Origin of the sequence: Frateuria edaphi (genome assembly GCF_021117405.1) — a bacterium.
Classification (GTDB): domain Bacteria; phylum Pseudomonadota; class Gammaproteobacteria; order Xanthomonadales; family Rhodanobacteraceae; genus Frateuria_A; species Frateuria_A edaphi.
On the sequence record NZ_CP088251.1, the window covers coordinates 1016982 to 1465469 of the forward strand.

Genomic DNA, 448488 nt, shown 5'->3' on the forward strand with positions numbered 1-448488 from the left:
GATGGGCCTGTAGTTCTGCTGGATTTGCTTCTCGCGGAGCGCTTGCGTTGAAGCAAAAGTCGCGTCAAACGCAGTTTCTAACCGGTTGCGTTTCAAGTCAGTCCTGGCGGCAGGCGATGGTGTGTGGTGCTCCCGCTCTTGGAGGAGCAGCGGTGCGGCCCCCTCGATTCCGGAGCGTCGCTGGTCCCTCCTCTCCTCGACAGTTAAGGAAGAGGCCGCACGGAACCATGCGCAGTACCGAAAAGTATACCTGTTGAGACCCCCTGCTCTGCGTATCAGAAGTCGTCTCAATATAGTATTCTCATAATTTCTTGGAGATTTGGAGACGCTCATGAGCGAGATTGTCGGCTACTGCAGGGTCAGCTCGACCTCTCAGTCCCTTGCAGTCCAGCTCGGTGAGCTCGAGTTGGCTGGTTGCACCAAAGTCTTTGCTGAGAAGAGGTCTGCGCGCTATAGCGACAACCGCCCGGAACTGAAGGCATGCCTGGAGTACGTCCGCGAGGGCGATACGTTGGTGATATCTCGCCTTGACCGTATGGCGAGAAGCGTCTTGGACCTAGCCTCAATCGCCGACCGGCTCCACAGGAAGGGCGTCAACCTGAAGGTCATCAACCAAGGAATCGACACCTCCACGTCCGAGGGCAAACTGCTGTTCGGCATTCTGAGCACATTCGCAGCCTTCGAGCTGGACATTAGGTCCGAACGCCAGAAGGCAGGCATCGAAGCCGCTATGTCGGCTGGAGTGAAGTTCGGTCGCAAGAAGAGCCTGACGGACGAGCAGAAGCTCACCATACGGCGCTTGCGGGAGCAGGAGGGGTTCTCCATAGCTCAGCTGCAGACGCGGTTTCACGTAAGTCGTGCGACTGTCTACAGAGCACTAACCGACTAGCACCTGGCGTCCTGGAACGGCTTTTAATTGGGACGTTGAGGCTGCGCCATGACGCCAGCCATCGTGGTACCGAGAAATGTTGCACGCCCCCTACCAGAGGGCGTGGCCTCGGCGAATGCAACACGTCTGGTGGCCCGGAACCGAGGCTGGACGTAATTCTCTAATGTCGATAGCTTGAAAGGGGTCCTCCTGACTCCGCACGTTCGAGAACTCGACTTGTGTTGGGTTCCGATAGCTGGGGTGATGCATGCGTCACCCCAGCTTAGGCATCCGCACGGGTGCAGACGTGCGGATGCCTACGTTTATTCCAAAGCTTGTGAGCTGGCGGGTCCCGCCAGCTCACGGTGGCGGCCAACTCTCGCTTCGCTGTGAGCTTGGCCACCACTCGGGCTTCTCCAGGGAACCACGCATAGCCGCATCACTTAACCTAGGCCTCCCTTATAAGGGAGTGGTCTTTTTTTGTTCAAAAACAGCAACTTGAAAGAAATTTTACCCAGCTAGAACCGACCTCCAGAGCCACCGATGCCCGAGAACAACCTTTCCAGCCGAATTGCAGCATCGGCAGTAGCTACCGCGATTGCTTCGAAGCCAGAGGTCCCGGTCGTGGTCCACTGGCAACTACCAGACTTCCCTGTCCATGTTGCCCAAGCTCTGCTGAAGCAAGGCCACTCGCTCGTGTGGGTCGTTGCTTCACCCGAGCGCGGCGACAGTGCGGAGGTCGAGCTGGTGCGGGCCGGGATAAAGGTTCGCAGGATTCTTGGTGAGAACGAAGCAGCAGCCAAAGTAACTGGAGTTGAAACCAAGTACGAGGTCGGCAATTTGCAGCCCTTTGAGGCGCCCAAGGTAGACAAGGCTGCTGACCGCCAAAGGCGCGAAAAGCTTACCCCGCTAGGACGAGCTCGCCTCCAAGCCAAGGTGAGGCTCGCCGAACGTGCGCTTTGCGCACCGGACGCGGGGGCGGTCACCATCATAGCCATCGGTCGGTTAGGCCATGCCAAGCCGGTGGAAGAGATAGCGTCCTGGGCTTCAGCTCTCGTGGTTTTTGACCATCTGAGCACGGTCAACGTCGGGTGGAAGGACCTAGCCGAGACCGGCGCCTCGTTTGAGGAGCGCCTTGTCTCTCGTCCTCACGATAGGCACGCAATTCAGCTGTTCGCTGATAGGTCAGTCCCGCAAGTGTTCTTGACGCGGGATGAGTGCGCCATAGCACTGTTAGATGCTTACTTTCACAAGCGGCAGTGTGCTTTGAAGTTGCTTGCAACTAAGCCATACGCCCCATCGTCTTTGCGGGTTTCTGTAGTAGCAACCGACCTCGTCAAATCCAAGCACGCCGCCGCCACGTTCCTTGGGATTCGGGCCTGCTCCGAAGTCCAGGTGGTGGGAGAGGCTATTTTTGGAAGCTTCACGCCTGCTTACCTGTCGATGAGCACCTGCCGTCCCCTTAGTCGGTCAGTGCTGAAGGTTTCGCATATGGCTCCAGACATCCTTCGCCTTATGACTTTGCAGACTGGACTTAGCCTGAGGGACTATTCGAAACGGCGCCTGAGGGACCACATTCGAACGACGGTGATGAGCTTCAGCGCGAGCGTCCGCAAGCCCGAGCTCGTCATCTTGTGTCCATGGGACCTAGCCGGAGAGGTGCAACAGCTCACGGGCTGCGAGCCTGCGAAGCTAAGTGCCTGGCCCTTTGCAGCCTCCCTCATGCCAACAAAGGTTGTTCCGTCTGGAACAAAGTTCGTACACCAAATCCTTGGAATTCTCATCGGCCTTCCGGGCATGCTCACCGATGGCCGAAGGCAGGAACGCATCCGCCAGCTCATGGACGTTGAACTTGAGGCCAACGAAGCGACAGTCCCAGGGTTACTGGCTAGGCTTGCCCACGCCCTACACACGCAGACGCAGCTAGGCGACCGTTTGGATTTGGCAGACAGACCTGAGCGATACATGGGCCTGTCTGATAGGGGAGACAAGGCACTGGCGCTTTTCAGTCTGCTTCTAGAGCACTGCTTGCCATGGTCGCCACGCTCCTCCGGTTCTGAAGCACAGAAGGTCCTCGCCGGACGGCGTAGGGTATTCGAGAAGTATCGTTTCTATCGCTCCCAGGCAAATTAGGTGCACACAAACGGTCAGCGCGGCAGAGCCCGCTGCCCACAGGGAGGGGGGCGGGTTTCAGGAGATATTAGGTAACCGTTGTACCCAACGCGCTAGCCATGTGTGCGACACCTTCCCCACGCGAGCCCCACCTATGCAAACGTATGTAGTAACCATGGCATGCGCGGTCGGTGGCGCCGGCACGTTCGACGCAATCGTCTACGCCCTATCGCCAGCGATGGCCCGCATCACGGCCGAAACCCACCATCCCGGCTTCTCAGCGCGCGCGGTAAGGAACGTACCAACCTAGCGAACCCAGGTTCGAGCTCGAAGCTAGCCGCTCTCAAAGAAGCTTTCACACCGGCGGCACCGGTCTTGGTCAGCTGCCCCTACACCGCCCCCACCGATGCCGTGCCCTCACCAAAAGAAAAAGGCCTTGCATCGCTGCAAGGCCTTCAAATTTGGCGCCCGAAGTTGGACTCGAACCAACGACCCCCTGATTAACAGTCAAGTGCTCTAACCAGCTGAGCTATTCGGGCGGGGTGAGCTGCGTAGTTTGAATAGCGTCAGGTGGGCTGTCAAGCGGGCGGAGCACCTTTCCCGCCCCTTGCCGCTCAGCTGCCCTCTGCGTCGCGCGCCGAGGACGCCTGCCGAGCCAACATGACAAACAGCCGGTCCGAGGGTGCACCCACGGCCACCATCAGATCACCATCCGGGCTGCGCACCACGCACGCCGAAACACCTGCACTCTCCAGATGACGCTGCGCGGCGGCGAGCAATGGAGTGGCGTCCGGCGGCGGCTGCGGCGGTGACGGTCGGCGGTTCGACGGATCTCCGTAAGCCATGGCGCACCTCGGGATGGAAGTACGCAGCGGTTGTGGCACCCGACCCGTGAACAGCCGGTGTAACCGTAGATGGGCTCAATCCCGCCGGCTTTGATATGTCATTGCGGCGGGCTGAGGCCCCTGCGCGAACTACGAACAGCTCTCGGCCCGCTTGCCCCGCGGCCGGCTCCCGCGCACCCGTCCCGAATTCGACACCACCACGCCAAGCGGCTCTCCGCCCCCACCCGGATTGCAGAAGAGCAGGGTCAGATTGCTGCCAGGGGCGCTGCCATCGGACAGGAACGTCACATGCCGCCGCGACTCGCTGCCCTGGATCACCAGGCGCGTATGACTGTCGCCCACCCGCAACGGTGCGGCATCCGGTTGGTTGTCGCGATTGCGGTCGACGCCGACCAGCCAGCCACCGTCCCAACGGCTTTCCTCGCTGCAATGCACGCGATCGCGGGTCGGGCAGAACAGTACCCGCGCACGCCGCAGCACCGCCTCGCCTCGCGCGTAGCCGAGCGCCTCGATAAAATCCATTTGCGCCGATTGCGCCCGCCCGCGACGCACTAGTCCCGCCAGCGACGGACTGGCGATGCCGGCCAGGATCGCCAGGATCGCCACCACCATCACCTGCTCGACCAGCGTGACGCCGCGCATACGGCGGCGTCCGCTTTCCTGCATCCCTGCCATGCCGTCGCTCCCTGCGAGGAACGCGCATCATCCGGGGCAGCACCGGGACGCCGGAAGCAGCCTGAACGCCGCCATTTCGTGGGTTCGTGCTGACAGAGCCTGTCAGCAGGGCGCCTTTAAGATCGACCCATCCGCCCGCATATCCGTCAGCCATGACCGACCGTTTCCAGCTCGTCTCCCCTTACCAGCCCTCCGGCGACCAGCCGCAAGCCATCGCCAAACTCAGCGAAGGCTTCGAGGCCGGCCTCGCCGCGCAGACGCTGCTCGGCGTCACCGGCTCGGGCAAGACCTACACCATCGCCAACGTGATCCAGCAGGTGCAGCGCCCGACCGTGGTGCTGGCGCCGAACAAGACGCTGGCCGCGCAGCTCTATGGCGAGTTCAAGGAGTTCTTCCCGCACAACGCGGTCGAGTACTTCGTCAGCTACTACGACTACTACCAGCCCGAAGCCTACGTCGTCGCCTCGGACACCTTCATCGAGAAGGACGCCTCGATCAACGACCACATCGAGCAGATGCGCCTGGCCGCGACCAAGGCGCTGCTCTCGCGCAAGGACTCGATCATCGTCGCCACCGTTTCGGCCATCTACGGCCTGGGCGATCCGGAGGATTACCTCTCGCTGCGCCTGATCCTCTCGGTCGGCGAGCACATGGACCAGCGCAAGCTGATCCACCAGCTCACCGAGCTGCAGTACACCCGCAACGAGATGGAACTGCGCCGCGGCACCTACCGCGTGCGGGGCGAGAACATCGACGTGTTCCCCGCCGAATCGGAAACCGAAGCGCTGCGCATCGAGCTGTTCGACGGCGACGTCGAAAGCCTCTCGCTGTTCGATCCGCTCACCGGCGAAACCATCCGCAAGATTCCGCGCTACACCGTCTACCCGCGCACCCATTACGCCAGCACCCGCGAGAGCGTGCTCAACGCCATCGAGACGATCAAGGTCGAGCTCAAGGAGCGGCTGGACTACCTGTACAAGGAGAACAAGCTGGTCGAGGCGCAGCGGTTGGACCAGCGCACCCGCTTCGACATCGAGATGATGGCCGAGGTCGGCTTCTGCCAGGGCATCGAGAACTACTCGCGCCACCTCACGCGCCGCGGCCCCGGCGAGCCGCCGCCGACCCTGTTCGACTACCTGCCGCCCGACGCGCTGCTGGTGGTCGACGAATCGCACGTCACCGTCCCGCAGCTCGGCGCCATGTACAAGGGCGACCGCTCGCGCAAGGAAACGCTGGTCGAGTTCGGCTTCCGCCTGCCCTCGGCGATGGACAACCGCCCGCTGCGCTTCGAGGAATGGGAAGGCCGCGCGCCCCGCACTATTTACGTCTCGGCCACCCCGCGCAACTACGAGCTGGAAAAATCCGGCGACGCCGTCACCGAACTGGTGGTGCGCCCCACCGGCCTGGTCGACCCGGAAGTGGAAGTGCGCCCGGTGCGCACCCAGGTCGACGACCTGCTCGGCCAGGCCAAGAAGCGCATCGCCATGGGCGACCGCGTGCTGGTCACCACACTGACCAAGCGCATGGCGGAGAACCTCACCGAATACCTCTCCGAGCACGACGTGAAGGTGCGCTACCTGCACTCGGACATCGAGACGGTCGAGCGCACCGAGATCATCCGCGACCTGCGCCTGGGTGAGTTCGACGTGCTGGTCGGCATCAACCTGCTGCGCGAGGGCCTGGACATGCCCGAGGTCTCGCTGGTGGCTATCCTCGATGCCGACAAGGAAGGCTTCCTGCGCTCCACGGGCTCGCTGATCCAGACCATCGGCCGCGCCGCCCGCAACGTGCGTGGCAAGGCCATCCTCTACGCCGACCAGGTCACGCGATCCATGCAGGCGGCGATGGACGAAACCAGCCGCCGCCGCGAGAAGCAGATCGCCTACAACGAAGCCAACGGCATCACCCCGCAGACCGTCGTGCGCCGCATCGCCGACATCATGGAAGGCGCCCGCGCCGAGCCTTCTGCCCGCGGCCGTGGCAAGGCGGCCAAGGGCGCGCGGGGCAGGGCGGTCGCCGAGAGCGCCGGCGAGTACGCGGGCCTGACGCCCGCCCAGGCCGCCGCCACGATGAAGAAGCTCGAGGCGCAGATGTACAAGCACGCGCAGAACCTGGAGTTCGAGGAAGCCGCGAAGTTGCGCGACCAGATCCACAAGCTGCGCGAGCAGGCGCTGCAGAGCTGACACGCTCGGCTCCCTCTCCCCTCCGGGGAGCTGGGGTGAGGGGCCGCCCCAGCCTCGAACCCGCCTACCCGAAAGGCTTGGCATCCCCACCCACCCTTGCTAAACTTCGCGGCTCTTGGGCGGTTAGCTCAGCGGTAGAGCACTACCTTGACATGGTAGGGGTCACAAGTTCGATCCTTGTACCGCCCACCAAGAGTTGAAACGAAAAGGCCGGCGCATTGCGCCGGCCTTTTTTATGCCCCGAGAAGCCTGCCCCCAAGCAGGGGAAAGTGCACTCTGGTTCGAGACTGCTGCCGTCGCGGTCGGTGAGACATGCCATTCCGATCCTATCCGCACACTAACGCCTTCGCCAGCTTTGCGAAGAGCCTGCTACTCTCAAGTGCGGAGTGTTGTTGGCAAGGGGGATGGGCATGGAAGTAGTAAAGGCCGCTGTTCACTACGTTTCCAAAATCGCACATAGCGATGAGGTTGCTGTCACTCCGGCGGAGGGGCTGCTTGAGGTTTCGCCGCAGCTTAATCGCCTAGTTGACGAGATCCTCGAAAGCTACAACGCAAGGTGTGCCCAGCAGTCGGGAATCTTCCAGCCGGATGAGGTGAACTATCCCCTGTCCGCGCTGTTCCGGGCGTATCACGAGGGAGGCACTGACTTCCTTGCTGCGTCAACTACGGCGACTAACCGCCTCGCGTTTCTGATGCGCCAGCAACTACTGTCCACGGGTGGGCACGCTCTTTATGTGCATTACATGCGTGGCGACGAGCATTACCTGCTCATCGTGAAGCTAAACAGCGCAAAGGGAAGCATGTTTGAAGGACTCGCGCGTGTGCGTGATGCGGACCATCTCAACGTGCATACACTACAAGTCGCGGCCCGGATTAACCTTTCCGCCTGGATCGCCGGCGACGACAATCGCTATCTGACTTTTGTGTGTAAACGCGAGTTGGGGCATCCATCGAACTACTTCAGGGAGTTCATCGGCTGCGACATGATGGCGGACTCCAAGGTCGAGTCGGGCAAGCTCGCAGCTGTTGTGGACGAATACTGTAAGCGCCAGATGGACGCTGGCCTGCTTTCGGAGGATGACACGGTGGCCGTGATGCGTCGCGTATTTGACTACGCGGTCGAACGAACAAAAGCACGTGAGCCCATAAACCTTCTCGCTGTTGCGGCAGTTGTTTCGCCGGATAACGCTGAGCAATTCACTTCATTTTTGAATAACCATCCAAACCGCCCAACGGATGAATTCATTGCGGACCGTAGCTCACTTCGTAAGCTGGCTGACTATGTCTTCAGTAGCAAAGAGTTCAAGCTAACGATGTCACATCAATTCAAAACCGATCATCGCGTTCGTGTGGAAAATGACCAGCTCATCATTGAGAATCCGCCCGTCCAACTGGTAGACGATCTAGCCAACTAGTTATGAGTGCAGATTTTGATGCAATTGTCAGAATGTGCCGCCTTGCCGCGCATTGCGAGCTGCAAGGTGCATCTCTTCGCATCGAAATAGAAACCGACCAGGAGGTTGACCGGTTGGCGGTAGCGGCGTCCGCATATCGACATCCCGACATTTACGTTGGAGGGAGGCAGCAGCACCGGGCTCTTTCAACCATAGCCCCTGGCACGGTCGTGGAATTGCGGTTCGATGGGTTAACCTCGAACCAGAAGGTAATTGCTCAAAGCCTTGAACAACTCCTTAGCTACCAGCAAGGTCTGTTTCTCTACAAAGCGCCGCCGGAATACTTTCTGCTCCATGAGGGGTATGCCACTGGTGATGACCATGTGCCAGATTTGGTACGGGCATACCAGAGAGTGCCAAGGCTATTCGAGCTGATCCGCACGGTTTCCGATGTAGTCCTTGGGGATGGGACGGCCGCCCCTACATTTGTAGTGCTAGGCGGCAAGAGATTGGACTTTGCAGCAAAGTACGACATCGAAACCCTGAAGATCCTTCCGCCGGTCGATAGCGTGGACGCGCTTTCTATCGAGCTGCAGAGCCCACCGTTCGTCGAGGCAAAGAAGAGCCTCTTTAAGAAGGCTCTCGTTCGCTTGCTTGAGGCAACCCCGCAAGAACAACGGTTTGCGGAATTAGTGAAGAGATTCGAGGCTGCACGCCAAATTTTTGCGGCCGACTTTGACCTCTACAGTACAGAATTCAATTTCGAGAAGGTCCGCGAGAGCTTTGAGCAGAAGCGATTGGCGTTCGTTCTGCAGTTAAACGCGACCACTTCCGACTTGCTTGGAAAGATGCTGGCCATCCCAGTCGGCCAGGGGATCATAGTAAGTCAGCTTAAGAATGATCCTGAGGCCGCCGTGGGTAACATTGCATTGCTGTTCGGTTCTTGGGTTTTTGCGGCCTTCGCCGCACTGTTGCTATTCAATCAGTGCCACTCGCTCAAGCAAATAAAGCAAGAGATCAAAATTGAGAATGATTCTCTCGAGACTCGCTTCCCACAGCTTCATCGGAGAATCTCAGAGATGTTTGCGCTGTTACAGCGGAGAGCAGCCCTGCACACTTGGGCGTTTCCTGCTGTTGTTGCAGCCTTGTTAATTGCAACAACGGCCTATAGCACATACGCCTTCACTAAGGTACCGCCCTACAGGAGCACCGCCGCGCCGACCACCAACGGAACCGGGGGAGCCGCTAGGCCGGCAAAGCTGAATCCAAAGAGCGGCGAAGCTATTCATGTGCAGAGTAGAGCAACGACAGCCCAGGCACCGTCGCCCGTCAAAACGCTAGCAAAACCCGGGTCCATAAAAACCAGATCGGGCGTGCAGTGAGCTGGCGGGAAAACAGCCAAACTTCTTCGATTCGCACGGAGCTAAGCCTTGCCAAGCAGCTCCACCAACCGCGACTCGCACGGCGAGAGATCGTGGCCCCTGCGCTGTGAGATCACGAACGTGAGCGAACGGATGTGCCAGGCGCGGCGCTCGAGTTCGACGAGCTCGCCGCCGGCCAGATCCTCGGCGACGAGGTGGCGTGGCAGGTGTCCCCAGCCGAGACCGGCCTTGAGCAGGTCGCGTTTGGCGCCGAGGTCGTTGACCAGCCACTGGCGCTTGCCGGCAACGCCCTGTTGGGTCTTTTCGGCGTCGGGCTGGTTGTCTGTGACGATGATCTGGATGTGCCGGCCGAACTCGTCCACGGGGATGGGGCCGGGTGTCGAGGCGAGCGGATAGGAGGGCGCGCATACCGTCACCATCTCCGCTTCGCGCAGCCAGTGGCGTTCGATGGCTTGCGGGTTCACCTCCGGCACGTTCTCGATGGTGACGGCCAGGGCGCACACTTTTTCGAGCACCAGGTTCTCGCCGCCCTGCATGGTCGTGATGCGCAGATTGATGGCGGCGGTCGGGAATTCTTCCTGCAGCGTGCGTAGGCAATCGATCAGGTGGGTGCGCGGAAAGTAGGCATCGACTGCCACCGACACCTGCGGCACGCCGGCCTTGGCGATTGCGCCGGCGCGGTTCTTCATTTCTTCCGTGCGCGAGATCACCGCCCGTGCGTCCGGCAGAAGGCTGCGCCCTGCCGCGGTGAGCTGCGCCTTGCGCGTGTTGCGCTCGAACAGCTCGACATCGAATGCACTTTCCAGCGCCTTGATCGCGTGGCTGACGGCCGACTGCGCCCGAGCCAGCTTGCGCGCCGCGCCCGAGAAGCTGCCCTGATCGCACACCGCAACGAACGCACGCAACTGGTTGATGGTGACGTTGTCGAGCATGAACTATCCAGAAAATAGATCGTATTGAGCGATGTTTCGTCAATTGTGTTGATGCGTCAAGCGACCCAGATTGGTTGGGCAACCGGTCCGCAGGGGCCGGATCTCTCAACCGAAAAGGACCATCTCCATGAGCTACGCCATCATCGGTTTCGGCGCGATAGGCCAGGCCCTCGCCCGCGCTTTCGCCCGCAACAACATCGAGGTCACGGTCGCCAGTCGGCGGCCGCCCGAAGCACTGCTGCCGCAGGCGCAGGCGATCGGGCCCACGGTCATCCCCAGGACACTGCAGGACGCCGTCAAGGCGGACGTGATCTTCCTGGCGGTGCTGTTCGAGGGGCATCGCGAGGTCGCCAAGGCTTTTCCGGATTGGCGGGGCAAAACGATCATCGACGCGATGAATACGAATGACCCCGTCGAGACCCTCGACGGTCTCCCGTCCTCCGCCTTCGCCGCCAAGGCGTTCCCCGGCGCCCGGTTCGTCAAGGGCTTCAATCACCTGTTGGCGCGCACGCTGGCCACCGATCCCAACGTCCAGGGCGGCCACCGGGTGGTGTTCCTGTCGAGCGACGATGAGGCGGCCACCGCGGATGTGGCGGACCTTGCCAAGCAACTGGGGTTCGCCCCCGTCAACCTCGGCAAATTCGACGAAGGTGGCACGTTGGTGCAGGCGCGCGGCCGCGTCTGGGGCCCGCTGATTTTCCAGGATCTGTTCAAGCAGGAGCCGTGAGCACCTACGGCCCTCAGGACAAGACCGCGATCGGCCCCCCCCATCACTGCTCCGGCAGTAGCAACGCCCCCAACCAGGATTCATGACATGAGCAAGTTGAATGGAAAGACCGCCGTGATCACCGGCGGCGCCACCGGCATCGGCCGAGCGGCGGCAAAGCGCTTCATCGAGGAAGGCGCCTTCGTCTTCATCTACGGCCGTCGGCAGGAAGCGCTCGACGCCGCCGTGGCCGAGCTCGGTCCCAACGCGCGCGCGGTGCAGGGCTCGGTCTCCGACCTGGCCGATCTCGATCGGCTTTACGCGGCGGTAAAGGCGGAGCGCGGCACCCTCGACATCGTGTTCGCCAACGCCGGGACGGGCAGCCTGCTTCCGCTGGGCGAGATCACCGGCGAGCACATCGACGAAACCTTCGACACCAATGTGAAGGGCACGATCTTCACGGTCCAGAAGGCGCTGCCGCTGATGGGGCCGGGCGGTTCGATCATCCTCACCGGATCGAGCGCAGGCACCACCGGCGCCCCGGCCTTCGGCGTCTACAGCGCGAGCAAGGCCGCTGTGCGCAACCTCGCGCGGACCTGGGCCGAGGATCTGAAAGGCACCGGCATCCGGGTCAACGTGTTGTCGCCCGGACCGACCGCGACCGAACTGGCGAAGGCCGCGATAGGCGAGGAAGGCATGAAGGTGTTCGCCTCGATGAATCCCCTGCAACGCATGGCCGAACCGGCGGAGATCGGCGCGGCGGCGGCCTTTCTCGCGTCGCAGGACAGCAGTTTCATGACCGCCAGCGAGCTCGCCGTCGACGGGGGCCTTGCGCAAATCTGACGCCCACGCCTGGCCGGCTGCGCCATTCATTCGCGGCACCGTAGTGCGGCAGGCAAATCCGGCCACAAGGGGGAAGGCGGGAATCAAGTCACGGTGCGCGGAGCGCGGCCTTAACGGCGGCACGGCTTGCCAGGCGGTCAATCCTTCGCCACGCCGCAATCAGTCGGCACCCGGCCGTGATGTGGTCTGCGTCACAGACGCAAGCGTGCGGGCGGGCGTATACCAGCGTGGCCCGATGTTTCTCACCTCACTCCCGCATCGGGCCCCTGGGCGCCCGGCGCCACACCGGGCGCCCATCCTTGTGGGCCGTGGCCATCCGTTGGCCTTCGCTGAAAGCGCAGCCATGGTCTTTCTGGCCAACGGGCAGAAAGCGTGGGGCGATCAGGTACCCGTTGCTCCGTCGTGCGGCCTGGGTCGCGCCGCAGCATTTTTATTTTCCGGCGGGCTTGGAATCAGGGCATCCGCGATTTGCGCAGGCGGCATCGCGGGCGCGTAGAACCATCCCTGTGCAAGGTCGCAGCCGATCTCTCCAAGCAGGGCGGCCTGGCGTTCGGTTTCCACGCCTTCGGCCACGACGGTCAGGTTCAACGCGTGGGCCATGGCGACGATGGCGCCGATGACTTCGGCGGCGGCCGGGTCTTCGGGCGCGCCTTCCAGGAAGCTCTTGTCGATCTTGACCACCGTGACGGGCAGGCGGCGCAGGTAGGCGAGCGAGGAATAGCCGGTGCCGAAGTCGTCGATGGCGATGTGCACGCCGAGGGCCCGGATGGCCTCGAGCGTCGTGACGACCTCGGCTTCGGTGCCCACCAGGGCGCTCTCGGTGATTTCCAGTTCGAGCAGGTCGCCGGGCAACTGCGCGCGTGCGAGTGCGGATTGCACCGCCGCGACGAGTCCCGGGCTGGCCAGTTGCCGGGCGGAAAGGTTGACGGCCATGCGCAGCGTCGATGCGCCCGCGGCGCGCCAGAGGGCCAGTTGCTGGCACGCGGTCCCCAACACCCACTCGCCCAGTGCTTCGATGAGGCCGAGTTCTTCCGCGCACGGGATGAACTCGCACGGCGATACCAGCTCGCCGCCGCGACGCCATCGCAGCAAGGCTTCGACTCCCATGATCCTGCCGGAGCGCAGGCAGTGCTGCGGCTGGTAATGCAGTTCGAACTCGCCGCGCTGCAAGGCGTGGCGGATGGCGGTGCCCATCGTGACGAAGTGGCTTGCCTGCGCACTCTGGCTGGCGCGGTAGAAGCTGATGGCGTTGCGCCCGTTCTGCTTGGCGCGCGACATCGCCGTGTCCGCGTTCTTCAGCAGGGCCACGCCGGTTTCCCCGTCACCCGGGTACAGGCTCACACCCACGCTTGCGCTGAGGAACACCTCCTCGCCACCGATGACCAGGCCGCGGGCAACCGCCTGTCGCGCCAGCTCGGCCAGGGCGGTGACCTGGACGACGTCGACCGAGCGCAAGGTCAATACGAAGTCGTCGCCGCCGAGCCGGGCCACGGTATCCCCGGGATCGGCAAGCGCCCTGAGCCGGTCGGCCACCTGCTTCAGCAGTTCGTCCGCGACCGGGTGGCCGAAGCGGTCGTTGATCCGCTTGAAGTTGTCCAGATCGATGAGGAGCACGGACAGCGCGATGCCCGGTTGGCCCAGGGCGTGGTTGATCCGGTCCAGCAGCAGGTGCCGGTTCGGAAGGCTGGTGAGAGGGTCGTACTGGGTGAGGAACCGGAGATCGCGCGTGCGTTTCCCGACCGCCCGCCGCAACGAGTACACCCACGCCAGCAGCAGGACACCGACCAGCGCCAGCGCCGATGCCGCAGCCTTGAAACGTTGCGCGTAACCGGTGAGGTCGACGCCTTGCCCCATCCATTTGTCGTGCAGCCGTTCGCGCTCCTGCGGGGTGATCCGCGCCATGCCCTGATCGACCAGTGCGAGGGTGGCGGCATCGCCCTTGCGCACGCCCCGGCGGAAGCGGTCGCTGTAGAAGTCGAACGCCTTCACGAAATCCTCCTGCGCGTGCAGCCGGTAGAGGTAGTACTCGGCCGGCGAGCGGTCCATGCAGAAGATGCGGATGTCGCCGCGGCGCGCGGCGTCAATGATGGCGCTGTAGCCGATGTACTCCCGCAGGCTCGACACGCCCGCGCGGTGCAGCCGTTCGACGCACGCATCGCCGCGCTGGACGCCGACCACGAAGCCCCTCAGGCCGGAGGCGTCGGCGATGCCGGTCAGGTTGCGATCGGCATAGATGCCGGTCGTCACCGTGGCGAAGGGACGAGTGAAGTCCAGCGTCGCGGCGCGCTCGGGAGTGCGGAAGATCATGTCGATGACGTCGGCCTGGCCGGACCGCAGGCGCTGCTGGGCGTCGGCCCAGTTGGTCGCCGTCAGCTCGACCTTGATGCCGGTCTTGCTCTCCCAGAGCTTCCACTCGTCGACGGCGTAGCCCTGCGGCTTGCCATCGGGACCAATGAACAGATAGGGCGGGTAGTTGTTGTCGCCGACGACCCGTAGCGTCCTGGTGGCGGCAGCGGCGGCGAGCGGCAGGCAGAGCGCCAGCAGGCAGGCTGCAAACGTGGACAGTTTCGTCACGCTATCCCCTCGTCCTTGATCCCGGGAACAGTTAACCCACGAATGGCCGCGGGTCAACAAGACGCTTTCAGGGTGGCGTGGTCAGGGATCGAAACGCGGGCAATGAAGGGATGACGGAATCAACCCTGGGCGCGCACGCGTGGATCAAGGTGCAAGGCCGAACAAGGCCTTTCCGCTCGCCATATCGATCGGCACCGAAACATGCTCGTGCGTCACCTGCCACCGACCGTCGATTTCGCGGAAGCAGGCGGTCCAGCGAAGCCAGCGCTCGGTGGTGCGGCCGTCCGCCAGCGTCCCACGCATCCAGTTGAGGCTGTGGCTGGAGGCCAGCCCATCGCTTACCTCGATGGCGAGCTCATGGATCTCATAGGCGACCGGTCCGTGCAAGGAGGCGAACGTCGCGTCCCAGTGCCTCCTGAGCGCGCCGGCTCCCACGCATCGCAACGGTGGTGCGAGGTCGAACGATATGACCGTCGGCGCGAACAGCGACATGACGCCGTCGATATCTTTCGCGCGGAACGCCGCGGCGAAGTCATGGATCAGTTCGCGGATGCGAGCTTCGGCGATGGTCCGGTCCTCGTCGGGCATGGCGTGTGCGCCCTTGTCGTGTGACTGGCGAGTTTTCCTGGCGGCGCGTGTATCGGGGGTCTAAGGAAGGAGCGGCGCAAGACCGATCGTTCTTGGCAGTTCGCCTGAAAGAAGCAGGCGAACGCGGCTTTGCGGTTCCACCTCGCTCGCTGCGACTGACGGGTATGGATAACCGGGCCCCGCACTTCGCGGCGCGTCGCTCCTTCTACGGATGTGTGCCGCCTGCGCTGCCTTGTTCGATCTGCGCCGCGCCATAGTCGCCCTGCAGCCGTCCGGTGCGGGCGAAATCCGCGAGCATGCGGAAGTAGCCGTTGGGGAAGCGGGTGGAGACGCGTTCGCCGTTCTTGCCGGTCTCGAAGAGTGTCATCCCGTGTTCGGCATCCGGATAGAGCGCCAGGGTGACCGGATGGCCGCGGGCGATGAGGCCGCGCAGCCGCCGTGAGGTTTCCGCGCTGGGGGCTTCGAGATCCTTGCCGCCGAGCACCCATAGCTGGGGCACGGTCACGGCGGCCAGGGTCGGCATGGGGTCGTAGTGGAAGGGCGTGCCGAAGCGCAGCGCGGCACCTTTGGTGGCCACGTCCTGGCGGTCCATCGACAGGATCATCCAGGTGTAGTTGCCATGCACGTCCTTGTACCAGGGCTCGTGGCGGTACCTGGCGCGGATCGCGTCGAGCGCGTCGAAGCCTTCGCTGAAGCCGCTCGCGATCACCCGCTCCGCCGCCGCGCCGATGGCCTGGGCTTTGGCGATGATGTCGGGACCGTAGCCTTTGAGTTGCATCTCCAGGGCGATTTCCTGCTGGTCCTCGTCGATGACGGACACCGCCAGGCCGAAGCTGACGATGGCGAAATCGACATGCTCGCGCCGCGCCGCGATCGGTACGACCCAGCCGCCCTGGCTGCCCCCCTGGTAGCCGATGCGGCCCAGGCGGGGGCCGGCGAGACGGCGCGCCTCGTGCATCGCGGCGACGGCGTCGTCGGCAAGCAGGCCGAAGTCCTGCGTATAGGCGCCGCCCGAGTCGCCGGTTCCGCGCTTGTCGTAGACGAACGCGCCCACGCCTTGTGCCGGCAGCAGGCGTTGCAGTGCGTAGATGCGGCGCGCCGAGGCACGCTCGGCGCCATGCACCAGCACGACCACGGGCACACGTGCGCGGCCGGGCGGCAGCAGCAGCCGGCCAACCAGCCGGGTGCCGTGCGAGACGAAGCGGGTGTCGGTGACGCGCAGCGGGATGCGGTGTCCCGTCTGGTCCGCAAAGCGCAGGCCCTGGGAAGGGCAGGCGTCGAACTCCACGGTGATGCCGTCGGCGCGGCCCGTCCAGCCGTAGCTGCTCTGCCAGCGTCCGGGGGCGACCTGCCTGAGCTCGCCGGTGCTGCCGTCCAGCTTGCGCCAACGAAGCGTGTCGCCATCAGATGGCGCGACGTCCACCACCTGGCCGTTGGCGAGGCGGTACACGCCCACGTCGCAGCGCTCGCCGGCGCGGGCGGCCAGCGGCGAGGCGACGATGACGAGGAACAGGGCGAGGACGATCAGGGGCCGCGGGAAGCCGCGTCGCGTCGGGTCGAGGATCATGGCGTGGGGGTTCGGCGGTCGTGTGGGTCTCATCAGGGAGACCGCCTGGCGCTTCATGGTTGCGCGTGATCGGGGAGCACCAGGAAACCGAGACAGCCAGAGTCCACGTCCTGCCCGGAACCATGGCCAGCGCGCTCCCGGAGTTCGCGCCGCCGCGCGTTATCGAGGACGTGGGACGACGCCTACAGGACGTTCAAACGCCTCGTGGTGACAACGGGGCGGGTAGCTACGCGGCGCAATCCACGGTTTAGACTCGCCGAACGATCATCGTCCAAGGAGGAACTGCCATGCGTCCCAACCGTTACTGCCCGATCGTTGTCCTGGCGTTCGCGCTGGCTGCCTGCGGCCATGGCAATGCGCCAGCCGGCGATGCCGCGAGCCCGCAAGCGGAAGCGCAAGCCGGATCGGCTCCGGCTCCGGCGAAGGCTGCCGCGACCGACCCGTCATCGGTAGCCCAGGCCCGTATGACGCGCCCGCTGCAGGTGAGTGATCTGGACGCCTATGCCAAGGGCATGCAAAAGGAAATCGAATTGCGCCAGGCGTCGAGTGACAAGGCAGCCAAGGCCAAGGCCGACCATGACCAGGAAGCCGAGGTGGCCGCGCTGGCTGACCTTACCAGCGCCGAAGTCGACAACGCCGGCGCCCGGGCGGCGGGCCTGGACGCGGCTCGCTACGACTTCATCAAGCACGCCATCGACAAGGTGCTCAGCGCGGTCTCGATGAGCAGCGCCATGGCCAAGATGGAGGGCGGGGCGCAGATGCAGCAGAAACTCGGCGATCCCTATGCCGGTTTGAATGCGGATGTCGCTGCGGCGCTGAAGTCGCGTGAAGCCGAACTCGGCAAACTGCGCGAGGACAACATGGCCATTCTGGTGAATGCCCAGAATCTTTGATGGCGGCCTGCGGGACGTGGGCGGAACGTCCTGGCCATGGAGACACCGGCACAAGGGCGCCTGGGGCCCGGCGTCACACCGGGCGCCCAGCCTTGCGACACGGGTCCGAAAGCCAGGGTGCACTTTCGCCGCCATGCAACCTTTGATGGGAACGTCCTCGCATGATGCGGGTCGAGAGGCTTCGGAGACGGCAATGAAGCGAACCTGGACGATCATCGGCGTGGCCGAAGTGGCGCGGAGTTTCCGTTGGTATCGCGCGCTGCTGGGGCAGCCTCCGGGTGACCCGGCGCATGACTACTTCGGGCAGATATGCGACGAAGACGGCACCGTCCTCCTGTGCCTGCACAAGTGGGGATCCCACGACCATCCGACGCTGCGCAGCGCGGAACTGGCCGAACCCGGGAATGGACTCCTGCTGTTCTTGCGCGTGGACGATTTCGACCGAGTGCTCTCCAACGCCAGGACGCTTGTCGATCAGCTCGCTGGGGAGCCACAACTCAACCCCGCCACCGGAACCATGGAATTTGCGCTGCGCGATCTGGATGGCTACTACGTGATGGTCAGCGCGCTGACCTGAGGGGTACCGGGGCAAGCTGCTCGTGCGCGGCGTGTGTACTTCGAAGCGCGGCAGGTCCTGTCAGGCGGCAGGTTTTACGCGGGATGCGATGCGTAATCTGCCCCGTATCCCGGCCGCCCAGCGTCAAACGAGCGGCCGTTTCCGTCCGGCGTGGTTCCTGGCCCGCTGCGGTCGGGTTTCCGGCATGGTCAGCAGCACGGGCAGTACGGCCAGCGCGACGGCGGCGATCATCGCGCCGGGCGCGGCGTGCCAGCCGGTCCTGCGGACCAGCAGCTCAGCCAGGAAGGGCGTGAGGCCGCCGAACAGCGCGGTCGCCACGGTGACGCCGAGCGCCAGGCCGCTCAGGCGCCCTTCGCCGGGGAACTGCTCGGCGGTGGCAGGGGCGCCCACGGCGCTCACGCCGCCGGCCAGGCAGGCCAGGGTGATGGCGCCACCGGCAATGGCAAGTTCGCCGCCGCCGTGCATGAGCCCGAACAGGACCAGCGGAAGCAGCATGCTCGCCACGGCGAACCCTGTCAGCACGGGCTTGCGCCCGATGCGGTCGGAAAGCGCGCCGGCGAACGGGGTGACCACGATGACCGCGACGGCGGCGAGGGTCGACATCCACAGCGAGCGGCTCTCGGCCAGGATGCCCGACGAAATCAGGAACGTCGGTACATAGGTGATGCCCACGTAATAGGTGATCGAGCCCAGCGCCGAGATGGCGAACGTCCGCAACAGGGCGGGTCGATGATGGGCGAGCGTGTGGCGCAGCGGCGCGTCGGGCAAGCTTTGCTGACGCACCTGACGGAGGAAGTCGGGCGACTCCTCCATCGTGGAGCGGGCGAACCACACGCAACCGGCCAGCGCCGCACCCACGAAGAAGGGAATGCGCCAGCCCCAGGTGTCCAGTTGCGCGGGACTCAGCAGGCCGACCGTCGCCGCGGAGACGGCCACCGCCAGCAGCGCACCGATCTCGCTGGCGGCGGACGCCAGCGAGGTGATCAAACCTCGACGGTCCGTCCGCGCGCCCTCCAGCAGGTAGGCGACCACGCCGGTGTACTCGCCGCCGACCGAGAACGCCATGAAACAGCGCAACAGCATCAGCACTGCGCCCGCAGCCGGGCCGATCGCCGTGTAGCCGGGCAACAGTGCCGTGGCGAGCATCGCCAGCGTCATCAGCATCATCGACAGCAGAAGCGTGCGTTGCCGGCCGAGCCGGTCGCCGACGTGCCCGAACACCATCGCGCCCAGGGGCCGCATCGCGTAGGCCACCGCGAAGCCACCGAGTGTCGCGAGCAGCGAGGATTCGCCACCACCGAAGAACACCCGCGACAGCACGGTGGCGAAGTACAGGTAGAGCGTGAAGTCGTACCACTCCACGACCGTCGACAGCGCTGCGATCACCATGGAGGCGCGCGAGACTGCGTGGGCGCCGGGCGTGTGGTTCGAGGTCATGCGGGCGGGGGCCGGAAGCTTGCGGTGGTCCGATGGTAACTGCGCGCCGCCGCGTATCCGGAAATCGCATCGCGCCCGGATCGGGACGGGCGGAGATCGCTTCGCCTCGCCCCGCCGGGCGTGACCCGAGCTGGCCAGGATGGCGCGAGCCGGATCAGCTCCCTGCGACACGCTCCGCAAAGTGCGGGTGGCATTCGGTGTAGCCCTTGAATCCCAGTTCCTGTGGCGTGTGGGGCAGGCGGATGATGAGGTCGGCCTCGTGGCGGGCATCGTCCGCGGCATGCTTGTCGAGCGGCCGCAAGGTCACCTGGAGTCCGCTCTCGGCAAACGCGCCGCCTCCCGAGCGGGGCAGGGTGATCAGGGCTTCATTGAGCTTGAGCGTGCCGGTCGACGGTGCGCCGCCATAGACGAAGCTCGGCCAGCCGACGGCGGTGAAGCGGAACACGCAGCGGTCGCTGACGTCGCCAAGGCTGTCCAGGTCGGCCCTGCTCATGGTTTCCGGCTGCACGTCCTCCATCGCGACGCCGGCGAGAGCTTCGGCGGCGGTACGGTGCGGGGCGGCCGGCCTGGCCGGGTCGAGCGCCGGCTCGGTGTCGTTGCCGGTGGAGGGGTTGTCGAGGTGGCAGCCGGCAAGCGCGAAGCAGGCGGCGAGGCAGGCGGACAGGTGAAGTCGCGTCATGGCGTGGCCTCCTGGCGCGACGGCGTCCGGACGCCGTGCTGCCCGATGTCGTCGATCAGGTATTTCATCTGCGCGATCTCGCGCCGCTGCGCTTCGATGATGCCCTTGGCGAGCTTGCGCGTGCGCGGGTCGCGGATGCGCGCGCGTTCGCTGGTCATGATCGCGATGCTGTGGTGCGGGATCATCGCCCGCATGTAGCTGACGTCGTCCACCGTCGCCTGGCTGCGCACCAGCCACAGGGCCGCTGCGAAGACCAGCACCGACGCGCCGAGGATGATCACGTTTAGGCGCACGTTGCGGTACATCGACCACATGAAGCCAAGCATGACCAGCGCCATGACCGCGCCCATCACGAACGCCATCCAGAAGCGCGTCTGGCTGAAGAACACGTGGTCGATCGAGTAGGTGTTGAGGTACATCAGCACGAACATCAGTGCGGTGGACGTGCCCACCATGGCGAGGAAACGGCCGTAGCCCATGCCTTTCATGGGATGGCCCTGGTGCTGGTGATCCCGCCCCTCGGAAGGGGGCGCCGGGTGGCGCGCGGACCGTTGGGTTCCTGTTTGCATGAGGTCTCCTTTTTTCCACGATTGCCGATGACGGCTCACGCCCAAGGCAGGAATGCCTGGCGCCGGGAAGGGATACCGGTTGGTGGGATCGGCGATCCGGGCAGGCCCATCCCCTCGCGACTTTCTAAGCCTGGCCGGGTACGGCGAGCGTGAACTGCCTGTTGCGGGCATGCGTTAAGGCAGCGGGCAGGCTGACCCCTCACCCGCTGGACGGATGGGCATCGGACCTCAATCGCCGCATGATGAACAACAGCCCCTACGCCGAGTAGTTCGAGCGCTGCAACGGATCCGGGAACGATCGGAACGCGGCGGATTGATCCATGCCGCCGAGGCGGCGAGCGAAGTTCATCGCTTGCCGGCGCCCGGCGGCATCGTCCCGAGTTGCTCGGCAATCGAGCGGGTCTTGCCGGTCACCACGTCGCCGGTGTGGCGGGTGGATTTGCGCTCGATCAGCAGGACCAGGCATTCCTCGTCGGCGACCGGATTGTGTCGCACGCCCTTGGGTACCACCCACATCTGGCCGGCCTGGAGCTCTACCACGTCGTCCTCCAATTCGATGCGCAGGGCGCCACGGAGCACGTAGAACAGCTCGTCTTCGGCCTCATGGCTATGCCAGGCGAGCACGCCCTTGATGCGGGCGACCTTGACGTAGGCGTCGTCCACTTCACCGATGACGCGCGGCGACCAGAGGTCCGGCAAGGCGGCCGCGATGGCTTCGGGCGAGACAGGCGCTGGCATCGGGGAACATCCGCGTGGGGAGAACCCATCGTGGAACGTCGCCCGGGGCTGAACAAGTGCACCATCCACGGAACCCCGCATGGCCCGGATCATCGCGTTCGGGTCAGTACGCCCCCAGCGCAAATCGGCCTGGAGCGTGACCCCGCGGTAAGAGGCTTCCTGCAGGAGCAGCTTGCGGAGGCAACGCATACTACGGGCAACCAGGCAACGGCGACGGCCAGTGAAACCCTTCCCCAAGTACGCCCTGTTGGAGCATGAACGCCGATGGCGCGTGGACCTGCGAGCGGTGGGTTCGGTGGCGTCGCTGCCCGTTCGCGAGATCGACGATGTGTACCTGCGCGACACCCGGCTGCGCCTGCGCAAAATGCGTTCGGAAGAAGGCGTCGTGTTCAAGCTCGGCAAGAAGTACGGCAAGGAGCCGGTCGGATCCGAACCGGTGACCAGCATCTACCTGGCCGAGGCGGAGTACCTCGCCCTTTCGCGATTGCCCGGATACATGGTTCGCAAGCGGCGCTATTCGGTCGGCGAAGGTGCGCTGGATGTCTACGAAGCGCCGCTATCGCTGGCGATCTTCGAGCAGGAATTCGCCTCGGCCGCCGATGCGGCCGCCTTTGTGCCACCGCCGTTCGCCCTCGAAGAGGTCACCGGCCGGCCGGAGTATTCGGGTTTTGCGCTGGCAAGGGCAGCGGCGATGCAGGGACGCTGAAGAATCCACCTGCCCCAAGACCAGAAGCGCATGAAGGTCCGAGGGCCGGAAACGACCGTGCGCTGTCCGGTGACTGCTCTGGCGGGCGCATGACCTGCCAGGTCATTGCCGGCCACCTCCGCCATGGGCACCGTATGGGCTCGGACTTTGCCAAGGAATCGTGCGCCGTGCGTTCTTCCCTCCCGGGTGCCCTCCTGTTCGTGCTGCTGGCCATGGGCCGCCCCGCCCCGGCAGCGCCGCTGCCATCGTCGCCCGTTGAAATGGATAGGCTGGATCACGTGCTGCTCTGGGGGCGCAGCATCGAGGAGGTCACCTCCGTCATGACCGCCAGGCTTGGGTTCCAGGTGGTGCCGGGAAGGAATCCGGACGGCGTGGCCAATCGCTATGTTCGCCTGGCGGACGGCAGCTACATCGAGTTGCTTGGCATCACGCGACCGGGCGCTGCGATGGACCCGGGCATGCTCGCCGACCAGGCGTCGCTGCGGGGCGGGGCGGGGTCCAGGACGTTCGGGCTGCGAACGCCCACGCTCGACGCGCGCCGCAGACAACTGCTTGCCGCGGGCTTCGCGCCGACGGACGTATTCAGCGCCTCGGCGAAGGATCCGGACGGGGACGGTCCTGCCTACCCGCCGCGCTGGCGACTGTTCGCCTTCCAGCGCGATCCCCTCTCGAGCCACCTGTTCTTCATCGACTATGCGGCGCTTCGGGCAACGCCGGCCCGCGAGGCGGACCTGCGTGCGGCTCGCCTCCATCCCAACGGCGCGCAGGCGGTGACCGCGTTCTGGCTGCTGTCCGCCGATGCCGAGGCCAACCGGAAGCGTCTGGAGCGCATGGGCTTCGGTGGGGCCACGCCGGTTCGCTTCCCGCAGGTGGCCGCCCGCGGTTATTGCATCCCGGTCGATGGCAAGCGTCTGCTGGCGTTGCAGCCCGATGGCGCGGGCATCGCCGCGGACGCGCTGCGCAACGGTGGCCCGCAGGTGCTGGGGATCGACGTGGCCGTGGCGGATCTCGAACTGGCCCGCCGGCGGGTGGCACGCGGTTATGAAGCCGACGTGGCGGCCAACGATGGACTTTTCGGGCCCGCCTTTCTGGCGCCATCCCGCGAGGATCTCGGAATGCTGGTCGAATTCCACGCTTCGCAGGCGACCGGTCAGGCGACGGCATGTCCGGCTACCGGCCACTGACCTGCTTCGAACAACGAGGCAAAGGGGAACGTGCGGCGACGAGGTCATCGCGGCGTGTTGTCAGGCCTCCGGTTCTCCACTAGCGTTCGCCGCTCGTCCGGGTGCGGAATAGAGCGCTTGAAGGTTTCGATCGGCATACGCTTGTTCCTGGCCATGTCGCTGTCGATGCTGGCCGTGGCCGCCGTTGGCGTCGGACTCGTCCGCTGGAAGTTCTCCGGGGACGCGCCCGGGCCGGTGACGCAGGCCGAGCAGGACCAGTTGTACCGGTTGCGCCAGCGTCTGGCCGCCGCCTACCAGGTGCACCACGGCTGGTCGTTCGTTCCGGCCGGGACCGACATCCGTGCGAGCTGGCTGCGGCAGCAGTTGGCGTTGGCAGGCGGGCGACCTGCCGACGCGACGGACGTCGCGCGCTCGACACTGGGCTACCGGCTTGGCCTGCTCGACGCGCAGGACCGCTACCTCGCCGGCGCGCTGGCCCATCCGCTGCTGGTCGCGGCGGCATCGATCGACCGGACGCGGTTTGGCATCGTGGTCGACGGGAGGGCGGTCGGCAATCTGGTGCTGGCCAAGCCGGGCAAGCCGGATGACGGCCTGGCGGTAGCGTTCCTGATGCAGCAACAGGCCAACCTTGCCTTGCTTGCGCTGATCGGCGCGGCCTTGAGCGCGCTTGCGGCGGGGTTGCTCGCGGCAGGCTTCCGTCGGCCGATCGCCGCGCTGGTCGAGGGCTCGCGCCGCTTGGGCAAGGCCCGGTTCGACACCCGGGTTGCGGTGACGCGCGGCGACGAGCTGGGCGAGCTGGCCAACGCGTTCAACCAGCTCGCGGCCCGCCTGGACGATGGCGAGCGCTCGCGCAGGCAGTGGGTGGCGGACACCTCGCATGAATTGCGCACCCCCCTGTCCGTGCTGCGAGCGCAGTTGGAAGCGTTGCAGGACGGCGTCCGTGCCCCCACGCCGGAGAATCTCGCGCTGCTGCTGCGCCAGGTGCAGTCGCTGGGCCAGCTGGTCGAGGATCTGTATGCGTTGGCGTGCGCGGATGCGGTGCCATTGCCCTACGCCATGGGCACCTTCGACGCGTGGCGCGTGGTCGAGGATGCGTGGCGGGACTTCGCAGGCAAGTTCCAGGTGCACGGCTTGCACGCGTCGTTGACGGCGCCGGACGTGCGGGCTTTCGTGCGCGGCGACGCCGACCGCCTGCGCCAGGTGCTCTGCAATCTGTTCGAAAACGCGCTCCGTTACACCCGCGCGGGCGGCCGCGTCGATCTGCTTGGCGAGGTGGGCGGCAGCATGCTGCGCATCCTCCTGGACGACAGTGCGCCGGGTGTGCCCCATGAACTGCTGGAGCGCCTCGGTGAACGCTTTTTCCGGGTGGAGCCTTCGCGCAGCCGGCAGTTCGGCGGTGCCGGACTGGGACTGGCGCTGAGCCGGCAGATCGTCGAGGCGCATGGTGGACAACTGGACTTCTCGCTGTCGCCGCTGGGTGGCTTGCGCGTGACGCTGACACTGCCGCTGGAGCATTGAATGCCCGCGACGATCCTTATCGTGGAAGACCAGAGCGACCTTTCCGCCATCGTGGCCGACTACGTGGCGGCCGCCGGCTACGAGGCGCAGGTGATGGCGAACGGCCGCGAGGCGCTGGCCCGTATCCGGCATGCGCCGCCGGACCTCATCGTGCTGGACCTGATGCTGCCGGAGCTGGACGGCTTGACGCTGTGCAAGGCGGTGCGCGGCTTCTCCGACGTGCCGATCATCATGACCACCGCCCGGGTGCAGGAGATCGACCGCCTGCTCGGCCTGGAAACCGGTGCGGACGATTACATGTGCAAGCCGTTCAGCCCGCGCGAACTGGTGGCGCGGATCGGGGCTGTGCTGCGTCGTTGCGGGTCACCGCGTGACGGGAAGCGGCCGGTGGCGATAGACGAGGCGACGCGTACGGTACGCGTCCACGCCCAGCCGCTGGAGCTGACCGCGACGGAGTACGACCTGTTCGTCGCGATGGCCCGTCGCCCGGGCGTGATCTTTTCGCGGGCGCAGCTGCTCGACGTGGTCGCGCGCGACACGCTGGATGTATCGGACCGATCGATCGACAGCCATGTGAAGAATCTTCGCCGCAAGCTGGCTGCGCGACTGGAGGGGGAGGACATCATCCAGTCCGTTTACGGTGTCGGCTATCGAGTGGAGTTCTGAGCGCTCCACAGTGTCTCCATAATCGTGTCCCACGCTCCCGTTCGTCGACTACCGACGACCACTGGAGTGACACGATGAAAAAGCATTTCGGGCGCGGCGGCGCCCTTGCGGGAGCGGGCCTGCTTTGCGGCCTCGGAGCGCTTGCGTTCGGCGTGGTTCTGCGTGCGCAACCGGGCCCGCCCCCGCAGAAGGACATGACGGTCGACGCGCCCATGCGCAAGGAAGTCATCGCCGCGGTGATCGCCAACCTCGACCGCAGCTACGTGTTCCCGGACAAGGCAGCGGCGATGGATGCGCGGCTGCGCGCGGGGCTGCAACGCGGCGAATTCGACGATGCGGACAGCGCCGAACGATTCGCCGAGCGCCTTACCAGCACCTTGCGCGAGGAGAGCCACGACGCACATCTGGAAGTGCGCTACTTCGAGCATGCGGTGCCGCCGCAGGCGCCGGGAGGGGAACCGTCGGCGCGCGAAAAGGCCGAGGAGACGGCGCAGCAGCAGCGCTTCAACTTCGGCGTGGAGAGCGTGGGCCGGCTGCACGGCAACCTGGGCTACATCGACGTGCACCAGTTCGGGCGGCTGCCGGGCGCGGCGGAGCGTTACGCCGCGGCAATGAACCTGCTGGCCGACACCAGCGCGCTCATCGTCGACCTGCGCCGCTGCGGTGGCGGCGACCCGGATGCGGTGATGGCGTTCGCCAGCTACCTGTTCGACCAGCCGACGCATCTGAACGACGTCTACTGGCGCGAGGAGAACCGTACCGAGCAGCGCTGGACGCAGGCCAAGGTGGCCGGTCGACGGTACGGCCAGGCGCGCAAGGTGTACCTGCTCACCAGCAGCGACACCTTCTCCGGTTGCGAAGACCTTGCCTATGCGTTGAAGAACAATCGCCGCGCGACGCTCGTCGGCGAGACGACCGGCGGCGGCGCCCACGCCGGCGATCCGCATCGGCTGTCGGCGCACTTCATGATGTTCGTGCCCTCGGGGCGACCGATCAATCCGGTTACTCACACGGACTGGGAAGGCGTGGGCGTGGCTCCGGACGTGCCGGCCTCGGCGGACGATGCTCTCGATATCGCGCAGGTGGCTGCGTTGAAGGCGGTCCTGGCGACCGAGGCCGATGCGGAATGGAAGGCCAAACTGCAGCAGCGGCTGGACGAGCTGAAATGATGTAGCGGGCGCTCGGAAGCCTGGGTCCGCCTCGTTGTCGACGTCCCCCCGTCGCACGGCCGTGGGGGACGTCTTGCGCTATGAACGGGCCGAGGCCCATCGCCACCCGAAGTCGTCAGATCCGTTTGACGGCGTCCGCGTGGCGCGCGACGAAGTCGCCGGCAGGCTCGGGGCGGCCCAGGTGGTAGCCCTGCGCGTAGTCACAGCCCATCGCGGTCAGTAGATCCTGCGTGGCCTGGTCTTCCACGCCTTCGGCGACCGTGGCCATGTCCATGTGGTGTGCCATCTGGATGATCGATTGCACGAGCTTGGCGGTGCGCGGATCGCAGGTGAGGTCGCACACCAGCGAGCGGTCGATTTTCAGCTCGGAGGCCGGGAAGCGACGCAGGTACGCGATGGATGCGTAGCCGGTGCCGAAGTCGTCGATGGCGATGCGCGCGCCGCGATCGCGCATGCGCCGCATCGCGTGCGCGATCGCGTCCAGGTCGTTCACCAGCGCAGTCTCGGTGATCTCCGCCACGACCACGCTGGGCGGCAGGCCCCAGATTTCCAGCAGGTCCATCAACTGTTCCACCAGGCCGGGCCTGGCGAACACCCGCGGCGAGAAATTGATGGCGAAGGTGAGCCCTGGCGCATCCCGCAGCATGGCGGCGTGGCGCAGCGTGGTGCCGATGCTCCAGCGGGTCAGCGCCTGGATCAGGTCGCTCCTCTCGGCGAATCCGACGAAGCTGGCCGGCGAAACCAGGCCTTGCCGCGGGCTGGTCCAGCGCGCCAGCGATTCCACGCCGGCGATGGTGTTCCGCTGCAGGTTCCACACCGGTTGGAAATAGGCGCTCAGCCGATTGGCTTCGATCGCCTCGCGCAACTCCTCGTAGACGATTTCGTCGTGCGTTTCGCAGGGTTCGTGCAGCAGGCACGACTCGCCGCGGGCATGCGCAGCGGCCAACGCCATGTCCGCGCGGCGGCACAACAGGTCCGGCGTGTCGGCGTGGTCGGGATGGAGCGCCACGCCCATTTCGGGACGGCCCTGCAACGGGCAGGGCAGGTCGTGCAGCGGCCGCTCGAAGGCCTGCAGCAATCGCATGGCGGCCAGCAACACGTGGTTGTGGCTGTGCAGCCCGGGGAGCACGACGGCGAAGCGGTCGTCACCGGCGGAGAACACGCGGTCGATCGGGCGCAGAGCGGCGCAGATCCGTTCCCGCGCCCGCAGGTGCGCTTGCTCGCCGATCGCGTAGCCGAAACGCAGGCTTGCCTCGCGCAGGCCTTCCACGCGCAGCATCATGACCGCCAGGTGGCCTGCGCTGGCGGCCGACCGCGTCAACTGTCCTTCGATGGCGTCGAAGATGTCAGCGCGGTTGAGCATCGCGCACCGGACTCATGCGGCCAGGAACAGGTCGGAGGTGTCGATCGGACAATCGCCTGGCGCCAGGCTGCGCACGATGCTGATCGCGCCGGAAGCCTCGTGGTTCATCAGGTCGATCACCTGGAAATCGTTGACGCGCTGCTTGAGGGGCGTGCTCAGCAGCACCACGCGCGGACGAAGCCGGCGTGCCTGGTTCTGCGCCATGACGACGGCAATCTCGCCGGTGCTCAGTTCCACCAGCGACCCGGTGGGATAGACGCCCATGCAGACCTGGAACTGCTCGACCAATTCGTCCTGGAACAGCTGGTCGCGCTCGGCATAGATGCGGCGCAGCGCAGCGTGGCGCGAGACGGCGGCGCGGAAGGGGCGCGGGCTGACCATCGCGTCATAAGTATCCACGATGCCCAGCATGCGGCCGGGCAGCGGGATCTGCGAACCCATCAGGCGTTCCGGGTAGCCGCTGCCGTCGTAGCGTTCGTGGTGGTGGCGCACGATGTCGAGCACGTCCGGGTCGACGATGCGAGAGTTGGCCAGGATGGCCGTGCCTTCGTGCACGTGCGAGCGCACCGTGTCCATCTCGCCCGGCGACAGCGGCCCGGGATGTTCCAGCAGCTCGCGCGGCAGGCGGGTCTTGCCTACGTCCATCAACAGGCCGCCGGCGGCCATGCTGATGATGGTCTCTTCGGCGAAGCCCATGTGTCTGCCGAACGCGGCAGCCAGTGCGCTGCAGCTGATGGCGTGGCGGTAGCTGTAGCTGTCGTGGCCGCGGAGGCCTTCGACCCAGAAGAATGCATCGACGTTGCGCAGCACGCTGGCGACGAGCGGCCGCACGGCCTTTTCCACATGCTCGGCGGACAGCTCGCGGCCGGACGTCACGTCCTCGAAAATCCGGTCGAGCATCGCCGTGGCGTTGTCCCATGCCTCGTGCGCGTGCGGCAGCTCGGTGTCCATCGGCACGGCACTGGCATAACGGGTCGACGCGTCGAAGCGCTGGGTCGATACCTGCGCGCGGGTGATCACCGACGCTTGCGGTGGCGGATCGGCCACCAGTCGCCGGGCGTCGATGTAGACGTGCTCGCAGTACGCGCTCAACGCCTGGATGCTCTCCGTGCTGGTCAGGGCGAGCCCTTGCAGCGGAAACGGGGTTTCCTCCCATGGCCGGTCGAGACGGCACACGTACATGCCGACCTGCAGGTCGGCCACGTCCATGCAGCGTTCCTCCAGCTCATAGGTCATGGGGCGCACCGTGCGTGGCTGGCGTTGGGCATGGTTCGAAAGTTGCGGCGGACATCGGGATCGACCGGATCAAGGGCCGGGTCGTAATTTCTGGATCGGCGCTGTCACCCGTTTCTTTAGGGTCGGGCCGGAGCGGAAGTGCTTGATCTCATAGGGGATGCGACGAGACGGCGGGAAGCATCGAGCTGATCGCCACTCACCCGCCTCACAAAAGATGCCGAGACGGCCCCGGTCGCCGGGTAGAGTTCCTTTCCCACCTCCGAACCCGGATTCCCATGCAGCTGTCGCGCCGGGAGAAGCTATGGATCGCAGTGGCTGGCCTGACGGCATGCCTCGTGGGCGCGGTAGCGGCCTGTCTCGCGTTGCAGCCTGAACTGGAAGCCCAGTTTCACGGCGGCGTGCTGGACGAGGATCGGGTCTGGGTGTTCTGGCACAACGTCCGGGTGGCCGCGACGGGTTTTGTCATCGCTGGGCCGGCGGTGTTTGCCGCGCTCGGCCTGTTGCCCATCCTTTTGCGCCGCCTCCTGTACCGCGCGCGCTGATCGCCGGAATCCGGGCTGCACTTTTCGCTCGGCAAAGCGCCTGCGGGCGGCTTATCGCGCAAGCACCACGTGGGTGGCCAGTTCGGTGGCGACGTGCTCGGTCACCTTGAAGCCGAGGGCAGGCAGATCGAGACCGGCGAAGATGGCCTCGCCTTGTCCGAGCACGACCGGCGCGATCGCGAAATGCATCTGGTCGATGAGACCGGCCTCGAGGTACTGGCGGACGGTGCTCACGCCTCCGCCGATCTTTATGTCCTTGTCGCCCGCGGCCGCTTTCGCCTGGTCGAGCGCGTCCCGGATGCCGCCGGTGACGAAGTGGAAGGTGGTGCCGCCTTCCATGGTGATCGGGTCGCGTGGATGGTGGGTGAGCACGAAGGTGGGAGCGTGGTAGGGCGGGTTGTCGCCCCACCAGCCCTCCCACGCCTCGTCGGGCCACGGGCCGCGAATGGGGCCGAACATGTTGCGGCCGAGGATGAAGGCGCCGAAGCCCGCCATCGACCGCCCGGCGTAAGCTTCGTCCGTGCCCTCCGATCCGCCGGATGCGCCTTGCATGGCCCGGAAGGTGCGGGTGCCGAAAAACCACTGGAACATGTCCGGGCCACGTTTGCCCAATGGGTTCTGCAGGCTCTGCTCGATGCCTGCACCGAAGCCGTCGATCGAAATGGAAAAGCCCGCGACGCGCACCTTGCCCATGGCATGCCTCCGTGATGAAGCCCCAGCTTACCCCGGCGAACGCCGCGACAGCCGGGGTCTGTCGACGTATCGGCGAAGCGGCGCTCCATTCGACCTGCGACGGCGGATACCGCCCATCGCGCGGGTTGTGGCCCGGTAACATGGCGAGCCTCGCACCCTCCGGTCTTTCCCATGCGCCTGATTCCCGCCGCCCGCCTGTTCGCTGCAACCGTGCTTTGCCTTGCCGTCGCGTTGCCTTCGACGGCGCGCGAACACGCCGGCCAAACCATCGGGCAGCAGCGCGAGGGGGTGCTGTTCTGGAGCCAGGCGCAGCGCGAGGCGCGTTTCCCGCGGATGTACGAGATGTTTCCGAGCGACCGCGCCGCGCACGGCTCACACGTCCACGCCTTGCCGCAAGGGCGGCCGCTGTCCGTGGCCGGGAAGAAGACGGCCGCGTGGCTTGCCGATTACATGGAGCGCTACCACATCGCTGGCGTGATGGTGCTGCAGGACGGGCAGGTGCGCCTGCAACGGTATGCGAAAGGCTTCGGGCCGCAGCAACGCTGGACCTCGTTCTCGGTGGCGAAGTCGGTCACCTCGACCCTGCTCGGCATCGCCCTGCAGCAAGGTGACATCCACAGCATGGACGACACGCTGGGCACCTACATCCCGGAGCTGCGCCGCACCGCCTATGCCGACGTGACGGTGGAGCAGCTGCTGACCATGACCTCCGGCGTGCGCTGGAACGAGGATTACGCCGACGCCGGGTCGGACGTGGCGCAGATGTACCTCGGCGCCTGCGTCGACGGACAGGCGCACGTGCTCTCGTACCTGGCGAAGCTGCCGCGGCAATGGCCGGCCGGCACGCACTGGAACTACAACACCGCCGAAACCGACCTGCTCGGCATCCTGGTACAGCGGGCCACGCACCGGTCGCTGGCCGCCTATCTCGCGCAGACGATCTGGCAGCCCTACGGCATGGCCGACGATGCGTACTGGATCAAGGACGAGTGCGATGGCAGCGATACCGGCGGCAGCGGCCTGTCGGCCACGCTGGCCGATTACGCGCGGCTGGGACAGTTCATGCTCGGCGGCGGCCGCATCGAGGGCAAGCCGGTGATCGCCAGCGCGTGGCTGGAGGGCGCCGTGCGCCAGCAGGCCGGCGTCGACGAACCGGATCGCGGTTACGGCTATCTCTGGTGGACGGACGCCGACGGCAGCTATGCGGCGATCGGCATCTTCGGCCAGATGGTCTACGTCGACCCCGCGCGCAAGCTGGTGATCGCCCAGGTCGGCGCGTGGCCGCAAGCCACCAGCAAGGCCCTGGTGGCTGCGCGTCGCGCGTTTGTCGCCGCGATCAAGCACGCCGTGGATGGCGAGCAGGCGCGCGCCGTACCGTGAATCCCGCAGTCCACATCGGCGCCCTGGTGCCGCTGAGCCGACCCGGCTGGATCGAGGCGGGGCGCCATGTGCTGGCCGGGCTCGAATTGGCCGTCCATGAGGTCAATGCCGCTGGCGGGATCGGCGGCCGGCCGCTCGAACTGCTCGTGCGGGATACGGCTGCCGATCCACAGCGCGCCGCCGCGGCCGTGGATGAACTGGCCGGCTTGGGCGTGGATGCGCTGGCAGGGGAATACCACAGCGTCGCCGCGCGGGCCGCCGCTGCCCGGGCCGATGCCCTCGGCTTGCCGTTCGTCTGCTCGTCGGCGGTGCTCGATGCGCTCACCGACCAGGCCACCGAATGGGTCGCACGCCTCGCTCCGCCGCAGTCGCGCGGCTGGCAGGTCTACGCCGATTTCCTGCTGGCGGCCGGACATCGCCGCATCGCGGTGGCTGCCGAGCCGAGTGTCTACTGGGCCGCGGGCACCTGCATCCTGCGTGACCATCTTGCGCCGCATGGCGCGACGGTGATCGATCTGGATGCGCGCACGCTCGCGCCAGCTGCCGTCGCCGATGCCGTGGTGGAACAGCGTGCGACAGCCGTGCTGCTCTTGACCGGCATTCCCGAGCCGGCCGTGTCGATCGTCAGGGCCGTTCGCGGCGATCCGCGCCTCGCCGGCGTCATGCTGGGCGCGCCGGCCGGGCAACCGGAATTCTCCCGATGGGCGCAGTGGCTGGGGGATGAGGGCAGCGCGATCCCGTTCCTGCGCTATCTGCCCGAGCGGCTCGGCCCGCTGGGTGCGCGCGTCGGGCGTCTTCTTCGCGAGCGGTTGGGCGAAACGCCTTCGTTCGTTGCGTTCGAGGGCTATGACACCATCGTCGTCCTGGCCGCCGTGCTGGATGTTCGCGGCGCCGGCAAACGCCGGATCGTCGAGTCCTGGCCACGCGTCGTCGTCGAAGGTACCCGCGGCCAGATCCGGTTTTCGCGCACGCCGGGCATCAGCATCTGGCAATGGGTGGAGGCGCCCATCCAGGTGGTCGAGCGGGATCCGTCCGCGCCGGATCGCTTGCGGGTCCTCCATGCCGGCATGTCGGGCCCTTGACGCAGGCACACGCGTTCGTTGGTACCGATGTCAACAGTTCTTCCACCGGGATCTTCCACCGGAAACCGGCGCGGCCGACCGGGTTGCACAAGTCAGGCCGGGTCGGCGCGCTCCTTGAGCATCCGGCTGGCGAATGTGGCGATGCGCCGGGCTTCGATCCCGATCTCGCGCAACTGGCCGGTGGGGGAGGGGATCTGCCCGCAGTAGAAAAGTCCGGGAACGCCGGTCGGCATGCCGGTGATGCGCGGGCTGCCCTGGTTGTCGAGCGTGTCCGTCGCCTGCGGCAGAAGGCGACTCAGGTCGGCGCGGAAGCCCGTCGCGAGGATCACGGCCTCGAACGGCACGGTGCGACCCTCGCCGTGCGGGTCCACGAAGGCCACGCCTTCGCGGGTGAAATGCCCGATGCCGCCGCGCACATGGATGGCGCCCTGGCGGATCCTGTCGAGCGTGCCGACATCCAGCAACGGTACGCGATGGTCTTCGGCGATCATCCGGCGTGGCCCCTTGCGCGCGATGGTCAGGCCCAGGCCGCGTGTCGGGCCGATGGCCAGGCGGATCGCCGGCGCGTTGATCGCGTCGGCCAGTCGCGGCGGCAGCCATGCCTGGCCGATCGCCCAGGTGAGGATCGGCAGGCCGAGCAGGTCGCGCGGCAGGATGCGCACGGGACCGCGCACCGCGAGCGTGACGTCGATGCCGGCATCGGCGAGGTCCAGTGCGATCTCGCCGCCGGAATTGCCGAAGCCGACCACCAGCACGCGCTGGCCGCGATACGGTTCCGGGCGGCGGTACTCGCTGCTGTGGATCACGCTGCCGCGGTAGTCGTCCTGGCCAGGCCAGGTCGGCCGATGCGGAGCGTCGGCCCAGCCGGTGGCGACGACCACCTGGGGCGCGGCGCAACGGCCGCGCGTGGTATCGGCATGCCACAGCCCGGCCTCGCGACGAAGCATCCGCACTTCGCAACCGAACGTGGGCGCCAGCCGGAAGTGCGCCGCGTAGTTTTCCAGGTAGGCGATCACCTGGTCCCGCGACGGGTAGCGGGGATACCCGCGCGGCATTGGCAAACCGGGCAAGGACGAGTGCCCGCGATCGGTGTGCAGGTGCAGGCGGTCGTAGTGCCGCCGCCAGACCGGTCCCACCGTGTCCGACTTCTCCAGCACCGAGGCGCGCAAGCCTCGCTCGCCCAGTTGCGCGGCACAGGCGAGCCCGGCCGGGCCGGCGCCGATGACGATGACGTCCGCGTCGCTCATCGAACTCTCCAGCGATGACGCGCTGAAGCGTACGCCCGAACGTTACCGGGACGAACGCCGTGGCAGGCCGGAGAAACGCGAGGCGCCATTTCCGGGCGCCTCGCAAACGATCAGTGCGTCCAGCCCAGACTGTCGGGCGAGCCGTCGGGATGGGCTCGCCAGCGTACGTGGTTCTGCCCGTTGGGGCAGCCGACGCCCCTGTCTTCGGTCGCCACCGCCCCGTCGAGCGTGGTCAGGGTCGACTGATAGCAACTACCCGGGCTGTCGTTGAAGAGGTACTGCGCCTGGCTCTGCCAGTTGCTGTCCTGCTGCGTCTGAAGGTCGCGGGTGCGGCTGGAGATGAAGCTTTCACGCACACGGCTGGTGTAGGGAGCGAAACCGTTGCGGAGGTGGGTCGTGTCGAGGTTCCAGTGCTGCTCGACGCTGGCGCTTTCGTTCGTCGGTATGGTTTCGGGCGCGTCGTTATCCACGACGTGGCCGTCGGCGTTCCACAGCACCTCGAGCGGGTAGGACGCGGTCAGCGTGTTGTCGTCCAGCACCGTTCCGGCGCGCGTGCGGGTGCTGTGCTGCTGCGTCTGGCTCTCCAGCCACAGGTGCTGCCGGTAATGACGGTAGTCCGGATACTGCAGCCCGTCGAAGTAGAACGCCTGCCGGTTGAGGAAATGGCTGGTCTGGTGGACGCTCAGGTCGACCCGGCCGCGCGAGGTGTTCATGTAGCCCTCGATCGTGTAGTCGCGGTCCAGGCTCGTCGAGACGGTGGCCGTTCCGGTGTCGTCGGCCGTGCTGATCGTGTCGTCGATCAGCGGGTGCTGCTGGGTATCGAGGGTGTTGCGCGTCACGAAGCCGCTGACCAGCGTGGTGCCCTTGTCGAGGTAGACGAACAGGGTGGCGTCGGCCGTTCGGCTCAGTTCGATGCGGTGCGTGCCTGCCTCGTCGAGCCGCGGCGAGAACGGGGTCAGGTCCAGGCGATAGGGGATGTGGTCGAGCATCTGCGGCGGCTGCGCCGGTGCGTTGACGGTATGCGGGAAGTAGATGCTGAATGCTCCGGTCAGCATGGGAAACACCGGGACGACTCCGGCGGGCGTGCCATCCAGCCGGACCAGCATTTCCGCGAAACTGCCGCCGCCACAACCATTGTGTGCCGGCGAGGCAATGCCGTACTTCAGCTCGGCGCCCATCGCCAGCGCGGAGATGAACGGGAGGCCCGAGTTCTGCACCTCCTGGTCGGTGGCGCAGGTGAACCACCACGGCTGCTGGTTGTAGACGTCCAGATAGGCGCGGTCGATGTTGCGCGGAAGCGGGGGAAGCGCGGCCGGCGGCGGCAGGATGCGATACAGCGCATCGGGCGTCTTCGGCGCGGGATGCGAGGAGGAGGCTCGATAGAAGAGCAGTTGCGCGCCCAGGCTGACCTCGTCCGGGATATACGCCTCGCTGGACCAGATGTCCTGGTCCGGCGCGACGATCATCTGGCCGTTGTGCGCCTCCTCCAGCAGCGCGGTGAAGTCCGTCAAGTCACGCTCGACTTCCCAGGTGGAGGTCGCGGCCGACTTGGGCAGCGTTGCTTCGTAGATCGTGAAACCGCCGAGGCGCAGGTCCGTCTTGGTCGAACCCCAGGCGCCTTTTTCCGTGACGTTCACTTTCAGCACCACCTTCGCCCACGGCCCGCTGCAGCCCGGGGGTGGCATGTAGGTGTAGTGGGAAGAGGTGGTCTCGTCCTGGATCAGGTTCACGACACACGGTTGGCCCGCCGGAACGGGCACGCGAGGGGCGACGGTGACCGGACCTGTCGAACCGACCTGCTGGGGGGTGAGGGTCGAGCTTGCCTGGGAGGCGAGCGCGGCGGTCAAGGGAACCAGCAGCGAGGCGGCGACCAGGCCACGAGAGACGGGCAGGAATTTCATGATGAATGCTCCCTGACCCCCTGAGGCGCGGGATGTTATGCGGGCGTTTGTCACGGGTGCGCATAACAGCGCCCCGCTCGCTTTGCGAAAGTTCCTGCGGGCCTTGGCATGGCGACTTCTGCACGATCACCGCGTTCGCGACGGCGATTCGCGGTGGCGTGCAAGGCCCGGCACTGCATCCGGGCGGTCGCCGCACCGTGTCGTGCGTGTCGCAATTTCTTGAGGTCCGGTGTTCACCGTTTCTGGTCCGTGCGCTTTGCTCGATCGCAGATGTCAGCGCAAAGGCGGGGGCCGATCGCATTTGCTCTGGAGAACGCTCATGAAACGTCGAATCGACCCGATCCTGATCGGCCTCATCGGCACGGCACTGCTGGCCACGACGCCGGCGGCCGCGGCGGCCGCGGAGACCGTCACGCAGGCGGAACAGGACGCAGCCTGGAATTTCATGCACCACCGCGCAGGTCCACTGGTGCAGGCGGTCCGTGACGCCACGGCGAGATACCGGGACGTATCCCAGGCCGAAGCGGACGGCTACATGCCGGTGCTGGGCTGCGTCAGCGGCCCGGACATGGGCGCGATGGGCAGGCATTACCTGAAGGCCAGCCTGCTCGGCGACGGCATGGTGGACGTGGCCCATCCGGAACTGCTGGTTTACGAGCCGACACACGGCGGTGGCGCACGGTTGGTGGCGGTCGAATACTTGGCGCTCGCCGATGTGTGGGACGGCGCGCATGCGGATGGGTCACCGCCGTTGCTGATGGGCCAGTTGTTCGACCACACCGACGCGCCGAACCGCTTCCGCCTGCCGGCGCATTACAGCCTCCACGTGTGGGCATGGAAGTACAACCCGCTGGGGGTCTTCTCGATGTGGAACCCGCGCGTCTCGTGCACGGCATTCACGGGCGTCTGAGAGGCCCGGCCGCGGTCGATGGTCATGCCATGGAGGCGCCCTTGCGGGCGCCTCCGGACATGTCGCGCTACGAATCGCTCGCCTCGCGGCTCACCAGATGAGGTCGTCAGGCACCGGGAACTGCTGGTAGTAGGCGTCGTCCTCGCCCGCGGGAGCCGCGGGTTCCGCGCGACCGTGGTCGAGCGCGATCAGCTGCGGGTCACGGTCGCGGATCCGGTCGGCTGCAGCGCGCGGGACCAGCTCGTAGCCTTCGCCGTAGCGCACGATCACGAGCGCGCCGCTGGCCAGCTGCGCGCGCAGCCGCTGGTCGACCAGCACGCTGGCGATGTGGTTGCCGTCGGTGAAGCGATAGGTGATGTCGCCGCCGCGTTCGACCTTGTGCGTGTCGATCATCTGGCGCGCCTGGGCCTTCTGCTCGGCGGCACGCGACTGGGCATTCCGCTCGGCCGCCAGAGCACGGTCGCGCTCGGCACGCTCGGCCTGCAGCCGTTGCGCCTCGACCTGCTCGGCGGTGGGGGCCGCCGGTGCCTTGCCTTGCCGCTGTTTCGACTGTTCGCGCGCTACCTGGTTGACCTTGGCCTTGTTGACCAGGCCGGCCTTCAGCAGTTGTTCTTGCAGGGGATTGCGCATGGGAGGCGGTGCGGCGTTCGGAGTGGCCGATTGTAGCCCGCGTGGCATCGGCTCGGAGGCGCCGAGTCCGGTGGCAGTGAACGGTCCGCATGGCGCGACCTTGCGCTTGCGCGAGCTGTGCTAGCTAACTGCCCATGACCTATTCGCTGACCCCCGATGGTCGTTACCTGGTGGTTCGTGGCCGGCTGTGGCGTGCGGCCAATCCAGGATTGGCGCCCGAGGTGCGGGAGGCGTGGGTTCGTCGCCTCATGGCGGCGCGCCGCGCGGTCGGGCAAGCGCGCCGGTCGGGGAACCACGAAGCGCTTGCGCGGGCCGGGAAGGCGGTCGACGAAGCCAAGGTGGCCCTCGGCGAGCGGGGCCCCGTTTGGTGGGACGACGGTGCGCCCGACCTCAATCGCCATCTGGTGAAGAACAGTCCCTACGCCGCCTGGTTCGAGCGCGGCGATGGGGAGTCCGGCGGATGAACTGACGGGTGCGGAGGCCATGCGTCGTGACGCCGTCATCTTCTCGGCGTTGCGCGCAACGCGTCGTTGAGCCGGTGTCAGGAGTGGCTCCGGCCATTTGCCTGCATGATGCAGCTCCGACTCCGTCCAGGAACGCCGCATGCCCGCCAACCGCACGGTCGCGCATCCCCCGCTTGGCGTGCTGCTGCGCGAGTGGCGCGCGGCGCGCAGGCTCAGCCAGCTCGATCTGGCGCTGGCGGCGGAGGTGTCGACGCGGCACCTGAGCTGCATCGAGACCGGCAAGGCACGGGCCGGTCGGGAGGCGCTGGCGCGCATGGCGGCCGTGCTGGACATGCCGCTGCGCGAGCGCAACGCGCTGTGGCTCGCGGCCGGCTATGCGCCCGAGTGTCCCGAGCACGCGTTGGCGACGCCCGCGCTGGAGCGCATGCGCCAGGCGGTGGAGCTGATCCTGGCGCAGCAGGAACCGTACCCGGCTTTCGTGCTGGACCGGGAGTGGAACGTGTTGATGGCGAATGGCGCCGCGATGCGGGTCAACCGATGGCTCATGGACGGGCGGGAAAGCCGCCACGCCAACCTGTTGCATCAAGTGTTCGACCCGGAGGATTTCCGCGGCGTGATCGTCAACTGGTCGGAAGTGGCGGAGAAGTTCCTGCACCATCTGCATGCGCAGATCGCCGCGGCCCCCACCGATCCGCTGCCGCGCCGGATGCTCGACAGCGTGTCGGCTTATCCGGACGTGCCCACGCTCGGCCGGGTGCATGCGGGCAGGCCGCTCGATCCGGTACTCACGCTCGTCTTTCGCCATCGCGAAGGCGAGCTGCGCTTCTTCGAAACGATCACCACGTTTTCGATGCCGCGCGACGTGACGCTGGAGGAACTGCGGGTCGAGTGCGCGTTCCCCGCCGACGAGTTCACTTCCCGGGTATGCCGTCAGCTGGCGGCGGACGAGGCGCCTCGACCGGCTTCATGACCTCGCAGGTCATTGCCGCGCCGGAAGTGGCATCGCACGCTGATGCCACTCCCACTCTGGAACGGCATCATGCGCGAGCGCTCCCGGTTTCCGCTTTCCATTACTCCCGCCGTCGCGGCCGCAATCCTGCTGGCCTGCGGTCCCGCCCATGGACAGGCTTCGCCCGACGCATCGACGCGTGCGCGCGAACCGTCGCCGGCCGTCGCATCGACCGCGCGGGCAGACTCCGGTCCCGAACTGCAGAGGCTGAACGCGCTGGCGGGGCATTGGACGGTCAGGCAATCGATGTGGACCGACCCGGCCAAGCCGCCGGCGATCGACGTGGGCGAGGCCACGCTCACGCCGGTGCTGGGCGGACGGCACCTGCGCCAGGACTTGCGCATCGACTCGCCGGCCGGTGCTTTCCGGGGCCTGGGCTACCTGGGCTACGACCTCGCCACGCGCCGTTACGACAGCCTCTGGATGGACGTAAATTTCACCGGAATGATCCTGGCGCATGGGTCCTACGATCCGTCGCGGCGCACCTACGAGTTGACCGGCGCCATGCCCGATCCGCACCACGCCGGCGCGACCCTCCCGCTGCGCGAAGTCATGCGCGTGCCGGACGCCGACCACTTCACCTACGAGTACTACGAGCACCACGACGGACGGGAAATGCTGGCCGTGCGGCTGGAGTACACGCGAAGGTGAGGAGGCCCCGCGCGTAACGTTCTTCGTTCGAGGGATGGTCAATCCGCGAGGCGCGCAATCACGATGTCGAGCAGCGCCCGCAACCGGGCCAGCCGGCGCATGTCACGGTGGTAGCCGATCCAGGTGTCGCGGGCGGGCGGCTCCTCGCCGAGATCGATGCGCCGCAAGCCGTCGAGCGCATCGCCGAGCGGGCAGGGCAGCACCGCGAGGCCAGCGCCGCGCAGGCACATGCGCGCCTGCACGGCGCGCGCATTGCTGCGGAAGAGAACGCTCGCGTTGGGGAGCATCCGCTGCAGCCAGGCGACGTCCGGCATGTCGCTGAAGGCGGTATCCATCGTGATCAGGCCCACGCCTGCGCCGTCGCCGGCATGAGCCACCGGATGGCCCGCGGCCGCGTAGACGCCGTAGGGCATGCGCAGCAATTTGCGCGAGACGATGTCCGGTTCGTCGAAGGGCTGGATGCGAAAAGCCAGGTCGGCCTCGCGGCGCGAGAGGCTGAAGAAGCGCGAGTCGGTGAGCAACTCGATCACCACGCGCGGGTGGCGCTGGGAAAATTCGGCGAGGACGGGTGCCAGCAGGTACTCGGCGAACCAGTCCGAAGCGGTGATCCGCAGCATGCCGTCCAGCTGCTTTTCCTGCCCGGTGAGTTGTCGCTGCAGGGCGAGCGCCTCCTCCTCCATGCGCTCGGCATGAGGAAGAACGGCGGCGCCTTCGTCGGTCAGCACGAAGCCGCTCCTGGTCCGCTGGAACAAGCGGTGCCCGACCGCGTGCTCCAGGGCCGTCAGCCGACGGCCCATGGTCGGCTGGGTTTGTCCCAGCTTGCGCGCGGCAGCACCGAGCGTGCCTTCGCGCGCGATGGCCAGGAAAACGCGCAGGTCGCTCCATTCCATCGCGGTTCTCTCCGGTCGCAGGCAGGACCGGTTGCCATGCAATTATGCATGACGCGTATGCGCTTATCTGGATTTCCAAACGGATTTGTCGGGCGTAGCTTGGCGCCACCTCATCGAACGCCGAGCCTCCCATGACCACGTCTCCCACCATGCAAGCCGCCGTGCTGGAAAGCCATGGCGCTCCATTCCGGTTGGCCTCCATCGCCCGTCCCGTGCCGCAGGCGGGACAGGTGCTGGTGCGAATCATGGCCAGCGGCATCAATCCGCTGGATTTGAAGATCCGCGCCGGAGCCGCCGAGCATGCACGTCACCCGCTGCCTGCGATCCTGGGTATCGATCTGGCGGGCATCGTGGCCGCCACCGGGCCGGGCGTCACCGGCTTCCGCGTCGGCGACGAGGTGTACGGCATGACCGGCGGCGTGGGTGGCGTGCAGGGTTCGCTGGCCGAATATGCCGCGGTGGACGCGGACCTGCTCGCGTTGAAGCCGGCGCATTTCAGCATGCGCGAGGCGGCGTCGCTGCCGCTGGTGTTCATCACCGCCTGGGAAGGGCTGGTCGATCGCGCCCGCGTCAGGGCAGGCCAGACCGTACTGGTACAGGGCGGGGCTGGCGGCGTGGGAAGCATGGCCGTCCAGATCGCGCGTGCCTTCGACGCGCAGGTCTTCGCCATCGAGGGGCCCGCGCATGCCGACATCGTTCGCCAGCTTGGCGCCACGCCGATCGACTACACGCAAATGCAGGTCGAGGACTATGTGGCCGTCCATACCGCGGGGCGCGGTTTCGACGTGGTGTTCGATACCGCCGGCGGCGCGAGCCTGGACGCCTCCTTCAAGGCGGTCGCACGGTTCGGCCACGTGGTCAGTTCCCTCGGATGGGGCACCCACGCGCTGGCGCCGCTCTCGTTCCGGGCGGCGACCTATTCGGGCGTGTTCACCCTGTTGCCGCTGCTGACAGGCGAAGGCAGGGCGCACCACGGCGACATCCTGCGCGAAGCGACCTGCCTAGCCGAGGCCGGGCGGGTCAGGCCGCGGCTGGACGCCCGGACGTTCGACCTGGCGACATTGGACGATGCCTATGCGCTGATCGAGCAACGGCAGGCGCTGGGCAAGGTCGTGGTAGACATCGACGGGTGAGGCGCGGTCGCGAGGCTTTTGGTACCGCTTGGCGACGCTTCCCCTCCCGCACGCGGGTCAGAAGACGGGATGCGGTCGCCGTGGCGACGCGTTGCGACGGCTGCATCACGGTACATACCGGCGAAGCCTTGAAGCGCGGCGGCTCGCGCGGGGAGATGCCGAAGCGCTCGGCGTCGCCGTCGCGCTCAACACCGGTCCAGCGTTGGTGTACTCCGCGCGTCATGGATGCGGTGAGCGAGCACAGCGCGGGTTAGCCCGACCTGTACCATCGCGTCGCCCGGGCGGCTACCCGGCGTGTACGTTGGGAGACAGGACGGGCGGCTGCGCGGTGCTCCCGCAGATACACATTCCAAGGACATGGCCATGAACGAACCCTCCCCTATCCGCAACGTTTCCGACACGGCACTCTGGGTCACGATCTACCGCGCGATGGAGAGCGAGCGGCCGGACCGGATCTTCAACGACCCCTATGCACGCAAACTCGGCGGCGAGCGCGGCGAGGCGATCGTGCGTGCGATGCCCAGGGGCGCGGCGACCGCATGGCCAATGATCGTGCGCACCGCGGTGATGGACGAGATCGTGCTGCGTTGCGTGGCCGACGGTGCAACGACCGTGCTCAACCTTGCCGCCGGGCTGGATGCACGGCCCTGGCGCCTCGACCTGCCGGCGTCGCTGCGCTGGCTGCACGTGGACATGCCCGACATGGTCCGCTACTTCCGCGAGCAGATGACGAGCGCGGTACCGCGTTGCAAGGTCGAGTTCGTGGCTACCGATCTGCGCGAGGCCGAGGCCCGCCGCGCATTGTTCGAGGGCGCCGCCGCGCACGGCCCCGTGTTGGTGATCAGCGAAGGTTTGCTGGTGTATCTCACGCACGCCGAGGTCGGCGCGCTGGCGCGCGATCTGCACGAAGTGGCGCGTGCGCGGTGGTGGCTGATGGACATTGGATCTCCGCGCCTGCGCAAGTTCATCGAGCGCAGTCGCTGGACCAGCCGGCTGCAGCATGCGCCGATGCACTTCTTTCCCGAGGAGGGCACGACGTTCTTCGCGTCCTACGGCTGGCGCGAGATCGGGTTCCGATCGACCTGGGACGAGTCGTTCCGGCTAAAGCGCACCATGCGCGGAGCATGGTTTTTCAAGCTGCTGTCCAGGCTGCAACCGGCCGCGCAGGTGGAGGCGGGCCGGCGCATGTCCGGGATCGCATTGCTGGAGTCCCGCTGACGCGCAGCGGCAGGGGCGCGCGTCGCCCGGGGAGGAGGCGACTAGCGCTTCATTCAATGCTTCAAGGCCCGCTCGACGTCGTCGGCCATGACGCCCACACGAGCCACCGCTGCGCGCAGCTCATCTTCGCTGACGCCCCACTTGTCGGCCCAGTAGCGGGCTTCGTAGTCCTCGTTCACGTTGACCCGGGTGCGGTCGGCGGGCCCGCGGTTGTTCAGGTTGTCGCTCATGGCTTGCTCCCGATGGGCTGTCCTGCGCGGGTTGTGGCACCCGCGCGGTGAAAGGGCGGTGGAACCGGAGTGGTCGCCTGTTCCTCGCGTTCATGCGGACGCAGCGATAGCGTCCGGGATGGCGGGCTCGCGGCTTCACCCGTTGCTGAACACGCAGGACTAAGCTGCCGGAACCGCGGCGTACACCGCTTACCGGAGGCGTGTCATGGCAAAGCAATCCATTCGTTGGGCAACGGCGTTCGTGTTTGCGCTCGCCTTGCCACTGGCGGCTCATTCGCACCCGGGCATGGCCGCTACGAAAGAGGTCAAGACGGCCGCCGCACACGCGGGCATGGCGATGGGCGCGGCAGACCTGAAGATGGCCAAGGCCCATCTGCAGCACGTCGTCAATTGCCTGGTCGGGCCATCCGGCGACGGCTACGACGCGCAGGCCGAAAACCCTTGCAAGGGAATGGGGCAGGGCGCCATCGTCGATGCCAAGGACGATGCCGCACGGGTGTCGCGATTGCAGGCGGCGGCGATGCAGGCGAAGGAAGGAACGAATGCAAGCTCGGTGGACGAAGCCCACGCGAGCGCGCAAAAGGTCATGTCCAGCCTTCAGGCGGACCAGGGGCCCGCGAGCTGACGCTCAGGCAACGGGCGCGAGGCGGCCGTGATTCGGGCGCGCCGGCGTTGTCCTCTCACGTATCGCGTCCCACGCAGCCACTGCAAAACGCAGTGGCTGCGTTTTTGGTAGGGAAGGAACGGCGCCGGCGTCCATCAGGCTCCCGACGGACGTCTTTACGGCTGGAACCACGCACCAGCTTTCGCGGCGCCCATCGGTCATGGGCCTGGCGTTTGTTTGTCGGGGAGGCCCGACGATCTGCGCGACCGGTCGTTGGCGCTCCTGCGTGACTATTGGCCCGCTTGCGCGGCCGGGTCCGCGCCTAGAATCGGGCGCCAGCCCTTACCGGAATGCTGCCATGCCACGCTTTCTCCGCCGTGCCCTGCTGGTGCTCGCCGGGCTGGTCCTCGCCACTGCCGGGTTCGACGCGGCCACCTACGACGCGCGCGCCTGGCAGGCCGATTACGCTCGCCTCAAGCAGGATATGGCACAGGGCTACGCGAACCTGGACTGGATCGCTGCACACCGCCGCCTGGACCTGGCCGCGCTCGACCGGCAGACCACGGCTGCGCTCGATGGCGCGCATTCGCACGTGCGCGCGTTCCTGGCGCTGCGCCGGTTCACCCGGGCCTTCAACGATCCGCATCTGCGACTCGTGCCGGGGGAGCGACCCGTCATGCCCGCAGCGGCGGTGGCCGATGCCGCTCCTGCCCCCGCCGCTGTGGCGGTCGAGGCCGATCCGCCAGCGGGCAAGGACTGCGCCGCCGCCGGATACGAGGAGGGCGACCATGCATTCCACTTTCCCTTCGCCGGTCTGGCGGGCTGGACTCCCATGCGCACGGGCGATTTCCCGACCGGACTGCTGGGCGATCTCGGCGTGTTGCGCATCGCGCAGTTCGGCGAGGACGCCTACGCCACGGCCTGCCGGCAGGTATTTCGTCCGGGCATTGGCGGGCGGGAACTGCAGCTGGCGGTACGCGAGCTGGAGGAGCGCCGACTGGTGGAGGCCATCGGCGAACTGCGGGCGCGCGGTGCACGCCGACTTCTGGTGGACGTCTCGGGCAATGGGGGCGGCAGCGAGTGGGTGACCGAGGTGGTCGCGCTGTTGACCGACCGGTCGTTGTCGCGCGCGCAGCCGCGGCGTGTCGCGCCTGCGTGCGACCGCTCGATCGTGTGGCGAGGCGCCGCCGCGCCGTGCCCGGTCCTGGAGCCCGAGGGCGAGCGCCTCACCCTGCAGGGCAGGGGTGTATGGACCGGGCCGGTGTGGATCCTCGCCGATCACCATACCGCCTCGGCATCGGAGGACTTCGTCGCCTGGCTGCAGCAGAACAAGGTCGCACGCGTGCTTGGCCAGACCACCGCCGGCGCGGGTTGCGGCTACGTCAACGGCGGTGGCCGCACGCGGCTGCGAGCCAGTCCTTTCGACGTGCGCATGCCGAACTGCGCGCGCTTCCTGGACAACGGCACGAACGAGATCGAGGGCATTGCGCCGGATGTAGTGCTGCCGATGGACGGGGACGCCACCGACCAGGCGCGCGCGCTGGTTGCTGCGATATCACGATGAGGCGGAGACGCCGGAGTACGACGAGGTGGCCGTGAGCGGCCGGACTCAGCGCTTGCCCTTGGCCTCGAGCATCGCCTTGAGGTCGGCGAACGGGTTGCCGGTGGCGGGGGCCTGCTCGACAGGTTCGTAGCCGGCACCGCGTACGTGATCGATGTAGCGGGAGTGCTCGTTGTCGTGGCAGTACACGCACAGGAGTTCCCAGTTGCTGCCATCGGGCGGATTGAAATCGTGGTCGTGGTTGCGGTGGTGCACCGTCAGCTCGCGCAGATTGGTGCGGGTGAACTCGCGCCCGCAGCGGCCACACACCCACGGATACATCTTCAGCGCACGCTCGCGGTAGCCGAGTTCGCGCTGTTCGGCGGCGCGCCGGGCCTCGGCCACGATGCGGTCGAGTTTGGCGGAGTCAGGCGTGCGTTGGCTCATGGCGGGATCCGTGGCAGTTCGGCCGGCATTATCGCGTGTGCGGGTGCTGGCTGCCGCGTCATCGTCGACCGGTTCGGGGACTGCGTCAGCGTGAGCCCGCGGCCCGGGCGACAACCGGAGAGGTCGCGTCCGGGTGCTTGCTGGAGGGGCGCCTGCCGGCTGAGCCACAATGGCGCGTTCCGTCACAAGGACCACAGCATGACTTACCTCTGGATCAAGTCCTTCCACCTGCTCTTCGTCATCGCCTGGATGGCGACGGTTTTCTACCTGCCGCGCATTCTCGTCAACCTCGCCGAGGCCGGCGACGATGCGGCCGTGCGGGAGCGGCTGCTGCTGATGGGGCGGCGGTTGTACAAGTTCGGCCACAACATGTTCGGCGCCGCGTTCCTGTTCGGCCTGGTGCTGTGGCAGGGCTGGCGGCTGTTTCCCGCGACCTTGCCTAACGTGGCGTCGGGCATGCACTGGATCGATGCCAAGCTTGGACTGGTGGCCTTGTTGCTGGCCTATTTCGTGGTCGTGGGGCGGATGTTGAAGCACTGCGGGAAAGGCGGCGCGCTGCCTTCGCCGTTGGCCTTGCGCTGGCTCAACGAACTGCCGGTGCTGCTGTTGCTGGGGGTGATTTTCCTGGTGCTGGCCAAGCCTTTCTGATTCGACCGATAACCCATTGCAACGCATTCGCTGCCCCGTGCGGTGATCACGCGCGTCCATGACTTTTCTCGACCGCCGGTTTACGTTCGCGGGTGTCTAATCGTCAACCGGTGCATTGGTGTCCGGATGCACTTCGGTCCGCTAGACCGACGTAGGTCCTGATATACCAGCGAGCGCTGGCGCGTTGTGGCAGCACGAGCGTTTCAGGTATTGCAGATTTTTCCAAGCTTGCTCGGCGGTTCCATTCCGCGTTCATCGCGGAGCGCGTTCCTTTGTCGCAAAAAAAACTGGAGACGCGGCCACGGCGCCTCCCGGCGGCTTTGCCGTTGGTGTCGCGGCCGTACCATCGGGCGGCCGGGCCTTGGTGTCGAAGAATGCCAGGGCATGACTGGGGCGGCGGTGGGGCCTAATCCGCGGCGCTAACGCCGCATGCTGGCCTTGCCGTTGCGGCAGCCGGTTCTCCCCGGATCGACCCCCATGAACATCTACCAGCCTGCCACGTTCGAAGATTTGGACCAGGCCCGCCGCGTGCGTGCGCGCCATGCATTGCTCGCTGCCGCGGCACCCGCCGCGTTGGCGATCCTGGAAGTCTTCCATCCGCATCCAGGCCACCACCTGCTTGCGATGGACGTCCGAACATGGCTGATCGTGCACTACATCCAGTTGCCGCTATTCGCTCTGGCCGCGTTTTCGGTGGCAACGCTGGTGAACGCACAGGCCGGTGTTGCGGCGAAGCTCTGCCGGGCGGCGCTGTTTGTGTTCGCCCTGTGCTTCGTGGTTTTCGATACTGCCGCCGGACTGGTGGTGGGCAGTTTGGTGGAGGCGGCACACGCCTCCGGGAAGCCGGGTGCGTGGCAGGCGCCGATCGATGTCGTCTGGATGCATCCGGTATTCGGTGGAACCAACCATCCACTGTTGGCGCTGATCGGACGGCTTTCATTGTCCGTTGGCGCCGCGTCGGCCGCGCTGTCGCTGTACCGGGCCGGCCGCGCCTGGCAGCCGGCACTTCTGCTGGCGCTGTCCGGTTGCGTGATGTACGTGTTTCCCGGTCACTCCTGGCCGGGCGGGCCGCTGACCTTCGGCGGCATGGCGGTGGCCATCGCCTGGCTGCACTGGGCGCGGCCCCACATGACGCTGGAGCAGTGGGGGCTTCCGGGCATGGGCAGGAACGGGCCCCGTTAGCCAGGTTGCGTTCGCGACGTAGCGGGTCAGCGCCCGTGGTACTCGCGATACCACTTCACGAAGCGTGCGACGCCATCCTCGATCGAAGTGCCCGGCGCATAACCGACGTCGCGGCGCAGGGCGGAGACATCGGCCCAGGTGTCGGGGACGTCGCCTGGCTGCATGGGCAGCAGGTTCTTCCCGACGGTGGCGCCGAGGTTCTGTTCCAGCAGCTCGATGAAACGCAGCAGCTGCACGGGCTGGTCGTTGCCGATGTTGTACACGCGGTAGGGCGCGCTGGACGTGCCGGGATTGGGTTGTTCCGGATCGTAGGACGGGTCGGGCTGCGCCGGGTGATCGAGCGTGCGGATGACGCCCTCGACGATGTCGTCGATGTAGGTGAAGTCGCGGCTGTGGTTGCCGAAGTTGAAGACGTCGATCGGCTCGCCGCGGCTGATGCGGTCGGCAAACAGCATCGGTGACATATCGGGCCGGCCCCAGGGTCCGTACACGGTGAAGAAGCGCAACCCGGTGGTGGGCAGGCCGTAGAGATGGCTGTAACTGTGCGCCATCAATTCGTTGGCCTTCTTGCTGGCCGCGTACAGGCTGACGGGATGGTCGACGGCATCTTCCACCGCGAAAGGCATCTTGCGATTGGCACCGTAGACGGAGCTGGAGGAGGCGTAGACCAGGTGCTCGACCTTGCCGTGGCGGCAGCCCTCCAGGATGTTGAGGAAACCATCCAGGTTGCTGCGTACGTAGGCGCGCGGATTTTTCAGGGAGTAACGCACGCCGGCTTGTGCGGCCAGGTTCACCACGCGCTGCGGCTGGAACGTCGCGAAGGCGCGGTCGACCGCTTCGGCATCGGCCAGGTCCGCGCGCAGGTGCGTGTACGCACGGTGGTCGGCGAACTGCGCCAGGCGCGCTTCCTTCAACGACGGGTCGTAGTAGTCGTTGTGGTTGTCGATGCCGAAGACTTCGTCGCCGCGCGCGAGCAGGCGCTGGGCGAGTGCGGCGCCGATGAAGCCGGCGGTGCCGGTGACGAGGATACGCATCCGTTACGGTTCCTGTTTAGGACGGGGCATTCTAGCGGGCTGGGGCGTGAGGGGCGGGCGCAGGTGCATGAGCTCCTACCATTTTGTAAGAGCGGCCCCGGGCGGGACCGTCGTTCGGCAAGTCGCCGACTGGCGCGGACATGGCGATCGCGCCCAAGGGCGCTCCTGCGGGGGATTCTCGGCTAGACTAAGGGCCTGATTGGTTCGAGGTGGCCCGCGCGTAAGCGCCGGTCGAGCGTGCGACATGGCAACTACCGCTTTCCATCGCTGACCTCCCGACGCCTTTGTTCCGTTGCACAAAAGGGCGTTTCGCCCTTTTTTGATTTTCCGGGGTTCCATCCATGATCGAAGTGACTCTCCCGGACGGCAGCAAGAAGCCGTTCGACCATTCCGTGACCGTCCAGGACGTGGCCGCCTCCATCGGCGCCGGCCTGGCCAAGGCGACGCTCGCCGGCAAGGTGGACGGCAAGCTGGTGGACGCCAGCTTCCCGATCGACCATGACGCCCGCGTGGAGATCGTCACCGAGAAGAGTCCCGAGGCGCTGGAGATCCTGCGCCATTCCACCGCGCACCTGCTGGCGCAGGCGGTGCAGCGCCTTTACCCCGGCGCGCAGGTCACCATCGGGCCGGTGATCGAGAACGGCTTCTACTACGACTTCGCCTACGAGCGCCCCTTCACGCCCGACGATCTGGCGAAGATCGAGGCGGAGATGGAGAAGATCGTCAAGGAGGCACTGCCGGTTTCGCGCTCGGTGAAGTCGCGCGACGAGGCGGTGACGTTCTTCCGTGATCTGGGCGAGGTCTACAAGGCCGAGATCATCGAGTCGATCCCGGCCAACGAAGAGCTCTCGCTCTATACCCAGGGCGACTTCACCGACCTGTGCCGCGGCCCGCACGTGCCCAATACGGCCAAGCTTCGGTCCTTCAAACTGATGAAGGTCGCCGGCGCCTATTGGCGCGGCGACAGCAACAATGCGATGCTGACCCGCGTCTACGGCACCGCTTGGCTCAACGACAAGGACCTCAAGGCCTACCTGCACCAGCTGGAGGAGGCCGAGAAGCGCGACCACCGCAAGATCGGCAAAGCCCTGGACCTGTTCCACCAGCAGGAAGAAAGCCCCGGCATGGTGTTCTGGCACCCCAACGGGTGGGCGATCTGGCAGCAGGTCGAGCAGTACATGCGCCGCGTATACCGCAAGAGCGGCTACCAGGAAGTGCGCTGCCCGCAGGTGCTGGACGTGTCGCTGTGGAAGAAGTCCGGCCACTGGGACAACTACGCGGAGAACATGTTCTTCACCGAGTCGGAGAAGCACACCTACGCGCTCAAGCCGATGAACTGCCCCGGCCACGTGCAGATCTTCAACACCGGCCTGCACAGCTACCGCGAGCTGCCGATCCGCTACGGCGAGTTCGGTGGCTGCCACCGCAACGAGCCCTCGGGCGCGCTGCACGGGATCATGCGCGTGCGCGCCTTCACCCAGGACGACGGCCATATCTTCTGCACGCCTGAGCAGATCGAGCCTGAGGTCACCGCCTTCCACCAGCAGGCCATGCAGGTGTATGGCGACTTCGGTTTCCAGGACATCGCACTGAAGATCGCGCTGCGCCCGGACAAGCGCATCGGTTCGGACGAAGTGTGGGATCGCGCCGAGGACGCGCTGCGCAAGGCGCTTTCGGCCGCCGGCGTGCAGTGGGAGGAGCTGCCCGGCGAGGGCGCTTTCTACGGCCCCAAGATCGAGTACCACATGAAGGATTCGATCGGCCGCGCCTGGCAGGTCGGCACCATGCAGGTCGACTTCATGATGCCCGAGCGCCTGGGCGCCGAGTACGTGGACGAGGCCTCGCAGAAGCGCCACCCGGTCATGCTGCATCGCGCCATCGTGGGTTCGATGGAGCGTTTCATCGGCATCCTGATCGAGCACCACGCCGGCAACCTGCCGGCCTGGCTGGCGCCGGTGCAGGCGGCGGTGTTTTCCATCACCGACGCCCAGGCCGGTTATGTCCGCGAGGTGACGCAAGCCCTTGTCGGCAAAGGCTTCCGCGTCCAGGCCGATTTGCGCAATGAAAAGGTCGGCTATAAAATCCGCGAGCATACGTTGCAGAAGGTCCCTTATCTCCTCGTGGTCGGTGACCGCGAGAAGGAAGCGGGGGCCGTTTCCGTGCGTACCCGTTCGGGCGAGGATCTGGGCAGCATGCCGCTGGCCGACTTCGTCGAACGACTTCAGGCCGAAACGCGGCGTTGATGTTCGCCGTGGCCTAATTCAATAACTCTTCTGGAGGATAGTGGTATCGCTACCACCGACAACAAGGGCAACCGCCGTAACCTCGAAATCCGCGTGCCGCGCGTGCGCGTGATCGGCGCCGACTCGGAACAGCTGGGCATCCTGACCCGCGACGAGGCGCTGGCCATGGCGCAGGAAGCGGGCATGGATCTGGTCGAGATCCAGCCCAACGGCGACCCCCCGGTCTGCCGCATCATGGATTACGGCAAGTTCAAGTTCGAAGCCCAGAAGAAGGCCCAGGCCGCCAAGAAGAAGCAGAAGCAGGTCGAGATCAAGGAAGTGAAGTTCCGCCCGGTGACGGACGTGGGCGACTACCAGATCAAGCTGCGCAACATGCTTCGCTTCCTGGAAGAGGGCGACAAGGTCAAGGTCACGATCCGCTTCCGCGGCCGCGAGATGTCCCACCAGGACCTCGGCCAGAACCTGGCCCGGAAGATCCAGGAGGACGTCGGCGACAACGGTCAGGTGGAATCCTTCCCCAGGCTGGAAGGACGCCAGATGGTCATGATGATCGGACCGAAGAAAAAGCAGTAACGAAAAAGGCGGCCTCGATGGCCGCCTTTTCTTTGCCTCCCTTTTGAACCCTCTCCAGGGTGGGGAGAGGGAGCAGACCGCGCGCGCCTCAGCAGTCGAAGCGCACAAGCACCGCGTCCGCTTCGACGAACTCGCCCTGCGTCGCACTGACGCTCTCGATGGTGCCGGCGCGCGGCGCCTTGAGCGCCAGCTCCATCTTCATCGCTTCCATCACCAGCAGCTCCTGGCCCTCCTCGACGCTGTCGCCGGGCTTGGCCTTGACCAGCACGATGCGGCCGGGCATCGGGGCGACGATCTGGTTGCCGCCGGCGCTTTCGGTCGACGCCCAGGCGAAGGCGGGGGCGCGCACGAAGCGGTAGCGGCGGCCGGCGGCGTCGTGCAGCAGGACGCGGCTGTCGTCGACCAGCGCACCCAGGCGCTGGGCCTCGCCGTCGAAACGGGCGCTCAGTGCATCCGCTTCCAGGCGTGCGCCGTGGACGTCGCAGGCGGCCTCGCCGTGTTCCAGCCGGTAGTCGCCACCATGACCGTGGGCCGCGATTTCGTAACGCTGCTCATGGAGCGACAGCGCTACCACGCGCTTGCCGGCGTGGCCGATGCGCCAAGCATCGGCGCTGGCCCAGGGGGAATGAGGGTCGGCTGCGTTGGACGATACGCTGCGTTCTTCCTGCAGCAGCGCCGCGGTCGCGGCGGCGAACAGCACTCGGTCGGCCGGCGGCGCTTCGCCCTGGAGGAACTCGTCCAGATGGCGGTCGAGGTAGCCGGTGTCGATGCGTCCCTCGACCACCGACGGGTGTCGCGCCAGCCGCTCGAGGAAGGCAATATTGGATTTCGGACCCACGATCTCGCATTGGGCCAGCGCCTGGCGCAGGCGCTCCAGCGCCTGCGGACGGTCGGCGTCCCAGACGATCAGCTTGGCGATCATGGGGTCGTAGAAGATGGTGACGGTGTCGCCCTCGACCACGCCGCCATCGATGCGCACGTGCTTCGACGGCGAAGGCAGGCGTAGCCGCAGCAGCTTGCCGGAACCTGGCAGGAAGTTCTGCTCCGGATCCTCGGCGTAAAGGCGCACCTCGATCGCGTGGCCGTGCGCCTTGACCTGCTCCTGCCTCAGCGGCAGCGGCTGGCCGGCGGCGACCCGCAGCTGCCACTCGACCAGGTCCAGGCCCAGCGTCTCCTCGGTGACCGGATGCTCGACTTGCAGGCGCGTGTTCATCTCCATGAAAAAGAACTCGCCATCCGCGCCGACGATGAACTCCACCGTGCCGGCGCCGACGTAATCGACCGCCTTTGCGGAGGCCACCGCGGCCTCGCCCATGGCGCGACGGCGCTCCGGGGTGAGGAAAGGCGAGGGCGTTTCTTCCAGTACCTTCTGGTAGCGGCGCTGGGAGGAACACTCGCGCTCGTTCAGATGGATCACGTTGCCGTGTGTGTCGCCGAATACCTGGAACTCGATGTGCCGCGGGTGCTCGACGTAGCGTTCCAGGATCACCCGCGTGTCGCCGAAGGCATTGGCCGCCTCGCGCTGGGCCGAGGCCAGCGCGTCGGCGAACTCGTCCTCGCCGCGCACGATGCGCATGCCCTTGCCGCCGCCGCCGGCCGCGGCCTTGATCATCAGCGGGAAGCCGGTCTTGCGCGCCTGCTCGGCGAGGTGCGGGGGTTCCTGGTTCTCGCCGTGGTAGCCCGGGACCAGCGGCACGGCGTGCTTTTCCATCAGCGCCTTGGCCGCCGCCTTGGAACCCATCGCGTCGATGCTTTCGGGCTTGGGGCCGATGAACACGATGCCCGCCTCGACACAGGCGCGCGCGAAACCGGTGTTCTCCGACAGGAAGCCGTAGCCAGGATGGATCGCCTGCGCGCCGGTGCTCTTCGCTACTTCCAGAATGGCATCGCCGCGCAGGTAGGAGTCAGCCGGGCGCGGGCCGCCGATCGGCCAGGCCTCGTCGGCCAGCCGCACGTGCTGGGCGTCCTTGTCGGCCTCCGAATACACCGCGATGGTGTGGATGCCAAGGCGCCGGCAGGTGCGGATCACGCGGCAGGCGATCTCGCCGCGGTTGGCAATCAGTACGCGCTCGAACATGCAGGGTCGGTCCCGAGTCGATGCAAAGCCCGCGAAATTAACAGATAAGACGTGTGTAGCCGATGCGCAGCGCAGCACGAGGCTGGCCGGGGAGGGCTATCATTGTCGGTCGCCGCCAGGCTTTCCCTGCAGGAGCGCCCTTGGGCGCGACCGGGGGCTCGGCGGTCGCGCCCGAGGGCGCTCCTGCAAAAGGCCCTGCGAGACACGCTTTGAAGAAGTCCGATTTCGATTTCGACCTGCCGCCCGAACTGATCGCCCAGGCACCGCTGCCGGAGCGATCGGCCAGTCGGCTTCTGTGGATGGACCCGGCCGCCGGCACGCTGGAAGACAGACGGTTCCGCGAACTGCCGTCCTTCCTGCGCCCCGGTGATTTGCTGGTGTTCAACGACACCCGCGTGCTGCCGGCGCGGCTTTACGGGCGCAAGGAATCCGGTGGCGCGGTGGAGATCCTGATCGAACGCGTCACCGGCGCGCACGAGGCCACCGTGCAGCTCGGCGTGAGCAAGAAACCGAAGGAAGGCGGCCGGATCGAGCTTGGCGACGGTAGCCATGCCACGGTGCTGGGTCGCGACGGTGCGTTCTTCAAGCTGCGCTTCGAATCGTCCGAGCCGCTGGAAAAGCTGCTCTCGAAATTGGGCGAGATGCCGCTGCCGCCCTACATCCAGCGCCATGCCGATGCCGCCGACATGGAGCGCTACCAGACCGTCTATGCCCGCGAGCCGGGCGCCGTGGCCGCGCCCACCGCCGGCCTGCACTTCGACGAACCGCTGCTCGAGCACCTGCGCGAGCTGGGCGTGGACACCGGCTACGTCACGTTGCACGTGGGCGCCGGTACCTTCCAGCCCGTGCGCGTGGAGGACATCCACCAGCACACGATGCACCGCGAATGGCTCAACGTGGGCGCCGCGCTGGTGGAGAAGATGCGTCGAACGCGCGCGGCCGGCGGGCGGGTGATCGCGGTGGGCACCACCGTGGTGCGGGCCCTGGAAAGCGCCACGATCGACGGGCAGGTGCATCCGTTCGCCGGCGAAACCCAGATCTTCATCTTCCCGGGCTACCGCATCACCAGCATCGACGGCCTGATCACCAATTTCCACCTGCCGCAGTCGACGCTGCTGATGCTGGTGTCGGCGCTGGCCGGACGGGAGTTCGTGCTGGAGGCGTACCGGCATGCGGTGCGGGAGCGGTACCGGTTCTTCTCCTATGGCGATGCGATGCTGATCCTGCCGCGCGCCTAGGCCCTCTCCCCGAGGGAAGAGGGAGCAGGGGCGTGGCAATGCGATAATGCCGCGATGACTTCCATGACTTTCGAACTGCTGGCCCGCGACGGCGCGGCCCGCCGCGGCCGCCTGGCCTTCGGCCGTGGCACCGTCGAGACGCCCGCCTTCATGCCCGTGGGCACCTACGGCTCGGTCAAGGCGATGACCCCGCGCGACCTCACGGAGCTCGGCGCCGAGATCATCCTGGGCAACACCTTTCATCTCTACCTGCGCCCGGGCCTGGAGATCGTGGAGAAGTTCGGCGGCCTGCATCGCTTCATCGGCTGGGACAAGCCGATGCTCACCGACTCGGGCGGCTTCCAGGTCTTCTCCCTGGCGCACAAGCGCAAGCTCGCCGAGGACGGGGTGACTTTCGCCTCGCCGGTGGACGGCTCGAAGGTGTTCCTGTCGCCCGAGGTGTCGATGAAGATCCAGACGGTGCTGGATTCGGACATCGCCATGATCTTCGACGAGTGCACGCCTTATCCGGCCACGGAGAAGCAGGCCGCGGACTCGATGGAGATGTCGCTGCGCTGGGCGGAACGCTCGCGCCGCGCGTTCGACGAGCTGCAACGTGCCCGTTCAAAGCCGCCCAATGCCCTGTTCGGCATCGTGCAGGGCGGCGTGTACGAACCGCTGCGCCGCCGTTCGGCGGAGGGCCTGGTCGGCATCGGCTTCGACGGCTACGCGGTCGGCGGCCTGGCCGTGGGCGAGCCGGAGGCCGAGCGCAATCACACGCTGGACTTCACCGTAGGCCTGTTGCCCCAGGACAAGCCGCGCTACCTCATGGGCGTGGGCCGGCCCGAGGACATCGTCGAGGCGGTACGCCGCGGCATCGACATGTTCGACTGCGTGATGCCCACCCGCAACGCACGAAACGGCTTCCTGTTCGTGCCCGAGGGCACCCTGCGCATCCGCAACGCCAAGTACGCCGACGACACCCGCGTGATCGAGGATGGCTGCGACTGCTATGCCTGTGCCAACGGCTTCAGTCGCGCCTACCTGCGCCATCTCGACCGGTGCAACGAGATACTGGCCAGCCAATTGGCCACGCACCACAACCTGCGCCACTACCATTGGCTGATGGCCGGGCTGCGCGAGGCGATCGCCACCGGGGCACTGGAAAGCTTCGTTGCCGCGTTCTACGCCCGCCGCCAGGGCGCCGCGGCATAGGATCCCTTGCAGGAGCGCCCTTGTGCGCGACCGCCATGTCGGCCGAGCCTCCGACCCTCGGTGGATGGATGTGCGGTCGCGTCCAAGGGCGCTCCTGCAAGGTCGACGCGCGCCGGCCGGGAACTTCCCTTCAGGCCTGCTTACCAAGGCGCGGAGCTTGCAAACGCCGGTCCGCGCCGCCATGCAGGAACGCGTGAAGCCGCCGTGCATGCCCTTGGGGTGCATGGCATAATCCAAGACCTTTTTCTGGCGCGGAGGGGAATTTCCTGTCCACGCCGCTACTTGCAGGATGAAACGATGAGCCTTCCGATGTCCCTGGTGATCGCCCAGGCTGCTCCCGCCGCTGCACCGGGCAACCCGCTTTTCAGCTTCCTGCCGCTGATCGCACTCTTCGTCATCTTCTATTTCCTGATGATCCGGCCGCAGATGAAGCGCCAGAAGGAGCATCGCAACATGGTCACGGCGCTGGCCAAGGGCGACGAAGTCGTCAGCAACGGCGGCATCGCCGGACGCGTGGAAGAGGTGGGCGAAAGCTTCCTGACCGTCGAGATCGCGCCGAACGTCAAGATCAAGCTGCAGAAGGGCGCCATCTCGCAGGTGCTGCCCAAGGGCACGCTGAAGTCGTCCTGACGAGGCCAGCCAGGCCATCCGCCGCGGCCGAGGGGGTCGCGGCCTTCGAAGTAACAAGAAACGGGCTTCCCAGGCATGAGTGACTTTCCACGCTGGAAATACGCGCTGGTCGCGTTGGTATTGCTGTTCGGCATCGTCTACGCGCTACCCAACGCCTTCCCGCCGGTACCCTCGGTGCAGGTGCTCGCCACCCATGGCGCGCCGCTCGATGCCTCGGTCAAGCAGAAGGTCGCCGACGCGCTGACCGCGCAGAAGGTGTCCTACAGCGGGCTGGCGATCGAGGGCGACCACCTGGTGGCCGACTTCCCCAACGCCGACGTACAGGCCAAGGCGGCCGACGTGGTCAAGGGCGCGCTGGGCGACAACTACACCGTGGCGCTCAACCTCGCCTCGACCGTGCCCGGCTGGCTGCGCGCGATCCATGCCAACTCGATGCCGCTGGGCCTGGACCTGCAGGGCGGCGTGCACTTCCTGATGGCGGTGGACCAGAACGCCGTCGTCGACAAGCAGGAAGAGCGCTATGCCGACGACATCCGCAGCCTGCTGCGCGAGAAGAACATCCGCTACGAGTCGGTCGCCCGCAACGCCCAGCGCGGCCAGGGCATCGGCGTGGTGCTGCGCTCCGCTGCCGACCGCAGCGCCGCCACCGATGCGATCACCACCGAGTATCCCGACCTGCTGGTGCAGGATGGCGCCAGCACCGGCGACCGCTTCCTGCTGACCGCCTCGGTCAAGTCCGAGAAGCTGCGCGAGTTGGCGCTGGCCACCATCCGCCAGAACACCGCCACGCTGCGCAACCGCATCAACGCGCTGGGCGTGTCCGAGCCGCTGATCCAGCAGCAGGGCGAGGACCAGATCGTGGTCGAGCTGGCCGGCGTGCAGAATCCGGCCGAGGCAAAGAAGGTGATCGGCGCGATCGCCACACTTGAATACCGTGCCGGCATCGGCTACCCCGGTGACCCGCGTGCCGTCGAGGCCGCGCGCACCGGCAACGTCCCGCCGGATGCCAATCTCTACTACCAGCGTGGCACCAACCAGCCGGTGCTGGTCAGCAAGCGCATCATCGCCACCGGCGACGAACTGGTGGACGCATCCTCCGGTGTCGACCAGCAAAGCGGCACGCCCAAGGTGGACGTGACCCTGAGCGCCTCGGGCGCCAAGAAGATGCTCGACTTCACCAGCTCCAGCGTCGGCAAGCCGATGGCGGTGGTGTACGTGGAGACCGTCTACGACACCAAGATCGTCGACGGCAAGGAAGTGCACATTCCGCACACTACCCAGGAAGTCATCAGCGACGCGACGATCCAGGGCGTGTTCGGCAAGCAGTTCCAGACCACGGGTCTGAACAGTCCGAAGGAAGCCTCCGAGCTGGCGTTGCTGCTCAAGGGCGGCTCGCTGGCCGCGCCGATGAACATCGCCTCGCAGTCGGTGATCGGCCCGAGCATGGGCCAGGACAACATCGAGAAGGGCCTGCGCGCGGTGCTGCTGGGCCTGGGCCTGGTGCTGCTGGCCGCGGCGATCTACTACCACCTGTTCGGCCTGGTCGCCGATATCGCGCTGTTCTTCAACCTGGTGATCCTGGTCGCCGTGATGTCGATGATCGGCGTGACCCTGACCATGCCGGGCATCGCCGGCATCGTGCTGACGCTCGGCATGGCGATCGACGCCAACGTGCTGATCTGCGAACGCGTGCGCGAGGAACTGCGCAATGGCTCCAGCCCGCACGCGGCCATCCGCGCCGGCTACGACAAGGCCTGGTCGACCATCCTGGACGCCAACGTCACCCACCTGATCGCGGCGCTGGCGCTCACCACCATGGGCTCGGGCCCGATCAAGGGCTTCGGCGTGACGCTGCTGATCGGCATCCTGACCTCGATGTTCACCTCGGTCACCGTGACCCACGCGATCACCGCGTTGATCCACGGCAACCGCAAGCTCAAGACGCTGTCGGTGTAGGAACCTCAATGGAAATCTTCAACCACAACAGCAACGTCCCGTTCCTGCACTGGCGCAAGATCAGCATCGTCATCGCGGCGCTGCTGATGATCGCCTCGGTGGGCCTGCTGCTCACCCGCGGCCTCAACTACGGCCTGGATTTCACCGGCGGCATCTCGGTCGAGGTCAAGTACGACCGCACGATCGACATCGGCGATGTGCGCACGGCGCTGGACGAGGCCGGCATCGAAAACCCGGTCGTGCAGAGCCTGGGTGGTTCGCGCCAGGTGCTGATCCGCCTGCAGCCCAAGGCTGACGGCAAGGACGGCGCGGCGGGCCCTGGCGAGAGCGCCTCGGCGCGTGCGGACAAGGTCGCCGCCAGCGTGATGGCCGCGCTCAAGAAGGAGCGCCCCGACGCGGTGGAAAGCAGCCACAGCTTCGTCAGCCCGCAGGTCGGCGACGAGCTCAAGAGCGACGGCTCGATCGCGGCGATCTTCGTGATCATCGGCATCGGCGTGTACCTGTGGATCCGCTTCGAGCGCCGCTTCGCGATCGCCGCGCTACTGACCGAAGTGCACGACACGCTGGTGACCCTAGGGGTGATCTCGCTGGTGCAGCGCGAGTTCGACCTGACGGTGCTGGCCTCGGTGCTGGCGGTGATCGGCTACTCGATCAACGACAAGGTGGTGGTGTTCGACCGCATTCGCGAGCTGTTCCGGCTCTCGCGCAAGGCCGAACCGGAGGAGATCCTCAACCGGTCGATCAACACCACGCTGTCGCGAACCATCATCACCTCGTTGTTCACCGGCATCACGATGGCCGCGCTTTACTTCATCGGCGGTCCCCAGGTGCACGGCTTCGCCATCACCATGCTGATCGGCATCGTGGTCGGTACGCTGTCCTCGATCTTCGTGGCCAGCCCGATCCTGCTGTGGCTGGGCGTGTCCAAGAAGGACCTGATGCCGCAGACCAAGGACAACCCGGAGCTCGCCCGGCGGCCTTGAATTGCCCGTATCCCGCGAATAAAGCCCGGCCATGCGCCGGGCTTTTTTGTTGGTTTGTCGCGAGGTTGGCCTCCAAAACGCCATCCGGGCAACTCCCCTGCCGGCGCGGGGGAAGGCGCCCGAAGGCGGATGGCAGGCTCCTCCTGGGGCACGCGGCAACGGTGATCCCATCCGCACCTTCGCCCGTTCAATTTTTCCCTCGGTCGACCGATAACCCGGAGTGATTGGAAGGCGTCGCGCGCCCGGAGTGGGAAATGCTGGTTCTGGTTGGAACGTTGGTCGTCATCGGCTGCGTGCTCGGCGGCTATGTCATGTCGCATGGACAGCTGCTGGCGCTGTGGCAACCCTACGAGCTGCTGATCATCTTCGGGGGCGCGATCGGCGCTTTCCTGACGGCCAATTCCAGCAAGGTCGTCAAGGCGGCTCTGAGCGAGGCGGCGGCCCTGGTGAAGGGTCCCAACTACAAGAAGCAGGACTACGTCGACCTGCTGGCGTTGCTGTATGACATCTTCGGCGTCATGCGCAAGGAAGGCGTGCTCGGGATGGAGTCGCACATCGAGGACCCGCAGTCGAGCGCGGTGTTCTCGGCCTACCCGCGGCTGCTTCGCGAGCACCACCTGGTCGAGTTCATCACCGACTGCCTGCGCCTGATCGTGGGCGGCAGCATGGAGCCGCACGAGCTGGAAGCCTTGCTGGACGCCGAGGTCGAGAACCACCATCACGAGGCGGAGGCGCCGGCGCAGGCAGTGGCCAAGATGGCGGACGCTTTGCCGGGCTTTGGCATCGTCGCGGCGGTGCTGGGTATCGTCACCACCATGTCCAACCTGGGCGGGGATACCTCGCGTATCGGCGAGCACATTGCCGGCGCGCTGGTCGGTACCTTCCTGGGCATCCTGCTGTGCTACGGCTTCATCGGGCCGGTCGCGGCGGCGATGGAAAGCCGCGTGCGCGAGGACGGCAAGGCTTTCGAGTGCGTCAAGGTGGCGCTGATGGCCAATCTGCGCGGCTACAACCCGAAAGTATCGGTGGAGTTCGCGCGCAAGGCGCTGTCGGCGCACTCGCGCCCCAATTTCCAGGATCTCGAGGACCACCTCAAGGGCGCCCGCGCCGGAGCCGGCGCATGAGCGAAGGAGGCGGCCCGCCCATCATCATCAAACGGGTGAGGAAACAGGCGCACGGCCACCATGGTGGCGCCTGGAAGGTGGCCTACGCCGACTTCGTCACGGCGATGATGGCGTTCTTCCTGGTGATGTGGATCCTGGGCGCCGGCACGCGCGAGCAGAAGGCGGCGATCTCCGAATACTTCCGCAATCCCAGCATGACGCCGGGCAACGCCACCGTTGCGCCGCCAGGGCGCATGGGCCCCGGCGGCGCCAGCGACGCGGCGGTACAACTGGGCGGGGCGATGGATCTCTCGCACGGGCCCGGCAAGGATCGCCACAATGGTCCGTCCGCGCCGGTATCCAAGGAGGCGCTCGAAAAGCGCGCGCGCGAACAGGAAAAAGCGCGGCTGCAGGAGCTGATGCAGCAGTTGCATGCCGCGATCCAGAACAGCCAGGCGCTGGCGCCATTCAAGGACCAGCTGCTGCTGGACATCACCTCCGAAGGGCTGCGCATCCAGATCGTGGACAAGCTCAACCGGCCGATGTTCGACCTGGGCAGCGCGCAGTTGAAGGATTACACCCGCGCCATCCTGGGTGAACTCGGCACCTTCATCAATCGCGTGCCCAACCGCATCAGCATCACCGGACACACCGATGACGCGCCGTACGCCAACGAGCGCGACTACAGCAATTGGGAGCTTTCCACCGACCGCGCCAACGCGGCCAGGCGCGCGTTGCTCGCAGGCGGCATGACCAAGGGCAAGACCGCGCGTGTGGTCGGCCTGGCGGCTTCGGTGCCGCTGGACAAGGCGCACCCGGACAACCCGATCAACCGGCGGATCAGCATCATCGTGATGACCAAGGAAGCCGAAGCGGCGGCCTTGTCGCAGGATGTGGTCGACACCCGCCCCACGCAGGACTCACCAACCGCTTCGGTGCAGGCGCCGCCCGCGCCGGCGACCGATGCGATACGTGTTTCCGCGCATCCCGAGGTCACCATGCCCAGCGGCGCCTCCCTGCCGGCTGCGCCGGTCGCTGCCACGGCGTTGCCGGTGCCGCCCACGCTGCGTCCTGCTGGCCGCTAGGCGTCGCCCTGGCGCCACCTCTTGGGAGCACACTTGTGAGCGACGTTCCGCCAGGACAAAAATCGCGCGGCGATAGCGGGAACGGACCCCATCCCCGGTCAACCCTCTCCTTGACCGAGAGGCTCCAAGACATTCAGGGGTCGCACCGACAAGGCCGCCCGCGTCCGGCGAGTGATGCCTAGGCCCAGGCCCGCCGCGACTCGCGATAGGGCGGGTAATACGCGAACACGTGGTTCGGGCTGCCGTAGAAGTCCATGTCCTCGATGTGCTCGCCGCCCAGCCGCTCGGCCACCCGGTCGGAGGCCTCGTTGCCGATGCGCACCAGGCTGATCACGCGGACCGCGTGCAACTGGTTCCAGGCGAACTCGAGGATGGCCTGGCCGGCCTCGGTGGCATAGCCCCGGTGGCGGAATTCGGGCTTGAGCATCCAGCCCAGTTCCAGGTCGGGCCAGCCTTCCGGATACATCAGGCCAGCACGGCCGATGAACTGCCCCGTGTCCTTGAGCTCCAGCGCCCACATGCCGCAGCCGCGCAATTCCCAGTGTCCCAGCAGCATGGCGAGCGAGCGCCAGGCGCTGGTACGGTCCAGCGGCTGGCCATCGCCGATCCAGCGGGTGCTGTCCGGGTCGGCGAGCATGAGGGCGTAGTCGTCGAAGTGGCGCGCAGCCAGCGCGGTCAGGCGCAGGCGCGGCGTTTCGAGGGTGGGAATATCGGACATCGTCGTTGGAGCAGCGGCCGTTACTTGAGCAATCGGCTCAGCGCACGTGTACTTGAGGCCAGGCTCTCGGCCCAGTCGTACCCGACGATCTTCTCACCGGTGGCCGTGTCGATAAAGTCCTCCGCCTGGCCTGGTGGCAGCAAATGGCGGTAGTCCACGGTGAGCTCGGTGCCGGCGGGCAGGTCGGCCCATGCGAACACGAAGCCCAGGTGCCACAGGCCGGTGGGCTCGAAACTGTGGTTGATGTAGCACTCGTCCGGCCAATCGGGCGACAACGTATAGCGGTCCTCGAACCAGCGCGCGCTGGCGTAGGCCATCTCCGGCCGAGCGGCCAGATCGGCGGCACTCCATGTGCGGTCGATCGCATCCGGTGCGGTGACGATGCGCCCCGCGGCCACGTCCTCTTCAAGGAACAGGCCCTTGCCGGCGCCGCCGATGGTGGAAGCGGCAATGCGATAGCGCGGAAGGATCATAGTGGTCCGGCGGCGTGGAAAGCGCGCGAGTGTAGCGCACAGGCGACGTTGCGCTGCCTGCGAGCCGGCCACCTGGCAGCGGCCACCAGGTGCCCATCCTTGGGCGGTGACCTGCCACTGCCATGGCTGGAGGAGCGCTCCGCGCTCCCGAAAGGGCCGGGGATGGGGCGTCGGCGGGGAGCGTGAGCCCGCTTTGCCCAGCCTTTCCCCGGGACGGTTTCCCGGGGAGTCGGTCGAAGAGCGCGCTGGCAATCAGCCCTTGGCGCCTGCCTTGGCCTTGTGGTGCACGCTCTTCTTCGCCGGGGTCGACTTCGGCGGCGGCAAGTCGCCACTGAAGCGGATGGCGTCGTGGTTGCGCTCGAGTGTGCCCTTGCCGATGCCCTTGACCTGGGCAAGGTCTTCCACGCGCTTGAACGGACCGTGCGCCTGGCGCCAGGCGACGATTGCCTGCGCCTTGGACTGGCCGATGCCATCCAGCGACTTGGCGATGGTTGTGGCATCGGCCTTGTTGACGTTTACCGGCGTGGCGGCGAACGCCGGCAGCGCGAACGAGGCCGCGACGGCGAGTGCGACGAGCAGCTGGCGGAACTTCGACTGCATGGTTTTCCCTCCCTGGGATGCGTTGGACGGCACCGTTGCCGTCCGGCAAGTGTGGCCGCGGGCGGGAGCGGCCACAGTCGGCCGGGGGCCACGCGGCCGGGCAGGCTCGGTCGCCGGCCCCTGTGGGCGGTAGCCGACGCCGTGTGGGCCCTGACGGGCGGTACCGGTGCCGCTGGTACACTAGAGGGCTTCCCGCATGCATTTAAGGAGTCTCGCCCATGGATACCGCACGCCTGTCCGGCTTCATCGGTGGTTTGTGGGACGACGAGATCGTGCCGCAGCTTGTCGAGTACATCCGCATCCCCAACAAGTCGCCGATGTTCGACGCCAAATGGGTCGAGCACGGCTACATGGACCAGGCGGTGGCCCTGCTGGAGCGCTGGGCGCGCGGCAAGCTGGCCTCGCTCAAGGGCGCCACGCTCGAAGTGGTGCGGTTGCCGGGGCGCACGCCGCTGATCTACATCGACGTACCGGCCACGCTGGCCGATTGCCAGGACACCGTGGTGCTCTACGGCCACCTCGACAAGCAACCGGAAATGACCGGGTGGGCCGAGGGCCTGGGCCCGTGGACGCCGGTGATCAAGGGCGACAAGCTCTACGGCCGCGGCGGTGCCGACGACGGCTATGCGATGTTCGGTTCGCTGTCGGCGCTGCTGGCGCTGGCCGAGCAGGGCGTGCCGCACGCGCGCTGCGTGATCATGATCGAGGCGTGCGAGGAATCGGGCAGCTACGACCTGCCCCATTACGTGGACCACCTGTCCGCGCGCATCGGCCATCCTTCGCTGGTGGTCTGCCTGGATTCGGGCTGCGGCAACTACGACCAGCTATGGCTGACCACCTCGCTGCGCGGCATGACCGGCGGCGAGCTGACCGTGCAGGTGCTGGAGGAGGGCGTGCACTCGGGCGACGCTTCGGGCGTGGTGCCCTCGAGCTTCCGCATCCTGCGCGAGATCCTCTCGCGGCTGGAAGATCCGGCCACCGGCAGGATCAAGCCGGAAGAGCTCTACGTGGAGGTCCCGCCGCAGCGCATCGAGCAGGCACGCCGATCCACCGAGGTTCTGGGCGAGGCGGTGTACGACAAGTTCCCGTTCGTCGAGGGCATGCAGCCGGTGACCAAGGATCTGGTCGAGCTGGTGCTCAACCGCACCTGGCGTCCGCAGCTGGCGGTGACCGGCGTGGGCGGCATGCCCGCGCTGGAGAGCGCGGGCAACGTGTTGCGCCCGTTCACCGCGGTCAAGCTCAGCCTGCGCGTGCCGCCGACGCTCAACGGCGCCAAGGCCGGCAAGTTCCTCAAGGAGCTGCTGGAGAAGGATCCGCCCTACGGCGCCAAGGTCACTTTCAAGCTGGAGAAGGACGGCAGCGGCTGGAACGCGCCGCAGCTGTCGGCGTGGCTCGAAAAGGCGGTGGCCGAGGCTTCCGAGCACTATTTCGGCGCCCCCGCCGCATACATGGGCGAGGGCGGCTCCATTCCGTTCATGGGCATGCTGGGCGAGAAGTTCCCGCAGGCGCAGTTCCTGATCACCGGCGTGCTGGGCCCGCATTCCAATGCGCACGGCCCGAACGAGTTCCTGCACATCCCCACCGGCAAGAAGGTGAGCATGGTGGTGGCCGAGGTCGTCGCCCGCCACGGCGAGCAGGCCCGCAAGGGCTGAGCCCATGAGCGGGCCGGCCGACACGCTCGCCGCCCGCTGGGCCGAGGTCCGCGCGCGCGTGGACGCGGCCTGTCGCGCGGCGGGCCGCGATCCGGCGGAGGTCACCGTGCTTCCGGTCAGCAAGACCTTCGGGCCGGAAGTGGTGCGCGAGGGGGCAGCGCTCGGCCTCAATCGCTTTGGCGAGAACAAGGTGCAGGAGCTGCGCGAGAAGAGCGCCGCGCTGGCCGACCTCCCGCTGGAATGGGTGCTGATCGGCCACCTTCAGACCAACAAGGCCAGGGACGTGGCGCGGCTGGCGAGCGAGGTGCAATCGCTGGACCGGCTCGAGCTGGCGGAGGCGTTGCATCGGCGCCTGGAGACCGAAGGTCGCACGCTCGACGTGCTCGTGCAGGTCAAGACCTCGCCGGAGAAAAGCAAGCACGGCCTGCCGCCGGAGGAACTGCCGGCGTTCCTCGATTGCCTGAGCCACTACCCCACGCTGCGCGTGCGCGGGCTGATGACCATGGCCGTGCAATCGGACGATGCCGAGGCGGTGCGTGCCTGTTTCCGACAGTTGCGCGAACTACGCGATGCCGCGGTGGTGCAGGGGCATGCACTGCCGCGCCTGTCCATGGGCATGAGCGGGGACTTCCCGCTGGCGATCGCCGAGGGCGCCACCGAAGTGCGGATCGGTACCGCGATCTTCGGTCGCCGGTGAAACCCGCCAGGGGATCAGGCGCCTGCCTGCCTCCTGTGCTCCCAATCACACCGCTGCGTGAACGTTTCGAAACGCCGGGGTCTACTTAACGTCAATCGAACATCCAGGCCAGGGCCCTTTGCTAACGTCGGATCCCTCGCCATACCGCCGCGGCGGCCATGGCCAAGCCCCGACCTGCAAAGGGATTTTCCCGCATGCCCTTCCAGCGCCTGATCGCAACCGCCGCCTTGTTTGCCGCGTTGCTTGCGATCGCGCCTGCGCATGCCGTCGAACGCACCGTCCCGACGCCCGCTGTCGCGCCGCTGCTGGCTCCGTTGCCGCTTGCCAACCTGGCGCCGGCGCTGGCCAACGCTACGCTGCCAGCCGATCCTTCCGCGCTGGTAGCGGCGTCGACGACGGATGAGGGTCCGGCCGACGAGGCTTCCCGCCTGCGCCAGGCGCTGGTCGCGCTGGCGATGCAGCTTCGCGACATCCGCTACGTCCGTGGCGGTCACTCGCCGAGCACCGGGTTCGATTGCAGCGGCTTCGTCCGCTACGTGTTCGCGCACGCGATCGGCCTGCGCCTGCCGGCCAATTCGGCCCGGCAGTTCCTGGCCGGCGCCAAGGTCAAGCGCGGCGACATGCAGCCCGGCGACCTGGTCTTCTTCCACACCCGCGGCAAGAAGCGCATCTCGCACGTGGGCATCTACCTGGACAACGGACGTTTCATCCACTCGCCCTCGGCGGGCAAGTCGGTGGAGGTTTCCAGCCTTGATGAGGCTTACTGGTCCAAGCGGTTCGCTGGCGCGCGCCGTCCCGAAGGCATCGCGCAGAACGGTTGAAGGGGAAACACCACGGGGGTTTCCGCAGTCGGGCCGCCAACAGGCGGCCTTTTTTCATGGCTAGGCCCAGATCCCGGCGCATCCTTCCATTCCGGCCTGCGGCCTGCAGCGCGAGCGTCCGGGTTTGGTGGCGCACCGATCCTTTCATTCCCGTTCCTGGGTGAGCGCAGGCCGCAGGGCGGCATCGAAGCGCCCCAGGTGCCCGACGGTCTTGCCTTGCGCAATCGTGTTTGCGCTACCCTCGCGAGGTTCTCACCGGATCGACCATGCCTTTCCAACTCCCGCCCGTCACCCGCAATCTGCTCATCGCCAACGTCGCCGTCTACCTGCTGCAAATGCTGCTGGGGGACGTGCTCGTCATGCACTTCGCGCTGTGGCCGTGGGGTCCGGATCATTTCCTGCCGACGCCCGAGGGCATGGTCGCGATCGGTTTCCGGCCGTGGCAGCTGGTGAGCTACGCGTTCATGCACGGTGGCCTGGAGCACATCGCCTTCAACATGCTCGCGCTGTACATGTTCGGCGGGCCCATCGAGCGGTTGTTCGGCGGTCGCGAGTTCCTGCTCTACTACTTCGTGTGCCTGATCGTCGCGGCGCTGGCGCAGCTGATGGTCGTCCAATGGTTCACCCATGGCTTTTATCCGACGCTGGGTGCATCGGGCGCCATCTTCGGCCTGCTGCTGGCGTTCGGCATGATGTATCCGCACGAGAAGATGATGTTGATCTTCCTGCCCGTGCCGATGCCGGCCTGGCTGTTCGTGACCGGCTACGCCGTGATCGAGCTGTTCCTGGGCGTGACCGGCACGCAGGCAGGCGTGGCCCATTTCGCCCATCTCGGTGGCATGCTTGGCGGCTACATACTGATCGAGTACTGGCGCGGGCGGCTGCCGATCAAACCCCGGCGCCGGTTGATGCGTTGACCTTCCTTTTCCTGACGGGCCCCACATGAGCGAACATCTGCAGCGGCAGCTCACGCCGCGCCACATCACCTTCATGGCCCTTGGCATGTGCATCGGCGCGGGCCTGTTCCTGGGCTCGGCCAGCACCATCAAGCTGGCCGGGCCGTCGGTGCTGATCGCCTATCTGTTCGGCGGCGCGATGATCTTCGTGATCATGCGAGCGCTGGGCGAGATGGCCGCGCACGAGCCGATCGCCGGTTCCTTCAGCGCCTACGCGCACAAGTATCTGGGACCTTACGCCGGGTACCTGACCGGCTGGAACTACTGGGTGCTGATGATGGGCGTGGGCATCGCCGAGAGCACGGCGGTGGGCATCTACATGAAGGACTGGTTCCCCGAATTGCCGCAATGGATCTGGGCGTTCGCTTCCGTGGTGATGATCGGCGGCCTGAACCTGATGGCGGTGAAGGTCTATGGCGAGATGGAATTCTGGTTCGCCTTGATCAAGGTACTCACCGTGGTGCTGATGATCCTGGGCGGATTCGGGATCATCTGGCTGGGTTGGGGCAACGGCGGGCAGCCGGTGGGCATTTCCAACCTGTGGACCCACGGCGGCTGGTTCCCCAACGGCTTCACCGGCATGGTGCTGGCGCTGCCGGTACTGGTGTTCTCCTTCGGCGGCATCGAGACGATCGGCATGGCCGCCGCCGAGGCCGCGCATCCGGAGCGCACGATCCCGAAGGCAGTGAACTCCGTGATCTGGCGCATCCTGATCTTCTACATCGGCTCGCTGTTCGTGATCATGGCGATCTACCCGTGGAACGAGCTGGGTACGCAGGGCAGCCCGTTCGTCACCACGTTCGCCAAGCTGGGGATTCCACAGGCGGCGGGGTTGATCAATTTCGTGGTGATCACCGCCGCGCTGTCGAGCTTCAACTCGACCACCTTCAGCGGCAGCCGCATGCTGCACAGCCTGGCGACCAAAGGCCAGGCGCCGGCCGCGATGGGGAACCTGAGCGCGAGCGGCGTGCCGGTTCGCGGGGTGCTGGTGACGATCTTCTTCCTGCTGCTTGGCGTGGTGATGAACTACCTGGTGCCCGAGCGCATCTTCGGCATGATCATGTCGATCCTGGCGTTCAACACCGTATGGACCTGGGGCACGGTGCTGGTGGCGCATTGGCGTTTCCATCGCCGCCAGCCCGAACCGCTGCCGTTCCGGCTTCGCCTGTGGCCGTTCTCCAGCCTGTTGGCGCTGGCCTTCCTGGCGTTCGTGCTGGTGATGCTCGGCTACAGCCCCGATACGCGCGTGGCGCTCTACGTCGGCGCGGGCTGGGTGGCCTTGCTGACCCTGGCGTACTGGGGTTTCGGCATAGGCCGGCGCATGCGCTCGGCGCTCGTGACGGTCTGACACAAACCCGTGATCCAGGGCAGGCTTCAGCCCACCAACAAGCTTGCGAAAATGGAAGGTGGGCTGAGCCCACCTACGGATCAGCCGAGCGCGAACTCCACCGCCGCGGCCGCATGCAGCGCCGCGGTGTCGAACACCGGAACGCCCGCGTCGGCGTTGCCCAGCAGCAGGCCCAGCTCGGTGCAGCCGAGGATCGCGCCCTGCGCGCCGGCGCGGACGCCGTCCGCAACGAGTTGCAGCAGGTATGCCCGTGCCTGCGGGCGGAACTGGCCGGCGCAGAGTTCTTCGTAGATCACCCGGTGTAGCTCGGCCCGTTCCGCGGGTCCGGGCACCAGGCAACGCACGCCGTGGTCGCGCTGCATGCGTTCGCGGAAGAACGGCTGTTCCATGGTGAAGGCGGTGCCGAGCAGCAGCACGGTATCCAGCCCCTGTGCGCGGATCGCGCGGCCGGTGGCGTCCACGATGTGCAGCAGCGGCAGCGGCGTGGCCGCCGCCACCACGTCGGCCACGATATGCATGGTGTTGGCTCCGATCAGGAGGCAATCGGCGCCACCGGCTTGCAGGCGGCGCGCGGACTCGGCCAGCAGCGCGCCGGCGCCGTCCCAGTCGCCGGCGCGCTGGCAGGTGGCGATGACGGAAAAGTCCAGGCTGTCCAGCAGCAGGCGCGCGGAATGAAGCGGACCCAGGCGGTCGCGTACGCCGCGGTTGATCAGGCGGTAGTACTCGACGGTCGATTCCCAGCTCATGCCGCCGATCAGGCCGATGGTGCGCATGCGGTCTTCCTCCGGATGGAGCGGGCAGTGTACGTGCGCGGCGCCCAACGACGCCGCCTACCTGCAGGAGCGCACCGGGATGGATGGCGGTCACGCACGGGTGCGCTCCTACAGGATGTCCCGCCGAACGGATCAGCGCAGGGCGAGGAAGTCCGGGCTGGCGACGAAGCGGACGGCGTCCAGGCGCAGGCGCGATTGTGGCAGCGCGCCGAGCAGGGCCTGGCGTTCGGCGGCAAGGGTGGCGATTTCCGCCGGATTGATCGACGGGTTGACCTCCCGCAGTGCGCGCAGGCGGGCCAGCTCGGCATCCAGTTCGGCGGTTGCCTGGGCGACGGCTTCGGCGATGTGCTCCTGCGCCCGCTGGCCGGCGATGGCCTCGGCTTTCTCGAGCATCGGCGGCACGAGCTTGGCGAGGAACTTGCGGTAGCGCGGCACCTCGATGTTGCGGTCGGCCGCCTTGCGCACGGCCGCTTCGCTGGGTTCGAAACCGGCGCGCTCGGCCAGTCGCGTGTCGATCGTGACCACCAGCGGCAACGCGGGCAGGAAGCGCTCGGCGTCCAGCGCCCGGTCGGCCACGCATTCGAGCAGGAACACGGCCTGGAGCAGCGCGCTGCGCGGTGGCAGCGCGTCGTCGACCATGAACGCGGCGTTGCCCTGTTCGCCCGAAAGCGCGAGGTCCAGCGCGCCCTGCACCAGCGGATGGTCGAAGCGCAGCAGCGGAAGCTCCTCGCGCGCCAGCGCCACGTCGCGGGCGAAGGTCGCCGACACCGGACCTTCGGCAAAGCCGGGCAGCGCGTCAGTGGAAAGGTATTGCGGGTCGAGCAGCAGCACGTTGCCGCCCAATTCCTCGGCGTGGATGCCGAAGGCCTCCAGCAGGCGTTGCACGTAGGCGTCGCGCGAGGGGTCGACATCCTCGCGGCGGAAGGCCTGGCCCAGTTCGTCGGCATGCGGGTCGCGGCTCGCGGCCAGTTCCAGCAGATGGTCGCGGCCGGCGCGGATCAGCGCGGCCAGTTCCTCGTGCGTGGCGCGGGTGTCGGCGATCAGCGCATCCAGTTCCTGGTCGCGGCTGTCGGCGTTGCGCGCATGTTCGGCGGCCAGTTGCACCAGCGGCTCGCCGTAGCGGCGCAGCAGCTCGCGCCCGTCGGCGGGGCTGGAACGGAACGCATCGATGCCCTCGTCGTACCAGCGCGCGAGTACGTGTTGCGCACTGTCCTGGACGGCGAGGATGTGGATGGCGATGTCGTGGACCTGGCCGATGCGGTCCAGGCGGCCGATGCGCTGTTCGAGCAGGTCCGGATCCAGCGGCAGGTCCCACAGGATCAACCGGTGCGCGAACTGGAAGTTGCGTCCTTCCGAACCGATCTCCGAACAGAGCAGCAGGCGCGCGCCATCGGGCTGCGCGAAGTAGGCGGCGTTGCGGTCGCGCTGCACGATGCCCAGGCCTTCATGGAAGCGCGCGATGCCCGCGCCGGTGCGGGTACGCAGCGCTTCCTCCAGCGCCAGGACCTTGGCCTGGCTGCGGCAGATCAGCAGGAACTTGTCCTGCGGGTGTGCGTCGAGGAGGGTTACCAGCGCCTCCAGGCGGGGGTCGTTCGCGTATTCCAGTTCGAGCGCCGGCGCCGGCTGCTGGATGTCGGCGTGGAATTCGGCCAGCAGCACCTGGCGGGCGTTCTCGTCCAGCGCGTCGGCATCGATCAGTTGCCACTCGGGCACGCGGCGCGGGAAGCCGCCGATGCCGGCGCGGCGATTGCGGAACATCGCGCGGCCGGTGCCATGGCGGTCGATCAATGCGTCGAGCAGGTCGCGCGCGGAAGCCGGCGTGCCGGTGCCATCCAGCTGCGCGAGCAGGCCCGCGTCGCCGGCGAAGATCTCGCGCAGTGCGTCGCGCTGGGCGTCGTCGAGCGGCTCGCCGGATTGCAGTCGGTCTGCAATCGGCGAGAGCGCCTGGAAGCGCTCGGCTTCGGCCAGATAGACGTCCAGATCGTGGTAGCGCTGCGGATCGAGCAGACGCAGGCGGGCGAAGTGGCCACTGCGGCCGAGCTGCTCGGGCGTGGCGGTAAGCAGGATCACGCCAGGCGTCTTTGCCGCCAGCTGTTCGACCAGCGTGTAGCGCGGGCTGGCCGCATCGGGCGTCCAGGCCAGGTGGTGCGCTTCGTCGACGATCAGCAGGTCCCACTCCGCTTCCACCAGCTCTCTCGCGCGCTTGGGGTTTTCCTCCAGGAAGCGGAAGTCGGCGATGACCAGTTGCTCGTCCTCGAACGGATTGCGCCCGTCGCCGGACTGCTCCAGCGCCTCGCAGCGTTCCTCGTCATAGATCGCGAAGCTCAGGTTGAAGCGGCGCAACAGCTCGACGAACCACTGGTACACGAGCGTGTCCGGCAGCAACACCAGCACGCGCGAGGCGCGGCCGGTGGCGAGCTGGCGGGCGAGGATCATGCCCGCCTCGATGGTTTTTCCCAGACCCACTTCATCGGCCAGCAGGACGCGAGGCGGGCGGCGCGAAGCGGCGATGCCGGCAACGCGCAGCTGGTGAGGCACCAGGCCGATGCGTGATGCTTCCAGGCCCCAGGTCGGCGAGCGGCGCGCCTGGGCGCGGCGGCGCAGGCCCTCGAGGCGCAGGTCGAATTGCGCCACGGTATCCGTGCGTCCGCCGACCAGGCGATCGTCGGCCTGGCTCACGCTCTGCTCGTCATCGAGCTGGCCTTCGTGCAGCTCGCGGCCCTCGCCGCGGTAGATCAGGAGGTCTTCCTTGATCTCCACCCGCTCGACCAGGAAGGCCAGGCCCTTGCCAGCCACGCGCTGGCCGGGGCGGAATTCGGCGCGTACCAGCGGCGCGGAGTCGGCCGCGTAGGGGCGCAGCACGCCGGCCTTGGCGAAGAGCACCTGCACGCCGCGGCCCTCCACCCGCAGGACGGTGCCCAGGCCCAGTTCGGGTTCGGCGGTGGAGATCCAGCGTTGACCAGGTACGAACATCGTGCTGCCGGGTTGCAGAAGGGGCGCCGATTATCCGCTCCCCGCCGTGTAGAGGGAACCGCCACGCAATTGCTCTTGCAGGAGCGCCCTTCGGCGCGACCACGTTATGGCCAGCAGGGATGCCCGCGGTCGCGCCCAAGGGCGCTCCTGCAAGGGATCATGTCTCAGACCAGCGGCGCAGCAGGTTGTGATAGACGCCAGTGAGCTGCAGCAGCGCATCGGCGTCGGCGCCGCTTTGTGTCAGGCGCTGGATCGAGCTGTCCAGTTCGAGCAGCAACTGGCGCTGGGCATCGTCGCGCACCAGGCTTTGCGCCCACAGGAACGCCGCCACGCGCGCGCCGCGTGTCACCGGCTGCACGCGATGCAGACTGCTGGACGGATAGACGATGGCATCGCCCGCGGGAAGCTTGACCTCGTGCTCGCCGTAGAGGTCGTTGATGACGAGCTCGCCACCGTCGTATTCCCCAGGCTCGCTGAGGAAAAGCGTGCACGAGACGTCCGAACGCAGCTGGCCGCCGTCGGGCAGGGCCATCACCGCACCGTCCACGTGGGAGCCGTAGTGCCCGCCGCCCTCGTAGCGGTTGAAGCGTGGCGGCAGCACGCGTTGCGGCAATACCGCGGCGTGGAAGAGCGGATGGCGCGCCAGCGCGTCCAGTACCTCGCGACCGAGCTCCCGCCGCAGCGGCGAGGTTTCCGGCAGCTGCTGGTTGCGCTTGACCTTCGCGCCCTGCGGCCCGACGGTTTCGCGGCCGTCCGTCCAGGTGGCGCCGTCCAGTGCCGCACGCATGCGCGCGACCTGCCCGCGATCCAGCACGTTGGGAATGTGCAGCAGCATGGCGGTGCCCCTGGTCCTAGAACCGGATGTTCGCGGTCAGCATCGCGGCGCGCGGCGTGCCCGGCGTGTAACGGTAGCCGCTCTTGTTGATGGCCGCGACGTAATGGCGGTCGAACAGGTTGTAGAGGTTCAATTGCAGGTCGACGTGGCGGTTGACCGGCAGGCTCGCCATGGCGTCGAACACCCAATAGGAGCCCGTGGTCTCGGGCGTGCCGATGGCGCCATCGGTGCCGCGCTTCATCGCGCCCGCATAGCGCGCGCCGCCGCCGACGGTGAGGCCGAAGGGCAGGTGACAGGTGGACCACGCGGTGAACGCGCTGCGCGGCGTGTAGGCCAGGTCGCTGGAGCCGTCGTTGCTGACTGCCGCACCGTCGGTAACCTTGGCGTCCATGGTGGTGAAGCCGGCGCTCACGCCCCAGTCGTCGGTGATCCGGCCGACGATGCCCAGTTCGATGCCCTGCACCCGCTTGCGGCCGGTCTGGTAGTACTGCTCGTCGACTGGATCCTGGGTCAGTTCGTTGCGCACCACGGTGCGGTAGATGGCAGCGGTGAGCAGCAGGCGCTGGTCGAGCAGATCCCACTTGGTGCCAAACTCCGTGGTGCTGGCCCGCTGCGGATCGAGCGTCGGGTTGTCGGCGCTGCGCGCCGAACTGCTGAACAAGAGCGTGTTGCCGCCGGGCGGCTCCTGCGAGACGGCGAAGTTGGCGTAGATGCTGCCATTGGGTGCGGGCTTGTACAGCACGCCCAGCTTGCCGTTGGGCAGGGTGTCGACGATGCGCGCGGCGAGGCCCGGGACCGGCGTGCCGGCCGGCAACGTGCCGCATTCGGGGCTGTTGCGCTCACCGCAAAGGGCGACGCTGTCGAAGCGGGTGGTGTAGCGGTCAAGGCGCGCGCCGGCGGTGACCTGCCAGCGCGGGCCGAACTTCAGCGTGTCGAACACGTAGACCGCGGCGGTGTCGGTGGTGCCGGTGTTCCATGCGCCGGTTTCGCCGTAGCGCAAACCGCCCACGTGAGGATCGGGGTGATAGAGGTTCGCGGCCGGCCAGGTGCTTCCGTCCAGCGGCGCGACGTCGATGTCGGAGGCTTTCTCCTCACTGACTTCCAAGCCCGTGCTGAGGTTGTGGATCACTGCGCCCGTGGCGAAGTTCGCGGTGAGGTTGGCCTGATCGGTCAGGATGCGGTTGGTTTGGCGCTTGAAGGTCGGCAGGCTGCGTGCGATGGCCCAGGTCGACGGATCGGCCAGGTCCGGCGTGAGCAGGTTGTCCGCGTCGGCGCGGAAGGACGTCAGCAGGTAGTCCTGGTGCGTGCGGCCCCAGCGCGTGGTGTTGCGCAGGGCGACATCGGGGCTGAACTCATGTTCGACGATCAGCGTCAGCATGTCCGCGGTGACGCGGTCGTGGTCCTGCGCCGTGCCGTAGAAGTTCTCGCTGTCCACGCGCGGTGCCTGGCCGATGTGCGGCCGGGCGGGATCGGGGCTGGTGTAGCCGGGCAGGCCGAGCGTCGGTATGCCGCCGTCGGGCACGTTGTCCTGCTTGATGTGCAACGCATCGAGGAAGACACGCGTGGGCGTGCCCAGGCCGAACGCCAGCGAGGGTGCCAAGCCCCAGCGGCGATTGCGCACGTGGTCGCGGCCGGGCACGCCGCTGTCCTGGCCGACGACGTCCAGACGGAACGCACTGTGGTCGCCGATTTGCCGGTTGAGGTCGACGGTGGCGCGCTGCTGCTGGCTGCTGCCGTAGGCCAGCGAGCCGCTGGCGCGATCGGTGAGGATCGGCTGCCGGGTGACCATGTTGATTGCGCCGGTCGGCGCGGTGCGGCCGTATTCGGTGCCGTCCGGGCCCTTGGTCACTTCGACCTGTTCGATGTTGAACAGGTCGCGCGAGATCGAGCCCAGGTCACGAACGCCGTCGACGAAGATGCTTCCCGAGGTATCGAAGCCGCGCATGTAGATGCCGTCGCCGGTGGTGGTGCTGCCGTTCTCGCCGACGTAAAAGGTGCCCACGCCCGGGCTGTTGCGCAGCGCTTCGGTCAAGGTCGTCGCGCCCTGCTGCTCGAACAGGTCGCGGGTGATGATGCCGATGGTCTGCGGGGTGTCCAGCAGCGGCTGGGTGAACTTGGGCGAGTCCACCATGTCGGCCCGGTAGTCCGCGCCACGCGTCGCGTTGACCTCGATGCCGGGGAGACGCTTGGCGTCGCGCACCTGCGGATCGCTGGTGTCACTACCGCCGGCGTGAGCGGGCGCGGCGAAGGCTAGGCCGGTGAGCAGGCCCGCGGCCATGCCGCGGGTCAGCGCGGAGGGACGGGCGGGATGCTTGCGACTGGTGATGCCTGCCATGGGGGTCCTTGTCTGGCGGATGCGTCAAGTCGCGAAGCTTAATGAGAACGATTTGCAATAACAAGACGAAAACCAGAGGCGGTGATGGGCTTCAGTCCATCCGTGGGTCGCGGTGCGCTGTACCAGGTGGCCTGAGCCCAGCTACGGGGCGTCCGGGAGTGGGGCGGTGCGGCAACAAAAAAAAGGCCCCGCCGGAGCGGGGCCTTTTCATCCTCCCAACGGAGGATGACGCGTTACCAGATCTTCACCTGCTTGTCGCCGGAGCGGACCATCGCGTCGCCCGGCTTGCACTGGAACGCAGTGGCGAACGCGTCCATGTTGGACGGCGCACCGATCGCGCGCAGCGAGGCGGGGGCATGCGGGTCGGTATTGAGGCGCAGCAGCGCTTCCTTCTCGCGGATATTGCCGCGCCACACGCGGGCCCAGTTGAGGAAGAAACGCTGGTCTTGGGTGTAGCCGTCGATCTTCGACCCGGCTTCCTCGGTGTTCTTCTTCAGCGCCATCTGCAGCGCGTCATAGGCCGCGTTCAGGCCGCCCAGATCGCCGATGTTCTCGCCCAGCGTCAGCTGGCCGTTGACGTGTGCGTCCGGCTTGTCCTTGATCGGGGTGTAGGCGTTGAACTGCTGCACCAGCTTGTCCGCGCGCTCATCGAACTTGGCACGGTCGGCCTTGCTCCACCAGTTGACGTTGTTGCCTTCGCCATCGAACTGGCTGCCCTCGTCGTCGAAGCCGTGACTGGCCTCGTGGCCGATCACCGCGCCGATGCCGCCGTAGTTGATCGCGTCGTCGCCGTTGGCATAGAAGAACGGCGGCTGCAGGATCGCGGCCGGGAAGTTGATCGTGTTGTCGGTCGGGTTGTAGTACGCGTTGACCGTCTGCGGGGTCATGCCCCATTCCTTGCGGTCGGTCGGCTTGCCGATCTTGTTGGTGTCGTACTGGTAGTTGAACTTGGCGGCAGCCATCACGTTGCCGTAGTAGTCGCCCTGCTTGATGTCCAGGCCGGACCAGTCACGCCACTTCTCGGGGTAGCCGATCTTCGGCAGGAAGGTGCTCCACTTGGCGATCGCCTTGGCCTTGGTTTCCGGGCTCATCCAGTCGAGGTTCTCGATGCGCGCCTTCAGGGCGTTGCGCACGTTGTCGACCAGCACCTGCGCGCGCTCCTTCGCTTCGGGCTTGAACATCTTGTCGACGTAGAGCTGGCCCAGCGCCATGCCCATCGAGCCGTTGACCGCGCCGAGCACGCGCTTCCAGCGCGCCTTCTGTTCGGGCTGGCCCGACAGGGTCTTGCCGTAGAAGTCGAACTTGTTGTCCTGGAAGGACTTCGACAGCAGCGGCGAAGCGTCGTCGATGACGTGGAAGCGCAGGTAGGACTGCCACTGGTCGATCGGCGCGCTGGCGAGCAGCTTGTCGAACTCGACGAAGAACTTCGGCTGCGACAGCGAGAAGCCCTTGTCCACCTTCACGCCCTGGGCGTCGAAGAATTTCTCCCAGCTGAAGTGCGGGGTGAGCTTGTCCGCTTCCTTGACGCTGACGAAGTGGTACTGGTGCTCGGGCGTGCGCAGTTCGACCGGGGCGAACGAGGCGGCCGCCAGCTTGGTTTCGAATGCCATTACCTGGCCGGCCTGCTTCTTGGCGTCGGCCGAGGGCACGCCGGTCAGTTCGAGCGACTTGGCGATGTAGTCCAGGTACGCGCTGCGCTGCTCGGCGTACTTGGCGTCGGTATAGTAGTCCTTGGTCGGCAGGCCCAGGCCGCTCTGGAAGGTGTAGCCGATCTGCATGGAGGCGTTCTTGAAATCGGCCCCCGAGCCGAACGCGAACACCTGCATGTCGCCGTTGCTGAAGCTCTTGTTGAGGTAGTCGGCCACGTCGTTGCCGTTCTTCAGCGCGGCGATGGCGTCGAGCTTGGGCTTGATCGGATCGAAGCCGGCCTTCTCGATGGACGCTTCGTCCATGCCCGAGGCATACAGGTAGCCGATCTTCTGCTGGATCGAGCCGGCCTGTGCGCTGGCGGCGTTCTTGGCCGCGGCGTCGACGATGTCGTGCTGGGTGTTGAGGCTGTCCTCGGCCAGCTTGTCGAACGCGCCCCAGCGGGTGCGGTCGGACGGGATCGGGTTGGCGGCGACCCACTTGGCGTTGACGAACTGGTCGAAGTCCGTGCAGGCCTCGTTCATCGCGCCCAGCTCGCTGACGTCGAACACGCTCTTCGGCGCGCCGGCCATCGCGGTGGTGCCGGCGGCGGCGGGTGCGCTGCTGCTGGCGGCAGGGTTCTGGCCGGCCTCGTGCTTGCCGCACGCGGTCAGCGACAGCGCCAGGCTCACCGCGAGCGCCAGCGGCTTCAGATACTGCTTGGACATGGATTTCCCTCTGTGTGTTTGCGCCGTTCGGCGGTTGCGTTGTTGCCGGCCGCGTCCCCCACGACGCGGCCATGACCGGCCACGCTAGGCCATTGGTCATGGGCCAGACAGTGTCAAAGGTCAGGGGTCGGGAAAGGGAAGGTGAGAAGGAAAATCCCGGAACCGCTCCTCCGCGACGGCGCCCTCGCGCTGCTACTTCCCCAGCGCCTTCCACTGTGACCGGTTCAGCCGCAGCACCGGATAGACGCCCACGTTCTGCGCGGCATACCAGGGAGAGCGTTCGAAGAAGAACATCAGCCGCGCGCGCGGATCGGCGGCGAAGGCGGGATCGTCGTGGAGCTTGCGCCCGAAGGTGGCCCGGAGCGCAGGATCGGCGGCAATCATGTCGCGTGCGAGCTTCTCCAGCACGCGCGCCTCGCCGTACTCCTTGGGTTCGAAGATGGCGTCCAGGTAGCCCCAGCGCAGCATCGAGTCGGGTGCCTGGGGCTCGAGCAGTTCGATCGCCACGTTGGCGCCACGCTGGTCCAGCGGGACGATCACCGACCCGGCGGGCAGGGTGAGCTCGCGCGGCTCCGCATGGAGCTGGAAGTCGCGCAGCATCAGGTGGCCCTCGAAAGGTTTTTCCGCCCATCGCGGCTGGTCGAGCCGGTAGCCCTGGGCGGTGACTTTCATCGGGCGTGCCAGCCGGCGGTAGGCGATGCCGTGCGCGTCGAGGCGGTCGATCAGCACGGTCCACTGGGCCGGGATCGCATAGGCGGCCGGCGGGTCGACCGATACGTCCGGCAGCAAGCCGTTCCAGTTGGGGATGGTGTAGTTGCGCGGGTGCGACGGGTCGTAGCGGATCCAGTCGCTGCCGGAGATGTCGCTGTGGGTGACCGTGTAGGCGTAGCCCCTGAGGTCATACGGGGTGGAGGCCGGGTCCGGCTTGAAGGTAAGCGCCACCCTTGCCGAGGGATCGCCGGCGCGCGCAATGGTTCGGGCGTCCGCCGCGGCCGTGGTCTTCAACAGGGCGTCTGGATGGTCGCCGATCCGCTCGAGCAGCACGTCGACCAGGTCATATACCGCATGCACGCGCACCGCGTAGGGCTTGAGCATGTGCGTTTCGATCAGCAGTGCGGGGCGGTCTTGCAACGCGGCGTAGCCGGTGGAGAAGCGCGGGCCGGAGCCGAAGTTGGTGATGCCCTTGCGCGGATCGGCGCCGTCCTTGAACTCCAGGTAGATCGAGGCGAGGTGACCGCGGGCCTCGTAGGCGGGAATTGCCGCGTCCGTCAGCGCCTTTTGCCAGGCGGCGACGCCCGGGTCGAGCTTGTGCGGGTCCTCGGTGTACCAGGTCAGGTCGTACTGGTAGTCGGCGCCGTCGGTGGTGTGAACGTCGATCAGGAAATCCGGCAACCAGCGCTGCCAGAGTTGCAGCCAGGCGCGCATTTCCGGCGCATCCGCCTTGACGTAGTCGCGGTTGAGGTTGAGGTACTGCGACTGGCCACGGAAGCCCTGCGCCTCGGGGCCGTTCTGGTTGATGCGGTGGTAAGGGCTCGAATTCTCGTGGCCATCCACGCTGAACACCGGGATGTAGACCAGCACCGCGTGGTCCAGCAGATGCGGCAGCTTGCCCGTGACGGCGAAATCGCGCAGCAGCATCAGGCCGGCGTCCTTGCCCTCGATCTCGCCAGGGTGGATGCCGGCTTGCAGCAGCACCACCGGCTTGTGCGCTGCACGCGCCGCCTGCGGCGAAAAGCTGCCGTCATTGCTGGCGATCACCACCGTCATCGGCCTGCCTTCGGGCGTGGTGCCGAAGGTTTCCAGCCTGATCTTGCCGGGCGCGGCCTGATGCAGGCGCTCAAGGTAGGCGAGCGTGTCGGCGTAGCCCGGCGTGGTGCGGAACTGCGCGGCCTCCGCCGGCGTGGTCCAGTCGGTGGCGTGGGTTGCGCCTGCGATGAGCAGCGAAAGAACGAAGATCCAGCGATACATGAAAACCCCTGTGGGAGCGCACGTGTGCGCGACAAGCCAACGAACGGTAACGCCGCGGTCTGCCAGCGGGACTACAGCGGCTTCCGCGTCGCGGCAGGCAACGTGTCGGGCGCCACCGCGCCGCCGGAAATGATGAAAGCCATGCCCTGATCCATCGTCCACTCGGTCGGCGTCAGCGCTTCCACCGGCAGGGTCAGCAGAAAGCCGCCGGTGGGGTTGGGCGTGGTCGGCACGAACACCGCGGCCATCTCGCGACCGCTGCCTTCCTCGATCATGATCCGCGTGACGAAGCCGATCGCCTTGGTGCCGGCATGCGGGAAGTCGACCAGCACTACCCGTTGCACGCCGGACGGCTTCTGCTGCAGCACCGCCATCAGCTTCTTGGTGCCGCCGTAGATGGTCTGCACCAGCGGGATGCGCTGCAGCAGCGCATCGAACGTATCGAGCAGCCGCTGCCCGATCACGCGGCTGGCCAGGAAGCCCAGCAGGTACAGGGCCAGCAGGGTGATCAGCAACGCCACGATCGAGATGAACCACGCGCTGCCCAGCGCCCTGGCGGTTTCCGGCGCCACCAGCGCCAGCGCGCCGAGCGCCGCGGCCACCATCGGCGCACCGATGCCGGCCAGGAAACCCAGCACGACCTTGAACACCGTCCAGGTCACCCACAGCGGGATGAAGGTAAGCAGGCCGGTGAGCAGGTAGCGTTTGAAGCGCAGTCGCGGCATGGCGGTTCGCGGGCGAGGGGAGTCCGCATTGTAGGCCGCGACGCGGTGTGATTTTTTCGCGGGCTGGGCGAATCATGCAGGGGACAGGGAGCCCAAGCGTGCCATGACCGACCACCAACGCCAGTTCGAAGCGCTGTTGCAGGAGCACCGCGGCATCGTGTTCAAGGTGGCCAGCGTCTACGCGCACGGCCGCGAGGACCGCAACGACCTGGCGCAGGAGATCGCCGTACAGCTGTGGCGTTCCTTCGCCGGCTTCGATGCGGCACGCGCGAAGTTCTCCACCTGGATGTATCGCGTGGCGCTCAACGTCGCGATCTCCCATGCCCGGCAGGTTGCGCGCGACGGGTACCTGGAGCCGCTCGATGCGGGGCACCTGGAGTTGCCCGGCGACGCGGACGTGGCGCAACCGGACGAACGGCTGTCGGCGCTCTACGCCTTCATCGGCCAGCTCGATCCACTCAACCGCGCGCTGATCCTGCTTTACCTGGAAGACAGAAGCCACGCCGAGATCGCCCAGGTGCTGGGCATCAGCGAAACCAACGTGGCCACCAAGATCGGCCGCATCAAGCAACGGCTGCGCGGCCAGATGGCGCCCGCCGCCACCACCGGAGCATGAACATGGAACTGGACGAGATGAAGCTGGCGTGGCAGCAGCTCAACCGGCGCATGGACCAGCAACAGGCGCTCAATGTGCAGCTGTACCGGGAAGGACGGCTGGACAAGTTGCGTCATGGCTTGCGGCCGCTGGTCTGGGGGCAGTCGATCCAGCTGGTCTTCGGCGTGTTCTTCATGCTGCTCGGCACGGCCTATTGGACCAGCCATCTGGACGTCCTCCATCAGATCGCTCTCGGCGTGATGGTGCAGGTGTTCGGCATCGCCATGGTGGCTTTCGCCGCGCGCATCCTCCACCTGGTGCTGGAGATCGACTACACCGCGCCGGTGCTGGACATCCAGCGTCGCCTGGCGCAGCTGCGCGCATGGCGCGTGCGCGTCGAGGCGCCGGTGTTCGCGGTGGTCGGCAGCTTCGTGTGGATTCCCCTGTTCCTGATGGAGATCCACTGGCAGATCGGCGTGGACGTATGGGGTCGCTGGCCCGGCTTCGTGGGCTGGCTGGTGATCTGCGGCGGGGTTTCGCTGGCGCTGGTGCTACTGGTTGTGCTGCTTGCGCACGGGACCGGACGCATGCACTGGATCACCGACAATGCCGCCGGCAAGGCGGTGCGCAGGGCCGAAGCAGCGCTGGAGGAGATCGCCCGCTTCGAACAAGCGACGTAGGAGGGCGCAAGGTGGGGCCAGCCCACCAGCCTTTCCGGCAGGCGGCCTGGTGGGCCCAAGCCCTACGCGGCGCGCGCCTTGGGCTTGAGTCTCACGTAAAGCTGCTTGCGCACGCGCGCGACGACCTCGCCGGAGGCGGTTGCCACTTCGGTCTCGAACCAGCGCAGGACCTTGTCGCCAGTGGCGGCGGCCGTGCGCAGTTCATCGACCATGGCGTCGGAGAGGTAAAAGGTGGCGTACACGTCCTCGCGGCCGGGCGTCACGAAGTCGATCGCGCCCGCCTTGTCCCATACGTAGTAGTCGCTGCCCAGGCGATGCATCGCCAGCAGCATCCAGAACGGGTCGGTCATGGCGAATAGGTTGCCGCCGAACTGGCTGCGCACGTAGTTGCGGTTCCAGGGGCGAAGGCGCAGCACGACGCGCGCATGGGTCCAGTCCCTGCCCAGTTCCAGCACGCGGATGCTGTTGAACAGGAAGGGTGGCCAGAGATTGAGCAGGCGGCGGAAGGTGGAAGCGCGCATCGGGGAGCCGGCAAAAAGGCGAGTCTAACGTACGCTTGCGTATGGGTTTCGCCTTGAAGGAGCGCGCGCTCTAGTGCAGGGCCGCTCAGGCGCTCGTTGCAAGAGCGCACCTGTGCAAGACCGCGGGCTTCCCGGTCGCGCACAGGTGTGCTCCTACAGGGTTCCTGCCGCGGGGATCAGAACAGCAGCGAGGCCATGCGCCGGCGATAGCGGCCCACCAGCTCCGCATCGTCCAGCGTGGCGAAGGCGGCCAGCAGGCGCTTCTTCGCGCCGCCTTCGTTCCAGTCGCGCGCCTTTTCGAGGATCGCCAGGAACTGGTCCAGGCCGGCGGCCGGATCGTCTTCGAGCAGCAGCCGCACGCCAAGCAGGTCGCGTGCGGTCCAGTCGGCCGGATCGGCCTGCACACGCTGGCGCAATTCGGTCAGCGAGGGTGCGCCCTGCAGTGCGCGGGCCAGATCCAGTTGGCTGCGCAGGCGCACGGCGCGCACATCGGTGGCGAGGTTCGCCGGCAGCGCGTTGAGTTCGGCTTCGGCGGCGTCGGCCTGGCCGTTGCGCATCAGTGCGAGTGCCAGGTCAAGCTTGAGTTCGGCGCGATCGGGCGCGGCGGCGATCTCCTGCTGCAGGCGGTTGATCGCCTGCGCGGGGTCCTCTTCCTCCGCAGCTTCGGGCTCGGCCGGGACGTCGCCCTCCAGCGGCTGCACGTGGCGCGAGAGGAACTCGCGCAGCTCACCCTCGGGCAATGCGCCGGCGAAGCCGTCGAGCAATTGCCCGTCCTTGACCAGCATGACGGTGGGGATGGAGCGGATGCCGAACATCCCGGCCAGCTCCTGGTTCTTGTCCACGTCGACCTTGCCCAGGCGGAAGGCGCCGTTGTACTCGGCGGCGAGCTTCTCGAGCATCGGGCCCAGTGTCTTGCACGGGCCGCACCAGGTCGCCCAGAAATCCACCAGTACCGGCGTGGTCATCGAAGCGCGCAGCACCTCGGTCTCGAAGTTGGCCGTATCGATGTCGAAGACGTGGGCTTGGGCAGCGGCGGTCACTTGAGATCTCCAGGGAAGGAAGGTCCCACATCGGGGCGCCGGCCAGCATATCAAGAGGAGTCCACGCTTCAGATACGCCGCGCGCGAAGCGCACACGTTCGCTTCCTCTCTCCTGCGGGAAAAAGATTGAGGTGACGGGGCGCTTTTTTGCGAGGAACGGGCGCCTCCTTTCTCCGCCCGGGAGAGCATCGAGGCAAGCAGTCGCCCTTGCGAAGCGCCGCTGCCTTTCGCCCCCGCCTGGGGCCCGATTTGCGAGAATGGGCCAATGAGCACGCCCGAGCACGGCCTGGCCCGCACCGACGCGACGGACGCCGCGGCGGCACGACCGCACGCGTCGTCCGGCCCGCTGCTGATCTGCGAGCATTGCGACACGGTGCACCGCAGTCACGCGCTGGCGCGGGGCGAGACCATGCGCTGCGTGCGTTGCGGCGCGTTGCTCGCCCGTTACCACGTGCTCAACGCCGGCGGCATGCTCGCGCTGGTGCTCACGGCGCTGATCGTGTTCCTGATCGCCAACGTGTGGCCGGTGGTCACCCTGGGCCTGGGTTCGCAGCAGAGCAGCGCCACGCTGTGGGGCATTATCCTGAAGATGTGGGGGCAGGGCGCGCCGATCGTGGCGGTGATCGCCGCGGCTACGCTGTTCTTCTTCCCGCTGAACAAGATGCTGATGCTGGGCTGGGTGCTCTTCTTCGCCCGCGAAGGCCGGCGGGCGCCCGGCTTCGCGTCCATCATGAAGACCCTTTACTACCTGCAGCCGTGGACGATGAGCGAGGTCTTCGTGTTGGGCGCGATCGTGTCCATCGTCAAGGCGCACGCGTATTTCGACGTACAGCCGGATCCCGGCATCTGGGCTTACGGCGTCCTCATGTTGTTGATCACGGTGTTCTCGGGGATCGACCTGCGCTCGCTCTGGGGCATCACGGAGCCGGACGAATGAGCCGCGCGCCGCGCGCCGCGCAACTGGGCATCATCGGCTGCCACGTGTGCGGCCTGGTCTGCCGCGCGCCCACAGGGGACGACGCGGCCTGCCCGCGCTGCGGCGCGGCGCTGCACCGGCGCAAGCGCGACAGTATCGGCCGCACGTGGGCGTTGCTGGCGGCCGCGTTCATCCTGTACATCCCGGCCAACGTGCTGCCGATCATGCGCACGGTGAGCCTGGGCGACATCGACGACAACACCATCATCAGCGGCGTGGTGGAACTGTGGGTCAAGGGTTCGCCGAGCCTCGCGGTGATCGTGTTCACCGCCTCGATCGTCGTGCCGATGACCAAGTTCCTGGTGCTGGGCACGCTGCTGGCGAGCACGCAGCGCCGCAGCCGATGGGCGCTGCGCCAGCGTGCCAAGCTCTACCGCGCGGTCGAGTTCATCGGCTACTGGTCGATGCTGGACGTGTTCGTCGTCGCGCTGCTTACCGCGCTGGTGCGTTTCGGCTTCTTCAGCGAGGTCGAGCCGCTGCCGGGCGTGGTGTTCTTCGGCCTGACCGTGATACTTACGATGTTTTCCTCGATGAGCTTCGACCCCCGATTGATGTGGGATGGACCCGACGATGACTGAGCAGAACCCGCGCGAGGACTTGCCCGAGCCGGTGGTGCGCAAGCACCGCTTCAGCCTTTCGCTGATTTGGCTGGTGCCGGCACTGGCCGCGCTGGTCGGCCTGTCGCTGGTGGTGCACGCCTGGCTGCAGGCGGGGCCGGAGATCAACATCACTTTCCAGACCGCCGAGGGCCTGGAGTCCGGCAAGACGCCGGTCAAGTACAAGAACGTGGTGATCGGCAAGGTCACCGGCCTGGACCTGACCGAGGACCGCGAGCGGGTGCGCGTCACGGTCGCACTGAACAAGAGCGCCGAGAGCTTCGCCACCAAGGGCACGCGTTACTGGGTGGTGCGTCCGCGCATCGGCCTGGGCGGTGTGTCGGGCGTGGATACGCTGCTCTCGGGCGCCTTCATCGGCACCGACGTGGGCGATTCGAAGGAAGAGCAGTACGAGTTCGCCGGCCTGGAAACACCGCCGGCGGTGCTGCATGGCGCGCCCGGCAAGAGCTTCGTGCTCCACACCGACGACCTGGGGTCGCTCGACACCGGCTCCCCGGTGTACTACCGGCGCATCCAGGTCGGCCGCGTGTCGTCCTATACGCTGGACAAGGACGGCAAGGGCGTATCGCTGCGCATCTTCATCGACGGGCCGAACGACCGCTTCGTCACGCGTGGGACGCGCTTCTGGAATGCCAGCGGCGTCGACGTGTCGCTCGGCGCCAACGGGCTGAAGCTCAACACGCAGTCGCTGGCGACGGTCATCGCCGGCGGCGTGGCGTTCGAGGAGCCACGCGGCCCGCACGACGCGACCCCGGCGCCCGAGGACGCCGACTTCGCACTGTTCAACGACGAGGCCACCGCCATGGCGCCGCCGGACGGCCCGCCGCGCTACATCCGGATGCGGTTCAACCAGTCGCTGCGCGGGCTGGCGGTCGACGCGCCGGTGGAGTTCCTGGGTGTGAACATCGGCAAGGTCGTGTCCCTCACCATGGACTACGACGCGAAACACACGCGCTTCCCGCTCACCGTGGGCGCGGTGGTCTACCCGCAGCGACTCGGCAATGCCTACGACAAGCTCGCTGCGCAGGCGGGGATGAAGGACGGACGCGTCGACCTGGCGCGCATGTTCGGCCCGCTGGTCGCGCACGGCCTGCGTGCGCAGGCGCGCACCGGCAACCTGCTGACCGGACAGCTGTACATCGCGCTGGACTTCGTGCCCAAGGCGCCCAAGGCGAGCTTCGACCTGGCCGCGACGCCGATCGAACTGCCCACCGCGCCCGGCAGCTTCGACAAGCTGCAGGAGCAGCTGGCAGACATCGTCACCAAGGTGCAGAAGATTCCATTCGACAGCATCGGGCACAACCTGAACCAGACGCTGGCGGATCTGGACCGCACGCTCAAGCAGGTCAACGGCGACGTGTTGCCCGAGCTCAAGGGCACGCTCAAGGGAGCGCAGCGGACGTTGGGCAGCGCCGACAATGCGCTGTCGGCCGATTCGCCGTTGCAGCAGAACCTGGGTGGCACGCTGGAGGAGTTGCGCCGCATGGCCCGTTCGCTGCGCGCGCTGACCGATTACCTGGGCGTGCATCCGGAGGCATTGATCCGCGGCCGGCCGGACGATCCGCCCCCGGCGCAACCCGAACGCATCCAGCCGCCCGCCCGGCAAGGGAGCAAGCCATGATCCGCATGCGAAACCTGGTTGCCGCCGCGCTGGCGCTGGGGCTGGCCGGCTGCGCCTCCGAGCCGGCGCACTACTACACGTTGCTGGCGCCGGCGCCGGCGGATGCCGGCACGGCGAGCCGTGCGCCCTTCGACTTCGAATTGATGCCGGTCGGCATTCCCGCCCAGGTCGACCAGCCCCAGCTGGTGATCCGCCAGGGCGGGCAGGGCGTGGCTCCGCTGTCGGGCGAACGCTGGATCGCACCGCTGGCCGACGAGGTGCGGGCCGCGTTGTCGGCCGACCTGTCCCAGTCGCTGCACGCCCGGGACGCCACCGGCATGCCCTCCGGCGGCAAGCCGCGGCTGCGCATCAAGGTCGATCTGCGGCGGTTCGATTCGGCACCCGGCGACTACGCGCTGGTGGATGCCGCCTGGACCGTGCGCCAGTTGCAGGGCGACGCCACGCTCGCCTGCACCAGCCAGATCCGCGAGCCTGTCGGGGCCGGTTACGGCGCGCTGGTCGAAGGCCACCAGCAGGCACTGGCCAGGCTCGCCGGAGAGATCGCCCGGGTCGCCGGACCGGTCGCGGCGGGCAAGCCGACTGCCTGCCCCAACCCGTAGGATCGGCTTCAGCCCACCGCCGTAAGCGCGGGAAGGAGCGGTGGGCTGAAGCGCACCCTACGCCAGGCTGTCAAACCACGGCTTCCTTCTTGGCTCCAAGCGGGCGCTGGGCTAGGCTGACGGGTTCCCGCCGCGGCCTTCCGAACGGTCGCGCGAGCCCCACAGCAACGGCACCGGACACATGCAGGACTCCCACGAACAGGCTTCGAACGAACAGGGCTACCAGCCGCAGGCGGTGGAGACCGCCGCGCAGCAGTACTGGAGCGCAAACCACGCCTACGAGGTCGTCGAAGACGCCTCCCGGCCGAAGTTCTATTGTCTTTCGATGCTGCCGTATCCGTCCGGCGCGCTGCACATGGGCCATGTGCGCAACTACACCATCGGCGACGTGATCAGCCGCTACCAGCGCATGAACGGCAAGAACGTTCTGCAGCCGATGGGCTGGGATGCGTTCGGCCTGCCCGCCGAGAACGCCGCGATCAAGAACCGGACCGCGCCGGCCAAGTGGACCTACAAGAACATCGAGCACATGCGCGAGCAGCTGAAGCGCATGGGCTTCGCCTACGACTGGACGCGCGAGTTCGCCACCTGCCGCCCCGAGTACTACCGCTGGGAACAGCTGATGTTCACGCGGTTGATGAAGAAGGGCATGGCCTACCGCAAGAACGCCGTGGTGAACTGGGACCCGGTCGACCAGACCGTGCTGGCCAACGAGCAGGTGATCGACGGCCGCGGCTGGCGTTCGGGCGCGCTGGTGGAAAAGCGCGAGATCCCGCAGTGGTTCCTGAAGATCACCGACTACGCGCAGGAACTGCTCGCCGGGCTGGACACGCTGCCGGGCTGGCCCGACGCGGTCAAGACCATGCAGCGTAACTGGATCGGTCGTTCCGAAGGCCTGGAAATCCACTTTGCCGTGGAGGGCGAGAGCGAACCGCTGACCGTGTTCACGACGCGCCCCGACACCTTGATGGGCGTCTCCTTCGTCTCGATCGCCGGCGAGCATCCGCTTGCGCTCAAGGCGGCGCAGGGCAATGAGCGGCTGTCCGCGTTCCTGGAGGAGCTCAAGCATGGCGGCGTCTCCGAAGCCGAACTGGAAACCCAGGACAAGCGCGGCATGGATACGGGCCTGCGCGCGATCCACCCGATCACCGGCGAGCCGATTCCCGTGTGGGTGGCCAACTTCGTGCTGATGGGCTACGGCACCGGCGCCGTGATGGCGGTGCCCGGGCACGACCAGCGCGACTGGGAGTTCGCGCAGAAGTATTCGCTGCCGATCAGGATGGTGATCGTCGACCGGGGCGTCGTCGACGCGCTGGCCGAGATCGGCCACGACCTGCGCCAGGGCGTGGGCGCCAATCCCATGCGTGCGGCGTTGCACGGAGGCGACACCGACGCCTACGAAACCTCGGCCGCGCTGCGCACGGTGCAGGAATTCGAGCGCCGCATCCACGAGGACGCCGCCTGGACCGACCGCGGCATCCTGGTGAACTCCGGTGACTACGACGGACTCGACTTCGCCCAGGCCTTCGAAGGCATCGCCGATCAGCTGGAGCGCGAAGGCAAGGGGCAGCGCCGCGTGAACTGGCGCCTGCGCGACTGGGGCGTCAGCCGCCAGCGCTACTGGGGCTGCCCGATCCCGGTGATCTACTGCGGCAAATGCGGAGCGGTGCCGGTGCCGGAAGACCAGTTGCCGGTGGTGCTGCCCGAGGACGTGGAGAACGCGTTTGCCACGAGCGGCGTCGTGCAGTCGCCGATCAAGGCCGATCCCGAGTGGCGCAAGTGCGCCTGCCCGCAGTGCGGCGGCCCGGCCGAGCGCGAGACGGACACTTTCGACACCTTCATGGAGTCGAGCTGGTACTACGCCCGCTACACCAGCCCGGGCGCCGAAGGCCAGGTCGACGCGCGCGCCAACTACTGGCTGCCGGTGGACCAGTACATCGGCGGTATCGAGCACGCGATCCTGCACCTTTTGTATTTCCGCTTCTATCACAAGCTGTTGCGCGATGCGGGCCTCGTGCACTCCGACGAGCCGGCCACGAATCTGCTGTGCCAGGGCATGGTGATCGCCGAAACCTTCTACCGCGAGAACGGGGACGGTTCGAAGGACTGGATCAATCCCGCCGACGTCGAGATCGAGCGCGACGAGCGTGCACGCGTCGTGGGTGCGCGCCTCAAGTCGGACGGCCGTCCGGTGCAGATTGGCGGCATCGAGAAGATGTCCAAGTCCAAGAACAACGGCGTCGACCCGCAGGCGATGGTGGAGAAGTTCGGCGCCGACACGGTGCGCCTGTTCTCGATGTTCGCCGCACCGCCCGAGCAGTCGCTGGAATGGAGCGAGGCGGGCGTGGAAGGCATGGCCCGTTTCCTGCGCCGCTTCTGGCGCGAGGTGACCACGCACGCGTCGCAGCCGGATCATCCGGTCGTCGACCCGGCCGCGCTCGACGCCGGCCAGAAGGCGATGCGCCGGCAGCTGCACGAGGCCATCCAGAAGGTGGGCGACGATTTGGGTCGCCGGCACTCCTTCAACACCGCCATCGCGGCGCTGATGGAGCTGCTCAACGCGCTGGGCAAGTTCTCCGACATGAGCGGCCAGGGCCGCGCCGTGCGCCACGAGGCGCTGGAGGCGATGGTGCTGCTGCTCAACCCGGTGGTGCCGCATATCAGCCACGCGCTGTGGCAGGTGTTGGGCCACCCCGAAACGGTGCTTGAAAACGTGCCCTGGCCGCAGCCGGATCCGGCCGCGCTGGTGCGCGACACGGTCACCCTCGCCGTGCAGGTCAACGGCAAGCTGCGCGCTACCATCGAGGTGCCGGCCAACGTGTCGAAGGAAGAGGCCGAAGCCATGGCGCGCTCGCAGCCGCAGGTGCAGGCGCATCTGGAAGGGCTGGCCGTGCGCAAGGTGATCGTCGTGCCAGGCAAGATCGTCAACATCGTCGCGGGATGAGCCCATGAACCATCTGTTCCGAGCCTCGCTGCTGGTCTGCACCCTCGCGCTGTCGGCGTGCGGCTTCCACCTGCGCCAGAGCGCCGCGCTGCCGACCTCGATGCAGCGCATGCATCTGACCGTCAACGGCGGCGGCAGCCTGCAGCGCGACCTGGCCCGCGCACTGGAGGATTCCGGCGTTACCCTCGAGGACGAGGGCGGTCCGGGCATCGCCGAGCTGAAGATTCCCGTCGCCGCGTTCGACACCGATACGCTGAGCGTCAGCGGTGGCGCCCGCGTCACCGAATACACGGTCCGCTATCAGGTGCGCTTCGAGGTCGACGACAGCAACGGGCAGGCGCTGGTGCCGCAGCAGCGCGTCGACATGTCGCGCGACTTCAGCTACGACGCGCTCAACACCGTCGGCACCGATGCCCAGGTGGAGGAAATCCGCCGCAGTCTCAACGACGACATGGTGCAGGCGATCCTGTTCCGCCTGCAGGCGGCCGGTCGCCACCAGCTGGCCGAACCGGCCGCGGCGTCCAGCGCAGGCTGACATGCCGCTCTCGCCCGCCCAGTGGAACAAGGTGTTGGCGTCCGATCGCCTGGCGCCGGTCTATCTGCTGGCGGGCGAGGAACTGCTGGTACTGGAAGCTGCCGACGCGCTGCGCGCGCGTGCCCGCGAGCTGGGCTACGCCGAACGCGAGGTGCTCGAGGCCGGCCAGCATTTCGACTGGGACGATCTTGCCCGCTCCGCCGCGGGCATGTCGCTGTTCGCCAGCCGCCGCCTGCTCGACCTGCGCCTGCCGACCGGACGGCCGGGCGTGGAGGGTGCGAAGGCCATCACCGCGTTCTGCGCCGATCCGCCGCCGGACGTGACCCTGCTGATAAGCGCGGTGGAGTGGAGCAACAAGCACGAGGGCGTCTGGACCAAACAGGTCGATGCCGCCGGCGTGCTGGCGGTGTTCAATGCCCCCAAGCCGCAGGAATGGTCGTCGTGGATCGGCGCGCGACTCGCCTCGCGCGGGCTTGCCGCGACGCCCGACGCCGCCGCGCTGCTGGCCGAACGGGTCGAGGGCAACCTGCTCGCCGCGGCGCAGGAGATCGACAAGCTGGTCGTGCTGCACGGCAGCGGTCGCATCGATGCGGCCGAGATGGAAAACCTGGTCGCCGACAGCGCCCGCTACGACGCGTTCAAGCTCACCGATGCCGCCTTCGCCGGCGACGGCGGCCGCGCGCTGCGCATCCTGGCCGGCCTGCGCGGCGAGGGCGAGGACCTGATCCCGCTGATGGGCTGGCTGGTCAACCAGTTGCAGCTCGCATTGCGCCTGGCCAACGCGCGCGATTTTGCCGCGCAGGCGCGCGCCGAGCGGCTGTGGCCAGCGCGCGAGCAACTCTTCCGCAAGGCCCTGCGACGCGCCCCGCGCGAGCACTGGCTGGCCTGCCTGGCCAGGGCTTCCCGTATCGACCGGATGGCGAAGGGCCGCGAGTGGGGTGAACCGTGGCTGGAGGCGGAGCGCCTGATCGCCGCCATCGCCGAGCCGCGCGCGGCCGCGGCACTGGCATGAGCGCGCGTTCTGCGCCCTCTCCGGTTAGCGCAGAGGAAGCCAGGGCATCATGCGCCCCCTAGCCATCCTCGGCGGCACGTTCGACCCAATCCACATCGCCCACCTGGCGGTGGCGTGGGAGGCGGCCGAATTGCTGGACGCAGACGTGCACCTCATGCCGGCCGCCGTACCGCCGCACCGGCCGCCACCGATCGCCGACGCCACCACTCGCGTGGCCATGCTTCGCGCGGCGTTGCGCGGGCAGGACCGGCTTGGCCTGGATACCCGCGAACTGGCCCGCGGTGGCCCGTCGTACACGGTCGACACCCTGGCCGAGTTGCGTGCGGAGGAGGGCGACCGGCCGATCGTGCTGCTGCTGGGCGCCGACGCCTTCGCTGGCCTCCCGGGCTGGCATCGGTGGCACGCGCTCTTCGAGGCCGCGCACATCGGCGTGCTTTCGCGCCCCGGTGTCGCGCGCGACTGGCCGGCGGAGCTGGCCGAACAGATGGTTGCGCGCCAGGTCGCCGATCCGCGCCAGCTGTGCGTACAGCCTGCCGGAAAAATCGTCGAACTGGACGTCACGCCGCTGGACATCTCGGCCACCCGCATCCGCGACCTGCTCGCGGCCGGCCGCGATCCGCGCTACCTGCTGCCCGAGGCCCTGTTCGACGATCCGGCGTTGCTGGCGCCGTACCGCGAACATGATTTCCGGGAGAGGCTGCCGTGACGGTTGCCGTGCGAAACGTGGCGCGTGCCGACCACGACGCGTGGCTTTCCCTGTGGGACGGCTACAACGCCTTCTACGGGCGTGCCGATGCGACCGCGTTGCCGGCCGAGGTCACCGCAATGACCTGGTCGCGCTTCTTCGACGCCTACGAACCCGTGCATGCGCTGGTGGCCGAGGCCGACGGCGAGTTGCTGGGCTTGGCGCACTACCTGCTCCACCGCAGCACCATCCGCATCGAGCCCAGCTGCTACCTGCAGGACCTGTTCACCGTGCCCGCCGCCCGTGGCCGCGGGGTCGGGCGCGCATTGATCGAAGCGGTCTATGACCGTGCGCGAGCGGCCGGTTGCTCGCGGGTGTACTGGCAGACGCACGAGAGCAATGCCACGGCCATGGCCCTGTACGACACGTTGGCCGAGCGCTCGGGCTTCGTCGTCTACCGCCGGGACATGTAGTGCGCGCTCAGCCGACCCGCGGCACAAAGCGCAACGCCACCGAATTCATGCAGTAACGCAGCCCGGTCGGCTCAGGGCCATCGGTGAAAACGTGGCCCAGGTGGCTGTCGCAGCCGGCGCAGCTGATCGCGGTACGGGCCCAGCCGAACATGCGGTCGGTACTCTCGATGACGTTCTGCTTCGCGATCGGCTGCCAGAAGCTTGGCCAGCCGGTGCCCGAATCGAACTCGGTGGCGGCGTCGTAGAGCGCGGTGTCGCAGGCCAGGCAGCGGAACAGGCCCGGCACCGGCGGTCGCTCGTGCGGTCCGCTGAAGGCGCGCTCGGTACCGTTGCGGCGCATGACGACGTAGGACGCCTCGGGCAGGCGCTCTCGCCACTGCGCGTCGGTGAGTACCAGTTTGCGAACGTGGCAGGGGCCCAGGCGATGACCGTCGTCGGCGAAACATTCGAGCAACAAGTCCCGGCCGTTCGCCGCGGCCGGAGCCGCCGGCACGGGACGTGCGGACAGCCGCGGAATCAGCACGCCGCCGCCTACCGCAGCGAGCGCGCCGCCGGCCAGGGCTGCGCCCAGGAAGCGGCGCCGTTCCATGGTGACGATGTCGTTGGTTCGGGACATGGCAACCTCCGAAAAGGATCAGCCGAAGGTGAAGGCGTACGCGCGCACGCCCGGGTCGAGGAAGGTGATTTCGAACAGCCGCTCGCCGTTGCCGTGCTTCTGGCGAACCAGCTGGTACAGGCGCTGCTCGGTAACGGTGCCGTAACCGTCCGCGTCGACGTCCATGCCGTGGTCCTGTCCAGGCGGCTTGCCGTCGAGGGTGATTCGGAAGCGCACTGGTTTGCCGTTGGCGCCGGGGCCCAGGACTAGGTGCAGGTCGCGGCCGCGGAAGCGGTAGACAATGCGGCCGCCCGCTCGTTCGAGACCGGCATTTTCCGCATGCACGGTCCAACGCCCATCCAGCGACCACTGGCCGGACATCAGCGTGGCCGCTGCGTGGTAGGTCCAGGCGTCGTCGTGGGCGACCTGGCCACCGGCGAAGTGTGCGCTGCGGGCATAGCCGACGTAGGTTTCCGGCGAGCGCATCGGGTCACCCGAACCGGCCGCCTGCGCGCCCTGGCTGCCCGGTCGTACGTGGCCGCCGGGCAGGTCGTGGTAGCCGGCTTCGGTGAGCAGCTGGCGGATGGTGTCCTCGCTCTGTGCGTAGTCGCCCTCGCCGAAGTGATGTGCGCGGATGTTGCCCTTCGCATCGATGAAGTAGTGCGCCGGCCAGTACTGGTTGTCGAAGCCCTTCCAGATGGCGTAGTCGTTGTCGAGCGCCACGGGATAATTCACGCCCAGTTCCTTCACCGCGCGCGCCACGTTGGCCGGTTCCTTCTCGAAGGCGAACTCCGGCGCATGCACGCCGATCACCACCAGGCCGTGGTCCTTGTACTTGTCGTACCAACCGCGCACGTAAGGCAGCGAGCGCAGGCAGTTGATGCAGGAATAGGTCCAGAAATCGACCACCACCACCTTGCCGCGCAGCGATTCGCGCGTGAGCGGCGGCGTGTTCAGCCAGCCGGTGGCGCCGGCCAGCGAGGGCATCTGCCCTTCCACCGGTAGCGGCGCGCCGGCCTGGTGCACGGGCTCGGGCGCAGAGGGCGGGCGCGTGGCCTGCAGCAGCTTCTGTTCCAGGCCGCCGGTATTGGCGAGCGCGACGCGGGTGAGCAGGCCGGTATCCAGTCCCAGCGCGATCGCCGCCACGCCGGCCAGCACCAGCACGCCGAGCGCGCGGCGCACCCATTCGCCTGCGCCGAGCGAGCGCTTCATCAGGGCGAACACCTGGCCGCCGATCAGCAGCGCCAGCGCCAGCGAAGTGGCCGCGCCGGCGGCGTAGGTGAGCAGCAGCAGCGTGGTCTGGACGCTGGCGCCGTTCAGCGCCGCGCCGGTCAACAGCAGACCCAGGATCGGACCGGCGCAGGGCGCCCACAACAGGCCAGTGGCAATACCCAGGCCGGCGGCCGACCATGCCGAGCCCTCGCCATCCGAACGCTGCGACAGCCGGTTGCCCAGCGCCACGAACGGCCGCGTCATCCATTCAGCCAGCCGCGTGGAAAGCAGGGTGAGGCCGAGCAAGGCCAGCACCACCAGCGCGACGATGCGGCCGTACTGGTTGGCGCGGATCGCCCAGCTACCGCCCACCGCCGCCAGGGTGGCGACCAGCGCGAAGGTAAGCGCCATGCCGAGCAGCATCGGCAGGCCGTTGCGCGCGAAAGGCCGGTCGGCGCGCGCGAACACGAACGGCAGCACGGGCAGGATGCAGGGGCTCAGGATGGTCAGCACGCCGCCGAGGTAGGCGAGGATCAGCAACAGCATGGGATGAGGTTCCACGGGAGTGTGGCTGGGTATTCGACCGTGAGTCGCTGCCGGTTACGTAGGGTGGGCTTCACCCCGCCAGCCCGACGTCCGTAAGGAGCGGCGGACTGAGCGCCACCTTGCGCCGCCTCGTTTCCTACGGGGTAACCGTGCGGCCGGATGCAGCGAATCCCAGGCATGCCCCACACGTTTGCGCCATGCCGGGCTTGACCGCCACCGGCACCATGGTCCTAGATGATCGCTCCTTTCCCTGGGCGAGCGTCGAACCGGCCGTGCCAGCCGATCCTGCCAGCGACAGTCCCGAACGCCGCCGCGCCGCGTGGATGGCCGCCGCGCAGGCGGGCGACCGGCGTGCCTACGAGCGCGTGCTGGCCGATTCGGTGGCGCTGGTCCGCGCGGTCGCGCGTCGGCAGGGCGTGGCCCACGACCATCTGGACGACGTCGTCCAGGAGACCCTGCTGACCGTCCACCGCGTACGCCATACCTACGATCCTTCCCGCTCCTACGACGCCTGGCTGTCCGCCCTGGCGGCCCGCCGCGCGATCGACGGCCTGCGGCGCAGTGGCCGGCAGGCGCGCCGCGAGATCGGCGACGAGGTGGCCGTTGCCCTGCATCCGGACGAAGGTGATGCAAGCAGCGAGAGCGACCGCGCGCAACAGGCGGACCGCCTGCGCGCGGCCATCGCCGACCTGCCGCCGGGCCAGCGCGAGGCGGTCGAACAGCTGGGCCTGAAGGAGCTTTCGCTGGAGGAAGCCTCCGCGCGCACCGGCCGCAGCACCGGCGCACTCAAGGTCAACCTGCATCGCGCGCTCAAAGCGCTGCGCGGCCGCATCCACGGAGACGATTGAAGCGATGGCCGACCCGCACGCCCACGATCAGCTGATCGCCTCGCTCGGCGCCGAGTTGGCGCCGGTGCGCCGGCTGCGCCCGCCGTGGCTGCGCACGCTGGGTTGGCTGGCGGTGGTCGCGGTCTTCGCGCTCGCGCTGTTCGCCCGCTACGGGGCCACGCCGATGCTGACGCGCTGGGCCGGGGCGCCGGACCTTGGCTGGGCCGGGCTGGGCGCGGTACTCACCGCCATCACCGCCGCCTGGGCCGCCTTCGCGCTGGGCGTGCCGGGTCGCCGGACCGCCTGGGCCTGGCTGCCACTGGCGCCCGCACTGCTGTGGATCGGCGCCAGCGGACTGGGTTGCCTGCGCGGCTGGATCGCGCCGGCCACGCATATCGCCAGCGCACCGGAGGCGGGCGATTGCCTGTTCTTCATCATCGGTTTCTCGGTGCCGCTGTCGGCGTTGCTGGTCGTGCTGCTGCGTCGCGCCTGTCCGCTGCGGCCGGTATTGACCGCGGTGATGGTCGGCCTGGCCAGCGCCGCCGCCTCGGCCAGCCTGCTGGAGATCTGCCATGCATTCGACGCGGCGGCGACCGACCTGGCGATGCACGTGCTGGCGGTGGCCGTGGTGGTCGGGGTGAACGCCGCGCTGGGCGGACGCCTGCTTGCGCCCGAGGTCCGTCGCGCTCCCTGAGACAAGCCCGGTCCAGGCTGTCGTCTTTCAGGGAGGACAGCCATGCTCAGCGAACGCTTCACCGCCGCCGTCGACTACGCGCGCATCGCCCACGCCGGCCAGACCCGCAAGTGCACCCCCATCCCGTACATCCAGCACCTGCTGGCCGTGGCCAGCCTGGTGCTCGAGCACGGCGGCGACGAGGACCAGGCGATCGCCGGCCTGCTGCACGACGTGGTGGAGGATTGCGGCGAGTCGCACGCCGGGGTGGTCGGCGAGCGCTTCGGCGAACGGGTGCTGGCCATCGTGCTCGGCTGCACCGACGGCACCGCCGAAGCGAAGGCCGGCTTCGACGACGACGTCTCCCGCCGCCGCGACTGGCTGCGGCGCAAACAGGCCTACCTCAACCACCTGGCGCACGCCTCGGACGACATGCTGCTGGTGTCCGGCTGCGACAAGCTGCACAACGCCCGCGCGATCGTCGGCGACCTGGAACGGCCGGAGGTCGGCCAGGGCGTGTTCGCCCGCTTTACCGGCGGCCGCGACGGCACGTTGACCTATTACCGCCTGCTTGCCGACCTGTTCACCCAGCGCGGTGCGGCGATGGCGGGCGCGCTGGAGCGGGAAGTCGAGCGCATGTACGCGCTGGCCGGCGAGCAACACCGCGCCGCCTGATCCGGCGCGACAATGGCGCCTTGCCGTCGAGGAGTCCGCCATGTCCGTCTTCCTTCGTTCGCTGGGCGTCGCGCACTCGCTGATCCAGGCGCCGATGTCCGGTTCCAACACGCCGGCTCTGGTGGCCGCGGTCAGCGGTGCCGGTGCCCTGGGTTCGCTGGGCGCGGGTTACCTGGAGCCGCAGGCGTTGCTCGACCAGGCCGTGCAGATCCGCGCCGCCACGGACAGGCCCTTCGCCATCAACCTCTTCGTGCTGCCCGACGACTTCGTCGTGGACGAAGCACAGCTGGCGATGACGCGCCGGCGGCTCGACGCGTTGATGGCCTGCGAGGGGCTGGACGTGCGCACCGAGATTCCCGCCCGATGGGCGCCGCGTTTCTCCGACCAGCTCGCCGCGCTGCGCGAGGCGCGCCCTGCGGTAGCGAGCTTCGCCTTCGACGTGCTCGTCGCGGCGCAGGTGCGGGAACTGCAGGCATCGGGCATCCGCGTGGTCGGTACCGCCACCAGCGTGGCGGAAGCGCGTGCGTGGGCCGACCGTGGTGCCGATGCCGTGTGCGTGCAGGGTGCCGAGGCGGGCGGGCATCGCGGCACGTTCCTGCATGCGGCGGAGGAGGCGATGGTCGGGCTGTTCGCGCTTGTGCCGCTTGCGGCCGCGGCGGTGGACATTCCGGTGATCGCCGCCGGCGGGATCATGGGCGGTCGCGCCATGCGCGCGGCGGAGCTGCTCGGCGCCGACGCAAGCCAGCTCGGCACTGCCTTTCTGGCCTGCCCGGAATCGGCCGCGGCGGAGGCGTGGAAGCGCGACCTGCCGCAGGCGCAGGACCATCGCATCGGCACGATCTACAGCTTCTCCGGCCGCGCCGCGCGGGGCCTCAACAACCGTTTCGTGGAAGCCATGCAGCCGTTTGCCGGCGAGCTGCCACCGTACCCGATCCTCAACGCGCTCACCGCCCCGCTGCGCCGTGCGGCCGCGGCCGCCGGGCGAGGCGATCTGCTGTCCGAATGGTGCGGCCAGGCCGCGGCGCTGGTGCGCCCGATGCCCGCCGCCGCGCTGGTCCGCGTGCTGATGGATGAGTACGCCGCGGCCGGCTGCACGCCCGCTTGACGTGCCATAGAGTTCCCCCGGGTATACTGCCCCGGCGCCATTCCGCGCCCTGAGTACGCCCCGAGGCACCCCCGCTTGAGTACGTCTTCCCGTAGCCAGCCGTCCGTCGCCGCCAAGAAGGCGGTCGATACCACCAACCTGCGCAAGCACGTGATCGACGCGCTGGAAGAACTCAAGGCCAAGGACATCCGCGAAATCGACGTCCGCGGCAAAACCTCCATCGCCGATCTGCTGGTCATTGCCTCGGGCACCTCGGCCCGCCACGTCAAATCCATCGCCGACGAAGTGGTCAAGTTCGCCAAGAAGGCGGGTGTGATGCCGCTGGGCGTCGAGGGCGAGCAGGAAGCGGAGTGGGTGCTGGTCGACCTGGGCGACGTGATCGTCCACGTCATGCTGCCGCGCATTCGCGAGTTCTACGGCCTGGAGCGGTTGTGGACCGTCGGCGACCGCGAGTCGGGGATGGACGCGGCGAACGCGGGCTGACGCTGTTGTTCCCCTCCCTTCATGGAGGGAGCCGGAGTGGGATCGCTCTTGCGATCCACTATCAGCGAAGCGCACGCCTGGCCCCCTCTCCCCGCCGGGGAGAGGACTGGGGTGAAGGGCCGCTCTTGCGACTTACTTGCCGCGTAGCGCGCGCAGCTTTTCAAGACACCCCCCGATGACAATCCCCGCACGCCCCAGCCCGTCACCTCAATCCTCTCCCTGGAGGGGAGAGGAGGCGAACGTGGCGCTGCGCGCGACTTTCGTCGTCTGATCATGCGCGCGCGCATGATCGCCATCGGCGAACGCATGCCCGCCTGGGTGGCCGAAGGGCTCGCCGAGTACCGCAAGCGCCTTTCGCACGACCTGCCGCTGGAACTGGTGGAACTCAAGCCCGGTGCCCGCGGCAAGGGCCGCGACGACGCACGTGCCATGCACGACGAAGGCGTGGCGATCCTTGCCGCGCTCCCGCGCGATACCCATGTGATCGCGCTGGACGGCCGGGGCAAGACCTGGTCGAGCGAGGATCTGGCCGCCCAACTGGCAACCTGGCGCATGGCCGGTCGCGATCTGGCCTTCCTCATCGGCGGACCCGACGGCCACGCGCCCGAAGTGCTGGCGCGCGCCAACCAGGGCTGGTCGCTCGGCCCGCTAACGCTGCCGCACATGCTGGTTCGACTCGTGGTGGCAGAGCAGCTCTATCGCGCCAGCACGCTGCTGGCCGGCCACCCGTACCACCGCGCCTGACGATCGGGTTCAGGCGGCCAGCTGGGGCACCTCCGGGTGCGCGTGCAGAGGCAGGTGCTTCGCTCCCGTGGCAAGCACGCCCGGGCAGGCGGCGGTGAGGTTGTCGCGGGTGGCATCGATGATCACCAGGATGCGCCCGGCGTCGATCTCGTCCTTGAACTTGCGGTGCACCGCATCGGGTACGTCGGTGCCGACCAGTGCGCCGGTCCAGCAACCGACTGCCGCGCCCGCCAGTGCGATGGCGGCACCGCCGGCCAACGTGACACCCAGTGGGGGTACCGCGACGGCGATCAACCCAAGCAGGACGCCCGCGCCACCACCGCAGGCCGCGCCACGCGCGGCGGCGGGATAGAAGTCGGTGCGCCCAACCATCAGGTGGTCGGGAATCTGTTGAAGCTCGATGTCCTCGCGTGCGATCAGCGAGAGGTCGTTGTCTGGAATGCCGGCTTGGCGGGCCGCGGCCATCACGGCACGCGCGGTCGAGATGTCGGGGGTGCTGAATACGCAGCGGGTTTTCATGGGCGCCTCCCGGTAAGGCCCCGACCGGCATGGCCGGTGGCCATGCCGGTATGTTTCGCGGGCGCGGGTGATGGTTGCGTGTCAGTCGTTATGGCCGACCACCTGCGACCCGCGACCGGGCGCTACCTCAGTCGTCCGTATCCTCGATTTCGTCCTGCGCCTGGCCAATGTTCTTCTGCACCTTGCCGGCGTTCTTTTCGAGATTGCCGGCCACCTCCTTCGAAGTATTGCCGGTCAGCTTGCCGACGCCTTCCTTCACGGCGCCCTTGACTTGGTGCTCGGTGCCTTCGATGCGGTTGTCGTTCATGCGTGTCTCCTCCGGGCCTGCAGGGTGCAGGCTCAGCTTGTTTATAGGGCGGCGCGTGTTCAGCGCTGGTGACAGTGACGCAAGCATTTCGCAGCCGTTGTGTGCCTGTCAGGCAGACAGGCAAGCGCTTGATCCGGACGAGAAATCCATGCGGGCTCTTCCCGCCCCGATGACATGCGGGCCGTTAGCTTGCCGCGCATCCAGAGCACTCGCCCCGCGGAGGAATCTCATGCTCGCCACCACCTATCGCCGGCCCTACCGGGTGCGGGCCGCCCACGTACCCGAGCCGACGATCGAGCATCCGGACGACGCCATCGTGCGGGTGACGCGCGCCTGCATATGCGGGTCGGACCTGCACCTCTACCACGGCCTGGTGCCGGACACGCGCGTGGGTTCGATCTTCGGGCACGAGTTCACCGGCATCGTCGAGGACGTCGGCCCGAACGTACGCAACCTGAAGGTGGGCGACCACGTGCTGGTGCCGTTCAATGTGTTCTGCGGCACCTGCGCTTCGTGCTCGCGCGAGCTCTACGGCAACTGCGAAAACGTCAATCCGGAGGCGACCGCGATCGGCGGCGCCTACGGTTACTCGCACAGCGCCGGCGGCTACAACGGCGGGCAGGCCGAGTACGTGCGCGTGCCCTTCGCCGACGTCGGCCCGACCGTGATTCCTCCGGACATCCATATCGAGGACGCGGTACTACTCACTGATGTGGTGCCCACCGGCTACCAGGCCGCCGAGATGGGCGACATCCACGAGAACGACACCGTAGTGGTGTTCGGCGCCGGCCCCATCGGCCTGATGGCCGCGCGCTGCGCCTGGTTGATGGGGGCGGGCAGGGTGATCGTGGTCGACCAGTATGACTACCGCCTGGACTTCGCCCGCCGCTTTGCCCAGGCCGAGACGGTCAACTTCCTCGAAGTGGAGGACATGGCCGTGCACATCAAGAAGATGACCGACTGGCAGGGCGCCGACGTCTGCATCGATGCGGTCGGCTGCGAGGCCGACGGCAGCATCATGCAGACCCTGACCGGCGTGAAGATGAAGCTGCAGGCCGGCGCCGCCACGGCGCTGCACTGGGCGATCAATTCGGCGCGGCGCGGCGGCAACATTTCGATCGTGGGCGTATACGGGCCGACCTTCAACCTCGTGCCGATCGGCAGCGCCATGAACAAGGGCCTGACCTTGCGCATGAACCAGGCCAGCGTGAAACGCCACCTGCCGCACCTGATCGAGCACATCCGCGCCGGTCGGCTCAAGCCGCGCGAGCTGATCACCCACCGCGTACCTCTGGAAGAAGTCGACGAGGCCTACCACCGCTTCTCGGCCAAGGAAGATGGCTGCATCAAGACCGTGCTGGTGCCGCCGCGCGCCGGCCACATCGACACGCCCACGCCGGTTGCCGGCACGGCATCCGCACATCTGCACTGAGGGTCAAGACATGCACCAGGCGACCGACCACTCGCACGTCCCCGACTGGGGCGTGGACCTCGATCCGGCCAGGCGGCCGGCGGTACCGATGGAGCACACGCCGCCGCGGCTGGAAGGCGTGTCCCGCGACCACCCGGCGCAGCAGCGGCGCACGGTGGAGGTGTTCCATTCGATCGAACGGCCGGGCATCACGCCGGTGTTCGGTACCAGCGTGCCGCCCAGCGGCGTGAGCGGCTGGATCCGCCGCCGCGCGTTCGGCCGCAGCGAGAGCGACCTGCGCCACTGGATGCTCCTGCTGCTGGCCGACCGCGTGAACGTGGCCGAAGGCCTGCTGGATGATGTGCGCCGATCGCCGCGCGCTCGCGCCGCCGCCTTCGGGATGGTTGGCGCGGCCCTCGCGTTATGGGTTCTGCGACGCAGTCGGCGGGCCTGATCCTCGCTTCCTTCAGGGCCCGGTGGCGATGTTCTTCGGCCGGTGGGTCTGGGCGCCGCGTCGCAATCGCGCGCTCAGCCGGCCTCTTCCACCGCGTCGTCGTTCTTCAGCACGCCACGCAGGTTGAACAGGAACAGGCCGACCTGCAGCCCTATCAGCGCCCAGGCGTGGTCATGCCAGCCCCAGGCCACCCACAGTGCGTTGCTGAGCACGAAGCACCAGAAACCCCAGGTGCGCTTGCGCCGCGACAGCGAACCGACCAGCCACGCGGCCACCAGGGTGACCGCCATGGCGGGCCATTGCAGGGCATCGATCAGGTCGCTCATGAGCGCCGGCGCGTTCCGTACCGCGGCGCGGCGCTCGACAGGTACACCATCGCGGGTTGCGCGGCGTGCATGGAGCTTGCTTCGGAGTTGACGCCGGTGGAGGGCACGGCGTCCGCGCGCCTCCTTCCGCCGATCGCGGTCCGGGCTCGGAAGGCGCTCAGGCCGGCGAATCCGGGTTGCGCATGAAAGCCATCGCGGCGGTCTTCACCTTGGCGTAGCTGGTGATGGCGTCGGCCCCCGAGGATTTCTTCCAGCTGGCGTACTTGCGATCGAACTCGGCCAGCTCGTCGGCGCTGAAAAGCTGGCGCACCGCGTCGAACATCTTGGTTTCTTCCTCGTGCGCATGGTGCTTGATGAGCTCGCCGCATACCTGCACGGAACCGGCGAACTGGCGCGAATCCACGTCGGCGGCGTGGATGTCCGGCAACACGGCAAGCTCCACCGCGCGGTGTTCCTGGATCGCCTCGGCGTAGATCAGCTTCTGTTCGTGGTCGGCGCGATCCTCGAAAGCCGGGTAGAACACGGTTTCCTCCCATTTGGCGTGGGGGATCAGCAGGGTCTCGATCTGTTTGAGCAGGTCGTGGCGCGCGTCCGCTTCCGAGTCGGCGGTTTTGGTGATCTTGGCGAAGAGTTCGCGCAGCTGTTCGTGTTCGCTCTTGAGGGTGTCGAGGATGCTGGACATTAGGGTGCTCCGTTGGCTTCCGCCCATTGCAGTACGAAGGGCGTCGGGTGGCGGTGAAGCGCATGTAAGAACGCGGTCCGTCCCGCCGATGGCTATGCGCACGCCTGCGCAACCGCCCACGCGGTGGGCTCGCCGGACCCGTGCAACCCGGCCGGAGACGCGCAGGGGATGCCGCGGGGTGCCCGGTAACGGAATACGGTGGCTTTCGGTCCCGGCATTGGTCATTATTGGAGAAGCTTCGCGGGGGCACGGGGGACGGCCACCGGAGCAGCGCTATCACATCTACGGGGCCGAGCGGTCGGTTCCTTGGGGGAAGTCATGGATGCGATCGATATTCTGGAGCGGGCAGGATCGGACGCCAGCGTTTTCCGGGGAGGCAAGGAGGCCCTGCAGGCCATCATCGGCACGGAGCTGGACACCGATCTGGCGGCAGCCCTGCTTGCAAGCGATGCCGAGGCGCTTTATCGCTTGCTGGGGCAGAGCATCCTGATCGGGTTGCAGATTCCGGCCGAGGAAGAAGAGGCGCCCGATGAGGACGAGGACGACGCTGAAGAGCGTCTGCCCGAATCCTGACCGCCTGCCTGCTTCCGGCCACGGCCGATGGCCTCTGCATCCATGCATGCGCGGACTTGCCTCCTTGCCATGGTTGGCGTGCTGCTGCTCGCCGGCCACGCGGACTTCGCACGCGCCCGGCCCGGGGCCGGGGCGGTGGATCGAGCCGCCTCGCTGAAGCTGGCCGACAGCATCAAGACCACCGACAACGCCCGCTTCGCGCGGCTGCTCGACGAGCTGGACCGCGAAGCGTCCCAGCTGCCTGACGAACAGCGCTGGTACCTGCGCTACCTGCAGGCATGGGAAGCGGCATGGGTGGGTGACTATCCCAGGGCGACGGAACTTGCGATCGCGGTTGCCGACGGCGCCGGCGACATCACGCTGCGCGCCAGGGCGGGCGCCACCTCGGTCAACATGCTGGGGCTGGGGCACCGCTACGCGGAAGCGTTCACGCGGCTGGACCGGATGCTCGAGCTGCTGCCGCGGGTGACCGATCCGCTGGCGCGGTTCCAGGTCGAGGGCGAGGCGCAGCAGCTCTACACCGGCGTGGAGCAGTACGATCTCGCCATCGCCTTCGCCAACCGCATGAAGCGCGAACTGGCCACCCCGGACGCGCAGTGCAAGGCGACCGTTTACGCGCTCAACGCGGAATACCACATGGGCGCGCTCGCATCGCCTGAACGCGATCTGCTGGCCGGCATCAAGCTTTGCACCGACGCGGGGGAAACGCTGTTCGCCGACGGCGCGCGTGGCTTTCTGGCCGACTACTACATGGACCGGGGCCGTATCGCGGACGCGATCGATCTGCTGGAAGCCAACTATGCGGACCTGCGACGCACCGGCTATCGCAACCTGATTTCCCAGTTCGACGCCCAACTGGCGCGGGCCTATGACCTGCGTGGGGACTCGGCCAGCGCCAGGCAACACGCTCTTGCGGCGATCCGCTCGAGCATCAGCGGCGAGTACACCAAGCCGCTGATCGATGCTTACCGGCTGTTGTACCGAATCGACCGCGAAGCCGGGCGCTACCGCGACGCCCTGTCGTTCCACGAGAAGTACATGGCCGCCGACAAGGCCTATCTGGACGACGTCAGCGCCAGGGCGCTTGCCTACCAGATGGTCAGGCAGAAGGTGCAGGCCAAGAAGACCGAGGTCGACGCCCTGGCGCGCAAGAACCAGATCCTCGAACTGCAGCAGGCGCTGGATCGCAAGGCGGTGGAGGCCAGCCGGCTGTACATCGCGGTGCTGGCGCTGGGGCTGCTGGCGATCGGCCTGTGGCTGCTGCGCCTGAAGCGCTCGCAGCTGCAGTTCATGCGCATGGCGCAGTGCGACAGCCTCACCGGCATCTACAACCGCAAGCACTTCATGAGCGAGGCCGAGTACTCGCTGCGCTATGCCCAGCGTTCCGCCCGGGGCGCCTGCCTGGTGCTGATCGACCTGGACCACTTCAAGCTGATCAACGACACCTATGGCCATGCCACCGGCGACCAGGTGCTGCGGCGCGCGGTGGCCGCTTGCCAGGAACACATGCGTTCGACCGACGTGTTCGGCCGCCTCGGCGGCGAAGAGTTTGGCGTGCTGCTGCCGGAGTGTTCGATGGACAGCGGCATCGAGCGCGCGGAAGCGATCCGCCGCAGTGTCGCCATGCTGAGCGACCAGCCGGATCCTGGCATCCCGGTATCGGCCAGCTTCGGCGTGGCGTTCACGGGCGAGTCCGGCTACGACCTGCGCCAGTTGCTCGTGGATGCCGACCAGGCGCTCTATCGCGCCAAGCGGGCCGGGCGCAATTGCGTGGTGGCGGGCAAGCAGGGCGAGGGGGTCGTGGTCGCCTGAGTGCGGCCACCCCGTCATTCCGCCCAGGATCCGGCGCGCCACCGCTCCAGCCGCGCCCGCATGCGCCGCATGTGGCTGCCTGGCCAGTACACCCGGCCGCATGCAGGACAGGCCTGGAACGGACCGGAAAGGCTGCGCGCCAGCGGCGGTATCTGTGCGCGTTCGTCCGGCGTGGCCTCGTGCAGTGGCATGTTGTCGAGCAGGCAGCGGGTGAACGGCGCGCGGCCCCAGTCGATGCCGAGCGCCATGGTCAGTTCCCTCGCCTGGGCATCCAGTCCGTCGACCGTGAGCAGCGCCACCCGGATGCCTCTGCCGGCATGCGCGGCCAGGTGCCGGTCGCGAGTGACGAGGAGGCGTGATTGCGCGTGGCACGTATCCAGGACCGCGCGGTCCATGGCACTGACCGACGCCAGTCCCGTGTCGTAGCCGGCCGCCCGCAACCAGTGGGCCAGGTTGGCCAGCATGGCGTCGCAGAACAGCGCGGGGATGTCACCGGGGGCGGCCATCGGTGTATTCAACCGATGCGCCGGATCAAGCGGCGTGAGCGTCGCCGGTCTGCTTCGACGGCGTCTAGCCGCCGTTCGCCAGATACGCCTCCAGGCGATCGAGCAACGTTTCCTGGCTGGGCAGGATCCTGGCGCGCGCCTGGGCCAGCGTGAACCAGGCGACCCGGTCGATTTCGGGAAAACTGGCAAGCTGGCCGCTGCGCGGCGGCCATTCCAGCTCGAACACGTTGCTGCGCAGCGTGACCGGGTCGAACTCACCCTCGAGCGCGAAGGCCTCGACCCATTTGCCGCCGCGCTGGCGCAGGCGTCCCAGCGGATGCAAGGGGCCCACCGCGGATACGCCGAGCTCTTCCTCGAACTCGCGGCGAGCGGCCGCCTCGGCTTCCTCGCCAGGCTGCAGCTCGCCCTTGGGCAGCATCCAGGCACCCTCGTCGCGCCGGCGCCAGAACGGACCGCCGGGGTGCGCAAGCAATACCTGCGGGCCGTCCTCGTGCAGGCGGTACATCAGGATGCCGGCGCTGGTGATGGGCATGCGTCCTCCTGTAGCGGTGGTGCAACGGCCGCGTTCACGCCGGTCACGGTAACATCCGGATTCCCCGACGATTCCCGGAGACCGCCATGGCGATCGGTTGGGCCGGCGACGGCGCCGTGCAGGATCAGATCGACGCGACCGTGAAGGACGCGATCAAACGAGCGCGCAGCAAGCTGCCGCAGGGCCCGAGCCTGGACCACTGCGAGGAGTGCGATGCGCCGATTCCCGAGGCGCGGCGCAAGGCCGTCCCCGGGGTGCGGTTGTGCGTGGCCTGCCAGGAGGCGCAGGACAAGGCGCAGCGCACGACCAGCGGCTACAACCGCCGCGGCAGCAAGGACAGCCAGCTGCGCTAGACCGTCCGGCCGTCCTTAACGGCCGGTATGAGCTCGCGTCGAGCATGCCGGGGCAGGGTGCTTGCCTCGTCCTCGCATGACCCCATGAAGGGTGTCCACGTCCGAAGGAGCCCCTTATGCACCATCCCGACGCAGCGGCCGCCGGCCAGTTCCGGATCGGCGGCGACATTCCGGTCAACCGCCTGGGCTTCGGCGCCATGCGCGTCACCGGCAAGGGCATCTGGGGCGAGCCCGCGGATCCCGAGGGCGCTCGCGCCACCCTGCGGGCCTTGCCGGAGCTGGGCGTCAACCTCATCGATACCGCGGACAGCTATGGACCCGAGGTCAGCGAGGATCTGATCCGCGAGGTGCTGCATCCATACCGGGGCATGCTGATCGCCACCAAGGGCGGCCTGACCCGTCACGGGCCGGATATCTGGGCGCCGCTGGGGCGGCCGGAGTACCTGCGCCAATGCGTGCTGATGAGCCTGCGACGGTTGGGCGTCGAGCGCCTCGACCTGTGGCAACTGCATCGCATCGACGCCAAGGTGCCGCGCGAGGAACAGTTCGAGGTGATCGCCCAGATGCGCAAGGAGGGGCTGATCAGGCACGTGGGCCTGAGCGAGGTCGGCGTGGAGGAGATCGAGGCGGCCCGCCGCCATTTCCCCGTCGCCACCGTGCAGAACCTCTACAACCTGGCCAACCGCAAGAGCGAGGCGGTGCTGGAGCATTGCCAGGCGCAGGGCATTGGCTTCATCCCCTGGTACCCGCTGGCCGCCGGCGACCTTGCCGCGCACGACTCGGTGCTGAGCCGCATCGCGCAGCGCCTGGGCGCCAGCAACGGCCAGGTCGCGCTGGCCTGGCTGCTCAAGCGCTCGCCGGTGATGCTGCCGATCCCCGGCACCTCGAAGGTGGAGCACCTGAGGGAGAACGTGGGAGCCGCGCAGTTGGAGCTGTCGGATGAGGATTACCGGGCGCTGGAAGCCGCCGCGCGTTGACGCTCCTTTTGAGCGAAGCCCATTTCCACCCATACCCTCCCTGAAGGGAGGAGCGGGCGGGATGGGGGTGTTCCCCGCACCCTGCCGCCCTCGTTATCCACCGCCTCCCACAGCTTATCCACAGACTTATTGTCTCGTCGGCTGAGAGCCTGCCGCGTATCCTCTCCCCCCGTGTCCGTCGCCACCGCCGGCGGTGCGGCAGCCTGCGAGGAACCCGAGCCCATGTCCTTTGTCCCCGAGCGCAAGAGCGGCCATTCCGCCGTCGAGGCGCTGCGCGTGCCACCGCACTCCATCGACGCCGAGCAGGCGGTGCTGGGCGGCCTGATGCTCGCGCCAGACGCGCTGGACAAGGTCGCCGACCGGCTGGGCGAGGGTGATTTCTACCGCAAGGACCACCGCCTGATCTGGCGCGCGATCAACGAACTGGCCAACAAGGGCATGCCCTGCGATGCGGTGACGCTGGGCGACTGGTTCGAGGCCAACGAACTGGCCGAGATGGTCGGCGGCGCGAGCTACCTGATCGAGCTGGCCAACGCCACGCCCAGCGCGGCCAATATCGGCGCCTACGCGGACATCGTGCGCGAGAAGTCGGTGCTGCGGCAGCTGATCGACGCCGGCACGGGTATCACCGAGGACGGCTACCGGCCCGAAGGCAAGAGCGTGCAGGAGGTGCTGGAGAGCGCCGAGCAGGCGGTTTTCAAGATCGCCGAGTCGGGCGCGCGCGGCAAGAAGGATTCGGTGTCGATGCGCGACGCGGTCAAGGACGCCTTCCGCCTGCTCACCGAGCGCTACGAGAACCGTGGCCAGCTGACCGGCATCTCCACCGGCTTCAATGACCTGGACGAGCTCACCTCCGGCCTGCAGCCGTCGGACCTGATCATCGTCGCGGCCCGTCCCTCGATGGGCAAGACCGCGTTCTCGGTGAACATCGCCGAGGCCGCCGCGCTGCGCGGCAAGAAGGCGGTAGTGATCTTCTCGATGGAAATGTCCGCTTCGCAGCTGGCGTTGCGACTGATCTCCTCCATCGGCCGCATCCACGCCCAGCATCTGCGCAACGGCGACCTGTCCGAGGAAGACTGGCCGCGCGTGACCAACGCCATCGCGATCCTGTCCGAGGCGAAGATCTTCATTGACGATACGCCCGGCCTCTCGCCGGTGGAGCTGCGCTCGCGCGCCCGCCGCCTGCACCGCGAGCACGGCGGCCTGGGCCTGATCGTGATCGATTACCTGCAGCTGATGCAGGTGCCCGGGAACAAGGAGAACCGCGCCACGGAGATTTCAGAAATCTCCCGTTCACTCAAGGGCCTCGCCAAGGAGTTGAACGTGCCGGTGATCGCCCTGTCGCAGTTGAATCGTTCGCTGGAACAGCGCGCCGACAAGCGCCCGATGATGTCCGACCTGCGCGAGTCGGGCGCCATCGAGCAGGACGCGGACGTGATCATGTTCATCTACCGCGACGAGTACTACAACAAGGAATCGGCGGACAAAGGCCTGGCCGAGATCATCATTGGCAAACAGCGAAACGGCCCGACCGACACGGTGAAGCTGACCTTCCTGGGCCACTACACCAAGTTCGAGAACTACGCGGCCGATTCGTTCGTTGGCTCATTCGATTGATGCGTAGCGGCGCCAAGCCCCTCTTCCCCGAGGTCGGTCTGGCGGAAACGGCCGGCGAAACGCGGAGGACTCCGCTTTTGGTCGGCTTCTACCCACCACGCCACGCCCGGCACGACCCATGAGCCGCACGACCACCGCAACGATCCACTTGGGCGCCCTGCGCCACAACCTCGCCCGCATCAAGGCGATGGCCAGCCCTGCGCGTGTCATGGCGGTAGTCAAGGCGGATGCCTACGGCCACGGCCTGGAGCGTGTCGCCCGCGCGCTGGATGCCCAGGCCGAATGCTTCGCCGTAGCCGCACTGGGCGATGGTCTGCGCCTGCGCGCGGCGGGCCATCGCCAGCGCATCGTGGTGCTGTCCGGCCCCGACCAGGGCGGCGACATCGCCGAGATGCAGCGCCTGCAACTGGATGCGGCCATCCACCATGAAAGCCAGCTGCACTGGCTGGCCGAGGCCCGCCCTGGCCGCGGCCGCCTGCGCGTGTGGCTGAAGGTCGACAGCGGCATGCACCGCCTGGGCTTCGCCCCGGAGCAAGTCGCCGGCGTGCACGCGCGCCTGGCCGCGATGCCCGGACTGGATCCGGAGATCGGCCTGCTCAGCCATTTCTCCGATTCGGAAGTCTTCGAGGGCGAGCAGACCCGCACGCAGATCACGCGCTTCGCCGGGGCGACCCGCGGCCTGGACGGGCCCCGTTCGCTGTCCAACTCCGCCGCCGTGCTCGGCTGGCCCGAGGCGCGTGTCGATTGGGTGCGCACTGGCGGCCTGCTGTACGGCCTGTCGGTGGTCGAGGGCAGGAGCGGCGCGGACTTCGGCTTCCGCCCGGCGATGACGCTGGCCACTCGCCTGATCGCCATCAACCGCATCGGCAAGGGCGAATCGATCGGCTACAACGGCACCTGGACCTGCCCCGAAGACATGCCGGTCGGCGTCGCCGCGGTCGGTTATGGCGACGGTTATCCGCGCAGCGCCGGCAGTGGCACGCCGGTGCGGGTTGGCGACACCCGCGTGCCATTGATCGGTCGCGTCTCGATGGACCTCATCACGCTCGACCTGCGTGACGCGCCGCAGGCGAAGGTCGGCGATCGCGTCACCCTGTGGGGCGACGACCTGCCCGTGGAAACCGTCGCCCGCCACGCCGGCACGATCAGCTACGACCTCACCTGCGGCATGACCCGCCGCGTGCTGTTCGTCGAGGACGAGAACTGATCCGCGCGTGGCATCCCATGTAGAGCGCACCCGTGCGAGACCGCCATGTAGGGTTCATCCCGCGCGGTCGCGCCCAGGTGCGCTCCTACAGGCGGATCCGGCGCCCCCTGTCTCGCTCCGTGCGAGGGCAGCGGGCTAAGCTCCCGTCTTCGACTACCGGAACTCCCCATGGCCAAAGCCAAGACCGCCTACGTCTGCACCGATTGCGGCGCCGAGCACTCCAAGTGGCAGGGCCAGTGCATCGAGTGCGGCGTGTGGAACACGCTGAGCGAAGTCGTGCTGGCGCCCGCGTCCACGGCGAAGGCCTCGGTAGGCGCGCAACGCTCCAGCTACGCCGGCAATGCGGCCGGGGCGGCCAGGGTCACCCCGCTCACGGCGGTGGCGCTGACCACCGAGGCGCGCACCCACACGGGCATCGGTGAGCTCGACCGCGTGTTGGGCGGGGGTCTGGTGCAGGGGTCGGTGGTGTTGATCGGCGGCGATCCTGGCATCGGCAAGTCCACGCTGCTGCTGCAGATGCTCGGCACGCTGGGCGCGCACCTGGCCAGCGTGTACGTCACCGGCGAGGAGTCGCTCTCGCAGGTGGCCGCGCGCGCGCAACGCCTGGGGCTGCCGCTGGAGCCGCTGCAGGCATTGGCCGAGACGTGCATCGAGCGCATTCTCGAACAGGCGATCGCCACGCGCCCGCACGTGCTGGTGATCGACTCTATCCAGACGATCTGGACCGAACTGCTCACCGCCGCGCCGGGCTCGGTCAGCCAGGTGCGCGAATCGGCCGCGAAGCTGACGCGCTTCGCCAAGGAAACCGGCACGTCCGTGTTCCTCGTCGGCCATGTCACCAAGGAAGGCGGCATTGCCGGTCCGCGAGTGCTGGAACACATGGTCGACGCGGTGCTGTATTTCGAAGGCGAGTCGGGCAGCCGCTTCCGCGTGCTGCGCGCGTTCAAGAACCGCTTCGGCGCGGTCAACGAGCTGGGCGTGTTCGCGATGTCCGACAAGGGCCTGCGCGAGGTGCCCAACCCCTCGGCGATCTTCCTTTCCGCGCATTCGGGACCGACCTCCGGCAGCGCCGTGATGGTCACTCGCGAGGGCACCCGCCCGTTGCTGGTCGAGGTACAGGCGCTGGTCGACCAATCCTCGCTGGGCAACCCGCGCCGCGTGGCGCTGGGCCTGGAGCAGAACCGCCTGGCCATGCTGCTGGCGGTGCTGCATCGCCACGGCGGCGTGGCGGCGTATGACCAGGACGTGTTCGTCAACGTGGTCGGCGGCATCCGCGTGCAGGAAACCGCAGCGGACCTGCCGGTCCTGCTGGCGGTGCTTTCCTCGCTGCGCGACCGCCCATTGCCGGACAAGACCATCGCATTTGGCGAAGTGGGTCTCTCCGGCGAGATCCGCCCGGTCCCCAATGGCGAGGAACGCCTGAAGGAAGCGGCTACCCATGGGTTCCGCCACGCCATCGTGCCCAAGGCCAACGCGCCCAAGAAGGGCAAGGTCGGCGAGATGGAGGTCATTGGCGTGGAGCGCCTGTCCCAGGCGATCGACGCCTGCCGTGACGCGTAGGGGCGCAAGGGCCAGCCCATCGACGCCGGTGCAGATAGCACGAACGGGTCGAGACTTGCCTGGCTACAGGCTCGGCATCGGACGGTGCAGGATCAGCTCCAGCACGAACTTCGAGCCGAAGAACGCCAGCACCAGCACCGCCATGCCGATCAGCGTGAGGTTGACGGCGCGGCGCCCGCGCCAGCCGGAGCGCCAGCGGCCGTAGAGCAGCACGCCGAAAACCAGCCAGGCGACAATCGACAATACGGTCTTGTGCACAAGGTGCTGGCCGAACAGGTTGCCCACGAACAGCGCGCCAGTGACCAGCGTGAGGGTCAGCAGCGCGAAACCGGCGGCGATTACACGGAACAGCAGCGTTTCGGTCAACGTCAGCGGCGGCAGCGCGCGCAGCCACGGACCGAACTGCCGATGGCGCAGGCCGCGTTCCTGCACAGCCAGGCCCAACGCCAGCACCGCTGCAATGGACAGCAGGCTGAAGGCCACCAGCGCGACGGTCACATGCAGCTTGATCTGCCAGTCCATCGCCACCGGCATGGTCGGCGGCGCCAGGAAGCTGTCGACCGCCAGCAGCACCGCGGCCAGCGGAAAGACCACCACGCCCAGCGCGGCGACCGGCCTGCTCAGGTTGACGAACAGGGTGAGCGCGGAGACGACGCAGGCGACGAGCGACAACGCCGCGAAGAAATGCAGATCCAGTGCTCCGCGATGCATGCCCAGCAGCACGCCGGCATGTGCCAGCACCGCGAGCATCGCCACCGCCAGGGCAGGGCGCTGCCAGGCCGACGACGGCTTGGTCGCTCCGTGCCCGAACAGTGGCCAGGCGAGCAGGCCGGACGCAAGCAGGTAGAAGGCGACGGCGGTGAGCGAAAGGGCGGGCAGCATGGGCGGCAAGTGTCGCATAGGGCTTTGGTGCGGTGAACGCCCGCCTGGCATTGCCGATTTCAGCGTCCGGGCCACCCCGATGCCACGGTGCCCGGGACATCGCCCCCTGGATGGAGACGTGTTAAGGGCCGCCGACGGAGCCCTCTGATATATTGGCCCGCTTGTTCCTGCCGATGCCGTAGCCCGCCATGTTCGAGTCGCTGAGCCAACGCCTCTCCACGACCGTCAACCGCCTGCGCGGTCGCGGTCGGCTGACCGAGGAAAACATCCGCGAGTCCCTGCGCGAGGTGCGCATCGCGCTGCTGGAGGCGGACGTCGCGCTGCCGGTGGTGCAGGCGCTGATCGAGCGGGTGAAGGTGCGCGCGGTCGGCCAGGAAGTGCTCAAGAGCCTGTCGCCGGGCCAGGCGCTGGTAAAGGTGGTCAGCGACGAGCTGACCAAGCTGATGGGCACGGCCAACGCCGAACTCAGCCTTGCACAGCAGCCGCCCGCGGTAGTGCTGATGGCCGGCCTGCAGGGCGCGGGCAAGACCACCACGGTGGCCAAGCTCGCCCGCTTCCTCACCGAACGCAAGAAAAAGAAGGTGATGGTGGTCAGCTGCGACGTCTATCGTCCGGCCGCCATCGAGCAGCTGCGCACGCTGGCCGAGCAGGTCGGCGTGAAGTTCTTCCCGTCCGAGGCGGGACAGAACCCGGTCGACATCGCCAAGGCCGCGATCGCCGCGGCCCGCCGCGAGGTAGTCGACGTGCTGCTGGTCGACACTGCCGGCCGCCTGCACATCGACGAAGCGATGATGGGCGAGATCAAGGCGCTGCATGCTGCGATCACGCCGGTCGAAACGCTGTTCGTGGTCGATTCGATGACCGGCCAGGACGCGGCCACCACTGCGAAAGCGTTCAGCGAGGCGCTGCCGCTGACCGGCGTGGTGCTGACCAAGACCGACGGCGACGCCCGTGGCGGCGCCGCGCTGTCGGTGCGCTACATCACCGGACGTCCGATCAAGTTCCTGGGCGCTGGCGAGAAGACCGATGCGCTGGAGCCCTTCCACCCCGATCGCGTGGCGCAGCGCATCCTCGGCATGGGCGACGTGCTTTCGCTGGTCGAGGAAGTCGAGCGCAAGGTCGACCAGGAGAAGGCGCAGCAGCTCGCCCAGAAGGTGATGAAGGGCAAGCGCTTCGACCTCAACGACATGCGCGACCAGCTCGAGCAGATGAACAACATGGGCGGCTTGGCCGGCCTGATGGACAAGCTACCGGGCGTGGCCAACCTGCCGGACAACGTGAAGTCGAAGGTCAACGACAACGAGATCAAGCGCATGGTCGCGATCATCGGTTCGATGACCAAGAAGGAACGTCGCCACCCCGACCTGCTCAACGGTTCGCGCCGTGCCCGCGTGGCGCGCGGTTCGGGCACCCAGCCGGCCGACGTCAACCGCCTGCTCAAGCAGTACATGCAGATGGAAAAGATGATGTCCAAGCTCTCCAAGGGCGGCACCAAGGGCCTGCTGCGGCAGATGCGCGGGGCCATGAAGGGCATGGGCGGGATGGGCGGCGGCTTTCCGCCGATGCGCTGAGCCTTGTCCTAACCTGGGCGAAGGGCGCAGCGCCCGACGTTGCGGCATCGCCAAGGTCTTCCCTTTTACCGAAAATCCACTAAAATGCCGCGTTTACCGCGCGCGGATCCCGTGCGTGCTGCCGGCACAGCCGGCACCTCTGGAGCTTTTACTTATGGTCAAGATTCGTCTTTCGCGCGGCGGCGCCAAGGGCCGTCCCTTCTACCACGTCGTTGTCACCGACCAGCGCAACAAGCGTGACGGTCGCAGCATCGAGAACGTGGGCTTCTACAACCCGGTCGCGTCCGGCAAGGACAAGCGCCTGGAGCTCAACGTCGAGCGCGTCAACGAGTGGATGGGCAAGGGTGCCCAGCTGACCGACAAGGTCGCCGCTCTGCTCAAGGAAGCCGGCAAGCAGCAGGCTGCTGCCTAAGCATGGCCGCAGCCGGTCGGCGCGTCCTGGTCGGACGCATCGTCGGGCTGCACGGCGTGCAGGGTGGGCTCAAGATCGAATCCTGGACCGAACCGCGCACGCAGATCTTCAAGTACCAGCCCTGGCTGCTCGAAAAGGCGCCGGGCGAGGTCAGGGAAGTCGCCGGGATCAAGGGACATCCGCAGGGCAAGGGGCTGGTTTGCCAGTTGCCGGGAGTGGATGACCGCGATGCGGCGGCCGCGCTGGTCGGGCAGGACATCTACGTCGCCCGAGAGCTGCTGCCACCGCCCGGCAAGGACGAGTATTACTGGGTCGACCTCGAGGGTCTGGAGGTCGTCACCACCGAGGGCGTCGTGCTCGGACGGGTCAGCCACCTGTTCGCCACTGGCGCCAACGACGTGGTGGTGGTGAGGGACGGCACGCGCGAGCGGCTGGTGCCTTTCATCCAGGGGACTTACGTGCGTTCGGTGGACTTGTCCGGCGGGCGCATGGTGGTGGACTGGGATCCGGAGTTCTAGCAGGCGAGGGATCCGATGCGCATCGATGTCGTCACGTTGTTTCCCGACTTCATGCGCCAGTGCGCCGCCGTCGGTGTCGTGGGACGCGCGCAGCAGCGCCAGTTGCTGCAGGTGGAAACCTGGAACCCGCGCGACTACGCCACGGACAATTACCGAACCGTGGACGGCCGCACCTGCGGCGGCGGACCCGGGATGGTGATGTTGATCGAGCCCTTGCGGGCGGCCATGAAGGCCATGCGCGAGGCGGTGCCGGAGCCGGCGCACGTGATTTACCTCAGTCCGCAGGGAGCGCGGCTGACGCAGGGCAGGGTGGAAGCGCTGGCGAAATTGCCGCGCATCGCCTTGCTCTGCGGGCGTTACGAGGGTGTGGACGAACGCCTGCTGGCGCGCGAGGTCGACGAGGAGCTTTCCATCGGCGATTATGTGCTGTCCGGGGGCGAGCTGGGCGCCGCGGTGATCATCGACGCGGTAGGCCGGTTGCAGGAGGGTGCGTTGAATGACGCGCAGTCCGCCGAGCAGGATTCGTTCTCGAACGGGTTGCTCGACTGTCCCCACTACGCGAAGCCGGTGCATGACGCACTCGGTGACGTCCCGGAGGTATTGCTCTCCGGCGACCACGCGGCGATCCGCCGTTGGCGCCTGAAGCAGTCGCTGGGACGGACCTGGCTGCGAAGGCCCGACCTTTTGGCGCAATGCGCGCTGGACAAGACGTCCCGCGCATTGCTCGAAGAATTCCGCCGTGAGCATGCTCGACAGGAGCAGCAGCGGCACGACGAAGCGGCCGTCAAGCCGCAGTAATTGCAAATTTCAATCAGGTGTTGCCATGAACAAGATCATCGAACAGTTCGAAGCCGAGCAGATCACCCGCCAGCTGCCGGAATTCGGCCCCGGCGACACCGTGGTGGTCAACGTCAAGGTGAAGGAAGGCAACCGCGAACGCGTGCAGGCCTTCGAGGGTATCGTCATCGCCAAGCGCAGCCGCGGCCTGCATTCGGCCTTCACCGTGCGCAAGATCTCGCACGGCACCGGTGTGGAGCGCGTGTTCCAGGCGCACAGCCCGGCGATCGATTCGGTGCAGGTCAAGCGCAAGGGCAAGGTGCGTGGCGCCAAGCTGTACTTCCTGCGTGGCCTGGAAGGCAAGGCTGCCCGCATCAAGGAAGACATCGCCGCCGTGTCGGCCGCCAAGGCTGCCGCCAAGGCCGCTGCTGCCGCCGAGTAAGCGCAGCCGGATTTGTCTGGCGACGAAAGCCCCGCGGAGCGATCCGCGGGGCTTTTTGCGTTCAACGCCATCGATTGCCATGCGTGCGGGCCCGCAATGCGCCGCTGTAGGAGCGCCCTGGGCGCGGCATGACGGGAGTGTTTCTCCCGCCTGCATCGCGGTCGCGCCGAGGGCGCTCTACCGTGGCCGGATCTGTGGCCGGCTACATCAGCCGCTGCGGCTCCTGCAGGAAATTGCCCTGCACGAAATCCACGCCGCAGGCGAACAGCAGCGAGGTGCTGGTTGCGTCCTCGACCCACTCGGCCACGGTCAGGCGCTTCGCTTCGTGGGCCTGCACGCAGATCTCCCCGATCTTCTTCTGGTTCTCGGGATGCTGCGGCAACTGGTTCATGTAGGTGCGGTCGATCTTCAGGTAGTCCGCATCGATGTGGGTCAGCAGCTGGAACGAGTTCAGGCCCGAGCCGAACTGTTCCAGCGCGAACCGCCCGCCCATCTTCTTCCAGCGGGTGATGAACTCCTGCGCGGGACGCAGCAGGGTCACCACCTTGCTCTCGGTCATCTCCAGCACGATCTGGCCCTGGCGCAGCGCGGCCCGCTTGAGCCGGTCTTCCAGCCAGGGCAGGAACGTGGGGTCTTGCATCGATTGCGCCGTGAGCTTGACGAAGAAGGTCGTCTGTACACCCTGGCCGTCGCGAGACTTGAGCATCTCGATGGCGCGGTTGAGCACCCAGCGATCGATCGCCGGCGTCAGGGCGTGCTTTTCGGCGATCGGCATGAAGAAGCCGGGCAGGACCTCGCCCTGCGGCCCGTTCATGCGTAGCAGCACCTCGGAGTACTCGCCCTCGGCGTCCTGCAAGCTGATCGTGTGCTGGTGGTAGAGCACGAAGTTGTCCTGCTCCAGCGCCTGCTTGAGCAGCTGCAGCCAGTAGCGCTCGCGCTCCTCCTCGGCCTTCTCGCGGGCGGCCGGGTCGTGCAGTTCGCTGCGGCCGCCGCCCTGGCTGTGCGCGTTGCGCAGCGCCTGGCTGGCCTGGTTGAGCAGCAGCTCGGCATTGGCGTTCTTCTCGCCCAGCAGGCTGCCGCCGATGCTCGCGGTAACCGTGATCGAACGGGTGCCCGCGTCGAAGATGTCGCTGGCAACGGCCTGCAGCACGCCGTCGATCCATTGCTTGATCGCCTCGTCGCTGCGCGAGTCCAGCATCACGCCGATGGTGTGCTCGGCCAGCAGGCCGGCCATGTCGGTCTCGCCCAGCAATGCGCTGATACGGCCCGCGAACGCGGCGAGCAGCTCATCGGCCTGGCCCAGGCCGATGCCGGCCACGATGGTCTGCCAGTTGTCCGGTTCGATCAGGAGCAGCGTCTGGCCCTTCTTGCCCTTGGCCGCGGCGGCAACCGACTCGTCGATGTACTCGAGCGTGCGGGCGCGATTGAACAGGCCGGTCACCGCATCGCGCTGCAATTGCTCGATCAGCGCAGGGTCGACCTGCTGGCGGCGGAACACGATCTGCAGGCAGGGTTCGCCCTCGAACGTGGCGCCGGCGAATTCGACCGTGGCCTTGAAGGTGCTGGCGTCGGCGCGACGGGCCTGCAGCTCGACCTGGTTGGATGCCTTCTCCTTGCGCGAGTGGGCGCGCAGGAGGTTCTTGAAGGCCTCGGCGTCGGCGGTGCCGATCATGTCCAGCACGGGCAGGCCGAGCAGGTCGTCGAAGTCCTCGTAGCCGAAGGTTTCCAGATAGGCACGGTTGGCGCGCACGTGCATGCCTTCGTGCACATAGGCGATGGGGTCGGTGGAAGAGTCGAGCAGGGCGTCGCAGCGCCGCTCGGATTCGCGCAGCGCGGCCTCCAGCAGGCGCACCTGGCGGCGCGTGTGCAACGCCTCGAACTCGCGCTGCAATACCGCGATCAGCTGCTTGGGCTGGGTGCGCAGCGCGGTTCCGCGCACGCCGCCGGCGAACATCTCGGCCACGCTCTGGGTGTCGAGCTGGTTGACCAGGGCCAGCAGCGCGACGTCGCGGCCGTGCACGTCGAGCAGATGGGCCACCTCGCGCAGCTCCATGCCCGCGGCCGGGTCGAACAGCACGATATCGGGCTCCAGCTCGTCCAGCGCCGCCTGTACCTGGTCGGTCTGGGTTGCCCGTGCCGGACGCACCGCGATGCCGGCGTTGCGCAACAGGCTGATGATCTGTTCGGCGTCCTCGACCGATTTCTCGACGAAGAGGATCTTGATGACGGAGTCTTTTTTCATTGAGCCCTGGCGGCTGCCCCTGGATCGGCTGGGTCGCAGGCGCCCCTCGCCGCGACCGGAAGGGCGAGCGGTTCCAGCCGCTCACCTTCATCCCGGGTTTGTAACGGATTCGCTCACATAGCGCCAGCGGCAAGTCGCCCAAAGGCAACGCCCGCCTCACCTGATGGCGTATCCGGTTACAGCGGGCGTTTGGACGCGTCCCCGGCGACTTCGCGCACCAGCCGCGGCACGAGATAGCCGGGCAGGCGCTGGCGCAGCGTCTCGACCAGGCCCAAGGCCCGCGCGTCATCCACCTCGAAGTGGGCGGCGCCCTGCACGCGATCGAGCTGGTGCAGGTAATAGGGAAGCACACCCGCGGCGAACAGGCGCTCCGACAGCAGCGCCAGGGTGTCCGCGTCGTCGTTGATCCCGCGCAGCAGTACCGACTGGTTGAGCAGGGTGGCGCCGGCCTGGCGCAGGGCGGCGCAGGCGGCATCCACGGTCGGGTCGAATTCGTTGGCGTGGTTGGCGTGCAGCACGATGACCTTCTGCAACGGCAGGGCGTCCAGCCATGCCAGGAAGGAGGCGTCGATGCGCTCGGGCAGTACCACCGGCAGGCGCGTATGGATGCGCAGGCGGGTGACCTGGGGCAGGTCGGCCAGGCCGCGCCCGAGTTCCTCCAGCTTGGAGGTAGACAAGGCGAGCGGGTCGCCGCCGGACAGGATCAGTTCGCTGATCGACGGATCGGCCTGGAGGTGCGCCAGCGCCTGCCGCCACTGCCCGGCAGCGGCGATTTCCTCGCCATAGGGAAAATGCCGGCGGAAGCAGTAGCGGCAGTTCACCGCGCAGCTGCCGCTGGCGATCAGCAACGCGCGGCCGTGGTACTTGTGCAGCACGCCCTGCGCTTCCCGGGCGGCCAGATCCCCCACCGCGTCGATCACGAAACCCGGCACCTGCTCGAGTTCGGCCAGCTGCGGCATTACCTGCAGCAGCAGGGGGTCGCCGGGATCGCCCCGGCGCATGCGCGCCACGAAGCCGCGCGGCACCCGCAATGCGAAGCCGGCATCGGCCGGAGGCAGCCGATCGGCCAGGTGCGCGAGCCCCACGGCGGCAAGCAATTCGCCTGCGTCGGTAATGGCATCCCGCCACAGCTCGCGCCAGTCGGGCGCGGTCGGCGATAGGCGGGGAGCGGGGCTTGCGGTTATCATGGCGGGCCTTGAAGCGGGCCTGCGGCCCGTGCAAATACCTATTTTAGCCGCCGGAACGGCGGTGTTTACCTCTGGAGCAGAAAGCGCATGGCGACCGCCGGTCTCAACGACGTCAAGAAGGGTATGAAGATCCTTCACAACAATGATCCGTGGGTCATCACCGACGCCGACTTCATCAAGCCCGGCAAGGGCCAGGCGTTCACCCGCATCTTCATCCGCAATCTGAAGACCGGCCGCACCACCGAGCAGACGATGAAGTCGTCCGATTCGTTCGAAGTCGCCGACGTCAACGATACCGACATGCAGTACCTGTACTCCGACGGCGAGTTCTGGCACTTCATGCAGCAGGAAACCTTCGAGCAGCACCAGGCCACCAAGGCGGGCGTGGGCGATGCGGCGAAGTGGCTCAAGGGCGAGGAAGAGTGCGTGGTCACGCTGTTCAACGGCGAGATCATCACCGTGCAGCCGCCGAATTTCGTCGAGCTGAAGATCACCGAGACCGATCCGGGCGTCCGTGGCGACACCTCCGGCGGCGGCGGCAAGCCGGCCACGCTCGAGACCGGCGCCGTGGTGCGCGTGCCGCTGTTCGTGGGCACCGACGAGGTGATCAAGGTCGACACCCGCACCGGCGAATACGTCAGCCGCGTCGGCAAGTAAGCGCCGGCAGCAGCAAACCGACGGCACGGCAGCGCAGGCGCCGTGCCGTTTTCGTTCCACCGTTACACGAGACCGCGATGACCGAAGCCACCACCGAGATCGACCTCCTCATCGAAGCGCGCTGGGTGGTTCCCGTGGAGCCGCACGCCGTGGTGCTGGACAACCATGCGGTGGCAATTGACGGTGGGCAGATCAAGGCGATTCTGCCGATCGCCCAGGCGCGCGGGCTCTACGCGCCGCGCGAGTGGGTGGAGCTGTCCGAGCACGCGCTGATCCCCGGCCTGGTCAACACCCACACGCACAATCCGATGACGCTGCTGCGCGGCCTGGCCGACGACCTGCCGCTGATGACCTGGCTGCAGCAGCACATCTGGCCGGCAGAAGCGAAGGTGATCGGGCCGGAGTTCGTGCGCGACGGCGTGGAACTGGCGGTGGCCGAGATGCTGCGCGGCGGCACCACCTGCGCCAACGAGAACTACTTCTTCCCCGACGTGATCGGCGCGACCTACCGGCGGCTCGGCTTCCGCGCCGTGGTTGGCCTGCCGGTGATCGAGTTCCCGACCGCCTGGGCCAAGAGCCAGGACGAATACTTCGAGCGCGCGGGTGAAGTGCACGACAGCTTCCGCGGCGACGGCCTGGTCGGCACGGCGTTCGCGCCGCATGCGCCCTACACCGTGTCCGACGAGAGCTTCGCGCGCATCCGCGTGCTTGCCGACCAGCTCGACATCCCGGTCCACCTGCACCTGCACGAGACGGCCCACGAGGTCGAGGAAGAGAAGAAGAAGTCCGGCCTGCGCCCGTTCCAGCGCCTGCAGAAGCTCGGCCTGGTCAACGACCGCCTGATCGCGGTGCACATGACCCAGCTGACGGACGGCGAAATCACCGCCTGCGCCGAGGCCGGCGTATCGGTGGTGCATTGCCCCGAGTCCAACCTCAAGCTTGCCTCCGGCTTCTGTCCCGCGGAAAAGCTGCGCCGGGCCGGCGTCAACGTGGCGATCGGCACCGACGGTTGCGCCTCGAACAACGACCTGGACATGATCGGCGAACTGCGCACCGCGGCGATCCTGGCCAAGGCGGTCGCTTCGGATGCCGCTGCGTTCGACGCCGCCTTCGCGCTGCGCGCGGCCACGCTCAATGGCGCCAGGGCGATGGGCCTGGACAGCCGCATCGGCTCGATCGAGCCGGGCAAGCAGGCCGACCTTGCGGCGGTGCGGCTGAGCGACATCGAAACACAGCCGCTGTTCCACGTCGCCTCGCAACTGGCCTACGCGGCCAGCCGGCACCAGGTGACCGACGTGTGGATCGCCGGTCGCCGCAAGCTGGCCGCGCGTGAACTGGTCGACCTCGATCCGGCGGCGATCCTGGCCAAGGCGCACGCCTGGCGCGAGCGCATCGCCGCGTTCTCGTAAGGACGTCCATGAATCTTTATCTCGTCATGGTCATGCGCCGTTCGCAGTTCGACCCCGCGGTAGTGCCCGCGCACCAGCGTTTCCTCGACGAACTGCGCGCGGAGGGACGCGTGGAACGCTCGGGCCCGTTCGGCGACAAGTCCGGCGGCGCTTACCTGCTGCGCGCGGCAGGCCAGGAGGAGGCACGTGCGATCGCCCATCGGGACCCGACCCACGTCAGCGGCGGTTGGGACGTCACGGTGTACGAATGGCAGGCCCGCTAGCCATCCGCTCCTTCAAGAAGCCTGCGTTTTGAAAGGACTGCTTCCATGACCGAAACCACCGCCAACGTCAGCCCCGACGAAATCGCCCGCTTCGACAAGCTGGCCGCCCGCTGGTGGGACCCCGACGGCGAATCGCGCCCGCTGCATGACCTCAACCCCGTGCGTGCCGCCTACGTTGCCGCCCGCGCGGACCTGCGCAGCGCGAAGGTGGCCGACGTCGGCTGCGGCGGTGGCCTGCTCAGCGAGGCGCTGGCGCGCGAGGGCGCGAAGGTGACCGGCATCGACCTCGGCGAGAAGGTGATCGAGGTGGCGAAGCTGCACTTGTTCGAGTCGGATCTGCAAGTCGACTATCGGGTTCAGTCTTCCGCGGCCCTGGCCGCCAGCGAACCGTCCAGTTTCGATGCGGTCTGCTGCATGGAGCTGATCGAGCACGTGCCCGATCCCGAAGCGCTGGTGAACGATCTGGCCGCGCTGCTGAAGCCGGGCGCACGCCTGTTCATGTCCACGCTCAATCGCACGCCGGCCGCCTTCGGCGCGGCGATCCTCGGGGCCGAGTACGTGATGCGCCTGCTGCCTCGCGGCACCCATCACTATGCGCAGTTCCTCAAACCCTCCGAGCTCGGCCGCCTGATCCGTCATGCCGGGCTTGAGCTGGAAGACGTTTCCGGCCTGGCCTACAACCCGATCACGCGCAAGGCTTCGTTGAGCCGCATTACCGCGGTCAACTACCTGCTGTGCGCGCGCAAGCCGGCATGAAGTCGTTTCCGCCAACGCTCGAAGGCGTGCTGTTCGATCTCGACGGCACGCTGCTGGACAGCGCACCGGACCTGTACGCCGCGCTGGAGCGACAGTGCAAGGAAGAAGGCGTTCCTGTGCCGCCCTACGCGCCGGTGCGCGAGGTGGTTTCGCGGGGCGCGAAGGCGGTGTTGCGTTGCGCCTTCGGCCATCTGGGCGAGCCCGCGGTGGAGGCGCGCGTGGAGCGCTACCTGGCGCTGTACGAACAAGTCATGGGCACGGCGACGCACCCGTTCGAGGGCATCGAACCGATGCTCGCCCAACTGGAGGCGGCCGGCGTGCGTTGGGGCATCGTCACCAACAAGGCCGGCTTCCTCACCGAAGAGTTGCTCAAGCGGATCGGCTGGGACGGCCGCGCCGCGGCGGTGGTCAGCGGTGACACCTTGCCGGTAAAAAAGCCCGACCCGGCGCCCGTGCGCCTGGCCTGCGAGCGCGCCGGCATCGATCCGGCCCGCAGCCTGTTCGTGGGCGACGACCGCCGCGACGTCATGGCCGGCGCCGCCGCCGGCCTGTACACCGTGGCCGTGGCCTGGGGCTACCTCGACGGTGGCGATCCGCGCGAATGGCATGCCGACGCCGTGCTCGACACGCCCGCCCAGTTCGCCCTCTGGTTGCGCCGCGGGCAGGCGGTGGCGTGATGGAGGTCGGCCACGATGCCCTGCAAAGCTACGTCAACAAATGGCTCGCGGCCCAGCCGGCCCAGCGTGTGGCGCTCGCGTTCGTCGATCCCGCGCGCCACGCCGGCCACATCGCGCTTGCCGCGCTGGAGCAGGAACTGCTTACCGCCGCCTACGGCATCCGCGAGCCGCACGTGGCCGCCACCAAACTGAACTGGTGGGCGGAGGAGCTGGCTGGCGCCGCGCAAAGCGGCGGCCGTCATCCGCTGACCCAGGTGCTGTTCGACGATGAACGCACCGACCGCATCGACAGCGAGCGCTGGCTGGCGCCGGTGGTCGCGGCCATGGCCCAGTTGGAAGAGGGCACCGCGGCCGACTTCGGCGCCCAACTGGCGGCCGCTTCGCAGCTGCACGGTGCGTTGGCCGCGCTCGAGACCGCCTGGTGGTTCGGCGAATCGGCCTCGCCCGAGCGCGCCGCGCGGGTGGCCGCGATCGCTCACCTGCTGCACGCGCTGCGCCGGCTGGATGACGATGCCGAACGCGACCGCCTGCCGCTGCCGATGACGTCGCTGGCCCGCCATGGCCTGCGACGCGACGAGCTGCGACGTGCCGGCGCCGCGCGCAACACGGCCGTGCGCGGCCAGCTGGAGGAGCTCACGGCCGCCTGGCGCGAGGCGTCGCGGTTGGCGGGGCCGCTCAGCGTATTCCGCGCCGTCGAATCGCATGCGGGCGAGCGCCTGGCGCGGCGCGCGGCCGGCGCCGCCGAGCCGCTGCAGGTCCTGCAGCACGCGCGTCCGTCCGGTGGCCTGGCGACGACCTTGGCGGCCTGGCAGGCCGCGCGGCGCTGGCGTCGCGGGAATGCCGCCTGACCAAACCGCGGGCAAGTGGCCAGGCACTCAACACAGTGTTTCCGCAGCATGCCTGTTGCCCCCGCGCGCGCTGCCCCAAAATAGAAAGCCCGCACGGCCCCCGCCTGCCGCAAGGACATCCCATGCACAGCCACGAAAACACCGCCCGCCTGTTGCCCGACGTCGCTGGCCAGGCGCAGCCGCACCTGGCCGGGGCGCTGGACTGGGTGGGCATGGACGGCATCGAGGTACCGGTGCGCTTCGATGCCGGCGACGGCAATGTGGAGCGGGCCAGTGCGCAGGTGGGCGCGTTCGTCAACCTGACCCGGCCGGACAAGCGTGGCATCCACATGTCGCGGCTCTATCTGCTGGTCGACAGGCACCTCAGCGCCAAGCCCCTGGATGCGGCGATGATCGAGGCGCTGCTGCAGGCGTTCCTCGAATCCCACAGGGATCTTTCCGACCGCGCCCGCATCAGTATCCGCTTCGACCATCTGGTGCGTCGGGAGGCCTTGCGCAGCGGCAACAGCGGCTGGCGTGCCTACCCGGTGTCGATCGAGGCGAGTCTGGGCGCCGACGGTTTCCAGCTCGAACTCGGCACCGAGGTGGTCTATTCCTCCACCTGTCCGGCATCGGCTGCGCTGTCGCGGCAGCTCATCCAGGAACAGTTCTCGCGGGATTTCGATGCCTCCAGGCCGGTCGACCATGCGGCCGTCATGGCCTGGCTGGGCAGCGAGCAGGGCATCGTCGCCACGCCGCATGCGCAACGCAGCGTCGCGCGGTTGCTGGTGCGCCTGGCCGACGGCGTCGGCTTCGACCTGATCTCCACACTCGATCGCGTCGAACGGGCGCTGGGCACGCCGGTGCAGACGGCAGTCAAGCGCGAGGATGAACAGGCCTTCGCGCTGGCCAACGGCGGCAACCTGATGTTCTGCGAGGACGCCGCGCGGCGGATCCAGAAAGCGCTGGACGCCGACCCGCGCATCGCCGATTTCCACGTGCGGCTGGAACACCAGGAAAGCCTGCACCCGCACGACGCGGTGGCCTACGCCAGCAAGGGCGTGCCGGGCGGCTACGGCTCCGCCGCGTAATCGGATCCTTTTCCCGCATTCGGGGAAATTGACAGCGGCCCCTTTTGCGGTCCGGATGCCCGAATGGCAATCCGCCACATCCGGACGACGCTGCCCTGCCGCCCTGGCCATCCGTTACATCAGCGCTCCCCGTGGGAACGGCAGCGCGTCAAATGGAAATGCGCGGGAACCGGGTCTTCGCCACCGTCGCACAGCGGCTGGCAGCGAAGGATGCGCCACAGCGCCAGCACGCTGCCGCGCAGAGGACCGAAGCGCACGATGGCAATCCGTGCATAATCGGAACAACTGGGATGGAAGCGGCAACGCTGACCCAGCAGGGGGCTCAACAAGCGTTTGTAAGCGCCAAGCAGGAGGAGCAGGAATCGGGTCACTTCGTTCACGCAGCCAGAACGGCTCGCGGCATGTAGTGCCTTGAAGTATTCCAGATGCCTGTTGATGGTGTAAGACGCATGGGCTATAACACCCGGCCGCCACGGCCAAAACGGTGAAGGGAAATGGCGAAAACGACGCGTAGTTCGACCGCCGCCAAGGCGCAGAAAGGGAAGACTGCGGGAAAGGCGAAAGAAGCCAGGACGACCAAGCCCAAGGTCGCCGCAGCCCGGGCCGGCAAGAGCGCTGCCACCGCCAAGAAGGCCGCGCCCGCCCGCAAGCCGGCCGCCAAACCGGCGTCGGCGAAGAAGCCCGTTGCGCGCAAGCCGGTCGCCGGCAAGGCCGCCGCGAAGCCGTCGACCAAGCCGGCCAGCAAGGCCGTGGCAAAGAAGGCTCCGGCCAAAAAGGCGCCTGCCGCCAAGACACCTGCCAAGAGCGCCGCGCGCAAGCCGGCTCCGGCGGTGAAGAAGGCCACGCCTGCCGCCAAGGCCAAGCCGGCACCGAAGGTCGCGGCCAGGAAGCCGGTCAAGCCCCAGCCGAAGGCCGCGCCGAAGAAGATGGCGAAGCCGGCAGCCAAGGTGGCCCCGAAGAAAGCGGCACCTGCCAAGCCGGTGGCAACGCCTGCGAAGAAGGCAGTCGCGAAACCGGCTGCGCCGCAGCCGTACAAGATCGTGAGCAAGCCCGCCGCAAAACCGGGCAAGCCATCATCGGCGCGACCGGCGACACCGGCGGTCGCGACCAGGCAAACATCTCCATCACCCGCCGTTGCGCCCATGAAGGGCAAAGTGGCGAGTGCCGTCGCCATGGTGACCCCACGCGTGGCCACGGCCACCGCCCGCCATACCCCACCCAAGAAACAGAAGACCCCGCAGTCCTCAATGAATAATTCCGCTACAACTCTCGACAATGGCGTGACCCGCGAGGATGGCCGTTACGCCCTGCCTTCCACCATCAACATCGACCTGCCCAAGGGTTACCGTCCCTCGAACGACGAGGAGTACATGAGCCCCAAGCACCTCGCCTACTTCCGCAACAAGTTGCGGGACTGGCGCGACCAGCTGGTCGAGGAATCGCGCCAGACGATGGAAAACCTGCGCGACGAAGTGCGCGACGTCGGTGACGAGGCCGAGCGTGCCACCCGCGAAACGGAAAACTCGCTCGAGCTGCGCACCCGCGACCGCTATCGCAAGCTGATCTCCAAGATCGACAAGGCCCTGCGCCGGATCGAGGAAGGTCGTTACGGCTATTGCGAGGAGACCGACGAGGAAATCGGCCTGGAGCGCCTGGACGCCCGCCCGATCGCCACGCTGTCGCTCGACGCGCAGGAGCGTCGCGAGCATCTGCAGAAGCAGATGGGCGACTGACGTCATCGATCCGATCGAGACGAAGCCCCGCGCAATGCGGGGCTTCGAGTTTCAGACAGGTAGCATTCCCTTGTAGGAGCGCATCTGCGCGACAGCCACGGATCCTGTCGCGCAGGTGCGCCTTCCAGGAAGTTCAGGCCTGCGCTTGCGCCGCGTAACCCTTGAGCTTGGCCAGCATCGCCGTCAGGCCATTGGAACGCGTCGGAGAGAGATGCTTGGCCAGGCCGATCGACTGAACGAACTCGGGCTCGGTCGCGAGGATCTCGGCGGCCGGCCGATCCGAGTACACGCGCAGCACCAGTGCGATCAGACCGGACACGATGGCCGAATCGCTGGTTGCGGTGAAATGCATTTTCTCCGAGTCGCCATCGGGGACCAGCCACACCATCGACTGGCAGCCGTGCACCCGGTGCTCCTCGGTCTTGCGCTCCTCCGGGAAGGGCGGCAGCTGTTTGCCCAGGTCGATCAGATACTGGTAGCGCTCGGACCAGTCGCTGAAGAAGGCGAATTCCTCGGCAATGTCGAGCTGCGCCTGCGCGGCGCTGGGGGTAGTGGTGTTCATGCGGACATTATCGCGCAGCGCGACGCGACGGGCAGGGTCGCCTGCAGGAGTCCGCTTGAGCGCGATGCCTTGTTCCGGATGGACGCAAAAATGCATCGCCGCGCAAGCGGACTCGTGAGGAGAGCCGCTAGCTTTTTGAAATGCTCCAGCGCGTGCCCTGCGCGCCGTCCTCGATCACCACGCCCATGGCGGTCAGTTCGTCGCGGATGGCGTCGGCTCGGGCAAAGTCGCGCGCCGCGCGGGCAGTGCGGCGATCTTCGAGCAGGGCTTCGATACGGGACGCATCGACCGCCTCGTCCCCGCGCCTGAACCAGGCCTCCGGGTCCTCCTGCAGCAGGCCGAGCAGGGCGCCGCCACCCAGCAGCGCGGCCTTGGCCGCGGCACTCGCGGACTGGCGTGCGGCATCGGCAAGCAACGCCAACTCGGCGAGTGCCTGCGGGGTGTTGAGGTCGTCGCAAAGGGCTGCCTCCACCCGCGCGGGGACGGGCAACTCGCCCTCCACCGGCACGTGCGCCAGGTCGCGCAGCACGCGGTACCAGCCATCCAGCGTGCTTACCGCCTGCGCCAGCGCGGCATCGGACCAGTCCAGCGGCTGCCGGTAGTGACCGCGCAGCAGCAGCAGGCGCAATGCCTCTGGCGGATGACGCTTGAGCAGCTCGTGCACCAGCAGCACGTTGCCCAACGACTTGGACATCTTGCGCCCGTCGAAAGTAAGCATGCCGTTGTGCAGCCACCAGCGCGAGAACACTTCGCCACCGTGCGCGCAGGTGGACTGGGCGATCTCGTTCTCGTGGTGCGGGAACGTGAGATCCACGCCGCCGGCATGGATGTCGATCGTCGTGCCCAGGTGCGCCGCGCTCATGGCCGAGCACTCGATGTGCCAGCCCGGGCGGCCGCGGCCCCAGGGGCTGTCCCAGCCGGGAAGCTCGGGAGTGGAGGGCTTCCACAGCACGAAATCCGCGGGATTCTTCTTGTATGGCGCCACTTCCACGCGTGCGCCGGCAATCAACTCGTCGGTGTCGCGGCCGGAGAGCTGCCCGTAGGCCGCATAGGTGCCGACGTCGAACAGCACGTGGCCGTCGGCTGCGTAGGCATGGCCGCCGGCGATCAAGGCTTCGATCATCGCGATGATCTCGCCGATGTGCGCTGTCGCATGGGGTTCGAGGTCCGGCGGAGCGATGCCCAGCGCCGCCATGTCCTCGCGGTAGGCGGCCGTGAAGCGGTCGGTGATCGTGCCGATGGGCGTGCCCTGGGCCAGCGCCGCGGCGTTGATCTTGTCGTCCACGTCGGTGATGTTGCGGGCGTAGACCACGCGCGGGTAGTGCCGCCGCAGCAGCCGCACCAGCACGTCGAACACCACCGGCCCGCGCGCGTTGCCGATGTGCACGTAGTTGTAAACCGTCGGCCCGCACAGATACATCGTCACGCGCTGCGGATCGAGCGGCACGAAGGGATCGGTGCGGCGGGTGAGGCTGTTGTAGAGCGTGATCGGCATCGGAGGTGTCGGGGGCGCGGCCAAGCCGCGCATCTTAGCAGGCAGCTTTCAGCTTCCTCGCGCTCCGGGGGCCGAGGGGCGAAGGGCGGGCTCGCCGGGAACCCGGGGGCTCAGGAAACCGACAGATCCTGAACGGACCCGGTGCGGCCGGTCATCCGCCGAGTGCTCTAAGCGTTGATTCAGCGTGAATTTGTTGCAATGACAATCGCGCAGAAGCGCATTACGGACCATGCTGGAGGTCCCATGACCAAGATGTTTCTCCCCGTTCTCGCGCTCGTTCTCGCCACTGGCGCCGTTCAAGCGCAGGACGGGCGGTATGCCGAAGGCGACGACGCGAACACCCACTACGGCTGGGCCGACGTATTGCGCGTCGATCCGGTGTACGGCGTCGCCCGTAGCGAAGTGCCGCGGCAGGAGTGCTATGACGAGCCCGTGGTGCGTCGCGAAGGCGGCGGCAACACCACCGCGGGCACCGTGCTTGGCGCGGTGATCGGCGGCGTGCTCGGCAACACCGTCGGCAAGGGCGACGGCCGCAAGGCGGCCACGGTCGCCGGCGCGGTGGCCGGTGGCGCCGTTGGCCACGGCGTGGCCGGCCGCGGCGAGCGCGAGTACGACGACACGGTGACCCGCTGTCGCCAGGTCAGCTCGGTCAGCGAGCAGCGCCGCCTGATGGGTTACGACGTCGAATACCGCTACCACGGCGACGTCTACGTCTCGCGACTGAACTACGATCCGGGCGAGCGGCTGCGGGTGCGCGTGAGCGTCGCCCCGGCCGAATAACAGGCCCTGCGCCACGAAGCCGCCGCCTCCGGGCGGCGGTTTTCGTTTTGGCCGTCCGTTTGTATGGACGTCCAAAAAAAGTTGTTGCGCCGCCACACGAATGCCGGCATGATGCCGGCTCCCCTGTCCGGAACCGCCATGTCCGCAGCCGTCTACACCGCTACCGTGCTTACCAGCGCCCGTATGGCCGCTGGCATGACCTCGCGTGCGCGCCGACCGCTGGTCCGACATCCGGCCGGGTAGGCTGTCGCTGCACGCGCAACTGGCGCAACGACGAACAAACCCGGCCACCGCGCCGGGTTTTTTGTTTTCAAGAAGCCCGCCGCGGTCGCCCCCGACCCGAGTTGCTTGTGCGCAGGTCGATCTGCGCAGAAGCAAACAGCGGCCATCCATGGCCGCTCTCTTCACAAGAGGCACCCGCCGATGGCCCTTCGACATTTCCTCACGACCCAGGACTACAGCCGCGCCGAGATCGACGCCCTGCTGGAGCAGGCTGCCGCTTTCAAGCGATCGCCGCGTGGCCAGCAGCTGGCCGGCAAGTCCATCGCGCTCCTGTTCTTCAATCCCTCGATGCGCACGCGCACCAGCTTCGAGCTGGGCGCGTTCCATCTCGGCGGCCACGCGATCGTGCTTGCGCCGGGCAAGGACGCCTGGCCGATCGAGTTCGAGGTGGGCACCGTGATGGACGGCGAGGCGGAGGAACACATCGCCGAAGTCGCGCGCGTGCTCAGCCGTTACGTCGACCTGATCGCCGTGCGCGCCTTCCCGAAGTTCCAGGACTGGTCGGTGGACCGCGAGGACCGCGTCATCAAGGCGTTCGCCCGCTACGCCACCGTGCCGGTGATCAACATGGAAACGATCACCCATCCCTGCCAGGAACTGGCGCATGCGCTGGCGCTGAAAGAACACCTGGGTGACCTGCAGAACAGGAAGTACGTGCTGACCTGGACCTATCACCCCAAGCCGCTCAACACCGCCGTGGCGAACTCGGCGCTGCTGATCGCGACCAAGCTCGGCATGGACGTGACCCTGCTGTGCCCCACGCCCGAGTACGTGCTCGACGAGCGCTACATGGAGGCCGGTCGCCAGAACGCCGCGCAGAACGGTGGCTCGCTGAAGGTCAGCCACGACATCGAAGAAGCCTATCGCGGCGCCCACGTCGTCTACGCCAAGAGCTGGGGCGCGCTGCCGTACTTCGGCCGCTGGGAGCAGGAAAAGCCGATCCGCGAGGCACACCGCCACTTCATGGTGGACGAGGCCAAGATGGCATTGACCGACAACGGCCTGTTCAGCCATTGCCTGCCGCTTCGCCGCAACGTCAAGGCGACCGACGGGGTGATGGATGCGCCCTACTGCATCGCCATCGACGAAGCCGAAAACCGCCTGCACGTGCAGAAGGCCGTAATGGCCTCGCTGCTTGCTTCTTGACCGCCCGATCCGAACGAGACAACCCATGAGCCAGCAAGACATCGTCCTCGCCTTTTCCGGCGGCCTCGACACCAGCTTCTGCGTGCCCTACCTCAAGGAACAGGGCTTCAACGTGCATACCGTGTTCGCCGACACCGGCGGCGTGGATGACGAGGAGCGCGCCTTCATCGAACACCGCGCCGCGGAACTCGGCGTGGCCAGCCATCTCACCGTCGACGGCGGCCCCGCGATCTGGAACGGCTTCGTCAAACCGTTCGTGTGGGCAGGCGAGGGCTACCAGGGCCAGTACCCTCTGCTGGTCTCCGACCGCTACCTGATCGTGGAAGCTGCCCTCGCGCGGTGCGCCGAGCTGGGCACCAACGCGATCGCGCACGGCTGCACCGGCATGGGCAACGACCAGGTGCGCTTCGACCTTGCGGTGAAGGCGCTGGGCGACTACCGCATCGTGGCGCCGATCCGCGAGATCCAGAAGCAGCACACCCAGACCCGCGCCTATGAACAGAAGTACCTGGAAGAGCGCGGCTTCGGCGTGCGCGCCAAGCAGCAGGCCTACACCATCAACGAGAACCTGCTGGGCGTGACCATGTCAGGCGGCGAGATCGACAAGTGGCAGACGCCGGGCGAGGGCGCGCGTGGGTGGTGCAAGCCGCGCGCCGAATGGCCGTCCGGACCGCTTGCAGTAAAGGTGGGTTTCGAGCGCGGCGAAGCAGTGAGCCTGGACGGCGAACGCCTGCCGGGGCACCGGCTTCTGGCAAAGCTCAACGCGTTGTTCGCGCGTTACGGCGTCGGCCGTGGCATGTATACCGGCGACACGACCATCGGCCTAAAGGGCCGCATCGTGTTCGAGGCGCCCGGCCTGTTCGCGCTGCTGGCAGCCCATCGCGCGCTGGAGGAGGCCGTGCTCTCCAAACAGCAGAACCGGTTCAAGCCCGAAGTGGCGCGCAAGTGGGTGGAAGTCGTGTACGAGGGCTTTTTCCACGATCCGTTGAAGACCGACCTGGAAGCCTTCCTGGCTTCCAGCCAGGCCACCGTCAATGGCGTCGTGACGCTGCAGACCCATGGCGGCACGGTCGAGGCGGTAGCGGTGGAATCGCCGCACATCCTCAACGCCAAGGGCGCCACCTACGCGCAGTCGGCCGACTGGGGCGTGGAGGAGGCGGAAGGCTTCATCAAGCTGTTCGGCATGAGTTCGACGCTGTGGGCGGAAGTGAACCGGAGCGCCAAGGTATGAGCACCACGCTCATTTCTATCCGCCCTCCCGCAGGGATAGGAACTTTGCCTCCGTGGGGCGTGTGATGGGCACCTTGCTGGATGCCACGCTGGAGCACCTGCGCGCGCTGGTCGCCTTCGACACGCGCAATCCGCCGCGGGCCATCGGCACGGGCGGGATGTTCGATTACCTGCGCGCACAGCTGCCCGGTTTCGACGTGACGGTGACCGATCATGGTGCCGGCGCCGTGACCTTGCATGCCGTGCGCGGCCAGCCGCGGCTCTTGTTCAACGTGCATCTGGACACGGTGCCCGACTCGCCCGCTTGGAGCGCCGACCCGCACGTGCTGCGTGTCGAGGACGACCGTGCCATCGGCCTGGGCGCCTGCGACATCAAGGGCGCCGCGGCCGCGCTGCTGGCGGTGGCGCAGGCCACGGACGGCCCGCTGGCGTTGCTGTTCTCCACCGACGAGGAAGCCAATGACGCGCGCTGCATCGCCGGCTTCCTGCACGCCTTTGCCCCGGTCGCGGAGGGAACTCCCTACGAAGCCGTGATCGTGGCCGAGCCCACCCAGGGCGAGGCGGTGCTGGCACACCGGGGTATCCAGTCCGTGCTGATGCGCTTCGCCGGCCACGCGGGGCACGCCTCGGGCGAGCAGAAACCTGCCGACAGCGCCTTGCACCAGGCCATGCGCTGGGGCGCGGCGGCGCTGGACTTCGTGGCCGCGCAATCGCATGAGCGCTTCGGCGGCCTGACCGGCCTGCGCTTCAACATCGGTCGCGTGGAAGGCGGCATCAAGGCGAACGTGATCGCCCCGGCCGCCGAGGTGCGTTTCGGCTTCCGGTCGTTGCCGACCATGGATCCGGACGCGCTGCTCGATCGTTTCCGCCACCTCGGGCAAGTGCCGCCGGTGCACTTCGAGGAAACCTTCCGCGGCAGCTCGCTGCCGGCCGGCGATACCGCCAGCGCCGAGGCAAGGCGACTGGTGGCGCGCGACCTGGCGGACGAGCTGGAGATCCCGGTCGGCAACGCGGTGGATTTCTGGACCGAAGCGGCGCTGTTCTCCGCAGCCGGCTATACCGCCTTCGTCTACGGCCCGGGCGACATCGCCCAGGCGCACAGCGCGGACGAATGGGTCGCGCTCGACCAACTGCGGCAATACGCAGACAACCTCTACCGGATCGTGAGCCGTGGAAACGCATAAGCACACGCGCAAGACCATCGTACGCCTGCTCGAGAGCATGGGCAGCGCGAAGGAAATCCAGCAGTACCTGAAGCGCTTCTCGCAGATGGATGCCAAGCGTTTCGCCGTGGTCAAGGTCGGCGGCGCCGTGTTGCGCGACGACCTGCCGGCGCTGGCCTCGTCGCTGACCTTCCTGCAGCAGGTGGGCCTCACGCCTATCGTGCTGCACGGCGCCGGCCCGCAGCTGGACCAGGAACTGGCCGCCGCCGGCATCACCAAGCAGACCGTGGGCGGCCTGCGCGTGACCACGCCGCAGGCGATGGGCGTGGTGCGACGCGTGTTCCAGCAGCAGAACCTGCGGCTGGTCGACGCGCTGCATGCGATGGACACGCGCGCCGTGTCGGTGGCCTCGGGTGTCTTCATGTCCGACTACCTGGACCGCGAGGCGCTGGGCATGGTCGGCAGGACCACCGGCGTCGAACTCGCGCCGATCGAGGGGGCGTTGCGCGCCAACGCGATCCCGGTGATCGCCAGCCTGGGCGAGACGGCCGAGGGCCAGCTTCTCAACATCAATGCGGACATCGCCGCCAACGAGCTGGTGCGCGTGCTGCAGCCCTACAAGATCGTGTTCCTCACCGGCACCGGCGGGCTGCTCGACGCGCAGGGGCAGGTGATCGACTCGATCAACCTCTCCACCGAGTACGACCACCTGATGGCACAGCCGTGGATCGACGGCGGCATGCGGCTCAAGCTCGAACAGATCGCCGACCTGCTGGCCGACCTGCCGCTCACCTCGTCGGTGTCGATCACGCGGCCGGCGGAGCTGGCCAAGGAGCTGTTCACCCACAAGGGCTCGGGCACGCTGGTGCGCCGCGGCGAGAAGGTGCTGACCTTCGATTCGTGGGAGGGTGTGGACCAGGCACGCCTGCGTAAGTTGATCGAATCGAGCTTCGGTCGCGCGCTGGTGCCCGACTACTTCGAGCGCACCCGGCCCTGGCGCGTCTACGTCAGCGAGAACTACCGCGCGGCGATGATCCTGACCCGGGAAGAGGGCATGGCCTACCTCGACAAGTTCGCGGTGCTGGACGAGGCGCAGGGCGAGGGCCTGGGGCGCGCCGTCTGGCTCGTCATGCGCGAGGCCAACCCGCGTCTGTTCTGGCGCTCCCGCCATGGCAACAACGTCAATCCGTTCTACGACGCCGAATGCGACGGCTCGCTCAAGCAGCCGCGCTGGAAGGTGTACTGGTACGGCATCGACGATTTCCGCCTGATCGAGCGCTGCGTGGCGCATTGCGCGCAGCGGCAGCCGACGCTGGTCGATCCGGCCCCCTTGAAGGACAACGCAGCATGAGGCCGGCCGGGATGGAACGGAAAACCGTAGGTATCGTCGGTGCGCGCGGCCACACCGGCGCGGAGCTGATCCGCCTGATCGCCCGCCACCCAGCGCTGGAGCTGGCCTATGTCTCCTCGCGCGAGCTGGACGGCCAGCGCGTGGACGCCCACGTGCCCGAGTACGCCGGCGAGCTGCGCTACAGCGCCCCCGCGCACGAGGACCTGCCCGCGCTGGGCGCCGACGTGGTGACCCTGGCCCTGCCCAACGGCAAGGCGGCTGCCTGCGTGGAAGCCTTCGACAAGGCGGGCGCGGATCCGCTGATCGTGGACCTGTCGGCCGACTTCCGCTTCGACGAACGCTGGTACTACGGCCTGCCGGAACTGACGCGCGACCGCTGGCGCGGCCAGCGACGCATCAGCAACCCCGGCTGCTACGCCACCGCGATCCAGCTGGCGGTCGCCCCGCTGAAGGACTTGCTGGCCGCGCCGCCGGTGTGCTTCGGCGTGTCGGGCTACTCGGGCGCGGGCACCACGCCCTCGGACAAGAATGACCCCGAGAAGCTGCGCGACAACCTGATGCCGTACTCGCTCACCGGCCACATGCACGAGCGCGAGACCTCGGCGCACCTTGGCGTGCCGGTGGAGTTCATGCCGCACGTCGCGCCGCACTTCCGCGGCCTGACCGTCACCTGCAATCTCTACCTCGCCCGCGCGATGAAGCGCGAGGACGTGATGGCGCGTTTCCGCCACGCCTACGGGGACGAGCCGCTGGTGCGCGTGCTGGATGAGGCGCCGTGGGTCAGCCGCATCGCCGGCAGGCACCACGCGGAGATCGGTGGCTTTGCGATGGGCCCCGATGGACGCCGCGTGGTCGTCGTCGCCACGCTCGACAACCTGCTCAAGGGCGCCGCCACCCAGGCCATGCAGAACATCAACCGCGCGCTGGGGCAGGGCGAACTGACGGGCATCCCGGTGGCGCAGGCGAAACGACCGTAAGGCGAACCCGCGTCGCCTTCGTCCTTTTGCCCGCTGCCGAGAAACCACCATGCGCCTGACCCGCTACCTGCTACCCACCCTCAAGGAAAATCCCGCCGAGGCGCAGATCGCCTCGCACCGGCTGATGCTTCGCGCCGGCCTGATCCGGCAGGAGGCAGCCGGCATCTACGCCTGGCTGCCGCTGGGCCTGCGCGTGCTGAAAAACATCGAGCGCATCGTGCGCGAGGAAATGGACCGCGCCGGCGCGGTCGAACTGCTGATGCCCACGCTGCAACTGGCCGACCTGTGGCGCGAGAGTGGCCGCTACGACGCGTACGGCCCGGAGATGCTGCGCATCCGCGATCGCCACGAACGCGAGCTGCTTTACGGGCCGACCAACGAGGAAATGATCACGGAGATCTTCCGCAGCTACGTCAGCTCCTGGCGCAGCCTGCCGCTCAACCTCTACCAGTTCCAGTGGAAGTTCCGCGACGAGCAGCGGCCGCGCTTCGGCGTGATGCGTGGTCGCGAGTTCCTCATGAAGGACGCCTATTCGTTCGACCTGGACGAAGCCGCCGCACGCCGTTCCTACCAGCGCATGTTCGTGGCCTATCTGCGCATGTTCGACCGGATGGGCGTCAAGGCGATACCCATGCGTGCGGAAACCGGCCCGATCGGCGGCGACCTCTCGCACGAGTTCCTGGTGCTGGCGCAGACCGGCGAATCGGCCGTGTTCTGCGATCGCGCCGTGCTGGATCTGCCCGTGCCTGGCGCGGACGTGGACTACGACGGCGACCTGACACCGCTGGTCGACGCATGGACGGCGCCGTACGCCGCCACCGAGGACGTGCACGACGCCGGCCGTTTCGAGCGCGAGGTGCCGGCGGAACGGCAGGTGCTAGCACGCGGCATCGAGGTCGGCCAGATCTTCTACTTCGGCACCAAATACTCGGTGCCGATGAAGGCCATGGTGCGCGGAACCGACGGCATCGAACGGCCGATCCACGGCGGCTGCTACGGCGTGGGCGTGTCACGGCTGCTGGGGGCGATCATCGAGGCCAGCCATGACGACCAGGGCATCGTCTGGCCGGACGGTGTCGCGCCGTTCCAGGTGGGACTGTTGCATCTGAAGCACGGCGACGCCCGCGTCGACGCAGCATGCGCATCGCTCTACGCCGGCCTGCAGTCCGCCGGACTGAGCGTGTTGCTCGACGACACCGACGAACGGCCCGGCGCGAAGTTCGCCCGCATGGACCTGATCGGCTTGCCCTGGCAAGTGCTCGTCGGACCGCGCGGACTGGACAGCGGCACAGTGGAACTCAAGCACCGGGGGAGCGGCGAGCGGCGCGAACTGGCGCCCGACTCCGCGATCGCCTTCCTTCGCCAATCCCTTTCACCCTTGCATCCGGACGACCAGTCATGAGCGATCTCCTGTGGCAGAAAGCCGGCGTCGAGACCGACGCCAGGATCATGCGGTTCCTCGCCGGCAACGACGTGCTGCTGGACCGGGAGTTCTTCCTGCACGACGTCACCGCCAGCAAGGCGCATGTCGAAGGCCTCGCCCGCATCGGCGTGGTCAGTGCGCAGGAGGCTACGGCGCTCGCGCACGAGCTCGACGCGCTGGCCGGGGATTTCCGCTCGGGCGCCTTCGTCCTGGACGAGCGTTACGAGGACGGCCATTCGGCGATCGAGGCGCGGCTTACCGAGCGGCTGGGCGATGCCGGCCGGCGCGTGCACACTGGACGCAGTCGCAACGACCAGATCCTGGTCGCCACGCGATTGTGGTTGAAGGAAAAGCTCGATGCGCTTGCCAGGCACTGCCGCGCGATCGCGCGCGTGTGCCTGGAGCGCGCCGCGCAACCGGCGCTGCCGCTGCCGGGCTACACGCACCTTCAGCGCGCCGTGGTGTCTTCCACCGCCATGTGGTTCGCCGGCTTCGCCGAAGCCTTCATCGACAACACGCATCGCGCCCGCCAGACACTCGCCTGGATCGACGCCAACCCGCTGGGTACGGCCGCCGGCTACGGCGTGAACCTGCCGCTCGATCGCGAACACACCACCGCGGCGCTGGGCTTCTCGCGCATGCAGGTATCGCCGATCTACGCGCAGCTTTCGCGCGGCAAATTCGAGCTGGCCGCGCTCGAAGCGATGGCCAGCGCGCTGCTGGACTTGCGCCGCCTGGCCTGGGACCTGTCGCTGTTCACGACCGCCGAATTCGGCTTCGTCAGCCTGCCGCCGGAGTACACCACCGGCAGCTCGATCATGCCCAACAAGCGCAACCCGGACGTCGTCGAACTGCTGCGTGCCAGCTACGCCACCGTGGCAGCGGCGCGTTGCGAGATCGAGCAGCTGCTGTCGCTGCCGACCGGGTACCAGCGCGACCTGCAGTTTTCCAAGGGCTCGATCTTCCACGGCATGACCCACGGGCTGGCCGCGCTGGAACTGGTGCCCGACCTGATCGAGCGTATGCGCTGGAACGAGCCGGCCATGCGCGCGGCGATCGAACCGGCGATGTATGCCACCGATGTGGCCATCGAGCAGGCAGCGGCCGGCGTACCGTTCCGTGAGGCCTATCGTGCCGCGGCCGCCGCCGCCGCGGCCGCGGGCGAGGGGCGCACGCCGGAGCGCAGCCTTGCCGAACGGGTGTCGCCCGGTGGCGGTGGGGACGTGGGGCTGGAAATACTGGCCGCACGCCTGGCGGCACTGCCGGGCTGAACAACCGTTCAGTCCGTTTGAGGGGCGGTTCACGGCGTCCGGCCGATACTTCGCGCCATGCCTCCGATCCTGCCAGCGACATCTCGCAAGGCCCGGCGTGCGGCCCGTCGGCGCAGGGGCTATTGCCATGAGCGGGGGTGAAAGTCGGCGGGGCATGCCACGCGAGCTGCTCGCGGCAGAGCAGGCGGCGGTCCTGGGACAGCTGGCCGAAGGCGTGATCCTGGTCGACACCACGGGCCAGATCACCTATGTCAACGAAGCCGCGGCACGGTTGCATGGAGTTGCCCGGCTCGACGTAGGCCCGGACGACTACGCCGGCGCCTACCGGTTGCTGACCGAGGATGGACGGCCCTATCCGTCGCGTGAGCTGCCGCTGTCGCGGGCGGTGCTCGATGGCGAAATCGTCACCGGCGCCTGCTGGCGCATCCGGCGTCCGGACGGTTCCGAGATCATCGCGCAGGGCTCCGCGCGCCCGATCCACGATGTCGATGGCAGGCCGCTCGGCGCGGTCCTCACCATGCACGACGACACGGTGCGCGTGCAGACCGAGCGGGCATTGCGTGACGAAAGCCAGGCGCTGGAGACACTCAATCGCGTGGGTGCGACGGTGGCCAGCGAACTGGAACTGGAACGCATCGTGCAGACGGTCACCGATGCCGGCGTCGCGCTGATCGGCGCCAGCATGGGCGCGTTCTTCTACAACACCACCAACGAGGCGGGCGAGAGCATGATGCTCTACACCCTCTCCGGCGTGGACCGGCACGTGTTCGATCGGTACCCGATGCCGCGGGCCAGCTTCCTGTTCCGGCCCACGCTGTCGGGCGAGAGCGTCGTCCGCTGCGACGATGTCCTGCTCGATCCGCGTTACGGCAAGGGTCCGCCCTACCATGGCCTGCCACCCGGGCATCCGCCGGTGCGCAGCTATCTGGCCGTGCCGGTGGTCTCCCGCTCGGGCCGCGTGTCGGGCGGGTTGTTTTTCGGCCATCCCGAGCCGGGGCGTTTTTCCGCGCGGCACGAACGTCTGATGGCCGGCATCGCCGCGCACGCGGCGATCGCGATCGACAATGCGAACCTGTACGCCGTGGCGCAAGGCGAGATCGACGAGCGCCGTGCCGCCGAGGAACGGCTGCGCGAGATCAACGAAACGCTCGAGCAACGGGTCGAGGCCCGCACCCGCGAACGCGACCGCGCATGGAAGCATTCGCGCGACCTGCAGGCGGTGGTCGACGAGCGCGGCTACTTCCTGCAGGTCAGCGACGCCTGGCACACGATGCTCGGCTGGCGGGCGACAGAGGTGGTCGGGCATCGCGCCTACGAGTTCATCCACCCCGACGATCGCGAGGTCGGCGAGCGTCCCTTCTTTTCGAGCTTGATCAAGGGGCCGGCGTTCGAGAACCGCATGCGGCACAAGGATGGCAGTTACCGCTGCATTTCCTGGCTCGCCAGCCAGGACGAAGGCACGATCTACGCCAGCGGACGCGACGTCACCGAACAGAAGGAACAGGCGAGCGCACTGGCACAGGCCGAGGCGACGTTGCGGCAAAGCCAGAAGATGGAGGCGGTCGGCCACCTTACCGGCGGCATCGCGCACGACTTCAACAACATGCTTGCTGTAGTGATCGGCTCCCTCGACCTGCTGCAACACCGGTTGGCCGACGACGCCCCCGAGCAACGGTACGCCGGGAACGCCATGGAGGCGGCCAGCCGCGCCGCCACGCTGACCCAGCGCCTGCTCGCGTTCGCCCGCCAGCAACCGCTCGAGCCACGGCCGGTGGACGCCAATGTGCTGGTGGAGGGCATGTCCGAGCTGCTGCGCCACGCGATCGGGCCGGACATCCGCCTGGAAGTGCTGACGGGCGCCGGTTTGTGGCCGACGCTGGTCGATGCGAACCAGCTTGAGAACGTCATCCTCAATCTCGCCGTGAATGCCCGTGACGCCATGCCCGGCGGCGGCCGCCTGACCATCGAAACAGCCAACGCCAGCCTCGATCGGCGCTACGTTGCCGGACATCCGGACATGGAAGCAGGTGACTATGTGTCGATCACGGTCAGCGACAGTGGCACCGGCATGCCGCCGGAGGTGGCCGCGCGCGCCTTCGATCCGTTCTTCACCACCAAGCAGGCGGGGCAGGGCACAGGCCTGGGCCTCAGCCAGGTCTATGGATTCGTCAAGCAATCGGGTGGACACGTCGCGATCTATTCGGAGCCGGGTCGCGGCACCGGCGTCAAGGTCTATCTGCCGCGGCTGATCGGCGAGGCGGACGGACAGAAGGCATCCACCGCTGCGGCCGCGTTGCCGACCGGACAACAAGAATTGATCCTGCTTGTGGACGATGAGCCGGCGGTGCGCAAGGTCACTGCCGAGGCCCTGCGGGAGCTGGGCTACCGTGTGCTGGAGGCGGACGGCGCGCAGGCTGCGCTCGACGAACTCGCCACGCACGCGGACGTTGCGCTGCTGCTGACCGACGTGGTCATGCCAGAGATCGACGGACGCCGGCTGGCGGAGGAAGCCCGCCTTCGCCGGCCGGGCCTGAAAGTGCTGTTCACCACCGGCTACTCGGCCGCGGCGGCGCAACGCAACGGCGCGACGGATCCGCAGTCTCCGCTGCTCGGCAAGCCCTATACGCTCGCCGAACTGGGACGCAAATTGCGGCAGCTGCTGCGGGACGGCTGACGTAAAGCCGCGTCAACCGTGGAGGTGGCCCTGGTGGCCGAGGTCGCGCGGCTGCTCGCTCCACATCCCGCGGGCGAAATCCAGCGCACGCTCCACGAAGTTGCCCGACGACTCCCAGTACATCGCATCGCGCACGCGCACGCGAAGGACCGCGAGGTTGGGATCGTCCTTGCCGGAGAAAAACACCTTCTGCGCCGGCGACCACAGCTCCTCGATCAAGGCCTGGTCGCGGTCGATGCGCGCCCGGCCGCGCACGGAGACATAGCATTTGTCGTCCTGGTTGGCGTAGGCGAGATTGACGTCCAGGTCGTCGGTGAGCTGGTCGACCTTGGCACTGTCGGCCGCGGTGAAGAACACCAGTTCGCCGTCGGCGGTGAGCTTGAGCGTCTGCAGCGGGCGGCTGACCAGGGAGCCGTCCGCGGCCAGCGTGGTGAGCATCGCCACCTCGATGTCGTCGATCAGTTCACCGAGCTTGTTGAGGTCGGTATCGTCGTGCGGTGCGTCGTTTTTCATGGCGGTCTCCGGGCGGCGGAAGGTCCCACCCTCGCCGATCCGCGATCAAGCCACGATGAAACGCGTCAGCGCCGTTCGAGCAACGCGTAGGCGAACGCCTGGCACGTGCCGGCGGGCGTGGTGTGCTGCTCGGACCGTTGGTCGAGCAGGCGGAACGCCGGGCCGAGCAGGGCGGCAATGTCGCCGGCGGAGCGCCGCGCGACCTTCAGCCCGCTGCAGCGCTCCGGACCGTCCGGGGCGAAACCCCCGATCACGGCATGGCCGCCCGGCCGCACGGCGCGCGCCGCCTGTGCGGCATAGCGTGCGGTTTGCGTCGGCGAGGTGAGGAAATGCAGCACGGCGCGGTCGTGCCAGAGATCGAACGCGGCAGGCGCGAGGTCGGCTTCAAGAAGATCGGTGGCGAGCCAGCGCACCACCTCGCCGCGCGGACCCAGGCGTTCGCGCGCGACATCGAGGGCCGCTTGCGAAAGATCCAGCACGGTGATGTCGCCTAGCCCCTGCGCGAGCAGGTCATCGACCAGCGTGGAGGCGCCGCCGCCCACGTCGACCACCCGCGTGGAAGCACCCAGGCCGACCTGGCGCAGCAAGGCCAGCGACACGTCCAGGTGTGGGCGATACCAGCTCACCGCCTGGGCGGAGCGGTTGCGGTAGACCCCTTCCCAGTGCGCCTGCTCGCCGGACATGTCAGCCGGCAGCCCAGCGCCGCACCGCCTCCGCAAAGGCCAGGCAATCGGCGTGGCGGTTGTAGAGCGGGGCGGGGGAAATGCGGATGACGTCCGGCTCGCGCCAGTCGCCAATAACGCCATTGGCCATCAGGTACTCGAAGAGCGCGCGCCCACGGGCGCGGCCGCCGAGCACGCGGATCGACAATTGGGCGCCACGGCGCGCCGGGTCGGCGGGCGTGACAATGTCCAGCACGTCGGGCAACTGCGTACGCACCAGCCATTCGAGATAGCCGGTCAGCTCGAGCGACTTTTCGCGCAGTCGTGCCATGCCGGCGCGGCGGAAGAGCTCCAGCGACACACGCAGCGGCGCCAGCGCCAGGATCGGCGGGTTGGACAGCTGCCACCCGTCCGCGCCGGGCGTGGGCTCGAACTGCGGACCCATCTGGAAGCGCGTGGTCTTGTCATGCCCCCACCAGCCGGCGAAGCGCGGCAACGCTGCGCGCGCATGGCGCTCGTGCACGAACGCGCCACCAACGGCGCCGGGGCCGGAATTCAAATACTTGTAGCTGCACCAGATCGCGAAATCCGCGTCGCTGTCGTGCAGCTGCAGCGGCAGGTTGCCGACGGCATGGGCGAGGTCGAACCCGACCTGGCAACCCTGTGCGTGGGCCAGGCGGGCGATCGCCTTCAGGTCGAACGCCTGGCCGGTGCGGTACTGCACGCCCGGGAGCATCACCAGCGCGGTACGCGCGCCGTGTTCGGCCAGGGCGCGCTTGAAGGCCGCATCCGAGATCGTGCCGTTGGGCTCGTCCGGCTCCAGCTCGATCAGCGAGGTGGCCGGGTCGTAGCCGTGGAAGCGGATCTGCGATTCGACCGCATAGCGATCGGTGGGGAAGGCGCCGGCTTCGATCAGGATCGCGTGGCGTTCGGGCGAGGGACGGTAGAAGCTCACCATCATCAGGTGCAGGTTCACGCCCAGCGTGTTCATCGCAACGACTTCGGACGGTAGCGCGCCGACCACCTGCGCCAGGTCGTCGCGCACGAACTCGTGGTAGTCCATCCAGGGCAAGCGGCCCTTGAAATGGCCTTCCACGCCCAACTCGCCCCAGTAGTCCAGCTCCGCTGCAACCGAGTCGCGCACCGCGCGCGGCTGCAGACCCAGCGAGTTGCCGCAGAAGTAGTTCGAATCGCGGCCTTCGTGCGGAGGAATCAGGAACTCGTCGCGGAACGCGCGCAGCGGGTCGGCTTCATCGGCGGCGGCCGCCCACGTGGCGGAAGCCTGGTAGTGCGTCATCCTTGGAACCTCATCGGGCCAGGTCGGCGGCGACCGCGTCGCAGCCCTTGTCGAATGCGGTCGCCCAGGCGGCGCCGGCCTCGCTGCGGGCCGGTCGGGCGCAACGCAGGCGGACCGCGTGGTTGTTCTTGAACCAGAACCGCTCGTCGTAGCGGTAGGCCGTACCGTGTTCCTGCGCGGTATAGGCCTGGCTGTTGGGGCCCTCTGGGTTGCCGATAGCCTTGTAACCGTCCAGCCCCTTTGCCTTGCGGGTGGCGTTGCCCACGTACCGGTTGAAAGCGGCCAGGTCGCCGACCGGCTCCACTTCCACCGTGACCGAGGCGAGGTTGTCGCGGGCGGTGGGCGAGGGGTCTGGCACCTGGAACACGCGCATTTCGGGCACGCCCTGGGTTTCCATGATCGTGACCCAGTTGTCCGGCGTGCTGAAGGCGACATCGCCACCGGCCATGCTCACATCGGTGGCGCAGGCGGGACCGGCCAGCAGCAGGGCGCCGGCCAGGAAGAAGCTGCGGTAGAGGTTCATGAACGCTCCGGGATAGATGCCTGGGGGACAAATCGCTGCAAGGGCAGGCCCAGCCATTCCAGTGCGGTGCCGTGGAACAACCGAGCACGGTCCGCTTCATCCAGCCTCAAGGCCTCGATGCCGCTGCCGGGCTCCTGTTCGCCCAGCGGGAAAGGATAGTCGGTGCCCAGCATCACGCGATCGACGCCGGTCACATCCAGGAGATACCGCAGCGCCCGCTCGTCGTGCACGCAGGAGTCGAAGTACAGACGTTTCAAGTATTCGCGCGGGTTGCGCGGGTTGTCGGTAGCGACCAGGTCCGGGCGCATGCGGAAGCCATGCTCGATGCGGCCGATCGACCAGGGAAAGCTGCCGCCGCCGTGGGCCAGCATGATGCGCAGCTTCGGCAACCGCTCCAGCACGCCGCCGAAGGCCAGGCAGCAGCCGGCGCGCGACTGCTCGGCGGGCATGCCGACCAGCCAGGGCATCCAGTACTTGGGCATCGTGTCGGTGCCCATCATGTCCCATGGATGGACCAGGATCGCCGCGCCCAGGTCCGCGGCCGCCTCGAAGAACGGGAACAGCTCCGGCGCGTCCAGGTTCCAGTCGTTGCAATGCGACCCGATCTGCACGCCCTGCAGGCCCAGTTCGTCGATGCAGCGTTCCAGCTCGCGGATGGCCAGCTCCGGCGCCTGCAGCGGCACGGTGCCGATCCCCGCGTAGTGGCGCGGGTAGTCCTGGCACATCTGCGCCATGTGGTCGTTCAGGTGCCGATGCAGCTCCAGCGCCTGGTAGCCGGGCGCCCAGTAGGAAAACAGCACCGGCACGGTGGAAATGACCTGCACGTCCACGCCGAAGCGGGCGTAGTCGTCGATGCGGGTCTGCGGATCGAACGCCGAATCCCACACTTCGCGGAAAAACTTGCCGTCCTTGTAGATGCGGTGGCGACCGTCGGTGTGGGTCATGACCGGGAAGCGGTCATTGCCGTATTTGGCGGCCAGGTTGGGCCAGTCGCGTGGCAGGATGTGCGCGTGGGTGTCGATCTTGAGCATCGGGCGAGTCTAGCAGGGCGGTCGCGGCGATCCCGTAGTGCGAAAACCCGGCCCACTTCCCGTCGTTGCCGGGCCTTTGGCCTATACTTTTCCCAGCGGCCGAGTCTGGCCGCGTCCGGGATCGGCGCCAGCCGGTCCGCGGCCATCGGGGCGGGAAGGGACCACCACAGCCGTGAACACCAGTGTCGATGTGACGCGACTGCTGCATTCGGCGCAGGCGGGCGATACCGCCGCGCTGGAGGAAGCGCTGCGCCAGATGTATGCGGCGCTGCACCGGCTGGCCGGCGCGCAGCTGCGCCGCAACACCAGCGAAAGCACCCTTAGCGCCACCGCCCTGGTCAACGAGGCCTACCTGAAGGTGTTCGGCGGCAACAGCCCGCCGCAATGGGAAAGCCGCGGCCACCTGCTCGGCGTGGCCGCAAGGGCGATGCGCGAGGTGCTGGTCGATTCGGCCCGACGCCGCCAGGCGGCCAAGCGCCCGCAGGACTGCGACCGCATCGAGCTGTCCGAAATCTCCGGTTCGCTGATGCCCGACGTCGACTACGTGGGCCTGCTCGACGCGCTGGACACGCTGGAGCAGATCGACCCGCGCCAGGCCAGCATCGTCTCCATGCGGTTCTTCGTCGGCCTGAGCGCCGAGCAGATCGCCGCCGCCTTGGGTATCTCCGCCACTACCGTGCAACGCGAGTGGCGCCTGGCGCGTGCCTGGCTTCAGCGCGAACTGCAGGCCTGAGGCCGACGCGCAGGCCTATCGGCCTTCTTTGCAGGAACCCTCTCGTAGACGATGCCCTCCCGAGTGGCAGGGGAGAGCTTGCCCACTATCGGGTTCTTGCGGGCGTCGTCCCGACCGTGTTTTCTTTGTGAACGCTAACTGAACGGCTCGTTCATTTCCGTGGCCGATCCGTGAAGGGCCCCACGCACTAGAACAGTGGGAAGGCGTTAGCCCGCCCTTTGCCACGCCAGTCGGAAAGAGCCGCAAGCGGAACGGTCCCGTTCCGCGACGCCCGTGCCGTCGACGCGCTGCAGGGACGTGCGCGCGCTGCGCCGCGTGTCCGCGGGCGTGCCCTCAGGCGTCGCGTTCCAACCGGAAGACCTCAAGTCCCAGGAGACAGCCGCAATGGCCAAGCAAAGCAGTCAGAAGTTCATCGCGCGCAACCGCGCGCCGCGGGTGCAGATCGAGTACGACGTCGAGGTCTACGGCGCACAGAAGAAGGTGCAGGTGCCGTTCGTGATGGGCGTCATGTCCGACCTGTCCGGCGCCAACAACGCCGAACTGCCGCCGATCGAGGACCGCAAGGCGCTGGAGATCGACGTCGACAACTTCGACAGCCGCCTGCAGTCGATGAAGCCGCGCGTGTCCTTCGCGGTGCCCAACACGCTGACGGGCGAGGGCAACCTCAGCGTCGACATCACCTTCGAGAGCATGGACGACTTCTCGCCCGCCGCCGTGGCGCGCCGGGTCGCCCCGGTCGCCAAGCTGCTCGAGGCCCGCACGCAACTGGCCAACCTCAATACCTACATGGACGGCAAGGCCGGCGCGGAGAAGCTGATCGCCCAGGCGATCAACGATCCGGCCCTGCTGCAGTCGCTGGTCTCGGCCGCCAAGCCGAGCGACGGGGAGTAAGCACATGTCCACCGAGACCCTGGCCGAACGCGGCCAAGCCACCGAAACCCTCGAAGCCGGCGACTTCGCCGCGCTGCTGAGCAAGGAATTCAAGCCCAAGAGCGAGCGCGCGAAGGAAGAGGTCGAGTCGGCCGTGCGCACGCTCGCCGAGCAGGTGCTGAGCAAGTCCGATGTGGTGTCCGACGACGTCGCCCAGACGATCAACGCCTACATCGCCGAGATCGACCGCAAGCTCAGCGAGCAGATCAACCAGATCATGCACCACGCCGATTTCCAGAAGCTGGAAAGCGCCTGGCGCGGCCTGCACTACCTGGTCAACAACACCGAGACCGACCAGCTCCTGAAGATCCGCGTCATGAACATCTCCAAGAAGGAGCTGGGCAAGACGCTCAAGCGCTACAAGGGCACCGCCTGGGACCAGAGCCCGATCTTCAAGAAGATGTACGAAGAGGAATATGGCCAGCTGGGCGGCGAGCCGTACGGCTGCCTTGTCGGCGACTACTACTTCGACCACAGCCCGCAGGACGTCGAGCTGCTGGGCGGCATCGCCCAGGTGGCGGCCGCAGCGCACGCGCCGTTCCTGGCCGCGGCCAACTCCAGCCTGATGGGCATGGAGAGCTGGAACGAGCTGTCCAACCCGCGCGACCTGGCCAAGATCTTCTCCACGCCCGACTACGCCTCCTGGCGTTCGCTGCGTGAGTCGGACGACGCCAAGTACCTGGGCCTGGCGATGCCGCGCACGCTCTCGCGCCTGCCCTACGGCGCCGCCACCAACCCGGTGGAGGAGTTCGACTTCGAGGAAGACACCGCCGGTGCCGATTCCTCCAAGTACACGTGGCAGAACGCCGCCTACGCGATGGCGGTGAACATCAACCGCTCGTTCAAGGCCTACGGCTGGTGCTCGCGCATCCGCGGCATCGAGTCCGGCGGCGCGGTCGAAGGCCTGCCGGTGCACGCCTTCCCGACCGACGACGGCGGCGTGGACATGAAGTGCCCGACCGAGATCGCCATCACCGACCGCCGTTCGGCGGAGCTGGACAAGATGGGCCTGATGCCGCTGGTGCATCGCAAGAACTCGGACATGGCCGCCTTCATCAGCGCCCAGTCGCTGGCCAAGCCGGAGGAGTACGACGATCCGGACGCCACCGCCAACGCCGCGCTGAGCTGCCGCCTGCCGTACATGTTCGCCTGCTGCCGCTTCGCGCATTACCTGAAGTGCATCGTGCGCGACAAGATCGGCTCCTTCAGCGACCGCGAGCAGATGCAGAACTGGCTGACCAACTGGGTCATGCAGTACGTCGACGGCGACCCGGCCAACTCTAGCGAGGAGACCAAGGCGCGCAAGCCGCTGTCGGCCGCCGAAGTGGTGGTGGAAGAAGTCGAGGGCGCACCGGGCTACTACACCTCCAAGTTCTTCCTCAAGCCGCATTACCAGCTCGAGGGTCTCACCGTGTCGCTGCGGCTGGTCTCGCGCCTGCCGTCGGCTGCCAAGGCCTGACGCTCAACGACCGGTGATGGCGGCGCATGCCGCCATCGCCGTGTCGCATGCGCCAACCGGCGAAGTTCCACCCGCACCGCAGCAAGACGATCCGAAGGGCAGGGACGCGTCCCGCCGGCGGTATCGAACATCCATCACGAAACGTAGGGAGAAGGTTTCATGGCATTCGACATGCACATCAAGTTCGGCGCCGGCAAGGTCAAGATCGAAGGCGCGTCCAACCACAAGAAGCACAAGGGCGAGGTGCCGATCCTTGCCTGGTCGTGGGGCGTGAGCAACACCGGCGACCTGCATACCGGCGGTGGCTCGGCCAGCGGCGGCAAGGCCCACGTGCAGGACATCTCGATCACCAAGTACGTCGACGGCTGCTCCAACGCGCTGCTGGACGCGGTCTGCACGGGCGGTCGCATGGACCAGGCCTGGCTGTACGTCACCAACGCCACCGGTGAGCAGACCGACTTCCTCACCATCGAGCTCTCCGAGGGCGTGCTGGTGACCTCCGTGTCGACCGGCGGCAGCGGCGGCGAAGATCGCCTGACCGAGAACATCACCCTGCACTTCGGCAAGTTCAAGTATTCGTTCCAGCCGCAGGACGACAAGGGTGCCAAGCAGGGCGGCGCCAAGGAATTCACCTACGACATCCAGGGCGTGGCCAAGGCCTGATCCTGACCTGCAACGCCTTCCCGGGCGTACCCGAAACCTCCAGGGGCGTGACCATGACACCCGAGAACATGCTGAAGGAAGGTCGCCTGGACGAGGCGTTGCAGGGCCTCACCTCGCAGGTGCGGAACAACCCGGCGGACGCGCGCTGCCGGGTGTTCCTGTTCCAGCTGCTGGCCCTGCTCGGCCAGTGGGACCGCGCACAGGCGCAGCTGAAGGTCAGCGGCGAACTGGACGTGAACAACACCCTGATGGCCGGCGCCTATGCGCAGGCCCTGCGGGGCGAAATGATGCGCGTCGGCGTGCTCGCCGGCGAGCGCATGCCTTCGGTGGTGGGCGAGCCGTCCCAGTGGATGGCGCTGCTGCTGCAGGCGCTCAGGCTCGATGCACAGGGGCAGCACACGCAAGCGGCGCCGCTGCGTGAACAGGCCTTCGAACTGGCGCCGACCGTGTCGGGCGAGATCGACGGCGAGGCATTCGAATGGATCGCCGACGCGGACCCGCGTTTCGGTCCATGCCTGGAAATGGTGGTCAACGGCGGTTATGCCTGGGTGCCGTTCGACCGCTTGAAGCAACTGGTTTTCGAAGCGCCCACCGACCTGCGCGACAAGATCTGGGCGCCGGTACAGGTGACCTGGAGCAACGGCGGCCAGGCGGTCGGCTTCGTGCCGTGCCGCTACCCGGCCTCGGAGCGTTCGGCCGATGCCGAACTGGTGCTCGCGCGTCGTACCGATTGGGAGGAACGCGATTCCGGCCTGGTCGTCGGGCTGGGCCAGCGCATGCTCGCGACCGACGCGGGCGAATACTCGCTGCTGGACGTGCGCTCCATCGTTTTCAACACCGATCCAGCCGCCTGATGGCCGAGCTGACCACCCAGGAGCGCTTGCAGCCCTCGTTGCTCGACCGGCTGACCGACGAGGAGCCGGGCAAGGCCGACGAGAGCCGCGAGAAGCGGGTGATCTCCGCCACGCGCCTGCGCGATTGCGTGGCGCGAGACATTTCCTGGCTGCTCAACTGCGTGAACCTCGGCAGCGGCGTGGAGCTGGACGATTATCCGGAGGTGGCCCGCTCGGTACTCAATTTCGGCATCCCGGACCTGACCGGCATGGCGCTCTCGGGCGTCGATGCGAGCGTCCTGCAGCGCCAGCTGCGCGAGGCGCTGATCGCGTTCGAACCACGCCTGACCGGGAGCACGCTGCGCGTGGCCGTCAACACGGACGGCAAGCGCATGGACCAGCAGTCGCTGGTCTTCAACATCGAATCGGAAATGTGGGCCCAGCCGATTCCGCTGAACCTCTATCTCAAGACCGAGATCGACCTGGAAACCGGCCGCTTCAGCGTTTCCGAGAGCCTGGGCTGAAGCCATGGATCCGCGCCTGCTCCGCTACTACAACCGCGAACTGCAGCACGTGCGCGAGATGGGCGGGGAGTTCGCGCGCGAGTACCCGAAGATCGCCGGCCGCCTGGGCCTGGAAGGCTTCGAATGCGCCGACCCCTACGTCGAGCGCCTGCTTGAGGGCTTTGCCTTCCTCGCCGCACGCGTGCAGCTGAAGCTCGATGCGCAGCAGCCGGTGTTCACCCAGCACCTGATGGAGATGGTGTACCCGCATTATCTCGCCCCCGTGCCGTCGATGGCGGTGGTGGAGATGGCGGCGGACCTGAAGGAAAGCGCGCTGGTCGGCGGCCACGTGGTGCCGCGCCACACCGCCCTGCGCAGCCTGACTGGCCGTGATGACCGCACTGCCTGCGAATACCGCACGGCGCACGATGTCACGCTCTGGCCGCTCAAGCTCACCGAGGCAAAGTATTTCGATACGCCAGCGGCCATCGCCGCTGCGGGCGTGTCCATTCCTGCGGACCGCACCGTACGGGCCGGCCTGCGCCTTAAGTTCGCGGTCACCGCCGGCGCGCAGGCCAACCTGCTGGCGATGGACGAACTGCCGATCTTCCTGGCCGGTGCCGACGAGTTGCCCAAGCGTCTGTACGAACAGTTGCTCGGCAATGTCGCGGGCGTGGCGGTGCGCGCCAAGGGCGAGGGTGGCATCTCCAGCACCTGGCTCGAACCGGGCAGCATCAAGCCCAAGGGCTTCGACGACGCCGAGGCGATGATTCCCTACAGCGGCCGCTCCTTCAGCGGCTACCGGCTGCTGCAGGAATACTTCGCCTGTCCCGAGCGTTTCCTGTTCGCCGTGTTCACCGGCCTGCGCCAGGCGCTGGCCCGGGCGCAGGGCAACGAGTTCGAGATCGTGGTGCTGTTCGACCGCAGCGTCAGCCGCCTGCACAACGCGGTGGACGCAGGCAACTTCCGGCTGTTCTGCACGCCGGCGGTAAACCTGTTCCCGCGCCGCGCCGATCGCATCCACCTGCAACAGGGTCGCACCGAATACCACGTGCTGGCCGACCGCACGCGACCGATGGATTTCGAGATCCATTCGATCGGCAACGTCGAAGGCTTCGGCGATAGCCAGGAACCCGAGCAGCGCTTCCAGCCCTTCTATGGCTGCGATGAGCGTACCTGGCAGGGCGGGCACGGCGCGTTCTACACGGTGCGGCGCGAGCCTCGCCAACTGTCGTCGCGGCAGAAGCTGCAGGGCGCGCGCTCCAGCTACGTCGGCAGCGAACTGTTCATCGCGCTGGTCGATGGCAGCGAGGCGCCGTATTCCAGTCGCCTGCGCCAGGTCGGCATGCAGTTGATGTGCACCAACCGCGACCTGCCGTTGCAGATGCCGGTAGGCAAATCGCATACCGACTTCACGCTGGACATCGGCGCGCCGGTCGAATCGGTGCGTTGTGTCGCCGGACCGACCAAGCCGCGAGCCGCGGTCGCTGGCGGCGAGACCGCCTGGCGGCTGCTCAGCCACCTGCAGCTGAATTACGTCTCGCTGCTGGGCGAAGGCAACGCCGATGGCGCCGCTGCGCTGCGCGAGATGCTCACGCTCTACTGCGACGAGTTCGACTCGGCCGCACGCCGGCAGATCGACGGCATCAAGGCGGTGGGCTCGCAATCGATCGTGCGGCGCATTCCTGTGCCGGGCCCCATCAGCTTCGGCCGCGGCCTGGAAATCACACTGACCTGCGACGAGGGCGCCTTCGAAGGTACGGGCGCCTTCCTGCTCGGTTCGGTCATGCAACATTTCTTCGCACGCTACGTCTCGATCAACTCCTTCACCGAGACGGTGCTGCGCACCCTGGAACGCAACGAGGTCGCCCGATGGCCGGCACGGCTGGGCTCGCGCCAGACGCTGTAGCGCTCGAGCGCGCGCTCGAGGAGCGGCCGGGGGACTTCGATTTCTTCGAAGCGATCCGGCAACTCGAGTGTGCGCATCCGACGCGGCCGCGGCTGGGCGAATCGACCAAGCCGTCGGAAGATTTCGTGCGGCTTTGCCAAACGCCGTCACTGGCTTTCGCGCCGAACACCATCGGCGATTACCGGCCGGCCGCGGAAGGCCGGCCGGCCCGTATGCGTGCGTTGTTTTTCGGCCTGTTCGGACCCAATGCGCCGCTGCCGCTGCACCTGACCGAATATGCGATCGACCGCGAGCGGAACGCGCGCGACACCACGCTGATCGCCTTCGCAGACGTCTTCCACCACCGCATGGCGAGCCTGTTCTACCGCGCCTGGGCCAACGCCCAGCCGACGGTGCAGGCCGACCGACCCTCGCAGGACCGCTTCCGTCTCTACACCGGCGCGCTGGTGGGGCTGGCGACGCCGGGTCTGGACGGCCGCGACGCCCTGCCGGATGACTTCAAGCGCTTCTTCGCCGGCCACATGCTGGCGCACACGCGCAACGCCGAAGGCCTGCGCAGCCTGCTGCAGCACTTCTTCGCCATTCCAGTGCGCGTGGTCGAGTTCGTCGCCGAATGGATGCGCCTGCCGCGCGAGGCGTACCTGCGTCTGGGCCGCTCGACCGAAGTGGCTTGCCTGGGCCGCACGGCGGTCATTGGCGGGAACGTCTGGGGCGCGCAGCAGCGCTTCCGCCTGCGCCTGGGACCGCTCAAGCGCAACCAGTTCGAGCATTTCCTCCCCGGTGGCGCTGCGCTGGCGCAATTGGTGGCGGCCGTACGCGGCTACATCGGCGACGAGAAGGCCTGGGACGTGCAGCTGGTGCTCGCGCACGACCAGGTGCCGGCGATGCGGCTGGGGCAGGGTGGTCGGTTGGGGCTCACCTCCTGGCTGGGCCAGCGCGCCGCGCGCACGGACGCAGACGACGTCGTACTGAAACCGGTGGGCTGACGCCCGCCATAGCGAACATCAGACCGGGCCGCCATGCGGGCCGCAGCAAACGCGAAGGGAAGAAACATCATGGCCGAGATCAGTCGCAGCGCCCTGTTCGGGAAACTCAACAAGCTCGCGTACCGGGGCATCGAAAGCGCCACCGTTTTCTGCAAGCTGCGCGGCAATCCCTATGTGGAGCTGGTGCACTGGATCCATCAGATCCTGCAGCTGCAGGACTCGGACCTGCACCGCATCGTCAAGCAGTTCAACATCAACCCGTCGAACCTCGCGCGCGACGTCACCGACGCGCTGGACAAGCTGCCGCGCGGCTCGACTACGATTACCGACCTGTCCTCCAATGTCGAGGAAGCGGTCGAGCGCGGCTGGGTGTTCGCCACGCTCATGTTCGGCGAGGCGCAGGTGCGCACCGGTTACCTGTTGGTCGGCGTGGTCCGCACGCGCCATCTGCGCAACGCGCTGATCGCCATCTCGCCCGAATTCGACAAGATCAAGCCCGAGACGCTGGTGGAGAAGTTCGCCGAAGTCGTTGCCGGCTCGCCCGAGGACGGCCAGAGCGCGAGCGACGGCTTCCAGATGGGCGGTGCGGTGCCTGGCGAGGCCAGCGGCGCGATGGGCCCGGCGCAGATGGGCAAGCAGGAGGCGCTCAAGCAGTTCACCGTCGACCTCACCGAGCAGGCCCGCAACGGCAAGATCGACCCGATCGTCGGGCGCGACGAGGAAATCCGCCAGGTCGTCGACATCCTGATGCGCCGCCGCCAGAACAACCCGATGCTGGTCGGCGAGGCGGGCGTGGGCAAGACCGCGGTGGTCGAAGGTTTCGCCCTGCGCATCGCCCAGGGCGACGTGCCGCCGCAGCTCAAGGACGTCGAGCTGCGCACGCTGGACGTGGGCCTGCTGCAGGCGGGCGCCAGCATGAAGGGCGAGTTCGAGAACCGCCTGCGCCAGGTCATCGAGGAAGTGCAGTCGAGCCCGAAGCCGATCATCCTGTTCATCGACGAAGCCCACACGCTGGTCGGCGCCGGCGGCGCGGCCGGCACCGGTGACGCGGCCAACCTGCTCAAGCCCGCGCTCGCGCGCGGCAACCTGCGCACGGTCGGCGCCACCACCTGGGCCGAGTACAAGAAGCACATCGAAAAGGACCCCGCGCTGACGCGCCGCTTCCAGACCGTGCAGGTCGACGAGCCGAGCGAGGAGAAGGGCATCCTGATGATGCGTGGCGTCGCCAGCGTGATGGAAAAGCACCACCGCGTGCAGATCCTGGACGAGGCATTGGAAGCGGCGGTCAAGCTCTCGCACCGCTACATCCCGGCGCGCCAGCTGCCGGACAAGGCGGTGAGCCTGCTCGACACCGCGTGCGCGCGCGTGGCGATCAGCCAGCACGCCGTGCCGCCGGAAGTGGACGACACCCGCAAGCGCATCCAGGCGCTGGAAACCGAGCTGGCCATCATCGCCCGCGAGAAGACCGTCGGCGTGGACGTGGCCGAACGCGAAGCGTCGGCCGGCGAGAAGCTCGCCATCGCCAAGGCGCGGCTCGAAACACTGGAGATCAACTGGCAGGTCGAGAAGGGCCTGGTCGAGAAAATCCTGGCCATCCGCGCCCGCCTGCGCGGCGACGCGGCGCCGGTCGAGGGCACCGGCAGCGCGCTGGAGCAGGCGGCCAACGCGGAGGCTGGCGAGGTTGCCGTGGCAAGCGCCGCGCTGACCGACGCCGAACGCGCGACCGCACTGGAGGAATTGAAGGGCCTGCAGGCGCAACTGGCCGAATTGCAGGGCGAGAGCCCGCTGATCCTGCCCACCGTCGACTACGTGGCGGTCGGTTCGGTGGTGTCGGACTGGACCGGCATCCCGGTCGGCCGCATGGTCAAGAGCGAGCTCGAGACCGTCATGAACCTGCCCAGCCTGATGGGCAAGCGCGTGATCGGCCAGGACCACGCGATGGAGATGATCGCCAAGCGCATCCAGACCTCGCGCGCGGGCCTGGACAACCCCAACAAGCCGATCGGCGTGTTCATGCTGGCCGGCACCTCGGGCGTGGGCAAGACCGAAACCGCGCTGGCGCTGGCCGAAGCGCTCTACGGCGGCGAGCAGAACATCATCACCATCAACATGAGCGAGTTCCAGGAGGCGCACACGGTCTCCACGCTCAAGGGCGCACCCCCGGGCTACGTAGGTTACGGCGAGGGCGGCGTGCTGACCGAGGCGGTGCGCCGCAAGCCGTACTCCGTGGTGTTGCTGGACGAGGTCGAGAAGGCCCATCCGGACGTGCACGAGATCTTCTTCCAGGTGTTCGACAAGGGTGTCATGGAGGACGGCGAAGGCCGCCAGATCGATTTCAAGAACACGCTGATCCTGCTCACCACCAATGCCGGCACCGACCTGATCGCCGGCCTGTGCCAGGACCCGGACCTGATGCCCGAGCCCGAGGGCATCGCCAAGGCGTTGCGCGAGCCGCTGCTGAAGGTGTTCCCGCCGGCGCTGCTGGGCCGTCTGGTGACGATTCCGTACTACCCGTTGAGCCCGGAGATGCTGGGCAAGATCGTCGAGCTGCAATTGGGTCGTATCAAGAAGCGCATCGAGGCGCGCTACAAGATTCCGTTCGAGTACGACCAAGCCGTGGTCAAGCTGGTGGTCAGCCGCTGCACCGAGAGCGAATCGGGCGGCCGCATGATCGACGCGATCCTGACCAATACGATGCTTCCGGATATCAGTCGCGAATTCCTCACCCGGATGATCGAAGGACGGCCGGTAGCCGGCGTCCAGGTGAGTGTGAAGGAAGGGGACTTCGACTACGCCTTTGCCTGAGTTCGGCGCGGGCTACCTGCAGGACGCCATCGAGGACATATGAGCCACAACTTTTCCGAAGAATACAAACGCGCCCGACAGTCGGTGCTGGGCGGCAAGTTCAGCAGTGACGCCGATGCCATGCTGAAGAAGCTCAAATCGCTCATGGGCGAGGATGGCTTCGACGACACCCAGAGCGCCGCGCTTTCCAGTTTCCACAAGGCCATCAACCTAGGGGATTGGAGCCTCAAGAGCCTGTTCGGTGGCGGGGAGAACATGGAGCCGGCACAACGGGTCCTGGCCATGGCCAACGCCTACGCGACCAAGGGCAAGACGCGCAGCTACACCGGAGGCGCGGATGTAGCCGCCGCTTCGGCCGCGCTGAAGTTGCTGCTGCACACCGATTTCCTGGCCAAGAAGGGGGCGAGCGGCTTTTGGGTCGTCAACACGCCCGCGAAGTACAAGAACTGGCCGAGCGTGGAACTGGCGACCCTTGGGAGCGACGAACGCGCCTTGCTGTCCCGAGTGGCGGACAAGCGCGAGTATTTCTCCTCCTCGCAGAAAAAATACATGGCCGACGGCGCCCAGCTCGCACGCGCGCAGGTGCAGAAGGCGTTGATGGCACTGTCCGGCAAGGGCAAAGGCGAGGAACTGGTCAAACGCTGGTTCGAAACGGAGGATACCTCCGCCACCGACCTGGCCAAGATCACCTCGGATCTTGCCGCGGGGCTGAAGAAGGTCCAGAACACGCTGCTCTCCAACCGCCTCATCTTTACCGATTGCCCGTTCTTCCGTGGCGACGACATGGAGCAATCCGAGGCGTTCGTGTTCTCGGGCGGCTGGAAGGACAAGCAAAAGGTGGTCTACATAGAGAAGGGCTTCTTCGCCAAAGGCGGCAACGTGCTTTCCGGCCGCGCCAACTGGGCTCGGGTCATCATCCACGAGCTGACCCATTCGGAGCTCGACACGGAAGACTACCCGCAGAACAATTCCTACGGGTGGCAGGGTATCAACCCCAAGGACAGCAAGTTCAAGGGCAACAAGGCCGTGCTCAATGCGGAAAATTGGGCCTATTTCGTGGTGGACGCCGCCGGCGGCCTTACCCCGTCCGAGCGCGCCGAAGCACTGAGGCTGCCGTGACCGGCCAGCGGTCGCGAGGACGCCTGCGTCTCGTTGCGCTGGTACTGGCCGGTGCGCTGCCGATCGCGTCGTGTGCGGGCGGCCTTTCCGGCGCCCAGGAATCCAATACCAAGGAGATCCCCATGAGTTCCCCCTTCGATCAACCCCCGATGGTTTCGGGCAGCCGCGGCCGTCCACCGGCGGTGGCGCCCGTCGTCCACGACGGCGTGCGCTATGAGCAGGTGAAGAATTTGACCGCCGAAGGGCTGGCCCCGGGCGGCTATGTGGTGGCCACGGAGGTGGACTCCGGCAAGCGGTTGTGGATCAGCCGGCTGTATGAATCGAAAGTCGATCCGAACATCGAGGCTGACGTGCAGTGGTCGTTTTTCAAGAGCATGCGTCTGGACGCCAGTCGGGGTGCGCTGATCGTCGAGGATGAGAAAGGGCGCAGCTACCAGGTCGACCTCGCCGACGGCCGCGTGCACTGATGGCGTAACAAGTCGCCGCCATGTGCGTGGGGCGGAACGTCGTATGAGTGCACGCGTGCCCGGTACGTGGCCAGCCCGCGCGGTCGCCATGCTGGTTTGCATGTGGGGACTTCTGCTGGCCCTCCGGGCGCGTGCATCGACCAAACACCCATGCCGCCCGACTCACTGTCCACCGACGAGGCGCACACCGTGAACGATCACATGCCTGTTTCCAGCCGCCCGTCTCCTGGCGCCGTTGCGTCCATCGTCCGGGACGGCGTGCGCTACGGACAGGACATGCAGAGTTACCGCCACGGTGGCGTCCAGTCGGGCGGTTACCTGGTCGCCATCGACCAGGCGACGGGGGAGCGCCGATCGATGATCGAGGTGGACGGGGTGCCAGGCCAGGAGGCCGTCGGCGTGAGCACGCCCGGACGCTGCTTCAAGAGCATGCAACTGCTGCCGGACGGTCAGCAGATCGAGATCCAGGGCGAAGCCGGCGGTAAATACGGGGTGGATCTGCGCGAGCGCACCTCTACGTGGAAAAGCGGCCCCGATTCCGTCCACAAGTCGCGCGAAGGCCAATGAATTTTCCACCGGACCCAACACCGGTCGCGGCGCGCGGTCGTAGCCGTCCGCCGGAGCTGCCGCCGGTCGTCCACGATGGCGTCCGCTACGAACAGTTGAAGAATCTGGCGGCTGAAGGCCTTCTGCCAGGGGGCTACGTGGTGGCGACCGACCTCGGGTCCGGGAAGCGGCTGTGGGTCAAGCGCCTGTATGCGTCGCCCGTCGGCCCGGGCATCGAAACGGGCGTGGAATGGACGTTTTTCAGGAACATGAGCATCGATGCCATGCGCGGCCTGCTCGTGGTGGAGGACGAGAGGGGGCGCATCCATCGTGTCGGCCTTGCCGACGCCCGGGTGTGCTGATGTTGGGGAACCAGTGCCGGCGCGACACGTGCCGCCGGTGTCCGATCAAGGGAGCGTGGCATGCCAAAAGAAGGCGAGATCGTAAGCGCGGTAAGCATTCCGCGCGAGGGTGGTGGCGGATGGACCGAAAAGGGGTCGGCAAGCTGCTTCAAGCTCATCTCCGGCAGTGCGAAGACGGCGATCAGCGCCGCAGCCAAGCACGGTTGCACGGACCATGCGGAGATGAGGGCGTTGTCCTGTGTCACCGCCACCCAACTGGGGAACGTGAGACTGGATCAGAACGCCTTTCCCTGTGAGAAATGCCACGCGGCTCTGCTGGAGCTGTCCGCAAGCTGCACGATAAGCATCGAGGTGACGGCCAACAAGGGGGAATACAACCGCTGCCACAGGATAAGTGGCCTGACCGTCGAAGAGGTGCCCGTGACCATCCTGTATCAGGCCGGCCACGCTTCCTACAACGGTACGCGCGACGACCACAGGATTCATGCGTAGACCGCATGCAGCCTGAGCCTTTCGCGCTGGGAAGCTGCGCGCGCATCGTTCGCCAGAGCCGGGAGACGACATGAGCGTTCCATCCGAAGTATTCGAAGACCTCTACGACGACAACCAGAAGACGTCTGCCTACGGATGGTCCCCGCGCGTGGCGGCGACGCAGAACGGCAATTGGGACCCCGTGCTGAATGCCGTGGTGCAGCTGAGCACCCAGTTCGGGAGCAATGGCACCGTCGACGATGCGCGCGACTGGGCCTTCCGCGACATCACCGGGTTGTCCAAATGGAAGAAGAGTGAGGCAAGTGGCGTCCATGCCGAGGTGCTGATTATCCGTGCGTGGATTGCCATGGGGGTGATCAACCAGGGGTTGTCCATCCCGCAGGCGACAGCTGCATTGCAGGGAAGGGCCATTTACGCGTCACAGCCGGCCTGCTGGTGCTGTCACGCACTGATGGGCCAGTTGGGCATCGTCCGTGGCAATGATGCGCTGGGCAAGAAGCCGCTGAGCGGATGGCGTCATCCACTGGGCGGACGCACCGTCCCCAATAGCGCGTTGCCCACGCAATCCTCGTCCATCAATGCGACATGGCTCAATGGCTCGATCAACTACTGAGAGCGGAAACGCGATTGCTGCTCGAGGCGGCCGACCACCTGGCGGCTTGCCTGGCGGTGACGCACGTGAGGGTTGAGGCCGGGAAAACGGGCTGCAGCGAAGGATTGGCGACTTCTATGCGGCTCGGCGGCGGACGCGGTAATCAGGATCGAAAACGAGGGTGCGACACCGGGACAGCCAGGCGCGGCTATGGATGCGTTCCTCGGCCACTGGAAACGGACCCAATACTGGCGTACCGGGAACGATTGAACGGAAGCTTCATCGCGCCAGGCCCGGCGGCCTCGGGGATCGCGGCGCCGCGCAGGATGGGACAGACAAACATCAATTCGGGGGAAACGGTATGCCGACTGCCAAACTGAGTCGCGAAGAATTCCTGGCGCTGGGCGAGCTCGCCAAGGCACGCCGGCAACTGCTGGTCAACATGTTCGCCGGGACCCAGCTGAAATTCGGCCTGACGAGCCGGCTGTCCACCGCCAAGGAACTTCTCTCCAGCGGCAAGAAGGTCGTGTCCTCGACCCAGAAGCTGGCCAAGGGCGGCAAGACGGTCGGCAAACTGGCCAGCCTGCCGGGCATGAGGGAAGCGGTCAGCGACTTCATCGTCGAGTGCGCCGACGTCGCCGGCATCGAAGACGTCATCGAGGCGGTGTCCGGCGAGGTCCTGTCAGAGCTGGTGGCCGAGATCACCCCGTACATGGGTGTCGTTACCAGTGGCGTGAAGCTCGTCAAGGCCGGCAAGGCCGTAGCCCAGGACGGCTACAACCTCTACAAGAGTTCGGACTACAAGCAGGGCTTCCGGCCGGGCGACCCCCTGGCCGCGGCGGAGGCGATCCAGGCGATCATCAAGCGCGACCTGGCGCGACACTCGGTGAAGCTGGGGCAGCAGAGCGTGGCCACGGGTGCCAAGATCGCCGGCCTGTTCGCCGACTTCGGCACCGCCACCACCGCCGGCATCGGCGCGGCCAATGCGCTGGCCAGCCTGGGACTGCAGCTGTTCTCGCTGGGCCTGGACATCAAGGACATGCGTGCGGGCAACAAGCGCCTGGCCACGCCGAACACGCTGGACCTGACCGTTTTCAACGAGTGCCCCGTGCTGGGTTGTTACCTGCTGACCTGCGCCGACACCTCGTCGGTGGCGAACATGTTCGTCGCGGACATCGGCCTGCCGGGCTGGATGGATCGCGTGGAGCAGATGAAGAAAAAACAGATGGACCCGATGCTCAAAATCGCCAGCAAGGACATCCAGGGATCGCGCCTACAGCTGGAGGGGCTTGCCAGCAACAAGGGCACGCATACCAAGAAGGGCTTCTTCGCCGGGGTCAAGAGCAAGGCGCTCAAACAAGTCGGGCTGGCCTGACTCGCGGTGCCTGCCGACACCCCTGGCGCGTTCAGGCGTTTGGCCCACTTGGCTCCGCAGGCCAGCCCAAGGAGGCGTGACCGGATTTGCTCGCGTTTTACGAATTCACGTAATAGGCGCCGTTGGCCAGCCCGGCCGGTGGGCCACCGCCAGGGGAGCTACCGGTCGATCGGTAGCTGAAATCTAGGATGGCTGCCTTTCGCGGTAGAACCGGTGCTGCCGATGGTTGCCATTGGCGGGCCGGATACGGCGATTTCCGCTCGCCTTGCCGGGGCGGGCAACTTTCCAGTCGAGGAACCGCATGCAACCTGCCGCCCGCCTCACCGACATGCACGTCTGCCCGATGATCACCGGCGTAGTGCCCCACGTGGGCGGCCCAATCACGGCGCCGGGCGCCCCGAAGGTGCTGATCGGCGGCCTGCCGGCCGCCCGCCTGGGCGACATGGCGACCTGCGTGGGCCCGCCCGACAGCATCATCCTGGGATCGCCGAAGGTCCTGATCGGTGGCCAGCCCGCTGCACGCATGGGCGACAGCTGCGCCCATGGCGGCACCATCGTGCTGGGCTGCTTCACGGTGTTGATCGCTTGATGCGCGGCGTCGCCAGGCGCGGGCGTCGGAGCTCACTGCGCAGGCTGGCGGCGGTCCTGGTCGCGCTGGCCGTATTTTGATCGTTTGGGTTGCCTGGGGTGCGCGCCATGGGGTCGTTCGATCGACTGGTCCTGTTTTCCGAAGTGCATGGGACGGTGTTGCGGGACGGCCAACCCGTCGCCGGCGCGGAGCTCGTCCAGAAGGTGATCTGGTCGGACGACCCGGACGAGATTCCGCCGCAGCGCGCGACCCCCGACGCGACCGGCGCTTTTCGCTTCCCGGCCATCGAACGCGGCGCCGGCCTGCGCCGGATGATCCCCGCCCAGCCGATGATGCTGCAGACCATCACCATCCATGTCGAAGGCCAGCATTACCTCGCCTGGCGCTACGGAAAGGATTCCTACGACAACCGGTCGGAACTTGGCGGGCGGCCGTTGAACCTGGTGTGCGAATTGACGCGCGCGCCCGAACACGAGGGCAAGCACTACGGAATCTGCAAGGCCGTGTGACACCCACGCGGCCTGGGCGACATCTTCAAAGGATGACGAGCGGATGGCGACGGAACTCTCACCAGCGCAGGCGGCCGAAATCGCCGGCAGCACGTACCTGACGAGCCTGTTAGACGGAGGACGCACCGTGAAACGCGAACCTGCACATGCCTACCTTCGCCGGCCCGATCCCGCCGCGGCGGTGCGCGACCATCGCGGTGTCCTGCGCCAGGCCATGAACGCCCACCAGGCGGACGATCTGGACACGGCCGAGCGGCTCTACCACGAGGTGCTGGAGCTGCACGCCGCCCAGCCCGACGCGCTGCATTACCTGGGCGTGCTGTGCCACCAGCAGGGGCGCAGCGACGAGGGCGTGGAGCTCATCCGCACTGCGTTGAAGATCACCCCGCGCCACCCGGACGCGCACAACAACCTGGGCAACATCCACAAGGAGTGCGGTCGGCCCGCCGAGGCGGAAGCCTGCTACCGGCGCGCGCTCGAATGCGCTTCGGAGCATCACAACGCGCAGGGCAACCTGGCGGTGGTGCTGGAGGTGCAGGATCGCCTGGACGAGGCTTTCGAGGCATACGGCACGCTGCTTCAGCAGGCGCCGGACGACGCGCGCGGCCACTACCTGCTGGGCCTGTTCCTGCGCAACCACGCGCAGAGCATGGAGCACCTGGAACAGTCGGCCGAGTGCTTCCGCCGCGCGTTCGAGATCGATCCACGCAGCCTGCGCGCGCTGGAGGCGCTGGGCGTCACGCTGTACGCGCTCAAGCGCCACGACGAAGCCCGCCAGGTCTATCGCGACTGGCTCGCGCGCGAGCCGGACAATCCGGTGCCGCGCCACATGCTGGCCGCTTGCGGTGGCGCCGACGCGCCGCCGCGCGCCGACGATGATTACGTGCGCGAGCTGTTCGACGGCTTCGCCGACAGTTTCGACGAGCAACTGCTGAAAAACCTGGATTACCGCGCGCCGCAGGTACTGGCCGCCGCGCTGGACGGCGTATTGCCTGCTGCGCACGGAAGCCTGGACGTGCTCGATGCCGGTTGCGGCACGGGACTATGCGCGCCGCTGGTGCGTCCTCACGCGCGGCACCTGGTCGGCGTGGACCTGTCCGGCGGCATGGTCGAGAAGGCGCGCCTGCGCGGCGGTTACGACGCGCTGGAGGTGGCCGAACTGACCAGCTACCTGCAGGCGCATCCGGACGCCTATGACCTCGTGCTGTCGGCCGACACGCTGGTGTACTTCGGCCGGCTGGAAGAAGTGCTGGTCGCCGCGTACGCGGCCCTCCGGCCCGATGGCTGGCTCGGATTCACCCTCGAGGCCAAGGCCGACGAGTCCGGAGAGCTGGAAATCACGCCGAGCGGGCGTTATCGCCACGGCCGCGGCTACGTCGAGCGCGTGCTGGCTTCCAGTGGCTTCGGGAACGTGCGCATCCAGGCCGACACGCTGCGCCGCGAAGCCGGCCAGGCGGTCGCCGGCTGGGTCGTGCTGGCACAACGCCAGCCCTGAGGATTGGCATCATGACGGGCCGGTACTCCGTCGTGCACCAAGCGCCGAGACTCAGCGGCAGGCGCCGCCGTTGAGCGCATTGTCAGGATCGCAGCGAAGGCTCGTGCCGAGCGTATCCAGCCGTCCGCGGATGGCACCGGCGCACGCGACTTCGTGCCCGTTGCCGTCGGCGGTGGTCACGCGCACGCCGGCCGTGCGCTGACCGTCTTCGGTGTAGTCGAACACCGCGTAGTCGACGTCCGCGTGGCTGAAGCCAACCTCGGTGCGTTCGGCCTGGTAGCGGGTGTAGTGCGCGTAACCCAGCTGGCGCAGGCCGTCGTTGGCGTCCGGCGGAAACGCCAGTTCCACCTTGGGGGCCCTGCCGTAGCGGTACTGCAAGGCGGATGGCACGCTGCCGCACAGGCTGAGGGTCTTGCCCGGTGCAGTCCGGCAGCTGAAGTAGGTGGTTTCGCCTGCATGACAAAGATCCTCGGCGAGCGACGTGGCCGGACTCGTGCAAGAACCGGCCAACAGGCAAGCCAGTACCGTTTCAAGTCGGCGTCTCATGGCGAAGGCCTCCCGGCCGGATGATGCGGTCTACGGTGGTAGACCTGCGCGTGATAGCTCCGGCCGGCTTGATGTCGCCATCGATCTGGCGGTGGCCGTTACAGGCGGAGGTGGTCCACGGCGATCCTCATTGCTGCATCAACTCGTCGATGCGGTCGCGCATGCTTTCGCCGAGGCAGTGGACATCCGTGCCACAGGCGTCACGCGAGCCGATCCACTGCCGTTGGGATTGGCGCAAGGTCGTGGCATCGTCGCTCGCCCGCGGCAAGGCGAATCGATAGGCTGCGGCCACGCTGCGGTCGTAGCCGGCGAGCGTCGCCGATGCACAGATGGTTCGTTCGGCGGCACTGTGCGCCTTCGCGCAGGGGAACGACGCGCGTATCGGTTCCTGGCTCTCCACTTTGCGCAACACCAGCACATAACCGCTGCCGTCGTAGTTCGTCAGCAGGCGGTCGGCGGAAGGCGTCACCATCCATGCATTGTTCCAGGGCGATCCGTCGGGCGTGCAGCGGACTTCCACAGGCGACACCGCCGCGTCGGCAAGCTGGATGCCGAAATCCGCAAGGGTCGGTTGCGCGGGCGTGTCGAAGGATTCGGGACGCGCAAAGCGATCGCCGATGAAGTGCTGCAGTTTGTCGACCGGCAAAGCGGTGAAGGCAGGGGCGTCGCAGGTGCGCGAACCGTCGTCGAGCCGGATCCCCACATCATCGACGACGAGCTGGCGGCCGAGCAGCCGGGGGTCGTCAGGAAAGTACTGCCAGTGGGCCTGGTCCCGATGATCGACGGCCACCTGGACGACCTCCCAGCGCCCCTGCACCGTGGTCGGCGCCGTAGCGGCGACGGCCTGCATGAGGGCAAAGCAGCCGATGCTCGATGCGAGCAGGCGCAGCGATGGGCGACGACGGTATGGGTGGCGCATGGATGGGACTCGCCTCAGGACTTTGCAGCTATCAGGATGGATTCGAACTGCTGCGCGATGCCGGCGATGTCCGCCGCATGGTCGCTGCCGTTGACCATGTGGCGTGCACCGACGTAATCGGTCTTGGCGCCGTGGAAGTAGGTCGCGAACTTCCTGCCGTTGGCAAAACCCTTGCCCGTCAGCATGCCGTGCGCCATGACCTTGTACGCGATCTGCGGCTGCAGCACGTCGTCGGGGTTCAGCAGGAGCTGGAGGCCGAGGTTCAACTCGGTGCTGGCCTTGGCGTAGTTCGACCACCAGGTCAGTTGCACGTAGCCGCGGCCGTAGTAGGCGTACTCGTCACCATCATCGTCTTTGTAAGCCGTAACGGCCTTCTGGGTTGGGGCCGCGCCCTGCTTCGCGCCGTGGGTGATCGCCTTGTACGTGCCCTCGGCCGTTACCGTGAACTGGTCGCCGTCCTGCTCGGTGACGCGCGCGCCTCCTTTGGGAAGGGATTTCACCTTTACCGGAAGGAAGTAATTGCGATGTGCGCCATGGCCGACCTCCTCGACCGGTGACAGCGTGATCGCCCAGCGCTTCCGCGACCGCACCAGCGGCTTGCCGTTTTTGCCGACCACCGGTTTGTGATGCTTGTCCAGGACCGGCACGGATTCTTTCTTGAGCGACGTGGTTTCCCAGTACGCGGTGGCGAGCATGTAAGCGGTCCAGCGTACGTCGGTGATGCGCGTGTCGGCTTCGATGAAGCCGACCAGGAGCTCCATCTGCGGAATCGCGGCTGCATCGTAGTGCGCGGATTTGCCGAACTCGCGAATGAAGCCCTCACGCAGCTTGATGCGGTCGAATGTCCCCTGCCACGCATAGATCGCGTTGGCGGCGTTGTCGGCCGCCGCTTGCGCTGCCGCCGATTTGCCCGGCGGGCGCAATCGTGGCTTGGCGCCCATGGCATGCGGAAGATGCGCGACGCTCCCTGCGGGATGGTGGCCCGGCAAGGCCTGCTGCGAGAGGGTGCCGGGGGCCGTTGGGTGAGCGTTGCGGTGGTGGCGCATGGGAGGTTCCATCCGGTGGCGGTTCGCACCGATCCGGACCCGGTGGCGCGCGAACCGATTCTAGACGCGTTGCACCCCCGCGCGCGTGCCTGCGATCGGCTTGGGGGAGCCAGCGGTCTTTGTCCTGCGGCTTGGCGTGGGAAAAGCCGGTTCATGCCGAACAATGGCTTTTCGATCAACCATTTGTCGCTAGCGCTGCCGGCGCTGAATGTGGGTGACCTGAAATGCCCCCGATTTACGCACTAAGAACCATGGGGACTGCCTGCAGGTGCCGCAGGGCCTCGTAATGTTGTGGGCGCAAACCGCTGGCAACGGGGTTTGCGTGCATCGGTTGGCTTAAGGGGGCTTGGGATGCGTATCGACGGTGCTTGCGGCGGCGGACACGTCTGCCCGTGGCAGTGGCGCGGTGCTCGGGCACCCGCTTGTGTCCGGCCTGCGCGTCGCGCACGGCTCCATTTGCTCGCGATCGCAGGTTTTTGAGGGACTGGACATGACCTACCGTATGACGATGACGTCGTCTCTCGGCGACAAGCTCACGGCGGCAAGCCTTACGGGCAGCGAACAGTTGGGGCGGCTCTATTCCTACCATCTGAAGATGTGGAGCGAGGACAACGGCATCGACCTGCTCGCGCTGCTCGGCAGCGCCATCACGGTGACGTACGAGGAAGGGACCTACACGCGCCATGTCAACGGCATCGTCGCCGAGGCATCCCAAAGCGGTTTCGAGAGCTTCCAGGGCAAGGAATACGCCGCCTATTCGGTGACGCTCGTTCCCAAGGCCTGGCTGTTGCTGAACAAGGTGGACTGCCGGATTTACCTGAACCAGTCCGTGCCCGACATCGTCAAGGCGGTACTGGCGGAAATCGGCTACAGCGACATCAAGCTCGAGCTCACCGCGAGCTACCCGGCGCGCGAATACTGCGTGCAGTACCGCGAGGATTATTTCAACTTCATCAGCCGGTTGATGGAGCAGGAAGGCATCTACTACTTCTTCCGGCACGCCGACGGCGTGCACACCATGGTGCTGGCCGACTCGCTGGGAGCGCACTCCGCATCCGACGGATTCGCCACGCTGCCGTATCTGCCGCAGGCCGGAGACAGCGGCGCGTCGCACGAGATCGCGGTCACCGAATTCTCGCCGGCGCGCTCGGTGCAGACGATCAAGTATTCGCTGACCGACTACGATCCGCTGAAACCGAAGGCATCGTTGCTGGGCGTCAATTCGGCCAGCAATGCCGACGGCAACCATGCGATGTCCGACCTGGAGTCGTTCGACTATCCCGGCGAGCACGACTCTGCCGACGTGGGCAAGCACTACGCGCAGGTTCGCGTCGAAGCGATCAATGCCATGCAGTCGCAGTTCTCCGGTGCGACCAATGCCGGCGGCCTGCTTACCGGCGCGCTCTTCAAGCTGGAAGGGTTTCCGCAGGCCAAGCTGAACCAGGAATACCTGGTGGCCGGCTCGACCCTGCACATCGCCAATCCGATGCAGGGTGGGGAGGGCGAGCAGGTCCATTGCAGTTTCACCGCCATCCAGAGCAAGCAGCCGTTCCGCGCCATGCCGATGGCGGTCAAGCCGATGGTCGTCGGGCTGCAGACGGCGGTCGTCACGGGAAGCGACACGGCCGAAGACATCGCCGTGGACAAGTACGGCCGCATCCAGGTCACGTTCCACTGGAACAAGCCCGACAAGAAGAACGCACAAAGTTCGTGCCCCGTGCGGGTGGCGTCGGCCTGGGCCGGCAAGAACTGGGGCGCGGTGAGCATTCCGCGCATCGGCCAGGAAGTGGTGGTCAGCTTCCTGGAAGGGGATCCTGACCGCCCGTTGGTGATCGGCAGCGTCTACAACGCCGACAACATGCCGCCCTACACGCTGCCCGACAACAAGACCCAGAGCGGCATCAAGAGCCGCAGCCTGCTTGGCGGCACCGCCGACTTCAACGAGTTGCGCTTCGAGGACAAGAAGGGCGAAGAGGACTTCTTCATCCACGCCCAGAAGGACATGCACGAGGAAGTCGAGAACGACCACGTCGTGACCATCGACCACGACGAAACGGTGACGGTCAAGCACGACCAGACGCTTACCGTCGAGAACGACCAGACGGAGACGATCAAGCACGACCGCAAGGTCACCGTGCAGAACGACGACAAGCTCGACGTCACCAACAACGGCACCACCGGCATCGGCCAGAAGTTCAAGCTGACGGCCGGCACCGAGATCGAGCTGGTGACCGGCGCGTCCAGCATCGTGATGAAGAGCTCGGGCGACATCGAGATCAAGGGCGTCAACATCAAGATCACCGGCAGCGTGGGGGTGAAGGTCGAGGGCCAGGTCGAAGTTGGCGTCAAGGCCGGCGCCACGATGGACCTGGGCGCCGGGGCCACGCTCAAGATGCATTCGGACGCCATGCTCGAAGTGGCTGGCGGCGCGATGGCCACCGTCAAGGCACCCATGCTCACGCTCAAGGGCGATGGCATGAACCAGGTGTCCGGCGGCGTGGTGATGATCGGGTAAGGGGGAGAGCGTCATGTCGATCGTCATGCAAGCTGCCGAGCAAATGGAGCTGGGGGACCCCGCGCGCGCCCGGCTGGAGCCCGGCATGGGGCCGCGCGAGGCCGTGCAGGCGTTGCTCGAAGGCGGCGAAACGCAGGACGCGCTGAAGTTGCTCGCACGCCTCCTGCCCAAGCGCTACGCCGTAGCCTGGGCCTGCCAGTGCGCGCGAGACGTGGCGCTGCCGCTGGAGGACAGGGCCGGCTCCGCGCTCGCCGAGCAATGGGTACGCGAGCCGGAGGAACCCAATCGGCGCGCTGCGTTCGAGTTCGCCAACGCTGGCGGTTATCGAAGCATCGGCGCCTGGCTGGCGGCCTGTGCGGGCTGGTCCGGCGGCAGCCTGGCGCCGGCGACCCAGCAAACTCCGGTGCCGCCGGCCGAACACCTGACCGCCTGCGCCGTGGTTGCGGCCATCAACCTCATGGCCGGCCTCGATCCGGAACGCTTCGAGCAGCGCCGCGCCGGCTTCATGGCGCGCGCCATGAGCCTGCTCGGCGCCGGCGAAACCCAGACCTGCTGAAGGAGCGACGCGTGCCTATCCCACAGACACTCGTGCTCGCCGTGCTCGGCCCGCACGCCGCGCAGTTCGGCGCACGCAGCCAGAAGGCCTTCGAGGGCCGCGACGGCAGCATCGGCCGCGCGGAGGACTGCGACTGGGTGCTGGCCGCGGCCGGCGTGTCGCGCGTGCACGCCATGGTGCGCTGCCTCAACGGCATGTACTTCATCGAGGACCGCAGCACCAACGGAATGCTGCTCAACGGCCGTCCGTTGGTAAAGGGCGACCCGGCCTCGCTGAAGGAGGGCGACCGCCTGCAGATCGACACCTTCGAGGTGTCCGTGCGGATGCAGGCCGACAGTGCCACTCTGGTGCAGCCTGGCCCGGCACCCGTCCCGGCACCCGCGATGGCGGCTGCGGCGCCGCTGCCGGGAGGCGACTTCCTCGACGAGATGCTGGGCGGCCCGTTCGGCGCGCCGCCAGCCCCGGCGCGCGGTATCCCTGACGAGCCGCTGATTCCGGCGCCCGGCGGTCCGGCCGCCACGCTCGATCCGCTGGCGTTCCTGGACGAGCCCTTCGGTGCGCCGCCGGCGCCCGCGCCTGCACCGGCCGCAAGCTGGAACCATTCCAGCGGCATGGCCGATCATTTCCATCCCCCGGGCGTTGCCGGCCAGCGCCCGGCGCTGCCGGAGAACTGGGACCTGACCATGGGCGACTTCGCGCCCAAGTCGGCACCGGTGGCCACGCCGGCACCCCCGCCAGCCCCGGCACCGGCGGCGCCGATCGCGCCGGTGGCGCCGCAGCCGGTCGTGTCGCTGGCGCCCGTCGCCGGCCCGCACGGCGCTCCGGCCGGTGTCCCGCCCGAGCTGGACACGATCTTCCGCATCGTCGTCGATGGCGTGATGGACGTGCTGCGCGCCCGCGCGGAGATCAAGAACACCTTCCGCCTGCCGGTCACGCTGATCCAGCGCTCGGAAAACAATCCGCTGAAGTTCGCGCCGACCGCCGACGAAGCGCTGCAGAAGCTGCTCGCCCCGGCCACCGGTGCCTTCCTCTCCGGCACCGATGCCTTCCAGGACGCCTTCGACGACATCCGTTGCCACCAGATGGCGATGCTGGCGGGCGTGCGCGCGGGTTTCGAGGCCGTGCTGGCGCACTTCAACCCGGACCGGCTGGAGCAGGAAGTGGACGGCAGCAAGCGCTCGACCTTCGGCGGCAAGGGCCGCTACTGGGAGCGCTATCGCGAGAACTTCGAGGGGCTGGCCAAGGACCCGGACGAATGCTTCCGCCGCTTGTTCGGGGACGAGTTCGCACGCGCCTACGAAGAGCAGCTGGCGCGCCTGAAGTCGGCACGGGTGCGGCAGCGGTAAGAGCGCATGGCGCTTTTCACCTGAAAAACACGCACTAGAAGAAGGGCCTCCCACGCCAGGGCATCCCCTGTAGGAGCGCCTTGGGCGCGACCGCGGAACCTGGGGTCGCGTCCAAGGGCACTCCTACAGGCAGCTCGCGGGCCGTGGGGCGCGTCCAGGGATGCAGGGCGCCCAGGAAGCAACCACCAGCAGACAGGTCGGTCATGACGCAAAACAACAAAGTGGTATGGAGCGAGGGCCTGTTCCTGCGCCCGCAGCACCTGCAGCAGCAGGAGCGCTACTTCGAGCGCTTCGTCGAGCTGCGCGCCGGCGCACTGCGGCCCTACGCCTGGGGCTTCCAGGAGCTGGAGCTGGAACCTGACCTGCTGGCGATCGGCAAGCTCGGTATCCGCCGCGCGAGCGGCATTTTTCCCGATGGCACGCCGTTCTCCATGCCCGGCGACGACCCGCTGCCACCGGCGCTGGAGGTCGATGCCAACTGGCGCGACCAGACCGTCTACCTGACCCTGCCGTTGCGCACGCCCACGCAGCCCGAAAGCGGGCGCCCGGAAGCCCCGGCCGAGCGGCTGTTCCGCTACCGCGTGCGCGAGACCGAGGTGCGCGACAGCTCCGGCAGCGTCGAGGGGCTCACGCCGCTGGAAGTCGGCGGTATGAGCACGCGCCTGCTGCCGCAGTCGCAACCGATGGAAGGGCTGGCGCAAATCCCGGTCGCGCGCATCGTCGAGTGCCGCGCCGACCGTCGCGTGATGCTGGACGACGCCTTCATGCCCACCGGGTTGAGCTGCCAGGCGGTGCCGCGGCTGGTGACCTTCCTCACCGAGCTGCTCGGCCTGCTGCACCAGCGTGGCGAGGCGCTGGCCAGCCGCGTGGCGTTGACCGATCGTGGCGGCGCGGCGGAGATCGCCGACTTCCTGATGCTGCAGGTGGTCAACCGCTACCAGCCGCTCATCGCGCACCTGGCAGAGGCGCCGCTGGAACACCCGGAAGCCTTCTACCGCACGCTGGTCGCGATGGCTGGCGAGCTCAACACCTTCACCGCGCCGGGCAAGCGTCCGCCGATGTTCCCGCCGTACCGCCACGAGCTGCTGCGCGAAAGCTTCGAACCGGTGATCGTCTCGCTGCGCAACGCACTCAGCGCGGTGATGGAGCAGACCGCCATGCCGATCCCGCTGCAGCAGCGCAAGTACGGCGTGTGGGTGGCGGTGGTGCCCGACCTGACCCTGATCGACACCGCGGCCTTCGTGCTTTCGGCCAAGGCCGACATGAAGTCCGAGGACCTGCGCCGGCAACTGCCCGCGCACGCCAAGATCGGCCCGACCGAGAAGATCCGCGACCTGGTCAACCTGCAGTTGCCCGGCATCGCCGTGCAGCCGATGCCGGTGGCGCCGCGGCAGATTCCCTACAACGCGGGCTACCTCTACTTCGAATTCGACAAGCACTCGCCGATGTGGCGCGAGCTGAAGACCTCCGGCGGCATCGCGTTCCATTTCGGCAGCGAGTTCGCCGGGCTCGACCTGCAACTTTGGGCCATCCGGAGCTGATGCCATGAGCGGTCCCTTCGACGAGGACATGCGCGACGCCACCGTGGTGCGCCCGCGCGGCGCACCGGCCCCGGCCGCGGCCGTTGCCCCCCCGCCGGCCGCCCATGTGCCACCGCCGGCCGCCTACGCTGCCGCGGCCCAGCCGGCGCGCGAGGAGGACATCAGCGGTTTCCTCGGCGGCGGCATGAACCCGCTGGTGCAGGCGGCCAGCCCGCTGCTGCTGCTGGCGGTGCAGTTGCGCCACAGCGCCACCGCGCCGGACGCCGCGCGCCTGCGCGAGCAGGCCACCACGCAGGTACGCCGTTTCGAAAGTCGCGCGCAGGCGTCCAACCTGCCGCAGCAGACCGTACTGGCGGCGCGTTACGTGCTGTGCACCATGCTCGACGAGTCGGTGCTCAACGCGCCCTGGGGCGAGCACAGCGGCTGGGCGCAGCAGACCCTGCTGGTGGCGTTCCACAGCGAGTCCTACGGCGGCGCCAAGTTCTTCCAGATCCTCGAGCGGCTGTGCGCGGATTTCTCCAAGCACATCGACCTGATCGAGCTGATGTACATCTGCCTGGCGCTGGGCTTCGGCGGGCGCTACCAGATCGAGGCGGGCGGGCGCGCCAAGCTGGCGGACATCCAGGAAGACCTGTACCGGCGCCTCAAGGAACAGCGGGCGCCGGCCGCGCAGGAGCTGGCGCCGCACTGGCGCGGCGTGGAAGACCGGCGCAACCCGCTGGTGCGCTACGTGCCGCTGTGGGTGATCGCCACCGCTGCCGCCTGTGTGCTGCTGGCGGCCTTCCTGTTCTTCTACACCCGGCTCAACGATGCCGCGTCACCGGTCAACGCGCAGCTCGCGCGGATCGGGTTGGAAGGCGCGACGCCGCCGGACACCGCGCACCGTCCCGCGCCCGAGCGCAAGCGCCTGAAACAGCTCCTCGCACCGGAAGAACAGGCCGGGCTGCTGAGCATCGACGAACAGCCGGACGGGCAGGCGATGCTGCGTCTCTCCGGCAATGCGATGTTCGCCTCCGGCGGCGTCGACGTGAACGATCGCCAGTTGCCGCTGCTGCACAAGATCACCGCCGCGCTCAACCAGGTGTCCGGCCGGGTGATCGTCATCGGCCACACGGACGACCAGCCGATCCACTCGCTGAAGTTCAAGGACAACTTCGCGTTGTCGGCGGCTCGCGCGCAGTCGGTCAGGCAGATCCTGACGCAGGGGCTGGACAACCCGGGCCGCATCGAATCGACCGGCGCCGGCGCCTCGCAGCCGATCGCGCTGCCGCCGGACCTGCCGGACAACCGCACGCGCAACCGCCGCGTCGAAATCAAGTTCATCCCGGAGGCCTGACGCCGTGGCGAAGTTGCTGAGCCTTTTGAAGTCCGCCTGGTTCGTCACGCTGATCGGCGTGCTGCTGCTCTCGGTGCTGGTGTGGCTGGGCGGTCCGTACCTCGGAATCGGCGATTCGCAGCCGCTGGCCAGCCCGGTCGCGCGGCTGCTGCTGATCATGGTGATCGTGCTTGCCTGGGGTGCCTGGCTGCAGGTGCAGGCGCTGCGCGCGCGCGGCAAGGCCAACAAGATGTCCGGCGAGCTGGCCGGGCAGGGCGGCCCGACGCCTGCTGGTGGCGGCGACAACCGCGGCGCGGGTGAAGGCGCGCAGCTGCAGGGCCGTTTCCAGGAAGCGGTGGAAATGCTGCGCAAGCGCCGTCGCGGCAACCTGTATGCGCTGCCCTGGTATGTGGTGATCGGCCCGCCGGGCTCGGGCAAGAGCACGTTGCTGCAGAACTCCGGGCTCAATTTCCCGCTGTCCGAACGCTTCGGCAAGGAAGCGCTGCGTGGCGTCGGCGGCACCCGCAACTGCGACTGGTGGTTCACCGACGAGGCGGTCTTCCTGGACACCGCCGGCCGCTACACCACGCAGGATTCGGACCGCTCGGCCGACGCCAGCGCCTGGGGCGAATTCCTCAAGCTGCTGCGTCGCTACCGCAAGCGCCGACCGATCAACGGCGTGATCGTGGCGATGAGCCTGTCCGACCTGATGGTGCTGGATGACGCCGGACGACAGGAACACGCGGGCGCGATCCGCCGCCGCCTGGATGAACTCTCCGAGCACCTGAGGATCGGCGTGCCGGTCTACCTGGTGCTGACCAAGTGCGACCTGGTGGCCGGCTTCGGTGAATTCTTCGACGACATGAACCCGGAGCTGCGCAGCCAGGTCTGGGGGGTGTCCTTCCCCTTGGGCAAGACCATGGAGGGAAGTGCCGCCAAGGCCTTCGCCGACGAATACCGGCTGCTGCTGGACCGGCTCAACACGCGCACGCTGGATCGCCTGCACGCCGAGCGCGACCGCGGTCGGCGTGCAGCGGTGCTGTCGTTCCCGCAGCAGCTGGCAGCGCTGGGCGAGACCGCGCGGCAGTTCGTCGAGGGTGTGTTCGCCGGCCATGCCTATGGCACGCCGCCGCTGCTGCGTGGCGTCTACCTCACCTCCGGTACGCAGGAAGGCACGCCGATCGACCGCATGATGGGCGCGGTCGCGCGCACTTTCGGGCTGGACGCCGCACGGGTGAACCCGCAGGGCGCGCAGCGGCGTACGTTCTTCGTCGAGCGGCTGCTCAAGGAAGTGCTGTTCCGCGAATCCGGTCTGGCCGGCACCAACCCCGCCATCGAGCGGCGCAAGGTCGCCGTGCAACTGGCGTCCTACGCCGGCATGGCGCTGCTGACGGTGCTGTTGTGCTTCGGCTTCGCCACCAGCTATGCGCGCAACCGCGCCTATCTGGGGCAGGTGCAGGATGTGTTGAAGGATTACCCCGCTGGCGTGGACCTGCCGGCCAGCGCCACGCCGAAGGAATACTTCGCCAAGGTGCTCGACCGGCTGGAGGCGTTGTCGGCCGTGCAGCAGACGGCTACCCCGGAAGGCGGCGTGCCGATGTCGATGCGGCTGGGCCTGTACCAGGGCAAGGCGGTCGGCGAGGACCTGCACGCGGCCTACCTGCGCGAGCTCAATGCACTGTTGCTCCCCGGCGTGGGCGCGCAGTTCCGCGGCGGCCTGGCCGCCAGCGCGTCCGATCCCCAGGCGCTGTACTACTACCTCAAGGGCTACCTGATGCTGGGCGAGCCCAAGCATCTGGATGCCGACGAACTGGTAGCCCTGGCCAACCTGGAATGGCGCAAGGTGTTCCCCGACGAACCCGTGCTGCAGCAAGCGCTGGCCAAGCACTTCCAGGCGCTGGTCGAGGAACCCGGCCAGTTGCGCGCCCTGCCGCTGGACGCGGCGCTGGTGGAGCAGGCGCGCACGACGCTGCGCACGGCGGACCTGTCGACGCTGGTCTACGGCAGCATGAAGCTGTCGGCCGAAAGCGCCGGCAAGCCGCTGCAACTGGACAAGGAACTGGGCCTGCTGGGCAACGTGTTCCGCCGCCAGAGCGGCAAGCCGCTGTCCGATCCGCTACCCGCGCTCTACACGCAACCGGTGTTCGCCATCGAGGCAGACAAGGGCGTGGAGGAGGCGGTCAAGCAGTTCGCCTCGGATGACTGGGTGTTCGGCGCCGAACCGATCGATGCGCTGGCGCAGGCACGCCTTTCGCGCCAGGTGCTGGCGCTCTACGAGGCCGACTACATCAAGGCCTGGGATGCCCTGCTGGCCGACCTGCAGCTGCAACCGGCGGCCAGCATCCAGGATGCCAGCACCATCGCCGCCAAGCTGTCGGGCCCGAGCTCGCCGCTCAAGTCGCTGCTCAAGCTGGTGCGCGACAACACCAGCGACATGCTGCGCGCGCCGGCGCCCGACGCCGGCGACAAGGCGCTGGATGCAGCCAAGGATGCGGCCGCCAAGAAGGCCACGCAGAACGCGCTCGGCCGGGCGTTGGCGAAGGTCGGCGGTGGTGCCGGGAGCGCGGAGGACGCGCCGCCCGGCAGCGCCATCAGCGCGCACTTCGACACGCTCAACAAGCTGAGCGAGGGCGCGCCCGGCGCCGCGCCGATCGACCAGACGCTGGCCGCGCTCGACCAGCTGAGCAAGACGCTGCTCACCATGACCGACTTCAGCGACGCGGCCGGTCAACCCAACCCGCAGCTGCTGATGGCGCAGCAGGCGGCCGCGCAGCTGCCGCCGCCGGTATCGGGCTGGGTCGCCTCGCTCACCGGCAAGAGCCAGGCGCTGGTCGCCAGCGGTACCAAGGGCGCGCTCGACGAGCAGTTCCAGCAGGCCGCGGCACAGGATTGCGCGGCCTTCACCCAGGGCCGCTACCCGTTCTCCCCGAGCAGCCGCAACGACATCCCGGTGCAGAACTTCGGCGAGATGTTTGGCTACGGCGGGCGCTACGACGGCTTCTTCAAGCAGACCCTGGCCAAGCTGGTCGACACCAGTGGCCGCAACTGGCAGTGGAAGAGCGGGCCGGGCGCGGTCAGCGGCTCGGCATCGATGCTGGCGCAGATGCAACTGGCCGACAGCATCAAGCAGATGTACTTCCGCAACGGCAGCCCCACGCCCGAAGTCGGTTTCACCCTGCTCGCGCCCGTGCTGGCGCCGGGCATCGGCCACTTCGCCATCGCCATCGACGGGCAGACCTTCGACTACAAGCCCGGCGGCACCACCAGCATGGCGATGAAGTGGCCCGGACCGACCCCGGGGCAGGTCAAGGTCTCCGCGTGGGACACCGCCGGCAACCTGCTCAGCAGCTACGACTACCAGGGCGACTGGGCGTTCTTCCATGCGTTGCAGGCGGCGCAGCTCTCGCGCCAGTCGGATTTGCGCTACCAGGCGCACTTCGACTTCGGCGGCCAGGCCGTGCAGCTGGTGGTGCAGGCCAGCAACCTGAAGAACCCGTTCCTCAACACGCAGGTGCAACGCTTCCGGTGCGGGGGCTAGCCATGTCCGGGCCGACAGGGGGCGGGACGGCAAGCGTGGGTTTCTTCGGCAAGTTGCCGGGGGCGGGGGACTTCGTGCAGCGGCGGCTGCCGTTGGCATTCGTCGAACGCTGGGATCACCACTTCGAACAGGCCGTCTTCGCCAGCCGCGAAGCACTCGGCCAGGATTGGACGGCGGCCTATCGCGCCAGTCCGACCTGGCGATTCGTGCTGTCGCCGCAGGCATGCGGCGAAGGTGCGTGGGCCGGCGTGTTCGGCCCCGCCGACGACCGCGTCGGCCGCAGCTTTCCGATGGTGCTGGCCGCGCCGGTCGCGCCCGCGCAGATCGAGCCGCTGCTGCGCGACGGTACCGGCTGGTTCGATGCGCTGGCGCGCGTCCATGCGCAGGGCCAGCGCGGCGCGCCGGTGGATGCCGAAGGCTTCGACGCCCTGGTGGCGGCGCTGCCCGGCCCCTCGGCCGACGCGCCCGTGCCGGCCGACCCGTCCGAAGGGGTCGACTTCAGCCGCGCGACGCACTGGCGCCTGCCGTTGCCGGAACGTGCCGTCGATACCGATGCGTTGGTCGCGCTGTGGCGACGACTGGTGGGCCACGGTGGTCCCTGGTGCCTGTGGTGGACCGAGGGCGCAGGCCGCGTCCCGGCCGGAGTCCTGGCCACCCGGGGCCTGCCGGCGGCCGACGCCTATGCAGGCTTCCTCGATGCGGCCCGCGCCGGTGTGTGGCAGGCCCCCATGGGCGGCCCCGCGCCGCATGCCGTGCCGGTGGCCTCCGCTATCGCCGAGCCGCCGCCTGCTCCGGCTCCGGTGGTGCGCGATGCCGATGACGACGTGACCGTGCCCGGTTTCGTGCGCCAGGCAGGCGCAACGGCGACGCCGGTGGCAGCACCGGCATTCAACACCGAACTCTCGGTGCAGACCGCGCCCGGCGCGGCCGTCGTGCGCCATCCGGCCTGCGCGCTCACCCTGGTGGCGGCCGATGTGGGCCAGGCCGATCCGCGCCGTCGCGCCGCATCCGCGGTCGCCAGCGTCGGCGCCGAAATGAGTGCCTCGGACGAGGCCGCGCCGGGCACGCATGCGTTGCGTGCCCGCCTGATGGCGCTGCATCCGCTGCTGCGCCATGGCCGCGTCAGCGAAGACGGCGCGGTGGTGGCCGCGCGTGTCGCCGGGCCGCAGGCCGGGCTGCTGCGGGTGGGCGCCGCGGGAGCGTGGCACTGGCGTGGAGGCCGCGTGCGTCCGCTGTTCGCCACCACGCTGGCGCAGCCATCGCTGCCCGGTGGCGGCGAGCTGGACGACCTTCTGTTCGGAGGCAATGACGCGCCGACCGTGCCCGGCCTGGGTGCCGAAGGCATGCCTGGCTGCGAGCAGATCGCCTGCGAACTGATGCCCGGCGACCGCCTGGTGCTGCTGGCCGGCGTGGCGCATACGCAGCTCTCGCAGGCCACGCTGGCGCAGGCGCTTGCCGCCGCCACGCCGCAGGACGCGCAAACGCGCCTGGCCCAGGCGTTGGGCCCGACTCATTCGCGGCCCTGGCCGCTGGCCGTGATCGAGGTGCAGCCATGACCGTGCGTTACCTGTCCGCGGGGCATACCGACACCGGCAAGGTCCGCAAACACAACGAAGACGCGATCCTGGTGCGCGAGGACGTCGGCCTGTGGGTGGTCGCCGACGGCCTGGGCGGCCATTCGGCCGGCGACTACGCCAGCGGGTTGATCGTCGAGCGACTCGGTGCGCTCCCGCGCAACGGCGACGTGTTCGACTTCGTCGAGTCGATCGAAGACACGCTGGCGCAGGTCAACAGCGAACTGCGCCAGGTCGCCGCGACGCGTGGCGTCGACCTGATTGGCTCGACTGTGGTGGTGCTGGTCTACGATCCCGACTTCATGCTGTGCGGCTGGGTCGGCGACAGCCGCGCCTATTGTTTCGAGGATGGGCGTCTGCGGCAGATTACCCGCGACCACGTGCACGGGCTCAAGGAGGAAGTGACCCAGTTCGCCGGTGGGCCCGTGCCCGCGAGGCCGCAACCGGGCGCCGGCGTGCTGACCCGTGCGATCGGCGCCGAGGACCGGCTGTTCGTCGACTGGGTGGTGGCCGGCAACCGCTCGGGCATGCAGTTCGTGCTGTGTTCCGATGGCATCAACAAGGAAATGTCCGACGAGGAGATCGACGCGCAGTGCGCGCGCCCGCAGCCTCCCGGCGATTTGCTGCAGGGGTTGTTCGCCCTGGCCATGGGCCGTGCCGCGCGCGACAACGTATCGGCCGTGGTCGTGCGGTTGCAGGGCTGACGCGACGATCATGGCCACGCCCTCGCTAAGCACGCTCATCGATGCCTACCAGTCGGGTGAGCTGTCGTTGCCGGCGTTGCTGGTCGACGCATTGGCCGAGCGCGGCGCGGTCCCCGCGGACCAGCACGCGGACGAGCTGCGCTGGCTCGCTCGCATGCGCGAGGAGGGCAGCCTCGGTGCGGGCGTGGTGCAACGGGTGAGCGAGCGCCTGGAGGCGTTGCAGCGTGCCGGCGACGAAGTCGCGTCGGTCCTGGCCATGGCCGATGCCGACGAGCCGACCTGCGTCATGCCGTCGACCCGTCCGACATCGACCGGCGCGGCTGCCGACCAGGCGACCGTGGTCAAGCCGGCTACCCGGCCAGAATCCACCCGCACCGGTGCTACCGGCTCGCGCACTGCCGGCGGTACCGGCAGCGTCGACGCTGCCGGCTGGCAGCAGCTGGCCGGTGTGGCCGATGGCGAGCAGGCGACGATCGGCATGTTGCTCAAGGGCCGATTCCTGATCGAGCGGGAGATCGGCCGCGGCGGCATGGGCGTGGTGTTCCTGGCGCGCGACGAGCGCAAGGTGGAGGCCCGCGACCGCGATCCCTACGTCGCGGTGAAAGTGCTGAACGACGAGTTCCGCCGTCATCCCGATTCGCTGATCGCGCTTCAGCGCGAATCGCGCCGCTCGCAGCAACTGGCGCACGACAACATCGTGCGCGTCTACGACTTCGACAAGGACGGCACCATCGTCTTCATGACGATGGAGTACGTCGATGGCTCGGACCTCAAGACGCTGATCCGCGAGAGCGCTTTCCGCGGCTTGCCGCTGGCCAGGGCAAGACCGTTCATCGAGGGCATGGCGCGGGCGCTCAAGCGCGCGCACGACGCCGGCGTGGTGCACTCGGACTTCAAGCCGGGCAACGTGATGGTCACGCGCGAGGGCATGCCGAAGGTGTTCGACTTCGGCATCGCGCGCGCCGGCAAGCAGCCGGGCGAGGTCGCCGAGGACCAGACGGTGTTCGACGCCGGCCGGCTCGGCGCGCTCACGCCGGCCTATGCCAGCCTGGAAATGATCCAGGGCCGGCCGCCGCAGCCCACCGACGACATCTACGCGCTGGGTTGCGTCGCCTTCGAACTGCTCACCGGCAAGCATCCGTTCGACAAGATGAGCGCCGAGGTGGCGATGCGCGAAGGGCGCAAACCGCCGGTGGTGCCCGGGCTGACCCGTCGCCAGTACAAGGCGTTGTGCGACGCCGTGGCCTTCACTGCCGACAAGCGCCTCAAAAGCGCCGATCTGCTCGTCGAGGGCTTGCGCGACATCGGCCTGGGCGAGCGTCTGGGACGGCCGCTGGCGTGGACGGCGGTCGGTGTCCTGCTGCTGGCGGTCGGTGGCTGGGTCGCGATCGGCCAGTGGCGCGCGCGCCAGGTCGCCGAGATTGCGGCGCGATTCCAGCCGGCCGACCCGCAACACTTCAGCGACGAAGCCGAGGCCGCCGCCGCCCTCGATCAATTGGGCGAGGACGGACGCAAACGACTGATGCTCGACCAGGGCGACCAGGTCCAGCAATTCCTGCTCGGACGCGTCGATGCCTACTGGAACCCCGCGCAGGGGCGACGCGATTACGCGGCGGCCGAGCGGGTTTTCGCAGTGCCCGCGCGGCTGCACCTGTTCCTGCCGCGGCTGGATCTCAGGCGCGCCGCCGTGGAGAAAGAGAAGCAGGAGCTGGACCGGCCTGCCGCGGTGAAGGCCGCGCCAGCGCCGCCGCCGCAGGAGCGCACGCCGCCGTCGCCGGTCCCGCAGCCGGAAGCCAGGCCGCCGGTGACCGCGCAGGCCTCGATCCCAGCGAAGACGACGCCCACCGAAAAGCCGCCGGTCTCTGCGCAGCCTCCCGTCGCTTCCACGCGCATGCAGGAAGTCGCCGCGGGCCTGCTGCGCGAGGGCGAGCGCAACTTCTCGCAGCAGAACTACTCCGCCGCCATCGCCAACGCCAAGGCCGCGCTGCAGGTGAATCCAGGCGATGCGGACGCCAGACGCCTGTTGCGCCGCGCCCAGCAGGCGCAGCAGAAGGCCATGAACAGCATCTCGATCAACTGAGGAGGGACTCGCCATGCATGACGGAATCCGCGGTATCAGCCTTCTGGGTGCAGCTTGCGTGCTCGCCCTGGTGAGCGGTTGCGCGCAGATGGGTGGGTTGGGGATGCCCGCCGCCGACACCGCCCGCACGAACGCCAGCGAACCGGTGTCGCCCGAATGCAACCCGGCGGTGGGCGGTGCCATCGGCGCGCTGGCCGGCTCGATGTTCGGCAAGGGCAAGGGCCACCTGGCCGGCGCCGCGATCGGCGCCGGCATTGGCGCGTTCGCCTGCGTCGCCTACAACTACCACGCACGCAAGGTCAGGGACGCGAGTTCGGTCGAAGACCAGTACCGCCACGACCGCGGCGCCCTGCCGGCCAGCAATACCATCAGCGCCTACCAGACCGCGCTGCTGCCTGGCGAGACGGTCCGCTCCGGCAGCAAGGCGGCGATGCAGTCGCGCGTCACGCTGGTGCGCGGCACGCATGACGTGGCGCCGCAACTGAAGGAACAGTTGACCCTGTTCGCGCCCGACGGCCGCCAGCTGACCACCGTGACCAAGGACGCTACCGCCATCGACGGCACCGGCGAGTACGAGACCAATTTCGATTTCAACCTGCCCAAGGGCATCCAGGACGGTCGCTACACGATGCGTTCGGCGCTCTACATGGATGGCCAGCAGGTGCGCACCAACGAAGTCCCCATGCTGGTGGTCAGCTGACCGGATCACCCGCGCACGCCGCCGTAACCGCGCGCCTGTCGCACCGACGAAGAGCTTTGCATGAACACGCTTGCCGAACTGATCGCCGCCTTCCGCAACGGCCACCTGCCGCTCCCCGTGCTGCTCGATGCACTGGGCCGCCGCGGCTCGGTGCCGGAGGATCGCCACCACGACGAACTCGCGCTGGTGCGCCGCCTGCACGACGAGGGCGAACTGGATGCGGAGATCGGCCGCGTGTTGCTGGACCGGCTGATGGCGGCGCAGGTCGTGGCCGAGGACATCCCGGTGACCGACGATGCCACGGTGGTGGCACCGGCCGGGGCGGTCATGGAGGGCGATGCCACGATGGTGGTCCCGGCCCCCGTCGCCCGCGTTGCGTCCGAAGCGATCGGCGACGCGACTGTGGTGATGCCAGCCTCGCGTCCCCCCGCGCCGCCGCCGTCAGTCGACGAAGCGACCGTGGTGATGCCCGCCTCGCGCGGCCAGGCGATCGAGGACGCGCAGTCCACAGGCACCCAGTCCACAGGCACCCATTCCGGCACGCACTCGGGCAACAGCGCCAGCTGGGAGCGCCTGGCCGGTGCCGAGGGCGGCGACCACGCGCACGTCGGCATGCTGCTCAAGGGCCGCTTCCTGCTCGAGCGCGAGATTGGCCGCGGTGGCATGGGCGTGGTGTTCCTCGCCCGCGACGAGCGCAAGGTCGAGGCGCGCGACCGCGATCCCTACGTCGCGGTGAAAGTGCTGAACGACGAATTCCGCCGCCATCCCGATTCGCTGATCGCGCTGCAGCGCGAATCCCGACGCTCGCAGTCGCTGGCGCACGACAACATCGTGCGCGTCTACGACTTCGACAAGGACGGAACCATCGTCTTCATGACGATGGAATACGTCGACGGTTCGGACATGAAGGCGCTGATCCGCGAGCGTGCCTACAACGGCATGCCGCTGGCCAAGGCCCGTCCGCTGATCGAGGGCATGGCCTGGGCGCTCAAGCGGGCGCACGCCGCCGGCGTGGTGCACTCGGACTTCAAGCCCGGCAACGTGATGGTCACGCGCGACGGCGTGCCGAAGGTCTTCGACTTCGGCATCGCGCGCGCCGGCAAGCATATGGGCGAGGCGGTCGGCGAACAGACCGTGTTCGACGCCGGCACGCTGGGCGCGCTCACGCCCGCCTATGCCAGCCTTGAGATGATCCAGGGCGACGAGCCGACGCCGAGCGACGACCTGTACGCGCTGGGTTGCGTGGCGTTCGAGCTGCTCACCGGCAAGCACCCGTTCGACAAGGTGAGTGCCGAGGTGGCGATGCGCGAAGGACGCAAGCCGCCGCTCGTACCGGGGCTCACCCGTCGCCAGTACAAGGCGCTGTGCGATGCGGTGGCGTTCCGCGGGCAGGATCGGCTGCGCACGGCGCAGGACTTCGTCGAAGGCCTGCGCGAGGTCGGCCTGCGCGAGCGCATCGGCCCGTACCTGGCCTGGGGCGCCGGCGCGCTGGTGGTGCTGGTCGCCGGCGGCTGGGGCGGAACGCAGTACCTGCACCAGCGCAAGGTGGCGCAGGTGATCGCCCGTTTCGCACCGGGCGACGCACACCGCTACGCCGACGAAGCCCAGGCCGTGGCCGCGCTGGACACCCTCGGCGAGGAGGAGCGCAAGCGCCTCGTGCTCGACCAGAGCGATCTCATCCAGCGCTTCCTGCTGACCCGCCTGGATGCCTACTGGAATCCCGCGCAGGGCCGTTACGACTACACCCACGCGCAGCAGCTGTTCGCACTGCGCGACCAGCTCAAGCTGTACTCGCCCGAGCTGGACATCCGCCGCAGCGCGATGGACCAGCAGAAGAACGAGCTGCTCAACAGCCTCGACACCCAGCTCGCCCAGCGCATCGAGGCAGGCGCGATCTTCGCCGACCAGCCGGACAACGCCATCGAGACGCTGGAAAAGATCCGCGCCATCGACCCGACCAGCAGCCTGCTCAAGAACGCCGAGCTGGAACTCAAGTACGACATCGCCATCGGCGATGCGATGGCGCAGCACCACGGCGATCGAGCCGCCGCGCACCTGAAGCAGGCGCTGGCGCTGTTCCCCGACTCCGCCCGCCTGCAGCGCCGGAAGGCCCAGCTCGATGCGATGGGCACGGGCGCTGCCGTGGCGACCACTCCGACGGCCGCCGCGGCGACCAGCCTGCCCGAGGCGCGCACCGCCCTGGCCGCGCTGATCGCCCACCCGGAAGCGAGCGCCGACTGGCAGCGCCAGGTCGCCACCGCGGTTGCGCCGCTCAAGGGCGATGCTTCGCCGCAGACCCGTGCGCTGGTCGACCAGCTGGCCACCGCCATCGCCCAGGTTGCCGACCAGCAGACCGATGCACTGCACCTGCCGCAGGACCAGGCGCTGGTCGATTTCGGCCTCACCGTGGCGCCGCAGTCGACCGCGCTCAAGAGCGAGCACGATCGCCTGGCCGCGCTGGACAAGCAACAGCAGGACCGCCTGGCGCAGGAAAGCGCGGCAGCCGAGGTCACCGCACGCATCGAGTCGGTCAAGCGGGCCGCCGCGGCGGGCGATACCGGCAAGGCGCAGGAATCGCTGGCGCGCATCCGCACGCTGGCGCCACAGCATCCGTTCCTCGCCAGCGAAGGCCCGCAGCTGCTGGCCGACGCCTACCTCGGCCAGGCCCGCGAGGCCTTCCGCAAGGGTCGCTACCAGTCCGCCGCCGATGTGCTTACGCGCGCCACCGGCCTGCTCGGCCAGCGCGCCGATCTCGCCAAGGCCAGCGCCCGCTATGGTCTGGCGGCCGATCTGGTGAAGGCGCGTGGCCAGGCCGTTGCCTCGACCGATCTCGATCGCATGCGCAGGCAGTTGGCGCAGGTGAAGCATGCCGATGCCGACGCGCTTGCCGCGCTCGAGGCGGACATGAAGCTGCGCGGCCAGTTGGGTGAAGGTTCGCTGGCGGCCCTGCTGGATTCGCTCAAGCCCGCCACGGGTCCGTCCGCCACCCCGGTCCTGCCGACCGCCGCACCGACGCCGGCCAGCGGCAACACCGCGACACCGGCCACGGACCACGCGCCGGCGGCTGGCCAGCCTATGGCCGCGGCGGGGAAGGGCAGTCCCGCGGTCATCCGTCCGGCCCCGGCGACCGCCACCGCCGGACCCTCATCCGATCCGTGCGCCGCTCCCGACCTGGTCGGCGCGGGCCGCGCCTGTTTCGACACCATCGACGGCAAGCGTGGCCCCGCGCTGGTGGTGGTGCGCGCCGGCGGCAGGACGCTGGCCATGACCCGTTCGGAAATCACCATCAACGAGTACAACCGCTATTGCGCGGCCACCGGCAAGTGCAGCGCCATCACGCTGGAAGACCGCTCCGCGGGCAGCCTGCCGGTCAGCAACATCAGCGTGGCCCAGGCGCGCGCCTACGCGGCGTGGCTGGGGAGCGCCAGCGGCCACGTCTACCGGCTGCCGACCGATGCCGAATGGCTGGCCGCTGCGCGCGCCGGCGGCGGCTGGAAGCAGGCCACGGACAGCAACTGCATCCCGCCTACCGCTGGCGCCGACGACGGTAGCGGGGCACCGATCGCCGCGCGCGGCCGCAGTCCCAACCCGTGGGGCCTGATCAACCTGACCGGCAACGTCTGGGAATGGGTGGATGGGGGCGCTGCGGTGCGTGGCGGTAGTTACACAAGCTACTGGTCCGACTGCACCGTCGACAGCCGTCGCGCCGACGGCGGCGGCGCGCAGAAGGACGTGGGCCTGCGCCTGGTAAGGGAGGTGCCATGAACGAGCGCGAGCAGATCGTCAATCGGGACCTGAGCCTGCTCGACGAGGCCCACTACGGCGGCCGCATCGCGCGCGCCGAGTACCGGGCGCGCCGGCGCAATGTGCTGGCCGCCCTGCGCGACAGCCACGGCATCACTGCCCGGAAAGCCTTGGTGCAGCCGCCGCGCCCCGCGGACGCTCGACTCGAGGAGGACATGTTGCCGGTGCTGCTGGGCGGCGGAGCACGCTCGAGCCGGATGCTGCTGGCCGTGTTTGCCGCCGGTGCTCTGGTGTGCGCCCTGCTGCTCGGCCTGCTCTTTTTTGCTGCCTGAAATGTGAATGCCTGATGAGCAAATCGTGAACGAAATCGGCCTCTGATGGGCGGTTTTGTTGACGCAGTTCGCACTACTGGGTGAGGGCTCGTGTTTGCACGCGGCCCGCCAACGGCCGGGCCTGAAACCCGGCCGTTGGCGCTGATGCGGTCCGCCGGCAACCGGCACCGCGCCAAGGAACCGGTCATCAAGAGGGGAATGTCGTGCGGATTGCTTGCCTCGCAGCAGCGGTGGCCCTTGCCTTGGCGGGCGGGGATGCCTGGGCCCAGGCCTCGCCACCCCCGGCACCGGTCCCCGCGCCGGCGCAGGACATCCTCGTCAGCGGCGTGCCGACCGAGGGGCCGCAGGCGACCCAGGTACAGGCGCTGATCCAGTCCGAATACCAGCAGGCGTTGGCGACCGCAGGTGCTTCCTCGCTCGACGCGGGCCAGCTGCAGGCGGCCGCCGTGCTGATCACCACCCGGCTGCACGCAGCCGGCTATCCCGAGGCCCACGCCTACCTGCCGGGACAGGTCCTCGCGGTGCACCTGGGTGCCGGTGCGACGCCCGCCGCGACCGTGGCGCAAGCCCTGGCAACGCCCACGGCGCCTGCGCCCGAGGCCGCCGCCCCTGCCGCGGCGGTACCGCCGTTGCGCGAGCGCGAAGCGGCCGGGGCACAGGAGCAGACCCTCATCGTGCACGGCTTCCGCGTGCAGGGCGTGGGTGACCATCCGGAGGACGGCATCACCCCGACGACCGTGCAGGCGATGGCCGATGAACAATTCGCCACGCTCACCGGAGGTTCCGGCAAGCCGGTCCAGGCCAACTTCAGCCAGTTGCAGCAGGTGGCCGACCGCATCACCGATCGCTATCGCAAGGCGGGCTACATCGTGGCCACCGCGTTCGTGCCCGCGCAGGACGTAGGCAACGACGGCATCGTGAAGTTGGGCGTACTGGAAGGCACGATCGGCAAGGTCGTGGTCAAGGGCACCTCGCGCTACCGGCCGGGCGTGATCGCCGCGCCGGCCGAGAAGCTCAAGGGCCAGCCGCTGCGCAAGCAGGACATCGACTCGGCGCTTCTCTACGCGCGCGACCTGCCCGGCGTGACGGTGTCCTCCACCTTCCAGCCAGGCGCGAAGACCGGCCAGACCGACCTGGTGATGGTCGCGCACGAGGCCAAGCGCCCGTTCACCTTCACGCTCGGCGGCAACAACTACGGCACGGAACTCACCGGCCGCTATCGCGCGCAGGCTGGCGCGGCGTGGAACAGCCCGCTGGGCATCGGCGACCAGCTCACCGCCAACGTCGACTACGCACTGGACCCGCACAGCAACGTCTACTACGCGCTGGGCTACCGCGCGCCCACCGTGGTGGTGCCCGGCCTGAGCGGCGTGATCGGCGCGACCCGCAGCGAACTGCAGATCAACAGCGGCGCCTTCGCCGACCTCAAGGTCCGCGGACCGACGTCCTCGACGTACGCCGGCGCGGACTGGAAATTCGTCAACACGGACGACGTCGCGGTGCAGACCTCGTTGCGCTACATCCGCGAGAAGTCGCAGCTCGGCGCGCTCGGCGTGAAGCTCTCGGACGAGCGCTTCGACGTGGCCGAACTGGGCTTCGGCCTGCAGCGTACCGACCAGCGCCTGCGTGGCCTGGACGTGGTGCAGGGCAGCCTGCGCAAGTCGGTGCGCGACGATTCGGTCGCGCCGGACCTGGTCAGCCCCGACCACGACAGCAACTTCCTGCTGGCGCGGCTCTCATACACCCGCCTGCAGTTCCTGACCCGCTCGCAGCGGCTCTACTTCAAGCTGGGCGGCCAGTACACGCGCGACGCATTGCCGCCGCTGGAGCAGTTCGTGATCGGCGGCCCGGACAGCGTGCGCGCCTATCCGATCGCCGACGCGCTCACCGACCGCGGCTGGTACGGCTCGCTGGAATACCACATCGACGCGCCCGGCCTGGGCGATCGCGTCTCGCCGTTCTACGACCGGCCCTGGCGCGAGTTGCTGGAAGTGGAAGTGTTCTATGACTTCGGCCGCGGCTACGCCTCGAACCACCGCGACGGCAACAACCCGGTCGAACGGCTCGAGGGCATCGGCGCAGGGCTGATCTTCCGCATCCCGCGCTTCCACCATTTCGAGTTCCGCCTGGACGCCTCGGTACCCACCGGCAGCCGCGACGCCTCGGACAAGAGCGGCTACCACGTGTATTCGCGCTTCGGCTTCACCTTCTGACGGGCCATACCCATGCACACCACCCGCGCGACTTCCCGCAAGGACTCCCTCGCCAGCCTGCGCCGCAAGGCATTGCCGCTGAGCCTGTCGCTGCTGTTGTGCGGCGCGCTCGCCAGCACACCGGCCCAGGCCGGCGGCGGTGTGGGCCGGACCACGACGCCCACCGGGGGCGTCGTCATCGGCGGCAGCGGCAGCATCCTGCAGGATGGCGCCAACGTGGTGATCAACCAGGCCAGCGACAAGCTGGTGCTGAATTGGCAGAGCTTCAACCTGGGCCAGGACGCGCTGGTGCGCTTCAACCAGCCGGGCACGTCGGCGGTCGCGCTCAACCGCATCCTGGACCAGAACGCGAGCCAGATCTTCGGCCAGATCAGCTCCAACGGCCAGGTGTTCCTCATCAACACCCACGGCATCATCTTCGGCTCGACCGCGCAGGTGAACGTGGGCGGGCTGGTGGCCAGCACGCTTGACCTGACGCCCACCGATTTCCTGTCCAACCACTTCAACCTCAACGCCGTCGGCGGCGGCGCGGGCATCGTCAACCATGGCACGCTCGCCGCGGCGAGTGGCGGCTCGATCAGCCTCATCGGCGGCAGCGTCGCGAACGAGGGCGTGATCCTGGCCAACTATGGCCGGATCAACCTCGACGGTGCCGAGCATGCGGTGCTGGATTTCGACGGCAACGGCTTGATCAACGTCCAGATCACCGGCGAGCTCAAGCAGCGCCTCGATGCCAAGGCCGCGGTAAGCAACGCTGGCACGCTGCAGGCCGACGGCGGCACCGTGGTGCTCGAGGCGGCCGCGGCGCGCGACCTGTTCACCAACCTGGTCAACAACTCCGGCGTGATCGATGCCGGCGCGATCAGCCATGACGGCGGCGTGGTGCGCCTGGTCGCCCGCGGCGGCGACACCGTCAACAGCGGCCGCATCGACGCGACCGGAGCGCAGGGCGGCAGCATCCAGTTGCTGTCGGATCGCAACGTGGGCGTGACCGGCGGCAGCATCGATGCGTCCGGCACCTACGGCGGTGGCGACATCCGCGTGGGCGGCGGTTGGCAGGGCGGCGAAGGGCTGCAGACGGCCGATGCCGTCTACGTGGCCGACGACACCACGCTCAAGGCCGACGCCACGCGCACCGGCGACGGCGGCTCGGTGGTGGTGTGGGGCAACCACGTCAACAACTTCTACGGCAGCATCAGCGCGCGCGGCGGCGCCAACGGCAGCGACGGCGGCCGGGTGGAAACCTCCTCCCACGACGGACTGAACGCGCAGGGCCACGTCGACGCCTCGGCGGCGCACGGCAAGATGGGCAGCTGGCTGCTCGATCCCTACAGCGTCACCATCAGCAGCGCCGCGGACAGCAAGACGTCGTCCGGGCCGATCTACACCCCGAACGGCAACAACTCGGTGGTCAACGCCGGTGGGATCGGCACCGCGCTGACCGGCGGCACCAGCGTCTATGTCTTCACCAACACCGCGGGCGGATCGCAGAACGGCGACATCACCGTCGACGCGCCGATCACCGCGAGCGGGGCGGGCCAGCTCTACCTGCAGGCCTACGGCAGCATCTACGTCAACGACAACATCACCGCCGCGGCCGGCCAGTCGCTGGATGTCCACCTGTGGGCGAACTACGCAGGAACGGGGGGTGCCAATACCTACACCAAGGGTTCGTGCACCACCGCCTGCGTGGTGACCATCGGCGACACCGCCGCCGCCACGATCGACACGCATGGCGGGCTTGTCGACATCCTGACCTCCGGCGCGGTGAGGATCGGCAACAGCACCAACACCGCGACCATCAAGGCCACGACGCTCACCATCGGCAGCGCCACGAACAAGGTCGGTTCGATCAGGGAAGGCACCAACGGCAGCATCGCCGCCACCACGGTCAACGCGCGTTCCAACAGCAGTATCACGCTGGCCAACGGCGGCAACGCGATCGGTACGGCCAACCTCTACGGCGGCACCACGCAGATCACCGACTCCACCGACCTGGTACTGGGCACGGTGGCGACCGGCAATCTCACCGCCACCACCACGGGCACGCTGGCCTTCGGTGGCGGCACCATCAACGGCAACCTCACGGCGACCAGCAGTGGCGACATCAGCCAGAGCGGCGCGCTCACGGTCACCGGCACGTCGAACTTCAGCGCCGGCACGGGCCTGATCACGCTCACCCAGGCCAACAACGATTTCCAGGACGCGGTGAGCCTCAGCGGCGGCGCCGCCCAGATCACCGACAAGAACGCCCTGGTGCTGGATGCGGTGAGCACCGATGGCCTTGCCGCCACCAGCACCGGCGCGCTGACCCTGGGCACCGGCACGGTTTCCGGCAACCTGGCCGCCACGAGCAACGACGGTGCAATCACCCAGGCCAGCGGCGGCCTGGCCGTCACGGGTACCAGCACGATCGATGCCGGCACCGGCGACGTCACGCTCACCGATGCGGGCAACGACTTCAGTGGCATCGTCACGCTCACCGGTGGCACCACGCAGATCGCCAGCAACGGGGCGCTGTCCCTCGGCGCGCTCGACACCGGCGACCTCACGGTCGACAGCGGCGACGTGCTGGTCTTCGCCGGCGGCAACGTCGATGGCAACCTCGACGCCGCCGCCGCGGGCAACATCAGCCAGAGCGGTGCGCTCGGCGTCACCGGCACCTCCCGGTTCGCTTCCGGCAGCGGCACCATCACGCTGACCCAGTCCGCCAACGCGTTCGGCGGTGCGGTGAGCCTGACCGGTGGCGCGGCACAGATCACCAGCGGCGGCGCGCTGACGCTCGGTACGCTCGCGACCACTGACCTCACCGCCACCAGCACCGGGGCGCTCGACCTGGGCCAGGGCACGGTGGATGGTGCGCTTGCGGCCACCAGCAACGGTGGTGCGATCACCCAGGACGGTGCGCTCGCCGTCACCGGCACCAGCACGCTGGATGCCGGCACCGGCGCGATCGCGCTGGCCGAGGGCGGCAACATCTTCACCGGCGCGGTGAGCGCCACCGGCAGCGACGTATCGCTGCAGTCGTCCGGCGACCTCACCGTGGCCGCGTTGACCAGCGGCACGGACGGATCGGTGAGCCTGGTCGCGGGTGGCTCGCTGTTCCTGCCGACGATGGCCATCGATACCGGGCTCGGCGATCTCACGCTCGCCGCCAACGGTGGCAGTCTGGGCATCAACGGCAACCTGAGCGGCGCCAACGTGTCGCTGGCCAGCAGCTCCGGTCTGACACTCGCCTACGACGTCACCGCCACTGGCGCACTCAGCCTGGCCAGTAGTGCCGGGGCGATCTCCCAGACCGCCGGCACGCTTGACGTCGGCGGCACCAGTGCGATCGACGCGGCCGGCGACATCACGCTGACCGGCAGTGCCAATGACTTCCAGGATGCGGTGAGCCTCAGCGGCGGCAGCGTACAGATCAACGACGCCGGGGCGCTGGCGCTTGGGACGCTTGCCACCGGCGACCTGACGGTCACCAGCACGGGCGCCCTGACCCTGGGCACCGGCACGGTCGGCGGCAACCTCGTCGCCACCAGCGGCGGTGCCATCGACCAGGCCAGCGGCGGCCTCGCCGTCAGTGGAACCAGCAGCATCGATGCCGGTACCCACGCCATCACGCTCACCGACACCGGCAACGATTTCGGTGGCGCCGTGAGCCTCACCGGCGCCGCCGTCGCCATCACCGACAGCAACGCGCTGGCGCTGGGCACGCTCGCCACCGGCGCGTTGACCGTGACCAGCACCGGCGCGCTCGACCTCGGCCAGGGCTCGATCGGCGGCGGTCTCTCGGCCACCAGCAACGATGGCGCGATCAGCCAGAGCGGTGGCCTCACCGTCAGCGGTTCGAGCGACATCGACGCGGGCGCGGGCGCCATCACGCTCGACAACGCCAGCAACAGCTTCGCCGGAACGGTCAGCCTGACCGGTGGCGCCACCCGCCTCACCAGCAGCGGCAATCTCGCCCTCGGCACGCTCGCCACCGGCGACCTCACGGTGGTCAGCGCGGGCACGCTGGGTTTTGCCGGCGGCAGCGTCGGCGGCAACCTCGACGCGACCAGCACGGGCGCCATCAGCCAGACCGGTGCGCTGGATGTGTCCGGCACTTCGAGCTTCGACGCAGGCACGGGCGCCATCACGCTCACCCAGGCCAACAACGATTTCGGCGGCGCAGTCAGCCTGACCGGCGGGACCACCCAGATCGTGGACCGCAATGCGCTGGTGCTGGGCACGCTGGCCACCGGCGACCTGACCGCGACCAGTCACGGCACCCTCAATCTCGGCAAGGGCAGCATCGGCGGCAACCTCGTCGCCGCCAGCAACGGGGGCGCGATCACCCAGGCCACTGGCGGTCTCGCCGTCGGCGGCAGCACGGCAATCAACGCCGGCAGCGGCGCGATCACATTGGACGACGCGGCCAACGACTTCGTCGGCAGCGTGAACCTGACAGGCGGCGCCACGCGGATCACCGACGCGAATGCCCTGAGCCTGGGCACGCTGTCGACCGCGAACCTGACCGCCATCAGCCATGGCGCGCTGAACCTGGGTAGCGGCACCGTCGGCGGCAACCTGACCGCTACCAGCAATGATGGCGCGATCAGCCAGGCGGGCGGCTTGACCGTCAACGGCACAAGCGCGATCAGCGCGGGCAACGCCGCGATCGCGCTCACCGCTCCGGGCAACGACTTCATCGGGGCGGTAAGCCTGTCCAACAGCGGCGCCAACAACGTCGCGCTGGACAACGGTACGAACGCGCTGGTGCTGGGCACCTCGAACGTCGGCAGCGGCACGCTGTCGCTGGCGGGCGGTGGCATCAGCCAGGTCGGAGGCATCAGCCAGGCCGTGGGCGCTGGCGCGGTGACCCTTACGGCCGGCGGCGGAGCGCTGGTTCTGGGCGACGCCGGCAACGACTTCACCGGGACGGTCGATGCACAGGGCACGTCCGTCTCGCTGCGCACCCTCGGCGACCTGCACATCGTCGGCATGGATGTCGCTACCAACGGTTCGCTGAGCCTGGTCGCTGGCGGCGCGCTGGACCTGGCCTCGTTCGGCGCCATCAATACCGGCACCGGCGACCTTACGCTGAGTGCGGGCGCCGGCCTGGCCACGAGCGCCGATCTGAGCGGCCACAACGTGTCGCTGACCGGCGGCACGGGCCTGACTCTCAGCGGCAACGTCAACGCCAGCGGCACTCTCTACCTGGGCAGCACCAACGCGGCGATCAGCCAGACCGCCGGCGTGCTCTTCGTCGCAGGCGCGACCACCGTCGATGCGGGCAGCGGTACCGTCACGCTGGCCAGCGTTGGCAACGATTTCCAGGGTGCGGTCAGCCTGACCGGCGGTGCCACGCAGATCGTCGATGCCAACGCGCTGACGCTGGGCACCTTGGCCACCGGCAACCTCACCGCCACCAGCACCGGCAACCTCAGCCTGGGCAAAGGTACGGTGGCCGGCACGCTGCAGGCGACCAGCAACGGTGGCGCGATCAGCCAGGCCAGCGGCGGCCTGACCGTCACCGGCGCCAGCACGCTCGATGCCGGCAGCGGCGCGATCAGCCTGGCCGACGGCAACAACAATTTCGTTGGCACGGTGAGCCTCACCGGGGGCACTGCCCAGATCACCGACAGGAACGCGCTGTCCCTGGGTACGCTCGCCACTGCCGGGTTGACCGCCACCAGTACCGGCGCACTGGATCTCGGTGCCGGCACCATCAACGGCAACCTGGTCGCGTCGAGCAATGGCGGTGCGGTGACGCAGACCGGGGCGCTCACGATCGGCGGCACCAGCGACATCGATGCCGGCAACGGCGCGATCACGCTCGCCAACGTGGCCAACGATTTCGGCGGCGCGGTCAGCCTGGCTGGTGGTGTCACCCAGCTCGTCGATGCCAATGCGCTGACCTTGGGTACGCTGGACACCGCAGCCCTGACCGTCGCCAGCACCGGTGCGCTGAACCTGGGCAACGGCACCGTCGCCGGCAACCTCTCCGCCACCAGCAACGGCGGCGCGATCAGCCAGTCCGGCGCGCTGACCGTCACCGGCGCCAGCACGCTCGATGCCGGTGCCGGCGCCATCACCCTGACCAAGGTTTCCAACAACTTCGTGGGTGCGGTGACCCTGATTGGCGGCACCACGCAGATCGTGGATGAGAACGCGTTGACACTGGCCGCATTCGCTACCGGCAACCTGTCTGCCAGTAGCACCGGTACTCTGAATCTCGGCAGCAGTTCTATTGGCGGCAATTTGTCGGCCAGCAGCAACGGTGGCGCGATCATCCAGAGTGGCGCGTTAAGCGTGGCCGGCACGAGTGCAATCGATGCCGGCAGCGGCTCGATCACGCTGACCAACGCCACGAACGATTTCGCCGGCGCCGTAAGCCTTGCAGGCGGCGCGACGCAAATCGTGGATGCCAACGCGCTGACGCTGGGCGCACTCGCGACCGGCACCCTCGCCGTCAGCAACACCGGCGCCCTCAATCTGGGCAGCGGGTTCGTTGGCGCCAATCTATCGGCCAATAGCCATGGAGGTGCGATCAGCCAGGGCGGCGCGTTGGCCGTGACCGGCACCAGTACGATCGATGCCGGCAGCGGCACCATCATCCTGACAAACGCGTCGAACGATTTCACTGGCGCCGTCAGCCTCATAGGCGGCACCAGCGGGATTTACGACCGCAACGCACTGACCTTGGGGACGCTCTCGACCGGTGCACTCAGCGCCACCAGCACCGGCGCGCTCAACCTCGGCGGTGGATCTGTCGGCGGCAGTCTGGTGGCAAGCAGCAATGGTGGTGCGATCAGCCAGAGCGGCGCGTTGGCCGTGACTGGTGTCAGTGCGATCAATGCCGGCAGCGGCGCGATCACGTTGACCAACGCGACGAACGATTTCACCGCTGCCCTCAGCCTTACGGGCGGCACGACGCGTGTCACCGACGCCAATGCGCTGACGCTGGGCACGCTCGCGACCGGCACGCTCACCGCGAGCAACACCGGCGCCCTCAACCTGGGCAGCGGATCCATCGGCGGCAACCTGTCTGCTACCAGCAACGGTGGCGCGATCAGCCAGACGGGTGCACTGGCCGTGACGGGCACCAGCGCGATCGATGCCGGCAGCAGCGCCGTCACCTTGACCAATGCCTCCAACAACTTCGTGGGTGCGGTGAGTCTGGTTGGCGGTGCCGCGCAGATTGTGGATCTCAACGCCCTGACGCTGGGCACCTTGGCTACCGGCAACCTCGACGTCACCAGCACCGGCAACCTTGGCCTCGGCAAGGGAACGGTAGCTGGCACGCTGCGGGCGACCAGCAACGGTGGTGCGATCAGCCAGGCCAGCGGCGGCCTGACCGTTACCGGCGCCAGCACGCTCGATGCCGGCAGCGGTGCGATCACCCTGGCCGACAGCAACAACGAGTTCGGCGCGGTGGTGAACCTGGGCGGCAACAACGTCCAGATCACCGACAGAAACGACCTGTCCCTGGGCACGCTCGCTACCCGTTCGTTGACTGCCACCAGCACCGGCGCACTGAATCTCGGCGCCGGCAGCATCGGGGGCAACCTCGTTGCGGTGAGCAACGGCGGTGCGATCACGCAAAGTGGGGCACTTACCGTCAGCGGCACGAGCAACATCGATGCCGGCAACGGCGCGATCACGCTCACCAAGGCGGCCAATGACTTCAGCGATGCGGTCAGCCTGGCCGGCGGAATCACCCAGCTCGTCGACGCCAACGCGCTGATTTTGGGCACGTTGAACACCGGCACTCTGACCATCGCCAGCACCGGTGCGCTGAATCTGGGCAACGGCACGGTTGGCGGCAACCTGTCGGCGACCAGCAACGGTGGTGCGATCGGTCAGTCCGGCGCGCTGATCGTCACCGGAGGCAGCACGCTCGATGCCGGTACTGGTTCGATCACGCTGGCGAACGCGGGCAACGATTTCCAGGGCACCGTGGGTCTCACCGGTGCCGGTTTGTCCGTGCGCGACGCCAACGATCTGACCATCGGACCGCTGGCCGCCGCCGCCAACGACGACATCCGCCTCGTCGCGGGTGGCTCGCTGGTCCTGCCAGTATCGGCGATCGACACTGGTACCGGGGACCTGGTGCTCGCCGCCAACGGCGGCACGCTGGGCACGAAGGGCACGTTGAGTGGTGCCAACGTCTCGCTCAGCGGGCGTGACGGTTTGACTCTCGCGCACGACGTTACCGCCACCGTCAGGCTGACGCTCAACAGCGCAGCCGGCGCCGTCACGCAGACCGCCGGGGTGGTCACCGCCGCCACGCTCACCGGTAGCGCGTTCGGCAACGCAACGCTCGGTCGGGCCAACGCAATCTCCGCGCTGAGTAGCTTCAGCGCCAACGGCTTACTGCTGCGCACCAAGGGCGGCCTGACGATCAACGGCGCGGTGGTCGGCGGTGGCGGTGGCTTGGATATCGGCAGCGGCGGCCTGTTGAAGGTCGCGGCCGGCATCAGCGGCGACGACATCACCCTGCAGGGCGCAGGCATCAGCCAGAGCGCTGGCAGCATCGACGCCGGCACCGGCCAGCTCGAACTTACCTCCAGCGCGGGTATCGCCCAGACCGGAGGTTCGATCACGGCCGGCACGCTGATCGGCGACGCTACCGGCGGTGTCAGCCTTGCAGGCGCCAACCGCCTCGACCACCTGGGCAGTTTCGACGCGGCGAACCTGTCGCTCACCAATGCGGAAGATCTGGTGCTGGTGGGACCCGTCACGACCAGCGGCGCCGCGTCGCTGACGATCGGCGGCGACCTGGCCATCAACGGCACGCTCGCCGCCGCCAGCACCTCGCTGGACGTGGACGGTGCGATCAGCGAAGGGACCAGTGGCAATATCGTCACAGGCACCTTGAGCGGCCAGGCAGGTGGCAATGTCAGCCTGGTCCGCAATAACCACGTCGGCGCCCTGGGCAACTTCGCGGCCGCCAATTTCGCGCTGACCAACGCCCAGGCGCTTGCGGTGAACGGCAGCCTGGACGTGGGAGCGGGCAGCATCACGCTGACCACCATCACCAGTGCCCTCAGCGTGAACTCCGCCCTCAACGGCGGCAGCATTGCGCTCGATTCTGCGGGCAACCTCGTGTTGGGCAAGGCCATCAAGGCAAACACGTTGAGCCTGAAGTCCGCTGGCTCGATCAGCCAAACCGCCAGCGGCTTGATCACCGCGGGCACGCTCAGCGGCCAGTCCGCTGGCGCCACCACGCTGAACCAGGCCAACGCGATCTCGACGCTGGGCAACTTCAGCGCCAATGTCTTCAGCCTCACCAGCACCAAGGCGCTGACGGTTGCCGGCAACGTCGACGGTGGCGCCAGCACTGCGCTCGCCTCGGGTGGCAACCTGCGCATCAACGGCATCGTGAAGGGAGGCGCCACGGACATCTCCGGCACCGGCACGATCAGCGAAGGCACGAGCGGCAACATCGTGGCCAATACGCTGACCGGAAAGGCTACGGGTGCTGTCACACTGAATGGCCTCAACCACATCGGCACGCTGGGCAACTTCCAGGCCGCCGGTTTCAGCCTGTACGACGCGCAGAACCTACGCGTGTCGGGGACCGTCGACGGCGGCGCCAGCACCATGCTGGATATTGCCGGCAATCTGGTGATCGGCGGTGCCATCGAGGGCACCAGCACCCGGCTTAACGTGGCCGGAGCGCTCAGCGAAAACGGCGGTGGCCGCATCGTCGCCGACGCTCTGGTCGGGCACATTACCGGCAGCGCCAGCCTTACGGGCAACAACGCGGTAGGCAGCCTGGGCAACCTCGTTGCGGCTGGACTCAGTTTCACCAACACCAAGGCGCTCACCATCGCCGGCACCGTCGATGGCGGCGCGAGCACGACGCTGACCACCAAGGCCGGCGGCCTCACCATCGATGGCGCTCTTGCCGGAAGTGCGACTACGCTCCACATCGCCGGGTCGATAGATCAATCAGGCCAGAGCCGCATCACGGCGGGTACACTGACTGGCGAGGCCGGCAGCGACGTGGCGCTGGACGGCGATAACCGCGTCGACAAGCTGGGCGGTTTCAGCGCCAACGAATTCCGGTTCTCCAATGGCAAGGCTCTTGAGGTGGCCGGAGCGCTGACCGCCAACGGCGGGGCGATCGAGCTTTCCACTGGTGCTGGCGAGCTGACCGTGAACGCTTCAGTGACCGGCGATACCATCGCGCTCGGTTCGGCCGGCGACCTGGCATTGGCCCAGGGCATTCACGGCGACCGGGTGACCCTCGCATCCGGCGGCACGATCAGCCAGAGCGCCGGCGGCATCATCACCGCCGACAGCCTGAGCGGCCATTCGGCAGGCAGCACCACGCTGGACCAGACCAACGCGATCGGAGCGCTCGACGGCTTCAGCGCGAGCGGCCTGACGATCACCACCAAGCGCGCGCTGACAGTGACCGGCACGGTCGATGGCGGTGGCAGCACCACGCTGACCACCGGTGGCAACCTGGCCATCAACGGTTCGCTGACCGGCGACACCACCACGCTGGCGGTCACCGGCAACATCAGCGAAGGCAGTTCGGGCAGCATCACCGCGCACACGCTGACCGGCCAGGCCAGCGGCGCCGTCGCGCTCACCGGCGCCAATCGCCTCGACACGCTGGGCGAGTTCAGCGCCGACGGCTTCACGCTGAGCAATGGTCCGTCGCTCACCGTGACCGGGCCGGTCGACGGCGGCGCAAGCGTGAACCTGACCACCACCCGCGGCGACCTGCTGATCAACGGCAAGGTCAGCGGCAGGGCGACCCGGTTGGTATCCGCGGGCGCGATCACCGAGGGGCAGGGCGGCAGCATCGTGGCCGACACGCTCTCCGGGCAGGCGGGCGGCTACACCCAGCTCGGCACGGCGAGCAGCCCGCTCGCCAACTACATCGGCACCCTGGGCGGCTTCTCCTCGACGGCGGGCTTCAGCCTCACCAACGCACAGACATTGACCCTGGCGTCGGTCGGCGGCAGCACCTACACCGTCGATGCGGGCACCTCCTCGCTGTACCTGGGCGTGACCGGCGGCGACCTGCTGCAGATCGGTACCACGTGGCTGTACGACGGCGAGGGCACGTTCGCCTCGACCGGCCGCATCGGTACCTCTGACGCGCCCATCTACGTCACCGGCACCGGCCCGCAGGCGGTTGCGTTCGTCGGCCTGCCGCCGGCGTACTTCTACGCGGTCAACTCTGCCGGCAACCTGCTGCCGCTGACTGGCGGCGACAGCGTCAACGTGCCGACCTCGCTGTTCACCAGCCGCGCGCAGAATGCAAACAACCACACGGACGTCTATATCGATCCGAGCGTGATCTCGGCCAACTACCGTTCGTTCGGCATCGTGCCCTCCGGCATCCTGCTGCCTGCCGACCAGCAGGCCTGCGACCCGGAAATGGAGGAATGCGATGAATGAGGCGAGGCATCGCCTTCGCCAGCTGGCCGGATTCGCCCTGCTGCTGGCACTGGCAGCACCGGCGTCGGCGCAGTTGCCGCCGCGGCTGACGGCAGGCAGTGTCGCCGACCAGCTCGATGCCGCGCGGCAGCGGCTGGCCGGCCAGCCCGCGGCGGCGGCGACCGCGCAACAGTTGCAGGCGCTCGCGCAAAACCTGCGGGGCGCGCTGGCCAACCAGCTCGCGCAGCCGCTCACCGCGCTGGACGATCGCACTCGTGGACTGGTCCTACGCGCACACGCGGCCGCGCAGCTGGCCGCCGACTTCGCCGACAGCACGGGAGGTTGTCGCGAGGGCGAGGCCGCATCCATGGCGAAGGCACTCGCGCTGTCGGTCCGCCAGCTGGCGCAGGCGCCCGCCGAAGGCAAGCCGATGCAGGCCACCATCGATCGGGTCGAAACCGCGGACCACGCGGCGCTGTTCGCCCTGCGTACGAAGGACAAACCCGTCGCGCTGGCGCTGGTCGGCAGCGAACTCCACGATCCGCAATGTCCCGATCCGCAGCTGACTGCCACCGACGCCAACGGCACGCCGCTGTCCGTGCAGCCGCACATCACCAACGTGCTACCCACGCGGATCGAGTTCGAGTGGCCCGGAACCGCCGCGCTGGCAGCCGGGAGCTACTTGCTGCACGCGCGGCCGCAGCACAAGGCGTTCCTGGTCGGGTGCAGCGCTCAGCCGGAGGCCACCGTCGCGGTGCAGGTCGTGCCCGCGCCGAAGTTCACCGTCGGCTATGCGCTGGATGCGGTGTGTGGTCGCGCCGCGCCGCGCACGGTGCCGCTGGGCAAGGGCACCTTGCCGCCACTGGACGGCTACGGCGCCACCGTGACCCAGGCCATCGACACATCGGGCTGCGCCGATCCGGTCGCCTACCGTATCTCCGCGACGATCACCTATGCCGACGGCGCCAGCGCCAAGGCGGGGCCGTTCGAGCAGAGCGCGGACGCCAATGCGACCGTCGGTCTTCCCGGCGGGCTTTCGTTGAGCTGGGATCCTGCGGTACGCCAGCTGTTCGTGCGCTCAGGCGCGCCGATGTGCAAGGGCGTGCGCTGAGCCTTTGGCTTTCACTCCCCCACGCGGTGAGCGGGGGACGGTGTTGCAAGATGGCGACATTGTCTGTCGTTCCTGCGCGCCTTCCGCGAGCTGGGCCGGCCCAAAAAAAAGGCCAGAGAAGCGGCCTGCGAAGCTCGATGACGGGTACGAGCCAGGTGCCAACTCACGTTGCCTGGTCGGCCTCGCGCTCTTAAAGGTGCTGTCGCCGCTTTAGCGCGGACGCTCGGGAGCTGAGCTGGGGAAAGCGGCACTCGCCCTGCGTGACGCTTGCTCCCCCTCCCCGCAGGGAGAAGGAGCAGCGAGGCATCCTGACGGGATTATTCCTCGTTCGGACCGGAGATCACTTCCATTTCGCTCACGCCGCCGGGTGCCAGGTCCTTGAGCAGGTCGAGGAAGTTCTTGCCGACCAGGCGTTGGGCGCGGCGCAGCAGCAGCGGGACCGGGCTGGAGGGTTCGCAGCGGGCGTAGTAGTCGCAGATCTCGTCGATCCGGCGCTGCACGTCCTGCGGCGTCTCGATGCGGCCCGGAACGCTGCTGCGGGTGCCGGTGGGGGAGGGCTCGCCGCCCTCCGCCTCGCCTTCGCCGTCACCGGCCATGGCGGGGTTGCGACGGGCTGCCTGCGATTCGACGAATTTCTTCAGTTCATAGCTGTCGGTCAGCAGCGGCTTGAGGTCCGGGCCGGCCGTGCCGATGCGCTCGTTGAAGATGCGGTCGATCGCTTTGGCTTCATCGAGGATGCGCGTCAACGCGTCCAACGTTCCGGCCAGGTCCTCTTCCGGACAATCCAGGCAACAGGCTTCGATTTCCGCCATGCTCGGCAGAGCTTCGCCGCCGGCGTCGATTTTCATCGAGCCATTGGCAATGCGCAGGTCGCGCAACGAAAAACGACCGAGCCGTGCCGACTGGACGAATGGCGTATTGCGGAAATAGGTGAGTAATCCCAGCGGATTGGCGATGGCCGATACCGCGTTGACGCGCGCGGTCGGATCGTCGTCGTCCTCGGCGTCCAGTTGCGGATGCACGCCATCCCAATGGTCTTCGAGCAGGCCGCGGATCAATGCCAAGCCGGCGGCCCAACCGGTCATGCCGCCAGTGCGCATCCAGGCAGTCGCCAAATGCGTGGCCACGCGCAGGTCGCGCGAGCGCTGGAGCAGGCCGGTGGCCAGTGAATCGACCTCGTCCCAGTCCGGTTCCTCGGCCGCCTTGACGCTATCGCCCATGGCGCGTTCCGCGCGCGGCGCGGCAGCGCGTTCGAGTGCCATGAAATCGGGATCGTATTCGAGGTCGCTGCCGGTGGGAGAGTCGCCATCCAGCGGTTCGAGAAAAGCTGCCGGGTCGTAACGCGTCATCGGTCGTAAATCCCCTGTGATACAACGGGATAATTACAACACGGCCGATGCCCGATAGCGACGGGGAGTCGCCAAAAAAAGGGTGGGTAAATCAGGCGCGGATTTACGCAATACGCCCGCTCGTAAATCGCGATTTACAGATGGCCTCAAGGATGCACGTGGCGCCCCGCCGACTGCGCGGCCGGTTCCTGCGGACAGCGGCCGACCACGTGGGCCAGCGTGTTGACGTTGTCGACGAGACGATCGGTGAGGCGGGCGACCTGCTCGGCGCTGGCCTGGTCCTCGGACATGGCCAGCAGCGTCGCCAGGCTGCGCTGGAGCAGCCGTAGGTCGGGCAATTCCAATACGGCGCGTTGTTCGCGCAAGGCCCCGGCGATGACGTGGAGCGCGGTGGCGGCGTGGTCGACGAAGGCGCTCACCTCGGCCTGCTCCGGCAGGCTCGTGCGGTGTTGCAGGAGCGCTTCCAGCGTCATCGCCGTACGCGCCAGGCGGTTGCCGTTGGCGAAGAGCGCTTGCGCCAGATCGACCAGCGCGGCGGGCGTGGCCGGCTCGGCACGCATGCGTTCGAGCGAGGCCAGCGCGTTGGTGCGCGCGGTGCGGGCGGCGGTGCGCGTTTCGCGATGCGTGCCCCGCCGTTGCGGACGGCCCAGGGCGCGCAGGTAGTCGGCATAGGCGTCGAGCATGTCGGCCAGTGCGGCGCGGGCGCGTCCGTGTTCCCAGGTCGGCCACAGCACGTAGGCCAGCAACGCCATGCCGCTTGCCAGCGCGGTGTTGATCACGCGATCGGTCACCGCGACGCCGGGGTCGACGCCCTCGAAGGAGAGCAGGACCACCACGGTGCCGGTCAGCGCGGCCACTGCGATGCCGTAGTGCGCGGTGGCCAGGTAGCGGAAGGCCATGCACAGCGCTCCCATCAGTGCCAGGTGCGCCCAGGGCTCGTCGGGGATGACGTGCAGCAGAGCGGTGGTCAGCAGCAGGCCGAGCACGGTGCCGACAACACGCAGCAGGCCGAAGTTGAAGGTGGCGGCGAAATCCGGGCGCAGCACGATGGCCACGGTCATCGGCAGCCAATAACCGTGCGGAAGTTCCAGCCCGCGCGATAGCGCCAACGCCAGGCTCAACGCCACCGCCGAGCGCACCGCGTGGCGGAACGCCACCGAATGCGGCGTGAGGTTGGCCAGAAGCATGGCGCGGGCCGAGCTCTGCCGCAGCGAGGCGGGCAGGCGCAGGTCCGCGGCTTCGGCGCGTTGTTCGCCGCGGCTGCCGGCCCAATTCGCGTTGCGCACGGCAGCGGCGAGCTGGCCGGCCAGCGCGTGGACGTGCAGCGCCCGTTGCGGATTGGTCTCGGCGGCATGGCGCTCGATCGTGCGCAGCGCCCGCAAGGCGCGCTCGGCCGCGACCGGCGAGACGCCTTCCTCCAGCGCCTCGGCGATGTGGTCGAGAACCCGGGCGACGCGGGCGCGGAAGCGCAGCGGTACGGCGTTGGCTGGTGAACCGTCGGACAACGCGGTGAGTTCGAGGCGGATCCGCTCGGCCAGCTCCAGCATCACGCCGAAGGCCTCCATCGCACGGCCGCGGGCGTGGTAACGGCCCAGCAGGGTCTGCTGCAGGGTTGTCATCGCGCCACTGAGTGCCGGCTCGTCCTCATCGTCCTGCGCGCGCTGGCGTGCGACGGCGGCCAGTCCGCGATAGACCACGGCCAGCGCCTGCCGCTCGGGCCGGTAGCGTTGCAGCGGCCAGGCGGCGATGGAGAACAGCATCATCAGCAGTCCGCCGGCGAAAATCAGCGCGGCGCCCGCGGCCGCGTGCCCGGGCGAGGTGGGATAGGCGGCGGTGACCACCAGCAGGATCATGCTGGTCATGCCCACGCGCGCCAGGTCGGTGCCGAACACCACCAGCATGCCGCCGCCGAAGCCAACCAGTGCGGTGGCCAGCAGCATCGAGGGCAGGTGCCCGCCGATCAGGAAGCCGGCGAACGCGGCCAGGCCGGCGGCAAGCGAGGCCAGCAGGAGCTGGCGCACGCGCTGCCGATACGGTCCGGGCTGGTCGGAAAACATCGTGTCCAGCGCGCCGGCGGCGATGCCCAGGCCCACCGCGGTGTAGCCGGTCGCCATGCCGATCGCCAGCGGGAGCACCACGGCAAGCGTGTTGCGCACGACCACCCACAGCGGGACGTCCGGGCGCTTGGTCCGCGTCAGGCTTTCCAGCACGTTGGCGCGGAGCGAGTAGACGCTGGCGGTCATGGCCGAATCGCTGGGTGGGAACGGCGATTCTGCACGAGACGAGTTGAACGGAGCGCGACAGACGAGTTGTGCGATGGCTTCCGGTGCCGGAAATCCACGTCGCGTTGACCGCGCGTCCGTGCGCTACGACCGGCCCCCCGTGGAGGCCGGTCGCCAGGGTTCAAGCGCGGCCGGCGAACTCGCCCGTCAGCGTATTGACCCACACCTTCTCGTCGTTGGTGATGTACTCGGGGACCTGGATTTCGACGCCGGTGTTGAGCTTGGCCGGCTTGGTGCGCTTGGTCGCGCTGGCACCCTTGAGTTCCGGCGCCGTGTCGACCACGGTCAGCACCACGCTGGTGGGCACCTGCAGGCCGACGGGTGCGTCGTCGATCAACTGCACGTAGTAGCCCTCGGTGTCCTCGACGATGTAGCCGGCGTTGTCGCCGACCAGCTCCGGGCCGAGCAGGTACTGGGTGTAGTCCTCGGCGTCCATGAACACGAAAACCTCCCCGTCCATGTAGGAGAAGTTGGCCGCGCGGCGCACCAGGTCCATTTCCTTCAGGTCGTCGTCGGCGCGCAGGCTCAGGTCGAACTTGCGGCCGCCCGGGATCGAATACATGGTGAAGCGGAAGGTGACGTTGCCGCCGCGCGCGGTGGGCGAGCTGCGCTCGATGTCGCGCACCTGGTAGACGGTGCCGTCGTGTTCGACCACGTTGCCTTTCTTGACGTCGGAAGCTTTCATGGGGTGCCGGTCAGGTGGGTAATCGGAAATGACGAGGGTGCCGCGATGACACGTCGTGCCTGGACGTCATTCCCGCTTTGGCGGGAATGACGTCCGGAAACGTTTACGTTTACTTGGGCTGCAGCCGCACCGCGCCGTCCAGGCGGATCGTCTCGCCGTTGATGTAGCGGTTGCCGAGGATGAACGCGACCGTCTGCGCGAACTCCTCCGGCTTCCCCAGGCGCGAGGGGAACGGGATCGAGGCGGAGAGCGACTGCTGCACGGCTTCGGGCATGCCATCGACCATCGGGGTCCAGAAGATGCCCGGGGCAATGGTCGCCACGCGGATCCCGAAGCGCGCCAGCTCGCGCGCCATCGGCAGCGTCATGCCGACGACGCCACCCTTGGAGGCGGAGTAGGCGGCCTGGCCGATCTGGCCTTCGTAGGCGGCGACCGAGGCGGTGTTGATGATGACGCCACGCTCGCCGTCTTCGCCTGCTTCGTTGGACTGCATCAGCGCCGCGCCGGCCTTGGCCACGTTGAAGCTGCCGACCAGGTTGACCATCACGGTGGCCTGGAACTGCGACAGCGCCATCGGGCCTTCCTTGCCCAGCACGCGGCCTGCGCCCAGGATGCCCGCGCAGTTCATCACCACGTTGAGCCCGCCCATCGCCTCGCGAGCGGCAGCCACATTGGCGGTCACGCCGTCTTCGGAGGTGACGTCGGTGCGGTAGAAGCGGGCCGCTTCGCCGAGCGCCCGCGCGGCCTCCTGGCCTTTCTCCTCGTTGACGTCGAACAGCGCCACTTTGGCGCCGTGCGCGGCGAGATGCTGTGCCACGGCATGGCCGAGTCCGGAGGCGCCGCCTGTGATGACGGCCTTGACCTGATCGAGCTGCATATTCGTCCCTCGAGTGCGAAGCGAAACGGCAATGGTAGCCGAGGCGCGGGCGTCAGGGCGCGGGTGCCGGACAGGCGACGGGCCCGCCGGGCGAGGGCCGCGGCGGCTCCAGGTTGCGGTGCAGCGACTGTGCCGGCGTCATCCAGAGTCGCTCCTGCGCGGCGCAGGCGGCGGCGTAGTCGAACAGCGCGCGCAGGTGCCGCGGACGAAAATCGATGAAGCTGCCGAAGGGGTAGTCGCCGGGAATTTCGCTTATCCGCAGCTGCATGCCGTAGCGGTCGGCGAAGCCCAGCGTGAGCACCAGCGTTTCCCGCGTCTTGTAGGTGGTTTGCGCGGAGAAGCTGCGTTCGAGGATCGCCGGCGTACTCAGGCGCGTGGAGGCGGGCGCCGCGACCAACTGGCCGTTGACGATGACGTACAGGTGCGCGCCGTTGAGCAGGCCCAGGTCGGCAGGCAGGATCTGTGCGATCAACGGCGCGGCGAACAGCGACGTGGTGACGCCGCCGTCCACGTGCATTTCCTCGTACTGGCGCCCGCCTTCGTGTACCCGGATCAGGACCGGCGGGAATACGCCCGGCACGCTGGCCGAGGCAACCAGCACGTCACGGAACAGCTCGCGTGCCGCTTTGCCGCCTTGTGTGGCGATCGCGCCCATGTCCCACAGCACGGTCTCCTGCTTGTCCAGGTCGGTCGTGGCCACGATCAACCGCCGGCCCTTCGCATGCTCGCGCGCCACGGCGGCGATCATCGTGTCGGTCACGTATTGGTCGACCAGGGCGGTCAACGGATCGTGCCGCCCGAAACCCTGCGGGAACAGCAGGCGGCTGGCCACGCTCATCAGGGGGGAGCGTTGCAGGCTGGCGCTGGCCTGACCGGTGAAAGCAGAGGTCAGTTGCGGATCCCAGTCGGAACCGAGGAACGCGAATGGCGCGATCAGAGCGCCCGCGCTGACGCCAGTGACGAGCTCGAAGGTGGGGCGTGCGTGGGCGCGGCTCAGGCCTACCAGTGCGCCGGCGCCGAAGGCGCCTCCCGATCCGCCGCCCGACAGCGCCAGGATGTCCAGGCTGCCATCCGCGGCGCGCCGAATGTTCCTGAGCAGGAGGGGCGATTGCTGCAGGAAATGTCGGCGGTCGATGCTGAGCAGGCGCACGTTGGTGGACAGGCCGTCCGGCACCGCCGCATCGATCAGCGTGGGCGGCGCCGGCCGGCGCGGCGTGGTGACGCAACCGGCGAGGAGGGCGAATGCGAGCCCGAGCGGGAGCGATCGGCGAATGCGCATGGAGGATTCCTCCTGGCGACAGCAGTCCGGCCAGACAGCGTTGCACGGTCGACGCGTGGCCGGCGCGTCCTGTCACCGCGTCGCACGCGGCGCGTCGTCTAGAGCGAAAGGCCCTGCAGTTCGCTCCCGTCGCGCGCCACGCGCAGCACCGAACCCTGTTCGTACCAGTCGCCCAGCACGATGCGCTGCGCGTTCTGGCCATCAAGGGAAAACTCGTGGATCGCCGGCCGGTGGGTGTGACCGTGGATCAGGTGGGTGACGCCGGCGCCCCGCATGGCCTGGGCGACCGCGTCGGCATTGACGTCCATGATCGATTCCATCGTGGCGCCGGTATGCGCGCGGCTGTCGGCGCGCGCCTTGGCGGCGAAGGCGCGGCGGGCCTCCAGCGGCATGGCCAGGATGTTGGCTTTCCACTCGGGCGTGCGCACCTGGCGGCGCACCGCCTGGTAGGCGACGTCGTCGGTGCACAGCGTGTCGCCGTGCATCAGCAGGGTGGGGCGACCGTAGAGGTCGTGTACCACGCCGTCCTCCAGCAGGGTCAGCCCGGCGCGGTCGGCGTAATCCTGGCCGAGCAGGAAGTCGCGGTTGCCGGGCATGAAGTACACCGGCTTCCCCGAATCGCGCACGGCACACGTGGCGCGGGCAATGCGGGCAGGCAGCTCGGCATCGTCGTCGTCGCCGATCCAGGCCTCGACCAGGTCGCCGAGGATGTACAAGGCGTCGGCCTGGCGGAGCTCGTCCCCGGCGAGGTAGCGCTCGAACAGGTCGGTGATGTGTGGGCGGCTGTCGTCCAGGTGCAGGTCGGCGATGAACAGACTGGACATCAGCCCGCTTTCCTGGCGGCCGGCTTGGCGGCACTCGTGGCCTTGGCCGGCGCCTTGGCGCTGGCGGCGGAAGCCGGCGCTTCCTCGCCGACCACGCGCACGCTCTGGATGACGGGCAGCGGGTACGGTACGTCGGCCGCGAATGCGCCCTGGCCGCGCGTGGGCAGGCCGGCGATCTTGTCGACCACGTTCATGCCCTCGACCACCCGGCCGAACACGGCGTAACCCCAGGTCAGCCCGCTCTGGTTGCCGGCAAAGTCCAGGCGGCGGTTGTCGACCAGGTTGATGAAGAATTGCGCGGTGCCCGAATTCGGATCCGCGCCGCGCGCCACCGCGACGGTGCCGCGCAGGTTGGACAAGCCGTTGTCCGCCTCGCTGGCGATCGCCGGATGGGTGCGCTTCGGTTGCAGGTCGCGCGTGTACAGCCCCCCCTGCACCAGGTAGCCGTTGATCGCGCGGTGGAACACGGTGCCGTCGTAGAAACCCTCGCGCACGTATTGCAGGAAATTGGCCACGCTCTTGGGTGCCTTGTCCGGGAACAGCTCCAGCGTGATGTCGCCGACGCTGGTGTGCAGCAGCACCTTCGGCCCCGGCGCGGGCGGCGTGGGGCTGGTGCTTGCCGACGGCGGCGCGGTCTGGGCGAGCACGCCCAGGGGCAGGAACATCAGGAGGGCCAGCAGGAGTCGGGGCATGGGCGGAACCTGTGTGGATTGCCTCCGCATGATACGCGTAGGCATCGCGTGGGCTGAAGCGCGCTCGTCCCCGAAGCTGCGAGCGCGATCCTTCCCCTGCAGCGAGGGTGAGGGATGGGCCCGTGGGAGATAGCTCAGGTCCGCTGGATTTCGAGCGTCAACCCCAACTCCGCCATCGGCCCCTGCTCCTGCTCCAGGTCCGCCTCGGTCAACGGATGCTGGTCCAGCCAGCTGGCAGGAACGGCCAGGCGCAGCCGGTGGCTCGTGGCGCTGAGTTTCAGGGGCGGCAGCGATTCGGGCCGGCGTCCGCGACGGAACAGCACGGCCAGCCGCAGCAGCGCGGTGATGTGCCGGGCCAGCGCGCGATAACGCTGCGGCAGCACCGAGATCAGCGCCTTGGCCGGCTTGCGCCGGTGCGCCTCGATGACTGCCGCGAGCATTTGCTGCTCCTGCCGCGAGAAGCCCGCCAGGTCAGCGTGGCGGAGGATGTAGGCGCCGTGGTGGTGATGCTGGCTATGCGCGATGGCCAGGCCGATTTCGTGCACGCGGCCGGCCCAGGAGAGCCACTCGCGCGCCTCGGCGTCCAGCTTCCAGGGACGCGCGACCTGGTCGAACAGTCCCAGCGCCGTCTGCTCGACGCGCCGCGCCTGCGCGCGGTCGACGCCGTAGCGGGTGGCCAGCGCATCGATGCTGTCGGTGCGCGGATCGCGGCCGCCGGCGCGGCCGAGCAGGTCCCACAGCAGGCCTTCGCGCATGGAGCTTTCGCACACGCGCATGTGCTCGATGCCCAGCGCCTCGAACGCGGCCTCCAGGATCACCACCGCGCCGGCGAACACCGGCGCGCGTTCCTCGGTGAGGCCGGGGAGGCGCAACAGATCCATCTGGCCCTGCTCGAGGATCGCCTCGCGCAGCTCGGCGAGGGCGTCCAGGGTGACGCCGTCGTCCGTCAGGCCCATGGCCTGGACCACCGCGTCTACCGCTTTGGCGCTGCCGGAGGACCCATAGGCCTCCTGCCAGCCGGCTTCGCGGAAATCCTCCGCGAACTGCTGCAGCAGCACGCCGACTTCGCTGCGCGCGCGCTGCCAGCGCTTGGGCGTCAGCCGTCCGCCGGGGAAGAAGCGAAGGGTGGAGGCGATGCAGCCGGCCTGCACGCTCTCGGTGTGCAACGGGGCAAGCCCGCGACCGATGATGAATTCCGTGCTGCCGCCACCCACGTCGATGACCAGCCGCGGTTCGCGCGAGGCCGGCAGGTCATGCGCTACGCCCAGGAAGATGAGCCGACCTTCCTCGCGGCCGGAGACGATCTCGACGGGGTGGCCCAGCGCGTCCTCGGCCGCGCCCAGGAAGTTGTGCGGCGACGCCAGCCGCCGCACGGTATTGGTGGCCACCGCGCGCACATTGGCCGAGGGCAGGCTTTCGATGCGCTGGCCGAAGCGCGCCAGGCACGCCAGCGCGCGAGCGCGGTGAGCGGCGTCCAGCGTGCCGTCCGAGCGCAGGCCGGCGGCCAGGCGCACGCTGTCGCGCAGCCGGTCGATCACGCGTGGCTCGCCGTGCTCCATGCGCGCCACCACCATGTGGAAGCTGTTCGAACCCAGGTCGACGGCCGCGATCAGCTCGCCATCCTTGATGGGTACGGGCTCGGTGGTCACGCGCGGGTTCCAGGCAGGCGAAACGGGGATTCTGCCACGCCGGACCGGGCGCGCGCGGGCGCGCTTCTGCGGGAGGGCTGCGCTCGCAGGGTCATTTGCAGATCTTGTCCAGCAAGGTCTGCTGCGCGCAATGCGGCGGCTGGTCGCCGGGCGTGGCGCGCGTGTAGCGGCCATCGCCATCCAGTAGCCAGGCCTGGGTGTTGTCCGCCAGGCCGTTGGCCAGCGTCTCGTCGAACACGCGCGCGGCCAGGGCCGGGTCCAGGATAGGGAAGGCCACTTCGATGCGGCGCATCAGGTTGCGCTCCATCCAGTCGGCGCTGGCGCAATAGATCTCCGGCTGGCCGTCGTTGGCGAACCAGTACACGCGGCTGTGTTCGAGGAACCTTCCCACGATCGAGCGCACGCGGATGCGCTCGGAGATCCCCGGCAACCCGGGCCGGAGCGTGCAGGCTCCGCGCACGATCAGGTCGATCTCCACGCCCGCCTGCGAGGCGCGGTAGAGCGCCTCGATCACGTGCGATTCGTTCAGCGCGTTGAGCTTGGCCACGATGCGCGATGGCTTGCCCGCCCGCGCGTTGGCGGTTTCGCGCTCGATCTTGGCGACCACGCTCTTGTACAGGGTGAAGGGCGAATGCAGCAGGCGCTTCAGGCTGATCACCGAGCCGAGGCCCGACAGCTGCTGGAATACCTTGTGCAGGTCTTCGCCGATCTCCGGATGGGAGGTCATCAGGCCGATGTCGGTGTACATCCGGCTGTTGGCCTGGTGGTAGTTGCCGGTCGACAGGTGCACGTAGCGGCGGAGCATGTCCGTCTCGCGTCGCACGATCAGCATCATCTTGGCATGGGTCTTGTAGCCCACCACGCCATAGACCACCTGCACGCCGGCTTCCTGCAGGCGCGTGGCCAGCCGGATGTTCGCCTCCTCGTCGAAGCGCGCGCGCAACTCGATCACCACGGTGACGTCCTTGCCGTTGCGCGCCGCTTCCACCAGCAGGTCGACCAGCGGAGTGTCCTCGCCGGCGCGGTAGAGCGTCTGCTTGATCGCCAGCACGGCGGGATCGGCCGCGGCTTGGCGCAGCAGGTCGACCACCGCGGCGAAACTCTCGTACGGATGGTGCAGCAGCACGTCGCGCTGGCCGATCAGCTCGAACAGGTTGGCGCCCGGTTCGATCGCCGCCGGCAGGCAGGGCACGAAGCGCGGGAACTTGAGTTCGGGCCGGTCGACGTGGTCGTAGATGCCGCCGGCGCGGATGATGTTGACCGGGCCGTCGCAGCGATAGACGTCCGATTCCTCCAGCTCGAAGTTGGCCACCAGCATGGCGGTGATCGCCTTCGGGCAGTCGTTGGCGATCTCCAGCCGCACGGGCCGCGCGTAACCGCGGCCCAGCAACTCTTCGCTGAGCGCGCGGGCGAGGTTTTCAACCTCCGCCTCTTCGACGATCAGCTCGCTGTTGCGGGTGACGCGGAACTGGTAGGAGCCGACCACCTTGAAGCCGGCGAACATCAGGTCGACGAAAGCCTGCAGCAGTTCGGCCAGGAACACGAAGTTGTCGCCACCGCCGCCCACTTCGGCCGGCAGCTTGACGATGCGCGGCAGCGAGCGCGGCGCGCGCACCAGGGCCATGTGGCCCTCGTGGCCGAACGCATCGCGGCCCTGCAGCACCACCGCGATATTGAGTGTCTTGTTGAGGATGCGGGGGAACGGGTGCGCCGGGTCCAGCCCCAGCGGCGACAGCACCGGCAGCACCTCGTGCTCGAAATAGCCCTGCAACCAGCGCCGCTGCACGGGGTTCCACTGGTGGCGGGTGAGGAAGCGGATGCCCTCGGCGTCCAGCTGTGGCTTGAGCTGCTCCTGCCACGTGGCGTACTGCTCGGTGACCAGGTCCAGCGCGCGTGCGCGGATGCGCGTCAGCAGCTCGCTGGAGGAAAGGCCGTCCGGTCCGGGCGCGGCCGAGCCGTAAGCGTGGTGGTGCTTGAGCATCGCCACGCGCACCTCGAAGAATTCGTCGAGGTTGTTCGCCACGATGCTCAGGTAGCGCAGCCGTTCCAGCAGCGGCACGCGCGCATCGCGCGCCATGGCCAGTACGCGGAAGTTGAATTCCAGCGCGGCCAGTTCCCGGCTCAGGTACAGCTCCGGCGCGGACAGGTCGGCGATCTCGGTGGCGGTTTGCGGCAGTTTGCGGGCCATGGGAACCCATTCTGGCCGATGCCGGGCGCAAGTACACCCGGTGTCGATCACACGGTAGGGTGGGCTTCAGCCCCCACCCCGTGGCGGCGTGGCGGCTCGAGCCTACGCTACTGAGTTTCGGGCGGGAGCAGACGTTCCGGCCCGAAATGGAAGGCGAAGGTCGAACCCTTGCCGGGCGTGCTTTCCACGGTCAGGCGCGCCTGGTGCAGGTTGAGCACGTGCTTGACGATGGACAACCCCAGTCCGGTGCCGCCGGTTTCGCGCGAGCGACTGGACGACACGCGGTAAAAGCGTTCGGTCAGCCGGGCCAGGTGGCTGGCCGGGATGCCGTAGCCCGTATCGGCCACGGCGTAGGTCGCGCCCGCGGCCGTGCGCTGCCAGCGGATCGTGATGCTGCCGCCGTTGGGGGTGTAGCGCACGGCGTTGCTGACCAGGTTGGACAGCGCGCTGTGCAGGTCCCGGGGCGAGCCGAGCAGGTCGCAGTCGGTTTCCAACTCCAGCGCAATTTGGTGTCGACCCTGGCTCAACGCCTCGGCCTCCTTGCGCAGGGTGGCGAGCAACGCGGCCATCGGCACGCGCTCGTCGATGACATGTTCCTGGGTTTCCAGGCGAGAAAGGGTCAGCAGGTCTTCCACGATCTGGCCCATGCGCTTGGACTGCGCGCGCATCTCGCCAAGGACCGGGGCGAGTGCGGGCACGTCCTCCGGATCGAGCAGCTCCAGGTAGCCGTGGATCACGGTGAGCGGCGTGCGCAACTCGTGCGAGACGTTGGCCACGAAGTCGCGGCGGATCTGTTCGAGCCTCGTCAGCGGACTGATGTCGCGTGCCATCAGCATCCGCTGGCGGCGGCCGAACGGCTGCACCGAGACGTCCAGGTGACCCTCGGCGCGGCCGGGCGCCGGCACGTCGTGCAGCGGCATCCGGGCCCCGGACCGCAGCCAGGCGGCCAGGTCGGTGCCCTGCAGGCGCTCGGACAGCAGCACGCCGCGGTCTCTGCCGCGGCGCAGGCCCAGCAGCGTTTCGGAGGCGCGATTGAACCAGCGCACACGCCAGGCTTCGTCCAGCAGCACGATCGCATCGGGCAGGCTGTCGGCCGCGTCGCGCAGGTCGTGCAGGGTGATGGCGAGGCGGCGGGCGCGGTGTTTCATCGGTGGCATCCCGAAAGGCTTTCCCCGCTTGCCCGGCGGCGCCGCTGGAGAGGGAACAGAAGGCCGCCCATGGGGAAGCGCATGGTCAGACGCTGGCCGAGAAGCGGTAGCCCGCGCCGCGCACGGTCTGCACCATCGCGTCGAGCTGCCAGGGCTCCAGCGTCTTGCGCAGGCGGCGGATGTGCACGTCCACCGTGCGCTCCTCCACGTAGACGCTGCCGCCCCATACGTGGTCGAGCAACTGGGCGCGGGTGTAGACGCGCTCGGGATGGGTCATGAAGAAGTACAGCAGGCGGTACTCGGTGGGGCCGATCGGCACGGGCTCCTCGCCGGCGAAGACGCGGTGCGCCGGCCCATCGATGCGCAGGCCGCCCAGTTCGACCATGCCAGTGCCGTCGTCGCCCTGGCTGCGGCGCAGGACGGCCTTGATGCGGGCGATCAGTTCGCGCGTGGAGAAGGGCTTGACGACGTAATCGTCGACGCCTGCCTCCAGGCCGTTGACCCGGTCCATCTCCTCGCCGCGCGCGGTGAGCATGATGATCGGGATTTCGCGGCTGAGTTCTTCCTTGCGCAGCCGCCGCGCCAGTTCCAGCCCGCTGGTGCCTGGCAGCATCCAGTCCAGCAGGATCAGGTCCGGCACCTGCTCGGCGATGGCGATCTGCGCGGCACGGGCGTCTGCCGCCTGCATGGCCTCCATGCCGGCCTTGTGCAGCGCGAAGGTGACCATGTCGCGGATGGAGGCTTCGTCTTCGACGATGAGGATGCGCTTGTGCACGCGGGTTTCGCCTGGCCTGTGACGAGCGTATTGCAGTGGGGGAATGTTACGTGGGGATGACAGGGGCGGGGAACGAGGAACATCGGCCTTTCGGTTTGCGGCTCGTCGGCCGCACTGGCTTGTATCACCTCGACCAGCGTCATTCCCGCTCTACTGGCTTCGCCCGTCCGGATTGTCCTCGGTCTGCACCTTGCGCTTGCGCAGTTCCAGCACCAGCGGCGTCAGATCGGCGATGCGCGCCTGGATGCGCGCACGGGCGTAGTAGTCCAGGTCGTCGCGCTTGAGCAGGCGCTTCAACTGTTCCATGGCGTCGAACGGGCGACCGGAGAGGTAGCTGGCGTCCGAGTAGGCCTCGCCGGCGCGCACGCTGTCGCCGGCCTTGTCGCTGGCGCGGGCGTAGCTGCGGTAGACGTCCGGTTCGTCGGCGTTGTCCAACAGCGGGCGAAGCAGCGACGCGGCGAGCGTGGCTTCGGCAGTGTCGCCGCCAGCGGTCAGCGCCTTGGCGTAGGCCAGCGCCACCGCACGGTTGCGCGGCGAGCGGGCGTTGAGGCGGGCATAGCGGGCCAGCGCGTCGGCGCGCTGACCGTCCTGCAGCTGTGCGTCAGCCATCGCCAGGTCGAGGATCAGGTTGCCCGGATGCGCCGCCAGCAGCGGCTTGAGCTGCGCGATCGCCTGCGCGCCGGCGCCGCTGCGGGTCAGCGCCAGCGCATAGCCGTAGCGGTTGGCCGGGCTGTCGAAGCCGGCCGTGCCGAAACTCGCATTGTAGTAGTGGACCAGCCTGGAAGCGTCGCCGGCCAGTACGCGCGCGCGTTCGCGCATCAGCGCGTAGGTGTCCAGACCGTCCTTGGGTGCGGTGGCGGCGAGCAGCGCGGTCGGGTCCTTCACGTAGGCGATCGGCGCGGTGGTCTTTTCCCACTCGCTGCGCACCAGCGTAGTGCCGCTCGGGCGCAGCTTCTGCGCGGCCAGCAGCGCGCCCGCGCGCGACTTGGCGTCACTGATGCGCGCGAGCGTGACCGGGTGGGTCTGCAGGAGCGCGGGCACGTCGGTGCCGCCGGAGCCGGCGCGCAGCGTGTCCTGCATGCGCTCGAAGAAGCTGGCCATGCCGCGCGGATCGAAACCGGCGTTGGCGAGTGTCTGGATGCCCACGCGATCGGCCTCGACCTCGTCCTTGCGGGTGAAGTTGATCGAGCGCTGCGCGATCAGGCCTTGTCCGGCGGCCAGCACCGCCATCGGCGAATCGCCACTGTGCGAGCTGGCGCCGGCGGCGACCGCGCCCAGCAGCACCAGCGCCATCAGCGGCGCATCCTTCTTCGAATCCTCGAACGCGCGCTGGAGGTGGTTCTGAGTGATGTGGCCGATCTCGTGGGCGATCACGCCGGCCAGTTCGCTTTCGCTGCGGGTGATGGCGATCAGGCCGGAGTTGACGGCGATGTAGCCGCCGGGAGCGGCGAAGGCGTTGATCTCCTCGTCCTTGACCACGAAAAAGGTGAAATGGTCCTTCGGACGGTCGCTGCCAGCCACCAGACGGTAGCCCAGGTCATTGAGGTAGTCGTCCAGCAGCGGGTCTTCCACCACCATGTCCAGCGAGCGCATCTCGCGCAGCATGGCGGCGCCGTAGTCCTGGGCGTCCTGCGGGGAAATCAGCGCGTCCGCCGAACTGCCCAGGTCCGGCAGGCGGATGTCCTCCTGCGCGCCCGCGCCGAAGGCAAGGCAGGCGGTGAGCAGCGCGGTCAGCAGGCGGGGGGCGGGTCGTGGTGCCATGGCCATAGGTGGGCGACAATACATCAGTACAAGACCGCCGGTCGGGGCGTCGGTTCATCGTTCGTTGCTTGCAAACAGGCGTCGGGCGCCCCATCTGGTGGTCAGCTTTGAAAAGTCGCCCGGAGTGCCAGTCATGCCCAAGATCGAGGTCTATTCCACCGCCGTTTGTCCCTACTGCGTGGCCGCCAAGAACCTGCTCAAGTCCAAGGGGCTGGAGTGGAACGAGGTGCGCGTGGATGCCGACCCGGCCCAGCGCGACCTGATGCTCCAGCGCAGCGGCGGTCGCCGCACGGTGCCGCAGATCTTCATCAACGACCAGCACGTGGGCGGTTACGACGATCTGGTCGCCGCCGACCGCAGCGGCAAGCTCAAGCAACTGCTCGGCGAGGCCGCATGAGCGACGCCGACAAGAGCAAGGACCGCCTGGCGGAATTCACCGCGTTCCGCCAGCGCATGAACGAGCGCATCCTGTCCGAGGACAACCAGGTCGTGCGGCGCTTCTTCGCGCTCGACACGCAGACCTACAAGCCCGGCGCGCTCGACGTGAAGACCAAGGAGCTGCTCGGCCTGGTCGCCTCGATGGTGCTGCGTTGCGACGACTGCATCAGCTACCACGTGGCGCAATGCAAGGAAGCTGGCGTCACCCGCGAGGAGTTCTTCGAGACCTTCAGCGTGGGTCTGGTGGTCGGCGGATCTATCGTCATCCCGCACCTGCGCCGGGCCGTGGATTTTCTCGACCAGCTGGAAGGTGGCCAGACCGAAGGCGCCGCCTGCGCCGACCACGCATGAACCCCTAGGGCGGGCTTCAACCCACCGCCCCGGCAGGTTGCGGTGGCTGAAGCCCGTACTGGCGGCAGCATGCGGTGCGATGAACCGCAACGCTCCATGCGAGGATTTGCAACGCCCTGGCGCACCCCGCCCGCTGCCGGCACGGCGCGCTTGGGCGATAATGGGCCTCTTTGCCGTGCGCATCTCCCGCCGCACGAGCGCGATCAGTCCCCAAGGAGTCTCCCATGAGCAAAACCATCGCCGTGATCCCGGGCGACGGCATCGGTCCGGAAATCATGACCGCCACGCTGCGCGTGCTCGACGCGCTCGATTGCGGCCTGAGCTACGACGTCGTCGACGCCGGCATGGTGGCATTGGAGAAGCACGGAGACCTGCTGCCCAAGCCGACCCTGGACAAGATCGCCGAACACCGCGTCGCGTTGAAGGGCCCGCTCACCACCCCGATCGGCGGTGGCTTCACCTCGATCAACGTGACCTTGCGCCGGCATTTCGACCTCTACGCCAACGTCCGCCCCGCCACGAGCTTCCCGGGCACCCGCGCGCGCTACGAGAACATCGACATCATCACGGTGCGCGAGAACACCGAGGGCGCCTACCTCGCCGAGGGCCAGACGCTCTCCGAGGACGGCGAGGTCGCGACCTCGATGATCCGCGTGACCCGCAAGGGCTGCGCGCGGATCGTGCGCTATGCCTTCGAGATGGCGGTGAAGAAAGGCCGCAAGAAGGTCACCGCGGTGCACAAGGCCAACATCATCAAGACCGCCTCGGGCCTGTTCCTCAACGTGGCGCGCGAGATCGCCAAGGAATACCCGCAGATCGAATTCAACGAGATGATCGTGGACAACACCTGCATGCAGCTGGTGATGCGCCCCGAGCAGTTCGACGTGATCGTGACCACCAACCTGTTCGGCGACATCCTCTCGGACCTGTGCGCCGGCCTGGTCGGCGGCCTGGGCCTGGCGCCGGGCGACAACATCGGCGAGCACGCAGCCATTTTCGAAGCGGTCCATGGTTCCGCCCCGGACATCGCCGGCAAGGGCATCGCCAACCCCTGCGCGCTGCTGCTGGCCGCGGCCGACATGCTCGACCACCTGGGCATGGTCGACAAGGGCACCCGCCTGCGCAACGCCATCCGCGAGACCATGGCCAACGACCATGAGCACGTTACGCCGGACCTTGGCGGCAAGGGCAACACGCAGAGCTTCGGCGAGGCAATCGCCAGGCGCGTGAAGGCCTGAGTTTCAGGCGGGAACGTCATCAAGGCCGCGGCATTCGTCCGCGGCCTTTTTTTTCAGCTTGAGACTCCGGGCGTGCTCAGCCGTGCTGGCCGGGCTTGTAGCTCCCGCCGATCGTACGCGCGGCGATGTTGATGCGGTTCCAGCTGTTGATCGTCACCACGAGCAGCGTGAGGTCGACCAGCGCGTCTTCGTCGAAGAGCTGGCGGGCCTGCTCGTAGAGGGCGTCGGAGACCGCGTCGTGCGAGGCCAGTTCGGTCAGTTCCTCGGCCCAGGCCAGGGCGATGCGCTCGCGTTCGCTGAACAGGGTGGTTTCGCGCCAGGCCGGCAGGACGTACAGGCGTTGCTCGGTTTCGCCGGCCGCCCGGGCGTCCTTGCTGTGCATGTCCAGGCAGTAGGCGCAGCCGTTGATCTGCGACACACGCATGAGCACCAGATCGATCAGGCGCGGCTCCAGGCGGCCGGCGTCATGGATCTGCTTGCCGAGCTGGACCAGCGGCATCATGGATTTGTAGTGACGTTGGATGGCGAAACGGGACATGGTGGGACTCCTTGGCTTGGAAGGCGGCCCGGGATGGGCCGTTCAATGCAAGGACGCCAGAGGCCTGCTTTTCGTGACCGCCGCCAGGCGCGCCAACTTGTCGGGATGACGAAGGGCGAGGGTGGCGGTGATTTGGTCGCCCTCGCATTCGACCCATGTGGCGCTGACCAGCGTGTCCCCGGCCCAGGCCAGCAGCACGGGTTCGCCATTGAGCGTGGTCGTGGTGAAGTGCACGTCCGGACGTGAATAGAAGCGGATGCCGATCTGCATGTAGAGGCGGGCAAGGCGGTCGGCCCCCTGCAGAGGACGCAGGACGGCTCGCACGACGCCGCCGCCATCGGCGATCGCAATGGCGTCTTCCGCGAACAGCGCGCGCAGCGATTCGAGGTCGGGCTGCTTTACCGCCTCGATGAAGCGCTGGAGCATGCGCCGCCGGGTCGGCGTATCCACGCTGAAGCGCGGCCGCCCCTCGCGCAGGCGCGTCTTGGCGCGGTGCACGCGCTGCCGGCAGGCATCCTCGGCGATGCCGAGGATCGCCGCGGCCTCCCCATGGCTGTAATCGAAGACTTCGTGGAGCAGGAACGCGGCCCGCTCTTCCGGACTCAGCCGTTCGAGCAGCAGCAGGAAAGACAGGGTGAGGGTCTCGCCGCGCTCCAGCTCGGCTTCCGGGCGCTCCGCATCCGGCACCAGCGGCTCGGGCAGCCAGGGACCGGTGTAGTGCTCGCGCTCGGTCTTGGCGCGGCGCAGGCGGTCGAGCGCCAGGCGGGTGGTGACCGTGACCAGCCAGGCTTCCGGGTCGTCCAGGGCGCTGGTGTCCTGCGCGTGCCAGCGCAGCCAGGCGTCGTGCAGCACGTCCTCGGCGTCGGTGGGCGTGCCGAGCATGCGGTAGGCCAACCCGAACAGGCGGGGGCGGTGCTGCTGGAACAGGGCGGTCTGGGTATCCATGGAAATCTCCGTTGGGATACGGCCAGGACGCGCGATGCGCGCGGAACGTGACCGGTCTCAGCGCACCAGCGGCCAGGGCGCCAGGAACACCAGCCAGATCAGCAGCACGATGCCGGCGTACTTGAGCCCGCGGAACAGTTTCGGATGCCGGCGCTTGAACGCCTTGCTGCGCTCGCGACTGCGCTGGTTGAGAGCGAACATGCGGTTGACGAAACCCACCTTCTCGTTGCCGTTGTCCGCGTTCGGCGAGGCAGTGATCTTGCCCATGAACGCGCCGACCCGCTGGTTGACCGCGCCCATCCAGCGCGTGCGCAGCGGTCGCTCGACATCGGCGAAAAGGATCACGCGGGTCTGGTCGGTCTTGTTTTCCACCCAGTGCACGTAGGTCTCGTCGAACACCACGTCCTTGCCGTCGCCCCAGGCGTGTTCCTCACCGTCGACGAAGATGCGGCAGTCGCGCGAGTTGGGGGTGATCAGGCCCAGGTGGTAGCGCAGGGAGCCGGCGAACGGATCGCGGTGGGGATTGAGCTTGCTGTGCGGCGCCAGCGTGGCGAACATCGCCGCCTTGATGCTGGGGATGGCGTTGAGCAGCTCGACCGTCTTGGGACACAACGCCTCGGCCGAGGCCAGCGGCTCGCCGTACCACTTGAGGTAGAAGCGCTTCCAGCCCTGCTTGAAGAAGCTGTTGAAGCTGGCGTCGTTGTGCTTTTCGGCGGCGCGGATGTGGCCTTCGTCGAAGAGGCGCAGCGCCTCCTCGCGAATGGTCTGCCAGTTGGCCTGCAACAGGTCCAGCTGCGGGAAGCCGCGGCGGTCGAGGATCGGCCGCGCCGGTACTGCCGAGAAGGCGTACATCAGCAGGTTGTACGGGGCGAAGATGGCCGAATGGTCCACGAGCTGGCGGTCGAAGCGCAGCCGCGCCCGCCCGCGCAGATGCACCAGCAGCACGCAGCCGGCGAACAGCAGGAGCAGCAGCAGGACGATCAGGCGGGGGGTGAAGATCATGGGGCTGGGTCGAGAGTGGGGCGGTTCATTCTACGCTGCCGCGAACAGGTGGGCAGAGCCCACGTCCGCCCCCGCTCCCCGTGGGAAAGGAAGCGAGCGCACGCAGTCCGTCAGTCCGTCACATCCGGCTCGAAGAAGCTCCAGCGGATGTCCGGGAACTGCGCTTTCATATCCCGTTCGACGACGTTGATCGCGTCGATCAGCGCACGATCGCTGGCGCACGGCTGCATCTTCGCCTTGACCGAGACCATCACGTCCGCTCCCATCTGCAGCGTGATCAGGTTCAGCACCTTGGCCACCTCCGGGCGGTTCTCCAGGAAGGCCAACAGTTCGCCGCGACGGCGCGGCTCCACGCCCTGGCCGATCAGCAACGCCTTGACCTCCACCGCCAGCGCCACGGCCACCACCACCAGCAGCACGCCGATCGCGACGGTGCCCATGGCATCGAACAACAGGTTGCCGGTCAGCATGGTGGCGCCCACCGCCAGCGCGGCCAGGCACAGGCCGATCAGCGCGGCCAGGTCCTCGCCGAAGATCACCAGCAGCTCGCTGGAGCGGGTCTCGCGGAACCAGGTCCACAGGTTCTGCTCGCCGCGTGCCTTGTTGACCTCCTGCATGCAGCCGCGCATGGAAATGCCTTCGGCGATCACGCCGAATACCAGCACGCCAAGTGCCAGCCAGGGCCACTTCAGCGGCTCGGGATGGCTGAGCTTGTGCACGCCCTCGTAGACCGAGAACACGCCGCCGACGCTGAACAGCAGGATCGCCACCAGGAACGACCAGAAATACAGCGCGCGCCCCCAACCCAGCGGGTACTCGTCCGACGGCGGCCGCTTGGCCTGGCGCATGCCCAGCAGCAAAAGGCCCTGGTTGCCGCAATCGGCCAGCGAATGCACCGCCTCGGCGAGCATCGCGCCCGAACCGGTCAGGAAGGCGGCGACGAGCTTGGCAATGAAGATGGCGAAGTTGGCGCCGAGCGCGAGGAAGATCGCCTTGAGCGAGTTGGCGTGGCCGGACATGAAACCGTTTCCGTGGCAGATGAGCCGGCTAGTCTAGGGCAGCGCATGAAATTGCGCCGCGCGTTGACTGCTTTTCGCAGGAGCCCACTGTTGGGACGCTGCACTTGGGGCCCGGCGGAAAAAGCATCGCCCACGGGCGGGCTCCTGCAAGACGTGCCCGCATTCAGCGGATGCCGACGCCGACACCCACGCCGAAGTGCACGTTGTTCTTGCCCTTGTTCATCTCGTCCGCGGTCCACACGTGCGACTGGTTCACCTGCACCAGCGGAAACACGTAGTCAGCCTGGCCGACCTTGCCGGCGCGGCTGCCGTTGAGCTGGCCGTTGACCGTGATCAGGCCGCCGGCCGGGTAATCGAGCGATTCCACGTAACCGGGCATCACCGCGATGAACCGGCCGCTGCCGCTGTCGTTGGCCTGCGGCCGCTGCGACTTGTCCAGCGGGTAGGCGAGGACTTCCACCTCGCTGTGATCGGCCAGATTGGTGACGCCGACGATGCGCCCGCCCCAGATCACCTGTTGGCTGGCGAACTGCTCGGGCGATTGGGCGACCTGGAACGGCGCGGCGCTCACCGCGTTTGGCGAGGGTTTGTAGATCGGCGCGGGAGCGCAGGCGGCGAGCACCAGCAGCGTGGCGGGCACGAGCGAGCGGAACATGATCGAAGCGAGGCGGATGCGCATGGCGGGCTCCTGACCTTGACGAGGAAAGGCGCGGCGGGGATGCCGCCGCGATCCGGAGCGAGCTTAGCGGCGACCGTGTGAACGCGGTAGCGGCGACGGTTGCGGCGCGGCGCCTTCTTCGAGCAGCCAGTCCAGGCGCCATTCGGCCGGGCGTTCCTGCGCCAGCAGCCGGGACAGCGCGCGCATCGGCTCGCGCAATGTGTCGTCCAGCTTCCACGGCGCGTTGAGGATCGCCATGCCCGAACCATTCAGCCGCAGCGGCGAGTCGTCCGGATGCACCAGGAGTTCGGCGCGAAGCACGCGGCGGGCGCCGCAATGGCCGAGCCAGCGCAGGAACGGTTGCACCTGGCTGCGCTGCTTGATCGGATACCACACGGCATAGATGCCGGTGGGCCAGCGCACCAGGGCGCCTTTGAGCGCCTGCTCGATCAACCGGTACTCGGCCTCCTGCGCCTCGTAGGGCGGGTCGATCAGCACCAGCCCGCGCTTTTCCTTTGGCGGAAGCAGCGCCTTGAGCGCCTCGTAACCGTCGCGCTGGTGCACGTGCATGCGCTTGTCGTGATGGAACAGCTCGCGCAGGCGCGAGGCTTCCTCCGGCTGCAGCTCGCACAACTGGGCGCTGTCGCTCTCGCGCATGGCCATGGCCGCCTGCAGCGGCGACCCGGGATAAAGCTTCAGGCCGTGCTCGTTGCCGGGCATCGCCAGCAGGCCGTCCAGCCAGTGCCGCAGCAGCGGCGGCAGCGTGCCGCCCGAGCTGGCATGGGGGCCCACGTCGGGAAACAGCAGCCGCCCCACGCCTTCGCGCCACTCGCCGGTCTTCTCCGCCTCCTTGCCCTCGAGCGCGTAGCAGCCGCTGCCCGCGTGCGTGTCGATCACGGCAAATGGCGTGGGCTTGGCTTTGAGCGCATCGATCAGCGCGGACAGCACGACGTGCTTCAAGACATCGGCGAAGTTGCCGGCGTGGTAGGCGTGGCGGTAGTTCATCGGGGAAGTATAGAGGCCGGCGGCCCGGCTACCCGGTGGAAGCACGCACGCCCTAGTCGGTGGTGCTGTGCGACTCGCTCACGCCGAGCAGCTCCGGCTGGGCCGGTTCCTGGCGGCGGCTCAGCCACGGATGCACGAAAACCGCGGCCAGGATCACCGCCACCCCCAGGTAGAACGGCCAGGCCAGCTCGCGCTGCTCGCCCAGCAGCAGCACGGCCAGCACGATGGCGTAGACAGGCTCCAGGTTGGTCACCATCTGCGTGCCGAACGCGCTCAGGTGCCGCAGCGCCACCAATGCCAACGCGAAAGGCAACAGCGTGCAGCCGAAGGACAGCAACACCAGCAGGATGGCGTCATGCAGTCCAGGCAGGACGAAGGCGCTGTGCGGCAGCAGCGGCGCCAGCAGGCCCAGGAACAGCGTGCCCGTGCCCAGTTCCAGCCAGGTCACGGTGAGCGGATCGCCGTGCTCGACCAGCCGCTTGTTGCACGCGCTGAACAGCGCCACCAGCAGCGCCGAGGCGGTGCCGACGACCAGGCCCAACCGCATCGCGGTGGGTACGCCGCCGACCACCATCGCCACACCCGGCACCACCGCCACGCCGAGCAGCAGCTCGCGCGGGTCGAAACGGCGCCGTGCGATCCACGGTTCCACGAAAGCCAGGAACACCGGCCCCAGCGCGATGCAGGTGGCGCCGACCGATGCGTTGGAGAGCTTGATCGCCGCATAGAAAGTGAGCCAGTGCAGCGACACCAGCACCCCGATGCCCGCATAGGCCCAGCGCAGCCGCGCCGGCATCGCCCTGAGCCCGCGCCAGACGCGCGGCGTCATCATCAGCGCCACCGTCACCAGCAACATGCGCCACCAGACCAGCGCCGCTGCCGGCAGCGTGATCAGCTTGCCGAGGATCGCGGTGAAACCCCACAACACCACGCAGAAGTGGATCTGCAGGCGGGCCTTGCTGATGGCTTGCATGGGGAAGTCGCAGTGGGGGAGGCGCGCAATTGTAGGTGGATGGGGCGCGGGGAGGCGGGTTGCGGATATCCCCGAACCCCCGCCGGAGGGAAAGGATGTCGATACCCGGATGAGGATTCGGGCGGAGCGTGGTGCACGCGCGCCCGAGGCTCGCTCACCCGACGCGTACTACTTCGCCTCGCGCGAAGGGATGCCGATGCTGCACAGGTCGATCTTCCCCGCCGGCACCGTGTAGAACGCATCGCGCCGGTTCCGCTTGGCCTCGATCAGTTTCGCGAACGTGGGGCTGTCGGTCCGCAGCACTTCGATCTTCGGTCGCTCGGCCCTGGACATGTCGGCCGCCAAGCGCATGGACTGGATCCTCACGCGCTGCGACGTGTCCGTATAGAACCCCATCGGCGCCGGCCCCCGGGGCATGGCCGAGAGCAGTTCCATGCCTTCGATCACGCGTCCGGCGACCGCGAGATTGCGATCCAGCCCGCGCGGGGCCTGGCCGATGATGGCGTAGAGCGCGCTGCCGTTGCCCGTCTCGGGACCGACGTCGCGGGCGACGCCGACCGTCCCGTAGCAATGCGCGATCCATTCGCGCCCCGCAGCCGGATCGCGCGCCACGGGGAAGCCTTCGGAGAAACCCACCTGCGGCGCGTAGACGTCGCCGTCGGGCAGCGGCGTCCACTCGAGCTTCGCATCCATCGCGCGGGTGAATTCCGGCGGCAGCGTCTTCTTCGCCGTACCCAGCGGTTTGATGTGCGCCTTGTCCTCGTCGTCCGCCGCCGGGTCGTCCCACTGGGTGACGAAGTTGTCCTGCACGCGCACGATCGCCAGCCCGTCGAAGTAGTGCTCGTGCACCATCGTGCGGATGTTGGCCGCGTGCAGCGGGGTGAAGTCCGGCGCCAGCTCGATCAGCACGTGGCCGCCGGGCAGCTCCATGTCGATCAGGTTGGAGGGATCAGGCGTGCGCCACTCCTGCGGCCGGGACTGGGCCAGCAGTTCCTTCGTGGTGGGCGTGGGCTTGGCTTCGTCGGCCAGGGCGGGCAGGGCGAGGAGGCTGGCGAGCGTAAAGGCGAGAAGCGTACGGCGCATGCTTATGGTCCCCTGCAGGCATGGATGAGGTTCGAAGCTTATAGCGTCCGCGCCGGATGTGCGGGACGTCGGGTGTACGCGATCCGGCGGATGCGTGGGACAATGCGCGACTGTTCCGGCGCCTGTTTCGCTTTCGTCAATCGCATGCATTACCGATGGCGAACGCCCAGTGGATTACCGGCTAACCAGCGCCCTGTTATTCCTGCGTCCAGGGCTTTCTTTCGATGGGAGCGATCATGCGTCTACATATCCTGGCGGCGGCCGTCCTGGCCTGCGGACTGGCCCAGCCCGCGCTTGCGGGCGATTCGGACCAGTGGCCCACCAGCGTAGAACTGGGCAACGGCGTCAGCGCCGGCCTCAAGGGTCTCCTGCAGTACGACGTCAACCAGTTCACCGACGACCGCCTGCCCGACGGGACCGATCGGTTCGACGACGCGCACACTTGGCGCCGGCAGGAATTCAATCTCTACATCGAGAAAAAGGGCGTCTTTACGGCCAACGCCGGCTATGACTTCCAGGCCAACAGCTGGGTCGACAATTACATCGGCGTGGAAACGAGTGCCGGTCGCTTCCGCCTCGGCCAGTTCAAGACGCCGGTGGGTTGGGAGGACGGCAACATCGCTACCGGCAACGTGACCTTCATGGAGCGCAGCCTGCCCGAGCAGGCGGTCTACGAGGGACGTCGTGTCGGCCTCGACTGGGTGTATCAGGGCATCCCGCACTGGCTGCTGCAGGCGGGGTTCTTTACCCGCCACGATCTCAACGACGATGCCGCCGGCGAAACCTTCGCCGGACGCGTCGTCTACAACCCGGTGCAGGAACAGGGCGAGGTCGTGCACCTGGGCCTGTCCGCCTCGCGCGAACTGCGCGACGACCGCACCGGCCGCGTCCGCGCGCGCCCCGAGGTGAACCTCACGCCAGTCCGCCTGGTCGATACCGGCACGCTCGAGGGCGTCGACCGGCTCGACCGCCAGGGCCTGGAAGCGGCGTGGATCCACGGTCCGATGCTGCTGCAGGGCGAGTACCTGGCGATGCAGGCGATCCGCCCCGGCCTGCGTGACTTCCAGTCCCGCGGCTACTACGTGTACGGGACCTGGGCGCTGACCGGCGAATCGCGCGGCTACAAGGCGGGCTCGATCGCCGGTCTCACGCCGGCCCATCCCTGGGGCGCGCTGGAACTGGCGCTGCGCTACGCCACGCTGGACCTCGACGACGGCGCGGTGACGGGCGGGCGCGAACACGACTGGACGCTGGGACTGAACTGGTACATCAACACCCACTTCAAGCTGCAGGCCAACGTCATCCGCGCGTTCAGCGACCGCGGCAATCTACCGCTGGACCCCACCATCTACGCGATGCGCGCCCAGCTCAACTTCTGAACGCTTGATCGGCAGGCGAACCGGCGGATTCACGACGCCGGCCCGCCAAAGCCAGCGGTCTTCGGCGACCGGTTTGTCCTCGCGGTCGAGCGGGAAGATCACCGCATGGCTGGGCGAGACGAACAGCTCCGCGCCCGCGTGCAGGCCCATCCGCGCCAGGTCTTCGCTGGCGACGTCGGCTTCCAGCGGCTGGTCCAGCGCGGCCACCTCCAGGTCCAGGTGCGCCACGCTGCCGGCAAGGTAGACGTGGCGCAGGCGCGCGCGCCACGCGCCGGCCATCGGCGTGGTCGACAGGGTCAGGTGTTCCGGTCGCACGTAGGCAATCGCCTGCGCATGCTCGCCGGCCCACGGCTCGTCGGCGAAGATCCAGCCTCCAGCGAGGAAGCGCTCGCCCTCGCGTCGCAAGGTCAACCGGTTGACCTTGCCGATGAACTCGCAGACGAATGGCGTGGCCGGTTGCTGGTAGATCTCCCGGGGCGTGCCGACCTGCTCGATGCGCCCGCGATTCATCACCGCGATGCGATCGGCCAGCTCGAGCGCTTCCTCCTGGTCGTGCGTGACGAACACCGTGGTCAGGCCAAGCTCCTCGTGCAGCCGGCGCAGCCAGCGGCGCAGGGTCACCCGGACCTGGGCATCCAGCGCGCCGAACGGTTCGTCGAGCAGCAGCAGGTCAGGTTCCACGGCCAGTGCGCGGGCGAGTGCCACGCGCTGGCGCTGGCCACCGGACAGTTGCGACGGGAAGCGCTGGCCGAAACCGTCCAGCTGCACGCGCTTGAGCAACTGCTCGACGCGCGCGTCGATCTCGTGGCGCTTCGGGCGCGTGCGCCGCGACCGCACGCGCAGGCCGAAGGCCACGTTCTCGGCCACGGTCAGGTGGCGGAACAACGCGTAGTGCTGGAACACCAGCCCGACGTTGCGGTCGCGTGGCGCGGCGGCCAGATAGTCCTTGCCATTGAAAGTCACCTGTCCGCTTTCCGGATAGTCCAGCCCGGCAAGGATGCGCAGCAGCGTCGTCTTGCCCGATCCCGAAGGACCGAGCAGTGCCAGGAACTCGCCCGGCGCGATGGACAGGCTGACGTCATTGAGCGCCGGGTAATCGGAGAAGCGGCGGTTGAGGCGGGTCAGTTCGAGGGTCATGCGTCGTCTCCGGGAAAGGTCGTATGGCAGGCGTCGCGGGGTTTCCCGCAGGAGCGCCCTCGGGTGTGACCGGCGAGCCTGCGCTCGCGCCCAAGGGCGCTCGCATAACGGCGTGCGTAGGAGCGCACCTGTGTGAGACCGCCATCTGCAATCGTGCGAAGGGTCATGACATCACCGCCCACCGGGCGCATGCGAAGCGATCTCGTCGCCGTAGCGCCACTCCAGCACGGTCTTGATCGCCAGCGTCAGCAACGCCAGCAACGCCAGCAGCGAGGCCACGGCGAAGGCGCCAACGTAGTCGTACTCGTTGTAGCGCATCTCCACTTCGAGCGGGATCGTGGTGGTGAGGCCGCGAATGTGTCCGGACACCACCGACACCGCGCCGAATTCGCCCATCGCGCGTGCATTGCACAGCAGCACGCCATAGAGCAGTGCCCAGCGGATGTTCGGCAGCGTCACGCGGAAGAACATCTGCCAGCCGTTGGCCCCCAGCACCCGGGCAGCTTCCTCCTCCTCGTTGCCCTGCGCCTGCATCAGCGGGATCAGCTCGCGCGCCACGAATGGCAAGGTGATGAACATCGTGGCCAGCACCAGTCCGGGCACGGCGAAGATGATGCTCACGCCATGCGCCTCCAGCCATGGTCCGAACCAGCCCTGCGCACCGAACAACAGCACGTAGACCAGGCCGGAGATCACCGGGGAGACCGAGAAGGGCAGGTCGATGAAAGCGCCGAGCAGCGCCTTGCCGGGAAACTCGAAGCGCGCCATCACCCATGCCGCGGCGATGCCGAACACCAGGTTCACCGGTACCGCGATCGCGGCCACGAGCACGGTCAGCCAGATCGCCGAACGTGCTTCGTCCTGGCGGATGGCACCGAAGTAGGCGCCGGCCCCCTGGCGGAACGCCTCGACAAACACTGCCGTCAGGGGCAGCAGCAGGAACACGATCAGGAACGCCACCGCTGCGAGCGTGAGCAGGGCCCGCCCGAGCAGCCGCGGCCACCCGAAGGAACGCGAATGCCGCCGGCTCATGGCGTGACCTCCGCCCAGCGATGGCTCCAGCGCTGCAGCAGCGTGATCACCAGCAGCAGCACGAAGGAAAATGCCAGCATCGCCACGCCCAGTGCCGCCGCCCCGGCGTAGTCGAACTGTTCGAGACTCTGCACGATCAACAGGGGCGCGATCTCGGACTTCATCGGAATGTTGCCGGCGATGAAGATCACCGAGCCGTACTCGCCCACCGCACGGGCCAGCGCCAGCGCGAAGCCTGTCAGCAACGTGGGCACCAGCATCGGCAGGATCACCTTGACGAAGATCTGCCAGCGCCGCGCGCCCAGCGTCTCGGCCGCCTCCTCGACGTCGTGCTCGAGCGTCTCCAGCACCGGCTGCAGCGTGCGCACCACGAACGGGAACCCGACGAACACCATCGCCACCAGCACGCCCCACGGCGTGTAGGCGACCTTGATGCCGATCGCCGCCAGCCACTGTCCGATCCAGCCGTTGGGCGCGTACAGCGCGGTCAGTGCGATGCCCGCCACCGCCGTGGGCAGGGCGAAGGGCAGGTCGACCACCGCGTCGAAAAGGCGCCGGCCCGGGAAGCGGTAGCGCACCAGCACCCATGCGACCAGCAGGCCGACCACCACGTTGATCGCCGCCGCCAGCGTGGCGCCGCCGAAGCTGAGCTTGAGCGCGGACAGCGTGCGCGGCACCCGCAGCAGCTCGATCAGGCCACCCAGCCCCAGCCCGGAGGCCTTCCAGGCCAGCGCCGCCAGCGGCAGCAGCACGATCAGGCCGAGATAGGTGAGCGAATAGCCAAGGCTCAGGTTGAAGCCGGGAAGGATGCGCCGTTTCATGTCAGCTCCCCGGACCGATCTGGTCGAAGATCGCGCCGTCGGCGAAGAACTTCGCGTGCGCCTGGCGCCAGTCGCCAAACGTGTCCTTCAGCGTGAACAGCTGCACCTTCGGGAACTGCCGCGCGAATTGCGCCATCACCTGCGGCGAGCGCGGGCGGTAATAGTGCTTCGCGGCGATGGCCTGGCCCTGCGGCGAATACAGGAATTTGAGGTAGGCCTCGGCCACCGCGCGCGTGCCGTGCTTGTCCACGTTGCGGTCGACCACGGCTACTGTGGGCTCGGCCAGGATGCTTACGGACGGCACCACGATCTCCACGTCGGCCCCGCCCATCTCCTGCTTGGCCAGCATGGCCTCGTTCTCCCACGCCAGCAGCACGTCGCCGATGCCGCGCTGGACGAAGGTGTTGGTGGCGCCGCGCGCGCCGGTGTCCAGCACCGGCACGTGCTTGAACAACTCGTGCACGAAGGCCTTGGCCTTGGCCTCGTTGCCGCCGGGCTGCTTCAAGGCATAGCCCCAGGCGGCCAGGAAATTCCAGCGCGCGCCCCCGGAGGTCTTGGGATTGGGCGTAATGACCTGCACGCCCGGACGGATGAGGTCGGACCAGTCGCGGATCTTCTTCGGGTTGCCCTTGCGCACCAGGAACACGATGGTCGAGGTGTAGGGCGCGCTGTTGTCCGGCAAGCGCTGCTGCCAGTTCGCGGGAATCAGGCCGCGGTCGGCCAGCACGTCGACGTCGTGGGCCAATGCCAGCGTCACCACGTCCGCCGGCAATCCGTCGACCACGGCCCGCGCCTGCTTGCCCGACCCGCCGTGGGACATGCGGATGGTCACGTTGTCGCCGTGCTGCGCTTTCCACTGCGCAGCAAAGGCGGCGTTGGCATCACGGTAGAGCTCGCGCGTGGGGTCGTAGGATGCGTTGAGCATCGTCACGGTCTTCGCCGCGACGGTGCCCGCGGCCAATGCGCCGAGCACGGCGCAGATCGCAATCAACTTCTTCATGGAGTCTCCCTGGCAAACGACAGCTATGGATGCACGCGGTGTCCTCGCCGCAGGCGCAGACACCCATTCCTGCGGCGGGCCGCAGGCTGGCGTGACGGGTTGTTTTCCCTCGGGAGCGGTTACGCCGGATCAGGCCGGCGCAAAGCCGCGATGGCGGGAGCTGTCCCAGTCATCGAACGCTTCCCGCGGGAAGCGCCGGCGAGCGCCTGGACGACGGGCCCTTGCAGCGGCGGGGGAGTCGGACCGGCGCTGGGGAGCGGTGTGGATGTCGAGTGCGTCGTGCATGGTTTCCACCTCGGGGATCGGCGTACTCGAGGCGAACTGCAACACAGCTCCCGTTAAGCATCCGCTAGGCATTCGTGGCATTCCGCGTAGAAAATTCCGTCCACTTTTCAATAACAAACGCGGGATTTTCCGGCCGAGCGCGAAGGGAAGGGAGGCACGAAAGGAGCCTCCGGAGCTGGGTCTCAATCGCCCCCGCCGCCGTCCAGCCTTGCCACGACAAGCACGGCAGCGAACGCACCGGCCATCTGCGCCAGTACGAACCCGCAGACATCGATGGGGCGGATGCCCGCGAAGGTTCGCGTCAGCGATCGCGCGAGGGTGACGGCCGGGTTCGCGAACGAGGTGCTCGCGGTGAACCAGTACGCGGCGAAGATGTAGCTGGCGACCAGCGCCGGCACGGCGGCAGGCCGATGCCGCAGTCCGAGCAGGATGGCAAGCAGCAGGCCGAACGCCGCCACGCCCTCGCTCAGCCATTGCGCCGCGCCGCTGCGCACGTGCGTGCCCGGCTGCAGCAATGGCAGGTCGAACATGGCGTGCGCCAGCAGCACGCCGGCGATCGCCGCGACCAGTTGCACCAGCACGTAAGCCAGCGCTTCGCGGGTCGGCAATTCGCGGCGCAGCCACATGGCAAGCGTCACCACGGGATTGAAGTGCGCGCCGGAGATCGGCCCGAACAGCACGATCAGCACGTAAAGCGCCGCCGCTGTTGCACCCGCGTTGGCGAGCAACGCCACGCCGGTGTTCCCCGGCGAAAGCATCACGCCCATGATTCCCGAGCCGACCACGGTGGCGAGCAGCAGGGCGGTGCCGATGAACTCGGCCAATAACTTGCGTCCCAGCATGGTCAGAGCGAGGCCAGAAGCGTTTGCACGCGCGAGGAAATCTCCTCGCGCACCGCGCGATAGCCCGCGTCGTCCAGGTCCTTCGGGTCGGGCAGGTTCCAGTCTTCGCGCCGCCGCGCCGGCACCCAGGGGCAGCGGTCGCCGCAGCCCATGGTGACCACCGCATCGAAGCCGCCCTCGATGGCGTCCAGCGACTTGGAAGCGTGGGTGGTGAGGTCGTAGCCCAGTTCCGCCATGAACTGCACCGCACGCGGATTGAGGCGCCCGGAAGGCGCGGACCCGGCGCTGCAGGCCTCCACGGCGTCGCCGCCGTGCAGGCGTGCGAAGGCCTCGGCCATCTGGCTGCGGTTGGCGTTTTCCACGCAGACGAACAGGACGCGCTTTTTCATGGATTTCGCTCAGCAGCAGCCCGAGTCCGGGGCGCAGCAGGATGCGCCCTTGGCAACCTTGGGTTTCATCGCCCGAGGGTCGGGGCTGCAGCTGGCGCCATCGGTCGCGCAGGGCGCCTCGCCGGCGTAGTAGGTGGTCGCCTCGCCCAGCGTGTGGAAGGTTTCCCAGCGCGTGCCTTGCGGGTCTTCGGTCCACAGCTTGTCCGAGCGGGCGTAGCAGCAGACGGTCGCCTCCTCCGGCACGAGCGCGCCGCCGGCCGCGTCCAGCCGCTGGCCGAGCGCCGCCAGTGCCTCGCCGCTGTCGGCCTGGATGCCCAGGTGATCGATGCCCGTTTCGCGGCCGGTGCTGGAGATGGCGAAGTTGACGCGCGGGTCCTCGACCATCCATTTGGCGTAGTCGTCCTTGCGCACCGTCGGCTCGGCGCCGAACAGCGCGGTGTAGAAGCGGATGCTGGTCGCCAGATCGGCGACGTTCAAATGCACGTGGAAGCGGTTCATGGCGTCAGGTTCCCTTGCGGCGTGGCTTGCAGGCTTGCGTCGGACCGCATGCAGCGGATCCGGCGCAGCAGTTTTCGGTGAGATAGGCGAGCAGCGCATCCATCTGCGTGTAGTCGGCGCGCACCCGGATCACCCGGCCCTCGCGCTGGTCGCGCACCAGTCCGGCCGCGCGCAACACGTTGAGGTGCGCGCTGAGCGTCGCCGGTGGCAGTTCCAGGTGCTCGCGCAGTTCGCCCACGGACAGCCCTTCGGGCCCGGCCTGGACGAGCCGGCGAAAGGCGGCCAGTCGCGATTCGTGGCCGAGGGCGCTGAGGGAGGCGAGGGCGGCTCTGATTTCCATAATTCCAAAAATATGGAAATTTGAGCCGGCCGTCAAGCGGCAGGCGATGCCCCCAGTGGGCGCTTCGATAGCGTGGCGGCCTCGACAACCCGGGCGACCGCCGTTTTCCCAGGCGGAACAGGAAGACGCTGCGCGCAGCCTTGCGCGTGACCCGCGCTCACGTGCCGCCGATATCAAGGCGAGTAGATCGTTACGGTTCCGCCAGCCATGCCACGCTCCCCGGAACCGATTCGTGGCCGTGCCTGGCGCCGATCGATGACACGCAGCCGGCAACTCCACTGGAAGGCGGCGCCTCCGGTTGGCAAGCGCTAAGGCGGCTTTGCTACCGTCCCCTGTCTGCCATACATCCACTGCACAGGAACGATCCATGAAGACCAAAGCCTACGGCGCCCATGCCAGCGACAAGCCGCTCGAAGCTATCGACATCGAGCGCCGCCAGCCCGGGCCGCACGACGTGCAGATCGACATCGCCTACTGCGGCGTGTGCCATTCGGACCTGCATACGGTGCGCTCGGAGTGGGCCGGCACCTTGTACCCCTGCGTGCCGGGACACGAGATCGTCGGCCACGTCAGCGCCGTCGGGAGCGAAGTGACCGGCTTCAAGGTCGGCGACACCGTCGGCGTCGGCTGCCTCGTCGACAGCTGCCAGCACTGCGCTTCCTGCGGCGAGGGGCTGGAGCAGTTCTGCGAGAACGGTTTCACCGGCACCTACAACGGCAAGACGCCGGACGCCCCCGGCCATACGTTGGGCGGCTACTCGCAGCGGATCGTGGTCAGTGACCGCTTCGTGCTGAAGATCCACCATCCGGAAGACCAGCTCGCCGCCGTCGCGCCACTGCTGTGCGCGGGCATCACTACCTATTCGCCGCTGCGCCACTGGGGTGCCGGTCCCGGCAAGAAGGTGGGCGTCGTCGGCATCGGTGGGCTGGGCCACATGGGCATCAAGCTGGCCCACGCGATGGGCGCGCACACGGTCGCCTTCACCACGTCCGAATCCAAGCGGCAGGACGCGCTGGACCTGGGCGCCGACGAGGTGGTGATCTCGAAGAATCCGGACGACATGGCCAAGCATGCGGGAAGCTTCGACTTCATCCTCAACACCGTGGCGGCCAGCCACGACCTGGACGCCTACACGCGGCTGCTCAAGCGCGACGGCACGCTGTGCCTGGTCGGCGTGCCCGAGCACGCGCATCCGAGCCCGAGCGTGGGAACGCTTATCTTCGGGCGTCGCTCGATCGCCGGCTCGCTGATCGGCGGCATCGCCGAGACGCAGGAGATGCTCGACTTCTGTGCCGAACACGGCATCGTGGCCGACATCGAGATGATCCCCGCGCGGCAGATCAACGAGGCCTACGACCGCATGCAGCGCAGCGACGTGAAGTACCGCTTCGTGATCGACAACGCTTCGCTGGGCGCGTAGGCGCGGACGCGGCCGTCGCCCGCGTGCGGACGGCCCCGGAGTTCGTCATGCGCTCGTGGACGCGCAGCCGCAGCCCGGCTGCGCGCGTATCGGCGATATCACGGTTGCTTCCACATCGGCGCTCGATACGCCGGTTCGTGCATGCACCTGCCGGTGGCCGCGTGGCGTGATCCGGGAACGGATAGCCGCATCCATGCACGGCGACACGGTGCGCCTTTTCCATTGCCGTTACACTGTCCGGCAGCAAACCGAGCTCGACGCGGGCCGATCCACTCCCGGATGCCGTTCCTGCCGTTGGGCTCATCAAGAACAATGATGCCGTTGCACAACTGTCTTGTAAGGATGTCCCCGATGCGCCGCCCGGAATTCGATCCGCACGGAAGCGCGCGCGAAAGCACGGGAAAGCGTGCGCTCGCGCGTGGCGCCATTGCGATGACCCTGCTGGCCTTGTCGACGCGCGCGGCCTGCGCCGTGGCGCTGCCGACCGACCTGAGCGACCTCACGCTGGAGGATTTGGGCAGGGTGGTTATCTCCTCGGTGGCCAAGGCCCCCGAGCCGCTGGCCAAGGCGCCCGCGGCGGTCTACGTGATCAGCCACGACGACATCATGCGATCGGGCGCCAGGAGCGTGCCCGACATCCTGCGGCTGGCGCCCAACCTGGAAGTGTTCCAGACGAGCCCGAGCAACTACGTCGTCACCGCGCGCGGGTTCAGCGGCAACAACACAGCGCAGAATTTTCCGAACAAGCTGCTGGTGCTGATCGACGGGCGCAGCGTGTACTCGCCGATCTTCTCGGGCATGTACTGGGATGACCAGTTCGTGCTCCCGGAGAACATCGAACGCATCGAAGTCATCAGCGGCCCGGGTGGCGCCTTGTGGGGCGCCAACGCGGTCAACGGTGTGATCAACATCATCACGCGCAATACCAGCGAGGCCGACGGCGGCCTGCTCGCCGTGCGCGTGGGCACCCTGGAGAGCAGCGCGGCCGTCCAGTACGGCGGCGCCCTGGGCAAGGATGCGCACTACCGCGTCTATGCCCGCGACGTGCGCCGCCGCGAACTGGACAACGCCTCGGGCCGGCCGGCACGCAACGGCTGGAACAATCCCCAGGTTGGCTTCCGCGTGGACTGGCAAAGCAGCCCCGACGATGCCTTGATGCTGCAGGGCGACCTGCACGACGGCCGCACCGACCAGCCCGGCGGGTCGGACGCGCGCAGCACCGAGGCCGACGTGCTGGCGCGCTGGCAACACACCATCAGCGGCACCTCGAGCTTCCAGCTGCAGACCTATTACGACCACGTGCATCGCCGCAGCAGCAACGACGGTGGCAGCGGCTTTGCGCTGGATACGCTGGACGTGGAGATCCAGCACGGTCTTGCCGTGGGCAAGCGCCACCAGTTGCTGTGGGGCCTGGGCGACCGGATCTACCGCTACGACATCACGCCGCGCATCGCCGTGGCCAGTTCGCTGCTGTGGGATCCGGCGCGCAACACGCAGAACCTGGCCAACGCTTTCGTTCAGGACCAGGTGACGCTCACTCCCGACACCCAGCTTACGTTGGGCCTCAAGGCCGAGGACGACCCGTATTCGGGCGTGTCGGTGCTGCCCAACCTCAGGCTTTCGTGGACGCCCGGCCAGAACACGCTGCTGTGGGCCGGGGCCTCGCGCGCGGTGCGCACGCCGACGCCGTTCGACGTGGATGTCAGGGAAAAGCTGGGCCCGGTCCTGTTCCTGACCGGCAACCCGGTGTTCAAGCGCGAGAAGCTCACCGCGTATGAAGCGGGCTGGCGAGGACAGGTCGCCACCCGCGCCACCGTGTCGGTTTCGCTGTACTACAACGTCTACGACGACCTCAGGACGATCGAACTCTCGCCCACGGGGCTGCCGCTCATCTGGGGCAACGGCATGAAAGGCCACACCTACGGCGTGGAGGCCTGGGGCAGCTACGCGATCAGCGACTGGTGGCAGCTGGGAGCCGGCTTCGATGCGCAGCGCCAGCATCTGGGCTTCAAGCCGGGCGCCAGCGGCTTGCTTGGCGTGGCGCAGGCGGGCGACGATCCCGAGTACCAGGGTTTCCTCCGCTCCATGATGAACCTCTCCGACAGCTGGACGCTTTACGCCGACCTGCGCGGCGTCGATGCCTTGCCCGATCCGAAGGTGCCCGGTTACATGGAACTGGACCTGCGGATTGGCTGGCTCGTGAACGACAAGCTCGAGCTTTCGCTCTCCGGCTCGAACCTGTTGCATGCGTGGCACCGGGAGTATCCCGCTGGCGACCGCATCGGTCGCGGCGTGTCGCTCGACGCGCGCCTGAACTTCTGACGTTGCCGGGCGCCCAGGAGATGCCGAATCGCACCCGCCATAGCCCGTCCGGTTCCCTGCGCGCCCGCACGGCGGGACTGCTCGCCCGTCTCGGTGGCGTGCGCATGCGCGCGCCGGCCTGCCTGCTTGCGGTCCTGCTGGCGTGCGCGACCTGCGAGGCCTCGCCGCAGCCCGGCGCGGGCGCGCAGCCGGACGTCTCGCTCGAATACGCGGTCAAGGCGACCTATCTCTACAAGCTGGCGCCGTTCGTCAACTGGCCGCCCACCACGTTCGAGGCGGCGGACCAACCCTTCCGCATCTGCGTGGCCGGCGAAGACCCGTTCGACGACTATCTTCAGCACGCCGTCGCCGGGCGCAGCCTGGGTACGCACCCGTTCGAGGTCCGCCGGCTCGAAACGCTCACGTCTGACACGCAATGCCAGATCGTGTTCATCAGCCACCTCTCGACGCAAAGCATCCAGCAGGCGCTCGATGCCGTCAGCGGCAAACCGGTGCTTACCGTGGTCGACTCGACCGAGCCGCACCAGGGCGGCGGCATCGTCCACTTCGTCATCGACCGCGGCCGGGTGCGGTTCGTCATCGACACCGGTGCGGCCGCGCGCAACCACATCACCATCAGCTCCAAGCTGCTCAACCTCGCCCTGGCAGTGAGGGAGGCATCGTGAAAAGGCGGGTCATCGGCCAGCCTTTCGCGTTCAGGCCGGTGATGTCGCTGGTCGCCGCGGGCTTGCTGCTGTTCGCCGGCGCGCTCGCGGCGGGTTACCAGTACCACTCCGCGCACACGGAGCATCGCCGCCAGCTCACCGTACAGGCCAAGATCCTGGCCGCCAGCGTCACCGCGGCGATCGCGTTCAACGATCGCGCCACCGCGCAGGAATACGTCAATGCGCTGATGCTCGATCCACGTCTGGACGCCGCAGCGGTCTACAACGAGGCGCATCGCCAGGTCGCCGGTTTCCAGCGTCCCGGTAGCGAGCCGATTGCGGACAGCCTGGCCAACGGCGGGCGGCTGCCGCACGACCACATGGTGGTGGCCGTGCCCGCGCAGCAGGGCACCACCACCGTGGGCAGCGTGTACCTGCGTGCCGCCGAAACACCGCTGATCATGCAGCTGGCACGCTACAGCGGCGTGGCGCTGCTGACCCTCATGGCCGTGCTGATGCTCTCCGCGCTGGCGGTCGCCCACCGCGTGCTCATGCGCGCCAATGCGGCGCTGCAGCGACGCGCGCGCGAGCTGGCCAAGGCCAACGAACGACTCAGTGCCGAGATGGAACATCGCGCGCGCACCGAGGAAGCGCTGCGGCAGAGCCAGAAAATGGAGGCCATCGGCCAGCTCTCCGGCGGCATCGCGCACGACTTCAACAACCTGCTGATGATCATCCGCGGCAGCCTGGCCCGGCTCAACAAGCATCTGCAGCAGAACGACCCCACAACCGAGCGCGAGCTGCAGCTCGAGCGCGCCGGTGTCGCCGCCGGCGCGGAATCACCGGCCATCCCGGCGCGGGACCTCAAGCTGTTCGAGGAGCGCCAGACGCGCCATCGCCAGATCCAGCGCTATCTCGACATGGCGCAGGACGGTATCGACCGCGCCGCCAGCCTGACCCAGCGTCTGCTTACCTTCGCGCGTCGCCAGCCGCTGTCGCCCAAGTCGCTGCGGCTGGATGCGCTGATCCGCAGCATCCAGCCGTTGCTGGACCATTCGGTCGGCGCCAGCTGGATGATCGATTACCGGCTCGATTCGCAGTGGTCCGTGCTGTGCGATTCCAACCAGATGGAGAACGCCATCCTCAACCTGGTGATCAACGCGCGCGACGCGATGCCCGACGGCGGGCAGATCTCCATCTGCACCGACGACATGCGCGTGGATGCCGAACATCCGATGGCCGGGCTCGATGCAGGTGAATACGTGCACCTGCGTGTGGTCGACAGCGGCGTGGGCATGAGTGAAGACGTGCGCAACAAGGCGTTCGACCCGTTCTTCACCACCAAGCCGGTGGGCAAGGGCACCGGACTTGGCCTGAGCACCATCCTGGGCTACGTCGAGCAATCCGACGGCGTCGCCAGCATCGAGAGCCGCCCCGGTCGCGGCACCACGATCCACATCATCCTTCCCCGCGCGCCCCGCGAAACCCTCCCCGAGGAAGCGTAATGCCTTCTGCCGACACCACTACCCACATCCTGCTGGTCGAAGACGAAGCATTCCTGCGCGAACTGGTCATGGAAGGCCTGCAGGACGCCGGCTTCAATGTGCTCGAGGCCAGCGACGGCACCACCGGTGTGCAGGCCCTGAAGTCGGACCAGCGCATCGACGTGCTGCTGAGCGACATCAAGCTCCCGGACATCGACGGCTACCAGGTCGCCGAAGCGGCGCGCACCCTTCGACCGGGCCTGAAAGTCATCCTGATGACCGGCTACGCCCCTTCGCCGCTGCCGCCCACGCTGCAGTCGGTGGTCTATCGGGTGCTGCAGAAGCCGTTCTCGCTGGAAACCCTGCCGGGGATGGTGAACGCCGCCCTGGAGGCCTGAGCGCGGCGCGGCGGAAGTCCGCGGAGTCAGTCCATCATGGCCCGGGCCGGCGCGTAAAACCGGGCAAGCAGCACGGCCACGCCGCGCAGACCGGCGTGTGGGACCGGCGTGTTCGAAACCTACCGCCACTTCACCGCTGGCCTACATGTCCTTGACTCCCGATCCACCATGTTGGCGGGTGCAAGTCCAGCGACACCTGCCGGCAGGAAGGGCAGGGGAGCTGCGGCGGACCTGGAGGAGGCCGGAACACCATGCGCACCTTCTGGACAACATCAGCCACGCCTGCCGAAGGCGTGATGGTCCGATGATCCAATCGCAGGCTCAGTCGAGCGCAACGAGCCATTCGTCCACTTCCGCCAGCGACGGCCCGGCGGCGGGCGTTCCGGGCCTGGACATCCTCCAGCAGGTCATCGATGCCAGCCCGGCGATGATCCAGGTCGCCGACCGCGATTACCGTTTCCTGGCGATCAACCGGACCAGCGCCGACGAGTTCGAGCGCATTTTCGGGGTGCGGCCCCGGCGTGGCGACTCCATGCTCGACCTGCTTGGTGACAGGCCGCGCGAGCAGGGCGAAGTCAGGGCCGTGTGGAGCCGCGCGCTTGCCGGCGAGTCGTTCCGCCAGACCGGCGAATACGGCGACGCCCGGCGCGGCCGGCGCAGCTACGAGATGAGCTTCTTCCCGCTGCGCGACGCGCGCGGGCAGCAGGTCGGCGCCTTCCAGTTCGTCCACGAGACCACCGGCGCGATGCAGGTACGCGATCCGGTCGACGGGGGCGGACTGCATCGGGCCGGCGGCGCGACCGCGGCGGCGCTGCAGGACCGGCCCTACCGCGACCTGTTCGCGCGCATCCGCGAGGGCTTCTTCATTGCCGAGGTGGTGCGCGACGGGGCGGGCCAGGTCATCGATTTCGTTTTCCTGGAAGTCAACGAGGCGTTCACCGCACAGACCGGCCGTGCGGCACAGGCGGTCGTGGGCCGGCCGGTCAGCGAGGTGGTGCCGGGATTCCCGTTCAGCGTCATCCAGCTCTACGGCAAGGTAGTCGACGAGGGCGTTCCGGCGGCGTTCGAAGTCGAGGTGCCCGCGCTGCAGCTGCGCACGTTCGAGGCCCGTGCCCATCCGCTCGGAGGGCAGTGCTTCGCCGTGCTGTTCCTGGACATCACCGAGCGCAAGCGCATGGAGCAGGCGTTGGAGAACAGCCGCACCTCGCTCGCCACCATCGTCGACTCGGTCGACCAGATCATCTGGACCGCCCGACCCGATGGCTACCACGAGTTCTTCAATCGCCGCTGGTATGAATTCACCGGCGCCACGCCGGGAACCACCGAAGGCGACGGATGGGCCTACCTGTTCCATCCGGACGACCGCGAGCGAACCTTCGAACGCTGGCGGCACAGCCTGGCCACCGGCGAGCCCTACGAGATCGAATACCGCCTGCGCCACCACACGGGGGTCTACCGCTGGGTACTCGGCCGCGCGCATCCGGTACGCAATGACAGCGGGCAGATCCTGCACTGGATGGGCACCTGCACCGACATCCACGAACAGAAGGCTTCCGCCGAGCAGCTGGAGCTGGCCGGCAAGGAGCTGAGCCACCGCATCAAGAACATATTCGCGGTGGTTTCCGGCCTGGTCGCGCTGACGGTCCGGCGGTTCCCCGGAAGCCGCGCCTTCGCCGACGAACTGCTCGCCCGCCTTCTCGCCCTGGACGAGGCCCACGACTATGCCCGCCCGCAGGGAGCCGACGCCGGGCCGGTGGAGAAGGAGGCTACGGTGCTGGGCCTCACCCGGCGCCTGCTCAGGCCCTATGCGCTGGAGGGATACGACCGCATCGAGGTGACTGGGGATGACCTGGCACTCGATCCGCGCGCGCTCACGCCGCTGTCCCTGGCAATCCACGAATTGGCTACCAACGCGGCCAAATACGGGGCGTTTGCCGTGCCTGACGGCAAGGTGCGAATCTGGGGCGAGCGCTCCGTTGACCGCTTCGCGCTGAACTGGCGCGAGCAGGGCGGGCCTCCCGTGCAGGAACCGGAGCGGACCGGCTTCGGCAGCCGGCTAGTTGACCTGACGCTGCGCGAGCAGTTGGCCGGAGAGCTGACCCGCATCTGGCATCCCGAGGGACTCGAGATACGCGTGTCCGTGCCGATCGACCGGCTCGCGGGCGATCAAGCGTAGACCGCACTATCCAGGGCAACAGCATCGAACCAAAAAAGAGGGGGGCGCGAAGCTCGCGGGGCGATGTCCTGCCATGCCGTCTCCGGCCCGATGAGCGCCTGTCCCGCGAACGCGGCATGACTTCAGGCCCATGCACTAGTGTGAACTTCGCACTAACCTTCACAGCAACCCAAGTGGCAGTGCAGGCAAGCGTGTGGACGATCGGGTCGGCCATCTGAAGAAATTCCAGAAGGAGCTCTCCGCCGGCACCGTTTCGCTGGTGTTGCTGGCGGTGCTGGGGCAATCGAGGCAGCCGCTTTACGGCTATCAGATCGCCAAGCGGCTGGAAGAGCTGGGCGAGGGCGTGCTGGCGGGCAAGCAGAGCGCGCTCTACCCGGTGCTGCGCAACCTGGAGGCGGCCGGGTTGCTGGCCAGCGAAGTGGAGCCTTCGGTGAGCGGTCCGCCGCGCCGCTATTACCGCGTTACCAAGCCGGGGCGGGACGTGCTGCGCGAATGGGTCGCGGCCTGGAACGCCACGCGTGATTCCGTCGACAAGGTCCTTCAAGGAGAGGTGTGATGAACGCACCGCGCACGATCAACGAATATCTCGACCAACTGCGCGCCGCGCTGCGCGGCGCCGACCCGGCACTGGTGCAGGATGCGCTCTACGACGCCGAGGAACACCTGCGCGCCGAGCTGGCCGAACAGCCGGGCCGCAGCGAGGCGGACATGCTGGCCCATGTGGTCGGGAGCTACGGCGCACCGGAAGAGGTGGCCGAGCTCTACCGTGACCAGGAAATCAAAATCCAGCGCGCGTTGCGACCGCCGCTGCAGCCCAGGCGCCGCTCGCTGGCGGGGCGCTTCTTCGGCGTGGCGGCCGACCCTCGCACTTATGGCGCGCTGTTCTACATGGTGCTGGCGCTGGCCACGGGCATCTTCTATTTCACCTGGGCGGTCACCGGCGTGTCGCTGTCGGCGGGGCTGTCGGTGCTGATCGTCGGCTTGCCGTTCATCGTGCTGTTCTTCGGCTCGGTGCGGGTGCTCTCGCTGGTGGAGGGCCGGATCGTGGAGGCCATGCTGGGTGCGCGCATGCCACGGCGTCCGCCCTATCCGACGCGCGAGCTGACCCTGATGAAGCGCATCGGCGCCATGTTCACCGACGCGCGCACCTGGACCACATTGCTGTACATGCTGTTGATGCTGCCGCTGGGTATCGTCTACTTCACCATTGCGGTGACGCTGATCTCGGTGGCGGTGGGCTTCATCGGCGCGCCGATCGCCTGGGCGTTCGCGCCGAGCTGGATCTCGGACGTGTACGTCAACGACCAGCCGGTCATCAACTGGGGCTTCGGCCAGCACGTGCCGGGTTGGGGCGACGCGATCGCGCTGTGCGTGCTGGGCGTGCTGCTGTTGTTCGCCACGCTGCACCTGGCGCGTGGCCTGGGCCGAATGCATGGGCAGGTCGCGCGGCACCTGCTGGTGCGCGGCTGAGCGTTGGTAGCAGGGTGGGCTTCGGCCCACCAGCGGGGCTCGCGGCAAGGCGTCTGGCGGGCTGAAGGCGCCCCGCGAGCCTGATGAAGGTCAGAAATCGTCGCCGTCGACGATTTCCAGGCCCGCGTCCAGTCGGCGGGCTTCGGCTTCGGCGACCACCCGCACCGCATCGGCGCGCATGTCGTCCGGTGCGTCGACCTCGACCATGAAGACTTTGCCCTCGCTGTCGTCGACGAGGTTGGCCGAGCTGGAATCGTCGCGCACGCCCAGCATGAAGTCCTCGATCTCCTCGACGTGTTCGATGCCGTCGATGCCGTGCAGCACGGTGATGATCGAATCGGCGGCGTCACGGTTGCCGATGAGGCGCAGGCGGATCATGGACATGACTGGCTCCAGATGGGGCGGTTGCAAAAATGCTGGAGTGCCCCATGTATGCGTCGGGTGATTGCCAGGCCGTACCATGGGCTTTTTTCGCGACCGCCCAGCCCATGCCCAAGACCTACGATCGCGCCTATTTCGACAAGTGGTACCGCGACCCGCGCCACGCCGTCGCCTCGATCGCCGAACTCAGGCGAAAGGTGGCGCTGGCGGTCGCACAGGCGGAGTACTACCTGGGTCGCCCGCTGCGCAACGTGCTCGATGTCGGCTGCGGTGAGGCACCGTGGCGCGCGCCGCTGCGCGCACTGCGGCCGGGCGTGGAATACCGCGGACTGGACGCGAGCGCCTACGTGGTGGCCCGCTACGGGCGCAGCCGCAACGTCGGGCTGGCAAGTTTCGGCCAACTCGAGCACCTGCGCTTCGACAGCCGCTTCGACCTGATCGTGTGCACCGACGTGCTGCATTATCTCAGGCCCGGCGAGATCCGCGCCGGCCTGGCCGGCATCGGCGAGATGCTCGAGGGCGTGGCGTTCCTGGAGGTTTTCACTAGCCGCGACGACGTCGTCGGTGACCGCGAAGGGTTCCTGTCGCGGCCGCCCGCTTGGTACCTTCGCGAGTTCGCGCAGACGGGCCTGATGCCGTGTGGCTCGCATTGCTACCTGGGGCCGCGGCTGGAGCGTCACGTGGCGGCGCTCGAGCGTGCAAGGGTCGCAGGCTAGGCATTCACGGCGCGGATGGAGGCGGGTCGCATAATCCGCCGTCTGCCGCCGCGGGTGCAGGTTGTTTTGGTTCGAGAGGTCAGTCATGTCGACAGGTGAGGAAAACTACAGCCGGATGGTGCAGGCGCTGGACACGCTTGCCATGGTTTTCCTCGATCCGCAGGGTCGGATCGCCAGCTGGAACGCAGGTGCCGAACGCATTTTCGGCTACGCCGTCGCCGACATCGTCGGCCAGCCTTTCGAGTCGCTGCAAACCCCGGAGAGCTGCGCGGCGGGCTTGCCGGAGCAGGCCCTCAAGGCGGCAAGGGATGACGGACGCGACGAGGAAACCGGTTGGCACCAGGGCAAGCACGGCCAGCGGGTGTGGGCGCGAACCATCCTGGAGGCCGTGCGTGACAGGGCGGGCAAGCTGGAGGGCTACGCCTACCTGGTCCGCGACATTCCCTGGCCGCACCAGTCCGACGACATGCTTGGCAGCAACGAGCAGCAGTTCAGCCTGCTCGTGCAGGGCGTGCGCGACTACGCCATCTACCTGCTCGACCCGGACGGCCATGTGGCCAGCTGGAATGCCGGCGCCCAGCGCATCAAGGGTTATCGCGCCGACGAGGTGCTGGGCAAGCACTTCAGCCATTTCTACGCGGACGAGGACGCCAAGGCCGGAAAGCCCGCCCGCAACCTCGCCGTCGCGCGCACGCAGGGCGTGTACGAGGGCGAGGGTTGGCGCCGGCGCAAGGATGGCTCGCTGTTCTTCGCGCATGTGGTGATCGACCGCCTGACCGACGACACGGGCCGGGTCGTGGGCTTTGCCAAGATCACCCGCGACGTGACCGAGAAGAAGCGGGCCGAAGAGGAACTGGCGGTCGCGCGCGAGGCGCTGTTCCAGTCGCAGAAATCCGAATCCATCGGCCAGCTCACCGGTGGCGTGGCGCACGACTTCAACAACCTGTTGATGGCGGTGATGGGCAACCTGGAGTTATTGCGCAAATGGTTGCCGCCGGCCGCGCGCCCGCAGCAGCTGCTGGACAACGCGATGGCCGGCGCGCAGCGTGGCGCGGCATTGACCCAGCGCATGCTCGCCTTCGCGCGGCGCCAGGAACTGCATCCGCGGCCGGTCGACGTGCCGCTGCTGGTGCATGGCATGGCGGACCTGATCCGACGCTCGCTGGGGCCGGAAATCCGCATCGGCACCAGTTTCCCGCTGCAGCTCCCGCGGATATTGATCGACCCCAACCAGCTGGAACTGGCGCTGCTCAACCTGGCCGTCAACGGCCGCGATGCCATGCCGCAAGGCGGCCGGCTGGAGATCGGGGCGCGCAGCGAGTGGGCCGGCGAGGGCCACTCGACCGCGCTGCCTCACGGCGAATACGTCTGCCTGTGGGTGGCCGACGAGGGCCACGGCATGGACCCGGATACCGTCCGGCGCGCCACGGAGCCGTTCTTCACCACCAAGGGCGTGGGCAAGGGCACCGGCCTGGGCTTGTCGATGGCTTATGGCCTGGCCGAGCAATCGGGCGGGCGCCTGCTGCTGCAGAGTCAGCCGGGCAGGGGCACCACAGTGGAAATCTGGTTGCCGGTCGCCGCCGCGACGTCCGACGCGACCGCGGTCGCCGAGGCGAGCGAGGACATCGATGCCCCGATGCATGCGGGCGAGCCGCTGAGCCTGCTGGTCGTGGACGACGACGAGCTCGTGCTGCTGAGCACGATGGCGATGGCCGAGGATCTCGGTCACGCCGTCCATGCCGTGCGTTCGGCCGAGGAGGCACTGGCGTACGTCGATGCCAAGGGCGAGGTCGACGTAGTCATCACGGACCAAGCGATGCCCGGCATCACCGGCATCCGGCTGGCCAAGCTCCTGCGCGATCGCGATCCGGGCCTGCCGATCGTGCTTGCTTCCGGCTATGCCGAGCTTCCCGGGGCGCCCGCCATGGAACTGGTGCGGCTGGGCAAACCCTTCACCAGGCGCGAACTGCATCGGGCCATCGCCGATGCCGCCGGCCAGCTCGGCGTGGCGAGGGCTGGCTGAGCATTTTGCGGGCGTGATCGGCGGGCTTCGCGCCGCATCCTTCCGGGAACCTCACGTCCCCATGTCCCGCCTGCGCTAAAGTGCCCTGGCTGGTCGCAGGAACGAGGTGGTTTGCCATGCAGCACCGCGCGGATCCGTTCTCCACGCAGGCGTGCGCCGGAATGCCGTTTGGCAGCGAGGAGCGCCTGGAGCTGGCGACGCGCGCGGCCAAGCTGGGCATCTGGGACTGGAACCTGCTCGATAACACGTTCGTCTATTCCCCCCGCGCCCGCGAGATCTGCGGCTTGCCGCCGGGCGACGAACCGTTGCGCCTGGAACAGCTGCAGGCACGCACCCATCCGGACGACCTGCCGCGCACGCATGGCATGTTGCTGCGCGCGCTCGATCCACAGATCCGCGAGCGCGTGCCCTTCGAATACCGCGTGGTGCACGATGACGGCGAAGTACGCTGGGTGATCGCGCATGGCCAGGCGTTGTTCGCGCCCGTCGATGGCGAGGTCCGCGCGGTGCGCTACATCGGCACGTTGCAGGACGTCAGCGAGTGGCGCCAGCTGCGTGCGGCGCTGGAAACCAGCCAGGCGCGGCTGCACCTGGCCATCGAAGCCGGGCGCATGGCGGTGTGGGAAGCGGACCTGCGCAACGAGACGCTCGTCGGCTCGCCCGAACTCAACCGCCTGCTCGGCTTTCCCGAGGACGCCACGCCCACGATGGAGCAGATTCGCGCCGGCTACCCCGCTGGCGAACGCGAGCGTCTGCAGGCGTGCATGGTCGATGCGCTGGCCCATGGCGAGCGCTTCATCGAGACAGAGTTTCGCTATGTCTGCCCCGGTGGCGAAGGGCGCGCGCTGCTGCTGCGTGCCGAGATCCACGCGCAGGACGGCCAGCCGGCGAAGGCGATGGGCGTGCTGATGGACGTCACCGACCGCCGCCGCGCCGAGGATGCGCTGCGCGCCAGCGAAGCGCGGCTGAAGCTCGCCCAGCGGGTGGGCAAGATCGGCGTATGGGACTGGGAGCTGCCGTCGGGCGACGCCAGCTGGTCGCGCGAGATGTACGTGCTGTTCGGGCTTGACCCGGACGCGGGGATCACGCCCGAAGAGGCCTGGCTTGCCACCGTGTACGAGGAAGACCGCGTGGCCGTCGACGAGGCGGTCCGCCGCAGCACCGAAAGCGGCCAGCCGCTGGACATCGAATTCCGCATCCGCACCCACGGCGAGACGCGCTGGATCCTCTCCAAGGGCACGCCCGTCATCGGTTCCGATGGCGGGCGCCGGATGATCGGCGTCAACCAGGACGTCACCGGCGCGCACCGCGAGCGGACCGCGCTGGAGGATCGCAACCGTGCGCTGCAGGAGGCGGCGCTGCGGATCGGGCGCGAGCGCGAGCGGGTGTTCGAGCTCAGCCGCGACCTGTTCGCGGTGGCCGGGTTCGACGGCTACTTCAAGGTCATCAATCCCTCCTGGACCCGCATCCTGGGCTACGACAGCGAGACCCTGCTCGCGCGGCCTTTCCTGGATTTCATCCATCCGGAGGACCGGGCCACCGCCGATGCCGTGCTGGCATGCCTGCGCCGCGGGCACGTGGCTCCGCCGTTCGAGAACCGCATGCGGTGCGAGCACGGCGGCTGGCGCTGGATCGCCTGGACTGCAGTGGCCGAGCATGACCGCATCTACGCGGTCGGGCGCGATGTCACCCAGGAGAAGCTCGCCGCGCACGAACTGGAGGCGGCCAACCGCCAGTTGCGCAACCAGATCGAAGGCCGCGAGCGGGTCGAGGCGACGTTGCGCCAGATGCAGCGGCTGGAGGCGGTCGGCCAGCTCACCTCCGGCGTGGCGCACGACTTCAACAACCTGCTCACCATCGTGCTGGGCAACCTCGACCTGATCGAAATGACGGTGGACGACCCCAAGGTGCGCCGGCGGCTGGACCTGATGCGCCAGGCCGCGCTGCGAGGCGCCACGCTGACCTCGCAGCTGCTCGCGTTCTCGCGCCGGCAGCGGCTGGAGCCCAAGGTGGTCGACCTGAACGGCACCGTCCAGGGCATGAGCGAGCTGCTCCGCAGCACCATGGGCGGCAGCGTTGCGGTGGCGGCACACCTGCAACCGGGTTTGTGGAGCGCGTTGGTCGATCCGACCCAGATCGAACTGGTGATCCTCAACCTCGCGATCAACGCACGCGACGCCATGCCGGTGGGCGGCAGCCTTGCCATCGAGACGGCCAATGCCTCGCTCACCGACGAGCCCCGAGTACCCGGCGAGCCGACGCCGGGCGACTACGTGGTCATTTCGGTCACCGATACCGGCACCGGCATGAGCGAGGAAGTGCGCGCGCACGCGTTCGAGCCGTTCTTCACCACCAAGGGCGTGGGCAAGGGGTCCGGGCTGGGCCTGGCACAGGTGCTCGGGTTTGCGCAGCAGTCCGGCGGCGGCGTGCGCATCGAGAGCCGGCCGGACGCCGGAACCACCGTGCGCGTCTACCTGCCGCGCGCGCAGGCAGGCGTGGCCGCGGAGCCGGCGATGGCCGACAACCACACCCACGCCGAGCCGCTGCCACAGCGCCGGTTCGCGCTGCTGGTCGATGACGACAGCGCGGTCCGCGATGTCACCGCCGCGCGGCTGCGCCAGCTCGGCTTCGAGGTGCTGGAGGCCGGGTCTGGCGGCGCGGCGCTGGATCTGCTGGACCGTTCGGCGCAGGTGGACCTGCTGGTGGCGGACTTCGCCATGCCCGGCATGAACGGCGTGGAGGTTGCCCAGCAGGCCCGCGCACGCCGGCCCGAACTGCCCGTGCTGTTCGTTACCGGCTATGCCGACCAGACCGCATTGGCGGGCGTCGGCGAGGAGCGGGTGGTGCAGAAACCGTTCCGCGACGACGAGCTGGAACGCAAGGTGCTGGCGGTAGTGGGCGCCTGACCTGCGCCGTCCCCTTGCCGGGGCTCGAGAGCTTCCGCATGGGCAAGCTTCGGGACGGTAGGAATCCGCAGCTCGCATGCCTACCATGCAAGGGGTGTCCCCTCGCAAAGGTGCTCCTGTGAACCGATCGCTCGCCTACGCCATCGCCGCGGCCTTGCTCGCGCCCGCGCTCGCCAGCCCCGCATGGTCCACCGACCTGCCGACGTTCGACCCGCACCGCCTGTCGCAGGAGGTCAGAACGCTCTCCTCCGACGCCTTCGAAGGGCGCGGCCCGGCCACGGCGGGCGAAACGAAGACGGTCGACTACGTGGTCGCGCGGTTCAAGGACGCCGGTCTTTCGCCGGGCGGCGCCATCGTCGACGGCAAGCGCACCTGGACCCAGCCGGTGCCGCTGGGCCGCTTCGAGATCGTCGGTACGCCCACGTTCTCGCTGAGCGAGGACGGCAAGGCCATGGCCCTGACCCAGGGCGAGCAGATCGCCGTGCGCGCGGCGATGGACGGCAGCCGCAAGGTCGACATCGAGAACGCGCCGCTGGTGTTCGTCGGCTACGGCGTCAAGGCACCCGAGCGCCACTGGGACGACTTCAAGGGCGTGGACCTCAAGGGCAAGATCGGCGTGGTGCTGGTCAACGATCCGGACTTCGAGACCGGCCGCGGCGACTTCGGCGGCAAGGCGATGACCTACTACGGCCGCTGGACCTACAAGTACGAGGAAGCCGCGCGCCAGGGCGCGCTGGGGATGCTGGTGGTGCACGAGACCGCACCGGCCTCCTACGGCTGGGCGACGGTGAAGAATTCCAACACCAACGTGCAGTTCGACATCGTGAGGGACAAGCCGGCCGCCGAGCACCCCACGCTGGAAGGCTGGATCCAGCACGACCTGGCGGTGCAGATGTTCAAGGCCGCGGGGCTGGATTTCGCCGCGCTCAAGAAGCAGGCGCAGAGGCGCGACTTCAAGCCGGTGACGCTCGATGGCGTGACCTTCTCGGCGCACTACGACGTCGACGCCAAGGTGATCACCTCGCAGAACATCGTCGGCCGTGTCGAGGGCGCCAAACGCCCGGACGAGACGGTGATCTACAGTGCGCACTGGGACCACCTGGGCGTGGGCGCGCCGGACGCCAAGGGCGACCGCATCTACAACGGCGCGGTCGACAATGCTACAGGCACCGCAGCGCTGATCGAGCTGGGACGCGCCTTTGCGCGTGCGCCGCGGCCCGAGCGTTCGGTCGTGTTCCTGGCGGTGACCGCCGAGGAAAAGGGCCTGCTGGGTTCGGAGTACTACGCCACGCATCCGCTGTACCCGGTCGGCAAGACCGTGGCCGACATCAACACCGACGCGCTCGACCCGAGCGGCCCCGCGCGCAACTTTTCCATCTCCGGCAACGCGAAGCTCGGGCTGCTCGATCGCCTGATCGCGCTGGCGAAGACCTACGGCATGAGCTACGCGCCCGATCCGCACCCGGAGGCAGGCAGCTTCTTCCGCTCCGATCATTTCTCCTTTGCGAAGCAGGGCATCCCGGCGATCTCGTTCGAATCGGGCAACGACCTGGTCAAGGGCGGCAAGGCGGCGGGCGAGGCCGCGGGCAAGCTCTACAACCGCGAGCACTACCACCAGCCCTCGGACGAATGGCAGGCCAGCTGGACGTTCACCGGCATGGCGCACGACCTGCGGCTGCTTTACCAGCTCGGCTACCAGCTCGCCGACTCGGACGCCTGGCCGGCTTGGTCGAAGGATTCGGAATTCCGCGCGGTGCGCGAGAAGACGGCCGACCAGCGCAAGTGAGGGCCGGGGGGGATCGCGCCCCCGTCCGCCTGTCGGCACCTTCCCCCGTAAACGGGGAAGGCCCGCACTAGGGTGTGGCACCTCGCACACTGATCGACCGACGCCCGAGCATGCGCCCCTGTGCGTCGGTCGCCACCAGCCGATAGTCGCCCGGACGCAGGTAAAGGTCGCTGGCCGACGCGCCAAGGGTGGGACGTAACAGGCGGCCGGTCGGCCCCTGGCGCGGCGGTGGATCGAACACCAGCCGGTCGGCCGGGATCGCCGTATCCGTCTCGTTGGCGTAGCGCGCTTCGACCAGGCAGGGATAGTCGGATCGGCAGATTTCATCGCCATCCACCGGAACCGGCTTGCGCAGGCCGTCCAGCGCGAGCCAGGTGGGGCGGCCACGACGCAGCGTTTCGGGCGGAAACAACACGCTCACGTCGTAGCCGTCGCGCAGCGCCCACGGCTTGCCCTCCATATCGAGGAACACCATCGGCTGCACGGGTTTGAGCCGCGCCACCAACGCCGCGTAGTAGGGATGATCGTGTGTGGCATCCGGATGCGGCACCAGCATGGTCTGCTCGACCGTCAGCGGGTCGATGCCACTCAACGTGCGCAGGTGTTCGGCCATCGACTGGCCGCCGAGGTACTTGCCGCTTTCCTGGATATGCCCGTAGCCGGCGTCGACCACCAGTCGCGCCTTCGGGTTGGCCTTGAACACGCGCTCGTAGAGGTTGCGCGCCTGCGAGCGCTCGCGCGCATCGCCGCTGTCGCCGCCCTCGGCTTCGTAGGCCACCACGCGATAGCCGAGCCTGAGCGCGGTACGCACCATCTCCGCGCAGAGCGGTTCGTTCGTGTAGAAGCCGGTGCCCTCGACCGGCCAGCCGCGCGCCTGCAGCTTGTCGTCGCTGGAATAAAGGGTCTCGGCAGCGAAGGTATCGAATCCTTCCTCACGCAGCCTGGCGAGCAGTTCGATGGTCAGCGTGCGGGTCAGGGGGACGTGGTGGATCTCGTTGAAGAAGACCGCCTGCCGGCCACGTGCGAGCCTGGCGATCGCATCGATCGCCGGTTGCGCCCGCATACCCGGGCCGAGCGGCAGGGCATGGTCGCCGGGCAACTGCGTTTCCTGCACCGAGAAGCTTGCGGCGGCGTTCGGGTAATCGCCGATATAGGTCTGGTACCAGGCCAGGTACTGGCCGAAGATCACCGGAAAGGCCGGGTTGCGGTCGCCCTCGAACATGGCCGAAAGCATGGTCTCGTAGCGCCCCAGCAACGACTTGCGGCGATCGGCCTGGCGCATGATGCGGTCGGCCTTGTCCGCCGCTTCCATCTGCAGCGCGTACCAGCGCTCGGGTGTCATCGCCGGCTTGTCCTGCCTGGGCATGGCGATGGCCATGCCGATCGGGAGCAGCAGACAGGCGACGCAGGTGGCAAGGCGGCAGGAGGACATCGTCGGGGACTCCGTGCGTGTCCCAGAGTCTGTACCAAAAGCCGTCCCCGTGTAGCGTCCTGGACAGGACGTCGTCGGGTCGGCTTCAGCCCATCATCGGCACGCACAGGGTGGAGTGAAGTCCACCCTACGAAGTTGGCCGCACGCGGAACGCCAGACTGATCCGCGGTCCCATGGCCGCGCGCTGCTTGGGAATGCCGTGGTCGTAATGGAACTGGCTGGCGTAGTCCATCAGCAGCAGGCTGCCGGCGGCCAGGTCTAGGTGCAACACGCGCCGTGGCGGGCGCTTGGCGCGGATCACCATCTCGCGCGTGGCGCCCAGCGACAGCAGGGCGATCGGGTAGCCGCGCACCAGATCCTCCAGCTTGTCGTTATGCGGCGCCACGCTGTCGTGCTCGTCGCGGTAGAGGTTCAAGCCCACGCTGGTGAAAGGTGCATCGACTTCCGCGCGGACCGCCGCGAGCACTTCGTGCAGCGGCGCGGGCAGGGCGGGATCGGCCAGGTCGAAGTGCGCGCGCAGGCGCGGCACATCCACCTCGCGCTCGTACATCACGCGGCGACCGCCGCGCCAGGCAATACCCTCGAACAGCTGCGTGAACCACGCTTGCGCCGTTTCGGCCGGCACCACGTCGGGGGTGTAGGCGACGCGACCGCTGGCATCGTCGAAGAGCACCTGAGGGCCGGCGGCGAACAGCGAGAACGAGGCCATGGCGCCCTCACCCTTTCGGCGCGTTTTCCCGCGCGATGGCATGCTGGCGCGCCCGCCAGGTTTCGGTGGTCTGCGGCTTGACGAACAGCGAGGTCACCTCTTCGTGGCAGCTCTTGACCGCGTTCTCGATGCGGTTGATGCATTGCTCGATCTGCGGCGTGGTGAGCCGGTCCTCGAACTCGGCGCTCAAGGCCGCGACCACGGTGTGTGGGCCCATCTGCACGGTCAGCACGCCGTTGACGTGGCCTACGCCCGGATCGTTGGCGGCGATCTCCAGCAGCGATTCCCGTAGCCGCGGATGCGCCGGCTCGCCAAGCAGCAGCCCCTTGCTCTCGCGCGCGAGCAGGCTCGCGGAGATCGCCAGCACGATCGCGATGCCGATCGAGGCTGCGCCGTCGAGCTCCGGCCTGTCGAACACGCGGGCGCACACCACGCCGGCGAGCGCGATCAGCAGGCCCAGAAGAGCGGCCGAATCTTCCAGCAGCACGGTGAAGGTGGTCGGGTCCTTGCTCTTGCGGAAGGCTTCGAAGTAGCCCATCGATCCCTTGGCCGCACGAAACTCCCGCAATGCCAGGTACCACGAACTCCCCTCGAACAGCATCGACACGCCCAGCACGATGTAGTTGATCCGCGGATCGGTCATGGGTTCGGGATGGCGCAGGTGGTTCACGCCTTCGAACAGCGATACGCCCGCGCCCAGCGCGAACACCAGCAACGCGACGATGAAGCTCCAGAAGTAGAGCTCGCGGCCATGGCCGAACGGATGCACGGCGTCCGGCGGCCGGGCCGCCTGGCGCATGCCGTAGAGCAGCAGCAGTTCGTTGGATGTGTCGACCAGCGAGTGCACGCCCTCGCTGAGCATCGCCGAACTGCCGGAAATGCCCGCCGCCACGAATTTGGCGATGGCGATGGCCAGGTTGCCGGCAAGCGCGGCGTACACGACCAGGCGCGAGTTGGACGAGGAGGAGGACATCGTCAGCTCTCCACGTAGCGTCGCTGGCACAGCTCGCAGAAGAAGCTGCGCCGGTTGGTCTTGCCAAGGTACGCGCGATGGAATTTCACGTGGTCGCGCGGGCAGATGCTCTTGTTGTGTGCCAGCCAGTGCTTGCGCAACACGAACGCGCGCTTCCATTCGAGGAACTCGAAGCTGTACTGGCGCGCCTGCTCGACCAGCTCGCGCAGCTTGCGGGGCGGCAGCGCGCCGACGGTCGAGAGCGGGTGCGTGCGGATGCGGAACAGCACCTCGTTCTTGATGATGTTGCCCACGCCGGCGAAGACGTCCTGGTCGAGCAGCGCATCGCAGGCGAGCGTGTCCGGCATGGCGCGCAGGCGCTTGCGCGCGAGCGCCGGCTCCCAGGCATCGGACATCACGTCGGCGCGCCAGTCGTAAAGATCGTCGAGGTCGCCATCCAGCAGGCGAACCGAGCAGCTGTAGAAGTTGAGCTCGCCCTCGTCGAACTGCAGGCTGAGCCTCGGGGCGGCGTCCTTGCGCTCGTTGATGCGGTAGCTGCCGAACATCAGCAGGTGGATGCGGATGGTCACGTCGGGAAGCTCGATGAGCGTCTGCTTGCCGAAGCTGCGGAAGGCCACCACCGGTTCGCCGGCGAGCCGGGTCATGTCGATCTTGGCGTTGCCCTCGGCGCGGCGGATCCTGCACCCGGTGAAGGGTGCCAACTCTCCCCGCAGAATGACGATCGAAGGGCCCTCGGGCACGGATCACCTGTCGTGGCTGCCTTGGCGCATTCTGGGCGGGAAGGGGGCACGTCCAGGTGAATGCGCCGCTTGCGCTCCTATGGGGAGCGGAGCATGCGCTGCAGTTCGATGGCGTTGCCTGTCGCGTGACCCATTGCGGTGTTGTCGAAGATGCACCACGCCTGTGGTGCGCGCCGCAAGCGCCGGGCCACGCGTTCGAGCACCGGTGACGGGTAGGCGTCGTAGTACGTTCGCGGCGATCCATGCAGCCTGAAGTAGATGCGCTGGCGGTCGCCGCCGGGGAGCGCGGCGCGCGGCACGCGTGCCGGATCGGCCGCCACGCGCGAGACCGCCAGTTGACGCAGTGCGTGGTCGACACTTCCGGTGAACCACGAGGCGTGGCGGGGCTCGCACGCCAGCGGACCGTCGTGGTGTTCGCGCAGGTGCTCGAAGAAGGGGAGGGCGACTGCCGGGTCGAACACCAGGCTTGGCGGCAGCTGCAACAACAACCAGCCCAGCTTGTCGCCGAGTTCGGCAACCTGGTCCAGGAACGCGGTTACCAGCCCATCGCAAGCCTGCAGTCGGCACTCGTGACTGATCGCCTTGGGCATCTTGGCGGCGAAGCGGAAGTGCGCTGGCACGCTGTCCGCCCATCGACGCCAGGTCGCCGGGCGGTGCGGGCGGTAGAAGCTGGAGTTGATCTCCGCGCAGTCGAACACCTGCGCGTAGCGCTCCAGCGTGCTGCCTTCGGTCGGAAACGCCGCGGCGTGCGCCTTGGGGATCGACCAGCCGGCGCAGCCGATGCGGATGGCGATCACGCCATCACCCACCGAAACCCGTCGCTTCCCGCGGGAGCCCGCGTGTGGGCCCCTGCGATTGGCGTACCGCCCGTGCAACGCTCAGCCCTTCGGCTTGCGGAACCGGTACATGAACTGGTCGGTGTGCCCGCGGATCGACTTGTCGAACACCTTGATGTCGTGCGGATCGGCCGGGTTGCGCAGCGCGTCGCTCTCACCGTCGAACACGAAGCCCGCCGACTCGGCCTGCTTCCGGACGATGGCCGGGTCAATGCGATGCAGCGTGTCGGTGTCGCGCATGCCCGAGCCGGCCGGCGCGACGTGGTCGATCACGATGAAGACGCCGCCGGGCTTGAGCACCTTGTAGACCTGTTTGTCGAGCACCACCGGATCGACGTTGCCCATGAACTTGTCCGGGTAGTCGTGGTAGTTCTGCGAGGTGAACACCACGTCGACCGATTCGGGCGCATCCAGCTTGGCGGCCGGCTGAGTCAGCACGCTGACGTTCGCGTAGTGCGGCTGTTGGGCGAGCTTGCGCAGGTTGGCCACGTCCGACTGCGACTCGGCGGCGTACTCGTTCGGCCAGAGCGCGTAGACGTGGCCCTTGGGTCCGACCACGCCGCTGAACACGCGGGTGAAATAGCCGCTGCCGGGAATCAGTTCCAGCACCTTGTCGCCCGGTTCGACCTCGGCGAAGGCCATCACCTGCGCGATCTTGCGGCGGGCGTCGTCGGCGCGGTCGGCCTGGCGACCCGGGTCGTTGATCGCCGCGGCGAGGTACGGCGGCTGTGCGTGTTGCGCGGCGGTCTGCGCGGCGGGTGCGGCGTGCACGGCCGGCAGGGCGATGGCGATCACGGCGGCGAGGACGAGCGTGCGCATGTCAGGCTCCTTCGGGGTTGGGTGTGCGATTGTGCGCCTGGCGCGGCGGCAGGATGGCCGTGACTTCTGGGGGAGGGCGCGGCCGTCCCACGCGGCGTTTCCCGATGGGCGGACACGCTGAAAAAGCCCGGCCGGAGCCAGGCTCGCCCGGTTTCGCCGATCCCGCTTCAGGCCATCCCTGGCCCGGCCCGCATCCCTGCCCGTACGTCCGGGTTTGCGCTCAGTCGGCGCCACCCGAGGAGTTCGGCGTGGTCGAGGTCGGCGGCGGCATCGCCGTCGACGAGGCCGGTGGCATGGTGGCCGGGGGCGTCATCGCGGTGGATGCAGGGGGCGGTGTCATCGGCGTGGTCGGCTGGGTGGGCGTCATCGCCGGCGCGGTCGACGGGGCGGCTGCGCCCGGCTCGGCGTTGTCGTTGGTGCCGTGGTTGCAGGCGGCCAGCGCGAACGTGGAAGCCAGCAGCAGGCTCCAGCACAACAGGCGGGTCTTCATGGGCATGCTCCTCCGATAAATTCGGTCAGTGCGGCTGGGATACGGCGCGGGTGACTTCCTGCTGCAGCGAACGGGCGTCGGTGCGCTCCAGGTCCGCCAGCGAGACGATGCCGCAGAGGGCACCCTTGGCGTCGACCACCGGCACCCGCCGGATCTGCTGGCGTTCCATCAGCTTGGCGCAGTCCTGCAGGCTCGCGTCCTCCTTGATCACGATAGGCGGCGCGGTCATGCAATCCTGCACGCGCACGTCCAGCGGATTGCGGCCGGCGGCGAGCGTGCGCACGACGATGTCGCGGTCGGTGATCACCCCGATCGGGTGGCGGTCCAGGTCGACTACCGGGATCTCGCCGACATCCTCGTCGCGCATGGCGCGGGCGACTTCATCCAGCGGCGAGGTGGCCAGGCAGAATTTCGGATTGCGGGTCATCACGCGGTCGAGATCCATGGGTACTCCGGGCGGCGGCGAACGGGGACGGATGGATGTTCCTCGCGCCCGGTTGAATGCGGTGTGCGCGGACCATGAAGGGGGCGTTTAATGGCCGTCTTGCCGTTGCTCCTGTTCCTTTCCCGGAGGGAGCGGATCTGTCCTTCCCGCAGGCAGACGGACTGGGTGCGCGCGCTAGCTCAGCGCCGTCGGCTCATCGAACGGCAGTGGCGTGCCGCCTGCGCGAGCGAGCGCCGGCTCGGCGCGCACCAGCTGTTCCTTGTCGCCGTCCAGCACCACCAGGACGCGGCCGGCCTCGATCTCCTCCTCGAATTTGCGCCGCACCGGGTCCGGCACGGAGGCGCCTACCAGCGCACCGGTCCAGCCACCGGTCAGCGCGCCGGCAACGGTCAGCCCGGCCACGCCCGCCACGGTGATGCCCACGGGCGGGATCGCCACGGCCACCAGCCCGGCCAACAAGCCGACCGCGCCACCGCCGACCACGCCGCGCAGCGCGGCAGGATAGAAATCGCTTCCGGCTTCCTTGTGCTGCTCCGGTGTCGCCTCGAGTTCAATGTCGGAGCGGGCGATCAGCGAGATGTCCTCCTCGGGCACGCCTGCGGCGCGCGCGGCCTGCATGACGGTCCTGGCGGCCTCGACATTGGGTGTGCTGAACACATGGCGGGTTTTCATGGCGCTCCTCGCGAAGGGAATGGCGGGCGCGGGGACGGCCCATCGTCATCCTTGTGGAGCGCGGGTTCGCGGGGCGTCGGCTGCGGGTGTCCATGGCGTGAGCGCGGCCGTACCATCGGGGCCATGGAGCTTCCATTCCCGTCCGACGATCCGCCACCGGTTCGCCCCAGCGAACCCGATCCGGCCGACTGCTGCGGCGAGGGCTGCGTGCATTGCGTGCTCGATCGCTACGACGAGGCGCTGGAGCGCTACCGCGCCGCGCTCGCAGCCTGGCAGTCGCGCCATCCGGAGGTTCCTCGGCCCTGATGCGATGTCGCCCTGATGCCGACGTCGATCCTGTTAGTCTCCGGGCATGCCGTCGAACACCATGCCCGTGATGATCGCCGGCGCCGGTCCGACTGGACTGGCGGCCGCGTTGTTTCTTGCCCGACGCGGCGTTCCCGTGCGCATCGTCGACAAGGCGGCGCCCAGCCTTCATTCCAAGGCATTGGCCGTCAATCCGCGCACGCAGGATCTGCTGGAAGACACCGGCGTGACCGCGCGCATGCTGGCCGAAGGCTGGGCCGTGCAGGGACTGTCGCTGCACCAGAGCGGGCACGAGGACGTAGCCGTGCCGGTCTCGCCCCTGCTCGACACCGAGCGCTCGCTGATCTCGCTGCCCCAGTCGCGCACGGAAGCCCTGCTGGCCGACGCGTTGCGGGCGCAGGGCGTCACCGTCGAGCGCGGGGTGAAACTCGACACGCTGGCGCAAGGCGAGGACGGCGTCACGATCCACCTGGTGCATGCCGACGGCAGCGTCGAACCCACGCAGGCGCCCCTGCTGTACGGCGCCGACGGCGCGCACAGCACGGTGCGCCAGGCACTTGGGCTGGCCTTCCCTGGCGACGAACTGCCCGAGCCCTGGCAACTGTGGGACCTGCACCTGGCGACGCCGCTTGACCCGGATCGGGTACATCTGTTCCTGCTGCCGGACGGCTTCCTGTTCGCGCTGCGCGTGCGCGAGGACATCTGGCGCGTTATCGGCAACAGCCGTGCGCCGTTGGACGCGCTGCCCGCCGGCACGGTGTGCGGTGACGTGCTGTGGCAGTCCCACTTCCACATCGCGCATCGCGTGGCCGAGCGTGCCGGCGTGGGACGCGTGCTGCTGGGTGGCGATGCGGCGCACATCCACTCGCCGCTTGGGGCGCGCGGCATGAATCTGGGGATCGAGGATGCCTACGTGTTCGCCGACTGCGCGGCGGACGCGCTCAATGGCCGCCTCTCGCGCCTGGCGAGCTACGCGCAGTTGCGACATCCGGTGCATCGGCAGGTGGTCCGGCGCGTGGGTGCACTGACCCATCTGATGCAGGGCCGCCCCTCGACCCTGCGCGAACTGCGCGACGTCCTGGTGCCGCGACTGGTGCGTTTCGGACCCGCGCGGCGCCAGTTCCTGCGTGTGGCCGGTGGCCTGGATCACCCCGTCCGCACGCGCGGATAGGGCGGGCAGTGTAGGGTGGACGCCAGCCCACCCGCGTTTCGCACGTGACACCGGTGGGCCGCCTGCGCCGGCGACTGCAGCGATCGGACGTCCGAACGTGCACTGGCTCGCGTTTGCCATGCCGTTGCGTTGATCGCGCATCGGGGCGCCTGTAGATTCGTTCAGGCCATTCGCTCTCGGGGGAGTTCGTATGAAGAAGTTTGCATGGATAGCCGGCGGTGCCTTGCTGCTGGCCGCATGTGGGGGTTCGCAGGACACGCGCGTGCCAGTGGCGCTGGGCAGCCTGGTGACGCCGGCCTCGGCGCCGTGGCTGCAGGTCGAGCAGGATCAACAGGACGTCGAGGTTCGCGGCCTGGAGGATTCGCTTACGCTCAAGCCCACGCCGCCGGTGTCCGAGGTGCTGCAGGCGCGCCTTCGCCATGCGCTGGAGCCGGCCTATTTCACCGATCTGGTGGTGCATTGCGAGCAGGTCTTCGCCGAGATGCGCGTGGACACCGAGGCCACGCCGGCCAACGTCACGCTCGAGCTGGGCACGCACTGCGCCATCAATGCACGCGGCCTGGGTTCGGACAAGACCTATCACGTCTCGCCGTCCATGCCCGCGCCGGCCCGGGGCGATTACGCCAAGGCGCTGGCCGCCCTGCTGGCCACCGGCGCCGACGACATTGCGCGGCAGTTGCGCGCGGACGTGGGATCCACGCCGCACTGATGCCCTTTCAGTCCTGTGTCGGCATGAACTGCCGGCGCAGGTCCAACTGCCCGCGCCGCATGACCGGCGTGGGGAAGCTGTCCGGCCAGGTGGCGCTGTAGTCCAGTTCGGCATCCAGCAGGTCGCGCTCCACCAGCAGCTGCACCATCGCCAGCGGATCGGCGCAGGCCAGCACCTTGCCCAGCGACGAGGCCGGCGCGTGCAGTGCGTTGACGCGTTCGACCAGTGCTTCGATCACGTTGGCCGGCATCTCCCAGTGCCGCACCGCGCGCAGCGACAGCCGCGCGCCGATGCGCATGCAGCCCGCCAGGAACACGGGCGAGAACGGCCCCAGCGACGGCGGCGCCTCCTGGTCCAGCAGGCGCACGATCGCGCCGGTGCCGGTATGACAGACCATTCCGGCCAGGAACGCCTCGAACGGATCGCAGCCCCCATGCCGGCCGAGGAAGGCGGCGGCATGCGCGCAGCGCTCGGCGTGCTCCCACAGCCATGGTCCGGCCATATGCCCGCGCATGCCCGCGCTGGCCTGCAGGATCGGCTTCATTACGTGCAATGTGGCGACCCGGCGCAGGGCATCGCGCCCGAGCAGGACCACGGCGTGCTGCAGACTGTGGATCGGCTGCGCCGAACGGAAGTGCGCGCTGCCGGCCACGCGCATCACTTCGCCCACGAGCACCGGATCGCGGCCGATCAGCGCAGCCAGCTGCGATCCGGCCAGGTTGTCGTTCCTCAATGCGCGCAGCAGCTGTGGCAGCACGCTGGGCAAGCGCGGCAGCCCGCTGACGTCGAAGCGCTCGCCGATCGCCTCCAGCCGCCGCAACGTAGCCTGCTCGGGGCCGCTGGCCGTATCGCTGACGGCCGCCGGAAGGCCCAGCACGAAACGATGAAAACGGTCCTCCACCACCGTCAGCGGTGGCGCCATCTCGCACACGGGCGCGTCGGCCACCACCGTCACGATCGGCGGGGCGGGGGCAGGGCGGCTCGGAACTTTCCTCGCGGCGAAAAGACGCCGCCACATGGCGATCATCCGGATGCAGGTTCCATGGCGTGCTCCGCGCTGTATCGGCAGTCCGGCGGGGAAATGTAGCCGTCCCATAACCCCGTTCGCGCCGAGCGCAGCCGGAGCCGGAGGCCCGCCCCGCGCGGACACTGGCAATGGCCGCCCCGCGGCCCCACATCCAGGGAACTCCGCGCAGGACCTCCCGCATGATCCCCTTCTCGATACTCGACCTGGCCCCCATTACCGAAGGCAGCGACGCAAGCGCCGCCTTCCGCAACACGCTGGACCTTGCCAGATTGGGCGAGCAACTGGGCTACCGGCGTTACTGGCTGGCCGAGCACCACAACATGCCCGGCATCGCCAGCGCCGCCACGGCAGTACTGATCGGCCACGTCGCCGGTGGCACCTCGACCATCCGCGTCGGCGCCGGCGGCGTGATGTTGCCCAACCATGCGCCACTGCAGGTGGCTGAGCAGTTCGGCACGCTGGCCGCGCTGTACCCGGGCCGCATCGACCTGGGACTGGGCCGTGCCCCGGGAACCGACCAGGCGACGATGCGTGCGCTGCGCCGCTACGGCGACGCGGCGGAAACCTTTCCCGACGACGTGCTCGAACTGCTGCACTACTTCGAACCGGCCAGTCCCGGCCAGGCGGTGCGCGCGGTTCCAGGCGCGGGCCTGGACGTGCCGGTCTGGCTGCTGGGCTCCAGCCTGTTCAGTGCGCGCCTGGCCGCGGCGCTGGGGCTGCCCTTCGCCTTCGCCTCGCATTTCGCGCCTGACGCGATGGACACCGCGCTGTCGATCTACCGCCGCGAATTCCGTCCGTCGCCGCGGCTCGCGCAGCCACACGCCATGCTTGGGCTCAACGTCGTCGCGGCGGACACCGATGCCGAGGCACGCCGCCTGTTCACCACGCAACAACAGAGTTTCATCAACCTGCGCCGCGGCCGGCCAGGGCTGGTACCTGCGCCCATCGACGACATCGAGAGCTACTGGACGCCTACCGAAAGGCTCGGCGTGGAACGCGCGCTCGCGTGCGCCGTGGTCGGTGGCCCCGCCGCCGTGCAAAAGGGCCTGGCCGACTTCATCGCCCGCCACCAACCCGACGAGCTGATGCTGACCGCCAACATCTTCGATCACAACCTGCGGCGGCGCTCCTTCGAACTGGCGATGCAGGCCCGCGAGCACCTCGCCACCTGATCGCTCCCCGGAGGAGCGCACCTGCGCGCGACCGCGAGCCACACCACGCGATCGCATTCCACCTTTGCAGGAGCTCACCTGTACGCGACCGCGAGTCCCCGCGATCGCGCCCCGCGCCTCAAACCCTGCCACGCTCCGGCTCGCCCCGTGCCGCCTGCGCGAACATCCACGCCGATCCCCCGAACAACGCCACGAAGAAGCCGTTCAACAGCACGATCTCCGCAGGCTCGCTCCAGGGAAGCCCAAGCCCCTCGACCAGCGCGAACGCACCGATCAGCCCCTGCGCAAACGCCATCGCCGCGAGCGCCCGCGCCATCCCCCTGGGGTGCAGACGCGCGATGGCCGCGCCGATGACGCCGATGGCCACTACTCCGAAATACATCCGGTTGGCAGGATCGCCATCGGCCCCGATGATGCCGACCCCCAGGCTGAGCCATACCAGGAGAATCGTCGCCACCAATGCCACGCAGGCGGCCGAACGGAACGTGCTGAGGTGAACAGGTGCGCGCATGACGTGCCTCCGCTGGGAGCTGTCCGTTTTGCTTCTTCCACGCAAGGTCAGGCGTGCTCGCCCAGCAACCCGCGTGCGATGAACTGGGCGAGGGTCGTAGCGAATGCCAGGCCGATCAGGAAAAGAACCCACCGCATCCGAAGCCACGGTGCGCGCAGCGTGGACCACTGCGCGGTCAGGTCGACCGGATAGGCGGCGCAGTAGGCCACGTTCGCCATGACCGCGAGCAGGAACAGCTGCAGGAACAGGTCGAGCGAAACCACGCGCCCGAAAGCGGCGGCATTCGCGACGAAAATGGTCGCGACGACCACCAGCAATACCAGGTTGTAGACGATCCGGTGGCGCTCCCAGTAACGGATGGCGTCGCCGATGACCTCGTGCATGTCCTGATGCTCCATGGATGCAACCTCGCTTTGGGTTGAACGACAGGGCAGAGTCGCCCGTTGATCGGAGGGCTCATCGGGTGGCTGTCTTGCGTTCCGGCTCCGTCACGCACGCCTGGGGCAGGCTGCCGAACCGGCGATTGCGCCGATGGAACGTCTCGACCGCGTCGGCAAGGTCGCCCCCGGTGAAATCCGGCCACAGCACGCTGGAGAAGAGCAGCTCCGCATAGGCGCACTCCCACAGCAGGAAATCGCTTAGCCGTTGCTCGCGTCCGGTGCGGACCAGCAGATCCACGTCCGGCGTGCACGGGTCGCCGTGCTGCGAACGCGCAAGCAGCTGGCGGAACTGCTCGCGGCTCGGTGCTGCGCCTGCGTGGAGCGCGGCCGCCGTGGTGATGGCGTCGCGCGAGGAATAGTCCACTGCCAGTCGCAGGTCGAGCATCCGGCCGCCTGCGGTCGTTGCTTCAGCCTGCTCAATGGTCCTTACCAGCGCTGGGGAAAGCCGATCACGGCGACCGATCACGCTCAGGCGAACCCCTTCGCGGCGGCAAGCGTCCACCTCCGACGTGAGGAAATTGCGGAACAACGCCATCAGCGTTGCGACTTCCGGTGCCGGACGGCGCCAGTTGTCCGAGGAAAAGGCATACAGCGTCAGCGTGGTGATTCCCAGCCGCGGCGACGCCTCCACCACGCGTCGCACCGCGCCCGCGCCCGCCCGATGGCCACGGGTTCGCGGCCATCCCCGCTCCTCGGCCCAGCGGCCGTTGCCGTCCATGATGATCGCAACGTGCAGGTTGTCCATATCCGTCAAGTACTCTGCAATGTAAAGTTGAGGCGCGCGCCAAACTGCCGCTCCCGTACGGTCAGTCGCCGATGCGGGTTGCGGCGATCAGCGCTTCCATGTGGTTGAGGTAGGACTCCAGGGCTTTGCGGCCCTTCGGGGTGATGCGGAATTCGGTGCGCGGGATGCGCCCCTCGAAGCCCTTGTGGCAGGCGACGTATCCCGCGTCCTCGAGCTTGCGCGCGTGCACGCTGAGGTTGCCGTCCGTCGTATTGAGCAGGCCCTTGAGATCGGTAAAGCCCAGCCGGTCGTTCACGGCCAGGGCGCTGATGATCCCCAGTCGCAGCCGTTCGTGGATCAGCCGGTCAAGATCCACCGTGCGTTCCACCGCACCCTCCACCGGCACCAGGGCCGGGCGGCTGTGCAGGTTCTCTGCCTTGGCGGTCGATCGCTTAGCCACCGTACTTTCTCGCGATGAGCACGCCGAACACGACGTGCAGGCCACCGAAACCCAGACCCAGGCAGACTGCCTGCACCGGCGGCGCCGTGAAGAGCGCGATCGCGCCCAGGAAAAGAAAGAGGATGCCCATCAGCGGCACGATGCGGATCGAGAACGTGCCGCCGGCAATCACGGCCGTGCCGTACAGCAGCAGCCACATCCCGGGAAGCAGCGCATCCAGCCCGGCGCGGAACAGCACGATCGTAAGGAGCGCGGCCACGAAGATCGCCGGCACGAAGCCAAGCGCAAACTGCCGCGCAGGGCGCGACAGCAGAGGGACCCCCTCATTGCGCGCCTTGACCAGCACCCCGAGCAACCCGACGGCCACGGCGATGGCAGCGGTCGCGAGCCAGGTCACCAACCACGCGAACCTGCTGTGCTGCGCCGGCGCGATGATCGCCGCCGCGAATCCGGCCAACCCCATGAAAACGCCACCCCAGCCGGGCACGGCGGTAAAGGAACTGGCGCGCTCCATGGCATCGCGGATGTAGAGAAGATTTTCCGCGGCGTGCTCGTGCAGCGACACCGTGCTTCGCAAGTGGCGGTTGTCCATGCCGGCGAGGCTAGGCTTGGCGCAGCACGGTCGTCAAGTACTTTGTCGTGAAAAGTACGGGTAACCTGCGAAACGAAGCGTGGCCAAGGCACACGTCGCGGGAGGTCAGCCATGCAGGGGCCTAACGCCAGGCGGCGAAGCCGTCCGCCTTGAACGAGCGGTCAGGCCACGCCAGAAGCTACGTCACCCGCTCTTGGATGAATAAACGCGGTAGACCATGTAGAACACCGGCGGAAAGACCAGCGCGATCGCAAAGACACCCAGACCGCTCAGTTGCCCGTGCTCGGAGAAGGCCATGCCCACGATGAAGCTATACAAGCCGATTGCGAGGTAAGCGAGCACAACGAGCCTCGCGACTTGTTTGTCGACTAGAAAGCAACAGATCGCCAGGGAGAGCACGGAGAAAGTTGCCCAAGCGTAATAGGCGGGATTGGACAGGAATGCGGCAACATTCCCGAGGGCGTGCATCGCGAGCAACGAGCTGGCAACAGACTTGTTCAATACCTGCTCTCCACAGCCTGGCGCCTGAGTTCAGCGGGGGCGAAGCCGTCCGCCGTGAACGAATAGTCAGGCCCTGACCGGGAGGAACGACAAGCAGAACCCGGCAGCTCCTGCGACGGCAAGATACGTGAGGCTTTCCGTAGGCGGAAGAACGAGTCCGTGCTTGGCCAGAATCACGAGGTTAAAGGGGATTACCCAGAAGGCAGCCCACACTGCGGCGAACGCGGCTAGCCCCAGCGATGGGAGCGAGAGAATCGGGACGCAATGCTTGCTGCGTGCAGCCGACGCCTGAAGCGGCCCGATAAGCGCCGCCAACACTATGGCCGGCGCTGCGCCGAGAGGTAGTGCCTCCCACAGCGACAACGCCCATGCGCCTGTGCGAATTGCTGCCACGAGCCAAACGACAACGACGAATGCCGCGCCGACCACCGCCGGCTGCCACAGCCCGCGCACAGACCGAGCGAGCAAGCCTCGTGATCTCATTGGCGGTGTAACCGCATAAGGGGCCTAACGCTGGAATTGAGCGGCGGCGTAGCCGTCCGCCTTGAACTAGTTATTAGGCTCACGGAGCCTGTACGCGAATGACGGGCTTACCGCCGCGACAAAACAGCTCGTAGCGTTTCCCGTCCTCGAAGGTTTGTACCACGGTCGGTGGCCCGTCCACATAGATATAGCCAGGACAGTTGTACCCAATCTCGCGCCCGCCCGGAGCGATATAAGCCAGCTTTACCGGCGCAGAGGGGAAATAGTCGTTGCCCACGGAGACTAGGCCTGAGTCCACATCGAGAGGCTTGTCACCTTGGACAAAAAGCAAGGTGGCGGCCAGCTCTTTGGATGCCGGAGTCGTGGGCTTGAACGCAGTGCAGCCTGGAAGAAGCGCCAAGGCCAGGAGAAAAAGTGGGATTCGACTCATAGCCTAACGCTGGAGTTAAGCGGCGCCGCAGCGGTCCGCCTTGAACGAATTGTTAGGCCGTCTCTTGATCGCCACCAAGGTCGTTGGTAACCCGACCCCAGTCGATGTAGCTGACTACCATGGGCCATTGAGAAATACGTGATTTGAGCGCGTTCCGTTCGGCGACCACCCATCCCATCGCGGCTGCAGCTGCTGCAACGGCAAGCGGAGGAAGCTCGTAGTAGAGGCCGAAAGCAACAACCAGGGCCAAAATGAGGCCGGCGAGCCAGAGCCAGCGGGCAACCGACGCCGCGCGCTTCAGTCCGGCTTCGGTGCGCAGTGATTGCCACCGATTGAGCAAATATTTAGTAGCTGGATCCATAAGGCCCCTCTGCCTAACGCTGGAGTTAAGCGGCGGCGAAGCCGTCCGCCTTGAACGAGTTGTTAGGCCTACCGAACTGCATAGGTCGCCAACTCGGGTGTGACGAGCATCCTGTAGGTGCGTGGACGCCACGCTTTGCGGGCCGCCGCACTGATGTTCGCCTCCGGCAGAGCGCTGCGGATGATGAAGGATGCTGCCGGCTGGCCGCCCAAAGAGCTAGGCGCCGACCAGCCGACGAACTGCCACCCCTTTTGAGCGGGAAGCTCGAACAAGGAGGGGCGCTCCCCCAAATCTCCGGATGAGACCGTGATTAGGAGACGGACATCTGGGCAGGAGGCGATCGTGCCATCGCATTCGCTGACAGCGACAGGCGCGGCATACACGCGAACAATGTAGGGCTGCGGCTGCTCTGCAGATGCGGCGGTGCGAGCGAGTTCCTCAGACAAGCCCAAGACGCCAGCCAGCTCTGGCTTCTTCAGTGGCACGAGATCTTCGGCTACGGAGGCCGTTGATAGCAGCACCAGCAAGAGCAATGCGTATTTCATTAGAGGCCTAACACCTGAATTAAGCCCAGCCGCGAAGCGGCTTCGGCTTGAATGAATTGTTAGGCCTCACCAGCGGTTGCCAGTTGTGGGTGCCTTTCGTAAGCGTAAAGGCCGCCAAAAATAATTGGGGCTAGGGCTGCGTAGCAAAGCCATATCCAGGGCGATTGATCCACGAAAAATGTCCAATTTGGCTTGGCGCCGAAGGCGAGTGGAATGACACCAATAAACACTAAACCATCCAGCACGAATGAAAGGATGATCCAGAACAGGATGAGCCTGATGGCCTCACGTCGGGCTTCACCGTGATTCGGCTTCGTGCCGCGAAAGTAGGTGTACGCCAAACCTGCAAAAACCAGCGGCATGAGCGTGAACGTAAGCACCCACATTACCGTTGGTTGAGTAAAGGTTGACCAGCCAACCGCCGTGGCGATCAAGTAACCAACGACGAATGTTGCGATTGCTCGACTCCAACTCTTCATTAACTTTCCTTGTAGGGCCTAACGCTGAAGTTAAGCGGCGGCGAAGCCGTCCGCCTTGAACGAGTTGTTAGGCGCTCACGCACCAACCTAACCCATGCTCATTTGGAAGACGAAAGGCAGAAAGGGGGGGGAACTTTCGTTCTGATGCCGCGATATGTTTTTTTGAAACATTGTGCCTTTGGGCTATCTGTGTCCGTGAGTACATCCTCAACCAACGCATATTTTTCGTCGTCGCGGTGCGTGATGACGAGCATCAGTTGCACTGGGGCGCCGGCAAGTGCATAACATCCGTCTTTTTCGTCGAGATGATTGTGATTGTTGAACTGGATAAACTCATCTGCGTAAGTTTGATAGTCCTTGCTGTCCTTGTGTGCCTCCCAAGATACACGCGCCTCGCTGTAAGTCGGCACGACAGGGCTCGCGACAGCGACAATCGCTAGACACAGAGCCAAGATACTTATCTGGATTCGCATAGGTGCTCCCCTTGGTGCCTAACGCTGGAGTTAAGCGCGGCGAAGGCGTCCGCCTTGAACGAATTGTTAGGTGCCATTCGCCGCCGCGCGCGTCCGTTGGCCGAGGAGGGAGAAAGTAATGTGGCGCCCATCGGGGAGCGTGAGCTCGAACTGATTGTGCTTGTTGAAGCCAACTGATGACACCCATGCAAGATGGGACGCTGTCCGAGGGATGTCCGTAAGCTGCTTGTATAGCTCGCCAAGCGTAACAACCCGAACCAACCCACCCTTTCGGTAGAACCCAAGGACAGGCTGAGAAAGCGGTGCATCTAGTGGTAGCAAGTTTTGGCCGTCGTAGCCAACGACGGCAGAAATGCCGTCGTCCGCGACGAAGAGCCACCGATGCCATCCGGCCAGCGACCACAGCAACCTTTGGGTCGCTTGATTGCGCGCGACGGTGGTGTTCTCTGCTGGGTCAGTGGTTGCGCAAATGCGCTTGGATGGCGAGCAAACGGTTTCTGCGTGCGGTGGTGGCAGCGGGGTGTCGGCGTAGGCAACCGTCGACAACAGCGCCAGCGTCATAAGAGTCAGAGCGATATGTTTCATGGCACCTAACGCTGGAGTTAAGCGGCGGCGTAGCCGTCCGCCTTGAACGAAATGTTAGCCGCGTTGCGCAGATGCACCAACAGCGACAACCAAGGCTGGTGAATTTTCGAACTGACGCAACGTGTCTGATAGATGCATATGATCAAAGCTCTTCCCGAGCTGATCCATGGCCTTCGCGGCATGGAGCAAAAAGCCAGCAATTTCCCTGAGCTCCGCGGAGGTGGCCGACAGGGTCGCCTCGGAAAGCTCCAGCGGAACCTGCCGTTCTGGAGTAGATGAGAGATGGCCAAAGAGCTTCATGCCCAAGAACCTCCGATACGGCTAACGCCTGAGTTAAGCGGCGGCGCAGCCGTCCGCTTGAATGAGTAGTTAGGCCCGAAGACGGGCCACCAACGCAGCGATGAAGGCGAGCTGCACAAGTACCACGCAAGTGTAGAACCGCCAGCCTGGCGGTGTAGGGCTCGTGGCTGCGACCGCACCGTAAGCCTTGGAGTAAAAGAACGAGTAGGGAATGAGCGCTACGAAGATGAAGAGAACAGCCCAGAGAGCACCCAGGGAAGACGAGCAGACGAACGTGAGGACGTACGTAGGGATGCCAAGAAGCTGCATGCGCCGAGTCTCTCGCTTGCTCAGCTCGGTGTAGACAAGCACCTGTGGCTCCTTGTGCCTAACACCAGAATTAAGCCGACCCGCGAAGCGGGTTCGGCTTGAATGATTTGTTAGGCCTCACAGCCGCATGCCCAACCAGATAACCGCTTCAGTTGAGGCGGATACGACGGGCGTGAGCACGCTAGGCCAAAAGGTACCAGTACGGAGGTGGCCTGCAAATTGGTCGTGGTGCTGCCGCTCTTCCGCGACAATGGCGGAAATGGCTGCAACGGCCGCCGGATCATGGCCCCGAAGAATGGAAAGCTGGTGCTCGAGGTGCTTGAGAACAACACGCTCGACCGCGACCGTGGTGGCCGCGATGGCGGTGGACCCAAAGAGGCCAGTGAGGACACCAAGCACAAAGCCACCCAAGCCGCACAACCAATAGCTGCGACACCGTGGACGCCCACGCTGCTGTAACTCAGCGCCAAATATGGCTCGATGCCGTTGCTCATGGGAGCGGAACTCAATGAGCTCGCCGAGCAACGCGCGGGCCGTGAGGCGAGCCATGAAAATCTGGCCGGTATAGATGCTTATAGCGCCGTGCTCGCCAGCATGGTTGACCTTGATGATGCGGTCACCCAAGTCAGCGCTCATCGATTTGGCGAAGACTTCCATGTGAGGCCTAACGCTGGAGTTAAGCGGCGGCGAAGCCGTCCGCCTTGAACGAATTGTTAGGCGCTGACCGCATCTCTACGACACGAAGTCGAAAACTACGCGGCCACCTCCGGATGCAGCGATGGCGCGCAGGTCCGTGGCGGTGACGCCCGCGACGTTGCGTAGAGTCACTAGGCCGCCGCCGGAGTTGGCTGAAGCGGCTATTGCGCGTAGATCCGTTGTTGTGAAGCCGCGGGCGTTCAGAATCATTCCGCCGCCGGCAGCAGCGATTGCCCTTAGGTCTGTAACCGTATGCGACATGGCGTTCTCCTTGCCTAACGCTTAAGCCGAAGCCGCGAAGCCGCTTCGGCTTGAACGAACTTACTAAGCGGCAAACCTACCTGTTGTGCTGAGCGAAGACAATTAATTTCCAGCGGATCGTTCCTTGCGCTGGAGTGTGTTGATGATGGTTTTGCGGAGGGAAAGGGTTGCCCTTGTTCGAAGCGATCTCGTCGCCGCACCCCTCGCAGCGATATACGCCGGAGTTAACGCAGGTGCTGCCAGGCGAATAGAGATTGTCGTACTCCGAGAGGTCGGACTTGTTGAGGTACTTGTCATACTTGTACTGAGCCATGTTCGGTGCCCCGGTAAGCCAGGATTGGCTCATGCACTAGACCATCAGTTCGTCTCACGACCTGCGACTGCCTAACGCCCGAATTAAGCGGCGGCGAAGCCGTCCGCTTGAATGAAGAGTTAGGGGCTTGCACGATGCCACGCCTAAGCAAACAAGCCAGCGTGGATCAAGCCCCACCGCAGGCAACGCTAGCAGCTTTGCTATCCTGGCGCTTGCCGCCAGCAAGGTGGGAGTTGCGCTGCAGATACAGTGGCGCCGACGGCAGGGATTGAACCTGCACCTGCGGAGAAGCCCCGCAGGATCGCTGTAGCGATACGTTTACCGATTCCGTCACGTCGGCAGAGAGGGCTTTTGAGCGCCTAACGCTGGAGTTAAGCGGCGGCGAAGGCGTCCGCCTTGAACGAATTGTTAGGTGCCATTCGCCGCTGCGCGCGTCCGTTGGCCGAGGAGGGAGAAAGTAATGTGGCGCCCATCGGGGAGCGTGAGCTCGAACTGATTGTGCTTGTTGAAGCCAACTGATGACACCCATGCAAGATGGGACGCTGTCCGAGGGATGTCCGTAAGCTGCTTGTATAGCTCGCCAAGCGTAACAACCCGAACCAACCCACCCTTTCGGTAGAACCCAAGGACAGGCTGAGAAAGCGGTGCATCTAGTGGTAGCAAGTTTTGGCCGTCGTAGCCAACGACGGCAGAAATGCCGTCGTCCGCGACGAAGAGCCACCGATGCCATCCGGCCAGCGACCACAGCAACCTTTGGGTCGCTTGATTGCGCGCGACGGTGGTGTTCTCTGCTGGGTCAGTGGTTGCGCAAATGCGCTTGGATGGCGAGCAAACGGTTTCTGCGTGCGGTGGTGGCAGCGGGGTGTCGGCGTAGGCAACCGTCGACAACAGCGCCAGCGTCATAAGAGTCAGAGCGATATGTTTCATGGCACCTAACGCTGGAGTTAAGCGGCGGCGTAGCCGTCCGCCTTGAACGAGTTGTTAGGCGCCGTTTGCGGCCCCGCAGCTCTGCTGCTTATTTGTGACGTACACACCGCGGACTTTTGAAAGCGTCACTACTATCGGAGCGAGGTCACCACCAGGGCTGTACCAGAGCCAAAGTGTGTCAAGGTCCGAGCGAGGATTACCACGGGCTTCGGGAGGACCCATGATGGCTATCACCTCACTTTCAGTGGCGCCAGGTTCAAGCTGTGCGCAGCTCTCCGCGGCGCGGCGGTACGCCACCGTGGAGCAAGAAGACAGGCAGAGCGCCATTACCACGACAAGAAGACGGAGTATGTCCATGCCTAACTAAAAGTAGATTTCAGAATGCAGTGTAGTCACGCAGCCTAACGCTACCTGCCTACATCCAGTTCGGCTTCTGCCTACCTAAATCAATGGCTTGTCCCGCCTTCGGCAGCCTAATCCGTCAGCCTAATCTGGCTACCTTTTGCGGAGCGTCGGATGGCATCCTTTCACGCTGTGGAGGGGCCCGCAAGTTTAGAGGGCGCCCAGCCTCCACGGTTGCTCGATCAGGTGCGGGCGCGCGTCCGGCGGTTGGGGTTGGCCCGCCGCACCGAAGAGGCGTATGTCGGTTGGGTTCGACGCTTCATCCTCGCCAATGACAAGCGGCATCCGGCGGATATGGGGGCGGCCGAGATCGAGAGCTTTCTGACCGGCTTGGCCGTGCACGGAAACGTTTCGGCGTCGACCCAGAACCAGGCGCTGTCGGCGTTGCTCTTCCTCTACAAGCAGGTGCTGGGCGTGGAGTTGCCATGGCTCGACGGCATCTCGCGCGCGAGGAAGCCGCAACGGTTGCCGGTGGTGCTGACGAGGGCGGAGGTCGCCGCATTGCTGGGCGAGCTCGCGGGTACGCCGTGGCTGATGGCCAGCCTTCTGTACGGCTCGGGCCTGCGGTTGATGGAGTGCGTGCGACTGCGGGTCAAGGACGTGGACTTCGGCCAGTCAGAGTTGACGGTGAGGCAGGGTAAAGGCGGCAAGGACCGCCGCACCATGCTCCCCTCCACGCTCATTGCGCCGTTGCAGGCCCAGCTGGACGAAGCCCGTCGGATCCACCAGCGTGACCTGGATGCGGGATTCGGGCGGGTCTGGCTGCCCGATGCGCTGGCGCGCAAGTATCCGCGGGCAGATGCCGAATGGGGTTGGCAGTACGTGTTCCCGGCGTCGGCGCGCAGCCACGATCCTCGCGACGGTCAGGAGCGTCGGCATCACCTGGATGAGTCGCGCCTGCAGCGTGCGGTCAAGCAGGCGCGGTTGCGGGCGGGGTTGGCCAAGCCGGCGACCTGCCACACATTGCGGCATTCGTTCGCCACGCATTTGCTGGAGGATGGCTATGACTTGCGCACGATCCAGGAGTTGCTGGGGCATGCCGACGTGTCCACCACTCAGATCTACACGCATGTTCTCAATCGTGGCGGGCGTGGGGTGGTGAGCCCGTTGGACCGGGGATGAGCGCGAGTTTCCCGCGAACCCCGGCCCTCACCCCGGCCCTCTTCCCGAAGGGAGAGAGAGGATCGAGCCGTTGGACATTCGCTCAGGCGGGGCGTCGGGCACCTAGCTGGACGAGGACCTCCTGCGCAGCGCGGATGCGTTCGGTGGCGCCGGGAAGATCCAGCGTGATCCTGAGCTTGTCCTGGCCGTCGAGTTTGTAGACGCGCGGCTGGCTCTGGATCAGGCGGATGATGGCCATCGGTTCGATGTCGGGTTTGTCGCGGAAGGTGATGCGGCCGCCGTTGGCGCCGAGGTCGAGTTTGCGGATGCCCAGCGGGGTGGCCATCAGCTTCAGGCTGGACAGCGCGAACAGGGTCTTGGTCGGTTCGGGCAGCAGACCGAAGCGGTCGATCATTTCCACCTGCAGGTCGCGCAGGCCGTCCTCGTTCTTCGCGCTGGCGATGCGCTTGTAGAGGGTCAGGCGCGTGTGCACGTCGGGCAGGTAGTCGTCGGGGATCAGCGCGGGCAGGTGCAGTTCGACTTCCGTCTCGTGCTCGGAGGAGAGGTCGAAGTCGGGCACCTTGCCGCTCTTCAGTGCGCGCACGGCGCGATCGAGCAGTTCGGTGTAGAGGCCGAAGCCGATTTCCTGGATCTGGCCGGATTGCTCCTCGCCAAGCAGTTCGCCGGCCCCGCGGATCTCCAGGTCGTGGGTTGCCAGGGTGAAACCTGCGCCAAGCTCTTCCAGTGAGGCGAGCGCTTCCAGGCGCTTTTCGGCGTCGGCGGTGATCGCCTTGCGGTCGGGCACGATGAGGTAGGCGTAGGCGCGGTGGTGCGAGCGGCCGACACGGCCACGCAGCTGGTGCAACTGGGCCAGGCCGAAGCGGTCGGCGCGGTTGATGATGATCGTGTTGGCCGTCGGGATGTCGATGCCGGTCTCAATGATGGTGGTGCACACCAGCACGTTGAAGCGCTGGCGGTGAAAATCGGCCATGACGCGTTCGAGCTCGCGCTCGGGCATCTGGCCATGGGCGATGCCGATACGCGCGTCGGGGATGAGTTCCTGAAGCTCGCGCGCGGTGCGCTCGATCGACTCGACCTCGTTGTGCAGGAAGTACACCTGGCCGCCACGCGAGAGCTCGCGCTGGAACGCTTCGCGGATGGTGGCCGGGTCCCACACGCTGATGAAGGTGCGCACGGCCATGCGGTGCGCGGGCGGGGTGGTGATGAGCGAGAGATCGCGCAGGCCGGCCATCGCCATGTTGAGCGTGCGCGGGATCGGCGTGGCGGTCATGGTGAGCAGGTCGACCTCGGCGCGCAGCTTTTTCAGCTGCTCCTTCTGGCGCACGCCGAAGCGCTGTTCCTCGTCGACGATCACCAGGCCCAGGTTCTTGAACTTGATGTCCGGCTGCAGCAGCTTGTGGGTGCCCACGATCACGTCGATCTGGCCGTCGGCCAGCCGCTTGAGGGCGTCGTTGACTTCCTTGGGCGACTTGAAGCGCGAGAGTACGTCGACCTTCACCGGCCAGTCGGCGAAGCGGTCGGCGAAGTTGCGGTAGTGCTGCTGGGCGAGCAGGGTGGTCGGCACCAGCACGGCCACCTGCTTGCCGGCGGTGGCAGCGGCGAAGGCGGCGCGCAGCGCGACCTCGGTCTTGCCGAAGCCGACGTCGCCGCAGATCACGCGGTCCATCGCGCGCGGTGCGGCGAGATCCACGAGCACGGCATCGATGGCGTGCTCCTGGTCGGGCGTTTCCTCGAACGGGAAGCTCGTGCCGAATTCCTCGACCATGCCGCGGTCGATGTTGATCGACTCGCCGCCACGCGCTTCGCGCTGGGCATAGATGGCCAGAAGCTCCGCGGCGACGTCGCGGACTTTTTCGGCTGCCTTCTTGCGTGCGCGTTCCCACGCGTCCCCGCCGAGCGAGTGCAACGGCGCCAGTTCCGGCGCGGTGCCGGAGTAGCGGCTGACCAGGCCCAACTGCGCGACCGGTACGTAGAGCTTGTCGCCCTTGGCGTACTCGATGACCAGGAACTCGCCTTCCATGCCCCCGAGTTCCATCGACACCAGGCCCTGGTAGCGGCCCACGCCATGGTCGACGTGCACGATCGGCGCGCCGACGGAAAGCTCGGTCAGGTCGCGGATGATCGCGTCCGGATCGCGCGTGGCACCGCGGCGGCGCTTGCGGTCGGAGCGCACGCGCTCGCCGTAGAGTTCGCGCTCGGTGAGCACGGCGATGGCCGGCTGCTTGAGTGCGAAACCCTGTTCGAGCGGCGCGACGCTGATCGCCAGTCGCGTGGCCGTCGTCGCGAGGAAGCCGTTCCAGCCATCCACCGCGTCGGGCCTGAGGCCGGCGGCGGCCAGTGTTTCGGCGAGCGCCTGGCGCCTGCCGGCCGAGTCCGCCGCGATCAGCACGCGGCCGGAGTAGCTTTCGAGGAAGTGGTGCAGCGGGGTGCCCGGCTCCTCGCCCTTGCGGTTGAGTGGCACCTCGGGTGCGGGCAGCGTGCCCGAGTCGACGGCGTGCTCGTGGCCGGAGGGGACTACCTCCACGCGCAGGCGCCGGTTGAGCTGCTCGCGCAGTTGTTCGGGCGAGAGGTAAAGCTCCGGCGGCGGCAGCACCGGGCGCTCGATGTCGTGCGCACGCTGGTCGTACCGCTCGGCGGTGTTGGTCCAGAACTGGTCGGAGGCCTCGGTGGCGCCTTCGCCCAGCACGAAAAGGGCGCCGTCGCCGAGATAGTCGAACAACGTGGCGGTCTGCTTGAAAAAGAGCGGCAGGTAGTACTCGATGCCGCCGGGCGTCACGCCTTCCTTCATGTCCTGGTAGAGCGGGCAGCGGCGGATGTCGATCGGGAAGCGCTCGCGCAGGGCGGCGCGGAAGTCCTTGGCCGCATCCTCGGTGAGCGGGAATTCGCGCGCGGGCAGCAACTCGACCCTGTCGACCGGTTGCTGCGAGCGCTGGGTTTCCGGATCGAAGCTGCGGATCGAGTCGACCTCGTCGTCGAACAGCTCGATGCGGTAGGGCTCGGCGGTGCCCATCGGGAAGATATCGATCAACGCGCCGCGCACGGCGTAATCGCCCGGTTCGGCCACCTGCGGCACGTAGCGGTAGCCTGCGGCTTCCAGGCGTCGCTGTTCGGCCGCCAGGTCGAGCTTCTGGCCCTTGGAGACGACCAGGCCCGCGCCGGTGATGTGCGAGCGCGGTGCGATGCGCTGCATCAGCGTGGCCACTGGCACCACCAATACGCCGCGGGTGACGGCCGGCAGGCGGTAGAGCGTGGCGATGCGCTGGGAGACGATCTCCGGGTGCGGGCTGAAGACGTCATAGGGCAGCGTTTCCCAGTCAGGGAAATGCAGCACGGGCAGGTCGCCGGCGAACAGGCGCAGCTCGTCTTCCAGCGCCGAGGCCCGCTGGGTGTCTCGCGTCACCGCCACCAGCAGGCCGGCGTGGTCGCGCGCCGCTTCGGCGATCAGCAGGGCGCGCGAGGAACCGTGGGGCGGAGTCCAGAAGCGGCGCTGCTTGGGGGTGGTGGGCAGGGGCGGGTGGGGAATCGGGGGCATGGGCATGCTTGTCGCGCCGGGAAATCGCGGCGGAAAGCAGGGGAGTTTAGCGCGACGGTCGTGGCTGCCGTGCAGGCGGCGCGCGGCCGTCGCAGGAGCCCGCCTGTGGACGATGCTCTTTGCGTCGGATGGACTAGGTTCCTGCAGGGCCGTTGAACGACTCGTTGCAGCCGGCGTCGTTCAGAGGCGCAAGGTGATCTGCGCGACGCCGGGCTCGTCCGGCACCATGCGCGAGGTGAAACCCAGTTCGCTGCACAGGCGCAGCATCGGGCGGTTCTCCACCAGGACATAGCCCCAGATTTCGGTCAGTCCGCGCTCGCGGCAGGTGGCGACCAGGCGACGCATCAGCTCGGCGCCCAGGCCCAGGCGCGTCCATTCGCGCTCGACCAGCACGGAGAATTCGGCAGTGTCGGCGGCCACGTCGATGAATACGCGGCCCACGCCACGCAACTCCGCTGGCGACACGCCGTCGTCGACCAGCACGAAAGCCGCTTCGGTTTCCGGATCGATGTGACACAGCCGCTGCGCCATCGGTTCGGGAAGCTCGGTCAAGCTGTGCAGGAAGCGCCGGCGGATGTCCTCGGCTGGCAGACGCGTGAAGCATCGGCGCAGCGCCGCGACGTCGCCCGGTTCGATCGGCCGCACCTGCAACAGACGGCCGTCGCGTGTGGCGACAGGTTCGCCGGTGCTCGGCAGGGCCTCGGAGCGGGCGAAGCGCTGGTTGCTGCGCGGAGGCAGTGGCGTGCTGCGGGTGGGGCTGGAGAAGTCGATGGCGGGCTGGATAGTCATGTCCATACTGTAGCGTATTTTTGCGCTGCAGCATGCGTGCGCAGCGCCAAGTGGGCGCTGTTATCCGCGACCCGATGCGCAGCTGGCGTGAACAGGCAGGCGGGTGCCTGAGCGCGACTTGCGGCGTTGCGGCAGGGAAGGCAGCGGCGATGCGGAGCGCAACCTGTGCGGAACGCGCGCGGTCCGCGATCGCGCACAGGTGCGCTCCTGCAGGTGGAGCGGCGGGCCGGTGAGCCCGCCCTGGATCAAAGCGCTTCGGAGGCGAAGTCGGCCAGCCGCGAGCGCTCGCCACGCCTGAGCGTGATGTGCGCCGAGTGCTCCCAGTTCTTGAAGCGGTCCACCGCGTAGGTCAGGCCCGAGGTGGTCTCGGTGAGGTAGGGCGTGTCGATCTGCTCGACGTTGCCAAGGCAGACGATCTTGGTACCGGGGCCGGCACGGGTGATCAGCGTCTTCATCTGCTTGGGCGTGAGGTTCTGTGCCTCGTCGATGATCAGGTAACGCGACAGGAACGTGCGCCCGCGCATGAAGTTGAGCGAGCGGATCTTGATGCGCGAGGCGAGCAGGTCGTTGGTGGCCTGGCGTCCCCACGAACCGCCTTCCTCGGGATTGGCGAGCACCTCGAGGTTGTCGGTGAGCGCGCCCATCCACGGCGTCATCTTTTCTTCCTCGGTGCCGGGCAGGAAGCCGATGTCCTCGCCGACCGAGACGGTGGCGCGCGTCATGATGATCTCGCGGTAGCGCTGCTGGTCCATGACTTGCGCAAGTCCGGCGGCGAGCGCCAGCAGCGTCTTGCCGGTACCGGCGGTGCCGAGCAGGGTGACGAAGTCGACGTCGGGGTCCATCAGCACATTGAGGGCGAAGTTCTGTTCGCGGTTGCGTGCGGCGATGCCCCACACGCTATGGCTGGGATGGCTGTGGTCGTCCAGCAGCACCAGCGTGGCCTGCTGCTCGTCCACGTGAAGCACGCGCAGCTCGACGCTGTTTTCGCCGGGCAGGAACAGGCACTGGTTGGGATGCCAGTCCTCGTCCTCGCGGCGGTCGACCTTGTAGAACGTCCGGCCGCGCTCGGACCAGGATTGCACCTCCGGATGACGGTCCCAGAAATCCTCCGGGAGTCCGGTCGAACCGGTGTAGAGCAGTGCGAAATCGTCCAGCGCGCGGTCGTTCTCGTAGTCCTCTGCATCGATGCCGTAGATCTTGGCCTTGATGCGCAGGTTGATGTCCTTGGTGACCAGGATCACCTGGCGGTCCGGATGCTGGTCGCGCAGCTCGATCACCGCCGAGAGGATCAGGTTGTCCGCCTTGCCGTGCCCGGCGGTCGCGCGCTGCTGGAAGTACAGCTTGCCTACCGCGCCGCCGCGCTTGAGATTCACGCCTTCGGGATTGGACAGCTCCAGCCCGTTGCTGATGCCGTGCCCGTTGCCGCGCACGATGAGCTCGTTGAGGAAGCGGCTTACCTGACGACCGTTGCGCGAGACTTCCGAGGCACCCTTCTTCTTTTCGTCCAGTTCCTCCAGCACGGTCATGGGAATGAACACGTCGTGTTCCTCGAAGCGGAACAGCGAGGTGGGGTCGTGCAACAGCACATTGGTGTCGAGTGCGTAGATTCGCTTGCTTCCGGTCATGCGGAAGAGGCCTCGCTTCTGGTCGGACCAAAGAAAAGCGGCCTGGACCGAAGGGTCGCAGGCCGCCGGATGGCACGGCTCGCCGCCGTGCAAAGGGAGTGCTGGGAAACGAAGGGATGCTTCACTTGGTTGGGATGGCGTCCAGTACGGCCTGGGCATGGCCCGGGACTTTTACGCCGCGCCACTCCTGCGCGAGATGGCCCTTGGGGTCGATCAGAAACGTGCTGCGCACGATCCCCAGGTGGGTCTTGCCGTAGAGCATCTTCTCGTGGATCACGTCGAAGGCCTTGCACCAGGTTTCGTCGGTGTCGGCGATCAGCGGAAAGGGCAGGGCCTGCTTGTCGGCAAAGTTCGCATGCGAGGTGACCGAGTCACGCGAGACGCCGACGATCTCGGCATTGCGCTTGCGGAAGTCGTCGTAGAGGTCCCGGAAATCCTGCGCCTCGGTGGTGCAGCCGGGGGTGGAGTCCTTGGGATAGAAGTAGATCACCACCCAGCGGCCGTTGAGTTCGGAAAGTTCCAACTCGATGTCGTCGCCAGTGGTGCCGATCAGAGGGGGAATCGGTTTGCCGATTTCGGGCATGGGGTCTCCGCGAGGTCGGTCGAAGTACAGGCGCGCCGTGCGCCTTCGAGCGAAGACTAGCGCGCTCGCGGTGGCATGCAACAGGGTTGCCGGCGGCGCCGACTCGCGCGATGCTTGGGGCTTGCCGCGCCGACAGGGTTGCGCGCGATGGCGAGCCCCTGCGGGCGCCCTTGGCGTAACGGCATAGGATTCGACAGTCGCGTGCACGGCGGTCGCGTCGGCGGGAGTTCCCCGGACCGCCCGCCCGCACTTCGGTGGCGCAGCTAGAACTTGACCGGATCCATGATCGCGTCGAGGTTGAGTCCATCGCACAGTTCCAGGAAATCGTCGCGCAAGGTGGCGAGATGGATCTGCGAGGGAATGCCGATGGTGATCTGCGCCTGGAACATCTGGGCGCCGGTCTGCATCGCCTGGTAGCGCATCGAGCTCAGCTGCTCGACGCGGATGTCGTGGCGACTGAAGAACTCCACCACTTTTACCAGGATGCCGGGGCGGTCGGCGGCCACCACTTCCACCAGGTAAGGCAGCAGCGATGCGTTCTGTTCGCGCGGACTGGTGCGGTAATGCGACAGGCGCAGCTCCTCGTCGCGGCCGAGCTTGGCCAGCGCCGTTTCCAGTTTCGCGATGGCGTCCCACGCACCGGCGGCAAGCATCAGCAGCGAGGTGTCGCTGCCGATGGTCGACACGCGCGCGTCAGCCAGGCTGCAGCCGGCGTCGGCAATGCGCTTGGTCAGCGTAAGCAGGGGCGTGCGCGACGCCGGGGTGAGCGCGTGGATCAGCAGCTGGTTGTCGTTGCCGGCGCGCGCAGAGGGACGGTTCAAGGAAGGCTACCTATGGGATCCCGCAGGGCGGCCTGCGGGCTCCAATGAGCTTACCCGCGATGCTCCGGACAAGTCCACGGAAGCCTGTTCGGTCCGGTGCGGGATGCCCTTCGCGGGTGATGCTTCCATTTCGACGCACCCGGGTGGGGATGGCTCCCGTGCGGCCTTCCACTGGATGCAGGCCGCCAGTAACATCCTCCGCTTGCCTTTCGGCCGGGAACGAGTCTTGGACATTCGTGGAAGCATCTGCGCGCTGGTGACACCGTTTGGCGCCGATGGCTCGCTCGACCTGGCGGCCTTCGGGCGGCTGCTCGACTACCAGCTCGCCGGAGGCACGCAGGCGGTGGTGGTCGCCGGGTCCACCGGCGAAGCGCACATGCTCGAGCATGACGAGTTCGACCGCCTGCTTGCCTTTGCGGTCGAGCGCGTCGCCGGCCGCGTGCCGGTGATTGCCGGCACGGGCGAGGCAGGCACCGCGCGCACCCTGGCGCAGACCCGCCGCGCCGCTTCGCTGGGCGCCGACGCGGCGCTCGTGGTCGCGCCCTACTACGTGCGCCCGACCCAGGAAGGTCTGCGCCGGCACTTCCTGGAGGTTGCGGAGCACGGCGGTCTGCCGGTGCTGCTATACAACGTGCCCACTCGCACCGCCTGCGACCTGTTGCCGGAAACCGTCGCGCGGCTGCGCGACCACCCGGCCATCCTCGGCATCAAGGAGGCGGTCGCCAGCGAGGAACGCATCCACGCGCTTGCGGAACTTGCGCGCGCGGATTTCGTCTACCTGTCCGGCGACGACGGCACGGCGGGCAAGGCCATGCTGGCTGGCGCGGCCGGTACCGTTTCGGTGGCAGTCAACCTGGTGCCGCAGGCGTTCCGCACGTTGTGCGATGCGGCCACGGCGGGCGACCGCGAAGCGGCCGGACGCGCGCACGACCGGCTCGATCCGCTGGTGCAGGCGCTCAACTGCGCGCCCAATCCGATCGCGGTGAAGGCCATGCTGCCTGCGCTGGGGCTCGGTTCGGCCCGGCCCCGGCTGCCGCTGGTGGAACTGGCCGACGGTCCGGACCGCAAGCGCCTGCACGAAGCACTGGCTGCTCTGGCATCCTTGGTGGCCGACGCCTGATCTTCCGGCGGCCGCTCGATTCCTTTTTTTCGGAAAACTCTCCATGAAGAAAACCTCGCTCGTCGTCACCCTGCCGGTCCTGGTCCTGGGCGGCCTGCTGCTTTCCGGTTGCGGCATGCTCCGCTCGCACAAGGCCTGGGAAACCGCGCGCCAGGAGGCCCCGCTGGAAATCCCGCCGGACCTGGACACGCCGCCGGCGAGCGATGCGCTGGTGATCCCGCCGCCGGGTGCGAACAATCCGACCGCCGCGGGCGTCACGGCTGACGTGGGCGGCGTAGGCGGCACGATCGCCGACGGCTTCGTGCTGGCCGACAGCGCGGACAACACCTACCGCCGGGTCGGCGAGGTGCTGGGCGACGTGGGCGAGGTCACCGCGAAGGACGATGCCGCGCACACGTACACCGTCAACGTGACCGCTGCGCCGGCCAAGAAGCGCGGTTTCTTCAGCCGCCTGTTCCATCGCGACGGGAAGGGCGACGCCGCCACCGCCGGCAAGGCCGCCCGCCAGGTGCAGGTGAGCATTACCGCGAGCGGCGATGCCGCCAGCGAAGTGCGTGCCCAGGGCCAGGCCGCTGCGGTGGCCAGGGTGGTCGATACGCTGAAGGCGAAGCTCGGCGGCTGATCGCCAGTTCATCCGTTCCGAGTCGGACGCCGCCTTCGGGCGGCGTTCGCTTTTGGGGCTCCGGCAAGCCCTGCGACTTCGGCACGGCGCGCCTACACGGGCGAACGGGATCGGGGTGGTCGGGGCGGAGTCCGTTCGTGGCGGTCTAGTCCGGCGGGCGAAGTCGAAACGCCCACCACCTCCCGGAAACAAAAACGCCGCCCGAAGGCGGCGTCTGCGTGAACTGGCGTTGGCTCAGCGCTCCAGCAGCTTGAGCTTGTCCGGCTTGCTTTCCCACTCCTTGGCGTCGGCAAGACCATCCTTGCGCTCGGTGATCACCGGCCAGTCCCGCGACAGCTCGGCATTGATCGCCACGAACTGCTCCTGACCGGCGGGCACGTCGTCCTCCGGGTAGATCGCGTTGATCGGACACTCCGGCTCGCACAAGGTGCAGTCGATGCACTCGTCCGGATTGATCACCAGGAAGTTCGGACCTTCATGGAAGGCATCGACCGGGCAGACCTCGACGCAATCGGTGTACTTGCACTTGATGCAGTTGTCGGTGACGACAAAGGTCATGGGCGGCTTCGAGTCGGCTGTAGAGAAGTGTCCGACGGCTCTGCTTTAAGGATGCCAGCCGGAGCGCTGCTCCTTGTGAAAAGTGCGGCCATGGATGGCCGCTTCTAGTCTAGCCGGTGGCCAAGAGCTAAGGGTTTGCCGAAGCCCTTCCAGACAGCGGCAATCATGGACGATTGCAAAAACAGTGGCGCTCCCTACGAGGTTCGAACTCGTGTTCCCGCCTTGAGAGGGCGGTGTCCTAGGCCACTAGACGAAGGGAGCGCAGAGCTGCGAGGCGCGCTAGTATAGCGAAATTGTTTCGCCCGGCAATGCCCTGTGAAGACTTCTTCGCGCTGCCGTCCGGAACAGCCGCCGGCATTTCAAACCGCGCGGACGGACCGCAGCGCGTTGCGCGGCGATTTGTTGCATCGGCGCCGTGCGCCGCCAAGGACCCAGACCGCTTGAACCCAGAAGCAAGGACTTCCGTCACGCCCGTGCCCGCGATCGTTCCCCGCGAGCAGCACGTGATTTCCCGCAAGAACATAAGCAAGGCCGCGTTACGCGTGCTCTACCGCCTCCACGACGCAGGCTACGACGCTTTCCTGGTCGGCGGGGCCGTGCGCGACCTGCTGCTCGGCGGTCACCCGAAGGATTTCGACGTCGCCACCAGCGCCACGCCGGACGAGGTCAAGAAGCTGTTTCGCAACTGCCGCCTGATCGGCCGCCGTTTCCGCCTGGCGCACGTGGTCTTCGGTCCGGAGATCATCGAGGTGGCGACCTTTCGCGGCACCGGCGCGGACGATGCGGCCGAAGGTGATCGTCACATCGTCGACGGCCTGATCGTGCGCGACAACGTGTGGGGGTCGATCGAGGAGGACGCGGTGCGCCGCGACTTCCGCCTCAACGCGCTGTACTACGACATCAGCGATTTCTCGGTGCGCGACTACGTAGGCGGCATGCAGGACCTGCAGAACCGTGTGCTGCACCTGATCGGCGATCCGGCCACCCGCTACCGCGAAGACCCGGTACGCATGCTGCGCGCGGCACGGCTGGCGGCCAAGCTCGACTTCACCATCGACCCGAAGGCATCCGCCCCGTTCGAGGAGCTGGGTCCGCTGTTGTGCGATGCGGCGCCGGCGCGGCTGTTCGACGAGTCGCTCAAGATGTTCCTGGCCGGAAACGGCCTGAAGAGCTTCCGCATGCTCGAGCAGTGCGGGCTGCTGAAGTTCCTGTTCCCGGCCACCGCACGCGCGCTCAAGCGGGGCGACGAGGCGTTGCGCTCGCTGATCGAGCAGGGCCTGGCCAATACCGACCAGCGCATTGCCGAGGGCAAGTCGGTGACGCCCGCGTTCCTGTTCGCCGTGCTGCTGTGGGGCGAGGTGCGCGACCTGGCGCATGCCTGGATCGCCAAGGGCGTGGATGACGGCGAGGCCTGGGCGCGCGCCGCCGCGCACGTGGTGGGCGAGCAGTGCCAGCGCGTGGCGATCCCGCGCCGCTTCACCATCACAATGGAAGAGATCTGGTCGCTGCAGCCGCGCTTCGAACAGATCCAGCGCAAGCGGGTGTTCCGGCTGATGGCGCATCCGCGCTTCCGCGCCGCGTTCGACTTCCTGCTGTTGCGCGCGGCCGAATCGCCGGCACTGCGTGAACTGGGTCAGTGGTGGGCACATGCGCAGCAGTTGCCGCAGGACGTGCTGGCGGCGGCCTTGCCAGCCAGCGCGGGCTCGCCCGCCGTCGGCTCGACCGGCGCTGCGCCGCGAAAGCGCAGGCGTCGCAAGCCGTCTGGCAAGTCCGGCTCGGCCTGATCCAACGCGCATGACTCGGGCTTTCGTCGCGCTCGGTGGCAACCTGGGCGACACGCGCACGATCCTGCAACAGGCGCTCGACGCGCTGGGCATGTTGCCGGGTACGCGGCTGGTGGCGCAGTCGCGCTTCTACCGCACGCCGCCGTGGGGTCTGCACGAGCAGCCGGCGTTTCTCAATGCCGCTGCGGAACTGGATACCGTCCTCGGGCCCCACGAACTGCTCGATGCGCTGTTGCGGATCGAGCGCGACGCGGGTCGCGTGCGCGATGGCGAGCGTTGGGGACCGCGAACGCTGGACCTGGACCTGCTGCATATGGATGGCCTGGCGCTGCACGACGACCGCCTCACCCTTCCGCATCCGCGCATCGCCGAGCGCGCCTTCGTGCTGCTACCCCTGGCCGAGCTTGCGCCGGACCTGGAGTTGTCGGGGCAAGGCACGGTGAGCGACCTGCTCGCCAACGCCGACATCGCCGGCTGCGAACCGTTGCCCCAGTAGGAGCCCACTCGTGGGCGACGCACCGTTTGTGGTGCCGCCCCGGGCGGAAGCAACGCCCACAGGTGGCCTCCCGCAAGGGTTAGCCCTCCACGGCTTGGCCTTTGACGCCTGTGGGCCGGATAATCGCCTGCTCGCCCATCCCCAAGGAACTGCCGTGTACGTGGACAACGCCAGCGTTCCCGCCCGCAAGCCGGTGACCGTGCCGGGCCTGCGCGCGATGAAGGCACAGGGGCGCAAGATCGTCATGCTGACGGCTTACGACGCGAGCTTCGCCTGGCAACTCGAGGCGGCCGGCGTCGATGTGGCGCTGGTCGGCGATTCGCTGGGCATGGTGGTACAGGGCCATCGCAGCACGCTGCCGGTGACGCTCGATGACATGGCCTATCACACGCGCGCGGTCGCGCGCGGATTGACCTCCACGTTGCTGATCGCCGACCTGCCGTTCATGGCCGACCGTGACGTGGCGCATTCGCTGGAAGCGGCCGCGCGGCTGGTCGGCGAGGCGGGCGCGGCGGCGGTGAAGATCGAAGGCGCCGCGCCGCACATCCTCGACGCCATCGCCATGCTCACCGCGCGCGCCGTGCCGGTGTGCGCGCACCTGGGCCTCACCCCGCAATCGGTGCACAAGTTCGGCGGCTTCCGCATCCAGGGGCGCGAGCAGGAAGCTGCCGACCGCGTGCTGTCCGAAGCGTTGGCCGTGCAGTCCGCCGGCGCCGACCTGCTGGTGCTGGAGGGCGTGCCCAGTGCGTTGGGCGATCGGGTCACCCGTGCCGTGCAGATCCCGGTGATCGGCATCGGCGCAGGCCCGCATTGCGACGGCCAGGTACTCGTGATCTACGACATGCTGGGCATCACGCCGGGCAAGCGCCCCAAGTTCAGCAAGGATTTCCTTGCCGGTCGCAATGCTGTGGGCGAGGCCATCACCGCCTTCGCCGAGGATGTGCGCAGCGGCGCTTTCCCGGCTCCCGAACACTGCTTCGACTGATCCTTCCGAGTACCGACGCCATGCAGACAGTGCAAGACGCCGCCGGGTTGCGCGCGGCCATCCGCGGCTGGCGGATCCAGGGCCAGACGGTGGGCTTCGTGCCGACCATGGGCAACCTGCACGAGGGCCACCATTCGCTGATCAAGCTGGCGCGCGCGCGCGCCGATCGCGTCGTGGCGAGCGTATTCGTCAACCCGACCCAGTTCGGGCCGGGCGAGGATTTCGACCGCTACCCTCGCACGCTGGCGCAGGACCAGGCCGGGCTCGCCGAAATGGATTGCGATCTGCTGTTCGCGCCGGATGTCGCCACGATCTATCCGTTCGGTGCGGCCCAGAGCGTGAGCATCCACGTGCCAGGCATCACCGACACGCTGGAAGGCGCGCACCGCCCGGGCCATTTCGATGGTGTGGCCACGGTGGTATGCAAGCTGTTCAATCTGGTGCAACCGGACGTGGCCGTGTTCGGCCAGAAGGATTGCCAGCAACTGAAGGTGATCGAACGCATGGTGCGCGATCTGGCGCTGCCGCTGAAGGTGCTGGCGGCGCCGACCCTGCGCGCGGCCGATGGCCTGGCGCTGAGTTCGCGCAACCAGTACCTGACCGAGGCCGAGCGCGCGCTGGCGCCGCAGATTCACCAGACGCTGCTGAAGATGCGCGAGCTTCTGGAGAAGGGCCATGCCCGGAAGGTGATCGAGCAGGTCGCGGCTTCGACGCTGGAGCGCGCGGGCTTCGAACCGGACTATGCGGTCATCCGCCGCGCCGAAGACCTGGCCGAGCCGGCCGACGACGAACGCCAGGGACTGGTCGCGCTGATCGCCGCGCGCCTGGGCAGCACGCGGCTGATCGACAACCTGCCGTTCGATTGATTCCGCAGGGTGGGGCTTGGGCCCACCTGCGGCCACGGTGGTTTGAAGCCGACCTGCGGGACACGCCGCTTTACGGTTGCCGCTCCCACACCTGGCTGCGGCCCAGCAGAGCGAAGCCGATATAGCCGTGCACGTCGAGCTTCTGCCCGCCTTCGAGCAGGCTCAGCTTGACCTTGTAGGTCTTGCCGTTGTGCGGATCGAGGATCTTGCCGCCGTCCCACTCGTCGCCGTCGCGGCTCACGCCCCACATGATCACCATGCCCTCGACCGGCTGGTCCTTGCGCTCGCCGTCGCACTTGCGGCAGATCGGGTTCGGGCCCTCGTCCGACTGCAGCACCTTGAGCACCTTGCCCTGCAGCTCGCCGTTCTGTTCGGTGATCTCGACGATCGACTTGGGCTTGCCGGTTGCATCGTCGATGGTCTTCCAGGTGCCGACCGGGGTGTCTGTGGCGGCGTAGACGGCGGCGCTGCCGAGCAGCAGGCCCGTGAACAGTGCAAGGCGGAACAATGGCTTCATGGTCGTCCTCCCGTACGAAAGCGTACGGTGAGCAGACTGGCGAGCCGCCGCGAGGCCGTCAAGCTGCATTGCGCAATGTGCGCGACTGACCTGCATCAGGCAGGACAGGGGGCGCGACTGGCATAATTGGCAGCCCACGAACCGAAGCAGTTTCCCCATGAGCGAAGTGAACGAGGCGCGCGTGCGTCAGTTGCTCGGCGGCCTGGCCGACCCGCATACCGGCGCGTCCGTTGCCGACAGCGTGAGGGCGGTGGGCGTCGACGGCGCGCGGGTGTCGGTGGATATCCAACTGGGCTACCCGGCCGGCTCGGTGATCGACGGTCTCGCCGATCGTGTTCGCCAGGCGCTTGAGGCCGACCCCGCGATCGATGCGGCGAGCGTGTCCGTCGCCAGCCGCATCCAGCCGCACAAGGTGCAGGGCGTGCTGGCGCCGCTGCCGAACGTCAAGAACATCATCGTGGTCGCCTCCGGCAAGGGCGGCGTGGGCAAGTCGACCGTGTCGGCCAACCTGGCGCTGGCGCTCCAGGCGGAGGGCGCGCGCGTCGGCGTGCTCGACGCGGACATCTACGGACCCAGCCAGCCGCGCATGCTCGGCATCGAGGGCAAGCCGCAGTCGCCGGATGGCAAGAGCATCATCCCGATGCAGGCGCACGGGCTGCAGGCGATGTCGATCGGTTTCCTGGTCGACCCGGAAACGCCGATGATCTGGCGCGGCCCGATGGTCACCCAGGCGATGATGCAACTGCTCAACGACACCCGTTGGGACATGCTCGACTACCTGGTGATCGACCTGCCGCCCGGCACCGGCGACATCCAGCTCACGCTCTCGCAGAAAGTGCCGGTGGCCGGGGCCGTGATCGTCACCACGCCGCAGGACATCGCGCTGCTTGACGCCATCAAGGCGCTGAAGATGTTCGAGAAGGTCGAAGTGCCGGTGCTGGGGCTGGTCGAGAACATGGCCACCCACGTGTGTTCGAACTGCGGCCACGAGGAGCACGTCTTCGGCAGCGGTGGCGGCATGCGCATGGCCGAGAAGTACGCGGTGCCGTACCTGGGTTCGCTGCCGCTGGACATCCGCATTCGCGAGCAGGCCGACGGTGGCACGCCCACCGTTGCGGCGATGCCGGACTCCGACCTGGCCGCGCGCTACCGCGAGATCGCGCGCAACGCCGCGGGGCGGCTCTCCCGGCAACCGCGCAACAAGTCGCTGGGGCTGGGCAAGATCGTGGTGCAGAACGCGCCCTCGGCATGAGGGCAGGGCGCAAGCGGGTCCTGTGTCTGTCCGGCAGCCTGCGCCGACGCTCGTCCAACACCGCGGCGCTGCAGGCGGCGCAGGCGCTCGCGCCTGATGGCCTTGAGCTGGTGACGTACGACGGCCTGGGCGATTTGCCGCTGTTCAACCCGGACATCGAGACGCTCGCCGTGCCGCCGCAGGCGCTGGCGTTGCGCGAGGCGGTCGGCCGGGCCGACGCGCTGCTGATCGCCTGCCCCGAATACGCCCACGGCGTTCCCGGCGCTTTCAAGAACCTGCTGGACTGGCTGGTCGGAAGCCTGGAGTTCCCCGGCAAGCCGGTGGCACTACTCAATGCTTCCGGGCGCGGTTCGCACCATGCGCAGGAGTCGCTGGAGGAAATCCTGCGCACGATGTCGGCGCGCGTGCTGGGCGGCGCGTGCGCCACTGTGGCGTTGCCCGGTGCCGGTTGCGGTCGCGACGAGGTGCTGGCCAGCCCCGAGCGCTGCGCCGAACTGCGCTCGTTGCTGACCGCGCTCGAGCATGCGCTCGCCGCGAAGACTCCGCGGTAGGAGCGCCCTCGGACGCGGCCGCCATCTCCATAAGGCCGTGATCACGCTCGCCAGGAACGCGCGCCGCCAGAGAGACGGCTGGCGCCTCCACGGCCCGACCATGTATTTTCCCCGTTTTGCGCCCGACGAACGGGCCACCGATGGAGCGCGAGCGTGAGTATCAAGTCCGACAAGTGGATCCGCCGCATGGCCGAGCAGCACGGCATGATCGAGCCGTTCGAGCCAGGCCAGGTGAAGCTGCGCGACGGCAACAGACTGGTGTCCTACGGGACCTCCAGTTACGGCTACGACGTGCGCTGCGCACGCGAGTTCAAGATCTTCACCAACATCAATTCGACCATCGTCGATCCCAAGGCGTTCGACCCGGAAAGCTTCGTCGACGTCCAGGCCGACGTGTGCATCATTCCGCCGAATTCCTTCGCGCTGGCGCGCACGGTCGAGTACTTCCGCATCCCGCGCAACGTGCTCACCATCTGCCTGGGCAAGAGCACCTACGCGCGCTGCGGCATCATCGTCAACGTGACCCCGCTGGAACCGGAGTGGGAGGGCCACGTGACGCTGGAGTTCTCCAACACCACGCCGCTGCCGGCAAAGATCTACGCCAACGAGGGCGTGGCGCAGATGCTCTTCCTCGAGTCCGACGAAGAGTGCGAAACCAGCTACAAGGACCGCGGCGGCAAGTACCAGGGCCAGCAGGGCGTGACCCTGCCGCGTACCTGAGCGGCCGCCTGAATCGCGTCGGCCAGGAGCGGTCGGCGCGGCGTTGCCCGGCGCTACACTGCGCCTGTTCCCAGGTTCGACCCAGGAGATCCCCATGACCCGCTTCACCACGATGTTCCAGCGCGCTGGCGCCGCGCTCCTGTTGGGCAGCCTGCTGGTGCTCGGTGGCTGCCACGGCAACAGCGTCAAGGAAGAGGCCGCCATCGCCAAGGCCCAGACCGAGTTCGACACTACCCTTGAGGCCTACAAGAGCGGCCAGTTCCTGGTCGACGGCGCCGTGCTTTCCGCGCTGGATACCGGCAGCCACTTCGCCTACCTGAAGGATGTCGGCAAGTTGCCCAAGACCGTGCTGCTGGTGCCCAGCGACGATTCGAAGATCCGCAAGGCGCACCTCCAGTTCATGGCGCGCATGGTGATCGACTACGGTTTCGCCGCGTACTACGACGACGACGGCACGCTCAAGAAGATCAACCCGGTCGAGACCAAGGCGCGTGCGCTGGAGGACTACCACGCCCCGGTCAAGATGAACGACGAGCAGCAGGACAAGAGCGCGGCCGGGCGTACCGATCAGTACTGAGCTGCGAATCCCGGCGTGACCGGGCGTTCCTTGCAGGAGCCCACTTGCGAGCTCCTGCAAGCGCGATGGCGGCTAGCGCGACAGGGTTTCGCGCAGGCGGTCGAGCAAGGCTTCCCGCGCGTGCTCGCCGTAGGGCTCCGCCCGGCCGCTGCCCCATACCGGGCCCGGCCACGCCGCATCCCCCTCGCGCCGCGCCACCACGTGCACATGCAACTGGCGCACGATATTGCCCAGTGCGCCGAGGTTGAGCTTGTCGCACGGCACCACCGCACGCAACGCGGCGCCGGCGCGGTCGACTTCGTGCCACAGCAGCGTTCGCTCCGAAGGCGTGAGATCGGCGATCTCCACCAGTCCCGCGCGCTGGGGCACCAGCACGAGCCAGGCGAAGCGCGAGTCGTTCATCAGCAGCACGTCGCACAGGTCCAGCCGGGCCAGTGCAAGGGTGTCGGCTGCCAGGCGCGGATCGAGCTGGAATCCGACGCGGCTCATGCGCTCGCCAAGTGCTTGTCGAAGAAGGCCAGCGTGCGCTGCCAGGCCAGGGTGGCACTGGCTTGGTCGTAGTGCGGGTCGTGGTCGCGATTGAAGGCGTGCCCGGCCGGATAGGTGAAAACGTCCATCTGCGGCAGCCGCTCGCGATGTTTGGCTACCGCTTCGGGCGGAATGCTCCTGTCGCGCTCGCCGAAATGGAACATCACCGGCGCTTTCGGCGTCTCCCCCAGGAAGGGCAGGTTGCGCGCACCGTAATAGCTCACCGACGGCATGCCCAACCGCAGCGCCGACAGCAGCGCGACGGTGCCGCCCCAGCAGTAGCCAACCGTACCGATCCTGCCGGCCGACTTGATCGCCTCGGCTGCGCTGGCGACGTCCTCCACTGCACGCTCGAGCCCCAGTTCGTCGACCAGCGCCTTCCCACGCTGCATGCCGCCCTCGTCGTAGGGAAGCTCCAAGCCACTTTCCAGGTGGTCGAAGAACGCCGGCGCGATCGCCGTATAACCTGCGGCTGCGAAACGATCCGCGACTTCCCGGATATGCGCGGTGACGCCGAAGATCTCCTGGACCACCACCACGCCACCCTTGGGCTTGCCCTGCGCCTTGGCCAGGTAGCCGCCGATGCACTGCGTGCCGCTGGTAGGAATGTTGATCGACTGCCCCATGGACGGCTCCCTGCATGCTGCTGAAGCGCCAAGCATAACGGCCCGGTGGTGAGAGGCCCGCTCACGTATAATGGCCGGTTTTTACGGCACTTCTTTCGGTAGCTCCCATGTCGCAGGCCTCCCCCAAGATCGGTTTCGTCAGCCTCGGCTGCCCCAAGGCGCTGGTCGACTCCGAGCGCATCCTCACCCAGCTCAAGGTGGAGGGCTACCAGATCGTGCCCAGCTACCAGGCGGCCGACGCGGTGGTGGTCAACACCTGCGGCTTCATCGACGCGGCGGTGCAGGAGTCGCTGGACGCCATCGGCGAGGCGCTGCACGAGAACGGCAAGGTGATCGTCACCGGCTGCCTGGGCAAGCGATCTGAACTGATCCGCGAGGCTTATCCGGAAGTGCTCTCGATCAGCGGCCCGCAGGATTACGCCAGCGTGATGAGCGCGGTGCACACGGCGCTGCCGCCGCAGCGCAACCCGCTGCTGGACATCATCCCCGACACCGGGGTCAAGCTGACGCCGAAGCACTACGCGTACCTGAAGATTTCCGAGGGCTGCAATCACCGTTGCAGCTTCTGCATCATCCCCTCGATGCGGGGCGACCTGGTCTCGCGGCCGGTCGACCAGGTGCTGCTCGAAGCCGAGAAACTGGTCAAGGGCGGCGTGAAGGAACTGCTGGTGATCTCGCAGGACACCAGCGCCTACGGCGTGGACCTGAAGTACGCCGAGCGCGAGTGGCGCGGCAAGGCGTATCGCACGCGCATGACCGAGCTGTGCCAGGGCTTGTCCGAGCTCGGCGTGTGGACTCGCCTGCACTACGTCTACCCGTACCCGCACGTGGACGAGGTGATGCCGTTGATGGCCGAAGGAAAAATCCTTCCCTATCTCGATATCCCGTTCCAGCATGCGAGCCCGCGCATCCTCAAGCTGATGAAGCGCCCCGGCAACATCGACAAGACGCTCGAGCGCATCCGCAACTGGCGCGCCGCGGTGCCGGACATCACGCTGCGCAGCACCTTCATCGTCGGTTTCCCCGGTGAGACCGATGCGGAGTTCGAGGAACTGCTCGACTTCCTGCGCGAGGCGGAACTCGACCGCGTCGGCGCGTTTGCCTATTCGCCGGTCGAAGGCGCCCGGGCGAACGATCTGCCGAACCCCGTTTCCGAAGAGTTGAAGGAAGACCGGCTCGAGCGCTTCATGGCGGTCCAGGCGGAGATCTCCGCGGCCAAGCTGCAGCGCAAGCTCGGGCGCACGCTGACCGTGCTCGTCGACGAGGCGGGGTCCGATGGCGCGGTGGCGCGCTCGGCGGCCGATGCGCCGGAGATCGACGGGTTGGTGCACATCGCCGATGGCCAGGGCCTCAAGCCCGGCCAGTTCGTACAGGTGGTGGTCGAAGGCGCCGACGAACACGACCTGCACGCGCGCCTGGCGCAACCGCTGCTCAAGGTGGTCTAGCCGTCCATGCGCTACGTCGCGCCGGCGCGCGATGCGGTGGATCCGGCCGTGTTCGGACGGCCGCCGCTGGCCGGCTGGGACGAGTACGCAGACCTGTTGCGCGGGCCGGATTGGCCCTCGCTCGACGTGCTCAATGCGCACTGGCCCGCCGGCTCGCGTGAGCGCTTCGTCGGGCAGACGCCTGCACTGCTCGCCGACGGCCGCCATTATGAACAACGCATCGCCGAAACCGGCGCCATTGCCACCCGCGAGCGCAACTGGCACGACCTGTTCAACGCACTGGCCTGGCTGCGCCACGCGCCGCTCAAGCGCGCGCTCAATGCCCAACAGGTGGCCGAAATCGCGCGGGCCGGCGCAAAGAGCCGCAGCCGTCCGCAGTGCGCGCTGACGCACTTCGACGAAGGGGGCGTGATCCTTGCGCTGCGCGACCCCACGCTGCTGGCCTTGTGGGACGCACACGACTGGCATGGCCTGTTCTGGCGGCGGCGTGATGCGTGGGTGGACGGTTCGCTGGAATTGATGGTGTTCGGACATGCCCTGCTCGAACACGCGCTGACGCCGGATCGCTTGCTCGTCGGCAAGGCGATCGCGGTGATCGGGCAGGAGGCGGTGCGCGAAACGGTGGTTCAAGCGATTGCGCAAGGACGCCTGTTGCGCGATCCGCAGGAGTTGCGGCCTCTGCCGTTGTCGGGGATTCCGGGATGGTGCGCGGGCAGCGCGAGCGAGGCGTTCCATCGGCAGGCGGCCTGTTACCAGCCGTTGCGCGTGGGAAGGGTGTATCCCGAGCCGCTGCGGGCTTAGGAGCGCGCGGCCCCTCCACCCCACGGCCCGTTGACGCCGCTCCAGGCACAGTGGCCCTCCCGCACGGTGGAGCGCCCGCGTGATCCCACGCTTCAACGACCACGCTGCCAACGAGCGCACCTACCTGGCTTGGGTGCGCACGGCGATCGCGGTGATGGCGTTCGGCTTCCTGGTCGAGCGCTTCGACCTGTTCATCACCTACGCCTCGTCGAACGCCTCGCGCGCGGCGCACAGGCTGCACCTGCACCTGCGTCTGACCGAATGGGTAGGGCTCATGCTCATCGTGTTCGGCGCGCTGATCATCCTGCTCGCCTCGGCACGCTTCCTGCGCAACCGGCGCGACATCGCCCACGAGCGCATGGAGGATTACGCCGGCCCGGTGGGCGAGAAGCTGCTGGCCGCGATCCTGGTGCTGCTGGGCCTGTTCCTGGTCGTCTACGTGGGCCAGGAACTGGCGGCGCTCGGTTCTCAGCCGGACGTGTAATCCACGGCAACGACGGCGAAGCGCGTGCGGCCAGCCGGCAGCTCGGCCTCGAACTCGTCGTCGAGTTTCTTCTTGAGCAGCGCGCGGGCCAGCGGGGAATCGACGCTGATCCAGCCACGCTTCGCGTCGGTCTCGTCGGGGCCGACGATGCGATAGCGCACGGCCTCGCCGCTGTCGACGTTTTCCAATGCCACGCTGGCACCGAAAAACACCGTCTCGCGGTCGCCTGGCGCACCTTCGGCGACCTTGAGCAGGGGGATGCGCTTGCTCAAGTAGCGCACACGCCGGTCAATCTCACCCAGCTGCTTCTTGCGGTAGGTGTACTCGGCGTTCTCCGAGCGGTCGCCCTCGGCCGCAGCCGCGGCCAGTGCCTTGACCACCTCGGGCCGCAGCGTGAGCCACAGATGATCGAGCTCGGCCTTGAGCTTCTCGAAGCCCTCCCGCGTAACGATCGCGGTCGAGGATGGCGCAGGAGGGCGCCAGCGGCTCATCGGCGGCTCCCGCCGAAGATGCCGCCCAGGACGCCGCGAAGGATCTGCCGGCCAAGCTGGCTGCCCATCGTGCGCACGACCTGCTTGCCCATCGTTTCGATCATGCCCTGGCGACGCTTGGTGCCAAGCAGCGCGTCGTGCACCGCGCCGCTCCAGGCGTTGTCCTCCGGCTTCTGCGAGGGGTTGGCGACGGTGGTGGCGTCGGCGGCCCGGGTGTCGGTGCGTCGGGCGAGCATTTCCGCCGCGGAGTCGCGATTGACGGCGGTTTCGTACTTGCCGCCCACCGGCGAGCGCTGGCGCACCGCGGCACGTTCGGCCTCGCTGATCGCGCCGATGCGGCAACGCGGCGTGGTCACCATCACCCGCTCGACCGGGCTGGGCACGCCGCCCTCGCGCAGGGTAGAGGCGAGCGCCTCGCCCACGCCGAGTTGGCCGATCGCCTCGGCCACATCAAGCCCGGGGTTGGGTGCGAAGGTTTCGGCGGCCGCGCGCACGGCCTTCTGGTCGCGAGGAGTGAAGGCGCGCAACGCGTGCTGGATGCGGTTGCCGAGCTGGCCGAGGATTTCGTCCGGCACGTCGTCCGGGTTCTGCGAGCAGAAGTACACGCCCACGCCCTTGGAGCGGATCAGCCGCACGACTTGCTCCACGCGCTGGCGCAGCGCCGGCGGGCAGTCGTCGAACAACAGATGCGCCTCGTCGAAGAAGAACACCAGCCTGGGCTGCTCCAGGTCGCCCACTTCCGGCAACTGCTCGAACAGCTCCGACAGCAGCCACAGCAGGAAGGTGGTATAGAGCCGGGGCTTGAGGATCAGCTGGTCGGCGGCGAGCACATTGATCACACCGTGGCCGCCCATGTCCTGGCGCATCAGGTCGGCCAGTTCCAGCGCGGGCTCGCCGAATAAATTCTCACCTCCGGCCTGCTCCAGCGCCAGCAGCGCGCGCTGGATGGCGGCGATGCTGGTTTTGCCGATCAGTCCGTACTGGGTGGAGATGTCCTTGGCGTTGTCCGCGGCGAAGGTGAGCAGGGCGCGCAAGTCGGCCAGGTCCAGCAGCAGCCAGCCCTGGTCGTCGGCCAGCTTGAACACGATTTCAAGCACACCCTGCTGTGTGTCGTTGAGTTCCAGCACGCGGCCGAGCAGGGTGGGACCCATGTCGCTGGCCGTGGTGCGCAGCGGGTGGCCCTGCTTGCCGTAAAGATCCCAGAAGATCACCGGATTGGCCTGCGGCTGCCAGTCGGCGAGACGGAGTTTGGACAGGCGCGCCTTGATCTTGTCGTTGGGCTCGCTCGCCGCGATCGCCAGGCCGGCCAGGTCGCCCTTGACGTCAGCCAGCACGCAGGGCACGCCCAGCCGCGAGAACCCCTCGGCCAACACCATCAGCGAAACGGATTTGCCGGTGCCGGTGGCGCCGGCGACCATGCCGTGGCGGTTGCCGTAGCGCGATTCGAGCGCGACCTCGGCGGTGTCGTTGCGACCAATCAGGATCTCGGACATGCAGGCGCTCCGTGCGTCGGATGCGCGATTGTAGCCAAGCGGATGCAGGTCGCAGTTCGCGGGTTCTGGCGGGCGCCGCGGTTTTGGCATCAGGTCTGCATGCGCTAAGGTGAATGTATCCCCGCCGTCAAGCTTTCGTCATGCCGCTGTCTATTCTTGCCCATCGTTTCCGCTTGGCGCCGCTGGCTGCCGGGCTCATCCTGCTTACCGCCTGCGCCAGCGGAGGCGGCAGTCGCGCCTCCGGCGGGGTCAACGCGCTGTATACGCAGCTCGATCAGGCCAGCAAGGGCTACGAGACCGCGCTGCAGCAGGCACGCGAGGGCGACGATCAGGCGTCCGAGCAGAGCCTCAGGGACTCGCTGGACAGCCTCAAGCAGGCTGCCGCTCGCTGTGGCGCCACGCCCGGTTGCGACTCGCAGCGGTTCTATTCGGTGTTCGATCGCCTGCTGCGGCTGAAGGACGGCAGCTTCTTCGCCGGTGACGACTTGGAAACCGTCGGCGAGGAAGCGCCCGAGGAAGCCGTGGCCGGCAAGCCCGGCGGCGTCGCCGCGCTGCCGCAGGCCCAGCGCGCGGTGACCCTGTTGCGTGGGCACAAGCTCTCCGAACTGATCGCCATGAACGGCCCGGTCAAGGCCGCGCTGGAGATGTGGCTGACCCAGTGGCGCTCGAACCTGGTCGATACCTGGATCAACTACCAGTACATGCGCTACGAAATGTGGCCGCAGTACGACAAGGCCGACCTGCCCGAGGCGCTGCTGTTCGGCATCATGGCCAAGGAGTCCGGCGGCAAGGTGCACGCCGTCTCACGCTCCGGCGCTGCCGGCCCGCTGCAGTTCATGTATGCCACCGGCCTGCGCTTTGGCCTGAACAACCAGAGCGGCTTCGACACGCGTTTCGATCCGTCCGAGGCAGCGCGCGCGAACGCCGCATACATGGACGAGCAACTGAAGGCGTTCAACGACAACCTCGAGCTTTCGCTGGCCGCCTACAACGGAGGCGAGGGACGCATGCGCCGAATGGTCGGCGACAACACGGCCGCGAGCTTCTACGACCCGACGATCTACAACCAGCTGTCGGAGGAAACCCGCGAGTACGTGCCGGCGGTGCTGGCCGCGGCGTGGTTGTTCCTGCATCCGGACAGCTACAACCTGAACTTCCCGAAGATCGACGGTGCGCCGGGCCGCATCACGCTCAAGCGCCCCGCCTCGCTGTCCGAGCTGACCATCTGCATGGGCTCGGCGCAGGGCATGGACGATGGCTGGTTCCGCACGCTGCGCAACTTGAACCCGCGACTCAATCCGCAGGACGAGCAGCCGGCCGGCAGCCAGCTGCAGGTACCGAAGCAACTGGAGTCGGTCTACGCATCGCGCTGCGTCGATGGGCCGTGGCCGATCCTGGCGGGCGACCTGCATTCGGCGGTGGTGCCGGTGGTGCCGGAGGTGGTCAAGCCGGAACCGAAGCGTACCGTGCATCCGCATTCGCGCTACGTCGTGCGCCGCGGCGACACGCTGCTGGGCATCGTGCACAAGCTGGGATGTTCGGACGTGCGCGAGCTGTCGGACATCAACGACCTCAAGCACCACAGCATCCGCGCGGGGCAGGTGCTGCGATTGCCATCCTGCCGGCGCTGAGGTGTTTGGGGGCGGTGGGCTACGCCCCAAGGAGCATGAGTAGGGCGAGCTTCTAGCCCCCCTATCACCGACTCAGGCCGCGGCGCTGGACTGCATCCAGCTCTCCACCACGTCCTCGCGTTCGCGGGCGCCGCTACCGTGCAGTTCCTTCAGCTCGCGCACCACGCGCAGCAATTGCCGGTGGCGCGAGCGCACGAACGCATGGGGCGAATCCTTGGTCTCGTGATAGGCCACCGCCAGCCACAACGCCATGCCGCGCAGGGCGACTTCCGGGTTGTCCGAGCAGGCGCGGGCGAAGCCGGTGGCGGTGCCGCGTCCCCAGGGCAGATAGCGGTCCTGCGGCGGGGTGCCGTAGAGATGGGGGAACTCGCTGCGCGCGGCCTGGCCGATTTCGCGCAGCGTGAGCAGGCTCAGCCTCGCGCGAGCGGCGGCGGGCAGTGTTTCCAGGCCCTTGCTGATGCGGCGGAACTGACGTTCCAACTGCTGGCCGCGTACGAAGGCGATGAGCGGGACGATCGATCGCATGGGTTCTCCCCCGGAGCCGTTTGACGGCCGGAGCATAGCCAAGCGTTGTGCACGGGTGCGCCTAGAACGTCACAGAATGACGCTTTGCGTCAGTCGTTCGGCAGCGGCCGTCGGCCCAGGTGCTGGCCCAGCTTGACCGTCTGCTGGGATTGGAGCGCGTCCAGTTCGATCATCCCGGGCGGCAACAGCAGGATCACCGTCGAGCCCATGTTGAAGCGTGCCATCTCGGCGAAGCGCGCCAGCGTGATGCCCTGGCCGGCGAATGACTTGCGGCGGATGTCCGAAGCGTACGGCGGGATCACCAGTCCGTCCCACACGGTGGCCACGGAGGACACCAGCACGGCGCCGACCATCACCGCCACGAACGGGCCGTTCGGGCTGTCGAAATGGCATACCAGGCGCTCGTTGCGGGCGAACAGTCGCGGGATTGCCTCCACCGCGAACGGCGCCACGCTGAAGATGCGACCGGGAATGTGCACGGTCTCGCGCAACGTGCCGCCGAGCGGCATGTGCACGCGGTGGTAGTCGCGCGGGGACAGGTAGATGGTGACGAAATCGCCGTCACGGTAGGGCGCTGCCGCTTCCTCGTCGCCGAGCAGCTCGGCGGCGGTGTAGTCCTGCCCCTTGGCCTGGAAGATGCGCCCGTCCACGATGCGCCCGGCCTGGCTGATGCGTCCGTCCGCCGGCGAGATCAGCGCGGTCGGATCGCCGTCCTCGTGCCGCGCGTTGGGCTTCAGCTTGCGGGTGAAGAAGGCATTGAAGTGCTGGTAGGCGAACGGGTCCGGCTGTGCGGCCTCGGCCATGTCCACCTTATAGCGCTCCACGATCTGGCCGATCAGGAAGTTCTTCCATGGCCGCCAGGTCCAGCGCGTGGCCCAGTAGACCACCCGCGACAGCGCGCGGTGTGGAAGGAGGTATTGCACGAGGACGGCGAAAGTCATCCAGCCAGTATAAGGGGCAACGCGTTCGCCCTGAGCGCGGCGGTGAGGGATAATCGCCGATCCTCCATGCCGCGCCCGCCAGGAAAGGCCCGTGACAGCCGAACTTGCCAGCATCATCGACTTCATCCGCTACGGCGCCAGCCGCTTCTCCGCCGCCGGGCTGACCTTCGGTCACAGCCACGACAACCCGATCGACGAGGCGACCCACCTGGTGCTGGCCAGCCTGCACCTGCCGCCGGACATCCCGCCAGCCTACGGCGCGGGCAAGCTCACGGCCGCGGAGCGCCAGCGCGTGCTGGAGTTGATAGAGCGGCGCGTCAACGAGCGGCTGCCGGTGGCCTACCTGGTCGGCGAGACCTGGTTCGCCGGGCTCAAGTTCAAGAGCGACCGCCGCGCGCTGGTGCCGCGCTCGCCCATCGCCGAGCTGATCGAGTCGGGCTTCGCGCCGTGGCTGGACGGCCGCCACGTCGAGCGGGCGCTGGACCTGTGCACGGGGTCGGGCTGCATCGGCATCGCCATGGCCGAGTACAACCCCGAGTGGCAGGTCGACATCGTCGACATCAGCGACGAGGCGCTGTCTCTGGCGCGCGAGAACATCGTCTTCCAGCACGTCGAAGGGCGCGTGGAAGCGATCAAGTCGGACCTGTTCGATGGCGTGAAAGGCCGCCGCTACGAACTGATCGTGTCCAACCCGCCCTACGTGACCGAGGACGAGTACGCGGCGCTGCCCGGCGAATACAGCCATGAACCCAAGCTCGGCTTGACCTCGGGCGAGGATGGCCTGGACATCTGCCTGCGGATGCTCGATCAGGCGGCCGACTACCTGAGCGACGACGGCCTGCTGATCGTGGAGGTGGGCGAGAGCGAGCACGCGCTGGCCGCGCTGTTGCCTGAGGTGCCATTCGTGTGGATCGAGTTCAAGGTCGGGCCGATGGGCGTGTTCGCGCTCGAGCGCCGCGATCTGGTCGAGCACGCCGCCGCGATTCGCGCCGCAGCCGACGCGCGCCGCTGAGCACCGAAGGAAGCGGCCGCATGGAACTGACCACCGACCGCCTGCTGCTCGATCGCCTGCACCCGGGCGATGCCGAAGCCCTTTTCGCCTGCCGGGCCGATCCCGTGGTGGCGCGCTTCCAGGGGTGGCGTCCGGCGAGTGTCGCGGAGGCGTGCGCGTTCATCGACACGCAGGCAGAGCCGGCGCCTGGCCTCTGGTTCCAGCGTGCGATCCGCTTGCGGGAGAGCGGAGCGCTGATCGGCGACCTTGGCGTGTGCCTGCCGGCCACGCCGGGCGATTCGGTGGAGTTCGGCATCAGTCTGGCGCCCGCGCACCAGGGCAGGGGCTACGCGCGCGAGGCGCTGCAAGGTCTGTTCCACCAAGGTTTCGACGTACTCGGTTGGCGCCGCATCCACGCTTCGGTCGATCCGCGCAACACCGCGTGCATGAGCCTGCTGCAGACGCTGGGCATGCGCCAGGAGGCGCATTTCCGCGAGAGCCTGTGGCTGCACGGCGAGTGGGTGGACGACGTCGTGTTCGCCATCCTCTCGCGCGAGTGGCAGGCGGCCTGAGCGTCGTTGCGGGAGCACCTTTGGGCGCGACCGCCGTCCCGATGGTCGCGCGGCAGTGGGGTTCGCGGTCGCGCCCAAGGGCGCTCCTACAGAGCTTGTCGGCGAGCCGTTATGCTTCGGCTTCCTCGTAGCGGGCGCGCGGCATGTCCAGCAATTCCTTTGGCAAGCTCTTCACCGTCACCACCTTCGGCGAAAGCCATGGGCCGGCGATCGGCTGCGTCATCGACGGTTGCCCGCCCGGGTTGGCGATCGCGCCCGAGGAGTTCCGCCACGACCTCGATCGCCGCGCGACCGGCCGCAGCCGGCACACCTCGCAGCGCCACGAGGCGGACGAAGTGGAAATCCTCTCGGGCGTCTACGAGGGGCGCACCACGGGCACGCCGATTGCGTTGCTGATCCGCAACACCGACCCGCGCAGCAAGGATTACGGCGACATCGCGCAGACCTTCCGTCCCGGCCACGCCGACTACACCTACTGGCAGAAATACGGCATCCGCGACCCGCGCGGTGGCGGCCGCGCCTCGGCGCGCGAGACCACCATGCGTGTGGCCGCCGCGGTGGTCGCCAAGAAATGGCTGGTCGAGCGCCACGGCGTGCGGGTGCGCGGCTACCTGGCCCAGTTAGGCGATGTCGTGCCGCGCGGTTTCGACTGGGGTGCAGTGGAAGCCAATGCGTTCTTCTGGCCGGACGCGGGGCAGGTGCCGGAACTGGAAAAGACCATGGACGCGTTGCGCAAGTCCGGCGATTCGGTCGGGGCACGCGTCAGCGCGGTGGCCGAGGGCGTGCCGCCGGGTTGGGGCGAGCCGGTGTACGGCAAGCTCGATGGCGACCTGGCGGCAGCGATGATGTCGATCAATGCGGTCAAGGGCGTGGAGATCGGCGCTGGCTTCGCGGCGGTTGCACAGCGCGGAACGCAACATCGGGATGAAATGCATTTGGACGGCTTTACGTCCAACCATGCCGGTGGCATCCTTGGCGGGATAAGTACCGGCCAGCCGGTGACGGTGTCGGTGGCGTTCAAGCCGACCTCCAGCATCCTGGTGCCGGGGCAAAGCGTGAACCTGGCCGGCGAACCGGTGCAGGTGGTCACCAAAGGGCGGCACGATCCCTGCGTGGGGATCCGCGCCACGCCCATCGTCGAGGCCATGCTGGCGCTGGTGCTGATGGACCACGCGCTGCGGCATCGCGCGCAATGCGGCGACGTGGGGCCGGTCGCCCCGCGGATCGCCTGAGCTTTCACTACGGAATCCCCATGATCGGCAAGCCGCGGGTGTGGATCTCGCGTCCCACCTTTTCCGACATCGTCGCTCGGCTGGAACCGCACTTCGAAGTGGCGGCCGAGGCGGAGGAAACCGTGTTTCCGCCGGCCGTACTGACCGGCAAGCTCGCGTCCTGCGATGCCGCGATCGTGGGACTGAACCAGCGTATCGGTGCCACGGAAGTGGCGAACGCCCCGCGCCTGCGCATCGTCGCCAACCTCGCGGTCGGTTACGACAACCTGGACGTCCCTGCACTGACCGCGGCGGGCATCGCCGCGTCCAATACCCCGGACGTGCTCAGCGAAAGCGTGGCCGACTTCACCTGGGCGCTGCTGCTGGGTTCGGCGCGCCACATCGGCGCGGCCGAGCGCTGGCTGCGGGAGGGGCGCTGGCACGCCAACGGGTTCAAGGATTGGTTGGGGCTCGACACGCGGGGTCGCACGCTGGGCATTCTGGGCATGGGACGCATCGGACAGGCGATCGCGCGCCGCGCCGCAGGTTTCGGCATGCAGGTCGCCTACCACAACCGTTCGCGACTGCCGGCCGATGTAGAGGCCGGATGCGCGGCGCGCTACGTGGACAAATCCACGCTGCTGGCCGAGTCGGACTTCCTGGTGCTGGCAGTGCCCCTGACCGCCGAGAGCCACCACGCCATCGGCGCGGCCGAGCTGGCAGCGATGAAACCCACCGCCGTACTGGTCAACATCGCCCGCGGCGGAGTCGTCGATGATGCGGTGCTGGCCGCCGCCCTGGCCGGGCGGCGCCTGGCCGCCGCCGCGCTGGACGTGTTCGAAGGGGAGCCCGCCGTCCACCCGGCCCTGCTCGCGCTCGACAACGTCATCCTCAGTCCGCACATTGCCAGCGCCACCTGGGACACTCGCCGCGCGATGACCGCGCTGGCGGTGGACAACGTACTGGCGTTGTTCGGCCATGGCCCTGACGCGGGGCATCCGCCCTCCCTCCTCAACCCCGGGGTGCTGGCCGCGCGGCCGGCGCCCTGATCACCTCCTCACACAGGCAGCAAGACATCCCATGAGCAAGAAGAGCAGCTACAAGGTCGCCATGGTCGGCGCCACCGGCGCGGTTGGCGAAACCCTGCTGGGCATCCTGGCCGAGCGCGATTTTCCCGTTGGCGAACTGGTGCCATTGGCCAGCGAGCGCTCGGCCGGGGAGAAAATTTCCTTTGGCGGCAAGCAGGTCACGGTCAGGAACCTGGCCGATTACGACTTCGACGGCGTGGACATTGCCTTCTTTTCCGCCGGCGGCTCGGTCAGTCGCGTGCATGCCCCGCGCGCGGCCGCGGCGGGCGCCGTGGTGATCGACAACACTTCCGAGTTCCGCTACCAGGACGACGTCCCGCTGGTGGTCGCCGAGGTCAACCCGCACGCCATTGCCGACTACACCACCCGCGGCATCATCGCCAATCCCAACTGCTCGACCATGCAGATGCTGGTGGCGCTGGCGCCGATCCACCGCGCCGTGGGCATCGAACGCATCAACGTGGCCACCTACCAGTCCGTTTCGGGCGCCGGCCGCAGCGGCATGGAGGAGCTCGGCCGCCAGACCGCGGCCCTGCTGAACTTCCAGGATGTGGAGCCGGGCAAGAAATTTCCCAAGCAGATCGCTTTCAATGTGATCCCGCACATCGACGAGTTCCAGTCCAACGGCTACACCAAAGAAGAAATGAAGATGGTGTGGGAGACGCGCAAGATCCTGGAGGACGACTCCATCGCGGTGAACCCTACGGCCGTACGGGTGCCGGTGTTCTACGGCCACGCCGAGGCGGTGCACGTGGAAACCCGCGACAAGATCGGCGCCGATGAGGCCCGCGCGCTGCTGGAGCAGGCCGAGGGTGTGGTGGTCATGGACGAGCGCAAGCCGGGCGGTTATCCGACTCCGGTGGGCGATGCCGCCGGCAAGGATCCGGTGTTCGTGGGCCGCATCCGCGAGGACATCTCGCACGAACGCGGCCTGGATATGTGGATCGTGGCGGACAACATCCGCAAGGGCGCCGCGCTCAATGCGGTACAGATCGCCGAGCGGCTGATCGAGGACTATCTCTGATGCGAAAACCCTGGCTCCTGCTGCCGTTGCTGACCCTCGTCACGCTGCCGGCCTTCGCCGACGGCGGTCCGGAACAGGCCGCGGTGGCGGGGCAGGCGGCGCCCGCGCAGGTGCACCTCAAACGGCAGCTGCGCGCCCGGGGGGCGGAGATCGTGCAGCTGCAGCGCCAGCTTACCGAGCAGGAGTCGCATAGCCGCCAGGCCAGCGACCGCCTGGATGAGCAGGACCGGGAAATCGCCCGGCTGCAACGCCAGCTGGAGGCCCTTGCCGGCCAACGGCAGAAGGGCAATACGGGCCGATGACCCGCCGCTGGAGCGAGAACAGACCGCAGCAATATGCGCTAAGCGGTCGCCGCAGCTATTGTTGATTGGCCTACATATAACTAAAGTGACGCGCGATCCGGTATCGCCGCAGCCCGCGGCGATGGCATGAAGCGTCTCGGGCTTTTGGGGGAATCGAAGCGATGAATCGTTCGTTGAAACTGTCGATGCTGCTGGCGTTGGCGCTGGGCAGCAGCCAGGCGGCGGCGCTCGAACTGGGCCAGATCCAGGTCAAGTCCGCCCTCGGCCAGCCGCTGCTCGCGGAGATTCCGCTTACGCCGGACAGCCCCGCCGAGCTGCGCAACCTCACCGCGCGCCTGGCCTCGCCGGAAGACTTCGCCCGCGCCGGCTTGGCCGGTGTCCGGCCCGACCTGCCGCTGCAGTTCAGCATCGTCGACGTGGGCGGACGCAAGGTGATCCGCATCACCAGCGCGGTGGCGGTCAACGATCCCTACCTCGACCTGCTGGTGGAAGTGGACAACGAGTCGGGCCGCAGCCTGCGCGAGTTCCCGGTCCTGCTCGATCCGCCGGGTACCACGCCAACGGCGCCCAGCGTTCGTGCTCCGCGCGGCAACGCGCCCCGCGCCACCGCGCGTCCGGCCACGGCCGGTTCCACCGCCGCCCAGCCGGGCGCCGGTCGCGTCGCCGCGGGCGGCCAATACCAGGTCGAACGTGGCCAGACGCTGTCGGGCATCGCCCGCCAGGTCACCCCTGCCGGCGTGGATGCGAGCCAGATGATTCTGGCTCTCAAGCAGGCCAATCCGGACGCGTTCTACCAGGACAACATCAATGCGCTGAAGAGTGGTGCGGTGCTGCGCGTGCCGACCAGCCAGGAAGCGCAGGCCATGAACGTGGCCGCCGCGATGGCGGAGATCCGCCAGCAGAACGGCGACTGGCGCGCCCAGTCGACCGGCTCGACCACCACCGTGGCCGATGCGGCTGCACGTACGGAAGCCTCCAACACACCGGCCAGCACGTCGGCGGACCGGTTGGCGCTGGTGCCGGCAAAGCAGGGCGGCAAGGGCGCTGGCGCCCAGGGCGGCAAGGGTGATGCGGCCCTGCGCCAGGACCTGATGCGTACCCAGGAAACGCTGACCACCCTGCAGCAGCAGAGTGCGGACCTGAAGTCGCGCCTGAAGGACCTGCAGGACATCAACGACAAGAACACCCGCCTGCTCGCGCTCAAGGACAACGAGATCGCCGAGCTGCAGCACAAGCTCGCCGATGCCCGCAAGAAGGCCGGCCTGCCGGCCGCGGCTTCGACTGCCGTCACGGCTCCGGCCGCGGCGCTCGCCGAAACCTCCACCAAGCCGGCCGCCGCGGGTACGGCTATCGCCACGCCGGCCAAGCCCGGTAGCACCGGTTCCGTCGCCACGACAACCTCCGTGCCGTCCGCGCAAAGCGCGGCGGCGGCTCCGGCCGTCGCCCCGGTCGCCAAGCCGGCCAGCAAGCCGGTCAAGCCGGTGACCCGCAAGCCGGTCACCCCCGCGTCGGCGGAGCAGCCCTGGTTCATGCAGCCGTGGGTGTGGGCTGCTGCCGGTGGCGCCGTCCTGTTGCTGATCCTGCTTGCGCTGCTGGGTCGTCGCCGCAAGCCGGCAGGTCCGCGCGCCGTGTCCACGGCCCCCTCGCTGGCCGATCGCTTCGGCGCGGTGCCGGATACGTCCGCGCCCGTCAGCGCGGATCCGGACCAGGACGAGTTGCTCGACCAGCTGGCAGAACACCCGGACGACATCGGCCTGCACCTGGAACTGGTGAGCCTGTACTACTCCCGCCGGGACGTCGACCATTTCGAAGCCGCGGCCGAGGCGATGCACGCCCATATCGTCGACCCCGAGCAGGACGAGTGGCAGGACGTGGTCGCCATGGGCGAGGATCTGGTGCCGGGTCATCCGCTGTTTGCCGGGCAGGGCGCGCAGGACGCGTTCGATTCGCGCGAGGATGAGCGCCACCAGGTCATCGGTGAGGACATGGAGCCGTTCGACCTGGACAACTACGCCAGCCACGCCGAAGAAACCGCGATCCACGACGAGCCGGCCAGCGACGAGCGGCCCAAGGTCAGCGAGTACCACTTCGATTTCGACCTCACCCCGCCGCGCCCGGCCCCGGCCGAGACTCCCGCGCTGAATGTCGCCGACGAGGACGAGGACCTTACGGTCATGCGTAACGTCGAGCCGGCCCCGGTGGAAGACGCGACGCCCTCGACCTGGAACTTCGAAGAGCCGGTGAACGACACCACCGGCAGCGCGACCGCCGCCGAGCCGCAGGAAATGGGCCAGTTCAGCGACGACCCGATCGACACCAAGCTGGACCTGGCGCGTGCCTATATGGACATGGGCGACGCCGACGGCGCCCGCGCCATGCTCGAGGAAGTGATGAACGAGGGCACCCAGATGCAGAGGGATGCGGCGCAGCGCCTGATCGACTCGCTTTCCTGAAGCCGTCTCCATCGCTCGCAGGAAGGGCCGGCCATGCCGGCCCTTCTTGTATCCGGACTGCGTAAACTGGCTTCCCGTTTTCGTCCTCCGCATCCGGTCAGGTTGCGGTGGGCTGAAGCCCACCCTACGCTTCCAGGCTGTTTCGCAGGAACCACCGCATGCGCATCGCCCTGGGCGTCGAGTACGACGGCACCGATTTCCTCGGCTGGCAGCGCCTGTCCCACGGTTCGACCGTGCAGGGCGCGCTGGAGCAGGCGCTCTCGCGCGTGGCCGCGCAGCCGGTCACGGTGACCTGCGCCGGGCGCACCGACGCCGGCGTGCACGGGCGTTGCCAGGTAGTGCATTTCGATACCGAGGTCGAGCGCGACATGCGCAGCTGGGTGCTGGGTGCATGTTCCAATTTGCCCACCGCTGTAGCGGTGTTGTGGGCGCAGCCGGTACCCGAGGCCTTCCACGCGCGCTTTTCCGCACGCAGCCGGCGCTATCGCTACACCATCCTCAACCGCCCGGTGCGCGCTGCACTGGATGCCCGTTACGTCGCGTGGGAACGAACACCGCTGGATGCATCGGCCATGCATCAGGCCGGACAGGCGTTGCTGGGCGAGCACGATTTTTCGGCTTTCCGCGCGGTGTCCTGCCAGGCCGCGCACGCGCGACGCTGCGTGCTGGGCCTGGAAGTGCGGCGCGAGGGCGAGCAGGTGATCGTGCAGATCGAGGCCAACGCCTTCCTGCATCACATGGTGCGCAACATCGTCGGTTCCCTGCTGCCGGTAGGGCGTGGGCAACAACCGGTTGCATGGCTGGCGGAGCTGCTCGCAGGGCGCGATCGCGAAGTGGCAGGGCCGACCGCGCCATCCTCCGGGCTGACTTTCCTCGGCCCGCGTTACGAAACGCACTGGGGGCTGCCGGCGGAGGTGAGCGCATGATCCGCATCAAGTGCTGCGGCATGACCCGCGTCGAGGATGCCGTGCTGGCCGCCGAACTGGGCGCCGACGCGATCGGGCTGATCTTCACCCAACGCAGCCGCAGGCAGGTGGCTATCGGCCAGGCCCGCGCGATCGCCCGCGCGCTGCCGCCCATGGTCACGACCGTCGCGTTGTTCATGGACGAGGATGCCGTTTTCGTCGACGAGGTGATCGCCGCGGTGCAGCCGGCGCTACTGCAATTCCATGGCGCCGAGCGCGACGACTGGTGCGCGCAGTTCGGACGGCCCTACCTCAAGGCGATCGCGATGGGCGACGGAAGCGATGCGATGCAGCGGCTGCGTGCGTACCCGGGCGCGGCGGGGCTGGTGCTCGACGGGCACGGCCTGGGCGATGCGGGCGGCAGCGGCAAGGCGTTCGACTGGTCGCTGATGCCGCGAGGCCTGGCGCAACCGCTGATCCTCGCTGGCGGATTGCACCCCGGCAACGTGGCCGAAGCCATCCGCATCGCGCGGCCGTGGGGCGTGGACGTATCCAGTGGCATCGAATCGGCGCCGGGCATCAAGGATCCGGCGCGATTGGCGGCCTTCATCGCGGCGGCGCGCGCCGCGGATGCGGCTCGCGCCTGAGCATGGCGCCGACTCAGGCCATCGAGGAAACCGACGCCGGCGCCGTGCCGGACCGGGCGGCCCTGATGGCCCTCGATCGCCCGCTGGTGATACGCGGCCTGGCCCGCGACTGGCCGCTGGTCAGGCTGGCCCAGGGATCGGACACCGCCTTTGCCGAGGGGCTGGCCGCGCTGGACAACGGCGCACCGGTGGACACCTTGCTGATGCCGCCCGAGGCCGAAGGCGTGATCGGCTACAACGCGGCGCTGGATGGCTTCAACTACGAGCATTACCGCATACCGCTGACGCTCGGCTTGCAGCGGCTTGCCAGCTACAGCCGGGTCGATCATCCACCGGGCCTGGCGATCCAGAGCGCATCGATCGCCGCCTGCCTGCCTGGGTTCCTGGAACACCACGCACTGCCGCTGGTCGGCGCAGATGTCGAACCCCGATTGTGGATCGGCAACCGTGTCACCACGCCCACGCATTTCGACTCGCAACACAACATCGCCTGCGTGGCGTGCGGCCGGCGGCGCTTTACGCTGTTTCCGCCCGAGCAGTTGCCCAACCTGTACATCGGCCCGCTCGACTTCGCACCCACCAGCACGATGATCGGGATGGCGCGCCTGGACCGACCGGACGATCCGCGTTTCCCGCGTTTGAAGCTGGCGCTCGCCGCCGCCCAGGTGGCCGAGCTGCACCCCGGCGATGCCATCTACATGCCGCCGCTGTGGTGGCATCACGTCGAGTCGCTGGAGCGGCTCAACGCGCTGGTGAATTACTGGTGGCTTTCCGTGGACGAGGCGGGCTACACCACCGGCCATGCGCTGTCGGCGCTGTACCACGCCATCCTGGCCTTTCGTGCCTTGCCACCCACCGAGAGGGCTGGGTGGAAGAAACTACTGGAGCATTACGCGTTCGACGAGGGCGATCCGCTGGAGCACCTGCCGGGGGAGCGGCGTGGCGTATTGGGCGCGCGCACGCCGAAGGTGCTCGAGCGACTAAGGGAACTGGCAAAGCGGTATCTCTGAAGGCGGAGCGCCTCTGCCCTCCCACCCTGGGAGGGACCGCGCCGCTCGCACACAGCGAAGAGGCCTCAAGCGCGTTCGGTCAGTTCGTCACGTGCCCAGGCGGCCAATGCCTCCAGGCGTGCGTCGCCCGCGCGCGTGGTGGCGAGGATCCAGCGACCGCCGGTTTCGCGAAACCCCCAGGGCGCCAGCAATCGGCCACTGGCCAGGTCGTCGGCGACCAGCGGTTGCGGGGCGATGGCCACGCCCAGCCCAGCGGCGGCGGCCTCCAGCAGGAAATACAGATGCGGCAGGGCCTGCGTCTGCTGCATGGATTCCGGCGCCAGTCCCATCGCTCGCGCCCAGTCCGGCCAGGCCTGCGGGCGCGAGGCGGTGTATAGCAGCGGCTCGTCGCACAGCGCGGCGGGGGGTAGGGCGCGCAGGCGCTCGAGTTCGGGATGGCGGGGACTGAGCACGGGGCCGATGCGTTCGGGTGCCAGGTCGTACACCTGCCACGAGTCCGGCCAGGGTGGCGCTTCCAGCAACAGCGCGACGTCCACGCCAGCCAGGGACGTCGGTTCCTCCTGCGCGGCCAGGTGCAAGGTCAGTGCGGGCAGGTCGTGCCGCAGGCGTTCCAGCCGAGGGATCACCCAGCGCGCCAGCACGCTGCCCGAGCAACCCAGTACCAGGGCCGCGTCCGCTTGCTCACGCCGCAACCGGGCCCAGCTTTCGCGCAACTGGCCGAACGCGGCCTGGCAGCTTTCCTGCAGGCGCCGCCCTGCGGCGGTGGCCTGGATGCCGCGGCCCTGGCGCAGGAACAGGGGCTGGCCCAGCGCCTCTTCCAGCGAACGCACCTGCCGGCTCACGGCACCGTGGGTGACGTGCAGCTCTCGCGCCGCCAGGCTCATGCTGCCCAGGCGGGCGGCGGCCTCGAAGGCGCGCAGGGCATGCAGCGAGGGCAGGTCGCGGTCGGACATGTTGTGAGTCTAGCTCACACTGGGACACGATTTTTTCGCTTTTTCACAAGGCTGGCCGGCACTAAGGTGTGAGGCTTCCTGCGGCGACCCGCCGCTGCCGATGGAGCCGCCCATGCCCGCTACCCAGGATTTCCACCGCTGGCCGGACGAGCACGGCCGCTTTGGCGCCTATGGCGGCAGCTATGTCGCCGAGACGCTGATGGCGCCGCTGGCCGAACTGACCGAGGCCTACCAGCGGTTGCGCCGGGATCCGGATTTCCTGGCCGAGCTGGACCGCGACCTCAAGTATTACGTCGGCCGTCCGAGCCCGATCTACCACGCCGAGCGGCTATCGAAGCATCTCGGGGGCGCGCGGATCCTGCTGAAGCGCGAGGATCTGAACCACACCGGCGCGCACAAGATCAACAACACCATCGGCCAGGCCCTGGTGGCCCGGCGCATGGGCAAGCAGCGCGTGATCGCCGAGACCGGCGCGGGCCAGCACGGCGTCGCCAGTGCCACCGTGGCCGCCCGATTCGGCATGAAGTGCGTGGTCTACATGGGCGCGGTGGACATCGAGCGGCAGAAAATCAACGTCTACCGCATGAAACTGCTGGGCGCCGAAGTGGTGCCCGTGACCTCGGGATCGAAAACGCTCAAGGACGCGCTCAACGAAGCCATGCGCGATTGGGTCACCAACGTGGCCGACACCTTCTACATCATCGGTACCGTGGCCGGACCGCATCCGTATCCGCAGATGGTGCGCGACTTCAACGCCATCGTCGGGCGCGAGGCGCGCGAGCAGATGCTGGAGGGCTACGGCCGTCTGCCCGATGCGATCACGGCCTGCGTGGGCGGCGGTTCGAACGCGATCGGCCTGTTCCACGCCTTCCTCAACGATGCGGACGTGCGCATCGTCGGCGCCGAGGCGGCGGGCGAGGGCATGGACACGGGACATCACGCGGCGTCCCTGGCGGCCGGCCGGCCGGGCGTGCTGCACGGCAACCGCACTTATGTGCTGTGCGACGACAACGGCCAGATCACCGAGACGCACTCGGTCTCCGCCGGTCTGGACTACCCCGGCGTCGGCCCGGAACACGCTTTCCTCAAGGATGCCGGTCGCGCCGACTACGTCGGCGTCACCGACGATGAAGCGCTGGAGGCGTTCCACCTGCTCGCCCGTACCGAAGGCATCCTCGCTGCGCTCGAATCCAGCCACGCCGTGGCGCAGGCGATGAAGCTCGCACGCGAATACCCGAAGGACGCGCTGGTGCTGTGCAACCTCTCCGGCCGTGGCGACAAGGACGTGCATACCATTGCCGCGCGCGAGGGAGTGCAGGTATGAGTCGCATCGACCGTCGCTTCGCCGTGCTTAAAGCTGAAAGCCGCACCGGACTGATTCCCTTCGTTACCGCGGGCGATCCGTCGCCCGAACATGCCGTCGCCCTGATGCACGCGCTGGTTGCGGCGGGCGCGGACCTGATCGAGCTGGGCGTTCCATTTTCCGATCCCATGGCGGATGGTCCGGTCATCCAGCACGCCAGCGAGCGCGCCATCGGCAGCGGCGTCGGGCTGGGCGACGTGTTGCGCTGGGTCGCCGACTTCCGCCAGCGCGACGCGGACACGCCGGTCGTGCTGATGGGCTATCTCAACCCGATCGAAATGCACGGCTACGCGCGCTTTGCGCAGGATGCCGTGCAGGCGGGTGTCGACGGCGTGCTGGTCGTCGATTGCCCGCTGGAGGAGTCGGCCGTGCTGGAGCCGCTGCGCATCGCAGGCCTGCAGCAGATCCTGCTGGCCGCGCCCACTACCGCACCCGCGCGTATGGCGAAGTTGTGCGAGGCGGCCCGGGGCTTCCTGTATTATGTGTCGTTCGCCGGCATCACTGGCGCGGCACGGCTGAGCACGGCGGACATCGCCGCGCGCGTGGCCGAAGTGCGCGCCGGGGCGAAGGCGCCGGTGGCGGTCGGCTTCGGCGTCCGCGATTCGGCGACTGCGAAAGCGATCGCCGGGTTCGCCGACGCCGTGGTCATCGGCAGTGCGCTGGTCGAGCGCCTCGCCGGCGCCACGGAAGCGGATGAAATCGCCACGCGGGCGCGCGAGTTTCTCGCGCCGATCCGCGCAGCACTGGACGCGCCTTGACCCGCGCACGTTCCCTTTCGACGAGGGACGGGTGAGGACCGGGGCTCGCGGTGTGGCACAGCATTGTTGACGAGGTCCCCATGAACTGGCTCCAGAAAATCATGACCCCGCGTGCACGCACGCACAGCACTCCCGCCAACAAGGGCAAAGTGCCCGAGGGCGTGTGGGACAAGTGCGGCGGTTGCGGCACGGTGCTGTACCGGCCAGAGCTGGAGCGCAACCTGATGGTGTGTCCCAAGTGTGGCCACCATCATCCGATCGGCGCGCGCGAGCGCCTGCTCGCCCTGCTCGACGAGGGTTCGACGCAGGAGCTGTGGGCGAACCTGGAACCGACCGATCCGCTGAAATTCCGCGATTCGAAGAAGTACCGCGACCGTATCGTGGCCTCGCAGAAATCCACCGGCGAGAAGGACGCGATGATCACCATGAGCGGCCGCCTGAAGGGCCGCCCGCTGGTCGCCACTGCGTTCGAGTTTTCCTACATGGGCGGTTCGATGGGCTCGGTGGTGGGTGAGAAATTCACTCGCGCGGCCGAGCGCGCACTGGCCGAGAAGAGCGCACTGGTGTGCTTCTCCGCCACCGGCGGCGCGCGCATGCAGGAAGCGTTGTTCTCGCTGATGCAGATGGCCAAGACTTCCGCTGCGCTGGCGCGCATGCGCGACGCCGGCGTGCCCTACATCAGCGTGATGACCAATCCGACCACCGGCGGCGTTTCGGCCAGCCTGGCGATGCTCGGTGACATCAACATCGGCGAGCCGAAGGCACTGATCGGCTTCGCGGGTCCGCGTGTGATCGAGCAGACCGTACGCGAGACGCTGCCTGAAGGCTTCCAGCGTTCGGAGTTCCTGCTCGAACACGGCGCGATCGACCTCATCGTCGACCGGCGCGAGATGCGCGACAAACTGGCCGAGCTTTTCGGCCTGTTGATGAAGGCGCCGCGCGCGGCCTGATCGAACGCTGGGGAACACCGATCGATGCCGCCGAAAGGCGGCATCGTCGTTTGTGCAGGTCATGTTTTCCACAGCCGATGTGGATGCCCTCCGGTAAACCCTGTGGACAAACCGCAGAGGCGGCTTTGCCGTCAGTCACTTGGCACGCGCTGATCAGTTTTTACGCAGCGGCAACGTCGTCTTCGCGGGTTGTCCACAGCGCTTGTGGAGCCAGCTGGGGTAAGCCTGTGGATAGGTGGCCTATCTGCTTGATCGACAAGCGCAGGGCGACACGATGCGCAGGAAGTGACCAGCGCCTCCGCGCGCGCTGCGGGGCAGGCGGCATGACGCGGTCGGATGCTGCCGGCATACTGGCCTGCCACGCCCGAGGAGATCCCACGCATGAAACGGATGATGTTCGCCGCCGCGTTCGCCATCGTTGGCGCCGCTTCCTTCGCGCAGACGCCTGCGCTCCCGGCCACCAAGGCACCGGCCGGCGCCGAGGCCTACATCATCTCGCCCAAGGACGGTGCCACCGTCGGTCGCGAGGTCACGGTGCGCTTCGGCCTGAAGGGCATGGGCGTGGCGCCGGCCGGCGTGGGCAAGGAGCACACGGGGCACCACCACCTGCTGGTCGATGTGACCGACCTGCCGCTCGCGGGCCAGCCGATTCCCAACGACGAACACCACAGGCACTTTGGCGGTGGCCAGACGCAGACCACGCTCAAGCTTTCCCCGGGCACGCACACGCTGCAGCTGGAACTGGGCGACGCGAACCATGTGCCGTTCGCCCCGCCCGTGGTGTCCAAAAGGATTACCATCCACGTGAAGTGAGCGCACCGCCGGAGGTGCCGGATGAAGCCGCTGCCGTTCATGGCCGCCCTGGTTCTGGCCTTGCCGATCTCCGCATGGGCGAGCGTTGCCATGGAAGCGCAGCAGGCCACCGGGTCCGAAAAGGCCATCCAGTCAACGACGGCCGGTGCCAGCGCGCACCGCCCGCTGTTCATCGTTAGATACGTGCTGCTGCCTGCTCCAAAGGAGGCGCCACAGATCGTCATGGACGATCGGGGCGCCCAGCTCGTGCCGCCTGGAAGCAGCTTTCCCGCCGCGCCGCTGGGCCGGGCAGAGCGCGACCCCAACGTGGTGATCTGCTATGGCTGGTCCTGCGAGCGCAAACCCTGATCGTGTTGCCCGTGATTGCCGCGGCCGCGGCGCTGCGATCGGCTAAAATCCCGTGTTTGCCCTTCGCAGCCGCAGAATGCCCATGACCGTCCGCACCCGCTTCGCCCCCAGCCCCACCGGCTTCCTGCACATCGGCGGCGCCCGCACCGCGCTTTATTGCTGGCTCGAGTCGCGTCGTCGCGGCGGCGAGTTCCTGCTGCGCATCGAGGACACTGATCGCGAGCGCTCCACCGATGAAGCCGTGCAGGCGATCCTGGATGCCATGCAGTGGCTCGATCTGTCCGCCGACCAGGCACCGATCTACCAGACCCATCGCCTGGCGCGCTACAAGGAAGTGGCCGACCGCCTGCTCGCCGAAGGCAAGGCGTACTACGCCTACGAGAGCAAGGAAGAGATCGAGGCGATGCGCGAGGCGGCCATGGCCAAGGGCGAGAAGCCTCGCTACAACGGCTACTACCGCGATCGCAACGAGCCGCTGCGCGATGACCCCAACCGCGTCATCCGCTTCCGGAACCCGACCGAGGGTTCGGTCGTGTTCGAGGACAAGGTCAAGGGCCGCGTCGAGTGGGCCAACGCCGAGCTGGACGACCTGGTGATCTTCCGCTCCGACGGCTGGCCGACCTACAACTTCGCGGTGGTGGTCGACGACATCGACATGGGCATCACCGAGGTGATCCGCGGCGACGACCACGTCAACAACACGCCGCGCCAGATCAACATCTACCACGCGCTCGGCGCACCGGTGCCGGAATTCGCGCACCTGCCGATGATCCTGGACAAGGAGGGCAAGAAGCTCTCCAAGCGCACCAATTCGGTCAGCGTGATGGAGTACCGCGACGCGGGTTACCTGCCGCACGCGATCCTCAACTACCTGGTGCGGCTGGGCTGGTCGCACGGCGACCAGGAAATCTTCTCGCGCGAGGAAATGATCCGCCTGTTCGACATCTCCGACGTCAACAAGGCCGCCTCGCGCTTCGATACCGAGAAGCTCGCCTGGCTCAACCAGCACTACCTGAAGTCGGACGATCCCCGGGAGCTGGCGCCCGAGTTCGAGTGGCACCTGGCGCGCGCCGGCGTGGACATCTCCCGCGGCCCCGCGCCCGCCGACGTGGTCGTGGCGCTGCGCGACCGCGTGCACACGCTCAAGGAAATGGCCGAGCGCGCGAAGATCTGGTACGTGCCGATTGCCGAATGGGACGACAAGGCCGTCGCCAAGCACCTGAAGAACGACAGCGCCGTGGCCGTCCTCGAGCAGGCCAGGACGCTGCTCGCCGACATCGAATGGAAACCCGAGCCGATCCACCAGGCCATCGAGCGGATTGCAGCCAGCCTCGAACTGGGCATGGGCAAGATTGCCCAACCGCTGCGCGTGGCCATGACCGGCACCCAGGTCTCGCCTTCGATCGACCACACGATCTACCTGGCCGGCCGCGCCGAAGCGCTCAAGCGCATCGACGACGCGGTCGCCCGCGCGCAGGGCTGAGCCCAGGACCCCGCGGCATGGACGAACTCCTTGCCCGCGCCACGCAGGGTGTCGACCCCGACGCCCCCGATGCGTTCCTGCGCATCTTCCTCAACCTGATGGCGCTGGTCCCTTGGAGCGCGCTGATCTGGTGGAACCTCTTGTTTCTCGCCGTCGGTGCGCTGCTGGGCTGGTGGCGCGGCCGCACCGCCGAGGGTGTCGCCTGGGCGTTCGTGCTGGGCCCGATCGGCTGGCTGGTCGTCCTGCGCCGGCCGCGACGCCAGGTGCCGCCGCCGCTGCCGAAGTGATGATCGCTTTCAGGCGTTCCTGCCGGAAGCGCCGATGGCCGGGTTCCTGATGGGAACCCGCACAGGTAAGCCTGTTGGGTCCACGACCGGCCGGACCGCTGGAGTCTTGGCGTCGCGTACCCGGAACCACCTGCTGCAAAACGTGGCTGTCGGGCACGCGGTATCATCGCGGCATCAACCGGATGGGCCGATCGTGTCAGCCAAGCTCCACTCACACCACGTCGAAGACGCCGAGAGTTTCGTCGCGGCGGTCGAACAGGCCAGCGAGGAGCGCGGATTGCGGCTCACTCCCTTGCGCAGGGAAGTGTTGGCGCTTGTCGCCGCGGCGGGCAAACCGGTCAAGGCCTACGACCTGCTCGATCAGTTGCGCGAACGCCACGGGAACGCCGCGCCACCCACGGTCTATCGCGCGCTCGATTTCCTTCTCGAGCAGGGTTTCATCCACAAGCTCGAGTCGATCAATGCCTACGTCTCCTGCCACCATCCTGCCGAGGCGCATCAGGTGCCGTTCCTGATCTGCGACGGCTGCGCGAGTGCGCAGGAGGTCTGCGATGCTCGGGTGGCCGAGTTGATCGAGGCGCAGGCGCGGGCTTTCGGCTTCCGGCCGCAGGCCCAGACGCTGGAAGTCCACGGCCTCTGCAAGCAGTGCCGCAAGGGCTGACCAGGAAAGGCCCGGACCCGCGATTGCGCAATCGATCGAACCCCGCCATCGCGGGCGGGAGTGCCAAGACCGATTCGGGGACGCAAGCAAAAGTGCGGGGCGCGATACATCCTGTATCGCGCCCCGCTTTTCCCGGTGTTGGCGGGGAGGGAACAATGCCGCACCGGAAAACCGCTAACTCGATTGCAAGCCCGCATACCCGGGCTTCCGACCCCGTATGGCTTGCATTCAGCCATTCTAGAACGCGGCGGCGACAGCTTGGTTGACGATTCGTTACAGCGTCGTGGCGGTGGCTCGCGTTATAAAGTAACATTGTAGCCAGCTCCTACCGAAGCCGACGATGGCCCGACCGCCGACATCACGCGCATGGCAGACCGCCGACCGGTTCGGCGCGGTCGCGTCGTTCCTGTGCGCGATCCATTGCGCAGCCTTGCCGTTCGTGCTCGCGGTGTTGCCGCTGGTCGGGCTCGAGTTCCTGGCCGATCATCGGTTCGAGCGGGCTTTCGTCATGTTCGCCTGCGCGCTGGCGCTGCTGACCCTGGTCAACGGCTACCGCCGGCACCGCCGGCCCGGGTCGCTGATGCTGGCGTTTCCCGGCCTTTCGTTGCTGCTGCTGGGCGTCACCGTGGCCGAGCGGTATCCGGTCGCGCTGCACAGCGTGCTGGTCACCTGCGGCGGCGTGCTGCTCGCGAGCGCGCACTTCGTCAACCTGCGGCTCGATCGCCGGCCACCGCACGTGCACGACGCCGGTTGCGCGCATTGAGCGCCGGTGATTGTGTAACGCGCGGGGGCGTTCCTACGATGCCGCGATGAGCAGATCGCACGAACACGGCCCGCACGACCATTCGCACGAGCATCACGAGCACGACCATTCGAGCGCTCGCGGGCGCAAGCTTCTGGCGGCTTTCCTGCTGACCCTGCTGATGCTCGTGGCCGAGGCCGTTGGCGGTCTGTGGTCGGGTTCGCTCGCGTTGCTCGCCGACGCCGGGCACATGATGGTCGACGCGCTGGCGCTCGCACTGGCATTCATCGGCGCGCGGCTCGCGCTGCGTCCGGCCGATGCGCGCCGCAGCTACGGTTACGGGCGGCTGGAGGTATTGGCCGGTTTCGTCAACGCGTTGACGCAGTTCGTGCTCGTGGGGTTCATCGCCTATGAGGCGGTCACGCGCCTGCTGCATCCCGGAGCGATCCTTTCCGGGGTGATGCTGGTCGTGGCGGTGGTGGGCCTGCTGGTGAACCTGGTGGTGTTGCGCGTACTGCACGGCCACGCCCACGACGACGTCAACATGGCCGGGGCCAGCCTGCACGTGATGGGCGACCTGCTCGGCTCGTTCGGTGCCGTGCTGGCCGCGTTGGCGGTGCGTTTCATGGGCTGGAACTGGGCCGACCCGGTACTCTCGCTGCTGGTCTCCCTGCTGATCCTTGGCGGCGCCTGGCGATTGCTCCGCAAGTCGGCGCACATCCTGCTCGAGGGCGTGCCCGAAGACCTGGACGTGGGCGAGGTCGAGCAGGCCCTGCGCCAGGCCGACGCATCGATCCGCGACATCCACCACCTGCACGTGTGGCAGCTGGCCTCCGGCTCGCGCATGGCCACGCTGCATGCGCAGGTGCAGGACGGCGAAGGGGCCGGGGCGGTGGCGGCAATCCATCGGCTGTTGCGCAAGCAATTCGGGATCCTGCATGTGACGGTCCAGGTGGACGCGGGCCCGTGCACGGACCACGCGCGCGATTGCCTTGGGCACGGGCACCACTGAGCGCAGTCGGCGGGCGGCGAGGCCCTTCGGCGCTCTTGCGCTTTACCTCTTCGCTGCTACGATGGCTGGCCGTTCACGCATTACGAATCAAGGAGTTCCCATGGGTAAGGGCGATCGCAAGACCCGTCGCGGCAAGACCTACCGCGGCAGCTACGGCAACACCCGTGCGCACGATGCGCAGCCGGCCGTGGTTGGCGCCAAGGCCACCGTGACCAAGCCGGCCGCCGCCAAGAAGGCAGCGCCGAAGAAAAAGTCCGCCTGAGCTTTCCGCTCGCGGATCGAAGAGCCCCGCCATGAGCGGGGCTTTTTTTTGTCGTTCCGCGGCGATTAACCAGGGAAGACACGCGCTTCACCGTGCGCATGGAAACGTGCGGCTGGCAGGGGCGGGACCGGAGCAGGCATGAACGCAATCGAGCTTTTGAAGCAGGACCACGAGAACATGAGGGCGCTGCTGGATGAACTGGCCGGCACCACTACGCGCGGCGTGAAGAAGCGCAAGGAACTGGTGCAAAAGATCGAAGCCAACCTGCGTGTGCACAACGCCATCGAAGAGGAAATCTTCTACCCGGCGTTCAAGAAGGCAGGCGACGGCAAGGATGACGCGAAGATGTACTTCGAGGCGCTGGAGGAACATCGCGCCGCCGGCGACCTGGTGTTGCCGGACCTGCTCAAGACCGAGGTCGACAGCGAGAAATTCTCCGGTCGCGCCAAGGTGCTCAAGGAACTGTTCGAGCATCATGCCGACGAGGAAGAAAAGGAGATGTTCAAGCGCGCCAAGGCGCTGCTGGGCAAGAAGGCGCTGGACGAACTGGGCGAACAGATGGCGCAGCGAAAGATGGAATTGAAGAAGCGGCTGGAAGCGGCCTGAGGCGGCGGCCAACATGGCAAACATCGTCCAGCGCGAACACGAGACTGCCTTCGATCCGAGGCACAGCGCCCTGCTCATCATCGACATGCTCAACGACCTCGAATTCGAGGGTGGCGAGGAGCTGCTGGAGCAGGCCATGCCGGTGGCCACGGCGATCGGACACGTGCGCGACTGGTACCGCGCACACGACCTGCCGGTGATCTACGCCAACGACAACTTCGGGCGCTGGCACGCCGATCTGGCCAAGGTCATCGAGCACTGCAGGCGGGTCGGATCCCGTGGCGCCGAGCTCAGCGACGGGCTGTTGCCGGGCGTCGAAGACTATTTCGTTCTCAAGCCGCGGCATTCGGCGTTCTACGAAACGCCGCTGTGCACGCTGCTGGAAAAGCTCGATATCAAGGCGCTCGCCCTGGTCGGCATCGCCGGGGACGACTGCGTGCTGCGCACCGCGTTGGATGCGCAGATGCGCCAGTTCCCGTTGTGGGTGCCGGCAGACGGCATCGCCTCGCAGACCACCCTGCGCAACCAGCGTGCGCTGGCGTGCATGCAGGAGGTGGCCAAGGCCGACATCACCCGCATCGACGCGCGCCTGTCGGAATGGGACAACACTCAGCGGAGCCAGAAGATGAGCAGCCACGACCGCAAAGACGTGCAGCACCCCGATTGCAACAAGCCCCAGCGCCCGGAAACCGAGAACGAGCGCCAGGGCCGGAAGGCGCACGAGAGCGATCTCACCGACGAAGCGGTGGAGGAAACCTTCCCGGCCAGCGATCCGGTATCGCCGTTCATTCCGGCCAAGACGCCGGAGGACTGATCCGGCGACCCGGCCGGATCCTTTCCGCCAGGCGGAAAGGGTAGGCGAGCGCTACAGCCTGACGGGAGCGCCTGCGCTCCAAAGCGACTGCAGCAGATCGCCGCCGATCCAGTAGCACAGCTCCGCGGGCATGCGGGCTTTCCAGACGGCGAGGTCCGCCCGCTGCCCCACCGCCAGCGATCCCCGGTCGGCCAGGCCAAGCGCGCGAGCCGCATTGACCGTGACTCCGCGCAAGGCTTCTTCGGGCGTCATCCGGAACAGCGTGCAGGCCATGTTCGCAGCCAACCGCAACGAGAGCAGCGGTGAGGTGCCCGGGTTGCAGTCGGTGGCGATCGCCATCGGCACGCCGTGCGCACGCAGCAGGTCGATCGGCGGCAGATGCGTTTCGCGCAAGGCATAAAAGGCGCCCGGCAGCAGCACGGCCACGGTGCCAGCGGCGGCCATCGCGCGGACACCCGACTCGCTAAGGTGCTCCAGATGGTCGGCGGACAGGCCACGGTACTCCGCGACCAATGCCGCGCCGTCCTGGTCGGAGAGCTGTTCGGCATGAAGCTTCACCGGCAGGCCGAGCGCCCTGGCGCGCTCGAAGACGCGCTCGGTTTCCACGCGGGTGAAGCCGATGCCCTCGCAGAAGGCGTCGACCGCGTCGACCAGGTCTTCGGCGGCCAGCGCCGGCAACATCATGTCGCACACCAGTGCCATGTAATCCTCGCGCCGCTCGCGGTACTCCGATGGCAGCGCGTGCAGGCCGAGGAAGGTGCTGCGCACGCCGATGCCCAACGTTTCGCCGATGCGCCGCGCCACCCGCAGCATGCGGCGCTCGGTGTCGAGGTCGAGCCCATAACCGGACTTGATCTCCAGCGTGGTCACGCCGTCGCGCAGCAGCGCGCGTGCGCGCGGCAGGCTCTGGCGCAGCAGTTCGTCCTCGTCCGCCGCGCGGGTGGCGCCCACGGTCGAGGCGATGCCGCCGCCGGCGCGGGCGATCTCCTCGTAACTCGCGCCATTCAGGCGCAGATCGAATTCGTGCGCGCGGTCGCCGCCGAACACCAGGTGCGTGTGGCAGTCGATCAGGCCGGGCGTGACCAGCGCGCCGTCCAGCGTTTCGACCGAGGCGGCCAATGCATCCGCGGCACCGGGAAGTTCCGCGGCGGGACCGGACCACGCGATGCGGCCGTCCTTGATTGCCAGCGCGCCGCGTTCGACCAGGCCGAACGCACGTTCGCCCACGAAGGTGGCCAGCGTGGCGTCGATCAGCAGGTGATCCCAGCGCGGCGTGGTCATGGCTTCTCCTGCGGTGCGTCGGCGGGAGCCGCCGGTTCATCGAAGGCGCTGCTGCGCCCGACGTGTTCGACGGGCTCGGGCGGAATGTGACGGGCGGCTTGCTGCCGCTCGAACTCCTGCACCAGGCGCTCGGCGAAATCCTTGTAGACCGGCGTGGGGCTGAGCAGCGACGAAACGGCGCGGGCCAGCAGGCAGGCGGCCATCACCGGAATCACCATCGACTGATTGTCGGTCAGCTCCATTGCGATGACCGCCGAGGTGAGCGGCGCGCCGGTCACGCCTGAGAGGTACGCGCTCATGCCCAGCAATACCACCGCGGCGGCCGGCACCCCTGGCAGGAAGTGGGCGATGTTCTGACCGAGCCCGGCGCCCACCGCCAGCGCAGGCGAGAAGATGCCACCCGGAATCCCTGCCCAGTACGACACCACGTTGGCCCCGAGCTTGGCCAAACCGAAGCTCGCACCCGGCGTTACCGTCGCTTGCTGCACGATCGCGCGCGCCTGGTCGTAGCCGGTGCCGTACACCGAGCCGTGGAACAGCACGCCCAGAATCGCCAGCACGAGTCCGCAGCCGGTGGCGAAGGCGACCGGCCAGCGGGCGCGCAGCGCGCCGACGCGCGCCAGCGGGCCGCGCTTGCTGAGCAGGATCAGCCGCGCGAACAGGCCGCCGAGCAACCCGCAGACGACTCCGCACAACAGCACCGCCAGCCATGCGTGGCCCAGCGGCAGGTTGACCTCGACCTCGCCGAAGTACGCGTAGTTGCCCATGATTCCCAGCGACACCACGCCGCCGACGATTACCGCGGTAAGCAGCAATCCGCTGAAGCGGTGCTCGAAGGTGCCGGCAAGCTCTTCGATCGCGAACACCACGCCTGCGAGCGGTGTATTGAACGCCGCCGCGATGCCTGCGGCGCCGCCGGCAAGGATGAAGCGCGAGGCGGCCTTCGGGTCGCTGAAACCGAAGCGGCGCGCGAACGTGTAGAACAGTCCGGCGCCCACGTGCACGGTCGGCCCCTCGCGTCCGATCGAGGCACCGACGGCCAGCGCGATCAGCGTAAGCAACATCTTGCCTGCCGCGATCGGCAACGAAAGCATGTTCCTGCGGAACGATTCGTCTTCCACGTGAAGCGTTGCGATCGCCTGCGGGATGCCGCTGCCGCGGGTGGCTCGGAACCGTCCCGACGTGACCCACGACAACAGCCCGAAGACTACCGGCGTCAGGATCAGCGGGATCCACACGCCGTGGTCCAGGATGCGCAGGAACAACTGGTAGGCCCACGTGCTGGCCTTGGCGAACAGGATGGCGGCCAGTGCTACCAGCACCGCGCCGCTCCACAGGGCGATGCGCCGCTTCCATTGGTGCGGGGCGAAGAACTCGTGGCCGAGCAGGGCCTGCAGGCGGGGGTTGGAAGGTGGCATCGGGCCATTATCGCAGACTGCGGATGACGGTCCGCCGATCTGCACCCTCGCGGTCGCGCCCAAGGGCGCTCCTACAAGGGATTGGGGCGCCAGCGCATCTCGTACAGGTCGAAACGCCGGTCCTTGAGATTGGTCACTGCACCGGCGTTGCGGGCGCGGGCGAGGCTTTCCAGTCGCAGGTCGGCGAACAGCACCGTTTCGATGTTCGGCGTGGAGTCGGCGGCCACGCCGTCGCGCGCGAACGGGAAGTCGCTGGGCGTGAGGATGCAGCTCTGGCCGTACTGGATGTCGAAGTTGTTGACGCCCGGCAGGTTGCCCACGTTGCCCGAGAGCACGACGTAGCACTGGTTTTCGATCGCACGGGCCTGTGAGCAGTAGCGCACGCGCAGGTAGCCCTCGCGCACGTCGGTGCAGAAGGGCACGAACAGGATCAGCGCGCCCTGGTCGACCAGGTGACGCGCGACCTCGGGGAACTCCGAGTCGTAGCAGATCATCACGCCGATCGGTCCGCAGTCGGTCTGGATGGTCGCCGCGCTCTCGCCGCCGGTGATGTTCCAGACGTTGCGCTCGCTGGGAGTGGGATGGAGCTTCTCGCGCTCGTGCAGCGAGCCGTCGCGCAGGCACACGTAGCAGACGTTGTGGATGTCGCCGTTGGGCTGTTCGGTGGGGTGCGAGCCGGCGATGATGTTGATGTTGTAGCGCACCGCCAGGCGCCCGAAGAGTTCCTTCACCTGCGGCGTGTACTGGCTGAGCTTGCGGATCGTGTCGACCGGCGAGAGCTCCTCGTTCTCGATCGACAGCAACTGCAGCGTGATCAGCTCGGGGAACGTCACGAAATCGGCGTTGTAGTCGGCCGCGATGTCGGTGAAGTACTCCACCTGCGTGGCGAATTCCTCGAACGAGCGGATGCGCCGCTGGGAGTACTGCACCGATGCCACGCGCACCAGGTCGGGCAGGTGTTTGGGCGAGGGGATGGAGGGGATGTCGGGATGATCGAGCAGGCTCGGGTTGCGCCATGCCAGATGCGCCGCCCAGCCCAGTGATTCGTGGTCCGACGGCACGTAGCCGCGCAGCAGTCCAATCACCTCGAAGCCGTTGGCGAGCTGGAAGCTCAGCGTGGCGTCCCGCCGTCCGCCGGAGACCACCGCCTGCACGTAGGCTTCGGCGCTGCCGTAGCGGCCAATGTTCTTGGCCAGCCCGGGTATGCGTCCGCCGAACACGATGCCGCGCAGCTTCAGGTCCGTGCACAGCCGCTTGCGGGCGTGATAGAGCCGCTGGCCGATGCGCATGCCGCGGTAGTCGGGATGCACCACCACTTCCATGCCGTACAGCCAGTCGCCGTCGGCCTTGTGCCGCGAACCCATGCCGCCGCCGGTGATCTGTGCCCACGTGTGCGGCTTGAGCGCGGTGGCTTCGTCGATGCGGAAGGTGGCGCAGTAGCCGACCACTTGGCCGGCGTATTCGACGACGAACTGGCCCTCGGGAAAGTGCGTCTGCTGGGAGCGCAGCATCTCGGCCGAATGGCCCCATTCGGGCGAGTAGACCCGGCCGGTGAGGGCAACCAGCGCCGGCACGTCGTCGGGGCGCGCCTGGCGCAGCAGCAGCTTGGCGGTTTGCTCGGGCGTCTTCTTGGGCATGGCGCCAGTATGCGAAACGGTGTGTCGTGGAACCGTTGCCGGGGCGGCAGGCTCACGGGCGCTACACTTGGACGTCTACCAGGGAGACGTCCATGACCCCATCCAACCGCATCCGCCGTTGCCATGCCGGCTACCTGTGGCAGGGCGATGGCTGGACCCGCGACGGCATCTTCGGCATCGACGCCGATGGCGTGCTGCAGGCGGTGGAGGATGGCCCCGCCGAGACGCTGGGAAGCTGGGTGCTCCCTGGCATGCCCAACCTGCATTCGCACGCGTTCCAGCGCGCCATGGCCGGGCTGGCCGAGCGGCGAGGGAAAGCGGACGACAGCTTCTGGAGCTGGCGCGAGACCATGTACGCGTTCGCCGCCGCCGTCGGCCCGGACGAATTGAAGGCGATCGCCGCGCAGCTCTACGTGGAAATGCTCAAGGCCGGCTATACCCAGGTCTGCGAGTTCCACTACCTGCATCACCGGCCCGATGGCACGTCCTACGCGCCGGCCGAGGCCATGTCGCTGGCGCTCGTCGAGGCGGCGCGCGAGGCCGGCATCGGGCTGACCCTGCTGCCCGTGCTGTACATGCGCGGCGGTTTCGATGGCCGGCCGCTGGGCGCGCGGCAGCGCCGTTTCGGCCATGAGGTCGATGCCTATCTGCGCCTGCTCGAGGCGCTGCGCGCGCAGCAGGCCCCGGACCTTCGGGTGGGGATCGCGTTGCACTCGCTGCGCGCGGTACCGGAAGAGGCGTTGCAGGCCGTGTTCGACAGCGGCCTGGCGCAGGACACACCGATCCACATCCACATCGCCGAGCAGCTCGGCGAAGTGCAGGATTGCCTGTCGATCCGTGGCGCGCGCCCGGTCGAATGGCTGCTCGACCATGCGCAGGTCGACGCGCGCTGGTGCCTGGTGCACGCCACGCACCTGAGCGAAAAGGAAACCGACCGCCTGGCGCGCAGCGGTGCGGTCGCCGGGCTATGCCCGACCACCGAGGCCAACCTGGGCGACGGCCTGTTTCCGCTGGCCGACTACATGGACGCGGGCGGCACGTTGGGCATCGGCTCGGATTCGCACATTTCGGTGTCGCCGGTGGAGGAACTTCGCTGGCTCGAATACGGCCAGCGCCTGGCCACGCGCCACCGCAACATCGCCGCGCGCCGTGAAGGCGCCAGCGTCGGCCAGACCCTGTGGCGTGCGGCGCTGACGGGCGGCGCGCAGGCCTCGGGGCTGCCGGTCGGCGCGTTGTTGCCGGACCATCGCGCCGACCTGCTGGTGCTCGACGACGGCTCGCCGCTGCTCGCCGCGCGCGACGAGCCAGCACTGCTCGACAGCTTCATCTTCGCCGGCAATACGCCGCTGGTCCGCGACGTGATGAGCGGCGGGCGCTGGGTGGTGCGGGACTTCCGTCACTACGACGAGGCGCGCATCGCGCAGCGCTACCGAGACACCGTCCAGCGGCTCAGGCAGCAGCCCCCAGGCTGAACGGACGCCACGGAGTACGCCGGCGGCGTGTCATCGCGGCATCGGGCAGGGCGTTTCGGGAATCACCTTCCTGGCTGGGGAAACGTCCCATGCGCCGTACGTCGATGTTCGCTTTCACCTTGCTTCTGGTGGGCAGCCTGTCCCTGGCAGGCTGCGTAGTCGTGCCGGCCCACCGCGCCGGCGTGTGGGTGCCGGGCCACTGGGCCTCGCACCATGTCTGGGTCGAAGGCCACTGGCGCCATCGCTGATCGCGCGCGGCCGGGTGGACGGCCCGCCTGCCAAGGTGACTCGCGCGGCTCGCGCGGAGGACAATGGCGGCCCCCGCCCGCCCACGGCCCGCCAAAGGCAGCCGATGAATGACTACCCCGTGCCGGCCACCGGCACCCACGACGGATCGCTGATCCGCCATGGCACCCCGCTGTTCCGCCAGGCCAACCTGGCGTTGTTCGCCGCCGGCATCGCCACCTTCGGATTGCTGTACTGCGTCCAGCCGCTGATGCCCGAGTTCAGCAAGGACTACGGTGTGAGCGCGGCCACGAGCGCACTGTCGCTGTCGCTGACCACGGGCGTGCTGGCCTTCGCGATGCTGTTCGCCGGTGCGGTGTCCGATGCCTATGGGCGCAAGTCGGTGATGACCGTGTCGCTGATCGCCTCGGCGCTGCTGGTGCTGCTTAGCGCGATCGTGCCCGGCTGGACCAGCCTGCTGGTCCTGCGCACGCTGCTGGGTATCTCCCTGAGCGGGCTGCCCGCCGTGGCGATGACCTGGCTCAGCGAGGAGATGCATCCCGATTCCATCGGGCTGGGGATGGGCCTCTACATCAGTGGCAACGCGATCGGCGGCATGGGCGGACGGCTGGTCACCGGCGTGCTGGCGGATTTCTTCGACTGGCGCGTGGGCGTGATGGTGGTGGCCGGCATCGGCCTGGCGTCCGGCCTGATGTTCTGGCGGCTGCTGCCACCCTCGCATCATTTCGAGCGCCAGCCGCTGCGCCCGCGCACGTTGCTGGCGCGCTTCGCCGGCGTGTTCCGCGATGCCGGCCTGCCGTGGATGTTCGTCGAGGGCTTCCTGCTGCTGGGTGCCTTCGTCACCGTCTACAACTACATCGGTTACCGGTTGCTCTCGCCGCCGTACAACCTGAGCCAGGCGGTGGTCGGGCTGATCTTCAGCGTGTACCTCATCGGCACGTTCAGCTCGGCCTGGATGGGTCATCTGGCCGGCAGGCTTGGCCGCCGGCGCGTGCTGTGGACGACCTTCGCACTGATGCTGGCGGGTGTCGGGCTGACCACGTTCCGGCCACTCATCCTGGTGATCGCCGGCGTCGTGGCGGTGACCTTCGGCTTCTTCGGCGGGCACTCCATCGTCAGTAGCTGGGTCGGCCGTCGCGCAGGCAACGCCAAGGCGCAGGCCTCCTCGCTGTACCTGTTCGCGTACTACATGGGCTCCAGCCTGGCCGGCGCGGGTGGGGGTCTGTTCTATGCGGCGCGGGGATGGAATGGCGTTGCCGCCTTCATCGGCGCGATGGTGCTCGCCGGGCTGCTGATCGCATGGCGGTTGTACTTCCTGCGGCCGTTGCCGGGGCCGCCGTCGCCCGGGACGGAGCCACCGTTGCCCTGAGCCGGCGATGGTCGTCCAGACGAGCCGGTTCGATCCTTTGCAGGAGCGCCCTGTGCGCGATTGCGGGGCGCTCGCCCCTGACGGTCGCGCATAGGGCGCTGTTACCAAGGACTTCGCGTTCTTGTCAGCGCGCGGCGGGTTCGAGCATGGCGTTGACCGCGCCGTAGTCCCCGTCGCTCGGCTGCGGCGGGAGGCCGAGCAGGTGCACCATCAGCGGATAGACGTCCACGTTGGGAAAGGCTGGAACCGTGGCGCCGTCGCGGAAGGCCGGTCCGTGCGCCACGAACAGCGCCCGCATCTGCGGCGCTGCGTTGTCGTAACCGTGTTCGCCCACGCTGATGTGGCCCTTGTGCGAAGCCAGCCAGTCGGCCGTGGTGATGCGCCAGCCGACATTGGCCAGGCACAGCAACTGCGGCACCCGCGGGTTGTGGCCATAGGCCAGGCGCGCCGGCACGCGCGTCTTGTCCCAGCACTGCATGTGCGGGTGAGGGCGTTCCATGCGTGCTTCGATCGCGGCGAAGTCGTGCCCGGGTTTGGGATTGAAGCCGGCCAGCACGCCCAGGCTCACCACCTGCACGTCATCGAGATCCAGTTCGCGCTCGATCAGCACGCTGTGGTCCAGCGGCACCGACGCCATGCCGTGGTCGGCCAGCACGATCAGGTTGATGCGGTCGAACAGCCCGCGCTGCTTGAGGCCCTGCACCAGTCGCGCCAGCGCCTGATCGGTTTCGCGCAAGGCCTGGTCCACCTGCGGCGAGTCTGGGCCGTGGTAGTGGCCGGCGTGGTCGACGTCATCGAAATAAAGGGTGAGGAAACTCGGCCGCCGGGCGGCTGGAAGATCCAGCCAGGCCAATACCTGGTCGACGCGCTGGTTCGGCGTCACCGAGCCGTCGTAGGGCTTCCAGTGGTCGGGGTGGCGGCCGTGGATGTCCGCTTCCGTTCCCGGCCAGAACATCGTCGCGGTGAGCAGGCCGTGGCGGTCGGCGGTCTCCCAGAGCGGCGTGCCTTCGGCCCACCAGCGTCCATCGCTCACCGCCTTGCGGTTGTGCAGCGAGAACTTGCCCAGCTGTGCGTCGTACATCGTGTTGTTGACGATACCGTGGTGGTCCGGGCGCAGTCCGGTCACGATCGTGTAGTGGTTCGGGAAGGTCAGGGACGGGAAGGACGGCTGCATCGCCGTGTGCACGCCATCGCGCGCGAGCATCGCCACGGTGGGGCTCAGGCCCCGGTCGAGATAGTCGGCGCGATAGCCGTCGATGGAGATCAACAGCAGGGGCGTCGGCTTGGCGGCGCCGGCGGGCGGCGTAGTGGCGCAACCAGCGCTGAACACCAGCACCAGCCAGCACGACAGGCGAAACAGGTTTTTCATAGGTGGGCTCGTACGATGAAACAACTCCCCATCATCGCATCGCCTCCATGTCGCTCAAAACCCGTGCGTTCTTACGCTTGTGGCCAGCCGCCTTCGCATTGGCGGCGCCTGCAGCGGCGTGTGCCTGGCAATCGCAACCGGCGCCGCAGCGCCCGGTGATCGTCGTCGTCCAGTCGCCCGTCAACACGCGCTTCCAGCAAACCGTGCGGGAAAACCAGGTGCGCGACCAGTTGCAGAAGAACCAGGTCGAAGAGCAGCTGCGGCAGAACCGCGTGGATACCCTGCGCCGGCCCCAGGCCGCCAACACACTCCACGCCGCACGCCTTGACCAGGCCGACCAGGGACAGCGAGAACTTTACCGCGCACGCCAGCAGGACCTGCTGGATCGCTACCAGAGTGCGGTCGCGCCGCCGGTGGTGCATTCGGGCAAGGCGCCGGCGTCATCGCGCAGCGGCGACTGACGGTACGTCGCGCCGCTGGTAATCGGTTGGATCTTCGCGGACGCGCGCGTCCTGCAGCGATCAGGTCACCAGCCCGAACAGGTCGCCGCGCGCGACGCCTTCTTCCATCGCCAGCAGGAAACGCTTCGTCGGCAGGCCACCGCCGAAGCCGGTGAGGCTGCCGTTGGCGCCGATGACGCGGTGGCAGGGCAGCACGATCGGCAGGGGATTGCGGCCGTTGGCGGCACCGACCGCGCGCATCGCTTGCGGCTGGCCGATGCGGCGCGCCAGTTCGCCGTAGCTGATGGTCGCGCCGTAGGGGATGCGCGCCAGTTCCTGCCACACCGTCAGCTGGAATGGCGTGCCGAGCGGGTGCAACGGCAACTCGAACACCTGTCGCGCGCCAGCGAAGTACTCCTCCAGCTGCACGCGCGCGAAGGCCAGCGCCGGCGGCGAGTGCGTCCACGAGGGCGCCGGCTCGCGCTGGTGACGGCCGGTTTCGAACCAGACCTCGCGCAGGCCCTGCTCGTCGGCGACCATGCGCAGGCGGCCGATCGGGGTGGAAAGGTTGTCGTACCAGACCGGGCTCATGGATGCTGTTCGTTACGTTGTGGGCCCTTCGACTCCAGCCCCGCGGGCTTGTGCTCAGGGCGAACGGAGGCGGGTGAATCCGTTCTCGGTGCGAGCAGATGTCGTTTGCGCTGAGCGTGGCGAAGTCGAAGGTCGTGACGCGGACTCATGCGCGCCTCCTGGACGGTAGCGCCTGATCCGCCACGCCGCGCCACAGGTGCATCACCGCGTAGGCGCGCCAGGGCCGCCACGCCTCCGCCATGGCCGAGAGCGCGCGTGTGCTCAGTTCGCCGCCATCCCCGGCAGCGGCGCGGCGCAGGATCAGGTCGGCCGCCGGAAAGGCGTCCGGATGGCTCAGCGCGCGCATCGCCATGTAATGCGCCGTCCACTCGCCGATGCCCGGTAGCGCGGTCCAGCGCGCCACGAACTCCTCCAGCGACTGCTCCGCGCGGAAGTCCGCGCGGCCGTCCAGCAGCGCGCGGGCGATGCCTCGGATGGTTTCGGCGCGTGCGTTGATCACGCCCACCTCGCGCAAGTCGGCATCGACCAGCCGTTCCGGCGTGGGAAACAACCGCGCCAGGCCGGGCAGTACGGGCGTCGGCAGCGGATCGCCCCAGCGATCGACGATGCGCGCGGCAAGCGTGCGTGCCGCGGCGACGCTGACCTGCTGGCCGAGCACCGCGCGCACGGCGATCTCGAAACCATCCCACCCGCCGGGCAGGCGCAGTCCCGGGCGCCGGCGCAGCAGCGGCGCGAGCACGCCGCCGGCACCGAGCGTGGCGGCAATCGCGCCGGGCTCCGCATCGAGGTCGAACATGCGTCGCAGCCGTGTCACCAGTCCCAGCATCCGCTCCGGCTGCGGACAGTGCAGTTCCATCTTGAGCGCATGCTCGCCACCCGGCCAGGCCGACAGGCGCAACCAGCCCGGTGCTTCGGCGGGACCGAACACGCGCGCGTAGGCATGCGCATCCACCTGCTCGATCCCGGGCAGGGCGCGTGTACGCAGGAAGTCCAGCACGCCGTCGAAGTCGTATGGAGGCCGGTAGCCCAACCGCAGCACCAGCGCACCACCATTTCCAGGCGCCCGTGGCTGGCGGCGGAGCTCGCGCGGCGCGATGCGGTTGGCCTGGGCAAATGCCGCGTTGAAACGGCGCAGGCTGCCGAATCCCGACGCCAGCGCTACCTCGGTCACCGGCAACGCGGTTTCGGTCAGCAACTGCTTGGCGAACAGCAGCCGGCGCGTGGTGTGCACGTTGAGCGGCGGTGCGCCCAGGTGTTCGACGAACAACCGGCGCAGCTGTCGCCCGCCCACGCCCACGCGCGCCGCCAGGTTCTCCAGCGAGGCTTCGGCCAGCACGCCCGCGTCGATCATCTTCAATGCGCGCGCGACCACGTCCTCGCCGCGATGCCATGCCGGATTGCCAGGGGCAAGTTCCGGCCGGCAGCGCAGGCACGGACGAAAGCCATCGGCCTCGGCCGCGGCGGCATTGGCGTAGTAGCGCACGTTCGATCGTTTGGGCGAGGGGGCCGGGCAGACCGGCCGGCAGTAGATGCGCGTGCTGGTGACGGCGGTGAAGAACAATCCGTCGAAGCGGGCATCGCGGCTCAGGCGCGCCTGCTCGCAGACGTGATCGGGAAGGGCATCTCGTGGCGTGGACATGCAGCGCAGGCTAGCACTGCGACTTGCGCGGAACTCGCCGTTTTCGGACATCGATGTGTCCTGTTGCCTTGCTAGGGATCGCAGCGTTGCAGCCAGAAACTTCCGCCGTTGGGCGGGTTGTCGCCAAGGAAGCGATGCAGCTCGCGCGGGTGGATCTCGCGTGCGATCGCGCAGCCATAGACCACGCGGAAGCAACGGTTGAAATCGAGGAAGGCCTGCAGCAGATATTGCTCGTTCCACGAGAAGCCCATCTCGATCCATTCCTTCGGATAGTCGGCGGGAATGAAGATGTCGTGGAAATGGACGTATACCCCGGGCTTCAGCCTGGGCAGCACCTGCAGGATGATGCGGTTGACGTCGCTGCCGGTCTTGGACACGTGCGAGGAGTCGACGAACAGGATGTCGCCGGCATCGAGCGAGGTGAGCATGGCGATCGGCAGATCCTGGGCGCGCCGATCGAGCAGGGTGATCTCGCCTGCGTAGTGCGCCTGGCGCAGGAACGGCCGCGGGTAGGGTTCCACGCAGGTGATCGCGGCGTTCCCGCCCAGGAAGCGCTTGTTGACGTCCATCATCAGCAGCGTCGAATACCCCGAGCCGATCTCGACGATGCGCTTGGGCCGTACCATCTTGAGCATGCAGAACAGCACGCGGGGATCCTGCCGCTCGAACTGGCCGTTGAAGTCGTAGAAGCGATCGAGCTGATCGTCAGGCGGTCCCTCGTTGGCGTAGTCGTAGCCTTCCATCAACGCGGGAAAAACTTCCGTCAGGAGGCGCCGATGGCCGGCCGGATCGAGGTCCAGTCCCGCCGGTTGCGCCACTTCGCCCCAGAGCCTGTCCTCGTCCGCGAGCGTCTGCCGCACGTCCACGACCGGGGAATAGAAGTGGCCATCCGGAAACGCGGGCCCAGCCATGTGCGCCGACGGGGCGCCACTTCCCGCCGCTGGATTGCCGCCCGTGGCACCGCCGATGCCGGTCATCGGAACGCGCTCCCGGATATGGAAGGGCGCTGGCGTGCCGGGCTTGTGCTGCCTGTCGAGCCGGTCGCACCCGGAACGGCCGCGGGCGCGCGCGAACGGCGCACGCGGTGATCTATCGTGGCAAGCGGCCTGACGAGGATTGCCGTGCGCATGAATTCTCCGCTGACGGGCGAAAGACCATCTGCCCATCGGAAGAACATGCGCCCTCGCGCGTCATCGTCCGATAAACGCGCGGCATGCGATCAAGGCGCCAGGCGTGGCCACCGCCAGGCGTACCCGATCACCGCGAGCTGCATGGCAATCTCCACCAGGCTCATGAATACGTAGAAGGTCCACGCACCCGGCAGCGTCACAACCACGATCGCGGTCAGCGCAACGCCGACAAGCAGGTTGAGCCAGCGCGCCGCCTGCGGCGGCAGTACCAGCGACAGGAAGATCATCACCGCCGGGATGGCCAGGAGGACGGAGACGGCCAGCAACGAACCCTGGCTCGTGGGCCCCAGCGGGCCCATGCCCTCGAGGATGTCCCTGAGGTTGCCCGGGCGATACAGGCCCCAGAAGTCCCCGTAGACATAACAGAACATGATCGCCGTCCACAGCGCGGACAGCTTGAAACGCACGTGGATCTTCAGGTCATGCAGCGGCGTCGTGGCCATCGCTTATCTCCGTATCGGCGACCGGATCGGCTGGCCCGTCCGGGATCATGGTCAGGTTGGCGGGGCGGTCGCCAGCTTCGCGGGAAGGCGTACGCCAACAACCAGCAACCACAGGCAGATGCCGATCTCGCCCAGGGATGCCGGCAGCATGATGTAGTCCGCCACTGCCGAAGCCGGATAGCCAGGCAACAACAGCGTGGCGAGGAAATCGGCGAGGTAGCCCAGGCCGCCCAGCATCAGCAGCACGCCCAGCAGCCGGGGCAGGAAACCGCATTTGCACACCAGGTAACCGAAGGGCAGCAACCACAGGCCCCAGAAGATCTCCAGCACCAGCAGGCCCTGCCGGTATGCGTCGAGCTGGAGCATGACCTGGGCCTGCAGTTGTCCGCTGCCGAGCGACCGCAGGGAAACGGCGGGGTCGAGCAGCGACAGCACCGACAGGTGATGCGACGCGTTGGCAAACGCGATCGGTACGCTGGGGACGGCAAACGCGACCATCAAAACGGCGGCGGTCCTGCCGGTGGCACCGAGCAGCCGGTACAGCGCCAGCGGCAGCATCAGGAAGGCGACGGTGCAGGCCAGCTCGGCCAGGATGCCGAGCCGGAACAGCGTCTCCGATTGAACGAGCCGCGCCACGGTCGCGGTCGCATCGCCGTGTGCTGCAAGCTGCGAAGGCACGTAGCCCAGGTAGAAGATGCCGGTGACTACCGTGACCAGGTAGAGCAGGCCGGCAACCCTCGCGTCCTTTTTCATCCGAACCTCCGTGTTCCCATGCATGGCCCGCGGGCGGGGCAGGTCAGGAGCCCTTCGAGCAGTCGTCGTCGTCGCCGTCGATGATCGTGGCGAACGGCTGGAACGCGGCAAGCGAGCTGGCCAGGCCCTTCTGGGCAACGCGGATCTGCTGGATGTCCATGCAGATCTTCGATGTTTCCTGGTCGATTCGCTGGGTGGCAGCGTCGAGCCTGGCGTCGGCCTGTTCGCTGTCGCCGCCGGTCACGTGCGTCGCGGCATTCTTCAGCGACTGGACCGCGACCGCCGCGCCCGCCTTGCCGGTGGCCACGCCGTGCTCGCGCACGGCGCGGGCGCTCCGGTAGTACTGCTTGAGCAGTTCCTGCTGCTTGGCATCCACCGCCACGTCGTGGCCGTCGATCACCAGCCGGCCGGTGGCGCCGAGGAAGGCCTCGGTGCCACCGGTACCGTGAAGCGCGACATTGTCGCCATTCACCACGATGCCGCCGTTGGCGATCGTGGTCGTGTCGGGTCCGTTGCTGCAGCCGGCCAGCAGGAGGCCGGCCGCGAGGGCGAGAACGAAGCTGGACTTTCTAGAGAACATTCCTTGACCTCCGAAGCACTGGATCATTTTTCGTCGCGACCGCAGTCGTCGACGTCTTTCTGCGTCATGGTCGCGTAGGGGCGGAACTCCGGCATGACGGCGGCCAGCTTCTGTTGCGAGCCGAGCAGTCCCGGCAGTCGCTGGCACAGCTTCATGGCGGCGATCTTGATCTGCTCGGCCCGCGGCTTGATGCCGGCCTCGATCTCCTTGTCGCTCTTTCCGGTGAGCGCGCCCCAGATCGCTTCCTTGGCAGCATGGGTGCCGAGATTGGCTCCTTGTTCGCCGATGTCCATGCCGGCCTCGGCGATCCCGACGACTTGCTGGCGGTAGTCCAGCAGCAGGGTGTGTTGCTCGGGCGTGGCCTTCACCGTCTTGCCGTCGATCAGCAGGTCGCCCTGGGGCGTGATCGCGGCCTTGGGGAGCGAGCCGCTGTCACGATGCTCGCCATGGCCGACATGGATGTGGTCAATGTCGATGTCCTTGGTGGCCAGCTCCCGCTTGGCTTGTTCCATGGCCTTGTGGATTTCCGAGGAGATCATCGCCGGCGAGGTCTGCTTGTCGACTTCCGTGATCGCTTGCTGGGCATCGGACTGTCCGGAATGGTTGCAGCCGGCGATGGGTAGCAATAGGACCAATGCAAGGGTACCGGCGATCGCGTGGGTCTTCATGGGAGTTCTTCCGTTGAGATGGAGCGGCCTGGAATGCCGGGCGATGGAAGCGTTGCGTTTGCGATCAACCTTCGTCGCGCTGGCGGCGGAACCAGATGGCTGCCGCGATGAGCGCAGCACCCGCCGCCACACCGATCCACAGGTTGACCGAGCCAAGCAGCTGGTAGGTGTTGCCGAGGTTCATGAAATCCAGGTTGTTGTTGCCGGTATGGATCACGCCGTCGCTGGCGATCAGGCTGGCACCGGGGAAGGCGCTGAACAGGGCGCGGGCCACGATGTTCTGCCAGAACCAGCCGGCCGACAGATTGAACAGGCCCATGATGCCGAACCAGGTGACCAGCAGGCCGGTGGCGACCGGCAGGGCGATGGCCCACAGGAACGGCTTGGTACGGGCCCAGGCCGAGCACGCCATCAGCCAGCCGACCGAGGGCAGGGCCCACAGCAGGTACAGCGGGATCTGGCCGATCATGTTGAGCGTGACGCGCACCGGATGGGCGAGCATCAGCAGCTGCCACACGTTGATGCCGTGGAAGGACAGCGTCGTTGCCACGATCAACAGCTGCAGAATGCCTGCGGCAATGCCCGCCAGCGTAGCGATCACCGGGGCCACGAGCGTGGCGCTGACGACCTTGGACAACACCGTCTCGGTATCCGATAGCGGCAGCGACTTCCAGAACAGGATGCTGCGATCGCGCCGTTCGTCGTAGATGGCGCCCAGGCAGTAGAAGAACACCACGAAACCCAGCACCACGAGGATGAGCGCCATGGAGGAGTACATGGCCATGTCCAGCGCCATGCCGACCTGGCTCATGTCGCCCGCGTCCATCTGCGAGATGACGCTCTGAAGGTTGCCCCCGGCAAAGTGTTGCCTCGCTGCCCCAAGCTCGCCGATGTGGATGCCGTGGCGGGCGCCGATCACTTCGGCGGTGATGATGCCCATGATGTTGAGCAGCAGGAAGATGCCGCCGGTGACCAGCGGTGCCCAGAAGAAGCCGCCGCGGTGTTCCCAGAACTCGCGCTTGACGAGCCAGTACATGTTGTTGCCGACAAGGGTTTTCATGCGTAGGTCCCTTTCATGGTGGCGACGAAGAGGTCGCTGACGGAAGGCCGGCGGATTTCGCCCAGCCCCTCCAGCGTCGTGCGGTCGGCGCCGTCGAACAGGAAGATGCTCTTGCCGAAGACCTGGCGTTCGTCGATCGGCTGCAGTGCGCGTGCGGCGGCGGCCTGGTCGGCGTTGACCATCACTTCGGCGAAGCGGTCGCTCACGGCCTCCATGTCGGTATCCAGCACGATCTTGCCGTCGCGGATGAACATCAGGTCGGTGAGGATGTGTTCGATCTCCTCCACCTGGTGGGTGGTGACGATGATCGTCTTGTTCTCGTCGAAGTAATCCTCCAGCAGGCTCTGGTAGAACTGCTTGCGGTAGAGGATGTCCAGGCCGAGCGTGGGTTCGTCCAGCACCAGCAGGCGCGCGTCGATGGCCATCACCAGGGCGAGGTGCAGCTGCACGATCATGCCCTTGGACATCTGCCGCACGCGCTGGTCGGGCATGAGCTTGGTGCGCTTCAGGAAGCCCTCGCACTTGGCGCGGTCGAAGCGCGGGTGGACGTGGGCGACGAAGTCGATCGCCTCGCGCACGCGGATCCAGCGCGGCAGCACCGCCACGTCGGCGATGAAGCAGACCTGTTCCATCAGCTTGTCGCGCTGGGTGCGTGGATCGTAGCCCAGCACGTTGAGCTCGCCGTCGAAGGAGGTCAGGCCCAGGATCGCCTTGAGCGCGGTGGTCTTGCCGGCGCCGTTGGGGCCGATCAGCCCGACGATGCGGCCGGACTGGATCTCGAAATTCACGCTGTCCAGCGCGGTCGTGTTCTTGTAGCGCTTGCTCAGGTTTCGCGCGGTGACGATGGCGCTCATGGCTTGAGTTCCGTGGTGGCCGGCGCATCGCGCATCAGCGTTTTGAGATCGAGCCCCAGGCGCTGAAGGCGCGCAAACAGGGTCGGCCATTCCTCGCGCAGAAAGCGCTCGCGCTCGGATTTCAACAAGGCCTCGCGGGCCCCTTCGATGACGAACATGCCCAGCCCTCTCCTTTTTTCGACCAGTTGATCGTCGACCAGCTCCTGGTACGCCTTGGATACGGTCAGCGGATTGATCTGGAAATCCGCCGCCACCTGGCGCACCGACGGCAGCGGATCGCCTTCGTTCAAGGCGCCATCCAGGATCATCGCCACCACGCGTTCGCGGAGCTGGCGGTAGATCGGGACGCTGTCGTTCCAGGTGATGGTCATACGTTATTCCTTGCTGGCACGGGCAAGCTGGGTGCCAAACGAATAGTAGGGCATGGCCAACTGCGCCCCGAGCAGGGTGGCACCCGCTTCGGCGTGCGTGTCCAGGACCGGCGCCAGCGTGGCGCTGGTGATGTCGGAGCCTTCCATCAAGGCGGCCGCACGCAGGTCGCTCGCGCTCGGGCTGACTTCGACCGGGGCGAGATTGACCACGCGGATACCGTTGATTTCGGAAACCGGCGCGGTGCGCACGGGGTTGTTCAAAGTGGCCAGGCTCGTCGCGGTAATCAGCGTGGCGGCGGCCAGGGCGATCAGGTTCTGCGCTTTCATGGCGGGTCTCCTTAGTGACCTCGTGGACCGGTGTTGTAGTGAACTATAACACTATCCTCGAAAGCGTCAACAGGCAATCGGCCATGACTGATGGCCTATGCCTGGAATTCCCTTGTTTTCAGCCTGTTAGGTAGCTCTGGAGCAGCGGCGCGGCCGCGCGTCGCGTTGCTCCATCGCCTCGCAGGGGGGGGGCGAGGGCGGGCTGAAGCCCGCCCTACGGTCACTTCGCGGCCGAATACACCTGTTTGCCGCCAACCCAGGTGCCCAAAACCCGGGTTTTCCAGATGTCCTGCGGGTTGATCGAAAAGACATCCCGATCCACCAGGATGAAGTCCGCATACTTGCCCGGTTCCAGCGAACCCTGGGTCTTCTCCGCATGGCCGGCATAGGCCGCACTGAGGGTGAAGGCGCGCAGCGCTTCGACCAGGCTCAGTTTCTGATCGGGATACCAGCCGCCGGGCGGCTGGTTCTGGTGGTCCTGCCGGGTCACCGCCGCATGCAGGCCGAAGAACGGGTTGGGCGATTCGACCGGGAAGTCGGAGCCGAAGGCGACCACCGTGCCCTGCTTGAGGAAACGCCGCCAGGCGTAGGCGCCCTCGATGCGCTCGTGGCCCACGCGGTCCTCGGCCATGTTCATGTCGGAGGTGGCGTGCGTGGGCTGCATCGAAGCGATGAGTTTCAACGGCACGAAGCGCGGGATGTCCTTGAGCGAGACGATCTGCGCGTGCTCGACGCGGTTGCGGAAGGCCCTGGCATCGGGGTGGACCTTGTAGGCGGTGGCGAAGCTGTCCAGCACTTCGCGGTTGGCTGCATCGCCGATCGCGTGGATGTTGACCTGGTAGCCCTTCGCGAAGGCCTTCTCGATCTTCGACGCCATCGTGCCCGGACTCATGAAGAGCAACCCGTGGTTGTGCGGATCATCGAAGTAGGGCTTGAGCATCGCCGCGCCACGGCTGCCCAATGCACCGTCGGCAAACAGCTTGACCGAATGCACGGTGAGGTAGCCATCGCCGTAGCCGTCCAGCGGAGCGCCTGCGGTGATCGTGTCGAAGGCGTCGCCGGTGTCGCGGATCATCGCGTAGATGCGCGCGGTCAGCTTGTGCTCGTCGGCGTAGCGCTTGTAGAGACGGTAGTTGGGCAGGTCGATGCCGGCGTCGTCCACCCCGGTCAGGCCTACGCGCGCCATCTCCGCCAGCGCGGTGTCCAGTGCGACGGCGCGCTCCCTGTCGGTGGGCTCGGGCACGACCGCACCGACCAGTGCGGTGGCGCCGTCGACGAACACTCCGGTGGGGTTGCCCTGTGCATCGCGTTCGATGCGGCCGCCCGGCGGATCCTTGGTGTCGCGGGTAATGCCGGCCAGCTTCATGGCGGCGGTATTGGCCCAGGCGGCGTGGCCATCCACACGGCTGAGCCATACCGGGCGGTCCGAAACCACCGCGTCCAGTTCCCTGGCAGTGGGGAATCGGCCGAGCTTCCAGATCACCTGGTTCCAGCCGCCGCCGATAATCCAGCGAGCATCCGGATGGGCCTTGGCGTAATCCTTGATGCGCGCGAGTGCCTCGTCGATCGACTGCGTGCCGGTCAGGTCGGCCTGGATGAGCGCATAACCCAGTTCGAGCACGTGTCCGTGCGCATCGATCAGGCCCGGCAGCAGCGTCTTGCCGTGGCCGTCGATCACCGTTGCATCGTCGGCGCGCTTGGCCAGCGCCGCATCGGTGCCGGTGGCCACGACCTTCCCGTCGTCCACCAGCAGCGCGTCGAATCGCTGCAGCTTGCCGTGGCTGTCCAGGGTGTAGCCCTTGACGTTGTGCACGTACAGATCGGCGGCCTGCAGCGCCGGCGCGGTGGCCAGCAAGGCGAGCAGGGAGAGACGCAGAGTGCGGTTCATGCGCGCGGATTCCTGTGCGGGAAAGCCGCAGTGTGTCGGGCCGCGCCCGGTTTTTCCACCACAGGGATGCGCAACGGCAAAAGCAAGCCGTCGCCCAGAGCGCAGGCGCGAAGCGCCGAAGTCGAAGGGCTCATGCGAGCTGCTTCGGCTTCGTCCTGCGACCTACGCCCGGCACGAACGGCTGGTGGCCCCGCGTGAGGTCACGCCGCTTTGGGCAGCAGCGTCCCGATGGCTTCCTTCGCCGCGGCCAGTGCCTGGCTCTTGTGCTCGGCACTGACCGCCACGCCTTCGGCGCGCACGAACTCGACGTCCGTGATGCCCAGGAACCCGAGCACCGCGCGCAGGTACTTCTCCTGGAAGTCCATCGCTGCGGCAACCGTACCTTCGCCGTAGAAACCGCCGCGGCTGGACGCGACGATCACCCGCTTGCCGCCGGCCAGGCCCTCCGGACCGTTGGCGGTGTAGCGGAAGGTCTTGCCGGCTACCGCGATGCGGTCGATCCAGGCCTTCAGTTGGCTGGGAATGCCGAAGTTGTACATCGGGGCGCCGAGCACGATGACATCGGCGGCAAGGAACTCGTCCATCACCTCGTTGCCCAGCAGCGCGCCCGGATCGCTGGCGTCAGCCACCGGCGCCCAGTGCGGCAATGGCTGCGCGGCGAGGTCGCGGTAGCGCACGGAGGCATCCGGACGCGTGCGCTTGACCTCGGCCACGATGTCCGCGGTGAGTTCGCGCGAGACCGAATGCTGGCCCAGGGCGCTCGAATCGATGTGCAGCAATTTCATAACGTGACTCCAGTCGAAGGCCGGCGAGCCGGCGACGGAATACACGATACTTTCGCGACAATAGTCTGATAAGTCGGCTAATATCGAACTTATCGTTTCTATAAGGAAACAGCTGGCATGACCCTCGACGGCACGCTGCAGGACCTCAACGACCTCTATTTCTTCGCCATGGTGGTCGAGCACAACGGCTTCTCGGCGGCGGGCCGTGCGTTGGGCATTCCCAAATCGCGGTTGAGCAAGCGGGTGTCGCAGTTGGAGGAGCGCCTGGGGGTGCGACTTCTGCAGCGGACCACTCGTCGTTTCGTGGTTACCGAGGTAGGCGAGCGCTTCTATGCCCATTGCCGCGCGGTGCTGGAAGAAGCCCGCGCGGCGCAGGAAGCGGTCGACGAATTGCGCGCCGAGCCACGCGGCGTCGTGCGGCTGAGTTGCCCGGTCTCGCTGGCGCAGACGGTGGTGGCGCACGTGCTGCCGGACTTCCTGGCGCAGTACCCCAAGGTGCAGGTGCGCGTGCTTTCCAGCAACCGTCGCGTGGACGTGGTGGGCGAGGGTTACGACATCGCCATCCGCGTGCGCAGCAAGCTTGATGCCGATGCCAACATGGTGATGCGCACCTTCGGCCTGTCCCGCGTGCTGGCAGTGGCCAGCCCGGAGATGCTCGACCGCCTGGGGCGGCCCAGGGCGCCGGCAGAACTGTCCACGTTGCCGGCATTGACCATGCTCGAGCACGAGGGCGCCCAGGTGTGGGAATTGATCGACGCGCAGGGCGAGCGCGTCTCGGTGGAGATGAATGCCCGCCTGGTCACCGGTGAGTTCGCGCTGTTGCTGGAAGCCGCGCGCCGTGGGCTGGGCGTGGCGCTGCTGCCGGAGTTCGTTTGTGCGCCGGCGGTGACCCGCGGCGAGCTCGAAGTGGTGCTGCCTGACTGGAGCGCGCCGGAAGGGACCATGCACTTCGTCTATCCCAGCCGCCGTGGCATGCTGCCCGGCGTGCGTGCGCTGGTGGATTTCCTTGCCGAGCGCCTGCCCGAGGCGACCCGCCTCAAGCACGAGCAATGCCGACAACGCCCGCTCGATCCGCTCGACCGGCCGCGCACATGAGCCGTGCTAGGCTTGCCGTTTGGCCTTCCAGACATCCGCGCGCATGAACATCGACACCAAGCTCCCCAAGGTCGGCACCACCATCTTCAGCGTGATGAGCCAGCTTGCGCTCGATCACCGGGCGGTGAACCTGGGCCAGGGCTTTCCCGATTTCGAGCCGCCGCAGTCGCTGCGTGAAGCTCTCGCCCGTGCGATGGCCGAGGGCAAGAACCAGTACGCCCCCGGGATCGGCACTGCCGCGTTGCGCGAACAGATCGCGATCAAGACGCAGCGGTTGTATGGGCGGCGCGTGGACTCGGCCACCGAGATCACGGTGACGTCCGGCGCAACCGAGGCACTTTTTTGCGCGATCGCAGCGACCGTGCGTTCGGGCGAGGAGGTGATCGTGTTCGATCCAGCCTACGACTCCTACGAGCCGGCGATCGAACTGCAGGGCGCACGCGCGGTGCACATCCCGCTGACCGTGCCGAGCTTCGCGATCGACTGGCAGCGCGTGCGCGATGCGATCACCCCGAAGACACGGATGATCCTGATCAACAGCCCGCACAACCCCTCGGGCGCGGTGCTTTCGGCGGACGACCTGGAGATCCTGGCCGGGCTCACCCGCGACACCGACATCGTCGTGCTGTCCGACGAGGTCTACGAGCACATCGTGTATGACGGCTGTCGGCACGAAAGCGTGTTGCGGCATCCGGAGCTGGCCGAGCGCAGCATCGTGGTGTCCAGCTTCGGCAAGACCTACCACTGCACCGGCTGGAAGGTTGGCTACGCGATCGCACCGGCCGCGCTCTCGGCCGAGTTCCGAAAGGTGCACCAGTACCTGACCTTCTGCACCTTCCACCCGGCGCAGGCGGCCTTTGCCGAAATCATGGCGAATGATCCGGCGCACTATCTCGAACTGCCGGATTTCTACCAGGCCAAGCGTGATCGCTTCCGCGCGCTGCTGGCGCCCTCCCGCCTGAAGCTCCTCGACGTGCCGGGCGGTTATTTCCAGCTGGTCGACTACTCGGCCATCCGCGACGAGGACGACCTCGCATTCGCGCGCTGGCTGGTGGAGCAGGGCGGCGTGGCGGGCATCCCGCTGACGCCGTTCTACGAGAAACCGCCCGGCACGCGACTGCTGCGCCTGTGCTTCGCCAAGAGCGATGCCACCATGACCGCCGCCGCGGAGCGTCTATGTCGCCTGTGAGCATGCAGTCGCTGACGGTCAGCCTGGTCCAGGGCGCCACCCGCTGGCACGACGCGCCGGCCAATCGCGAGTACTACGGCGCGCTGGTGCGCCAGGCCCGGGGCAGCGACCTGGTCGTGTTGCCGGAGACGTTCCTGTCCGGGTTCAGCAACGACACCCGGGTCAGCGCCGGCACCATGGACGGGGAGGGTGTGGCCTGGCTGCGCGATCTGGCGTGCGAGGTGGGCGCAGTGATCTGCGGCAGCCTGGCCATCATCGAGGACGGCACGGTCTACAACCGCCTGTTCTGGATGCGCCCGGACGGCAGCCACGCGCAGTACGACAAGCGCCACCTGTTCCGCATGGCCGGCGAGCACACCCGCTACGGCGGTGGTCGCGAGCGGCTGGTGGTCGAGTTGAACGGTTGGCGCATCCTGCCGCAGGTCTGCTACGACCTGCGCTTCCCCGTGTGGCTGCGCAACCGCCGCCTGGAGAGCGCGGCCGGCGGCATGGACTACGACCTGGCATTGTTCGTCGCCAACTGGCCGGCGCCGCGTCGGCAGCCCTGGCGCACGCTGCTGCGCGCGCGTGCGATCGAAAACCTGGCGTGCGTGGTGGGCGTCAACCGCGTCGGTGTGGACGGCAACGATTTGCCGTACGCCGGGGATAGCGCGGTGATCGACCCGGTCGGGGAGGCGCTGATCGAACTGGGCACGCAGGAGCAGGTCGCCAAGGTGCGCCTGGATCCGGCCCCTTTGCTGGCACATCGCGAACGCTTTCCCGCATGGATGGACGCCGACGAGTTCACGTTGGGGCCGATGTGATCCCATCCCTCGGTGCGCGGGCCGTAGCGTGAGGGCGTGCCCACGCGATGCATGATCGCACGTGCGGCAGGCTCCATCACGACGAAGCCGCCCATGGGGCGGCTTCTGTTGCTGCGGCGATCGGCATCGGCCCGTCGGGTGGGCTGAAGCCCACAAGACGGCCTAAGACAGAATGGCCAGGACCGCCTCCGGCGGGCGGCCGATGGCGGCCTTGCCACCGGCCACGACGATCGGGCGCTCGATGAGTTTCGGGTGCGCGGCCATCGCCTGCAGGAGGGCTTGGTCGCCCGTCGCAGGGTCGTCCAGGCCCAGCTCCCTGTACTCCGCCTCGCCGGTGCGAAGCAGCTGGCGCGGCGTCATCTCCAGCAGGTGCAGCAGTTTCCTGAGCTCATCCACGCTGGGCGGGGTGTCGAGGTAGTTGACCACTTCCGGCTCGATGCCGCGCGCTTGCAGCAACTCGAGCGTTCCGCGCGACTTGGAACAGCGGCTGTTGTGGTAAATGCGCACGGCCATCGCGGCGAGACCTCAGCGGTTTCCGTGGCGGTTGCCGCCGCGGCCGCCCTGGGGCCGCCCACCACCGCCGCCGCCTTGCGGGCGGTTGCCGCGGTTTTGCGGCCTGCCGCCCTGGCCGGGGCTTCCACCCGGGCGGGGACCGCGATTGCCGCCACCGCCACCGCCACCGCCGAAGCCGGAGTAGGGGCCAGCGTTGCGTGCTTCACCACCGCGGCCACCCGCCGGCTTGCCGCTGCGTCGATTGCCGCCTGCCGCATTGCCGCCTGCCGCGTTGCCGGCAGCCCGATGGCCGCTCGGCGCCTGCCCACGGCCGCCGCCTTCGCGGCTTTCGCCCGCGAACCAGGTGCGCACCGACGGTAGTTCCTGGCCGGGTGCGACACCGCGCTTGCTCTTGCGACGGCCAGGGGCCGCCGGGCGCTCCGGCCTGGCGACGTTGCCGTTGACTTCCTTGCCCGGTCGGCGGCGCTGCTGCTTGCCCCGTGCCGGTTCCTCGCGGATGCGGTCGAACGCGCGCAGCTCGCGGGCCTCGTCGTGGTAGGCGCCGCTCCAGCCCGTCGGTGCGCCGCGCTCGGGACGGTATTCAGTGACGCTGCGGCTGGCGCGGCGCTGGTGCAGGACCGGGCTCAGCGTCAGTGCTGGCTGAGCAGGGCCCAGGCCGACGGACTTGCGCAGGTCCTTGATGGCGTCTTCGGAAAGCGATTCGCTTTCGCCGCGCCGCAGCGTGCGAGGCAGCTCCACGGCGCCGTAGCGGATGCGCTTGAGGCGGCTGACAAGGAAGCCCTGTGAATCCCACAGGCGGCGCACCTCGCGGTTGCGGCCTTCGCGGATGACCACGCGGAACCAGCTGTGGCTGCCGCCGCGGCTGATGATGGCGATCTCGTCGAAGCGGGCGGGGCCGTCCTCCAGCTCCACGCCCGACTTGAGCTTCTCGATCACCTCGTCGGGCACCTCGCCGTGCACGCGGCAGAGGTACTCGCGACCAAGTCCGCTCCTGGGATGCATCAGCGCGTTGGCCAGCTCGCCGTCGGTGGTGAGCAGCAGCAGGCCGGTGGTGTTGATGTCCAGGCGGCCCACGGCCACCCAGCGCGCGCCCTTCAGGCGCGGCAGCTTTTCGAACACAGTGGGACGGCCTTCGGGATCCTCGCGGGTGGTCACCACGCCCTCAGGCTTGTGGTAGAGCAGCACCTCGGTCTCGTCGCGGTTGTCGGTGGCGACGACGAACTGCTTGCCGTCGAGCACGACGCGGTCGCCGGCGTGCACGCTGGCGCCGATGCCGGCGGGCGCGCCGTTGAGTTCCACCTCGCCGGCCTGGATGCGCTGTTCCAGCATGCGGCGCGAGCCCAGGCCCGCGTTGGCCAGCACCTTGTGCAGGCGTTCTTCCAGGGCGGGGGTGTCGGCCTCTTCGCGGGGTTCGCGCTTGAGGGTCAAAACGGATTTCTGCGGCGCAGTCATGCGCGGTACTCCTCGGTGTCCTGCTCGGCGGCGTCTTCGTCGACGTCCGCAGGGGCTGCTGCCTCGTCGGCAGTGGCGGATGGGGTGGGCGCCTCGTCATCGGACGCGGCGGCGGTGGTTTCGGTGGCGTCGGCCGGTTCGGTCTCGGCCTCTGCGAGCGCGGGTGTTTCGCCGGCTGGCACTTCGTCCTGGCCGGACCCGGCAGTGGTGTCGTCAATGTCCCCGGGTGCCTCGTCCTGCACGGCCGCGGCATCTTCCTCGTCCGGGTCGATCGGCAGGTCCTTGATCACCCGCGGCGGCAGCGGTTCCTGGTCGAGGCGAAGCTGCGGGTCTTCCATGTCGCGGATTTCGGACAGCGGCGGCAGCTCGTCCAGCGACTTGAGGCTGAAGTAATCCAGGAAGGCGCGGGTGGTGCCGAACAGCGCCGGCTTGCCGGGCACGTCGCGGTGGCCGACCACGCGGATCCACTCGCGCTCTTCCAGCGTCTTGACGATGTTGGAAGAGACCACCACGCCACGGATCTGTTCGATCTCCGGACGGGTGATCGGCTGGCGGTAGGCGATCAGCGCCAGCGTTTCGAGCAGGGCGCGCGAATAGCGGCTGGGTTTCTCGGTCCACATGCGCGACACCCAGGGGTGCACGTCCTGGCGAACCTGGTAGCGGAAGCCGGAGGCGACCTCCCTCAGTTCCACGCCGCGCCCGGCGCAGTCCTCGCCCAGCGACTCCAGCGCCCGCGCGATCGCCTCGCGGTCGACCTGGTCCTCGTCGACGAACAGCTCGCCCAGCTGCGCCACGGTGAGCGGCTGGCTGGCGGCGAGCAGGGCCGCTTCGATAATCGGTTTGAGTTGCTCGATCTGCATGGCCTTCAGGTCAGAGATGCGAAGGGGGCCGCGCCGTCAGTCGGCGGCGGCGGAAACCGGCATGTCGTCCGGCAGTTCGTCGTTTTCTTCGGCCAGCGCGGTCTTTGCCTTGACGTAGATCGGCGCCAGCGGCTCTTCCTGCACGATCTCGACGAGCATTTCCTTGGCCAGTTCAAGCATGGCCAGGAAAGTCACCACTACGCCCAGGCGGCCTTCGTTGATGTCGAACAGGCTTTCGAAGCGGTGGAACGTGCTGTCTTCCAGCCGGCTCAGCAGTTCGCCCATCCGCTGGCGCACGCTCAACGCCTCGCGCTTGATCGCGTGATGGCCGAACAGCTCGGCGCGGTGCATCACGTCCTTGAGCGCCAGCAGCATTTCCTTCAGGTCCAGCGGCGGCGGCAGCTTCACCACGTTGCGCTCGCCCACGTCGGCCTGCACCACTACCGTGTCGCGTTCCAGCCGGGGCAGGGTGTCGATGTCCTCGGCGGCCTTCTTGAAGCGCTCGTATTCCTGCAGGCGGCGCACCAGTTCGGCGCGCGGGTCGTCCTCGATGCCCTCCTCGGCGGGCGGGCGGGGCAGCAGCAGGCGCGACTTGATCTCGCCCAGGATCGCGGCCATCAGCAGGTACTCGGCGGCCAGCTCCAGCCGCATCGAGTCCCGCATCATGTCGATGTATTCCATGTATTGCCGCGTAATTTCGGCAATCGGAATGTCCAGGATGTCCAGGTTCTGCCGGCGGATCAGGTACAGCAGCAGGTCCAGCGGGCCCTCGAACGCTTCGAGAAAAACTTCCAAGGCGTCCGGCGGGATGTACAGGTCCTGCGGCATCTGCAGCATGGGTTCGCCACGCACGACCGCCAGCGGCATTTCCTGCTGCTGGGGGATCGACGCGAAGGCGTCCTGCGACGGTGCGGCCGGCTGCTGCGGTTCTGTGCTCATCAATGCATGTCGTGAGGCCGCTCACGCGGCCGGCAATGCGTTCAAAACCTGTCGTCCTGGCGGGCGGTGCCCTGTGGACGGGTATCCCCTCGTGACCGCGGCTTCGGGCCGGCGATCGGTCAAGCTGGCTCGCCGGTTCCGGCGCAGCCGTCGCCGCGTGTCGCTTGACGAAGCCGCACCACGGCGGTTCGGTCAGGCGGGCTCGGGCGACCACCAAGGCGTCCACGCCGGGCATCGGGCCCTGGAACGAACGCAAGACAGGATGGCGACACGGCGCCACGGACGGTTTCAATCGGTCTGCCGGGACTCGGATGCGTGCCGCGATGGCCGGTATCGACCGGCACGGCGCACGCTGGAACCGGGCATGGGGACAGGTTAGCGGTAGCGTTGCGGCAAGTCCAGTGCGCAAGTGCTCGCGCATGGGGCAGCATGTGACACGGTGCGTCGTGCAGAAGCCGGGCGCGGCAGTTCCAGTGCGGTGTCGGGCGGGCAGGGGATGACGTCGCACCGATCCATCGATGGCATGGCGTTTGCTTTATCGTGCCCATGAGATGCCGTTTTCCCGCTGCGCGAACGGTCCGCTGAACACTGGCGGCTCACAGGCAGCAACCAGGTGTCGATGGGACGCAGGATGCGTCGTAGGATCGCAAGGACGTCACAGAGCGCGGGTGCGTTTTGCTTGGGGAGTTAGATGACGATCGAAGACAACGTGGCGGATGAATCGGGCCCCAAGTTCCTGCGGCCCGCGCGCATGCGCATCGAAACCACCGTGCTCATGAGCCACGGGGTGCAGTCGCATCCGACCGAACTGGTCGACATCTCCGCCACGGGCGCGCTGCTGCGCCGACCGCTGGGCTGGCAGGGCGAGCTGGGGCAGAACTGGGTGCTCGACATGATCTTCGGCCGCGACCTGCACATCCACCTGGAGGCAGTGGTCGCGCGCATCTCCGACCGCCACATCGGCTTTGCCTACTCGCGCATCCCGGAAGACAAGCAGGTGCCGTTGTGGAACCTGCTGGGTGGTTACGCGGACATCCTGGAGCATTGGCGGGGGGAGTGATCCGGCCGCGCGCTTTTCCGTAGGAACCCGCAAGCGGGCTCCCACGAAGACCCGGACGCTCAGGCGGGAGTTTTCTTTGGCTCGTTGCGCAGCTCGCGGCGAAGGATCTTGCCCACGTTCGACTTCGGCAGCGCATCGCGGAATTCGATCTGGCGCGGGCGCTTGTAGCCGGTCAGGTTGTCGTGGCAGAACTGCTTGAGGACTTCGGCCGTCAGCGCAGGGTCCTTGCGCACCACGAAAAGCTTCACCACCTCGCCCGAGTGCTCGTCCGGCACGCCCACGGCGGCTACCTCGGCCACGCCGGGGTGTTGCATCACCACGTCCTCGACCTCGTTCGGATACACGTTGAAGCCGGACACCAGGATCATGTCCTTCTTGCGGTCGACGATGTAGACGTAGCCGTTCTCGTCCATCCGGGCGATGTCGCCGGTGTGCAGCCAGCCATCGGCGCCCAGCACCTTCGCGGTCTCGTCCGGACGCTGCCAATAGCCCTGCATCACCTGCGGGCCACGCACCATGAGCTCGCCCACTTCGCCGATCGACAAAGGCTGGTTTTCCTCCGACCAGATCGCCACGTCGGTGGACGGCACGGGCAGGCCGATCGATCCGTTGTAGTCCCGAAGGTCCAGCGGGTTGATGCACACCGCCGGCGAGGTTTCGGTCAGGCCATAGGCCTCGGCCAGGGTGCAACCGGTGGTTTTCTTCCATCGCTCGGCCACCGCGCGTTGCACGGCCATGCCGCCGCCCAGGGTCAGGTGCAGGCGCGAGAAGTCCAGCTCGGCGAAGCCGGGCGTGTTGAGCAGGCCGTTGAACAGCGTGTTGACGCCGGTCAGCGCGGTGAAGCCGGACTTCTTCAGTTCCTTGACGAAGCCGGGCATGTCGCGCGGGTTGGTGATCAGCCAGTTCAGGCCGCCCAGGCGCATGAAAACCAGGCCGTTCGCCGTCAGCGAGAAGATGTGGTACAGCGGCAGGGCGGTGATGATCACCTCCTCGCCGGGCTTGGCCAGGTCGCCGATCCAGGCGCTGGCCTGCAGCATGTTGGCGACCATGTTGCCGTGGCTGAGCATCGCGCCCTTGGCCACGCCCGTAGTGCCGCCGGTGTACTGCAGGAAAGCGAGGTCGTCGTGGCCCAGCTCGACCTTGGGCATGGGATGCGAGGCGCCCTGCGCCAGTGCGTCGCGGAAGCGCACCGCCTTCGGCAACGAGTAGGCGGGCACCATCTTCTTCACGTGCTTGAGCACGAAGTTGACCAGCGCCCCCTTGGGGAAACCCAGCAGGTCGCCGATGCCGGTGGTGATCACGTGTTCGACGTGGGTTTCGTCGATGACCTCCTGCAACGTGGAGGCGAAGTTGTCCAGCACCAAGATCGCCTTGGCGCCGGAATCTTCCAATTGGTGCCTGAGTTCGCGCGCGGTGTAGAGCGGGTTGGTGTTGACCACCACCAGGCCCGCGCGCAGCGCGCCGAACAGCGCGATCGGGTACTGCAGCACGTTGGGCAGCATGATGGCGAGCCGGTCGCCCTTCTCAAGGCCCAGCACGCCGGTGAGGTAACCGGCGAACTGGCGGCTCAAGCTCTCGATCTCGCCGTAGCTCAGCCGCTTGCCGAAACTGGAGAAGGCCGGCTTGTCGCGGAACTTGCCGAAGGCTTCTTCCACCACCTCCGCCACCGATGCATAGGCGTTGACGTCGATCTCGGCGGGCACGTCATGCGGATAGTGGGCAAGCCACGGACGCTCGTTGCTCATGTACTGTTCCTGTTCCCCGTTCGGCCTTGCGGCCAAGGCATTGGAGCATACGCCCGCGCACGGCGGCAAGCCGCGCCGCGGCGAGGATCGGAGGGTTCATGCGAGTACGAAAAATACTGCCTTCCCTTGGGCTCGCGCTGGTGTTCGTGGCCTTGGCCGGCTGTCGGCATACGCCGGACGAAACGCGCGTGCGCGAGGCCATCGCATCCGTCGAGCAGGCGGCCGAACAGGCCGATGCCGGTGGCGTTGTCGAGCCGCTCAGCGAGGACTTCGACGGTAACGGCGGCCGGCTTGAGCGCAAGGACATCGCGAACCTGGTCCGCCTGGCGCACCTGCGTGGCGAGCGCATCGGGGCGACGCTTGGACCGATCTCGGTGGAGCAGCGCGGCGAGCGGCTGATGGCGGATTTCACTGTCACCCTCACCCAGGGCAGTCGTCTGCTGCCGGACGCGGCCGGGGTGTACCACGTGGAAACGGCGTGGCGCAGGGAAGGTGGCGAGTGGCGCTGCTACAGCGCGACGTGGGAGCGGCAGCTTTAGTGCACTCGCCGGGTGGGTTTCAGCCCACCTTTCCCCCGCGAGGCGGTGGGATGAAGCACGAAAAAAAAGGCCGCCCGGGGGCGGCCTTTTCGCTGCAACTGCGGCGGGGCTCAGGCGGTCTTGCGGCCGGCGAGCTGACGCAGCACGTACTGCAGGATGCCGCCGTGACGGAAGAAGTCGCGCTCCTTCGGCGTGAGCAGCATGACGTGCACGGCGAACTCCTTTTTCGTGCCGTCAGCCGCCGTTGCGATCACCTTCGCCTCCTTCGACTCACCGCCTTCCAGGCCCAGGATTTCGATCGACTCCTTGCCGGTCAGTCCCAGCGACTGCGCGTTCTCGCCGTGCTTGAACTGCAGCGGCAACACGCCCATGCCGACCAGGTTCGAGCGGTGGATACGCTCGAAGCTCTCGGCGATCACCGCCTTGATGCCCAGCAGCAGCGTGCCCTTGGCCGCCCAGTCGCGGGAGGAGCCGGTGCCGTATTCCTTGCCGGCGATGACCACCAGCGGCGTGCCTTCGGCCTTGTACTTCATGGACGCGTCGTAGATGGACATCTCTTCGCCCGAGGGGACGTGCACGGTATAGCCGCCCTCGACGCCGTCCAGCATCAGGTTCTTGATGCGGATGTTGGCGAAGGTGCCGCGCACCATCACGTCGTCGTTGCCGCGGCGCGAACCGTACGAGTTGAAGTCCTTGGGCTCCACGCCCTTGGAGATCAGATAACGGCCAGCCGGGCTGTCCTTCTTGATCGAGCCGGCCGGCGAGATGTGGTCGGTGGTGATCGAGTCGCCGAACAGGCCCAGCACGCGCGCGCCATGCAGGTCGTCGACCTTGGACAGCTCCATCGTCATGCCGTCGAAGTAGGGCGGGTTCTTGATGTAGGTCGAGTCCTCCCAGCCGTACAGCGCGCCCTCGGCCGACGGAATCCGGTTCCAGCGGCTGTCGCCCTTGAACACGTCGGCGTAGTTCTTCTCGAACATCTGCGGGTTGATGGCGCCGGCGATGGCGTCGGAGATTTCCTGGTTGGTCGGCCAGATGTCCTTCAGGTAGACCGGCTGGCCGTCGTCGCCCAGGCCGATGGCGTCCTTGGTCAGGTCGATGTCCAGCGTGCCGGCCAGCGCGTAGGCGACCACCAGCGGCGGCGAGGCCAGATAGTTCATCTTCACTTCGGCGTGGACGCGGCCTTCGAAGTTGCGGTTGCCCGAGAGCACCGAGGCGACGGCCAGGTCACCCGCGCCGATGCCCTGGCTGATTTCGGCCGGAAGCGGGCCCGAGTTGCCGATGCAGGTCGTGCAGCCGTAGCCGACGATGTAGAAGCCAACCTTCTCCAGCTCCTTCAGCAGGCCGGTCTTTTCGAGGTAGTCGCTGACCACCAGCGAACCCGGGCCGATCGAGGTCTTCACCCACGGCTTGGCCTTCAGGCCCTTGGCGGCCGCCTTCTTGGCGACCAGGCCGGCGCCGAGCATCACCGCCGGGTTGGAGGTGTTGGTGCAAGAGGTGATCGCGGCGATCACCACCGAGCCGTCCTTGAGCGTGAAATTCTCGCCGTCCTTGGTCACGCCGACGCTGCCACTACCGGACTTGCGGCTGGCGGTGAGCGGGCCAACCACGTCGTGGAAGCTCTGCTTCACGCCTTCGAGCAGCACGCGATCCTGCGGGCGCTTGGGGCCGGCCATGGACGGGCGCACGTCGGCGAGGTTGAGCTCGAGCGTCGTAGTGAACTCGGGCGTGACGCTGTTCTCGTCGTGCCACATGCCCTGCGCGCGGGCATAGGCCTCGACCAGCTTGATCTGCTCTTCGCTGCGGCCGGAAAGGCGCAGGTAGTTGATCGCTTCCTGGTCGACCGGGAAGATGCCGCAGGTCGCGCCGTATTCCGGGGCCATGTTGCCGATCGTGGCGCGGTCGGCCAGCGGCAGGTGCTTGAGGCCATCGCCGAAGAACTCGACGAACTTGCCCACCACGCCGAGCTTGCGCAGCATCTGGGTGACGGTCAGCACCAGGTCGGTGGCGGTCACGCCTTCGGGCAGCTTGCCGGTCAGCTTGAAGCCGACAACCTGCGGGATCAGCATCGAGGAGGGCTGGCCCAGCATGGCCGCCTCGGCCTCGATGCCACCCACGCCCCAACCCAGCACGCCCACGCCGTTGATCATGGTGGTGTGCGAGTCGGTGCCGAACACGGTGTCCGGATAGGCCCACGGCTGCCCATCCTTCTCGGCGGTGAACACCACGCGGGCCAGGTGCTCCAGGTTGACCTGGTGGACGATGCCGGTGCGCGGCGGCACGACCTTGAAGTTGTTGAATGCCTTCTGGCCCCAGCGCAGGAACGCGTAGCGCTCCTGGTTGCGCTCGAACTCGATCTCTACGTTCTTCTCCAGCGCCGATTCCGAACCGTACACGTCGACCTGCACCGAATGGTCGATGACCAGTTCGGCGGGCGCCAGCGGGTTGATCTGGGTGGCATCGCCGCCGAGCTTGACCACCGCATCGCGCATCGCCGCCAAGTCGACCACGCAGGGCACGCCGGTGAAGTCCTGCAGCACAACGCGCGCGGGCATGAAGGAGATTTCGGTATCGGGCTCGGCCTTGGCCTGCCAGTTGGCGACCGCCTCGATTTCCTTCGTGGTGACGTTGATGCCGTCTTCGTGCCGCAGCAGGTTCTCAAGCAGGATCTTCAGCGAGTACGGCAGCCGCTTGAGGTCGAAGCGCTCGCCGAACTTGGCGAGGTTGGCGTACGCATAGCGCTTGCCGTTGACCTCGAGGGTGTCGCGGATGGAAAACGAGTCTTTCATGACGAAACTCCTGGCTTGAGCTTTGAAGCGGCTGGGGAGAGCTGGCATTGCGGCGGCCAAGCGCGCGCAAAGGCCCGTGATTATCGCAAATACCGCGTCCACGCGTCCTCGCGGCGCCTGGGATCGGGCGGGCTTGGCTGGCAGGCATGCTCGCGGCGCGGGCGAGCGGGGCGGCTAGAATGGCCCGGATACGCCGACCATCCCGCCGTTGGCCGCCAAGCATGCGACGGCCCGCCCCTCCGCACAAACGCTTTTGGTGACATGCAGCATTCGATGATTTCGACGGCGCTCTCGGCGGTATCGCTGCGCGACCTGGCGCTGGTGCAGGCGGTGCATCGCCATGGCAGCTTCAACAGCGCGGCGCGGGCGATGCACATCAGCCCGTCGGGGCTTTCGCACCAGGTGCAGAAGGTCGAGCAGGCGCTGGGTGCGCCGCTGTTCGAGCGCGGCGGCCGGCGCATCGTGCCGACCGCCGGCGGGCAGCGGCTGCTGGAGCGGATCAGCGCGGTGCTGGATGCGGCCGAGCTCCTGCAGCAGGCCGCCCGCGCCGGCACGGTTGCCTTCGGCGGCGAGCTGCGCCTGGGCGTGCCGGCCTCGCTCGGTCCCTATCTGCTGCCGCACCTGGTCGAGCCGTTTCCGTTGCACTTTCCGGCCGCCAGGTTGAGCTTGTCCGAGGGCAAACCGCGTGGCCTGCTGCGGCGCCTGCACGAGGGGGAACTCGATGCGGTGCTGGCACCGCCGGCGACCGCCGCGAGTGGCATCGCCACGCGGCCGTTATTCGCCGAGCCGTGGCAGGTGCTGTTCCGGGCGGACCATCCGCTGGCCGGCCGCGCCAACGTGACGCTGGACGAGCTGGATGAGGCCGAGGCTACGCTGATGGCCGAGAGCCATCCGGACGGCATCGACGGCCAGGGCGGCCATGGCGGTCACGTGCAGGACGTCAGCCTGGAAAGCCTGGCGGCGCTGGTCGGGCTGCGTGGCGGCTACGCGCTCGTGCCGGCGTTGGCGCGCGAGCGGCTGGCCTCGAAGCCCGAGCTGACCGTGGTGCCGTTGGAAGGCGCCGTGCCGGGCCGACAGATCGCGTTGTACTGGCGGGAGGCGTCGCCCTGGCACGCGGACATCCAGGCGTTCGCCGAGTTGCTGCAGGAGGTGGCGAGCAGGCGGCCAGGATTGGTGGTGGGGCCGGTGGGCTGAAGCCCACCGCACCGCGCTCAGCCGTTGTCCAGCGTCACGCCCGTCAGCAACCCGCGCGCCAGCATGCTGCACTGGCGGCGGTTGAGGACGATCTGCCACTGCCGCCCGCCGACCTGGCGCCACAGCACGGCCGAACGCACGGCGGCCAGCAGGTTGGCGCGCACCTTTTCCACGACCGCCGGCTGCTGCAGGAACTGCGGGTTCCCGCTGACCATCACGCGCGGGCTCAGCGTGGACAGGGTCGATGCGTAGAGGTCGGCCAGGCGCCGGACGACCTGCGGGGAGTCCTGGCCGAAATGCGCCACCTGGCGCTGGGCGGCGACCACGCCTTCCTGCAGTTTCGCGGTCAGCTCGGGCCGGCGGGCCAGGCTGCGTTCCAGCCGCATGACGGTCACCGCCATCCGGGTCAGTCCCATGTCGCGGCTGCTGTCGTCGAGCTGGCCGATCAGGTTGCGCAGGCCCAGCCGCACGCCTCCCACGCCACCGTAGACGGCCGCCACCGACGGCGCGTCGATGCGGAACACGCTGGCCACGCTCGACTCCATCGCCCCTTCGTCGCACCGCCCTTGGTTGGCCAGTTGCTGCGCCAGGCCCGCCGCCTGGAACAGGCCGGCCAGCGCGAGCACGCGCGGTTCGTTCATGGCGAGGATATCGAGCACGTCAGGGTCCTGCGGGAGGAAGGGAAAGGCCGCCAAACGGCGCATCGGTGGCCGCGATCACGGCGCCGCCCAGGCAGGCTTCGCCGTCGTAGAACACCACCGACTGGCCCGGGGTGACCGCCCGCTGGGGTTCGTCGAAGCGCACCTCCAGCCCGTCGGGCAACCATTGGACCTCGCATGCCTGGTCCGCTTGCCGGTAACGGGTCTTGGCGGTGCAGCGGAAGGCGGTTGCCGGAGCCGCGCCGGCTACCCAGGTCGGCGCTTCGGCAAGCAGGCGCTTCGACTGCAGCCAGTGGTTTTCGCCGCCCTGCGCCACGTAGAGCATGTTCGCTCCCACGTCCTTGCCGACCACGTACCACGGCTCGCCACCCATGCCCTGGCGCCCGCCGATGCCCAGCCCGTTGCGCTGGCCCAGCGTGTAATACATGGTGCCCTGGTGCTCGCCGACCAAGGTCCCTTCCGGGGTGCGCATTTCGCCGGGCCGCGCCGGGATGTACTGCGCCAGGAAGCTGCGGAAGTCGCGCTCGCCGATGAAGCAGATGCCGGTCGAATCCTTCTTGGCATGCGTCGGCAGGGCGGCGGCTCGGGCCAGTTCGCGCACCAGCGATTTCTCGATCTCGCCGACCGGGAACAGCGTGGCGGACAACTGCCGCTGGCCCAGCGCGTGCAGGAAGTAGGTCTGGTCCTTGCCCGCGTCCACCGCACGCAGCAGGCGGTAGCGTCCGTCGCGCTCGTCGACGCGCGCGTAATGGCCGGTGGCGATCTTTTCAGCGCCCAGCGCCCGCGCCTCGTCCAGGAAGGTCTTGAACTTGATCTCGCGGTTGCACAGCACGTCCGGGTTGGGCGTGCGCCCGGCGCGGTACTCGGTGAGGAAGTGGGCGAAGACGCCGTCCCAGTACTCAGCCGCGAAGTTGCGCGCGTGGAAGGGGATTCCCAGGCGCCCGCATACCGCCAGGGCGTCCTTGCGGTCGGCGTCGGCGGTGCAGGGGCCGTCGCGGTCGTCCTCTTCCCAGTTCTGCATGAACAGGCCTTCGACCTCGTGGCCGGCCTGCTTGAGCAGCAGCGCGGCGACCGACGAGTCGACCCCGCCGGACACGCCCAGCATCACCTTCATGGCAGGGCAGGCTCCGCAAGCAGACTGGACAGTACGTCCAGCGGCAGGCGCCGGCCCGCCAGCCAGGCATCGATGCTGAGCAGCACCATGGGACTGCGCAGGCGCCCGCCCAGCGCGGCGATCTCGGCGCGGGTCAGCCACACTGCGCGGCAGATACCCTCGTCTAGTGCGCGATGCGGGTCGTGCGCCAGCGCGCGCGCCGCGAAGCTGAAGCGGACCACGCCCTCGCCATGCTCGGTACTGCGCCATTGGTGCACGCCCAGGAAATGCTCGACCTCGATCGTCCAGCCGGTTTCCTCCAGCGTTTCGCGCACCGCAGCCTGCAGGAGGCTTTCCCGGTCGTCCAGGTGGCCAGCCGGTTGGTTGTAGACGAGGCGGCCGTCGACCTCCTCCTCGACCATCAGGTAACGCTCGCCACGCGCGACCACGCAGGCGACGGTGACGCGGGGGCGCCAGACGGAAGGATCGGTGGAAGTGACGGACATCGGGGACGGGAGGGGTGGAAATGCGCCATTGTGCCATCACCTAAACGAGGCGCGTCCTGCACGGCGGCGCGACGGGGCTGCATCCGTCGCGGCGTATACTCCGTACCAGCAACAAAGTCCCCACGAGCAATGGCCCACGAACCCGAACACGACCCCGGCAGCGGACACGGCCTGGCCGTCGAGACCAGCCGCCCGGAACTGGCACGGCCGCCACTTTTTCAAGTTGTGCTGCTGAATGACGATTTCACTCCCATGGACTTCGTGGTCGAAGTGCTCCGTGGCTTCTTTGCCATGGACCAGGAACGCGCGGTGCAGGTGATGCTGCACGTGCATACCCGTGGCAAGGGTGTGTGCGGGGTCTTTACCCGCGAGGTGGCGGAGACGAAAGTGACACAAGTGAACGAGTACTCACGGACTCATCAGCATCCCTTGTTGTGCACTATGGAAAAGCTATGAGCAGCCCCATCTTGTAGCCATCGCGGCATAGCCGCCCAAGCCAATCCCAAGCGGAGAAGGTCCGGATGTTCAGCAAGGATCTCGAAGTCACCATCGGCCACTGCTACAAGCAGGCCCGCGAGCAGCGCCACGAGTTCATGACCGTGGAGCACCTGTTGCTCGCCCTCACTGAAAACCAGTCCGCGCTGGGGGCCTTGCGTGCCTGCGGCGTGGACCTGCCGCGGCTGTCGGCCGAACTGGAGCGGATCATCGCCGAGACCGTGCCGGTGCTGCCGCACGGGGACGAGCGCGACACCCAGCCGACGCTCGGCTTCCAGCGCGTACTGCAACGCGCGGTCTACCACGTGCAGTCCTCCGGCCGCAAAGAGGTCACCGGCGCCAACGTGCTGGTGGCGATCTTCGGCGAAAAGGATTCCCACGCCGTCTACTTCCTGCACCAGCAGGAGATCACGCGGCTGGACGTCGTCAACTACATCTCGCACGGCATAGCCAAGATCGGCGACGAGCCGAGCACCGGCATGCCCGGTAGCGAGCGCGAGGGCGAGGAAGGTGCGGACAGCAAGGGCAACCCGCTCAGCGAGTACGCGACCAACCTCAACGACCTGGCGATGGAAGGCAAGATCGACCCGTTGATCGGCCGCCAGGACGAGATCGAGCGCACCATTCAGGTGCTCTGCCGCCGTCGCAAGAACAACCCGCTCTACGTCGGCGAGGCCGGCGTGGGCAAGACCGCGCTGGCCGAGGGCCTGGCCAAGCGCATCGTCGAGGGCGAGGTGCCCGAGGTGCTGGAAAGCGCCGTTATCTGGTCGCTGGACCTCGGTGCGCTGGTCGCCGGCACCAAGTATCGCGGCGACTTCGAGAAGCGCCTGAAAGCGGTGATCGGCCAGCTCAAGAAGCAGCCCGGCGCGATCCTGTTCATCGATGAGATCCACACCATCATCGGGGCCGGCTCGGCGTCGGGCGGCACCATGGATGCGTCCAACCTGATCAAGCCGATGCTGGCTTCGGGCGAGCTGCGCTGCATCGGTTCGACCACTTTCCAGGAATTCCGCGGGATCTTCGAGAAGGACCGCGCTTTGGCCCGTCGCTTCCAGAAGATCGACGTGGTCGAACCCACCGTGGCCGACAGCATCGAGATCCTCAAGGGGCTGAAGAGCCGCTTCGAGGAACATCACAACGTCGCCTATACCAATGAGGCGCTGAAAGCCGCGGTGGATCTGTCGGTCAAGCACATCCCCGACCGGCTGCTGCCGGACAAGGCCATCGACGTCATCGACGAGGCCGGCGCACGCCAGCGCCTGCTGCCCGAGGACCAGCGCACCGGCACCATCGACGTGCCTGAGGTGGAATACATCGTCGCCAAGATGGCGCGCATTCCGGCCAAGCAGGTTTCGGCGTCGGACCGGGACGTGCTCCGGAACCTCGAGCGCAACCTCAAGATGGTGGTGTTCGGGCAGGACCAGGCGATCGAGGCGCTGGCCGCGTCGATCAAGATGGCCCGCTCGGGCCTGGCCGATCCGACCAAGCCGATCGGCAGCTTCCTGCTCGCCGGTCCGACCGGTGTCGGCAAGACCGAGGTGACCAAGCAGCTGGCGCTGCAGCTGGGCATCGAGATGATCCGCTTCGACATGTCCGAGTACATGGAGGCGCATTCGGTCTCGCGCCTGGTCGGCGCGCCTCCGGGCTATGTCGGCTTCGACCAGGGCGGCCTGCTTACCGAGGCGGTGACCAAGCATCCGCACGCCGTGCTGTTGCTCGACGAGATCGAGAAGGCGCACCCGGACGTGTTCAACATCCTGCTGCAGGTGATGGACCGCGGCGTGCTGACCGATACCAACGGGCGCGAGGCGAACTTCAAGAACGTGATCCTCGTGATGACCACGAATGCCGGCGCGCAGCAGGCGTCACGGCGGAGCATCGGCTTCGTCAAGCAGGACCACGCGACCGACTCGCTGGAGACGATCCGCAAGATGTTCACGCCGGAGTTCCGCAATCGCCTGGATGCGGTCATCCAGTTCCATGCACTGGACTTCGAGCACATCCTGCGCGTGGTCGACAAATTCCTGATCGAGCTCGAAGCGCAGCTTGCCGACAAGCACGTCGTCCTGGACGTCGACGCCGATGCACGCCGCTGGCTGGCCGAGCACGGCTTCGACCCGCAGATGGGCGCGCGTCCGATGGCCCGCGTCATCCAGGAGAAGGTCAAGCGGGCGCTGGCGGACGAACTGCTGTTCGGCAAGCTGTCCGATGGCGGCAAGGTCCTGCTGAGCGTGCGCGAGGGCGAGCTGCACGTGGAGACCGAAGCGGCCGAGAAGATGCCGGTGGTGGTGGAGTAGCAGGGCGCCGAATGGCGTTGCAGGAGCGCTCTCGTGCGCGACCGCATGTATATCGCGGTCGCGCACAGATGCACCTCTGAAGGCGGCCTCCTTCGGAATTACGGGCACGAAAAAAGGCCGCGCATTGCGCGGCCTTTTTCGTTTGTCCGTGGAAGCTTACTTCATGCGGTAAGTGATCCGCCCCTTGGTCAGGTCATAGGGAGTCATCTCGACCTTGACCTTGTCGCCCGTGAGGATGCGGATGTAGTGCTTGCGCATGCGGCCGGAAATGTGGGCGGTAATCACGTGCCCGTTCTCCAGCTGCACACGGAACATGGTGTTGGGCAGGGTCTCCTGGACCGTGCCTTCCATTTCGATGACGTCGTCTTTGGCCATGCGTTCCGGTGTATGGGGCCCGGCCGTGGCGGCCGCGTAAGCGGGCAAGTATGCCACCTCCGGGCCGCCCGATCAAAGTTGCAGTCAGGCGGCATCCCCGAAGTACTCGTCCAGCTTGCGCCGGATCTCCTGCTCCACCATGCCCTTGAGTGGCGACAGCATCAGGCCGAGCTCGGCGGTGACGTGGACCGACTGCGGCGCCACCGCGATCGCGCCGCTCACGCCCGAACGGGAAAACCTCAGCGTGTCGCCTTCCCACTGGCTCTGCATGTCGAACTTTTCGCGCATCCGCGTGGCGACCTTTTCGACCACGGCGCGGGCCTGGTCCAGGGGCAGGTTGTGCGGACGGCGGATGTCGATCTTGGGCATGGCTGGGCTCCGTGTTGAAGCGTCCATCTTACGCGGCGAACGCGAAGCACACGCCATGCATCTGCTAGAGTCCCGGGCATCTCCGGATCGGTCTTCAGATGCGCATCGAGTTCCCCAATTCGGCTCGCGAGGAGTTTCGCTGGGCGCAGGTCGCTTTGCGCATCGGCAGCGCGCCGGACAACGACCTGGTGGTCTCCGCGCAGCAAGGCGCGGCGCACCACCTGCGTATCCTGCAGGATCGCCGCGGCTGGGTGCTCGAAGTCCTGTCGGGCGCCGGCCGGGTCTACGTCAACGCGCGCCCCGTGCGCGAACGCGCGCTGTTGCGCGCAGGCGACATCCTGAGCCTGGGCGACTGCCGCATGTTGCTGTGCGCCGACGAGACACCCGCCAGGCGCGCGCCGGTGGCGCTTTCCGAGCAGGGCCGTTGTACCGCGGCGCTGCGTGCGGTGGCCGGGCCGTTGTCCGGGCGCGTGTTCCCGCTGCACGAGCGGCTGGAACTCGGGCCCCAGGGCGACCAGCCGCTGGAGCTGCCGCAGGCGACCACCGCGACGCTCGCGCTGTTCTGGAAAGAGGGCGAACTGCGCGTGGCCGCCAGCGCGACGCCGTCACGCTATCCGCTGCGGCTCAACGGGGCCGCGGTGGAACAGGCCGCGCTGCATCCGGGCGACCAGCTGGGCATCGCCATGCACCGCTTCCTGGTGGACGCGCCCGGCTTGCTGCCCTCGCCGGTGGGGACGCCGCCGGAGCCGCCGGCCGCGCACCTCCCCGAGGACCAGGCCGGGCCGCGGGGCGAGGTGTGGTGGCTGATCGCCACGGCCGCGGTGCTGGCGCTCCTGATCGCGCTGATCCTGCTGGTGCGGTTCTAGCGGCGAAATCTCCTACAGGAAGCCTTGCGCCTGGACTCAGCCTTCGGCCATCCGCTTCAGTTCTTCCAGCCGATCGGCGTCGCGCACCGAAAGGTCCGTCCGCCAGCGCAGGATCCGCGGGAAGCGCACCGCCACGCCTGACTTGTGCCGCGTGGACCGCTGGATCGCCTCGTACGCCAGTTCGAACACATGCTCCGGTTCGACCGAACGCACCGGACCGAAGCGTTCGAGGGTATGCGCCCGGATCCACGCATCCAGTCGTGCGATTTCGGCATCGTCCAGCCCGGAGTAGGCCTTGGCCACCGGCACCAGATGGCCCCGGTCCCACACGCCGAAGGTGTAGTCGGTGAACAGGCCCGCCCGTCGCCCGTGGCCGGATTGGGCGTAGATCAGCACCGCATCCAGCGTGTAGGGATCGACCTTCCACTTCCACCAGTCGCCCCGCTTGCGGCCGACGCGATAGGGCGAGTCCAGGCGTTTGAGCATCAAGCCCTCGGTGCGCCGCTCGCGCGATTGCTCGCGCAGTTGAGCCAAGGTGGCCCAGTCGTCGGTGTGGGCGGCGGGCGAGAGCAGCAGCGTCGGCGGCATGCCATCCAGCAGCGCGGCGAGACGCTCGCGCCGCAGGTGCAGCGGCGTCTCGCGCAGGTCGGCGCCATCCAGTTCCAGCAGGTCGTAGGCCATGAAGCGCACCGGCGTCTCGGCCAGCAGCTTCGCGCCGGGCTTGAGCTTGCCGATGCGCTTCTGCAGAGCGGTGAACGGTCGCGGCGCCGCCGCCTCGCCATCCCAGGCGAGGATCTCCCCGTCGAGCACGCAGCCGGAGGGCAGGGCGCAGGCGGCCTGTTCGATTTCAGGGAAGCGTCCGTCCAGCCGCTCCTCGCCGCGCGACCACAGCCTCGCCTCGTCGGCGCGGCGCATGAGCTGGGCGCGGATGCCGTCCCATTTCCATTCGGCCAGCCAGTCGCCGCGTTCGCCCAAGCTCTCCGCCGGCGATTCCAGGGGCGAGGCGAGGAAGAAGGGATAAGGTCGGTGCTCGCGATGGGCGTCGTCCTCCGCGGGTTGCGCCAGGGCCGCCAGCGAGCTGGTGCTCGGCCTCCAGTCGCCGCTCAGGCGATGGGCGATCAGGTCGGTGGGAAGCTGCGACCACAACGCCAGCGCCTGCACAACCAGGCGCTGCGACACGCCCACCCGCAGCGCGCCGGTGATCAGCTTGTTGAGCAGGAAGACTTCGTCCGGCGGCAGGGTTTTCCACCACGCCTGCAGTTGCGCCACGCGACCGGGCGGATCGAGCCGGCTCAAGGCCGGCAGGCGCTGCTCCATCCACGTGTGCAGCCGGGCATCGTCGGATGGCCGGCCGGACGGCAGCAGCAGGGCGATGGCTTCGGCCAGGTCGCCCACGTGCGCGTAACTCTCGTCGATGAGCCAGTCGGGGTAGCCCGTGGCCTCGCGGGTAGCCAGGCGCAATTCGGTGACGCTGGCCAGCCGGCGCAGCTTGCCGCCGCCGAGCACGTACACCGCCCAAGCCGCGTCGGCGGGGGGCGCGTCGTGCAGGTAGTCAGCGATGGCGTCGCGCTTGGCGGTGGTCGAGCCGGTGCGGTCGAGCGCGGCATAGAGCTGGACGAAGCGGCGCATCGCTCAGGCTCCCAGCGCCGCCAGCGGGAGCGCATCGTGGCCCTGCTCGCGCAGGTAACGCACCAGCGCATCGCCATCGCCATGGGTCACATAGATGCGCGCGGCGCCACTGTCACGCACGCTGCGCACCAGGCCGTTCCAGTCGGCGTGATCGGAGACCACGAAGCCGCGCTCGTAGCCGCGCCGGCGCCGGTTGCCGCGCACCTGCATCCAGCCGGAGGCGAAGGCGGTCGAGGCGTTGGGGAAGCGCCGCATCCACGGCGAACCGGCGGCCGACGGAGGCGCCAGGATCAGCTCCCCCGCCAGCGCCGCGCCACGTGCGTTCTCCTCCAGCGGCTGCGTGGGCGGCATCGCCACGCCCGCCTCGCGATAGAGCTGCGTCAGCCGCAACAGGGCGCCATGAAGGTGGATCACGCGATCGACCCGCGGCGCGAGTTCGGCCAGCAGCCGTTGCGCCTTGCCTAGCGCATAGCAGAACAGCACGGCCGACACCTTGCGGCGGGCACAGTCGTCCCACCACGCGAGCAGTTCGTCGATTACCTGTGCCATCGGCGGCCAACGGTAGACGGGCAGGGCGAAGGTCGATTCGGTGACGAAGGTGTCGCAGGGAACGGGCTCGAACGGTGCACAGGTGGGGTCAGGCTCGCGCTTGTAGTCGCCCGAGACCACCACGACGCGGCCGGCATGCTCCATCCGCACCTGCGCCGCGCCCAGCATGTGGCCAGAGGGATGCAACGACACCTTCACCTCGCCGAGCGTGAACGGCTCGCCGTAATCGTAGGCGTCGATCACAGCCGGCTCGCCCAGCCGCTCGCGCATCAGCCCGAGGCCGGCGCGCGCGACGTGGTAGCGCGCGTTGCCTTGGCGCGCATGGTCGCCATGCGCGTGCGTCACCACGGCCTGCGCGACCGGTTCGGCCGGGTCGATATGGAAGCCGCCGGCGGGGCAGTAGAGGCCTTCGGGACGGGGCTGGAGCAACGGATCGGGCATGAGGCGATGCTCGTGGCCGGGGCGTCAAGTTGGCGGCAACAGCTCGTCGCGCGATGGGACGCCATGACGCATCCCCGGCCCTCAACCCCGCCCTCGACGCGCGAGAGGGAGCGATTCCGCGGATCAGGCGACGAACTGCAGCCTTGCCAGCTCGGCGTAGAGCCCACCTTCGGCCAGCAGGCTTTCGTGCGTGCCCTGGGCGACGATGCGTCCGCCGTCCATCACCACGATGCGGTCGGCGCGCTGCACGGTCGCCAGGCGGTGGGCGATGACCAGCGTGGTGCGGCCTTTTTCCAGGCGTTCGAGGGCCTGCTGGATGGCGGCTTCCGATTGCGCGTCTAGCGCCGAAGTGGCCTCGTCGAGAAGCAGCAGCGGGGCGTCGCGCAGGATGGCGCGGGCGATGGCGATGCGCTGGCGTTGGCCACCGGACAGGCGCACGCCGCGTTCCCCCAGTTCGGCGTCGTAACCCTCGCCGAGTGCGCTGACGAATTCGTGGGCCTCGGCGGCGTGGGCCGCCTCCCGTACCTCATCGTCGCTCGCCGCCTGGCGGCCGAAACGGATGTTGTCGGCGGCGCTGCCGGCGAAGATCACCGTTTCCTGCGGCACCAGCGCGATGGTGCCGCGCAGTTCGGACAGCGCGACCGCGCGCAGGTCCATGCCATCCAGCCGGATCGCGCCGGTCTGCGGGTCGTAGAAGCGCAGCAGCAGGGCGAACACGGTGCTCTTGCCGGCGCCGGAGGGGCCGACCAGTGCCACGGTCTCGCCGGGGCGGATGTCCAGGGTGAAGTCATGCAGCGCCGGCGCATCCGGCCGCGTGGGATAGTGGAATCCGACGTGCTCGAAGCGCAGCGCGCCGCTGACCGGGCGGGGCAGCGCGAGCGGCTGCGGCGGGTCGGCGATGTGCGCCTGTTCGCCGAACAGTTCGCCGATGCGCTCCATCGCGCCGGCGGCACGCAGCACGTCGCCCCATACCTCGGACAGCCCGGCCACCGAGCCGGCGGCGAACACCGCGTACAGCACGAACTGGCCGAGGATGCCGGCATTGAGCCTGCCGCCCAGCACGTCGCGCGCGCCGACCCAGAGCACCAGCGTGATTGCGCCGAAGAACAGCACGATCACCGCCGCGGTGAGCAGCGCGCGCATGCCGATGCGCCGGCGCGCACTTTCCAGAGCGCGGTCGATGGCGTCGCCGTAGCGGCGGCTCTCGATGCCCTCGCGGGCGTAGGCCTTGACCGCCGGTGCGGCGTTGAGTGTTTCGTTGGCGATCGCCGCGGCGTCCGCCAGGCGGTCCTGGCTGGCGCGCGAAAGTTTCTGCACGCGGCGGCCGAAGATCAGGATCGGCAACATCACCGCCGGGATCACCAGCGCGGTGAGGCCGGCCAGTCGCGGACTGGTCCAGACCATCATGGCGCTGGCGCCCAGCAGCATCACCGCGCTGCGAAGCGCCACGGAGATGCCCGAGCCGATCAACGCCTGCACCACCTCGGTGTCGGTACCCAGCCGCGAGATCAGCTCGCCCACGCGCGAGCGCTCGAAGAAGCCGACGTCCAGCCGGATCACATGCGCGTACAGCTTGGCCCGCAGCGCGGCCAGCGAGCGCTCGCCAAGCAGCGTGATGCAGAAATAGCGCGCGGCGGTGGCGAAGGCGAGCACCAGCGCCACGCCGAACAGGCCGAGGAAGGTGCGATTGATCGTGTCGCTGCTGGCATGGCCGAAACCGGCGTCGATCATGTGCCGCACCGCCATCGGCAACACCAGCGTGGAGCCGGAAGACAGCCCCAGGAACACCAGCCAGCCGATCGCCAGCGCCTTGTGCGGCTTGAGGAACGGCCACAGCTGGCGCAGGGCGCCGACGCGGGCGGTGGGCTTGCCGGGGGGCGTGGTGTCGCTCATCGAGGCGCCTGCAGGAGTGGAGCCTGGTGAGGTGGGGGCGGGTGGGACCTACCCCAAGCCTGCCGGCGGATGGACCCTCCCCCGCGTTGCCGGGGAGGGTCAGCGGTCAGGCGGCGTTGCGGCCCATGCGGGCGATCCAGCGGTACAGGACCACGACGCAGGCCACGAACGCAATGCCGCCGATCCAGATCGCCGGAGTCGCGAAGCTGTCGCCGACCAGCGCCAGCGGCGCGTCGTGGTTAGCGAAGCCAAGCTCGTCTGAGAACGCCACGAGCGCGGCCACGATCACACCGAGCAGGCTTTCGCCGACGATCAGCCCTGACGCCAGCAGCACGCCGAGCTGCTTGGTCGCGTCCGCGTTGGGACCCCGGTCCGCGCGCTTGTCGAACCAGGCGCCGACGAGCGAGCCGACCACGACCATCAACGTGGTCGAGGTCGGCAGGTAGATGCCCAGGCCCACGGCCAGGGGCGGCAGGCGCGCGGACTTCGTGGTGCGCACCAGCACCTCGTCGACGACGATGAGCGCGACGCCGATCATCGCGCCGATAATGATCAGGCTCCAGTCGATGTTGCCGGTGATCACGCCCTGGGCGAGCGCCGAAATCAAACCGGCCTGCGGCGCCGGCAGCGCGCGCGCCGGATCGACGCCCGGCGCGCCGAGGAAACCGTACGCCTGGTTGAGCAGGTCCAGCACCGGCGGAATCACCACCGCGCCGGCGATCACGCCGATGACCAGCGCCCACTGCTGCAGCGACGGCGTGGCATCGACCAGCTGGCCGGTCTTCAGGTCCTGCAGGTTGTTGTTGGCGATCGAGGCCACCGCGAACACGATCGCGGTGATGAACAGCGCGAAGGCGACCAGCGCCTTGCCGGCCTCGGCCGGCATCATTGCCTTGACGCCCAGCACCAGCAGCAGCGCGGCGATGATCACCACCAGGATGCCGATGCCCGACAGCGGGCTGTTGGACGAACCGATCAGGCCGGCCATGTAGCCGCATACGGCCGAGACCAGGAAGCTCAGGATCAGCACGAACAGCACGCCGCCGATCACCAGCAATGCCGTGTGCGAGCCCAGGCCGCTGACGTTGGCGAAATGCCCCAGCAGCCAGGCCACCGGCACCATGCAGACCAGCGTGACCAGGCCCACCACGCCGATCGGGATGTCGTGCTCGGTGCGCGGGAGGGTGGCCAGGTTGCCCGCCTTGCGCACGCGCGAGGCGGCCATGGCGCCGGCCAGGCCGCTGATCACCGGCTTGACCAGCTTGGCCAGCGTCCAGATCGCCGCCACGCCGATGGTGCCGGCGCCGACGAAGCGCACGTAGTGGCTCCAGGTCGCCTGCGCGGCATCCGCGACCGAACCGGTTTCCGGATGGATCAACAGGAAGTGCGGTACCGCCCAGCCCCAGCCGATCAGCGCGCCGACCAGCATCGCGAGGCCGACCCAAAGCCCGACCAGGTGGCCGACGGCGAAAAGCGCGAACGACAGGCTGAAGTCGAAACCGGTGGCCGCGCCGCGGTCGCCGACGCGGAAGTAGTCGGAGACGGCGGCGGCGAACACCTTCGTCTGCACGATCACGTAGAACACCGCCGAGACGATGGAACCGACGATCACCGCCTTGAGGCCGGCGCCACCGGATTCGACCGACTCGGCCGCCTCCTGCGAATTGCTCGAGCCGACCTTGAGCACCTCCGCGCAGGCGACGCCCTCGGGGTAGGGCAGGTCCGAATCGGTGACCAGCGCGCGGCGTAGCGGGATCGTGTACATCACGCCCAGGATGCCGCCGGTGGCGCAGATGCCGAAGGACATCCAGAACGGGAAACCATTCCACCAGCCGATGATGATCAGGCCCGGCAGCACGAAGATGATCGAGGAGAGCGTGCCGGCGGCCGAGGCCACCGTCTGAACGATGTTGTTCTCCTGCATCGTGGAGTTCTTCATCGCCCTCAGGATCGCCATCGAGATCACCGCCGCGGGGATCGAGGTGGCGAAGGTGAGGCCGGCCTTCAGGCCGAAGAACACGTTGGCCGCGGTGAACACCACGGTGATCACGATGCCGATGATCAGGCCGCGTAGGGTGAATTCGGTGCGCTTGGCGCCTTGGGCTTGGGCAGTCACGTGGCGGTTCCGTTCTGGTTTGGTTCCCCTGCGCGCCGGCGGCGCGCCCCTCGCGACCGCTCCCCGGCAGTCGCTGCGGGGAGCATAGCGTGGATGGACGCGATCCAGCCCGTTCCGGCCCTTCCGCATGTCTGCCGCAGCGCATCCGGGTGGATGCGCTCCTGCGGGGAGCTGGCATGGGTTGAGTGGGCGCACCGGTCCAAGCCCGGGCTCCTACGACGGCGGCACTGGTCGTACGCGGGCCTGGCCGCGGGTGAGGTCGATGATGCGCGCGCATGCCTCGTCGAGGCAGTCCGCCGGCAACGCCAGTTCCAGCGTGGCGCCTTCGGCGTCGAAGCTCTCGTGTTCGATCCGCGCCTGCCAGCCGGGACAGCGCGCCTTGAGCAGCGCCAGCTCGGCGAACGGACAGTGCACGGTCAACCGCGCCATCGCCACCAGCGGCATGCGTTCGGCCAGACGCAGGCATTCGGCGGCGGTGCCGCCGTACGCACGCACCAGGCCGCCGGCGCCGAGCTTGATGCCGCCGTACCAGCGGGTGACCACCACCATCACGCGATCCACGCCGGCGCCTTCGATCGCCTGCAGCATGGGCCGGCCGGCGGTGCCGCCGGGTTCGCCGTCGTCGTTGAAGCGGTAGTCCTGGCCGATGCGGTAGGCCCAGCAATTGTGCGTGGCGGCAGGGTCGGCGACCTCATGCAGGAACGCCATCGCCTGCTCGACCGACGGCACCGGCGCGGCCTGTGCGAGGAAGCGGCTCTTGCGGATGTCCTGCACATGCCGGCAGGGCGCGACGAGGACGTGCAGGGTCTCGGACATGCGGGGCGGGGGATAACGAAACGCCGGCACGGTAGCACGCGTGTCCGGGCACCCGCTTCAGTCGCCGATCGCAGGGCCCGGATCGGGATGGTGGAAGTCGTGCGGCGACAAATCCCGCGTCAGCCGGAACACGCCTTCGTGGATGCGCCGCGGCAGCACCACGTCCAGCACGGTGCTCTGGTGCGGCCCCAGCATGGCGAACAGATCCTCGCCCGGCGCGCTGGCGGCCAGGGCGTGGTGCACCAGCCCCGCCAGATCCAGGGGCTGGACGCGCGCGCCATACGGACGGTGGCTAGCCACGGCCGGTCGCAGCGTGCGGCGGGGCTGGCGCGGGTCGGGCACGCGCGCGTCGCCGGCGAGCAGCGCGTGGTTGAGGAACAGCGTGACGGTGCACGGATCGGCCGAGTTGGCCTGGCGGTCGCTCAGGAATCCGACTGGCAGCTGGTCCAGACTCGCCTCGGGGCCCGCGGTGAGCAGGAACCCGGCGCCGGTCAGCGGCTCGCCGGTGTCGTCGGCCAGGCGCAGGATCAGCATGCTGCGCGGGTCGTGGATGTGCACGCGCGGCGCGAACGGGCCGGCGGGCTCCAGCTCCACCTTGTTCGCGTCGCGGGCGGCGTTCTCGGCGTCGAAGGCGTCGCACAGGTCGGCGTAGGCCCTCGCGTCGTTGACCGCCAGGCAGCGCACGATGGCCTCGACCGTCGTCGGCGCCCCGGCGGTGAGGATGCCCTGTTCGTCGCCCGAGTGCGCGGCGCCGGCGACCAGCTTGAACGCGCAGCGCGGGCCGCGCAGCAGGCTGAGCGAGAGCGCGTCGGCCGCCGCGCCGCGCCGTCCGTCGGCTACCGCAAGCACCGCGTGGCGGGCATTGAGATTGGCCGAGGCGATGCGTACTACGCCGTCGGACCCGTTCTCGCCGGTGTAGCTGTTCAAGTGGTCGTACAGCGAGCGGTCGGGGCGGTCGCCGGTCAGCACGAACAGGAACTGGCCCTTCGCGGAAGGATCGGCGCCATGGATATGGTCCAGGTTGAGCGCCAGCGAGGCGGCACTGCCCAGCTCCAGCCAATCGAGGATCCGTTGGCCCGGTTCCACGCCATTGAACCAGGCCTTGAGCCGGCCCAGGGTGCTTTTGCCGAGCCTGGCCAGTGCCGAGCCGAAGTTGGCCGGCGCGAGCATCACCAGGTGGCTGAGCCGGATGGTGCTGTAGCTTCCCGGCCTGTCGCGCTGCGCACGCAACCACTCGCGCACCACCGGGCCGCCGGTGGAATGGGTGATGCAGGCAAAGCTTCCGGTCGACAGGTGCAGGTCGCGCAGCGCGTGGTCGAACGCACGGACCAGGTCGCCCATGGTCACCGCGTCGTCGAAGCTCACGTATTCGGACAGCCGGATGTCGTGGATCGTCAGCGCCAGTCCGGCGGCGCGGGCGGCGTCCTGCACGCGCCGGGGCATCGCACCGTAGATGGCGGTGCTGGTCACGCTCCAGCCATGGACGAAGACGAGCGTCGTCATGCGAGGGTCCTTCGTGGGTAGCGGGAGCGTAGCAGGGCGAGGTCGCCGTCCCTCCAGCACGGCATTGTGCGCGACAGCCCGCGAGGTCGCGCACGGGGTGCGCACCTGCACCACCTCCCGCTCATCTTTGCGTCCGCATAATGCCGGACTCGACCGTGGAGAGGCCGCCGATGACCGTGCACCTGCTGATCGCTTTGTTCGCCTTCGCCTGGCTGGCCGGCCGGCGGGGTTGGCGGCGGCTGCGGCTCACCGGCATCGTATTGGCGCTGGCCTTCCTGGTCGCGGCCGGCTGCGGCGCGCTGCCCAAGGTGCTGCTGCGGGTATGGCAATCGCCGTACGCGCAGCGGCCGGCGCTGGACTGGGCGCCATCCAATGCGATCGTGCTGCTCACCGCCGGGGCGACCTACCCGCCGGGCGGCCCGCTGGAGCCGGGGCACACCGCCTACTCGCGCATCGCGGAGGCGGTCGTGCTCTATCGCGATTGCCGCGCGTCCGGCGCGCGCTGCACCCTGCTGGTCAGCGGTGGCGATGCGGAGAACACCGGCGAGCCGCTTGCGCGCACCTACAAGCGCACGCTGATGCAACTGGGCGTGCCGCGCGAGGACATGGTGCTGGAAAAACGCAGCCTCACCACCTGGGGCAACGCGTTGTACGCGCGGGGCATGCTGCGGCAGATCGGCGCCGACCGGGTCTGGTTGGTGACCTCGGCGCATCACCTGCGGCGGGCGGTGTTCGCGTTCGAGCACTTCGGCATCAAGGTGACGCCGGTGCGGGCGGACTACCTGCGCGGGGTGTGGTCGCTGATGCCCAGCGCGTACAACCTTTACGTCACCAACGCGGCCCTGCACGAGTACGTGGGCATGGCGGTCTATCACTGGTACGCGTGGCGCGGGCGGACCGACGTGCCGCCGGAAAACGAGGGGCCGGCGGAGGACTGACCTACGCTGGTCGACGCATCACCAGCAACCGCACTTCGCTCATGTCCTCGATGGCATAGCGCACGCCCTCGCGGCCGAAGCCCGAGAGCTTGATGCCGCCGTAAGGCATGTTGTCCACGCGGAAGCTCGGGATGTCGTTGACGATCACGCCGCCCTGTTCCAGCTCGTCCCACGCCCGCATCGCGTGTTCCAGCCGATCGGTGAAGATGCCCGCCTGCAGGCCGTAGTCCGAGTCGTTGACCAGCCCGATGGCCTCGTCCAGCGTGTCGAACGGGGCGAGCAGGGCGAACGGCCCGAAGGCTTCCTGCCGATTGGCCCTGGCGTCGCGCGGCACGCCTTCCATCAGGGTCGCCTCGAGCATGTTGCCCTGGCGCTTCCCACCGCAGAGCAGCTTCGCGCCGGCGCGGCGGGCCTCCTCGATCCAGTCGTGCAGGCGTTCGGCGGCGGCCTCGTCGATCATCGGACCGATGAAGACGTCCTTCTTCTTCGGATCGCCCGCCTTGAGCTTCTTCGTGGCGGCGACGAGTTTCCTTTTCAGCGCGTCGTAGAGCGAAGCGTGCGCGTAGATCCGCTGCACGCCGATGCAGCTCTGGCCGGACTGGTAGAACGCGCCGAACACCAGCCGCTGCACGATGGCGTCGAGCTTGTCGCCCTGGTCGGCGTCGACGATGCAGGCGGCATTGCCGCCCAGTTCCAGCACCACCTTCTTGCGCCCGGCATGGGCTTTCAAGTCCCAGCCGATCTGCCCGCCGGTGAAGGAAAGCAGCTTGAAGCGCTCGTCCTCGACCAGCGGCGAGGCCTCATGGCCGCCGATGGGCAGGATCGAGAAGGCGCCCTTGGGCAGGTCGGTCTCGGCCAGCACCTGGCCGATGATCAGCGCGCCGATCGGTGTCTTTTCGGACGGCTTCAACACGAACGGGCAGCCGGCGGCGATCGCCGGCGCGACCTTGTGCGCGACCAGGTTGAGCGGAAAGTTGAACGGCGTGATGAAAGACACCGGACCGATCGGGACGCGTTTCGTGTACCCGTGATAGCCGTCCAGCCGCGGCGCGAGTTCCAGGTTGAGCGTCTGTCCGTCGAGGCGTACGGCTTCGGCGGCGGCGATGCGGAAGGTCTCGATCAGACGAGTGACTTCTCCGGCAGCGTCCTTGATCGGCTTGCCCGCCTCCACGCACAGCGCCAGCGCCAGTTCGTCGCGGCGCTGCTCGAAGCGTGCGACGCAATGTTCGAGCACGGCCTGACGCGCCCAGGGCTTGAAAGCGCGCATGGGCGCCGTCGCCTTCGCCGCCGCGGCGATGGCTTTTTCGATCGCACGGGCGTCGGGCACGGCCACGCGCGTGGCGACCTTGCCGCTGTACTTGTCGCGCACCTCGAGGTCGGCGTTGGGGTGTTGCGGGCGGTTCGCGAGGTAGTAGGGGTAGGTCTTCTCGAGCATGGACGTCTCCTGGATGGAGAAGAACAGGTTGCCGCCGCAGGCGTTGCCGATGCGTGAGCCGGCATCGCACCTAGAGTTTGGGCGTATCCGGGGCCAGGACGCGGGCCGTCAGTTCACCCTCGGCGAGCCGCGCACGAACGACCGCACCCGCCGGCGCATCCTTTGCCGCCCGCAACACGTGGCCTTCGGCGTCGAACACGATGGCGTAGCCACGTTCGAGCGTCGCCAGCGGACTGACCGCCTGCAGTGCGCGCGCGGACTGGCGCAGGGTCAGGCGGGCGCGCTCCAGGCGGTGGCCCATGCACTGCTGCAACGAGCGCTCGCGCTCGGCCAGGCGTCGCTGCAGCAACTGCAGCCGCTGGCGCGGATGCTGCGCCAGCAGCCGCGCGTGCAGGCGCTCGAGCCGCATGCCACGGGTGCGAACCTGCTCGCGCAGCGCCGCGTTCAGTCGACGATGCAATTGCACGAGCCGCTCGCGGTCGCGCGCCAATCGCGCCTGCGGACGTTGGGCCTGAAGGCGGGCGTACAGGTGGTCGAGGCGCTGGGTCTGCGCCTGCAGGCGACGGCTCTGCAGCAACCGGAGGCGCTGGCCGAGCTGGCCCAGATGCCGGCGCAGGGCCAGCGCGTCGGGCACCAGCAGTTCGGCGGCCGCCGAGGGCGTGGCCGCGCGAAGGTCCGCGACGAAGTCGGCGATGGAGAAGTCGATCTCGTGTCCGACCGCGCTCACCACCGGGACTGCGCTGGCATGCACGGCGCGGGCGACGGCCTCGTCGCTGAAGGCCATCAGGTCTTCCAGCGAACCGCCGCCGCGGGTCAGCAGCAGCACGTCGTGGCGACCGGAAACCGAGGCCTTGCGCAGCATCGCCACGATCGCCGGTGGCGCTTCGCGGCCCTGCACCGGCACCGGCAACACCTCGACCTCGACCAGCGGCCAGCGCCGGCGCAGCACGCTCAGCACGTCGCGGATCGCCGCACCGGTGGCCGAGGTGATCACGCCGATGCGCCGGGCGAACCGGGGCAGGGGACGCTTGCGGGACGGCTCGAACAGCCCTTCGGCATCGAGACGCGCCTTGAGCAGATCGAACTCGCGCCGGAGCGCGCCTTCGCCGGCCAGCTCCATGTGTTCGGCCACCAGCTGGAACTCGCCGCGCGGTTCGTACAGGCCGACCCGCGCCCGCACCAGCACGTGCATGCCGTCGGCCGGCTTGAAGCGCAGCCAGCTGCTCTTGGGCTTGAACATCGCCGCGCGCACCTGGGCGCCGGCGTCCTTCAGGGTGAAGTACAGGTGCCCCGAGGCCGGACGCGACACGTTGCACAGCTCGCCCTCGATCCACACCAGCGGCAGCGCGTCCTCCAGCAGCCCGCGCACGAGCCGGTTGAGCGTGCTCGGGGTGAGGATGTTGCGTGGCGGAGCCGCGGCGTGGTCGGGAGTGTGCATGGACCGTCGAGCCTAGCACGAAGCGCTTGCCGAACATGCGCTTGGGCGATGGTTTGAAGGCGTTCCATCAGGTTCCTGCGCGGTTCCCAGGCGCGGGAGAAGCGGGGCTACTTGCGGCGGCGCAGCCGCCACAGGCGGATCGCCAGGTTGAACGCGAACCAGACGGAAAAGGTGGCGATCGGCCAGCTCAGCGCCTTGGGCCAGGCGATGGCCACCACCGCAAGCACGGTCAGCACGATGATGCCGACCAGCAGCGGGCCGCGCTCGGTATCGCCGAGCACCCGGCGGTCGGTCAGCACCGCGCCGACGGTATTGGCGATACGCAGCGCGCCGGCCGCGGCGCGGCTGGTGCTGCCGCCCGGACGCTTGGGGCGCGGCGGGCGCTGGGTGGTGCTCTCCACCCTTGCGATGTGCGGACGGCGCCGGCGCGGCGCCAGCACGATTTCGGTGGCGTTGGTCAGGTCCCGCTCGTACTGCTCGGCCAGTTGTCGGGCGAAGCCGGTGTCCTCCACCGCCACATCGATCTCGCGGTTGCCCAGCCAGCTGGCGATGTTGAGGTTGGACGAACCCACGCGCGCCCACTGGTCGTCGGCCACCGCGGTCTTGGCGTGCAGCATCGAGCCGTTCCACTCGAACACGCGGATGCCGGCCTTGAGCAAGGGCCGGTAGCCAGACCGGGACATGCCGGCGACCAGCGGGATGTCGCTGGTGCCCGGCACCAGCAGCCGCACGTCCACGCCATCGCGCGCGGCCGAGGCGAGTGCCTGCACATAAGGCGCCATGCCGACGAAGTAGGCGTCGGTGATCCACAGCGTGCGCCGCGCCATCGCGGCGACCTGCTGGTCGAGCCGGTACATGCCGGCGGTGGATGGCTGCGTGGCGATCACGCGCAGGGCGGTTTCGCCGGCGGCCTTGTCCTCCGGGGGCGGCAGCGTGAGGGGTTTGCCCATGCTCACCCAGCTTTGCGCGAACGCCAGCTCCAACTCGCCCACGGCCGGGCCGCGCAGCACCACGCCGGTGTCCCGCCACGGCGGCACGCCTCGCTTGGCGTTGCCCAGCCAGCGCGCGCTGATGCACACGCCGGAGAGGAAGCCCAGGTGACCGTCGACCACCAGCAGCTTGCGGTGGTCGCGGGTGATCCACCCGAACGGCTTGCCCAGCTGCGGCGGGTTGAAGACGCGTACTTCGCCGCCGGCCCGGCGCAGCGGTTGCCAGAACGCGTATCCGGACTGGCCCAGGCAGCCGAGCCAGTCGCAGACCACCGCGACCATCACGCCGGCCCGCGCGCGCTCGACCAGCGCATCGCGGAAGGCGCGGCCCACCACGTCGTCGCTGATCAGATAGTTTTCCAGCAGGACGCGCTGGCGGGCACCGCGGATCGCGGCCAGCCAGGCGTCGAAATGCGCCTGGGCGTCGATCAGCAGTTCGGCCGCATTGCCGCCGATCAGCGGCGCGCCGGCGGCGCGGCTCAGTGCCTGTTCGGCCAGGAATCGGCTGGGCGCGGAGGGAATCAGCGGGATCGTCGCCATGGCAGTGAGTGTAGGGCAAGGTCCGTCCCCGGGACGTCGCGGGACGGATGCGCGGCTCGCCCGGCATCTGCCATGATCCGCGCATGCCGCCCGCGCCGCGCCTCGACGACACTGCCGCCTGCGCACAGCTCATTGCCGACCGGCTGGGAGCGCATCTTTGCGTCGCCGCGCCGCTGGGGTTGGGCAAGCCCCATGGCCTGCTCAACGCGCTGTACCGGTTGACCGTCGCCGATCCGGCCCGCTCGCTGACGCTCTACACCGCGCTTTCGTTGACCCGGCCGCGGCCGAAACCGGGGCTGGAGCAACGCTTCCTCGCGCCATTCCTCGAGCGCCATTTCGGCGCTGACTACGAGGATCCCGAATACGCCCTCGCCGAGCAGCGCCACGCGCTGCCCACCAACGTGGCCGTGCACGAGTTCTACCTGCAGTCCGGCGCGCTGCTGCACGCGCCGCGGGCGCAGCGCGACTACATCAGCCAGAACTACACCCACGTGGCGCGCGACCTGGCCGCGCAGGACGTCAACCTGCTGGTGCAACTGGTAGCGCGCCGGGAAACGCCGGAGGGCGTGCGCTACAGCCTTTCCTGCAACCCGGACCTGACGCTCGACTTCCTCGCCCAATGCGCGCGCGCCGGCAAGCCGCGGCCGCTGTGCGTGGCGGTGGTGCATCCGGACCTGCCTTACCTCAGCGGGCACGCGGAGGTCGCGGCGGATTTCTTCGACATGGAACTGGCCCCGCCACGGTCGCCGCGGCTGTTCGCCTTGCCGCGCACGCCGGTGGGCGTGGCCGAGTACGCGATCGGCCTCAACGCGAGTGCGCTGGTCACGGACGGCGGCTGCCTGCAGATCGGCATCGGTGCGCTGTCGGACGCACTGGTCCGCAGCCTGCTGCTGCGCCAGCGGGACAACGCCGCCTGGCGCGATGGCCTGCGCGCGCTCGACGGCGAGAGTCCCACCCTGGCGCTGGCCCGGCGCATCGGCGGCCTGGAGCCGTTTGAGGCCGGCGTGTACGGCGCCAGCGAAATGGTGATGGACGGTTTCATGCACCTGGCGCGCGGCGGCATCCTCAAGCGCCGCAGCTGGGACAACCTCGCACTGGAGAAGGCCGCCGCGGCGGGGCGGCTCAATCCGGCTACGCCGGGCGGGCACTACCTGCGCGGCGCGTTCTTCCTCGGCAGCCGCGAGCTGTACGAATGGCTGGATGCCACCGAGGCGGCCGATCCGGACGCGATCGACATGTGTCCGGTCTCCAACGTCAACCAGCTCTATGGCGACCACCAGCCGCTCGCGGCGCTGCAACGCCGCGGCGCGCGCTTCTTCAACACCTGCATGATGGCCACGCTGCTCGGCGCCGCCGTGTCGGACGCGCTGGAGGATGGCCAGGTGGTCAGCGGCGTCGGCGGCCAGTACAACTTCGTGGCCATGGCGCACGAACTGGACGACGGGCGCTCGATCCTGCTGCTGCGCGCGACCCGCCGCGAGGGCGGCGAGGTGCGCACCAACATTCGCTGGGATTACGGCCACACCACCATCCCGCGCCACCTGCGCGACATCGTGGTGACCGAGTACGGCGCCGCCGACCTGCGCGGCAAGAGCGACAGCGAGTGCATCGAGGCGATGCTGTCGATCTGCGACGCGCGCTTCCTCGATGCGCTGGCGGCCGAGGCCAAGGCGAACGGCAAGCTCGCGCCGGGGTTCCGCATTCCCGAGGCGTGGCGCCGGCACCGGCCGGAATGCCTGGAGCAGGCGCTCGCGCCGCTCAGGCGCGCGGCCTTGCTGCCCCTGTTTCCGTTCGGCAGCGACTTCACCGATGTCGAGCAACAGCTGGTGCCGGCGCTGGGCTGGCTGAAGGAGCGCGGCGCGAACTGGCGTGGACGCCTTGCCCTGGCGAAAGCCTTCTTACGTCCGGGCGAACCGGTGGCTGGCGAAGACGCGGCGCTCGAACGAATGCAGCTGGCACAGCCAGAGGGCATGGGCGAGCGCCTGCAGCGACGGCTCGTCCTGGCCGCCCTGCGCCAAACCCGCGTCTCGTAAGAGCACACACGTAGCTTCTACAGAAGGTCGGACGCCTACAGCGGCGGCTTCACCACCATCAGGTAGAACACCGCCACGAACGCGAAGAAGGCCGGGATCCCCAGCGCCACCCAGAGCCGGAAGGCACGCCAGTAGGCCAGCGGTAGCGGCACGTCGCGTGCGGCCGCATCGATCGCCAGGTCGCGCATGCGCACCTGCAACGCCACCACCGGCAGCCAGCACGCCACCGCCAGCGCATACAGCAGCGTCGACCAGCCGACCCAGCCGCTGCGCCAGGGAATCCCTGCCCAGTGCACCATCCAGAATCCGCTCGCGGGCTGGAATACGACCGTGGTCGCGGTGAACAGCCAGTCGGCGATCACCACGTAGCGCGCCACCACCGCCACCACGCGCACGTCGCGATGCAGGCTGGCCACCAGCAGATAGAACGCCGTGCCGATGCCGGTGCCGAACAGCAGCGTGGACGACAGCACGTGCAGCCATTTGACGATCAGGTAGTCCATCAGCGCCGCTCGGCGGCGTACAGCGCGCCGATCAGCGCCAGCATCGGCAGGTTCTTCAGGATCGGTCCGAAGGGATGCAGCCAGAACGCCGGCAGGGCGACGGTGATGATGGCCGTGTAGGAAAGGATGAGCGCGACCTGCGCCAGGTACGCCAGGCGCAGCGGGCGGCCGCGCAGCGCCAGCGTGGCGATGCCAAGCGCAAGGTCGAGCAGCGCGCCGCCATAAAGTGCGGCCGAGGCCATCGGGCCATGCAACCCGACGTGCGCGAGCAGAGCCATGCTGGCCGTTACCGGGTACAAGCCCAGCGAAAGCACGGCTGTCACCAGCCACACCAGCGCGACGGCGACCCGGCCCGCGAGTGACCAGATGCGCCAGGCCAGCAGCACGCGCATGTCCGCCGCCTCGGCACGCGAAAGGAACAGCCGCGGTGGCCGTGGCGGATGGCCCAGCCATTGCGTGGCGGGTGCGGCATCGGCCGTGTTGCCCCGATCGAGCATCGCCAGTGCCTCGCGATCTACCCAATGCCCGCCCAGGCGCCCGAAGCGCGCCAGCCAGGCGGTGGGGATGCCGAGCACGCGCAGCCGTCCGCCACCGAGTGCATGGCGCAGCACCGACAGATAGCGCGCCAGCGAGAGCGGCTGTGGCCCCACCGCGGCCAGGCCGGGCGGGCGGGCGTCAGCCTCCAGCAGGCGCACCACCAGGGCCGCGATGTCATCGACATGGATCGGCTGGATGCGTTGGCGCCCGCTGCCGGGCAACACCGCCAGCGGCAACCAGGAAAGCAGCATCAGCATCCGGCTGCTGGCGCCGGTCGGGCCAAACACGAGCGAAGGCTGCAGCACCGTGCCGGTGGGCACCATCGCGTGAAGCGCGGCGTCGCCGGCGCGCTTGCTGCGATGGAAGCGGCTGGTGGCGTGCTCGTCGGCGCCCAGCGCGGAAATCTGCACGGCGCGCGTAATGCCCATTGCGCGACAGGCGGCAAACAGAGCGCGCGGCGTCTGCGTGTGGATGCGCCGGAACGTCTGCGCGCCATGCTCGGCAAAAATGCCTACGGCGTTGACCACCGCATCGATGTCCCGGAGACGCGGCAGCCAGTCGGTCTGATGGGTGTCGTGCGCGAAGTCCACTTCGACATGGCCTACACCCGCACCACCGCTACCCTGCCTGTGCCGGATGCCGCGCACGGTGCAATGGCCGGCCGCCTGCAGAGCGTCGCACACGGCCCGCCCGATCAATCCATCGGCACCCAGCACCAGCACGCGAAGGCGCGTCCTGTCCCCTCCGGAAGCCCCCATCATGCCCATGCCGCCCGCGCGTCTGAACCCCTCATGGATCGCCCGCACCAACCTCAGCGGCACCGTCGCCGCGGTGCTGTCGAGCGTGGTGGTGGCCGCGTGTAGTGCGTGCGAAGCGCGTGCGCCGCTGGCCGGTGTGAACGCGGCCAGCCAATGGTTCTGGGGGCGGCGGGCGAAGCGGCACGTCGGCCCGAGCTGGCGCTACACGGCGGTGGGCTACGTGGTCCACCATTTCAGCTCGCTGCTCTGGGCCGGCATCTACGAGGCGTGGTGCCTGCGCCGGCCGGCACCGGCTCGCGTATCGGCCGCTCGCGCCGCAACGGTGGCGATGGCCGCCTGTGCGGTCGACTACACGATCACGCCGCCAAGGTTCCGGCCCGGCTTCGAACGGCACATCAGCCGCACGTCGATCGCCGCGGTCTACGTGGCCTTCGGCGTTGGCCTGTTCGCTGGTGCCGCGGCGCGACGGCGACACGTTCGTTGAGGTCGTTTGCCTTGCATGGCGCCCGGCGCCCCGGCTGCGCTCCCTGGAGGGAGAGGAAGCCAACGCCAGTGGTATTCTTGTGCATTGCCGCAGCCAGCGCGGCGCAACACCCATTCGATCTATGAGCGATTCCGTTTCCCAGCAGCCGCGTCCGGCAGGTCCCGCAGTGCGCCGGTCGAGCGTGGGTGTGCGCGTGGGCAAGGTGATGGTCGGTGGCGGCGCGCCGGTCGTGGTGCAGTCGATGACCAATACCGATACCGAGGATCCGGCCAGCACCGCCAGGCAGATTGCCGAACTGGCGCGCGCGGGTTCGGAGGTCGTGCGCATCACGGTGAACACGCCGGCCGCGGCGGCCGCGGTGCCGCGCATCGCCGAACGGTTGGCGATGATGGGCGTGGACGTGCCGATCGTCGGCGACTTCCACTACAACGGCCACCAACTGCTCGAAGCCGAGCCGGCCTGTGCCGAAGTACTGGCGAAGTACCGCATCAATCCCGGCAACGTCGGCTTCGGCAAGAAGAAGGACAGCCAGTTCGCCTCGATCATCGAGAAGGCGATCCAGTACGGCAAGCCGGTGCGCATCGGTGCCAACTGGGGTTCGCTGGACCAGGGCATGGTCGCCACGCTGATGGACGAGAACGCCCAACGTGCGCAGCCGTTGGATGCCGGCGTGGTCGCACGCGAGGCGCTGATCCGCTCGGCGCTCGATTCGGCCGCGCGCGCCGAACAGCTCGGCCTGCCGCGCGAGCGCATCATCCTTTCCTGCAAGGTTTCGGGCGTGCAGGAGCTGATCGCGGTCTACCGCGACCTGGCAGCCCGCTGCGACTACGCGCTGCACCTGGGCCTGACCGAAGCCGGCATGGGTTCCAAGGGCATCACTGCTTCCGCCGCAGCGTTGGCGGTGCTGCTGCAGGAAGGCATTGGCGACACCATCCGCATCTCGCTCACGCCCGAGCCCGGCGGCTCGCGCACGCAGGAAGTGATCGTCGCGCAGGAACTGCTGCAGACCATGGGCCTGCGTGCCTTTACGCCGCTGGTCACCGCCTGCCCGGGCTGCGGCCGAACCACCAGCGAGTTCTTCCAGGAACTGGCCAAGACCGTGCAGACCCACGTGCGCGCCAAGATGCCCGAATGGCGCGTGATGTATGACGGCGTGGAGAACCTCACCCTCGCGGTGATGGGCTGCGTGGTGAATGGGCCGGGCGAGTCCAAGCACGCCAACATCGGCATCTCGCTGCCCGGTAACGGCGAGGCGCCCTCGGCGCCGGTGTTCATCGACGGCGAAAAGGCGATGACCCTGCGCGGCGACCACATCGCCGAGGAATTCGTCGGCATCCTGGACGACTACGTGGCTCGCAAATACACCGTCCGGACCGCCTGACGCGTCCGCGCCCGGCAGCCGCCGGGTTGCCGGGATGTGCGCTGCATCACGCGTTTCATATCCGGCCGTACAGCCGGGGGACAGGCTGTCGACAGTTCTCCTCGTGGCACGGAAGAATGCGCTCGTGCCGTCCTGGTGCCTGGAGTCCGGCGTGTCCATCAGCCCGCAGTTCCGAATCGCGTTCCTGTATGTGGCGCTGGCTTCCCTGTGGATCTGGCTCTCCGACCGTGCGCTCGCGTCGCTGGCCCTGAATCCATCGCAAGTCGTCTGGGCGCAGAGCGTCAAGGGCTGGTTCTTCGTCATGCTGACCGGCGTGATGCTGTACTGGCTGATAGGCCGGGACCTCCGTCGCCTGGCCGCGATCAACCGCCGCCTGGTGCAGGGCCACGAGCAGACCTTGCGCGTGCTCGTGTCGGCGATGGACATCCGCCACAAGGAAACCCGCGACCACTCCGACCGCGTGATGCGCATGGCGATGGGGCTGGCGCGGCTGGCCGGCATGCATGGCGAGGCGTTGCTGGCGGTCAAGTTCGGCGCGCTGTTGCACGACATCGGCAAGCTCGCGATTCCCGACGCCATCCTGATCAAGCCGGGGAAGCTCGACGACGCCGAGATGGCGCACATGCGTCGGCATCCGGAGATCGGCCGCGAGCTGATGGAGCAGGTCGACTTCCTGCGCAGCGCCATCGACATTCCCTATGCGCATCACGAACGCTGGGACGGCGGCGGCTATCCGCGAGGCCTGCGGGGCGAGGAGATACCACTGGCCGCGCGCGTGTTCAGCATCGTGGACGTGTGGGATGCGCTGAGCTTTCCGCGCGTCTACAAGCCGGCGTGGCCGGAGGAGGACGTGCTCGACTATCTGCGCCAGGCCGCCGGCAGCCAGCTCGACCCGCAACTGGTCGAGTTGTTCCTCGCCAACTACCCTGCCATCAAGGCATTGGGCATGGCGGGCCCGCCGCCGGAACTGGCGCAGGCCTAGAGGTAATCGCTCGCGGGCCGCGCGGCGACCTTGCGCCAGCGCGTCGGATCGAACGGCTGCGCGACGAGCGCGCGCACCTGTGCCAGGAACGCTTCGCGCGGCATCTCGCGGGCGCCGAGCCCAAGCAGATGCGGATTGCTGACCTGCGCATCAAGCAACGGAAAGCCCCACTCGCGCAATAACGATGCGAGCGCGACCAGTGCCAGCTTCGACCCGCCGCTCCGTGCGCTGAACATCGACTCGCCGCAGAACAGCCGCCCCACGCTCACGCCGTACACGCCGCCGACCAGCGCATCGCCCTCCCATACTTCGACGCTGTGCGCGTGGCCTTGCGTGTGCAGCGACGCGTAGGCGTCGATGATGGCCTGGCCGATCCAGGTGCCATGCTGGTCCGGCCGCGGCGCAGCGCAGGCGCGCATTACGCGCACGAACGCCTCGTCCACGGTGATCCGCCAGTCCTTCCCGGCAAGTGCACGGCGCAGGCTGCGGTTGGCATGGAACGTCGCGGTATCGAACACGCAGCGCGGGTCGGGGGACCACCACAGGATCGGCTCGCCCGGATTGAACCAGGGAAAGATGCCGCGCTCGTAAGCCGCCAGCAGCCGGCGCGGCGAGAGGTCCCCGCCGAAGGCGAGCAGCCCGTTGGGTTCGGCCAGCGCATGGCGCGGATCGGGGAAGCGCTCGGGCGACGCCGGATCGAGCAGCGGCAGGCGGATCACCGGCACCCTCCGGCGTAGGGCGCGTGCGTGGCCAGCTCGGCGGCGTAGTCGTCCATGGCCTGGGCCTCGTGGATGAGCGCCTCGCGTACCGCACGGCGAAATTGCGGATGGGCCAGATAGTGGCGCGAATGCGTACGTACCGGCACGAAGCCGCGCGCGAGCTTGTGTTCGCCCTGTGCGCCCGGTTCGAAGCATTCGAGGCCGCGGGCGATCGCATGCTCGATGCCGCGGTAGTAGCAAAGCTCGAAATGCAGCCCGGGCACTTCCACGCGGGCGCCCCAGTAACGACCGTAGAGTGCCGTGTCGCTTTGCAGGAACAGTGCCATGGCCTCGATGCGTTCGCCGTCCATCGCGCAGGCAACCTGCACGGCGTCGCCCAGGTCGCCCAGGGCCTCGAAGAACCCGCGCGTCAATGCGGCGTGGTTCCCCTTGGCGTCGAAGGTGCCGGCATACAGCGCATGGATCTGGCGCCAGGCGTCCTTGTCCAGGCTCGCGCCATCGCGCATGCGGATGTCCAGGCTGGAGGCCTGTACCTGGGCACGTTCATGCCGGATGTTCTTGCGTTTCTTGGCCTTGAGCGTCGCGAGAAAGTCGTCGAAGCCGCGGTAGCCGTGGTTGTGCCAGTGGAACTGCACGTCCGAACGCGACAGCCAGTCGCCGCCGAAAGCGTCGAGCTCCGCATCCTCCAGAAAATTGGCGTGCACCGACGAAAGGCCCAGGCGTTCGGTTTCCGCGCGCATCGCTTCTGCCAGCGCCTGGCGAAGGTGCGGAGCGCGCGCATCCCGGCCGGCGAGCAGACGCGGACCCGGTACGGGCGAGTACGGCACGGCGTTGAGCAGCTTCGGGTAGTAATCGCCGCCGGCACGCTCCCACGCGCCGGCCCAGCTCCAGTCGAACACGAACTCGCCGTGCGAATTGCCTTTCAGGTACAGCGGAGCGGCGGCGACCAGGCGGTCGTCCTCGTACAGGCCCAGGTGGTGTGCCTGCCAGCCCCAGTCCGGGCGAATGCATCCGGTGCGTTCGAGCCTGTGCAGGAAGGCGTGCGAGACGAACGGATTGGCGTTCGCCCGTAGCGCATCCCAGGTCGCCGCGGGTAGCTCGGCGATGGCAGGGTGGAAGCGGGCGGTGAGCATCGACTTGGGGGCGGCGAGCTTGGCGAGATGCAAGTGGTAAGACTAGCGAACTTGTCCACCCGACCCAAACGCGAGGCGGCACGGCAGATGATTTGACGACGCCATGTTGCACCGCGCCATAATGCACGCTCACCGGAAGAGGATGCGCGCCGTGGGCAGGGTCTGGAACTTCAGTGCGGGGCCGGCGGCATTGCCGCAGGCGGTGCTCGAGCAGGCGCAGCGCGAACTGCTGGACTGGCAGGGCAGCGGTGCCTCGGTGATGGAACAGTCCCACCGTGGCAAGCGTTTCATCGCCATGGCCGAACAGGCCGAGGCGGACCTGCGCGAATTGCTCGAGGTGCCGGACGACTACGCGGTGCTGTTCCTGCAGGGCGGCGCAACGCAGCACTTCGCGCAGATCCCGATGAACCTGGCCGGCCCAAACGATACGGCCGACTACGTCCTGAGCGGGCACTGGAGCGAGAAGGCCGCCGGCGAGGCTGCGCCTTACCTGCGCGTAAACGTGGCCGCCAGCAGCAAGGTCGATGGCTACCTGCACCTGGCGCCTCGCCGCGAATGGCAACTGGACCCGCAGGCTGCCTATGTGCACTACACGCCCAACGAGACCATCCACGGCGTCGAATTCCACGACGTGCCTGAAGTCGGCGACGTGCCGCTGGTGGCGGACATGTCGTCCAATATCCTGTCGGGGCCGCTGGACGTGCGCCGATTCGGACTGATCTACGCCGGCGCGCAGAAGAACATCGGCCCGTCCGGCCTGGTGCTGATGATCGTCTGCCGCGACCTGCTGGCGCGACCGGGCCGACCGATGGCGCGGATTTTCCGTTACGCCGAGCATGCCGCGGCCGGTTCCATGCTCAACACGCCCAATACCTTTGGCTGGTACCTGGCCGGGCTGACGTTCCAGTGGCTGAAGGGCCAGGGCGGGCTGGCAGTCATGGGCGAGCGCAACCGCGCCAAGGCGGCACTGCTGTACGGGGCGATCGACGGCTCCGATGGTTTCTACCGCAACCCGATCGCGCCGGCCTCGCGCTCGCGCATGAACGTGCCATTCACCCTGCACGACGGCACGCTCGACGCCGCTTTCCTGGCCGAATCGGAGGCCGCCGGCCTGCTTGCGCTGAAGGGCCACAAGGCATTGGGCGGCATGCGTGCTTCGCTTTACAACGCCGTGCCGTTGGAGGCCGTCGAGGCGCTGGTGGCCTTCATGCGCGACTTCGCGCGTCGCCACGGCTAGGCTCACCTGTTAACGTTTGGACTTCTTTACTTCTGGACAGCCAGATGACCGAACCCAAGGAATCGCTGGTCAGGGTGCGCGATCGCATCGACAGCATCGACCGCCAGATCCAGGAGCTGATTTCCGAGCGCGCCAACTGGGCGCGGGAGGTCGCGCGGGTCAAGGGCGAGGGCCTGTCGGCGATCGACTATTACCGGCCCGAGCGCGAAGCGCACGTGCTGCGCATGGTCGTCGACCGCAACAAGGGGCCACTGTCCGACACCGAAATGGTACGGCTATTCCGCGAGATCATGTCCTCCTGCCTGGCGCAGGAGGACCCGCTCAAGGTCGGCTTCCTCGGCCCCGAGGGCACTTTCAGCGAACAGGCGGTGCGCAAGCATTTCGGCCACGCGGCCTATGGCCTTCCGCTGGGAAGCATCGAGGAGGTGTTCCAGGAGGTCGCCGCCGGTCATGCCGATTTCGGCGTGGTGCCGGTGGAAAACTCGGGACAGGGCATGATCCAGGTGACCCTGGACATGTTCCTGACCTCGGAAGCACGCATCTGCGGCGAGATCGAGCTGCGCGTGCACCAGTGCCTGCTGTCGAAGGCCGGTGCGCTGACGGACATCCGGCGCATCTTCGCGCACGCCCAGTCGCTGCAGCAGTGCAAGACCTGGCTGCGGATCAACCTGCCGGAGGTCGAGTGCGTGGCGGTGAGTAGCAACGCCGAAGCGGCGCGCCTGGCCCGGCATGCCGACGACGCGGCAGCCATCGCGGGCAAGACGGCCGGCAAGGTCTACGGCCTGAAGCCGCTCGCCGAGGGCATCGAGGACCGGGCCGACAACACCACCCGATTCCTGGTGATCGGCCGTTCGCTGTTCCCGCCCTCGGGCAACGACCGCACCTCGCTGCTGATTACCGTCAACGACAAGCCCGGTGCGCTTTACGACGTGCTGAACCCGTTCGCCAAGCACGGCGTGAGCATGAACCGCATCGAGTCACGGCCGGCGCACACCGGCAAGTGGCAATACGCGTTCTTCATCGATGTTTCCGGCCACATCGACGACGCGCCGCTGCAGGCAGCGCTTGGGGACATGGGGCCGGTCGCCACGCAGGTGCGCGTGCTCGGTTCCTACCCGGTGGCGTTGCCGTGAGCGGCGCCAGCGACACGAACGGGCGCCTGGACTGGATCAGCCGCCCGTCAGGCCCGCTGCGTGGCACGCTCACGGTGCCGGGCGACAAGTCCGTTTCCCATCGCGCGCTGATGCTCGCTGCGCTGGCGGAGGGCGACTCGCTCATCAGCGGTTTCCTCGAAGGCGAAGACACGCGCGCCACCGCCGCGGTGCTCGCGCAATTGGGTGTGTCGATCGAAACGCCGGCGGCGGGCGAGCGACTGGTGCATGGCGTGGGCCTGCGCGGGCTGCGCGGCGCCGGCCGTCCACTGGACTGCGGCAACGCGGGCACCGGCATGCGCCTGCTTGCCGGCCTGCTGGCAGGGCAGGCGTTCGACGCCACGTTGATCGGCGACGAGTCGCTTTCGCGCCGCCCGATGCGCCGTGTTACCGAACCCCTCGCCTCGATGGGTGCCCGCATCGATTCGCAAGCGGGGCTACCGCCCTTGCATGTGCACGGTGGACAACGGCTGCGCGGCATCCGCTACGAGTTGCCGGTGGCCAGCGCGCAGGTGAAATCGGCGCTGCTTCTGGCTGGCCTGTACGCCGAAGGCGAAACCGAAATCCTCGAGCCGCACCCGACCCGCGACTACACCGAACGCATGCTGGCAGCCTTCGGCTGGCCGATCGAATTCGCGCCGGGGCGTGCCCGCCTCACGGGCGGCCATGCGCTGCGCGCCATCGACGTCCAGGTGCCCGCCGATTTCTCCTCGGCCGCGTTTTTCCTGGTGGCCGCGAGCCTGGTGCCCGGATCCGACCTGACGTTGTGCGCGGTCGGCCTGAATCCTCGCCGCACCGGGTTGTTGCACGCCCTGCGCCTGATGGGGGCGGACATCGAGGTGCTGGACGAGCGCCAAAGTGGCGGCGAGCCGGTCGCCGATCTGCGCGTGCGCCACGCGCCGCTGCGGGGCATCGAGCTGCCTGGCGAACTGGTGCCGGACATGATCGACGAGTTCCCGGCGCTGTTCGTTGCCGCGGCGGCGGCGCAGGGCGCCACCGTAATAAGCGGTGCGGCCGAGCTGCGCGTGAAGGAATCCGACCGGATCGCCAGCATGGCCACGGGCCTGCGCGCGTTGGGCGTACAGCTGCAGGAGACGCCGGATGGGGCGATCATCACCGGCGGCACAATGGGACCGGGTGCGATCGAAAGCCATGGCGACCATCGCGTGGCCATGAGCTTCGCCGTCGCCGGCCTCGTGGCGAAGGGCAATGTGCGCATTGGGGATTGCCGCAATGTCGCGACCTCGTTTCCCGGGTTCGTGGAGCTGGCCAACCGATGCGGGTTCGCACTGGCGGATGCATAGGTGCCCTCTCTAGAGATGGGACAAGCGCGCGCGCCCGCCCACCCGATGCTAGGCTCGCCGCTTTGCCAAGCCTGCCACCCCATGCCCGCCGTCCCGCCGTTCATCGTCGCCATTCCCGCCCGCTACGGCTCCACCCGCTTGCCGGCCAAGCCGCTGCGTGCCATCGGCGGTGTGCCGATGGTCGTGCGCGTGGCGCAGCGGGCGTTGCAGGCCGGCGCCGGCCAGGTCGTGGTGGCGGTGGACGACGCGCGCGTCGCCCAGGCACTGGAGGGGCAGGGGGTCGATGTCTGCATGACCCGCGTCGACCACGCCTCCGGCAGTGACAGGCTGGCCGAAGTGGCCGGGCACTACGGATGGGCGGAGGACGCCATCGTGGTGAACCTGCAGGGCGACGAACCCTTCGCACCGGCCGCGGGCATCCGCGAGGTGGCCCGTGCGCTGGCCGAGGACGATGCGCCAATGGCCACGCTCGCCACGCCCGTCACGGCCGCGCACGAGCTGTTCGATCCGAACGTGGTCAAGCTGGTGCGCAGGGCGGACGGGCGCGCGCTGTATTTCAGCCGGGCGCCAATGCCCTGGGCGCGCGATGCGTTCGCCAGCAATCGCGAAGTACTGCCCGAAGGCCCGCCGTTCCTGCGTCACATCGGCATCTACGCCTACCGTGCCGGCTTCCTGGGCCGCTACGCCGGCCTGCCGCGTACGCCGCTCGAGCAGGCCGAATCGCTGGAACAGTTGCGGGTGCTGGAACACGGCTTTCCGATCGCCGTGCGGCTGACGCCCGAGCCGTTCCCGCCCGGCATCGATACCGAGGCGGACGTCGAACGCGCGGAGCGCTGGCTGGCCAGCCAGCCGTAAGCGCAGGTCCGGCAGCACCTGGCGCGTGACAGGCCGGCGGGCTGAAGCCCGCCACCTCGGCCTTGCGGCCTGTTCGGCATCCGGTCACGGCGGCCGTTGCCGGAACGGCTAGAATCGCCCTCATGCAGTCGCCCCAGACGCCGCCGTTCGACGGCAAGGCCTTCGTCCAGACCCTGACCACCTCGCCCGGCGTCTACCGCTACTTCGACGCCGACGGCGAGCTGTTGTACGTGGGCAAGGCGGGCAGTCTCAAGAAGCGCGTCGGCAGCTATTTCCTGAAGCCGCGCATGGAGCCGCGCATCAACGCTATGGTCTCGCAGATCGCGCGCTGCGAGGTCACTGTCACGCGTACCGAAGGCGAGGCGCTGCTGCTCGAATCGCAGCTGATCAAGTCGCTCAAGCCGCGCTACAACATCCTGCTGCGGGACGACAAAAGCTACCCGTACATCTACCTGTCCGGTGGCGAGGACTATCCGCGCCTGGCGTTCCATCGTGGCGCCAAGAACCTGAAAGGCCGCTTCTTCGGACCGTACCCGAGCGCCTTCGCCGTGCGCGAAAGCCTCAACCTGATGCAGAAGCTGTTCAAGGTCCGCCAGTGCGAGGACAGCTACTTCCGCAACCGCTCGCGTCCGTGCCTGCAACACCAGATCGGCCGCTGCACGGCGCCTTGCGTGGGCCTGGTCTCGGTGGAGGACTACCGCAGCGACGTGCGCCATGCCGAGATGTTCCTGGAAGGGCGCAGCAGCGCGGTGATCGACGAACTGGCCACGTCGATGGAACAGGCAGCCATGGCGCTCAACTTCGAACGCGCCGCGGCGCTGCGCGACCAGGTTGCCGCCTTGCGCAAGCTGCAGGCGCAGCATCACGTGCAGGGCGCCAGCGCCGACATGGACGTGGTCGCCTGCCGCATCGAGGGCGGCATCGCGTGCGTCAGCGTGCTGTTCTTCCGCAACGGCATCAGCCTGGGCACGCGCGACTTCTTCCCCCGCCTGCCGCTGGATGCCGAGCCGGCGGACGTGCTGGCGCAGTTCATCGCGCAGTACTACCTGGAGCGGCCGGTGCCGCGCGAGATCATCCTGTGCGAGACGATTCCCGACCAGGCCTTGCTGGCGCAGGTGCTCTGCGAGCAGGCCGGTCACGCGGTGGAGATCAAGTCCAGCGTACGCGGCGAGCGAGCGCGGTTCCTGCAGATGGCCGAGCGCAACGCGCAGGCCTCGCTGACCTCGCGCCTGGCCAGCCGGCAGACCCTGGGTGCACGCTTTGACGATCTGCAGAAATTGCTGGAGTTGTCCGGGCCGCCGCGACGCATCGAGTGCTTCGACATCAGCCACACCATGGGCGAGGCGACGGTTGCCTCCTGCGTGGTGTTCGGGCCGGAAGGGCCTGAGAAGTCGCACTACCGGCGCTTCAACATCGCCGGCATCACCCCGGGCGACGACTACGCGGCGATGCACCAGGCGCTCACCCGACGCTTCCGCAAGGTGGCGGCGGGCGAGGGCGCCAAGCCCGACGTGCTGTTGATCGACGGTGGCGGCGGGCAGGTTGCGCAGGCGATGGACGTGCTGGCTGAGCTTGGTGTCACCGGCATCGAGGTGGTGGGCGTCGCCAAGGGCCCGGGCCGCCGCGCCGGCGAGGAAACCCTGGTGCTGGCCAATTCCGGCCGCGAGATCCATCCCGGCTCGGCTTCGCCCGCGCTGCACCTGGTCGCCGCCGTGCGCGACGAGGCCCACCGCTTCGCCATCAGCGGGCACCGCAAGCGCCGCGAGAAGGCCCGCGAGCGCAGCATCCTGGAGGACGTGCCGGGCATCGGTGCACGCCGGCGAGCCGCGCTGCTCAAGGCCTTCGGTGGCCTGGCCGGGGTCGAGGCCGCCGGCGTCGAGGAACTGGCTTCGATCAAGGGCATCGATCGCGGCCTGGCCGAGCGCATCTATGCGACCCTGCACGGCTAGCCCGCCATCTCCCGTGCGACACTGACGACGACAACGACGGAAAGGACGATGCGCATCAACCTCCCCACCTGGCTGACCCTGTTCCGCGTGGCGCTGCTGCCGGTGATGGTGGTCGTGTTCTACCTGCCGTTCCGAGGGCACAACATCACTGCCGCCATCGTCTTCGTGCTGGCTGCCTTCACCGATTGGCTCGACGGCTATCTGGCGCGCCGGCTCAACCAGACCTCGGCATTCGGCGCTTTCCTGGATCCGGTGGCCGACAAGCTGATGGTCGCGGTGACGCTGTTCCTGCTGGTCGAATCCCACCGCGGCGGCTGGCCTGGCATCCTGATGGCGGTGACCGCAGCGGTGATCGTGGGCCGCGAGATCAGCATCTCGGCCTTGCGCGAATGGATGGCCGAAATCGGCATGCGCGCCACGGTGAAAGTGGCGTTCGTCGGCAAGCTCAAGACGGTGATGCAGATGATTGCGCTGGTCGTGCTGATCGTGCAGCACGAGAAGGAGGCAGAAGCGCTGCGGCTGTATCACATCGGCGAAGGACTGCTGGTGATCGCCGGCGGACTGACCATCTGGTCGGGCATGCACTACCTGCGCGCCGCCTGGCCGATGCTGCGCGGGGACCCGCCGAAGCAGCCCGGTATCGACAAGGCTTGACGGGCCTGTTTTCGCCGCTAAAATGCGCGGCTCCGATGCGGGAATAGCTCAGTTGGTAGAGCACGACCTTGCCAAGGTCGGGGTCGCGAGTTCGAGTCTCGTTTCCCGCTCCAGTTTCTTTCGAAGCCCCGGCCATGCCGGGGCTTCGTCGTTTCCGGCAGGCGCTACGGAAACATGCAAAAACCGCGGCGAGGCCTTCACATCCGGCCCGGTTCTGCTATCCTTTCCGACTCTGATGCGGGAATAGCTCAGTTGGTAGAGCACGACCTTGCCAAGGTCGGGGTCGCGAGTTCGAGTCTCGTTTCCCGCTCCAGTTTCAAGAAACCTCGGACCGCCGGGGTTTTGTTTTTTAAGCGGACCGCAACCATGCGCTCCGTGCGCGATGGCCAGGTGGCAGAGTGGTCATGCAGCGGCCTGCAAAGCCGTGTACGCCGGTTCGATTCCGACCCTGGCCTCCATTGCGCAATCCTCGAAGGCCCGCCTCGGCGGGCCTTTTTGTCTGGCGCGCCTCGACCCTGCAGGAGCTAGCTTGCGGGCGATGCATTCTCAATTCGCCACCCTCTCGCGAGGTGCGCTCCCGCAAAGGGAGGCGGGTGCTACGATTCCTGCCTTATGCCCGGATGGCGAAACTGGTAGACGCAAGGGACTTAAAATCCCTCACCCTCACGGGTATGCGGGTTCGACCCCCGCTCCGGGCACCAACGGTTTCCAGCGTTTTCAGGCCCTCGGTTTTGGTCCGCAATCCGGACGCTGGTCCGCAAAACGCTACTTCGTCGGGGTGACTTTCGCCCCGCGGCGGTTCCTGACGTAGTGCTCGGTCATCGTCACCGATGCGTGTCCAAGCTGCCGCTGGGCCTGGCGAATATCTTCGACCGCATCGGCCTTGTCGGTGCCAGCCTTCGCGCGCAGATCCCGAAACTGAAACGCCTGCGGATCGATCTCGGCGGCCTCGCGCGCCCGGTAGAACGATCCCTGCAGCATGTTGTAGGTGAGCGGCTGGCCATCCTCGGCCACCACCAGGCGGGTGGCGTGTACCTTGTAGCCGACCTTGCGCTCGGCAATCCGCGCCAGCAGCGCGGCAAGGGCGCCGGTCACCTCGATGCGACGCTTGGCCCCGGTCTTTCCCTGGGCGACGTGCAGAAAGCCGTCCCGGACGTCCCGCTCGTCCATCTTGAGCGTGTCCGCGACGCGCTGGCCGGTGAGGTAGGCCAGGTCCATGGCGTCCCGCAACGGCTGGCCAGCCTCCTGCCAGACGGCCGTGTACATCTCGTCCTCGACGTAGACGTCGCGTCCGGTCTCCCGGAAGCCCTTGATGCCTGCGCAGGGGTTGGGCAGGGTCGTGTAGCCCTCGCCGCGTGCCCAATTCCAGATATGCGAGAGCAACGCCTTCTCGCGGTTCGCGCGCACCTTCGCCTTCTCCCCGCGCCACTTTAGGTACTGCTTGACGTGCTGCGGCTCGATGGCGTCCAGCGGGCAGGGCGGATCGTCGAAGAACGTGATCAGCTGCTTGAGCTCTCGCGCGTTGTCCTTCTGGGTAGCTGCTGCCTTCGTGGGGATGACCTCGCCGCGGTAGCGATCGGCGACGTACCGGAAGGTGACGACGGCGGCAGGCTTCTCCGCGCCGGCGTGCTCGATCTCAGCCCACCGCTTGATGGCCAGGCCGTAGTCGCCGCCCAGCGGTTCCTCCCGGCGCTTGCCATCCACTAAGCCATGGTCGTAGTAGTAGAAGACCTTGCCGGAGGGCTTCTTGCGCACGCGCAGGCGCGGCACGGCCTCCGGCCGCTGAGGGCGACGTCCCATCGTCAGGCGGCCTTGTGTGGCTTCCAGGTGGGCGCAGCTTGCGCCGCTTCCTCCCGGCCTTCAACCGCCGCCCGGGTGACCACCGGCCAGCCGTGGGCGTCCACATAGTGGCGGATGCCGTTCTTGCGCAGGAACGCCACCTGGCCCGCCTTCAGCTTGGAGCGGGTCAGCTCGGCAAGCTCATCGCGGGTTAAACACAGGCTCATGCTTCTTTTGCCTCGCGTGCTTTCTTCACGTCTCGGTCGTCGTCGACGTAGATGTCTTCCCGGCCCTGGGCGATTGATATGCCGCCCTCGTACTGCTGGACAACGATGGAGTGCTCGACGACACCGTGTTCCTCGTTTTCCTGGGCGAGCAAGTACCCGCTACGGATGTGCTGGATGCTCATGCGGCCTTGGCCTCCTGCTCGATGCGCCGGAAATCCACCACCCAGACCCACGGGTTGGCGTCCCAGCTGCCGGCGCCGTTGATCGACTCCCACAGTTTCTTGAAAGCTCCTCGCTGGTTGCTTGGGTGCCAGCTATCGTGAAAGTCGAGATCTATTCCCTCGGCGCATGCGTCATCGCCGCTGATGTCCTGCAGCCGCTCCACGCGCACGCCGGTCACCTCCAGGGTGATGCGGCTGGCCCAACGGGGCATGTGGATAGATGGGCGCCACGATTCCCACCACGCCAGCAGCTCTTCGTCCGTCATGTTCGGACGCTGGCGGGGCAGGCCGGACTCGCCAGCGGGCACAGGTAGCGTCGCCTTGCTGCTGTCGGCGCGATACTCGATCACCGCCTCGGTGGTCGGGTTCACGCCGCAGCCTACGCGGTAGCCCCACGTCTCACGCACCCACAGCCGATCGCCGGGCGCGCCGTAGGGGCACGGCGCCCAGCCCCACGTCTGGCGGGTGCCTCCCGTAGCCTCGGATGGGCCAAGCCCAATCCATCGCCCGGTATCGCCGGCAGCGGCAGACCATTCGGTGGTCTGCAGGTTGGGCTGCGGCTTCACCACCCGCCGCGTCTGCGTCTTGCGGCCGGCGAGGATGACGCGGACCATGGGTGCACTGAAAAGGATGGGGAGCTCAAGCATGGAATGTGGCTCGGTAGACTGGAATGCGGTCGGCGCTATAGCCACGGCGGCGGCGACCTTGGTGGCCCTTGCCTTCGGCTTTCGCGAGATGTATCGCCAGCGGAACGACCAGCTGATGCGCGGCCGCGTGGCGCTCGCCATGCAAGTTCCCGAAATCGCGAGACTCGTGGCCCTTTTCGATGCAGCGGAAGAGCACTACCGGCAGTTGATGCACCAAGACCATCAACGGCGGCACCATGCTCTCAAGCTCAACCAACTCGCTCCGGCCTTCCGAACTTCGCTTGCGCGGCATCCGGTAGGCGATTTCATCGATATGCCGGAAAGGCTTGGCTACAACCTTCCAACTGTCATCCATGCGCTTCCGGCCGTTGCCGCTTATGCAGATCAGATGAAAAATCGGCTGCTCGGGGCAATGCCGCCGGAGCCACCAGATCCAGGCGCTCCTGCTTCCGCTTTCGATGAGTTTGTGGCCGTCAGCGAGCGCAGAGAGTCGGAGTTTCTTAGCCATGTGGCGGAAGCGCTTGACTACACGCATAGCTGCAGCCTGGACTTCCGAGCTGCAATGAAATACGCCGAAGAAAATCTCCTTCCGCTGCAGATGAAAAATATGGCCGGAAGGTTGCCCGAGCGCTTTGAGAGGACTGTAGGCGACGCTTAGAACGATCACGCGGTTACTCCTAAAAGAACGAGGTCGATCTCGTCGACTGTGTTGCGTAGCTGGTGGCGCGCCGCCTTCAACTCGCGAGCAATGTCATGGCGGGCGGCATCGCCGGGGAAGTTGCGCAACACCGCGTGCACGGCGTTGCGCTGATCGCGCCGGTAGAGCCGGTACAGCACGGTGCCGTTGCTCTGCGGGATGCGGGCCCAGCAGAAGCCGTCACGGCGCGCAGGGCTCCGACGGGAAACGCTCACCGCCGTCCACCCCTGTTGGGTAGGGTTGAGACGTTGCCGCTCGGCTCGTCGTGCCGCGGGAGCGCCGGCGGCGTATCGAAGGCGACCGGCATCACGCCGATCTCGTCGGCCAGGCGCCGCGCGTCTATCTCAACCTTCACCGTCTGCACATAGGTGCCGGCGACGGTGCTGATCGTCTTCGCGCGCTCGATCGTCCGCGCCATCTTGTCGGCGTCCGCATTGGGATCGGACAGATCCTCCAGCGCCTGCACGAGGTAGTCGCGCACGTCGGCCATCTTGTTCTTCGTCATTGCTTCTGTTCCCTGGAGAGCTTGTTGATCTTGCGGTTGAGGGCGCCCTTGAGCTGGATCACCTGGACGACCTCGGGCGGGAAATTCGTGTGGTAGCTGTTGCGCCGCATGTTCTCGGCGAGCGTCACCAGCTCGAGGCGGTCGACGGTGATCTCGTCCGCGACGAACGACTTGCGGCCCTTCTTGAAGATGACGATGTGGCCAGCAGGCACGGGGCCGTGCGCCGCTTCCCAGACGATCACGTGCACCGGTCGCCAGCGCTTCACCGGGAAGATCGACGGGTCGTCCGTGACCTTGCGCATCAGCACCTTCCGCTTCGGGTCCACCTTCTCGGTACCGATCGGCACGTAGTTGTGCTGGGCGGCGCCCGACATCTCGCCCTTCTTGAACTGGGTTTGCGCCATGCGGCCTGGCGCGTAACCGGGCCGGCGCAGGCCCTTGTTCGCCGGCACCAGGCCCTTCTTGAACTGGTGCGCGACCATCCGCGGATCCTGTCGGCCGCGCTGGATGCGTCCGGCCTTGTCGCTGGCGTAGAACGTGTCGCTCTTGCTCAGGCCAAGCTTGTTGGCCCGCTGGTGTACCCGGCCGACGTTCAGACCGAGGTCCCGCGCAATGTCCGCGGTTGGCTCGTCCGGATAGCGGGCGCGTAATACAGCATCCTCGGCCGGCGTCCACTGGTGCTTTTCATCGAACGTGAGCCCGAGCCGGCGAGCGCGCCGATGCACCGTGCATTGCGCACAGACCATGAAGGCGGCGATGTAGGCCACGCCGCGGCCGTTGGCGTGCAGCTGGCGCAGCACGTCATCGTCAAAGGCACTCCAGCGGCGGGCCTGACCTTTCACGCCGGATCCGCCTCCGCAGCCGCCCGGCGCTTCTTGCTGGCCTTCTTCGCCACCGGCTTCGGCTTCGCCGGTTCGGGCGCGCGCAGCTGCGACGGGATCCACTGCTTTTCCGCCAGCAGCTCGTGTGCCTTCGCGGCCAGGTCCTTGGCCTTGCCCTTCTCGAGCGCGACTGCAGCGTCCTTGCCGGCGGCTTCGGTCACCGCCTCGAGGATGTACGACTTCGGCTGCTTCGCGAGCCATTCCGGCGTGATGTGCTCGGTACCGGCTCCGAGGTCCGCGCCGACCGCGACGGCGAACGCATGGATGGCAGCCTCGTCCTCGTCCCTCCATGTGTTGGTGTCGATCCCGCCGGCGGCCACGAACGCCATAAGGTCATAGGCCACGTTCTGGTCCTGCTTCATCAGCCAGGCCAGCACAGAGCCGTCCTTCTTGGCGCCGTCGCGTAGCCGCTTCTCCCAGGCAGCGGTCATCCCTTGGCCGTGCGGGTTCGCAGCCTTCTCGCCGGCTTCCTGCGTGTGTCGCGCGTAACCGCCGACTCCGGCATCAAGCACACCGGCGCACGCCTCGTCATCGATGTCGAAGAAGCTGCACCCGAGCGAAGCAGCGAGGACTGTTAGCGCGAGTTCCGGATTGTCTCGCAGGTGTACGCGCAGCAGGCCCGTCCGAACCCCCACCAGGAAGTCTTCGGTCGCGCGCGTGTCGGCCTTCGGCTTCTTCTCGGCCGCGCTGGCCGGTGCGCGCTGGCCAGGCTTGAGCAAGCCAGCGACAACCTCGACCTTGCCGCCGTTGCCGATCGTGACCACCGCACCGAGCTTCTCGCTGGGCGTCTTGCTGCTGGACTGGCGGTACTTCGCCCGCTCCGAGTAGTCGAAGGTCGGCATCGCCTCCACCCAGCCCCAGCCCTTCTTGCGCAGCTTCGCTGCCTCGTCCTCCAACTTCGCCTTGGCCAGCTTCCGCACCAGCTTGGAGTCGGGCAGCGTCACGAAGTCGCTGAACAGGTCCCGGCGCGGCGTGCCGCCGGCGGCCTCGTACGCCTCGACGCCAACGAAGGCGCCGATGGACGAGGTCAGGGAGACGTCGCGCGTCACGAGCAAGCCGCGCAGCTGCTCGGGCTGCCGGTAGTAGCTGATGCGCTCGCCCTGCGACCACGCTTCGCGCTGCGCCTTGTGGTCCTCGACGATGGCGAGCGCCATCATCTGCTCCAAGTTGGCCTTGCCGGCCTTGTATTCCTCGAGCAGCTCGGGCGCGACATTGCCAAGGCGCAGGCGCTGTTCGACGTACTTCTCGGTCTTGCCGAAGCGCGAAGCGATCTCCGGGACGGTCAACTCGTCCACGTTGACTAGGTTCCGGAAGGCCGCGAACTCGTCCGCCGGGTGCATGGCTTCCCGGATGATGTTCTCGGCCAGGCTGGCTTCGTGCGCTTCCTCCACGTCGACCAGGCGGCACGGGATGCCGCTGACCAGCGACGCCGGCAGAGCGCCTTCTGCCTGCAGCTTGGCCAGCGCCTTCAGGCGGCGTTCGCCGGCGATGACCAGGTAGCCGCCATTTACTGAGCCGGGCGCAACCACGAGGTTATGGATCAGGCCATGCGCGGTGATCGAAGCGGCCAGTTCGTCAATCGACGCGCCCCCGATTTTGCGCACGTTGAGGGTTGTCGGGTACAGCTGCGACAGCGGGATGAGGGAGATCGCGCCGGCCTCCATCAGGTCAGCTCCTGCTGCTTCTGCTCTTCGCGCGTCGGCGGGATGAGGCTGAGCTCGACCTCATCCTGGATGAGCTGGCAGAGCTTGCCGGACGTGCGGCCGTCCTGGCGGAAGTTGGCGGTGAAGCGGATCTTGCAGCTGCCGCCGTCGAGCGCCTCGAACACGAAGTCGGAGATCTCCACGTCGGACAGCTTGAGCACTTCGTCCAGCGCCAGGCCTGACTGAATCTCCAGCTTGTAGCCGGGGAAGTCCTCGTCCCACTTCAGGGGCGCCAGGTGCGGCAGCTTGCGCGCGGTCAGGCCGTCGCCGCCCTCGAGCGGAAGCTCGGTCTGCTCACCGGGCGCCGGCTTGCGGTACAGCAGCTTGCGGAACCCTTTGTCGAACAGGTCCAGCACGGTGCTGTGCACGTTGGTTTCGAGCTTGAGGGTGCCGGCGAGTACGTTCTCGTCGCCGTGCTTTTCCATGCGCGGCGTGAAGCTGGTGATCTTGGTGGTCTGCTCGGTGAGCTGGAACATCTGTGGCTCCGGATTGGAAGGGGTGCGGGTTACGGTTCCCGCGCTGGTCGCTGCAGGGGGCGTCCCCACGTGCAGCAAGAGCAGCCGTCCTCGCTGGGGTGTTCAGTTACGCCGCGAGCTCGTCGGCGCGCTTCTGCCAGAGCTCGTTGAGCGCCGGCCGATCTGCCTCTGGCAAGTCGCGGATCAGGTCGCCGGCCTCGGTGAGCTTGTCTTCGGTCTTGGCGGCGATTAGCGCGTCGTGCACGTCCTGCGCGGTGATGCCGTTGCCGCCGGCCTGGCTGTCGTTGCCGCTGTGCTCGATGCGCTCGGGCGGCTGGTCGTCGATCGTCACCGTGTCGCCGTTGATCGTGTAGGTGTGGCCCGTCTCGTAGGCCGCCTCGCCGGTGAGCGCGTTGGTCAGCTCGATCGACTTCGGCATGTACTTGATCACCTGCAGGAGCGGGATCTTCCGTGCGTACATTTCCCAGTTCTGATGGGCGTAGTGCGCGTCGCCGACTTTGTTCTGCTTGTTGAAGTGCCGGCGCACCTTCGCGATCGGCCAGACCTCGATCACCGGCCACTCGCTGCCGTTGACGCGGCCGATCGCGTACACGTAGACGAGCTTCGCCGGGTCGTCCTCACCACCCGGGCGATGGCGGACAAACGGGGAGTCGCCGAGCGCGAAGTCGAAGTCGTCGCCGTCGAACACGGCGCCGGTCCAGACGGTGGCGCGGCCGCTGCGCGAGACCAGGTCGACGTAGCCCTGCCAGCCCGGAATGCACTGGCACTTGCCCTTGTAGGGCACCAGGTACGCCTGTCCGGCGACGCCAATCTCCAGGCCCAGCTGCGAGGCCGTGATGATCGACGCCGCGATGCTGTTCATGTCGCAGTTCTGGATCGCCTTGTTGCTGTTGAAGGCGGTCAGGGCGAGCCGGATCATGCGGTCCGGGTTGAGGTGCTTGGGCAGGGCCGCGGCGAACTGGGCCTTATGCTTTTCGAGGAAGCTCGCCAGCTGCGCGCCGTTGGGCTTGCCCTGGGTCATCTGCCGGTTGTCGTTGCCCTGCATGTGGTTCTGGAGTGCGTTTCGCTGTGCCATGGGTGCTCCTGGGGTTAACGGATGCGGAAGACGCGCACGCCATCGGCGCGCGCCTTCCAGGTGATCGCGGGCTGGCCGTGGACCAGCAGGGTTGTGGCGTCGCGCATGAACGCCTTGATGCGGAACTCGTGCTGTTCCTTGCGCGCGGTGTGCAGGGCGATGACCTGGCGCTCGGTGACCATGTCGGCGACCGCCGCGCGGATCTCCGGATCAGCCTCGACGGCGCGGCCGGTGTCGCGCGCGTAGAGGCGCAGCACATCGTCGACGTTCGTAGGTTGCGGAGGCCGGCGTGGCTCGATGTGGTATTTCCAGAAGCGCAGGGCCTGCCGGCGAATTTCGGTGATCAGGTTGTCGTCGCGCTCGATCCGGTACAGCCGGTAGTCGTCGAAGCCGATCAGGGCCTGGACGTAGACGTGCGCGCGCCCGGTGACCCCCAGCCCCCACATCGCCTGCGCGGTGACGTAGATCGGCGGTTCCTCTTCCTCGTCCGGATCGCCCCAGTCGCGCACGGCGTTCGGGTGGACGGTCTTCGTCTCGCCGTTGCCGCCATCCTCGGGCTCGAAGTCGATCTCGGCCTTCGCCCAGGGGAAGTGCAGATCGTCGTAGCGATGGTTCACGCGCACGACCTTCAGCCCGGTCTTGCGGGTGAACTTCTTCGCCGCCCACGGCTCCAGGTCGCGCCGGTCCTCGAAGAACTCCGCCTGCTGGGGCGAGATCTCCTCGGGCACTTCGCCGGTAATCGTCAGGTACTCGGCGAGCGGGGTCTTGAAAGGCGACACGCCGAGGATGCCGGCGATGTTGCCGCCGCCGATGTAGCCGCGGGTCGGGCTCAAGGGGGCGAGCTGGGCGTTCAACGCGGCACCCTCTCGGCGTAATCCTCGTCCTGGACAACGCCCTCCATCGCAGACACTGGCAGCGCTCTGTCGGTCGCGCACGTCAGGCACACGGTCAGGGTCGATGCCTCGCCGATGGGCGTGGTCATTTCCTCATCAGGGCCCATGACCTGGGCGAGGAAGCCATTTCCGCCGAGCTGCATGGCCAGGCCCTGCTGGCGCATCAGCACGTCGACCTTCAGGCCGTGGCGCTCGATCTTGACGACCCAGAACATCGGCACGCCGGCGCGACCGATCGGCTGCTCGCAGAGCGAGCAAACGGCGTGCTGCCGCAGCTCCTTCTCCCTCATGCGTTGGCCGCCTTCTTGCCGCGCGCCGGCTTGCCGATGCTGGCCGCGGTGTCGTTGGACAGGGCGAACTTCAGGTCGGTGCAGACCTGCTCGTCGTCGCGGCCTTCATCGACGAACCACGCCACCGCAGCCTCAGCCGCCTCGCGCAGGCCAATGTTGGCGAGACGCTCGGCCTCGGCCTTGCGCGCAGCTTCCGCCTTCTCGCGCCGGAGCTTCTCGGCCTGCTCGTCCAGGCGCTTCTGCTCGGCGGCCTGTCGATCGCGCTCGGCCTGCAGGCGGCGCTCTTCTTCGGCACGGCGCTCGTTCTCGATGCGCTCGGCTTCCTGGGCGGCGGCGAGGTAGGTGTCGATGCCGGCTAGCGATGCACGGCTGGCGCGCATCCACTCGTCACCGAACTCCTGAAAATCGAACGTCTGGTTCTCGTGCAGGAAGACGAGATACCGGTCCTTCCGCGAGGCAATGAACTGCGCCGATCGCCCATCGAGATCCTCGGCAGCTTGGGCCGCGGTGTTGATCTTCTGGCGGATAGTCGCGACGCGCTGTTCCTCGGCCTCGCGGGCCTCGCGCTCCTTGCGTTCCTGCTCGGCGCGGGCGGCGCGCTCGCGCTCTTCGTCGGCCCTGCGGCGCTCCTCGGCCTCGCGCTGCAGGCGCTCGTTTTCCTCGCGCATGCGGGTCAGCTCGGCGCGCTCGGCCTCGATGCGCCGCTGTTCGGCCTCGTGGTCGAGCTGGGCCTGCAGCTGCTGCTCGATGCGGGCGATGCAGGCGTCGAGCGCGTCCCGGGCGGTTTGGTAGTGCTCGGCGAACTCGTCTTCGTCCAGCACTTCCTCGCGCAGCCGCGCGAGCTTGCCCTGGATGATCACGGACGGCTTGCCGACCAGCGTCGAGGGCAGGTTGCGGATCTCGGTGATGCGGTTCTGGATGGCCTCGACGCGCTGCCGCTCCTGCTCCAGCTTGCGCAGCTTCTCCTCCTCGATGCGAGCCTCTTCGGCCTTGATCTGGACGTCGATTGGCTCCTCGAGCGCGACGATCTCCGCAGTGATCCGCTTCGCTTCGTCGTCGAGCAGCTTGCCGCGCTCGATGATCGGCGCCTTGAGCTCCTTGCGCCGCTTCTCCAGCGTGGTGCGCAGCGTGCGCAGCTCGAATGTCATCGCCTTGGCTTCCTTGAGGCCCTTGGGCGTGCTGACGTCGACCACGAGCCCCTGGTAGCGCTGGCGCAGATCGGCCAGGGCCGCGGCGGTGTCGGTGTACTCGGCGATCTCGGTGAGGTTGCTGCCGGCGTTCTTTTCGGTGGAAGCGTTCATGGGAATCCTTTGCCGGCTTCCCGCCGGCGCGTTGAAGGTGGTTAGAGCCGGCCGGCCCAGCGCAGGACGTCGAGCGCCTGGTCGAGGGTCAGCGGCGGACACACGCCCAGCTCTGGGCCAGTGAGAAGCGATTGCGCGAGGTAGCGGAGCCTCGTGTCTTCCGGATTGACCGGCGGGGTCAGCGGACCCCAGGGCACGAACGGCTGCTTTTCAGCGAGGACGGCGCTCATCGGGAGGCTCCTTGCGTGGTGACAGAGGAATCGCCCGCCCCGGCTGCCGCAGGGGTTCGACCCGGAGGGAGGTCCGGTGCCGGGGAGGACGAAAACGGGACCATTCGGTTCAGGCGACGCAGCTCCTGGCAGAGCGCCAGGCGCTCTGCTTCGCTGAGGTCCAGATCGACCAGGTCGGAGAGGCCGCTCATGTGCGCGCCTCGTGGCAGTACTGCTCGTCGCGCACCAGCCCGCACTTGCGGCTGACGAAGTCCATCAGGCTCTCGCCCGGCTCGCGCACCATCGCGGCGCGCTCAGCCTTGAGCGCCTCGGCGCGGCGGGCGCGCACGCGGGCCAGCACGTGGCTCCGGCGGATGCGCCAGTTCTCGTGCATGACTGCGAAGCCCAGCGGATCGCGCGGCACCGGCAGCTGCTGGCGTGCTTCCCAGATGGCGCGCGAGCCGCGTGCCGCCGCTTCACCCATAGCCCAGCTCGGGGAGTCCGAATACTCGGCTGCGACGACGTCGGCGGCGCAATTCCAGCGGGCCTGACGGAGGGCATGGGCGAGCGCGCGGTACTGCGCCCGGGAGAGCTGGGTATGCATCACAGCACCCCCACCGCGACCAGGAGGCGCGCCATCGGCTCGCGCAGCAGCCAGCCGAAGGCAAGCATGGCCGCGATCGCCAGCAGGCCCAGCGCGTTGACGCGGACGACCTCGGAGACGGTCAGCGGGCGCTCGGTGGGCTCGGCACAGCAGGTTTCACCGGCGGCCCGAACCCGGACCAGCAGGGCGTCGGCGTGCAGTTGCGCTTCGGCGCGCTCGGCACGCTCAACCTCGTAACGCAAGCGCACCGCCAGGTAGTGAGCGATCGCCGCCTCGATGTCGCTGCGCTGGCGGAGGGTCTGGCCGCTCATGCGGCCACCGGGCGCTGCTGAGCCTGCATGGCACGCCACATCGAATCCGCGGCCGATCGCGCGGTCTCCGCGCTGGCGTAGGTCGTGGTGGTGCGGGCTACGCGCTCCTGCGTCTTGAGGTCGATGACCTCGCCGACCCACTGCGGGCCGCTGCGCGTTGAGGTGAAGGTGACTTCCTGAGGCATCTCGTTCTCCCCGGCCTGTGAAGGCGACGGGAAGCACGATAGCAACGCTTCAATAGCAATGCAATAGCAGTGCTCTAGATTTTTTTTGTTGCCGATGCGCTGCGGCATCTGGGCACAAAAAAGCCCGCCGTAGCGGGCTCAAATTGGAGCGTGTGGGTGGCCTACTTGGGTGGCGTAGCGGATTTCGCTTGCCCTTGCGCTGCCGCTGGTTGCGGGGCCGCCGGTTGCGGGGCCGCCGGCTGCGCGGCAGCCGGAGGCTGGGCGGGTGGCGGAGCCTTATGGAGCGCATTCCAGAACCCCAGGCCAAGACCAGCAACGGTTAGCACTGTGCCGAAAGACCACACGATGACCTTGTAGCCTAGGGCGTAGTACTGATTGCGGTCCTTTTCTTGTGCGACCTGGATTTCGGCAAGCACGCGGCGCGCGTCAGCAAAGAAGGAGGCCGCCTCGGAGCGCATAACCGAACCCTGAGCCTCGATGGTTTTCAGACCCGTTTGAAGGTCGGCCCGAAGCGCGGCGCTGTCTGCCCGCATGGACTCTACGGCGGTAGCCACCCGTGCCTCAGATGCCTCAAGGCGGGCCTTCACCTCTTCGCGGTTCATGTCGCTCATATCGGCAGCATTCCTACGGTCCACAAGGGCGATCGGTGGATCGTTAGTGAACTCGGTCTCTTGTGAGGCGCTCACGCGTTCACCCACGACAGCGTTCACGGTGGCATTTCCGTACATCCCGAACACCGCGCTACTGCGCTCCTCCAGGATATCGAAGCCGCTGTACAGCTTCGCATGGTCACCCAACCCATACATGACGATCGTGCTCGTGTCTGAGGGTTGTCTCGCCGCATGCTTATGGCTACTTGCGGACATACCCTAGCTTCTCAAGGGCGGCGGGTCCGAGGTTTTCGATCAACCCTTCCATCAGTGCGATGGCGCGGTTCTCGTGCATTCTTGTCAGCGAAGTGAGGCGCCGTTCAATTGTTGGTCCCTGCTGGGAAATACTGTAGTGGTCGTAACCGAAGCCAACCAGGATGGATGTCACGCCGTCCGAGCTATCCATCTTCCCGACAATCACGTGATCGGCCAGGTCGTTGGGGACCTCACGGAAAACCCAAGGCATGTCCGGTGTGCCCGTGACCGTCTGCCGAGTTGAGCTGGTTCCAGGTGTTGTTGCTTCGCTCAAAGTCGCTCTCCCTAACCCCGTCTGGTTGCTTGGTCTGTGTCTGCTTTCAATACGGCGCCTACACCGCGCCGTCACGCCAATCTCACGTCTTGCGAGCCCTTCCGGATTCAATGCCTGCCTGGAACCGGAGGGGGACTATGCCTGCTGACCTTGATGACCTGATGGCTGGGCTTTGCGCTGGCATCGCTGCCTTACGTGCGGCGGAGCGCAAGCCCGACCCCTTACCGCTCCCTAACCGCCGCCCTTGTCCAGCGCTTGCAGTAGTTCCTGCACGAAGCCCTGCTGCACGTACCGAGCTGGAACATGCTTGCGAATCGTCTTCGCCACGTCCGAAGCTTCAGCTGGTCGGTGGACGGTCATAACCGACACCAAAGCCGAAAGGGCATAGCGCAGCGAGTCGACGTCGTTCTCCAGCCGCCTGATGACCAGGTCATGCCGCAGAGGCTCGTCGCCCTCGGCTTGGCCAGCCCGCAGGGGAACCACATTCCCCATCGCTTCTGAGCTGGCCATGGCGTTGAACTTCGCGCTGATCGAGCGCGGATCCACGTCCAGATATGCGCCCAACCGGGCAGCCTTCTCGGCCGGCACGGGCCGACGTCCCGTCACCCACTGGGAAACCATCCCGTCCGACACACTCATGTGTCGGGCCACGGAGACGTTGTTCACCTGCGCGCGCGCCATCGCGGCGGCAAGCGCGAGCGCTTCCTTGCTTGGCGTGGAGGTAGGCGTTTTGGCGGCCATTGAAGCAATGCTATTCATGGCTCCACATACCGTCGATGCGCAAAGCTATTGCTTGCGTAGAATAGCGATGCTATCGTCGCGCCATGGACAAGCCCACCGCTATTCAGAAAGCCGTTGAGGCCTGCGACAACGCGCAGGCGGAGCTCGCGCGCCGCATCAATGTCGCGCCCCAATTGGTCTGGCAATGGTGTGATGGGCGACGGCCCGTCCCGGCCCATCGCTGCCTTGCGATCGAGCAGGCCACCAATGGGGTGGTGACTCGGTTCGATCTCCGCCCTGACGTCTTCGGCTCGCTGCAGCCCACATCGGCGGGGCAGGGCGAGGCGCACAGCGATGCGGCCTGAGCTGTTTTTCCACTGATTCGACATCGGCTCGTTCCGTGAAGGGACGGGCCATTTTTCGCTATGGCAAGGGGAATCCTGGGGAACACACCGTCCCCGCGGTTCCCAAGGAATAGGGAACACCCCATGCAGCAGCTCAGCCTGACCTTCGAACCCGGCCTCGCGCAGCGCTCCCGCTCGCTGCGGGACCACATGACCACGCGCGTCTATAACCGGGGTCTGGTCGATGTGGCGGGGCAGATGGATCTGTCGCCGTCGAAGCTCACCGAAAAGCTGGCCGGCGCCGACAGCGGCGGCAAGCCGCGGGGCATGACCATCGACGAGCTCGAGACCTACATCCGCGTGACGGGCGACATCAGCCCCGTGCACTACCTGGTCGACAAGTACCTGCGTGACCCGGCCGTCGCTCAGCAGGAGGCGCTCGCCAAGCTGGCGTCGCTCGCTGAGGTCATCCCTGGCCTGATGGCGGCGGCCGGGCTGCAGGTAGCGTCGACGCGGAGGGCTCGCTGATGGGGCTCCTTTCCTTTTTCGCTCCTGCGAAGCGTGCCACGCAAACAACGCCGCACCCTGATGGTGCGCCGCTGGCTGTGACCTTAAGGCGCATGAACCGTGATCACGACGTCGATGGGTTCGCTGAGCCCGACGCGCGCACGGTCGACCTGATCCGCCAGCACCTACCCAACCGCCCGCGTGAACCGAACGCGCCGCTGCGTGCCGCCCTCGTGGCCCGCGCCTACCGTTGCGCCCTGCGGGCCGGCCGTCGCCTGAGCGACGAGGAAGGCCACACGCTGGCTGAAGCGATCGACGAGCTGAGTGCCTTCGCGCTCAAGCTGGGGAAGGGTGGGGCATGAGGCCACTCGGGCACATCTCCCACGGCACCCGCCGCATCGCCTCGCGCGCATTCAGCACGGTCAAGGATTACGGCCAGGTCGCCGTCTTCCTGGGCTGCGAAACGGGACAGGCGGCCGCAGTTGAGGTCACCGATCCGGACTACAGGAGCGCCCTGCAACGGCACGCCAACCACCTGGTCGGCGTCTACGTGGACGACCTCTCCGATGGCGAGGCTCTGCGCGAACAGATCAGCGGCGACCTCATCACCCACATGCGCGTGGCGCAGATCGACACGCCACAGATGCCCATGCGCGAGCGGTTGCTGAAGGCGCTGGAGCAGGGGCCGCTGGCCACCAACGACATCGCTCAATGCCTGGGCGTGACCGCCTGCTATGTGCGCCGCTTGCTCGCCGAGCTGCGCCGCGAGGGGCATGTTCGACCGACGGGGCACGCGCCAGGGCGCACGGCTCACAGCAACGTCTGGAGCGTGGCCGCATGAAGCGCTCCGACGCCTGGTTCGATCGCCAACTTGCCCACGTCCGCGCGTGCCTCGCCGAGGCTGACCGGCGCCACACCCCCGAGGAGATCGCCGCGCACGAAGCTGCGCTGGCGGTCCTTTCCACCCATCCACAGGCTCCGCTGCCGCTCAAGGCGGGGGAGAAAGCGCATGCGTGACTACGGCAAGGTGAACCCGAAGTTCTGGACGTCGGGCACCGGCAAAGAGATCCGCAAGAGGGGTCCGGAAGCCCTTGTGGTGGCCCTCTACCTGATGACGTCGCCGCACTCGAACATGCTCGGGCTCTACATCCAGCCCGTGATGTACATGGCGTACGAGACGGGACTGGGCTTGGAAGGGGCTTCCAAGGGGCTTAGTGAGTGCATCGATACCGGTTTCTGCCGGTACGACGACGAGACCGAAACGGTCTGGGTTGTCGAGATGGCCAAGTACCAGATCGCCAACGAACTTAAGGCTTCGGACAACCGTTGCGCCGGCATCCAGAAGGAATACGACGCCCTCCACGACAACCCGTTCCTGGTCGACTTCTTCACCCACTACCAGCGGGCTTTCCACCTGTCGAAGCCTCGTTCTGAGGAAGCCCCTTCCGAGCCCCTCCCAAGCCAAGAGCAGGAGCAAGAGCAGGAACAAGAACAGGAGCAGGAGCAGGAGCAGGAGGGTGCAGGGAGGAAAACGACCTCCGATGCCGATGCCGTGCTGGCCGCCTACCACCGGATCCTGCCCAACTGCCAGCGGATCGCCGTGCTCAACGACAAGCGGCGCAAGCGCATCGCCGCCGCCGTGAAGCTCGCCAAGGCCGTCTGCCGCCAGCAGGGCTGGCCCTACGAGCCTGCGCAGTTCTGGGCCGCCTACTTCGGCGAGTGCGCGAAGGACCCGTGGATGCGGGGCGAGCGCACGAACCCCAACAACCCGACCTGGAAGCAGAACCTCGACGTGCTGCTCGCTGAGGACCGTTTCGCGGGCGTCATGGACCGCGCCATCGCCGCCATGCAGCAGGAGGCCGCATGATCGTCCACGCCGAAACCGCCGTCCTCGGCGCATGCATGACCGACCCGAAGTGCTACTGGCGCGTCGCAGACCTGCTGGTGCCCGGTGACTTCGCCGATGGGCGACACGCGAAGCTCTTCGCGCTGATCACCGAGCAGGCCCGCCAGAGCGCGCCGTTCGACGCGATCACGCTCGCCGACCTCCAGCCCGCGCTCGGCTCGCTCGCCCTGGACATCCACAACACCGAGGGCTGGCGCACCGCCAACGTCCGCGCCTACGCCGAGCAGGTGGCGAGCCTTGCCATCACCCGCCGGGTGAAGTCCGCCGGCGCGCAAATCGCTCGCCTCGATGGGCCGGACGTGCTCGGCCAGGCCCAGCAGCTGCTCGGCTCTTGCCTTCCGCGGCACACCGGCGAGGTCAAGCACATCCGCGAGTACCTGCGCGCCTCGGTGGCCGAGCTGCAGCGACGGGTCGATGCCAAGGAATCCATGACCGGCCTGCCCACCGGCCTCCCGACGCTCGACGAGATGCTCTGCGGCTACCAGCCGGGAGACCTGATCGTCATCGCGGCCCGACCCTCCGTGGGTAAGACCGCCTTCACCGTGCAGTCGCTGGTCAATGCCGCCCGCCACGGCAAGCACGTGCTGTTCTTCTCGCTCGAGATGACCGGCGTGAAGATCGCCGACCGCATCCAAGCACACATCGCCCAGGTCAACGCCGCCGGCATGAAGCGCCCGGCCATGTTCGACAACGCCGACTTCGGCGCCCTCTACGCCGCTGGCGCCGAGATTGCCGAGCTGCCGCTGTTCATCGACGAGACGCCCGCGCTCACCGTCGAGGCCCTCTGCGCCCGTGCCCGTCAGCTGCACGCCACGCAAAAGCTCGACCTGATTGCAATCGACTACCTCACGCAGATGACCCCGCCGAGCGGCCCGAAGCTCAGCACCGCCGACGCGCTGCAGATCATCACCCGCGCCCTCAAGCAACTGGCCAAGGAGCTCAACGTCCCAGTGCTGTTGCTCTCCCAGCTCAACCGCGAGGGCGACGGCCACCGCCCGACGTTGCGCGCGCTGCGGGACTCCGGCGCGATCGAGCAGGACGCCGACCTGGTGATCTTCCTGCACCGCCCGAACCCGGCCAAACGCGAGCACGTGATCCTGATCGTCGAGAAGCAGCGCGACGGCGAGACCGGCGACATCCACCTGTTCGCCAACATGCGCCACCAGCGCTTCACCGAGACCGATGAGCCCATCCCGGACGAGGCCTCCACGCCCACGTCCATGAGTGGCTATGCCCAGCGCAGCCGCAACCGTGCTGCACCGCGTCAACCCGCACCCGCCTGGCACGAAAGGAACGACCGATGAGCGCAAATCCCGCCAGCTTCGCGCACGCGCAAGCCGAGGCTCCGCCCATTCGCCTGGTGCTGCCGTACCCGATCAGCGCCAACGCCTACTGGTCCTCGCGTGCCGTCCCGAAGAAGGGCACGAAGAAGTCGATCGTGATCACGTACGTGACCGACGAGGCGCGCGCCTACAAGCAGGACGTCGGCAAGCTGGCGCTGGTTGCTGGCGTTCGCCGACCGATCACCGGCCGCATCTCGCTGACCGTGCGCCTGTACCCGGCACGGCCGCAGGACTGGGCCAAGCGCGCGCGCCAGAACCCGGATGGCTGGGACGACACCGTCCGCTCGATCGACCTGGACAACGCCCTGAAGGTCCTGCTGGACGCGCTGAAGAACATCGCCTTCGACGATGACGCGTGGGTCCGGCGGATCGATGCCGAGCGCATGGAGCCCGACGACCGCGGCGCCCGCGTCGAGGTCCATATCGCGCCGGTCATGCGGCAGGCGATCGCGCCGGGGCTGTTCTGACCACCACCTATCCGCCGGCCGCGCCGGCACACCAGGAGCACGCATGTACCGTCGATCCCTAAGTCTCGCGCTCGGCATGCTGGCCGGCCTCGGCGTCATGGCCCAGCCACCCATGCACGTTGTCGCTGCGCCTTCGCCGCATGGCATCCCGCGCCGAAGCACGAGGCGAGTGGACACCCGCGCTGGGGCATGGCTCCCGGGGCGGAAAGGCGTGCCCCAGAAGCGGGGCGGCAAGGCCTGCCAACACCGCAAGACAGCGCGCAATCGCCGCCGCGCCGCGAGGCTGCACCGCTGATGCAAACCGGCAGCCCCACCCAAGGCCCCATCCCGCCCGTCACGTGCGAGGGCTGCCGCTTCTTCCAGCCCGACAAGCACAACCGCATGGCGGGCATGGGCTTCTGCACGGTGTTCAAAGGGTGGAATTACCCCATGGAGCCGCGCCGGTGCCGGGAGCGCGAGGCGGCATGACCTGCGTGCACTTCCTGGACCTGGCGATCGCCATCCAGAACGAGCGCGACGTGGCAAAGCGCATGCAGCTGCTGCGTGCCCTGGAGGAGCCGGCGCGTAGCCCGGTGCTCGCCTGGCTCTGGGCCGACGCCAAAGGGCGGGATTCCACGCTGGGGGGAGAGGCAGCCTGTCCGCGTCGCCCCTTCGAAAGGAAGTCCGCATGAGCACCAGCACCCTGACCCGGCCCGAGCAGGCCACCGAGCGCGCCCTGGCCATGCGTCAGATGGCCAGGATCCTGCGCGAGGGCTCGATGTGCTCCGTCTGCATCCACCGCCAACAACCCAACCCGCTGAAAGTCGACGTTTGCCAGACCTTCGGCCGCTCCTACCCGCTGTGCGAGAAGTCGCCCGGCAAGAAGTTCGATCCAGATCACGCAGCACTCAAGGGGACCAAATCATGCACACCGGAAAGCTGATGGCGCGTCTCAACGCCAAGAATGTCCGCTTCGATGCCGGCTCCGGTGGAACGCCGGAACTCACACCGGCCGACATCTCTGCGGCGCTGGCCATGGTGCCGCCCGGCCTGGGCCGCGAGCTGCTGTGCCGGGTCTGGTGGCCCGACGGTGCCGCGCTGACCTCCCATGAGCTGCGCATGCTGCTCGACGGCGCGCTGTTCGGCGAGTGGCGCGAGCGGGCCGATGCGATGGTCATTGCGCAGATCCGGGTCGCCACCGCAGGCGAGAGCACGACGCGGCAGCGGATGGCCCGCCACGCGCTGGATGGCGCCAAGGCCCGCATGTGGCCGAGCATCGGCGAGACTTACGCGCGCCTGCGCGACACCGTCGTCGAGGAGTTGTGCGATCCGCGACTGTGCCCCGACTGCAAGGGCCACGGCCACACCACGACCCGCGACATCGAGCGCGCCTGCACGCGTTGCGAGGGCAGCGGCCACGTAGCACGCGGGCCGACCTGGCGCGCCGAGCGGCTGGGCATGAAGCACCCGTCCTACCTCGCGCTGTGGGACGAGCCCTACCGCTGGCTGCTGGCGCGCTGCACCGACGAGCTGCAGGACGCGGACCGCGCGATGGTCAAGGCGCTCGGTCCTGTAGTCGCATGACTACGGTTTGATTCCTACAATGCCTCTGCCGCTACGTGCGGACCGACGAAGCCCACCCCTCCCCGGTGGGCTTTTTTTGTGCCCGGTGGTGGCACACGGCCGGCTGCGCCAACCGTGGTCAAAGCCGGCCACTTCTTCACGACGAGAGACGCCCATGCCTCCCATCCAGACTGGCGCCGGCATCGTCGAGAAAACGATGTCGCACCTGCTGCCCGCGAAGTTCGACGGCATCACCGCGCGCGTGCAGCTGCTCGCGACCGGCCTGCAGGAATCGGACTTCGTCCATCGCTGCCAGATCGGCGGCCCGGCGCGGTCCTACTGGGGCTTCGAGCAGGGCGGCGGCATCGAGGGTGTGCTCAAGCATCCCGCGAGCTCCGCCTACGCGCGCTCCGTCTGCGGACTGCGCGCAGTGGCCCCGGTTGCCAGCGACGTGTATGGCGCGTTCCTCACCGACGACCAGCTGGCGTGCGCTTTCGCCCGTCTGCTGCTGTGGACTGATCAGGCACCGCTGCCGGTGTTGGGCGATCGCGAGGGCGCCTGGCAGTACTACCTGCGCAACTGGCGCCCGGGCCGGCCGCGGCGCGAGCACTGGGACGAGCACTACGTCGACGCGACGAACCAGGTGCTGTCGACGTGCAGCGGGGTGCCGGCGTGACGATTGATCCCACCACCCTGATCGTCATCGGCGCAGGCGCCATCGGCTGGCTGATCGTCTGGCTGCTCAAGCACGGCGCGCGGCTGACCGGTACCGAGGTCCGCATCCAGGCGCTCGCCGATGCCGCGGCTATCGATCGCCAGCGCGCCGATGCGAACTGGTCGGAAGTCCGCGCCTCGCTGACCCGGATCGAAGACAAGCTCGACCGCAAGGCCGACCGCTGAGGAGCATGGCCATGAACAAGGCGATCAAGGCGCGGCTCGCGCGCTTCTGGGCCGCGCTGTGGCCGTGGATCGCGCTGCGCCTGCGCCAGCCGTCGACCTACGCCGGCCTGGTGATGAAGGTCGCCGGCATCCTCGGCTTCGCGATCGAATCCGGCACGCTGGCTCACGTGTGTGACGCCATCGCCGTCGTGGCGGGTGCCTTGCTGATCGCTTGGGACCAGACGGCCAAGCCCGACGACACCGATCAGGCGGGCGCGTGATGCTGGCCGCACTGTGGCTCCGCGCCAAGGGCTGGGCGCTGGGCCTGTCCCTCCTGATTGGTGGCCTCGTGGTCACCTGGGTGATGGGCCGACAGAGGGGCAAGAAGGTCGGCGAGGCCGATGCCCAGAACGCCCGCAACGATGCGGCCAACGCCAACGCGCGCGCCGACCAGCTGGAAGCCCGCCATGACACCGACGCCCACGTCGAGCAGCTTCCCGACGCGCCTCCTCAGCGCGTGGGGGATGCTGACCCTGCTACTGCTGCCGGCCAGCTGCGCGACCACTGGTCGCGTGACTAGGCCCGACTACTGCGCCGGCTGGGAGCCGATCCTGGTCAGCAAGAAGGACGTGCTGACCGATGGCACGTCGAAGCAAATCCTCGCGCACAACAACCACGGCGAAGCCACTGGCTGCTGGGGCAAGAAACCATGAACCCGATTCCCGGCCTGGAACGCGAGCGCGACCAGGCGCGCCGCCTCGTGCGCGGCAAGACCTTCGACCAGGCGCCCGAAGTCTTCAAGGACATCGAGAGCGCCAAGGCACGCATCCGCTACGCCAAGCGCATCTACCGCAAGGAGAAGCAGCATGCCGCCACGCAAGAACGCCACCGCGCCTGATCCGGCGCCGCGCGTCAAGCAACCGGCCCTGATCGTGATCGAGGAGATCGAGGCCAAGCTCAAGCCGCTGGGCGACCTCCACCGACACGACACCGCCTGGGTGAAAGCGAAGCTCGCCGAGGCCAAGGCCAAGCTCTGAGGGCTACGCCCATGACCGCCGAGCACTTCTTCGCAGGGCTGGCCATCGCCAGCTTCAGCACGTTGGCGCTGCTGATCGTCCGTTGGAGCTGGCCACGCAGGCGACCGCCCGTCATCCACCCCACCGTCCCGGCCAGTCGCTGGCCGCCGTACAGCGAACCCTGATCCATGGCCGCCAAGCCGAAGAAACCTGCGAAGCGCAACGGCAAGCCGGCTGGGCTGCGTGGGGCGGACCGCAAGTACAACCGCGCGAAGCTGGTGCCGAAGATCTGCGTGCGGCTGGCCACGGGCAAAGAGCCCATGGCGGTCATCTGCCGGGACCTGAAGGTGCCGGTGCGCACGGTGAACGACTGGCGCAAGGCGGAACCGGAAATTGCCGCGCAGTTCGATGAGGCGCGGGATCTCGGCTACGACGCCATCGCACACGACACGCTGCTGATCGCCGACACGCCACAGATCGGCGTGGTCGAGAAGCTGGAGCTGGTCAAGGCGAAGAACGGACGCTCCAAGCTCGTGGTCACCGAGCGCCGGAACGAGGACATGCTCGGCCACCGGAAGCTGCAGGTGGAGACACGCCTGAAGCTTTTGGCCAAGTGGGATCCGCGACGCTACGGCGAGAAGCAGCAGCTGGAGCACACGGGCCTCAACGGCGGGCCGATCACCAACGTGAACCTCAACACCGCGGACCCCGTGGAAGCGGCGGCGATTTACCAGAAGGTCATGGCCGGAGAGGGCTGATGCCCATCCCGTTTCCCTTCGACTTCAAGCAGCCCGACTACGCGGCGATCTTCCAGTGGCGCCTGGAGCGCCTGCTGCGCATCCGCAAGGACCCCTCGGTCCTGCCGGCGCTGAAGGCGTTCTACCGGGAGCACCCGGCCCAGTTCATTATCGACTGGGGCGTCACCTTCGACCCGCGCAACCCTGAGCGCGGACTGCCTTCCACCATCCCGTTCCTGCTGTTTCCGAAGCAGGAGGCGTGGGTGGAGTGGTTCCTGGAGCGCTGGCGCAACCAGGAAGACGGCATCACCGAGAAGACCCGCGACATGGGCATGTCGTGGCTCACGATGGCGATGGCCTGCACGGTCTGCCTGTTCCGCCCGGAGATATCGGTCGGCTGCGGCTCGCGCAAGGAGGAATACGTCGACGTCATCGGCGACCCGGACTCGCTGTTCGAGAAGGGTCGTCTGTTCCTGCAAGGCCTGCCGCCGGAGTTCCGAGGCGGTTGGGATCGCAAGGCGCACGCGTCCTACATGCGCCTGTCCTTCCCGGAGACCGGCTCGATCATCACCGGAGAGGCGGGTGACGGCATCGGCCGCGGTGGCCGCGCCAGCTTCTACATCGTGGACGAGTCGGCGTTCTTGGCCCGGCCGCAGCTGGTGGATGCATCGCTTTCGGCCACCACCAACTGCCGGCAGGACATCTCGACGCCGAACGGCCGCGCCAACTCGTTCGCGACGCGGCGCTTCAGCGGCAAGGTCAAGGTTTTCACGTTCCACTGGCGCGACGACCCGCGCAAGGACGATGCCTGGTACGAGCTGCAGAAGGCCAAGCGCGACCCCGTCACGCTGGCGCAGGAGGTCGACATCGATTACTCGGCGTCGGTCGAGGGCGTGCTGATCCCCTCCGCCTGGGTGCAGGCGGCGATCGATGCGCACACGAAGCTGGGCATCTCCCCGACCGGGCTCAAGCAGGCCGGCCAAGACGTGGCGGACGAGGGCGTCGACCTCAACGCCTACGCCGGGCGCCACGGGATCCTGCTCAACGTACTGGACCAGTGGTCGGGCAAGGGCTCGGACATCTACGGCACGGTGGTCCGAGCGTTCGGACTGTGCGACGAGCACGGCATCGAGCAGTTCGACTACGACGCCGACGGTCTGGGTGCGGGCGTGCGCGGCGACGCGCGCGTGCTGAACGAGACGCGCCGCAACGAAGGCCGGTCGATGCTGCGCGTGGAGCCCTTCCGCGGCTCCGGCGGCGTGTACGACCCCGAAGGGGAGATGGTCAAGGGACGCAAGAACAAGGACTTCTTCGCCAACGCCAAGGCGCAGGCCTGGTGGGCACTGCGGCTGCGCTTCCAGGCCACCTACCGGGCCGTGGTCGAGGGCATGCCGTTCAACCCGGACGAGCTGATCGCGATCGCCGGCGACATCAAACACCGCGAGGCGCTGGTGGCCGAGCTTTCGCAGCCGACGTACACGATCAACGGGGTGGGCAAGGTCGTCGTGGACAAGACGCCAGAGGGGGCCAAATCGCCCAACCTGGCGGACGCCGTGATGATCGCCTACCAGCCAGCCAACCGCGCACTGTCGACATGGGCCGCACTGGCCGGATGAGGAACGCATGAGCCGCAAGCACCGCAAAGGCCTCGCGCCAGCGATCAAGCAGGCGCCGATGGCACGCGCGTCGGCCCAGGCCAAGCGCTTCACCGCCGACAGCTTCCAGAACGTGCTGGCGCGCGTGGGCATCGGCACCGACAACCAGAGTTCGGGCGGCAGCTACAGCTTCGACTTCATCAGCCGCAACCGCGTGCAGATGGAGGCGATGTACCGCTCCAGCTGGATCGTCGGTGCCGTGGTGGACAGCGTCGCGGAGGACATGACCCGCGCCGGCGTCACCATCAGCTGCGACATGGCGCCGGACGAGTTGCAGGCGCTCGAGCAGGAGATCGAACGGCTGCAGGCCTGGAATGCCCTGTGCGACACGATCAAATGGGGCCGGCTCTACGGCGGCGCGCTGGCGGTCATGCTGGTCGACGGCCAGAAGATGGAAACGCCGCTGAACGTCGATTCCATCGGCGAGGGCCAGTTCAAGGGCCTGCTGGTGCTGGACCGGTGGCTGGTGCAGCCCTCGCTCGACAACCTGGTGGACGAGCTGGGCCCGGACCTGGGCAAGCCGAAGTACTACGACGTCGTCGCGGACTCGATGGCGCTCAAGCGTCAGCGGATTCACTACAGCCGCGTCCTGCGCGTCGACGGTGTCGACCTGCCGTACTGGCAGCGCATCAGCGAGAACCTCTGGGGCCAGTCGGTGATCGAGCGGCTGTTCGATCGCCTGCTGGCGTTCGACAGCACGACCCAGGGCGTGGCGCAGCTGGTCTACAAGGCGCACCTGCGCACGCTCAAGGTCGAGAAACTCCGCGAGATCATCGCGACCGGCGGCCCGATGCTGGAGGGGCTGGTCAAGCAGATCGACTTCATCCGCCGCTTCCAGACCAACGAAGGCCTCACGCTGCTCGATGCCTCGGACGAGTTCCAGGTCGACCAGTACACCTTCGCCGGCCTCGACGACGTGTTGCTGCAGATGGCCCAGCAGCTCTCCGGAGCCTCGGAGATTCCGCTCACCCGCCTGTTCGGCCAGTCCCCCGCGGGGCTGAACGCCACCGGCGACGGCGAGATGAAGCAGTACCACGAGGGCATCAACACCAAGCAGGAGCGCCGGCTGCGCATGCCGCTAACGCGGCTGCTGGACGTCATGGCGCGCTCGGTGTTCGGCAAGCCGCTGCCCAAGGGCTGGAGCTTCACCTTCAACAGCCTGCAGCGGATGTCCGACACGGAGAAGTCGACCGTCGGCACGCAGACCACCACGGCCATCCTGGAGGCGTTCGAATCCAGTGTGATCGACCTGGCCACCTGCCTGAAGGAGCTGAAGCAGGCCAGCGCTGTCACCGGCCTGTTCACCAACATCACCGACGAGATGATCACGGAGGCCGAGAACGCGCCGCCGCCGATCGAGGGCGAAGCGGATGTTCCAGGCAAGGGCCCCAACCCGGGACAAGAAGAAGATCCGGAACCCGGTAAGGGCGCGGCGGGCTGAGACCCAGTTCGCCGCCCAACTGCGCAAGGTCGCGCGGCAGGTCGGAAACCTGATCAACGGCTTCGACGTGATCGCCAACCCCGAGACGGTGCCGACCGTCCGCACCATGCTGGACAAGTACGCCGAGGCGCTGGAACCGTGGGCGCGGGCGACCGTCACCCGCATGCTGGCTGAGGTCAACCAGCGCGACGCGCGCCAGTGGGCCGAGCAGGCCCAGGCGATGGGCCTGGCGTTGCGCAAGGAGCTGCACCAGGCGCCCACCGGCCTGGCCATGCGGCGGCTGATGGAGGAGCAGGTCACCCTGATCACCTCGCTGCCGCGCGAGGCCGGTGAGCGGGTGCACGACCTGGTCATCAAGGGCCTGGAGGACTCGGTCCGCGCCGACGAGATCGCGCGCGAGATCAAGCGCTCCGGCCAGGTGACCGAGAGCCGCGCCAACCTGATCGCCCGCACCGAGGTGGCGCGCTCGGCCTCCACGCTAACCCAGGCGCGGGCAGAGCACATCGGGAGCGAGGGCTACATCTGGCGCACCTCCGGGGACTCGGACGTCCGGCACAGCCACAAGCAGATGGAAGGCAAGTTCGTGCGGTGGGACAGCCCGCCGACGCTGAGCGATGGCACAACCACCCACGCCGGCCAGATCTACAACTGCCGGTGCTACCCGGAGCCGGTCATCCCGGACCTGTGAGGGACGATGAAGACGACTGATTTCGACGCGACCGGCGGTTCGCGCTACTACACCGTGGCCAAGCTCGGGCCCAACCGTTCGCTCACCCCCGAGGGCTACCTGCTGTGCCTGGCGGTGCCGGTGGCGCGCACGGGAGAGATGCTCTACGCCGAGGGCGAGATCCTTGGCGGCGATGGCGAGGCCATCAAGGGCGACAACGACGGCCTGATCCGCGTCTCGCGCGGCCCGGAGGACCTGTTCCGGCCGGAGACCATCGCGAGCTTCGAAGGCAAGCCGGTGACGCTCAGCCACCCGGACGAGTTTGTCGGGCCGAGCAACATCCGCCAGTTTTCGGTGGGCACGATGTTCAACGTCCGCCGCGGCACCGGCATCGAGGACGACCTGATGCTGGCCGACCTGCTGATCACCGATCAGCGGGCGATTACGGCCGTCCAGAAAGACGGCATCGAAGAGGTCAGCAACGGCTACGAGGCCGACTACGACCAGGCAGAACCGGGGCGCGCGGTACAGCGCAACATCATTGGCAACCACGTGGCGCTCGTCGAGCGGGGCCGGTGCGGCCCGCGGTGCGCAATCGGAGACGAAGACATGGCAAACAAGGGCAAGAAGGTGTCGTTCGCGGATCGCATCCGTGCGGCGTTCAAGGCGAAGGACGCCGACGAGGTCGAGAAGCTGGCCAGCGAGGCCGAATCCATGGACGAGGAGTCCGAGGAAGAGAAGGCTGCGCGCGAGGCCGAAGAGAAGGAGAAGGGCACGCAGGACGCGCTGTCCCAGATCCTCAACCGCCTCGGCGCCATGGACGCCGACATCCAGGAGCTGAAGAAGGCCAAAGCCGACGACAGCGACGAGGACGACGAGGGCAAGAAGAAGGAAACCGAGGACGACGGCGACCTGACCGACCCCGAGACCGCGGCCAAGCTCGACGACGCGGGCGTCAAGCTCTACACCGGCGACGCGGCGAAGACGATCCTGCCGCTGGCCGAGATCCTCGCCCCGGGTATCAAGCTGCCGACCATGGACGCCAAGACCACCGACGCCCAGCGCGCGGCGGCCCTGTGCGCGTGCCAGCGCCGCGCACTGGACACCGCCTATAAGACCGACGACGGCAAGGCCGCGATCGACACCTTCCTCGCCGGCCAGACGGCCGACTTCGGGAAGTTGCCGGTGCCGCTGCTGCACGCCGCGTTCATCGGCGCCGCGAATCTGATGAAGGCGCGCAACAACGACCAGCACACCCGCGTCTCGGTGAACGTCACCGACTTCGGCAAGACCACCGACGTGGCCAGCATCAACACCAAGAACCGGGATTTCTGGGCCTCGCGCTCGGGCGCCCGCCACTAAAGGAGAGGACCCATGTCCAACGCAATCCTGTACCGCATGCCGTCCGGTATCCCGGGTGACGTGAGCCGCAAGAGCCAGTCCACCATCACCAGCGAGATCCTCAACGCCTCGCTGCCGTTCGCGAGCTACGGCATCCCCGCCAAGAAGGCCAGCGGCAAGGTCGTGCCCTTCGCCGGTGGCGAGACCGCGGCCGACCTGTACGGCTTCCTGGTCCGCCCGTACCCGACCCAGAGCGCCCAGGAAGGGCTCGGCACCGCGACCCCGCCGACCAGCGGCGTGGGCAACATCCTGCGCCGCGGCTGGATGACCGTGAAGTGCAATGCCGGCACCCCGGCCGATGGCGGAACCGTCTACGTGCGCATCGCCGCGGCCTCGGGCGCGAAGGTGATCGGCGGCATCGAGGCGGCGGCCGACAGCACGAACACGGTGGCCCTCACCGGCGTGAAGTTCACCAACGCCGGCGACGCCAACGGCAACGTCGAGATCGAATACAACATCTGATCCCACCCACAAGCTGCCACGCAGAGAGCCGCCCGCTGAGGCGGCTTTTTTGTGGGCGCGCGATCCGGAGAACCCTAGCAATGAGCAAACTGATCCTCCCGCGCTCCATCCGGGGCGCATTCACCCGCGACAGCGGGATGCTGACGTTCGACCAGGCCACGCGCGACAGCGCCGGCGCCTTCCTCGTCGGCGAGCTGGAGCGCCTGGACCAGCGCCTGCACGAGCCGCTGGCCTCGGTCACCTGGTCGCGCGACATCGACCTGCGCGAGGACGTCTCGATCGCCGACGAAGTGTCGAGCTTCACCAACTCGAGCTTCGCCGCCGCTGGCGGTGCCTCGCCCAACGGCAAGAGCTGGATCGGCAAGGACGCGACCGCCATCCAGGGCATCTCGCTGGACATCGGCAAGACCGCGAACCCGCTGACCCTGTGGGGCATGGAGCTGGGCTGGACCCTGCCGGAGCTCGCCTCGGCGCAGCGCCTGGGCCGCCCGGTCGACCAGCAGAAGTTCGCTGGCCTGCAGCTCAAGTACAACATGGACATCGATGAGCAGGTCTACATCGGTGACGGCGTGCTGGGGCTCTACGGCCTGACCAACTCGCCGCTGGTGACCGCGACCAACGTGGTCAATGGCGCGGGCGGCACGCCGGGCTGGTCGACGAAGACCCCGGACGAGATCCTCGCGGACGTCAACACGCTGCTGTCGAACGTGTGGGCGGCCTCCGCCTACGCGGCGGTGCCGGGCAAGCTGCTGCTGCCCCCGGCGAAGTTCTCCTACATCAACAGCCAGAAGGTGAGCTCGGCTGGCAACATCTCGATCCTTCAGTACCTGAAGGACAACAGCTTGAGCAACGCGGTCAACGGCCGTCCGCTGGATATCCATCCCTGCAAGTGGTGCACCGGCCGCGGCGCGGGCAGCACGGACCGCATGGTGGCCTACTCGCAGGAGCAGGACCGCGTCCGCTTCCCGCTGGTGCCGCTGCAGCGCACCCCGCTGGAGTACCGCGGTATCACCCAGTTGACCTACTACTATGGCCGCCTGGGCGCGGTCGAGTGGGTCTACCCCGAAACCGCCGGCTACGCGGACGGGCTGTGATCATGACGACCACCAAGCTCGTCAACATCACCAAGGCGTTCACCCTCACGCTGCTGCGTGGGGGTGAACAGGTGGCCGTGAAGATCGCGGCCGGGGTGCAGCGCCTGGAGGCCGATTTGGCCGACCACTGGTACACCAAGGCGCATAGCGCCGAGGTGCCCGCGGGGGTCAGCCAGACCGATGCCGATGCGGAGGCCGAGGAAGCCGCCAAGGCGGCGGCCGAAGCCGAGGCTGCCGAGAAGGCCAAGCGCGAGGCCGAGGAAGCCGCCAAGAGCGGCGGCAAGGGCAAGCAGAAGGGCTGACGATGGACGCCGCACAGTTCCGTACCGATTTCCCCGAGTTCACCAGCGAGTCCACGTACCCGAACGCGACCATCGCGCTTTGGCTCAACGTGGCCAGCCTGTCCCTGCCGGCCGACCGGTGGGGCACGTTGCTCGACATCGGCACGGAGCTGTTCGTCGCCCACCACCTGGCCACGGGTGCCCGTGACCAGGCTACGGCGGCCAACGGAGGCGTACCGGGTTCCGTCCAGGGCCCGGTCGCCTCCAAGTCCGTCGACAAGGTCTCGGTGTCCTACGACACCGGGGCCATGGCGATCGAGGGCGGCGACTTCTGGAACGGCTCGCGCTACGGCATCGAGTTCCTGCGCATGGCGCGCATGGCCGGTGCTGGCGGTATCCAGCTGTGAAGGATGGCATCGAGATCACCGCCGACCACCTGCAGGACGTCGTCAAGGCCATCCACCGGCTGACCGGGCAGGAGATCCTCGTCGGAGTACCGCAGGCCAACACGCTGCGGCGAAACGACGACCAGACGTCGATCACCAACGCGGAGATCGGGTACCTGCAGGAGACTGGCTCGCCAGCGATGAACATCCCCGCGCGCCCGTTCCTGGTGCCGGGCGTCGAGGCGGTGCAGAAGCAGGTCACGCAACAGCTGGAAAAGGGCGCCCATGCGGCGCTGGATGGCACGCAGGAGCAGGTCGACAAGGCTTTCCACGCGGCCGGCCTGGTCGCTCAGAACGGCGTGCGCCATCAGATCAACGACGGCGACTTCCAGCCGCTGGCGGAGGCCACCCTGGCCGCGCGCCGACGGCGTGGGCGCACCGGCACCAAGCCGCTGATCGACACCGGCCAGCTGCGCAACAGCATCACCTACGTCATCCGCAACAAGGACTGACCCATGCCCCTGCTCGACGTTTCCGAGGTCCTGCTCGATCCGGACTTCGCGGATTCGCTCGTCTGCACGCGGCAGAGCCAGACAGTCGGGGAGGACGGTCTGGCAACCAACGCCACGGCTGACACGCCCTTTACCGGCGTGGTCACTGCGGCCAGCGGCAACAACCTGGTGCGCACGCCCGAGGGCGCGTACACCACCGGCGACATTTGCATCAGCACGCCGTTCCGACTGCGCACGAGCGCCACCGGGGGCGGCATGGCCGACGTGGTGACCTGGAACGGCACCCGCTACACCGTCACGCAAGTCAACGATTACTCCCGCTACGGCACAGGCTTTGTCTGGGCAGTGGCGGACATCATCCCGCTCGGGGGCTGAGCATGGCAAACACGTCCGCAACCGGCGGCTACCTGTCGCCGGGCGGCGCCGTGCCCGCCGAAGACGCCGCGCTCGACGCGATCCTGCAGCAGGCGATCGCGGGCATCACCGGCCTGCCGGGCGGCATGGTGCGGCCGCGCTGGCAGCCCACAGTGCCAAAACAACCGGAGCCGACCGCGAACTGGTGCGCCTTGGGCGTGCCACGCACCGGACCGGCCGACTTCCCGGCGATCGAGCACGACGGCACCGGCGACGGCCAGAGCACGCTGCACCGACACGAGGAGTTCGACGTGCTGGCCAGTTTCTACGGGCCGGCCGCCAGCGGCTACGCCAAGACCCTGCGCGACGGCCTGTACCTCGCACAGAACCGTGCGGCACTGCAGGCCGCCGGCATCGACCTGATCGGCACCAGCGACCTCACGTCGGCGCCCGACCTGATCAACCAGCAGTGGGTGCGTCGGTACGACGTGACCCTGTCATTCCGGCGCCATGCGGCGCGCACCTTCGCCGTCCTCAACCTGCTGTCTGCCGATGCGGTGCTCGTCACCGACGTGCATCTCAGCGTCAACCCTTGATTGGAGAACCACCCATGTCCCAGGGTCTTTCCGTAAGCGATGTCGTCAACGTCCAGGTGGTGATGTCGCCCCTGGCAGCGGCCGTGCGCAACTTCGGCGCGCTGCTGATCCTCGGCGACGCCAGCGTCATCGATACCGACGAGCGCCTGCGCCAGTACAGCACGCTCGATGCCGTCGCCGCCGACTTCGGCAGCTCGGCGCCGGAGTACAAGGCCGCCGACCTGTTCTTCAGCCAGTCGCCGCAGCCCTCGATCGTCTACGTCGGTAAGTGGGCGCGCGCGGCCACCTCTGGCCGGCTGCTGGGCGGTGCGCTCAGCGCGTCGGAGCAGGCGCTCAGCAACTTCACCGCGATCGCCGATGGCGCGATGGACATCAGCGTCGACGGCACGTCCAACAACCTCACTACGCTTGACTTCAGCGGTGCGACCAACCTCAACGGCGTGGCATCGATCATCACGACCGCGCTTGCCGGCGCGGCTGCCGTGGTCTGGGACAGCGTCTACAGCCGCTTCGTGGTCACCAGCATCACCACGGGTGCGACATCGGCGGTCAGCTTTGCCGACGCCCCGGCGACCGGCACCGACATCTCCGGTCTGCTGGGGCTCACCAGCACGGACGGCGGTCGTCGGGTGACGGGCGTGTCGGCTGAAGCGCTGGTCGACGCCGTGCAGGCGCTCGCCAACAAGTCGAACGACTGGTACGGGCTGTACGTGGCTGCCTCGGCTGTGCCCGAATCCAGCGATGTGCTGGCGGTGGCCGCGTTCGTGGAAGGCGCCAGTCCCTCGCGGATCTTCGGCGTGACCACGCAGGACGCGGCGGCGCTCGATGGCACCCTGGACACCGACATCGCCAGCCAGCTCAAGGCGCTCCTCTACAAGCGCACCTTCGTGCAGTACAGCTCCTCGAGCGCTTACGCGACCGCGTCGCTGTTCGGTCGGGCTTTCACCGTCGACTTCACCGGCAACAACACGGTGATCACGCTGAAGTTCAAGCAGGAGCCGGGAGTGGCTGCCGAGACCCTGTCCGAGAGCCAGGCCGCCGCGCTCGCGGGCAAGAACTGCAACGTCTTCGTGGCCTACAACAACGCCACTGCGATCGTGCAGCAGGGTGTCATGGCCAATGGCTACTTCTTCGACGAAGTGCACGGCACCGACTGGCTGCAGAACAGCATCCAGACGGCGATCTACAACTTGCTCTACACCAGCCCGACGAAGATCCCGCAGACCGATGCGGGCGTGAACCAGGTGGTGGCCACCATCGACCAGCAGCTCGAGCAGGCGGTCGCCAATGGCCTCGTGGCGCCGGGGGTCTGGAATGCCCCGGGCTTCGGCGCGCTGGCGCAGGGGCAGACCCTGGCCAAGGGCTACTACGTCTACGCCCCGCCGGTGGCGGACCAGGCGCAGGCCGACCGCGAGGCCCGCAAGGCACCGACCCTGCAGGTCGCGATCAAGCTGGCCGGTGCGGTGCACTTCGCCAACGTGATCGTCAACGTCAACCGCTGATCCGAGGAATAACCGATGAGCACCGGGAAGACCTATTCGTTCCTCAACATCCAGGCCACGATCGCCGGCCCGGGTGGCAACTTCAACCTCGGCAACGGCGCGGGCGCGGCGGAAGAGGGCATCACCATCGAGCCGGCCGGCGACAAGAGCACCATGACGATCGGCGCCGACGGCGCAGGCATGCACAGCCTGCACGCGGACAAGTCCGGCACGGTCACGGTGCGCCTGCTCAAGACCTCGCCGCAGAACGCCAAGCTGCAGGCGATGTACGACCTGCAGACGGCCGATTCCCGCCTGCACGGCCAGAACGTCATCGCGATCACCAACACCGGCAGCAACGACAACATCGGCTGCCGTGGCGTGGCCTTCAAGAAGGCCCCCACGATCACGTACGCCAAGGACGGCGCGATGATGGAGTGGACGTTCGACGCGATCGCGATCGACCGCCTGCTCGGCACGTACTGAGGCCCGCCCGATGACTGAGTTCGAGATCAACGGGCAGACCTACCAGGCGGCCAAGCTGGACGCCTTCAAGCAGTTCCACATCGCGCGCCGGCTTGCGCCGCTGCATGCCGGGCTGAGCAAGGCCATGGGGGGCGGCACGCTGGGCGAGGATGCCTTCAGCCCGGCCATCGCCGAGGCGGTCGCGGGCATGCCGGACGCCGACTGCGACTACATCCTGCAGTCCTGTCTGGCGGTAGTGAAGCGCCGCCAGGGCGATCGCTGGGTGTCGATCATGGCGGTGGGCGCCAAGGCGCTCACCTTCGATGACATCGACATGGGCGCGATGCTCCAGGTCGCCGGCCAGGTGATCACGGAGAACATCGGCGGTTTTTTCGGCGCGAGTGCCGATCCGTCCGGAGCGGCGATCCCGCCGGCGTGACCTGGGCCAGCCTCCCTGGCGGGGAGGACTGGCTGCTGCGGCCAGTCGTGCGCCGCATGTGCCTCTACGAAAGCCTCAAGGACGGGTCGCTCGACCTGGCCGACATCGCCCTGATGAATGACGCCCTCGACGTGGTCGCCGAGAACGAACGCATCGCCGCAGGATTGAAGCCATGAGCACCAGCACCATCAAGGAATTCCTGGTCCGCCTGGGCTACAAGGTCGACGCCACCGGCGAGCGCAAGTTCGTGGACGGCGTGAACAACGCTACGAAGGTGGTCAACGGCCTTGGCACGGCGCTCAAGGTGCTCGCCGCCGGCGGTGCGGCGGCCGGTGCGATGGCTTGGTTTGGCAAGATGGCCAACTCGCTGGAGGGTCTCTACTACTCCAGCCAGCGTGCCGGCGCGTCGGCGAAGAACCTGCAGGCGTTCGGCTACGCCGCGGCGCAGATGGGGTCCTCCGTCGAGGAGGCGCAGAGCACGGTGCAGGGCTTCCGGCAGTGGATGCTCAACAACCCGGGCAGCGAAATGTGGTTGCGGGGCCTGGGCGTCGGTACCCGCGACGCGCGCGGCAAGCTTCGGGACACCACCGAGCTGCTGCAGGACCTGGGCCAGAAGTTCGCCCAGATGCCGACGTACCGGGCAAACCAATACGCACAGCTCCTCGGCATCCCGCTGAAGCTGCGCCTGGCGCTGCAGGAGGGCATGGGCGGCTACATCGCCGACTACCGCAAGATGCTCGCGGAGGCCGGGCTCGACTCGGACAAGGCGGCGAAGCGATCGCACGAGTTCCTCACGCAGGTGCGCGGGCTGGGCGGTGCCTTCCAGGTGCTCGGCCTGAAGATCGCCTCGGCCCTGATGGGTAGCGGCGGGGGCGGTGGGGCGCTCAACCGCTTCCGGCACCTGCTGCTCACGCACTCCGAACAGATCACGCGCGTGGTCGGCCGGCTTGCAGACTTCCTGCTGACGCTGTTCGAACGCCTGCTCAATTGGCTGGACCGGATCGACTGGGACAAGCTCGATCGGGGGATGGGCAAGTTGTTCGGCCGCGCCGGGCAGATCGCCGGCAGCTTCGACCAGTGGAAGACGGCGGCCCTCGCTCTAGGTGCGGTGCTGGCGGCCAGTGTGCTCGCTCCTGTCCTGTCGATCGTGGCGGGCGTGGGCCGGCTGATCCCGCTGCTAGGCACGGCCGCCGGCGGACTGCAGGCGCTGGGCGTGGCGGGCGCTGCAGTCGGCGGCTGGAAGCTCGGGCAACTGATTGATCAGCACACCGGCTTCAGCCAGAGCGGCGCGGGCCATGCCACCGGGCGCGCGATTGCTTCCGTGCTGGCCATGTTCGGCAACAGTGACGCGCAGGCAGCGATCGATCTGGAGGACTACAACTCGCACGATCCGACATGGCGCAAGAACTGGCTGGCGGCCTACCGCAAGTGGTCCGATGCGGACAAGGCGAACTTCGGGAAGGAACATCCGGAGTTTCTGCGTCTGATGCAGCAAGCCATGCCGCTTGGCGTGCGCAACAACAACCCCGGCAACCTGCGCACGGGGGCGGGCGGTACGTTTGGACGGTACGGCAGCGCGCAGCAGGGCCTCAACGCCCTGGGCCGACAGCTTCGCAGCTACTACAACGGCACGTCGGCGGCCGCGGGGCATAAACGCCTGCGCACCCTGCACGACATCATCAGCACGTACGCGCCCAGCAGCGAGAACAACACCGGCGCGTACATCGGCGCACTGGCCAAGCAGCTCGGTGTCGGCGCTGACACACCGCTCAACCGCAACGACCCGGCGCAGCTGTCGGCCCTCATGCGCGGCATCGTCCAGCACGAGAACGGCGTGAACCCGTACAGCGCCGAGATGTTCCGCGCCGCGGCATCGAGCGTGGGCCAGGCCAGCAAGGGCGCCAGCGTGCACGCCGAGACCAACATCTACGTGCAGGGTGGCAGTAGCCCGGAATCCACTGCGCAGGCTGTAGCCGGCAAGCAGAACAGCGTGAATCAGCGCCTTTATCGTGACTTCGGAGCCGCGGTTTCATGAGCATCCTCTCTGCCCTCGGACTGGCCACCCTCGGCCAGGTGGTCGACGTGTTGCTTCGGCATCGGCGCGCGATCGGCACCATCGTCCCGCAGGTGGTGCTCGAGGAGCAGGCGATCGATGACCTGTTCATTTCCAGCCATCCGGTCGAGCGCGGCGCGAATATCACCGACCACGCGGTCAAGCAGCCCGTCCAGCTGCTGATGCGCTGCGGCTGGAGCTATTCCGGCACGCTGACCAACATCACCGCCTCAGGCCTGGCGCCCGGGCCGCGTGAGGCCTACCAGGCGCTCAGGGATCTGCAGGAGAGCCGGCAGCCGTTCGACGTGGTGACCCCGAAACGGGCCTACAAGAACATGCTGATCAAGCGCCTGACGCAGACCACCGCGGTGGACACGGAGAACGCGCTGATCGTCCAGGTCGAGATGCAGGAGGTGATCCTGGTTGACGCGATCCTCGGCCCGGCCAACGGAAGCATCGGGCAAGCCCAAAGCGTGGGCCCGACCGACAACACCACCGACAACGGGGCCTTTCAGGCGCCAGTGAACCTCGGTGCCAAGCAGCTCACCGATGTCACCGGCAACCTGTCGGCATCGGACAACGCCACACTGGACGGAGTCCTGCCATGACCCGTCAGGTATTCGAGATCCCGCTGTCGGCGCGCAGCCAGCGATGCTCGGTCACGCTGCTCAACGTCAACTACCAGCTGGCGGTGCAGTGGCGCGCGGCGGCTGGCCAGTGGGTGCTGGACCTGCTCGACGCGTCAGGCAACCCGGTTGTGCAGGGACTGCCGCTGGTGACCGGCTCGGATCTGCTCGGCCAATTCGGTCATCTGGGTATCGGCGGCGCGCTGGTGGTGATGCTCGACAGCGGCGCCGGCGATGCCGTGACCTTCGACAACCTTGGAACAAACGCGCACCTGCGCTTCGTGGTGGAGCGATGACGAAGCAATACCTGCGCAAGATCGAGCTGTCGGTCAGCGGCATCGCAGACGCCTATGACCTGTCCGACCTCCACGTCGAGTTCCAGGTCAACAACGCGATCGTCGGTACGCCGAAGTGGGCAACGCTGCGGATCTGGAACCTGGGCCCGGACAAGGCCACCCAGATCATCCGCGAGTTCACCGGCGTGACGTTGGCGGTGGGCTATGCCGACCTGGACGCACAGCGCATCATCGCCGGCGAGATCGCGCAGGTGGCCTACGGGCGGGAGAACGCGGTCGACACCTACCTGGACCTGATGGTGCAGGACGCCGACCGGGCGCTTTTGTGGGGGACCATCTCCAAGTCGCTCGACATTGGTTGGACCGACGACCAGGTCCTCGATGCAGTACTGGCCGAGTGGGGTAAGGGCCCCAGTCCGATCACCCTGGGCCACAAGCCCGCGTTCAAGGGACAACCGGCCGGAGACGCAATTGTTCTGCACGGCGCGCTGTTCGACGTCATGGAAGAGCTGGCGCATAGGCAGGACTGCAACTGGTTCGTGGAGGACCAGCAGCTCTACGTGGTGCCGAAAGCTGAGGTCATGGCAGATGATGGCGCGCCGGTGCTGACGCCGGAAAGCGGACTGCTGGGCACGCCAGTGCTCACCTACCAGGGCATCCAGGGCCGCTGCCTGATGAACCCTGCCATCAAGGTCGGGCGGACCGTACGCTTGCGGAACGCCGACATCACCCAGCTGGCGCTCAAGTCTTCGATTATCGGCATCACCGACCCGGCAAGCATCGTTCCTACCCTCAACAACCCGATCGAGACCTACGGCACCTACAAGGTGCTGGCCGTCACGCACGAAGGGAACTCGCGCGAGAACCAGTGGGAGACGCGGTTCGTCTGCTGCGACGTCGACAACACAGCTTTCACCGGCGGCCCAGGCCTGGTCAGCGTGCCCTCCGGAGGCGCCCTTTGAACAACGAACAGCGGTTCGACGATCCGCAGACGACCATGCGGCGCGCGGTGCGGCGTTTCTTGGCAAACCTGTGGACAGCTATGCCGGGGTACATCGTCGACTTCGACGCGGCGACGTGCACGGCGACCGTACAGCTGGGGGTGCAGGCAGTCGTCAGCCAGCCGGACGGATCGACGAGCAACCAGAACATCACGGTGCTGCCCAGGGTTCCGGTAGTGTTCCCGCGCGGCGGAGGGTGCTCGCTAACCTTCCCGGTCCAGCCGGGCGATGAGTGTCTGGTGGTGTTCGCAGCGCGCTCCTGTGGCGCATGGAAACAATCTGGCGGATCGCAGGTTCAGTCGGCGCCGGGACGCCTGCACAGCTTGAGCGACGGCTTCGCGCTTCTGGGTACCAGCTCCCAGCCCAACGTGATTCAGAACCTAAGCACATCGACCACCCAGCTGCGCAGCGACGATGGCAGCACCTACGTGGAGCTCGACGCCGCCGGCCAAGTGCTCAACTTCGTCGCGCCAGGCGGATGCCACTTCACCACGCCCGAGGCGACCTTCAGCGGCAAGGTGACTGCATCCCAGGACATTGCTAGCACCGGCGGCGATGTGAAGGCCGGCACCGTCAGCCTGAAGAACCACCTGACCACGAACGTCACTGCGGGCAGCGGGCTGAGCGGCAAGCCGCAGCAGTAGTACGATGCCCCCGTTCAACGGACTGGAGGGGGCATGAAATACCTGATCCTGATCGCGACCTTGCTGCCGGCGATGGCATTCGCGCAGCAGTTTCAACCGAACCAGCACTCGACGGTGACCGTTACCGCATCCAACGGCGCGAAGTGCACGATGGAGGTGGCGGGGAGCAGCAAGCCCAGCCCGTCAGCTGTCGCGGCTATCCAGAAGGACTGCGAGCGCCAGCAACGTGGCAAGGCCATTCTGGCGATCACCGGACCCACCGAGGCCGACCTGATGGCCATGTCGCCCACCGATCGCGCGAAGGCGGTCAAGGCGCTGCGCTGCAAGGACGTGCGCGACAAGCTGGACATGCAGCGCGATCTTGAGGCTGCCGGCAGCACCGGCTACTACAACAAGACGACGCTGCTAGAGCTAGAACGCAAGGAGTGCGGATCGAACGCCGCCCACTAAAAGAAGCCCGCCTAACGGCGGGCTTTTTCGTTATAGGGAATCAAGGTTGTGTTTTATTTCCGCCATCGTGCTGTCGATGCTCGACTGCATTAGCCACGCCGACCCGGCGAAGACCACAACGGTAACGATCGCGAGAAAAAGATAGCTGCGCGCGCCGTATTTGCGGCGATGGAATAGATAGGCGGGGTAAGCGACCGCCCAGATAATGATCATGAGCAAGAACCAGCCCACGGGACCGTAGCCGCCCAACTTCGGGTCACGCTCCATCCCGAACTGCGAAGCTTCAGCGGCTCCGAGTATCGCTGTTCCTGCAATGGTCACCACGACTATCAGCTGCAAATGGCTGCCTGGGCCCTGCAGCATGATCATGTTTCCGACCCAGAAGAAAATCAGCAGGACCGAAACCCAAGGCATCGCGAGCATCAGCATCGCGAGCGTTTCGGATCGCTTGACAGGAACAGCCTGCCGACGGGGCGGCGGAGGCGACGGCGGCGGCGCATTGCTGGCGAGTGGCCGTCCGCAGTGGATGCAAGAAGGCGCCGAGTCGCTGACGTTCGCGCCGCAGTCTGGGCATGCAATTAAGCCCATGAGATTCCCCTCCCTGTTGATTTAACAAAATAGTACAGGAACGCCGATGCGCTACCGAAAGCTAACGGCCGACGGGGACTACTCCTTCGGCCACCAGCAGGCCGACGTCTACCGGGATCAGCCCGAAGCGGTCGCGCAGGCGATCCAGACGCGGCTGGGCCTGTATGCCGGCGACTGGTTCCTCGACACCACCGAGGGCACGCCGTGGCGGCAGGACGTACTCGGCAAGGGCACCGGCGGCATCTACGACCTGGTCATCCGCGAGCGGATCCTCGACACCCCGGGTGTCCTCTCGCTGGACGCCTACAGCAGCACCCTCGACCGTGACCGGCGCGCGCTCAGCGTGCAAGCCACCGTCACGACCCTCTACGGCACCACCCAGGTACAGGCGACCCTCTGATGGCGATCTCCACGACCGCACCGACGATCAGCGCGACCGGCATCAGCGCGCCGAGCTATGCCGAGGTGCTGGACTTCCTGCAGACGAAGTTCCGCGGCATCTACGGCGCGGACCTCTACCTGGGCGCCGACAGCCAGGACGGGCAGTGGCTCGCGATCCTGGCCAAGGCCATCGACGACGCCAACGCGGTCGCGATCCAGGTCTACAACAGCTTCTCGCCGGCGACAGCCACCGCCGCGGCGCTGTCGTCGAACGTCAAGATCAACGGCATCGCGCGCGCCTCCGCGAGTTACTCGACCGCCGACCTAGTGCTGGTGGGGCAGGCGGGCACGACGATCACCGACGGCGTGGTCACCGACACCAACAACAACCGCTGGGACCTGCCGGCGTCGGTGGTCATCCCTTCGGTCGGCGAGGTCACGGCAACGGCAACCTGCGAAACCGAGGGCGCGATCGCTGCGCCAGCCGGCACGATCACCCGCATCACCACGCCGGCGCTGGGTTGGCAGAGCGTCAGCAATCCGACCGACGCCACGCCGGGAGCGCCCGTGGAGACCGATGCCGCGCTGCGCAAGCGTCAGGCCACCTCGGTGGCGGTGCCCTCCCTGACGGTGCTGGAAGGCATCATGGGCGCGGTGGCCGCCGTGCCAGCCGTCACCCGCTACCGCGGCTTCGAGAACGACACCAACGCGACCGACGCCAACGGTATCCCGGCGCACACCATCGCGCTGGTCGTAGACGGCGGCGACGCCACCGCGATCGCGCAGGCCATCGCGTCGAAGAAGACGCCCGGTGGCGGCACGGCGGGCACCACCGAGATCGACATCGTCGACGCCTACGGCATCACTCATCCGATCCGTTTCTACCGGCCCACCGATGCGCCCATCACGGTGGCGATCGCGCTGAAGGCGCTGGCCGGTTACAGCTCGGCCGTCGGCGCCCTGGTCCAGCAGGCGGTGGCCGATTACGTCAACGGCGTCGTGATTGGCGGAGGCCCGGCGGCGGGCGTGGAATGGGATGCGGCCATCGCCGCGGCGAAGTCAGTCGGCGGCAGCGGCACCTTCAAGATCACCGCGCTGACCTTGTCCGGGCCAGGCGGCGCGGGCAGTCCTGACGTGCCGCTGGCGTTCAACGAAGCGGCGACCTGCAGCGTCGGCGACGTGACCCTGACGGTGACCTGAGATGGCTTACGTCGCGACCTACACCCGGCTGGTCACGCCGCAGCACGCGGACAAGCCCAAATACATGGCGATGCTCGCGGCCGTGTTCGGCTGCTTCGTCGACCAGCAGAACCTCCTGGCCAGCCTCCCAGCGACGTTCGACGTGGACACCGCGGTTGGTGCCCAGTTGGACGTAGTCGGGCAATGGGTGGGCGTCTCGCGCGAGGTGTCCGTTCCGATCACCGGCGCCTACTTCGCGTGGGATACCGCCGGCCTCGGCTGGGACCAGGGCAACTGGCAGGGGCCCTTCGATCCGACCAGTGGCATCACCGCCCTCGACGATGGCACGTACCGAGTGCTGATCAAGGCGAAGATCGGCGCCAACCACTGGGACGGCACGCTGCCATCGGCCAAGGCCATCCTGGACGGCGTTTTCACTGGCGGATCCAAGACGATCATCCAGGACAACGGCAACATGACCATCACCTTCGGCGTCGCTGGCACCCAACCCTCCGTACTGCTGCGCGCGATCCTGTCCCAAGGGCTGCTTCCCCTGAAGCCGGAGGCGGTCCACGTCGACGGCTATGTGATGACCTCCCAGGACGGCACGCCGCTGTTCGGCCTCGACGTGGAAAACGGCTACATCGCGGGCCTGGACGTGGGCGCGCTGGCAATCGACCTCTAACCCGGAGACTCCATGGCTACCAACGACTTCCTGCCATTCGCGGGAGGCGCGGGCGCTAACGTGCTCACGCAAGCCGATTACGCCGCGCTGGCTGCGCTGGGCCCTGGCTTCGGCTCGGGCATCCTGCTGTCGGACCAGCTCAACAAGGTGCTGCGCCAGGGCACAGTGATGGCCGCCGCGCTGGCGCAGTTCATCGCCGACAACTCCGGCAACAACGTGGTCGATGACGGCACGACCGCCACGATCGAGAGTTCATTGGTTGCCGCCATCGCGGCACTGCGTACGGCGGCGTTCTCCGGATCGAATCAGTCGCTGGGAGCTAATGGCTATCAGAAGTTCCCCGGCGGGCTGATTTTGCAATGGGGCGGTGCAGTGACGGCCGCCGATGGGTCCGCCGTGATCACCTTTCCGATTGCCTTTCCGAATGGACCGCTTGTTTATTTTGGCACCGTCAAGGGCAACACCTCCCTCGCGACAACCTACGTCGATGCCGCTAGCGGGACGAATTGGACCGCTACCGCGGGCAAATTCTGGTGCAACTCCGCGATATCGGGCGTCGGCTTCAACTGGTGGGTAATCGGCAAGTGAGGACAGTCATGGACAGCATCTACTACAGCGCAAGCACCGGCGGCTTCTACGACAGCGCCATCCACGGCGTTGCCATGCCTGCCGACGCGGTCGAGATCACCGCCGCCGAGCGCGACGCGCTTCTCGACGCGCAGGCGCAGGGCAGCACGATCCAGGCCGACACCGATGGCCGGCCGGTCGCCATCGCGCCGCCAGCGCCGACCCTGGCCGACGTGGCCGCGTCGTTGTCGGTCTCCGTACAGACATGGCTGGACGGTGTCGCTAAGGCCAACGGCTACGATTCGCTGGCCTCCTGCATCTCCTACCGGGGAAGTTCAGTCGCCCAGTGGGATGCCGACGCCATCGCCGGCATGGCATGGCGCGACGCCGTCTGGCAGGCCGCCTTCCAGTGGCAACAGGACGCGCAGGCCTCCCCGCCGACGCCGTTGCCCACGGCGGCCGATGTGATCGCGGGCCTGCCGCAGCCGGCAGCGTATGGCTGGACCACACACGCCCCTGGAGCTGAGGCATGAGCACGAACGACTTCAAGGTCTTCGCCGGTGCAACCGGCGCGAACGTGGTGTCCCAAGCCGACTGGCCGACGGACCCCGACATCACCCTCGGCTTCCAGACCGGCACCGCACGTGCCGCCGCGGCCAACAAGGCGATCCGCCAGAGCAGCATCATCGCGTCGATGGTGGCGCAGTTCATCGTCGACAATGCTGCGGTCGACGCACTCGACAATGGCACGATCACTGCCCTCAAGACCGGCTTTGCAACCGCGATCAACGCGTTCATCTCGACCGCCGTGAGCGGACTGGCACCGAAGGCGAGCCCAGCGTTCACGGGCGTTCCGACCGCGGCTACCGCAACCAAGGGGACGAACACCGCACAACTGGCCACCTGCGCCTTCGTGCAATCGGCCGTCGGCGACTATGCGCCCAAGGCGAGCCCCGCGCTTACCGGCACGCCCACGGCGCCGACGGCGACCGCTGGTGACAACACCACGAAGCTCGCCACGACCGCGTTCGTCCAGTCTGCCGTGACGGGTCTCGCCCCGAAGGCAAGCCCGGCTTTGACGGGCATTCCCACGGCGCCTACGGCAGGTGCCTCCACCAACTCCGGCCAGATTGCGACATGTGCTTTCGTGCAAGCAGCTATTGACGCGGCGCTGGTCAGCTACCTGCCGAAGTCCAACCCAACCTTCACCGGCACGATGACTGGCCCTTCGTACGACAAGGAGCCCTAGCCTATGGCCGGATACAAGAAGGCCGGGATGGACCTGGACGCGCTGCTCGAGCCGTGGCAGAGCGGCGACGGCAATGCCGCAGCGACGGGTTACAAGATCAACGGCGCCGACCTCAACACGAAGTACGCGCCGGCCTCCGTGGGCACGGCGTACTTGGGCGGCACCGGATACAAGCAGGGCGGGGCGGACATTGGCCCCCGCTTTGCGGCCAAAGGCAGCCGGTCGACGGTGTTGCCCTTCGACGGCGATACCTTCATCGCTGACAACCCCAGCCGCGGGCCCGCCAGCCTGACCCTCACGTTGAACAGTGACGGCACGTACACGATCGTCCGGATGATCGGTAGCGCGGCGACGACCATCGGCTCCGGCACCTGGCTGCCCTCGGGCGAGGCTGCCTCCAACTGGTCGTGTCAGTACTCCTACAGCACCTCGCTGGTCACGGTGGTCGGAGACGCCTCCAACAGCAACACCAACGGCGCGGCTTCGATCAGTGCGCTTACGTCCGACCGTGCCTTCCAGAGCAACTCCACCGCCAACTTCACCGGTGGCCAAGCCGGCCAGACCGTCGCCGTGACCCTGAAGCTGTACCGCAGCGGCGTGCTTCGCTCCACCACGGGCTTCACCTTTAAGACCAGCGCCGACGGCAACTGACCAGGCCGACGCGACCTGAGGGCATGCGCCTACAGCGCCGGCAACTGTTCGGCTTTACCGTTGAGTTGCCCCGGGCCCGGTCGACGCCGACCGTGCCTTGGCTGCCCCGCCGGCTGGAATGTCTGGCTGCCGGGCCCGGGGTGCCTTCAACGGTCTCGCGGATAGGTCGGCTTGAAGTCCAGCACGATTTCGCCGGTGTCGGCCATCACGTCTGGCTCGCGGCGTTCCCGGCGTTGCCAGTTCGCGAGCCGCAGCACTCGACCGCAGAGGCTGTCGAGGTCCGGGTCGCACGCCAGGTAGAGGTCGCCTTCAGGGTCGCGCAGGATCAGACCGCTCGCGCCGGATTGTTTCAGGTGTTCGCGTAGCAGGCGGAACAGCTCACGCGCGTCAGGTGCTTCGGGCATGGTCCTTCTACTCAGTCGTTGCCCGTATACGGGGTCAATTGATCAGGTCGCGTGGTCACCATGTGGGCGATCATCTCCCTGCTCTCGTCCACGGCGACGTAGTAGCCACCGGCTTCATCGTGCAAAACGAAGCCAGTCGCCCGCGACCGTTTCAGGTGATCGCGGATCGCCTCAAACATGGGCTCAGGATCAGGGGTCGGATCGTTGCTCATCGGCCCCTTTATCGCGCGCTGGCGGTGATCGGCTCGTCACGGCCTCACACGACGCCAACCGCTCCCCATGGCACGATCAAGCTCCCTCCCGTGGAGCCTTTCCCATGTGCGGACGCTACGCCGTGTTCGGTCCCGTCTCGATCCCACGGGACGCGGTGCCGATCCTCAACGAGATGAACATGGAGTTGGACCGCATCCTCAACATGCGGGCGGCAGACTTCAATGCTGCGCCGACGGATCTGCTGCCGGTGGTCGCTCAAGGGCAAGAGGGCGGTTTCGAGTGTAAGGACGTGCGCTGGGGGTTGGTACCGCACTGGGCCAAGGACACGAAGATCGGCGCGAAGATGATCAACGCCCGGGCCGAGACGGTGCAGGAGAAGCCCTCGTTCCGAACGGCGTTCAAGAAGCGGCGCTGCCTGGTGCCGGCCAATGGCTACTTCGAGTGGAAGGGCGAGCCCAAGCACAAGCAGCCGTACTTCATTCACGATCCGGACGGCGACCTGCTCATGTTCGCCGGGCTGTGGGAGGTGTGGCGCCCGAGCGAGGATGCGGACTGGTTGCGTACCTTCACTATCGTGACGGGGCCGCCTGGGCTGGTGTCTGGCGACATCCACGACCGAATGCCGGTGATCCTGCCGCCCGCCGACTGGCTTGATTGGCTCACCGAGGGACCCGATGTAGCGGCTGACATCCTGGCCAAAGTCACGGAGCCGAAGCTGACGTACCATCCGGTCACTAAGGCTGTCGGCAGCGTGAAGAACGACGGCCCTGAGCTTGTGGAGCCCATCGAGCTATGAATCATCCCGAACCAACCTCTGAAGGCCTGCGGCGCTACCCGGAGACGCAGGGCTATTTCCCCGACCGCTCACAGGAAGGTGCGCATCCGGACTTTGATCTGCCGTGCACCTGCGAGAAGACGTGCGCCTCTCGCTGCGCCGGCGAGTGCGGCTGCAGCGCCTGTGAGATGCAGTTCCAGGAGTTCGCCGACGAGGCCGGGTTCTTCCATCATCCGGACGATGGCGCGCTCGATGAGGAAGGGGCGCTCAAGGCCTACCGGGAGGTGACCTTTGTCGGCGTTCCTGGCGGTACTGGCGACTGAGGCTGACGCGGTCGTTGGGCCTGTACGCGAGCGGTGGGATCCATCCGCGCGGCGAGGGCTGGGCGCCCACATCACGATCCGCTATCCCTTCCTCCCGTTGGAACACCTCAGCCCGCGCGACCTTGACCAACTCGCCGCGGCCATCAGCACGGTGCCAGGTTTCCGGTACACGCTGGCGCGTGTGTCTCGATTTCCTACAACGATCTTCCTTGACCCGGAACCCTTGGCCCCATTCGCTGCCCTGCGCACCGCCATCGAAGGCACCTTCGGCGCGCGCCTGCCGCTCGACACTTTCCCGCGCTACGTTCCGCACCTTTCGGTCGCTCGCAACGTGAAGGAAAAGGCGCTGGACGTACTCGTGGAACTGGATGCCGCGCTGGTCGCCGGTCCCATCACCTGCCGTTGCTCTGAAGTGGTGCTGCTGGAGCGGGCGAGCGGTCCGTGGATTGCGCGCGCCCGGCTGCCGCTCGGCCAGCCCTAGACCAAGTGGCTGGCCCAACGAAGGCGCTCGCCGATGGGGCCCGGCACTTCGTAGCGTTGCGACTGGTACCGCTCCGCCAGCTTGGCGTATTCCTCCCGCATGTCCTCCGTCGTAACCTCCTCGCGCGGCGTGGCGATCACGCCGGCCGACACACACGAGGAACAGAAGGCGCGAGTCGCCGGACCGCAGTCAGGGCAGGGCGTATATGTCCAGAACTGCCGGTGCATGAATACTCCCACCTGGCAGCGGTGGCAGATCAGGCCTGCCGAGGCACAGTCCCACGCGGGCGTCCCGCAGGTATCGCAGATGGAAACCGGGCCCATGAATCGGGTGTTGCGGGGAGCGTGGCGAGGCATTCCGGCAGGGTAGGCCGCCGCTGTCTCACTCCTCTGGATTCCGGTCCGCAATCGATCAAGCCTCTGCGTGGGGCTTGGGCTGCGCGGCATGGAAATAAGAGCGATTGCGGACCGCCCGTTGGGCTAAGTCGCAGATTCTGCGAGAATCGTTTGTGGACTTAAAATCCCTCACCCTCACGGGTATGCGGGTTCGACCCCCGCTCCGGGCACCATCGACGATCACGCCATGTCCAATCCGCACATTTCCGATGTCCCGGGCGACCACGATGCTGTCTCCTCGGCGGCGCGCAAGTCCGCACCTACGGCTGATTCGCGGATGCTGACGGTCTTGCTGGTGGAGGATGACGCGCTCATCCGCATGGACGCGGCCGAGATGCTGCGCGAACTGGGACACGAGGTTGTGGAGGCCGACTACGGCCCCGATGCGTTGGCAGTGCTTCAGGCGCGTCACGTCGACGTGCTGGTCACCGACGTGGGGTTGCCCGGGATGTCGGGTACCGAGCTGGCCGAGCTCGCCCGCCAGCTGCACCCGGGCATTGGCCTTGTGTTCGCTACCGGCGATACGGAACTGGCAAACCGGGAAGGGCGGCCGCGCGCCGCGATCCTGTGCAAGCCCTACGATGGCGCCAGCCTCGCCGAAAGCCTGCGCCGCGCGTTTGCGCGGCCATAGTCAGGGCATCGGTTGGCCAAAAGAAAAGCCGGCACCTGCTTGCGCTGGGATGCCGGCTGTTCGGGCATCGCGGGGATGCCGTATTGGTGGAGGTGGCGGGAGTCGAACCCGCGTCCGAAGGCGCTTGACGCCCGGTACTACATGCTTAGCTCACCGTTGGATCTCGTCCCGCGACAGCACGATGTGCGAAGCGCATCGAAGGACCAGCCTGCTTGATTTGGCCCTGCACCGACAGGCGGCAGTGGTTGGGCGATCCCGTGATAATGACCCTACACCGACGAGCACGAGCACAAGTGGGTTCGGGGCTACGCCTTAAGCGGCGAGAGCGTAATTGCTGTCGTTGGCAATTATGAGTTTTGCGGCTGGATTTACGAGGAAAGCTGCCCCCTCGGCATGCACCAAGCCATCTCACTACCCCCGTCGAAGCCAGGACACCCCCGGGGAAAAACCTGAGCTGGTCAGTCAAGCAAGTATATGGGGGTCGGCGAGTGCACTTCAATGGCACGCCGCGACGTCAGGCCTCGCGGTTGTGGGCGCGCATGGTGCGCTGCTTCTCGCGCTGCCAGTCGCGTTCCTTCTCCGCGTCGCGCTTGTCGTGCGCCTGCTTGCCGCGGGCCAGACCGATCTCGACCTTGACCTTGTTGCCTTTCCAGTACATGGCGATCGGCACCAGGGTATAGCCCTTGCGCTCGACTGCGCCGATCAACTGGTCGATCTCCTGCTTGTGCAATAGCAGTTTTCGCGTGCGGCGGTCCTCGGCGATGACGTGCGTGGAGGCGCTGATCAGTGGCGGGATCGAGGTGCCCACCAGGAAGATCTCGCCCTTGAGCACGACCGCGTAGCCATCGCCGAAATTGATGCGCCCGGCACGCAGTGCCTTCAGTTCCCAACCCTGCAGCGCGATGCCGGCTTCGTAGCGCTGGTCGATGTGGTACTCGTGGCGGGCGCGCTTGTTGAGCGCGATGGTCCCGCCGGCGTGCTTGTCCTTGTCCTTCGCTTTTGCCATGTCCGCTAGACTTGCGCCTTTGCGGTGCGCCGGAAGCCGTCGCACCGAATGATGGAAGAGGTAGCCGTGATCGAAATCCGACGAAGCGCCCTGGTCAATTACACGCCGGCGCAAATGTTCGATCTGGTCAACGACGTCGAAGCATACCCAAAGCGCTTCTCCTGGTGTGCCGGCGCGCGGGTGCTCGAGCGCGAGGGCGACGTGCTGGTGGCGCGGCTGGATCTGAAATACGCCGGCCTCAAACAGGGTTTCACGACTCGCAACACCACCGAACCACCGAAGCGCCTGCGCATGCAACTGGTGGAAGGGCCGTTCCGCAGCCTGGACGGTCTGTGGGAATTCATTCCGCTAGGCGAGCATGGGTGCAAGATCGCCTTCGCGCTGGATTTCGACTATGTGGGCCTGGGAGCCACCGCAATCAAGCTCGGTTTCCAGGCGCTGGCGAGCAAGATGGTCGAGGACTTCGGTCGCGAGGCCCAGCGCGCGTATGGCTGAGATCACGGTGGAAGTGGTGCTGGCGCTGCCCGAGCGCACGTTGCTCAAGCGGCTGGTGCTTGGCGCAGACGCGACGGTGGCCGACGCGATCGCGGCGACTGGCCTGGGCCAGGACAGCGCGCTGGTCGATATGCAGCGACTGGGCATCTTCGGCCGCCGCGTTCCACCCGAACATCCGCTACGCGATGGCGATCGGGTGGAACTGTATCGGACGCTGGTGCTCGATCCGAAGGAGGCGCGGCGGCGCCGCGCCCGCTGAAATCAGGGATTGCCGTTGTCCGGCGGCGTCGAGCCGCTATCGTCGGTGCCGCTGGTGTTCTTGTCGCCCTGGTTTTCGTCCACGGGGTAGGTGACGTGGTATTTCTTGCTTTCCTCGAGCATCTTCTCGGGATCCTGCGCGAAGAAGTCGCCGTCGGTGCGCACCAGCGTGTCGTTGTTGAAAGTGAGCGTGAAGGTGCGGATCTTGATCTTGCCGCCACGGTGTTGCTGGGTGGACACATAGTCCCAGCGGTTCTGGTTGAACGGCGTATGCACGGACGGCGAGCCCAGCAGCACCAGTACCTGGTGCTTGGTCATGCCCGGCTTGAGCTGATCGACGTCCTTCTTGTCCAGGAAGTTGCCCTGCTGCACGTTGGGAACGTAGACGAGTCCGCAACCCACCAGCGTAAGCGCCAGCATGGCGGAACCGAGCGTGCGAATCAGCTTGTGCATGCGTGTTTTGCGTCCGGATCGTGAGGGGGGCGATGATACACTAACGGCCTTGATACGCCGTGCGTGGAGCGAGCCATGGAACAGGAAACCAGAGAGCTGCGCCGGGTCGGCCTGAAGGTCACCCACCCGCGCATGCGGATCCTGCAGATCTTCGAGGAGGAGGGCGTCCAACACCTCACCGCCGAAGACGTCTACAAGAAGCTGCTGGCCGAACAGGAAGACATCGGCCTGGCAACGGTGTACCGCGTGCTAACCCAGTTCGAGGCCGCGGGCATCGTGGTCAAGCACAACTTCGAAGGCGGCCAGGCCGTCTATGAGCTCGACCGTGGCAAGCACCACGACCACATGATCGATGTAGACAGCGGGAAGGTCATCGAGTTCGTCAGCGAAGAGATCGAGCGGCTGCAGAAGGAAATCGCCGCCAAGCACGGTTACGTGCTGGAGGATCACAGCCTGGTGCTGTACGTGCGGCCCAAAAACTAAGGCCCGCTGATCCGCACTGCACGAGCGCGTTTGCGGCGAGGTGCTCTGCCGTTCCAAGGGTGTAGGCGTCGCCGCGCAAGCTGGCTCCCGCCATTTGAAATGCGGCGTATGCGAGGGGCATAAAAAAAGCCGCGGGAGGACTCCTGTCCACCCACGGCTGATCCGTTACCACATAGCGCCTCGGCAGTGCGAATTGCTCGCTGGCCGGGTGGCGCCGTTGGTACCGGCGGAACGGCATCCTGCCGTTCTTCGTGGCCACCGTCCCCACGGTGATCACGGCACGCCATCTTGCGATGGCGGCTCCCCCACATCGATGGACTGATGCTAACGAGCTGTTCACGACTCCGGTATTGGAAAAATTCCTATGCCAGCCGACCGGGTTCACGGCCGGGCGTGCTGCTCCGCAGCAAAATCCGCAAGTGGACGCCCTGACGGTCGGGCCTCAGCCGGAACAGGCCGCCCAGCGAGGTGACGCGGTCGCGCATGCCTTGCAGACCGCGGCCGCCGCGGGGCAAGCGGCTGGGCAAGCCCACACCGTCGTCGCGGATGTCGAGCAGGGCCAGCACCACCCCATGGCGCTCGCCGATGCGCAGGCGCAGGCGGAATTCGCTTGCCTGGGCGTGCTTGACCGCATTGGTGGCGCTTTCCTGTACCAGGCGGTACACCGCGATGCGGGTGTCTTCGTCCAGCAACCGCGGGTCGCCGCGCATGTCGGTGTGGAAGACGATGCCGGCAGTGGTCAGCAGGTCGCGGATCGGGCCCTCGTCCAGCGCCCGCAGCAGGCCGAACTCGTCCAGCACCGCGGGGCGCAGGTCGTCCAGCAGGCGATGCAGGGCGCGGCGCATGTAGCCGAGGATGGTGTTGATCGAGACGCTGATGTCTTCCAGCCCTGCATGGCGCAGGCGTACCTGCGCGAGTTTCATGTGGGTCTGGATGGCCGTGATGTTCTGGCCGAGCTCGTCGTGCAGTTCGGCGGCCATGTGCCGGCGCTGGTTTTCCTCGGCCTGCAGGTTGCCACGGGCCGCGTCGCGCAGCTGGCGGGCGAGCTGGTCCAGTCGACGGTTGACCGCGCCCAGGTAGACGTTCTGTTCGGCCACCCGTTCGCTGCTGCGGCGCAAGGCATCGGTGGCCGCGCCAAGCATGAGCGCTCCGGTGCCGGCGACGGCCAGAAACAGGTAACCGGCTGCGCTCTGCGCGTGTCCAGGCTGATGGTCGACCGCCGTCATGCCCAAGCACGAGATCAACATCGCCAGCGTGGCGCCGCGCCAGCCGTGGCGGAAGGCGAAGAACAACACCGGTGCCAGCGACAACACGCGGGCGAATTCCGGCTGGGGCGCGGCGTGCTCCGATAGCATCAGCAACAGCGCCATCGCTGGCAGCATCACCAGCAGCCCATCCATTACCAGGCTGGCCACCATTTTTCGGTTCGGTCGCGCACGCAACAGCATGATCGACAGCGGCGCCACCAGCAGTACGCCCAGGTAGTTGCCCAGCAGTTCCCGGCCGAGCGCGCGCACCATCGCCGCAGGGGCTGCGCTTTCATGGAGAAGCGCCAGCAGCACCGCGTCGGCGGCCGCCACCGCACCGACCACCAGCACGGCCGAAAGCAGCAGGCGGGTGGCTTCCTCCGGGTCGCGCAGGCTGGCGTGCAGGTTTACCCGGCGCAACAGCCACAGGCCTACCGCCATGATCAACGGCTCGGGCAGGTCGCCGATCACGAAGGTCTGCCAGCCCATGGGCAGGCCCGAACGCAGGTCCAGGATGATGGTCACGGCCAATTCGAGCCCCAACAGCCAGAACCACTGCCGCACCGGCACGATCAGCAGCGCGGCGAAGCGCAGACCGAAGGGCAGCATCCAGTACGGCTGTTGCGTAGGCAGCAGCGCCAGCCACAGCAGCGCGTAGACCACGCCGAGCAGAGGACCGGATTCGGGCAGGGAAAAAGGCTTCGATCGCATGCTGGCGATGTTACATGCGACTGTCGCCTGCCCAGCGGGTGGTGGATGTTTGGGCAGGGGCGGCCGGTCTCTTATAGACTCGGGTGGCAGGGCCGGACGCGGGGGCGTCCGAAGCGGTCGAGCCGCATGCCGGCGTACCGCCCGAAACCAGCAAGTCAGCGGGGCATCATGTACAGCATCGTTCTGGTCGACGACCACGCCATCGTCCGCGAGGGTTTCAAGCGGCTCATCGAACTGGAGCCGGATCTGGAAGTGATCGCCGAATGCCGTTGTGCCGACGATGCGGTGGACGCGATCAACCAGCGTCGCCCCGATCTCGTCGCGCTGGACCTGTCGCTTCCGGATGGCAGTGGCCTGCCATTGATCGAGCACCTGCATAGCCTGGCGCCGGACACGCATATCGTCGTGCTGAGCATGCACGACGGCGAGCCCTACGTATCCGAGGCGCTACGCCGTGGCGCCAGCGGCTATGTCACCAAGGGCGCCGCGCCGGAAGAACTGGTGGCGGGCCTGCGCCAGGTGATGCAGGGCGAGACGTTCCTGAGTTCGGATTTGCGTCAGCGTCGTGCCGAGCGGCCCAGCGAGGCACTCGATCCGGTCAACCGGCTGACCGCGCGCGAGCGCGAGGTGTTCCTGCTGCTGGCGGCAGGCAAGGCGCCCAAGCAGGTCGCGGCAGTGCTCGGGGTGGGCCAGAAGACCATCTATATCCATCGCGCCAGCCTGATGGGCAAACTGGGCGCGGGGTCGGAACTGGACCTGTACCGGATGGCGAGCGAGCGCGGGCTGTTGTCCGAGCGCAAGAACTGACGGACCGGGTGACGTAGGGTGGGCTTGAACCCACCGTGTCGCCACGCGATGGTGGGCTGAGGTCCATCCTCCCGGGGCTCGCGTCAGGCGCTTTGCGCGCGCTCGAGCATCTGCCTGGCGTGGGCGCGCGTTTCGCGGGAGATCTCGACGCCGCCCAGCATGCGCGCCAGTTCGTCTCGGCGGCCGGCTGCGTCCAGCTTCTCGATCTGCGTGCGAGTGGTATCCCCGTCGCTGTGCTTGCTGACGCGCAGGTGTGCGTGGCCCTGCGCGGCGACCTGGGGCAGGTGGGTGACGCACAGAACCTGGCGCTCGCCGCCGAGCGCGCGCAGCTTCTGCCCGACCACCTCGGCCACGGCGCCGCCGATGCCGGTGTCGACCTCGTCGAACACCATGCAGCCGATCGTGTCCTTGCCCAGCGTGGCGACCTCGATGGCGAGACTGATGCGTGCCAGTTCGCCGCCCGAGGCGACCTTGCGCAGCGCGCGCGGTGGCTGGCCGGGATTGGCGCTGACAAGCAGTTCGCAGCGCTCGCGGCCTTGCGCATCCGGCTCGCCGCCGTCGACCGGTTCGAGGTCGACGACCAGCCGGCCGCCGGCCATGCCCAGTTCGCCCATCAGCGCGCTGACCTCCTCGCCCAGGCGCGCGGCGGCCGTGCGGCGTGCCCTGCTTAGGTCATCGGCCGCTTTCGCATAGCCGCGTTCCAGCCGTGCGCGATCGCCGGCGAGCCGCTCCAGCGCGTCGCCGGCGCCTTCCAGTTCGAGCAGCTCGGCCTGCAATGCGCCCAGCCGATCGTGCAATTCGGCGACGGGAAGGCGGTGGCGGCGCGCCAGTTCGTGAAGGCGGGTGAGGTGGGTATCGACGTCGGCATAGCGCTCCGGATCGAGGTCGACGTCCTGTGCGTAGCGCGAGAGGCCGTCGGAAGCTTCGCCCAGCTGTATCTCTGCGTTGTCCAGCAGTTCCAGCAGGGGCGCGAGGCGCGGGTCCAGGGCAGCCAGCTTGCCCAACTCCCCGTGCGCGCGGCCGAGCGCACGGCGCAACGCGAATTCGCTGTCGCCGTCGAGCAGTTCCACCACGCCGGAGGCGCCTTCGGCCAGCCGGCCGGCATTGGCCAGGCGCTTGTGGCTGGCCTCGAGTTCGGACAATTCCGCAGCCGGCAACACCCAGCGTTCGAGCTCGCCGACCTCGTGGCGCAGCAGTTCGAGCCGTTGCTCGCGGTCATCGCCACCACTGAGCTTGCGGATGCGCGCGCCCAGCTCGCGCCACTGCGCGGCCAGCGTGCGCAACTGTCCCACCAGTTCCTCATTGCCGGCGTACGCATCAAGCAGATCGAGCTGGTGGCCGCGCGAGAGCAGCGCCTGGTGCTCATGCTGGCCATGGATTTCCACCAGCAGCGTGGCCAGTTCACCGAGTTGGCTGGCATTGGCCGGGCGGCCGTTGATCCACGCGCGCGAGCTGCCCTCGGCGCGGATCACGCGGCGAAGCTGGCAGGCACCTTCATCGTCCAGCTCCTCCCGTTCCAGCCAGGCGCGTGCTTCGGGCAGCGCGGCCAGGTCGAATTCGGCGATGAGTTCGGCGCGGTCGCAGCCCTCGCGCACCATGCCGCTGTCGGCGCGCGCGCCGGCCAGCAACATCAGC

452 protein-coding genes, 8 tRNA genes, 1 other RNA gene and 4 pseudogenes (2 of these 465 running past the window's edge) are annotated in these 448488 nt (G+C 67.6%); 269 read left to right on the forward strand and 196 right to left on the reverse strand.

Annotated elements, in window-relative coordinates; genetic code table 11:
- Nucleotides 1-96: the beginning of a DUF1156 domain-containing protein gene (locus tag LQ772_RS04670; RefSeq protein ID WP_231324472.1), read on the reverse strand. Its footprint begins 2040 nt before the window's first position; 96 of the gene's 2136 nt are visible here — the first part of the coding sequence; the start codon lies at nt 94-96; its stop codon lies beyond the left edge, outside the window.
- Between the two features lie 235 nt (nt 97-331).
- On the opposite strand from LQ772_RS04670, the gene LQ772_RS04675 reads away from it, so the two are divergent.
- Together LQ772_RS04675 and LQ772_RS04680 are read left to right on the forward strand one after the other, a co-directional pair.
- Nucleotides 332-889, forward strand: coding sequence for a recombinase family protein (locus tag LQ772_RS04675; protein ID WP_231324474.1), 558 nt, complete (start codon nt 332-334; stop codon nt 887-889).
- Between the two features lie 522 nt (nt 890-1411).
- Nucleotides 1412-3001: a hypothetical protein gene (locus LQ772_RS04680; protein ID WP_231324476.1), complete on the forward strand. Its 1590-nt coding sequence runs from the start codon at nt 1412-1414 to the stop codon at nt 2999-3001.
- A gap of 441 nt (nt 3002-3442) precedes the next feature.
- Here the strand turns inward: LQ772_RS04680 and LQ772_RS04685 are convergent.
- The 3 genes from LQ772_RS04685 to LQ772_RS04695 form a co-directional block, all read right to left on the reverse strand.
- Nucleotides 3443-3519 (reverse strand) — tRNA-Asn (locus LQ772_RS04685).
- Between the two features lie 75 nt (nt 3520-3594).
- Nucleotides 3595-3825, reverse strand: coding sequence for a hypothetical protein (locus LQ772_RS04690; RefSeq protein WP_231324478.1), 231 nt, complete (start codon nt 3823-3825; stop codon nt 3595-3597).
- Nucleotides 3826-3954: 129 nt separating this feature from the next.
- On the reverse strand, nt 3955-4500 hold the full coding sequence (locus tag LQ772_RS04695; protein WP_231324480.1) for a GspH/FimT family pseudopilin: 546 nt from the start codon (nt 4498-4500) through the stop codon (nt 3955-3957).
- A 152-nt stretch (nt 4501-4652) separates the two neighbouring features.
- Here LQ772_RS04695 and uvrB point away from each other — a divergent pair, with 152 nt between their 5' ends.
- The 4 genes from uvrB to LQ772_RS04715 all read left to right on the forward strand — a co-directional run bounded on the left by uvrB (nt 4653) and on the right by LQ772_RS04715 (nt 9459).
- The gene (gene uvrB, locus LQ772_RS04700) at nt 4653-6683 is read left to right on the forward strand and encodes an excinuclease ABC subunit UvrB (RefSeq protein ID WP_231324481.1); all 2031 of its coding nucleotides are present in this window, start codon (nt 4653-4655) and stop codon (nt 6681-6683) included.
- A 117-nt stretch (nt 6684-6800) separates the two neighbouring features.
- A tRNA-Val gene (locus LQ772_RS04705) sits at nt 6801-6875 on the forward strand.
- A gap of 218 nt (nt 6876-7093) precedes the next feature.
- Nucleotides 7094-8098, forward strand: a complete 1005-nt coding sequence (locus LQ772_RS04710; protein ID WP_231324484.1) for a nucleoid-associated protein — start codon at nt 7094-7096, stop codon at nt 8096-8098.
- Nucleotides 8099-8100: 2 nt separating this feature from the next.
- Nucleotides 8101-9459 (forward strand): hypothetical protein, encoded by a 1359-nt coding sequence (locus tag LQ772_RS04715; protein ID WP_231324486.1) that lies wholly within the window; start codon nt 8101-8103, stop codon nt 9457-9459.
- Nucleotides 9460-9500: 41 nt separating this feature from the next.
- On the opposite strand, the gene LQ772_RS04720 is transcribed toward LQ772_RS04715, so the two are convergent.
- Complete coding sequence (locus tag LQ772_RS04720) at nt 9501-10391, reverse strand: LysR family transcriptional regulator (protein ID WP_231324488.1); 891 nt, start codon at nt 10389-10391, stop codon at nt 9501-9503.
- Between the two features lie 127 nt (nt 10392-10518).
- On the opposite strand from LQ772_RS04720, the gene LQ772_RS04725 reads away from it, so the two are divergent.
- Both LQ772_RS04725 and LQ772_RS04730 read left to right on the forward strand, forming a co-directional pair.
- Nucleotides 10519-11118 carry an NADPH-dependent F420 reductase gene (locus tag LQ772_RS04725; protein ID WP_231324490.1) on the forward strand — a complete coding sequence of 200 codons (600 nt, stop codon included), beginning with the start codon at nt 10519-10521 and terminating at the stop codon, nt 11116-11118.
- 87 nt (nt 11119-11205) lie between these two features.
- Complete coding sequence (locus tag LQ772_RS04730; protein WP_231324492.1) at nt 11206-11940, forward strand: SDR family NAD(P)-dependent oxidoreductase; 735 nt, start codon at nt 11206-11208, stop codon at nt 11938-11940.
- 381 nt (nt 11941-12321) lie between these two features.
- Here the strand turns inward: LQ772_RS04730 and LQ772_RS04735 are convergent, their stop codons facing one another.
- The 3 genes from LQ772_RS04735 to LQ772_RS04745 all read right to left on the reverse strand — a co-directional run bounded on the left by LQ772_RS04735 (nt 12322) and on the right by LQ772_RS04745 (nt 16669).
- Entirely contained in the window at nt 12322-14574 is a 2253-nt protein-coding gene (locus LQ772_RS04735) for an EAL domain-containing protein (protein WP_231324494.1), read from the reverse strand.
- A gap of 84 nt (nt 14575-14658) precedes the next feature.
- On the reverse strand, nt 14659-15102 hold the full coding sequence (locus LQ772_RS04740; protein WP_231324495.1) for a YybH family protein: 444 nt from the start codon (nt 15100-15102) through the stop codon (nt 14659-14661).
- A gap of 205 nt (nt 15103-15307) precedes the next feature.
- Nucleotides 15308-16669: an alpha/beta hydrolase family protein gene (locus tag LQ772_RS04745; RefSeq protein WP_231324497.1), complete on the reverse strand. Its 1362-nt coding sequence runs from the start codon at nt 16667-16669 to the stop codon at nt 15308-15310.
- Nucleotides 16670-16956: 287 nt separating this feature from the next.
- On the opposite strand from LQ772_RS04745, the gene LQ772_RS04750 reads away from it, so the two are divergent.
- Nucleotides 16957-17562, forward strand: a complete 606-nt coding sequence (locus tag LQ772_RS04750; protein ID WP_231324499.1) for a hypothetical protein — start codon at nt 16957-16959, stop codon at nt 17560-17562.
- A 193-nt stretch (nt 17563-17755) separates the two neighbouring features.
- Complete coding sequence (locus LQ772_RS04755; protein ID WP_231324501.1) at nt 17756-18139, forward strand: VOC family protein; 384 nt, start codon at nt 17756-17758, stop codon at nt 18137-18139.
- Between the two features lie 123 nt (nt 18140-18262).
- Here the strand turns inward: LQ772_RS04755 and LQ772_RS04760 are convergent, their stop codons facing one another.
- From LQ772_RS04760 to LQ772_RS04775, 4 genes are all read right to left on the reverse strand, one after another.
- Nucleotides 18263-19576, reverse strand: a complete 1314-nt coding sequence (locus LQ772_RS04760) for an MFS transporter (protein WP_231324503.1) — start codon at nt 19574-19576, stop codon at nt 18263-18265.
- Nucleotides 19577-19730: 154 nt separating this feature from the next.
- Complete coding sequence (locus tag LQ772_RS04765; protein WP_231324505.1) at nt 19731-20255, reverse strand: DUF6692 family protein; 525 nt, start codon at nt 20253-20255, stop codon at nt 19731-19733.
- Complete coding sequence (locus tag LQ772_RS04770; protein ID WP_231324507.1) at nt 20252-20743, reverse strand: DUF305 domain-containing protein; 492 nt, start codon at nt 20741-20743, stop codon at nt 20252-20254. The genes LQ772_RS04765 and LQ772_RS04770 overlap by 4 nt, the downstream gene beginning before the upstream one ends.
- 426 nt (nt 20744-21169) lie before the next feature.
- Nucleotides 21170-21562: a cupin domain-containing protein gene (locus LQ772_RS04775; RefSeq protein WP_231324509.1), complete on the reverse strand. Its 393-nt coding sequence runs from the start codon at nt 21560-21562 to the stop codon at nt 21170-21172.
- Between the two features lie 220 nt (nt 21563-21782).
- Here LQ772_RS04775 and LQ772_RS04780 point away from each other — a divergent pair, with 220 nt between their 5' ends.
- From LQ772_RS04780 to LQ772_RS04800, 5 genes are all read left to right on the forward strand, one after another.
- The gene (locus LQ772_RS04780; RefSeq protein ID WP_231324511.1) at nt 21783-22268 is read left to right on the forward strand and encodes a CYTH domain-containing protein; all 486 of its coding nucleotides are present in this window, start codon (nt 21783-21785) and stop codon (nt 22266-22268) included.
- Between the two features lie 89 nt (nt 22269-22357).
- Nucleotides 22358-23452: a VOC family protein gene (locus LQ772_RS04785; protein ID WP_231324514.1), complete on the forward strand. Its 1095-nt coding sequence runs from the start codon at nt 22358-22360 to the stop codon at nt 23450-23452.
- Between the two features lie 117 nt (nt 23453-23569).
- Complete coding sequence (locus LQ772_RS04790; protein ID WP_231324516.1) at nt 23570-24970, forward strand: ATP-binding protein; 1401 nt, start codon at nt 23570-23572, stop codon at nt 24968-24970.
- A complete protein-coding gene (locus LQ772_RS04795) occupies nt 24971-25636 on the forward strand; it encodes a response regulator (RefSeq protein WP_231324518.1) in 666 nt (221 codons plus the stop codon).
- 74 nt (nt 25637-25710) lie between these two features.
- Entirely contained in the window at nt 25711-26805 is a 1095-nt protein-coding gene (locus LQ772_RS04800; protein WP_231324520.1) for a S41 family peptidase, read from the forward strand.
- 115 nt (nt 26806-26920) lie between these two features.
- Here the strand turns inward: LQ772_RS04800 and LQ772_RS04805 are convergent, their stop codons facing one another.
- Nucleotides 26921-28168, reverse strand: coding sequence for a putative bifunctional diguanylate cyclase/phosphodiesterase (locus tag LQ772_RS04805; RefSeq protein WP_231324522.1), 1248 nt, complete (start codon nt 28166-28168; stop codon nt 26921-26923).
- A 12-nt stretch (nt 28169-28180) separates the two neighbouring features.
- Nucleotides 28181-29404, reverse strand: coding sequence for a cyclic di-GMP phosphodiesterase (locus tag LQ772_RS04810; RefSeq protein WP_231324524.1), 1224 nt, complete (start codon nt 29402-29404; stop codon nt 28181-28183).
- A gap of 275 nt (nt 29405-29679) precedes the next feature.
- Between LQ772_RS04810 and LQ772_RS04815 the strand changes: the two genes are divergently transcribed.
- Nucleotides 29680-29946 carry a hypothetical protein gene (locus LQ772_RS04815; RefSeq protein WP_231324526.1) on the forward strand — a complete coding sequence of 89 codons (267 nt, stop codon included), beginning with the start codon at nt 29680-29682 and terminating at the stop codon, nt 29944-29946.
- Nucleotides 29947-29997: 51 nt separating this feature from the next.
- Here the strand turns inward: LQ772_RS04815 and LQ772_RS04820 are convergent, their stop codons facing one another.
- Nucleotides 29998-30639, reverse strand: a complete 642-nt coding sequence (locus tag LQ772_RS04820) for a dihydrofolate reductase family protein (protein WP_231324528.1) — start codon at nt 30637-30639, stop codon at nt 29998-30000.
- A 171-nt stretch (nt 30640-30810) separates the two neighbouring features.
- On the opposite strand from LQ772_RS04820, the gene LQ772_RS04825 reads away from it, so the two are divergent.
- Both LQ772_RS04825 and LQ772_RS04830 read left to right on the forward strand, forming a co-directional pair.
- A complete protein-coding gene (locus tag LQ772_RS04825) occupies nt 30811-32019 on the forward strand; it encodes a serine hydrolase domain-containing protein (RefSeq protein WP_231324530.1) in 1209 nt (402 codons plus the stop codon).
- Nucleotides 32016-33101, forward strand: a complete 1086-nt coding sequence (locus tag LQ772_RS04830; protein ID WP_231324532.1) for an ABC transporter substrate-binding protein — start codon at nt 32016-32018, stop codon at nt 33099-33101. Before LQ772_RS04825 ends, LQ772_RS04830 begins: the two co-directional genes overlap by 4 nt.
- Before the next feature lie 92 nt (nt 33102-33193).
- Here LQ772_RS04830 and LQ772_RS04835 read toward each other — a convergent pair whose 3' ends face one another.
- Together LQ772_RS04835 and LQ772_RS04840 are read right to left on the reverse strand one after the other, a co-directional pair.
- The gene (locus LQ772_RS04835) at nt 33194-34348 is read right to left on the reverse strand and encodes a flavin-containing monooxygenase (protein ID WP_231324534.1); all 1155 of its coding nucleotides are present in this window, start codon (nt 34346-34348) and stop codon (nt 33194-33196) included.
- A gap of 110 nt (nt 34349-34458) precedes the next feature.
- Nucleotides 34459-36249 carry a hypothetical protein gene (locus LQ772_RS04840; RefSeq protein ID WP_231324536.1) on the reverse strand — a complete coding sequence of 597 codons (1791 nt, stop codon included), beginning with the start codon at nt 36247-36249 and terminating at the stop codon, nt 34459-34461.
- A 319-nt stretch (nt 36250-36568) separates the two neighbouring features.
- On the opposite strand from LQ772_RS04840, the gene LQ772_RS04845 reads away from it, so the two are divergent.
- Nucleotides 36569-37159, forward strand: coding sequence for a hypothetical protein (locus tag LQ772_RS04845; RefSeq protein ID WP_231324538.1), 591 nt, complete (start codon nt 36569-36571; stop codon nt 37157-37159).
- A 90-nt stretch (nt 37160-37249) separates the two neighbouring features.
- On the opposite strand, the gene LQ772_RS04850 is transcribed toward LQ772_RS04845, so the two are convergent.
- Nucleotides 37250-37789 carry a DUF2058 domain-containing protein gene (locus LQ772_RS04850; RefSeq protein WP_231324540.1) on the reverse strand — a complete coding sequence of 180 codons (540 nt, stop codon included), beginning with the start codon at nt 37787-37789 and terminating at the stop codon, nt 37250-37252.
- Between the two features lie 134 nt (nt 37790-37923).
- Here LQ772_RS04850 and LQ772_RS04855 point away from each other — a divergent pair, with 134 nt between their 5' ends.
- The 3 genes from LQ772_RS04855 (at nt 37924) to LQ772_RS04865 (ending at nt 39913) form a co-directional block, all read left to right on the forward strand.
- Nucleotides 37924-38253 carry a hypothetical protein gene (locus tag LQ772_RS04855; RefSeq protein WP_231324542.1) on the forward strand — a complete coding sequence of 110 codons (330 nt, stop codon included), beginning with the start codon at nt 37924-37926 and terminating at the stop codon, nt 38251-38253.
- Between the two features lie 139 nt (nt 38254-38392).
- Nucleotides 38393-39223 (forward strand): helix-turn-helix domain-containing protein, encoded by an 831-nt coding sequence (locus LQ772_RS04860; RefSeq protein WP_231324544.1) that lies wholly within the window; start codon nt 38393-38395, stop codon nt 39221-39223.
- A 69-nt stretch (nt 39224-39292) separates the two neighbouring features.
- Complete coding sequence (locus LQ772_RS04865; protein ID WP_231324546.1) at nt 39293-39913, forward strand: DUF1579 family protein; 621 nt, start codon at nt 39293-39295, stop codon at nt 39911-39913.
- 38 nt (nt 39914-39951) lie between these two features.
- On the opposite strand, the gene LQ772_RS04870 is transcribed toward LQ772_RS04865, so the two are convergent.
- Nucleotides 39952-40803: a LysR family transcriptional regulator gene (locus LQ772_RS04870; RefSeq protein WP_231324548.1), complete on the reverse strand. Its 852-nt coding sequence runs from the start codon at nt 40801-40803 to the stop codon at nt 39952-39954.
- A gap of 131 nt (nt 40804-40934) precedes the next feature.
- Between LQ772_RS04870 and LQ772_RS04875 the strand changes: the two genes are divergently transcribed.
- From LQ772_RS04875 to LQ772_RS04880, 3 genes and pseudogenes are all read left to right on the forward strand, one after another.
- Nucleotides 40935-41936, forward strand: coding sequence for a zinc-dependent alcohol dehydrogenase family protein (locus LQ772_RS04875; RefSeq protein ID WP_231324550.1), 1002 nt, complete (start codon nt 40935-40937; stop codon nt 41934-41936).
- Between the two features lie 68 nt (nt 41937-42004).
- Nucleotides 42005-42190 (forward strand): annotated as a pseudogene (locus LQ772_RS17365) (carboxymuconolactone decarboxylase family protein); the annotation flags it as partial.
- Nucleotides 42191-42299: 109 nt separating this feature from the next.
- Nucleotides 42300-43154, forward strand: a complete 855-nt coding sequence (locus tag LQ772_RS04880; RefSeq protein ID WP_231324551.1) for a class I SAM-dependent methyltransferase — start codon at nt 42300-42302, stop codon at nt 43152-43154.
- Nucleotides 43155-43207: 53 nt separating this feature from the next.
- Here LQ772_RS04880 and LQ772_RS04885 read toward each other — a convergent pair whose 3' ends face one another.
- A complete protein-coding gene (locus LQ772_RS04885; RefSeq protein WP_231324553.1) occupies nt 43208-43384 on the reverse strand; it encodes a DUF3606 domain-containing protein in 177 nt (58 codons plus the stop codon).
- A gap of 205 nt (nt 43385-43589) precedes the next feature.
- Between LQ772_RS04885 and LQ772_RS04890 the strand changes: the two genes are divergently transcribed.
- Both LQ772_RS04890 and LQ772_RS04895 read left to right on the forward strand, forming a co-directional pair.
- Nucleotides 43590-44009: a hypothetical protein gene (locus tag LQ772_RS04890; RefSeq protein ID WP_231324555.1), complete on the forward strand. Its 420-nt coding sequence runs from the start codon at nt 43590-43592 to the stop codon at nt 44007-44009.
- 337 nt (nt 44010-44346) lie between these two features.
- Nucleotides 44347-45552 (forward strand): S41 family peptidase, encoded by a 1206-nt coding sequence (locus LQ772_RS04895; RefSeq protein ID WP_231324556.1) that lies wholly within the window; start codon nt 44347-44349, stop codon nt 45550-45552.
- A 45-nt stretch (nt 45553-45597) separates the two neighbouring features.
- Here LQ772_RS04895 and LQ772_RS04900 read toward each other — a convergent pair whose 3' ends face one another.
- Nucleotides 45598-45975 (reverse strand): YajD family HNH nuclease, encoded by a 378-nt coding sequence (locus tag LQ772_RS04900; RefSeq protein ID WP_231324558.1) that lies wholly within the window; start codon nt 45973-45975, stop codon nt 45598-45600.
- 198 nt (nt 45976-46173) lie between these two features.
- On the opposite strand from LQ772_RS04900, the gene LQ772_RS04905 reads away from it, so the two are divergent.
- Nucleotides 46174-46623: a CopD family protein gene (locus tag LQ772_RS04905; RefSeq protein WP_231324560.1), complete on the forward strand. Its 450-nt coding sequence runs from the start codon at nt 46174-46176 to the stop codon at nt 46621-46623.
- Between the two features lie 477 nt (nt 46624-47100).
- Nucleotides 47101-47805: a hypothetical protein gene (locus tag LQ772_RS04910; RefSeq protein ID WP_231324563.1), complete on the forward strand. Its 705-nt coding sequence runs from the start codon at nt 47101-47103 to the stop codon at nt 47803-47805.
- A 26-nt stretch (nt 47806-47831) separates the two neighbouring features.
- Here LQ772_RS04910 and LQ772_RS04915 read toward each other — a convergent pair whose 3' ends face one another.
- Nucleotides 47832-48839, reverse strand: a complete 1008-nt coding sequence (locus LQ772_RS04915; RefSeq protein ID WP_231324565.1) for an NAD-dependent epimerase — start codon at nt 48837-48839, stop codon at nt 47832-47834.
- Between the two features lie 341 nt (nt 48840-49180).
- Here LQ772_RS04915 and thrS point away from each other — a divergent pair, with 341 nt between their 5' ends.
- Together thrS and infC are read left to right on the forward strand one after the other, a co-directional pair.
- Nucleotides 49181-51082, forward strand: coding sequence for a threonine--tRNA ligase (gene thrS, locus LQ772_RS04920; protein ID WP_231324567.1), 1902 nt, complete (start codon nt 49181-49183; stop codon nt 51080-51082).
- A gap of 45 nt (nt 51083-51127) precedes the next feature.
- Nucleotides 51128-51655 (forward strand): translation initiation factor IF-3, encoded by a 528-nt coding sequence (gene infC / locus LQ772_RS04925; RefSeq protein ID WP_425600838.1) that lies wholly within the window; start codon nt 51128-51130, stop codon nt 51653-51655.
- 88 nt (nt 51656-51743) lie between these two features.
- On the opposite strand, the gene LQ772_RS04930 is transcribed toward infC, so the two are convergent.
- Complete coding sequence (locus tag LQ772_RS04930) at nt 51744-53732, reverse strand: acetyl-CoA carboxylase biotin carboxylase subunit (RefSeq protein WP_231324569.1); 1989 nt, start codon at nt 53730-53732, stop codon at nt 51744-51746.
- Between the two features lie 209 nt (nt 53733-53941).
- Between LQ772_RS04930 and queA the strand changes: the two genes are divergently transcribed.
- From queA to motB, 7 genes are all read left to right on the forward strand, one after another.
- Complete coding sequence (queA, locus tag LQ772_RS04935) at nt 53942-54970, forward strand: tRNA preQ1(34) S-adenosylmethionine ribosyltransferase-isomerase QueA (RefSeq protein WP_231324571.1); 1029 nt, start codon at nt 53942-53944, stop codon at nt 54968-54970.
- A gap of 54 nt (nt 54971-55024) precedes the next feature.
- Nucleotides 55025-56164: a tRNA guanosine(34) transglycosylase Tgt gene (gene tgt, locus LQ772_RS04940; protein WP_231324573.1), complete on the forward strand. Its 1140-nt coding sequence runs from the start codon at nt 55025-55027 to the stop codon at nt 56162-56164.
- A 297-nt stretch (nt 56165-56461) separates the two neighbouring features.
- A complete protein-coding gene (gene yajC, locus LQ772_RS04945) occupies nt 56462-56794 on the forward strand; it encodes a preprotein translocase subunit YajC (protein WP_231324575.1) in 333 nt (110 codons plus the stop codon).
- 75 nt (nt 56795-56869) lie between these two features.
- Entirely contained in the window at nt 56870-58750 is a 1881-nt protein-coding gene (secD, locus tag LQ772_RS04950) for a protein translocase subunit SecD (protein WP_231324577.1), read from the forward strand.
- 8 nt (nt 58751-58758) lie between these two features.
- Nucleotides 58759-59733 carry a protein translocase subunit SecF gene (gene secF, locus LQ772_RS04955; RefSeq protein ID WP_231324579.1) on the forward strand — a complete coding sequence of 325 codons (975 nt, stop codon included), beginning with the start codon at nt 58759-58761 and terminating at the stop codon, nt 59731-59733.
- Nucleotides 59734-59987: 254 nt separating this feature from the next.
- Complete coding sequence (motA, locus tag LQ772_RS04960; RefSeq protein ID WP_231324581.1) at nt 59988-60857, forward strand: flagellar motor stator protein MotA; 870 nt, start codon at nt 59988-59990, stop codon at nt 60855-60857.
- Entirely contained in the window at nt 60854-61921 is a 1068-nt protein-coding gene (gene motB / locus LQ772_RS04965) for a flagellar motor protein MotB (RefSeq protein ID WP_231324583.1), read from the forward strand. The genes motA and motB overlap by 4 nt, the downstream gene beginning before the upstream one ends.
- A 178-nt stretch (nt 61922-62099) precedes the next feature.
- On the opposite strand, the gene LQ772_RS04970 is transcribed toward motB, so the two are convergent.
- The 3 genes from LQ772_RS04970 to LQ772_RS04980 all read right to left on the reverse strand — a co-directional run bounded on the left by LQ772_RS04970 (nt 62100) and on the right by LQ772_RS04980 (nt 63712).
- Complete coding sequence (locus LQ772_RS04970) at nt 62100-62639, reverse strand: GNAT family N-acetyltransferase (protein ID WP_231324585.1); 540 nt, start codon at nt 62637-62639, stop codon at nt 62100-62102.
- 20 nt (nt 62640-62659) lie between these two features.
- A complete protein-coding gene (locus LQ772_RS04975) occupies nt 62660-63112 on the reverse strand; it encodes an SET domain-containing protein-lysine N-methyltransferase (RefSeq protein WP_231324587.1) in 453 nt (150 codons plus the stop codon).
- A 252-nt stretch (nt 63113-63364) separates the two neighbouring features.
- Nucleotides 63365-63712 carry a ComEA family DNA-binding protein gene (locus LQ772_RS04980; protein WP_231324588.1) on the reverse strand — a complete coding sequence of 116 codons (348 nt, stop codon included), beginning with the start codon at nt 63710-63712 and terminating at the stop codon, nt 63365-63367.
- 218 nt (nt 63713-63930) lie between these two features.
- On the opposite strand from LQ772_RS04980, the gene LQ772_RS04985 reads away from it, so the two are divergent.
- The 5 genes from LQ772_RS04985 to LQ772_RS05005 all read left to right on the forward strand — a co-directional run bounded on the left by LQ772_RS04985 (nt 63931) and on the right by LQ772_RS05005 (nt 69186).
- The gene (locus tag LQ772_RS04985; RefSeq protein ID WP_231324590.1) at nt 63931-65364 is read left to right on the forward strand and encodes a M20 family metallopeptidase; all 1434 of its coding nucleotides are present in this window, start codon (nt 63931-63933) and stop codon (nt 65362-65364) included.
- Nucleotides 65365-65368: 4 nt separating this feature from the next.
- Nucleotides 65369-66061, forward strand: coding sequence for a YggS family pyridoxal phosphate-dependent enzyme (locus LQ772_RS04990; RefSeq protein WP_231324592.1), 693 nt, complete (start codon nt 65369-65371; stop codon nt 66059-66061).
- Between the two features lie 194 nt (nt 66062-66255).
- The gene (locus tag LQ772_RS04995; RefSeq protein ID WP_231324594.1) at nt 66256-66882 is read left to right on the forward strand and encodes a C40 family peptidase; all 627 of its coding nucleotides are present in this window, start codon (nt 66256-66258) and stop codon (nt 66880-66882) included.
- A gap of 266 nt (nt 66883-67148) precedes the next feature.
- The gene (locus LQ772_RS05000) at nt 67149-67799 is read left to right on the forward strand and encodes a rhomboid family intramembrane serine protease (protein ID WP_231324595.1); all 651 of its coding nucleotides are present in this window, start codon (nt 67149-67151) and stop codon (nt 67797-67799) included.
- Nucleotides 67800-67824: 25 nt separating this feature from the next.
- Nucleotides 67825-69186 carry an amino acid permease gene (locus LQ772_RS05005; RefSeq protein WP_231324596.1) on the forward strand — a complete coding sequence of 454 codons (1362 nt, stop codon included), beginning with the start codon at nt 67825-67827 and terminating at the stop codon, nt 69184-69186.
- An 80-nt stretch (nt 69187-69266) separates the two neighbouring features.
- Here the strand turns inward: LQ772_RS05005 and LQ772_RS05010 are convergent, their stop codons facing one another.
- The 7 genes from LQ772_RS05010 to LQ772_RS05040 form a co-directional block, all read right to left on the reverse strand.
- Entirely contained in the window at nt 69267-69959 is a 693-nt protein-coding gene (locus LQ772_RS05010) for an aspartate/glutamate racemase family protein (RefSeq protein WP_231324597.1), read from the reverse strand.
- A gap of 132 nt (nt 69960-70091) precedes the next feature.
- Entirely contained in the window at nt 70092-72932 is a 2841-nt protein-coding gene (gene rapA, locus LQ772_RS05015; RefSeq protein ID WP_231324598.1) for an RNA polymerase-associated protein RapA, read from the reverse strand.
- A gap of 157 nt (nt 72933-73089) precedes the next feature.
- A complete protein-coding gene (locus tag LQ772_RS05020; protein WP_231324599.1) occupies nt 73090-73767 on the reverse strand; it encodes a Fe2+-dependent dioxygenase in 678 nt (225 codons plus the stop codon).
- 16 nt (nt 73768-73783) lie between these two features.
- Nucleotides 73784-76102, reverse strand: coding sequence for a catecholate siderophore receptor Fiu (locus LQ772_RS05025; protein ID WP_231324600.1), 2319 nt, complete (start codon nt 76100-76102; stop codon nt 73784-73786).
- Nucleotides 76103-76335: 233 nt separating this feature from the next.
- Nucleotides 76336-78456: a M13 family metallopeptidase gene (locus LQ772_RS05030; protein ID WP_231324601.1), complete on the reverse strand. Its 2121-nt coding sequence runs from the start codon at nt 78454-78456 to the stop codon at nt 76336-76338.
- 192 nt (nt 78457-78648) lie between these two features.
- Complete coding sequence (locus LQ772_RS05035; RefSeq protein WP_231324602.1) at nt 78649-80424, reverse strand: M14 family metallopeptidase; 1776 nt, start codon at nt 80422-80424, stop codon at nt 78649-78651.
- A 71-nt stretch (nt 80425-80495) separates the two neighbouring features.
- Nucleotides 80496-81149 (reverse strand): DUF502 domain-containing protein, encoded by a 654-nt coding sequence (locus tag LQ772_RS05040; protein ID WP_231324603.1) that lies wholly within the window; start codon nt 81147-81149, stop codon nt 80496-80498.
- Between the two features lie 103 nt (nt 81150-81252).
- On the opposite strand from LQ772_RS05040, the gene LQ772_RS05045 reads away from it, so the two are divergent.
- Nucleotides 81253-81765 carry an RNA polymerase sigma factor gene (locus LQ772_RS05045; RefSeq protein WP_231324604.1) on the forward strand — a complete coding sequence of 171 codons (513 nt, stop codon included), beginning with the start codon at nt 81253-81255 and terminating at the stop codon, nt 81763-81765.
- On the forward strand, nt 81762-82424 hold the full coding sequence (locus LQ772_RS05050; protein WP_231324605.1) for a hypothetical protein: 663 nt from the start codon (nt 81762-81764) through the stop codon (nt 82422-82424). The genes LQ772_RS05045 and LQ772_RS05050 overlap by 4 nt, the downstream gene beginning before the upstream one ends.
- 62 nt (nt 82425-82486) lie before the next feature.
- On the opposite strand, the gene LQ772_RS05055 is transcribed toward LQ772_RS05050, so the two are convergent.
- Both LQ772_RS05055 and trxA read right to left on the reverse strand, forming a co-directional pair.
- Complete coding sequence (locus LQ772_RS05055) at nt 82487-82945, reverse strand: DUF4442 domain-containing protein (protein WP_231324606.1); 459 nt, start codon at nt 82943-82945, stop codon at nt 82487-82489.
- Nucleotides 82946-83121: 176 nt separating this feature from the next.
- Nucleotides 83122-83985 (reverse strand): thioredoxin, encoded by an 864-nt coding sequence (trxA, locus tag LQ772_RS05060; RefSeq protein WP_231324607.1) that lies wholly within the window; start codon nt 83983-83985, stop codon nt 83122-83124.
- Between the two features lie 265 nt (nt 83986-84250).
- Between trxA and LQ772_RS05065 the strand changes: the two genes are divergently transcribed.
- From LQ772_RS05065 to LQ772_RS05105, 9 genes are all read left to right on the forward strand, one after another.
- Entirely contained in the window at nt 84251-84922 is a 672-nt protein-coding gene (locus tag LQ772_RS05065) for a paraquat-inducible protein A (protein ID WP_231324608.1), read from the forward strand.
- Nucleotides 84919-85539 (forward strand): paraquat-inducible protein A, encoded by a 621-nt coding sequence (locus LQ772_RS05070; protein WP_231324610.1) that lies wholly within the window; start codon nt 84919-84921, stop codon nt 85537-85539. The genes LQ772_RS05065 and LQ772_RS05070 overlap by 4 nt, the downstream gene beginning before the upstream one ends.
- On the forward strand, nt 85532-87199 hold the full coding sequence (locus tag LQ772_RS05075) for a PqiB family protein (protein WP_231324612.1): 1668 nt from the start codon (nt 85532-85534) through the stop codon (nt 87197-87199). The genes LQ772_RS05070 and LQ772_RS05075 overlap by 8 nt, the downstream gene beginning before the upstream one ends.
- On the forward strand, nt 87196-87798 hold the full coding sequence (locus LQ772_RS05080; protein ID WP_231324614.1) for a PqiC family protein: 603 nt from the start codon (nt 87196-87198) through the stop codon (nt 87796-87798). Before LQ772_RS05075 ends, LQ772_RS05080 begins: the two co-directional genes overlap by 4 nt.
- A 181-nt stretch (nt 87799-87979) precedes the next feature.
- Nucleotides 87980-90742 (forward strand): leucine--tRNA ligase, encoded by a 2763-nt coding sequence (gene leuS, locus LQ772_RS05085; protein WP_231324615.1) that lies wholly within the window; start codon nt 87980-87982, stop codon nt 90740-90742.
- A 4-nt stretch (nt 90743-90746) separates the two neighbouring features.
- Nucleotides 90747-91277: an LPS-assembly lipoprotein LptE gene (locus LQ772_RS05090; RefSeq protein ID WP_231324617.1), complete on the forward strand. Its 531-nt coding sequence runs from the start codon at nt 90747-90749 to the stop codon at nt 91275-91277.
- A 1-nt stretch (nt 91278) separates the two neighbouring features.
- Nucleotides 91279-92289, forward strand: a complete 1011-nt coding sequence (holA, locus tag LQ772_RS05095; protein WP_231324619.1) for a DNA polymerase III subunit delta — start codon at nt 91279-91281, stop codon at nt 92287-92289.
- A gap of 49 nt (nt 92290-92338) precedes the next feature.
- A complete protein-coding gene (nadD, locus tag LQ772_RS05100) occupies nt 92339-92995 on the forward strand; it encodes a nicotinate-nucleotide adenylyltransferase (RefSeq protein ID WP_231324621.1) in 657 nt (218 codons plus the stop codon).
- On the forward strand, nt 92992-93447 hold the full coding sequence (locus LQ772_RS05105; protein WP_231324623.1) for a GNAT family N-acetyltransferase: 456 nt from the start codon (nt 92992-92994) through the stop codon (nt 93445-93447). The genes nadD and LQ772_RS05105 overlap by 4 nt, the downstream gene beginning before the upstream one ends.
- 7 nt (nt 93448-93454) lie before the next feature.
- Here the strand turns inward: LQ772_RS05105 and msrB are convergent, their stop codons facing one another.
- Both msrB and LQ772_RS05115 read right to left on the reverse strand, forming a co-directional pair.
- Entirely contained in the window at nt 93455-94063 is a 609-nt protein-coding gene (gene msrB, locus LQ772_RS05110) for a peptide-methionine (R)-S-oxide reductase MsrB (protein WP_231324625.1), read from the reverse strand.
- Nucleotides 94064-94081: 18 nt separating this feature from the next.
- Nucleotides 94082-95800 carry a cytochrome c biogenesis protein DipZ gene (locus tag LQ772_RS05115; protein ID WP_231324627.1) on the reverse strand — a complete coding sequence of 573 codons (1719 nt, stop codon included), beginning with the start codon at nt 95798-95800 and terminating at the stop codon, nt 94082-94084.
- A 323-nt stretch (nt 95801-96123) separates the two neighbouring features.
- On the opposite strand from LQ772_RS05115, the gene LQ772_RS05120 reads away from it, so the two are divergent.
- The 6 genes from LQ772_RS05120 to rlmH all read left to right on the forward strand — a co-directional run bounded on the left by LQ772_RS05120 (nt 96124) and on the right by rlmH (nt 100307).
- Complete coding sequence (locus LQ772_RS05120) at nt 96124-96648, forward strand: RNA polymerase sigma factor (protein ID WP_231325913.1); 525 nt, start codon at nt 96124-96126, stop codon at nt 96646-96648.
- A 4-nt stretch (nt 96649-96652) separates the two neighbouring features.
- Nucleotides 96653-97321: an NrsF family protein gene (locus LQ772_RS05125; RefSeq protein ID WP_231324629.1), complete on the forward strand. Its 669-nt coding sequence runs from the start codon at nt 96653-96655 to the stop codon at nt 97319-97321.
- 42 nt (nt 97322-97363) lie between these two features.
- Nucleotides 97364-97975 (forward strand): HD domain-containing protein, encoded by a 612-nt coding sequence (locus LQ772_RS05130; protein WP_231324631.1) that lies wholly within the window; start codon nt 97364-97366, stop codon nt 97973-97975.
- Nucleotides 97976-98015: 40 nt separating this feature from the next.
- Nucleotides 98016-99080, forward strand: a complete 1065-nt coding sequence (locus tag LQ772_RS05135) for an NAD(P)H-dependent flavin oxidoreductase (protein WP_231324632.1) — start codon at nt 98016-98018, stop codon at nt 99078-99080.
- 138 nt (nt 99081-99218) lie between these two features.
- Nucleotides 99219-99563 carry a ribosome silencing factor gene (rsfS, locus tag LQ772_RS05140; protein WP_231325915.1) on the forward strand — a complete coding sequence of 115 codons (345 nt, stop codon included), beginning with the start codon at nt 99219-99221 and terminating at the stop codon, nt 99561-99563.
- A gap of 273 nt (nt 99564-99836) precedes the next feature.
- On the forward strand, nt 99837-100307 hold the full coding sequence (gene rlmH, locus LQ772_RS05145; RefSeq protein WP_231324634.1) for a 23S rRNA (pseudouridine(1915)-N(3))-methyltransferase RlmH: 471 nt from the start codon (nt 99837-99839) through the stop codon (nt 100305-100307).
- Nucleotides 100308-100316: 9 nt separating this feature from the next.
- On the opposite strand, the gene LQ772_RS05150 is transcribed toward rlmH, so the two are convergent.
- Both LQ772_RS05150 and LQ772_RS05155 read right to left on the reverse strand, forming a co-directional pair.
- Nucleotides 100317-100826, reverse strand: a complete 510-nt coding sequence (locus LQ772_RS05150) for a hypothetical protein (protein WP_231324636.1) — start codon at nt 100824-100826, stop codon at nt 100317-100319.
- A gap of 127 nt (nt 100827-100953) precedes the next feature.
- Nucleotides 100954-101133 carry a CsbD family protein gene (locus LQ772_RS05155; protein ID WP_231324637.1) on the reverse strand — a complete coding sequence of 60 codons (180 nt, stop codon included), beginning with the start codon at nt 101131-101133 and terminating at the stop codon, nt 100954-100956.
- A gap of 229 nt (nt 101134-101362) precedes the next feature.
- On the opposite strand from LQ772_RS05155, the gene LQ772_RS05160 reads away from it, so the two are divergent.
- On the forward strand, nt 101363-102565 hold the full coding sequence (locus LQ772_RS05160; RefSeq protein WP_231324639.1) for a zinc-dependent alcohol dehydrogenase: 1203 nt from the start codon (nt 101363-101365) through the stop codon (nt 102563-102565).
- Nucleotides 102566-102575: 10 nt separating this feature from the next.
- Entirely contained in the window at nt 102576-102998 is a 423-nt protein-coding gene (locus LQ772_RS05165; protein WP_231324642.1) for a hypothetical protein, read from the forward strand.
- A gap of 74 nt (nt 102999-103072) precedes the next feature.
- Here the strand turns inward: LQ772_RS05165 and LQ772_RS05170 are convergent, their stop codons facing one another.
- Nucleotides 103073-103324: a hypothetical protein gene (locus LQ772_RS05170; protein ID WP_231324644.1), complete on the reverse strand. Its 252-nt coding sequence runs from the start codon at nt 103322-103324 to the stop codon at nt 103073-103075.
- 157 nt (nt 103325-103481) lie between these two features.
- The gene (locus LQ772_RS05175) at nt 103482-104006 is read right to left on the reverse strand and encodes a hemerythrin domain-containing protein (RefSeq protein WP_231324646.1); all 525 of its coding nucleotides are present in this window, start codon (nt 104004-104006) and stop codon (nt 103482-103484) included.
- Between the two features lie 318 nt (nt 104007-104324).
- Here LQ772_RS05175 and LQ772_RS05180 point away from each other — a divergent pair, with 318 nt between their 5' ends.
- Together LQ772_RS05180 and LQ772_RS05185 are read left to right on the forward strand one after the other, a co-directional pair.
- Entirely contained in the window at nt 104325-104579 is a 255-nt protein-coding gene (locus LQ772_RS05180; RefSeq protein ID WP_231324648.1) for a hypothetical protein, read from the forward strand.
- 42 nt (nt 104580-104621) lie between these two features.
- Entirely contained in the window at nt 104622-106391 is a 1770-nt protein-coding gene (locus LQ772_RS05185) for a GGDEF domain-containing protein (protein ID WP_231324649.1), read from the forward strand.
- Between the two features lie 14 nt (nt 106392-106405).
- Here LQ772_RS05185 and LQ772_RS05190 read toward each other — a convergent pair whose 3' ends face one another.
- Both LQ772_RS05190 and LQ772_RS05195 read right to left on the reverse strand, forming a co-directional pair.
- Nucleotides 106406-106897 (reverse strand): Mut7-C RNAse domain-containing protein, encoded by a 492-nt coding sequence (locus LQ772_RS05190; RefSeq protein ID WP_231324651.1) that lies wholly within the window; start codon nt 106895-106897, stop codon nt 106406-106408.
- A gap of 64 nt (nt 106898-106961) precedes the next feature.
- Entirely contained in the window at nt 106962-107429 is a 468-nt protein-coding gene (locus LQ772_RS05195) for an NUDIX hydrolase (RefSeq protein WP_231324653.1), read from the reverse strand.
- 86 nt (nt 107430-107515) lie between these two features.
- On the opposite strand from LQ772_RS05195, the gene LQ772_RS05200 reads away from it, so the two are divergent.
- The 5 genes from LQ772_RS05200 to radA all read left to right on the forward strand — a co-directional run bounded on the left by LQ772_RS05200 (nt 107516) and on the right by radA (nt 113143).
- Entirely contained in the window at nt 107516-107782 is a 267-nt protein-coding gene (locus LQ772_RS05200) for a DksA/TraR family C4-type zinc finger protein (protein ID WP_231324655.1), read from the forward strand.
- Between the two features lie 116 nt (nt 107783-107898).
- Nucleotides 107899-108759, forward strand: coding sequence for an aldo/keto reductase (locus LQ772_RS05205; protein WP_231324657.1), 861 nt, complete (start codon nt 107899-107901; stop codon nt 108757-108759).
- A gap of 222 nt (nt 108760-108981) precedes the next feature.
- Nucleotides 108982-110376 carry a replicative DNA helicase gene (locus LQ772_RS05210; RefSeq protein ID WP_231324659.1) on the forward strand — a complete coding sequence of 465 codons (1395 nt, stop codon included), beginning with the start codon at nt 108982-108984 and terminating at the stop codon, nt 110374-110376.
- Between the two features lie 118 nt (nt 110377-110494).
- Entirely contained in the window at nt 110495-111583 is a 1089-nt protein-coding gene (gene alr, locus LQ772_RS05215) for an alanine racemase (protein ID WP_231324661.1), read from the forward strand.
- Nucleotides 111584-111751: 168 nt separating this feature from the next.
- Nucleotides 111752-113143 (forward strand): DNA repair protein RadA, encoded by a 1392-nt coding sequence (gene radA, locus LQ772_RS05220; protein WP_231324663.1) that lies wholly within the window; start codon nt 111752-111754, stop codon nt 113141-113143.
- 63 nt (nt 113144-113206) lie between these two features.
- On the opposite strand, the gene LQ772_RS05225 is transcribed toward radA, so the two are convergent.
- Nucleotides 113207-114025: a cytochrome C assembly family protein gene (locus tag LQ772_RS05225; protein ID WP_231324665.1), complete on the reverse strand. Its 819-nt coding sequence runs from the start codon at nt 114023-114025 to the stop codon at nt 113207-113209.
- A gap of 188 nt (nt 114026-114213) precedes the next feature.
- On the opposite strand from LQ772_RS05225, the gene ffh reads away from it, so the two are divergent.
- The 5 genes from ffh to rplS all read left to right on the forward strand — a co-directional run bounded on the left by ffh (nt 114214) and on the right by rplS (nt 117745).
- Complete coding sequence (gene ffh / locus LQ772_RS05230; RefSeq protein WP_231324666.1) at nt 114214-115596, forward strand: signal recognition particle protein; 1383 nt, start codon at nt 114214-114216, stop codon at nt 115594-115596.
- A gap of 154 nt (nt 115597-115750) precedes the next feature.
- Nucleotides 115751-116008, forward strand: coding sequence for a 30S ribosomal protein S16 (gene rpsP, locus LQ772_RS05235; protein WP_231324668.1), 258 nt, complete (start codon nt 115751-115753; stop codon nt 116006-116008).
- A 2-nt stretch (nt 116009-116010) separates the two neighbouring features.
- The gene (gene rimM, locus LQ772_RS05240; RefSeq protein ID WP_231324670.1) at nt 116011-116526 is read left to right on the forward strand and encodes a ribosome maturation factor RimM; all 516 of its coding nucleotides are present in this window, start codon (nt 116011-116013) and stop codon (nt 116524-116526) included.
- 15 nt (nt 116527-116541) lie between these two features.
- Complete coding sequence (trmD, locus tag LQ772_RS05245; protein WP_231324672.1) at nt 116542-117324, forward strand: tRNA (guanosine(37)-N1)-methyltransferase TrmD; 783 nt, start codon at nt 116542-116544, stop codon at nt 117322-117324.
- Nucleotides 117325-117349: 25 nt separating this feature from the next.
- Nucleotides 117350-117745: a 50S ribosomal protein L19 gene (rplS, locus tag LQ772_RS05250; RefSeq protein ID WP_209621135.1), complete on the forward strand. Its 396-nt coding sequence runs from the start codon at nt 117350-117352 to the stop codon at nt 117743-117745.
- A gap of 202 nt (nt 117746-117947) precedes the next feature.
- Here rplS and LQ772_RS05255 read toward each other — a convergent pair whose 3' ends face one another.
- Nucleotides 117948-119987: an EAL domain-containing response regulator gene (locus LQ772_RS05255; RefSeq protein WP_231324673.1), complete on the reverse strand. Its 2040-nt coding sequence runs from the start codon at nt 119985-119987 to the stop codon at nt 117948-117950.
- A gap of 176 nt (nt 119988-120163) precedes the next feature.
- On the reverse strand, nt 120164-121174 hold the full coding sequence (gene epmB, locus LQ772_RS05260; RefSeq protein ID WP_231324675.1) for an EF-P beta-lysylation protein EpmB: 1011 nt from the start codon (nt 121172-121174) through the stop codon (nt 120164-120166).
- A gap of 87 nt (nt 121175-121261) precedes the next feature.
- On the opposite strand from epmB, the gene efp reads away from it, so the two are divergent.
- From efp to folE2, 7 genes are all read left to right on the forward strand, one after another.
- Nucleotides 121262-121831, forward strand: a complete 570-nt coding sequence (gene efp / locus LQ772_RS05265) for an elongation factor P (RefSeq protein ID WP_231324677.1) — start codon at nt 121262-121264, stop codon at nt 121829-121831.
- Nucleotides 121832-121908: 77 nt separating this feature from the next.
- Nucleotides 121909-123240 carry a TRZ/ATZ family hydrolase gene (locus LQ772_RS05270; protein ID WP_231324679.1) on the forward strand — a complete coding sequence of 444 codons (1332 nt, stop codon included), beginning with the start codon at nt 121909-121911 and terminating at the stop codon, nt 123238-123240.
- Between the two features lie 8 nt (nt 123241-123248).
- Nucleotides 123249-123503 (forward strand): YciI family protein, encoded by a 255-nt coding sequence (locus LQ772_RS05275; RefSeq protein ID WP_231324681.1) that lies wholly within the window; start codon nt 123249-123251, stop codon nt 123501-123503.
- 45 nt (nt 123504-123548) lie between these two features.
- Entirely contained in the window at nt 123549-124259 is a 711-nt protein-coding gene (gene ubiG / locus LQ772_RS05280) for a bifunctional 2-polyprenyl-6-hydroxyphenol methylase/3-demethylubiquinol 3-O-methyltransferase UbiG (protein WP_231324683.1), read from the forward strand.
- The gene (gene gph / locus LQ772_RS05285) at nt 124256-124936 is read left to right on the forward strand and encodes a phosphoglycolate phosphatase (protein WP_231324685.1); all 681 of its coding nucleotides are present in this window, start codon (nt 124256-124258) and stop codon (nt 124934-124936) included. The genes ubiG and gph overlap by 4 nt, the downstream gene beginning before the upstream one ends.
- Nucleotides 124936-125784 (forward strand): squalene/phytoene synthase family protein, encoded by an 849-nt coding sequence (locus LQ772_RS05290; RefSeq protein WP_425600839.1) that lies wholly within the window; start codon nt 124936-124938, stop codon nt 125782-125784. Before gph ends, LQ772_RS05290 begins: the two co-directional genes overlap by 1 nt.
- 122 nt (nt 125785-125906) lie before the next feature.
- Nucleotides 125907-126854: a GTP cyclohydrolase FolE2 gene (gene folE2 / locus LQ772_RS05295; protein ID WP_231324689.1), complete on the forward strand. Its 948-nt coding sequence runs from the start codon at nt 125907-125909 to the stop codon at nt 126852-126854.
- 119 nt (nt 126855-126973) lie between these two features.
- Here folE2 and yidD read toward each other — a convergent pair whose 3' ends face one another.
- Nucleotides 126974-127225 (reverse strand): membrane protein insertion efficiency factor YidD, encoded by a 252-nt coding sequence (yidD, locus tag LQ772_RS05300; protein ID WP_231325923.1) that lies wholly within the window; start codon nt 127223-127225, stop codon nt 126974-126976.
- Nucleotides 127226-127348: 123 nt separating this feature from the next.
- On the opposite strand from yidD, the gene dksA reads away from it, so the two are divergent.
- The gene (dksA, locus tag LQ772_RS05305) at nt 127349-128587 is read left to right on the forward strand and encodes an RNA polymerase-binding protein DksA (protein WP_231324691.1); all 1239 of its coding nucleotides are present in this window, start codon (nt 127349-127351) and stop codon (nt 128585-128587) included.
- A 133-nt stretch (nt 128588-128720) separates the two neighbouring features.
- On the opposite strand, the gene LQ772_RS05310 is transcribed toward dksA, so the two are convergent.
- Nucleotides 128721-129149 carry a SufE family protein gene (locus tag LQ772_RS05310; RefSeq protein WP_231324693.1) on the reverse strand — a complete coding sequence of 143 codons (429 nt, stop codon included), beginning with the start codon at nt 129147-129149 and terminating at the stop codon, nt 128721-128723.
- Nucleotides 129150-129276: 127 nt separating this feature from the next.
- Nucleotides 129277-130644, reverse strand: a complete 1368-nt coding sequence (cysS, locus tag LQ772_RS05315) for a cysteine--tRNA ligase (RefSeq protein WP_231324695.1) — start codon at nt 130642-130644, stop codon at nt 129277-129279.
- A 243-nt stretch (nt 130645-130887) separates the two neighbouring features.
- Here cysS and LQ772_RS05320 point away from each other — a divergent pair, with 243 nt between their 5' ends.
- The 9 genes from LQ772_RS05320 (at nt 130888) to LQ772_RS05360 (ending at nt 142941) form a co-directional block, all read left to right on the forward strand.
- Complete coding sequence (locus LQ772_RS05320; protein WP_231324697.1) at nt 130888-131424, forward strand: glycine zipper 2TM domain-containing protein; 537 nt, start codon at nt 130888-130890, stop codon at nt 131422-131424.
- 423 nt (nt 131425-131847) lie between these two features.
- Nucleotides 131848-132852 (forward strand): N-acetylornithine carbamoyltransferase, encoded by a 1005-nt coding sequence (locus LQ772_RS05325; protein ID WP_231324699.1) that lies wholly within the window; start codon nt 131848-131850, stop codon nt 132850-132852.
- Between the two features lie 25 nt (nt 132853-132877).
- A complete protein-coding gene (locus tag LQ772_RS05330; protein WP_231324700.1) occupies nt 132878-134083 on the forward strand; it encodes an argininosuccinate synthase in 1206 nt (401 codons plus the stop codon).
- 64 nt (nt 134084-134147) lie between these two features.
- Entirely contained in the window at nt 134148-135266 is a 1119-nt protein-coding gene (locus tag LQ772_RS05335; RefSeq protein ID WP_231324702.1) for an acetylornithine deacetylase, read from the forward strand.
- A gap of 37 nt (nt 135267-135303) precedes the next feature.
- Nucleotides 135304-136596, forward strand: a complete 1293-nt coding sequence (locus tag LQ772_RS05340; protein ID WP_231325925.1) for an acetylglutamate kinase — start codon at nt 135304-135306, stop codon at nt 136594-136596.
- Nucleotides 136597-136607: 11 nt separating this feature from the next.
- On the forward strand, nt 136608-137573 hold the full coding sequence (gene argC, locus LQ772_RS05345) for an N-acetyl-gamma-glutamyl-phosphate reductase (protein WP_231324703.1): 966 nt from the start codon (nt 136608-136610) through the stop codon (nt 137571-137573).
- A 49-nt stretch (nt 137574-137622) separates the two neighbouring features.
- Entirely contained in the window at nt 137623-138975 is a 1353-nt protein-coding gene (proS, locus tag LQ772_RS05350; RefSeq protein ID WP_231324705.1) for a proline--tRNA ligase, read from the forward strand.
- Nucleotides 138972-140267: an argininosuccinate lyase gene (argH, locus tag LQ772_RS05355; protein WP_231324707.1), complete on the forward strand. Its 1296-nt coding sequence runs from the start codon at nt 138972-138974 to the stop codon at nt 140265-140267. Before proS ends, argH begins: the two co-directional genes overlap by 4 nt.
- Nucleotides 140268-140421: 154 nt before the next feature.
- Nucleotides 140422-142941: a PAS domain S-box protein gene (locus LQ772_RS05360; protein ID WP_231324709.1), complete on the forward strand. Its 2520-nt coding sequence runs from the start codon at nt 140422-140424 to the stop codon at nt 142939-142941.
- A gap of 12 nt (nt 142942-142953) precedes the next feature.
- Here LQ772_RS05360 and LQ772_RS05365 read toward each other — a convergent pair whose 3' ends face one another.
- The 5 genes from LQ772_RS05365 to LQ772_RS05385 form a co-directional block, all read right to left on the reverse strand.
- Nucleotides 142954-143454 carry a pyridoxamine 5'-phosphate oxidase family protein gene (locus tag LQ772_RS05365; RefSeq protein WP_231324711.1) on the reverse strand — a complete coding sequence of 167 codons (501 nt, stop codon included), beginning with the start codon at nt 143452-143454 and terminating at the stop codon, nt 142954-142956.
- Between the two features lie 65 nt (nt 143455-143519).
- The gene (locus LQ772_RS05370) at nt 143520-144137 is read right to left on the reverse strand and encodes a class I SAM-dependent methyltransferase (RefSeq protein ID WP_231324713.1); all 618 of its coding nucleotides are present in this window, start codon (nt 144135-144137) and stop codon (nt 143520-143522) included.
- A 1-nt stretch (nt 144138) separates the two neighbouring features.
- Nucleotides 144139-145413, reverse strand: a complete 1275-nt coding sequence (gene kynU, locus LQ772_RS05375) for a kynureninase (RefSeq protein ID WP_231324715.1) — start codon at nt 145411-145413, stop codon at nt 144139-144141.
- A 10-nt stretch (nt 145414-145423) separates the two neighbouring features.
- A complete protein-coding gene (locus LQ772_RS05380) occupies nt 145424-145936 on the reverse strand; it encodes a hypothetical protein (protein ID WP_231324717.1) in 513 nt (170 codons plus the stop codon).
- Nucleotides 145933-146967, reverse strand: coding sequence for an amidohydrolase family protein (locus LQ772_RS05385; RefSeq protein WP_231324718.1), 1035 nt, complete (start codon nt 146965-146967; stop codon nt 145933-145935). Before LQ772_RS05385 ends, LQ772_RS05380 begins: the two co-directional genes overlap by 4 nt.
- A gap of 172 nt (nt 146968-147139) precedes the next feature.
- On the opposite strand from LQ772_RS05385, the gene LQ772_RS05390 reads away from it, so the two are divergent.
- The 19 genes from LQ772_RS05390 to LQ772_RS05480 all read left to right on the forward strand — a co-directional run bounded on the left by LQ772_RS05390 (nt 147140) and on the right by LQ772_RS05480 (nt 165334).
- Nucleotides 147140-147700 carry an ECF-type sigma factor gene (locus LQ772_RS05390; RefSeq protein WP_231324720.1) on the forward strand — a complete coding sequence of 187 codons (561 nt, stop codon included), beginning with the start codon at nt 147140-147142 and terminating at the stop codon, nt 147698-147700.
- Nucleotides 147701-148084: 384 nt separating this feature from the next.
- Complete coding sequence (gene tssB, locus LQ772_RS05395) at nt 148085-148591, forward strand: type VI secretion system contractile sheath small subunit (RefSeq protein ID WP_231324722.1); 507 nt, start codon at nt 148085-148087, stop codon at nt 148589-148591.
- Between the two features lie 4 nt (nt 148592-148595).
- Nucleotides 148596-150089 carry a type VI secretion system contractile sheath large subunit gene (tssC, locus tag LQ772_RS05400; RefSeq protein WP_231324724.1) on the forward strand — a complete coding sequence of 498 codons (1494 nt, stop codon included), beginning with the start codon at nt 148596-148598 and terminating at the stop codon, nt 150087-150089.
- A 159-nt stretch (nt 150090-150248) separates the two neighbouring features.
- Nucleotides 150249-150752 (forward strand): Hcp family type VI secretion system effector, encoded by a 504-nt coding sequence (locus LQ772_RS05405; RefSeq protein ID WP_231324726.1) that lies wholly within the window; start codon nt 150249-150251, stop codon nt 150750-150752.
- Between the two features lie 53 nt (nt 150753-150805).
- Nucleotides 150806-151606 carry a type VI secretion system accessory protein TagJ gene (locus tag LQ772_RS05410; RefSeq protein WP_425600825.1) on the forward strand — a complete coding sequence of 267 codons (801 nt, stop codon included), beginning with the start codon at nt 150806-150808 and terminating at the stop codon, nt 151604-151606.
- Complete coding sequence (gene tssE / locus LQ772_RS05415; RefSeq protein ID WP_231324730.1) at nt 151606-152109, forward strand: type VI secretion system baseplate subunit TssE; 504 nt, start codon at nt 151606-151608, stop codon at nt 152107-152109. The genes LQ772_RS05410 and tssE overlap by 1 nt, the downstream gene beginning before the upstream one ends.
- Nucleotides 152110-152113: 4 nt before the next feature.
- Nucleotides 152114-153997: a type VI secretion system baseplate subunit TssF gene (tssF, locus tag LQ772_RS05420; protein ID WP_231324732.1), complete on the forward strand. Its 1884-nt coding sequence runs from the start codon at nt 152114-152116 to the stop codon at nt 153995-153997.
- Entirely contained in the window at nt 153961-154983 is a 1023-nt protein-coding gene (tssG, locus tag LQ772_RS05425; protein WP_231324734.1) for a type VI secretion system baseplate subunit TssG, read from the forward strand. Before tssF ends, tssG begins: the two co-directional genes overlap by 37 nt.
- 69 nt (nt 154984-155052) lie before the next feature.
- Nucleotides 155053-157788 carry a type VI secretion system ATPase TssH gene (gene tssH, locus LQ772_RS05430; RefSeq protein ID WP_231324736.1) on the forward strand — a complete coding sequence of 912 codons (2736 nt, stop codon included), beginning with the start codon at nt 155053-155055 and terminating at the stop codon, nt 157786-157788.
- 39 nt (nt 157789-157827) lie between these two features.
- The gene (locus LQ772_RS05435; protein ID WP_231324738.1) at nt 157828-158907 is read left to right on the forward strand and encodes a M35 family metallo-endopeptidase; all 1080 of its coding nucleotides are present in this window, start codon (nt 157828-157830) and stop codon (nt 158905-158907) included.
- On the forward strand, nt 158904-159374 hold the full coding sequence (locus LQ772_RS05440; protein WP_231324740.1) for a hypothetical protein: 471 nt from the start codon (nt 158904-158906) through the stop codon (nt 159372-159374). Before LQ772_RS05435 ends, LQ772_RS05440 begins: the two co-directional genes overlap by 4 nt.
- Before the next feature lie 150 nt (nt 159375-159524).
- Nucleotides 159525-159941: a hypothetical protein gene (locus LQ772_RS05445; RefSeq protein WP_231324742.1), complete on the forward strand. Its 417-nt coding sequence runs from the start codon at nt 159525-159527 to the stop codon at nt 159939-159941.
- The gene (locus LQ772_RS05450) at nt 159938-160282 is read left to right on the forward strand and encodes a hypothetical protein (RefSeq protein ID WP_231324744.1); all 345 of its coding nucleotides are present in this window, start codon (nt 159938-159940) and stop codon (nt 160280-160282) included. The genes LQ772_RS05445 and LQ772_RS05450 overlap by 4 nt, the downstream gene beginning before the upstream one ends.
- Before the next feature lie 60 nt (nt 160283-160342).
- A complete protein-coding gene (locus tag LQ772_RS05455) occupies nt 160343-160774 on the forward strand; it encodes a hypothetical protein (protein WP_231324746.1) in 432 nt (143 codons plus the stop codon).
- Between the two features lie 70 nt (nt 160775-160844).
- Nucleotides 160845-161387, forward strand: coding sequence for a nucleic acid/nucleotide deaminase domain-containing protein (locus LQ772_RS05460; RefSeq protein ID WP_231324748.1), 543 nt, complete (start codon nt 160845-160847; stop codon nt 161385-161387).
- Nucleotides 161388-161727: 340 nt separating this feature from the next.
- Nucleotides 161728-162741, forward strand: coding sequence for a hypothetical protein (locus LQ772_RS05465; protein ID WP_231324750.1), 1014 nt, complete (start codon nt 161728-161730; stop codon nt 162739-162741).
- Between the two features lie 301 nt (nt 162742-163042).
- Nucleotides 163043-163330, forward strand: coding sequence for a PAAR domain-containing protein (locus tag LQ772_RS05470; RefSeq protein ID WP_231324752.1), 288 nt, complete (start codon nt 163043-163045; stop codon nt 163328-163330).
- 107 nt (nt 163331-163437) lie between these two features.
- Nucleotides 163438-163839: a DUF6795 domain-containing protein gene (locus tag LQ772_RS05475; RefSeq protein WP_231324754.1), complete on the forward strand. Its 402-nt coding sequence runs from the start codon at nt 163438-163440 to the stop codon at nt 163837-163839.
- Nucleotides 163840-164053: 214 nt separating this feature from the next.
- Entirely contained in the window at nt 164054-165334 is a 1281-nt protein-coding gene (locus LQ772_RS05480) for a tetratricopeptide repeat protein (protein WP_231325927.1), read from the forward strand.
- Nucleotides 165335-165385: 51 nt separating this feature from the next.
- On the opposite strand, the gene LQ772_RS05485 is transcribed toward LQ772_RS05480, so the two are convergent.
- The 3 genes from LQ772_RS05485 to LQ772_RS05495 form a co-directional block, all read right to left on the reverse strand.
- Nucleotides 165386-165880, reverse strand: coding sequence for a hypothetical protein (locus LQ772_RS05485; RefSeq protein ID WP_231324755.1), 495 nt, complete (start codon nt 165878-165880; stop codon nt 165386-165388).
- 127 nt (nt 165881-166007) lie between these two features.
- A complete protein-coding gene (locus tag LQ772_RS05490; protein WP_231324757.1) occupies nt 166008-166799 on the reverse strand; it encodes a lysozyme inhibitor LprI family protein in 792 nt (263 codons plus the stop codon).
- Nucleotides 166800-166813: 14 nt separating this feature from the next.
- Entirely contained in the window at nt 166814-167845 is a 1032-nt protein-coding gene (locus LQ772_RS05495) for a hypothetical protein (protein ID WP_231324759.1), read from the reverse strand.
- Nucleotides 167846-168335: 490 nt separating this feature from the next.
- Here LQ772_RS05495 and LQ772_RS05500 point away from each other — a divergent pair, with 490 nt between their 5' ends.
- The 15 genes and pseudogenes from LQ772_RS05500 (at nt 168336) to LQ772_RS05570 (ending at nt 202496) form a co-directional block, all read left to right on the forward strand.
- Nucleotides 168336-170360, forward strand: a complete 2025-nt coding sequence (locus LQ772_RS05500) for a type VI secretion system Vgr family protein (protein ID WP_231324761.1) — start codon at nt 168336-168338, stop codon at nt 170358-170360.
- A 13-nt stretch (nt 170361-170373) separates the two neighbouring features.
- Nucleotides 170374-170916, forward strand: a complete 543-nt coding sequence (locus LQ772_RS05505) for a DUF6931 family protein (protein WP_231324763.1) — start codon at nt 170374-170376, stop codon at nt 170914-170916.
- A 17-nt stretch (nt 170917-170933) separates the two neighbouring features.
- Nucleotides 170934-172262 (forward strand): type VI secretion system-associated FHA domain protein TagH, encoded by a 1329-nt coding sequence (tagH, locus tag LQ772_RS05510; protein WP_231325930.1) that lies wholly within the window; start codon nt 170934-170936, stop codon nt 172260-172262.
- Nucleotides 172263-172465: 203 nt separating this feature from the next.
- Nucleotides 172466-173803 (forward strand): type VI secretion system baseplate subunit TssK, encoded by a 1338-nt coding sequence (gene tssK, locus LQ772_RS05515; RefSeq protein ID WP_231324765.1) that lies wholly within the window; start codon nt 172466-172468, stop codon nt 173801-173803.
- A 28-nt stretch (nt 173804-173831) separates the two neighbouring features.
- The gene (icmH, locus tag LQ772_RS05520; RefSeq protein ID WP_231325932.1) at nt 173832-175139 is read left to right on the forward strand and encodes a type IVB secretion system protein IcmH/DotU; all 1308 of its coding nucleotides are present in this window, start codon (nt 173832-173834) and stop codon (nt 175137-175139) included.
- A 4-nt stretch (nt 175140-175143) separates the two neighbouring features.
- A complete protein-coding gene (gene tssM / locus LQ772_RS05525) occupies nt 175144-178656 on the forward strand; it encodes a type VI secretion system membrane subunit TssM (RefSeq protein WP_231324767.1) in 3513 nt (1170 codons plus the stop codon).
- Between the two features lie 35 nt (nt 178657-178691).
- Nucleotides 178692-180212: a type VI secretion system-associated protein TagF gene (gene tagF, locus LQ772_RS05530; RefSeq protein ID WP_231324769.1), complete on the forward strand. Its 1521-nt coding sequence runs from the start codon at nt 178692-178694 to the stop codon at nt 180210-180212.
- Nucleotides 180209-180934 carry a PP2C family protein-serine/threonine phosphatase gene (locus tag LQ772_RS05535; RefSeq protein ID WP_231324771.1) on the forward strand — a complete coding sequence of 242 codons (726 nt, stop codon included), beginning with the start codon at nt 180209-180211 and terminating at the stop codon, nt 180932-180934. Before tagF ends, LQ772_RS05535 begins: the two co-directional genes overlap by 4 nt.
- 10 nt (nt 180935-180944) lie before the next feature.
- Nucleotides 180945-182642 (forward strand): annotated as a pseudogene (locus LQ772_RS05540) (serine/threonine-protein kinase); the annotation flags it as partial.
- Between the two features lie 385 nt (nt 182643-183027).
- The gene (locus LQ772_RS05545) at nt 183028-183714 is read left to right on the forward strand and encodes a glycine zipper domain-containing protein (protein WP_231324774.1); all 687 of its coding nucleotides are present in this window, start codon (nt 183028-183030) and stop codon (nt 183712-183714) included.
- A gap of 60 nt (nt 183715-183774) precedes the next feature.
- Nucleotides 183775-187479, forward strand: coding sequence for a bifunctional serine/threonine-protein kinase/formylglycine-generating enzyme family protein (locus LQ772_RS05550; protein ID WP_231324776.1), 3705 nt, complete (start codon nt 183775-183777; stop codon nt 187477-187479).
- On the forward strand, nt 187476-187790 hold the full coding sequence (locus tag LQ772_RS05555; protein WP_231324777.1) for a hypothetical protein: 315 nt from the start codon (nt 187476-187478) through the stop codon (nt 187788-187790). Before LQ772_RS05550 ends, LQ772_RS05555 begins: the two co-directional genes overlap by 4 nt.
- A gap of 521 nt (nt 187791-188311) precedes the next feature.
- The gene (locus LQ772_RS05560) at nt 188312-190003 is read left to right on the forward strand and encodes a ShlB/FhaC/HecB family hemolysin secretion/activation protein (protein WP_425600840.1); all 1692 of its coding nucleotides are present in this window, start codon (nt 188312-188314) and stop codon (nt 190001-190003) included.
- Between the two features lie 12 nt (nt 190004-190015).
- Nucleotides 190016-201406, forward strand: a complete 11391-nt coding sequence (locus tag LQ772_RS05565) for a filamentous hemagglutinin N-terminal domain-containing protein (RefSeq protein ID WP_231324781.1) — start codon at nt 190016-190018, stop codon at nt 201404-201406.
- Nucleotides 201399-202496, forward strand: a complete 1098-nt coding sequence (locus LQ772_RS05570; RefSeq protein WP_231324782.1) for a hypothetical protein — start codon at nt 201399-201401, stop codon at nt 202494-202496. The genes LQ772_RS05565 and LQ772_RS05570 overlap by 8 nt, the downstream gene beginning before the upstream one ends.
- A 317-nt stretch (nt 202497-202813) precedes the next feature.
- Here LQ772_RS05570 and tssA read toward each other — a convergent pair whose 3' ends face one another.
- The 12 genes from tssA to LQ772_RS05630 form a co-directional block, all read right to left on the reverse strand.
- Nucleotides 202814-203845 (reverse strand): type VI secretion system protein TssA, encoded by a 1032-nt coding sequence (gene tssA, locus LQ772_RS05575; RefSeq protein ID WP_231324784.1) that lies wholly within the window; start codon nt 203843-203845, stop codon nt 202814-202816.
- 146 nt (nt 203846-203991) lie between these two features.
- Nucleotides 203992-206088 (reverse strand): FUSC family protein, encoded by a 2097-nt coding sequence (locus LQ772_RS05580; RefSeq protein ID WP_231324785.1) that lies wholly within the window; start codon nt 206086-206088, stop codon nt 203992-203994.
- A 160-nt stretch (nt 206089-206248) separates the two neighbouring features.
- Nucleotides 206249-206812 (reverse strand): elongation factor P-like protein EfpL, encoded by a 564-nt coding sequence (gene efpL / locus LQ772_RS05585; RefSeq protein ID WP_231324787.1) that lies wholly within the window; start codon nt 206810-206812, stop codon nt 206249-206251.
- A 109-nt stretch (nt 206813-206921) separates the two neighbouring features.
- Entirely contained in the window at nt 206922-207689 is a 768-nt protein-coding gene (locus LQ772_RS05590) for an SDR family NAD(P)-dependent oxidoreductase (protein ID WP_231324788.1), read from the reverse strand.
- Nucleotides 207690-207741: 52 nt separating this feature from the next.
- Nucleotides 207742-208968, reverse strand: coding sequence for a patatin-like phospholipase family protein (locus LQ772_RS05595; protein ID WP_231324790.1), 1227 nt, complete (start codon nt 208966-208968; stop codon nt 207742-207744).
- Between the two features lie 98 nt (nt 208969-209066).
- Complete coding sequence (locus LQ772_RS05600; RefSeq protein WP_231324792.1) at nt 209067-209792, reverse strand: UDP-2,3-diacylglucosamine diphosphatase; 726 nt, start codon at nt 209790-209792, stop codon at nt 209067-209069.
- Nucleotides 209792-210484, reverse strand: coding sequence for a peptidylprolyl isomerase (locus LQ772_RS05605; protein WP_231324794.1), 693 nt, complete (start codon nt 210482-210484; stop codon nt 209792-209794). The genes LQ772_RS05600 and LQ772_RS05605 overlap by 1 nt, the downstream gene beginning before the upstream one ends.
- Nucleotides 210485-210618: 134 nt before the next feature.
- Entirely contained in the window at nt 210619-212133 is a 1515-nt protein-coding gene (locus tag LQ772_RS05610; RefSeq protein WP_231324796.1) for a Ppx/GppA phosphatase family protein, read from the reverse strand.
- A gap of 91 nt (nt 212134-212224) precedes the next feature.
- Complete coding sequence (gene ppk1, locus LQ772_RS05615) at nt 212225-214321, reverse strand: polyphosphate kinase 1 (RefSeq protein ID WP_231324798.1); 2097 nt, start codon at nt 214319-214321, stop codon at nt 212225-212227.
- Nucleotides 214322-214428: 107 nt separating this feature from the next.
- A complete protein-coding gene (gene phoR, locus LQ772_RS05620) occupies nt 214429-215469 on the reverse strand; it encodes a phosphate regulon sensor histidine kinase PhoR (RefSeq protein ID WP_338029239.1) in 1041 nt (346 codons plus the stop codon).
- Between the two features lie 85 nt (nt 215470-215554).
- Nucleotides 215555-216244, reverse strand: a complete 690-nt coding sequence (gene phoB, locus LQ772_RS05625) for a phosphate regulon transcriptional regulator PhoB (RefSeq protein ID WP_231324801.1) — start codon at nt 216242-216244, stop codon at nt 215555-215557.
- A gap of 150 nt (nt 216245-216394) precedes the next feature.
- Nucleotides 216395-218011, reverse strand: a complete 1617-nt coding sequence (locus LQ772_RS05630) for a M48 family metalloprotease (protein WP_231324803.1) — start codon at nt 218009-218011, stop codon at nt 216395-216397.
- Nucleotides 218012-218138: 127 nt separating this feature from the next.
- On the opposite strand from LQ772_RS05630, the gene grxC reads away from it, so the two are divergent.
- From grxC to LQ772_RS05645, 3 genes are all read left to right on the forward strand, one after another.
- Nucleotides 218139-218402: a glutaredoxin 3 gene (gene grxC, locus LQ772_RS05635; RefSeq protein WP_231324805.1), complete on the forward strand. Its 264-nt coding sequence runs from the start codon at nt 218139-218141 to the stop codon at nt 218400-218402.
- The gene (locus LQ772_RS05640; RefSeq protein ID WP_231324806.1) at nt 218399-218794 is read left to right on the forward strand and encodes a carboxymuconolactone decarboxylase family protein; all 396 of its coding nucleotides are present in this window, start codon (nt 218399-218401) and stop codon (nt 218792-218794) included. The genes grxC and LQ772_RS05640 overlap by 4 nt, the downstream gene beginning before the upstream one ends.
- Before the next feature lie 224 nt (nt 218795-219018).
- Nucleotides 219019-220032, forward strand: a complete 1014-nt coding sequence (locus tag LQ772_RS05645; protein WP_231324808.1) for an isocitrate dehydrogenase — start codon at nt 219019-219021, stop codon at nt 220030-220032.
- A 76-nt stretch (nt 220033-220108) separates the two neighbouring features.
- On the opposite strand, the gene LQ772_RS05650 is transcribed toward LQ772_RS05645, so the two are convergent.
- From LQ772_RS05650 to LQ772_RS05685, 8 genes are all read right to left on the reverse strand, one after another.
- On the reverse strand, nt 220109-220570 hold the full coding sequence (locus LQ772_RS05650) for a carboxymuconolactone decarboxylase family protein (RefSeq protein ID WP_231324810.1): 462 nt from the start codon (nt 220568-220570) through the stop codon (nt 220109-220111).
- 42 nt (nt 220571-220612) lie between these two features.
- Complete coding sequence (gene sigJ / locus LQ772_RS05655) at nt 220613-221515, reverse strand: RNA polymerase sigma factor SigJ (RefSeq protein ID WP_231324811.1); 903 nt, start codon at nt 221513-221515, stop codon at nt 220613-220615.
- Between the two features lie 57 nt (nt 221516-221572).
- Entirely contained in the window at nt 221573-222517 is a 945-nt protein-coding gene (locus LQ772_RS05660) for an aspartyl/asparaginyl beta-hydroxylase domain-containing protein (protein ID WP_231324813.1), read from the reverse strand.
- Nucleotides 222518-222627: 110 nt separating this feature from the next.
- Nucleotides 222628-223536, reverse strand: a complete 909-nt coding sequence (locus LQ772_RS05665) for a cation diffusion facilitator family transporter (protein WP_231324815.1) — start codon at nt 223534-223536, stop codon at nt 222628-222630.
- Between the two features lie 163 nt (nt 223537-223699).
- Complete coding sequence (locus tag LQ772_RS05670; protein ID WP_231324817.1) at nt 223700-224215, reverse strand: Slp family lipoprotein; 516 nt, start codon at nt 224213-224215, stop codon at nt 223700-223702.
- 63 nt (nt 224216-224278) lie between these two features.
- Complete coding sequence (locus tag LQ772_RS05675; RefSeq protein ID WP_231324818.1) at nt 224279-225199, reverse strand: 23S rRNA (adenine(2030)-N(6))-methyltransferase RlmJ; 921 nt, start codon at nt 225197-225199, stop codon at nt 224279-224281.
- A 52-nt stretch (nt 225200-225251) separates the two neighbouring features.
- Nucleotides 225252-226172: an EamA family transporter gene (locus tag LQ772_RS05680; protein ID WP_231324820.1), complete on the reverse strand. Its 921-nt coding sequence runs from the start codon at nt 226170-226172 to the stop codon at nt 225252-225254.
- Nucleotides 226173-226340: 168 nt separating this feature from the next.
- Nucleotides 226341-227255 (reverse strand): peptidylprolyl isomerase, encoded by a 915-nt coding sequence (locus LQ772_RS05685; protein WP_231324822.1) that lies wholly within the window; start codon nt 227253-227255, stop codon nt 226341-226343.
- A 236-nt stretch (nt 227256-227491) separates the two neighbouring features.
- Here LQ772_RS05685 and LQ772_RS05690 point away from each other — a divergent pair, with 236 nt between their 5' ends.
- A complete protein-coding gene (locus LQ772_RS05690; protein ID WP_231324824.1) occupies nt 227492-228634 on the forward strand; it encodes an OprO/OprP family phosphate-selective porin in 1143 nt (380 codons plus the stop codon).
- Between the two features lie 90 nt (nt 228635-228724).
- Here the strand turns inward: LQ772_RS05690 and LQ772_RS05695 are convergent.
- The 8 genes and pseudogenes from LQ772_RS05695 to LQ772_RS05730 all read right to left on the reverse strand — a co-directional run.
- A pseudogene (locus LQ772_RS05695) lies at nt 228725-229771 on the reverse strand (sulfate/molybdate ABC transporter ATP-binding protein); the annotation flags it as partial.
- 171 nt (nt 229772-229942) lie between these two features.
- Nucleotides 229943-230803, reverse strand: a complete 861-nt coding sequence (gene cysW, locus LQ772_RS05700) for a sulfate ABC transporter permease subunit CysW (protein WP_231324826.1) — start codon at nt 230801-230803, stop codon at nt 229943-229945.
- Entirely contained in the window at nt 230800-231624 is an 825-nt protein-coding gene (cysT, locus tag LQ772_RS05705; protein WP_231324827.1) for a sulfate ABC transporter permease subunit CysT, read from the reverse strand. Before cysT ends, cysW begins: the two co-directional genes overlap by 4 nt.
- Nucleotide 231625: 1 nt before the next feature.
- Nucleotides 231626-232624 (reverse strand): sulfate ABC transporter substrate-binding protein, encoded by a 999-nt coding sequence (locus LQ772_RS05710; RefSeq protein WP_231324829.1) that lies wholly within the window; start codon nt 232622-232624, stop codon nt 231626-231628.
- A 467-nt stretch (nt 232625-233091) separates the two neighbouring features.
- Nucleotides 233092-233751 (reverse strand): aquaporin, encoded by a 660-nt coding sequence (locus LQ772_RS05715; protein WP_231324831.1) that lies wholly within the window; start codon nt 233749-233751, stop codon nt 233092-233094.
- Between the two features lie 2 nt (nt 233752-233753).
- Nucleotides 233754-234140, reverse strand: a complete 387-nt coding sequence (locus LQ772_RS05720; RefSeq protein ID WP_231324833.1) for an arsenate reductase ArsC — start codon at nt 234138-234140, stop codon at nt 233754-233756.
- A 9-nt stretch (nt 234141-234149) separates the two neighbouring features.
- Nucleotides 234150-234638 carry an ArsI/CadI family heavy metal resistance metalloenzyme gene (locus tag LQ772_RS05725; RefSeq protein WP_231324835.1) on the reverse strand — a complete coding sequence of 163 codons (489 nt, stop codon included), beginning with the start codon at nt 234636-234638 and terminating at the stop codon, nt 234150-234152.
- A gap of 4 nt (nt 234639-234642) precedes the next feature.
- Entirely contained in the window at nt 234643-234978 is a 336-nt protein-coding gene (locus LQ772_RS05730) for an ArsR/SmtB family transcription factor (protein WP_231324837.1), read from the reverse strand.
- Between the two features lie 367 nt (nt 234979-235345).
- Here LQ772_RS05730 and LQ772_RS05735 point away from each other — a divergent pair, with 367 nt between their 5' ends.
- From LQ772_RS05735 to LQ772_RS05770, 8 genes are all read left to right on the forward strand, one after another.
- The gene (locus LQ772_RS05735) at nt 235346-236398 is read left to right on the forward strand and encodes an NAD(P)-dependent alcohol dehydrogenase (protein WP_231324839.1); all 1053 of its coding nucleotides are present in this window, start codon (nt 235346-235348) and stop codon (nt 236396-236398) included.
- Between the two features lie 351 nt (nt 236399-236749).
- Nucleotides 236750-238720, forward strand: coding sequence for a TOL_0244 family TonB-dependent receptor (locus tag LQ772_RS05740; protein ID WP_231324841.1), 1971 nt, complete (start codon nt 236750-236752; stop codon nt 238718-238720).
- Between the two features lie 20 nt (nt 238721-238740).
- Nucleotides 238741-239385: a TOL_0243 family YfiR-like periplasmic protein gene (locus LQ772_RS05745; RefSeq protein ID WP_231324843.1), complete on the forward strand. Its 645-nt coding sequence runs from the start codon at nt 238741-238743 to the stop codon at nt 239383-239385.
- Nucleotides 239382-240869: a sensor histidine kinase gene (locus tag LQ772_RS05750; protein ID WP_231324845.1), complete on the forward strand. Its 1488-nt coding sequence runs from the start codon at nt 239382-239384 to the stop codon at nt 240867-240869. Before LQ772_RS05745 ends, LQ772_RS05750 begins: the two co-directional genes overlap by 4 nt.
- The gene (locus LQ772_RS05755) at nt 240869-241246 is read left to right on the forward strand and encodes a response regulator (RefSeq protein ID WP_231324847.1); all 378 of its coding nucleotides are present in this window, start codon (nt 240869-240871) and stop codon (nt 241244-241246) included. The genes LQ772_RS05750 and LQ772_RS05755 overlap by 1 nt, the downstream gene beginning before the upstream one ends.
- 304 nt (nt 241247-241550) lie before the next feature.
- A complete protein-coding gene (locus LQ772_RS05760; RefSeq protein WP_231324848.1) occupies nt 241551-243422 on the forward strand; it encodes a PAS domain-containing protein in 1872 nt (623 codons plus the stop codon).
- A gap of 193 nt (nt 243423-243615) precedes the next feature.
- The gene (locus tag LQ772_RS05765) at nt 243616-243978 is read left to right on the forward strand and encodes a PadR family transcriptional regulator (RefSeq protein WP_231324850.1); all 363 of its coding nucleotides are present in this window, start codon (nt 243616-243618) and stop codon (nt 243976-243978) included.
- The gene (locus LQ772_RS05770) at nt 243978-244892 is read left to right on the forward strand and encodes a sensor domain-containing protein (protein WP_231324852.1); all 915 of its coding nucleotides are present in this window, start codon (nt 243978-243980) and stop codon (nt 244890-244892) included. Before LQ772_RS05765 ends, LQ772_RS05770 begins: the two co-directional genes overlap by 1 nt.
- Nucleotides 244893-244982: 90 nt before the next feature.
- Here LQ772_RS05770 and LQ772_RS05775 read toward each other — a convergent pair whose 3' ends face one another.
- Nucleotides 244983-245276: a hypothetical protein gene (locus tag LQ772_RS05775; protein ID WP_231324854.1), complete on the reverse strand. Its 294-nt coding sequence runs from the start codon at nt 245274-245276 to the stop codon at nt 244983-244985.
- Between the two features lie 104 nt (nt 245277-245380).
- Here LQ772_RS05775 and LQ772_RS05780 point away from each other — a divergent pair, with 104 nt between their 5' ends.
- The 4 genes from LQ772_RS05780 (at nt 245381) to LQ772_RS05795 (ending at nt 252704) form a co-directional block, all read left to right on the forward strand.
- Nucleotides 245381-245989 carry a class I SAM-dependent DNA methyltransferase gene (locus LQ772_RS05780; RefSeq protein ID WP_231324855.1) on the forward strand — a complete coding sequence of 203 codons (609 nt, stop codon included), beginning with the start codon at nt 245381-245383 and terminating at the stop codon, nt 245987-245989.
- A gap of 85 nt (nt 245990-246074) precedes the next feature.
- Nucleotides 246075-248012 (forward strand): hybrid sensor histidine kinase/response regulator, encoded by a 1938-nt coding sequence (locus LQ772_RS05785; protein ID WP_231324857.1) that lies wholly within the window; start codon nt 246075-246077, stop codon nt 248010-248012.
- Between the two features lie 116 nt (nt 248013-248128).
- Nucleotides 248129-250918, forward strand: a complete 2790-nt coding sequence (locus LQ772_RS05790; protein WP_231324859.1) for a PAS domain-containing hybrid sensor histidine kinase/response regulator — start codon at nt 248129-248131, stop codon at nt 250916-250918.
- A gap of 85 nt (nt 250919-251003) precedes the next feature.
- Nucleotides 251004-252704 (forward strand): M28 family metallopeptidase, encoded by a 1701-nt coding sequence (locus LQ772_RS05795; RefSeq protein ID WP_231325934.1) that lies wholly within the window; start codon nt 251004-251006, stop codon nt 252702-252704.
- Between the two features lie 67 nt (nt 252705-252771).
- Here LQ772_RS05795 and LQ772_RS05800 read toward each other — a convergent pair whose 3' ends face one another.
- The 9 genes from LQ772_RS05800 to LQ772_RS05840 all read right to left on the reverse strand — a co-directional run bounded on the left by LQ772_RS05800 (nt 252772) and on the right by LQ772_RS05840 (nt 259820).
- Nucleotides 252772-254136, reverse strand: a complete 1365-nt coding sequence (locus LQ772_RS05800) for a hypothetical protein (RefSeq protein WP_231324861.1) — start codon at nt 254134-254136, stop codon at nt 252772-252774.
- Nucleotides 254137-254263: 127 nt separating this feature from the next.
- The gene (locus LQ772_RS05805) at nt 254264-254845 is read right to left on the reverse strand and encodes an alpha-ketoglutarate-dependent dioxygenase AlkB (protein ID WP_231324862.1); all 582 of its coding nucleotides are present in this window, start codon (nt 254843-254845) and stop codon (nt 254264-254266) included.
- Between the two features lie 7 nt (nt 254846-254852).
- Complete coding sequence (locus LQ772_RS05810; RefSeq protein WP_231324864.1) at nt 254853-255818, reverse strand: cation diffusion facilitator family transporter; 966 nt, start codon at nt 255816-255818, stop codon at nt 254853-254855.
- A gap of 2 nt (nt 255819-255820) precedes the next feature.
- Nucleotides 255821-256558 carry a DNA-formamidopyrimidine glycosylase family protein gene (locus LQ772_RS05815; RefSeq protein ID WP_231324866.1) on the reverse strand — a complete coding sequence of 246 codons (738 nt, stop codon included), beginning with the start codon at nt 256556-256558 and terminating at the stop codon, nt 255821-255823.
- Nucleotides 256559-256635: 77 nt separating this feature from the next.
- Complete coding sequence (locus LQ772_RS05820) at nt 256636-257346, reverse strand: DUF72 domain-containing protein (protein ID WP_231325936.1); 711 nt, start codon at nt 257344-257346, stop codon at nt 256636-256638.
- A 90-nt stretch (nt 257347-257436) separates the two neighbouring features.
- On the reverse strand, nt 257437-258213 hold the full coding sequence (locus LQ772_RS05825) for a class I SAM-dependent methyltransferase (RefSeq protein WP_231324867.1): 777 nt from the start codon (nt 258211-258213) through the stop codon (nt 257437-257439).
- A 220-nt stretch (nt 258214-258433) separates the two neighbouring features.
- On the reverse strand, nt 258434-258703 hold the full coding sequence (locus LQ772_RS05830) for a hypothetical protein (RefSeq protein ID WP_231324869.1): 270 nt from the start codon (nt 258701-258703) through the stop codon (nt 258434-258436).
- A gap of 25 nt (nt 258704-258728) precedes the next feature.
- A complete protein-coding gene (locus LQ772_RS05835) occupies nt 258729-259148 on the reverse strand; it encodes a CBS domain-containing protein (protein ID WP_231324871.1) in 420 nt (139 codons plus the stop codon).
- Nucleotides 259149-259322: 174 nt separating this feature from the next.
- Nucleotides 259323-259820: a hypothetical protein gene (locus LQ772_RS05840; protein WP_231324873.1), complete on the reverse strand. Its 498-nt coding sequence runs from the start codon at nt 259818-259820 to the stop codon at nt 259323-259325.
- Between the two features lie 123 nt (nt 259821-259943).
- On the opposite strand from LQ772_RS05840, the gene LQ772_RS05845 reads away from it, so the two are divergent.
- The 3 genes from LQ772_RS05845 (at nt 259944) to LQ772_RS05855 (ending at nt 262006) form a co-directional block, all read left to right on the forward strand.
- Nucleotides 259944-260126 carry an oxidoreductase-like domain-containing protein gene (locus LQ772_RS05845; protein WP_231324874.1) on the forward strand — a complete coding sequence of 61 codons (183 nt, stop codon included), beginning with the start codon at nt 259944-259946 and terminating at the stop codon, nt 260124-260126.
- A gap of 46 nt (nt 260127-260172) precedes the next feature.
- Nucleotides 260173-261297 (forward strand): FAD-dependent oxidoreductase, encoded by a 1125-nt coding sequence (locus tag LQ772_RS05850; protein ID WP_231324876.1) that lies wholly within the window; start codon nt 260173-260175, stop codon nt 261295-261297.
- 190 nt (nt 261298-261487) lie between these two features.
- Complete coding sequence (locus LQ772_RS05855) at nt 261488-262006, forward strand: hypothetical protein (RefSeq protein ID WP_231324878.1); 519 nt, start codon at nt 261488-261490, stop codon at nt 262004-262006.
- Between the two features lie 7 nt (nt 262007-262013).
- On the opposite strand, the gene LQ772_RS05860 is transcribed toward LQ772_RS05855, so the two are convergent.
- Nucleotides 262014-263024: an HDOD domain-containing protein gene (locus tag LQ772_RS05860; protein ID WP_231324880.1), complete on the reverse strand. Its 1011-nt coding sequence runs from the start codon at nt 263022-263024 to the stop codon at nt 262014-262016.
- A 188-nt stretch (nt 263025-263212) separates the two neighbouring features.
- Here LQ772_RS05860 and LQ772_RS05865 point away from each other — a divergent pair, with 188 nt between their 5' ends.
- A complete protein-coding gene (locus tag LQ772_RS05865; RefSeq protein ID WP_231324882.1) occupies nt 263213-264205 on the forward strand; it encodes an LLM class flavin-dependent oxidoreductase in 993 nt (330 codons plus the stop codon).
- Nucleotides 264206-264323: 118 nt separating this feature from the next.
- On the opposite strand, the gene LQ772_RS05870 is transcribed toward LQ772_RS05865, so the two are convergent.
- The 16 genes from LQ772_RS05870 to LQ772_RS05945 all read right to left on the reverse strand — a co-directional run bounded on the left by LQ772_RS05870 (nt 264324) and on the right by LQ772_RS05945 (nt 273595).
- Nucleotides 264324-264716, reverse strand: a complete 393-nt coding sequence (locus LQ772_RS05870) for a hypothetical protein (protein WP_231324885.1) — start codon at nt 264714-264716, stop codon at nt 264324-264326.
- Between the two features lie 47 nt (nt 264717-264763).
- On the reverse strand, nt 264764-265099 hold the full coding sequence (locus LQ772_RS05875) for a hypothetical protein (RefSeq protein ID WP_231324887.1): 336 nt from the start codon (nt 265097-265099) through the stop codon (nt 264764-264766).
- A gap of 73 nt (nt 265100-265172) precedes the next feature.
- Complete coding sequence (locus LQ772_RS05880) at nt 265173-265901, reverse strand: di-trans,poly-cis-decaprenylcistransferase (RefSeq protein WP_231324889.1); 729 nt, start codon at nt 265899-265901, stop codon at nt 265173-265175.
- Between the two features lie 61 nt (nt 265902-265962).
- Nucleotides 265963-266340, reverse strand: coding sequence for a winged helix-turn-helix domain-containing protein (locus tag LQ772_RS05885; RefSeq protein WP_231324891.1), 378 nt, complete (start codon nt 266338-266340; stop codon nt 265963-265965).
- On the reverse strand, nt 266333-266932 hold the full coding sequence (locus LQ772_RS05890) for a hypothetical protein (RefSeq protein ID WP_231324893.1): 600 nt from the start codon (nt 266930-266932) through the stop codon (nt 266333-266335). The genes LQ772_RS05885 and LQ772_RS05890 overlap by 8 nt, the downstream gene beginning before the upstream one ends.
- A gap of 183 nt (nt 266933-267115) precedes the next feature.
- Complete coding sequence (locus LQ772_RS05895) at nt 267116-267433, reverse strand: hypothetical protein (protein ID WP_231324895.1); 318 nt, start codon at nt 267431-267433, stop codon at nt 267116-267118.
- A 965-nt stretch (nt 267434-268398) separates the two neighbouring features.
- Complete coding sequence (locus LQ772_RS05900) at nt 268399-268707, reverse strand: hypothetical protein (protein ID WP_231324897.1); 309 nt, start codon at nt 268705-268707, stop codon at nt 268399-268401.
- 68 nt (nt 268708-268775) lie between these two features.
- Nucleotides 268776-269252, reverse strand: a complete 477-nt coding sequence (locus LQ772_RS05905) for a hypothetical protein (protein ID WP_231324899.1) — start codon at nt 269250-269252, stop codon at nt 268776-268778.
- Between the two features lie 59 nt (nt 269253-269311).
- The gene (locus LQ772_RS05910; protein ID WP_231324901.1) at nt 269312-269731 is read right to left on the reverse strand and encodes a hypothetical protein; all 420 of its coding nucleotides are present in this window, start codon (nt 269729-269731) and stop codon (nt 269312-269314) included.
- 98 nt (nt 269732-269829) lie between these two features.
- Entirely contained in the window at nt 269830-270141 is a 312-nt protein-coding gene (locus tag LQ772_RS05915; RefSeq protein WP_231324903.1) for a hypothetical protein, read from the reverse strand.
- 129 nt (nt 270142-270270) lie between these two features.
- Nucleotides 270271-270789, reverse strand: a complete 519-nt coding sequence (locus tag LQ772_RS05920; protein ID WP_231324905.1) for a hypothetical protein — start codon at nt 270787-270789, stop codon at nt 270271-270273.
- Between the two features lie 54 nt (nt 270790-270843).
- On the reverse strand, nt 270844-271089 hold the full coding sequence (locus tag LQ772_RS05925) for an Imm32 family immunity protein (protein WP_231324907.1): 246 nt from the start codon (nt 271087-271089) through the stop codon (nt 270844-270846).
- Nucleotides 271090-271515: 426 nt separating this feature from the next.
- Complete coding sequence (locus LQ772_RS05930; protein WP_231324909.1) at nt 271516-272055, reverse strand: demethoxyubiquinone hydroxylase family protein; 540 nt, start codon at nt 272053-272055, stop codon at nt 271516-271518.
- Nucleotides 272056-272431: 376 nt separating this feature from the next.
- Nucleotides 272432-272701, reverse strand: a complete 270-nt coding sequence (locus LQ772_RS05935; RefSeq protein WP_231324911.1) for a protein L — start codon at nt 272699-272701, stop codon at nt 272432-272434.
- Between the two features lie 217 nt (nt 272702-272918).
- Nucleotides 272919-273008, reverse strand: a tRNA-OTHER gene (locus tag LQ772_RS05940).
- 68 nt (nt 273009-273076) lie between these two features.
- The gene (locus LQ772_RS05945; protein WP_231324905.1) at nt 273077-273595 is read right to left on the reverse strand and encodes a hypothetical protein; all 519 of its coding nucleotides are present in this window, start codon (nt 273593-273595) and stop codon (nt 273077-273079) included.
- A gap of 516 nt (nt 273596-274111) precedes the next feature.
- Between LQ772_RS05945 and LQ772_RS05950 the strand changes: the two genes are divergently transcribed.
- Nucleotides 274112-275119: an integron integrase gene (locus tag LQ772_RS05950; RefSeq protein WP_231324913.1), complete on the forward strand. Its 1008-nt coding sequence runs from the start codon at nt 274112-274114 to the stop codon at nt 275117-275119.
- An 82-nt stretch (nt 275120-275201) separates the two neighbouring features.
- On the opposite strand, the gene mfd is transcribed toward LQ772_RS05950, so the two are convergent.
- The 5 genes from mfd to LQ772_RS05975 all read right to left on the reverse strand — a co-directional run bounded on the left by mfd (nt 275202) and on the right by LQ772_RS05975 (nt 282469).
- Nucleotides 275202-278657: a transcription-repair coupling factor gene (mfd, locus tag LQ772_RS05955; RefSeq protein WP_231324915.1), complete on the reverse strand. Its 3456-nt coding sequence runs from the start codon at nt 278655-278657 to the stop codon at nt 275202-275204.
- 174 nt (nt 278658-278831) lie between these two features.
- Nucleotides 278832-279434, reverse strand: a complete 603-nt coding sequence (locus LQ772_RS05960) for a GNAT family N-acetyltransferase (protein ID WP_231325938.1) — start codon at nt 279432-279434, stop codon at nt 278832-278834.
- Nucleotides 279435-279685: 251 nt separating this feature from the next.
- Nucleotides 279686-281065 (reverse strand): PhoH family protein, encoded by a 1380-nt coding sequence (locus LQ772_RS05965; RefSeq protein WP_231324917.1) that lies wholly within the window; start codon nt 281063-281065, stop codon nt 279686-279688.
- A 121-nt stretch (nt 281066-281186) separates the two neighbouring features.
- Nucleotides 281187-281648, reverse strand: coding sequence for a peroxiredoxin (locus tag LQ772_RS05970; RefSeq protein WP_231324919.1), 462 nt, complete (start codon nt 281646-281648; stop codon nt 281187-281189).
- Between the two features lie 263 nt (nt 281649-281911).
- Complete coding sequence (locus LQ772_RS05975) at nt 281912-282469, reverse strand: glycine cleavage system transcriptional repressor (RefSeq protein ID WP_231324921.1); 558 nt, start codon at nt 282467-282469, stop codon at nt 281912-281914.
- Nucleotides 282470-282644: 175 nt separating this feature from the next.
- Between LQ772_RS05975 and dapA the strand changes: the two genes are divergently transcribed.
- The gene (gene dapA / locus LQ772_RS05980; protein ID WP_425600841.1) at nt 282645-283589 is read left to right on the forward strand and encodes a 4-hydroxy-tetrahydrodipicolinate synthase; all 945 of its coding nucleotides are present in this window, start codon (nt 282645-282647) and stop codon (nt 283587-283589) included.
- A 43-nt stretch (nt 283590-283632) separates the two neighbouring features.
- Nucleotides 283633-284211, forward strand: coding sequence for a hypothetical protein (locus LQ772_RS05985; RefSeq protein WP_231324925.1), 579 nt, complete (start codon nt 283633-283635; stop codon nt 284209-284211).
- Nucleotides 284212-284445: 234 nt separating this feature from the next.
- On the opposite strand, the gene fdxA is transcribed toward LQ772_RS05985, so the two are convergent.
- Nucleotides 284446-284769, reverse strand: a complete 324-nt coding sequence (gene fdxA, locus LQ772_RS05990) for a ferredoxin FdxA (protein ID WP_231324927.1) — start codon at nt 284767-284769, stop codon at nt 284446-284448.
- Between the two features lie 185 nt (nt 284770-284954).
- A tRNA-Glu gene (locus LQ772_RS05995) sits at nt 284955-285030 on the reverse strand.
- Between the two features lie 179 nt (nt 285031-285209).
- Here LQ772_RS05995 and pcnB point away from each other — a divergent pair.
- From pcnB to panC, 4 genes are all read left to right on the forward strand, one after another.
- The gene (gene pcnB / locus LQ772_RS06000) at nt 285210-286553 is read left to right on the forward strand and encodes a polynucleotide adenylyltransferase PcnB (protein WP_231324929.1); all 1344 of its coding nucleotides are present in this window, start codon (nt 285210-285212) and stop codon (nt 286551-286553) included.
- Between the two features lie 10 nt (nt 286554-286563).
- Nucleotides 286564-287049, forward strand: a complete 486-nt coding sequence (gene folK, locus LQ772_RS06005; protein ID WP_231324931.1) for a 2-amino-4-hydroxy-6-hydroxymethyldihydropteridine diphosphokinase — start codon at nt 286564-286566, stop codon at nt 287047-287049.
- 154 nt (nt 287050-287203) lie between these two features.
- Nucleotides 287204-288034: a 3-methyl-2-oxobutanoate hydroxymethyltransferase gene (panB, locus tag LQ772_RS06010; RefSeq protein WP_231324933.1), complete on the forward strand. Its 831-nt coding sequence runs from the start codon at nt 287204-287206 to the stop codon at nt 288032-288034.
- A 20-nt stretch (nt 288035-288054) separates the two neighbouring features.
- A complete protein-coding gene (panC, locus tag LQ772_RS06015; protein WP_231324935.1) occupies nt 288055-288900 on the forward strand; it encodes a pantoate--beta-alanine ligase in 846 nt (281 codons plus the stop codon).
- A 70-nt stretch (nt 288901-288970) separates the two neighbouring features.
- On the opposite strand, the gene LQ772_RS06020 is transcribed toward panC, so the two are convergent.
- Nucleotides 288971-289417 (reverse strand): DUF2147 domain-containing protein, encoded by a 447-nt coding sequence (locus LQ772_RS06020; RefSeq protein ID WP_231324937.1) that lies wholly within the window; start codon nt 289415-289417, stop codon nt 288971-288973.
- Nucleotides 289418-289574: 157 nt separating this feature from the next.
- On the opposite strand from LQ772_RS06020, the gene apbC reads away from it, so the two are divergent.
- The 4 genes from apbC to LQ772_RS06040 all read left to right on the forward strand — a co-directional run bounded on the left by apbC (nt 289575) and on the right by LQ772_RS06040 (nt 292517).
- Complete coding sequence (apbC, locus tag LQ772_RS06025; RefSeq protein ID WP_231324939.1) at nt 289575-290669, forward strand: iron-sulfur cluster carrier protein ApbC; 1095 nt, start codon at nt 289575-289577, stop codon at nt 290667-290669.
- Nucleotides 290666-291220, forward strand: coding sequence for an NADPH-dependent FMN reductase (locus tag LQ772_RS06030; RefSeq protein WP_231324941.1), 555 nt, complete (start codon nt 290666-290668; stop codon nt 291218-291220). Before apbC ends, LQ772_RS06030 begins: the two co-directional genes overlap by 4 nt.
- 153 nt (nt 291221-291373) lie before the next feature.
- The gene (gene dcd, locus LQ772_RS06035; RefSeq protein WP_231324943.1) at nt 291374-291940 is read left to right on the forward strand and encodes a dCTP deaminase; all 567 of its coding nucleotides are present in this window, start codon (nt 291374-291376) and stop codon (nt 291938-291940) included.
- 94 nt (nt 291941-292034) lie between these two features.
- A complete protein-coding gene (locus LQ772_RS06040) occupies nt 292035-292517 on the forward strand; it encodes a hypothetical protein (RefSeq protein WP_231324945.1) in 483 nt (160 codons plus the stop codon).
- Between the two features lie 72 nt (nt 292518-292589).
- Here LQ772_RS06040 and LQ772_RS06045 read toward each other — a convergent pair whose 3' ends face one another.
- Nucleotides 292590-293006 (reverse strand): HIT domain-containing protein, encoded by a 417-nt coding sequence (locus LQ772_RS06045; protein ID WP_231324947.1) that lies wholly within the window; start codon nt 293004-293006, stop codon nt 292590-292592.
- A complete protein-coding gene (locus tag LQ772_RS06050; protein ID WP_231324949.1) occupies nt 293003-293671 on the reverse strand; it encodes a dienelactone hydrolase family protein in 669 nt (222 codons plus the stop codon). Before LQ772_RS06050 ends, LQ772_RS06045 begins: the two co-directional genes overlap by 4 nt.
- A 107-nt stretch (nt 293672-293778) precedes the next feature.
- Between LQ772_RS06050 and rimO the strand changes: the two genes are divergently transcribed.
- The 3 genes from rimO (at nt 293779) to LQ772_RS06065 (ending at nt 296401) form a co-directional block, all read left to right on the forward strand.
- Nucleotides 293779-295116: a 30S ribosomal protein S12 methylthiotransferase RimO gene (gene rimO, locus LQ772_RS06055; RefSeq protein WP_231324951.1), complete on the forward strand. Its 1338-nt coding sequence runs from the start codon at nt 293779-293781 to the stop codon at nt 295114-295116.
- A 6-nt stretch (nt 295117-295122) separates the two neighbouring features.
- The gene (locus LQ772_RS06060) at nt 295123-295917 is read left to right on the forward strand and encodes a DUF3025 domain-containing protein (protein ID WP_231324953.1); all 795 of its coding nucleotides are present in this window, start codon (nt 295123-295125) and stop codon (nt 295915-295917) included.
- A 79-nt stretch (nt 295918-295996) separates the two neighbouring features.
- Nucleotides 295997-296401, forward strand: a complete 405-nt coding sequence (locus LQ772_RS06065; RefSeq protein WP_231324955.1) for a YidH family protein — start codon at nt 295997-295999, stop codon at nt 296399-296401.
- Here the strand turns inward: LQ772_RS06065 and greB are convergent.
- Both greB and LQ772_RS06075 read right to left on the reverse strand, forming a co-directional pair.
- Nucleotides 296386-296892: a transcription elongation factor GreB gene (gene greB / locus LQ772_RS06070; protein WP_231324957.1), complete on the reverse strand. Its 507-nt coding sequence runs from the start codon at nt 296890-296892 to the stop codon at nt 296386-296388. The two genes, LQ772_RS06065 and greB, sit on opposite strands and share 16 nt — an antisense overlap.
- Complete coding sequence (locus LQ772_RS06075; protein WP_231324959.1) at nt 296889-298385, reverse strand: helicase HerA-like domain-containing protein; 1497 nt, start codon at nt 298383-298385, stop codon at nt 296889-296891. The genes greB and LQ772_RS06075 overlap by 4 nt, the downstream gene beginning before the upstream one ends.
- Before the next feature lie 140 nt (nt 298386-298525).
- Here LQ772_RS06075 and LQ772_RS06080 point away from each other — a divergent pair, with 140 nt between their 5' ends.
- Nucleotides 298526-300016, forward strand: coding sequence for a transglycosylase SLT domain-containing protein (locus tag LQ772_RS06080; RefSeq protein WP_231324962.1), 1491 nt, complete (start codon nt 298526-298528; stop codon nt 300014-300016).
- A 72-nt stretch (nt 300017-300088) separates the two neighbouring features.
- On the opposite strand, the gene LQ772_RS06085 is transcribed toward LQ772_RS06080, so the two are convergent.
- Nucleotides 300089-300541, reverse strand: a complete 453-nt coding sequence (locus LQ772_RS06085) for a hypothetical protein (RefSeq protein WP_231324964.1) — start codon at nt 300539-300541, stop codon at nt 300089-300091.
- An 89-nt stretch (nt 300542-300630) separates the two neighbouring features.
- Nucleotides 300631-301482: an archaetidylserine decarboxylase gene (gene asd / locus LQ772_RS06090; protein WP_231324966.1), complete on the reverse strand. Its 852-nt coding sequence runs from the start codon at nt 301480-301482 to the stop codon at nt 300631-300633.
- A gap of 91 nt (nt 301483-301573) precedes the next feature.
- Here asd and prmB point away from each other — a divergent pair, with 91 nt between their 5' ends.
- The 10 genes from prmB to LQ772_RS06140 all read left to right on the forward strand — a co-directional run bounded on the left by prmB (nt 301574) and on the right by LQ772_RS06140 (nt 311685).
- On the forward strand, nt 301574-302494 hold the full coding sequence (prmB, locus tag LQ772_RS06095; protein ID WP_231324968.1) for a 50S ribosomal protein L3 N(5)-glutamine methyltransferase: 921 nt from the start codon (nt 301574-301576) through the stop codon (nt 302492-302494).
- A 20-nt stretch (nt 302495-302514) separates the two neighbouring features.
- Complete coding sequence (locus LQ772_RS06100; RefSeq protein ID WP_231324970.1) at nt 302515-303045, forward strand: GNAT family N-acetyltransferase; 531 nt, start codon at nt 302515-302517, stop codon at nt 303043-303045.
- Nucleotides 303046-303188: 143 nt separating this feature from the next.
- On the forward strand, nt 303189-304277 hold the full coding sequence (gene aroC / locus LQ772_RS06105; protein WP_231324972.1) for a chorismate synthase: 1089 nt from the start codon (nt 303189-303191) through the stop codon (nt 304275-304277).
- 20 nt (nt 304278-304297) lie between these two features.
- On the forward strand, nt 304298-305305 hold the full coding sequence (locus LQ772_RS06110) for a 2-hydroxyacid dehydrogenase (RefSeq protein WP_231324974.1): 1008 nt from the start codon (nt 304298-304300) through the stop codon (nt 305303-305305).
- A gap of 31 nt (nt 305306-305336) precedes the next feature.
- On the forward strand, nt 305337-306368 hold the full coding sequence (locus LQ772_RS06115) for an aspartate-semialdehyde dehydrogenase (protein WP_231324976.1): 1032 nt from the start codon (nt 305337-305339) through the stop codon (nt 306366-306368).
- Entirely contained in the window at nt 306368-306670 is a 303-nt protein-coding gene (locus LQ772_RS06120; RefSeq protein WP_231324978.1) for a hypothetical protein, read from the forward strand. Before LQ772_RS06115 ends, LQ772_RS06120 begins: the two co-directional genes overlap by 1 nt.
- Nucleotides 306671-306831: 161 nt before the next feature.
- The gene (locus tag LQ772_RS06125; RefSeq protein ID WP_231324980.1) at nt 306832-309123 is read left to right on the forward strand and encodes a motility hub landmark protein FimV; all 2292 of its coding nucleotides are present in this window, start codon (nt 306832-306834) and stop codon (nt 309121-309123) included.
- A 158-nt stretch (nt 309124-309281) separates the two neighbouring features.
- Nucleotides 309282-310049 carry a tRNA pseudouridine(38-40) synthase TruA gene (gene truA / locus LQ772_RS06130; RefSeq protein WP_231324982.1) on the forward strand — a complete coding sequence of 256 codons (768 nt, stop codon included), beginning with the start codon at nt 309282-309284 and terminating at the stop codon, nt 310047-310049.
- Nucleotides 310046-310675, forward strand: a complete 630-nt coding sequence (locus tag LQ772_RS06135; protein WP_231324984.1) for a phosphoribosylanthranilate isomerase — start codon at nt 310046-310048, stop codon at nt 310673-310675. Before truA ends, LQ772_RS06135 begins: the two co-directional genes overlap by 4 nt.
- 2 nt (nt 310676-310677) lie before the next feature.
- Nucleotides 310678-311685 (forward strand): cupin-like domain-containing protein, encoded by a 1008-nt coding sequence (locus tag LQ772_RS06140; RefSeq protein WP_231324986.1) that lies wholly within the window; start codon nt 310678-310680, stop codon nt 311683-311685.
- Nucleotides 311686-311750: 65 nt separating this feature from the next.
- Here the strand turns inward: LQ772_RS06140 and LQ772_RS06145 are convergent, their stop codons facing one another.
- Nucleotides 311751-312638, reverse strand: coding sequence for a LysR family transcriptional regulator (locus tag LQ772_RS06145; protein ID WP_231324988.1), 888 nt, complete (start codon nt 312636-312638; stop codon nt 311751-311753).
- A 112-nt stretch (nt 312639-312750) separates the two neighbouring features.
- Between LQ772_RS06145 and trpB the strand changes: the two genes are divergently transcribed.
- From trpB to LQ772_RS17370, 14 genes and pseudogenes are all read left to right on the forward strand, one after another.
- A complete protein-coding gene (trpB, locus tag LQ772_RS06150) occupies nt 312751-313962 on the forward strand; it encodes a tryptophan synthase subunit beta (protein WP_231324990.1) in 1212 nt (403 codons plus the stop codon).
- On the forward strand, nt 313959-314759 hold the full coding sequence (gene trpA, locus LQ772_RS06155) for a tryptophan synthase subunit alpha (protein WP_231324992.1): 801 nt from the start codon (nt 313959-313961) through the stop codon (nt 314757-314759). Before trpB ends, trpA begins: the two co-directional genes overlap by 4 nt.
- 80 nt (nt 314760-314839) lie before the next feature.
- Complete coding sequence (gene accD / locus LQ772_RS06160; RefSeq protein ID WP_231324995.1) at nt 314840-315709, forward strand: acetyl-CoA carboxylase, carboxyltransferase subunit beta; 870 nt, start codon at nt 314840-314842, stop codon at nt 315707-315709.
- Nucleotides 315710-316090: 381 nt separating this feature from the next.
- On the forward strand, nt 316091-316522 hold the full coding sequence (locus LQ772_RS06165) for a DUF4399 domain-containing protein (protein ID WP_245397826.1): 432 nt from the start codon (nt 316091-316093) through the stop codon (nt 316520-316522).
- A gap of 21 nt (nt 316523-316543) precedes the next feature.
- The gene (locus LQ772_RS06170; protein ID WP_231324997.1) at nt 316544-316870 is read left to right on the forward strand and encodes a hypothetical protein; all 327 of its coding nucleotides are present in this window, start codon (nt 316544-316546) and stop codon (nt 316868-316870) included.
- An 82-nt stretch (nt 316871-316952) separates the two neighbouring features.
- Nucleotides 316953-318353 (forward strand): glutamate--tRNA ligase, encoded by a 1401-nt coding sequence (gene gltX, locus LQ772_RS06175; RefSeq protein ID WP_231324998.1) that lies wholly within the window; start codon nt 316953-316955, stop codon nt 318351-318353.
- A 17-nt stretch (nt 318354-318370) separates the two neighbouring features.
- Entirely contained in the window at nt 318371-318640 is a 270-nt protein-coding gene (locus LQ772_RS06180) for a hypothetical protein (RefSeq protein ID WP_231325000.1), read from the forward strand.
- A 193-nt stretch (nt 318641-318833) separates the two neighbouring features.
- A complete protein-coding gene (locus tag LQ772_RS06185) occupies nt 318834-319301 on the forward strand; it encodes a transcriptional repressor (protein ID WP_231325002.1) in 468 nt (155 codons plus the stop codon).
- 340 nt (nt 319302-319641) lie between these two features.
- The gene (locus LQ772_RS06190; RefSeq protein ID WP_231325003.1) at nt 319642-320064 is read left to right on the forward strand and encodes a MerC domain-containing protein; all 423 of its coding nucleotides are present in this window, start codon (nt 319642-319644) and stop codon (nt 320062-320064) included.
- Between the two features lie 46 nt (nt 320065-320110).
- Nucleotides 320111-321055, forward strand: a complete 945-nt coding sequence (locus LQ772_RS06195) for a cation diffusion facilitator family transporter (protein WP_231325005.1) — start codon at nt 320111-320113, stop codon at nt 321053-321055.
- A gap of 100 nt (nt 321056-321155) precedes the next feature.
- Nucleotides 321156-321317: a 30S ribosomal protein THX gene (locus LQ772_RS06200; protein WP_231325007.1), complete on the forward strand. Its 162-nt coding sequence runs from the start codon at nt 321156-321158 to the stop codon at nt 321315-321317.
- Nucleotides 321318-321455: 138 nt separating this feature from the next.
- Complete coding sequence (locus LQ772_RS06205; RefSeq protein ID WP_231325009.1) at nt 321456-321923, forward strand: PA2171 family ribosome-binding persister protein; 468 nt, start codon at nt 321456-321458, stop codon at nt 321921-321923.
- 85 nt (nt 321924-322008) lie between these two features.
- A pseudogene (locus tag LQ772_RS06210) lies at nt 322009-322413 on the forward strand (cysteine hydrolase family protein); the annotation flags it as partial.
- A gap of 135 nt (nt 322414-322548) precedes the next feature.
- Nucleotides 322549-322737 carry a hypothetical protein gene (locus LQ772_RS17370; RefSeq protein WP_338029242.1) on the forward strand — a complete coding sequence of 63 codons (189 nt, stop codon included), beginning with the start codon at nt 322549-322551 and terminating at the stop codon, nt 322735-322737.
- Nucleotides 322738-322788: 51 nt separating this feature from the next.
- Here LQ772_RS17370 and hutI read toward each other — a convergent pair whose 3' ends face one another.
- The 3 genes from hutI to LQ772_RS06225 form a co-directional block, all read right to left on the reverse strand.
- Entirely contained in the window at nt 322789-324018 is a 1230-nt protein-coding gene (gene hutI, locus LQ772_RS06215) for an imidazolonepropionase (RefSeq protein ID WP_231325011.1), read from the reverse strand.
- Complete coding sequence (locus tag LQ772_RS06220) at nt 324015-325436, reverse strand: chloride channel protein (RefSeq protein ID WP_231325012.1); 1422 nt, start codon at nt 325434-325436, stop codon at nt 324015-324017. Before LQ772_RS06220 ends, hutI begins: the two co-directional genes overlap by 4 nt.
- Nucleotides 325437-325507: 71 nt before the next feature.
- Nucleotides 325508-327073, reverse strand: a complete 1566-nt coding sequence (locus tag LQ772_RS06225) for a bifunctional GNAT family N-acetyltransferase/carbon-nitrogen hydrolase family protein (RefSeq protein WP_231325014.1) — start codon at nt 327071-327073, stop codon at nt 325508-325510.
- A gap of 92 nt (nt 327074-327165) precedes the next feature.
- On the opposite strand from LQ772_RS06225, the gene LQ772_RS06230 reads away from it, so the two are divergent.
- The 3 genes from LQ772_RS06230 to LQ772_RS06240 all read left to right on the forward strand — a co-directional run bounded on the left by LQ772_RS06230 (nt 327166) and on the right by LQ772_RS06240 (nt 330160).
- Nucleotides 327166-328545: a formimidoylglutamate deiminase gene (locus LQ772_RS06230; protein ID WP_231325016.1), complete on the forward strand. Its 1380-nt coding sequence runs from the start codon at nt 327166-327168 to the stop codon at nt 328543-328545.
- Nucleotides 328546-328634: 89 nt separating this feature from the next.
- On the forward strand, nt 328635-328793 hold the full coding sequence (locus LQ772_RS06235) for a hypothetical protein (protein WP_231325018.1): 159 nt from the start codon (nt 328635-328637) through the stop codon (nt 328791-328793).
- A 104-nt stretch (nt 328794-328897) separates the two neighbouring features.
- Nucleotides 328898-330160 (forward strand): MFS transporter, encoded by a 1263-nt coding sequence (locus LQ772_RS06240; RefSeq protein ID WP_231325020.1) that lies wholly within the window; start codon nt 328898-328900, stop codon nt 330158-330160.
- A 124-nt stretch (nt 330161-330284) separates the two neighbouring features.
- Here the strand turns inward: LQ772_RS06240 and LQ772_RS06245 are convergent, their stop codons facing one another.
- Nucleotides 330285-331529 (reverse strand): alkaline phosphatase family protein, encoded by a 1245-nt coding sequence (locus LQ772_RS06245; protein ID WP_231325022.1) that lies wholly within the window; start codon nt 331527-331529, stop codon nt 330285-330287.
- 155 nt (nt 331530-331684) lie between these two features.
- Here LQ772_RS06245 and LQ772_RS06250 point away from each other — a divergent pair, with 155 nt between their 5' ends.
- The gene (locus tag LQ772_RS06250; RefSeq protein WP_231325024.1) at nt 331685-331990 is read left to right on the forward strand and encodes a hypothetical protein; all 306 of its coding nucleotides are present in this window, start codon (nt 331685-331687) and stop codon (nt 331988-331990) included.
- Nucleotides 331991-332050: 60 nt separating this feature from the next.
- On the opposite strand, the gene LQ772_RS06255 is transcribed toward LQ772_RS06250, so the two are convergent.
- The 13 genes from LQ772_RS06255 to LQ772_RS06315 form a co-directional block, all read right to left on the reverse strand.
- Complete coding sequence (locus LQ772_RS06255) at nt 332051-332560, reverse strand: methylated-DNA--[protein]-cysteine S-methyltransferase (RefSeq protein WP_231325025.1); 510 nt, start codon at nt 332558-332560, stop codon at nt 332051-332053.
- Nucleotides 332561-332705: 145 nt separating this feature from the next.
- Nucleotides 332706-334199: a DNA-3-methyladenine glycosylase 2 gene (locus LQ772_RS06260; protein WP_231325027.1), complete on the reverse strand. Its 1494-nt coding sequence runs from the start codon at nt 334197-334199 to the stop codon at nt 332706-332708.
- A gap of 71 nt (nt 334200-334270) precedes the next feature.
- Nucleotides 334271-335176 carry a class I SAM-dependent methyltransferase gene (locus LQ772_RS06265; protein WP_231325028.1) on the reverse strand — a complete coding sequence of 302 codons (906 nt, stop codon included), beginning with the start codon at nt 335174-335176 and terminating at the stop codon, nt 334271-334273.
- 242 nt (nt 335177-335418) lie between these two features.
- The gene (locus LQ772_RS06270) at nt 335419-335832 is read right to left on the reverse strand and encodes a DUF6326 family protein (RefSeq protein WP_231325030.1); all 414 of its coding nucleotides are present in this window, start codon (nt 335830-335832) and stop codon (nt 335419-335421) included.
- Nucleotides 335833-335883: 51 nt separating this feature from the next.
- Nucleotides 335884-336585 carry a DUF4386 domain-containing protein gene (locus LQ772_RS06275; protein WP_231325032.1) on the reverse strand — a complete coding sequence of 234 codons (702 nt, stop codon included), beginning with the start codon at nt 336583-336585 and terminating at the stop codon, nt 335884-335886.
- A 43-nt stretch (nt 336586-336628) separates the two neighbouring features.
- Nucleotides 336629-337165 (reverse strand): YggN family protein, encoded by a 537-nt coding sequence (locus LQ772_RS06280; protein WP_231325033.1) that lies wholly within the window; start codon nt 337163-337165, stop codon nt 336629-336631.
- A gap of 23 nt (nt 337166-337188) precedes the next feature.
- Nucleotides 337189-337833 (reverse strand): YggN family protein, encoded by a 645-nt coding sequence (locus tag LQ772_RS06285; RefSeq protein WP_231325035.1) that lies wholly within the window; start codon nt 337831-337833, stop codon nt 337189-337191.
- Between the two features lie 64 nt (nt 337834-337897).
- Nucleotides 337898-338893: an ABC-2 transporter permease gene (locus LQ772_RS06290; RefSeq protein ID WP_231325037.1), complete on the reverse strand. Its 996-nt coding sequence runs from the start codon at nt 338891-338893 to the stop codon at nt 337898-337900.
- Nucleotides 338890-339747: an ABC transporter ATP-binding protein gene (locus tag LQ772_RS06295; protein WP_231325038.1), complete on the reverse strand. Its 858-nt coding sequence runs from the start codon at nt 339745-339747 to the stop codon at nt 338890-338892. Before LQ772_RS06295 ends, LQ772_RS06290 begins: the two co-directional genes overlap by 4 nt.
- Nucleotides 339744-340118: a GntR family transcriptional regulator gene (locus LQ772_RS06300; RefSeq protein ID WP_231325040.1), complete on the reverse strand. Its 375-nt coding sequence runs from the start codon at nt 340116-340118 to the stop codon at nt 339744-339746. The genes LQ772_RS06295 and LQ772_RS06300 overlap by 4 nt, the downstream gene beginning before the upstream one ends.
- 3 nt (nt 340119-340121) lie before the next feature.
- Nucleotides 340122-340445: a hypothetical protein gene (locus LQ772_RS06305; RefSeq protein ID WP_231325042.1), complete on the reverse strand. Its 324-nt coding sequence runs from the start codon at nt 340443-340445 to the stop codon at nt 340122-340124.
- A 220-nt stretch (nt 340446-340665) separates the two neighbouring features.
- On the reverse strand, nt 340666-342333 hold the full coding sequence (locus LQ772_RS06310) for an amidohydrolase (RefSeq protein WP_231325044.1): 1668 nt from the start codon (nt 342331-342333) through the stop codon (nt 340666-340668).
- A gap of 200 nt (nt 342334-342533) precedes the next feature.
- Entirely contained in the window at nt 342534-343118 is a 585-nt protein-coding gene (locus tag LQ772_RS06315) for an FMN-dependent NADH-azoreductase (protein ID WP_231325045.1), read from the reverse strand.
- 117 nt (nt 343119-343235) lie between these two features.
- Between LQ772_RS06315 and LQ772_RS06320 the strand changes: the two genes are divergently transcribed.
- From LQ772_RS06320 to LQ772_RS06330, 3 genes are read left to right on the forward strand one after another with little or no spacing between them, the layout of a single operon-like run.
- Complete coding sequence (locus tag LQ772_RS06320; RefSeq protein ID WP_231325047.1) at nt 343236-344213, forward strand: LysR substrate-binding domain-containing protein; 978 nt, start codon at nt 343236-343238, stop codon at nt 344211-344213.
- Nucleotides 344214-344256: 43 nt separating this feature from the next.
- Nucleotides 344257-345402, forward strand: a complete 1146-nt coding sequence (locus LQ772_RS06325; protein ID WP_231325048.1) for a pyridoxal phosphate-dependent aminotransferase — start codon at nt 344257-344259, stop codon at nt 345400-345402.
- Nucleotides 345390-346205, forward strand: a complete 816-nt coding sequence (locus tag LQ772_RS06330; protein ID WP_231325050.1) for an amidohydrolase — start codon at nt 345390-345392, stop codon at nt 346203-346205. Before LQ772_RS06325 ends, LQ772_RS06330 begins: the two co-directional genes overlap by 13 nt.
- Nucleotides 346206-346367: 162 nt before the next feature.
- Here LQ772_RS06330 and arsC read toward each other — a convergent pair whose 3' ends face one another.
- Genes arsC through LQ772_RS06350 form a run of 4 tightly spaced genes read right to left on the reverse strand, consistent with a single transcriptional unit; the run spans nt 346368 to nt 349969 of the window.
- Complete coding sequence (arsC, locus tag LQ772_RS06335; RefSeq protein WP_231325052.1) at nt 346368-346718, reverse strand: arsenate reductase (glutaredoxin); 351 nt, start codon at nt 346716-346718, stop codon at nt 346368-346370.
- A 12-nt stretch (nt 346719-346730) separates the two neighbouring features.
- Nucleotides 346731-348170 carry a pseudouridine synthase gene (locus LQ772_RS06340; RefSeq protein WP_231325053.1) on the reverse strand — a complete coding sequence of 480 codons (1440 nt, stop codon included), beginning with the start codon at nt 348168-348170 and terminating at the stop codon, nt 346731-346733.
- A complete protein-coding gene (gene scpB, locus LQ772_RS06345) occupies nt 348167-349030 on the reverse strand; it encodes an SMC-Scp complex subunit ScpB (protein WP_231325055.1) in 864 nt (287 codons plus the stop codon). Before scpB ends, LQ772_RS06340 begins: the two co-directional genes overlap by 4 nt.
- Nucleotides 349031-349066: 36 nt before the next feature.
- Complete coding sequence (locus LQ772_RS06350; protein WP_231325057.1) at nt 349067-349969, reverse strand: segregation and condensation protein A; 903 nt, start codon at nt 349967-349969, stop codon at nt 349067-349069.
- Nucleotides 349970-350660: 691 nt separating this feature from the next.
- Here LQ772_RS06350 and LQ772_RS06355 point away from each other — a divergent pair.
- Nucleotides 350661-351029: a PilZ domain-containing protein gene (locus LQ772_RS06355; RefSeq protein WP_231325059.1), complete on the forward strand. Its 369-nt coding sequence runs from the start codon at nt 350661-350663 to the stop codon at nt 351027-351029.
- Nucleotides 351030-351088: 59 nt separating this feature from the next.
- On the opposite strand, the gene LQ772_RS06360 is transcribed toward LQ772_RS06355, so the two are convergent.
- Nucleotides 351089-352774: an AMP-binding protein gene (locus LQ772_RS06360; RefSeq protein ID WP_231325061.1), complete on the reverse strand. Its 1686-nt coding sequence runs from the start codon at nt 352772-352774 to the stop codon at nt 351089-351091.
- A gap of 98 nt (nt 352775-352872) precedes the next feature.
- Between LQ772_RS06360 and LQ772_RS06365 the strand changes: the two genes are divergently transcribed.
- Nucleotides 352873-353313 (forward strand): hypothetical protein, encoded by a 441-nt coding sequence (locus tag LQ772_RS06365; protein ID WP_231325063.1) that lies wholly within the window; start codon nt 352873-352875, stop codon nt 353311-353313.
- A gap of 110 nt (nt 353314-353423) precedes the next feature.
- On the opposite strand, the gene acnA is transcribed toward LQ772_RS06365, so the two are convergent.
- Entirely contained in the window at nt 353424-356102 is a 2679-nt protein-coding gene (acnA, locus tag LQ772_RS06370) for an aconitate hydratase AcnA (protein WP_231325065.1), read from the reverse strand.
- A 261-nt stretch (nt 356103-356363) separates the two neighbouring features.
- On the opposite strand from acnA, the gene LQ772_RS06375 reads away from it, so the two are divergent.
- Nucleotides 356364-357296, forward strand: coding sequence for a LysR family transcriptional regulator (locus LQ772_RS06375; protein WP_231325067.1), 933 nt, complete (start codon nt 356364-356366; stop codon nt 357294-357296).
- Nucleotides 357297-357313: 17 nt separating this feature from the next.
- Here LQ772_RS06375 and hflD read toward each other — a convergent pair whose 3' ends face one another.
- The 3 genes from hflD to LQ772_RS06390 are packed head-to-tail and all read right to left on the reverse strand — an operon-like array spanning nt 357314 to nt 359554.
- The gene (gene hflD / locus LQ772_RS06380) at nt 357314-357937 is read right to left on the reverse strand and encodes a high frequency lysogenization protein HflD (protein WP_231325942.1); all 624 of its coding nucleotides are present in this window, start codon (nt 357935-357937) and stop codon (nt 357314-357316) included.
- Nucleotides 357938-357956: 19 nt separating this feature from the next.
- Nucleotides 357957-359069 (reverse strand): tRNA 2-thiouridine(34) synthase MnmA, encoded by a 1113-nt coding sequence (mnmA, locus tag LQ772_RS06385; protein WP_231325069.1) that lies wholly within the window; start codon nt 359067-359069, stop codon nt 357957-357959.
- The gene (locus LQ772_RS06390) at nt 359066-359554 is read right to left on the reverse strand and encodes an NUDIX hydrolase (protein ID WP_231325070.1); all 489 of its coding nucleotides are present in this window, start codon (nt 359552-359554) and stop codon (nt 359066-359068) included. The genes mnmA and LQ772_RS06390 overlap by 4 nt, the downstream gene beginning before the upstream one ends.
- A 129-nt stretch (nt 359555-359683) precedes the next feature.
- Here LQ772_RS06390 and clpS point away from each other — a divergent pair, with 129 nt between their 5' ends.
- Both clpS and clpA read left to right on the forward strand, forming a co-directional pair.
- Nucleotides 359684-360010, forward strand: coding sequence for an ATP-dependent Clp protease adapter ClpS (gene clpS / locus LQ772_RS06395; RefSeq protein WP_091332759.1), 327 nt, complete (start codon nt 359684-359686; stop codon nt 360008-360010).
- A 65-nt stretch (nt 360011-360075) separates the two neighbouring features.
- Nucleotides 360076-362346: an ATP-dependent Clp protease ATP-binding subunit ClpA gene (gene clpA / locus LQ772_RS06400; RefSeq protein WP_231325072.1), complete on the forward strand. Its 2271-nt coding sequence runs from the start codon at nt 360076-360078 to the stop codon at nt 362344-362346.
- Between the two features lie 156 nt (nt 362347-362502).
- Here the strand turns inward: clpA and infA are convergent, their stop codons facing one another.
- Nucleotides 362503-362721: a translation initiation factor IF-1 gene (infA, locus tag LQ772_RS06405; RefSeq protein ID WP_019466733.1), complete on the reverse strand. Its 219-nt coding sequence runs from the start codon at nt 362719-362721 to the stop codon at nt 362503-362505.
- An 84-nt stretch (nt 362722-362805) separates the two neighbouring features.
- Nucleotides 362806-363090, reverse strand: coding sequence for a polyhydroxyalkanoic acid system family protein (locus LQ772_RS06410; protein ID WP_231325073.1), 285 nt, complete (start codon nt 363088-363090; stop codon nt 362806-362808).
- A gap of 98 nt (nt 363091-363188) precedes the next feature.
- Between LQ772_RS06410 and LQ772_RS06415 the strand changes: the two genes are divergently transcribed.
- A complete protein-coding gene (locus tag LQ772_RS06415; protein WP_231325075.1) occupies nt 363189-363956 on the forward strand; it encodes an FHA domain-containing protein in 768 nt (255 codons plus the stop codon).
- Between the two features lie 36 nt (nt 363957-363992).
- Here LQ772_RS06415 and LQ772_RS06420 read toward each other — a convergent pair whose 3' ends face one another.
- The 6 genes from LQ772_RS06420 to LQ772_RS06445 form a co-directional block, all read right to left on the reverse strand.
- Nucleotides 363993-365585 (reverse strand): ATP-dependent DNA ligase, encoded by a 1593-nt coding sequence (locus tag LQ772_RS06420; protein ID WP_231325076.1) that lies wholly within the window; start codon nt 365583-365585, stop codon nt 363993-363995.
- A gap of 3 nt (nt 365586-365588) precedes the next feature.
- On the reverse strand, nt 365589-366575 hold the full coding sequence (locus LQ772_RS06425; protein ID WP_231325078.1) for a ligase-associated DNA damage response exonuclease: 987 nt from the start codon (nt 366573-366575) through the stop codon (nt 365589-365591).
- Between the two features lie 123 nt (nt 366576-366698).
- Nucleotides 366699-368468: an ABC transporter transmembrane domain-containing protein gene (locus tag LQ772_RS06430; RefSeq protein ID WP_231325080.1), complete on the reverse strand. Its 1770-nt coding sequence runs from the start codon at nt 368466-368468 to the stop codon at nt 366699-366701.
- 106 nt (nt 368469-368574) lie between these two features.
- Nucleotides 368575-370584, reverse strand: a complete 2010-nt coding sequence (locus LQ772_RS06435; RefSeq protein ID WP_231325082.1) for an OPT family oligopeptide transporter — start codon at nt 370582-370584, stop codon at nt 368575-368577.
- 213 nt (nt 370585-370797) lie between these two features.
- Entirely contained in the window at nt 370798-371400 is a 603-nt protein-coding gene (locus LQ772_RS06440; RefSeq protein WP_231325084.1) for an IMPACT family protein, read from the reverse strand.
- A 57-nt stretch (nt 371401-371457) separates the two neighbouring features.
- Nucleotides 371458-372903, reverse strand: a complete 1446-nt coding sequence (locus LQ772_RS06445) for a lipase family protein (RefSeq protein WP_231325085.1) — start codon at nt 372901-372903, stop codon at nt 371458-371460.
- Nucleotides 372904-373073: 170 nt separating this feature from the next.
- On the opposite strand from LQ772_RS06445, the gene LQ772_RS06450 reads away from it, so the two are divergent.
- Nucleotides 373074-373841 carry a YdcF family protein gene (locus LQ772_RS06450; RefSeq protein WP_231325087.1) on the forward strand — a complete coding sequence of 256 codons (768 nt, stop codon included), beginning with the start codon at nt 373074-373076 and terminating at the stop codon, nt 373839-373841.
- 1 nt (nt 373842) lies between these two features.
- On the opposite strand, the gene LQ772_RS06455 is transcribed toward LQ772_RS06450, so the two are convergent.
- From LQ772_RS06455 to LQ772_RS06465, 3 genes are all read right to left on the reverse strand, one after another.
- Entirely contained in the window at nt 373843-375276 is a 1434-nt protein-coding gene (locus LQ772_RS06455) for an aldehyde dehydrogenase family protein (protein WP_231325089.1), read from the reverse strand.
- Nucleotides 375277-375346: 70 nt separating this feature from the next.
- A complete protein-coding gene (xseA, locus tag LQ772_RS06460; protein ID WP_231325091.1) occupies nt 375347-376714 on the reverse strand; it encodes an exodeoxyribonuclease VII large subunit in 1368 nt (455 codons plus the stop codon).
- Between the two features lie 107 nt (nt 376715-376821).
- Nucleotides 376822-378243: a phospholipase D-like domain-containing protein gene (locus tag LQ772_RS06465; protein WP_231325093.1), complete on the reverse strand. Its 1422-nt coding sequence runs from the start codon at nt 378241-378243 to the stop codon at nt 376822-376824.
- A gap of 83 nt (nt 378244-378326) precedes the next feature.
- On the opposite strand from LQ772_RS06465, the gene LQ772_RS06470 reads away from it, so the two are divergent.
- On the forward strand, nt 378327-380276 hold the full coding sequence (locus LQ772_RS06470) for an acetyl-CoA hydrolase/transferase C-terminal domain-containing protein (RefSeq protein ID WP_231325095.1): 1950 nt from the start codon (nt 378327-378329) through the stop codon (nt 380274-380276).
- Nucleotides 380277-380311: 35 nt separating this feature from the next.
- On the opposite strand, the gene LQ772_RS06475 is transcribed toward LQ772_RS06470, so the two are convergent.
- Both LQ772_RS06475 and LQ772_RS06480 read right to left on the reverse strand, forming a co-directional pair.
- Nucleotides 380312-380779 (reverse strand): DUF2269 family protein, encoded by a 468-nt coding sequence (locus LQ772_RS06475; protein ID WP_231325097.1) that lies wholly within the window; start codon nt 380777-380779, stop codon nt 380312-380314.
- On the reverse strand, nt 380779-382077 hold the full coding sequence (locus LQ772_RS06480; RefSeq protein WP_231325099.1) for an SDR family oxidoreductase: 1299 nt from the start codon (nt 382075-382077) through the stop codon (nt 380779-380781). The genes LQ772_RS06475 and LQ772_RS06480 overlap by 1 nt, the downstream gene beginning before the upstream one ends.
- Between LQ772_RS06480 and LQ772_RS06485 the strand changes: the two genes are divergently transcribed.
- From LQ772_RS06485 to LQ772_RS06495, 3 genes are all read left to right on the forward strand, one after another.
- Nucleotides 382076-382558 (forward strand): hypothetical protein, encoded by a 483-nt coding sequence (locus tag LQ772_RS06485; protein ID WP_231325100.1) that lies wholly within the window; start codon nt 382076-382078, stop codon nt 382556-382558. The two genes, LQ772_RS06480 and LQ772_RS06485, sit on opposite strands and share 2 nt — an antisense overlap.
- Nucleotides 382559-382679: 121 nt before the next feature.
- The gene (ispG, locus tag LQ772_RS06490) at nt 382680-383939 is read left to right on the forward strand and encodes a flavodoxin-dependent (E)-4-hydroxy-3-methylbut-2-enyl-diphosphate synthase (protein ID WP_231325102.1); all 1260 of its coding nucleotides are present in this window, start codon (nt 382680-382682) and stop codon (nt 383937-383939) included.
- 151 nt (nt 383940-384090) lie between these two features.
- A complete protein-coding gene (locus tag LQ772_RS06495; RefSeq protein WP_231325104.1) occupies nt 384091-384921 on the forward strand; it encodes an HD-GYP domain-containing protein in 831 nt (276 codons plus the stop codon).
- Here LQ772_RS06495 and aat read toward each other — a convergent pair.
- Nucleotides 384918-385640, reverse strand: coding sequence for a leucyl/phenylalanyl-tRNA--protein transferase (gene aat / locus LQ772_RS06500; RefSeq protein WP_231325106.1), 723 nt, complete (start codon nt 385638-385640; stop codon nt 384918-384920). The genes LQ772_RS06495 and aat overlap by 4 nt on opposite strands.
- Nucleotides 385637-386773, reverse strand: coding sequence for a GNAT family N-acetyltransferase (locus LQ772_RS06505; protein WP_231325948.1), 1137 nt, complete (start codon nt 386771-386773; stop codon nt 385637-385639). Before LQ772_RS06505 ends, aat begins: the two co-directional genes overlap by 4 nt.
- 151 nt (nt 386774-386924) lie before the next feature.
- On the opposite strand from LQ772_RS06505, the gene serC reads away from it, so the two are divergent.
- The 10 genes from serC to LQ772_RS06555 all read left to right on the forward strand — a co-directional run bounded on the left by serC (nt 386925) and on the right by LQ772_RS06555 (nt 394624).
- Nucleotides 386925-388010, forward strand: a complete 1086-nt coding sequence (gene serC / locus LQ772_RS06510) for a 3-phosphoserine/phosphohydroxythreonine transaminase (protein WP_231325107.1) — start codon at nt 386925-386927, stop codon at nt 388008-388010.
- A gap of 44 nt (nt 388011-388054) precedes the next feature.
- A complete protein-coding gene (gene pheA, locus LQ772_RS06515; RefSeq protein ID WP_231325109.1) occupies nt 388055-389143 on the forward strand; it encodes a prephenate dehydratase in 1089 nt (362 codons plus the stop codon).
- 26 nt (nt 389144-389169) lie between these two features.
- Nucleotides 389170-390465, forward strand: a complete 1296-nt coding sequence (gene aroA / locus LQ772_RS06520) for a 3-phosphoshikimate 1-carboxyvinyltransferase (protein WP_231325949.1) — start codon at nt 389170-389172, stop codon at nt 390463-390465.
- Nucleotides 390466-390546: 81 nt separating this feature from the next.
- A complete protein-coding gene (gene kdsB / locus LQ772_RS06525; protein ID WP_231325111.1) occupies nt 390547-391320 on the forward strand; it encodes a 3-deoxy-manno-octulosonate cytidylyltransferase in 774 nt (257 codons plus the stop codon).
- Nucleotides 391321-391442: 122 nt separating this feature from the next.
- On the forward strand, nt 391443-393269 hold the full coding sequence (gene uvrC / locus LQ772_RS06530) for an excinuclease ABC subunit UvrC (RefSeq protein WP_231325113.1): 1827 nt from the start codon (nt 391443-391445) through the stop codon (nt 393267-393269).
- Between the two features lie 48 nt (nt 393270-393317).
- A complete protein-coding gene (pgsA, locus tag LQ772_RS06535) occupies nt 393318-393923 on the forward strand; it encodes a CDP-diacylglycerol--glycerol-3-phosphate 3-phosphatidyltransferase (RefSeq protein WP_231325114.1) in 606 nt (201 codons plus the stop codon).
- A gap of 37 nt (nt 393924-393960) precedes the next feature.
- Nucleotides 393961-394036, forward strand: a tRNA-Gly gene (locus LQ772_RS06540).
- 124 nt (nt 394037-394160) lie between these two features.
- Nucleotides 394161-394236, forward strand: a tRNA-Gly gene (locus LQ772_RS06545).
- Nucleotides 394237-394307: 71 nt separating this feature from the next.
- Nucleotides 394308-394381 (forward strand) — tRNA-Cys (locus LQ772_RS06550).
- 156 nt (nt 394382-394537) lie between these two features.
- Nucleotides 394538-394624: transfer RNA gene (locus LQ772_RS06555), tRNA-Leu, on the forward strand.
- A 64-nt stretch (nt 394625-394688) separates the two neighbouring features.
- Here LQ772_RS06555 and LQ772_RS06560 read toward each other — a convergent pair.
- Genes LQ772_RS06560 through LQ772_RS06575 form a run of 4 tightly spaced genes read right to left on the reverse strand, consistent with a single transcriptional unit; the run spans nt 394689 to nt 396797 of the window.
- Nucleotides 394689-395723, reverse strand: a complete 1035-nt coding sequence (locus tag LQ772_RS06560; protein WP_231325116.1) for a tyrosine-type recombinase/integrase — start codon at nt 395721-395723, stop codon at nt 394689-394691.
- Between the two features lie 2 nt (nt 395724-395725).
- Nucleotides 395726-395929, reverse strand: coding sequence for a DUF4224 domain-containing protein (locus LQ772_RS06565; RefSeq protein WP_231325118.1), 204 nt, complete (start codon nt 395927-395929; stop codon nt 395726-395728).
- On the reverse strand, nt 395926-396111 hold the full coding sequence (locus LQ772_RS06570) for a hypothetical protein (RefSeq protein WP_231325120.1): 186 nt from the start codon (nt 396109-396111) through the stop codon (nt 395926-395928). Before LQ772_RS06570 ends, LQ772_RS06565 begins: the two co-directional genes overlap by 4 nt.
- Nucleotides 396108-396797 carry an ASCH domain-containing protein gene (locus LQ772_RS06575; protein ID WP_231325121.1) on the reverse strand — a complete coding sequence of 230 codons (690 nt, stop codon included), beginning with the start codon at nt 396795-396797 and terminating at the stop codon, nt 396108-396110. The genes LQ772_RS06570 and LQ772_RS06575 overlap by 4 nt, the downstream gene beginning before the upstream one ends.
- On the opposite strand from LQ772_RS06575, the gene LQ772_RS06580 reads away from it, so the two are divergent.
- Entirely contained in the window at nt 396796-397455 is a 660-nt protein-coding gene (locus LQ772_RS06580; protein ID WP_231325123.1) for a hypothetical protein, read from the forward strand. The genes LQ772_RS06575 and LQ772_RS06580 overlap by 2 nt on opposite strands.
- A 5-nt stretch (nt 397456-397460) precedes the next feature.
- On the opposite strand, the gene LQ772_RS06585 is transcribed toward LQ772_RS06580, so the two are convergent.
- From LQ772_RS06585 to LQ772_RS06660, 16 genes are all read right to left on the reverse strand, one after another.
- Nucleotides 397461-397709, reverse strand: coding sequence for a hypothetical protein (locus LQ772_RS06585; RefSeq protein ID WP_231325124.1), 249 nt, complete (start codon nt 397707-397709; stop codon nt 397461-397463).
- The gene (locus tag LQ772_RS06590) at nt 397706-397999 is read right to left on the reverse strand and encodes a hypothetical protein (RefSeq protein WP_231325126.1); all 294 of its coding nucleotides are present in this window, start codon (nt 397997-397999) and stop codon (nt 397706-397708) included. The genes LQ772_RS06585 and LQ772_RS06590 overlap by 4 nt, the downstream gene beginning before the upstream one ends.
- A complete protein-coding gene (locus LQ772_RS06595) occupies nt 397996-398841 on the reverse strand; it encodes an HNH endonuclease signature motif containing protein (RefSeq protein ID WP_231325128.1) in 846 nt (281 codons plus the stop codon). The genes LQ772_RS06590 and LQ772_RS06595 overlap by 4 nt, the downstream gene beginning before the upstream one ends.
- Nucleotides 398838-400544, reverse strand: a complete 1707-nt coding sequence (locus tag LQ772_RS06600) for a ParB/RepB/Spo0J family partition protein (protein WP_231325129.1) — start codon at nt 400542-400544, stop codon at nt 398838-398840. The genes LQ772_RS06595 and LQ772_RS06600 overlap by 4 nt, the downstream gene beginning before the upstream one ends.
- Complete coding sequence (locus LQ772_RS06605; protein WP_231325132.1) at nt 400544-401059, reverse strand: hypothetical protein; 516 nt, start codon at nt 401057-401059, stop codon at nt 400544-400546. Before LQ772_RS06605 ends, LQ772_RS06600 begins: the two co-directional genes overlap by 1 nt.
- Before the next feature lie 106 nt (nt 401060-401165).
- Nucleotides 401166-402134 carry a recombinase RecT gene (locus LQ772_RS06610; RefSeq protein WP_231325134.1) on the reverse strand — a complete coding sequence of 323 codons (969 nt, stop codon included), beginning with the start codon at nt 402132-402134 and terminating at the stop codon, nt 401166-401168.
- A gap of 14 nt (nt 402135-402148) precedes the next feature.
- Nucleotides 402149-402988 carry a YqaJ viral recombinase family nuclease gene (locus tag LQ772_RS06615; protein ID WP_231325136.1) on the reverse strand — a complete coding sequence of 280 codons (840 nt, stop codon included), beginning with the start codon at nt 402986-402988 and terminating at the stop codon, nt 402149-402151.
- Complete coding sequence (locus LQ772_RS06620) at nt 402985-403317, reverse strand: hypothetical protein (protein ID WP_231325137.1); 333 nt, start codon at nt 403315-403317, stop codon at nt 402985-402987. Before LQ772_RS06620 ends, LQ772_RS06615 begins: the two co-directional genes overlap by 4 nt.
- The gene (locus LQ772_RS06625; RefSeq protein WP_231325139.1) at nt 403314-404720 is read right to left on the reverse strand and encodes a DUF1351 domain-containing protein; all 1407 of its coding nucleotides are present in this window, start codon (nt 404718-404720) and stop codon (nt 403314-403316) included. The genes LQ772_RS06620 and LQ772_RS06625 overlap by 4 nt, the downstream gene beginning before the upstream one ends.
- On the reverse strand, nt 404660-404848 hold the full coding sequence (locus LQ772_RS06630; protein ID WP_231325141.1) for a hypothetical protein: 189 nt from the start codon (nt 404846-404848) through the stop codon (nt 404660-404662). Before LQ772_RS06630 ends, LQ772_RS06625 begins: the two co-directional genes overlap by 61 nt.
- 187 nt (nt 404849-405035) lie before the next feature.
- Nucleotides 405036-405431 (reverse strand): hypothetical protein, encoded by a 396-nt coding sequence (locus LQ772_RS06635; protein WP_231325142.1) that lies wholly within the window; start codon nt 405429-405431, stop codon nt 405036-405038.
- Nucleotides 405431-405742: a hypothetical protein gene (locus tag LQ772_RS06640; protein WP_231325144.1), complete on the reverse strand. Its 312-nt coding sequence runs from the start codon at nt 405740-405742 to the stop codon at nt 405431-405433. Before LQ772_RS06640 ends, LQ772_RS06635 begins: the two co-directional genes overlap by 1 nt.
- Nucleotides 405739-406035, reverse strand: a complete 297-nt coding sequence (locus LQ772_RS06645; RefSeq protein WP_231325146.1) for a hypothetical protein — start codon at nt 406033-406035, stop codon at nt 405739-405741. Before LQ772_RS06645 ends, LQ772_RS06640 begins: the two co-directional genes overlap by 4 nt.
- Nucleotides 406036-406088: 53 nt before the next feature.
- On the reverse strand, nt 406089-406793 hold the full coding sequence (locus tag LQ772_RS06650) for a hypothetical protein (RefSeq protein ID WP_231325148.1): 705 nt from the start codon (nt 406791-406793) through the stop codon (nt 406089-406091).
- Nucleotides 406780-407106, reverse strand: a complete 327-nt coding sequence (locus tag LQ772_RS06655; RefSeq protein ID WP_231325149.1) for a hypothetical protein — start codon at nt 407104-407106, stop codon at nt 406780-406782. The genes LQ772_RS06650 and LQ772_RS06655 overlap by 14 nt, the downstream gene beginning before the upstream one ends.
- A gap of 231 nt (nt 407107-407337) precedes the next feature.
- Nucleotides 407338-407865 carry a helix-turn-helix domain-containing protein gene (locus tag LQ772_RS06660; RefSeq protein WP_231325151.1) on the reverse strand — a complete coding sequence of 176 codons (528 nt, stop codon included), beginning with the start codon at nt 407863-407865 and terminating at the stop codon, nt 407338-407340.
- Between the two features lie 65 nt (nt 407866-407930).
- Here LQ772_RS06660 and LQ772_RS06665 point away from each other — a divergent pair, with 65 nt between their 5' ends.
- The 41 genes from LQ772_RS06665 to LQ772_RS06865 all read left to right on the forward strand — a co-directional run bounded on the left by LQ772_RS06665 (nt 407931) and on the right by LQ772_RS06865 (nt 432871).
- Nucleotides 407931-408191, forward strand: a complete 261-nt coding sequence (locus LQ772_RS06665) for a transcriptional regulator (RefSeq protein WP_231325153.1) — start codon at nt 407931-407933, stop codon at nt 408189-408191.
- Nucleotides 408192-408314: 123 nt separating this feature from the next.
- Nucleotides 408315-408698 carry a hypothetical protein gene (locus tag LQ772_RS06670; RefSeq protein ID WP_231325155.1) on the forward strand — a complete coding sequence of 128 codons (384 nt, stop codon included), beginning with the start codon at nt 408315-408317 and terminating at the stop codon, nt 408696-408698.
- Between the two features lie 92 nt (nt 408699-408790).
- A complete protein-coding gene (locus LQ772_RS06675; protein ID WP_231325157.1) occupies nt 408791-409039 on the forward strand; it encodes a hypothetical protein in 249 nt (82 codons plus the stop codon).
- Nucleotides 409036-409518: a FaeA/PapI family transcriptional regulator gene (locus LQ772_RS06680; RefSeq protein ID WP_231325159.1), complete on the forward strand. Its 483-nt coding sequence runs from the start codon at nt 409036-409038 to the stop codon at nt 409516-409518. Before LQ772_RS06675 ends, LQ772_RS06680 begins: the two co-directional genes overlap by 4 nt.
- Nucleotides 409515-409694, forward strand: a complete 180-nt coding sequence (locus tag LQ772_RS06685) for a hypothetical protein (protein ID WP_231325161.1) — start codon at nt 409515-409517, stop codon at nt 409692-409694. Before LQ772_RS06680 ends, LQ772_RS06685 begins: the two co-directional genes overlap by 4 nt.
- Complete coding sequence (locus LQ772_RS17360; protein WP_275045773.1) at nt 409687-410544, forward strand: hypothetical protein; 858 nt, start codon at nt 409687-409689, stop codon at nt 410542-410544. The genes LQ772_RS06685 and LQ772_RS17360 overlap by 8 nt, the downstream gene beginning before the upstream one ends.
- Nucleotides 410541-411887 carry a replicative DNA helicase gene (locus LQ772_RS06695; RefSeq protein ID WP_231325162.1) on the forward strand — a complete coding sequence of 449 codons (1347 nt, stop codon included), beginning with the start codon at nt 410541-410543 and terminating at the stop codon, nt 411885-411887. Before LQ772_RS17360 ends, LQ772_RS06695 begins: the two co-directional genes overlap by 4 nt.
- Nucleotides 411884-412393 carry a RusA family crossover junction endodeoxyribonuclease gene (locus tag LQ772_RS06700; RefSeq protein WP_231325164.1) on the forward strand — a complete coding sequence of 170 codons (510 nt, stop codon included), beginning with the start codon at nt 411884-411886 and terminating at the stop codon, nt 412391-412393. Before LQ772_RS06695 ends, LQ772_RS06700 begins: the two co-directional genes overlap by 4 nt.
- 464 nt (nt 412394-412857) lie before the next feature.
- Nucleotides 412858-413064, forward strand: a complete 207-nt coding sequence (locus tag LQ772_RS06705; RefSeq protein ID WP_231325165.1) for a hypothetical protein — start codon at nt 412858-412860, stop codon at nt 413062-413064.
- Nucleotides 413061-413315: a hypothetical protein gene (locus LQ772_RS06710; RefSeq protein ID WP_231325167.1), complete on the forward strand. Its 255-nt coding sequence runs from the start codon at nt 413061-413063 to the stop codon at nt 413313-413315. Before LQ772_RS06705 ends, LQ772_RS06710 begins: the two co-directional genes overlap by 4 nt.
- Nucleotides 413297-413956 (forward strand): DnaJ-like cysteine-rich domain-containing protein, encoded by a 660-nt coding sequence (locus LQ772_RS06715; protein WP_231325169.1) that lies wholly within the window; start codon nt 413297-413299, stop codon nt 413954-413956. The genes LQ772_RS06710 and LQ772_RS06715 overlap by 19 nt, the downstream gene beginning before the upstream one ends.
- A gap of 154 nt (nt 413957-414110) precedes the next feature.
- Nucleotides 414111-414611: a hypothetical protein gene (locus LQ772_RS06720; protein WP_231325171.1), complete on the forward strand. Its 501-nt coding sequence runs from the start codon at nt 414111-414113 to the stop codon at nt 414609-414611.
- A complete protein-coding gene (locus LQ772_RS06725; RefSeq protein WP_231325173.1) occupies nt 414608-414835 on the forward strand; it encodes a hypothetical protein in 228 nt (75 codons plus the stop codon). Before LQ772_RS06720 ends, LQ772_RS06725 begins: the two co-directional genes overlap by 4 nt.
- Nucleotides 414836-414846: 11 nt before the next feature.
- On the forward strand, nt 414847-415095 hold the full coding sequence (locus tag LQ772_RS06730) for a hypothetical protein (RefSeq protein WP_231325175.1): 249 nt from the start codon (nt 414847-414849) through the stop codon (nt 415093-415095).
- Nucleotides 415095-415394 (forward strand): hypothetical protein, encoded by a 300-nt coding sequence (locus tag LQ772_RS06735; protein ID WP_231325177.1) that lies wholly within the window; start codon nt 415095-415097, stop codon nt 415392-415394. Before LQ772_RS06730 ends, LQ772_RS06735 begins: the two co-directional genes overlap by 1 nt.
- Nucleotides 415387-415527, forward strand: coding sequence for a hypothetical protein (locus LQ772_RS06740; RefSeq protein ID WP_231325179.1), 141 nt, complete (start codon nt 415387-415389; stop codon nt 415525-415527). The genes LQ772_RS06735 and LQ772_RS06740 overlap by 8 nt, the downstream gene beginning before the upstream one ends.
- Nucleotides 415524-415712: a hypothetical protein gene (locus LQ772_RS06745; protein WP_231325180.1), complete on the forward strand. Its 189-nt coding sequence runs from the start codon at nt 415524-415526 to the stop codon at nt 415710-415712. The genes LQ772_RS06740 and LQ772_RS06745 overlap by 4 nt, the downstream gene beginning before the upstream one ends.
- On the forward strand, nt 415681-415851 hold the full coding sequence (locus tag LQ772_RS06750) for a hypothetical protein (protein WP_231325182.1): 171 nt from the start codon (nt 415681-415683) through the stop codon (nt 415849-415851). The genes LQ772_RS06745 and LQ772_RS06750 overlap by 32 nt, the downstream gene beginning before the upstream one ends.
- Nucleotides 415852-415862: 11 nt before the next feature.
- The gene (locus LQ772_RS06755; protein WP_231325184.1) at nt 415863-416015 is read left to right on the forward strand and encodes a hypothetical protein; all 153 of its coding nucleotides are present in this window, start codon (nt 415863-415865) and stop codon (nt 416013-416015) included.
- A gap of 3 nt (nt 416016-416018) precedes the next feature.
- Nucleotides 416019-416588, forward strand: coding sequence for a terminase small subunit-like protein (locus tag LQ772_RS06760; RefSeq protein ID WP_231325186.1), 570 nt, complete (start codon nt 416019-416021; stop codon nt 416586-416588).
- The gene (locus tag LQ772_RS06765) at nt 416588-418183 is read left to right on the forward strand and encodes a TerL protein (protein WP_231325187.1); all 1596 of its coding nucleotides are present in this window, start codon (nt 416588-416590) and stop codon (nt 418181-418183) included. The genes LQ772_RS06760 and LQ772_RS06765 overlap by 1 nt, the downstream gene beginning before the upstream one ends.
- A gap of 7 nt (nt 418184-418190) precedes the next feature.
- Complete coding sequence (locus LQ772_RS06770) at nt 418191-419663, forward strand: DUF1073 domain-containing protein (RefSeq protein WP_231325189.1); 1473 nt, start codon at nt 418191-418193, stop codon at nt 419661-419663.
- A 67-nt stretch (nt 419664-419730) separates the two neighbouring features.
- The gene (locus tag LQ772_RS06775) at nt 419731-420351 is read left to right on the forward strand and encodes a phage head morphogenesis protein (protein ID WP_231325191.1); all 621 of its coding nucleotides are present in this window, start codon (nt 419731-419733) and stop codon (nt 420349-420351) included.
- A 6-nt stretch (nt 420352-420357) separates the two neighbouring features.
- Complete coding sequence (locus LQ772_RS06780) at nt 420358-421692, forward strand: DUF2213 domain-containing protein (protein ID WP_231325193.1); 1335 nt, start codon at nt 420358-420360, stop codon at nt 421690-421692.
- 12 nt (nt 421693-421704) lie between these two features.
- Nucleotides 421705-422193, forward strand: coding sequence for a structural cement protein Gp24 (locus LQ772_RS06785; protein ID WP_231325195.1), 489 nt, complete (start codon nt 421705-421707; stop codon nt 422191-422193).
- Between the two features lie 80 nt (nt 422194-422273).
- Nucleotides 422274-423287, forward strand: coding sequence for a DUF2184 domain-containing protein (locus LQ772_RS06790; protein ID WP_231325197.1), 1014 nt, complete (start codon nt 422274-422276; stop codon nt 423285-423287).
- Between the two features lie 2 nt (nt 423288-423289).
- A complete protein-coding gene (locus LQ772_RS06795; RefSeq protein WP_231325199.1) occupies nt 423290-423589 on the forward strand; it encodes an STY1053 family phage-associated protein in 300 nt (99 codons plus the stop codon).
- A 2-nt stretch (nt 423590-423591) separates the two neighbouring features.
- Complete coding sequence (locus LQ772_RS06800; protein WP_231325201.1) at nt 423592-423975, forward strand: DUF4054 domain-containing protein; 384 nt, start codon at nt 423592-423594, stop codon at nt 423973-423975.
- Complete coding sequence (locus LQ772_RS06805; RefSeq protein ID WP_231325203.1) at nt 423972-424466, forward strand: hypothetical protein; 495 nt, start codon at nt 423972-423974, stop codon at nt 424464-424466. The genes LQ772_RS06800 and LQ772_RS06805 overlap by 4 nt, the downstream gene beginning before the upstream one ends.
- A gap of 3 nt (nt 424467-424469) precedes the next feature.
- A complete protein-coding gene (locus LQ772_RS06810) occupies nt 424470-424841 on the forward strand; it encodes a hypothetical protein (protein WP_231325205.1) in 372 nt (123 codons plus the stop codon).
- 2 nt (nt 424842-424843) lie between these two features.
- Nucleotides 424844-425416: a phage neck terminator protein gene (locus tag LQ772_RS06815; RefSeq protein ID WP_231325207.1), complete on the forward strand. Its 573-nt coding sequence runs from the start codon at nt 424844-424846 to the stop codon at nt 425414-425416.
- Between the two features lie 14 nt (nt 425417-425430).
- Nucleotides 425431-426918 carry a DUF3383 domain-containing protein gene (locus LQ772_RS06820; RefSeq protein WP_231325208.1) on the forward strand — a complete coding sequence of 496 codons (1488 nt, stop codon included), beginning with the start codon at nt 425431-425433 and terminating at the stop codon, nt 426916-426918.
- A 15-nt stretch (nt 426919-426933) separates the two neighbouring features.
- Entirely contained in the window at nt 426934-427383 is a 450-nt protein-coding gene (locus tag LQ772_RS06825) for a phage structural protein (RefSeq protein WP_231325210.1), read from the forward strand.
- Between the two features lie 10 nt (nt 427384-427393).
- The gene (locus LQ772_RS06830) at nt 427394-427801 is read left to right on the forward strand and encodes a phage tail assembly chaperone (protein ID WP_231325212.1); all 408 of its coding nucleotides are present in this window, start codon (nt 427394-427396) and stop codon (nt 427799-427801) included.
- Entirely contained in the window at nt 427798-427977 is a 180-nt protein-coding gene (locus LQ772_RS06835; protein WP_231325214.1) for a DUF6889 family protein, read from the forward strand. The genes LQ772_RS06830 and LQ772_RS06835 overlap by 4 nt, the downstream gene beginning before the upstream one ends.
- Complete coding sequence (locus LQ772_RS06840) at nt 427974-429836, forward strand: hypothetical protein (protein ID WP_231325216.1); 1863 nt, start codon at nt 427974-427976, stop codon at nt 429834-429836. Before LQ772_RS06835 ends, LQ772_RS06840 begins: the two co-directional genes overlap by 4 nt.
- Nucleotides 429833-430462, forward strand: a complete 630-nt coding sequence (locus tag LQ772_RS06845) for a phage baseplate protein (RefSeq protein ID WP_231325217.1) — start codon at nt 429833-429835, stop codon at nt 430460-430462. The genes LQ772_RS06840 and LQ772_RS06845 overlap by 4 nt, the downstream gene beginning before the upstream one ends.
- The gene (locus LQ772_RS06850) at nt 430459-430776 is read left to right on the forward strand and encodes a phage baseplate plug family protein (RefSeq protein ID WP_231325219.1); all 318 of its coding nucleotides are present in this window, start codon (nt 430459-430461) and stop codon (nt 430774-430776) included. Before LQ772_RS06845 ends, LQ772_RS06850 begins: the two co-directional genes overlap by 4 nt.
- The gene (locus LQ772_RS06855) at nt 430773-431738 is read left to right on the forward strand and encodes a baseplate hub protein (RefSeq protein WP_231325221.1); all 966 of its coding nucleotides are present in this window, start codon (nt 430773-430775) and stop codon (nt 431736-431738) included. Before LQ772_RS06850 ends, LQ772_RS06855 begins: the two co-directional genes overlap by 4 nt.
- Entirely contained in the window at nt 431735-432421 is a 687-nt protein-coding gene (locus tag LQ772_RS06860) for a Gp138 family membrane-puncturing spike protein (RefSeq protein WP_231325223.1), read from the forward strand. The genes LQ772_RS06855 and LQ772_RS06860 overlap by 4 nt, the downstream gene beginning before the upstream one ends.
- Nucleotides 432422-432454: 33 nt before the next feature.
- Entirely contained in the window at nt 432455-432871 is a 417-nt protein-coding gene (locus tag LQ772_RS06865; protein WP_231325225.1) for a hypothetical protein, read from the forward strand.
- Between the two features lie 30 nt (nt 432872-432901).
- Here the strand turns inward: LQ772_RS06865 and LQ772_RS06870 are convergent, their stop codons facing one another.
- Entirely contained in the window at nt 432902-433300 is a 399-nt protein-coding gene (locus LQ772_RS06870; protein WP_231325227.1) for a hypothetical protein, read from the reverse strand.
- Between the two features lie 205 nt (nt 433301-433505).
- Here LQ772_RS06870 and LQ772_RS06875 point away from each other — a divergent pair, with 205 nt between their 5' ends.
- From LQ772_RS06875 to LQ772_RS06905, 7 genes are read left to right on the forward strand one after another with little or no spacing between them, the layout of a single operon-like run.
- Nucleotides 433506-433859 carry a contractile injection system sheath initiator gene (locus LQ772_RS06875; RefSeq protein ID WP_231325229.1) on the forward strand — a complete coding sequence of 118 codons (354 nt, stop codon included), beginning with the start codon at nt 433506-433508 and terminating at the stop codon, nt 433857-433859.
- Nucleotides 433859-435040, forward strand: coding sequence for a baseplate J/gp47 family protein (locus LQ772_RS06880; RefSeq protein WP_231325230.1), 1182 nt, complete (start codon nt 433859-433861; stop codon nt 435038-435040). Before LQ772_RS06875 ends, LQ772_RS06880 begins: the two co-directional genes overlap by 1 nt.
- A gap of 1 nt (nt 435041) precedes the next feature.
- Nucleotides 435042-435704: a DUF2612 domain-containing protein gene (locus tag LQ772_RS06885; RefSeq protein ID WP_231325232.1), complete on the forward strand. Its 663-nt coding sequence runs from the start codon at nt 435042-435044 to the stop codon at nt 435702-435704.
- Between the two features lie 12 nt (nt 435705-435716).
- Nucleotides 435717-436292 carry a gp53-like domain-containing protein gene (locus tag LQ772_RS06890; RefSeq protein WP_231325234.1) on the forward strand — a complete coding sequence of 192 codons (576 nt, stop codon included), beginning with the start codon at nt 435717-435719 and terminating at the stop codon, nt 436290-436292.
- An 8-nt stretch (nt 436293-436300) separates the two neighbouring features.
- On the forward strand, nt 436301-436804 hold the full coding sequence (locus LQ772_RS06895) for a hypothetical protein (protein ID WP_231325236.1): 504 nt from the start codon (nt 436301-436303) through the stop codon (nt 436802-436804).
- Nucleotides 436801-437520, forward strand: coding sequence for a hypothetical protein (locus tag LQ772_RS06900; RefSeq protein ID WP_231325237.1), 720 nt, complete (start codon nt 436801-436803; stop codon nt 437518-437520). The genes LQ772_RS06895 and LQ772_RS06900 overlap by 4 nt, the downstream gene beginning before the upstream one ends.
- Before the next feature lie 3 nt (nt 437521-437523).
- Nucleotides 437524-438171 carry a hypothetical protein gene (locus tag LQ772_RS06905; protein WP_231325239.1) on the forward strand — a complete coding sequence of 216 codons (648 nt, stop codon included), beginning with the start codon at nt 437524-437526 and terminating at the stop codon, nt 438169-438171.
- Between the two features lie 146 nt (nt 438172-438317).
- Here the strand turns inward: LQ772_RS06905 and LQ772_RS06910 are convergent, their stop codons facing one another.
- A complete protein-coding gene (locus tag LQ772_RS06910; RefSeq protein WP_231325241.1) occupies nt 438318-438575 on the reverse strand; it encodes a hypothetical protein in 258 nt (85 codons plus the stop codon).
- Nucleotides 438576-438586: 11 nt separating this feature from the next.
- Nucleotides 438587-438787, reverse strand: coding sequence for a hypothetical protein (locus LQ772_RS06915; protein WP_231325243.1), 201 nt, complete (start codon nt 438785-438787; stop codon nt 438587-438589).
- Between the two features lie 104 nt (nt 438788-438891).
- Between LQ772_RS06915 and LQ772_RS06920 the strand changes: the two genes are divergently transcribed.
- From LQ772_RS06920 to LQ772_RS06935, 4 genes are all read left to right on the forward strand, one after another.
- Nucleotides 438892-439584: an SOS response-associated peptidase gene (locus LQ772_RS06920; protein ID WP_231325245.1), complete on the forward strand. Its 693-nt coding sequence runs from the start codon at nt 438892-438894 to the stop codon at nt 439582-439584.
- Nucleotides 439581-439886, forward strand: a complete 306-nt coding sequence (locus LQ772_RS06925; RefSeq protein WP_231325247.1) for a hypothetical protein — start codon at nt 439581-439583, stop codon at nt 439884-439886. The genes LQ772_RS06920 and LQ772_RS06925 overlap by 4 nt, the downstream gene beginning before the upstream one ends.
- A complete protein-coding gene (locus LQ772_RS06930; RefSeq protein ID WP_231325249.1) occupies nt 439855-440367 on the forward strand; it encodes a 2'-5' RNA ligase family protein in 513 nt (170 codons plus the stop codon). The genes LQ772_RS06925 and LQ772_RS06930 overlap by 32 nt, the downstream gene beginning before the upstream one ends.
- Before the next feature lie 582 nt (nt 440368-440949).
- Nucleotides 440950-441393, forward strand: coding sequence for a response regulator (locus LQ772_RS06935; protein ID WP_231325250.1), 444 nt, complete (start codon nt 440950-440952; stop codon nt 441391-441393).
- An 84-nt stretch (nt 441394-441477) separates the two neighbouring features.
- Here the strand turns inward: LQ772_RS06935 and ssrA are convergent.
- Nucleotides 441478-441832, reverse strand: a transfer-messenger RNA (tmRNA) gene (gene ssrA / locus LQ772_RS06940).
- 75 nt (nt 441833-441907) lie between these two features.
- Nucleotides 441908-442399, reverse strand: a complete 492-nt coding sequence (gene smpB / locus LQ772_RS06945) for an SsrA-binding protein SmpB (protein WP_091336452.1) — start codon at nt 442397-442399, stop codon at nt 441908-441910.
- A 66-nt stretch (nt 442400-442465) separates the two neighbouring features.
- Between smpB and LQ772_RS06950 the strand changes: the two genes are divergently transcribed.
- Both LQ772_RS06950 and LQ772_RS06955 read left to right on the forward strand, forming a co-directional pair.
- Nucleotides 442466-442894 (forward strand): type II toxin-antitoxin system RatA family toxin, encoded by a 429-nt coding sequence (locus tag LQ772_RS06950; RefSeq protein ID WP_231325252.1) that lies wholly within the window; start codon nt 442466-442468, stop codon nt 442892-442894.
- Nucleotides 442887-443153 (forward strand): RnfH family protein, encoded by a 267-nt coding sequence (locus tag LQ772_RS06955; RefSeq protein ID WP_231325254.1) that lies wholly within the window; start codon nt 442887-442889, stop codon nt 443151-443153. Before LQ772_RS06950 ends, LQ772_RS06955 begins: the two co-directional genes overlap by 8 nt.
- 2 nt (nt 443154-443155) lie before the next feature.
- Here LQ772_RS06955 and LQ772_RS06960 read toward each other — a convergent pair whose 3' ends face one another.
- Entirely contained in the window at nt 443156-443605 is a 450-nt protein-coding gene (locus tag LQ772_RS06960; RefSeq protein WP_231325256.1) for an outer membrane protein assembly factor BamE, read from the reverse strand.
- A 75-nt stretch (nt 443606-443680) separates the two neighbouring features.
- On the opposite strand from LQ772_RS06960, the gene fur reads away from it, so the two are divergent.
- Nucleotides 443681-444088: a ferric iron uptake transcriptional regulator gene (gene fur / locus LQ772_RS06965; protein WP_231325258.1), complete on the forward strand. Its 408-nt coding sequence runs from the start codon at nt 443681-443683 to the stop codon at nt 444086-444088.
- 362 nt (nt 444089-444450) lie between these two features.
- On the opposite strand, the gene LQ772_RS06970 is transcribed toward fur, so the two are convergent.
- On the reverse strand, nt 444451-446046 hold the full coding sequence (locus LQ772_RS06970; protein WP_231325260.1) for an MASE1 domain-containing sensor histidine kinase: 1596 nt from the start codon (nt 446044-446046) through the stop codon (nt 444451-444453).
- A 168-nt stretch (nt 446047-446214) separates the two neighbouring features.
- Between LQ772_RS06970 and LQ772_RS06975 the strand changes: the two genes are divergently transcribed.
- Nucleotides 446215-446853: a response regulator transcription factor gene (locus LQ772_RS06975; RefSeq protein WP_231325262.1), complete on the forward strand. Its 639-nt coding sequence runs from the start codon at nt 446215-446217 to the stop codon at nt 446851-446853.
- Nucleotides 446854-446936: 83 nt separating this feature from the next.
- Here the strand turns inward: LQ772_RS06975 and recN are convergent, their stop codons facing one another.
- Nucleotides 446937-448488, reverse strand: partial view of a DNA repair protein RecN gene (recN, locus tag LQ772_RS06980; RefSeq protein WP_231325264.1) — the 3' portion only. It continues 122 nt past the right edge of the window; only the last 1552 of its 1674 coding nucleotides appear in the window; its start codon lies beyond the right edge, outside the window; its stop codon occupies nt 446937-446939.

Coding starts and splice junctions, on each gene's coding strand:
- LQ772_RS05180 (WP_231324648.1), top strand. CDS start 104,325: ATGGATGCGATCGATATTCTGGAGCGGGCAGGATCGGACGCCAGCGTT.
- LQ772_RS05475 (WP_231324754.1), top strand. CDS start 163,438: ATGGGGTCGTTCGATCGACTGGTCCTGTTTTCCGAAGTGCATGGGACG.
- LQ772_RS06425 (WP_231325078.1), bottom strand. CDS start 366,575: ATGCCCGATCCGTTGCTCCAGCCCCGTCCCGAAGGCCTCTACTGCCCC.
- yajC (WP_231324575.1), top strand. CDS start 56,462: ATGAGCCTTCCGATGTCCCTGGTGATCGCCCAGGCTGCTCCCGCCGCT.
- LQ772_RS06900 (WP_231325237.1), top strand. CDS start 436,801: ATGAGCACGAACGACTTCAAGGTCTTCGCCGGTGCAACCGGCGCGAAC.
- LQ772_RS04890 (WP_231324555.1), top strand. CDS start 43,590: ATGGCAAAGCAATCCATTCGTTGGGCAACGGCGTTCGTGTTTGCGCTC.
- LQ772_RS06045 (WP_231324947.1), bottom strand. CDS start 293,006: ATGAGCCGCGTCGGATTCCAGCTCGATCCGCGCCTGGCAGCCGACACC.
- tgt (WP_231324573.1), top strand. CDS start 55,025: ATGACTTCCATGACTTTCGAACTGCTGGCCCGCGACGGCGCGGCCCGC.
- LQ772_RS06670 (WP_231325155.1), top strand. CDS start 408,315: ATGCAGCAGCTCAGCCTGACCTTCGAACCCGGCCTCGCGCAGCGCTCC.
- LQ772_RS06870 (WP_231325227.1), bottom strand. CDS start 433,300: ATGCTGATGCTCGCGATGCCTTGGGTTTCGGTCCTGCTGATTTTCTTC.
- LQ772_RS05920 (WP_231324905.1), bottom strand. CDS start 270,789: ATGAAACATATCGCTCTGACTCTTATGACGCTGGCGCTGTTGTCGACG.
- mnmA (WP_231325069.1), bottom strand. CDS start 359,069: ATGAAGGTGATGCTGGGCGTGTCCGGCGGGGTCGACTCGTCGGTCGCC.
- LQ772_RS06470 (WP_231325095.1), top strand. CDS start 378,327: ATGCCGCCCGCGCCGCGCCTCGACGACACTGCCGCCTGCGCACAGCTC.
- LQ772_RS05485 (WP_231324755.1), bottom strand. CDS start 165,880: ATGAGACGCCGACTTGAAACGGTACTGGCTTGCCTGTTGGCCGGTTCT.
- LQ772_RS04995 (WP_231324594.1), top strand. CDS start 66,256: ATGCCCTTCCAGCGCCTGATCGCAACCGCCGCCTTGTTTGCCGCGTTG.
- secF (WP_231324579.1), top strand. CDS start 58,759: ATGGAAATCTTCAACCACAACAGCAACGTCCCGTTCCTGCACTGGCGC.
- LQ772_RS05470 (WP_231324752.1), top strand. CDS start 163,043: ATGCAACCTGCCGCCCGCCTCACCGACATGCACGTCTGCCCGATGATC.
- LQ772_RS05290 (WP_425600839.1), top strand. CDS start 124,936: ATGGAGGTCGGCCACGATGCCCTGCAAAGCTACGTCAACAAATGGCTC.
- LQ772_RS05030 (WP_231324601.1), bottom strand. CDS start 78,456: ATGTCCAAGCAGTATCTGAAGCCGCTGGCGCTCGCGGTGAGCCTGGCG.
- LQ772_RS05790 (WP_231324859.1), top strand. CDS start 248,129: ATGCAGCACCGCGCGGATCCGTTCTCCACGCAGGCGTGCGCCGGAATG.
- LQ772_RS05225 (WP_231324665.1), bottom strand. CDS start 114,025: ATGCTGCCCGCCCTTTCGCTCACCGCCGTCGCCTTCTACCTGCTTGCG.
- LQ772_RS06800 (WP_231325201.1), top strand. CDS start 423,592: ATGGACGCCGCACAGTTCCGTACCGATTTCCCCGAGTTCACCAGCGAG.
- LQ772_RS06840 (WP_231325216.1), top strand. CDS start 427,974: ATGAGCACCAGCACCATCAAGGAATTCCTGGTCCGCCTGGGCTACAAG.
- LQ772_RS05760 (WP_231324848.1), top strand. CDS start 241,551: ATGATCCAATCGCAGGCTCAGTCGAGCGCAACGAGCCATTCGTCCACT.
- LQ772_RS04740 (WP_231324495.1), bottom strand. CDS start 15,102: ATGCCCGACGAGGACCGGACCATCGCCGAAGCTCGCATCCGCGAACTG.
- gph (WP_231324685.1), top strand. CDS start 124,256: ATGAAGTCGTTTCCGCCAACGCTCGAAGGCGTGCTGTTCGATCTCGAC.
- LQ772_RS04895 (WP_231324556.1), top strand. CDS start 44,347: ATGCCACGCTTTCTCCGCCGTGCCCTGCTGGTGCTCGCCGGGCTGGTC.
- LQ772_RS04885 (WP_231324553.1), bottom strand. CDS start 43,384: ATGAGCGACAACCTGAACAACCGCGGGCCCGCCGACCGCACCCGGGTC.
- LQ772_RS17370 (WP_338029242.1), top strand. CDS start 322,549: ATGAGCAGCCACGACCGCAAAGACGTGCAGCACCCCGATTGCAACAAG.
- LQ772_RS05385 (WP_231324718.1), bottom strand. CDS start 146,967: ATGCTCAAGATCGACACCCACGCGCACATCCTGCCACGCGACTGGCCC.
- LQ772_RS06590 (WP_231325126.1), bottom strand. CDS start 397,999: ATGACGAAGAACAAGATGGCCGACGTGCGCGACTACCTCGTGCAGGCG.
- LQ772_RS05665 (WP_231324815.1), bottom strand. CDS start 223,536: ATGTCCGGCCACGCCAACTCGCTCAAGGCGATCTTCCTCGCGCTCGGC.
- LQ772_RS04905 (WP_231324560.1), top strand. CDS start 46,174: ATGACTTACCTCTGGATCAAGTCCTTCCACCTGCTCTTCGTCATCGCC.
- trpA (WP_231324992.1), top strand. CDS start 313,959: ATGAGTCGCATCGACCGTCGCTTCGCCGTGCTTAAAGCTGAAAGCCGC.
- LQ772_RS05115 (WP_231324627.1), bottom strand. CDS start 95,800: ATGCTGTTGCTGATCCTCGCCTACCTCGGCGGCGTGCTGACCATCCTG.
- LQ772_RS04930 (WP_231324569.1), bottom strand. CDS start 53,732: ATGTTCGAGCGCGTACTGATTGCCAACCGCGGCGAGATCGCCTGCCGC.
- LQ772_RS05480 (WP_231325927.1), top strand. CDS start 164,054: ATGAACGCCCACCAGGCGGACGATCTGGACACGGCCGAGCGGCTCTAC.
- LQ772_RS04860 (WP_231324544.1), top strand. CDS start 38,393: ATGCCCGCCAACCGCACGGTCGCGCATCCCCCGCTTGGCGTGCTGCTG.
- LQ772_RS06645 (WP_231325146.1), bottom strand. CDS start 406,035: ATGCCGCAGCGCATCGGCAACAAAAAAAATCTAGAGCACTGCTATTGC.
- LQ772_RS05825 (WP_231324867.1), bottom strand. CDS start 258,213: ATGCGCACGCTCGTCCTCGCCGCCGTGATCGCCATCGCCCTGCCGGCC.
- LQ772_RS06730 (WP_231325175.1), top strand. CDS start 414,847: ATGAACAAGGCGATCAAGGCGCGGCTCGCGCGCTTCTGGGCCGCGCTG.
- LQ772_RS06830 (WP_231325212.1), top strand. CDS start 427,394: ATGACTGAGTTCGAGATCAACGGGCAGACCTACCAGGCGGCCAAGCTG.
- LQ772_RS05745 (WP_231324843.1), top strand. CDS start 238,741: ATGCCGAATCGCACCCGCCATAGCCCGTCCGGTTCCCTGCGCGCCCGC.
- LQ772_RS05555 (WP_231324777.1), top strand. CDS start 187,476: ATGAACGAGCGCGAGCAGATCGTCAATCGGGACCTGAGCCTGCTCGAC.
- LQ772_RS06140 (WP_231324986.1), top strand. CDS start 310,678: ATGGCGCCGACTCAGGCCATCGAGGAAACCGACGCCGGCGCCGTGCCG.
- LQ772_RS05205 (WP_231324657.1), top strand. CDS start 107,899: ATGCACCATCCCGACGCAGCGGCCGCCGGCCAGTTCCGGATCGGCGGC.
- LQ772_RS05845 (WP_231324874.1), top strand. CDS start 259,944: ATGGAGCTTCCATTCCCGTCCGACGATCCGCCACCGGTTCGCCCCAGC.
- LQ772_RS05855 (WP_231324878.1), top strand. CDS start 261,488: ATGAAGAAGTTTGCATGGATAGCCGGCGGTGCCTTGCTGCTGGCCGCA.
- LQ772_RS05455 (WP_231324746.1), top strand. CDS start 160,343: ATGCCAAAAGAAGGCGAGATCGTAAGCGCGGTAAGCATTCCGCGCGAG.
- LQ772_RS06305 (WP_231325042.1), bottom strand. CDS start 340,445: ATGAAAGCGCAGAACCTGATCGCCCTGGCCGCCGCCACGCTGATTACC.
- LQ772_RS04820 (WP_231324528.1), bottom strand. CDS start 30,639: ATGGGCAAGGTGCGCGTCGCGGGCTTTTCCATTTCGATCGACGGCTTC.
- LQ772_RS04835 (WP_231324534.1), bottom strand. CDS start 34,348: ATGAGCGACGCGGACGTCATCGTCATCGGCGCCGGCCCGGCCGGGCTC.
- LQ772_RS04845 (WP_231324538.1), top strand. CDS start 36,569: ATGAAACGTCGAATCGACCCGATCCTGATCGGCCTCATCGGCACGGCA.
- LQ772_RS04785 (WP_231324514.1), top strand. CDS start 22,358: ATGACCTGCCAGGTCATTGCCGGCCACCTCCGCCATGGGCACCGTATG.
- LQ772_RS06280 (WP_231325033.1), bottom strand. CDS start 337,165: ATGTTCTCTAGAAAGTCCAGCTTCGTTCTCGCCCTCGCGGCCGGCCTC.
- LQ772_RS06885 (WP_231325232.1), top strand. CDS start 435,042: ATGGCTTACGTCGCGACCTACACCCGGCTGGTCACGCCGCAGCACGCG.
- LQ772_RS06620 (WP_231325137.1), bottom strand. CDS start 403,317: ATGAGGGAGAAGGAGCTGCGGCAGCACGCCGTTTGCTCGCTCTGCGAG.
- LQ772_RS06765 (WP_231325187.1), top strand. CDS start 416,588: ATGCCCATCCCGTTTCCCTTCGACTTCAAGCAGCCCGACTACGCGGCG.
- LQ772_RS05735 (WP_231324839.1), top strand. CDS start 235,346: ATGAAGACCAAAGCCTACGGCGCCCATGCCAGCGACAAGCCGCTCGAA.
- LQ772_RS05890 (WP_231324893.1), bottom strand. CDS start 266,932: ATGGACAACCGCCACTTGCGAAGCACGGTGTCGCTGCACGAGCACGCC.
- LQ772_RS05780 (WP_231324855.1), top strand. CDS start 245,381: ATGCCCAAGACCTACGATCGCGCCTATTTCGACAAGTGGTACCGCGAC.
- LQ772_RS05870 (WP_231324885.1), bottom strand. CDS start 264,716: ATGCGCGCACCTGTTCACCTCAGCACGTTCCGTTCGGCCGCCTGCGTG.
- LQ772_RS05335 (WP_231324702.1), top strand. CDS start 134,148: ATGGGCACCTTGCTGGATGCCACGCTGGAGCACCTGCGCGCGCTGGTC.
- LQ772_RS06290 (WP_231325037.1), bottom strand. CDS start 338,893: ATGAAAACCCTTGTCGGCAACAACATGTACTGGCTCGTCAAGCGCGAG.
- LQ772_RS06600 (WP_231325129.1), bottom strand. CDS start 400,544: ATGGAGGCCGGCGCGATCTCCCTCATCCCGCTGTCGCAGCTGTACCCG.
- LQ772_RS06960 (WP_231325256.1), bottom strand. CDS start 443,605: ATGCACAAGCTGATTCGCACGCTCGGTTCCGCCATGCTGGCGCTTACG.
- LQ772_RS05200 (WP_231324655.1), top strand. CDS start 107,516: ATGGCGATCGGTTGGGCCGGCGACGGCGCCGTGCAGGATCAGATCGAC.
- hflD (WP_231325942.1), bottom strand. CDS start 357,937: ATGAACGAACCGCGCGTGCTCGCGCTGGCCGGCCTGTTCCAGGCGGCG.
- LQ772_RS05880 (WP_231324889.1), bottom strand. CDS start 265,901: ATGGACAACCTGCACGTTGCGATCATCATGGACGGCAACGGCCGCTGG.
- LQ772_RS05340 (WP_231325925.1), top strand. CDS start 135,304: ATGGGCAGCGCGAAGGAAATCCAGCAGTACCTGAAGCGCTTCTCGCAG.
- LQ772_RS06360 (WP_231325061.1), bottom strand. CDS start 352,774: ATGAGCAACGAGCGTCCGTGGCTTGCCCACTATCCGCATGACGTGCCC.
- pgsA (WP_231325114.1), top strand. CDS start 393,318: ATGCGCATCAACCTCCCCACCTGGCTGACCCTGTTCCGCGTGGCGCTG.
- LQ772_RS06970 (WP_231325260.1), bottom strand. CDS start 446,046: ATGCGATCGAAGCCTTTTTCCCTGCCCGAATCCGGTCCTCTGCTCGGC.
- LQ772_RS06415 (WP_231325075.1), top strand. CDS start 363,189: ATGCGCATCGAGTTCCCCAATTCGGCTCGCGAGGAGTTTCGCTGGGCG.
- LQ772_RS06705 (WP_231325165.1), top strand. CDS start 412,858: ATGACCTGCGTGCACTTCCTGGACCTGGCGATCGCCATCCAGAACGAG.
- LQ772_RS06610 (WP_231325134.1), bottom strand. CDS start 402,134: ATGGCACAGCGAAACGCACTCCAGAACCACATGCAGGGCAACGACAAC.
- LQ772_RS05010 (WP_231324597.1), bottom strand. CDS start 69,959: ATGCGCACCATCGGCCTGATCGGCGGCATGAGCTGGGAATCGACCGTC.
- gltX (WP_231324998.1), top strand. CDS start 316,953: ATGACCGTCCGCACCCGCTTCGCCCCCAGCCCCACCGGCTTCCTGCAC.
- LQ772_RS06850 (WP_231325219.1), top strand. CDS start 430,459: ATGACCCGTCAGGTATTCGAGATCCCGCTGTCGGCGCGCAGCCAGCGA.
- infA (WP_019466733.1), bottom strand. CDS start 362,721: ATGGCCAAAGACGACGTCATCGAAATGGAAGGCACGGTCCAGGAGACC.
- aroC (WP_231324972.1), top strand. CDS start 303,189: ATGTCCAGCAATTCCTTTGGCAAGCTCTTCACCGTCACCACCTTCGGC.
- LQ772_RS06715 (WP_231325169.1), top strand. CDS start 413,297: ATGCACACCGGAAAGCTGATGGCGCGTCTCAACGCCAAGAATGTCCGC.
- arsC (WP_231325052.1), bottom strand. CDS start 346,718: ATGGCCGTGCGCATTTACCACAACAGCCGCTGTTCCAAGTCGCGCGGA.
- LQ772_RS04750 (WP_231324499.1), top strand. CDS start 16,957: ATGCGTCCCAACCGTTACTGCCCGATCGTTGTCCTGGCGTTCGCGCTG.
- LQ772_RS05795 (WP_231325934.1), top strand. CDS start 251,004: ATGCAAGGGGTGTCCCCTCGCAAAGGTGCTCCTGTGAACCGATCGCTC.
- truA (WP_231324982.1), top strand. CDS start 309,282: ATGCGCATCGCCCTGGGCGTCGAGTACGACGGCACCGATTTCCTCGGC.
- LQ772_RS04795 (WP_231324518.1), top strand. CDS start 24,971: ATGCCCGCGACGATCCTTATCGTGGAAGACCAGAGCGACCTTTCCGCC.
- fur (WP_231325258.1), top strand. CDS start 443,681: ATGGAACAGGAAACCAGAGAGCTGCGCCGGGTCGGCCTGAAGGTCACC.
- smpB (WP_091336452.1), bottom strand. CDS start 442,399: ATGGCAAAAGCGAAGGACAAGGACAAGCACGCCGGCGGGACCATCGCG.
- LQ772_RS06650 (WP_231325148.1), bottom strand. CDS start 406,793: ATGTCCGCAAGTAGCCATAAGCATGCGGCGAGACAACCCTCAGACACG.
- LQ772_RS06845 (WP_231325217.1), top strand. CDS start 429,833: ATGAGCATCCTCTCTGCCCTCGGACTGGCCACCCTCGGCCAGGTGGTC.
- ubiG (WP_231324683.1), top strand. CDS start 123,549: ATGACCGAAACCACCGCCAACGTCAGCCCCGACGAAATCGCCCGCTTC.
- LQ772_RS04865 (WP_231324546.1), top strand. CDS start 39,293: ATGCGCGAGCGCTCCCGGTTTCCGCTTTCCATTACTCCCGCCGTCGCG.
- rplS (WP_209621135.1), top strand. CDS start 117,350: ATGAACAAGATCATCGAACAGTTCGAAGCCGAGCAGATCACCCGCCAG.
- LQ772_RS05255 (WP_231324673.1), bottom strand. CDS start 119,987: ATGAAAAAAGACTCCGTCATCAAGATCCTCTTCGTCGAGAAATCGGTC.
- LQ772_RS04855 (WP_231324542.1), top strand. CDS start 37,924: ATGACCTATTCGCTGACCCCCGATGGTCGTTACCTGGTGGTTCGTGGC.
- LQ772_RS06350 (WP_231325057.1), bottom strand. CDS start 349,969: ATGAGCACAGAACCGCAGCAGCCGGCCGCACCGTCGCAGGACGCCTTC.
- icmH (WP_231325932.1), top strand. CDS start 173,832: ATGCGCGACGCCACCGTGGTGCGCCCGCGCGGCGCACCGGCCCCGGCC.
- LQ772_RS06240 (WP_231325020.1), top strand. CDS start 328,898: ATGAATGACTACCCCGTGCCGGCCACCGGCACCCACGACGGATCGCTG.
- LQ772_RS06040 (WP_231324945.1), top strand. CDS start 292,035: ATGACCCGCTTCACCACGATGTTCCAGCGCGCTGGCGCCGCGCTCCTG.
- LQ772_RS06790 (WP_231325197.1), top strand. CDS start 422,274: ATGAGCAAACTGATCCTCCCGCGCTCCATCCGGGGCGCATTCACCCGC.
- LQ772_RS06710 (WP_231325167.1), top strand. CDS start 413,061: ATGAGCACCAGCACCCTGACCCGGCCCGAGCAGGCCACCGAGCGCGCC.
- sigJ (WP_231324811.1), bottom strand. CDS start 221,515: ATGGATACCCAGACCGCCCTGTTCCAGCAGCACCGCCCCCGCCTGTTC.
- LQ772_RS06955 (WP_231325254.1), top strand. CDS start 442,887: ATGGCTGAGATCACGGTGGAAGTGGTGCTGGCGCTGCCCGAGCGCACG.
- cysT (WP_231324827.1), bottom strand. CDS start 231,624: ATGAAACGGCGCATCCTTCCCGGCTTCAACCTGAGCCTTGGCTATTCG.
- LQ772_RS06320 (WP_231325047.1), top strand. CDS start 343,236: ATGACCCTCGACGGCACGCTGCAGGACCTCAACGACCTCTATTTCTTC.
- efp (WP_231324677.1), top strand. CDS start 121,262: ATGGCGACCGCCGGTCTCAACGACGTCAAGAAGGGTATGAAGATCCTT.
- LQ772_RS04880 (WP_231324551.1), top strand. CDS start 42,300: ATGAACGAACCCTCCCCTATCCGCAACGTTTCCGACACGGCACTCTGG.
- tssE (WP_231324730.1), top strand. CDS start 151,606: ATGGCCGAGCTGACCACCCAGGAGCGCTTGCAGCCCTCGTTGCTCGAC.
- LQ772_RS05785 (WP_231324857.1), top strand. CDS start 246,075: ATGTCGACAGGTGAGGAAAACTACAGCCGGATGGTGCAGGCGCTGGAC.
- LQ772_RS06905 (WP_231325239.1), top strand. CDS start 437,524: ATGGCCGGATACAAGAAGGCCGGGATGGACCTGGACGCGCTGCTCGAG.
- LQ772_RS06325 (WP_231325048.1), top strand. CDS start 344,257: ATGAACATCGACACCAAGCTCCCCAAGGTCGGCACCACCATCTTCAGC.
- LQ772_RS06410 (WP_231325073.1), bottom strand. CDS start 363,090: ATGCCCAAGATCGACATCCGCCGTCCGCACAACCTGCCCCTGGACCAG.
- LQ772_RS06795 (WP_231325199.1), top strand. CDS start 423,290: ATGACGACCACCAAGCTCGTCAACATCACCAAGGCGTTCACCCTCACG.
- tssB (WP_231324722.1), top strand. CDS start 148,085: ATGGCCAAGCAAAGCAGTCAGAAGTTCATCGCGCGCAACCGCGCGCCG.
- LQ772_RS05075 (WP_231324612.1), top strand. CDS start 85,532: ATGACTGAGCAGAACCCGCGCGAGGACTTGCCCGAGCCGGTGGTGCGC.
- LQ772_RS06855 (WP_231325221.1), top strand. CDS start 430,773: ATGACGAAGCAATACCTGCGCAAGATCGAGCTGTCGGTCAGCGGCATC.
- tssC (WP_231324724.1), top strand. CDS start 148,596: ATGTCCACCGAGACCCTGGCCGAACGCGGCCAAGCCACCGAAACCCTC.
- LQ772_RS04755 (WP_231324501.1), top strand. CDS start 17,756: ATGAAGCGAACCTGGACGATCATCGGCGTGGCCGAAGTGGCGCGGAGT.
- LQ772_RS06660 (WP_231325151.1), bottom strand. CDS start 407,865: ATGAATAGCATTGCTTCAATGGCCGCCAAAACGCCTACCTCCACGCCA.
- LQ772_RS06295 (WP_231325038.1), bottom strand. CDS start 339,747: ATGAGCGCCATCGTCACCGCGCGAAACCTGAGCAAGCGCTACAAGAAC.
- LQ772_RS06390 (WP_231325070.1), bottom strand. CDS start 359,554: ATGTCCGTCACTTCCACCGATCCTTCCGTCTGGCGCCCCCGCGTCACC.
- LQ772_RS06270 (WP_231325030.1), bottom strand. CDS start 335,832: ATGGCCACGACGCCGCTGCATGACCTGAAGATCCACGTGCGTTTCAAG.
- LQ772_RS05570 (WP_231324782.1), top strand. CDS start 201,399: ATGAATGAGGCGAGGCATCGCCTTCGCCAGCTGGCCGGATTCGCCCTG.
- LQ772_RS05360 (WP_231324709.1), top strand. CDS start 140,422: ATGCCACGCGAGCTGCTCGCGGCAGAGCAGGCGGCGGTCCTGGGACAG.
- LQ772_RS06085 (WP_231324964.1), bottom strand. CDS start 300,541: ATGCGATCGATCGTCCCGCTCATCGCCTTCGTACGCGGCCAGCAGTTG.
- LQ772_RS06635 (WP_231325142.1), bottom strand. CDS start 405,431: ATGCATACCCAGCTCTCCCGGGCGCAGTACCGCGCGCTCGCCCATGCC.
- trpB (WP_231324990.1), top strand. CDS start 312,751: ATGCCCGCTACCCAGGATTTCCACCGCTGGCCGGACGAGCACGGCCGC.
- LQ772_RS06565 (WP_231325118.1), bottom strand. CDS start 395,929: ATGAGCCTGTGTTTAACCCGCGATGAGCTTGCCGAGCTGACCCGCTCC.
- LQ772_RS06780 (WP_231325193.1), top strand. CDS start 420,358: ATGAAGACGACTGATTTCGACGCGACCGGCGGTTCGCGCTACTACACC.
- LQ772_RS06685 (WP_231325161.1), top strand. CDS start 409,515: ATGAAGCGCTCCGACGCCTGGTTCGATCGCCAACTTGCCCACGTCCGC.
- LQ772_RS05835 (WP_231324871.1), bottom strand. CDS start 259,148: ATGGATCTCGACCGCGTGATGACCCGCAATCCGAAATTCTGCCTGGCC.
- LQ772_RS06310 (WP_231325044.1), bottom strand. CDS start 342,333: ATGAACCGCACTCTGCGTCTCTCCCTGCTCGCCTTGCTGGCCACCGCG.
- dksA (WP_231324691.1), top strand. CDS start 127,349: ATGGCGAAAACGACGCGTAGTTCGACCGCCGCCAAGGCGCAGAAAGGG.
- LQ772_RS05025 (WP_231324600.1), bottom strand. CDS start 76,102: ATGGCAGGCATCACCAGTCGCAAGCATCCCGCCCGTCCCTCCGCGCTG.
- LQ772_RS06825 (WP_231325210.1), top strand. CDS start 426,934: ATGAGCACCGGGAAGACCTATTCGTTCCTCAACATCCAGGCCACGATC.
- holA (WP_231324619.1), top strand. CDS start 91,279: ATGCCGCTCTCGCCCGCCCAGTGGAACAAGGTGTTGGCGTCCGATCGC.
- LQ772_RS06230 (WP_231325016.1), top strand. CDS start 327,166: ATGACCCCATCCAACCGCATCCGCCGTTGCCATGCCGGCTACCTGTGG.
- LQ772_RS04915 (WP_231324565.1), bottom strand. CDS start 48,839: ATGCGTATCCTCGTCACCGGCACCGCCGGCTTCATCGGCGCCGCACTC.
- LQ772_RS06785 (WP_231325195.1), top strand. CDS start 421,705: ATGTCCAACGCAATCCTGTACCGCATGCCGTCCGGTATCCCGGGTGAC.
- LQ772_RS06260 (WP_231325027.1), bottom strand. CDS start 334,199: ATGTCCACGCCACGAGATGCCCTTCCCGATCACGTCTGCGAGCAGGCG.
- LQ772_RS05755 (WP_231324847.1), top strand. CDS start 240,869: ATGCCTTCTGCCGACACCACTACCCACATCCTGCTGGTCGAAGACGAA.
- LQ772_RS05185 (WP_231324649.1), top strand. CDS start 104,622: ATGCATGCGCGGACTTGCCTCCTTGCCATGGTTGGCGTGCTGCTGCTC.
- LQ772_RS05950 (WP_231324913.1), top strand. CDS start 274,112: ATGGCATCCTTTCACGCTGTGGAGGGGCCCGCAAGTTTAGAGGGCGCC.
- LQ772_RS06975 (WP_231325262.1), top strand. CDS start 446,215: ATGTACAGCATCGTTCTGGTCGACGACCACGCCATCGTCCGCGAGGGT.
- kynU (WP_231324715.1), bottom strand. CDS start 145,413: ATGACGCACTACCAGGCTTCCGCCACGTGGGCGGCCGCCGCCGATGAA.
- LQ772_RS06745 (WP_231325180.1), top strand. CDS start 415,524: ATGAACCCGATTCCCGGCCTGGAACGCGAGCGCGACCAGGCGCGCCGC.
- LQ772_RS06880 (WP_231325230.1), top strand. CDS start 433,859: ATGGCGATCTCCACGACCGCACCGACGATCAGCGCGACCGGCATCAGC.
- LQ772_RS04970 (WP_231324585.1), bottom strand. CDS start 62,639: ATGTCCGATATTCCCACCCTCGAAACGCCGCGCCTGCGCCTGACCGCG.
- LQ772_RS04875 (WP_231324550.1), top strand. CDS start 40,935: ATGACCACGTCTCCCACCATGCAAGCCGCCGTGCTGGAAAGCCATGGC.
- LQ772_RS06890 (WP_231325234.1), top strand. CDS start 435,717: ATGGCTACCAACGACTTCCTGCCATTCGCGGGAGGCGCGGGCGCTAAC.
- LQ772_RS06665 (WP_231325153.1), top strand. CDS start 407,931: ATGGACAAGCCCACCGCTATTCAGAAAGCCGTTGAGGCCTGCGACAAC.
- LQ772_RS05370 (WP_231324713.1), bottom strand. CDS start 144,137: ATGTCCGGCGAGCAGGCGCACTGGGAAGGGGTCTACCGCAACCGCTCC.
- grxC (WP_231324805.1), top strand. CDS start 218,139: ATGCCCAAGATCGAGGTCTATTCCACCGCCGTTTGTCCCTACTGCGTG.
- LQ772_RS06755 (WP_231325184.1), top strand. CDS start 415,863: ATGACCGCCGAGCACTTCTTCGCAGGGCTGGCCATCGCCAGCTTCAGC.
- LQ772_RS05800 (WP_231324861.1), bottom strand. CDS start 254,136: ATGTCCTCCTGCCGCCTTGCCACCTGCGTCGCCTGTCTGCTGCTCCCG.
- LQ772_RS06120 (WP_231324978.1), top strand. CDS start 306,368: ATGCGAAAACCCTGGCTCCTGCTGCCGTTGCTGACCCTCGTCACGCTG.
- folK (WP_231324931.1), top strand. CDS start 286,564: ATGACTCGGGCTTTCGTCGCGCTCGGTGGCAACCTGGGCGACACGCGC.
- LQ772_RS05690 (WP_231324824.1), top strand. CDS start 227,492: ATGCGTCTACATATCCTGGCGGCGGCCGTCCTGGCCTGCGGACTGGCC.
- LQ772_RS06920 (WP_231325245.1), top strand. CDS start 438,892: ATGTGCGGACGCTACGCCGTGTTCGGTCCCGTCTCGATCCCACGGGAC.
- LQ772_RS05150 (WP_231324636.1), bottom strand. CDS start 100,826: ATGAAAACCCGCTGCGTATTCAGCACCCCCGACATCTCGACCGCGCGT.
- LQ772_RS05320 (WP_231324697.1), top strand. CDS start 130,888: ATGACCAAGATGTTTCTCCCCGTTCTCGCGCTCGTTCTCGCCACTGGC.
- LQ772_RS06445 (WP_231325085.1), bottom strand. CDS start 372,903: ATGACGACGCTCGTCTTCGTCCATGGCTGGAGCGTGACCAGCACCGCC.
- LQ772_RS06300 (WP_231325040.1), bottom strand. CDS start 340,118: ATGACCATCACCTGGAACGACAGCGTCCCGATCTACCGCCAGCTCCGC.
- epmB (WP_231324675.1), bottom strand. CDS start 121,174: ATGATAACCGCAAGCCCCGCTCCCCGCCTATCGCCGACCGCGCCCGAC.
- acnA (WP_231325065.1), bottom strand. CDS start 356,102: ATGAAAGACTCGTTTTCCATCCGCGACACCCTCGAGGTCAACGGCAAG.
- LQ772_RS05445 (WP_231324742.1), top strand. CDS start 159,525: ATGCCGCCCGACTCACTGTCCACCGACGAGGCGCACACCGTGAACGAT.
- LQ772_RS06560 (WP_231325116.1), bottom strand. CDS start 395,723: ATGGGACGTCGCCCTCAGCGGCCGGAGGCCGTGCCGCGCCTGCGCGTG.
- LQ772_RS05600 (WP_231324792.1), bottom strand. CDS start 209,792: ATGTCCAGTCTGTTCATCGCCGACCTGCACCTGGACGACAGCCGCCCA.
- tssA (WP_231324784.1), bottom strand. CDS start 203,845: ATGACGCGTTACGACCCGGCAGCTTTTCTCGAACCGCTGGATGGCGAC.
- rimM (WP_231324670.1), top strand. CDS start 116,011: ATGGCCGCAGCCGGTCGGCGCGTCCTGGTCGGACGCATCGTCGGGCTG.
- LQ772_RS04760 (WP_231324503.1), bottom strand. CDS start 19,576: ATGACCTCGAACCACACGCCCGGCGCCCACGCAGTCTCGCGCGCCTCC.
- LQ772_RS17360 (WP_275045773.1), top strand. CDS start 409,687: ATGCGTGACTACGGCAAGGTGAACCCGAAGTTCTGGACGTCGGGCACC.
- LQ772_RS06820 (WP_231325208.1), top strand. CDS start 425,431: ATGTCCCAGGGTCTTTCCGTAAGCGATGTCGTCAACGTCCAGGTGGTG.
- LQ772_RS06205 (WP_231325009.1), top strand. CDS start 321,456: ATGAACGCAATCGAGCTTTTGAAGCAGGACCACGAGAACATGAGGGCG.
- LQ772_RS05715 (WP_231324831.1), bottom strand. CDS start 233,751: ATGCTGGGACGCAAGTTATTGGCCGAGTTCATCGGCACCGCCCTGCTG.
- LQ772_RS05580 (WP_231324785.1), bottom strand. CDS start 206,088: ATGACCGCCAGCGTCTACTCGCTCCGCGCCAACGTGCTGGAAAGCCTG.
- LQ772_RS05565 (WP_231324781.1), top strand. CDS start 190,016: ATGCACACCACCCGCGCGACTTCCCGCAAGGACTCCCTCGCCAGCCTG.
- LQ772_RS04775 (WP_231324509.1), bottom strand. CDS start 21,562: ATGCCAGCGCCTGTCTCGCCCGAAGCCATCGCGGCCGCCTTGCCGGAC.
- cysS (WP_231324695.1), bottom strand. CDS start 130,644: ATGCCGATCACGCTCTACAACAGCCTCACCCGCCGCACCGATCCCTTC.
- LQ772_RS05725 (WP_231324835.1), bottom strand. CDS start 234,638: ATGAACCGCTTCCACGTGCATTTGAACGTCGCCGATCTGGCGACCAGC.
- LQ772_RS06145 (WP_231324988.1), bottom strand. CDS start 312,638: ATGTCCGACCGCGACCTGCCCTCGCTGCATGCCCTGCGCGCCTTCGAG.
- clpS (WP_091332759.1), top strand. CDS start 359,684: ATGGCCCACGAACCCGAACACGACCCCGGCAGCGGACACGGCCTGGCC.
- LQ772_RS06640 (WP_231325144.1), bottom strand. CDS start 405,742: ATGAGCGGCCAGACCCTCCGCCAGCGCAGCGACATCGAGGCGGCGATC.
- LQ772_RS04900 (WP_231324558.1), bottom strand. CDS start 45,975: ATGAGCCAACGCACGCCTGACTCCGCCAAACTCGACCGCATCGTGGCC.
- LQ772_RS05040 (WP_231324603.1), bottom strand. CDS start 81,149: ATGCCGCGACTGCGCTTCAAACGCTACCTGCTCACCGGCCTGCTTACC.
- LQ772_RS05005 (WP_231324596.1), top strand. CDS start 67,825: ATGAGCGAACATCTGCAGCGGCAGCTCACGCCGCGCCACATCACCTTC.
- LQ772_RS05045 (WP_231324604.1), top strand. CDS start 81,253: ATGACCGACCACCAACGCCAGTTCGAAGCGCTGTTGCAGGAGCACCGC.
- LQ772_RS05270 (WP_231324679.1), top strand. CDS start 121,909: ATGACCGAAGCCACCACCGAGATCGACCTCCTCATCGAAGCGCGCTGG.
- accD (WP_231324995.1), top strand. CDS start 314,840: ATGAACTGGCTCCAGAAAATCATGACCCCGCGTGCACGCACGCACAGC.
- LQ772_RS05740 (WP_231324841.1), top strand. CDS start 236,750: ATGCGCCGCCCGGAATTCGATCCGCACGGAAGCGCGCGCGAAAGCACG.
- LQ772_RS05310 (WP_231324693.1), bottom strand. CDS start 129,149: ATGAACACCACTACCCCCAGCGCCGCGCAGGCGCAGCTCGACATTGCC.
- LQ772_RS05070 (WP_231324610.1), top strand. CDS start 84,919: ATGAGCCGCGCGCCGCGCGCCGCGCAACTGGGCATCATCGGCTGCCAC.
- LQ772_RS06195 (WP_231325005.1), top strand. CDS start 320,111: ATGAGCAGATCGCACGAACACGGCCCGCACGACCATTCGCACGAGCAT.
- apbC (WP_231324939.1), top strand. CDS start 289,575: ATGAGCGAAGTGAACGAGGCGCGCGTGCGTCAGTTGCTCGGCGGCCTG.
- LQ772_RS04770 (WP_231324507.1), bottom strand. CDS start 20,743: ATGAAAGGCATGGGCTACGGCCGTTTCCTCGCCATGGTGGGCACGTCC.
- thrS (WP_231324567.1), top strand. CDS start 49,181: ATGATCGAAGTGACTCTCCCGGACGGCAGCAAGAAGCCGTTCGACCAT.
- LQ772_RS06575 (WP_231325121.1), bottom strand. CDS start 396,797: ATGCTTGAGCTCCCCATCCTTTTCAGTGCACCCATGGTCCGCGTCATC.
- LQ772_RS05120 (WP_231325913.1), top strand. CDS start 96,124: ATGGCCGCCGCGCAGGCGGGCGACCGGCGTGCCTACGAGCGCGTGCTG.
- tssK (WP_231324765.1), top strand. CDS start 172,466: ATGACGCAAAACAACAAAGTGGTATGGAGCGAGGGCCTGTTCCTGCGC.
- LQ772_RS06750 (WP_231325182.1), top strand. CDS start 415,681: ATGCCGCCACGCAAGAACGCCACCGCGCCTGATCCGGCGCCGCGCGTC.
- LQ772_RS06170 (WP_231324997.1), top strand. CDS start 316,544: ATGAAGCCGCTGCCGTTCATGGCCGCCCTGGTTCTGGCCTTGCCGATC.
- LQ772_RS05630 (WP_231324803.1), bottom strand. CDS start 218,011: ATGGCCATGGCACCACGACCCGCCCCCCGCCTGCTGACCGCGCTGCTC.
- LQ772_RS05720 (WP_231324833.1), bottom strand. CDS start 234,140: ATGAAAAAGCGCGTCCTGTTCGTCTGCGTGGAAAACGCCAACCGCAGC.
- LQ772_RS05935 (WP_231324911.1), bottom strand. CDS start 272,701: ATGAGCCAATCCTGGCTTACCGGGGCACCGAACATGGCTCAGTACAAG.
- LQ772_RS05840 (WP_231324873.1), bottom strand. CDS start 259,820: ATGAAAACCCGCCATGTGTTCAGCACACCCAATGTCGAGGCCGCCAGG.
- secD (WP_231324577.1), top strand. CDS start 56,870: ATGAGTGACTTTCCACGCTGGAAATACGCGCTGGTCGCGTTGGTATTG.
- LQ772_RS04975 (WP_231324587.1), bottom strand. CDS start 63,112: ATGATCCTTCCGCGCTATCGCATTGCCGCTTCCACCATCGGCGGCGCC.
- LQ772_RS05900 (WP_231324897.1), bottom strand. CDS start 268,707: ATGGATCCAGCTACTAAATATTTGCTCAATCGGTGGCAATCACTGCGC.
- motB (WP_231324583.1), top strand. CDS start 60,854: ATGAGCGAAGGAGGCGGCCCGCCCATCATCATCAAACGGGTGAGGAAA.
- cysW (WP_231324826.1), bottom strand. CDS start 230,803: ATGAGCCGGCGGCATTCGCGTTCCTTCGGGTGGCCGCGGCTGCTCGGG.
- LQ772_RS05925 (WP_231324907.1), bottom strand. CDS start 271,089: ATGAAGCTCTTTGGCCATCTCTCATCTACTCCAGAACGGCAGGTTCCG.
- LQ772_RS06115 (WP_231324976.1), top strand. CDS start 305,337: ATGAGCAAGAAGAGCAGCTACAAGGTCGCCATGGTCGGCGCCACCGGC.
- LQ772_RS05435 (WP_231324738.1), top strand. CDS start 157,828: ATGAGCCACAACTTTTCCGAAGAATACAAACGCGCCCGACAGTCGGTG.
- folE2 (WP_231324689.1), top strand. CDS start 125,907: ATGCACAGCCACGAAAACACCGCCCGCCTGTTGCCCGACGTCGCTGGC.
- LQ772_RS06770 (WP_231325189.1), top strand. CDS start 418,191: ATGAGCCGCAAGCACCGCAAAGGCCTCGCGCCAGCGATCAAGCAGGCG.
- LQ772_RS05605 (WP_231324794.1), bottom strand. CDS start 210,484: ATGCCCCGACTCCTGCTGGCCCTCCTGATGTTCCTGCCCCTGGGCGTG.
- LQ772_RS05985 (WP_231324925.1), top strand. CDS start 283,633: ATGAAGAAAACCTCGCTCGTCGTCACCCTGCCGGTCCTGGTCCTGGGC.
- LQ772_RS06875 (WP_231325229.1), top strand. CDS start 433,506: ATGCGCTACCGAAAGCTAACGGCCGACGGGGACTACTCCTTCGGCCAC.
- LQ772_RS06255 (WP_231325025.1), bottom strand. CDS start 332,560: ATGAGCCCGGTCTGGTACGACAACCTTTCCACCCCGATCGGCCGCCTG.
- LQ772_RS05875 (WP_231324887.1), bottom strand. CDS start 265,099: ATGCACGAGGTCATCGGCGACGCCATCCGTTACTGGGAGCGCCACCGG.
- LQ772_RS05330 (WP_231324700.1), top strand. CDS start 132,878: ATGAGCCAGCAAGACATCGTCCTCGCCTTTTCCGGCGGCCTCGACACC.
- clpA (WP_231325072.1), top strand. CDS start 360,076: ATGTTCAGCAAGGATCTCGAAGTCACCATCGGCCACTGCTACAAGCAG.
- LQ772_RS05190 (WP_231324651.1), bottom strand. CDS start 106,897: ATGGCCGCCCCCGGTGACATCCCCGCGCTGTTCTGCGACGCCATGCTG.
- tssF (WP_231324732.1), top strand. CDS start 152,114: ATGGATCCGCGCCTGCTCCGCTACTACAACCGCGAACTGCAGCACGTG.
- LQ772_RS06265 (WP_231325028.1), bottom strand. CDS start 335,176: ATGACCGGCATCGGCGGTGCCACGGGCGGCAATCCAGCGGCGGGAAGT.
- LQ772_RS06630 (WP_231325141.1), bottom strand. CDS start 404,848: ATGAGCGCCGTCCTCGCTGAAAAGCAGCCGTTCGTGCCCTGGGGTCCG.
- LQ772_RS05685 (WP_231324822.1), bottom strand. CDS start 227,255: ATGCGCCGTACGCTTCTCGCCTTTACGCTCGCCAGCCTCCTCGCCCTG.
- LQ772_RS06455 (WP_231325089.1), bottom strand. CDS start 375,276: ATGCTCGAGAAGACCTACCCCTACTACCTCGCGAACCGCCCGCAACAC.
- hutI (WP_231325011.1), bottom strand. CDS start 324,018: ATGACCACGCCGCGCTGGGATCACCTGCTGATCGACGCCACGCTGGCC.
- LQ772_RS05500 (WP_231324761.1), top strand. CDS start 168,336: ATGACCTACCGTATGACGATGACGTCGTCTCTCGGCGACAAGCTCACG.
- LQ772_RS06605 (WP_231325132.1), bottom strand. CDS start 401,059: ATGTTCCAGCTCACCGAGCAGACCACCAAGATCACCAGCTTCACGCCG.
- LQ772_RS05125 (WP_231324629.1), top strand. CDS start 96,653: ATGGCCGACCCGCACGCCCACGATCAGCTGATCGCCTCGCTCGGCGCC.
- LQ772_RS06020 (WP_231324937.1), bottom strand. CDS start 289,417: ATGAAGCCATTGTTCCGCCTTGCACTGTTCACGGGCCTGCTGCTCGGC.
- LQ772_RS05135 (WP_231324632.1), top strand. CDS start 98,016: ATGTCCGTCTTCCTTCGTTCGCTGGGCGTCGCGCACTCGCTGATCCAG.
- LQ772_RS04850 (WP_231324540.1), bottom strand. CDS start 37,789: ATGCGCAATCCCCTGCAAGAACAACTGCTGAAGGCCGGCCTGGTCAAC.
- LQ772_RS06430 (WP_231325080.1), bottom strand. CDS start 368,468: ATGAGCGACACCACGCCCCCCGGCAAGCCCACCGCCCGCGTCGGCGCC.
- mfd (WP_231324915.1), bottom strand. CDS start 278,657: ATGCCCATGCCCCCGATTCCCCACCCGCCCCTGCCCACCACCCCCAAG.
- LQ772_RS06165 (WP_245397826.1), top strand. CDS start 316,091: ATGAAACGGATGATGTTCGCCGCCGCGTTCGCCATCGTTGGCGCCGCT.
- LQ772_RS05410 (WP_425600825.1), top strand. CDS start 150,806: ATGACACCCGAGAACATGCTGAAGGAAGGTCGCCTGGACGAGGCGTTG.
- LQ772_RS06245 (WP_231325022.1), bottom strand. CDS start 331,529: ATGAAAAACCTGTTTCGCCTGTCGTGCTGGCTGGTGCTGGTGTTCAGC.
- motA (WP_231324581.1), top strand. CDS start 59,988: ATGCTGGTTCTGGTTGGAACGTTGGTCGTCATCGGCTGCGTGCTCGGC.
- LQ772_RS05550 (WP_231324776.1), top strand. CDS start 183,775: ATGAACACGCTTGCCGAACTGATCGCCGCCTTCCGCAACGGCCACCTG.
- LQ772_RS06580 (WP_231325123.1), top strand. CDS start 396,796: ATGGAATGTGGCTCGGTAGACTGGAATGCGGTCGGCGCTATAGCCACG.
- argH (WP_231324707.1), top strand. CDS start 138,972: ATGAGCGATCTCCTGTGGCAGAAAGCCGGCGTCGAGACCGACGCCAGG.
- LQ772_RS04805 (WP_231324522.1), bottom strand. CDS start 28,168: ATGCTCAACCGCGCTGACATCTTCGACGCCATCGAAGGACAGTTGACG.
- LQ772_RS05675 (WP_231324818.1), bottom strand. CDS start 225,199: ATGAACTACCGCCACGCCTACCACGCCGGCAACTTCGCCGATGTCTTG.
- LQ772_RS06480 (WP_231325099.1), bottom strand. CDS start 382,077: ATGATGGGGGCTTCCGGAGGGGACAGGACGCGCCTTCGCGTGCTGGTG.
- LQ772_RS05775 (WP_231324854.1), bottom strand. CDS start 245,276: ATGTCCATGATCCGCCTGCGCCTCATCGGCAACCGTGACGCCGCCGAT.
- LQ772_RS06760 (WP_231325186.1), top strand. CDS start 416,019: ATGGCCGCCAAGCCGAAGAAACCTGCGAAGCGCAACGGCAAGCCGGCT.
- LQ772_RS05545 (WP_231324774.1), top strand. CDS start 183,028: ATGCATGACGGAATCCGCGGTATCAGCCTTCTGGGTGCAGCTTGCGTG.
- LQ772_RS05155 (WP_231324637.1), bottom strand. CDS start 101,133: ATGAACGACAACCGCATCGAAGGCACCGAGCACCAAGTCAAGGGCGCC.
- LQ772_RS05595 (WP_231324790.1), bottom strand. CDS start 208,968: ATGCGCATTCGCCGATCGCTCCCGCTCGGGCTCGCATTCGCCCTCCTC.
- LQ772_RS05130 (WP_231324631.1), top strand. CDS start 97,364: ATGCTCAGCGAACGCTTCACCGCCGCCGTCGACTACGCGCGCATCGCC.
- LQ772_RS06190 (WP_231325003.1), top strand. CDS start 319,642: ATGGCCCGACCGCCGACATCACGCGCATGGCAGACCGCCGACCGGTTC.
- tssH (WP_231324736.1), top strand. CDS start 155,053: ATGGCCGAGATCAGTCGCAGCGCCCTGTTCGGGAAACTCAACAAGCTC.
- LQ772_RS06570 (WP_231325120.1), bottom strand. CDS start 396,111: ATGAGCATCCAGCACATCCGTAGCGGGTACTTGCTCGCCCAGGAAAAC.
- LQ772_RS05710 (WP_231324829.1), bottom strand. CDS start 232,624: ATGAAGAAGTTGATTGCGATCTGCGCCGTGCTCGGCGCATTGGCCGCG.
- ppk1 (WP_231324798.1), bottom strand. CDS start 214,321: ATGGCCCGCAAACTGCCGCAAACCGCCACCGAGATCGCCGACCTGTCC.
- LQ772_RS05670 (WP_231324817.1), bottom strand. CDS start 224,215: ATGCGCATCCGCCTCGCTTCGATCATGTTCCGCTCGCTCGTGCCCGCC.
- LQ772_RS05465 (WP_231324750.1), top strand. CDS start 161,728: ATGCCGACTGCCAAACTGAGTCGCGAAGAATTCCTGGCGCTGGGCGAG.
- LQ772_RS04815 (WP_231324526.1), top strand. CDS start 29,680: ATGCAGCTGTCGCGCCGGGAGAAGCTATGGATCGCAGTGGCTGGCCTG.
- LQ772_RS05905 (WP_231324899.1), bottom strand. CDS start 269,252: ATGAAATACGCATTGCTCTTGCTGGTGCTGCTATCAACGGCCTCCGTA.
- LQ772_RS06275 (WP_231325032.1), bottom strand. CDS start 336,585: ATGAAAAAGGACGCGAGGGTTGCCGGCCTGCTCTACCTGGTCACGGTA.
- LQ772_RS05865 (WP_231324882.1), top strand. CDS start 263,213: ATGATCCCCTTCTCGATACTCGACCTGGCCCCCATTACCGAAGGCAGC.
- rlmH (WP_231324634.1), top strand. CDS start 99,837: ATGCGCGCGCGCATGATCGCCATCGGCGAACGCATGCCCGCCTGGGTG.
- LQ772_RS05810 (WP_231324864.1), bottom strand. CDS start 255,818: ATGTCCTCCTCCTCGTCCAACTCGCGCCTGGTCGTGTACGCCGCGCTT.
- LQ772_RS05860 (WP_231324880.1), bottom strand. CDS start 263,024: ATGTGGCGGCGTCTTTTCGCCGCGAGGAAAGTTCCGAGCCGCCCTGCC.
- LQ772_RS04870 (WP_231324548.1), bottom strand. CDS start 40,803: ATGGAATGGAGCGACCTGCGCGTTTTCCTGGCCATCGCGCGCGAAGGC.
- kdsB (WP_231325111.1), top strand. CDS start 390,547: ATGCCCGCCGTCCCGCCGTTCATCGTCGCCATTCCCGCCCGCTACGGC.
- LQ772_RS06910 (WP_231325241.1), bottom strand. CDS start 438,575: ATGCCCGAAGCACCTGACGCGCGTGAGCTGTTCCGCCTGCTACGCGAA.
- LQ772_RS06465 (WP_231325093.1), bottom strand. CDS start 378,243: ATGGCGACGATCCCGCTGATTCCCTCCGCGCCCAGCCGATTCCTGGCC.
- LQ772_RS04695 (WP_231324480.1), bottom strand. CDS start 4,500: ATGGCAGGGATGCAGGAAAGCGGACGCCGCCGTATGCGCGGCGTCACG.
- LQ772_RS05650 (WP_231324810.1), bottom strand. CDS start 220,570: ATGTCCCGTTTCGCCATCCAACGTCACTACAAATCCATGATGCCGCTG.
- LQ772_RS05460 (WP_231324748.1), top strand. CDS start 160,845: ATGAGCGTTCCATCCGAAGTATTCGAAGACCTCTACGACGACAACCAG.
- nadD (WP_231324621.1), top strand. CDS start 92,339: ATGCGCCCCCTAGCCATCCTCGGCGGCACGTTCGACCCAATCCACATC.
- LQ772_RS04810 (WP_231324524.1), bottom strand. CDS start 29,404: ATGACCTATGAGCTGGAGGAACGCTGCATGGACGTGGCCGACCTGCAG.
- LQ772_RS06225 (WP_231325014.1), bottom strand. CDS start 327,073: ATGCCCAAGAAGACGCCCGAGCAAACCGCCAAGCTGCTGCTGCGCCAG.
- LQ772_RS06375 (WP_231325067.1), top strand. CDS start 356,364: ATGCAGCATTCGATGATTTCGACGGCGCTCTCGGCGGTATCGCTGCGC.
- rapA (WP_231324598.1), bottom strand. CDS start 72,932: ATGTTCGTACCTGGTCAACGCTGGATCTCCACCGCCGAACCCGAACTG.
- LQ772_RS06125 (WP_231324980.1), top strand. CDS start 306,832: ATGAATCGTTCGTTGAAACTGTCGATGCTGCTGGCGTTGGCGCTGGGC.
- LQ772_RS05080 (WP_231324614.1), top strand. CDS start 87,196: ATGATCCGCATGCGAAACCTGGTTGCCGCCGCGCTGGCGCTGGGGCTG.
- LQ772_RS05490 (WP_231324757.1), bottom strand. CDS start 166,799: ATGCGCCACCCATACCGTCGTCGCCCATCGCTGCGCCTGCTCGCATCG.
- LQ772_RS05380 (WP_231324717.1), bottom strand. CDS start 145,936: ATGAACCTCTACCGCAGCTTCTTCCTGGCCGGCGCCCTGCTGCTGGCC.
- LQ772_RS06030 (WP_231324941.1), top strand. CDS start 290,666: ATGAGGGCAGGGCGCAAGCGGGTCCTGTGTCTGTCCGGCAGCCTGCGC.
- LQ772_RS06695 (WP_231325162.1), top strand. CDS start 410,541: ATGATCGTCCACGCCGAAACCGCCGTCCTCGGCGCATGCATGACCGAC.
- LQ772_RS05660 (WP_231324813.1), bottom strand. CDS start 222,517: ATGATCTTCACCCCCCGCCTGATCGTCCTGCTGCTGCTCCTGCTGTTC.
- LQ772_RS05195 (WP_231324653.1), bottom strand. CDS start 107,429: ATGCCCATCACCAGCGCCGGCATCCTGATGTACCGCCTGCACGAGGAC.
- dapA (WP_425600841.1), top strand. CDS start 282,645: ATGCAGGCCGCCAGTAACATCCTCCGCTTGCCTTTCGGCCGGGAACGA.
- LQ772_RS06895 (WP_231325236.1), top strand. CDS start 436,301: ATGGACAGCATCTACTACAGCGCAAGCACCGGCGGCTTCTACGACAGC.
- LQ772_RS05830 (WP_231324869.1), bottom strand. CDS start 258,703: ATGAAGACCCGCCTGTTGTGCTGGAGCCTGCTGCTGGCTTCCACGTTC.
- LQ772_RS04725 (WP_231324490.1), top strand. CDS start 10,519: ATGAGCTACGCCATCATCGGTTTCGGCGCGATAGGCCAGGCCCTCGCC.
- LQ772_RS05090 (WP_231324617.1), top strand. CDS start 90,747: ATGAACCATCTGTTCCGAGCCTCGCTGCTGGTCTGCACCCTCGCGCTG.
- LQ772_RS06355 (WP_231325059.1), top strand. CDS start 350,661: ATGACGATCGAAGACAACGTGGCGGATGAATCGGGCCCCAAGTTCCTG.
- LQ772_RS06330 (WP_231325050.1), top strand. CDS start 345,390: ATGTCGCCTGTGAGCATGCAGTCGCTGACGGTCAGCCTGGTCCAGGGC.
- LQ772_RS05000 (WP_231324595.1), top strand. CDS start 67,149: ATGCCTTTCCAACTCCCGCCCGTCACCCGCAATCTGCTCATCGCCAAC.
- alr (WP_231324661.1), top strand. CDS start 110,495: ATGAGCCGCACGACCACCGCAACGATCCACTTGGGCGCCCTGCGCCAC.
- LQ772_RS05050 (WP_231324605.1), top strand. CDS start 81,762: ATGAACATGGAACTGGACGAGATGAAGCTGGCGTGGCAGCAGCTCAAC.
- LQ772_RS05035 (WP_231324602.1), bottom strand. CDS start 80,424: ATGTATCGCTGGATCTTCGTTCTTTCGCTGCTCATCGCAGGCGCAACC.
- LQ772_RS05495 (WP_231324759.1), bottom strand. CDS start 167,845: ATGCGCCACCACCGCAACGCTCACCCAACGGCCCCCGGCACCCTCTCG.
- rimO (WP_231324951.1), top strand. CDS start 293,779: ATGTCGCAGGCCTCCCCCAAGATCGGTTTCGTCAGCCTCGGCTGCCCC.
- LQ772_RS06680 (WP_231325159.1), top strand. CDS start 409,036: ATGAGGCCACTCGGGCACATCTCCCACGGCACCCGCCGCATCGCCTCG.
- LQ772_RS04680 (WP_231324476.1), top strand. CDS start 1,412: ATGCCCGAGAACAACCTTTCCAGCCGAATTGCAGCATCGGCAGTAGCT.
- leuS (WP_231324615.1), top strand. CDS start 87,980: ATGCAGGACTCCCACGAACAGGCTTCGAACGAACAGGGCTACCAGCCG.
- LQ772_RS04690 (WP_231324478.1), bottom strand. CDS start 3,825: ATGGCTTACGGAGATCCGTCGAACCGCCGACCGTCACCGCCGCAGCCG.
- LQ772_RS05930 (WP_231324909.1), bottom strand. CDS start 272,055: ATGGAAGTCTTCGCCAAATCGATGAGCGCTGACTTGGGTGACCGCATC.
- proS (WP_231324705.1), top strand. CDS start 137,623: ATGCGCCTGACCCGCTACCTGCTACCCACCCTCAAGGAAAATCCCGCC.
- LQ772_RS06450 (WP_231325087.1), top strand. CDS start 373,074: ATGACCGTGCACCTGCTGATCGCTTTGTTCGCCTTCGCCTGGCTGGCC.
- argC (WP_231324703.1), top strand. CDS start 136,608: ATGGAACGGAAAACCGTAGGTATCGTCGGTGCGCGCGGCCACACCGGC.
- LQ772_RS05770 (WP_231324852.1), top strand. CDS start 243,978: ATGAACGCACCGCGCACGATCAACGAATATCTCGACCAACTGCGCGCC.
- xseA (WP_231325091.1), bottom strand. CDS start 376,714: ATGCACACTCCCGACCACGCCGCGGCTCCGCCACGCAACATCCTCACC.
- LQ772_RS05640 (WP_231324806.1), top strand. CDS start 218,399: ATGAGCGACGCCGACAAGAGCAAGGACCGCCTGGCGGAATTCACCGCG.
- LQ772_RS04910 (WP_231324563.1), top strand. CDS start 47,101: ATGAACATCTACCAGCCTGCCACGTTCGAAGATTTGGACCAGGCCCGC.
- LQ772_RS04730 (WP_231324492.1), top strand. CDS start 11,206: ATGAGCAAGTTGAATGGAAAGACCGCCGTGATCACCGGCGGCGCCACC.
- LQ772_RS05590 (WP_231324788.1), bottom strand. CDS start 207,689: ATGCAGCTCGATCAGGTCAAGGCCGTCATCACAGGCGGCGCCTCCGGA.
- LQ772_RS05535 (WP_231324771.1), top strand. CDS start 180,209: ATGACCGTGCGTTACCTGTCCGCGGGGCATACCGACACCGGCAAGGTC.
- LQ772_RS05505 (WP_231324763.1), top strand. CDS start 170,374: ATGTCGATCGTCATGCAAGCTGCCGAGCAAATGGAGCTGGGGGACCCC.
- LQ772_RS04985 (WP_231324590.1), top strand. CDS start 63,931: ATGGATACCGCACGCCTGTCCGGCTTCATCGGTGGTTTGTGGGACGAC.
- LQ772_RS05210 (WP_231324659.1), top strand. CDS start 108,982: ATGTCCTTTGTCCCCGAGCGCAAGAGCGGCCATTCCGCCGTCGAGGCG.
- LQ772_RS05450 (WP_231324744.1), top strand. CDS start 159,938: ATGAATTTTCCACCGGACCCAACACCGGTCGCGGCGCGCGGTCGTAGC.
- efpL (WP_231324787.1), bottom strand. CDS start 206,812: ATGAAAGCTTCCGACGTCAAGAAAGGCAACGTGGTCGAACACGACGGC.
- LQ772_RS06475 (WP_231325097.1), bottom strand. CDS start 380,779: ATGGACTACCTGATCGTCAAATGGCTGCACGTGCTGTCGTCCACGCTG.
- LQ772_RS06050 (WP_231324949.1), bottom strand. CDS start 293,671: ATGGGGCAGTCGATCAACATTCCTACCAGCGGCACGCAGTGCATCGGC.
- LQ772_RS05730 (WP_231324837.1), bottom strand. CDS start 234,978: ATGGAAATCAGAGCCGCCCTCGCCTCCCTCAGCGCCCTCGGCCACGAA.
- LQ772_RS05645 (WP_231324808.1), top strand. CDS start 219,019: ATGAGCAAAACCATCGCCGTGATCCCGGGCGACGGCATCGGTCCGGAA.
- LQ772_RS05405 (WP_231324726.1), top strand. CDS start 150,249: ATGGCATTCGACATGCACATCAAGTTCGGCGCCGGCAAGGTCAAGATC.
- LQ772_RS04715 (WP_231324486.1), top strand. CDS start 8,101: ATGAGTGCAGATTTTGATGCAATTGTCAGAATGTGCCGCCTTGCCGCG.
- LQ772_RS05020 (WP_231324599.1), bottom strand. CDS start 73,767: ATGCTGCTGCACATTCCCAACGTGCTGGATCGCGGGCAGGTCGCGCGC.
- LQ772_RS06735 (WP_231325177.1), top strand. CDS start 415,095: ATGCTGGCCGCACTGTGGCTCCGCGCCAAGGGCTGGGCGCTGGGCCTG.
- LQ772_RS06505 (WP_231325948.1), bottom strand. CDS start 386,773: ATGCTCACCGCCCGCTTCCACCCTGCCATCGCCGAGCTACCCGCGGCG.
- ispG (WP_231325102.1), top strand. CDS start 382,680: ATGAGCGATTCCGTTTCCCAGCAGCCGCGTCCGGCAGGTCCCGCAGTG.
- LQ772_RS04825 (WP_231324530.1), top strand. CDS start 30,811: ATGCGCCTGATTCCCGCCGCCCGCCTGTTCGCTGCAACCGTGCTTTGC.
- LQ772_RS06135 (WP_231324984.1), top strand. CDS start 310,046: ATGATCCGCATCAAGTGCTGCGGCATGACCCGCGTCGAGGATGCCGTG.
- LQ772_RS05850 (WP_231324876.1), top strand. CDS start 260,173: ATGCCGTCGAACACCATGCCCGTGATGATCGCCGGCGCCGGTCCGACT.
- LQ772_RS05970 (WP_231324919.1), bottom strand. CDS start 281,648: ATGCCCGAAATCGGCAAACCGATTCCCCCTCTGATCGGCACCACTGGC.
- LQ772_RS05945 (WP_231324905.1), bottom strand. CDS start 273,595: ATGAAACATATCGCTCTGACTCTTATGACGCTGGCGCTGTTGTCGACG.
- radA (WP_231324663.1), top strand. CDS start 111,752: ATGGCCAAAGCCAAGACCGCCTACGTCTGCACCGATTGCGGCGCCGAG.
- LQ772_RS06080 (WP_231324962.1), top strand. CDS start 298,526: ATGCCGCTGTCTATTCTTGCCCATCGTTTCCGCTTGGCGCCGCTGGCT.
- LQ772_RS06110 (WP_231324974.1), top strand. CDS start 304,298: ATGATCGGCAAGCCGCGGGTGTGGATCTCGCGTCCCACCTTTTCCGAC.
- LQ772_RS05065 (WP_231324608.1), top strand. CDS start 84,251: ATGAGCACGCCCGAGCACGGCCTGGCCCGCACCGACGCGACGGACGCC.
- LQ772_RS05165 (WP_231324642.1), top strand. CDS start 102,576: ATGCACCAGGCGACCGACCACTCGCACGTCCCCGACTGGGGCGTGGAC.
- LQ772_RS06700 (WP_231325164.1), top strand. CDS start 411,884: ATGAGCGCAAATCCCGCCAGCTTCGCGCACGCGCAAGCCGAGGCTCCG.
- LQ772_RS04990 (WP_231324592.1), top strand. CDS start 65,369: ATGAGCGGGCCGGCCGACACGCTCGCCGCCCGCTGGGCCGAGGTCCGC.
- LQ772_RS06075 (WP_231324959.1), bottom strand. CDS start 298,385: ATGTCCGAGATCCTGATTGGTCGCAACGACACCGCCGAGGTCGCGCTC.
- LQ772_RS05910 (WP_231324901.1), bottom strand. CDS start 269,731: ATGAAGAGTTGGAGTCGAGCAATCGCAACATTCGTCGTTGGTTACTTG.
- LQ772_RS06285 (WP_231325035.1), bottom strand. CDS start 337,833: ATGAAGACCCACGCGATCGCCGGTACCCTTGCATTGGTCCTATTGCTA.
- LQ772_RS05275 (WP_231324681.1), top strand. CDS start 123,249: ATGAATCTTTATCTCGTCATGGTCATGCGCCGTTCGCAGTTCGACCCC.
- LQ772_RS06220 (WP_231325012.1), bottom strand. CDS start 325,436: ATGCCACCTTCCAACCCCCGCCTGCAGGCCCTGCTCGGCCACGAGTTC.
- asd (WP_231324966.1), bottom strand. CDS start 301,482: ATGACTTTCGCCGTCCTCGTGCAATACCTCCTTCCACACCGCGCGCTG.
- LQ772_RS04720 (WP_231324488.1), bottom strand. CDS start 10,391: ATGCTCGACAACGTCACCATCAACCAGTTGCGTGCGTTCGTTGCGGTG.
- LQ772_RS04980 (WP_231324588.1), bottom strand. CDS start 63,712: ATGCAGTCGAAGTTCCGCCAGCTGCTCGTCGCACTCGCCGTCGCGGCC.
- panC (WP_231324935.1), top strand. CDS start 288,055: ATGCAGACAGTGCAAGACGCCGCCGGGTTGCGCGCGGCCATCCGCGGC.
- LQ772_RS06815 (WP_231325207.1), top strand. CDS start 424,844: ATGGCAAACACGTCCGCAACCGGCGGCTACCTGTCGCCGGGCGGCGCC.
- uvrC (WP_231325113.1), top strand. CDS start 391,443: ATGCAGTCGCCCCAGACGCCGCCGTTCGACGGCAAGGCCTTCGTCCAG.
- LQ772_RS04800 (WP_231324520.1), top strand. CDS start 25,711: ATGAAAAAGCATTTCGGGCGCGGCGGCGCCCTTGCGGGAGCGGGCCTG.
- LQ772_RS04745 (WP_231324497.1), bottom strand. CDS start 16,669: ATGATCCTCGACCCGACGCGACGCGGCTTCCCGCGGCCCCTGATCGTC.
- LQ772_RS05680 (WP_231324820.1), bottom strand. CDS start 226,172: ATGCAAGCCATCAGCAAGGCCCGCCTGCAGATCCACTTCTGCGTGGTG.
- uvrB (WP_231324481.1), top strand. CDS start 4,653: ATGACCGACCGTTTCCAGCTCGTCTCCCCTTACCAGCCCTCCGGCGAC.
- LQ772_RS06675 (WP_231325157.1), top strand. CDS start 408,791: ATGAACCGTGATCACGACGTCGATGGGTTCGCTGAGCCCGACGCGCGC.
- LQ772_RS06915 (WP_231325243.1), bottom strand. CDS start 438,787: ATGAGCAACGATCCGACCCCTGATCCTGAGCCCATGTTTGAGGCGATC.
- LQ772_RS06100 (WP_231324970.1), top strand. CDS start 302,515: ATGGAACTGACCACCGACCGCCTGCTGCTCGATCGCCTGCACCCGGGC.
- LQ772_RS06810 (WP_231325205.1), top strand. CDS start 424,470: ATGCCCCTGCTCGACGTTTCCGAGGTCCTGCTCGATCCGGACTTCGCG.
- phoR (WP_338029239.1), bottom strand. CDS start 215,469: ATGAAACACCGCGCCCGCCGCCTCGCCATCACCCTGCACGACCTGCGC.
- LQ772_RS06865 (WP_231325225.1), top strand. CDS start 432,455: ATGAAATACCTGATCCTGATCGCGACCTTGCTGCCGGCGATGGCATTC.
- LQ772_RS06440 (WP_231325084.1), bottom strand. CDS start 371,400: ATGTCCGAGACCCTGCACGTCCTCGTCGCGCCCTGCCGGCATGTGCAG.
- LQ772_RS05365 (WP_231324711.1), bottom strand. CDS start 143,454: ATGAAAAACGACGCACCGCACGACGATACCGACCTCAACAAGCTCGGT.
- LQ772_RS06720 (WP_231325171.1), top strand. CDS start 414,111: ATGCCTCCCATCCAGACTGGCGCCGGCATCGTCGAGAAAACGATGTCG.
- LQ772_RS05170 (WP_231324644.1), bottom strand. CDS start 103,324: ATGAGCGACCTGATCGATGCCCTGCAATGGCCCGCCATGGCGGTCACC.
- scpB (WP_231325055.1), bottom strand. CDS start 349,030: ATGCAGATCGAGCAACTCAAACCGATTATCGAAGCGGCCCTGCTCGCC.
- LQ772_RS04765 (WP_231324505.1), bottom strand. CDS start 20,255: ATGACGCGACTTCACCTGTCCGCCTGCCTCGCCGCCTGCTTCGCGCTT.
- LQ772_RS06925 (WP_231325247.1), top strand. CDS start 439,581: ATGAATCATCCCGAACCAACCTCTGAAGGCCTGCGGCGCTACCCGGAG.
- LQ772_RS06315 (WP_231325045.1), bottom strand. CDS start 343,118: ATGAAATTGCTGCACATCGATTCGAGCGCCCTGGGCCAGCATTCGGTC.
- tssG (WP_231324734.1), top strand. CDS start 153,961: ATGGCCGGCACGGCTGGGCTCGCGCCAGACGCTGTAGCGCTCGAGCGC.
- LQ772_RS06935 (WP_231325250.1), top strand. CDS start 440,950: ATGTCCAATCCGCACATTTCCGATGTCCCGGGCGACCACGATGCTGTC.
- LQ772_RS05325 (WP_231324699.1), top strand. CDS start 131,848: ATGGCCCTTCGACATTTCCTCACGACCCAGGACTACAGCCGCGCCGAG.
- LQ772_RS04840 (WP_231324536.1), bottom strand. CDS start 36,249: ATGAAATTCCTGCCCGTCTCTCGTGGCCTGGTCGCCGCCTCGCTGCTG.
- msrB (WP_231324625.1), bottom strand. CDS start 94,063: ATGTCCCGAACCAACGACATCGTCACCATGGAACGGCGCCGCTTCCTG.
- pheA (WP_231325109.1), top strand. CDS start 388,055: ATGACCGAACCCAAGGAATCGCTGGTCAGGGTGCGCGATCGCATCGAC.
- trmD (WP_231324672.1), top strand. CDS start 116,542: ATGCGCATCGATGTCGTCACGTTGTTTCCCGACTTCATGCGCCAGTGC.
- LQ772_RS04710 (WP_231324484.1), top strand. CDS start 7,094: ATGGAAGTAGTAAAGGCCGCTGTTCACTACGTTTCCAAAATCGCACAT.
- LQ772_RS04675 (WP_231324474.1), top strand. CDS start 332: ATGAGCGAGATTGTCGGCTACTGCAGGGTCAGCTCGACCTCTCAGTCC.
- LQ772_RS05965 (WP_231324917.1), bottom strand. CDS start 281,065: ATGACCGGAAGCAAGCGAATCTACGCACTCGACACCAATGTGCTGTTG.
- LQ772_RS05805 (WP_231324862.1), bottom strand. CDS start 254,845: ATGGCCTCGTTCTCGCTGTTCGCCGCCGGCCCTCAGGTGCTCTTCGAC.
- LQ772_RS06365 (WP_231325063.1), top strand. CDS start 352,873: ATGCGAGTACGAAAAATACTGCCTTCCCTTGGGCTCGCGCTGGTGTTC.
- LQ772_RS06060 (WP_231324953.1), top strand. CDS start 295,123: ATGCGCTACGTCGCGCCGGCGCGCGATGCGGTGGATCCGGCCGTGTTC.
- greB (WP_231324957.1), bottom strand. CDS start 296,892: ATGAGCCGCTGGCGCCCTCCTGCGCCATCCTCGACCGCGATCGTTACG.
- LQ772_RS06340 (WP_231325053.1), bottom strand. CDS start 348,170: ATGACTGCGCCGCAGAAATCCGTTTTGACCCTCAAGCGCGAACCCCGC.
- fdxA (WP_231324927.1), bottom strand. CDS start 284,769: ATGACCTTTGTCGTCACCGACAACTGCATCAAGTGCAAGTACACCGAT.
- LQ772_RS06180 (WP_231325000.1), top strand. CDS start 318,371: ATGGACGAACTCCTTGCCCGCGCCACGCAGGGTGTCGACCCCGACGCC.
- LQ772_RS05175 (WP_231324646.1), bottom strand. CDS start 104,006: ATGTCCAGCATCCTCGACACCCTCAAGAGCGAACACGAACAGCTGCGC.
- LQ772_RS05055 (WP_231324606.1), bottom strand. CDS start 82,945: ATGCGCGCTTCCACCTTCCGCCGCCTGCTCAATCTCTGGCCACCCTTC.
- rpsP (WP_231324668.1), top strand. CDS start 115,751: ATGGTCAAGATTCGTCTTTCGCGCGGCGGCGCCAAGGGCCGTCCCTTC.
- ffh (WP_231324666.1), top strand. CDS start 114,214: ATGTTCGAGTCGCTGAGCCAACGCCTCTCCACGACCGTCAACCGCCTG.
- LQ772_RS06200 (WP_231325007.1), top strand. CDS start 321,156: ATGGGTAAGGGCGATCGCAAGACCCGTCGCGGCAAGACCTACCGCGGC.
- LQ772_RS06420 (WP_231325076.1), bottom strand. CDS start 365,585: ATGCGCCGCTTCGTCCAGCTCTATGCCGCGCTCGACCGCACCGGCTCG.
- LQ772_RS06235 (WP_231325018.1), top strand. CDS start 328,635: ATGCGCCGTACGTCGATGTTCGCTTTCACCTTGCTTCTGGTGGGCAGC.
- LQ772_RS06485 (WP_231325100.1), top strand. CDS start 382,076: ATGCCCATGCCGCCCGCGCGTCTGAACCCCTCATGGATCGCCCGCACC.
- LQ772_RS05160 (WP_231324639.1), top strand. CDS start 101,363: ATGCTCGCCACCACCTATCGCCGGCCCTACCGGGTGCGGGCCGCCCAC.